General features: G+C 42.8%; 377 protein-coding genes, 3 tRNA genes, 3 rRNA genes and 9 pseudogenes (2 of these 392 cut by a window edge). 162 read left to right on the top strand and 230 right to left on the bottom strand.

All coding sequences use genetic code 11. From position 1 onward, the window contains the following. The 4 genes from glnG to glnA form a co-directional block, all read right to left on the bottom strand. Positions 1-48: the 5' end (the start) of a nitrogen regulation protein NR(I) gene (gene glnG / locus GQR89_RS04515; RefSeq protein WP_158768955.1), read on the bottom strand. 1,359 nt of this gene lie to the left of the window's left edge; 48 of the gene's 1,407 nt are visible here — the first part of the coding sequence; its start codon is at positions 46-48; its stop codon lies off the left edge, out of view. Further along, positions 45-1,124 (bottom strand): nitrogen regulation protein NR(II), encoded by a 1,080-nt coding sequence (gene glnL, locus GQR89_RS04510; protein ID WP_158768954.1) that lies wholly within the window; start codon positions 1,122-1,124, stop codon positions 45-47. The genes glnG and glnL overlap by 4 nt, the downstream gene beginning before the upstream one ends. Before the next feature lie 83 nt (positions 1,125-1,207). Further along, entirely contained in the window at positions 1,208-1,729 is a 522-nt protein-coding gene (locus GQR89_RS04505; RefSeq protein WP_158768953.1) for a DUF4124 domain-containing protein, read from the bottom strand. 249 nt (positions 1,730-1,978) lie between these two features. Then, positions 1,979-3,388, bottom strand: coding sequence for a glutamate--ammonia ligase (gene glnA / locus GQR89_RS04500; RefSeq protein ID WP_158768952.1), 1,410 nt, complete (start codon positions 3,386-3,388; stop codon positions 1,979-1,981). A 374-nt stretch (positions 3,389-3,762) separates the two neighbouring features. On the opposite strand from glnA, the gene typA reads away from it, so the two are divergent. Then, positions 3,763-5,598: a translational GTPase TypA gene (gene typA, locus GQR89_RS04495; protein ID WP_158768951.1), complete on the top strand. Its 1,836-nt coding sequence runs from the start codon at positions 3,763-3,765 to the stop codon at positions 5,596-5,598. Between the two features lie 66 nt (positions 5,599-5,664). Here the strand turns inward: typA and GQR89_RS04490 are convergent, their stop codons facing one another. From GQR89_RS04490 to GQR89_RS04465, 6 genes are all read right to left on the bottom strand, one after another. Continuing rightward, complete coding sequence (locus tag GQR89_RS04490; protein ID WP_158768950.1) at positions 5,665-6,447, bottom strand: peptidylprolyl isomerase; 783 nt, start codon at positions 6,445-6,447, stop codon at positions 5,665-5,667. 556 nt (positions 6,448-7,003) lie between these two features. Beyond that, positions 7,004-7,119 (bottom strand): 5S ribosomal RNA (gene rrf, locus GQR89_RS04485). Positions 7,120-7,290: 171 nt separating this feature from the next. Next, a 23S ribosomal RNA gene (locus tag GQR89_RS04480) occupies positions 7,291-10,175 on the bottom strand. 272 nt (positions 10,176-10,447) lie between these two features. Beyond that, a tRNA-Ala gene (locus GQR89_RS04475) sits at positions 10,448-10,523 on the bottom strand. A 59-nt stretch (positions 10,524-10,582) separates the two neighbouring features. Further along, positions 10,583-10,659, bottom strand: a tRNA-Ile gene (locus tag GQR89_RS04470). Positions 10,660-10,786: 127 nt separating this feature from the next. Further along, positions 10,787-12,319, bottom strand: a 16S ribosomal RNA gene (locus tag GQR89_RS04465). The 16S, 23S and 5S rRNA genes sit together here with 2 tRNA genes alongside, the layout of an rRNA operon. 553 nt (positions 12,320-12,872) lie before the next feature. Between GQR89_RS04465 and GQR89_RS04460 the strand changes: the two genes are divergently transcribed. Then, positions 12,873-13,646 (top strand): hypothetical protein, encoded by a 774-nt coding sequence (locus tag GQR89_RS04460; protein ID WP_158768949.1) that lies wholly within the window; start codon positions 12,873-12,875, stop codon positions 13,644-13,646. Positions 13,647-13,726: 80 nt separating this feature from the next. Here GQR89_RS04460 and rplQ read toward each other — a convergent pair whose 3' ends face one another. From rplQ to GQR89_RS04360, 20 genes are all read right to left on the bottom strand, one after another. After that, the gene (rplQ, locus tag GQR89_RS04455) at positions 13,727-14,128 is read right to left on the bottom strand and encodes a 50S ribosomal protein L17 (RefSeq protein WP_158768948.1); all 402 of its coding nucleotides are present in this window, start codon (positions 14,126-14,128) and stop codon (positions 13,727-13,729) included. A gap of 41 nt (positions 14,129-14,169) precedes the next feature. After that, a complete protein-coding gene (gene rpoA / locus GQR89_RS04450; RefSeq protein ID WP_158768947.1) occupies positions 14,170-15,159 on the bottom strand; it encodes a DNA-directed RNA polymerase subunit alpha in 990 nt (329 codons plus the stop codon). A 23-nt stretch (positions 15,160-15,182) separates the two neighbouring features. Beyond that, the gene (gene rpsD, locus GQR89_RS04445; RefSeq protein ID WP_158768946.1) at positions 15,183-15,803 is read right to left on the bottom strand and encodes a 30S ribosomal protein S4; all 621 of its coding nucleotides are present in this window, start codon (positions 15,801-15,803) and stop codon (positions 15,183-15,185) included. Positions 15,804-15,827: 24 nt separating this feature from the next. Continuing rightward, positions 15,828-16,220, bottom strand: a complete 393-nt coding sequence (rpsK, locus tag GQR89_RS04440; RefSeq protein ID WP_007104307.1) for a 30S ribosomal protein S11 — start codon at positions 16,218-16,220, stop codon at positions 15,828-15,830. 12 nt (positions 16,221-16,232) lie between these two features. Further along, on the bottom strand, positions 16,233-16,589 hold the full coding sequence (gene rpsM, locus GQR89_RS04435; protein WP_158768945.1) for a 30S ribosomal protein S13: 357 nt from the start codon (positions 16,587-16,589) through the stop codon (positions 16,233-16,235). Between the two features lie 125 nt (positions 16,590-16,714). Beyond that, complete coding sequence (gene rpmJ / locus GQR89_RS04430) at positions 16,715-16,831, bottom strand: 50S ribosomal protein L36 (protein WP_007104309.1); 117 nt, start codon at positions 16,829-16,831, stop codon at positions 16,715-16,717. A 24-nt stretch (positions 16,832-16,855) separates the two neighbouring features. Next, a complete protein-coding gene (gene secY, locus GQR89_RS04425) occupies positions 16,856-18,175 on the bottom strand; it encodes a preprotein translocase subunit SecY (RefSeq protein ID WP_007104310.1) in 1,320 nt (439 codons plus the stop codon). 5 nt (positions 18,176-18,180) lie between these two features. Continuing rightward, positions 18,181-18,615 (bottom strand): 50S ribosomal protein L15, encoded by a 435-nt coding sequence (rplO, locus tag GQR89_RS04420; protein WP_158768944.1) that lies wholly within the window; start codon positions 18,613-18,615, stop codon positions 18,181-18,183. 3 nt (positions 18,616-18,618) lie between these two features. Further along, positions 18,619-18,801, bottom strand: coding sequence for a 50S ribosomal protein L30 (gene rpmD / locus GQR89_RS04415; RefSeq protein WP_158768943.1), 183 nt, complete (start codon positions 18,799-18,801; stop codon positions 18,619-18,621). A gap of 6 nt (positions 18,802-18,807) precedes the next feature. Continuing rightward, complete coding sequence (gene rpsE / locus GQR89_RS04410) at positions 18,808-19,311, bottom strand: 30S ribosomal protein S5 (RefSeq protein WP_158768942.1); 504 nt, start codon at positions 19,309-19,311, stop codon at positions 18,808-18,810. A 9-nt stretch (positions 19,312-19,320) separates the two neighbouring features. Next, on the bottom strand, positions 19,321-19,674 hold the full coding sequence (gene rplR, locus GQR89_RS04405) for a 50S ribosomal protein L18 (protein ID WP_158768941.1): 354 nt from the start codon (positions 19,672-19,674) through the stop codon (positions 19,321-19,323). Between the two features lie 12 nt (positions 19,675-19,686). After that, positions 19,687-20,220: a 50S ribosomal protein L6 gene (gene rplF, locus GQR89_RS04400; protein WP_158768940.1), complete on the bottom strand. Its 534-nt coding sequence runs from the start codon at positions 20,218-20,220 to the stop codon at positions 19,687-19,689. Between the two features lie 10 nt (positions 20,221-20,230). Further along, the gene (rpsH, locus tag GQR89_RS04395) at positions 20,231-20,623 is read right to left on the bottom strand and encodes a 30S ribosomal protein S8 (protein ID WP_158768939.1); all 393 of its coding nucleotides are present in this window, start codon (positions 20,621-20,623) and stop codon (positions 20,231-20,233) included. A gap of 12 nt (positions 20,624-20,635) precedes the next feature. Then, a complete protein-coding gene (gene rpsN / locus GQR89_RS04390; protein WP_006990569.1) occupies positions 20,636-20,941 on the bottom strand; it encodes a 30S ribosomal protein S14 in 306 nt (101 codons plus the stop codon). A 10-nt stretch (positions 20,942-20,951) separates the two neighbouring features. Beyond that, positions 20,952-21,491, bottom strand: coding sequence for a 50S ribosomal protein L5 (rplE, locus tag GQR89_RS04385; protein ID WP_158768938.1), 540 nt, complete (start codon positions 21,489-21,491; stop codon positions 20,952-20,954). A gap of 15 nt (positions 21,492-21,506) precedes the next feature. Further along, on the bottom strand, positions 21,507-21,821 hold the full coding sequence (gene rplX / locus GQR89_RS04380; RefSeq protein ID WP_158768937.1) for a 50S ribosomal protein L24: 315 nt from the start codon (positions 21,819-21,821) through the stop codon (positions 21,507-21,509). Between the two features lie 12 nt (positions 21,822-21,833). After that, positions 21,834-22,199, bottom strand: coding sequence for a 50S ribosomal protein L14 (gene rplN / locus GQR89_RS04375; protein ID WP_006990572.1), 366 nt, complete (start codon positions 22,197-22,199; stop codon positions 21,834-21,836). 397 nt (positions 22,200-22,596) lie between these two features. Then, positions 22,597-23,805, bottom strand: coding sequence for a DUF4397 domain-containing protein (locus GQR89_RS04370; RefSeq protein WP_158768936.1), 1,209 nt, complete (start codon positions 23,803-23,805; stop codon positions 22,597-22,599). A gap of 313 nt (positions 23,806-24,118) precedes the next feature. After that, on the bottom strand, positions 24,119-25,759 hold the full coding sequence (locus GQR89_RS04365; protein WP_158768935.1) for an AMP-binding protein: 1,641 nt from the start codon (positions 25,757-25,759) through the stop codon (positions 24,119-24,121). A gap of 155 nt (positions 25,760-25,914) precedes the next feature. After that, a complete protein-coding gene (locus tag GQR89_RS04360) occupies positions 25,915-26,814 on the bottom strand; it encodes a LysR substrate-binding domain-containing protein (RefSeq protein WP_158768934.1) in 900 nt (299 codons plus the stop codon). A gap of 111 nt (positions 26,815-26,925) precedes the next feature. Here GQR89_RS04360 and GQR89_RS04355 point away from each other — a divergent pair, with 111 nt between their 5' ends. Beyond that, positions 26,926-27,258 (top strand): hypothetical protein, encoded by a 333-nt coding sequence (locus tag GQR89_RS04355; protein WP_158768933.1) that lies wholly within the window; start codon positions 26,926-26,928, stop codon positions 27,256-27,258. A gap of 136 nt (positions 27,259-27,394) precedes the next feature. On the opposite strand, the gene rlmB is transcribed toward GQR89_RS04355, so the two are convergent. The 4 genes from rlmB to GQR89_RS04335 all read right to left on the bottom strand — a co-directional run bounded on the left by rlmB (position 27,395) and on the right by GQR89_RS04335 (position 31,700). Further along, positions 27,395-28,135 carry a 23S rRNA (guanosine(2251)-2'-O)-methyltransferase RlmB gene (gene rlmB, locus GQR89_RS04350; protein WP_158768932.1) on the bottom strand — a complete coding sequence of 247 codons (741 nt, stop codon included), beginning with the start codon at positions 28,133-28,135 and terminating at the stop codon, positions 27,395-27,397. 2 nt (positions 28,136-28,137) lie between these two features. Beyond that, positions 28,138-30,567: a ribonuclease R gene (gene rnr / locus GQR89_RS04345; RefSeq protein ID WP_158768931.1), complete on the bottom strand. Its 2,430-nt coding sequence runs from the start codon at positions 30,565-30,567 to the stop codon at positions 28,138-28,140. A gap of 139 nt (positions 30,568-30,706) precedes the next feature. Further along, entirely contained in the window at positions 30,707-31,312 is a 606-nt protein-coding gene (locus GQR89_RS04340) for a tetratricopeptide repeat protein (protein WP_158772127.1), read from the bottom strand. A 151-nt stretch (positions 31,313-31,463) separates the two neighbouring features. After that, positions 31,464-31,700, bottom strand: coding sequence for a TIGR02647 family protein (locus GQR89_RS04335; RefSeq protein WP_158768930.1), 237 nt, complete (start codon positions 31,698-31,700; stop codon positions 31,464-31,466). Between the two features lie 526 nt (positions 31,701-32,226). On the opposite strand from GQR89_RS04335, the gene fre reads away from it, so the two are divergent. Continuing rightward, entirely contained in the window at positions 32,227-32,940 is a 714-nt protein-coding gene (fre, locus tag GQR89_RS04330) for an NAD(P)H-flavin reductase (protein WP_158768929.1), read from the top strand. 112 nt (positions 32,941-33,052) lie between these two features. Here fre and trmL read toward each other — a convergent pair whose 3' ends face one another. The 4 genes from trmL to GQR89_RS04310 all read right to left on the bottom strand — a co-directional run bounded on the left by trmL (position 33,053) and on the right by GQR89_RS04310 (position 36,738). Then, on the bottom strand, positions 33,053-33,517 hold the full coding sequence (gene trmL, locus GQR89_RS04325) for a tRNA (uridine(34)/cytosine(34)/5-carboxymethylaminomethyluridine(34)-2'-O)-methyltransferase TrmL (RefSeq protein ID WP_158768928.1): 465 nt from the start codon (positions 33,515-33,517) through the stop codon (positions 33,053-33,055). 68 nt (positions 33,518-33,585) lie between these two features. Continuing rightward, positions 33,586-34,563 carry an alpha/beta fold hydrolase gene (locus tag GQR89_RS04320; protein WP_158768927.1) on the bottom strand — a complete coding sequence of 326 codons (978 nt, stop codon included), beginning with the start codon at positions 34,561-34,563 and terminating at the stop codon, positions 33,586-33,588. A gap of 67 nt (positions 34,564-34,630) precedes the next feature. Continuing rightward, complete coding sequence (locus tag GQR89_RS04315; RefSeq protein WP_158768926.1) at positions 34,631-36,031, bottom strand: ATP-binding protein; 1,401 nt, start codon at positions 36,029-36,031, stop codon at positions 34,631-34,633. Next, on the bottom strand, positions 36,031-36,738 hold the full coding sequence (locus GQR89_RS04310) for a response regulator transcription factor (protein WP_158768925.1): 708 nt from the start codon (positions 36,736-36,738) through the stop codon (positions 36,031-36,033). The genes GQR89_RS04315 and GQR89_RS04310 overlap by 1 nt, the downstream gene beginning before the upstream one ends. A 177-nt stretch (positions 36,739-36,915) precedes the next feature. Here GQR89_RS04310 and GQR89_RS04305 point away from each other — a divergent pair, with 177 nt between their 5' ends. Further along, positions 36,916-37,689 (top strand): Spy/CpxP family protein refolding chaperone, encoded by a 774-nt coding sequence (locus GQR89_RS04305; RefSeq protein WP_158768924.1) that lies wholly within the window; start codon positions 36,916-36,918, stop codon positions 37,687-37,689. 123 nt (positions 37,690-37,812) lie between these two features. Here the strand turns inward: GQR89_RS04305 and GQR89_RS04300 are convergent, their stop codons facing one another. From GQR89_RS04300 to argE, 3 genes are all read right to left on the bottom strand, one after another. After that, a complete protein-coding gene (locus tag GQR89_RS04300) occupies positions 37,813-38,220 on the bottom strand; it encodes a methylglyoxal synthase (RefSeq protein WP_158768923.1) in 408 nt (135 codons plus the stop codon). A 56-nt stretch (positions 38,221-38,276) separates the two neighbouring features. After that, the gene (locus GQR89_RS04295; RefSeq protein WP_199271413.1) at positions 38,277-39,296 is read right to left on the bottom strand and encodes a galactose oxidase; all 1,020 of its coding nucleotides are present in this window, start codon (positions 39,294-39,296) and stop codon (positions 38,277-38,279) included. A gap of 200 nt (positions 39,297-39,496) precedes the next feature. Further along, positions 39,497-40,642 (bottom strand): acetylornithine deacetylase, encoded by a 1,146-nt coding sequence (gene argE / locus GQR89_RS04290; RefSeq protein ID WP_158768922.1) that lies wholly within the window; start codon positions 40,640-40,642, stop codon positions 39,497-39,499. Positions 40,643-40,982: 340 nt separating this feature from the next. On the opposite strand from argE, the gene argC reads away from it, so the two are divergent. From argC to GQR89_RS04250, 8 genes are all read left to right on the top strand, one after another. Further along, entirely contained in the window at positions 40,983-42,011 is a 1,029-nt protein-coding gene (gene argC / locus GQR89_RS04285; RefSeq protein ID WP_158768921.1) for an N-acetyl-gamma-glutamyl-phosphate reductase, read from the top strand. After that, complete coding sequence (gene argB / locus GQR89_RS04280) at positions 42,008-42,781, top strand: acetylglutamate kinase (protein ID WP_158768920.1); 774 nt, start codon at positions 42,008-42,010, stop codon at positions 42,779-42,781. The genes argC and argB overlap by 4 nt, the downstream gene beginning before the upstream one ends. A 9-nt stretch (positions 42,782-42,790) precedes the next feature. Then, a complete protein-coding gene (locus GQR89_RS04275) occupies positions 42,791-43,708 on the top strand; it encodes an ornithine carbamoyltransferase (RefSeq protein WP_158768919.1) in 918 nt (305 codons plus the stop codon). Between the two features lie 29 nt (positions 43,709-43,737). Further along, positions 43,738-44,976 (top strand): argininosuccinate synthase, encoded by a 1,239-nt coding sequence (locus tag GQR89_RS04270; RefSeq protein WP_158768918.1) that lies wholly within the window; start codon positions 43,738-43,740, stop codon positions 44,974-44,976. Beyond that, the gene (argH, locus tag GQR89_RS04265; RefSeq protein WP_158768917.1) at positions 44,976-46,352 is read left to right on the top strand and encodes an argininosuccinate lyase; all 1,377 of its coding nucleotides are present in this window, start codon (positions 44,976-44,978) and stop codon (positions 46,350-46,352) included. The genes GQR89_RS04270 and argH overlap by 1 nt, the downstream gene beginning before the upstream one ends. A 24-nt stretch (positions 46,353-46,376) precedes the next feature. Next, on the top strand, positions 46,377-47,687 hold the full coding sequence (gene argA, locus GQR89_RS04260) for an amino-acid N-acetyltransferase (RefSeq protein WP_158768916.1): 1,311 nt from the start codon (positions 46,377-46,379) through the stop codon (positions 47,685-47,687). 79 nt (positions 47,688-47,766) lie between these two features. Further along, entirely contained in the window at positions 47,767-48,120 is a 354-nt protein-coding gene (locus tag GQR89_RS04255) for a HopJ type III effector protein (RefSeq protein ID WP_158768915.1), read from the top strand. Positions 48,121-48,255: 135 nt separating this feature from the next. After that, a complete protein-coding gene (locus GQR89_RS04250) occupies positions 48,256-48,663 on the top strand; it encodes a YkgJ family cysteine cluster protein (protein WP_158768914.1) in 408 nt (135 codons plus the stop codon). Between the two features lie 98 nt (positions 48,664-48,761). Here GQR89_RS04250 and GQR89_RS04245 read toward each other — a convergent pair whose 3' ends face one another. The 5 genes from GQR89_RS04245 to zwf are packed head-to-tail and all read right to left on the bottom strand — an operon-like array spanning position 48,762 to position 54,391. After that, a complete protein-coding gene (locus GQR89_RS04245; protein WP_158768913.1) occupies positions 48,762-49,412 on the bottom strand; it encodes a bifunctional 4-hydroxy-2-oxoglutarate aldolase/2-dehydro-3-deoxy-phosphogluconate aldolase in 651 nt (216 codons plus the stop codon). A 5-nt stretch (positions 49,413-49,417) separates the two neighbouring features. Beyond that, positions 49,418-50,371 carry a glucokinase gene (locus GQR89_RS04240; protein ID WP_158768912.1) on the bottom strand — a complete coding sequence of 318 codons (954 nt, stop codon included), beginning with the start codon at positions 50,369-50,371 and terminating at the stop codon, positions 49,418-49,420. A 2-nt stretch (positions 50,372-50,373) separates the two neighbouring features. Continuing rightward, positions 50,374-52,197 (bottom strand): phosphogluconate dehydratase, encoded by a 1,824-nt coding sequence (gene edd, locus GQR89_RS04235; RefSeq protein ID WP_158768911.1) that lies wholly within the window; start codon positions 52,195-52,197, stop codon positions 50,374-50,376. A gap of 9 nt (positions 52,198-52,206) precedes the next feature. After that, positions 52,207-52,899: a 6-phosphogluconolactonase gene (gene pgl, locus GQR89_RS04230; protein ID WP_158768910.1), complete on the bottom strand. Its 693-nt coding sequence runs from the start codon at positions 52,897-52,899 to the stop codon at positions 52,207-52,209. 1 nt (position 52,900) lies between these two features. Then, on the bottom strand, positions 52,901-54,391 hold the full coding sequence (gene zwf / locus GQR89_RS04225) for a glucose-6-phosphate dehydrogenase (RefSeq protein WP_158768909.1): 1,491 nt from the start codon (positions 54,389-54,391) through the stop codon (positions 52,901-52,903). Positions 54,392-54,666: 275 nt separating this feature from the next. Here zwf and GQR89_RS04220 point away from each other — a divergent pair, with 275 nt between their 5' ends. Together GQR89_RS04220 and pyk are read left to right on the top strand one after the other, a co-directional pair. Further along, positions 54,667-55,518 carry a MurR/RpiR family transcriptional regulator gene (locus GQR89_RS04220; protein WP_158768908.1) on the top strand — a complete coding sequence of 284 codons (852 nt, stop codon included), beginning with the start codon at positions 54,667-54,669 and terminating at the stop codon, positions 55,516-55,518. A gap of 341 nt (positions 55,519-55,859) precedes the next feature. After that, complete coding sequence (gene pyk / locus GQR89_RS04215) at positions 55,860-57,296, top strand: pyruvate kinase (protein WP_158768907.1); 1,437 nt, start codon at positions 55,860-55,862, stop codon at positions 57,294-57,296. Between the two features lie 80 nt (positions 57,297-57,376). Here pyk and GQR89_RS04210 read toward each other — a convergent pair whose 3' ends face one another. Together GQR89_RS04210 and GQR89_RS21465 are read right to left on the bottom strand one after the other, a co-directional pair. Continuing rightward, positions 57,377-58,144 (bottom strand): EAL domain-containing protein, encoded by a 768-nt coding sequence (locus GQR89_RS04210; RefSeq protein ID WP_158768906.1) that lies wholly within the window; start codon positions 58,142-58,144, stop codon positions 57,377-57,379. 340 nt (positions 58,145-58,484) lie between these two features. Then, positions 58,485-58,799: a hypothetical protein gene (locus tag GQR89_RS21465; RefSeq protein ID WP_233269077.1), complete on the bottom strand. Its 315-nt coding sequence runs from the start codon at positions 58,797-58,799 to the stop codon at positions 58,485-58,487. Here GQR89_RS21465 and GQR89_RS21695 point away from each other — a divergent pair. Next, the gene (locus GQR89_RS21695) at positions 58,779-58,994 is read left to right on the top strand and encodes a TonB-dependent receptor plug domain-containing protein (RefSeq protein WP_370461065.1); all 216 of its coding nucleotides are present in this window, start codon (positions 58,779-58,781) and stop codon (positions 58,992-58,994) included. The genes GQR89_RS21465 and GQR89_RS21695 overlap by 21 nt on opposite strands. A 322-nt stretch (positions 58,995-59,316) precedes the next feature. After that, entirely contained in the window at positions 59,317-60,492 is a 1,176-nt protein-coding gene (locus tag GQR89_RS04200) for a trans-acting enoyl reductase family protein (RefSeq protein WP_158768905.1), read from the top strand. 84 nt (positions 60,493-60,576) lie between these two features. On the opposite strand, the gene GQR89_RS04195 is transcribed toward GQR89_RS04200, so the two are convergent. Together GQR89_RS04195 and GQR89_RS04190 are read right to left on the bottom strand one after the other, a co-directional pair. Next, entirely contained in the window at positions 60,577-60,825 is a 249-nt protein-coding gene (locus GQR89_RS04195) for an EF-hand domain-containing protein (protein WP_158768904.1), read from the bottom strand. 91 nt (positions 60,826-60,916) lie between these two features. After that, complete coding sequence (locus tag GQR89_RS04190; RefSeq protein WP_158768903.1) at positions 60,917-61,927, bottom strand: rhodanese-related sulfurtransferase; 1,011 nt, start codon at positions 61,925-61,927, stop codon at positions 60,917-60,919. Positions 61,928-62,259: 332 nt separating this feature from the next. Between GQR89_RS04190 and GQR89_RS04185 the strand changes: the two genes are divergently transcribed. The 3 genes from GQR89_RS04185 (at position 62,260) to GQR89_RS04175 (ending at position 65,143) form a co-directional block, all read left to right on the top strand. Beyond that, positions 62,260-62,598 carry a DUF3718 domain-containing protein gene (locus tag GQR89_RS04185; protein ID WP_158768902.1) on the top strand — a complete coding sequence of 113 codons (339 nt, stop codon included), beginning with the start codon at positions 62,260-62,262 and terminating at the stop codon, positions 62,596-62,598. 217 nt (positions 62,599-62,815) lie between these two features. After that, on the top strand, positions 62,816-63,580 hold the full coding sequence (locus GQR89_RS04180) for a class II glutamine amidotransferase (RefSeq protein ID WP_158768901.1): 765 nt from the start codon (positions 62,816-62,818) through the stop codon (positions 63,578-63,580). Positions 63,581-63,745: 165 nt separating this feature from the next. Next, positions 63,746-65,143, top strand: a complete 1,398-nt coding sequence (locus GQR89_RS04175; protein ID WP_158768900.1) for a DUF4397 domain-containing protein — start codon at positions 63,746-63,748, stop codon at positions 65,141-65,143. A gap of 88 nt (positions 65,144-65,231) precedes the next feature. Here GQR89_RS04175 and GQR89_RS04170 read toward each other — a convergent pair whose 3' ends face one another. The 5 genes from GQR89_RS04170 to GQR89_RS04150 all read right to left on the bottom strand — a co-directional run bounded on the left by GQR89_RS04170 (position 65,232) and on the right by GQR89_RS04150 (position 70,845). Next, positions 65,232-65,993: an SDR family oxidoreductase gene (locus GQR89_RS04170; RefSeq protein WP_158768899.1), complete on the bottom strand. Its 762-nt coding sequence runs from the start codon at positions 65,991-65,993 to the stop codon at positions 65,232-65,234. 99 nt (positions 65,994-66,092) lie between these two features. Then, complete coding sequence (gene mmsB, locus GQR89_RS04165; protein WP_158768898.1) at positions 66,093-67,019, bottom strand: 3-hydroxyisobutyrate dehydrogenase; 927 nt, start codon at positions 67,017-67,019, stop codon at positions 66,093-66,095. A 3-nt stretch (positions 67,020-67,022) separates the two neighbouring features. After that, positions 67,023-68,153 carry an enoyl-CoA hydratase/isomerase family protein gene (locus GQR89_RS04160; RefSeq protein WP_158768897.1) on the bottom strand — a complete coding sequence of 377 codons (1,131 nt, stop codon included), beginning with the start codon at positions 68,151-68,153 and terminating at the stop codon, positions 67,023-67,025. Between the two features lie 32 nt (positions 68,154-68,185). Next, a complete protein-coding gene (locus tag GQR89_RS04155; protein ID WP_158768896.1) occupies positions 68,186-69,343 on the bottom strand; it encodes an acyl-CoA dehydrogenase family protein in 1,158 nt (385 codons plus the stop codon). Positions 69,344-69,354: 11 nt separating this feature from the next. Further along, positions 69,355-70,845, bottom strand: coding sequence for a CoA-acylating methylmalonate-semialdehyde dehydrogenase (locus GQR89_RS04150; RefSeq protein WP_158768895.1), 1,491 nt, complete (start codon positions 70,843-70,845; stop codon positions 69,355-69,357). Positions 70,846-71,112: 267 nt separating this feature from the next. Here GQR89_RS04150 and GQR89_RS04145 point away from each other — a divergent pair, with 267 nt between their 5' ends. Beyond that, positions 71,113-72,735 (top strand): response regulator, encoded by a 1,623-nt coding sequence (locus GQR89_RS04145; RefSeq protein WP_158768894.1) that lies wholly within the window; start codon positions 71,113-71,115, stop codon positions 72,733-72,735. A gap of 7 nt (positions 72,736-72,742) precedes the next feature. On the opposite strand, the gene GQR89_RS04140 is transcribed toward GQR89_RS04145, so the two are convergent. Next, a complete protein-coding gene (locus tag GQR89_RS04140) occupies positions 72,743-73,609 on the bottom strand; it encodes an MBL fold metallo-hydrolase (RefSeq protein WP_158768893.1) in 867 nt (288 codons plus the stop codon). Positions 73,610-73,695: 86 nt separating this feature from the next. Between GQR89_RS04140 and GQR89_RS04135 the strand changes: the two genes are divergently transcribed. Both GQR89_RS04135 and GQR89_RS04130 read left to right on the top strand, forming a co-directional pair. Next, a complete protein-coding gene (locus GQR89_RS04135; RefSeq protein WP_233269076.1) occupies positions 73,696-74,430 on the top strand; it encodes a sulfite exporter TauE/SafE family protein in 735 nt (244 codons plus the stop codon). Between the two features lie 10 nt (positions 74,431-74,440). After that, positions 74,441-74,842, top strand: coding sequence for a rhodanese-like domain-containing protein (locus GQR89_RS04130; protein ID WP_158768892.1), 402 nt, complete (start codon positions 74,441-74,443; stop codon positions 74,840-74,842). A gap of 41 nt (positions 74,843-74,883) precedes the next feature. Here the strand turns inward: GQR89_RS04130 and GQR89_RS04125 are convergent, their stop codons facing one another. Further along, complete coding sequence (locus GQR89_RS04125) at positions 74,884-75,411, bottom strand: hypothetical protein (protein WP_158768891.1); 528 nt, start codon at positions 75,409-75,411, stop codon at positions 74,884-74,886. A 314-nt stretch (positions 75,412-75,725) separates the two neighbouring features. Between GQR89_RS04125 and GQR89_RS04120 the strand changes: the two genes are divergently transcribed. Beyond that, the gene (locus tag GQR89_RS04120; protein WP_158768890.1) at positions 75,726-76,268 is read left to right on the top strand and encodes an acyloxyacyl hydrolase; all 543 of its coding nucleotides are present in this window, start codon (positions 75,726-75,728) and stop codon (positions 76,266-76,268) included. A 123-nt stretch (positions 76,269-76,391) separates the two neighbouring features. Here the strand turns inward: GQR89_RS04120 and GQR89_RS04115 are convergent, their stop codons facing one another. Further along, on the bottom strand, positions 76,392-77,612 hold the full coding sequence (locus tag GQR89_RS04115) for a dipeptidase (RefSeq protein WP_199271372.1): 1,221 nt from the start codon (positions 77,610-77,612) through the stop codon (positions 76,392-76,394). Positions 77,613-77,629: 17 nt separating this feature from the next. Further along, complete coding sequence (locus GQR89_RS04110) at positions 77,630-79,972, bottom strand: TonB-dependent receptor (RefSeq protein ID WP_158768889.1); 2,343 nt, start codon at positions 79,970-79,972, stop codon at positions 77,630-77,632. Between the two features lie 510 nt (positions 79,973-80,482). Between GQR89_RS04110 and GQR89_RS04105 the strand changes: the two genes are divergently transcribed. The 10 genes from GQR89_RS04105 (at position 80,483) to GQR89_RS04065 (ending at position 96,668) form a co-directional block, all read left to right on the top strand. After that, positions 80,483-82,750, top strand: coding sequence for a TonB-dependent receptor (locus GQR89_RS04105; RefSeq protein WP_158768888.1), 2,268 nt, complete (start codon positions 80,483-80,485; stop codon positions 82,748-82,750). 130 nt (positions 82,751-82,880) lie between these two features. Beyond that, positions 82,881-83,384, top strand: a complete 504-nt coding sequence (locus GQR89_RS04100) for a nuclear transport factor 2 family protein (RefSeq protein ID WP_158768887.1) — start codon at positions 82,881-82,883, stop codon at positions 83,382-83,384. A 434-nt stretch (positions 83,385-83,818) separates the two neighbouring features. Beyond that, complete coding sequence (locus tag GQR89_RS04095; protein WP_158768886.1) at positions 83,819-84,397, top strand: RNA polymerase sigma factor; 579 nt, start codon at positions 83,819-83,821, stop codon at positions 84,395-84,397. 2 nt (positions 84,398-84,399) lie between these two features. Further along, entirely contained in the window at positions 84,400-85,452 is a 1,053-nt protein-coding gene (locus tag GQR89_RS04090) for a FecR domain-containing protein (RefSeq protein WP_158768885.1), read from the top strand. Between the two features lie 361 nt (positions 85,453-85,813). Continuing rightward, on the top strand, positions 85,814-88,072 hold the full coding sequence (locus GQR89_RS04085; RefSeq protein ID WP_255455673.1) for a TonB-dependent siderophore receptor: 2,259 nt from the start codon (positions 85,814-85,816) through the stop codon (positions 88,070-88,072). Further along, complete coding sequence (locus GQR89_RS21625) at positions 88,072-88,464, top strand: TonB-dependent receptor (RefSeq protein WP_255455672.1); 393 nt, start codon at positions 88,072-88,074, stop codon at positions 88,462-88,464. Before GQR89_RS04085 ends, GQR89_RS21625 begins: the two co-directional genes overlap by 1 nt. A 187-nt stretch (positions 88,465-88,651) precedes the next feature. Next, complete coding sequence (locus GQR89_RS04080) at positions 88,652-89,578, top strand: TAXI family TRAP transporter solute-binding subunit (protein WP_158768884.1); 927 nt, start codon at positions 88,652-88,654, stop codon at positions 89,576-89,578. Between the two features lie 172 nt (positions 89,579-89,750). Beyond that, a complete protein-coding gene (locus tag GQR89_RS04075; protein WP_158768883.1) occupies positions 89,751-91,655 on the top strand; it encodes a TRAP transporter fused permease subunit in 1,905 nt (634 codons plus the stop codon). Positions 91,656-92,476: 821 nt separating this feature from the next. Then, positions 92,477-94,999, top strand: a complete 2,523-nt coding sequence (locus GQR89_RS04070; protein ID WP_158768882.1) for a TonB-dependent siderophore receptor — start codon at positions 92,477-92,479, stop codon at positions 94,997-94,999. Positions 95,000-95,168: 169 nt separating this feature from the next. Continuing rightward, positions 95,169-96,668 carry a VCBS repeat-containing protein gene (locus GQR89_RS04065; protein ID WP_158768881.1) on the top strand — a complete coding sequence of 500 codons (1,500 nt, stop codon included), beginning with the start codon at positions 95,169-95,171 and terminating at the stop codon, positions 96,666-96,668. A gap of 690 nt (positions 96,669-97,358) precedes the next feature. On the opposite strand, the gene GQR89_RS04060 is transcribed toward GQR89_RS04065, so the two are convergent. Continuing rightward, positions 97,359-99,101: a CocE/NonD family hydrolase gene (locus GQR89_RS04060; RefSeq protein ID WP_158768880.1), complete on the bottom strand. Its 1,743-nt coding sequence runs from the start codon at positions 99,099-99,101 to the stop codon at positions 97,359-97,361. Positions 99,102-99,389: 288 nt separating this feature from the next. On the opposite strand from GQR89_RS04060, the gene GQR89_RS04055 reads away from it, so the two are divergent. Next, positions 99,390-100,235 (top strand): zinc-dependent peptidase, encoded by an 846-nt coding sequence (locus GQR89_RS04055; RefSeq protein ID WP_158768879.1) that lies wholly within the window; start codon positions 99,390-99,392, stop codon positions 100,233-100,235. Between the two features lie 498 nt (positions 100,236-100,733). Here GQR89_RS04055 and minE read toward each other — a convergent pair whose 3' ends face one another. From minE to GQR89_RS04035, 4 genes are all read right to left on the bottom strand, one after another. Then, positions 100,734-100,985, bottom strand: a complete 252-nt coding sequence (gene minE / locus GQR89_RS04050) for a cell division topological specificity factor MinE (protein ID WP_158768878.1) — start codon at positions 100,983-100,985, stop codon at positions 100,734-100,736. Next, positions 100,985-101,794, bottom strand: coding sequence for a septum site-determining protein MinD (minD, locus tag GQR89_RS04045; RefSeq protein WP_158768877.1), 810 nt, complete (start codon positions 101,792-101,794; stop codon positions 100,985-100,987). The genes minE and minD overlap by 1 nt, the downstream gene beginning before the upstream one ends. 55 nt (positions 101,795-101,849) lie before the next feature. Beyond that, entirely contained in the window at positions 101,850-102,581 is a 732-nt protein-coding gene (gene minC / locus GQR89_RS04040; protein ID WP_158768876.1) for a septum site-determining protein MinC, read from the bottom strand. 472 nt (positions 102,582-103,053) lie between these two features. Continuing rightward, entirely contained in the window at positions 103,054-104,322 is a 1,269-nt protein-coding gene (locus GQR89_RS04035) for a DNA/RNA non-specific endonuclease (RefSeq protein WP_158768875.1), read from the bottom strand. A gap of 447 nt (positions 104,323-104,769) precedes the next feature. Here GQR89_RS04035 and GQR89_RS04030 point away from each other — a divergent pair, with 447 nt between their 5' ends. Further along, the gene (locus GQR89_RS04030) at positions 104,770-105,729 is read left to right on the top strand and encodes a nitronate monooxygenase family protein (RefSeq protein ID WP_158768874.1); all 960 of its coding nucleotides are present in this window, start codon (positions 104,770-104,772) and stop codon (positions 105,727-105,729) included. Between the two features lie 352 nt (positions 105,730-106,081). Here the strand turns inward: GQR89_RS04030 and GQR89_RS04025 are convergent, their stop codons facing one another. The 3 genes from GQR89_RS04025 to GQR89_RS04015 form a co-directional block, all read right to left on the bottom strand. Next, positions 106,082-108,658: a M14 family zinc carboxypeptidase gene (locus GQR89_RS04025; RefSeq protein ID WP_158768873.1), complete on the bottom strand. Its 2,577-nt coding sequence runs from the start codon at positions 108,656-108,658 to the stop codon at positions 106,082-106,084. 7 nt (positions 108,659-108,665) lie between these two features. Beyond that, positions 108,666-110,246, bottom strand: coding sequence for an amidohydrolase family protein (locus GQR89_RS04020; protein ID WP_158768872.1), 1,581 nt, complete (start codon positions 110,244-110,246; stop codon positions 108,666-108,668). 67 nt (positions 110,247-110,313) lie between these two features. Beyond that, positions 110,314-113,340 (bottom strand): TonB-dependent receptor domain-containing protein, encoded by a 3,027-nt coding sequence (locus tag GQR89_RS04015; RefSeq protein ID WP_158768871.1) that lies wholly within the window; start codon positions 113,338-113,340, stop codon positions 110,314-110,316. A gap of 692 nt (positions 113,341-114,032) precedes the next feature. On the opposite strand from GQR89_RS04015, the gene GQR89_RS04010 reads away from it, so the two are divergent. The 3 genes and pseudogenes from GQR89_RS04010 to GQR89_RS04000 form a co-directional block, all read left to right on the top strand. Next, the gene (locus GQR89_RS04010; RefSeq protein WP_158768870.1) at positions 114,033-115,748 is read left to right on the top strand and encodes a Na+/H+ antiporter NhaC family protein; all 1,716 of its coding nucleotides are present in this window, start codon (positions 114,033-114,035) and stop codon (positions 115,746-115,748) included. Positions 115,749-115,761: 13 nt separating this feature from the next. After that, positions 115,762-116,658, top strand: coding sequence for a LysR family transcriptional regulator (locus GQR89_RS04005; RefSeq protein ID WP_158768869.1), 897 nt, complete (start codon positions 115,762-115,764; stop codon positions 116,656-116,658). Between the two features lie 341 nt (positions 116,659-116,999). After that, positions 117,000-117,314: pseudogene (locus tag GQR89_RS04000) on the top strand (transposase); the annotation flags it as partial. A gap of 22 nt (positions 117,315-117,336) precedes the next feature. Here the strand turns inward: GQR89_RS04000 and GQR89_RS03995 are convergent. After that, complete coding sequence (locus GQR89_RS03995) at positions 117,337-117,918, bottom strand: cold-shock protein (RefSeq protein WP_158768868.1); 582 nt, start codon at positions 117,916-117,918, stop codon at positions 117,337-117,339. A 426-nt stretch (positions 117,919-118,344) separates the two neighbouring features. Then, complete coding sequence (locus tag GQR89_RS03990) at positions 118,345-120,051, bottom strand: carbohydrate-binding protein (RefSeq protein ID WP_158768867.1); 1,707 nt, start codon at positions 120,049-120,051, stop codon at positions 118,345-118,347. Positions 120,052-120,864: 813 nt separating this feature from the next. Between GQR89_RS03990 and GQR89_RS03985 the strand changes: the two genes are divergently transcribed. Then, positions 120,865-121,161 (top strand): FCD domain-containing protein, encoded by a 297-nt coding sequence (locus tag GQR89_RS03985; RefSeq protein WP_158768866.1) that lies wholly within the window; start codon positions 120,865-120,867, stop codon positions 121,159-121,161. Positions 121,162-121,471: 310 nt separating this feature from the next. Here the strand turns inward: GQR89_RS03985 and GQR89_RS03980 are convergent, their stop codons facing one another. The 4 genes from GQR89_RS03980 to GQR89_RS03965 form a co-directional block, all read right to left on the bottom strand. Next, positions 121,472-122,557, bottom strand: a complete 1,086-nt coding sequence (locus GQR89_RS03980) for a DUF917 domain-containing protein (RefSeq protein ID WP_158768865.1) — start codon at positions 122,555-122,557, stop codon at positions 121,472-121,474. Then, a complete protein-coding gene (locus GQR89_RS03975) occupies positions 122,554-124,134 on the bottom strand; it encodes a hydantoinase/oxoprolinase family protein (RefSeq protein WP_158768864.1) in 1,581 nt (526 codons plus the stop codon). The genes GQR89_RS03980 and GQR89_RS03975 overlap by 4 nt, the downstream gene beginning before the upstream one ends. A 12-nt stretch (positions 124,135-124,146) precedes the next feature. Then, entirely contained in the window at positions 124,147-125,433 is a 1,287-nt protein-coding gene (locus GQR89_RS03970) for a cytosine permease (RefSeq protein ID WP_158768863.1), read from the bottom strand. 75 nt (positions 125,434-125,508) lie between these two features. Continuing rightward, on the bottom strand, positions 125,509-127,635 hold the full coding sequence (locus GQR89_RS03965; RefSeq protein ID WP_158768862.1) for a TonB-dependent receptor: 2,127 nt from the start codon (positions 127,633-127,635) through the stop codon (positions 125,509-125,511). A 172-nt stretch (positions 127,636-127,807) separates the two neighbouring features. On the opposite strand from GQR89_RS03965, the gene GQR89_RS03960 reads away from it, so the two are divergent. After that, positions 127,808-128,308, top strand: a complete 501-nt coding sequence (locus GQR89_RS03960; protein ID WP_158768861.1) for an Lrp/AsnC family transcriptional regulator — start codon at positions 127,808-127,810, stop codon at positions 128,306-128,308. A 227-nt stretch (positions 128,309-128,535) separates the two neighbouring features. Here the strand turns inward: GQR89_RS03960 and GQR89_RS03955 are convergent, their stop codons facing one another. The 7 genes and pseudogenes from GQR89_RS03955 to GQR89_RS21270 all read right to left on the bottom strand — a co-directional run bounded on the left by GQR89_RS03955 (position 128,536) and on the right by GQR89_RS21270 (position 130,809). Beyond that, a complete protein-coding gene (locus tag GQR89_RS03955; RefSeq protein ID WP_158768860.1) occupies positions 128,536-128,760 on the bottom strand; it encodes a hypothetical protein in 225 nt (74 codons plus the stop codon). A gap of 345 nt (positions 128,761-129,105) precedes the next feature. Next, positions 129,106-129,417 (bottom strand): ATP-binding protein, encoded by a 312-nt coding sequence (locus GQR89_RS21660; RefSeq protein WP_304611189.1) that lies wholly within the window; start codon positions 129,415-129,417, stop codon positions 129,106-129,108. Continuing rightward, a pseudogene (locus GQR89_RS21655) lies at positions 129,365-129,591 on the bottom strand (ATP-binding protein). Before GQR89_RS21655 ends, GQR89_RS21660 begins: the two are co-directional and overlap by 53 nt. A 247-nt stretch (positions 129,592-129,838) precedes the next feature. Further along, positions 129,839-130,069 carry a hypothetical protein gene (locus GQR89_RS21285; protein WP_199271371.1) on the bottom strand — a complete coding sequence of 77 codons (231 nt, stop codon included), beginning with the start codon at positions 130,067-130,069 and terminating at the stop codon, positions 129,839-129,841. A gap of 17 nt (positions 130,070-130,086) precedes the next feature. After that, the gene (locus tag GQR89_RS21280) at positions 130,087-130,374 is read right to left on the bottom strand and encodes a hypothetical protein (RefSeq protein WP_199271370.1); all 288 of its coding nucleotides are present in this window, start codon (positions 130,372-130,374) and stop codon (positions 130,087-130,089) included. Between the two features lie 60 nt (positions 130,375-130,434). Then, complete coding sequence (locus GQR89_RS21275) at positions 130,435-130,614, bottom strand: hypothetical protein (protein WP_199271369.1); 180 nt, start codon at positions 130,612-130,614, stop codon at positions 130,435-130,437. A gap of 54 nt (positions 130,615-130,668) precedes the next feature. Next, positions 130,669-130,809, bottom strand: a complete 141-nt coding sequence (locus tag GQR89_RS21270; protein WP_199271368.1) for a hypothetical protein — start codon at positions 130,807-130,809, stop codon at positions 130,669-130,671. Positions 130,810-132,222: 1,413 nt separating this feature from the next. On the opposite strand from GQR89_RS21270, the pseudogene GQR89_RS03940 reads away from it, so the two are divergent. From GQR89_RS03940 to brxL, 25 genes and pseudogenes are all read left to right on the top strand, one after another. Next, a pseudogene (locus GQR89_RS03940) lies at positions 132,223-133,360 on the top strand (IS3 family transposase). Further along, positions 133,332-134,012, top strand: a complete 681-nt coding sequence (locus tag GQR89_RS03935) for a hypothetical protein (protein ID WP_158768859.1) — start codon at positions 133,332-133,334, stop codon at positions 134,010-134,012. The pseudogene GQR89_RS03940 and the gene GQR89_RS03935 overlap by 29 nt, the downstream one beginning before the upstream one ends. 291 nt (positions 134,013-134,303) lie before the next feature. Further along, on the top strand, positions 134,304-134,918 hold the full coding sequence (locus tag GQR89_RS03930; RefSeq protein WP_233269075.1) for a DUF1819 family protein: 615 nt from the start codon (positions 134,304-134,306) through the stop codon (positions 134,916-134,918). Positions 134,919-134,924: 6 nt separating this feature from the next. Next, the gene (locus GQR89_RS03925) at positions 134,925-135,512 is read left to right on the top strand and encodes a DUF1788 domain-containing protein (RefSeq protein WP_158768858.1); all 588 of its coding nucleotides are present in this window, start codon (positions 134,925-134,927) and stop codon (positions 135,510-135,512) included. A 19-nt stretch (positions 135,513-135,531) separates the two neighbouring features. After that, positions 135,532-139,200 carry a BREX system P-loop protein BrxC gene (gene brxC, locus GQR89_RS03920; RefSeq protein ID WP_158768857.1) on the top strand — a complete coding sequence of 1,223 codons (3,669 nt, stop codon included), beginning with the start codon at positions 135,532-135,534 and terminating at the stop codon, positions 139,198-139,200. A gap of 20 nt (positions 139,201-139,220) precedes the next feature. Next, positions 139,221-142,907 carry a BREX-1 system adenine-specific DNA-methyltransferase PglX gene (gene pglX / locus GQR89_RS03915; RefSeq protein ID WP_158768856.1) on the top strand — a complete coding sequence of 1,229 codons (3,687 nt, stop codon included), beginning with the start codon at positions 139,221-139,223 and terminating at the stop codon, positions 142,905-142,907. A gap of 1 nt (position 142,908) precedes the next feature. Beyond that, positions 142,909-143,727, top strand: a complete 819-nt coding sequence (locus GQR89_RS03910; protein WP_158768855.1) for a pentapeptide repeat-containing protein — start codon at positions 142,909-142,911, stop codon at positions 143,725-143,727. Further along, on the top strand, positions 143,724-144,374 hold the full coding sequence (locus GQR89_RS03905; RefSeq protein ID WP_158768854.1) for a nucleotidyltransferase domain-containing protein: 651 nt from the start codon (positions 143,724-143,726) through the stop codon (positions 144,372-144,374). Before GQR89_RS03910 ends, GQR89_RS03905 begins: the two co-directional genes overlap by 4 nt. Continuing rightward, on the top strand, positions 144,367-144,657 hold the full coding sequence (locus GQR89_RS03900; protein ID WP_158768853.1) for a hypothetical protein: 291 nt from the start codon (positions 144,367-144,369) through the stop codon (positions 144,655-144,657). The genes GQR89_RS03905 and GQR89_RS03900 overlap by 8 nt, the downstream gene beginning before the upstream one ends. A 36-nt stretch (positions 144,658-144,693) precedes the next feature. Continuing rightward, positions 144,694-144,936 (top strand): hypothetical protein, encoded by a 243-nt coding sequence (locus tag GQR89_RS03895; protein ID WP_158768852.1) that lies wholly within the window; start codon positions 144,694-144,696, stop codon positions 144,934-144,936. A 70-nt stretch (positions 144,937-145,006) separates the two neighbouring features. Continuing rightward, the gene (locus GQR89_RS03890) at positions 145,007-145,291 is read left to right on the top strand and encodes a type II toxin-antitoxin system HicA family toxin (RefSeq protein ID WP_158768851.1); all 285 of its coding nucleotides are present in this window, start codon (positions 145,007-145,009) and stop codon (positions 145,289-145,291) included. An 18-nt stretch (positions 145,292-145,309) separates the two neighbouring features. After that, positions 145,310-145,819 (top strand): toxin-antitoxin system HicB family antitoxin, encoded by a 510-nt coding sequence (locus GQR89_RS03885; protein ID WP_158768850.1) that lies wholly within the window; start codon positions 145,310-145,312, stop codon positions 145,817-145,819. Next, entirely contained in the window at positions 145,800-146,318 is a 519-nt protein-coding gene (locus GQR89_RS03880; RefSeq protein WP_158768849.1) for a preprotein translocase subunit SecB, read from the top strand. Before GQR89_RS03885 ends, GQR89_RS03880 begins: the two co-directional genes overlap by 20 nt. Before the next feature lie 93 nt (positions 146,319-146,411). Beyond that, positions 146,412-147,482: a hypothetical protein gene (locus GQR89_RS03875; RefSeq protein ID WP_158768848.1), complete on the top strand. Its 1,071-nt coding sequence runs from the start codon at positions 146,412-146,414 to the stop codon at positions 147,480-147,482. A 20-nt stretch (positions 147,483-147,502) separates the two neighbouring features. Then, positions 147,503-148,648, top strand: coding sequence for a hypothetical protein (locus GQR89_RS03870; RefSeq protein ID WP_158768847.1), 1,146 nt, complete (start codon positions 147,503-147,505; stop codon positions 148,646-148,648). Continuing rightward, entirely contained in the window at positions 148,633-150,411 is a 1,779-nt protein-coding gene (locus GQR89_RS03865; RefSeq protein WP_158768846.1) for an Hsp70 family protein, read from the top strand. Before GQR89_RS03870 ends, GQR89_RS03865 begins: the two co-directional genes overlap by 16 nt. A gap of 81 nt (positions 150,412-150,492) precedes the next feature. Continuing rightward, a complete protein-coding gene (locus GQR89_RS21620; protein ID WP_255455671.1) occupies positions 150,493-150,627 on the top strand; it encodes a hypothetical protein in 135 nt (44 codons plus the stop codon). After that, on the top strand, positions 150,624-151,085 hold the full coding sequence (locus GQR89_RS03860; protein ID WP_158768845.1) for a hypothetical protein: 462 nt from the start codon (positions 150,624-150,626) through the stop codon (positions 151,083-151,085). The genes GQR89_RS21620 and GQR89_RS03860 overlap by 4 nt, the downstream gene beginning before the upstream one ends. Continuing rightward, the gene (locus GQR89_RS03855) at positions 151,085-152,419 is read left to right on the top strand and encodes a DEAD/DEAH box helicase (protein ID WP_158768844.1); all 1,335 of its coding nucleotides are present in this window, start codon (positions 151,085-151,087) and stop codon (positions 152,417-152,419) included. Before GQR89_RS03860 ends, GQR89_RS03855 begins: the two co-directional genes overlap by 1 nt. 168 nt (positions 152,420-152,587) lie before the next feature. Then, the gene (locus GQR89_RS03850) at positions 152,588-153,235 is read left to right on the top strand and encodes a hypothetical protein (RefSeq protein WP_158768843.1); all 648 of its coding nucleotides are present in this window, start codon (positions 152,588-152,590) and stop codon (positions 153,233-153,235) included. Beyond that, complete coding sequence (locus GQR89_RS03845) at positions 153,232-153,924, top strand: hypothetical protein (protein WP_158768842.1); 693 nt, start codon at positions 153,232-153,234, stop codon at positions 153,922-153,924. Before GQR89_RS03850 ends, GQR89_RS03845 begins: the two co-directional genes overlap by 4 nt. After that, on the top strand, positions 153,914-154,303 hold the full coding sequence (locus tag GQR89_RS03840; RefSeq protein WP_158768841.1) for a hypothetical protein: 390 nt from the start codon (positions 153,914-153,916) through the stop codon (positions 154,301-154,303). Before GQR89_RS03845 ends, GQR89_RS03840 begins: the two co-directional genes overlap by 11 nt. A gap of 54 nt (positions 154,304-154,357) precedes the next feature. After that, positions 154,358-154,663: a hypothetical protein gene (locus tag GQR89_RS03835; RefSeq protein ID WP_158768840.1), complete on the top strand. Its 306-nt coding sequence runs from the start codon at positions 154,358-154,360 to the stop codon at positions 154,661-154,663. Beyond that, a complete protein-coding gene (pglZ, locus tag GQR89_RS03830) occupies positions 154,660-157,377 on the top strand; it encodes a BREX-1 system phosphatase PglZ type A (protein WP_158768839.1) in 2,718 nt (905 codons plus the stop codon). The genes GQR89_RS03835 and pglZ overlap by 4 nt, the downstream gene beginning before the upstream one ends. 11 nt (positions 157,378-157,388) lie before the next feature. After that, entirely contained in the window at positions 157,389-159,572 is a 2,184-nt protein-coding gene (brxL, locus tag GQR89_RS03825; protein WP_233269074.1) for a protease Lon-related BREX system protein BrxL, read from the top strand. 170 nt (positions 159,573-159,742) lie between these two features. Here brxL and GQR89_RS03820 read toward each other — a convergent pair whose 3' ends face one another. Further along, the gene (locus tag GQR89_RS03820) at positions 159,743-159,940 is read right to left on the bottom strand and encodes a helix-turn-helix transcriptional regulator (RefSeq protein WP_158768838.1); all 198 of its coding nucleotides are present in this window, start codon (positions 159,938-159,940) and stop codon (positions 159,743-159,745) included. Positions 159,941-160,094: 154 nt separating this feature from the next. Here GQR89_RS03820 and GQR89_RS03815 point away from each other — a divergent pair, with 154 nt between their 5' ends. The 10 genes and pseudogenes from GQR89_RS03815 to GQR89_RS03780 all read left to right on the top strand — a co-directional run bounded on the left by GQR89_RS03815 (position 160,095) and on the right by GQR89_RS03780 (position 166,943). Beyond that, a complete protein-coding gene (locus GQR89_RS03815) occupies positions 160,095-160,334 on the top strand; it encodes a hypothetical protein (protein WP_158768837.1) in 240 nt (79 codons plus the stop codon). Continuing rightward, positions 160,327-161,520 carry an Arm DNA-binding domain-containing protein gene (locus tag GQR89_RS03810; protein ID WP_158768836.1) on the top strand — a complete coding sequence of 398 codons (1,194 nt, stop codon included), beginning with the start codon at positions 160,327-160,329 and terminating at the stop codon, positions 161,518-161,520. The genes GQR89_RS03815 and GQR89_RS03810 overlap by 8 nt, the downstream gene beginning before the upstream one ends. After that, positions 161,513-162,412 carry a hypothetical protein gene (locus tag GQR89_RS03805; RefSeq protein WP_158768835.1) on the top strand — a complete coding sequence of 300 codons (900 nt, stop codon included), beginning with the start codon at positions 161,513-161,515 and terminating at the stop codon, positions 162,410-162,412. Before GQR89_RS03810 ends, GQR89_RS03805 begins: the two co-directional genes overlap by 8 nt. A 58-nt stretch (positions 162,413-162,470) precedes the next feature. Beyond that, positions 162,471-162,752, top strand: a complete 282-nt coding sequence (locus GQR89_RS21455) for a hypothetical protein (protein WP_233269073.1) — start codon at positions 162,471-162,473, stop codon at positions 162,750-162,752. 29 nt (positions 162,753-162,781) lie between these two features. Next, positions 162,782-163,024, top strand: a complete 243-nt coding sequence (locus GQR89_RS21450) for a hypothetical protein (RefSeq protein ID WP_233269072.1) — start codon at positions 162,782-162,784, stop codon at positions 163,022-163,024. A gap of 221 nt (positions 163,025-163,245) precedes the next feature. Next, a pseudogene (locus tag GQR89_RS03795) lies at positions 163,246-163,548 on the top strand (IS30 family transposase); the annotation flags it as partial. A gap of 475 nt (positions 163,549-164,023) precedes the next feature. Beyond that, the gene (locus GQR89_RS03790) at positions 164,024-164,308 is read left to right on the top strand and encodes an MbcA/ParS/Xre antitoxin family protein (protein ID WP_158768834.1); all 285 of its coding nucleotides are present in this window, start codon (positions 164,024-164,026) and stop codon (positions 164,306-164,308) included. Between the two features lie 612 nt (positions 164,309-164,920). Continuing rightward, positions 164,921-165,094, top strand: a complete 174-nt coding sequence (locus GQR89_RS21445) for a hypothetical protein (protein WP_233269071.1) — start codon at positions 164,921-164,923, stop codon at positions 165,092-165,094. A 67-nt stretch (positions 165,095-165,161) separates the two neighbouring features. Further along, a complete protein-coding gene (locus tag GQR89_RS21440) occupies positions 165,162-165,308 on the top strand; it encodes an antitoxin Xre/MbcA/ParS toxin-binding domain-containing protein (protein ID WP_233269070.1) in 147 nt (48 codons plus the stop codon). A 676-nt stretch (positions 165,309-165,984) separates the two neighbouring features. Then, a pseudogene (locus GQR89_RS03780) lies at positions 165,985-166,943 on the top strand (IS110 family transposase). Between the two features lie 659 nt (positions 166,944-167,602). Here GQR89_RS03780 and dat read toward each other — a convergent pair. From dat to GQR89_RS03715, 15 genes and pseudogenes are all read right to left on the bottom strand, one after another. After that, the gene (gene dat, locus GQR89_RS03775; protein ID WP_158768833.1) at positions 167,603-168,463 is read right to left on the bottom strand and encodes a D-amino-acid transaminase; all 861 of its coding nucleotides are present in this window, start codon (positions 168,461-168,463) and stop codon (positions 167,603-167,605) included. Between the two features lie 180 nt (positions 168,464-168,643). Beyond that, on the bottom strand, positions 168,644-170,038 hold the full coding sequence (locus tag GQR89_RS03770; protein ID WP_158768832.1) for a CapA family protein: 1,395 nt from the start codon (positions 170,036-170,038) through the stop codon (positions 168,644-168,646). Positions 170,039-170,085: 47 nt separating this feature from the next. Then, the gene (locus GQR89_RS03765; RefSeq protein WP_158768831.1) at positions 170,086-173,076 is read right to left on the bottom strand and encodes a TonB-dependent siderophore receptor; all 2,991 of its coding nucleotides are present in this window, start codon (positions 173,074-173,076) and stop codon (positions 170,086-170,088) included. A 624-nt stretch (positions 173,077-173,700) separates the two neighbouring features. Further along, the gene (locus tag GQR89_RS03760; RefSeq protein WP_158768830.1) at positions 173,701-174,828 is read right to left on the bottom strand and encodes a HupE/UreJ family protein; all 1,128 of its coding nucleotides are present in this window, start codon (positions 174,826-174,828) and stop codon (positions 173,701-173,703) included. Positions 174,829-174,953: 125 nt separating this feature from the next. After that, positions 174,954-176,564, bottom strand: a complete 1,611-nt coding sequence (locus tag GQR89_RS03755) for a M81 family metallopeptidase (protein ID WP_158768829.1) — start codon at positions 176,562-176,564, stop codon at positions 174,954-174,956. Positions 176,565-176,691: 127 nt separating this feature from the next. Next, the gene (locus GQR89_RS03750; RefSeq protein WP_158768828.1) at positions 176,692-178,032 is read right to left on the bottom strand and encodes a hypothetical protein; all 1,341 of its coding nucleotides are present in this window, start codon (positions 178,030-178,032) and stop codon (positions 176,692-176,694) included. A gap of 1 nt (position 178,033) precedes the next feature. Then, a complete protein-coding gene (locus tag GQR89_RS03745; protein WP_158768827.1) occupies positions 178,034-179,719 on the bottom strand; it encodes a VWA domain-containing protein in 1,686 nt (561 codons plus the stop codon). A gap of 55 nt (positions 179,720-179,774) precedes the next feature. Beyond that, entirely contained in the window at positions 179,775-179,900 is a 126-nt protein-coding gene (locus tag GQR89_RS21615) for a hypothetical protein (protein ID WP_255455670.1), read from the bottom strand. A 38-nt stretch (positions 179,901-179,938) separates the two neighbouring features. Further along, complete coding sequence (locus GQR89_RS03740; protein ID WP_158768826.1) at positions 179,939-180,949, bottom strand: VWA domain-containing protein; 1,011 nt, start codon at positions 180,947-180,949, stop codon at positions 179,939-179,941. Positions 180,950-180,962: 13 nt separating this feature from the next. Further along, complete coding sequence (locus GQR89_RS03735; protein WP_158768825.1) at positions 180,963-181,880, bottom strand: DUF58 domain-containing protein; 918 nt, start codon at positions 181,878-181,880, stop codon at positions 180,963-180,965. A gap of 11 nt (positions 181,881-181,891) precedes the next feature. After that, positions 181,892-182,869, bottom strand: coding sequence for a MoxR family ATPase (locus GQR89_RS03730; protein WP_199271411.1), 978 nt, complete (start codon positions 182,867-182,869; stop codon positions 181,892-181,894). Positions 182,870-183,175: 306 nt separating this feature from the next. Next, positions 183,176-184,447 carry a dicarboxylate/amino acid:cation symporter gene (locus GQR89_RS03725; protein WP_158768824.1) on the bottom strand — a complete coding sequence of 424 codons (1,272 nt, stop codon included), beginning with the start codon at positions 184,445-184,447 and terminating at the stop codon, positions 183,176-183,178. Positions 184,448-185,058: 611 nt separating this feature from the next. Beyond that, positions 185,059-185,799: a LysR substrate-binding domain-containing protein gene (locus GQR89_RS03720; RefSeq protein WP_233269069.1), complete on the bottom strand. Its 741-nt coding sequence runs from the start codon at positions 185,797-185,799 to the stop codon at positions 185,059-185,061. A 21-nt stretch (positions 185,800-185,820) separates the two neighbouring features. Then, positions 185,821-185,988, bottom strand: a pseudogene (locus GQR89_RS21690) (LysR family transcriptional regulator); the annotation flags it as partial. 888 nt (positions 185,989-186,876) lie between these two features. Beyond that, entirely contained in the window at positions 186,877-187,362 is a 486-nt protein-coding gene (locus tag GQR89_RS03715) for a hypothetical protein (RefSeq protein WP_158768822.1), read from the bottom strand. 530 nt (positions 187,363-187,892) lie between these two features. Between GQR89_RS03715 and GQR89_RS03710 the strand changes: the two genes are divergently transcribed. Both GQR89_RS03710 and GQR89_RS03705 read left to right on the top strand, forming a co-directional pair. Continuing rightward, the gene (locus GQR89_RS03710; protein ID WP_158768821.1) at positions 187,893-188,231 is read left to right on the top strand and encodes a hypothetical protein; all 339 of its coding nucleotides are present in this window, start codon (positions 187,893-187,895) and stop codon (positions 188,229-188,231) included. Next, on the top strand, positions 188,228-188,473 hold the full coding sequence (locus GQR89_RS03705) for a hypothetical protein (protein ID WP_158768820.1): 246 nt from the start codon (positions 188,228-188,230) through the stop codon (positions 188,471-188,473). Before GQR89_RS03710 ends, GQR89_RS03705 begins: the two co-directional genes overlap by 4 nt. A gap of 191 nt (positions 188,474-188,664) precedes the next feature. Here the strand turns inward: GQR89_RS03705 and GQR89_RS03700 are convergent, their stop codons facing one another. The 9 genes and pseudogenes from GQR89_RS03700 to nlpI all read right to left on the bottom strand — a co-directional run bounded on the left by GQR89_RS03700 (position 188,665) and on the right by nlpI (position 198,745). Then, entirely contained in the window at positions 188,665-189,639 is a 975-nt protein-coding gene (locus tag GQR89_RS03700) for a hypothetical protein (RefSeq protein ID WP_158768819.1), read from the bottom strand. A 111-nt stretch (positions 189,640-189,750) separates the two neighbouring features. Continuing rightward, positions 189,751-190,707 (bottom strand): hypothetical protein, encoded by a 957-nt coding sequence (locus GQR89_RS03695; RefSeq protein WP_158768818.1) that lies wholly within the window; start codon positions 190,705-190,707, stop codon positions 189,751-189,753. 287 nt (positions 190,708-190,994) lie between these two features. Further along, a pseudogene (locus GQR89_RS03690) lies at positions 190,995-192,117 on the bottom strand (IS3 family transposase). Between the two features lie 109 nt (positions 192,118-192,226). Beyond that, positions 192,227-194,044, bottom strand: coding sequence for a hypothetical protein (locus tag GQR89_RS03685; protein ID WP_158768817.1), 1,818 nt, complete (start codon positions 194,042-194,044; stop codon positions 192,227-192,229). A gap of 101 nt (positions 194,045-194,145) precedes the next feature. Further along, positions 194,146-194,235, bottom strand: a tRNA-Ser gene (locus GQR89_RS03680). Positions 194,236-194,585: 350 nt separating this feature from the next. Next, a complete protein-coding gene (locus tag GQR89_RS03675; protein WP_158768816.1) occupies positions 194,586-195,176 on the bottom strand; it encodes an HAD family phosphatase in 591 nt (196 codons plus the stop codon). 115 nt (positions 195,177-195,291) lie between these two features. Further along, positions 195,292-196,350, bottom strand: coding sequence for a quinolinate synthase NadA (nadA, locus tag GQR89_RS03670; protein ID WP_158768815.1), 1,059 nt, complete (start codon positions 196,348-196,350; stop codon positions 195,292-195,294). Between the two features lie 99 nt (positions 196,351-196,449). Continuing rightward, entirely contained in the window at positions 196,450-197,799 is a 1,350-nt protein-coding gene (locus GQR89_RS03665) for a sel1 repeat family protein (RefSeq protein ID WP_233269068.1), read from the bottom strand. 49 nt (positions 197,800-197,848) lie between these two features. Then, the gene (gene nlpI, locus GQR89_RS03660) at positions 197,849-198,745 is read right to left on the bottom strand and encodes a lipoprotein NlpI (protein ID WP_158768813.1); all 897 of its coding nucleotides are present in this window, start codon (positions 198,743-198,745) and stop codon (positions 197,849-197,851) included. 200 nt (positions 198,746-198,945) lie between these two features. Between nlpI and GQR89_RS03655 the strand changes: the two genes are divergently transcribed. The 9 genes from GQR89_RS03655 (at position 198,946) to GQR89_RS03615 (ending at position 210,811) form a co-directional block, all read left to right on the top strand. Then, entirely contained in the window at positions 198,946-199,344 is a 399-nt protein-coding gene (locus tag GQR89_RS03655; RefSeq protein ID WP_158768812.1) for a cytidine deaminase, read from the top strand. Positions 199,345-199,599: 255 nt separating this feature from the next. Beyond that, positions 199,600-200,442 carry a PEP-CTERM sorting domain-containing protein gene (locus GQR89_RS03650; RefSeq protein WP_158768811.1) on the top strand — a complete coding sequence of 281 codons (843 nt, stop codon included), beginning with the start codon at positions 199,600-199,602 and terminating at the stop codon, positions 200,440-200,442. 466 nt (positions 200,443-200,908) lie between these two features. Continuing rightward, positions 200,909-201,748 carry a PEP-CTERM sorting domain-containing protein gene (locus tag GQR89_RS03645; RefSeq protein WP_158768810.1) on the top strand — a complete coding sequence of 280 codons (840 nt, stop codon included), beginning with the start codon at positions 200,909-200,911 and terminating at the stop codon, positions 201,746-201,748. A gap of 203 nt (positions 201,749-201,951) precedes the next feature. Next, positions 201,952-202,626 (top strand): RNA polymerase sigma factor, encoded by a 675-nt coding sequence (locus GQR89_RS03640; protein WP_158768809.1) that lies wholly within the window; start codon positions 201,952-201,954, stop codon positions 202,624-202,626. Positions 202,627-202,630: 4 nt separating this feature from the next. Further along, positions 202,631-203,698 carry a FecR domain-containing protein gene (locus tag GQR89_RS03635; RefSeq protein ID WP_158768808.1) on the top strand — a complete coding sequence of 356 codons (1,068 nt, stop codon included), beginning with the start codon at positions 202,631-202,633 and terminating at the stop codon, positions 203,696-203,698. Positions 203,699-203,938: 240 nt separating this feature from the next. Then, complete coding sequence (locus GQR89_RS03630) at positions 203,939-206,431, top strand: TonB-dependent receptor (protein ID WP_158768807.1); 2,493 nt, start codon at positions 203,939-203,941, stop codon at positions 206,429-206,431. Positions 206,432-206,550: 119 nt separating this feature from the next. Further along, a complete protein-coding gene (locus tag GQR89_RS03625) occupies positions 206,551-208,044 on the top strand; it encodes a metallophosphoesterase family protein (RefSeq protein ID WP_158768806.1) in 1,494 nt (497 codons plus the stop codon). A 639-nt stretch (positions 208,045-208,683) separates the two neighbouring features. After that, positions 208,684-210,261 (top strand): YHYH protein, encoded by a 1,578-nt coding sequence (locus GQR89_RS03620; protein ID WP_158768805.1) that lies wholly within the window; start codon positions 208,684-208,686, stop codon positions 210,259-210,261. Between the two features lies 1 nt (position 210,262). Beyond that, a complete protein-coding gene (locus GQR89_RS03615; protein WP_233269067.1) occupies positions 210,263-210,811 on the top strand; it encodes a hypothetical protein in 549 nt (182 codons plus the stop codon). Between the two features lie 117 nt (positions 210,812-210,928). Here GQR89_RS03615 and GQR89_RS03610 read toward each other — a convergent pair whose 3' ends face one another. Beyond that, on the bottom strand, positions 210,929-211,822 hold the full coding sequence (locus tag GQR89_RS03610) for a hypothetical protein (protein ID WP_158768804.1): 894 nt from the start codon (positions 211,820-211,822) through the stop codon (positions 210,929-210,931). Positions 211,823-212,028: 206 nt separating this feature from the next. Between GQR89_RS03610 and GQR89_RS03605 the strand changes: the two genes are divergently transcribed. Next, a complete protein-coding gene (locus GQR89_RS03605; RefSeq protein ID WP_233269066.1) occupies positions 212,029-212,838 on the top strand; it encodes a polysaccharide deacetylase family protein in 810 nt (269 codons plus the stop codon). Positions 212,839-212,934: 96 nt separating this feature from the next. Continuing rightward, positions 212,935-214,362, top strand: coding sequence for a molecular chaperone (yegD, locus tag GQR89_RS03600; RefSeq protein ID WP_158768803.1), 1,428 nt, complete (start codon positions 212,935-212,937; stop codon positions 214,360-214,362). 77 nt (positions 214,363-214,439) lie between these two features. On the opposite strand, the gene GQR89_RS03595 is transcribed toward yegD, so the two are convergent. From GQR89_RS03595 to GQR89_RS21265, 4 genes are all read right to left on the bottom strand, one after another. After that, a complete protein-coding gene (locus GQR89_RS03595; RefSeq protein WP_158768802.1) occupies positions 214,440-215,078 on the bottom strand; it encodes an NAD(P)H-dependent oxidoreductase in 639 nt (212 codons plus the stop codon). A gap of 217 nt (positions 215,079-215,295) precedes the next feature. Beyond that, positions 215,296-216,798: a mannitol dehydrogenase family protein gene (locus GQR89_RS03590; protein ID WP_158768801.1), complete on the bottom strand. Its 1,503-nt coding sequence runs from the start codon at positions 216,796-216,798 to the stop codon at positions 215,296-215,298. Positions 216,799-216,807: 9 nt separating this feature from the next. Next, the gene (locus GQR89_RS03585) at positions 216,808-218,556 is read right to left on the bottom strand and encodes a cytosine permease (protein WP_158768800.1); all 1,749 of its coding nucleotides are present in this window, start codon (positions 218,554-218,556) and stop codon (positions 216,808-216,810) included. Between the two features lie 381 nt (positions 218,557-218,937). Continuing rightward, positions 218,938-219,315 (bottom strand): hypothetical protein, encoded by a 378-nt coding sequence (locus GQR89_RS21265; protein ID WP_199271367.1) that lies wholly within the window; start codon positions 219,313-219,315, stop codon positions 218,938-218,940. Positions 219,316-219,639: 324 nt separating this feature from the next. Between GQR89_RS21265 and GQR89_RS03575 the strand changes: the two genes are divergently transcribed. Beyond that, on the top strand, positions 219,640-221,556 hold the full coding sequence (locus tag GQR89_RS03575) for a DNA topoisomerase III (RefSeq protein ID WP_158768799.1): 1,917 nt from the start codon (positions 219,640-219,642) through the stop codon (positions 221,554-221,556). Between the two features lie 73 nt (positions 221,557-221,629). On the opposite strand, the gene GQR89_RS03570 is transcribed toward GQR89_RS03575, so the two are convergent. Continuing rightward, positions 221,630-222,427 carry a PEP-CTERM sorting domain-containing protein gene (locus GQR89_RS03570; RefSeq protein WP_233269065.1) on the bottom strand — a complete coding sequence of 266 codons (798 nt, stop codon included), beginning with the start codon at positions 222,425-222,427 and terminating at the stop codon, positions 221,630-221,632. A 414-nt stretch (positions 222,428-222,841) separates the two neighbouring features. On the opposite strand from GQR89_RS03570, the gene GQR89_RS03565 reads away from it, so the two are divergent. The 3 genes from GQR89_RS03565 to GQR89_RS03555 all read left to right on the top strand — a co-directional run bounded on the left by GQR89_RS03565 (position 222,842) and on the right by GQR89_RS03555 (position 226,943). Then, complete coding sequence (locus GQR89_RS03565) at positions 222,842-224,761, top strand: S9 family peptidase (RefSeq protein WP_233269064.1); 1,920 nt, start codon at positions 222,842-222,844, stop codon at positions 224,759-224,761. A gap of 483 nt (positions 224,762-225,244) precedes the next feature. After that, positions 225,245-225,979 carry an SDR family oxidoreductase gene (locus tag GQR89_RS03560; RefSeq protein ID WP_158768796.1) on the top strand — a complete coding sequence of 245 codons (735 nt, stop codon included), beginning with the start codon at positions 225,245-225,247 and terminating at the stop codon, positions 225,977-225,979. Positions 225,980-226,286: 307 nt separating this feature from the next. After that, positions 226,287-226,943, top strand: a complete 657-nt coding sequence (locus GQR89_RS03555) for a sulfotransferase family 2 domain-containing protein (protein WP_158768795.1) — start codon at positions 226,287-226,289, stop codon at positions 226,941-226,943. A gap of 38 nt (positions 226,944-226,981) precedes the next feature. On the opposite strand, the gene GQR89_RS03550 is transcribed toward GQR89_RS03555, so the two are convergent. The 9 genes from GQR89_RS03550 to gcvT all read right to left on the bottom strand — a co-directional run bounded on the left by GQR89_RS03550 (position 226,982) and on the right by gcvT (position 243,527). Continuing rightward, positions 226,982-228,973, bottom strand: a complete 1,992-nt coding sequence (locus GQR89_RS03550; RefSeq protein WP_158768794.1) for a tetratricopeptide repeat-containing sulfotransferase family protein — start codon at positions 228,971-228,973, stop codon at positions 226,982-226,984. A gap of 124 nt (positions 228,974-229,097) precedes the next feature. Next, positions 229,098-231,743 carry a TonB-dependent receptor gene (locus GQR89_RS03545; RefSeq protein ID WP_158768793.1) on the bottom strand — a complete coding sequence of 882 codons (2,646 nt, stop codon included), beginning with the start codon at positions 231,741-231,743 and terminating at the stop codon, positions 229,098-229,100. A gap of 682 nt (positions 231,744-232,425) precedes the next feature. Further along, entirely contained in the window at positions 232,426-233,139 is a 714-nt protein-coding gene (locus GQR89_RS03540; protein ID WP_158768792.1) for a hypothetical protein, read from the bottom strand. A gap of 359 nt (positions 233,140-233,498) precedes the next feature. Next, the gene (locus tag GQR89_RS03535; RefSeq protein WP_158768791.1) at positions 233,499-235,565 is read right to left on the bottom strand and encodes a catalase; all 2,067 of its coding nucleotides are present in this window, start codon (positions 235,563-235,565) and stop codon (positions 233,499-233,501) included. A gap of 524 nt (positions 235,566-236,089) precedes the next feature. Continuing rightward, entirely contained in the window at positions 236,090-236,587 is a 498-nt protein-coding gene (locus GQR89_RS03530; RefSeq protein ID WP_233269063.1) for an Hsp20/alpha crystallin family protein, read from the bottom strand. 414 nt (positions 236,588-237,001) lie between these two features. Next, the gene (locus GQR89_RS03525) at positions 237,002-238,336 is read right to left on the bottom strand and encodes a DUF4932 domain-containing protein (RefSeq protein WP_158768789.1); all 1,335 of its coding nucleotides are present in this window, start codon (positions 238,334-238,336) and stop codon (positions 237,002-237,004) included. A 558-nt stretch (positions 238,337-238,894) separates the two neighbouring features. Further along, on the bottom strand, positions 238,895-241,804 hold the full coding sequence (gene gcvP, locus GQR89_RS03520; protein ID WP_158768788.1) for an aminomethyl-transferring glycine dehydrogenase: 2,910 nt from the start codon (positions 241,802-241,804) through the stop codon (positions 238,895-238,897). 181 nt (positions 241,805-241,985) lie between these two features. Next, the gene (gene gcvH, locus GQR89_RS03515) at positions 241,986-242,375 is read right to left on the bottom strand and encodes a glycine cleavage system protein GcvH (RefSeq protein WP_158768787.1); all 390 of its coding nucleotides are present in this window, start codon (positions 242,373-242,375) and stop codon (positions 241,986-241,988) included. A gap of 72 nt (positions 242,376-242,447) precedes the next feature. After that, entirely contained in the window at positions 242,448-243,527 is a 1,080-nt protein-coding gene (gcvT, locus tag GQR89_RS03510; protein WP_158768786.1) for a glycine cleavage system aminomethyltransferase GcvT, read from the bottom strand. Positions 243,528-243,668: 141 nt separating this feature from the next. Between gcvT and GQR89_RS03505 the strand changes: the two genes are divergently transcribed. Next, entirely contained in the window at positions 243,669-244,520 is an 852-nt protein-coding gene (locus tag GQR89_RS03505; protein WP_158768785.1) for a LysR family transcriptional regulator, read from the top strand. A gap of 167 nt (positions 244,521-244,687) precedes the next feature. Here the strand turns inward: GQR89_RS03505 and GQR89_RS21260 are convergent, their stop codons facing one another. The 3 genes from GQR89_RS21260 to GQR89_RS03495 form a co-directional block, all read right to left on the bottom strand. Beyond that, positions 244,688-244,858: a hypothetical protein gene (locus GQR89_RS21260; RefSeq protein ID WP_199271366.1), complete on the bottom strand. Its 171-nt coding sequence runs from the start codon at positions 244,856-244,858 to the stop codon at positions 244,688-244,690. A 210-nt stretch (positions 244,859-245,068) separates the two neighbouring features. Further along, positions 245,069-246,136 (bottom strand): XrtA/PEP-CTERM system-associated ATPase, encoded by a 1,068-nt coding sequence (locus GQR89_RS03500; protein WP_158768784.1) that lies wholly within the window; start codon positions 246,134-246,136, stop codon positions 245,069-245,071. Positions 246,137-246,300: 164 nt separating this feature from the next. Then, positions 246,301-246,951, bottom strand: coding sequence for a hemolysin III family protein (locus GQR89_RS03495; protein WP_158768783.1), 651 nt, complete (start codon positions 246,949-246,951; stop codon positions 246,301-246,303). A gap of 108 nt (positions 246,952-247,059) precedes the next feature. Here GQR89_RS03495 and GQR89_RS03490 point away from each other — a divergent pair, with 108 nt between their 5' ends. Both GQR89_RS03490 and glnE read left to right on the top strand, forming a co-directional pair. Next, complete coding sequence (locus tag GQR89_RS03490; protein WP_158768782.1) at positions 247,060-247,389, top strand: GIY-YIG nuclease family protein; 330 nt, start codon at positions 247,060-247,062, stop codon at positions 247,387-247,389. A 50-nt stretch (positions 247,390-247,439) separates the two neighbouring features. Next, on the top strand, positions 247,440-250,334 hold the full coding sequence (gene glnE / locus GQR89_RS03485) for a bifunctional [glutamate--ammonia ligase]-adenylyl-L-tyrosine phosphorylase/[glutamate--ammonia-ligase] adenylyltransferase (protein WP_158768781.1): 2,895 nt from the start codon (positions 247,440-247,442) through the stop codon (positions 250,332-250,334). A gap of 41 nt (positions 250,335-250,375) precedes the next feature. Here glnE and GQR89_RS03480 read toward each other — a convergent pair whose 3' ends face one another. Next, positions 250,376-250,993, bottom strand: a complete 618-nt coding sequence (locus tag GQR89_RS03480) for a TcpQ domain-containing protein (protein WP_158768780.1) — start codon at positions 250,991-250,993, stop codon at positions 250,376-250,378. 71 nt (positions 250,994-251,064) lie between these two features. Next, positions 251,065-251,997 (bottom strand): LpxL/LpxP family Kdo(2)-lipid IV(A) lauroyl/palmitoleoyl acyltransferase, encoded by a 933-nt coding sequence (gene lpxL / locus GQR89_RS03475; protein ID WP_158768779.1) that lies wholly within the window; start codon positions 251,995-251,997, stop codon positions 251,065-251,067. 172 nt (positions 251,998-252,169) lie between these two features. On the opposite strand from lpxL, the gene GQR89_RS03470 reads away from it, so the two are divergent. Beyond that, positions 252,170-255,703, top strand: coding sequence for a PAS domain-containing hybrid sensor histidine kinase/response regulator (locus GQR89_RS03470; protein ID WP_158768778.1), 3,534 nt, complete (start codon positions 252,170-252,172; stop codon positions 255,701-255,703). Positions 255,704-255,750: 47 nt separating this feature from the next. Here the strand turns inward: GQR89_RS03470 and GQR89_RS03465 are convergent, their stop codons facing one another. The 7 genes from GQR89_RS03465 to gpmI form a co-directional block, all read right to left on the bottom strand. Continuing rightward, the gene (locus GQR89_RS03465) at positions 255,751-256,008 is read right to left on the bottom strand and encodes a DUF3081 domain-containing protein (protein WP_158768777.1); all 258 of its coding nucleotides are present in this window, start codon (positions 256,006-256,008) and stop codon (positions 255,751-255,753) included. Between the two features lie 513 nt (positions 256,009-256,521). Further along, the gene (locus GQR89_RS03460) at positions 256,522-257,781 is read right to left on the bottom strand and encodes a serine hydrolase (protein WP_158768776.1); all 1,260 of its coding nucleotides are present in this window, start codon (positions 257,779-257,781) and stop codon (positions 256,522-256,524) included. Between the two features lie 171 nt (positions 257,782-257,952). Further along, complete coding sequence (locus tag GQR89_RS03455; protein ID WP_158768775.1) at positions 257,953-258,183, bottom strand: ChaB family protein; 231 nt, start codon at positions 258,181-258,183, stop codon at positions 257,953-257,955. 309 nt (positions 258,184-258,492) lie between these two features. After that, on the bottom strand, positions 258,493-259,437 hold the full coding sequence (locus tag GQR89_RS03450) for a DUF808 domain-containing protein (RefSeq protein WP_158768774.1): 945 nt from the start codon (positions 259,435-259,437) through the stop codon (positions 258,493-258,495). A 37-nt stretch (positions 259,438-259,474) separates the two neighbouring features. Next, entirely contained in the window at positions 259,475-260,245 is a 771-nt protein-coding gene (locus GQR89_RS03445; protein WP_233269062.1) for a divergent polysaccharide deacetylase family protein, read from the bottom strand. 13 nt (positions 260,246-260,258) lie between these two features. Beyond that, complete coding sequence (locus GQR89_RS03440; protein ID WP_158768773.1) at positions 260,259-261,350, bottom strand: murein hydrolase activator EnvC; 1,092 nt, start codon at positions 261,348-261,350, stop codon at positions 260,259-260,261. A gap of 62 nt (positions 261,351-261,412) precedes the next feature. Beyond that, a complete protein-coding gene (gpmI, locus tag GQR89_RS03435) occupies positions 261,413-262,948 on the bottom strand; it encodes a 2,3-bisphosphoglycerate-independent phosphoglycerate mutase (RefSeq protein ID WP_158768772.1) in 1,536 nt (511 codons plus the stop codon). Between the two features lie 276 nt (positions 262,949-263,224). Here gpmI and GQR89_RS03430 point away from each other — a divergent pair, with 276 nt between their 5' ends. Genes GQR89_RS03430 through gpsA form a run of 4 tightly spaced genes read left to right on the top strand, consistent with a single transcriptional unit; the run spans position 263,225 to position 265,469 of the window. Further along, positions 263,225-263,650 carry a rhodanese-like domain-containing protein gene (locus tag GQR89_RS03430; RefSeq protein WP_158768771.1) on the top strand — a complete coding sequence of 142 codons (426 nt, stop codon included), beginning with the start codon at positions 263,225-263,227 and terminating at the stop codon, positions 263,648-263,650. A gap of 19 nt (positions 263,651-263,669) precedes the next feature. Next, positions 263,670-263,927 carry a glutaredoxin 3 gene (gene grxC, locus GQR89_RS03425; protein WP_158768770.1) on the top strand — a complete coding sequence of 86 codons (258 nt, stop codon included), beginning with the start codon at positions 263,670-263,672 and terminating at the stop codon, positions 263,925-263,927. Positions 263,928-263,949: 22 nt separating this feature from the next. Beyond that, entirely contained in the window at positions 263,950-264,459 is a 510-nt protein-coding gene (gene secB / locus GQR89_RS03420) for a protein-export chaperone SecB (RefSeq protein WP_158768769.1), read from the top strand. A gap of 11 nt (positions 264,460-264,470) precedes the next feature. Next, positions 264,471-265,469 carry an NAD(P)H-dependent glycerol-3-phosphate dehydrogenase gene (gene gpsA / locus GQR89_RS03415; RefSeq protein WP_158768768.1) on the top strand — a complete coding sequence of 333 codons (999 nt, stop codon included), beginning with the start codon at positions 264,471-264,473 and terminating at the stop codon, positions 265,467-265,469. Positions 265,470-265,684: 215 nt separating this feature from the next. On the opposite strand, the gene GQR89_RS03410 is transcribed toward gpsA, so the two are convergent. Both GQR89_RS03410 and GQR89_RS03405 read right to left on the bottom strand, forming a co-directional pair. Further along, on the bottom strand, positions 265,685-266,263 hold the full coding sequence (locus GQR89_RS03410) for a hypothetical protein (protein WP_158768767.1): 579 nt from the start codon (positions 266,261-266,263) through the stop codon (positions 265,685-265,687). A 311-nt stretch (positions 266,264-266,574) separates the two neighbouring features. Continuing rightward, positions 266,575-269,154, bottom strand: a complete 2,580-nt coding sequence (locus GQR89_RS03405) for a S8 family serine peptidase (protein WP_199271365.1) — start codon at positions 269,152-269,154, stop codon at positions 266,575-266,577. Positions 269,155-269,553: 399 nt separating this feature from the next. On the opposite strand from GQR89_RS03405, the gene GQR89_RS03400 reads away from it, so the two are divergent. Further along, positions 269,554-270,762 carry an ammonium transporter gene (locus GQR89_RS03400; RefSeq protein ID WP_158768766.1) on the top strand — a complete coding sequence of 403 codons (1,209 nt, stop codon included), beginning with the start codon at positions 269,554-269,556 and terminating at the stop codon, positions 270,760-270,762. A 53-nt stretch (positions 270,763-270,815) separates the two neighbouring features. On the opposite strand, the gene GQR89_RS03395 is transcribed toward GQR89_RS03400, so the two are convergent. After that, positions 270,816-271,724, bottom strand: coding sequence for a LysR family transcriptional regulator (locus tag GQR89_RS03395; RefSeq protein ID WP_158768765.1), 909 nt, complete (start codon positions 271,722-271,724; stop codon positions 270,816-270,818). Positions 271,725-271,854: 130 nt separating this feature from the next. Between GQR89_RS03395 and GQR89_RS03390 the strand changes: the two genes are divergently transcribed. The 9 genes and pseudogenes from GQR89_RS03390 (at position 271,855) to GQR89_RS03350 (ending at position 281,762) form a co-directional block, all read left to right on the top strand. Next, positions 271,855-273,075, top strand: a complete 1,221-nt coding sequence (locus GQR89_RS03390) for an acyl-CoA dehydrogenase family protein (protein ID WP_158768764.1) — start codon at positions 271,855-271,857, stop codon at positions 273,073-273,075. A 1-nt stretch (position 273,076) separates the two neighbouring features. Next, on the top strand, positions 273,077-274,174 hold the full coding sequence (locus GQR89_RS03385) for a phosphotransferase family protein (protein ID WP_158768763.1): 1,098 nt from the start codon (positions 273,077-273,079) through the stop codon (positions 274,172-274,174). Position 274,175: 1 nt separating this feature from the next. Next, positions 274,176-274,880, top strand: coding sequence for a histidine phosphatase family protein (locus GQR89_RS03380; RefSeq protein WP_158768762.1), 705 nt, complete (start codon positions 274,176-274,178; stop codon positions 274,878-274,880). Positions 274,881-274,898: 18 nt separating this feature from the next. Continuing rightward, positions 274,899-275,648, top strand: a complete 750-nt coding sequence (locus tag GQR89_RS03375; protein WP_158768761.1) for an SDR family oxidoreductase — start codon at positions 274,899-274,901, stop codon at positions 275,646-275,648. 365 nt (positions 275,649-276,013) lie between these two features. Then, a pseudogene (locus GQR89_RS03370) lies at positions 276,014-276,878 on the top strand (bile acid:sodium symporter family protein). A gap of 180 nt (positions 276,879-277,058) precedes the next feature. Further along, entirely contained in the window at positions 277,059-278,243 is a 1,185-nt protein-coding gene (locus tag GQR89_RS03365; RefSeq protein WP_158768760.1) for a benzoate/H(+) symporter BenE family transporter, read from the top strand. Between the two features lie 20 nt (positions 278,244-278,263). Further along, positions 278,264-278,905: a GntR family transcriptional regulator gene (locus tag GQR89_RS03360; RefSeq protein WP_158768759.1), complete on the top strand. Its 642-nt coding sequence runs from the start codon at positions 278,264-278,266 to the stop codon at positions 278,903-278,905. Between the two features lie 129 nt (positions 278,906-279,034). Next, entirely contained in the window at positions 279,035-281,077 is a 2,043-nt protein-coding gene (locus GQR89_RS03355) for a bifunctional diguanylate cyclase/phosphodiesterase (protein ID WP_158768758.1), read from the top strand. A gap of 100 nt (positions 281,078-281,177) precedes the next feature. Beyond that, a complete protein-coding gene (locus tag GQR89_RS03350) occupies positions 281,178-281,762 on the top strand; it encodes a thymidine kinase (protein ID WP_158768757.1) in 585 nt (194 codons plus the stop codon). A 78-nt stretch (positions 281,763-281,840) separates the two neighbouring features. On the opposite strand, the gene ilvN is transcribed toward GQR89_RS03350, so the two are convergent. The 10 genes from ilvN to GQR89_RS03300 all read right to left on the bottom strand — a co-directional run bounded on the left by ilvN (position 281,841) and on the right by GQR89_RS03300 (position 295,162). Beyond that, positions 281,841-282,338, bottom strand: a complete 498-nt coding sequence (ilvN, locus tag GQR89_RS03345) for an acetolactate synthase small subunit (RefSeq protein ID WP_158768756.1) — start codon at positions 282,336-282,338, stop codon at positions 281,841-281,843. Then, positions 282,338-284,056, bottom strand: coding sequence for an acetolactate synthase 3 large subunit (locus GQR89_RS03340; protein WP_158768755.1), 1,719 nt, complete (start codon positions 284,054-284,056; stop codon positions 282,338-282,340). The genes ilvN and GQR89_RS03340 overlap by 1 nt, the downstream gene beginning before the upstream one ends. 218 nt (positions 284,057-284,274) lie before the next feature. Further along, positions 284,275-284,643, bottom strand: a complete 369-nt coding sequence (gene maoP, locus GQR89_RS03335; RefSeq protein ID WP_158768754.1) for a DUF413 domain-containing protein — start codon at positions 284,641-284,643, stop codon at positions 284,275-284,277. A gap of 203 nt (positions 284,644-284,846) precedes the next feature. Beyond that, positions 284,847-285,335 carry a DUF4442 domain-containing protein gene (locus GQR89_RS03330; RefSeq protein WP_158768753.1) on the bottom strand — a complete coding sequence of 163 codons (489 nt, stop codon included), beginning with the start codon at positions 285,333-285,335 and terminating at the stop codon, positions 284,847-284,849. A gap of 148 nt (positions 285,336-285,483) precedes the next feature. Then, positions 285,484-285,783, bottom strand: a complete 300-nt coding sequence (locus GQR89_RS03325) for a DUF1244 domain-containing protein (protein WP_158768752.1) — start codon at positions 285,781-285,783, stop codon at positions 285,484-285,486. A gap of 36 nt (positions 285,784-285,819) precedes the next feature. Beyond that, positions 285,820-286,407: a glutathione S-transferase family protein gene (locus GQR89_RS03320; protein ID WP_158768751.1), complete on the bottom strand. Its 588-nt coding sequence runs from the start codon at positions 286,405-286,407 to the stop codon at positions 285,820-285,822. 193 nt (positions 286,408-286,600) lie between these two features. Then, positions 286,601-289,729 (bottom strand): efflux RND transporter permease subunit, encoded by a 3,129-nt coding sequence (locus tag GQR89_RS03315; RefSeq protein ID WP_158768750.1) that lies wholly within the window; start codon positions 289,727-289,729, stop codon positions 286,601-286,603. Further along, positions 289,729-290,880: an efflux RND transporter periplasmic adaptor subunit gene (locus GQR89_RS03310; protein WP_158768749.1), complete on the bottom strand. Its 1,152-nt coding sequence runs from the start codon at positions 290,878-290,880 to the stop codon at positions 289,729-289,731. The genes GQR89_RS03315 and GQR89_RS03310 overlap by 1 nt, the downstream gene beginning before the upstream one ends. 263 nt (positions 290,881-291,143) lie before the next feature. Continuing rightward, the gene (locus tag GQR89_RS03305; protein ID WP_158768748.1) at positions 291,144-293,156 is read right to left on the bottom strand and encodes an ATP-dependent DNA helicase RecQ; all 2,013 of its coding nucleotides are present in this window, start codon (positions 293,154-293,156) and stop codon (positions 291,144-291,146) included. Positions 293,157-293,374: 218 nt separating this feature from the next. Further along, positions 293,375-295,162 (bottom strand): PLP-dependent aspartate aminotransferase family protein, encoded by a 1,788-nt coding sequence (locus GQR89_RS03300; RefSeq protein WP_158768747.1) that lies wholly within the window; start codon positions 295,160-295,162, stop codon positions 293,375-293,377. 272 nt (positions 295,163-295,434) lie between these two features. Here GQR89_RS03300 and GQR89_RS03295 point away from each other — a divergent pair, with 272 nt between their 5' ends. Continuing rightward, positions 295,435-296,412 carry a GGDEF domain-containing protein gene (locus GQR89_RS03295; RefSeq protein WP_158768746.1) on the top strand — a complete coding sequence of 326 codons (978 nt, stop codon included), beginning with the start codon at positions 295,435-295,437 and terminating at the stop codon, positions 296,410-296,412. Between the two features lie 110 nt (positions 296,413-296,522). Then, complete coding sequence (locus GQR89_RS03290; RefSeq protein ID WP_158768745.1) at positions 296,523-296,915, top strand: DUF2750 domain-containing protein; 393 nt, start codon at positions 296,523-296,525, stop codon at positions 296,913-296,915. 24 nt (positions 296,916-296,939) lie between these two features. Here GQR89_RS03290 and GQR89_RS03285 read toward each other — a convergent pair whose 3' ends face one another. Further along, positions 296,940-297,620: a UPF0149 family protein gene (locus GQR89_RS03285; protein ID WP_158768744.1), complete on the bottom strand. Its 681-nt coding sequence runs from the start codon at positions 297,618-297,620 to the stop codon at positions 296,940-296,942. A gap of 277 nt (positions 297,621-297,897) precedes the next feature. On the opposite strand from GQR89_RS03285, the gene GQR89_RS03280 reads away from it, so the two are divergent. After that, entirely contained in the window at positions 297,898-298,524 is a 627-nt protein-coding gene (locus GQR89_RS03280) for a MarC family protein (protein ID WP_158768743.1), read from the top strand. Between the two features lie 215 nt (positions 298,525-298,739). On the opposite strand, the gene GQR89_RS03275 is transcribed toward GQR89_RS03280, so the two are convergent. The 6 genes from GQR89_RS03275 to GQR89_RS03250 form a co-directional block, all read right to left on the bottom strand. Beyond that, the gene (locus GQR89_RS03275) at positions 298,740-299,867 is read right to left on the bottom strand and encodes a MalY/PatB family protein (RefSeq protein ID WP_158768742.1); all 1,128 of its coding nucleotides are present in this window, start codon (positions 299,865-299,867) and stop codon (positions 298,740-298,742) included. Positions 299,868-299,887: 20 nt separating this feature from the next. Further along, the gene (locus tag GQR89_RS03270) at positions 299,888-300,277 is read right to left on the bottom strand and encodes a response regulator (protein WP_158768741.1); all 390 of its coding nucleotides are present in this window, start codon (positions 300,275-300,277) and stop codon (positions 299,888-299,890) included. 60 nt (positions 300,278-300,337) lie between these two features. After that, positions 300,338-302,698 (bottom strand): DNA polymerase II, encoded by a 2,361-nt coding sequence (locus tag GQR89_RS03265; RefSeq protein WP_158768740.1) that lies wholly within the window; start codon positions 302,696-302,698, stop codon positions 300,338-300,340. Between the two features lie 19 nt (positions 302,699-302,717). Next, a complete protein-coding gene (locus GQR89_RS03260; RefSeq protein WP_233269061.1) occupies positions 302,718-304,604 on the bottom strand; it encodes a diguanylate cyclase in 1,887 nt (628 codons plus the stop codon). Positions 304,605-304,797: 193 nt separating this feature from the next. Beyond that, a complete protein-coding gene (locus GQR89_RS03255; RefSeq protein ID WP_158768739.1) occupies positions 304,798-305,268 on the bottom strand; it encodes a cupin domain-containing protein in 471 nt (156 codons plus the stop codon). A 349-nt stretch (positions 305,269-305,617) separates the two neighbouring features. Beyond that, a complete protein-coding gene (locus GQR89_RS03250) occupies positions 305,618-306,013 on the bottom strand; it encodes a DUF3718 domain-containing protein (protein ID WP_158768738.1) in 396 nt (131 codons plus the stop codon). A 236-nt stretch (positions 306,014-306,249) separates the two neighbouring features. Here GQR89_RS03250 and GQR89_RS03245 point away from each other — a divergent pair, with 236 nt between their 5' ends. Continuing rightward, positions 306,250-307,224 carry a Gfo/Idh/MocA family protein gene (locus GQR89_RS03245; RefSeq protein WP_158768737.1) on the top strand — a complete coding sequence of 325 codons (975 nt, stop codon included), beginning with the start codon at positions 306,250-306,252 and terminating at the stop codon, positions 307,222-307,224. 235 nt (positions 307,225-307,459) lie between these two features. Here GQR89_RS03245 and ylqF read toward each other — a convergent pair whose 3' ends face one another. Continuing rightward, positions 307,460-308,464 carry a ribosome biogenesis GTPase YlqF gene (ylqF, locus tag GQR89_RS03240; protein ID WP_158768736.1) on the bottom strand — a complete coding sequence of 335 codons (1,005 nt, stop codon included), beginning with the start codon at positions 308,462-308,464 and terminating at the stop codon, positions 307,460-307,462. Between the two features lie 386 nt (positions 308,465-308,850). On the opposite strand from ylqF, the gene GQR89_RS03235 reads away from it, so the two are divergent. From GQR89_RS03235 to GQR89_RS03195, 9 genes are all read left to right on the top strand, one after another. After that, complete coding sequence (locus GQR89_RS03235) at positions 308,851-311,109, top strand: TonB-dependent receptor (RefSeq protein ID WP_158768735.1); 2,259 nt, start codon at positions 308,851-308,853, stop codon at positions 311,107-311,109. Between the two features lie 815 nt (positions 311,110-311,924). After that, positions 311,925-314,906 (top strand): TonB-dependent receptor, encoded by a 2,982-nt coding sequence (locus GQR89_RS03230; protein ID WP_158768734.1) that lies wholly within the window; start codon positions 311,925-311,927, stop codon positions 314,904-314,906. Between the two features lie 334 nt (positions 314,907-315,240). Beyond that, a complete protein-coding gene (locus GQR89_RS03225) occupies positions 315,241-316,338 on the top strand; it encodes a polysaccharide lyase family 7 protein (protein WP_158768733.1) in 1,098 nt (365 codons plus the stop codon). Between the two features lie 189 nt (positions 316,339-316,527). After that, positions 316,528-318,768, top strand: coding sequence for a polysaccharide lyase 6 family protein (locus tag GQR89_RS03220; RefSeq protein WP_158768732.1), 2,241 nt, complete (start codon positions 316,528-316,530; stop codon positions 318,766-318,768). A 180-nt stretch (positions 318,769-318,948) separates the two neighbouring features. Then, on the top strand, positions 318,949-319,710 hold the full coding sequence (locus GQR89_RS03215; RefSeq protein ID WP_158768731.1) for an SDR family NAD(P)-dependent oxidoreductase: 762 nt from the start codon (positions 318,949-318,951) through the stop codon (positions 319,708-319,710). A gap of 75 nt (positions 319,711-319,785) precedes the next feature. After that, positions 319,786-320,220: an RbsD/FucU domain-containing protein gene (locus GQR89_RS03210; protein ID WP_158768730.1), complete on the top strand. Its 435-nt coding sequence runs from the start codon at positions 319,786-319,788 to the stop codon at positions 320,218-320,220. A gap of 100 nt (positions 320,221-320,320) precedes the next feature. Then, entirely contained in the window at positions 320,321-321,559 is a 1,239-nt protein-coding gene (locus GQR89_RS03205) for an Nramp family divalent metal transporter (protein WP_158768729.1), read from the top strand. 12 nt (positions 321,560-321,571) lie between these two features. Further along, positions 321,572-322,069 (top strand): gluconokinase, encoded by a 498-nt coding sequence (locus GQR89_RS03200; protein ID WP_158768728.1) that lies wholly within the window; start codon positions 321,572-321,574, stop codon positions 322,067-322,069. A gap of 98 nt (positions 322,070-322,167) precedes the next feature. Further along, the gene (locus GQR89_RS03195; RefSeq protein WP_158768727.1) at positions 322,168-323,253 is read left to right on the top strand and encodes a polysaccharide lyase family 7 protein; all 1,086 of its coding nucleotides are present in this window, start codon (positions 322,168-322,170) and stop codon (positions 323,251-323,253) included. Between the two features lie 140 nt (positions 323,254-323,393). On the opposite strand, the gene GQR89_RS03190 is transcribed toward GQR89_RS03195, so the two are convergent. The 4 genes from GQR89_RS03190 to GQR89_RS03175 all read right to left on the bottom strand — a co-directional run bounded on the left by GQR89_RS03190 (position 323,394) and on the right by GQR89_RS03175 (position 328,662). Beyond that, positions 323,394-324,470: a class I mannose-6-phosphate isomerase gene (locus GQR89_RS03190; protein WP_158768726.1), complete on the bottom strand. Its 1,077-nt coding sequence runs from the start codon at positions 324,468-324,470 to the stop codon at positions 323,394-323,396. A 134-nt stretch (positions 324,471-324,604) separates the two neighbouring features. Continuing rightward, entirely contained in the window at positions 324,605-325,846 is a 1,242-nt protein-coding gene (locus GQR89_RS03185; RefSeq protein ID WP_158768725.1) for an Nramp family divalent metal transporter, read from the bottom strand. Positions 325,847-325,974: 128 nt separating this feature from the next. Further along, positions 325,975-327,189 (bottom strand): mannonate dehydratase, encoded by a 1,215-nt coding sequence (gene uxuA / locus GQR89_RS03180; protein WP_158768724.1) that lies wholly within the window; start codon positions 327,187-327,189, stop codon positions 325,975-325,977. Between the two features lie 15 nt (positions 327,190-327,204). Next, entirely contained in the window at positions 327,205-328,662 is a 1,458-nt protein-coding gene (locus GQR89_RS03175; protein ID WP_158768723.1) for a mannitol dehydrogenase family protein, read from the bottom strand. 658 nt (positions 328,663-329,320) lie between these two features. On the opposite strand from GQR89_RS03175, the gene GQR89_RS03170 reads away from it, so the two are divergent. Then, complete coding sequence (locus tag GQR89_RS03170; protein ID WP_158768722.1) at positions 329,321-332,341, top strand: TonB-dependent receptor; 3,021 nt, start codon at positions 329,321-329,323, stop codon at positions 332,339-332,341. 395 nt (positions 332,342-332,736) lie between these two features. Here GQR89_RS03170 and GQR89_RS03165 read toward each other — a convergent pair whose 3' ends face one another. The 4 genes from GQR89_RS03165 to GQR89_RS03150 all read right to left on the bottom strand — a co-directional run bounded on the left by GQR89_RS03165 (position 332,737) and on the right by GQR89_RS03150 (position 338,934). Continuing rightward, positions 332,737-334,071: an MATE family efflux transporter gene (locus GQR89_RS03165; protein WP_233269060.1), complete on the bottom strand. Its 1,335-nt coding sequence runs from the start codon at positions 334,069-334,071 to the stop codon at positions 332,737-332,739. A 55-nt stretch (positions 334,072-334,126) separates the two neighbouring features. Then, positions 334,127-334,891, bottom strand: coding sequence for a 2,5-didehydro-3-deoxy-L-galactonate 5-reductase (locus tag GQR89_RS03160; protein WP_158768721.1), 765 nt, complete (start codon positions 334,889-334,891; stop codon positions 334,127-334,129). Positions 334,892-335,012: 121 nt separating this feature from the next. Continuing rightward, positions 335,013-337,079: a DUF4962 domain-containing protein gene (locus GQR89_RS03155; RefSeq protein ID WP_158768720.1), complete on the bottom strand. Its 2,067-nt coding sequence runs from the start codon at positions 337,077-337,079 to the stop codon at positions 335,013-335,015. A gap of 64 nt (positions 337,080-337,143) precedes the next feature. After that, positions 337,144-338,934, bottom strand: coding sequence for a hypothetical protein (locus GQR89_RS03150; protein ID WP_158768719.1), 1,791 nt, complete (start codon positions 338,932-338,934; stop codon positions 337,144-337,146). 154 nt (positions 338,935-339,088) lie between these two features. Between GQR89_RS03150 and GQR89_RS03145 the strand changes: the two genes are divergently transcribed. Together GQR89_RS03145 and GQR89_RS03140 are read left to right on the top strand one after the other, a co-directional pair. Further along, positions 339,089-340,096, top strand: a complete 1,008-nt coding sequence (locus GQR89_RS03145) for a LacI family DNA-binding transcriptional regulator (protein ID WP_158768718.1) — start codon at positions 339,089-339,091, stop codon at positions 340,094-340,096. A gap of 602 nt (positions 340,097-340,698) precedes the next feature. Then, entirely contained in the window at positions 340,699-342,945 is a 2,247-nt protein-coding gene (locus tag GQR89_RS03140) for an alginate lyase family protein (RefSeq protein WP_158768717.1), read from the top strand. A 123-nt stretch (positions 342,946-343,068) separates the two neighbouring features. Here the strand turns inward: GQR89_RS03140 and GQR89_RS03135 are convergent, their stop codons facing one another. Further along, positions 343,069-344,004, bottom strand: coding sequence for a cation diffusion facilitator family transporter (locus GQR89_RS03135; RefSeq protein ID WP_158772114.1), 936 nt, complete (start codon positions 344,002-344,004; stop codon positions 343,069-343,071). Positions 344,005-344,208: 204 nt separating this feature from the next. Here GQR89_RS03135 and GQR89_RS03130 point away from each other — a divergent pair, with 204 nt between their 5' ends. Further along, positions 344,209-344,616, top strand: a complete 408-nt coding sequence (locus GQR89_RS03130; protein WP_158768716.1) for a hypothetical protein — start codon at positions 344,209-344,211, stop codon at positions 344,614-344,616. A gap of 109 nt (positions 344,617-344,725) precedes the next feature. On the opposite strand, the gene GQR89_RS03125 is transcribed toward GQR89_RS03130, so the two are convergent. The 6 genes from GQR89_RS03125 to GQR89_RS03100 all read right to left on the bottom strand — a co-directional run bounded on the left by GQR89_RS03125 (position 344,726) and on the right by GQR89_RS03100 (position 352,444). After that, entirely contained in the window at positions 344,726-346,111 is a 1,386-nt protein-coding gene (locus tag GQR89_RS03125; protein ID WP_158768715.1) for an NAD(P)(+) transhydrogenase (Re/Si-specific) subunit beta, read from the bottom strand. Positions 346,112-346,123: 12 nt separating this feature from the next. Beyond that, complete coding sequence (locus GQR89_RS03120) at positions 346,124-346,405, bottom strand: NAD(P) transhydrogenase subunit alpha (RefSeq protein ID WP_158768714.1); 282 nt, start codon at positions 346,403-346,405, stop codon at positions 346,124-346,126. Then, positions 346,405-347,574: an NAD(P) transhydrogenase subunit alpha gene (locus GQR89_RS03115; protein WP_158768713.1), complete on the bottom strand. Its 1,170-nt coding sequence runs from the start codon at positions 347,572-347,574 to the stop codon at positions 346,405-346,407. Before GQR89_RS03115 ends, GQR89_RS03120 begins: the two co-directional genes overlap by 1 nt. Positions 347,575-347,728: 154 nt before the next feature. Further along, complete coding sequence (locus GQR89_RS03110; RefSeq protein WP_158768712.1) at positions 347,729-348,652, bottom strand: sugar kinase; 924 nt, start codon at positions 348,650-348,652, stop codon at positions 347,729-347,731. Between the two features lie 69 nt (positions 348,653-348,721). Continuing rightward, a complete protein-coding gene (locus tag GQR89_RS03105; RefSeq protein ID WP_158768711.1) occupies positions 348,722-350,020 on the bottom strand; it encodes an MFS transporter in 1,299 nt (432 codons plus the stop codon). A gap of 141 nt (positions 350,021-350,161) precedes the next feature. After that, positions 350,162-352,444: a polysaccharide lyase 6 family protein gene (locus GQR89_RS03100; protein ID WP_158768710.1), complete on the bottom strand. Its 2,283-nt coding sequence runs from the start codon at positions 352,442-352,444 to the stop codon at positions 350,162-350,164. Between the two features lie 496 nt (positions 352,445-352,940). On the opposite strand from GQR89_RS03100, the gene GQR89_RS03095 reads away from it, so the two are divergent. Beyond that, the gene (locus GQR89_RS03095; protein ID WP_158768709.1) at positions 352,941-353,672 is read left to right on the top strand and encodes a FadR/GntR family transcriptional regulator; all 732 of its coding nucleotides are present in this window, start codon (positions 352,941-352,943) and stop codon (positions 353,670-353,672) included. Between the two features lie 109 nt (positions 353,673-353,781). Here GQR89_RS03095 and GQR89_RS03090 read toward each other — a convergent pair whose 3' ends face one another. From GQR89_RS03090 to GQR89_RS03070, 5 genes are all read right to left on the bottom strand, one after another. Next, positions 353,782-354,528 (bottom strand): SDR family NAD(P)-dependent oxidoreductase, encoded by a 747-nt coding sequence (locus GQR89_RS03090; protein ID WP_158768708.1) that lies wholly within the window; start codon positions 354,526-354,528, stop codon positions 353,782-353,784. Between the two features lie 352 nt (positions 354,529-354,880). Continuing rightward, positions 354,881-356,077 (bottom strand): FAD-dependent monooxygenase, encoded by a 1,197-nt coding sequence (locus tag GQR89_RS03085; RefSeq protein ID WP_158768707.1) that lies wholly within the window; start codon positions 356,075-356,077, stop codon positions 354,881-354,883. A 134-nt stretch (positions 356,078-356,211) separates the two neighbouring features. After that, positions 356,212-358,380, bottom strand: a complete 2,169-nt coding sequence (gene ovoA / locus GQR89_RS03080) for a 5-histidylcysteine sulfoxide synthase (protein WP_158768706.1) — start codon at positions 358,378-358,380, stop codon at positions 356,212-356,214. Positions 358,381-358,398: 18 nt separating this feature from the next. Next, complete coding sequence (locus tag GQR89_RS03075; protein ID WP_158768705.1) at positions 358,399-359,526, bottom strand: hypothetical protein; 1,128 nt, start codon at positions 359,524-359,526, stop codon at positions 358,399-358,401. Between the two features lie 166 nt (positions 359,527-359,692). Further along, a complete protein-coding gene (locus tag GQR89_RS03070) occupies positions 359,693-360,682 on the bottom strand; it encodes a zinc transporter ZntB (protein ID WP_158768704.1) in 990 nt (329 codons plus the stop codon). Between the two features lie 254 nt (positions 360,683-360,936). Here GQR89_RS03070 and rimK point away from each other — a divergent pair, with 254 nt between their 5' ends. The 3 genes from rimK to GQR89_RS03055 are packed head-to-tail and all read left to right on the top strand — an operon-like array spanning position 360,937 to position 363,323. Beyond that, on the top strand, positions 360,937-361,842 hold the full coding sequence (rimK, locus tag GQR89_RS03065; RefSeq protein ID WP_158768703.1) for a 30S ribosomal protein S6--L-glutamate ligase: 906 nt from the start codon (positions 360,937-360,939) through the stop codon (positions 361,840-361,842). Further along, on the top strand, positions 361,843-362,871 hold the full coding sequence (locus tag GQR89_RS03060) for a succinylglutamate desuccinylase/aspartoacylase family protein (protein WP_158768702.1): 1,029 nt from the start codon (positions 361,843-361,845) through the stop codon (positions 362,869-362,871). It begins immediately after the preceding gene. A 2-nt stretch (positions 362,872-362,873) separates the two neighbouring features. Further along, positions 362,874-363,323 carry a RimK/LysX family protein gene (locus GQR89_RS03055; protein ID WP_158768701.1) on the top strand — a complete coding sequence of 150 codons (450 nt, stop codon included), beginning with the start codon at positions 362,874-362,876 and terminating at the stop codon, positions 363,321-363,323. Between the two features lie 24 nt (positions 363,324-363,347). On the opposite strand, the gene GQR89_RS03050 is transcribed toward GQR89_RS03055, so the two are convergent. Continuing rightward, complete coding sequence (locus tag GQR89_RS03050; RefSeq protein WP_158768700.1) at positions 363,348-364,268, bottom strand: diguanylate cyclase; 921 nt, start codon at positions 364,266-364,268, stop codon at positions 363,348-363,350. A 575-nt stretch (positions 364,269-364,843) separates the two neighbouring features. On the opposite strand from GQR89_RS03050, the gene GQR89_RS03045 reads away from it, so the two are divergent. Both GQR89_RS03045 and GQR89_RS03040 read left to right on the top strand, forming a co-directional pair. Next, entirely contained in the window at positions 364,844-365,437 is a 594-nt protein-coding gene (locus GQR89_RS03045; protein WP_158768699.1) for a TetR/AcrR family transcriptional regulator, read from the top strand. A 293-nt stretch (positions 365,438-365,730) separates the two neighbouring features. Continuing rightward, positions 365,731-366,564 carry a mechanosensitive ion channel family protein gene (locus tag GQR89_RS03040; RefSeq protein ID WP_158768698.1) on the top strand — a complete coding sequence of 278 codons (834 nt, stop codon included), beginning with the start codon at positions 365,731-365,733 and terminating at the stop codon, positions 366,562-366,564. A 123-nt stretch (positions 366,565-366,687) separates the two neighbouring features. On the opposite strand, the gene GQR89_RS03035 is transcribed toward GQR89_RS03040, so the two are convergent. Then, positions 366,688-367,833, bottom strand: coding sequence for an iron-containing alcohol dehydrogenase (locus GQR89_RS03035; protein WP_158768697.1), 1,146 nt, complete (start codon positions 367,831-367,833; stop codon positions 366,688-366,690). 183 nt (positions 367,834-368,016) lie between these two features. On the opposite strand from GQR89_RS03035, the gene GQR89_RS03030 reads away from it, so the two are divergent. Further along, a complete protein-coding gene (locus GQR89_RS03030) occupies positions 368,017-368,907 on the top strand; it encodes an AraC family transcriptional regulator (protein WP_158768696.1) in 891 nt (296 codons plus the stop codon). Here the strand turns inward: GQR89_RS03030 and GQR89_RS03025 are convergent. From GQR89_RS03025 to GQR89_RS02965, 13 genes are all read right to left on the bottom strand, one after another. Further along, positions 368,893-370,650: a glycosyltransferase family 39 protein gene (locus tag GQR89_RS03025; RefSeq protein WP_158768695.1), complete on the bottom strand. Its 1,758-nt coding sequence runs from the start codon at positions 370,648-370,650 to the stop codon at positions 368,893-368,895. The genes GQR89_RS03030 and GQR89_RS03025 overlap by 15 nt on opposite strands. Positions 370,651-370,674: 24 nt before the next feature. Beyond that, on the bottom strand, positions 370,675-371,394 hold the full coding sequence (locus GQR89_RS03020) for a TVP38/TMEM64 family protein (protein ID WP_158768694.1): 720 nt from the start codon (positions 371,392-371,394) through the stop codon (positions 370,675-370,677). A gap of 3 nt (positions 371,395-371,397) precedes the next feature. Continuing rightward, positions 371,398-372,114, bottom strand: a complete 717-nt coding sequence (locus GQR89_RS03015; protein WP_158768693.1) for a glycosyltransferase family 2 protein — start codon at positions 372,112-372,114, stop codon at positions 371,398-371,400. A gap of 176 nt (positions 372,115-372,290) precedes the next feature. Further along, entirely contained in the window at positions 372,291-373,235 is a 945-nt protein-coding gene (locus tag GQR89_RS03010; protein ID WP_158768692.1) for a response regulator, read from the bottom strand. A 206-nt stretch (positions 373,236-373,441) separates the two neighbouring features. Further along, positions 373,442-375,730 carry a xanthine dehydrogenase family protein molybdopterin-binding subunit gene (locus GQR89_RS03005; RefSeq protein WP_158768691.1) on the bottom strand — a complete coding sequence of 763 codons (2,289 nt, stop codon included), beginning with the start codon at positions 375,728-375,730 and terminating at the stop codon, positions 373,442-373,444. Position 375,731: 1 nt separating this feature from the next. After that, positions 375,732-376,238: a (2Fe-2S)-binding protein gene (locus GQR89_RS03000; protein ID WP_158768690.1), complete on the bottom strand. Its 507-nt coding sequence runs from the start codon at positions 376,236-376,238 to the stop codon at positions 375,732-375,734. Positions 376,239-376,492: 254 nt separating this feature from the next. Continuing rightward, positions 376,493-377,341, bottom strand: a complete 849-nt coding sequence (gene yghU / locus GQR89_RS02995; protein ID WP_158768689.1) for a glutathione-dependent disulfide-bond oxidoreductase — start codon at positions 377,339-377,341, stop codon at positions 376,493-376,495. A 240-nt stretch (positions 377,342-377,581) separates the two neighbouring features. Further along, complete coding sequence (locus tag GQR89_RS02990; RefSeq protein WP_158768688.1) at positions 377,582-378,361, bottom strand: SapC family protein; 780 nt, start codon at positions 378,359-378,361, stop codon at positions 377,582-377,584. Between the two features lie 302 nt (positions 378,362-378,663). Then, on the bottom strand, positions 378,664-380,304 hold the full coding sequence (locus GQR89_RS02985) for a glycerol-3-phosphate dehydrogenase/oxidase (protein ID WP_158768687.1): 1,641 nt from the start codon (positions 380,302-380,304) through the stop codon (positions 378,664-378,666). A 24-nt stretch (positions 380,305-380,328) separates the two neighbouring features. After that, a complete protein-coding gene (locus GQR89_RS02980; protein WP_158768686.1) occupies positions 380,329-381,795 on the bottom strand; it encodes an SLC5 family protein in 1,467 nt (488 codons plus the stop codon). Between the two features lie 112 nt (positions 381,796-381,907). Then, a complete protein-coding gene (locus GQR89_RS02975; RefSeq protein WP_158768685.1) occupies positions 381,908-382,672 on the bottom strand; it encodes a SapC family protein in 765 nt (254 codons plus the stop codon). Between the two features lie 2 nt (positions 382,673-382,674). Continuing rightward, positions 382,675-384,201: a tryptophan halogenase family protein gene (locus GQR89_RS02970; RefSeq protein WP_158768684.1), complete on the bottom strand. Its 1,527-nt coding sequence runs from the start codon at positions 384,199-384,201 to the stop codon at positions 382,675-382,677. Positions 384,202-384,457: 256 nt separating this feature from the next. Then, positions 384,458-387,217, bottom strand: a complete 2,760-nt coding sequence (locus GQR89_RS02965; protein ID WP_158768683.1) for a TonB-dependent receptor — start codon at positions 387,215-387,217, stop codon at positions 384,458-384,460. Positions 387,218-387,752: 535 nt separating this feature from the next. Here GQR89_RS02965 and GQR89_RS02960 point away from each other — a divergent pair. Both GQR89_RS02960 and GQR89_RS02955 read left to right on the top strand, forming a co-directional pair. Next, positions 387,753-389,909, top strand: coding sequence for an alpha-galactosidase (locus GQR89_RS02960; RefSeq protein WP_158768682.1), 2,157 nt, complete (start codon positions 387,753-387,755; stop codon positions 389,907-389,909). Positions 389,910-390,087: 178 nt separating this feature from the next. Then, positions 390,088-391,287: a dipeptidase gene (locus tag GQR89_RS02955; RefSeq protein WP_158768681.1), complete on the top strand. Its 1,200-nt coding sequence runs from the start codon at positions 390,088-390,090 to the stop codon at positions 391,285-391,287. A 70-nt stretch (positions 391,288-391,357) separates the two neighbouring features. Here the strand turns inward: GQR89_RS02955 and GQR89_RS02950 are convergent, their stop codons facing one another. The 4 genes from GQR89_RS02950 to rsmI form a co-directional block, all read right to left on the bottom strand. After that, a complete protein-coding gene (locus GQR89_RS02950; protein WP_158768680.1) occupies positions 391,358-392,653 on the bottom strand; it encodes an acetylhydrolase in 1,296 nt (431 codons plus the stop codon). Between the two features lie 100 nt (positions 392,654-392,753). Next, positions 392,754-393,407 (bottom strand): 2OG-Fe(II) oxygenase, encoded by a 654-nt coding sequence (locus GQR89_RS02945; RefSeq protein ID WP_158768679.1) that lies wholly within the window; start codon positions 393,405-393,407, stop codon positions 392,754-392,756. Positions 393,408-393,505: 98 nt separating this feature from the next. After that, positions 393,506-394,012, bottom strand: a complete 507-nt coding sequence (locus GQR89_RS02940; RefSeq protein ID WP_158772113.1) for a hypothetical protein — start codon at positions 394,010-394,012, stop codon at positions 393,506-393,508. 52 nt (positions 394,013-394,064) lie between these two features. Then, positions 394,065-394,916, bottom strand: coding sequence for a 16S rRNA (cytidine(1402)-2'-O)-methyltransferase (gene rsmI / locus GQR89_RS02935; protein ID WP_158768678.1), 852 nt, complete (start codon positions 394,914-394,916; stop codon positions 394,065-394,067). Positions 394,917-395,056: 140 nt separating this feature from the next. Between rsmI and GQR89_RS02930 the strand changes: the two genes are divergently transcribed. From GQR89_RS02930 to dolP, 4 genes are read left to right on the top strand one after another with little or no spacing between them, the layout of a single operon-like run. Continuing rightward, positions 395,057-397,042: a penicillin-binding protein activator gene (locus GQR89_RS02930; protein WP_158768677.1), complete on the top strand. Its 1,986-nt coding sequence runs from the start codon at positions 395,057-395,059 to the stop codon at positions 397,040-397,042. Continuing rightward, on the top strand, positions 397,029-397,403 hold the full coding sequence (locus GQR89_RS02925) for a YraN family protein (protein WP_158768676.1): 375 nt from the start codon (positions 397,029-397,031) through the stop codon (positions 397,401-397,403). Before GQR89_RS02930 ends, GQR89_RS02925 begins: the two co-directional genes overlap by 14 nt. 30 nt (positions 397,404-397,433) lie before the next feature. Then, positions 397,434-398,027, top strand: coding sequence for a phosphoheptose isomerase (locus GQR89_RS02920; RefSeq protein ID WP_158768675.1), 594 nt, complete (start codon positions 397,434-397,436; stop codon positions 398,025-398,027). Positions 398,028-398,031: 4 nt separating this feature from the next. Further along, entirely contained in the window at positions 398,032-398,610 is a 579-nt protein-coding gene (dolP, locus tag GQR89_RS02915; RefSeq protein WP_158768674.1) for a division/outer membrane stress-associated lipid-binding lipoprotein, read from the top strand. Positions 398,611-399,137: 527 nt separating this feature from the next. Here the strand turns inward: dolP and GQR89_RS02910 are convergent. From GQR89_RS02910 to GQR89_RS02810, 21 genes are all read right to left on the bottom strand, one after another. Continuing rightward, positions 399,138-399,563 (bottom strand): ClpXP protease specificity-enhancing factor, encoded by a 426-nt coding sequence (locus GQR89_RS02910; RefSeq protein WP_158768673.1) that lies wholly within the window; start codon positions 399,561-399,563, stop codon positions 399,138-399,140. Positions 399,564-399,577: 14 nt separating this feature from the next. Next, entirely contained in the window at positions 399,578-400,210 is a 633-nt protein-coding gene (gene sspA, locus GQR89_RS02905; RefSeq protein WP_158768672.1) for a stringent starvation protein SspA, read from the bottom strand. 181 nt (positions 400,211-400,391) lie between these two features. Next, entirely contained in the window at positions 400,392-401,126 is a 735-nt protein-coding gene (locus GQR89_RS02900; RefSeq protein WP_158768671.1) for a cytochrome c1, read from the bottom strand. Then, on the bottom strand, positions 401,123-402,391 hold the full coding sequence (locus GQR89_RS02895) for a cytochrome b N-terminal domain-containing protein (RefSeq protein ID WP_158768670.1): 1,269 nt from the start codon (positions 402,389-402,391) through the stop codon (positions 401,123-401,125). The genes GQR89_RS02900 and GQR89_RS02895 overlap by 4 nt, the downstream gene beginning before the upstream one ends. A gap of 1 nt (position 402,392) precedes the next feature. Next, entirely contained in the window at positions 402,393-403,025 is a 633-nt protein-coding gene (petA, locus tag GQR89_RS02890; protein WP_158768669.1) for a ubiquinol-cytochrome c reductase iron-sulfur subunit, read from the bottom strand. A gap of 254 nt (positions 403,026-403,279) precedes the next feature. Continuing rightward, positions 403,280-403,672, bottom strand: a complete 393-nt coding sequence (rpsI, locus tag GQR89_RS02885) for a 30S ribosomal protein S9 (RefSeq protein ID WP_006991013.1) — start codon at positions 403,670-403,672, stop codon at positions 403,280-403,282. A 12-nt stretch (positions 403,673-403,684) separates the two neighbouring features. Continuing rightward, positions 403,685-404,113 carry a 50S ribosomal protein L13 gene (gene rplM, locus GQR89_RS02880; protein ID WP_158768668.1) on the bottom strand — a complete coding sequence of 143 codons (429 nt, stop codon included), beginning with the start codon at positions 404,111-404,113 and terminating at the stop codon, positions 403,685-403,687. 325 nt (positions 404,114-404,438) lie between these two features. After that, a complete protein-coding gene (locus tag GQR89_RS02875) occupies positions 404,439-405,026 on the bottom strand; it encodes a CBS domain-containing protein (RefSeq protein ID WP_158768667.1) in 588 nt (195 codons plus the stop codon). A gap of 109 nt (positions 405,027-405,135) precedes the next feature. Next, positions 405,136-405,438, bottom strand: a complete 303-nt coding sequence (locus GQR89_RS02870) for a hypothetical protein (RefSeq protein ID WP_158768666.1) — start codon at positions 405,436-405,438, stop codon at positions 405,136-405,138. A 150-nt stretch (positions 405,439-405,588) separates the two neighbouring features. Continuing rightward, positions 405,589-406,443 carry a nucleoside triphosphate pyrophosphohydrolase gene (gene mazG / locus GQR89_RS02865; protein WP_158768665.1) on the bottom strand — a complete coding sequence of 285 codons (855 nt, stop codon included), beginning with the start codon at positions 406,441-406,443 and terminating at the stop codon, positions 405,589-405,591. Between the two features lie 2 nt (positions 406,444-406,445). Next, on the bottom strand, positions 406,446-408,608 hold the full coding sequence (gene relA / locus GQR89_RS02860; RefSeq protein WP_158768664.1) for a GTP diphosphokinase: 2,163 nt from the start codon (positions 408,606-408,608) through the stop codon (positions 406,446-406,448). A gap of 274 nt (positions 408,609-408,882) precedes the next feature. Beyond that, positions 408,883-409,263 carry a holo-ACP synthase gene (gene acpS, locus GQR89_RS02855; RefSeq protein ID WP_158768663.1) on the bottom strand — a complete coding sequence of 127 codons (381 nt, stop codon included), beginning with the start codon at positions 409,261-409,263 and terminating at the stop codon, positions 408,883-408,885. A 14-nt stretch (positions 409,264-409,277) separates the two neighbouring features. Continuing rightward, positions 409,278-410,015 (bottom strand): pyridoxine 5'-phosphate synthase, encoded by a 738-nt coding sequence (gene pdxJ, locus GQR89_RS02850; protein WP_158768662.1) that lies wholly within the window; start codon positions 410,013-410,015, stop codon positions 409,278-409,280. Continuing rightward, a complete protein-coding gene (gene recO, locus GQR89_RS02845) occupies positions 410,012-410,734 on the bottom strand; it encodes a DNA repair protein RecO (RefSeq protein ID WP_158768661.1) in 723 nt (240 codons plus the stop codon). Before recO ends, pdxJ begins: the two co-directional genes overlap by 4 nt. Positions 410,735-410,771: 37 nt before the next feature. Continuing rightward, entirely contained in the window at positions 410,772-411,053 is a 282-nt protein-coding gene (locus GQR89_RS02840; protein ID WP_158768660.1) for a hypothetical protein, read from the bottom strand. A gap of 103 nt (positions 411,054-411,156) precedes the next feature. Then, on the bottom strand, positions 411,157-412,875 hold the full coding sequence (gene recJ, locus GQR89_RS02835; RefSeq protein WP_158772112.1) for a single-stranded-DNA-specific exonuclease RecJ: 1,719 nt from the start codon (positions 412,873-412,875) through the stop codon (positions 411,157-411,159). 75 nt (positions 412,876-412,950) lie between these two features. Further along, positions 412,951-413,685, bottom strand: a complete 735-nt coding sequence (gene dsbC / locus GQR89_RS02830; protein WP_158768659.1) for a bifunctional protein-disulfide isomerase/oxidoreductase DsbC — start codon at positions 413,683-413,685, stop codon at positions 412,951-412,953. Between the two features lie 151 nt (positions 413,686-413,836). Continuing rightward, positions 413,837-414,742, bottom strand: coding sequence for a site-specific tyrosine recombinase XerD (gene xerD / locus GQR89_RS02825; protein WP_158768658.1), 906 nt, complete (start codon positions 414,740-414,742; stop codon positions 413,837-413,839). Next, positions 414,732-415,040: a DUF2007 domain-containing protein gene (locus GQR89_RS02820; protein WP_158768657.1), complete on the bottom strand. Its 309-nt coding sequence runs from the start codon at positions 415,038-415,040 to the stop codon at positions 414,732-414,734. The genes xerD and GQR89_RS02820 overlap by 11 nt, the downstream gene beginning before the upstream one ends. A gap of 30 nt (positions 415,041-415,070) precedes the next feature. After that, positions 415,071-416,183: a PilT/PilU family type 4a pilus ATPase gene (locus GQR89_RS02815; protein ID WP_158768656.1), complete on the bottom strand. Its 1,113-nt coding sequence runs from the start codon at positions 416,181-416,183 to the stop codon at positions 415,071-415,073. Positions 416,184-416,205: 22 nt separating this feature from the next. Next, positions 416,206-417,249 (bottom strand): type IV pilus twitching motility protein PilT, encoded by a 1,044-nt coding sequence (locus tag GQR89_RS02810; RefSeq protein WP_158768655.1) that lies wholly within the window; start codon positions 417,247-417,249, stop codon positions 416,206-416,208. Positions 417,250-417,277: 28 nt separating this feature from the next. Between GQR89_RS02810 and GQR89_RS02805 the strand changes: the two genes are divergently transcribed. The 6 genes from GQR89_RS02805 to GQR89_RS02780 all read left to right on the top strand — a co-directional run bounded on the left by GQR89_RS02805 (position 417,278) and on the right by GQR89_RS02780 (position 423,966). After that, entirely contained in the window at positions 417,278-417,961 is a 684-nt protein-coding gene (locus GQR89_RS02805; protein WP_158768654.1) for a YggS family pyridoxal phosphate-dependent enzyme, read from the top strand. A 55-nt stretch (positions 417,962-418,016) separates the two neighbouring features. Continuing rightward, positions 418,017-418,838, top strand: coding sequence for a pyrroline-5-carboxylate reductase (proC, locus tag GQR89_RS02800; protein ID WP_158768653.1), 822 nt, complete (start codon positions 418,017-418,019; stop codon positions 418,836-418,838). Positions 418,839-418,862: 24 nt separating this feature from the next. Next, positions 418,863-419,405 carry a YggT family protein gene (locus GQR89_RS02795; protein WP_158768652.1) on the top strand — a complete coding sequence of 181 codons (543 nt, stop codon included), beginning with the start codon at positions 418,863-418,865 and terminating at the stop codon, positions 419,403-419,405. A gap of 22 nt (positions 419,406-419,427) precedes the next feature. After that, positions 419,428-419,835 carry a DUF4426 domain-containing protein gene (locus tag GQR89_RS02790; RefSeq protein WP_233269144.1) on the top strand — a complete coding sequence of 136 codons (408 nt, stop codon included), beginning with the start codon at positions 419,428-419,430 and terminating at the stop codon, positions 419,833-419,835. 87 nt (positions 419,836-419,922) lie between these two features. Beyond that, entirely contained in the window at positions 419,923-421,230 is a 1,308-nt protein-coding gene (locus tag GQR89_RS02785) for a PotD/PotF family extracellular solute-binding protein (RefSeq protein ID WP_158768650.1), read from the top strand. Positions 421,231-421,251: 21 nt separating this feature from the next. Beyond that, positions 421,252-423,966 carry an ATP-binding protein gene (locus GQR89_RS02780; RefSeq protein WP_158768649.1) on the top strand — a complete coding sequence of 905 codons (2,715 nt, stop codon included), beginning with the start codon at positions 421,252-421,254 and terminating at the stop codon, positions 423,964-423,966. Between the two features lie 56 nt (positions 423,967-424,022). On the opposite strand, the gene GQR89_RS02775 is transcribed toward GQR89_RS02780, so the two are convergent. Next, the gene (locus GQR89_RS02775) at positions 424,023-425,195 is read right to left on the bottom strand and encodes a DNA-binding transcriptional regulator (RefSeq protein ID WP_158768648.1); all 1,173 of its coding nucleotides are present in this window, start codon (positions 425,193-425,195) and stop codon (positions 424,023-424,025) included. Between the two features lie 182 nt (positions 425,196-425,377). On the opposite strand from GQR89_RS02775, the gene xylB reads away from it, so the two are divergent. Together xylB and xylA are read left to right on the top strand one after the other, a co-directional pair. Beyond that, a complete protein-coding gene (gene xylB / locus GQR89_RS02770) occupies positions 425,378-426,844 on the top strand; it encodes a xylulokinase (RefSeq protein ID WP_158768647.1) in 1,467 nt (488 codons plus the stop codon). Between the two features lie 159 nt (positions 426,845-427,003). Further along, a complete protein-coding gene (xylA, locus tag GQR89_RS02765; RefSeq protein ID WP_158768646.1) occupies positions 427,004-428,323 on the top strand; it encodes a xylose isomerase in 1,320 nt (439 codons plus the stop codon). Between the two features lie 484 nt (positions 428,324-428,807). Here the strand turns inward: xylA and GQR89_RS02760 are convergent, their stop codons facing one another. The 3 genes from GQR89_RS02760 to GQR89_RS02750 all read right to left on the bottom strand — a co-directional run bounded on the left by GQR89_RS02760 (position 428,808) and on the right by GQR89_RS02750 (position 432,306). After that, complete coding sequence (locus GQR89_RS02760; RefSeq protein ID WP_158768645.1) at positions 428,808-430,208, bottom strand: sugar porter family MFS transporter; 1,401 nt, start codon at positions 430,206-430,208, stop codon at positions 428,808-428,810. Positions 430,209-430,328: 120 nt separating this feature from the next. Continuing rightward, a complete protein-coding gene (locus tag GQR89_RS02755) occupies positions 430,329-431,465 on the bottom strand; it encodes a glycoside hydrolase family 43 protein (protein ID WP_158768644.1) in 1,137 nt (378 codons plus the stop codon). 136 nt (positions 431,466-431,601) lie between these two features. Further along, the gene (locus GQR89_RS02750) at positions 431,602-432,306 is read right to left on the bottom strand and encodes an NUDIX domain-containing protein (RefSeq protein WP_158768643.1); all 705 of its coding nucleotides are present in this window, start codon (positions 432,304-432,306) and stop codon (positions 431,602-431,604) included. A 272-nt stretch (positions 432,307-432,578) separates the two neighbouring features. Between GQR89_RS02750 and GQR89_RS02745 the strand changes: the two genes are divergently transcribed. Both GQR89_RS02745 and GQR89_RS21435 read left to right on the top strand, forming a co-directional pair. Beyond that, positions 432,579-434,573 carry a glycoside hydrolase family 3 N-terminal domain-containing protein gene (locus tag GQR89_RS02745; RefSeq protein WP_233269059.1) on the top strand — a complete coding sequence of 665 codons (1,995 nt, stop codon included), beginning with the start codon at positions 432,579-432,581 and terminating at the stop codon, positions 434,571-434,573. Positions 434,574-434,698: 125 nt separating this feature from the next. Next, positions 434,699-434,995, top strand: a complete 297-nt coding sequence (locus GQR89_RS21435) for a fibronectin type III-like domain-contianing protein (protein ID WP_233269058.1) — start codon at positions 434,699-434,701, stop codon at positions 434,993-434,995. A 153-nt stretch (positions 434,996-435,148) separates the two neighbouring features. On the opposite strand, the gene GQR89_RS02740 is transcribed toward GQR89_RS21435, so the two are convergent. Genes GQR89_RS02740 through GQR89_RS02730 form a run of 3 tightly spaced genes read right to left on the bottom strand, consistent with a single transcriptional unit; the run spans position 435,149 to position 438,878 of the window. Beyond that, positions 435,149-436,147 (bottom strand): LacI family DNA-binding transcriptional regulator, encoded by a 999-nt coding sequence (locus GQR89_RS02740; protein ID WP_158768642.1) that lies wholly within the window; start codon positions 436,145-436,147, stop codon positions 435,149-435,151. A gap of 42 nt (positions 436,148-436,189) precedes the next feature. Continuing rightward, entirely contained in the window at positions 436,190-437,515 is a 1,326-nt protein-coding gene (locus GQR89_RS02735) for a glycoside-pentoside-hexuronide (GPH):cation symporter (protein WP_158768641.1), read from the bottom strand. A gap of 16 nt (positions 437,516-437,531) precedes the next feature. Continuing rightward, a complete protein-coding gene (locus GQR89_RS02730) occupies positions 437,532-438,878 on the bottom strand; it encodes a GH1 family beta-glucosidase (RefSeq protein ID WP_158768640.1) in 1,347 nt (448 codons plus the stop codon). A 204-nt stretch (positions 438,879-439,082) separates the two neighbouring features. Here GQR89_RS02730 and GQR89_RS02725 point away from each other — a divergent pair, with 204 nt between their 5' ends. The 7 genes and pseudogenes from GQR89_RS02725 to GQR89_RS02695 all read left to right on the top strand — a co-directional run bounded on the left by GQR89_RS02725 (position 439,083) and on the right by GQR89_RS02695 (position 450,563). Then, positions 439,083-440,336, top strand: coding sequence for a sugar MFS transporter (locus tag GQR89_RS02725; RefSeq protein WP_158768639.1), 1,254 nt, complete (start codon positions 439,083-439,085; stop codon positions 440,334-440,336). Between the two features lie 23 nt (positions 440,337-440,359). Next, positions 440,360-442,946, top strand: a pseudogene (locus tag GQR89_RS02720) (glycoside hydrolase family 3 N-terminal domain-containing protein). A gap of 388 nt (positions 442,947-443,334) precedes the next feature. Further along, a complete protein-coding gene (locus tag GQR89_RS02715) occupies positions 443,335-446,334 on the top strand; it encodes a TonB-dependent receptor (protein WP_158768638.1) in 3,000 nt (999 codons plus the stop codon). Positions 446,335-446,538: 204 nt separating this feature from the next. Continuing rightward, the gene (locus tag GQR89_RS02710; RefSeq protein ID WP_158768637.1) at positions 446,539-447,267 is read left to right on the top strand and encodes a SapC family protein; all 729 of its coding nucleotides are present in this window, start codon (positions 446,539-446,541) and stop codon (positions 447,265-447,267) included. Positions 447,268-447,303: 36 nt separating this feature from the next. Then, positions 447,304-448,320, top strand: coding sequence for a cupin-like domain-containing protein (locus tag GQR89_RS02705; RefSeq protein WP_158768636.1), 1,017 nt, complete (start codon positions 447,304-447,306; stop codon positions 448,318-448,320). A 39-nt stretch (positions 448,321-448,359) separates the two neighbouring features. Further along, complete coding sequence (locus GQR89_RS02700; RefSeq protein WP_158768635.1) at positions 448,360-449,853, top strand: tryptophan halogenase family protein; 1,494 nt, start codon at positions 448,360-448,362, stop codon at positions 449,851-449,853. Further along, positions 449,853-450,563, top strand: a complete 711-nt coding sequence (locus GQR89_RS02695) for a DUF6445 family protein (protein WP_158768634.1) — start codon at positions 449,853-449,855, stop codon at positions 450,561-450,563. Before GQR89_RS02700 ends, GQR89_RS02695 begins: the two co-directional genes overlap by 1 nt. Positions 450,564-450,613: 50 nt before the next feature. Here the strand turns inward: GQR89_RS02695 and GQR89_RS02690 are convergent, their stop codons facing one another. Continuing rightward, complete coding sequence (locus GQR89_RS02690) at positions 450,614-451,309, bottom strand: endonuclease/exonuclease/phosphatase family protein (protein WP_158768633.1); 696 nt, start codon at positions 451,307-451,309, stop codon at positions 450,614-450,616. A gap of 6 nt (positions 451,310-451,315) precedes the next feature. After that, a complete protein-coding gene (locus GQR89_RS02685) occupies positions 451,316-453,478 on the bottom strand; it encodes a VTT domain-containing protein (RefSeq protein ID WP_158772111.1) in 2,163 nt (720 codons plus the stop codon). A gap of 385 nt (positions 453,479-453,863) precedes the next feature. On the opposite strand from GQR89_RS02685, the gene GQR89_RS02680 reads away from it, so the two are divergent. Further along, positions 453,864-454,070 carry a cold-shock protein gene (locus GQR89_RS02680; protein ID WP_158768632.1) on the top strand — a complete coding sequence of 69 codons (207 nt, stop codon included), beginning with the start codon at positions 453,864-453,866 and terminating at the stop codon, positions 454,068-454,070. A gap of 95 nt (positions 454,071-454,165) precedes the next feature. On the opposite strand, the gene tpx is transcribed toward GQR89_RS02680, so the two are convergent. After that, positions 454,166-454,660: a thiol peroxidase gene (gene tpx / locus GQR89_RS02675; RefSeq protein ID WP_158768631.1), complete on the bottom strand. Its 495-nt coding sequence runs from the start codon at positions 454,658-454,660 to the stop codon at positions 454,166-454,168. Between the two features lie 111 nt (positions 454,661-454,771). Here tpx and GQR89_RS02670 point away from each other — a divergent pair, with 111 nt between their 5' ends. Beyond that, on the top strand, positions 454,772-455,299 hold the full coding sequence (locus GQR89_RS02670; RefSeq protein WP_199271364.1) for a hypothetical protein: 528 nt from the start codon (positions 454,772-454,774) through the stop codon (positions 455,297-455,299). A gap of 4 nt (positions 455,300-455,303) precedes the next feature. Here GQR89_RS02670 and folA read toward each other — a convergent pair whose 3' ends face one another. The 4 genes from folA to rplU form a co-directional block, all read right to left on the bottom strand. After that, entirely contained in the window at positions 455,304-455,819 is a 516-nt protein-coding gene (folA, locus tag GQR89_RS02665; RefSeq protein ID WP_158768630.1) for a type 3 dihydrofolate reductase, read from the bottom strand. 114 nt (positions 455,820-455,933) lie between these two features. After that, a complete protein-coding gene (cgtA, locus tag GQR89_RS02660; protein ID WP_158768629.1) occupies positions 455,934-457,106 on the bottom strand; it encodes an Obg family GTPase CgtA in 1,173 nt (390 codons plus the stop codon). 173 nt (positions 457,107-457,279) lie between these two features. After that, the gene (gene rpmA, locus GQR89_RS02655) at positions 457,280-457,537 is read right to left on the bottom strand and encodes a 50S ribosomal protein L27 (RefSeq protein WP_006990966.1); all 258 of its coding nucleotides are present in this window, start codon (positions 457,535-457,537) and stop codon (positions 457,280-457,282) included. A 15-nt stretch (positions 457,538-457,552) separates the two neighbouring features. Next, positions 457,553-457,864, bottom strand: coding sequence for a 50S ribosomal protein L21 (rplU, locus tag GQR89_RS02650; RefSeq protein WP_158768628.1), 312 nt, complete (start codon positions 457,862-457,864; stop codon positions 457,553-457,555). Positions 457,865-458,106: 242 nt separating this feature from the next. Here rplU and ispB point away from each other — a divergent pair, with 242 nt between their 5' ends. After that, a complete protein-coding gene (gene ispB / locus GQR89_RS02645; protein WP_158768627.1) occupies positions 458,107-459,078 on the top strand; it encodes an octaprenyl diphosphate synthase in 972 nt (323 codons plus the stop codon). A gap of 75 nt (positions 459,079-459,153) precedes the next feature. On the opposite strand, the gene GQR89_RS02640 is transcribed toward ispB, so the two are convergent. The 3 genes from GQR89_RS02640 to GQR89_RS02630 are packed head-to-tail and all read right to left on the bottom strand — an operon-like array spanning position 459,154 to position 461,232. Beyond that, positions 459,154-460,113 (bottom strand): DUF4097 family beta strand repeat-containing protein, encoded by a 960-nt coding sequence (locus GQR89_RS02640; protein ID WP_158768626.1) that lies wholly within the window; start codon positions 460,111-460,113, stop codon positions 459,154-459,156. Positions 460,114-460,136: 23 nt separating this feature from the next. Beyond that, on the bottom strand, positions 460,137-460,673 hold the full coding sequence (locus GQR89_RS02635; protein WP_158768625.1) for a hypothetical protein: 537 nt from the start codon (positions 460,671-460,673) through the stop codon (positions 460,137-460,139). After that, positions 460,666-461,232 (bottom strand): RNA polymerase sigma factor, encoded by a 567-nt coding sequence (locus GQR89_RS02630; RefSeq protein ID WP_158768624.1) that lies wholly within the window; start codon positions 461,230-461,232, stop codon positions 460,666-460,668. The genes GQR89_RS02635 and GQR89_RS02630 overlap by 8 nt, the downstream gene beginning before the upstream one ends. Positions 461,233-461,322: 90 nt before the next feature. Between GQR89_RS02630 and GQR89_RS02625 the strand changes: the two genes are divergently transcribed. Next, a protein-coding gene (locus GQR89_RS02625) for an MOSC domain-containing protein (protein WP_158768623.1) crosses the window boundary here: on the top strand, positions 461,323-461,373 show its 5' portion. It continues 588 nt past the right edge of the window; the window shows 51 of its 639 coding nt (coding positions 1-51); it begins with the start codon at positions 461,323-461,325; the stop codon falls past the right edge of the window.

The raw sequence follows: 461,373 nt of genomic DNA, 5'->3' as shown, positions 1-461,373 counted from the left end.
ACGGATAGAACTGTCGTCATCAACAATCCAAACTGATTCTGTGCTCATGAAGTAAGCTCCTTCCTGTTAATTGGAATATATAAAGTAAATTCGGTATTTCCCGACCAACTCTCAACATCGATTTTGCCTTTATGATGGTCGATCAGCGTTTGAGCAATCGACAAGCCTAATCCGGTTCCTTCTTTTTTGCCTGTCACCATGGGGTAAAATAGGGTGTCTTTAAGTTCGGCAGGGATCCCAGGTCCGTTATCAATCAAGCTCACTCTCATGGCTAAAGGGTGACGTACGCCATGTATCGTCACTTGGCGTTCAATCCGAGTCACTACGTTGATTTTCCCGTCGCTTTGGTCACTTTGTAAAATAGCTTGCACACTATTACGCATGATATTCAGAACGGCTTGTTGCACCATATCTTGATCAATATTGCTCTCTGGTATACTTGGATCGTAATCACGTTCGATGGTAATTTCGTGACTCAAGTCAAGTTGAACTAGGGTGATTACTTTCTCAAGAACGCGATGTATATTATGACTTTGAAAATTAGGCCTCGAGTTAGGGCCCAGTAATCTATCAACCAAATTACGTAGTCTGTCTGATTGTTCAATGATCATGCGGGTGAATTCTTTTAAGCCTTCTGAGGGCAGTTCTCTCTCTAATAATTGTGCTGCCCCGCGAATTCCGCCAAGAGGATTTTTTATTTCATGGGCAAGACCCCGAATTAATTCTCGTGCAGCTTGTTGTTGAGCCCATTGTTGAGTTTCTTGGCTGATTTTTTTTTGTTTTTCGATTAAGCGTATTTCTAGCAGCAACGTCACCCCAGTAGAAGTATGAAGGCAACTTACCGTCACATCTGCATGGGTATGACGGCCATCAGCAAAACTGATCAGTACATCCCCATCGGAATACCCTTCGCCATGCTGCATATCTTGAGTAAAACGAACGAAATCCAAACTCGAATCGGCGATAAGCTGTTTAATCGGGCAATCTAACAACAAGTTTAGACTACGCTCGAACATTGCTTGAGCAGCGTGATTGGCTTCGATAATCACAAACTGCTCATTCAATAAGATGACGGCAGTCGATAAATTATCTAGCAAGGTGTCTGTTTTAATATTAAACGGCATAGGGACAACATATAATTTCGCACCAAATTGGTGCTAAGATATCTATCTCAGCTCAATACGATCCTGTGGTCAAGTGAATGATCCTACTTAGGACGGTTTAGCGCTGAAGCTTGGTGCAAATAAAACCTTTGCTTTGAAGTAGATGCAAGGACCTTGCCCGACTTGAGGGCAAATTCGATATAAAAATTATAAACACCCCGATCTAATGCAATAAGCTGAAAAGTTTCACTATTTTGGCTAATAACCAGGTCATTTAAGTGCAATTTATAAATACCTTGCACCTTCGGCGAAATAGTCGCTTTAATTGTTAAGTCACCGTTATTATTGCGGATAGTTTGTTCAGGTATAGGAGTAACGACCTTTAGTTGATAACGGGTATTCGTGGATTGTTTTATAGTTTGAGACAGTCCTTCAATACGTGGTTTCGTCATTGACTTTGAGGCTATCATCGAGCCTTTAGGTAACTCGATCGGCTTAATATTCCCTAAAGGCTTATCGGTATAAATGATTTCACCGTCATGGGTAATAACTTTGAATATGTTATCGCTTTGCGCGTTAGCATCTAATATAAAAAGTAACAATATCCATAAACGAATGACTTGCATAATTTTGGCTCATAAGAGACGAGACATCTAGTTTACCCCAATATCAAGCAAGTCGTAATTACACTATTTTGTTAAATAGATTAACTCCGGTAGTGATTCATAGCAGTCTAATAAACGGTGCAACACGCGGCGGCACTCTTTGTACAAACGACGCATATAAAAAAACCTGCTCAGAGCAGGTTTTTTAAGGTAAAAATTATGTTTCAGGTCGGCTGAATATGTTCATTCGACCCGCTACTACAGTTAATATTAAACGCTGTAGTACATGTCAAATTCAACCGGGTGTACCGATATATTTAACAATTCAACTTCTTCGCTCTTAAGGGCAATATAAGCATCGATCATGTCGTCGCTCATTACGCCACCGGCAGTTAAGAATTCACGATCACTATCTAGCGCAGATAACGCGTCTTCTAATGAAGTGGCAACAGTTGGAATTTCAGCCGCCTCTTCTGCAGGCAGATCATAAAGATCTTTATCCATTGCATCGCCAGGGTGAATTTTATTTTTTATCCCGTCAAGGCCAGCCATAAGCATGGCAGAAAATGCCAAATATGGATTAGCTGTTGGGTCAGGGAAACGCACTTCGATCCGACGCGCTCTTTCACTGCTAACATGAGGGATACGAATAGAAGCTGAACGGTTACGTGCTGAATAAGCAAGCATTACAGGCGCTTCGAAACCAGGTACTAAACGTTTGTACGAGTTAGTTGATGCATTTGCAAAAGCATTAATAGCGCGAGCATGTTTAATGATACCACCAATATAGAACAATGCATCTTCAGACATGCCGGCATATTTATCACCCGCAAAAATATTCACACCGTCTTTAGATATAGACTGGTGACAATGCATACCAGACCCATTGTCGCCAACAAGCGGTTTAGGCATAAATGTGGCAGTTTGACCATAAGCGTGGGCTACATTGTGAACAACGTACTTATAAATTTGAACTTCATCAGCCTTTTTAACTAAGGTGTTAAAAAGGAATGCGATTTCATTTTGACCAGCCGTTGCCACTTCATGGTGATGGGCTTCAACTGTCAGACCCATTTCTTCCATAACCATACACATAGCTGCACGAGTGTCATGAGAAGAATCAACAGGAGGTACTGGGAAGTAACCACCTTTCACACCTGGACGGTGAGCCATGTTCCCGTCTTCAAATTCAGCGCCTGAATTCCACTTAGCTTCTGAAGAATCAATTTTGAAGAACGAACCAGCCATATCTGTATGGAAACGAACATCATCAAACAAAAAGAATTCTGGCTCTGGGCCAAACAAAACCTTATCACCGATTCCGGTTGATTTAAGGTATTCCTCTGCCCGGCGAGCAACAGAGCGCGGATCACGGTCGTAGCCCTGCATAGTGTTTGGTTCAAGGATGTCACAACGAATGTTTACTTGTGTTTCTTCAGCAAACGGGTCCACAACCAAAGTGTCAGTATCTGGCATTAATACCATGTCAGATTCATTGATACCTTTCCAACCTGCGATAGATGAGCCATCAAACATTTTCCCTTCTTCGAAAAAATCTTCATTTACTTGATGGGCAGGAATAGAGATATGTTGCTCTTTGCCTTTAGTGTCCGTAAAGCGCAAATCTACAAATTTAGCTTCGTTTTCTTGTATAAACTGTAAAGCCTTTTCTACTGACATTTCGTCCTCCAGATTAAACGGTAATGTAAAATAACGTTGATATTGGTTAACTTAGCAATGCTCGAAGCGATAATCATGCCAACCACAATCTTGGCATAATCGCTGATATATGGCCTTTTTAAGTAAACACGGCTTGCTACGCCCAGCGCAAATGCACCAAACCGGTGATGTGACGCACCACAAAAGTGCACATCAGGAAATATAACCCTTGCGTGCTCTTTAACGTGACGCTTATTAGTGCAAATATATATTTGTAACGTTAAATATATATAAACACTAAATGGTGTTCGCAAAATGCACATTAAAACTGTACAATCCGCGCCCTATAAATTCAGTTAATGGTGGTTAAATCCACCCATACAAGAGAAACTACTATGAGCGCATCGCAAACCTCAACTGCCAACTTGAGGAACATAGCAATTATTGCCCACGTTGACCATGGAAAAACCACCTTAGTTGACAAACTTTTACAACAGTCCGGTACTCTTGAGAGCAGAGGCGCTGCTGAAGAACGGGTTATGGACTCTAACGATATCGAGAAAGAACGCGGTATTACCATACTTGCTAAAAATACTGCGATCCGTTGGAATGACTACCGCATTAATATAGTAGACACCCCAGGACACGCCGATTTCGGTGGTGAAGTGGAACGTGTAATGTCTATGGTTGATTCGGTATTGTTACTCGTTGATGCGCAAGAAGGCCCTATGCCACAAACGCGTTTTGTGACACAAAAAGCCTTTGCTCAAGGTTTAAAACCAATAGTAGTACTAAACAAAATTGACAAACCTGGTGCCCGTCCAGATTGGGTTATTGATCAAGTTTTTGATTTGTTCGACAACTTAGGCGCCACTGATGATCAGCTTGACTTCCAAGTGGTTTACGCATCGGCACTTAACGGTTGGGCGAGTTTAGACGCTGATGAACCAAGTGAAGATATGACACCACTGTTTGAAACTATTGTTAAGCACGTTAAAGCACCAAGTGGCGATATCGATAGTCCTTTCCAAATGCAAATCTCACAACTTGATTACAACTCTTATGTAGGTGTAATCGGTGTTGGTCGTATATCACGTGGTTCTGCTCGTGTTAATCAGGCAGTTACCGTTATCAGTGCTGATGGTACAAAACGTAACGGTAAGATAGGCCAGATACTAGGTTATATGGGACTAGATCGTACTGAAATTGAATTAGGTACCGTTGGTGATATCGTTGCAGTTACCGGTGTGGGCGAACTTAAAATTTCTGACACTATTTGTGATCAGAATAATGTAGAAGCGTTACCTCCTCTATCAGTTGACGAACCAACTGTAACCATGACATTCCAAGTAAACAACTCTCCATTTTGTGGTAAAGAAGGTAAATACGTTACATCACGTAATATCCTGGAGCGTTTGCAAGATGAATTGATTCACAACGTAGCCTTACGTGTTGACGAAACTGCCGATCCGGATAAATTCCGTGTATCTGGTCGTGGTGAATTGCACTTAGGTATATTGATAGAAAATATGCGTCGTGAAGGTTACGAGCTGGCAGTATCACGTCCAGAAGTAATTTTACGTGAAGTTGATGGTAAATTAGAAGAACCTTTTGAAACTGTGACCATAGATTGCGAAGAACAGCATCAAGGGTCAATCATGGAACAAATTGGCTTACGTAAAGGTGAGTTAACGAATATGTCTCCAGATGGTAAAGGCCGTATTCGTATGGACTTCATCATTCCTAGTCGTGGTTTGATCGGTTTCCAAACTGATTTCCTTACGATGACTTCAGGTTCAGGCTTGCTTTACCATACGTTTGATCATTATGGTCCTCATAAAGGTGGAAATATCGGTCAGCGTAAAAATGGTGTGTTAATTGCCAACGCTACTGGTAAAGCCCTTACTAATGCCCTGTTTAACTTGCAGGAACGTGGACGTATGTTTATCGGTCACGCGACCGAAGTATACGAAGGCATGTTGATTGGTATTCATACACGTGAAAACGATTTGACGGTTAACGCTCTTAAAGGCAAGCAATTAACTAACGTGCGCTCTTCGGGTACAGATGAAGCACAAACGTTAATTCCGCCTATCGTTATGTCACTTGAACAAGCTTTAGAGTTTATCGATAATGATGAGCTAGTAGAAGTTACCCCTAAAAGCATTCGATTACGTAAGAAACTACTTACTGAAAATGATCGTAAACGTGCGGGTCGCTCAAAAGAGTAATTGTTTAAAATCCAATAAAAAACGGCTCTCTAGAGCCGTTTTTTTATATCTATAAAATAGGGTTTGTTAATTAAATACTCTGCGTCTGCAACCCAGTACAACTAACGCTAATAACCCCCATAACCCAACACTGCCGCCAGACCCCCCTGAGCTAGAATCAGCGCTGCTATTTTGTACTAGCAAGGTGTTGGTAGTGGGTGTTAATTCAGAATGCGTCACAATAGCTCTATCAATCACAACTACATCACTAATAATAACCAAATTATCGCTGGTAATGCCTACTCCAGCTGTAGCTTGTGCTTGGCTATAATCGCGCAAAGGGGCAGCGCTGGCTTCACCTCCTAGATTAAATCTTTCCAAAGCAGCAATGGCATCGATGATTTCCATGTCATCACCTAATACTTGACCAAAGACTGTGAAACCACCATTTTGCATATCTAGATTAGTGCTATTATCGCTGACGTTAATAAACCACTGAGAGGTGGCACTATTGGCATTACCAGCCAACTTAGCCATGGCAATAGTACCGCGTCGATTAGAGAGTAAAGGCTCATTTTGTATGGCACTGCCAGCAGGTACTGTATCTAGCGGTAACATATCGTTGTATTGGAAACCACCTGCTTGCACCACGAACCCTGGTTCAGAACGATGCACTACATTGTTGAAATACGCTCCAGAATCAACATACGTCAAAAAATTCGCTACCGTTTGCGGAGTTGTATTGTCGAATAAGTTAACGCTCACATCACCAAGCACCGTTTTTATTTGTACTTCAGTTGCATTCGCTAGTCCTAATGACGCAGTGGATAACGTAGCGACTATGGCTAACGTGGAAAATTGAAATCTCATAAACAGCTTATACTTCGCATAAATTAAGGTAACTCTATATTAATAGATTCTTATCTCAGAAAACTTAACAATTTCTAATCATTTTTAGATAATCCTTTAGGGACGAATATGCATCTGGTATTCCTAAGTTAATTTAGCTGACATTTGTTTGCGCACAGATAACAACATTATTGCTATATATGCATTGAAAAGATTTTGTAGCAATGCAAAGCATCTGCCCATAAATTAAATACCAGACATAAAAAAGGGCTACCCCAGTCGCTGCGCGATTGAGGATAGCCTTTCTTCTTAATGGGACGCTGGCTGTGTTTTTCGCTAATCGGATACCGCTAATCGGATATCGCGTATCGGATACCGCGTATTACGTGAACCAGTATTGCATGGGATCCCCCGCATCACACTCGATGGATTAGGTTTCTCATAAGGGAGTGGCATTGCGCGATGGCGCTTTAGAATAAAGCCACCTTGATGATGCTGTGTAGATTGTCTTGGGTATTTTCGTTAGCCCAGAAACGAAAAAAGCCACCCGATTAAGGTGGCTTTGTTCTAAATGGGAGTCTGGCAGTGTGCTACTCTCGCATGGGGAAACCCCATACTACCATCGCCGCTAATGCGTTTCACTTCTGAGTTCGAGATGGGATCAGGTGGGGCCGCATCGCTATGGCCGCCAGACATAAACTGTTATCTATCAAGCTTGCGCTCAATAAATCAATATGTAAAAAGCTGATGCCGTTCCTTTTCAGGTCAGGCCGTAATCATCGCTAAATCTCTTTAGTCTTACTCTTGATTATCAATACTTGTCTTCATACTTACGCAAATAACATAAAGCTACTTGGGCGTTGTATGGTTAAGCCTCACGGGCAATTAGTACAGGTTAGCTTAACGCCTTGCAACGCTTCCACACCCTGCCTATCAACGTCGTAGTCTTCAACAACCCTTTAGGACAATTAAATTGCCAGGGATGACTCATCTTAGGGCTCGCTTCCCGCTTAGATGCTTTCAGCGGTTATCGATTCCGAACGTAGCTACCGGGCAATGCCATTGGCATGACAACCCGAACACCAGCGGTTCGTCCACTCCGGTCCTCTCGTACTAGGAGCAGCTCCCTTCAATCATCCAACGCCCACACCAGATAGGGACCGAACTGTCTCACGACGTTCTAAACCCAGCTCGCGTACCACTTTAAATGGCGAACAGCCATACCCTTGGGACCGACTTCAGCCCCAGGATGTGATGAGCCGACATCGAGGTGCCAAACACCGCCGTCGATATGAACTCTTGGGCGGTATCAGCCTGTTATCCCCGGAGTACCTTTTATCCGTTGAGCGATGGCCCTTCCATACAGAACCACCGGATCACTATGACCTACTTTCGTACCTGCTCGACGTGTCTGTCTCGCAGTTAAGCTGGCTTATGCCATTGCACTAACCTCCTGATGTCCGACCAGGATTAGCCAACCTTCGTGCTCCTCCGTTACTCTTTGGGAGGAGACCGCCCCAGTCAAACTACCCACCAGGCACTGTCCGCAACCCCGATAAGGGGTCAACGTTAGAACATCAAACATACAAGGGTGGTATTTCAAGGTTGACTCCACATCATCTGGCGACGATGCTTCGAAGTCTCCCACCTATCCTACACATGTAGGGTCAATGTTCAGTGCCAAGCTATAGTAAAGGTTCACGGGGTCTTTCCGTCTAGGTGCGGGTACACAGCATCTTCACTGCGATTTCAATTTCACTGAGTCTCGGGTGGAGACAGCGTGGCCATGGTTACACCATTCGTGCAGGTCGGAACTTACCCGACAAGGAATTTCGCTACCTTAGGACCGTTATAGTTACGGCCGCCGTTTACCGGGGCTTCGATCAAGAGCTTCGCTTGCGCTAACCCCATCAATTAACCTTCCGGCACCGGGCAGGTGTCACACCGTATACGTCATCTTTCGATTTAGCACAGTGCTGTGTTTTTAATAAACAGTCCCAGCCACCTTTTCACTGCGGCCCCCATTCGCTCATGAAGCAAGTTCAATCACAAACAGGGGCGTACCTTCTCCCGAAGTTACGGTACGATTTTGCCGAGTTCCTTCACCCGAGTTCTCTCAAGCGCCTTAGTATTCTCTACCTGACCACCTGTGTCGGTTTGGGGTACGGTTCGATATATCATAAGTTTAGAGGCTTTTCCTGGAAGCAGGGTATTTGCAACTTCAATTCCGTAGAATCTCGTCTCGTGTCTCAGGCATGTAGAATCCCGGATTTACCTAAGATTCAACCCTACACACTTTCACATAGACTACCAACGCTATGCTTGCATAACCTTCTCCGTCCCCCCATCACTGATATACCAAGTACGGAAATATTAATCCGTTTCCCATCGACTACGCATTTCTGCCTCGCCTTAGGGGCCGACTTACCCTGCCCTGATTAGCATGGGACAGGAAACCTTGGTCTTCCGGCGTGGGAGTTTTTCACTCCCATTATCGTTACTCATGTCAGCATTCGCACTTGTGATATGTCCAGCAAACCTCTCAGTTCACCTTCAGCCACTTACACAACGCTCCCCTACCACGCAAAGTAAACTTTGCGTCCGCAGCTTCGGTATATTGCTTAGCCCCGTTACATCTTCCGCGCAGGCCGACTCGACTAGTGAGCTATTACGCTTTCTTTAAAGGGTGGCTGCTTCTAAGCCAACCTCCTAGCTGTCTTAGCCTTCCCACATCGTTTCCCACTTAGCAATAATTTTGGGACCTTAGCTGGCGGTCTGGGTTGTTTCCCTCTTCACGACGGACGTTAGCACCCGCCGTGTGTCTCCCGGATAGTACTCACTGGTATTCGGAGTTTGCAAAGGGTTGGTAAGTCGGGATGACCCCCTAGCCTTAACAGTGCTCTACCCCCAGTGGTATTCGTCCGAGGCGCTACCTAAATAGCTTTCGGGGAGAACCAGCTATCTCCCGGTTTGATTGGCCTTTCACCCCCAGCCACAAGTCATCCGCTAACTTTTCAACGTTAGTCGGTTCGGTCCTCCAGTTGATGTTACTCAACCTTCAACCTGCCCATGGCTAGATCACCGGGTTTCGGGTCTATACCTTGCAACTAAAACGCGCAGTTAACACTCGCTTTCGCTACGGCTCCCCTATTCGGTTAACCTCGCTACAAAATATAAGTCGCTGACCCATTATACAAAAGGTACGCAGTCACAGAACAAGTCTGCTCCTACTGCTTGTACGTATACGGTTTCAGGTTCTATTTCACTCCCCTCACAGGGGTTCTTTTCGCCTTTCCCTCACGGTACTAGTTCACTATCGGTCAGTTAGGAGTATTTAGCCTTGGAGGATGGTCCCCCCATGTTCAGTCAAGATAACTCGTGTCCCGACCTACTCGATTTCACTTAAAATTCGCGTTCGTGTACAGGGCTATCACCTTGTATCGCTGTGCTTTCCAACACATTCCACTCGCTTGTAATTAGCTTAAGGGCTAATCCCCGTTCGCTCGCCGCTACTAGGGGAATCTCGGTTGATTTCTTTTCCTAAGGGTACTTAGATGTTTCAGTTCCCCTCGTTTGCCTCGTACAGCTATGTATTCACTGTACGATACCGCCGAAGCGGTGGGTTTCCCCATTCGGATATTTGTGGATCAAAGCATTTTGTCGGCTCCCCACAACTTTTCGCAGACTTACACGTCCTTCATCGCCTCTAACTGCCTAGGCATCCACCGTATACGCTTAGTCACTTAACCATACAACCCCAAATAACCTTTTATTTATTTGACGTACAGACATTACCAACAACCGAAGTTATTAGCATTTCTGCTTTGTATGCGTGACAAGTATTCATTTTCAAATCAGATAGAGTAAGCTCTTAAAAGAGTTCTCTTAGTTTTGATTACTTTATCAGCTTTCCATATTGTTAAAGAACATTTAGCGTTTAAAAAACCCTAATCAATAGATACTTAATAAGTACGTATTGATTAAGGCTTAGCTTTGTGCGAGCAAGACCGTCCACATTAAGTGGTGGAGCCAAGCAGGATCGAACTGCTGACCTCCTGCGTGCAAGGCAGGCGCTCTCCCAGCTGAGCTATGGCCCCGCATAACTATGCAGGTCGATGCGGTCACATCGATATCTTTTCTAACTAACGAAAAGATTTGGTAGGCTTGGGCAGACTTGAACTGCCGACCTCACCCTTATCAGGGGTGCGCTCTAACCAGCTGAGCTACAAGCCTATTCTTACGAACGCTTTCGCTTTCGCATTATAGTTGCTTGTTACCCAAGCATTTCTTTTTTGCTCTTCTTTACTAACAACAAAATAATCTGTGTGAACACTCGACCTGATGAGGCCTAACCTAATAGTAAGGAGGTGATCCAACCCCAGGTTCCCCTAGGGTTACCTTGTTACGACTTCACCCCAGTCATGAATCACAAAGTGGTAACCGTCCTCCCGAAGGTTAAACTAGCTACTTCTTTTGCAACCCACTCCCATGGTGTGACGGGCGGTGTGTACAAGGCCCGGGAACGTATTCACCGCAACATTCTGATTTGCGATTACTAGCGATTCCGACTTCATGGAGTCGAGTTGCAGACTCCAATCCGGACTACGACGAGCTTTAAGGGATCCGCTTACTCTCGCAAGTTTGCTTCCCTCTGTACTCGCCATTGTAGCACGTGTGTAGCCCTACTCGTAAGGGCCATGATGACTTGACGTCGTCCCCACCTTCCTCCGGTTTGTCACCGGCAGTCTCCTTAGAGTGCCCAACTTAAGGCTGGCAACTAAGGACAAGGGTTGCGCTCGTTGCGGGACTTAACCCAACATCTCACGACACGAGCTGACGACAGCCATGCAGCACCTGTATCTAGATTCCCGAAGGCACCAATTCATCTCTGAAAAGTTTCTAGTATGTCAAGAGTAGGTAAGGTTCTTCGCGTTGCATCGAATTAAACCACATGCTCCACCGCTTGTGCGGGCCCCCGTCAATTCATTTGAGTTTTAACCTTGCGGCCGTACTCCCCAGGCGGTCTACTTATCGCGTTAGCTTCGCTACTCACGGATTAAATCCACAAACAGCTAGTAGACAGCGTTTACGGTGTGGACTACCAGGGTATCTAATCCTGTTCGCTACCCACACTTTCGCACATGAGCGTCAGTTACTGACCAGGGAGTCGCCTTCGCCACTGATGTTCCTCCAGATATCTACGCATTTCACCGCTACACCTGGAATTCCACTCCCCTCTCCAAAACTCTAGCCTGCCAGTTCTAAATGCAATTCCCAGGTTGAGCCCAGGGCTTTCACATCTAGCTTAACAAACCGCCTGCGTGCGCTTTACGCCCAGTAATTCCGATTAACGCTCGGACCCTCCGTATTACCGCGGCTGCTGGCACGGAGTTAGCCGGTCCTTCTTCTGTTGCTAACGTCACAGCTAACGGGTATTAACCGTTAACCTTTCCTCACAACTGAAAGTGCTTTACAACCCGAAGGCCTTCTTCACACACGCGGCATGGCTGCATCAGGCTTGCGCCCATTGTGCAATATTCCCCACTGCTGCCTCCCGTAGGAGTCTGGACCGTGTCTCAGTTCCAGTGTGGCTGATCTTCCTCTCAGAACAGCTAGAGATCGTCGCCTTGGTGAGCCTTTACCCCACCAACAAGCTAATCTCGCTTAGGCTACTCTTTGCGCGGGAGCCGAAGCCCCCTTTGGTCCGAAGACATTATGCGGTATTAGCTATCGTTTCCAATAGTTATCCCCCACGCAAAGGCATATTCCTAAGTATTACTCACCCGTCCGCCACTCGTCATCTTCTAGCAAGCTAGAAATGTTACCGTTCGACTTGCATGTGTTAGGCCTGCCGCCAGCGTTCAATCTGAGCCATGATCAAACTCTTCAATTAAATATTTATCGAACATGAATTTTTTTTGGTAGACACTCATCAAGTGAGTGCCCACACAGATTATTTTGTTATTAATTGTTAAAGAGCAGTGCTACTTCGTAGCGTGCTTCCGGAGAAGCGGCTTAAGATGCTGTCCGAAGACCCTCTTAAGCGGGAGGCGTATAATACGCTCTCAAGTTTCGATGTCAAGGCTTTAACTTCATTTAATTTCGAATCAATTTTTGACGTAAATCTCAAACCGAATCAGCAAACTAAACTGCCCTGCATCACGCTAACCACTTGACTCCGAAGAGTCCGCAATTACCTGGGTAAACCCAGTGTCGGTGCAGCTGTTTTAGCGGCTGTCCCGAAGCGAGAGGCGCATTATAGAGATAGATTGAATTAGGTCAATACTTTATTGCCATAAAAATGAAATAAACCTATTGCAGAATGTTTTTTGAACAAAATGAGTAGATTACTGTCTATTTAGTAAATTTGTTGTTAAGTTTAAACTATCAAATGGCACGGATGTCATAACGTAGAAGTTAGTTTTAGTTATTGGATATCTGAGAAAATGAAAAAAATAATAAAAATCGCCATTATTGCAGGGTTAGTATCGACTGCGTTAAATATTAAAGCGCAACAAGAAGAGTCAGTGTCGACTGAAGATGGTCACTCTAGTAACACGTTTTTAAAACGTCAACTTGAGCAAAACCTGTCAATCGGACGAGCGGTAAAAAGTATCGTTAGTAACTATCCGCAAGAAGCGTCTAACGTAGTCAGTACTGCACTCGATATGTATCCAGAAAAGTACCAAGAAATTATTCACGCGGCGATTTCAGCTCAGCCTATGTTAACTGAAGATATTGTTAAAATAGCGCTTGAAAAGAATATTGCCAGTTGTGCCAATATAGTCAAAACGGCAATTAATGCTGAACCAAGCTATATAGATTTTGTTGTGACAGCCGCGGCAAATTCTACACCTGAAGAGCTAAATGAAATTGTTCGCGTTGCGGTGATTACCGAACCTGATTCAGCGGACTTCATTGTTCAGTCTTTAGCACAACAGCATCCTAATAAAATTGTCGAGATCTTAAGTTCAGCAATCGAAGCAGTTCCGCTTGTTGGGGAATATGTTGTGGAAGCATTATTAGCTATCTTCCCTAACGATGCAGAAAGTGTGGTAAGTACAGCGGTGCGCGAGTCTGCTTCTGAGCGAGATAATGTAAAAAGGATTATTGAGACGGCTCAGAATTTTGGTCTTGATGAACAGAGCATATATAAGTACGCAAAAGAAGGTGGCGCAACTGATGAGGAAATTACTGCAGCGCTAGCCCATAAGAACTAACTATTACGTAGGCATCGTATTACAGAATTACAGATATAAAAAAACCGGATTAAAATCCGGTTTTTTTATGGTTTGAATTACTATTCCGCAGTTGCGTCTTCAATCTCAACGACTTCTTCCACTTCTGGACGGTCTACTAATTCAACATATGCCATAGGAGCATTGTCTCCGGTACGGAAACCACATTTTAGAATGCGGATGTATCCACCAGGACGCTCTTCATAGCGTGGGCCAAGTTCATTAAATAACTTACCTACAACTTCTTTATCACCAGTACGTGCAAAAGCCAAACGACGATTTGCTACACTGTCTTGCTTAGCAAGTGTAATAAGAGGTTCAATTACGCGACGTAGTTCTTTCGCTTTAGGAAGAGTTGTTTTAATTAATTCACTCTTCACTAATGAGCCAGCCATGTTGCGAAACATCGCTTGACGGTGGCTACTATTACGATTCAACTGACGACCACTCTTACGATGGCGCATAGTCCTATCCTTCTTTAAAAATCAGTTTATATAAAATCTGATTAATCTTTTTCTGCGATGCTTTCTGGTGGCCAGTTCTCTAAGCGCATGCCTAGTGAAAGTCCACGAGAAGCTAGTACGTCTTTAATCTCAGTAAGAGATTTTTTACCTAAGTTAGGAGTTTTTAACAACTCAACTTCGGTGCGTTGTACTAGATCACCAATATACTGTATTGCTTCTGCCTTAAGACAGTTTGCAGAACGTACAGTAAGCTCTAAATCATCAACTGGACGAAGAAGAATCGGATCAAATTCCGGTTTCTCTTCTTTCTCAACAGGTTCTGACATATCACGAAGTTCAACAAATGCGTCAAGTTGCTCAGCTAAAATAGTAGCTGAACGACGAATTGCCTCTTCGGGATCGATAGTACCGTTGGTTTCCATATCGATAACTAGCTTGTCTAAATCTGTGCGTTGTTCAACACGAGCAGATTCAACATTGTACGAAATACGTGATACTGGACTAAATGAAGCATCAACCAATAAACGGCCAATTGGGCGATCATCTTCTTCAGAAGAGCGACGAGTTGACGCTGGAACGTACCCACGACCCATTTCTACTTTAATACGCATGCTGAGTTCAGCTTCGCCAGTTAAAGTACAAAGGACATGACTTGGGTTTACGATTTCAACATCACCATCATGCTGGATGTCTCCAGCTAATACTGGGCCCGCACCGGACTTCACTAATGTTAGTGTTGCTTCGGTTTTGCCTTCAAGACGTACCGCCAAACCTTTAAGGTTAAGCAATATTTCAATAACGTCTTCTTGAACGCCTTCTTTGGTGCTGTACTCGTGCAACACACCATCGATTTCAACTTCAGTCACTGCACAACCTGGCATAGATGACAAAAGAATACGACGTAGCGCGTTACCCAATGTATGACCAAAACCACGCTCTAAGGGCTCTAAAGTTACCTTTGCACGTGTAGGCGAAACGTTATCAATTTCAACTAACCTTGGTTTTAAGAATTCAGTTACAGAACCCGACATTGTTACCTCTCTTCTTTAAAGCTTTACTTAGAGTAAAGTTCGACAATCAACTGTTCGTTTATATCCGCAGACAAATCAGTTCTTTCAGGAACACGTTTAAATGTGCCTTCCATCTTTTTGCTGTCCACTTCAATCCAAGTTGGTTTCTCACGTTGCTCAGCAAGCTCTAAAGCAGAAACAATACGAGCTTGTTTTTTAGCTTTTTCGCGAACAGATACAACATCATCAGCAGAAACATTAAAAGAAGGAACGTTAACAACTTGTCCGTTGACCAAAATTGCTTTATGGCTTACTAGTTGACGCGCTTCAGAGCGAGTACTAGCAAAACCAATACGGTAAACAACATTGTCTAAACGTTGCTCTAAAAGTTGCAACAAGTTTTCACCTGTATTGCCTTTTAAGCGAGCCGCTTCTTTGTAATAGTTACGGAATTGCTTTTCAAGAACACCGTACATACGACGAACTTTTTGCTTTTCACGTAATTGAACACCGTAATCAGACAAACGTCCACGACGTGCGCCGTGTTGACCAGGTGGGTTATCAATTTTACATTTTGATTCGATTGCTCGAACGCCACTTTTCAGGAACAAATCTGTTCCTTCACGGCGGCTAAGTTTGAGTTTTGGACCCAAATATCTTGCCATTATCTTTCTCCAACAGTCCGTCGATTAAACGCGACGTTTTTTCGGTGGACGACAACCGTTGTGAGGAATAGGCGTCACATCGGTAATATTAGTGATTTTATAACCAGCAGCATTCAAAGCACGGATAGCAGATTCACGACCTGGACCTGGACCTTTAACGAATACTTCTAGATTTTTCAAACCGTAATCCTGAGCGGCTATACCAGCACGTTCAGCAGCTACCTGAGCAGCAAAAGGGGTAGATTTACGTGAACCACGGAAACCAGAACCACCAGATGTAGCCCAAGACAAAGCGTTGCCTTGACGATCTGTAATTGTCACTATTGTGTTGTTGAAAGACGCATGGATATGAGCCATACCGTCAGCAACTTGACGTTTTGCGCGCTTTCGCGTGCTTTTAGTAGGAGCTTTAGCCATTATATTCCCCGCTTACTTTTTAATTGCTTTGCGAGGACCTTTACGGGTACGCGCATTAGTTTTAGTGCGCTGACCACGTAGAGGAAGACTACGACGGTGGCGAATACCACGGAAGCAACCTAGGTCCATCAAACGTTTAATACTCATTGATACTTCACGACGAAGATCACCTTCGACAGTGAATTTCGCAACTTCGTCACGCAATTTATCAATTTGCTCTTCATCAAGATCTTTAATCTTGGTTGTCTCTGCAACACCAGATGCTTCACAAATGCTTTGTGCACGTGTAGAGCCTACACCGAAGATCGCGGTTAACGCGATTACAGTATGCTTGTGTTCAGGGATGTTAATGCCAGCGATACGGGCCATTAACAGTACTCCTCATAGTTTATGTCATCAGCCTAAAAAGCCCGATAGGATACTTACCCGATGACAAAATTGCAAATTAAGGTTTGCGGACACTATCGTATTTAGCAATTCCGCAAACCATTCGATTAACCTTGCCTTTGCTTATGCTTAGGGTCGGAACTGCAAATCACACGCACAACACCGTTGCGCTTAATGACTTTACAGTTACGGCAAATCCGCTTGACGGATGCACGAACTTTCATTTCATCACTCCGTAAATCGCTATCTTAACGGCCGTAGCCCTTAAGGTTAGCTTTCTTAAGAACAGACTCATATTGATGAGACATCAAATGTGTCTGCACTTGTGCCATAAAGTCCATGATAACCACTACCATAATAAGTAATGAGGTCCCACCGAAATAAAACGGTACGTTCCAAGCTATCAACATGAATTCAGGCACCAAACAAATAAAGGTTATATAAAGCGCGCCAGCTAGGGTTAGGCGAGTCATTACCTTATCAACATATCGTGAAGTCTGTTCACCAGGACGAATCCCTGGAACAAACGCACCGGACTTCTTCAAGTTGTCTGCTGTTTCGCGAGGGTTGAAAACCAACGCTGTATAGAAGAAACAAAAGAAGATAATCGCAGCAGCGTAAAACATCACATACAAAGGTTGTCCAGGGGACAACATCAATGCCACTTCTTGTAACCAAGAGAATGACTCATTCTGTCCAAACCAATTTGCAATGGTACCAGGAAACAAAATGATGCTAGACGCGAAAATCGGTGGAATAACACCTGCCATATTCACTTTTAACGGTAAATGTGTGCTTTGAGCTGCGAAGACCTTACGGCCTTGCTGACGTTTAGCATAGTTAACGACGATACGACGCTGACCACGTTCTACGAATACAACAAAGTACGTTATAGCAATTATTATTACGCCGATAAGTAACAAGAACAATAAGTTCAAATCACCTTGACGTGCTTGTTCTGCTGTTTGGCCTATGGCCGTTGGCAAACCAGACACAATACCCGCGAAAATCAATATAGAAATACCGTTACCGATACCTCTCTCTGTAATTTGCTCACCCAACCACATTAAAAACATGGTACCGGTAACCAAACTGACAACAGCTGTAAAGTAAAAACCAAAACCTGGATTAATCACCAAACCTGATATCAAGTTAGGTAGATTTGTCGCAATACCAATTGCTTGGAATGTTGCCAATACCAACGTGAAATAACGTGTGTATTGACTAATTTTGCGACGACCTGCTTCGCCTTCTTTTTTAAGTTCCATCATCGGTGGATGCATTACTGTCAGCAACTGGATGATAATGGAAGCCGTAATGTATGGCATTATACCCAGGGCAAGAACCGAGGCGCGCTCAAGTGCACCACCAGAGAACATGTTAAACATTTCTACGATGGTACCCTTCTGCTGGTCGAATAAATCAGCCAGCACCGCGGCGTCGATACCAGGAATAGGCACATATGAGCCAAGCCTAAACACAATTATCGCACCAAGTACGAACAACAATCTTGATTTAAGCTCACTCAAGCCGCCTTTTGCGCTTGAATTTGATCCTGGTTTAGCCATCTAGCTTATTCCTCTACCTTACCGCCGGCCGCTTCGATTAATTCGCGCGCGCCTTTTGTAACCTTCAAACCATTGATAGTAACAGCTCGTGAAATTTCACCGCTCTTAAGCACTTTAACGTACAACATTTCTTTCTTAACAAGACCTGCTGCTTTTAAAGTTTCAAGTGAAACCACTTCACCCTCTACCTTCGCAATTTCGCTCAACGTTACTTGGTCAGAAACCAAAGATTTACGTGAAGTGAAACCGAACTTAGGTAGACGACGCTGAATCGGCATTTGTCCGCCTTCAAAACCAGGTTTTACAGAACCGCCTGAGCGAGACTTTTGACCTTTGTGACCACGGCCACCAGTTTTTCCAAGGCCTGAACCCATACCACGACCAACGCGCTTACTAGATTTTTTTGCTCCTGGTGCGGGAGCAAGAGTATTTAAATGCATCTGTTACTCCTCCACTACTTCAACCATGTAAAATACACGGTTGATCATGCCACGAACAGAAGGGGTATCTTCGAGTTCACGAATATGACCGATGCGACGTAAACCTAGACCCGTAAGAGTCGCCTTATGTTTCGGAAGGCGACCAATAGCGCTTTTGGTTTGCTTAACTTTTATCATCTTAGTCATGTTCAATTACCCCAAAATCTGATGTACAGACAATCCACGTTTGGCTGCAACTTGCTCAGGCGAAGTCATTTCTGTCAACGCATTGATAGTTGCACGCACAACGTTAATTGGATTGGTTGATCCGTAACATTTTGAAAGTACGTTTTGTACGCCAGCGACTTCAAGTACTGCACGCATCGCACCACCGGCAATAATACCAGTACCTTCTGATGCAGGCTGCATGTAGACTTTTGAGCCTGAATGACGACCTTTAATTGCATGCTGTAGTGTGTTGCCATTAAGATCAACGTCCACAAGATTGCGGCGCGCTTTTTCCATAGCTTTCTGGATTGCAGCAGGCACTTCACGTGCTTTACCGTAACCAAAACCAACACGACCGTTACCGTCTCCTACTACTGTTAAAGCAGTAAAGCTAAAGATACGACCACCTTTAACTACTTTGGATACACGGTTTACAGCGATTAGCTTTTCTAACAGGTCACCCTGTTGTTGAACTTCTACTTTAGCCATAATTAACTCCTAGAACTGAAGACCTGCTTCACGAGCAGCATCAGCCAATGCCTTAACTCGACCGTGATACTTAAAACCGCTGCGATCGAATGCGACAATTTTAATGCCTTTTTCGATAGCTCGTTCTGCAATCGCTTTGCCAACTGCTACAGCAGCTTCTGCATTACCCGTTGATTTAACGGTAGTGCGAAGTTCTGCTTCAACAGTAGAAGCCGCCGCCAACACCTGTGAACCGCAAGGAGCGATTAACTGAGCGTATATATGGCGTGGTGTGCGGTTAATAACCAAGCGATGCGCGGCCAGTTCACTAATTTTTTTGCGTCCACGTGTAGCGCGGCGCAAGCGAGCTGTTTTCTTATCCATCGTATCACCTACCTACTTTTTCTTAGCTTCTTTACGACGCACAACTTCATCAGCGTAACGAACACCTTTGCCTTTATAAGGCTCTGGCGGACGGTATCCACGGATGTTAGCTGCAACCTGACCTACCAACTGCTTATCGGCGCCTTTGACGACGATTTCAGTTTGACTAGGAGTCTCAATCGAAATACCTTCAGGCATTTCGTATGCTACAGGGTGTGAGAAACCAAGTGTTAAGTTGAGTTTTTTACCTTGCGCTGCCGCACGATAACCAACACCATTTAACTGAAGTTTTTTCTCAAAACCTTGAGATACACCAATAATCATTGCATCTAACAGTGAGCGAGCTGTACCACATTGAGCCCAACCATCAACAGAACCTTTACGAGGTACTGCTTTAAGTTTGTTCTCTTCTTGAACAACTTCAACTGCATTATTAAATACACGAACTAATGTACCGTTTTTACCTTTAACTGTGACTTCTTGACCAGCGATAGTAACTTCTACGCCAGATAAAACGTCTACAGGAGCTTTTGCTATACGTGACATTTTTATCCCCTTACGCTACGTAGCCGATGATTTCACCACCCATACCCGCTTTACGCGCGGCACGGTCGGTCATCACACCTTTAGAGGTAGAAACGATAGCAACACCTAAACCACCCAATACTTTTGGCAACTCATCTTTTTTCTTATAGATGCGAAGACCTGGGCGACTTACGCGCTCGATGCTTTCAATTACTTTCTTGCCTTCGAAGTACTTAAGAGTCACTTCTAAAACAGGTTTAACGTCACCAGTTACTGCGAAACTCTGGACATAACCTTCTTCTTTAAGTACGGCTGCAATTGCAACGCGTAATTTAGATGAAGGCATAGATACAGAAACTTTGCTAGCCATCTGACCGTTACGAACACGTGTAAACATGTCCGCGATAGGATCTTGCATGCTCATATTAGCTACTCCTTACCAGCTGGCTTTTTTAAGGCCAGGTACTTCACCGCGCATAGCTGCTTCACGCAACTTAATACGGCTAAGACCAAACTTGCGTAGGAAACCATGTGGACGACCCGTAATACGACAACGATTTTGTTGACGCGTACGTGCTGAATCACGTGGCAATTGTTGTAGCTTAAGAACAGCGTCCCAACGTTCTTCATCAGAAGAGTTGACGTTGCTGATAGTCGCTTTAAGTTCGGCACGTTTTGTAGCGAACTTTGCAACTAGCTTGGCGCGTTTTACTTCGCGCGCTTTCATTGATTCTTTTGCCATAACCCTACCCTTACTTTTTAAATGGGAAACTGAATGCACTTAATAGTGCATGCGATTCCGCATCGGTTTCAGCGCTAGTCGTGATAGTAATATCCATACCGCGAATTTTATCCACCTTATCGAAATCGATTTCAGGGAAGATAATTTGCTCACGAACACCCATGCTATAGTTTCCACGGCCGTCAAACGACTTAGGATTCAAGCCACGGAAGTCACGGATACGTGGAATTGCAATTGAAACTAAACGTTCAAAGAATTCCCACATACGTTCACCACGTAGGGTTACTTTACAGCCAATCGGATAACCTTCACGGATTTTAAAACCCGCTACAGATTTGCGAGCAACAGTAACAACAGGCTTCTGACCAGCAATTGCTTGCATGTCAGATGTTGCGTTTTCCAACACCTTTTTGTCTGCTACCGCTTCACCTAAACCCATGTTTAGAGTGATTTTCTCAATCCGAGGGACTTGCATGACGCTTTTGTAGTTGAACTGCTTCGCAAGTTCCGCTACTACTGTTTCTTTATAGAAATCATGCAGTTTCGCCATCGTACTCTCCAATTATTAAACCAGTTCACCGTCAGATTTGAAGAAACGAACTTTATTGTCGTCTTCAAAACGGAAACCTATGCGATCTGCTTTACCCGTTTTAGGGTTAACAACCGCTACATTTGATACATGAATTGATGCTTCTTTCTCAATAACACCACCAGTAACGCCCAATTGTGGGTTAGGTTTCTGATGTTTCTTCACCAAATTCACACCTTCAACGATCAAGCGGTCAGCCGCTGGAAGAACTTTAAGCACTTTGCCTGTTTTTCCTTTGTCTTTACCTACTAAAACGATGATTTCATCATCACGACGAATTTTTCTAGCCATTATCGTGACTCCTTATAGTACCTCAGGGGCCAGTGAGACAATTTTCATGTTATTAACACGAAGCTCACGAGTGACCGGGCCAAAGATACGCGTACCAATTGGTTGCTTGTTTGCATTAAGCAAAACAGCTGCGTTGTTATCGAAACGGATCGAAGATCCATCAGAACGACGAACGCCTTTTCTAGTACGCACCACCACTGCAGTTAGCACATCACCTTTTTTTACTTTACCGCGAGGAATTGCTTCTTTAACGGTAACTTTGATGATGTCGCCAATATGTGCATAACGGCGATGCGAGCCACCAAGAACCTTAATACACTGAACCCTGCGAGCACCCGAGTTATCGGCTACGTCCAGGTTAGTTTGCATTTGGATCATGTTAGTGCTCCGCTGTTAATTAAGACTCTCACGAGTCATATTGTTTCGTAAAAAGCCAACATTATCGCTGACTTTTTATACATACCCCTATTAAAAGGGCGCGAAATACTAACAGAAAATGTACAGCTGCGATAGTCGTATTTGTAAAAAAAGTAATTCTATACCAAGTTATTTTCGTCATTGCATAACTGACGGGATAAATATCTATTAAAACAATGTATTACAGAAAATCTACTTAACCTAACTAAGGCTAAATATGCGGCTAATAAGAGACTAGACTTATGTAGGGGTCAAGAGGATTTGGAAAACATATTTCAATTATTTTAGATGAAAATAAATTGATTTTTAATCATAGCGAGGTGTTTCTGATTTAGTAGGCTTTGTTGCACTGCCTTCATTAGTGCAGCAGTGATATTTTATAGCCGGTAGGAGACTTATCATTTTCTTCAACTGTAACGATGTAATTTGCCACTTCATCCAAACCTAACAATTCAGTTCGGTCTAATAACACTTCTTTATTGTTATACATTGCTACTAGCTCATAATCACCGCTTGGTAAGATTATTTTTGCTGTTTGCGCGTAATCTAAAGCTAATAGCTGATATTGGGCTATTTCGATGCTCTGTCCTTTGCGTACAAAATAAAAGTCTATAGCAGGGAATTCTGGCACCAGGTTGACAACCTCAACTTGATGCTCGTAAACCTGTGGTAAGGTACTTTCCGTAAAAGCTAAGGAACTTAAGTGACCGTCGGTAGTTTGATAAATAATAATAGCCTTACTTTCCCCTTGATGTAACGTCACTAATCTATTTTCGAACGCTATACTTGGGTCTTCACTGGTTGAAGCAGACAAACGATAATCACCATAATTTGCGCTATTGAATACGCTTATACTATTCGCGTGTAACGTAATACTTTCATTTACTTGGTCATCAAACAAAACTGATACTTCACCTAATCCATTAAGACTATTGTATACACGATATTGTGCGGTTGCTTCAGCATCAGCATAATTTTTCACTAGAGATGAGTTAATCACTAAATCAATTTCTACGTTGCCTTGGATAACCCCGCTGGTTTTACGTAACACCATCATATATTCAGTAGCGTACATAAAATCTATTGCTGGGCTCTGGAAAATAGGGGTCGCATTTCCTGGTAATGTTAAATACACAACGTACTTGCCTTCGTCAAAATCGTCGCTGACTTGGACAGGGTCCCAATACGCAACCTCGGTTAATCCTTGATAATTAACTCGGCCAAGAAAATTAGCAGCACTAAATGTTGCACCCTCATCACTCATATAAAGATCATAACTCGCACCATCTGGCACCACCGAGGTAACAAATAAGCGGAAATGGTCCTTTAGGTCTTCATGGTTAATACGGTATTCTTTTATTGAAGGACTCGCATAATCGCCGCTCAGTACCATCATTAGTTTTTCATTATCTCTAAGAGTGATATTGCGTGTTTCGAGCTTAATTTTTTGCTGGTCTGCGTTTGCTCGATAAAACTCAAGATCCAAAACACCACTTTCTAACGTAAATACGCTGGTTGCGTCACCATAAGCAGCAGAGTCTAAATTCCTTCCGTTTACTTCACTCATAATGGTTGAGCCACCATTTATCGATCCGTTATAGAACTGTAAATACGCATCTTTGTAAGAATAATGATCTGAACTTGCTCCTCCACAAGCGTTTATTAACAGTACTGATGAGACGAAAAGGATTACGCGAGCAAAGGGTTTGAATAAATGTCTGAACAACGTGCATCCTCATTAATGCGATATAGTTAATCGTCATTATGAGGATGTTTTGAAATGGCAGAACGCCCCTTTACGTAACCTTTACACTCTTTACGTAAAGATGGCAATTAAGGGGCTAATAGATATAAAGCGTGGTGTTAGACAGATTAGATGGCTAATTTTGGTAGATCAAACGCTCTTTACTGTGCGTGTTAATCAAACCGTCGTACTTCTCTTCAAGCAAATGGCGTTTAATCTTCAACGTTGGCGTAAGTAAGCCATTTTCAACGGTCCAGTCATCCTTCATAATTACAATACGATCAAGTACTGCATGACTTTCTAATCCGCCGTTAACCGATTCTAGTGTCGCCAATAAACTTTTTTCTATACGCTCTTTGTCTTGCTTCGCGGCTTCTTCAGATAAGACCACAAGCGCAATAGGTTGCTTTAATTGTGAGCCTGTAACACAAACCTGTTCGACAGACGAATTACCCATAATCACTGCTTCGATTGGAACTGGGGCTATATACTTGCCTTTAGCAGTTTTAAAAATTTCTTTTAATCGGCCGGTAATTTTAATATAACCATCGTTATCAATAGCGCCTTTATCACCGGTTCTCAAAAAGCCGTCTTCGGTAAATACCTCAGCGGTTTTATCAGGCTCGAGGTAATACTCTTTCATATTACACGGCCCTTTGACTTGTATTTCTCCGTCATCGGCGATGCGAATATCTACGCCTTCATAAGCTCTGCCGATACTGCCGATTTTGTCTGCTCTAAAAGGCACACAACAGGTTCCGTAAGCACTATTCTCAGTCATGCCCCAACCTTCAGAAATATTCACCCCTACCTTTAAAAACCATTTTAGCGTTGCAGGTGAAATAGGTGCTGAACCGCTGGCACACAGCCGTGCTTCGTCTAAACCAAGTTTCTCTCTAATTTTGCTTGCGACAACCTTACCAACAAAAGGGATCTTCAATAGAAAGTCGAGTTTCTTTTGCGGCATATTGGCTAACACGCCCATCTGGAAACGAGTCCATAGCCGCGGCACTGAAATAAACAATGTAGGTTTTAAATAACAAATATCGCGATTAAAGGTTGCGAGTGATTCGAGAAAGCCGATTTGCGTATTGGCATAAAAACTTGCCATTTCGACCATCACTCGTTCGGTGATATGGGCAAGCGGCAAGTAACTTAGAATACGGTCATTACCATTAACACTGAGCTCGTTGCGTGAATTACTGGCTGCCCAGCTAATGGAAGAATAGGTGTGCACCACACCCTTAGGATCACCTGTACTTCCTGATGTGTAAATGATGGTCATTGTACTTTCCATCTGCGGAACCGGACGCTCCATGTAGGGTTCGTTAGCTAACAATGTATCCCATTGTTGATCGGCCTCAATATCAGGATAAGGAAACGCCAGTTTGATCACGTCTTGAGGAATCGCTGCCACTTGCTCTGCTGTGTCGTCTAATTTACCGACAAAAATAACCGGACATGATGCATGCTTTAACACATACTGAATCGTCTTTTCACCCGCAGTGGAATATATGGGGACAGATACATGCCCTGCTAACATGATCGCTAAATCGGTAATAAACCATTCAGCGCAGTTTTTTGATAGTAATGCTATGTGACTGCCTGATGGTAAACCCAGCGCTATAATTCCTGAGGCAATCCGACGTACTTGATCTGCAGTCTGAGCCCAAGTATAACTATTCACAACCCCATTGACTGGTTGTTTTAAATAAACCTTCTGGGGTGTAGTGTCTTCCCAGTGGTACATCATTTCTAAGGGGGTCTGTAATGACATTTTGTCTCCTGTACGTAAATATACATTTTAATAACAACGTTATAACGATTGCAGGTCCACAGGTCAAACAACTATAAGAGTTAGACATTTATTTACTATATCGTTATCAATAAACGAAGTGAATACAGCTCAATTTATAGCCAAAACGTTCTTTTTTAACCCAGCTTAGGCATTTCGTCAAACATCTCTTTAATCCAAGATGAGAATTGCTGCACTTTTTCCCTAGCAAAATGAGCAGAGGGTGCCACCAAGTAATACGCATAAAGGCAGTCAAAGCTAAAATCAAATAGTTTAACCAATTGACCTCGCTCCAGTTGCTCATAAATCAGACTGTGTCGTATCATCGCAACCCCCTGCCCTGCTAATGCGGCTTCAATTATCGTTATACTCGAGTCATCAACTTGTAGCACACTCAGATCATTGTTAGGGGCTATGGCGTGTTGAGCATAAAACTGTTCCCATGCTGGCATAACATCACTGCTATTTTCTTTTAAAATGGGATGGGTGCGCAGTGAAACAGGCGTTAAAATTTTACTGGCCAATCTAGGGTGGCAAACTAGGTGCATTGTATCACCGGCCAATTGACGACTTTCCAATTGCTTGTACTCTCCTTGACCAAAACGAATAGCTAAATCGAGTTCGTCTTGCGCAAAATTCAATAATCGATTTGTTGGTTGTATGCGGACATTAATATGCGGATAACGCTGTTGAAAACGAAATAGTCGCGGCACTAACCAACGTGACGACAAGGATTCAATAACAGTGAGGTTAAGCACATTTGGACGGCTATCTAGCGCAACATTACGAACCCCTTTATTAAGATAATCAAATCCTGTTGTTATATCAGGCAATAGAGCGTGACCAGCACGGGTCAACGAAATCCGCCGATGACCGCGCTCAAACAACTGACAACCCAAAAACTCTTCCAGTGTCTTTATGTGCTGGCTAATAGCAGCTGGGGTAACGTACATCTGATCGGCAGCTTCTTTAAAACTCATCGTTTGCGCTGCTGTAAGGAAATATCGCAATGTATTAAGAGGCGGGAGATTATTCATCGATAATACAAACTTCAATTAATATTTACTTAACTGTAGTTTAGTTTTCATCGTTTGTCAGAATCTCATCGCAGTTTTATCTTAAATACTCTTACAAACGAGGGTTTAACAATGAAAAATATAATACATACAGCATTTATATCGTCTTTAACAATATTGACATTAACATTAAGCGTTGAAACTAATGCCCAACAAACATTAGAAAAACTATATTCACAGACCGGTTATCCTTATGAGTCTCTTGTTAAACGTTCAAAATTAGTGCGGATTTTGTATCGACAAAATGGCGAACAAGTCAGTTGCCGGACCGAGGTTTCTCAAGATAATACAGTCTGGAAGGGGGAAGAAAGAAATGCCAAGCATAATGATTTCATCACTACGCCGCTTCGAGCTTGTTTAGGTCGGTCTGAAGCAAAAAGGTTACTAAAAAACACGTATCAATAGAGGCTATATATTGTAGTGCGTTAACTTCTGTCGATTGTTATCGCGATAAATCGCCCCGTAATTAATACTAAATAGGTATCATTTGGCGGGGCGATAATGGCAGCTTCATAGCACTATTCAATGTTGGTACTAAAAACTAATTAGCGCGTTGGCGAACTATCTCATACAAGCAAATACCTGTTGCTACAGATACATTCAGACTCGATACCGAACCAGCCATGGGTAACTTTATTAGCTCATCGCAGTGCTCACGGGTTAAGCGGCGCATGCCTTTACCCTCGGCTCCCATAACTAACGCTATTGGACCTTGCATCTTGCAATCGTAAATACTTTGGGTTGCCTCACCCGCTGTACCAACTACCCATACACCAGCGTCTTTTATCTCACGCAGGGTACGTGCAAGATTAGTCACTTGCACTAAAGGAATTAAATCCGCAGCTCCACACGCTACCTTTCTAACGACAGGCGTAAGGGCTACTGAATTATCCTTAGGTACAACGATAGCATCGATTCCTGCTGCATCGGCAGTACGCAAACAAGCCCCTAAATTATGTGGGTCAGTCACGCCATCGAGTATCAATAAAAACGGTGATGCACTATTTTTTATAATTTCGTCTAAATCACTTTCATTAAACTGTTTACCGGGCCTCGCTTTAGCGACCACTCCTTGGTGCTGCTCACCATTGACTTTATCGTCTAATGTTTTACGTTGACAAAACTGTACGGCAATACCAAATTTACGTGCATGGTTAATAATCGTATTGATAGGCGCATCGTCACGCCCCTTCAGTACAAATAACTCAATTAAGCGCTCGGGTTCGCGTTCTATTACCGCTTCTAAAGCGTGGATCCCATACAACCACTCATGTTGAGCCATAGTTATTTACTTCCTTTACTGACCGTCGAGCGGCGTGATTTAGTCCCGGGCTTCGATTCAGTTGCCCCTTTTGCCTTAGAGCGTCGAGTACGCGGCTTCTTCTTGGTTGGGTTCGCTTTAACGCCTCCTTTCGCATTTGAAGATTCAGCAGCAGCCTTAGATACTGGACTCCCCTTAGCTGGTGCACCTTTTTTGCCTGACGAAGACTTTTTAGTTCCGCGTTTCGTGCCTCTACCTTTAGGCGGTGCATTGGCTAACACAAAATCAATTTTTCGCTCGTCTAGGTTCACGCCGGCAACTTTTACTTCGAGAAGGTCACCTAAGCGATAAACAAGACCTGAGTTTTCACCCGCCAAATGTTGTTTGGTTTCATCAAAGTGATAAAAGTCGTTATCCAGTGCAGAGATATGCAATAGACCGTCGATATGAAATTCACTTAAACGTACAAAGAAACCAAAGCTAGTCACTGAAGCAATCACACCCTCGAACGTATCACCAACGTGGTCGAGCATAAACTCGCACTTGAGCCAATCAGATACATCTCGCGTAGCATCATCAGCACGTCGCTCCGTCATTGAGCATTGCTCACCTAACGTTTCTACTTCTTCTGCTGAATATGCTTTGCCACCAGTTTTACTTTTACGCTGCTGTTTTTTATCTATGGTTGCTTTTAACGCCCGATGTACAACCAAATCAGGATAGCGACGAATAGGTGAAGTAAAATGTGCATATGCGTCTAGCGCCAATCCGAAATGCCCGATATTTTCATGGCTATATACAGCTTGCTTCATTGAACGCAGCAACATAGTTTGAATTAGCTCTTGATCAGCTCGACCCTGAATTTTATTGATCACTTCAGTGAACTCTTGGGGCGATGCATCTTTGCTAATATGATGGGTAATTCCCACCTCAGCAAGATAAGATAAAAATGCAGTTAAGCGATCAGCGTCCGGTTCATCATGAATGCGGTAAAGCGCCTCTGCTTTTTGCTTCGACAAAGTTGTTGCCGCAGCCACATTTGCCAAAATCATACATTCTTCGATCAGTTTATGTGCATCATTACGGGTCACAGCCACAATTGTGTCAATCTTGCGCTGGGCATTAAACACAAACTTACTTTCTTGAGTTTCAAACTCGATCGCACCACGCTGACTGCGTCTACGCTTTAGCGTACGGTACATATCATGTAAATTCTTTAAATGTGGTACTTGCTCAGCATAACGCTTATGCAACTCTGGGTTGGCTTGCGCTTCTTCATCCTTCAAGAGGTCCCACACTTTTGTATAGGTCAGACGTGCTTTGGAATTCATCACAGCTTCATAGAATTGGTGCTCTACTAAGTCGCCATTTGAACTGACAGTCATTTCGCATACCATGCACAAACGGTCAACCTGAGGATTTAATGAACATAGGCCGTTAGATAAGACTTCCGGGAGCATAGGAATAACTTGCTCAGGAAAATACACCGAGTTACCACGATTTTGAGCTTCGCTATCAAGGGCTGTACCTGGTCGCACGTAATAACTAACATCAGCAATCGCCACCCACAATTGCCAACCACCGTCGTCGAGGGGTTCACAAAATACTGCATCATCAAAATCACGGGCATCTGCCCCGTCAATGGTTACTAGAGGTAATTGGCGTAAATCTATGCGATTTGCTTTTGCTTCTTCCGGCACTTCTTCATTGAGATCTTGAATCTGTTTGGTGACACCTTTTGGCCAGTCATGAGGAATATCAAACGTTCTCAACGCCATGTCGATTTCCATGCCCGGAGCCATATGCTCACCCAAAACTTCTATTACTTTACCGATTGCATTTACACGACGTCTAGGTCGCTGAACAATTTCCACCACTACGATGAACCCTTGGCGAGCGCCGTTTACATACTCTGGAGGGATGGTAATTTCATGATTTATTCGGCTGTCATCAGGGATAACCATACCGACACCATTTTCAAAAAAATAACGCCCAACTATAGGTTCACTGCGAGGTTCAATAATTTTGGCGATACGCGCTTCACGGCGACCACGATTATCAGTACCACTTTCTTTGACCAGCACAATATCACCATGCAATACGGTAGACATTTGTGCGTTATGAATAAATAAATCTTTTTCGCCATCATCACGCTTTAAAAAACCAAACCCATCCCTGTGGCCAATAACACGCCCCTGAATCAGCTCTTCTAATTTAAGTTTGGCGTATTTTTTATCACGATTGAATTCGATTTGCCCTTCACGCTCCATTGCTCGCAAACGACGTTGAATACCAATACGGCTATCTTCATCTTCGGCATTTAATAGATGACAAAATTCAAGAAAGGATAACGGCTTTTTAGCGTCAGTAAGCATTTGCAGTAAATATTCTCGGCTAGCTACTGGGTTTTCGTATTTTTCTTTCTCGCGCTGGTAAAAGGGATCGTCGCTCATATAAGTGATGGCGTTTCCATGTAAGGTAAATTATGCGACTAGTATAACGAAGCTGACGCAATTAAAAACGCTTTATTGACCACAAAGGGACGCAAGTGAATCTATATGCAATAAAGAGTGGGAATTAAAGTTAAGTGACTTAGGTGTCCAATGGACGTTTTGCTTTACGTACAGCTTTAGGATGCATCAGCTTTTCTAACTTAGTTAAGCAACTCGTAATTTTTTGATGCGTTTTTTTATTGTTAGTAATTGCGTTATACAACCAATGATAAGCATCTTCATAATCATAAGGACTGCCGTAACCATCTAGGAATAATTCCACCAGCTCAATTTGCGCCTTTTGATTACCTAACATAGATGCTTCACGCAAAAATACGACTGCTCGCTCTTTATCTTGCTGAACCAATTTACCTTGAGCGTAATACCGACCTAATTGCTCTAGCCCTTCAGCCAAACCTTGATCTGCCGCTTGGCGCATAAAATTAATACCTCGCTCAGGGTCAGCAGTGACACACACGCCCCAGGCCAGCATGTCTCCCCACAAAAACTGATAAGCCGGTATTTTTAGTGTCTGCGCTCTAGCTTCGATATCTTGTACCAGTTGGCAGTCATCTAATACCACTTGCGTTAAGTGTTCATTCCGATGGATCAAGCGTAATAATTCATCCTGAGAATAAAGCTGTACGGCTTTAATTTCTTCTGCCGCTCGGCTAAAAGGTGAACAAACAGAAAGCAAAGTTAGCATTATTGCAAACAATGAAAATTGAGACGTTTTAGGTAAGAATAAGATCATAGTGATATCAAATAGCTGAGACTCATATGAGTATTATCGGCAGTTGTCAGAATTGATAAACCCAAAACTGCCTAATTGCTATTTTAATATAACGCTAAACGCGTTATGAACTCGTTAAAGCAGATTGTACGACTTGTGCATGCTCAATTAAATCATGACCGAGGTCAGTCAAATAACCACCATCAGGTAAGGTAATAATCCCTTTGTCGAATAAACGTTTAGCCGCAGCAATGACATCAGGCTCGGCGTCGTTGTGAACTTTCAATCCTTGCATTAGGCTGGTCGTTGGAAACTTTAGTAATAAATTAAACTCATTAACCATTTCAGTGGTAAGAGACATAGGCAATCCTCGATAAGTGTTTATAAAGACTGTACATAAAGCTTGCTCAGCTTACTTTTACCAGCTAAATAATACGCATCAAAGTAGATAACGGACCTGACCTTATGCGATTCAAAAGTATGTCGAGCGAACCGATTAACGTTGCATAACTTGCCAAGCCAATAAACCATTAGCAGCTTATAAAAGCAAGCCTAAAAATCTAAAACTTTCATCTCTGATGAATCGACACAATTACAAAATAACTAAAAATAACAAGGTCTAACGATCCATCTCGTAACTTAGCAGCGAGCAGTTTATACTCGGTAAGTAACGCCGTTGTGAATTTTACTATTCTATTCATTCGATCGTCGATTAAATGTATATTTAAGTAATATAAATGAACGCTAGCAGTTTGAACCTCACGTTATTCTGCAATTCTTAAGAAGATTTATTAAGCGAAAATAGATACGCTCACAATAAACTTCATTTACATTCTAATTATTTGCGGCTTCAATTCCGCAATTTGATATAAGCGCAGAACATTATTATGCACCATACCCTTTGTAAGGTTGATTCAATCGTTGCTCTTAATCCAGTCGTGAGCTTGGTTACGCTTACCCCGCAACAAGCCTTTAGTCACCAAGCTGGACAATATTTAAAAGTGGTTATGGGTGAGGATGACCAACGACCATTTTCTATTGCTAACGCACCACGTAAAGATGAAAAAATTCAACTACATATCGGGGCTGAGCCTGGCAATAGTTACGCTGGCGAAGTACTTGATAGAATGCGTCAAGATGGCGAAATAACGGTAAATGGCGGCTTAGGCAGCGCATACGTGCGAACTAGCATTAGCATGCCAACTATTTTACTGGCGGGCGGTACTGGTTTTTCTTACACCCAAGCCATATTGCAAAAAATACTCGAGGTAACACAGCATACTGAAGGCCATAAAGATCCCTTATTCTTGTATTGGGGCACACGCTCCACTGCCGATATGTACGCCTATGAGGAGTTAGTTGCGTTAGCAAAACAACATGAACACTTTACCTTTATTCCAGTTGTTGAACATCCTGGCCATCAATGGGCAGGGAAAACGGGCTGGGTTCACAAGGCCGTTTTAGAAGACTTTGTCAGCTTAGAGCCTTATCGTGTGTATGTTGCTGGACGGTTTGAAATGGCGGGTATCGCGCGGGAGGAATTCCACCAGCAAGGTTTAATACTTAAAAACCTTTATGGTGATGCCTTCGAGTTTATTTAATAGCTCAGTGAACGTTAAATAACGTCAATAGACATCGAGCTACCAAACACAAGTTGTATTGCTGTTTACCAGCAATACAACTTTGATGCTAAATTTTAACGGCCCAGATGCGCTATACAGCGCCGCTGAAATCTAGCTGCCGCCAAGCCTCATATACAAATACAGATACTGCGTTTGATAAGTTCATACTGCGGCTGTCTGCGAGCATAGGAATACGTACCCGTTGTTCAGGCGGTAGATTCTGGATCACGTCATCCGGTAAGCCACGCGTTTCGGGCCCAAACAGTAGGGCGTCTCCGATCCTATATTCAGCTTTGGCGAAATAGGTTGTCCCCTTGGTTGTGCAAGCAAACACACGTTTAGGCTGCCTAGCATCTAAATAAGCCTGCAAACTGGGATAGCGAACCACATTAGCAAATTCATGATAATCAAGCCCTGCTCTGCGAACTCGCTTGTCATCCCATTCAAATCCTAATGGTTCTATTAAGTGCAACGCAAACCCCGTGTTAGCGCATAAACGAATAATGTTGCCTGTATTGGGGGGAATTTCAGGTTCATATAAAACGATATCCAGCATGTATAATGTCGCAGTAGTTCTAAATTAAAGAGATTCTAACAAATATGCGCTTGGGTCGGTAAGCTTTATCACACTGTCGGTGTATCCATAAATGTGAGTATCTGCTGCATACACGGCTGGCGATATTGGTCTTGTTCGAGTAAGACTTCATGCCTCGCCCCAGCTATCCTCAATACCTTACAGTTCGGGATTCTGTCTAAGACTCGGCTTTGTCGTTTATTATCAACGACTGTGTCATCGCCTGCTTGCACTGCACATACAGGTAGCGCAATCTGAGCTGCATTTTCTTCAATACTGTTCATAGCAATCAATGCAGCCCGTAACCAATGTCCTGTTACACCACCAAGTTGCACTTCGGGCTTTAGGTTATATTCATCTCTGAACAACCGATAGCGCGTATCGCTGTGGGTAAGTTCATTAAGAGAAAACGCTGTTTCCTGATAATCTTTTTGCCCTAAAAAGTAACTCGCATCGTGGCCTAAACCACGACTGATAAGCAAGTTCGCACCTATTAATATTTTTGCTAGCCAATCAGGCAAAGCGGGACGGATACCGAACATAGGTGCACAAAACACAACTTGTGAAAAGTCATCAGGGTGCGCCAATATATACAATGCCCCAATCGCACAGCCCATTGAATGGCATAACAACTGCGGCTTATGGTGAGTATTCGGTTGGATTATTTGTTGATAAAACTGTTTAAAATCGGCTACATAATCTGAAAAATCATGTACAAAACCCATATGAGGATTGCGGGTCATACGTCCCGATAAGCCCTGGCCCCGATGATCATGAATAAACACCGAATAGCCATTTTGGTACAAATCAAACATGACTTCTTGATACTTAACCCAAGATTCAATTCGGCCCGTTGAAATTGCCACCGCTCCTTTAGCCTCTGAATGGCATAAATATGCATAGCTAATCGAAATTCCCGACACACCGACAAAATGCCCCTGAACCACGGATGCCATCAATGGTTTAATTTGATCGTTGTACGTTAACTCAAGTTGCTTTTCATTACTTATTAGGTAGTTAGCCGCCATATTTAGCCTCAATGGTTTCACTAGGCTGCTAGCTTAACAGAGGAGATTATGGCTGAATACAAAGGCATTAATCAATAATGGGTAAGCGAATGTGAACACACAAGCCACCTTTGATTTGGTTATGCGCTGTAATTTTGCCGTTATGCACAGCAACAGCTCGACTGGCGATGGCTAAACCAAGTCCAATTCCCCCACTATCTCGCTCGCGCGCGCTAGAAACTCGGTAAAAGGGTTGGAAAATATGACTCAGATCTGATTCAGGTATGCCCACCCCATCATCACAGATAACCAACTCAGCCATCTTATCTTGTATGCATAAGGTAAAAGACACGTGCCGTTCGGCATACTTCAATGCGTTTCGCAGTACGTTTTCAATACCACTGGCAAGCAAATCTTCATCAGCACTAATGTTGGCATCACATTCAATGTTTACTGATAGTTGCTTATCCATTGATTTAGCTTCAAATTCGCAATCGGCCAGTAGCCCCGTTAACAAAGCATCAAAATTAATGATCCGCTTCTGTGAGGTCCGCGCATTACTATCCAATCTCGACAACATCAATACCTGAGCGACCATATGCTCCATTTGATGGGCTTCTTTTTCAATTCTGGCCAGCGCTTGTGCATTACTTGCGGATGAAACTGATGGGTCTTGTTGCTGAGCGATGCCAATCGCTAATTGCATTCGCGTCAAAGGCGAGCGTAACTCATGGGAAATATCCCCTAGCAGTCGTTTTTGTCCATTTAGCAACGTTTCTATTTGTTCCGCCATATGGTTGAAATCTCGGCCTAATTGACCAATTTCGTCACCACGATAACTAGCCGATCCTACGCGACTTGTTAATTCGCCGCTGGCCATACGCTTGGTAGCTTCTTGCAGCTGCTTTATGGGTTTAACTAACGACCAAGCGATTAAAGAGCATAAAAAAGCACTTATTAATAACACCAAACTAATCAGTAGCAAAGGGGGTTTTCGACGCATTTCTCCGGGGAATCCCATTGGTCGAACACGCCCAACAAACAGCAAGTAATCTGTGTCCACTAAGTTAATAGCCATAGGACCACTAAAATCCCCCATAGGGGTAATGATGCGTAAAGGATTAGCCGAGTCGATGAGATCTAAGAAAGGTTTTTCATTGTGTAAGCGTGGCATCGGGCCACTTAATATAATTTCTTTATTTTGCGGGTTAAGAAGAATAACGGTCATCTTTCCACGTTGTCCAAAACGCTCTAAGGTATTTTGCACAGGCTCGCCGTCGCGATTGCGAGAAAACTGACGTTGTAACGACTTGCGGCTGTTTTCAAGCATAAACTGCTGCTTCTCATCCATGGGCAGATATTCAACTTCAGGTGTAATACTTTGCATTATCCAGACAGCGCCGACTATCATTACGATGGTCGTACCCCAAAACCACAAAAAAATGCGTCCATACAAACTACGAAACGGATTAAGATGCCGCCAGTTCATTATATTTCACCTAAATAAACATAGCCGACACCCCTATGGGTTTTAATTTTATCGTGCTCACTGAATTGGTTTAATTTTTTGCGCAAGTTACTGACATGCATATCGATACTTCGATCAAAAGCAGCAAGTTTTCGTCCCAATACTTGTTCACTAATCGCCTGTTTAGGCACAAGATCAGGGCTACAACTCATCAATAATCGAAGAACCGCAAACTCGGTGCCTGTAAGCTCTACTTTCTGGGCATTACAAGCCACAGTTTGTGCCGCAACATTTAATTGCACGTCGCCAATTTCAATAACATTTTGTTTCTGCTTTTCGCCTTGCAGGCCAGCTTGTATATCGACCCGACGCACTATGGCTTTGACTCGTGCAGACAGCTCTCTATGATTAAACGGTTTGGCAAGGTAGTCATCAGCTCCTAGTTCAAGACCCAATATACGATCAAAATCATCGCCTTTGGCTGTTAACATAAGTACAGGTGTAATATGCGTCGCTCGCAAGCGCTTTAGCACCTCAAAACCATCTAATTTAGGTAGCATTACATCTAATATAATCAAATCGAAATACTGACCCGATTTGGCGGCAAATAAGCCCGCTTCGCCGTCACTGGCTACCTGAACCTTATAACCTTGGGCGCTTAAGTACTCTTTTAATAACTCAGTAAGCGCTTGGTCATCATCAATCAACAACAGAGACTTTTCTATCATGTGTATATTCCTTACAGCCACTGCGACATATCAAAAATCGCATTTATATACGTAAAATAATAACGGAAGCGCTCATCAGTGGCTTACGATTTACGTAATCTTTACACTGGGCTTGCGTTTCTTTGCGCAAGGATTGATAAACTTATATCGCATTCTAGCCCTTACGAGGAACATTTCATGCGGACGATGAAATTATTGTTTTCCCCTATCGCTATCTCATTGGCGATATTTTTAACGCAAGCACCAGCGAAGGCCCATCCTGTGGAGCATAATGGACCTGGATATTTGTACCATATACTTAAACAGCTGGAACTGTCAGATTCTCAGCGCCAAGACCTAAGATTACTGCTTAAACAGAAACACGCAGATAATGCCACGCTTGAACAAGACATGCATACAAATCGCGAAGCTCTGCGTATCTTAGAGCAAAGCACCGTGTGGAATGAAAACGATATTCGCAGCCTAATTGCGCAAAGCTTGCCCTTACGCGCAGAACTTATGTGGCAAAATCTAAAAATTCAACATCAACTTTGGTTAACCTTAGATACGACTCAAAAACAGTCATTTATTAATAAACTCAGTGAAAAAATACTACCAGATAAGCCCGTGGGGCGAAAAAATAATCGAGGCCGTCGTTTCGAAGCGCTGGCGCTTACTGATCAACAAGAAGCGCTATTGGTCGCTCAACACGAAATAGAAAAAGCTAATCGTGAAAAAAATAAAGCGAGTCATCTTGTGTTTAAAGAACGCATGCTAGCGCTAATATCACGTGACGAACTGGTAAAAAGCGATTGGCTAGCATTGGCGCAGGAAGCAAAAAATTCTCAACTTGAAAATGCAATTAGTCAGGCTAAAAACAAATATGATTTTTGGAATATGTTAACGCCTGAGCAACAGCTAAAGATGCTTGAAATACAATCATTACCAAGAAAGCAAATGTCTAGAAAATAGCGTCACCATGCAGACGACGCCTAAGTTTTATTACCAAGGCATGCGCAAGCGACGGCAGCTAACCTGTAGCTAACCATAAAGATATTGCTCTCGATTAAGGTAATATATTGACCTTAACATGACCTAATACTCAGGCATTACCCGTTCGTACAAGCCTTCAATAAACAGTGGCGATGTAATTAACATATCCGCTGTTGAGGTATTGCAGGCTACGGGCAAGTTCCACACAGAACACAAGCGTAATAACGCCTTAACGTCGGGGTCGTGAGGTGCCGGATTAAGGGGATCCCAAAAGAATATCAAGCTATCCAATTTACCTTCGGCAATCAATGCACCAATTTGTTGATCCCCACCTAGTGGTCCGCTTTTATAGCGAGTAACCGGTAAATCTAACGCCTCTTGTACCAAACCACCCGTGGTCCCTGTGGCCACTAACTTATGTTTAGAAAGTTCCTTTTTATGTTCTATTGCCCAGCGGATCAATTCTGGCTTTTTGTGATCATGCGCAACTAGCGCAATCGTCTTTTGCATGTTTTACCCCAATAACCTAACTAAAATTTTGAAACCAATTAATGCTTCCATATAACTCATAAAACAAAACGGTTTACAGCACTAGATACTTTTTGATTTTCAACCATTCCGCCGAGGGTCACAAAATGTCTTTTGTCTCCCTCTGCAATCGGTAATAGTCCCCTGTGATCCATAGTAGCATTGTCCATTTCAGTGACTTGCCATTTATCTTGAGCGAAATCGTAGCGCCAAATTTGCTTACTCGGTTTTGCAGGCTTACCGTTATAACCTATTCCATCATAGTTGTAGGGGTTATCTGAACCGCCCACAAATATCGCAGAATTAGTTGCGCTATCGCCTACTCCAGCCATGCGATAACGTGCCACTCCAGTTGGGTGGGCCACCGAACGCCAATCGATTTTATGCACTTCATCCTTATCAATCGTGCCGTGGTAACAAGCTGGTTGTGCTGAAAACGTGCGACGTTTATCCGGATGAACATCGACTTTAACCCCATCACAAAGCAATATATTATCGGCAACGATTGCACCTGCATGACCAAATACTGGCTGACCTAAAAAAGGCGATCCTTGTTGCCAGCTATCGGTTTGCACATCGTAAATTTGTACTAAATTGACATTACCATCGTTGTGCCAACCGCTAATTAAATACACATACCGATGGTGATAAACCAGTGCAATTGCATCGTCAACTGCCACGGGAGTCGCTGAGATGGGATAATAAGTATCGGTCACAACGTCATAGCGAAAATTATCAGGGCTCGATACTTCGTTATGCGCCTGGTCAACCGTATAGCCGCCAAATATATAAGCCATACCATCAACACCGACTGCGACACTGGCTAATCGACCTGATTGAGACAAACTTGATGGCACCGGTGATTTCGCTTGCCAATGGCTGACATTAGCATTCAATCTTTTGCTGTCTTTACCACGTGGATTAATATTCAGCGCCCACACTTTGTTATGTACTGCGTCGTAGGATTTTTTTGCACCTAAGCCCATAAAAGACAGTAAATAACTGCCTTTGATGGTATCCACTTTCACTACAGCGTTGTTAGTAACGGGTTCTGGCATAGCAGGATACGTCGCTATTGATTGTTGCGACGCTTTCGCTGTAGGTGATGTTTTATCAAAAGAGCTAAGTTGAGATGAGGTCACCTCGTTTGCCGATACTTGAGCATTATTAGCACAACCACTTAGCAAACTGATACTTGCTAGCGCGGCACACAACATTACTAACAGTCGAGTTTTAAACCTTTGCCTCACTATGCGCATTAAAAACAAACCTGTTTAATAAAATTGCGCAGTAAATTAACGGTAGGGTCAACATAATGCAGAGAAATAAACTCATCAGGTTGATGGGCTTGCTCTATGCTACCGGGACCTAACACTATGGTGTCGCAGCCCAATAGATTGATAAACGGCGCCTCTGTTGCATAATTAGCGCTAACCGGATCGAAACCAGTTAATGTTTTAGCCAGCTCTAAAATTCCTTGTTCATTGCGACATCCAAATGCAGGTGCCGACTCATACATTGCTTCACGGGTAATGCGCTGAGGGTATTTTTGCTTAAGCGGAGCTAAAGCCTCATCAATCATTGCAATGGCCTGCTCATCACTCAAGGACGGAATGGCACGTAAATCAAAATTCAGCTGACAGTGCCCGCAAATACGATTTTCACCGTCCCCACCGTGAATATGTCCAAGATTCATAGTGACTTCCGGCACGCTAAACGCATCATCTCGGTATTTTTCCGATAACTGCTGTTTTAAAGCAATTAATTTACCGATGGCTTGGTACATAATTTCTATAGCATTAACGCCCTTCGCAGGATCGCTTGAGTGCCCAGCTTTACCTTCGATATTCAAACTATGACCCATATGGCCCTTGTGTTTGAATATCGGTTTAAGCTCTGTTGGCTCACCGATAATCGCCATATCCGGTTTGATTAACTGTTGCTCAACAAAAAAACGCGCACCAGCCATAGATGTTTCTTCATCGGCGGTCGCTAAAATGTAGAGTGGTTTTTTCAAATTTTTAAGAGGAATATCCTTTATCGCTTCAAGAATAAAGGCAAAAAACCCCTTCATGTCACAGGTGCCTAAGCCATATAGCTTGCCGTCAGCCTGCTGTGCGACAAACGGGTCAAACTGCCATTTGTTATCGTCAAATGGTACAGTGTCTGAGTGACCGGATAACAGTAACCCACCCTCACCAGTGCCAATTTTCGCCAGCATATTGTATTTATCACGTGTATTTGGCACTTTTTGAATACTTATGTTGAAATCGTAATCACTAAACCAGGCCGAGAGTAAATCAATAATAGGCCGGTTAGATTGGTCTAAATCTGCGCTAAACGCGCTGATAGACGGTGTTTTAATGATATGTGCATAACGTTCTAAAAAAGACAAAGATGGCATAACCAAACCTTTAAATAATTATTCATTTTATTTGCATAAGTATATAACACATGGCATACTCGGCGACAACATGGTTTAACTATTTAGCAAATACACTTTTAGCTAAAATTATTCATACATATTATCTTAATTCGGTTTAATTACGCATATGAATTCTATTACATTAAAATTCGATTCCCTGCCTAGCTTCGCCAGCATGTTGTATCGACGATAAGTCGAGGTCTGATGCGTTTAGCTCGCCCAGACCTTTAGCATTTGCTAAAGGTCTTGGGTTTTTTTTATTTTTGTCACCATTGTTTAGTAAATTAAACCTTCACGATTAGTTAGAGATATACGTTTTATGATCAAAACTTGTATTATCGGAGCCAGTGGTTATACCGGCGCTGAATTAGCCTCTTTGGTTCAACGTCACCCACGCTTTGAGTTAAATGCCTTATTTGTGTCAGCACAAAGTCAAGATGCCAACAAAAAACTTGGTGACGTGCACGGTTACTTGTTTGCACAAGTAAACTTGCCGCTTACCCCATTGAATGACGATATCTTAAATTCTCTAGCGAATGAGATGGATGTCATTTTTCTTGCCACCCCTCATGAAGCGAGTCACGACTGGATGCCCGTTCTATCTTCCGGCAAAGCTGTGGTGTTTGATTTGTCGGGTGCATTTAGGTTAAAAGACCAACAAGTATTTGAACAATACTACGGTTTTGCTCATCAACAGTCAGCATGCTTAGAGCAAGCGGTTTATGGTTTGGCTGATTGGTTTGCTGAGGACATTAAAAAAGCGGATGTCGTCGCGGTGCCCGGTTGCTATCCTACAGCTTCGCTTAGCGCTTTAAAGCCATTGCAAAATGCTGGTTTTATTGCGGATGGCCACTTACCTATTATTAATGCGGTATCAGGTGTGTCTGGTGCTGGTCGCAAAGCGGCAATGGCCAGTAGTTTTTGCGAAGTAAGCCTACAAGCCTATGGCGTATTGGGTCATCGCCATCAACCTGAAATAAGTGCCTACTTAGGCCGAGAGGTTATCTTCACGCCTCATTTAGGTAACTTCAAACGCGGAATTTTGGCCACTATTACCGTTAAAGTGAATTCAGATGTGAGTGCGCAAGCAGTAGCTGATGCATTTGATCAAGCTTACCAGAATCATCCAATTGTGCGTATTCGCAACTCATGGCCGAAGTTGGATGATGTTGTGGGTACACCGCATTGTGATTTATTTTGGAAGCTAGATACTGATAAAGGCTATCTTGTCATTACCAGCGCTATCGACAATCTGCTTAAAGGAGCAGCATCGCAAGCGATGCAGTGTGCTAATCTGCGATTTGGCTTTGTATCGCAATTAGGTTTAATTCATGAGGTGGCAATATGACCCCCTTAGTGATTAAAGTAGGTGGCGCCTTTATGCAGGCCACTAAAGAAGCCTTGCAATTACTTAGCGTTATCAAGCAACTACAACAGAGTCGTCCTGTCGTGTTGGTTCACGGCGGCGGCCCTATGGTGGAGCAATTACTAGAATCGCTACAGTTAACCAGTACTAAGATTAATGGCCTTCGTGTTACACCACCAGAGCACATGCCTTATATTACGGGCGCACTAGCGGGTACGGCAAACAAGCAGTTATGCTCTTTTGCAATCCGTGCAAGTACGACTCCTGTCGGTTTGTGCCTAGCTGATGGCAATATGACCGTTTGCACCATACTCGATCCTGCCCTTGGTGCCGTCGGTGTTGCTAAAGCAAATTCACCAACTATGTTGAATTTGTTGCTCGAGGCGAATATCCTGCCGATCATCAGCTCAATTGGAGCCGATGAGAAAGGTAATTTGCTCAATGTTAACGCCGACCAAGCAGCAACTGTTATTGCGCAGCTGCTAAATGCCGACTTGCTGTTGCTGTCGAATGTGCCTGGTGTTTTGGATCACAACAAAGCCCTGATTAACCAACTCACTGCGCTAGATATTGATGGCTTAGTGACCTCAGGGGTGATCAAAGATGGTATGCAAGTGAAAGTTGACGCCGCACTTGATGCTGCGACGAGTTTACAGCGCCCCATTACAATCGCGAGTTGGCAAACACCTGAGCAACTCTTAGGATTGCTGGCGGGTAACCCTGTTGGCACTACCATAATCCCAAATATTTAAGGTACCTCCATGAAAAAGGATCTACTGTCGTTCACTGATTGGTCAGCAAAAGACCTCAATGCGCTATTACAATTGGCTATCACCATTAAGAATAATCCAGCTGATTATCGACAAGCTCTAGCGGGTAAATCGATTGTCGCTTTATTCGAAAAGCCTTCTTTACGAACCCGTGTCAGCTTCGATATTGGCATTCATAAATTGGGTGGGCATTTGGTTTATTTAGACAGCCAATCCAATAAATTGGCTGGCCGTGAAGACACCAAAGACATGGGTAACAACCTTGCGTGTTGGGCTGATGCTATTGTCGCTCGTGTATTTGCTCACTCTACACTGGAAGAGCTAGCCAGTGCCGCTAAAGTACCGGTTATTAATGCATTGTGCGACATGTATCATCCTTGCCAAGCCATGGCAGATTACTTAACACTAACAGAACGCTTTGGCGATCTGAGCAACGTTAAACTAGCGTATATCGGTGATGGCAACAACGTGACACATTCTTTAATGATTGTCGGCGTAGCATTAGGCTGTGAAGTCGTAGTGATTACGCCTCCTGGATACGAAGTTGATCCAAAAATCGTTGCGTTAACTGAGCAAAAGGCGGCCGAAAATGGTGGCAAGTTGGTTATAAGTACCGATATAAATGCGGCCAACGGCGCCCACGCTCTCTATACTGATACGTGGATTTCAATGGGTGACGAAACCCCAATTGAAACCATTAAACAGGCCTTTGGTAAATATAAAATTGATGAAGCGATGATGCAATCGACTGGTGCGCAATACGTTATGCACTGTCAGCCTGCCCATCGCGACTTAGAAATTAGCGGTACCTTGATTGATTCAGAGCAATCACTTTTGATGCAGCAAGCAGAAAACAGAATGCACGCCCAGAATGCCATTTTAGTGCATATTCTAGGCGGCGCGGCATAACCCCATTTAACATTTTTTAGGTAAAGACAATGAGCAAGAAAAACATTAAGAAAGTGGTATTAGCCTACTCAGGTGGTTTAGATACATCGGCGATTATTCCTTGGTTAAAAGAGAACTACGATTGTGAAGTAATTGCTTTTGCAGCAGATGTTGGTCAAGGCGACGAAGAATTAGAAGGGCTACGAGAAAAAGCCATTAAAACCGGTGCTAGCGAGTGCTACATCGTTGATCTAAAAGAAGAGTTTGTTTCTGATTACATCTATCCAACTATCACAACAGGCGCGGTTTACGAAGGTCAGTACTTATTGGGTACGTCTATGGCACGTCCAATTATAGCCAAAGCCCAAGTTGAAATTGCCCGTAAAGTCGGTGCAGATGCGTTATGCCATGGTTGTACCGGTAAAGGTAACGACCAAGTACGCTTCGAGGGTACTTTCGCTGCCTTGGCCCCAGAACTAACTGTTATCGCGCCTTGGCGTGAGTGGGACATGGTTTCTCGCGAAGACTTGCTAGACTACCTAGCTGAGCGTGATATCAAAACCACTGCTTCTGCGACTAAAATATACAGCCGAGATGCAAATGCTTGGCATATATCTCACGAAGGTGGTGAGTTAGAAGATCCATGGTGTGAGCCAAGTAAAGAAGTCTGGACCATGACCGTTTCACCAGAAGATGCACCAAATACGCCTGAACGAGTGGAAGTTAGCTTCGAACATGGTCGTATGGTTAAAGTCAACGGTGAAGCGCTTAGCCCATATCAGTGTTTGGTAACATTAAATACGTTAGCTGCCGCTCACGGCGTTGGCCGTATAGATATCGTCGAAAACCGTTTAGTCGGCATGAAATCACGGGGATGTTACGAAACCCCAGGCGGCACCGTTATGTTAGCGGCGTACAAAGCACTAGAAAGCCTAGTTCTGGATAAAGCTGCCCTTAAATACCGCGAGCAGATCGGTCTAGAATTCTCACATGTTATGTATGACGGGCGCTGGTTTACCCCCCTCAATGACGCGTTATTGGCTGGTGCAGCAAGCTTTGCTGAGCAAGTAACTGGCGACATCGTAGTTAAGTTATATAAAGGCCAAGCCACTGTTACGCAACGTCGTTCACCTAACAGTTTGTACTCTGAAGATTTCGCGACCTTCGGCGCCGATGATGTATACGACCAAAGTCATGCTGAAGGATTTATCCGTTTATACAGCCTATCGAGCCGTATCGGTGCGTTAAATAAAAAAGGCATTCCATTTAAAAATACAGGTATCGAATAATGAGCTTGTGGGGCGGACGTTTTCAAGACGGGAGCAGTGCGATGTTTCGCACTGTTAACGACTCATTGCCTTTTGATCGAGTACTCGCGAGCCAAGATATTCGTGGCTCAATTGCTTGGTCTCGTGCTATCGCCAAAGCAGGTGTACTGACTCAAGAGGAACAGCAACAACTTGAAGAGGCACTCAATGCCTTACTCGTTAAAGCCGATGCAAATGAGCTCGATTTTGATGCAAGTAGTGAAGAAGATATTCACAGCTTCGTTGAAGCAACCTTGATCGAGCAACTCGGCGATGTAGCGCGTAAGCTACATACAGGCCGTAGTCGTAACGATCAGGTCGCGACAGATTTTCGTCTATGGACGCGCGAGCATGTAGAATTGCTAGTCGAAGATGTACAAGCGGTGATTGCCTCTCTGGTTGGTAACGCTGAAGCGAATCAAGATGTGATATTACCAGGCTATACCCATTTACAACGTGCTCAACCCGTGCGTTATCCGCATTGGTGTTTAGCCTATGTTGAAATGCTTAAACGTGATTTGAGTCGTCTTCAAGATTTAAAAGTTCGTTTGAACCAATGCCCACTTGGCAGCGGTGCATTAGCAGGCACGACTTACCCAATCGATCGTCAGACTATCGCTGAAGAACTTGGCTTCGATAGTCCCTGTGTAAATAGCCTAGATGCCGTATCTGACCGAGACTATGTTTTAGAATTATTATTTGTTGCCAGCACAAGCATGATGCATTTATCTCGTATGGCCGAAGACCTAATATTCTATAACTCTGGCGAAGCAGGTTTTATTCAACTGGGCGACGCAGTTACCTCTGGCTCATCATTAATGCCCCAGAAAAAGAATCCTGATGCATTAGAGTTAATGCGCGGTAAATGTGGTCGAGTATTTGGTAGCTTACAAGCGATGCTCGTCACTATGAAAGGCTTGCCCTTGGCATATAACAAAGACATGCAAGAAGATAAAGAAGGCTTGTTTGATGCCACCAACCAATGGCATATCTGTCTGCGTATAGCTTGTGAAGTCATCGATAGTATTAAACTCGATAGCGAACGTTGTGCAAAAGCAGCCCGTGAAGGTTACGCCAATGCCACTGAGTTAGCTGACTACCTTGTGGATAAAGGCATTCCATTTAGAACGGCCCATGATATTTCTGGACGTGTGGTACTTGATGCGCTTGAAAAGAAAAAAGCCATCGAAGAACTTAGTATTCCCGAACTTAAAGTTTACTCACCTGTGATTGAAGATGACGTATATCCTGTTCTTCAACTTGAGTACTTGGTAAATAAGCGCGACATACTAGGCGGAACAGGTATAAAACCTGTGCTGGCGGCACTAGCTAACGCAAAAGCATCGCTGACAAAATAGCAGTGTAAAGCGTAAGGAAAACACGTGGTACTTTCACACAATGACAGCGTAAAGCTTTTTCGCAATTCAGCGCCTTACATTAACGCTCACAGGGGTAAAACCTTTGTATTAATGTTTGGTGGTGAAGCGGTTGAAGATGCAAACTTCGCCAACATTATTCAAGATATCGCCCTGTTAAACAGCTTGGGCGTAAGATTAATTTTGGTTCACGGGGCACGTCCGCAGATCGATCAACGTGTTGCTTTGCGACATGTAGAACCGCGCTTTTGTGAAGATTTGCGAATTACTGATAAACAAACCTTGGAATGTGTGAAAGATGCTGCGGGATCAGTGCGCTCGCAAATTGAAGCACTGTTAACCATGGGTTTAGCCAATTCCCCAATGCACGGTGCACAAATACGCGTTTGTTCCGGTAACTTAGTCGTCGCTATGCCTATTGGCGTGCGCAACGGCGTAGATTACGAACATACTGGTTTAGTGCGACGCATCGATGTCACGGGTATTAATGATCATCTTGAAGATGGCTCGATCGTATTATTACCGCCTATGGGGTATTCCCCTACTGGCGAAGTATTTAATTTGAGTCACGAAGATGTAGCGACAAATGCCGTTAAAGCACTTAAAGCTGACAAGCTGATTATCTTTTCACAAAAAGATGGTTTAGTGGATGAAACAGGTCGATTGTTACGTAATATACAACTTAATTCATTGTATCCCATGCTCGAGCAAACCCATTTCCACGCAGAAAAACACACTATTCAAACCATTATCGACAGCCTCGAATCTGGGGTAAGTCGTTGCCATTGCGTTAGCTATGGTCAAGACGGTGCCTTACTACAAGAATTGTTCACCCGGGATGGTGCTGGTTCGTTGATATCGCAAAGTTATTATGAACAACTTCGTAGCGCGACGATCGAAGATGTGGGTGGCATATTGAATCTAATTAACCCGCTGGAAGAAAAAGGGGTTTTGGTCAAACGCTCCAGAGAAATTCTAGAGCGTGAAATTGAACAGTTTACTATTATCGAACGCGACGGTATGACAATAGCTTGCGCTGCTTTATATCCCTACGCTGAAGAACAATGTGGCGAATTAGCATGTGTTGCGACTCATACTGATTATCGCGGCGGTAATCGCGGTGAACGTCTACTGAACGCCATTCGTGAGCAAGCAAAAATACAAGGGCTAAAGTCTATCTTCTGTTTAACCACTGTAACCTCTCATTGGTTTTTAGAGCAAGGTTTCGTGCTTGCCTCATTGGACGACTTGCCCGCTAAAAAGAAATTGCTGTATAACTTCCAACGCAATTCTAAAGTCTTTGTTTTAACACTGTAATATAAGCTTTAATATAATTTACAAAGGTAATTTCAGTCGAAATTGCCTTTGTTATTTCTCAGTATAATTTAGGACTTTCATGACCAAAGACGATCTGATCACCCAAGTGCAAACTCAAGCTAAAAATGTTGAGTTCAGCCAAGTAATCAATGTGATCCAACAAAATTATCAATATTCAGCAACAGCTTTCACCAACGGTGATTTAGTCAATGAAAAAGGTAGCAACGAGGGCTCATGTAAAATATTTTACTTTGCGCTGCTAAATCAACTATCCGAATTTGAAACCTTGAGTTTATTTGGTACCTTTTATCGAAACGATGTTGTGCAACATCCTGAAGGCAACGATCACGGTAACATCCGTAATTTTATGAATACAGGTTGGAACGGTATTAAATTCAACGCTCCGGCGCTAGTGCCCCTAAACCAAGATTAAGACTCCGTAGGTTCACCACCTATTTTTATTCACCTTAAAATCGTTAGGTCTCTTATTGTCGCTAAGATGAGCTCGCTCATCTTAGCGTTTTCTTTGCTACACTCCCCTTACTATTCTTTGACGCGCTAATATAAATTGAAAGAATGCACCCAATGTGGAAAATGCTGTACCCAATACGCAGACGGCGGTTTATCAGTCACAGACAGTGAGATAGATATGTGGGAATTATTTCGCCCAGACATTGCGCAATATGTCAAAAAGGGCTTAATTTGGGCAAGTCCACAAACGGGTAAGCTACTGAATCAATGCCCTTTTTTGCGCGTAATTTCAGCTGAGTCCGGAAACTCCAATCAAAAAGATATTTACACTTGCGATATCTATTACGACCGGCCTGATGACTGCAGATCCTATCCTGTTACGATCAAGCAAATGCTCAACGATGAATGTGAAATGCTCGAGGAGAAAGATTTAGCCAACCCCATCAAAGCGCAACGGGCATTAGATATTCTGATGAGAGATAGCCGACCAGCGTTTGATAAGTAATGCGCTGATTGTAATCGGTTAAAGGCAAACTTAGAGGTTAAATCCAATATACAAAAAAGGCCACATCAGTGGCCTTGTTTACAACATCGCATATGATGTTATTTGATACCCGCTGCGCCTGCTACTGCCTGCTTAGCTAGTTCGGTGATACGAGCCCAATCACCCGACTCGACTGCGTCATCAGGCGCTAACCAAGAACCACCCGCGCAACGCACGTTAGGCAACGATAGGTACTCAAGGTAGTTAGTTGGGCTTATGCCACCAGTAGGACAAAAGGCGATATCAGGGAAAGGTCCGCCGATCGCTTTAATTGCTTTAACACCACCAGATGCTTCCGCTGGGAAAAATTTGAAGTGGGTGTAACCAAAATCGATGCCGCGCATCAATTCAGAAATAGATGAGATCCCAGGAATAAGGGCGATACCACCTTTATTACCCGCGTCAAGAAGATCAGATGTCATGCCTGGGCTAATCGCGAACATTGCGCCGGCCGCTTCTACTTCTGCTAATTGCTTTGCGTTGGTCACTGTGCCAGCACCAATTATGGCGTCAGGTACTTCTGTGGCAATAGCTTTGATCACGTCAAGTGCTGCTGCGGTACGTAAAGTCACTTCTAGTACGCGTATGCCACCTGCAATTAGCGCTTTAGCTAGAGGTACGGCGTGCTTCACATCTTTAATAACCAGTACAGGAACCAATGGTCCTGAACTAAAGACTTCTTCTGAAGAAACTTTCCAATTTTTTGTCATTGTAGTTAACCTTTATAATGCTGTTGTAGGTATGCCATCGCGCCGATTAAACCGTGATCGGGCTCTGTTATAATGTATGTAGGTATGCTGGCAACGTAATCACGAAACCGGCCTTTTGCTTCAAAGCGCGCGCGAAATTCGCTTTTCTCGATAAATTCTACAAATCGAGATGCAATTCCGCCGCCGATATAAACACCACCACGGGTACACAAATTCAGCGCTAAATTGCCTGCAAAGCTTCCCATGATGCGACAAAACTGCTCAAGTGTTTCTCGGCACAAGGCGCAACTATTATCAATTGCCCGAGAGGTTATATCTGCAGCATCACTGTACTCTGACGGTACATTTTTAGCCGCTGCCAACCCCTGATAGATATGGACAATTCCTCTTCCTGACATCACTTCTTCTGCTGAGGCATGGCCTAACTTTTTAGTTAAAAAGCGCAAAATAGCGATGTCATTTTCATCGACAGCTGAAAAATCAACGTGTCCACCTTCTCCATCAAGCGCTTTCCATACGCTATCAGTACAGGTTAAGTGTTCAACACCTAAACCGGTTCCAGGTCCAAACACGGCAATATTAGCGTCGGGCACAGCTTCGCCTTGACCAATTTGCACCTTTTGGCTGTCGTCCAATCTAGGTAATGAATGTGCTACCGACGCAAAGTCATTGATGACCCCTAGCCATTTTAAGCCCAATTCACTTTGCACAGCTTGAATAGAAAAAGCCCACGTGTGATTGGTCATTTTGACAATGTCGCCGCTAACGGGACAAGCAATAGCTAAACAGCCAGCACCAAATTGTGTAGCTGGGAATTCCGAAAAGTACTGCTTAATAGCATCGGTTAATGTGTCGAAATCTGCACACAGATATTTGCGAATATCAGCCACTTGACCGTCGATAACTTGAGCTAAACGGATATTGGTTCCCCCAATATCCGCAACGAAATTAGTTGTCACGATTAATCATCCTGTCCGACGAAAAGTGAACAAGCGCCCTGCTCTGCACCCGTTAGAGTAGAACGCATCCCAGCAAACATTTCACGGCCCATGCCAATTTGGTGAGAAGCAACGTCCGTTACTCTCGCTTCGCGGGCAGTCAACGTAGCTTCATCAACATGTAGGGTGATATGACCTGTTTGGGTATTAAGCTCGATAACATCATCGTTTTGAACTTTGGCTATCAGGCCGCCCTTAATAGCTTCAGGGGTCAAATGGATGGCAGCAGGTACTTTACCTGAAGCACCTGACATACGACCATCAGTGACTAATGCCACCTTAAAGCCTTTGTCTTGCAATACGCCCAAAGGTGGCGTCAAGCTGTGTAGTTCAGGCATACCAATGGCTGAAGGACCTTGGAAACGCACCACAACAATACAATCTTTGTCTAAATCGCCTGCTTTAAAAGCAGCTGCCAATTCAAACTGATCTTCGAAGACAACGGCAGGAGCTTTTATAATGCAATGAGGCTCACGCAATGCCGAGGTTTTCATAACGGCTCGACCCAAGTTACCTGTCAATACTGATAAACCGCCATCAGGCTTAAAGGGTTCAGCCACAGTGGCAACCACTTGCTTGTCGAATGACTCAGTAGGACCATCTCGCCATACGAGTTCGCCGTGTTCAAGCATTGGCTCTTGAGTATATCGTTCAAGACCATCACCACAGATGGTTTTAACATCATTGTGCAGTAAACCGGCGTTTAATAATTCTCGGAACAACAATGCCATACCACCGGCTGCGGTGAAATGGTTGATATCGGCAGAACCGTTGGGATAAATACGCGTGAGTAGCGGCACAGCATCAGAGATATCAGAAAAATCATCCCAATTAATGGTGTAACCAGCGGCACGTGCCACAGCAACTAAATGCATGGTGTGGTTGGTTGAACCACCTGTTGCTAATAAGGCCACCAAGCCGTTTACGATAGCTTTAGCATCTACGATATGACCGATTGGGCGATAATCTTCGCCTAGGTCAGTAATGCGCGTCACTTGACGCGCTGCAGCATCGGTCAATGCTTCACGCAAAGGTGTGCCAGGATTAACAAAAGAAGAACCTGGTAAATGTAAGCCCATGGTTTCAACTACTAACTGGTTACTGTTCGCTGTACCGTAAAAAGTACATGTACCGGCTGAGTGATAAGACTGTGATTCAGCTTCAAGTAACTCTTCACGACCAACTTTACCTTCCGCGTACATTTGACGTACACGGGCCTTTTCTTTATTTGGAATACCCGATGGCATAGGGCCTGCGGGTACAAAAATAGTAGGTAAATGCCCGAAACTAAGACCCCCAATCAATAAACCAGGGACGATTTTGTCACAAATACCCAGCATCAAAGTGCCATCAAACATATTGTGCGACAAAGCAACGGCAGTTGACATGGCTATCACGTCACGGCTCATTAAGCTTAGGTCCATGCCCGCGTTACCTTGGGTTACCCCGTCACACATCGCAGGCACGCCGCCAGCAAACTGCGCCACGCTACCAACCTGATGAATAGCCTTTTTCAAAATTTCAGGGTAATCATGGTACGGCTGATGCGCAGACAACATATCGTTGTATGAGGAAATAATCGCAATATTTGATTTGGTCATGCTGCGCAAATCAGCTTTATCTTCAGTACCACATGCAGCAAAGCCGTGCGCTAAATTACCGCAGGATAAGGTGCCGCGATGTGGTCCTTGTAAACGCGCTTTTTCAATTTTATCGAGGTACGCTTTACGTGAGCCTTTGCTGCGTTCAATAATGCGCTGGGTAACTTCTTGGATAATGGAATTCATAATTTTCTCCTAGGGTGCCCACATTAGTTCAACATCGGCATTGTTTAGCACAGCGCGAATGGGCATAGCATGCTCGTCGCCACCTTTAATCGCTTCGTCTAATACTTGCTTCTTACTTACGCCTGTTAAGTGCAAGAAAATATTCTTACTGTTTAGCAGAGCAGGCAAAGTTAACGACATGCGTTGATTCGGTGCTGTCGTCGGTTGCACCGCGATATATGTTCGGCGCGCGCCTTGATCCAGACCTTGATGAATTTGCTCTGAGCAAGGGAATAATGAAGCCGTGTGACCGTCCTCTCCCATACCCAAGATCAAGACGTCAAAAGGCGTATGTAAATTGGCTAAGTTGGCCGTACAGGTTTCAACGGCATCTTTAGCATCCGCGTGCTCAGTTTTAAGACCAATAAAATTTGCTGCAGCAGCATTATTCTTTAACAACTCTCGGCGAACCATTTTCTCGTTACTGGCGTCGTCGTCAACACCGACCCACCGCTCATCTGCAAGGCTGATATCGACCTTCGACCAATCAAGATCAACATTGGACAGCGAGTTAAATAAAGCTTTGGGTGTGCGACCACCAGATACAATCAAACTGGCGCGACCGTTTTCGCTGATACCGGCTTTTAAAATATTCACAATACGCTCAGCAAAAGTGGCATTTAATTCATCAGTCGACTGAAAATTATTTTCACTTAATGACATATTATTTTTTCCCTATTTTGCTTTCATACCAGGCTCGGTCTTCACGGGCTAGTAACGCAATAGACGCGACAGGACCCCAAGTTCCAGCTTGATAAGGTTCGGGAGGCTCATTGGTGTGTCCCCAAGCTTCGATGATGCCATCCACCCATTTCCAGGCAAATTCTACTTCATCACGACTTACGAATAATGCCTGATTCCCTAGCATCACTTCGAGCAATAATTTTTCATAAGCATCAGCAATACGATCGTCTTGGAATGCTTCAGAGAAACTCAAATTCAGTCGGGATTTTTGTAAATCCATGGCACCGGTACTCGTCAAACCCGGTACCTTATTCATGACTGTGACTTCTACACCCTCATCAGGTTGCAAACGTATCGTGAGCTTGTTAGGCGGTAACTGAGAGAAACTATCTTCGAATAAGTTATGCGGTTGACGTTTAAAGTAAATAACCACTTCACTGGTTTTATTTGGTAAGCGTTTACCTGTTCTTAGATAGAACGGTACGCCTGCCCAACGCCAATTATCAATATCGACTTTAAGTGCCACGAATGTTTCTGTTTCGCTACGAGGATTGGCATCTGGCTCATCTAAATAACCAGGTACTTCTTTGCCTTTGACGAAGCCGCTAATATACTGACCACGAACACTTTTCTTGGTAATATTAGTTGAGTTAATCGGGCGTAACGCCTTAAGCACTTTAAGCTTCTCACCTCGAATGCTATCTGCATCTAACGTTGTCGGTGGCTCCATCGCAATCAAAGTCAAAATTTGTAATAGGTGATTTTGCACCATATCGCGCATTTGTCCGGCGGTATCAAAATACCCCCAACGCCCTTCAATGCCTACTGATTCAGCTACACTAATTTGCACGTGATCAATACTGTTATGATCCCAGTTAGTAGCGAAAATAGAATTTGCGAAACGCAGCGCTATCAAATTTAAGACGGTCTCTTTGCCAAGATAATGATCGATACGATAAATTTGTGATTCATCAAAAAACTCTGCCACTTGATCGTTAATCACTTTAGACGACTCTAAATCGTGACCAATTGGTTTTTCAAGCACAACGCGCATGCTTTTATCAATAACATCAGCGGCTTTAAGACCACGGCAAATATCACCAAATATAGAAGGAGGCGTTGCGAAGTAGCACACCATAGTGCGGCCAACATCAACATGCTCTGCGAAAACACTGTAGCTATCTGCGTTTTTCATATCTACGCAAACATAATTCAACTTGGCAGAAAAGCGCTCCCATGTTTCTTCACAAAGGGCTTCGCCACCAAATTTTTCAATATTTTCTTTTACGAGAGCAATATATTCTTGCAAGCTGATGGCATCGCGAGCGACGCCCAATATGTGGGTTTCAGCATGCATTAATTGAGCTTTTTCTAACTGGTAAAGCGACGGAAGTAATTTGCGGCGAGCTAAGTCACCCTTAGTGCCGAATAGAACAAAGTCGCATGGAGCGGATGAGTTATCTAACGTCATTGTGTTTAACCTGCTAATTAATGAAATTGCGTGATTGGAATTGGGCTAATAATAACACTTCAATCATGACTTATCTTTGCCCACAGTTAACAACAAATGTTGTAATTTTACAACGTTTGTTAAGAAAAGGCGACGATTTATACGCTTTAATCACCTCTTCAACCTGGAAAACAGCGCTTTTTTGTTAAAAAGTTACAAGAAGGTTACCAAGTTTTCCACCGACAGTGTTATTCTTGCTTCTACTTTATGATTTTAGTTAAGAATTCTGTGGCCTTATGAACATTCTTGAAAAAATAACTCAGCATAAACTGGCTTTTAGTAAGTCAGAACGCAAGGTAGCCGAAGTCATTTTGGCGAACCCTCAAATCGCGATCCACAGCAGCATAGCCGCCTTGGCAAAAATGTCGGACGTCAGTGAGCCCACAGTCAATCGCTTTTGTCGCCGCTTAGATACCAAAGGCTATCCTGATTTCAAATTACATCTCGCGCAAAGTTTAGCCAACGGTACTCCCTATGTAAACCGACATGTGGAAGAAGATGACGGCCCTGAGGAGTACACAAAAAAGATTTTTGAATCGACTATGGCGTCTCTTGAAGTTGCCCGTCAGTCGGTTGATATCAACACTATTAACCGCGTAGTAGACCTATTAACTCAAGCTCAAAAGATTTCATTTTTTGGTTTAGGCGCTTCAGCCTCTGTGGCACACGATGCGCTCAATAAGTTCTTTCGGTTCAACGTACCAGTGGTTTACTTTGAAGATATATTGATGCAGCGCATGAGTTGTATGAATTCATCTGAAGACGATGTGATCGTGCTAATTTCCCATACTGGACGAACTAAAAGCTTGGTTGAAGTAGCTCAAATAGCACGCAGTAACGACGCAACAGTCGTCGGTATTACATCTAAAGATAGTCCTTTAGCAAAAGAGTGTAATTTGGTTCTATCATTAGAAGTACCAGAAGATACAGATATGTATATGCCCATGGCATCACGCATTGCGCAGTTGACGCTAATCGACATTTTAGCAACCGGTTTCACCTTGCGCCGAGGCACCAAATTTCGTGAAAACCTGAAACGTGTAAAAGACACGTTACGTGGTTCAAGATTCGATAAACGTAACGATTAGTGATTAAAACTTACAATTAAAGGTGTTTTTTAGCAACCATTGGTCTGACCTCACGCTATTTTGCGCACTTTATTGGCTTTTAATGTTAAAAAATTTCACAATCACGACTTATTCATCTAGTATTTTCGTAATAAAATTACGAAACGGTAATAATTCTGTCAGCTTCACTTGTTATAATCGCCGACTGACAGCCATACAAAATACGATTGCGTATCAATTCACCCAGTAATTGTGGTTTGTGAGCTATCGTTAATGTCATGGCATATTTGAATAAAACCGCAAACTTTATTTAATACCTGCATTCCTGAAACAGTATGCGCCACAACCAGAGCAAATTAACTATGTTAAGACGAACCAAAATTTTAGCTACATTAGGGCCATCAACAGACACAGTCGAACAAATTGAGGGCATAGTACAAGCCGGAGCGAATGTAGTACGCATGAACTTCTCTCATGGTACTGCACAAGACCACATCGACCGCGCCGATAAGGTTCGTCAAGTAGCGAAAAAGCTTGGTAAATACATTGCAATCTTGGGTGATTTGCAAGGTCCAAAAATCCGCGTAGCCAAGTTCAAACAGGGTTCGATTATTCTGGCCATGGGCGACAAATTTATTCTTGATGCTGATATGGGTCGTGACGATGGCGACCAACACGCCGTAGGTATCGATTATAAAGCTTTACCTAACGATGTGAACGCCGACGACATTTTATTGTTAGATGACGGACGTATTCAACTTAAAGTCATTGAAGTCATCGGTAATAAGGTTCATACGGAAGTAACTGTAGCGGGCAAATTGTCTAATAATAAAGGCATTAATCGGTTAGGTGGTGGTTTATCTGCTGAAGCACTAACTGAAAAAGACAAAGAAGATATTAAAACAGCCGCGATCATTGGAGTCGATTACCTAGCAATCTCTTTTCCCCGCTGTGGCGACGATTTGCGTTATGCACGTCAATTAGCAGAAAAAGCCGGTTGTCATGCCATGATCTGCGCTAAAGTAGAACGTGCCGAAGCCGTTGCAACTGACGAAGCTATCGATGACATTATTGAAGCATCTGATGCGGTCATGGTCGCTCGTGGTGATTTAGGTGTTGAAATTGGAGATGCTGAGTTAGTTGGCGTGCAAAAGAAGTTAATCGCCCGCTCTCGCCAACTAAACAAAGTAGTTATTACTGCAACTCAAATGATGGAATCGATGATCAGCAGCCCGATGCCTACACGTGCAGAAGTGATGGACGTGGCTAATGCCGTTTTAGATGGCACTGACGCAGTGATGCTCTCTGCTGAAACAGCCGCCGGTGAATTTCCTGTTGAAACAGTGGCTGCGATGGCACGTGTTTGCGTTGGTGCAGAAACACACCCAAGCGTTCATATTTCAAAACACCGCATGGACCAGAGTTTCAGTTCAGTAAGCGAAACGTTGGCACTTAGCGCAGTATACGCAGCGAATCATTTGAGCACAGTAAAAGCGATAGTCGCGTTAACTGAAAGTGGCAGCACGCCACGCTTAATGTCGCGTATAACCACGTCGTTGCCAATCTACGCATTGTCTCGTCATGACTCGACCTTAAACATTATGGCGCTATATCGCGGTGTTAAGCCTGTATTCTTCGATTCTCGCGGCAGTAGTCCAGGTGAGCTAACCAAAGACGTGGTGGCTATCATGAAAGAAAAAGGCCTACTTGAAACAGGTGACTTATTCATTATGACGTATGGTGACACAATGGAAACCGTTGGCGGCACTAACGCGTGTAAAATAGTTGCGGTTAGCTAACTATATTTACTAGCTTAACCTGAGTTAAAAGCTGGGATATTGCATTTTGTCCCAGCTTTTTATTTTCTACGTAAACAAGATCACATTTCGCTAAAATCCACTGGCGGCAAACATTCAAAACCAGGTCTCGCAAAAAAGTAGCCTTGCAACAAATCAATACCCGCAGCACACAGCCAATTTGCTTCTTCGCGTGTCTCTATTCCCTCCGCGAGAGGTTCGATATTTAGCTCACGAAACATGTTCACACAATGACGAACTATTGATTGGCGAACCGTATCGGTGTCAATACCACGGATAAGCCCCATGTCCAGTTTAACGATTGTAGTCTGAAAATTCGCCAGTAAACCTAAGCCTGAATAGCCCTCACCAAAATCGTCAATTGCCGTTTTAAACCCCTGCGCGCGATAATACTCTACGATTGCTTTGACATGCTCTGAATCCTGTATTTTTTCACCTTCGGTAAACTCAAACATGATTTTATTAATAGGAAAATTGTACTTCTGTGCAGCATCCAGTGTAGGCCGTATGCACCGTTGAGGTTTGTATACGGCATTGGGTAGAAAATTAATGCTGAGTATTGAATTCAATTCTAGTTTAGCGGCTAGTGCAATGGCCTTAATACGGCACAATTGGTCAAATAAATAGAGGTTGCTTTGATTAACTTGGGATATCACAGAGAAGGCGGACTCATTATTCAGGCCGCGCGCCAGCGCTTCATAACCAAATATATTGCGTTGCCTAAAATTAACGATGGGCTGAAAGGCCATTGTAAAATCAAAGCCTAAGTCTCGATGTTCAACACATTGGCTACAAGATGATTTATTGGCTAACTCTATGTTTTCGTCCATTTTCGTACCCTACTGATATTTATGTTTATATAGGCTAAAGTTTCCTGCCCTTTTGGATACTGTACCCTGTATTCTGCGTGACAAATAGCAAGTTAACGGCGCTTATGCGGTCACTGTTGATAATTTAATAATCACCAAAGGGACAGCATACAGCTGCATAGTCATAACGTTAACTCTTTAGGTTAATAAGTGCGAAATTTTCACTTCGGTTGCAAATAAGGTTGTTCGTCGCCTAGGACACCTCTGACAATTGGGATTGTTTTACTCCCATCACCTGACAGTTAAGACGTCTTCCAACGTCTATCTGAAATAATGATCACATTAGGAACATACATCAAACTCAATCACATAAACCTGAAAGTAATTGCGGTGCAGTCGCTTCAACCATGAATGTATAGGTACAAGACAGAAACGACCTAAATATAGAACGGGTACAAATTACTGGCTCCCACATTAGAAGAGCCGATTTAGAAGGACCTTCGCCAGTTACTTCTTTATCGTCTGCAGATATTACCCAAACCGATGTAACCGACTTAATCGGTTTATTTGCCAAACTACCTATCGCAGGGCAAGGGATCTTTTCAACCCAAAGAAATAGCAATGATGGCAAAGTTAACAGCGGTTCTGGCGTTTCATAACGCGGATTAGGAGCCAATTCAACACTTATACGAGTCTCTGTCTCCCCTTTTCGAATGGAATAGATACCGATTATGTTAATACTAATAACATTCCACTAGCCGCAATAAAACACGTTGATATATTAAAAAATGGCGCATCAGCAACGTACGGTTCTGATGCGATAGCAGGTGTAATCAACATCATAACGAAAGATGATTTTAATGGTATTTAACTGTCCGTAAAGTATGGCGGTACGGCGACGGCAAAGAGTCCAATGCCAGTCTACTTTTGGTACCAGCTCCGATAAATCTAGCTATACGTTCCCCATTGATTATTTTGACCGTGAAGAAATTCTTTATGCTGATAGGGATTACGCTAAATCGGCGAGCCAATCAACCCTTCGCCCGAATAATCCTTACGCCACGGATTTTAGAAGTTCAGCCAGTTTAACGTTCAATTCGCCATTCCTATAGTTAGCCATCAATCAAATAAAGTGAAGGTTAAACGATGTGGTTTTACTATTAAACCATCGTAAATCCTATGAGAACTATAAAATGAGTACAAATAAAGAATTCGATATTGTCGTGTATGGTGCTTCCGGTTTCACTGGACGCTTAGTCGCTGAATACCTCGTAAAACAATACAAAGACGACAACAGCTTTACTTGGGCAATGGCTGGACGCAGCGCCGATAAGCTTGCACAAGTGCGGGATGAAATTGGTGCCCCAACTGATACCCCTCTTGTAGTTGCAGATGCAGAAGATGCGAAATCCATGCAAGCTATGCTTGACCGGACCCGCCTGATATTGACTACTGTAGGGCCGTACCAATTATATGGTTCGGAATTAGTCGCTATGTGCGCACAGTCAGGTGTAGATTACGTGGACTTATGCGGTGAGCCTGTTTGGATGCGTCTAATGATCGATGCGAACGAGGCTGCTGCAAAAGAAAGCGGCGCGCGCATTGTATTCTCATGTGGTTTTGACTCTATTCCGTTTGATTTAGGTGTATATCAATTACAACAATTGGCGAAAGAAAAATTCGGCCATACCTTTAATCGCGTTAAAGGCCGCGTTAAAAAGATGCAAGGTACATTTTCGGGTGGCACCGCTGCAAGTTTGAAAGCAACACTGGCCGCAGCAAAGCAAGATCCTAAGCAGTTTCAACTATTGCTAAATCCCTTTGCCCTTACACCCGGCTTTGCAGGGACCGAACAACCGTTAGGAAACAAACCCTATTTTGAAGAATCGTTAAACACGTGGGTAACCCCTTTCATAATGGCGGCGATTAATACCCGTAACGTGCACCGTAGTAACTTCTTACTGGAACATCAATATGGCAATGACTTTGTCTACGACGAAATGCTAATGACCGGTCCAGGTGAGAAAGGTGAAGCCATAGCCAATGCTGTCGCCAACGATAAAGGTATGATGAAAGACGGCGGCCCTAAACCAGGTGAAGGCCCAAGTAAAGAAGAGCGCGAAAATGGCTTCTATGAAGTGCTATTTGTCGGTAACGATCAGGAAGGACAAAACCTAACAGTAAGCGTTAGCGCAACGCTGGACCCAGGTTACGGTTCAACATCACGCATGATTACAGAAGCGGCGCTTTGTCTTATCAAAGACGCAACTGATACAGCAGGCGGTATTCTAACCCCAGCATCTGCTATGGGCGATAAGCTAATTACCCGTTTAGTGGACAATGCAGGCTTAACCTTTAAGCAAGTATAAAATCCTGATCAAGAATGAAAAAGCCCAAGCATGTGCTTGGGCTTTTTGTCATTAGTCCATAAACAACCAATAAGATTTTGGGGATTAGTATTCCCACCAAGATTGCTGCCACCACTCCAAAAATTCTTCGAAGTCGATAGAGCCATCATTGTTCTCATCAATTAAACCAAAGCCTTCTTCAACATGACTGGCCTTGGTCTTAGGAGATATTATGGTTAACAATTCAATAAACTCTGTTAATCCAATTTCACCATTGTTATCCGTATCGAAATAATCGAACTCTTTACGAATTTCAGCGACCTTTTCTGGCGCTAACGTCTTTTGATCTGCCATGTTTAATTCACATTAGTTAAGTTAGCCTGAGTGTACCCTTTCATATAAGCGAATGTCTACGTTAGTGAGGAAAAGCGCACTACGCAGGGAATCAACCGTTGCTTTTTCCAGCAGCAGTACGTTGTGCTCTGCGTTGAGAAGCCTTTTGCTGACGACGTAATTTTATGGCTTTCGTTGCATCTTCGCCTACGTGTGCCTCATTACGTTCTTTAGCCAAATTGACTTGTTTCTCACGTTCACGGAAACGCTTAAGTTGTTCTTCACTATGGGTACCATGACACTTGGGACAGCTCGCTCCCGCTTCGAAAAGTGGGCTTTGCTTATCTTCTTCGGTTATCGGCAATCGACATGCATAACATTGATCGTATTCACTTTTCTGTAAGTCGTGATTGACCGCCACACGATTATCAAACACAAAGCAATCACCTTCCCATAGCGTGTCGTCTTTCGGTACATCTTCTAAATACTTAAGAATACCACCTTCAAGATGAAAGACTTCTTCAAAGCCCTGTTCCTTTAAATACGCGGTCGACTTCTCGCAGCGAATACCACCTGTACAGAACATCGCAACTTTCTTATTTTTGTTTGGGTCAAGATTGTCTTTTACATACTGAGGGAATTCACGAAATGACTCAGTATTTGGATTAATGGCGTTTTTAAACGTGCCTATTTCAATCTCATAATCATTACGCGTATCGATAACGGTTACGTCGGGATCAGAGATAAGTGCATTCCAATCCTTAGGTTTCACATAAGTACCAACGGTGCGCAAAGGGTCAATACCTTCAACTCCCATGGTGACAATTTCTTTCTTCAATTTTACTTTAGTGCGATGAAAAGGCTGATTTTCATCTAAAGACTCTTTATGAGAAATAGGCTTGATCCGCGGGTCATTGTTCAAATACGTCAGTACTGCGTCGATAGCTTCACGAGAACCGGAAACCGTGCCGTTAATACCTTCTTCGGCAAGCAATAAGGTACCTTTAATACCATTTTCTTGCATAAAAGTGAGCAGCGGCTGACGCATGTCTTCAAAATTTTTGAGGGTAACAAATTTGTATAGCGCACACACAACGAAGGGTGCAGAAGTATTGTTTTGCATTAAGTTTTCCTTGCGATTTGGATCGTAAGTCCAGAGCAGTTAATAGATGCTTAAAAAAGCGCCAGAAATATAGCAAATCAAGGGACATTTTTAAAGCTTTAGGTTTGGCTTTCCCCATTAATATTTAAAAGCGTTAGATTTTAAAAACTGTACTGGTTAAAAAAACTAATTTTTGGTCAATTAAGATACTAGTTATTTTATTTTAATTATTTAAATTTACATGAAATGCCTAATGCATTGATTTATATCAATAATAAAACTGGCATCTGAGTTGCAAACAAATAATTAACAACACAACACACTGTTAAATTGATTATTCAAAGGAAACACTCATGAAAAAACTGACTAAAATTATCGCCGCCGCTACTCTTTCTTTTACTGTTCTTGGTGCTGCACATGCAAGCCCTGAATTCGTTCCCACAGATGACCAAGCTGGGACTAAATTATGTGTTACCGCTACAAAAGGTAATATTTTTAAAATGCATAAAGCGATGAAAGCAAATAAATTAACCAAGCGTTATGTGACAGAAAAAATGACCTGTAATGGCCAGAACATTGTGGCCTTTATCGAGCAATATGGTGATAAATCAACAAAGATGAATAATTATCTGACGAATGGAAAGTACAGCGAAATGCCTAGCGTCATCGCCAGTGTCAATACACATAAATAAGCACGCAGCACACAAAAACTTGATGCAACCAGAGCAAAAATTCCGCCTAGAGCGGATTTTTTGTGTCTAATAAACGCTTTAGTCACCTAGGCTAAGTAAGTGTATTAATGCCCCACACTGCCTCTCGATATCTTTTTATTACAAACCGTGGGATCCTAGAGATCTGTCTGCACCATTCAAGGTATAATCGCGAAATCAGCAATACGCGAGACAAAATATGTGTGAGTTATTGGGAATGTCGGCCAACGTGCCAACCGATATTTGCTTTAGTTTTAAGGGACTTCGTGAACGCGGAGGACGTGTAGGCCCACATAGGGATGGTTGGGGCGTGGCATTTTATGAACAAAAAGGCGTATGTATATTCAAAGATCCGCAGCCGAGTTATGAATCTGAGATTGCCCGCTTAATTTCGGATTACCCAATAAAAAGTAAAGCCGTTATTGCTCATGTTCGCCAAGCGAATCGCGGACGCATCGGCATGGAAAACACCCATCCTTTCAGTCGTGAGTTATGGGGCCGCAACTGGACATACGCTCATAATGGCCAGTTAAGTGGCTACACCGATCTACCCATAGACCGATTCACGCCAGTTGGAACCACTGACAGCGAACGGGCCTTCTGCTATCTAATGAGTGCTTTGGACAATCGATTCCCTAATCGTCCTAGCAAACGCATATCTGCTTTTAATTTTTTGCAAAGAGAAGCTAAAAAGCTCAATAAGTTAGGCGTGTTTAATATGCTCATCACCGATGGTGAGTACTTACTTGCATTTTGTTCGACTAAATTACAATGGATCACACGTAGAGCACCGTTTGGTAAAGCACATCTATCAGATATTGATGTGGATATCGACTTCGCTAAAGAAACAACGCCTAACGACATCGTCACTGTCATCGCGACCGAGCCCCTTACAGGTAATGAAAATTGGCGGAAGATGCTACCCGGCGAAGGACAAGTATTTCGCTTTGGTGAGCCCTTATAAACCATTGTTAACTTGGTAGTACTCATAAAAAGAGCAAACACTTTGCTCTTTTCTGCGATATTTCTACTGCGGTTTTTTACACAACTTTTACCTTAGCCAGCAAACATTCTCTGTAAATTTCAGTCAAAATAGTCCTACTTTCCTTCTATTTTAGTCTCTCTTTATATGTTTAAGAAAAAAATTAAAACTGTATTTTTTAATACCATTATTGCTGCGTTAACATTAAGTTTATCCGCATGTGATCTAAGTAGCAGCAGTGGCACTGATGCAAAAGGATACTATCAGTTCGTTAATCTCGTTCCACAATCCCCCGCTATTGAAGTGGTAATCGAAGACGAATCTTTAGACGAATTGGCCTACGGTGATGCCAGCGCGATTGATTATGTCAGTAAAGGAAGTTACGACTTAGCGTTCAATCAAATATTACCTAATTCACAAAACGATGAATTTACCAGTAGTGACAGCGTTAACGTATCAAAGAATAAAATCAGTACATATGTCATGTATGGCGACACAGACGCGCCATCATTTATCACATTTCAAACTGATATTTCAGATTTATTCGATGACGATTTCGATGAAGACTATGATGCAATCATTCAGTTTGCCAACATAGCAGACCTAAACACAGATATTGATGTGTACTTGTTAGCTGAGGGAGAAGATCTGCTAAATAAAGTTGCGGATTTTACTTTGGCATACAGTGATGACAGCGACGAAGTCGAAGTCGAAAAAGGGGTATACAAGATCATCGTAACGGAGTCTGGTACAGATACAATACTCGCTTCATCCGATAGTATTACCATTTCAACAGGAGACGCCATAATCTTCGCATTAACGGGTTACCTTGTTGCTGGTTCAGATGAGTTAATTAACGCGATAGTCGAAATTGAAACAGATGGCGCTCGATTACTTACCAATGAAGCACAGTCTGCCAATGTACGTTTTGCTCACGGCATATCCAATTCTGACTATCTAGATGTGTACTTAACTGAGGCAGATGTCGATGCTACATTATTGGCCAGCACGTTAGAATTCGGCGCCATATCTGATTCTTTTAATATTGATATTGATGATGTAGATGAAGGCGATACGCGATATTTTTATTTGGTCGATAACGATACAAGTGAAAAAATTGACACCTTCACCTTAAACCTTCAGCCCAGTAGCAGGTTATTAGTTCTCACCGCAGGTGATAATGCTTCCAGTATTACAGTAAATGACAATGAAGAAGACTTACGTGTCATTAGCACTCACGCCAAATTACTCATAAATCATAGTATTGACGATATTAAAAGTAACGCAATTGAGGTGGTCATTGTTAGTGATGGCGGTAACCCAGACTCATATACTCCTCAGGTGGAACTAAGTTATATGAGCAATGAGCAATATGAGTTAGAAAGCGGCGATTACGATATTTATATCTATAACGCATCAACTGGCGAATTGATTATTGAAACGTCTTTGCGGGGTGTTGATGAAGGCGACGTCATTAATCTTATTGCCACCGACTACGCTTATGGTGGCTCCCCTTATCAACTGCAAACCTATTTTAACTATTAATATATAGGGGGCAATGAGCCCCCGTATTCGCTATGGGATATCCACATGAGCTCGATACTTGTTCGGCCATTTTAATCAGTCGAAAACCTTAGACCCGCGTGCCGCCATCTAGCTCAATGGTGCGTCCGGTGAAATAATCGTTTTCAAAAATATACCTAGCCGTGTGCGCCAGTTCATCTACCTCAGCTAAGCGGCGCATCGGCACAGTATTCAAAAATGCTTCACGCATTTCTGGGCGCATTTGTGCTGCCATTGCGGTTTCGACTAAACCTGGGGCAATGCAACCGGTGCGTATACCAAAACGTGCTAACTCTTTACCCCACGACACGGTCATTGTAGCGACAGCGGCTTTAGATGCAGAGTAATTGGTTTGTCCAATATTACCAGCACGGGATACTGACGAGATATTGATAATCACGCCCTCACTCTTACTTTCGATCATTTGCTTGGCGGCTTCTCGGCCACATAAAAATGTGCCCGTAACATTCACATCTAACACTGACTGGAATTGCTCTTTGGACATCTTGGAGACTACTTTGCCATCTTTCACCTTAAGCAACATACCATCGCGCATAATGCCTGCACTATTAATCAAACCATTTAACTGGCCAAAATCCATACCGATATCGGCAAATGCCACTTCTACTTCCGCCTCGTTAGTAACATTTACCACGTAATATTCTACTTTCACACCTAAACTGCGTAATTCTTTAGCGGCTTGTTCTAGCGATTCTTTTTGCATATCGATAAGTGCAACGCTCGCTCCTTGCTGAGCAAACTCTTGTGCCATAGCGCGGCCTAAACCTTGAGCCGCTCCGGTGATCGCAATAACGCTACCTTCTAACTGCATAATTCTGCTTCCCTAATATTTGTTAAATTAAATGTATGGATATTCCCAGTGGTCAAGTTGATGCTAATTAGTCTTTGCCCATTCAACCATTAGACTTCGCTACGCTTTAGGCTTTTGTACAGAAAATAGCTCAAATATACTTGAAAAGTCTCGCTGACCATTACCTTGCATACTGTGCATATTATACAAATTTTGCGCCATAGCCCCCATAGGCGTAGTTGAGTGACTTTTGAGCGCAGTGTCTAAGGCTAAGCCTAAGTCTTTTCGCATCAAATCCACCATAAAACCGCCTTTATAGTCATTGGATGAAGGCACATTTGGCATCACATCTGGACATGGATTGTATAACTCCAGTGTCCAGTTTCGCCCTGAACTTTGCAGCATAATGTCTGACATCACCTTGGGATCAAGTCCATTATCAATCGCCATTTGCAAGGCTTCTGAAGTACCGAGCATTAACACCGATAACAACATGTTATTGCAAATTTTAGCGATTTGTCCTGCGCCATTTAGACCAGCATGGAATATATTTTTTCCCATGGCCTGCAACACAGGTAAAGCACTTTGATAGGCTGCTTCTTCACCACCCACAATAAATGTTAACGTTCCCGCAGCAGCGCCCGCTGTGCCACCCGAAACGGGCGCGTCGAGAAAGCGTATGCCTTTTTCGCTTAATGCATTACCCACTGAAATTGACGAGGCTGCATCAATGGTGCTCGAATCGATAACCAAGGTGTCTTCCGTTAATACATCTATAAGCCCAGCAGTACCACCTTCACTATCTCCTAAATATAAGCTTTTTACGTGTTTGCCAGCTGGCAGCATAGATATCACAATATCTGCGCCATCCACGGCATCTACTGCACTATTTACCGCTGTTGCTCCCTTATTTTTTAGCTCAGTGACAGCTTCGGGCACTAGGTCAAATACCTTAACCTTAGCTTGAGCTTTAAGCAGATTGGCCGCCATTGGTCCGCCCATGTTGCCTAAACCGATAAACGCGATAGTATAATTTGATAATGACATAACCTACTCCTTACCTAGGGCGCTAAGGGGATGCTCATTTGCTTGCCATGGACTATCAAAAAACCAGACCATGATTTCATTTGGAACGCTTTCAATCGTGGGGTATCGCCAGTTTGGTTGGTGATCTTTATCCACCAATAACGCCCGCACACCTTCTTGAAATTCGCCGAATTCTCCGCAACGGGATGACATCACCAATTCCATCTTAAAACATTCCGCCAAGGTCATACTCTGGCCATTGTGCAATTGTTTGAAGACCAAATTTGCACTGATAGGTGAACCCGTTTGTAAGGTCTTCTGGGCTTTATCAAGCCATTTATCATCACCTGCGTTTAAGGCCAGTATGCGTTTCGCAACCCCAGCCGCAGTGGTTACACTTGCAAGGGGACTGAGATTATCTTGTAGTGCTTGTACCTTACTATGCGGCAATAAGGCTTGATGCTGCTGATGTAAATCCGCACAAAGAACACTTAATTGGTTTTTGTTGGCGGCTTCATCTTTACTCCAAGGCAACTCATCAAGGCTGACTAACCACTGATTTTTTAAGTCGTTGGGGATAAAATAGTCGGCCATATTAACGTATAGCGCATCCGCGGCATTCATACTGGCGCCTGTCATGCCTAAAAACAGTCCACAACCTGGGGGCATGTTGTTTAGAAACCAGCTTCCGCCTACATCAGGATATAAACCGATATTGATTTCTGGCATGGCCAAACGTGACGTATCGGTGACAATGCGATGGCTCGCTCCATTCATCAAGCCCATACCGCCACCCATTACAATTCCTCCTCCCCACACCACAAAGGGTTTAGCATAGGTGTGAATAAGGAAATCAAGCTTATACTCCTCACTAAAAAAACGCTGCAGTGAGGCGGGCACGGCTTTAGGGTTGCTCGCCATGGCGTTATGCATCGCGACAACGTCTCCTCCGGCGCACAATCCTTTTTCGCCAGCACCATCAAGGATCACCATACAAATATCAGCATTTTGCTGCCAAGCTAAAAGCTGTGGCATTAACGCTTCTATCATGTCCATATTCAGTGCATTTAAGGCACTCGGTCGATTGAGGGTTGCATGGCCTATCTTCATGCCATTTTTAGTGGCCCGTTCTTGAAAAATAACGCAATCAGACACAATTTTCTCCTTTCGTTTGGCGACTAAACACCTTATAAAATTTTACCCGCATCGTCAGCTAATAAACGTCGCCCGACTATCATGCGCATAATTTCATTGGTACCTTCGAGTATTTGATGAACACGCACATCTCGAACATGACGTTCTAACGGATATTCTTGAATGTAACCGTAACCACCGTGAATTTGTAGCGCTTGATTACACACTTCAAATCCTATATCCGTCGCGAAACGCTTCGCCATGGCGCAATACGCGCTGCGCTCAGGATCTTGATTATCTAATTTAAAGGCCGCCAGGCGCACCATTTGTCTCGCAGCCACAAGCTCTGTAGCCATATCAGCTAGCTTGAACTGCAATGCCTGAAAAGCAGCTAACGGTTTACCGAATTGGGTACGCTCTTTCATATAAGCGGTTGCGGTGTTCAGCGCTTGCTGAGCAGTGCCGATTGAGCAAGTGGCGATATTGACGCGCCCTCCGTCCAAGCCCTGCATCGCGAAACTAAAACCTTGGCCTTCTTCACCAAGTAAATTAATTTTCGAAATACGCACATTATCGAATGTAATTAAGCGAGTGGGCTGAGCATTCCAACCCATTTTATCCTCGGCCTTGCCGTAAATAATACCTTGTGTGTCAGCCGGCACTAAAAACGCTGAAATCCCTTTAGGACCTTCACCGCCAGTGCGCGCCATAACCACCAGCACTTCGGTTTCTCCCGCACCCGAAATAAACATTTTAGAGCCATTGAGTACATACTCATCACCATCCACTTTTGCACCTGTACGTAAGGCGGCAGCGTCAGAGCCTGAACCGGGTTCCGTCAAACAGTAAGATGCTAGCAACTTGCCTGTGACTAAATCTGGGCACCACTTATCTTTGAGTGCTGGTTTACCCCATTTGGCAATCATCCAAGTCGCCATATTATGGATCGTCATCATGGCCGTAGTAGCTGTACAGCCCATAGATAGCTGTTCGAAAATAATCGACGAATCCAAGCGGCTCAAGCCCAAACCACCATCCTCTTCACTGGTATACAAACCACAGAAACCCAGTTCACCAGCTTGTTGAATCACGTCCTTCGGAAAGTGATGTTCTTTGTCCCACTTTGCAGCATTAGGCGCCAGAGCCTGTTCGGCAAATTGGCGGGCTGTATCAGCAAAGGCTTGCTGATCTTCGGTCAAATCAAAGTTCATAGTTAACTCACTTACTTTAAGTTGATGGTCATGTTAGGACCAGATGGAATATCGTTTTCAAACCAGCGAGCTGTCACGGTTTTGGTTTCAGAATAAAAGCGTACCGCTTGTTTGCCATAAGCATGCATGTCGCCGTAGAAGGAATTTTTCCAGCCCGTGAATGAAAAGAATGGCAATGGCACAGGGATCGGTACATTAATACCCACCTGTCCTACTTCTATTTCATGCTGATACTTGCGCGCCGCCGCACCACTTGCAGTGAAAATTGAGGTTCCATTACCAAATGGATTACGATTCACCAGCGCAATGGCTTCTTCTAATGTATCTACCACCATGCAGCACAGCACTGGGCCAAAGATTTCTTGCTGATAAATTTGCATCTCTTCAGTAACATCGCTGAACACAGTTGGCCCAACCCAGTTGCCCTTTTCATAACCTTTTAACGTAAAGTCGCTACCATCAATCAAACACGTAGCGCCTTCATCTTTACCTTGTTGAATAAGGGATAACACTCGCGCCTTAGCTTGCGGGCTAATCAACGGCCCATACGCGGCGTCTTCGTCGTCCCATAATCCAGGCTTTACCTGACCAATCATATTTGCCAGCTCTTCAACCCACTCACCTGCATCCCCTACAAAAACCGCAACCGATATAGCCATACAGCGCTGACCAGCAGCCCCGACAGATGCGCCCACTAGGTTATTCAATACTTGCTGCTTATTTGCATCAGGCATAATCACAGAGTGGTTTTTCGCTCCGGCAAAACATTGGGCGCGTTTCATATTATCGGTAGCTGTTTTATAAACATGTTGTCCGACAGGGACAGAGCCAACAAATGACACCGCACTTATGTCGTCGTGATTAAGTAATCTATTGACCTGATCTTTACCGCCATGGATCACATTTAACACACCTTTGGGCGCGCCAGCTTCAATAAATAGCTCAGCTAAACGCGTGGGTGTTAATGGGTCTTGCTCTGACGGTTTAAGGATAAAAGTATTGCCGCACGCCACTGCCAAGGGAAACATCCACAACGGGATCATTGCGGGAAAATTAAATGGTGTAATGCCTAAGCACACGCCTAATGGCTGGGTATAGCTGTAGGTGTCTATGCCCCGAGCGACATTTTCAGACGTTTCACCCATCATCATTGAAGGCACATTCATGGCTTGTTCGACGACTTCAATACCACGCCAAACATCACCTTTAGCATCAGCAAATGTTTTACCCGTTTCACTACTGAGTATTGTTGCTATCTCGTCATGATGCTCTTTAAGTAATTGTTGGTAGCGCATCATCACGCGTGCACGCTCTGACACAGGTACTTCACGCCAGGTTAAAAAAGCTTCTTTTGCACAAGCCACAGCTTTATCTATTTCTGCATCGCTGGCAATGGGGGCTTTGGCGATAACAGTGTTGTTTGCAGGGTTGGTGACATCGATAAACTGTAGTGATTCAGATGAAATAAACTCACCGTTTATAAGTAGAGGAATGTGTTGCATATATAGCCCTAATAAAATTGCTTTGATTTTAGCGGCAAACCAAAACTGTTAACAAAGTGTTAGTAGATTATCAAATAACTTACCTTTACGTTAACGTCAGTACAAACATTTATTTTATAAACTGACAACATCTGTATACATGATGACTAGTTTTCAGCACATTTGGTTAATAAGCTCTGGACTAAGTGAAATAATACGGCTATCTTTTTTACCTTGTTATGCTATTGATTATGAAACAAAAATACGCTCTACCAACCAAGGTAATTCATGTCCCCTAGTGATATTAAAGTAGCTATTGTTGAAGATAACGGTATGGCGCGCATTAATTTACGTAACCACTTAATGGAAATGGGGTTTACCGAGGTCGGCTGTTTCAGTAATGGTCGTGAATTAAAAGCCCATGCTAAGCTGCGCCGGATTGATTTATTGCTGATGGATTACCACCTAGGGCAAAACAAGAATGGCGTAGAAATCGTCCAAGAATTACAAGAACAAGGTTTACTGAAAAGCTCTACCAGCATTATTTTTATCACCTCAGACCGCTTACCCATAATCGTTGGACAAATCGTCGATGTCCACCCAGATGCTCTTGTTATTAAGCCTTACACGATCCGTAGCATTGAGAAAAACATCTCAGCATGTTTAAATTTCCGCCACTATCTGATGCCCGTATTTAAGCTGATGGATGACGGTGAATTTGATTTAGCTTTAGATAAATTAAACTACATGCTGGAACGTAACAGTCGTCCACGTATGCGCAGTCAAATGGTCAAATTACAAGCTCGCTTGCTAATCAAAGTGAAGCTTTTCAAAGAGGCGGCCAAGGTATATCAAGACGTGTTACGCGGTTCAGATAAAATAATATGGGCGAAATGGGGCTTGATTCAAAGTCTGTATCTAGATGGGCAAATACAACAAAGCGAAGAAATGCTGTTAACGCTTACCAATACGCAATTGACCAGCGATAAAGCACGAGAATGGCTAGCACGAATTTGTATTAGCAATAATCAATATGCTCAAGCAGAAGACCACATAGATAAGATCCGTGAAGGAGAAATGTCGGTTTCGGCGGCCCGCTTAAAAGCCTATATATTTCAAGCCCAAGAACGCAACAGCGAAGCGATTCAATTACTTGAGAAAAAGCGCGAGTCAAATCGCGGGATCCGTGAACGTTTCGATGAATTAACCCTCGATTTAGCACGCTGTTATTTGCAAGAAGCCGAAGGCAAAAAAGCCAACGAACGAGATAAAACCTTACAAGTCGCTAAATTTTTAATTGGCTCAGCGGGGCGCAAAAACCAAGACCAGAAGCTAGTGATTAAAAAAGACTTTTTATTCGCCGCTTTAGCAGTCATGGCTGGGGATGTAGACAAAGCCACTGAAATATTGCAAAGAGAAGGCATGGACGACATAGACAGTAATGACATCATGCAAATGACCGACGCTGTTTCTGCTTGGAAAGGTATTGGCAATGACCTTAAAGCCAGTGAAATATTAGCCTTGTGTAAAGCACGTTTAGAGCAAATTGAAGATGGCAACGAAGCAACCGTTGCCAATATGATAGTGGTGAAGCGCGAAGAGACCATCGGCGAGCGTAGGCCTGAAGCCATGAGTCTGAACAAAACCGGCTTAGAGCATTATGTAAAACACGATTATCAAAAAGCCACACAAGACTTTTATCAAGCCTATTTACTCTTCCCTCGGGAGGTCGCTTTTAGCTTAAATTTACTGCAAAGCTTAGTCGAATCAGGTGAGGCAAGATATCAAAGCCTGAATACGGCTCAATTTTTAAAAGAACTTTCTCGTCGCCAAATGACCCCCAATAATCTTAAACGGCTAGAGGAAATAGGCAAAAAAGTAGAGAGAGCACCTAGTAAATTTCCTTTATAACCACTAGTTAATGAGTGTTATCCGTTAACGGAATTTTAATATACCGCATACCGTTACTCTCAGGCTCTGGTAATACGCCTGACTGCAAGTTCACCTGCAAGGAGGGGTACAATAATTTGGGCACCGCAAGGGTTTTATCACGAGTGTTTCGTAATGCCACATATTGTGCTTTATCCATTTGGGAATTTACATGGATATTTGAAGAACGACTTTCACCTACTGTCGTTTGATAACGCAACTCACGTCCTTCAGGCTGATAATCATGGCAGACCCAAATTTTGTAATGTGCAGGTAATTGATGAATACGACTGATGCTATCCCACAATAATCCAGCATCGCCTCCAGGAAAATCACAACGAGCAGTACCGCCATCCGGCATAAATAAAGTATCACCGACAAAAATATTATCTTCAATCACATAGCTTTGGCTGTCACTAGTGTGCCCCGGCGTGCTCATTCCTTTCAATGATGCAGAGCCAAAGTCTAATGTTTCCCCTTCTGTTAATAAGCGGTCAAACGCTTGGTATAAGTGGGTCGACTGACTTTCATGATTAAACGTTTTAGCAAAATGATCTTCCACAACCTTAATACCTTCACCAATAACCGTTTTAACCGATGTTTTAGTGCGTAAATAATTAGCAGCACTCAAATGGTCAGCATGAGCATGGGTGTCTAAAATCCAATCAAGTTGCAAATTATTATCGCGTAAAAAGTCTAATTGCTTATCCGCGAATTCTGCACTTACTTCTCCAGATGAAAGATCAAAATCCAGTACGCTGTCTATTATCACAGCGTGTCTACGCTCACTATCAACCACGATGTAGCTAATGGTGCCCGTACCTTCATGAAAAAAACCGTTAACTTGAACCGCCATAATTAACTCCTTGCTTAATCATACATAAATATCGTATATTGCAAATATACAATATTAATTAAAGTATGTACAAGTTTATGTATCTGATGTTGCTAGTAAGCGCTGGTTTAATTGGCCTTAGTTTAGGATTGCTCGGTGCCGGTGGCTCAATATTGACCGTTCCCGCGCTAACCCTTTTCCTCGGTCTGGACGAAAAAAGTGCCATAACCAGCTCAATGATCATAGTCGGTATGATTGCGACTGTCGGCAGTATAAGAGCCTATCGAAACGGCGCCCTCGACAAACGCATAATTATCAGTTTTGGCATGGTAAGTTTACCATTTGCCGCTTTAGGGGCACGGCTAGGGATATGGATGCCGCCAGGCAGCCAAACTGTTCTACTCGTTGTTATTATGGCTATTGTTGCGATAAAAATGTTTGCCGATAAACCGCCTACTTCTGGCAAATCACCGAGTACATGGGCATTGCTAAGTGCAGCAGCAACGGTGGGGCTTGTCACTGGCGTGGTGGGTGTTGGTGGTGGCTTCTTAATCGTGCCGGCTTTGGTTATTTTTGCTGGTGCAAATATGCAAAGTGCGGTTTCCAATAGTCTGCTTCTAATCGTAATTAACTCGGCCACAGCTTTTACCTCTATTGCGCTTAGCGACCAATCCCCTGAATTAAACTGGCTGATTATTTTAACGATGGCTGGTGTAGGTGCCGTATCTGTCTTGGCGGGGCAGTCGATATCTTCACACTTAGATCAACATAAACTCAAACGTGGATTTTCCATTCTTATAGTAGTCGTGGCGATTTGGCTGCTAGCAAACTTATTTTATTGAGGTAATGACAATGCAAAACAAAGTATTAGATTATTCGCAGTATATTGACCAAGTCAGGCAAACCATCAAAGAGGTTACGTGTGAAGAGTATGCAAAAAGGCCAGAACAATATCCTATCTTAGTCGATGTTCGTGAAGCCGAGGAATGTCAGTCAGGTGTTCTACCTGGTGCACTCGTCATACCCAGAGGTCTGCTTGAAGCTAAACTGAGTGGTTTGGCCGTATGTGCGAATAAAGCTGACCCAACCACCTGGCTAGCCCAGCAAAATATATTGCTTTACTGTCGCTCAGGCGGGCGCTCAGCACTAGCAGCAGAATCATTGTTACATATGGGATTTAAACAAGTATTTTCGCTAGCGGGGGGCACACTAAGATGGTGCGAGCTCGGCTATAAGCTGTCGAACGACATTTAACGAAAACAAATTGAAATATAAAGTGAAGCTGGGCAAAGGTATTAGTGTAATACGCAGGGAAACAGCTTAATGATGCCGCTTTCTCCTTCCCAGTCACCTACCATCCAGATTTGCTCAAACGGATGGCTTGGTGGCACGTCTATTTTGTTACGCAGTGCTTCTATTTGCGCTCTATCCCATGCTGGATGTGCATTACGAATAACCAACCAAACACGCTCTGAGCGATAGTGCTTTAGAGACTTGTTGTACAGGATCCGGTTCAGTGCTTTGAGTAATCGCTCCTCGGGCTGAGTCATACTGTCGAGGTTTCGCAACTCTAAACAGGTTTCTTCATTTAGCTCACGACCTAGTATCTGCTTGGCTTCCAATTCGCTACCGTATAAATGTGCGATTTCGAGATCTAAACGTTCTCCTTTTAGGCGACACGAGACATCTGGCTTACTAGGGCGATTATGCCAAAGGTGGCGAATTTCATCACCGCTATCACGTTCATAGCAACGCATAAAAATTTTAGCCGCTTGGTGCTCAAGCTCGACTTTCTCTTGCTCGCTACTACTGAGTGTCGCCAAGCGCCTACCTCCTGTATTAAAACACCTTACAAACCAATATATAAATTCAAGTGTACCAATAGCAACAATTCAATGCACCCAAACGGGATTTAGCCTGTCAATTAACGCGTCTTGTAAACCCATTGTTTAAAATGGAAAATAAATATAACTAAAATAATAAAAAAATGTGTATATAAAAAATTCAGGCTATTAAAAACATTAAACATTCCATTATACCGAACGGTAAAGTCGAATTATTGCGATAATAAAACCAATTAATTATTGTAATCGTCCCTATTTAGTATTCACACATTAATTTAAATAGGGACACACTCATGCGTATATTATTTATTGTTATCGCCCTAATCGGCAGCTACTTTATTACACCAAACGCGCAGGCAGCAAAACAAGGCATCGCGGTAGATTACCTTTTAGGCTCAGACGATATTCAAGGAATACGATTAGCCTATCGTCCCTACGCGGCCCAACTTACACAAATAAAGTGGTTAGGAAACGTAGATTTGTATTGGGAAGTGAGTGTTAATTTTTGGGAATTCGGCGAACAAAATAGTCATGAAACGAATTACGCCATGGCTATTTCACCGGTATTTTCTAAACAGTTCGCCACTATAGCCAATAAGTACCCTCTGAGATGGGAGTTTGGTATCGGTGTATCGTTAGTTGAAGACACTCGCTTTGCGGGTAAAGATATTGGCTCTCATTACCAATTTGAAGACCGTTTAGGCTTAGTCACCGATTTCGGTGACAACATGAATCAATCTGTGGCGCTGCGATACATGCATTATTCAAACGGTGGTTTAAACGATCGAAATCCAGGCGTTGATTTTCTCAATGTTTCCTATGCTATTTATTTCTAGTTGTTGCCAATAAACACCATATATAGGCTTAATTCACTCGCCCAATGCATGCAAATACAAGGGCGAGTGTTTAACAATGCCAACAATCCACTTAACGCCAATTGCTAACCGGTTAAATAAGCTTTATTTTTTTGCTTTTACGTTAGCGGCATAGTCTTGAGCCTGCTGTAATACACGTAAGGCATTGGCACCCCAAATATTTGCCAGGTCTTCTTTGCTGTAGCCCTCATCTAATAAGCGCTGGGTAATCATTGGCAAATTAACCACATCCATCATGCCATCAACTCCACCACCGCCATCCCAGTCAGCACCTATACCCACATGTTCAGGCCCGACGACTTTTAAAGCGTGTAAAAAGTGTTTCATGTAGACCTCAAATGAGGCTTTCACCGCAGGATGCTCATGCTCAATTTCACGCCGTTTTTCAAGGATGATTTCACGATCGCTACCGTCTTTTACCAACTTCATTAAACCTTTAAATGCTTCTTTACGCTCAGGATCAGCAGGCAATGCTTCTAGGTATTCACTGTAGGCGTTCATTTGAATAACACCGCCTGATGCAGCGAGCATTTTAAGCAACTCATCGTCAACATTACGCGGATGATCGTAAATGGCTTTACTCCCTGTATGCGACAAGATAATCGGTGTTTTTGACAAGCGGATCATGTCTTTCACCGTTTCATCATGTGCATGTGAACCGTCTAGTACAATGCCAAGTCGATTAGCTTCAACGACTAACTGCTCACCTAAAGGTGACAAACCATCCCATTTAGGTCCATCAGGATCTGTAGAACTATCTCCAAATTGATTATTTTTAAAATGTACCGGCCCCGTCATTCGCAGACCAAACTTATAAAAGGTCTCCAGCAAGCTGATATCCGTGCCCAAGGGATACGAATTTTCCATGCTCATATATACAATGTGCTTGGCGTTCTTTTTTATCTCTTGAGCATCACTAGCTTGCGTTGCAAATTCAAATATTTCAGGATTCGCGGTCACCATGGTACGGATCGCTAATGCACGCAACAATGCAGTATCACGGCTTTGCTCGTAGCCTATTTTGCTTAACTCACCTTGGGGCGAGTATATGGCCCAAAATCCGCCGTCTAATGCGCCTTCCTGCATTCTGGGGACATCGACTTGTGAGAAGTCATGCCCATAGGAGTGACGCTCAAGAATATCAAAGCCTGGCACGACAAGATTAGCAGGCGTATCCAAATGCGTATCCAAAGTCACTAGTTGGCGCTGTATAGCGGTTGCCTCTTCAAGGGTGACAGCCCCCGCAGACTGGCACATCAACAAGCCAAGTGCTACTGACACGAACTGTTTGTTCAATTTATACATGTGTTTTCCCGTATTAATTAAAATGCTACCGTTAACGATGCTTGGAAATTGCGCGGGCTCAGCGGACGATAAAAGGCTGAACCAACAAACGCAAACGACAATACTTCTTTGTCGAACAAGTTGTCTACATTAAAACGTAAGCTAACATTTTCTGGCATACCAAACGGGTTAATACCGCCTAAATCAACATACGCACTAACGGTGGTGTAACTGTCCATTTCATAAGTTTCACCATAGTCAGTAAAGCGACTACTGGTGTATTTAGCTGAAACGTTTGCCACTATCCATTCTGTAGGCTCGTATGTAATGCCAGCGGTCATCAGCCAATCTGGGCTGTCGGCCAATTTATTGCCCGCAGCGTTGCTATCAAAACCATCAATCAACGTTGCATGTTTATATGAGATATTTGCGTTTAAATAGAGTTCTTTATTGAACGTTTCAGGCTGATACACCCCAGTTAATTCAAAACCATAGGCTTCTGAAGCGCCACCATTTATATAAAAACCTTCAGGTTGCTGTGTGGCTGGGTTAAATACATTACTGGCAAAAAGCCGGTTATCAAAGCGGGTATAGAATAATGCGATGGCGGCATTGAAGCTTTCTTGATTAGTACGGTAACCTAACTCGTAATTATCGGCTTCTTCACCCTCTGGGGTCTCAGGTTCAAAGCTAACCGCGTTATCGTATATGTCATCTGTGCCACTGGGCAACGCATAGTTCTGCGAGTATGAGGCAAAGATTTGGTCAGTATCGTTTAGCGTGTAAACCGCCCCTAACGAAGGTAAGAAATGATTGCTAAATTTACCCCCAACCGATTGAGGGCCATAACCCGCTTCACTGTTAATCTCATAATCGTTGTAATCTCGATAACCATCTAAAGAATAATCAACATTCAGTGACTTCACACCAACCTGAAGTTTTAAATCATCATCTAGCAGGCTGATGGTATCTTTTAAATACAACTGGGTAGTTTCACGGACCGAGGTGTAGTCACGGCGGTAGTAAGCCACTTCATCCCAAATCACGTCGCCATCAGCACTGCCGGCCGTTTTGTTAAGGCGTTGCTGCGTCCGGTGGTACGTGTCTTTTTCGCGCCAGCCACCAAATTCAATGTGGTTGTTTTCAAGCTCTAAACTAAAATCAGCCACGAAGCCTTTTCGGTCGCCACCCACAGACGATAAACCATATTGTACTCCACGGGGGTGAACAACATCTAAGCCTGCTGCAGCTTGGCGTTCATAAATCCCTAAGGTATTACTATAAGTATCTGGTGACACGCCGTAACCGTCTTTATCTTCGAAGTAATAAGTGCCGGTAAATTGCAAGTTATCTGTTAGGTAGGTATCGAGTTGCAATGAATATAATTTATCATCACGTACGTTAACTCGGTCTTCATAATAGCTAGTGCAATTACTGCCGGTAAACACGGGCGTAAAATCAGTTTGATCGATAGTGCCGTCTTGATTAAAATCGTATACCTCAGGTTGAGCAGAAATACAGCCCTCAGGAATGGAATCTTCGTAGCTGTAGTAATAATTATCAGCAAAGGTAGCAGCGGTGCCTGACGGCGAGTCATAATCAAAGAAATCATTCGCTACATAACTAAATTCCAATGAAGTTTCTGGGCTAAAGGTATAAATGGCTTTACCTTCAATGTGCTCTCGGTCAATTGTGCCTGGACCGCGCCATAAGTCACTGTCGGTTTTTGAGCGACTAATAAAAGCCCTAAATCCGTCTAAATCACCTGTTTCTAGTTTTATAAATGAACGTTGTAAGTCGTCGTCACCTATGGTTATCGACATCATGCCGCCCATTTGATCTGATGGGTCAACAGAATAATAAGACGCAATCGGCCCTAATGTTGAGTAGCTCGGCGCTGACACATCACCGGCACCAGGAGATGCAACCACAGACGCTAAGTTTTCGTTATCTACGTATCTGAAAATTGGACTACCACCAAAGGCATCTGAACGACCCATTGGCACGCCGTTTAACACAAAGCCCATCTGGCTTAAATTAAACGCCCGCACATTAACAGAGTTGCCAAATTCATATAAGCCCAACGCTCCGTCAGTTTGTACGTTAAAGCCCGGCAGACTCTCTAGCATTTTTAAGCCTGAAATACCGCCTGGCGCAGATAATAGCGCTTCACGGGTGACGGCTAAGGTATTGGTGACTTCGTCGGTACCGATCGCCACTTCTGTTTCTGAAATTCGGCGACCCATGACTTGAATCTTTTCTGCTGGCTCGTCTGCGGCCAAACTATCGGCGTCTTGAGCAAAGGTAGGGTTTACGGTAAATAAAGCGGCAAGTGACACGCTGAGTAGTGTCGGACGAAAGATTTCTTTAGTAATTTTCACGAGTGTGTTTCCTAGTCTATTTGCACTGATAATTGCCTATTCGGCGAATGCCCTTCTCTGAGGATTAACTAAATACATCACAATAAACGTACCAATTTCGACCACAGGGCAAATTCAGATCAGGTATCAGAGTATATTTCGACGTTTTTATTGCCGTTAACCACACATCCGACTAGTTAAAATAATAAAGCTGGGGGATATCACTAGCCACTAAATTGCCTCATCTGTCATCGGGTTGCACCAACAGGAATAGAAACGCACCATAAATGTGAAATAAATTGAATAATAAATTCGGGTATTTTATGACGCGAATCCCGCGTAATCATTAGCTTTTATAAGGTCGAACCAGCAAAATAAGTGATTGCAGTGCGTATTAAACAGGCCGAAACTAACGTTGAAAATAATGTGACTATGAAAATAAAAATACACAATTCATAGCACGTCTTTGGCCGTTTTCACCCTAAAAGCAATAGACGTTGCTTAACTTTGACCAATAAAAGGCATCACACCATGGACAACACACACACATTGAGTCACACCTATAAAACCTTGAGCACACGCGTATTTCCCCCTTCTCGTGTTGCGCTACTCGTTGCCTCTGTTATTGGCTCTACCGCCCTTGAAGCACAAGAGAGCAGCGCACCAGCAGTTGAAGAGAGCGCACAATATGAACGCGTAATCGTTACCTCACGCAAACGTTCTGAGTCAATGAATGACGTACCGATCAGCATCAATGTGGTCAGCGAAGATTTGATTAATAATTTGGGAGCCAGCGATTTCACCGATTTATTGGGTGTGGTGCCAAGTTTAACGGCTTATCAAAATGGTCCAGGGCGCACACGCCTATCTATTCGCGGTGTGGCAAATGGTGGTGGGAATGATAACGACACCCAAAACCAAGAAACCGTAGGTATTTACCTAGATGAAATCCCCATTTCAATGGGTGGCATGAACCCCGAACTTGCCTTGTTTGACCTTAAACGAGTTGAAGTTCTGCGTGGTCCGCAAGGCACATTGTTTGGTGCGGGATCAATGACAGGAACCGTGCGAATGGTCTCTAATGACCCGAATCTGACTGAATTCGAGGGAAAATACGAACTAAGTGCATCGAAAATTGAACATGGCAGCAATAACCAATCCGTCAAAGCGCTTGTGAACGTGCCGCTTATTGAAAACGAATTAGCCGTGCGGATCAGTGGTTATTACCTCGACAATGGTGGATATATTGACAACAGCCTGACAGGCGAAAAAGACCTAAATACCGGTAATTCCAAGGGTGCGAAAATTTCGGCTTTGTATATTCCTACCAATGAATTGAGCATCGATTTCAGCTATTTACACCATGATTACTCAGACAATGGCCGTCCGGTTGATATCGACTCCACTCCTTTATTCGTACGTGACTATCCATCTTTTGATGGCTACGACGATACCATGGATATCGCCAACGTTACCCTTACGTACGATCTAGATTGGGCTGAGTTAGTCAGTTCTACTTCTTACTTTGACCGCTCTATTGTTAACCCACGCTCATTGGATTTGTTGTTTGAATCCGCGTTACCGCCGGGCATTACCCCCCATGAACTAGTAGATTTAACTGATTCAGAAGTGTACGTACAAGAGTTGCGCTTGGCCTCAACCACCGACAGCGATTTACAATGGACAGTAGGCGCTTATGCTGACAAGAAAGACGTATTTTATGAAAATACCTTTCCCGTACCAGGAGCTGACGCCATCTTAGGTGTTCCCTCTTCTGCATTCGGCGCCCCAGATGATCACTTGTTTTACGGCTTTGATGACTTAACCGTTAAAACCTACGCCTTTTTCGGTGAGGCTTATTACGATATCGGCGATTTATCTATTACCGCTGGTTTACGTTACTTTAACTGGGAACAAGAAATTGAGTTTTATCAGTCTGGACTATTCAACGGCGAAGCCAACAGTGACACTCGTCCTAAAGGGAGCGTTGACGGGTTTAATCCCAAATTAAATGTGTCTTATCACTTAGATCGCGACAACTTAGTTTATGCCCAAGCAGCTAAAGGCTTCCGTTACGGCGGTATCAACGGAGCGATACCTGCATCCGTATGTGCCGATGAACTAGCCGAGGTAGAACGAGATGGCGGTGATACACGTTTCTTCGATCCAGATGAAATCTGGAACTACGAAATCGGCGTCAAAGGCAGCGATTCACAAGGTACGGTGAGCTACAATGCCACTTACTTCCATATCGACTGGACTGATATGCAAACCAGTCGTAGCTTTGAATGTGGCTTTGGTTTCAAAGAAAACGTTGGTGACGCAACCAGTAAAGGCGTTGAACTCGAGGTTACGGTCAAACCCGTTGAAGGACTAGTCCTCTCCGCAGGCGGCGCCTACATCAATACCTCTCTTGATGCCGACGTGCCGAATCTAGATGCTCAAAAAGGCGATGCTGCCCCGTTCGTACCTGAAGTATCGTTCACCACTTCAGTCGAATATTCTATGCAGCTAAACGAAAATTTAGAAGGTTTCGGTTGGGTAAATGTGCAGTACACAGATGACCGCAGTACTGAGTTCAGTGAACAGAATTCCAATTATCGTAAAATGGATGCCTATACACTGGCCAACATGCGCGTTGGCATACGCTTCTCAGGGTACGAGATATCGCTTTTTGCCAATAACATGTTTGATGACGATGGTGTCGTGCGCGCGATTGGGCGTCCGCCGTTTGATCCACCAGCCAGTATACGTGTTACACCGCGTACGATTGGCATGACGTTCAGAGGCGGTTTCTAACCCTGGGCATTACCTTCTATCAATGAACCAAAGATACAAGGCAGTAAACACAAACGCCTGCCTTGTTATCTTTTATTAATTTAAATGAAAAATTTCAAAACATATTCACACGTCGTCAATGGAGTTACTGATGAAAAAAATATATCTAATCATCATCACGATCGGGCTTTTTTGCTCACTTAGTACATTTGCCCAAACAAAAACTGAAGCGACACAAGCTGTAAACCAAGTAATTGATGGCTTACACGAAGCAGCCAGTCAAGCTGATTTAGACGCCTACCTCAGTTCATTTACCGATACCGGCGTTTTTATGGGTACCGATGATTGGGAACGCTGGTCGCGACCTGAGTCGTTGGACAAATACGTTGCAGAGCGCTTTGCGGGCGGCACTGGCTGGACGTATAAATCAGTCGAGCGAAACGTCAATTTTTCAACCGAACAAAATATCGCTTGGTTCGACGAAATAACTGTCTCTGAAAAATGGGGCCGCTTTCGTGGTACAGGCGTGCTTATCAATGACAACGGCAATTGGAAAATAGCCCACTACGCTATGTCAGTATTAGTGCCCAACGAAGCATGGGAAAAAGTAGCGGAGATCAATATTAAAACTTTTGCTGAACGAAGTCAGAAATGATACTCATTAAAGTAAACCTTAACGGTTCATCGTTTCATTAATTAAAGATGAAAGTGGCTTCCTGTTCCGGTAGTTCGCTGCCATGAAACAGTCAGAATTAACTATATTGCAAATCAAAAGCGTTTAGTATTTACTAAAAAAGCAGTAACACTAGCTCATTAAAACCTTAAGCAGCAAAGTTTTAATCAGTATGTTCTAAAAACAATGTTGTTTCTGAATGCTTCACCTAGGGAATAAGCTTTCAATGCCAATTGCCGCATTTGAGGCTACGGTAAGTTAGACGAGAAACATTGAAATCTACCACAATATTTTACTATTTTTCTGTGACGTTTTGTCGCATTTTTACAGGACATCACCCTCCCAAATTTTTAAAGTTTGGGAGTTACTTTTGTAATGGTTAATTTTTAGCCATGTAAAAACAGTGAGGATTAGAGATGCAAGAGGACGTATTAAGGAAAAAATCTATTCTTTCGGTTTTTTCAGAGTGTAAATCTTCTTTAGCTAATGTGGTACGTCGATATGTCAAAAAAGAATACGAGTTAGAAGATATTCTTCAAGAAGCCTTCGTAAAAACCTTTGTCGCAGATAAACAAAAGCAAATTAAATTTCCTAAATTATATTTATTTAAAACAACTAAAAATTTAGCTATTCGTGAAAATACAAAAATATCCACACGAATTACTGAATACATAGAGGATTCTGGTGAGTCATTACTCATTAGCAAAGAACAGGATGCTTTTGCTCATTTATCTAAGCAACAGGAAAAAGCGCTATTGCTTGCGGCGTTAAATTCTTTACCCAAACAATGCCAAGAGGTAACAAGGTTAAGGCTATTAGATGGTGTGAGAATTAAAGATATAGCTCTTCAATTAAATATTGCGGTGAGTACCACTGAAAAACATATAGCAAAAGGATTGGAGCGCTGCGATGACTATATTACCAAACAGCAACAGATTGGGCCCACTAAAACAAGTGATATCGAACCAAATATGAATAATAGAAAGAGTAAATAGGAATGACTCAAGTAGTTAATTTTCCAAATAATATTGAAAAAATCAAGCGCGAAGCGAGCGATTGGATTGCCCGTATTGAAAGAGATGAGCTTACGACTGCTGAAAAGGCTGAGTTGAATAATTGGCTTGCAATAAGCCCCGAACACGAAAAGCAATTAATACGACTCTCACAGCTGTGGGACACAATGTCAGAAATAGGAGAGCGTAGCTCGATTGAAGAGCAATCAACAAGGAAACTAGAAAAACGTACTTTTTTTGGTCATTTATTTACTCAATTTACCTATAAAACAGCAGTTTTAGCTTCCCTAATTATCGCTATACCGTTTCTTTTCTATTTACAAACCATGTTGGAAAACACTTCAAAAAATGGCCAGTACTTCACCCAAATAGGTGAACAAAAAAATATAATATTGACCGATGGCTCCGAGATATTACTAAATACAAACAGTATGGTAGAAGTTTCTTATAGTCGTGAGCAGAGAAATATTACACTTTTACATGGTGAAGCTAATTTCGGCGTCGCGCCTGACAAAAGTCGGCCTTTCACTGTCAAAGCAGGATCTGGCGATATTCGAGCACTTGGGACTAATTTTTCAGTACGTCTTGATGGGAATTTGGTTAATGTCTTAATATCTCATGGAACAGTACGAGTCAGGGCGAAAGAAAAATCAAATGAAGTCCCTAAAACAGACCAAACTGGGTATCGAAGCAGAAATGAAGTTATTGTTGGTGCGGGTAATAACGTTGTATTTGATGATTATGAAGTTGAGTCTGTTGAGCGAGAAAGCGATAAATCCATTGCGAAAAAACTGTATTGGAGAAAAGGTTTCCTATCTTTCGATGATGAGCCATTATCGGATGTGATAGCTGAATTATCGCGTTACACCAACCTAAATATTGTTATTGCGGATGCGTCAATTCAATCAATGAAGGTGGGTGGATTTTACCCCATAGACAATCTGGAGACTGTTTTTACTACTTTGGAATTAAATCTTGGTTTAAAAGTGAAAAAAATGAGTGGGGGAAATTACTACATCACTAATCCGAATAGCTAAACATGTTACCAATCAAATTAATGCTAATTATTTTAAAAAAAAGTAGCGGATTTCTCTTTTTTATTTCTCTGTATAGAAGAGTTGAATCGCAGCCTATTGTTTGCTTCGTCTGTTTCGTTTCACAAATTGTCGTTTTCAATTTGAAGTTTGAAAAACGATGATTCGAAAGATACTAAACGCTGTCGTATTTATGTTGCTCGTTAGCAAATCGGCGTTCGCTTCAGAGAACAATGATCTGACAAAACAAAATATAACGACTGTCTATTTTGACATACCTGAAACGTCCGCCGGAGACGGGTTAAGAAACTTTGCGCAAGCAACTAACTTAGCATTAATTTTTCCGCAAGCTCTGGTGACTTCAATGAAAACAAACACCCTACGAGGTCGCTTTTCGGTTGAAGCTGGGCTGATTAATTTGCTTGCGGGGACTGGTCTCAAAGGGTCAATTTACGCGAACTCTACAATTTTTATTGAATCAAGTGGCGATGATTCGAGTGCTTTAAAGGGTTCTCGAAAAACAGATAATATGAACAAAACAAGTTTGAAGGGGAAAGTAAAAACTAATGATACTGATGTTGTCGTATCTATTCCACCCACTAAGGTGTCGGTTGCTAAGGAAAGTGAACTTGAAAATATAGTCGTCACAGGAGTACGAGGTAATCCTCGAACCGTTATCAAAAGCCCTATTCCCATCGATGTTTTCAGCAGTGAACAACTTGAACAGCAAGGTCAAGCAGGACTCTTTGAATCATTGCGATTTCTTGTTCCATCACTAAATTTACCGCAACGTTCCGGAGGAGGAACGGGAACGTTTATAGCATCAGCAGGCTTAAGAGGCTTGAATCCAGATCAAACACTTGTATTAGTTAACGGCAAGAGGCGCCACAAGACCGCATTAATCAATACCAGCACTGGCTTATTCAGTGGTTCAGCTGGAGTCGACTTAAATATGCTCCCTACCTCCGCAATAAACCGTATCGAAGTACTGCGAGATGGGGCATCAGCTCAATATGGCTCCGATGCCATCGCTGGGGTGATAAATGTTATTTTGAAAGATAAACCTGGAACGGGCAGAGCTGTCATTTCCTCTGGAGAGAACTTTGATCGCAGTGACGGCGAAAATCTCAGTGTTGGCATAAGCAATGGATTCGCCTTAGGTGACGATGGTTATATCAATCTATCCTATGATTTTATTGAAAGTAAATTATCCAACCGTGCTCGCACTTTAGCGTTACCCGAAGACGGTGGACGAAACCTATTTGCCCTTTTAGAAGACGGAAGCTTTGATCCTAGAGAAAGCAGCATTGATCGTATGGTGACCAAGAATTTTGGTAACTTCCCGCAAACGACAAATATTTTTGGTGTACATGCTAAGGCTAGTCTTCATGACACCCAGCTGTATAGCTTTGCTTCTTACGCTCATCGTATATCAGATCTGACATTTACTTACCGACTTCCTAGTGACACGCGTAATATTATCGATATTTTCCCTTTAGGGTTTCGTCCAGAAGAGCAAATAGAAGAAAGTGATTTTGAAGTGGTCGCAGGTCTTACGGGTACGAGCGTAGAGTATGATTGGGATTTATCAGTGAGCTACGGCTTCGATGATACCTCTTGGAATAATACCAGCGGTGTAAATGCCAGTTTAGGCTCAGGCAGTCCAACCTCGTTTTTTCTGGGTAATATGAACTCAGAGGAAATGATAATTCAACTGGATGCCACCCGCTCTCTCATATTAGAAAACAGCGATCTTCAAGTATCATTTGGTCTGCAATATCGACGAGAAGGTTTTGAAATACTCAAAGGGGAGTATTTAAGTTACGCTGACGGGAATAATGGGTTAGAGCCAGGTGCACAAGGCTACCCAGGCTTTTCTCCTGAAGCCGAAAGTAACGTTTCTCGAAATAATATAAATGGATACATAGATTTAGCATGGGACGTTTCCGAAAAGCTCTTTTTAGCAGGCGCGCTACGTTACGAAAAATTTAATGACTCGGCTGGTGATGAAATATTGTGGAAAATAAACCTCCGCTATGAGATAAGCGACAGCGTGGCATTTCGGACTTCGATAAATACTGGCTTTAGAGCACCAAGTATTCAACAATTGGGCTTCCGTGGTAGTCGTGGACAATTCACCGATTTGGATAACGACGGTTTCGCTGAAATTATTGTGTTACGTCAGACTTTACCTCCGACCGATCTCGCTGCAAAGGCTTTAGGGGCAGGTCCTCTAACTCCTGAGACATCCGTTAATGTTAGCGCTGGGATTAGCTACACCCCCCTAGAAAATACATCCTTTACCATAGATTTTTATCAAATCGATGTAGATGACCGTATCGCGCAATCTTCTCAATTTAATCGCGGCGATAAACGTTTGGCTTTATCTGGCGGTACTATTGGTAATGAAATTTCAGCCCTTCTTGATGAAGCAGGCATTGATGCATCATTAGGCGCTGTAAATTATTTTACGAATGCCATTGATACACGAAGTCGTGGCGTCGATATCGTTGCTACGTGGTCGCCTAAAATGGTGATGGGCAATCTAATCCTAAGCGGTGCAATTACAACAAAGTTGATGTTGTTAATTCGCTGGAAAATCCACAGGAGTTATCAGGTTTAGTGTTAGCTGATGGCTCGCAAATAGAGCAGTTCGATCGTGAACGTTTAGGCACCTATACCGATGCAGTACCTGATTCAAAACTTAGCATTTCTACCAAATACGGATTAGATAAATGGCTGATAAATGCTCGCGCCACTCGCTTCGGTCGATGGACAGTCAAGGGTACTACTGAGAATCTCGATACAGATAACCAAGCAAAATGGATAGTTAACCTAGAAGCCGGTTATCAATTAGAAAATGGACTCGCGTTCTTTGCTGGCGCTAACAACATCTTCAATGTTTATCCAAAGGAACGCTTAGCTAATTCTTTAGGGACTAACTTCTATGATACGTATTCGCCCTATGGTTTCACTGGAGGAAGCTGGTACATACGCACTTCATATGCATGGTAATCAAAATGATTGCCGGTAACCCAATGACAATAGAGACGTTTGATAATGATGAAAAGTAAATTTTACAAGGTGAATTTACCCACACTGTTTAGCACTTTGCTAAACAACATTTCAGCAACTTTTACGTTGATTCAACGCAAAAAATTTAATACTGCGGGCTTCGTTACCTGCACATGGGGTTAGTAAAATGAGTAAGATTTTAAAGAATGGGATCCTAGGGTTAACGTGCTTACTTTCGCTTAACACCATAGCTGAAACATACACTATTGGTACTGGTAGCCAGAGCGGTACCTACTATCCACTTGGGGGGATGTTAGCGAAGATCTGGAGCGAAAATATTGAAGACTTTGATATGCGAGCTGAAGTAACGGCTGCTTCAGTAGAAAATACCATCAAAGTTGCTACCAAAAGACAACTCGCCGGAATCGCCATGGGTAATGTGGTATTGCAAGCGCATGAAGGTGTTAAGCCTTTTCCTCGTAAAATGGATGTAGCCGTTTTATTTGCTTTGTACCCTAATGTGGTTCAATTCGTTGTATCAGCAGACTCAGATATACAGTCAATTCAAGACTTAAAAGGCAAACGCATTTCACTGGGTGCGCCTGGCTCTGGGACACGCGTGAGTGCAACTAATATTCTTTCGGCCTTGGGCATAAGTGACAAGGATATCGATGCTCAATCTCTAAATTACACCGCGACAACCGATGCTATTTCAGCAGGTCAGATAGATGCAGGCGTAGTCGTAGGCAGTGTCGGTGTTGGTGCAATCACTGAATTGGCGTTCACTCATAAGATTAGAATTCTATCGTTTACACCAGAAGAGCTTAAAGCTGTTTCGGATAACAATGCGTCATATCAAGCAATGGATGTTCCAGATGGCAGCTACAAGGATGTTACCGCGTTTAGCGCACCAGCCGTATGGAATATCCTGATAGTAAACAAGGATCTCGATACCGACCTTGCTTATCAGATGACAAAGGTTGCTTTTGAGAATATGAAAAAAATCAATCAAGTGATTAGCGTCACTAAATATACAACGCTTGAAAATATGAACAAACTAGACGGAATCAACTTACACCCCGGATCGTTAAAATATTTAAAAGAACAAAAGTAAGTTGCATACAACTAAACAATCACGCTGATGAATGGTAATTGAGGCGGATAGTAAATATTGATTGCAGCAAATAAGGATTCAAACCGCTGCAGTCAAGCACCAGCCTAAATTAGAAATACAATCACAAAAATGAGTGAGTTGGTAGCCATCACGACTACCTTCGGAGAATCGCATGACGGATCAAACAACGACGAGTAATTGGGTAACAAACAAAGTTGTGTTAATTGCAGCGTTGGCGGCAATAGCATTATCAATCTTCCAAATATGGCAGGGCATAACCGCAGATTTATCTGCGCCTGTTTTTAGACCCATCCATTTAAGTTGGGTACTAGTCTTAGTCTTTTTAACTATTCCGTTAGTTAAGTCCCAACATTCCTCAGCGCTATATCTATTTGGTCGTTGTATTGACGTAGTTTTTATCATTGCCACTGCGTGGGCTTCATATCACATTATTTCCTTTGATTACGATGATATTTCTTTTCTACTCGATGGTTTAACGACGCTGGACCAGTTGTCCGGTTTAATTATTATCGTGTTATTGCTTGAAGCAACACGCCGCACAGTCGGTGCAGTAATGGTATTAATTGCGGCACTATTTTTGTTCTATGCAATTTTTGGCGACGCATTGCCTTCAGTTGTGGCCAGCAGAGGGTTTTCAATAGAAGAAATTGTCCGATTCCATGTATTTTCAACCAATGGGATCTACGGTGCGCCACTTGCAATTGCCGCAGGTGTAGTATTTATTTTTGTATTATTTGGAGCCTTTTTACAGGTTACGGGGGCAGGTAAGTTTTTTATTGACGCCTCTTTTTCTATCGCCGGAAAGTACAGAGGCGGACCAGCTAAAGCCAGTGTTATTGCTTCTGCAGCTCTAGGCTCAATCTCAGGATCCGCCATTGCCAATACTGTGACAACTGGCGCATTAACAATCCCTATGATGAAAAAACTTGGCTATAAACCAGAGCAAGCTGCCGGTATTGAAGCCGCTGCATCAACGGGTGGCCAGATCATGCCGCCTGTGATGGGCGCAGGTGCTTTTGTGATGGCACAATTTACCGGCATTCCTTACAGTGAGATATTATTAGTCTCTATTGCACCAGCCATATTATACTTTACTTGTACCTTGCTGTATGTGCATTTAATGGCTTGCAAGCTAGGCTTACAGGGTATGGAAGTGACTGAAAAAATCTCTACTGTACTAAAAGATGGCTGGCATTTTTTAGTGCCATTAATCTTAATAACCACTCTGCTACTGATGAGTTACTCGCCTATATTAGTGGGTATTTCTGGGTGCGTTGCGATATTGGTCGCAGCAATGTGTAGAAAACACAGCCGAATTACGATAGCGGTCTTTTTTGCAGGTATGAAAGAAGGCGCATTACTAGCGCTACCTATATCAGTAGCTTGTGGTACCGCAGGCATTGTTGTTGGTGTAGTCGGCCAAACAGGTATTGGCCTACAGTTTACACAATTTTTAATGGCCCTTTCTGGCGGTTATTTATGGTCTGTACTAGGACTTATTGCAATTGCTGCCATTATTCTCGGTATGGGGTTACCGGTAACGGCTGCATATATTGTATTGTCAATTATGGCTGTTCCAAGTTTAACTGAGTTAGGCGTTGGTTTACTCGCTGCGCATATGATTGTATTTTGGTTGTCGCAAACCTCTAACGTAACCCCCCCGATTGCTTTAGCTGCTTTCGCAGCCGCCGGTATTGCCAACACGTCACCTATGAAAGCTGCAGTCCAAGCTTTTAAACTTGCTCAAGGATTTTTTATTATACCGATCATGATGGCATTTTCTGGGTTGATCTGGATGGAAGGTCAAAATATTGATTTTGTTAAAGCTGTTATTTTAACGTTTGGATTAATCATCTCCTTTGCAGGTACTATTGAAGGAAGATTAGCAACCAAACTCCCAATAGCCGCCCGTGGCCTATTATTATTAGCAGGGTTTACTATGTTGGTACCTAACCTTTTTATCAATACTTTGGGTATTGCTATTATCATAGTCACGACGATAATCAACTATCGCGCGTCTAAGTTAGAAAGATTGCAACCTATTCCTGTTCGCTAAAAGTCGCCTAGCTCCGCTATTGGTCTGAACAAATCAATAGCGGAAGTATCACTCTTTGATAACGATGTTTGACAAGTTGCCAAGCACGAAAATGAAGATATTGCATTAGACCGCTCAACCTTCAATGACTTCATCTCTAGGCTGACGCGCATAGCCGTCACGCTAAAGATTGATGCTTAATTGCCTTCATATTCCTGAACGTACAATAGACGTGATGTATTTAACATTGACTGTCTCGATTCAGCTGTCGTTGATATTCAAGTATCTGTGCGCTTCTTCTTTTTTTTAGCTCGACGAATTCCGGTCGTGTTGCCTCTTTAATTTACCGCGTTATAGCTAAGCGCTGAGTTATTTTGAAAAAAAGTAGCGGTTTTTTCTTTTTCAATTCTCTGTATAGGTAGATTGAACAGCAGCCATTTTATGCTGACGCTCAACCTGAAGTTGGAAACAGTTGATTCGAAAGGTATTAAACTTTGTTGTACTTACATTGCTTATTAGCAAGTCGACGTTAACTTTTGAGATAAACGTTCCGGCCAGCTAAACAATAATGACAATGTATTTTGACATACCCGAACAATCTGCCGGAAATGAGTTAAGAGACGTTGCCCTGGCTGCTAACTTAGCTTTAATTTTTCCTCAAGTACTTGTGACCTCAAAAACATAAAACACATTGCGAGGTCACTTTTCAGTTGAAGCCGGTTTCTCGTTTTGCTTGTCGAGAGAGGTCTGTAAAGACCATTGACTCGAATTCTACCATTTATATTGGAGGAACAAGCTGCGATGACCCGAGTGCTTCCTAGGACTAACAAAGAGCAGAGAATATGAAAAATAAAAACGTAAAGGGTAAAGTGAAAATTGGCACTTATGGTGTTATCGCGTCGATTATGGCCGCCTCGTCGGCGGTAGCTCAAGAAGGAGACCTACCCTCAATGAGCAATGATAAAGCAGCCGACCTAGAAAACATCGTAGTTACTGGGGTGCGAGGCAATCCCAGAACAGTTATTGAAAGTCCAACTCCTATTGACGTGTTCTCCAGTGAACAACTTGAGCAACAGGGACAAACAGGGCTATTCGAGTCTCTAAGATTCCTTGTTCCATCTCTTAATCTTCCACAGCGCTCTGGCGGCGGCACCGGAACATTTATAGCATCAGCTGGTCTACGAGGCTTAAATCCAGATCAAACCCTTGTTTTAGTGAATGGTAAAAGACGCCATAAGACCGCGCTAATCAATACCAGCACGGGCTTGTTCAGTGGGTCAGCCGGGGTCGACTTGAATATGATCCCCTCTTCTGCCATAGAGCGTATAGAAGTACTGCGAGACGGTGCATCTGCACAATACGGTTCCGATGCTATCGCTGGGGTAGTCAACATTATATTAAAGGATGATGCTGAGGGTGGAAGAGCTGTTGTAAGTACCGGAGAAAATTTTGATCGAGGTGATGGCGAAAACTTTAGTGTCGGCATAAACAATGGTTTCGCACTCGGTGAAGACGGTTTCATTAATGTATCTTATGATTTTAAAGAAAGTAAATTATCTAATCGAGCTCGCACGTTGGCGCTGCCAGAAGATGGAGGTTTAAACTTATTTTTACCGCTTGAAGATGGCAGCTGGGACCCTAGAGAATCTTCTGTCGATCGCCAAATCACCAAAAATTTTGGTAACTTTCCACAGCAAACCAGTGTTTTCGGCGTAAACGCTGGGACTAGCATTGGGGACCTTGAGCTTTACACTTTTGCTACCTATGCCAACCGCAGCTCTGACCTCACTTTTACTTATCGACGTTCTTATGATGCCCGTAATATAGAAGAGATTTTCCCCCGCGGCTTTCGCCCTGAAGAACAAATAAAAGAAGATGATATTGATATCGTTACCGGTATTAAAGGAAGTAATTTTGATTTTGACTGGGATTTCTCAGTGAGTTATGGCAGCAATGAAAGTAGCTGGTATAACACCAGCGGTTTGAACGCTAGCCTAGGTACAGCAAGCCCTACTTCGTTTTTCCTAGGCGAAATGAATGCAGATGAGATGATTGCTCAGTTTGATGCTACGCGGGCTGTTGTGCTTGATGACAGTGAATTACAAGTGTCTTTTGGGATGCAATTTCGAAAAGAATCTTTTGAAATTGTGAAAGGAGAGCCACTTAGTTACGCCGATGGTAACAACGGTCTATCCCCTGGTGCCCAAGGCTTTCCTGGTTTTGAGCCTGAAGCAGAAAATGATATATCGCGCAACAATATAAATGCTTATGTCGACTTAGCATGGGACGTATCTGAAAAATTCTTTTTAGCTGGCGCATTACGTTACGAAGATTTTAATGATTCTGCTGGCGAAGAAGTGCTTGGTAAATTAAATGCGCGCTACGAGATTAATGATTCAATCGCGTTAAGAACATCTATTAGTACAGGATTTAGAGCCCCGAGTATTCAACAATTAGGATTCCGCGGTAGTCGTGGACAATTTGCCGATTTGGATAATGACGGCGTGGCTGAAACGATTGTGTTACGCCAAACCCTGCCCCCAACAGATCTTGCTGCGTTGGCATTAGGAGCCGATCCACTTACACCAGAGACATCCGTCAATTATAGCGCCGGCATTAGCTACACTCCGGCAAAAAATATGTCGTTCACCGTCGATGTTTATCAAATCGATGTAGATGATCGCATTGCACAGTCTTCGCAATTTAATAGAGGCGATACACGATTGTCCTTATCTGGCGGTACTATCGGTGACGAGATATCAACACTCCTTGATGCGGCAGGCTTTGACGCATCATTAGGTGCTGTAAACTATTTTACCAATGCGATAGATACCCGTAGTAAAGGCGTTGACTTAGTGGCTACATGGACACCAGAAGTCAATATGGGTCAACTCACGTTAAGCGGTGCTTATAACTACAACAAAGTCGATGTTGTTAGTGTGGACGATAATCCAGAAGAATTATCCGGTCTAGTACTCGCTGATGGTTCACAAATAGAGCAATTTGACCGCACTCGTTTAGGAACTTATACCGATGCAGTTCCAGATTCTAAAGCCAGCTTATCGGCTAATTATCGCATAGATGGCTGGGTAGTAAATGCTCGAGCAATTCGTTTTGGCGAGTGGACCGTGATACGCAGTACAGAAGCATTAGACACTAAAAATGAAGCTAAGTGGATTGTAAATATGGAAGCGGGTTATCAAATGGAAAATGGTCTTGAGTTCTTCGCGGGTGCCAACAATATCTTCAATACTTATCCTAAAGAGCGCACAGAAAGTTCCTTTGGAACAGGTTTTTACGATACCTATTCTCCTTATGGGTTTACAGGCGGCAGTTGGTACGTGCGCACGTCTTACGCTTGGTAGTTTTTTAAAATTTGAAATGGATGAGACGGGTTTATGTCGTCTCATCCAAATTCAACCAAATCTTGCAGTTAAAAGTAACCATGCAAAAAGCACGTCCAGATTTCTTAAGATATTTTACCTAAACATCGCGGAAGCTGGCAAAAGTTAGATAGTCATTAGGAGGAATATAATGATAAAGACTAAATATTTTAAGATGCAGACAATAGCTGCGATATGCACCCTCGTAAGTATTAGTTCTATTGCGTCAACTACAAGTTTTACACCAATTCAAACTGAGACTTTTAATACTCCAGGCTCAGTTTCTAATGCCTGGGGCGATTATGACAAAGACGGGGATCTCGATTTATTAGTCTCGATAAAGGGCGGAGAAGTTCGCCTTTATCGTAATGATGACGGCGTTTTTGTAAGTGTTGGCAAAGAATTAGGCCTCCCATTTAAGGGGGATCAGATACGTGGTGTTTCATGGGGGGATTACGATAACGATGGTGACTTGGATATATTAGGAGGCTCAAATGAGATGCCAATACCAAGTCGGAGCTATGTTTTTAGAAACGATGATGGAAAAGCGTTTGTAGAAGTCGCTGAATCCATAGGGCTAGCAATACCAGGTCGTATTAGCCGCCAGTCAAACTGGATTGATTACGATAATGACGGAGACTCTGACCTTTATGCAGCCAACCGTACTGGGGCAAACCAGCTTTTGCAAAACGAAAATGGCGTATTTAAACCGCTAGGGTATGCATCAGGCGTATATGATTCTAGAAGAACAGTAGGAGCTTGTTGGTTTGATATTGATAACGATGGTGATTTAGACTTTTTCTTAGCCAATCAATCAGGTGACAGCGATACTGTTGGTAGAAACGATATTGATAAATTTGTTGATATAGCGCCTGAACTTGGCATGGATGAAACACAACGCCTTTATTCAGAGGGCGGCGTGGGTTGTGCTGTAGGCGACTACAATAACGACGGTTATATTGACCTGTATGTCACCACCTATGGAGAAAACCTACTGTATAAAAATAACGGTGATGGTAGTTTTGAAGAAGTAGGAAAAACGCAGGGCGTTGTTGATCCAGACCATTCAGTCGCAGCAGCATGGGGGGATTACAACAACGATGGTTATCTGGATTTAATGGTCGTTGGGTATCACAAGGTCAATGGCCAATCGGAGCCGCTTGGTAAGCTTTACAAGAATACAGGCTCCAAGTTTGAAGTAGACGATAGTTATCCAGAATTAACCTCTGCTGGGGATCATGGAGTGGAATGGATAGATTATGATAATGACGGCGACTTAGATCTGTCTGTCACTGATGGCTACGGGGCTACGGGCGGACACTTTGTTTTTAAAAATGAAATGGACGAAGCAGCGCGCGCTAAATCTATTGCAGTTCTCGTATTGGACACTCAAGGAAATTATACGCAACAAGGTGCAGTTGTGAAATTCTTTGATGCTGACGGTAAAATACTCGGTTCAAGGATAGTATCTACAGGAGGCGGATATAATGCACAAAGCGCTCGACCTGTCTATTTTACCTTGCCAAAGTTACAACCCATAACGGTAGAAGTGAACTTTATGGGAAGTGAAAAACTAAGCGTAGAAGTCAAGGATATTACAACCTTAGCCAATAAACCGCTAATGGTGCATAGGCCTGTTACTTCTAAATAACCTAGGTGCAAACTTCATAAATACGTTATGAAGTTTGCTGTTTTTTTCACATATACCGCCCTATCGTTCATTCAAAATAATTTGTACATTTATGGTACCAATATCGAAACGACATTTTTCAATCCCCAGCCGTAATAGCTTTTTTCGACAATATTATTTATCGCTAAAAGTTTTAAGCAGACACCGACACACATGTTGTTGAATCTAGTATTTCAACGCCAATCTCTTATATAACAACAATTCCAATCATCCTAACGATTTTAGGACACCCAGTTTGTCGGCGACACCTTTTAGATGCTTTCATTGCATAAGACTTAATGCGATGGCGATGTTTATCGATATTGATATTGATATTGATATTGATATTGAAGACTTCAAGAGTGGGTTATATCTGCCACTGCAGCAATGTTATGGTAGTTGTTAGAAGCAGATATTCGCTATTTGTAATCCCTTCACTCAATTGGTTATTACGCAGACACTCAGCATTCTTTTTTGATTATATTAGCGCTGATACAAGTCAATCAGTAAGCGAGAAAAGCGAATGAAATAACAAGTACTTATGATTAGGTATTTTCAATAAAGCGACTATATATCTACTGAAATTTATATAAACGCTAACTGGTGAACTGAAAAGTGTGTGTGAGCCGCAGGGCCACTCACACATCACCGAACTGCTTTACTTCGCTCTCGTTATGGAACGATTGGTAATACTATTTTTGAAGGATATTTTTTGCTCATATGAATGGTCTGATTCGCTATTTTCATTTCAGAGGTCTTTGCAAAATCAGCTCCCGTGTTCAGGTTTCTAGCTAACCTAGGAAAATTACTACTGGTAATATCAATTCTTATACGGTCGCCAGGTGATAATTTATAACTGGTTGCCCACATATCAATGTCGTACTTGTAAACCTTGCCTGGCTCGATCAGCTTAGGTTTATCAAAACCTTCTCTATATCGAGCACGAATAACGCCATCGACAAGATTCAAGGCGCTTCCATCAGGTTTAACAACAATTAACTTAGCCATAAAGTCTGTATCAGGAGCACTGCTTGAAGCATATATTTCAGCACTAATCGGTCCTGTAATTTCGGTTGCTTGAGTAAATGGTTCGGTCACAAAGCGCAGTATATCTTCCCGTCCATCTAGCGGCTTTTGATCAAAAGGACCACGCAACTTAGCTGACATAATATTTCCGCCCAACGTCGGCACAGGGTCAGCGGGGTCATAGTCATATTTCATGCTGGCTGACTTAGCCGTTGAGGCCTCTGCAGAAAGTGTGTTGTCAGCATGAATATAGAATGGGCGATACGTAGTTCTCGCTAACGGCCATTCCTGTTCATCCCGCCAAACATTTTCTCCCATCACATAGATTCTGACTGGAGCCTCACCTTCTTTTATACCACTCGGCTTAGCATCGCCTTTCATCCAATAATTAAACCATTCAAGCAGCATTGCGGGTGCATCTATAAGGGAGTTGTCACCAAGCTGCATATCCCCAATTTTCGTTTGCTGGTTCCATCCATGAGGCCACGGTCCAATAACAAGACGTTGTCCTTTTCTTGCTGTTTCAGTTGCGGCTTCTTCGGTCATTGTTTTGTAGCTACCAATAGTGCTTCGTAAGAAAACATCGTACCATCCACCGATATTCATCGCAGGTACTGCCATTTCATTGGCACGCGCTTCCAAATTCAATGGTTTCCAATATGCATCATCTGACGGGTGATCAATCCAATCCTGAAAATGTTTAACGTTGAAACCAACACTTTCAGCTAGTGTATCAAGTGGTAGATGCTTAATTTCATTTACCCAATCGACTGGAAAAGACATGTTTGTTTTACTACCCACTAACCCGATTCCCCAACTCGCACGAGACAGCAATGAAAAAGCGCCTCCAGGATATGCTACATCACGATAATAATTCCCAGGGCTTACAGCTGGTGCTATTGCCACTAATGCAGGATTACGATTAACGGCAGCAAGCCACTGAACCGAAGCTAAATAAGAAGAACCAAACATACCCACTTTACCGTCAGACCAAGTTTGATCTGCTATCCAATTAAGCGTGTCGTCACCGTCATTTATTTCTTGAAAATAAGGATACCACTTCCCATCCGAATCATATCGACCACGCACAGACTGAAAAACAAGAGCATAACCATTCGAGGTCGCGAATTTAGCGTATTTTTGTCGCCCTGCTGCAGAGCCGTTGGTATATATATCCCTTATTAAAAGAGTTGGATAAGTGCCTGTTTTCTTAGGGAGGTATACGTCGGTCGCTAGCTCAACTCCATCTCGCATCGATACTGGAATGTGGTACATCTTTTTAACCGTTTCAGGAAAGTCATCACTATATTTAGCAAAACTTTGCGCCTGTACTATTGGCGATAATCCAAACGCCACTAAAAGGCCAAAAATTAGATTACAAAATCTCATAAAATCCTCACAAGTTATATTTTTTATTAAGGTCTAGTGTTTAAGAGCAATATCTAACGTTTTTCCGCTACTGCCATCGATAAACTTCCGTAATTATTTTAATAATGTTTAATTTCTCTTAGAACGATCGACTAACACCAGAAATGTAAGAGTAAAAACCATTAGCAAGTTATTTCCAATAACTAAAATTAAAATACAAGCATTCCTAGTTAACTCTAACTTGTTCAAGCCCCGAGGATCATTACTTGGTAAACTGGACGCTGACGTCACATCACCACCAGAGTCGCTATGCGCCAAAACCTGATTTACTTTTTACTGAGTTTGCCTATTTTGATTATGCTGGCATGGTTTTATTTCGATAAGCGCAAGATAAAATCACGTGAGTTAAAGCGTATCAAACTGCAAGCTCAGCCTTTACCTCCCGAGTATGTGCATATATTGCAGACTAAATTTCCTTTGTATTCACGTTTACCCAGCGACTTGCAGCGCACGCTTAAGGGTCATATGCAGGTTTTTTTAGCTGAAAAAGACATTATCGGTCGTGGCGATTTTGAAGTAACCGACACCGTTCGTGTGTTAATTGCCGCTCAAGCATGCTTGTTAATCCTCAATCGCCCTGGCAATTACTACCCCGGTTTTCGTAGCATTTTGGTTTATCCAGAAACTTATGTGGCAAATAGCACGCACAGAGACGGTATGTTGCAGGTGACCGCGACCAGTACTCGCGCAGGCGAGTCATGGCAGCGAGGTCCGGTTATTTTGGCATGGGATCACGTTTTGCAAGGGGCACGTGACAGTCGCGACGGACACAATGTGGTTATGCATGAGTTTGCCCATAAATTAGATGAAGAAAATGCCGCGATGGATGGTTTGCCACTTTTGCCCACCCCTGAGCAATATAAACAGTGGTCAGAAGTGCTGAATGCTGAATTTATACTGCAACAGCAAAAACTCGCCGATGGGGCCGACGATGTGATTGATAGTTACGGGGCGACATCCCCCGCTGAGTTTTTTGCCGTGGTAACAGAAACCTTTTTCGAAAAGCCACATCAACTTGCCCATCGCCATCCCAAGTTGTATGAACAATTCAAACAGTGTTACTTACTTGACCCTAAAGAGTGGTTTACAGGCTAACAACTTGCCTGCATTTTATTACGTAAACCTTGTTAGCGATTTTTCATACTCGCTGGCGAATAAATTGTCTACGCCTTGATAATTGAGAGGGAGACAGACAAAAATAGCTTTTCCGCTAAGAGAAACTACTGTAAATAAATATATTTAAAGTGGTTAAAGTCACCCTTTTCACGGCCGCCTCACCCAGAGAATATTTCACGTTTACTCAGATTATGTTACGCAACTTTTACCGCGTTAATAGTTCAAGTTTACCCACGAACGAAATCGCTGGTTAGTTTACGGCTGGGGAAGTATGCGATGCCCGGCGCCATGGGTTATCCATAGAAATGGCTAGATTTTGTAGAAACAAGTTGGCTTTAAATAGGCTCAAAAGTCAGGAGAATAGCGTTTCAATATCTATGACTTAGGTTAATCATAGCAATAGGTTTTACCACGTTAAAAAGGTAAAGAAGGGCGTGAGTTTTATGTTCTACCCACTCCCTCTTTTCACATCCTGATTTACTCAGGCAAGGTAATATTTAGTTCCAGCACGGAACAGTCATCACTATTTTCTAACTGTACGGTAACCTGATCTTCATCGATATTCACATATTTACGGATCACATCCATGATTTCTTTTTGCATTAGCGGCAGATAATCTGGTTGCTGTCGCTTACTGCGTTCGTGTGCAACAATGATCTGCAAACGTTCTTTAGCAACAGACGCCGTATTCTTTTTTTCTTTCTTTAGAAAGTAATTAAAAATGCTCACTATTTTCCTCCTAGTAGCCGCTTCAGAAATCCTTTTTTCTGTACTTCAAGAAAACGATGTTCGACTTCTTCGCCTAGTAAACGCGATACGGCATCAAGATACGCCTGTCCCGCTTCTGACTCTTGGTCTAAAATAACTGGCGCGCCTTGGTTAGATGCCTTAAGTACTGCTTCTGATTCAGGAATAACGCCCAATAATGGTACGGCCAAAATATCTTCAACATCGGCAACGCTTAACATCTCAGCGGCTGCAACACGCTCAGGGTTATAACGGGTTAATAGCAAATGCTCTTTGACTGTGCCGCCCTGCTCAGCTTTAAGCGATTTGCTCTGCAATATACCAATAATACGATCCGAGTCACGCACCGAAGAAACTTCAGGGTTTGTCACAACAATCGCTTCATCAGCAAAATACAGCGCCATCTGTGCACCCTGTTCAATACCTGCCGGCGAATCACAAATGATATATTCAAAGTCTTTTGCCAAGTTGGTTAAAACAGTTTGCACGCCTTCCATAGACAACGCATCTTTATCACGGGTTTGTGAGGCTGGTAGAATAAATAAACCTGGGGTGCGCTTATCTTTGATCAGCGCCTGGTTTAATGTGGCTTCTTTTTTAATCACATTAACAAAGTCATACACGACACGTCGTTCACAGCCCATGATTAAATCGAGGTTACGTAAACCTACATCAAAATCAATCACGACTGTTTTAAAACCACGCAAAGCCAAACCAGTTGCGATTGCCGCACTTGTCGTTGTTTTACCTACGCCACCTTTACCGGACGTTACTACAATAATTTTAGCCACTTAAATCCCTCAATAACTGTTTTAATCAACCCATTGTTAAACTATGCGTACACCGCTAAATAGCTTCAACCTGAATGGATTCACCGTCTAAAAATACTTGTGCTGCTTCTTTCCAGCAGAGCTCACGTAGTTTTTCATTTAATATAAAATAACCAGCAATAGAAACAAGCTCAGCTTCCATCTGCCGACAAAAAACTCGCGCATTTGTATCGCCTTTCACACCTGCTAAAGCTCGTCCTCGCAATGGTCCATAAATATGGACATGGCCATCTGCTAACACTTCAGCACCTTGACTCACCGCAGCCATAACGATCAAGTCACAACCTTCAGCATAAACCTGTTGTCCAGAGCGCACTGGCTTGGTAATCACCTTACTGGGGCGATACTCTAGTTCTTTTTCAACAAGTTGCTTTACAGGCTCAACTTGGGCTGATTTGGCCTGAGCCGGTTCAGCTTGAATGTCGGTGCTACGGGTTTTGGCAGAAGGCAAGGATGCAAGACCCAAGCCCATAACGGTATATTTCAATTCAAGCGCAGCGCCACGACAAGCAATTGGCTGTAAACCCATATCGCGACAATCGGCAACAATTTTCTCTAATTGCTCATCTTTAAGCTCACCTTCAAAAGAAGCGAGGTTGAGCACAAGCGGAGAAGCATTAAAGAACTGCGGTGCGGTATTAATTTTTTGCTTTAACTGGGCAAGAAATAATTCCGCAGAGTAATCGTAAAGATCCATAACCACCGCAGTAAACGCGGTGCCTTTCATCTGAAAACACACATTTGCCATTGGGCAACCTTAACCTACTAATAAAAAACTAATTAACTAACTAATTCATCTGCCTCAATTTAACATGCAGTTGAGGACAATCATCTGAAAGCGACGAAATCTGGACGCCACTTTAGCAAATAGACTCAACTTCAGGAAACGAAACTAACAACAGATTGACAAATTTATGACGTAAGTACAAAAGTACCGGACTTACTGGGCTATAAAGCGAAAATGGCGAAGTGAAAAGTATTATTTCGTATGAATTGTGCGACATATTCGGCTTTACTCATTCGTATACGCCATTCTATTTTTCACAGTTATCTATAGGACATTCCGCGCCATCGCTGTTTCGCCTGCAACTTTGTGTAGTGTTGCAATCACACGCCCCTCAAAAGACTGCAAGCAAGGAACTAGCCATATCTCACCTAACTTGAATAACGCAGGTATTATTCAAGTACGCGCCATCGCTAGACGTCTATCATTTTACTTCTTACACCTCTAAATCAAGTGTGTCTCTTGGGGATAAAAACAACACAGGCGCCCCAGATATAACCATCTTCTCGGTGTAATTCACCCAATCAATCCGGTTTTCTTGATTATCAAACAGTTTTATCACGTCTCCTTTGTTGTTCAGTTGAATTGAACCGAGTTGCTTAACCACAACAGATTCACCAGGCGCAAGTACTACTTTTCCAATAGTAACAGGCTTATCCTGATTGTCTGATAAGGTCCAGTCAGTCAGGTCAACGTCCACAGCGCCTAAATTAATAAGCGCAATCCACTCATTGTCTTTATCACGGCCCTTGGGATTGACCATAGCTGCACTGATATAAATATCCACTACATCATCTTTCACCGTCTGACGCTTTGCTGTCGTATTTTGAATATCAGCGGGCTTGGCCACTTCTATCAGTTCTGGGATCAGTACCTGCTCACCATCGACGATTTTAGGGCCCGATATATTAGTGGCCGTCGTACAATGCAGCATAGGATTAGCATGATAAATTTCAGGTTCAAACTGTAATCCCGTCAACTCTTCGATAAATGCAACGGTAGTTTGGTATGTCTGGTTATTATATTTCTTTCGACCTGACTTATCAGCCAAAGCTTTTTCATCTTGAAACATAACAAAAGCCCTCACTTCCAATTCATCTGACGTGTTAATAAAGCAAACAATCTTAAAAAATCCAGCGGGTACAAGTGCTAAGGGATGACCACTGGGATGCACACTGCGTTCGTAGTCAGCATAAAAAGGACCCGAAAAGGATGTGATTTTTCCATCCTTATCTAAATTTAAATCGTACACCCAGTCTTCCAACCCTAGCCATTCATCACGGTTCAAATTAACGTGTTGTAGACAAGCGTTCGTATAATAAAATGTTTCGTTAGAGGCTCGCTGAGCTTCAATAGGATTATCGCCCCACGCAGCCGTCGCGCGTCTTGCCAGATGACCACGATCCCAATCATTATTCTGGTAATACGCGTTGTCTAGCTGGCATTCTTTATTTATTCGCGTGTCTATACGCCATCGGTCGCTGCGGCTGGTTGTTTTAAATTTTGATTGGTCAATATTCAGTGCAACGTATGCAGCTGAACGCCTTTCATCAGCGCCATTCATCACTAAAGAGTAATGAACATAATCAGCGATATAATGACTAGAACGATCGTCATCACGCACTATATCCACCTCAAGATAGGGCGCAAAACTCGGCAAAGGCAAAATATAGTGATCCAAAAAATTAGGATCGTAAGCACTCATAAGCAGAACTCCTTTTAAAAATGGCACAGGAGAAGACAGCATAAGACCAAGACTGTAACTGCTCAGCTCAGCTCAGCAGCAAGTTATGCCGAGACTATGCTTGCGCCCTCCTCTGAGATTAAAAAATGTGCAGCAACATTAAGTAAAGCTTATAAATCTTTATCTGAATAATATTTCCTAATGGAAAACAAAAGCGCACTAGGGCCCTAGGGCCCTAAGCTTAGTTTATAGATGCATGTGCATATAAATATAACGAAAATTATTTATACGGATCACACGGCAATTTACCGTGAAAAAGACACCCAACACGGTAATGTTCAGAATGAGCCCACGATCAGCTGAAGATAAACCAATGAATAGCCACTATATTCATGAAAAAAAGTACCAATATGATTAGCAAATCTATAAAACTAGTACCCTAATAGTAATAGATCGCAAAGGATCAATATGTCAGACACCATAGTTAAAACTCGCATTACAGATATGCTCGGTATTGAAAAACCTATAATTCAAGCCGCCATGGGCTGGATTGCTCGCTCACAACTTTCATCAGCAGTATCAAATGCAGGCGGTATGGGCATTATTGAAACAAGTTCTGGCGAACTTGATGTCATCCGTGAAGAAATTTTAAAAATGCGTGACCTGACAGACAAACCCTTCGGCGTAAATATCGCCCAAGCGTTTGTGCGCGATCCCAAAATTCTCGACTTCATCATTGATCAAGGCATTAAGTTCGTTACTACGTCAGCGGGAGACCCAACAAAATATACAACCAAACTCAAAGAAGCTGGTTTGACCGTATTTCATGTGGTGCCTAACCTCAAAGGAGCGTTAAAAGCAGTTGAAGCAGGGGTTGACGGACTCATCGTTGAGGGCGGTGAAGGGGGCGGTTTTAAAAACGCTGACGATGTATCGAGCATGGTGCTAATTCCGCAAGTTTGCGAAGCAGTAAATGTGCCTATCGTTGCAGCTGGAGGTATTATGGACGGGCGCAGCATGGCTGCAGCGTTCGCACTTGGAGCAGACGGCGTATTAATGGGCACGCGTATTTTAAGCGCCATTGAAAGCCCAGTTCATCAAAACTGGAAAGACGCAATAATTGCTGCTGATTCTACGGACACGCTGTTTCTTAACCGCTCAGGACCCGGCCCAGCATTAAGAGCACTACGCACCGAACGTTCAACACGTATCTTAAATGAAGGATCCGAGAATATTTTCAGCGAATTTCAAGACACACAAGCAGTCTACTTTGGTGGCAACCTAGAGGCAGGGATCGCACTAACCGGTCAAGTCGCAGGGCGCATTAAAGAAACAAAATCGATAAAACAAATATTCGATGAAACACTCACCGAGTTTGGTGAGGTGACAGGTCGTTTAGCTCAACTTAGCGTTAGGTTTCACAACTAAATGTTTCATCTAAATTAGTTTAGTTCACTGGATAAATAAAAATGCCTAGCTGAACGCTAAGAGTATGTTGAATAATAACTGTCTATTGTATTCGTGATCGTTGATCAACGATCGTTGTTCGTCAATACCATCCGCAATATTCAGCTTGATGAACAGACACGCCTATCATCAACTTATTCTTTAAATACCAAAAGGGTCCTGTGTTTTCATAGGACCCTTTTTAGTATATTGCGCACAGCGAAGAGCGTTGTTAAGCCCTTATAATCTAGATACCTATACCCTTGAACCCATAGATTAAATGTGACAGAGCAAAACGCTGTCACACAATACTGGCTTTATGAGCTAACTGAGATCAAAACAACCCAGAAAAAAACAGACTATTAAGGAACAGTTTCTCGGTGCCGTAAAAATATCCACGAAAATTAGGATCGTCGCTAAATAAAATCACACTACCTTTGCCTTTGCTTTGGGCAACCAACATTGCCTTACCCGCTAACTGTTGCTGGTTTTGCTTGGAAGCATAACCAGTGAGTAAGGCATTTTCTGGAATTTTCACCACGGTAGCATAAGGGTTTTTTGGTGGTTCAAATGCGAGAAGCCCGCTGCGCTGGGTCGCAATAGCCCTGCGTGCATAGCCATAACCGATTGGATGCGTGTTATCTAAATCACCGGACATAATGGCACCACCAATAATATCTTGGGCCTTCACGTGATCTTTTTCGCCGTAGTCGATACGTTTTTGCAGCGCTTTTTCGCCCGCTTTAATCTTAACCGTTTCCACGTTCAGCATTGCTTTAGCTGCCCATTTGGCACCATCGCCAATACCCACCAGCGAGCCACCACCTTCAACCCAATTTTCAATATTTAATGTCAAATCGGCACTGATATCAGCATACTTTCCGTCGGCCATCACTATATGGCTATAAGGTTGCAAATCCATGTTATTTAGGTCGTTCTTGGTGACCATCACTACAGGCATTTGCATACGTTTATCGAGTAAATGCCAAACCTCACCAGCTTGGTATTGCGACATGCCAGGGCCGATGACCAATAGCACCTTAGGTAACGTAACCGCTTCAATATAATTGCTGCCCAAGTCCATACCAACACTACTGGTGTGCGAGCTATCAAGAGCAAATACTGGCACACCGTCAACGGTCGCGGCCTGTTGCATAATTTGCGCTAATTTATCGCTATCCGCCTTACTATCGATACCCCCTTGCCATCCAACCGAGACCATCACGCTGCCCCGGCCAAATGTATGTTCGCCTTGCTCGGTTTTTGCTTTAAAAGGAGTACGAGCAATGCGTGGTAAGAACCCAGCGTCTAGTAAGCGATACAACACCTTGGGCGCATAATAATGTGACCAATCAAACGCATAGGCGACGTTAGCTTTAGGCGGCGCTGAAAAAGTCGGAAACACAGGGCTGATTGCGTCGCCCACTTTGTAATTGCTGCGTGTCAAAGATTTAAATTCGATGCCAAAGGCTAAGGGCATTGTCCATCCAGATACGTCATAAAAAGTATTATTTTCAAATTTGGTGATTTTTTCGAATAAGCCTTTAACCATGGCATAACTTGCCTGATCAGTTTCCACAACATAGGCTTGCTGAGCTTTAAATATCATGTCTTTAATGGTCAAATCTTTCGTTAATGGTTTAACCTTAATTTGATTCCGTTCAAGTAACTGTAAAAAATGAAACAGTCGGGCTGGATCTTCTGGGGCAGCAAATACATAACCTTTGATATCGTCTTTATCTGCATGTTTACTGCTGTTTTTAGCAAAATCACGTTGATACGCTAATAAACTCTGACGTTTTTCTACGGCATTATTTAACAGAGCTAAACCTACACGATAGAACGTGCGGATATTGTCACGAAATGACAACACACCTCTTGGGGTCTCCAATAAACCACCAGAACTAGCTTGCTCAAATAGAATCCCCAAACTGCCGTACATCAAAGGGTAAGTAGCACCTTTGCCTAAATAAAAATTGTCATAAGACTCTTCGTTAAAATATAAGCGTGCTTCGCTATCCATAAAGTCCCGAGGACCCTGTACAACTTCACTTAACAAGGTCATGGCTTTTTTGTCGATCAAGGGATGCACCCTATCTGGCGCACCAGGATGAAAGTAGAATGACTTGTAAGAGCGCATCTCATGAAAGTCAGCCACAATATTGGGTCGCCATTGATGGAACTTACTCACCCAAGCAACTGGCTCGGGTTGCTGTTGCAACATCCACTGGCGGTTTAAATCAAACCAATAATGATTAGTACGCCCAGCGGGCCAAGGTGACCGATGCAGCACATGATTGGGATCACTCACAGCAACCTCTGATGAATATTGCCAGTTCCAGCCAGATTCTCGAGTATTACCGTCAGGATTGAAGCTGGCAGTTAGCAAAATAATACTGTTATCAAGCAAACTATCAATAGCGTCGCCCTGAGCGGCAGCCAAGTGATAGGCAATCGGCATGGCTGAGTCAGTAGAGCTAACTTCACCACCATGTACACCAAAGTTAATCCAGCTAACCACCGGCATATCAGTCGTTGATATAGTCGATTCACTAATATCTTGTTGGGCAAGATGTTGTAGACGGATCTGATCGAGTTTTTGCTGATTAGCAGGTGAGGTAATCGTTAAGGTGACAATTGGACGATTTTCATTGCTGTAGCCAATAACGTCATATTTCACTCTATCTGACTGGCTCGCGAGTTGCCTAAAATAAGCGATCATCATGTCATTACGGGTCATATGCTGACCTAAATCATGCCCTAAAAATATCTCAGGAGGAGTAACTGCGCCATCGAAAATACTTGATGGCGCATAAAGGGAGTCTATTTTCGGCGCAGATTGTATTTGGAAACTGATTACGCAAACAATGCTTAGCACTAGCGTTTGCAAAGATGACAATAATTTACACATAAATACCTTACTGAATGTTTTGAGACTGGCGAATAACTTGCCCTGCAAGGGTCTTAGATGCCTGGTGTTGAGCAATCACTATCTGCCCATTGAGCAACAACCATTCAACCCCTTCACTAAGCACTTCTGGATGCAGATAATCGGCTTTGGGCTTAAAACGATTTTCATCAAAAATAACGATGTCAGCAATACTACCTACCTTTAGGGTGCCACGATTAAGCAAACCAAAAGTCGTCGCCGGAACGGTGCTGCTTTGTGCAATAAATTGTTGAATACTCAACAACGATTCTTGTTTAACATAGGTCGCAAATTTTTTCGGAAAGGTTGCATATTTACGCGGATGTCCAGTGCTACCGTCTGAAGAAGTCATAACCCAAGGTTGCACCATAAAAGCATTGATATCTTGCTCAGACATATTGAAACTTGCCACTCTTGCATTACCCTCGATAATGATTTTACGTGCCGCATCTATGGGAGAAATCTGCCATAACTCAGCGACCTGCTGTAAATTTTTGCCTCTGATATCAGGACGTTTAGGGTCACTAATTAACAAGGATTCAGCACCGCCACGACGGCGTAAATTTTCCTGCATCGCCACTTTAAGTTCTGGCCATGTCGTTTCATCTTCCATTCTGGCTAGATAGGTTTGTGCATTCCCCGCCATGACTTCCCGTGGTACCAAACTACCGGCAATACTCGTACCTGAGGCTTTCCAAGGGTACTGGTCGGCACTAACATCGACGCCATTTTGGCGAGCTTCGTTAATCATCGCAATAACCTCGGTACTTTGCCCCCACACATCCACACCAAGGGCTTTTATATGGGCTATATGAACCGGAATATGGGCTTGTTCACCTATAGTGATCACTTCTTGAATGGCGGCCAATAAACCAATACTGTAGCTGCTTTCGTCACGAATATGACTGTCATAAACACCATGATAACTGGCGGCAACTTTGGCCAGCTCTACCACTTCATTGAGATTAGCGTAATTGCCCGGGACATAGTACAAGCCCGTTGACAGCCCAAGTGCTCCGGCCTGCATGGCTTGCTCAACCAAGGTTTTCATTTGCACAAGTTCGTTATCGCTGGCGGGGCGATTTTCCTTACCCATCACAGCTTTACGCACTGAACCATGCCCAATATACAGGGCCACATTAGTGCCGATGCCCTGCGCTTCATATTCAGCAAATTTACCAGCCACATCAACCGGGCCTCCCCCATCAACACTACAGAAAACGGTGGTCACCCCCTGTGTGGTGTAGTTAAGGTTAAGGTTACTTTGGTCTTTACCAAAATCGTTACAGGCGTGGGTATGGGTGTCAATAAAACCAGGAGCAACGATGTTATCGCCCGCATCAATACGCTGTTGGGCCGTCATATTCTCAGGTAATTTGGGACCAACAAACACGATGTTCCCTTGATCAATACCTATAACACCTTCAATAGGTGCGCTATCGCCCCCCTGGTAGATGTGTTTAGCGGTAATTAATGTATCGATAGTTTGCTGAGGCTGACTGCAACCAATGAGGCTTGATGCAAACGCGAACAAAACTGCTGAGGCAGCTTTAGAATAATTTTTATGCATTTTAGGGCTACCATTTAAAAAAGAAGAAGGGCGACATTGTCGCCCTGTTTTATTTTAGCTAACGATATTAATCAAAGTTCATGCTTAAGCTCAGGTACACATAACGACCTTCTGCATTATGCAAGCTTGCTTCGTAACCATAGGTTTCATCGGCTAATGGCGGGGTTTTATCGAACATATTGCGCACACCTAAACGTACCCGAGTATTTTCGAAGGTACCTTGGTCAAACGTATATTGACCGTAAATACTAAAGGTCGTCCAACTGTCGACTAACCAGAAATCGCCGGTGTCATTTTGTACTGCGCCGGTATCATAAAATTCACCAACATATTTACCGTACAGTCCCGCTCCCCAGTTTTGGTAATCCCATGTCAGGGTTCCACTGGCTTGCCATTCTGGTCTGCCATCCATTTGAACCAAATCACCTACATCATCTAGGGTTAAACCTAGTGCAGCTAATTGTGCAGATTCACTATCAACAGCTTGAAAGGCTTTAATGATTTTAGCGGCGTTAACTTTAAACTTGAAGTTACCTAAGGCGGTATCTCTCAACTTATAATATGCACCTAAATCTAGTCCGGATGTTTCACGTGAGTCTAGGTTTTCAAACAGCCCTATCACTTCAACCATATCACCTACAGGGGCTAGACCTGAGCCTTCAAAAAAGGCGATATCATCACTCGTTGCTTCAGCACGAATGACATTCGGATTGCTGCCGCCATTTAAACGCTGATAGTAATCTAAGTCGGCGATGTTCTGATAAGAGCGGATACCCACTAGATCTTCTTGCTTAATATGCCAGTAATCAGCAGTAAAGGTCAGATTTTCAACAAACGTAGGGGTATATACCAAACCCAAACCATAGTTATAATCTTTTTCTGGTTTTAAATTTGGGTTGCCTAGACGTATATTTGAAACACTGTCACTGCTGCTGCATTCACTAAAACTATCGACATTACCCTTATTGATGTCAGCCTGACAACGATAAAAGTCGGTTGGATAGTTCACACGTGACGTTACAGCTGTATGCAACTGTTCAAGGTTTGGCGCTCTAAATCCTTCCGCATAAGACCCACGAATTTGCAGACTTTCAACGGGATACCAGCTTAATACCGCCTTAGGTTTAAACACATCTCCTACGTCATTATACCGTTCATAACGGCCAGCAATTTGGAAGTTCAATTGGTTAACAAAAGGAATATCCATATCCGGACTAACTAAAGGCCCAGCCATCTCGACAAATGCAGATAAAATATTGCGTGAGCCATCTGAATTAGGTTGTGCGCTTGAACCCATTACATCCGAATCATAAGTAATACCAGTCACGCTATTGGTATACATCACCGTACCATTTAAGCGGTCATCATAATCATTTTCAAAGTTTTCATAACGCCATTCTGTCCCTACTGCTAAACCTACGTTACCTGCCGGTAAAGCGAATAGTTTTGCGTTAGACATTTTAAAATCAACTAACCCTAAGGCTGTTTCACCGGTGCGTTCAACATCAATTTTAAAACTATCAATGGTGTCTTGAGAATTACAGCTAGCACCACAAAAAGTGTTGTAGGCGCTGGCGTCTTGGCGATTCACTGCGTCTTGAAACAAGCTCAAGCTAATACGATTAGCTGTGCTATCAACGGTTTTCGCTGCAGAATACAATGCCGCGCTATCCCAATCCCAGTCTCCCTTGATCCCGCGCGCACCGCCCAACAGACGGTAAGAGGTATTTTTTACGTTGATGGCACGAGGCCCCGCGTCTAAAGAGCGGTAGGCATCGATAGTAATATCCAATCCTTCAACTGGTATATCGTAACCCGCGAGGCGGTTAACACCACTTCCTAGAGGGTTCCAATAGGCCGAATTTGCAATGGTAACGGGGGCAGAGGTCAAAGTGGCGGTCTCTGCCCGTTGTGAATTAGATTCAGCACGGTAATAACCTAACTCGCCATAAAGCTCAGTATCATTGCCCAAGTCGTGATTGAGGAAAATAAACGAATTAAGACGCTCTGTTTCAGGTAAGAATGTGCGCGCAGAGTTGGTATTGTATCCCTGAGTAGCTTTGGTAATACTGCCACTGTCGATACATAAACCATTTTCAAGTACACACTGTTGATTAGCGTCTGTGCCATCTAGTTGTTCGACGTGAAAACGCCCTGCTGAAGAGGTTAAGCCATCAACAGCCTGACTGGCGTCAAAACGTCCCCATTGGGTAGTAGTAGATGTATTTTGGAAATTAGTGTCCCCTTCCCATCGAGTACCCTCTAAAAACCGTGTTAGGTCTGAGTTCGAAGAACGGTCAAATTCTGAGGCCATCACTTCTGACCCATGGTAGTAATTTACCGATACGGTGACGTTAGTCATACCTTCGTTTAAATCCCAACCTGCCAAAGCATTAAGATTAACTTTTTCACGGCTGGTATTTTCTGCCTGTCCGTATTGCGCGTCAAAGCGAAATCCTGAAAAGTCTTGGCGCATTTCTGTATTTACAACACCTGCAACAGCATCTGAACCGTAAATAGCCGCTGCGCCATCATGCAATATTTCAACGCGGCCTATGCCAAGTACTGGAATTGAGTTGATGTTAACGGTGGTCACTGGTACTGAGTTTTCAGTCTGTGAACCCGGATGCTGAACTAGACGGCGGCCATTTAATAAGGTCAGCGTGTTACCTGTGCCTATGCTGCGTAAGTTAATAGAGGCCACATCTCCCCGCGATTGGTAAACACCGCTAACAACATCGTTACCGTTAAAATTTACACTACCATTACTGGGAATAGAGGCAAATAACTCAATACCAGAGGTAGCACCAATAGCATCAATATCGCTAGCATCGATTAAAGTAACAGGTAACGACCCAGTTACATCAGAACCTTTAATGCTAGAACCAACGACGACAATTTGTTCGAGATCTTTTTCGGCGGCTATTTTTTTACGTTCAATTGCGCGCTCAAGTTCTGCTTTACTATCCGCTTCTTCAACTGAACTTCGCATATCTTGAGCAGCTTGCGCTGACAAAGATATGACTCCAAACGAAACTAATATAGCCATGCTGAGCTTATTTAGACGATGATGTTTTGTGTGTAACATTGGCATGCCGCTCCTGTGTTTCCTGACTTCCTGATTTCAGTACGCTTATGTGCACCGATAATTATTGTTATATCCAGTATTACACTCGCAAAAAAATACCCCATAGCACAATTGATAAAACAGTCATAAACCATAACCTTGGGTTATGGAACAAAGGAATCGTCGCCATCAATAAGCTTCAAGAGAAGTGTAAGCCGCTAATAAATATAAATAAATTAGTCATTTTTAGGAATAAACGGTCATAAACCGATATGCTTTAAAATCAAGGGTTGGTAAATTGATTGAAAGTTTTTTACCTTGGCCCTGTTTCCCGTCAGTATTCTGCACAAGCCACGGAATGTGGCAAAACCAGAAACTTCGCCAATCCCATTTCACGTCGCAAATACCTCATAGCGCTGCCTAAGCTGCAGCTGAACACGCAAAAAAAATCGCAGGAACTGGCTGCTCAAAGGAACGTTATCACCTAACGAGGTCGTAACAGTAAAAGCGAGGGAGGCTAGTAGATTTGCTGTTAATAACGATTTGATCAATTAAGTTCATAGCAACAACCGAGTGTAAAACAGTCTTACCTGAGGCTTATTGCACATATTTTACTATCAATACATAACCTAAGGTTATGGGTGTTTAGCGCTTTATTAAGTTACTCGACTTTAGTGCCGTGCTAGCCTGCTTATAGTCGAAATTAGCTTAATCTGATTATGCATTACAATAAACTCGCGCTTTATTTGTTTTTTTTATCCTTGCTCGCTGCATTCTATATTAATGTCGAAATCGATCCTCGCTGGCAAGAACAACAGTACATCTACCAAACCTATGAAAACCAAAACGATGAGTTGGTTTACAAACTCAATCAAAAAGAGATTTCAGTTGGACCTGTCGTTGATTATCGCGATTCTCCGCTGCGGCAAACTGCTTTGGTCAGTAAGGGTAAACCCGCTTTAGATCAACAATGGGTTAAGATGCCCGATGAACGTTTAGTGATACTTAAACCTAGCTTTCATTATGGAATCTGGTCCTTGTTACCTGCTTTTATAGCCATCTCATTATGTTTGCTTACCAAAGAGCCAATTACTGCCTTATTGGGCGGCACGATTGTAGGTGCGATTGTATTAGGGCGATACGATATTACTGACAAAGTATTATTGCCTAGTATCAGCTCAGATGGCGCAGCTACCATCGTACTACTGTATCTGTGGCTACTCGGTGGGCTGATGGGCGTTTGGTCTAAAACTGGCGCAGCGCAAGCATTCGCCGATTATATGACAACGCATTTTGTGCGCGGCCCACGCTCGGCAAAGTTGGTGACCTGGTTGCTTGGCGTGATCTTTTTCCAAGGCGGCACCATTAGTACCGTATTGGTTGGCACGACCGTTAAACCTATGGCCGACAAGGCGAAGGTCAGTCATGAAGAGATGAGTTATATCGTCGATTCAACCGCTTCACCGATCGCATCGGTATTGGCGTTTAATGCTTGGCCTGCCTACATCCAATCTCTTATATTTGTCCCTGGCGTGGCATTTTTAGCCACAGAGCCAGATAGGATCCGCTTTTTCTTTAGCAGTATTCCTTTTAGTTTTTATGGGATCATTGCAGTACTGGGCACTCTATTGCTGTGTTTTAACATTACCTGGCATTGTGGACGTCGAATTCAACAAGCCAGACTACGCGCTATGCACACAGGAAAATTAGACGCTGATGGCTCTAAGCCCCTAGATGGTAAAGAATTGCATAAACCAGATGTACCAGCACATTACACTCCTAAGGTTTATGAATTTGTGCTGCCATTAGTCACGCTTATTGGCATTGCGATTACTACGTTTATCATCACCGGTTCACCAAAAGTAAACTGGGCTTTTGCCACAGCACTTTGCCTTTCATGTGGCATAGCATTAGTCAAAGGCATGAGTTTAGACGAGTTAATTTCTGGTATAGGCAATGGATTTAAATCTGTCGTAGTGGCGTCTGTGTTACTTATTCTGGCTATTACCGTCGGGGGCATTAACAAAGAAATCGGGGGTGCCTTATATTTAATTGAATTAATAGGGCAACAATTACCTTTTTGGACGCTGCCGGTTATTTTACAATTGTTAACCATGATTATTGCATTTTCCACGGGCACAAGTTGGGGCACGTATGCCATTGCGTTTCCTTTGGCAATGCCACTGGCTTGGGCAATTGGCTCAGCTCAGGGTGTTGCCCATCCCGAAATTTATATGGCGATATGTTTCGCGGCGGTACTTAATGGTAGTGTGTACGGAGACCAGTGTTCACCTATCTCTGATACGACGATACTAAGCGCGATGACCACAGGCTGCGATCTTATGGATCATGTTAAATCTCAGTTGGTTCCTGCATCGATAGCCGCCCTCTGCGCAGGGATATTATGGACCCTGTCAGCCTTTTTCCTCGCCTAGAGATTTTATTGTTATGCGACTCAGACAAATCGAAGTATTCCACGCTATTTATACGACCGGCTCTATTACCAATGCGGCTAATTTATTGTATGTGTCTCAGCCTTCGGTCAGTAAAGTATTAGCCCATGCTGAGCTGCAGTTAGGCTTTATGTTATTTAACCGCACCAAAGGTAAATTAATCCCCACAACTGAAGCCAATTTATTGTTTAAAGAAGTAGACATTATATATAAGCAGCTCAATTCAATTAAAAAAATGTCTGCAAACATTAAGCAAAGCGAACATGGTTTGATTGAAATTGCGGTCACGCCCGCTTTGGGTTTTCAGATTATTCCCAATACGTTAGCCAAATTCAAAGCCAAGCATGCCAATGTGTCCATTAAATTCAAAACCATGCACAATGACGAAGCTCTGCAATCACTTTTGGAACATAAATGTGATGCGGCAATCCTTTACGCTTCTCCTAGTTTACCCAGTGTGAAAGAAGTCAGACTAGGCAAAAGTGAGATGGTCGTCTGTTACCCCAATGCTGTTTTTAGTGAGCAACCTAAGACTCTGACGCTAGAGGCTTTGGCCAATCAAGAATTGATTGGCATATGGGACAGTGGCCCCTTAGGTGCGCTAGTGTGGGAAAGACTCATCGCCAATGATATCCAAATTAACAGCACCTATCAGGTAGATACGTATTATATCGCCACTAAATTTGTCGACAAAAATCTGGGATGTTGTACGGTGGATTATTATACCGCCTATGGCAACCAAACTGAGAATTTTAGCATCGCCTCGTTATCGCCTCCTATAGAATTTGATATCAAAGCTCTGTATCTTGAAAGCCGTCCTCTTTCGCGAATTTGTTCAACATTTTTACAGTATGTTAAACAGGAAATGACAGATTCCGTAATTGCGCCTTAAGGTGATCTTAACCCTGTAACGTGCAGGCTTCTATCTTGCACTTGTTGGTTGCACCATGTTGTAGCTAACACCCACGTTGAACGCCCCACGACCAGAGCGATGAAAATTGTCCTTGATGAAGTAGAATCAATTGTTAAGAAAATGCACAATAAAGGAGTTTGGCGAGGAAAATTACCGTTTGATAAGTGCATGAAGTCGGTTTGATATCAAAATTGAACAATCTATTAAATGGTCGAAGTAACTGCGAAAATATACAGCATGCCCCTAAATTCCAACTCCACTACAGCTAACTAAATTTTATAATCAACAGCGAAATGATAAACCTTCTGAGGTAGAAACCTCCAGAGTTATGTTACATGACCAACAAACAAGCGTCTGCGTTAGTCGGGGTGGCACCCATGAATCGAGAAAGTGGACGCTATAAAGGGCTGCGGAAAATCCAAAGAGGCAGGCATCAAGACAGGACTGTTTTGTAAATGGCCATGATGTCAGCAATACAAAGTAATCCCGTATTTAAGGACACATTTCAACGAATAGTCGCAGCAGGTAAACCTAAGAAAGTGGCTATTATCACGTGCATTAGAAAGATGGTTGTCATCTTAAATTCAATGCTGAGAGATGGGGGCATGTGGGAAGCGCCAAAGGCTACAAATTAGCTATTGACGCCATAGTCTCTTGTTAGAAAGACGCTTTACGCACAGATGCATCAAGTTTGTTTTTTATGAAACGAGTCAAATAAGGCGATTTTTCTAAGAGAGTTACAATTGATGGGGATATAAAGTAATAGACCTTAATAAACACTCTACCTAGGAATTTAGTCTTAAGAACTGTATCTCTGTAGTGTCGATAAAAAAGAACTTCAGGTGCATCAAAGTCTCCATAGACCGATGTGGCTATAAAGCAACCAGAGAAATCTTTGACTGTAGCCCCACAAAATGGACAAAGCGACTTGCGAGGTTTGGGGTCTCCAAATGCTCCCCGATCATGGATAAGCTTAGGGTATATTTTTTTGTTACACGAAGGACAGACAACTCGATCATCTTTTCTCTGTTCGGAATTTTCTGATGACGTAAGTATCTTTAGCTGCGCAGCATAAGGTCCTTTTTTTCCTTTCCGTGACTCAAACTCTACTATATCTCCGTTATTAGGCAAGTCTGCACCAATAACCTCTCTTACTCCTAAGAAATGCTCAGTTCCATCATCTGCTACAACAAAACCGAATCCTTTTTCTTTAGAGAAAAATTTTATCTTACCTCTCATTTTTACTCCATACTATGATTTAAATTGTCTTTCTAACGTCCCAAGCAGCGGAATAAGGGAACGCTTCGGCGCAGCCAGTGAGTAGTTTTCCGATGACTTGGCTTGTTAGGTTTGTGCCTGTCATATCTGGTTTCTTTTGTACGCATAAAAATAAATAGCTATAAATGGCATTGAAACGTCTAAGTTAGTCACAAGAAATAACCTTTCACTCGCTCGTATGTTATCTCTTTAGGCTTTACATCTTATGTTTTCTAAACATGTTCAGCTCTTCTAATTTAATATCGCTTTAAAGGGATTAACAGGACTCTCATGTTAAGTTAATTATTGAAAATAAGGTACTTAGTTGATGAAAGCCCACTTGGATGTGGGCTTTTTTATTGAGTTTCTAAATAAACATTGTCACTTTTAATTTGACTTCATATGTGACTAATCTAGTGTGCGAGTGTAGCTCATTTTAGTAAATGTGATTTCGCTCGTATCGAAGTACTCAGCATAAAAATCAGCGTAATCATCATCTGCATCTCCGCTGACTAACTTTTCACCTGTTTCTGGGTTTTGAGCTTGTTGGTAGTTACCAAATTTGAAGTATGACTCTGAAGAATCATCGACTGAAATAGGGTCGAGTGACATACCGTTTATTGTTACAGTCACTACACCGTGATCGTTTATTTCTTCAAATTCAAAGCTCTCACCTGAACGTATCGTTGTGAGTAAATGTTTTGTTTCTCCATCGCTATCAGGGTCTGCTAAACGAATATACACATCAAATACACCATTCATGGCAACACTGTCAGACTCTGTTCCATCTGGCGCGTTTTCAAAGCCACCTTCATCTAAATCAGCAATATATAATTTAGTAATAGTTGCCGTATCTGCAGCATGATGTTGCGCTACAATTGTTTTCGCGCCGTCATCTAGCGTAGCTGTTATGGTTGCTTTAAATTCTTCGTATACTTCTGTCATACCTACGCGATATTCACCATTGGACTTAATTTTAAGCTCATGTCTCCAGCCGTTACCATTCTCTGTAACATGCTGTGCAGCAAGTGCATCAAAGGTCATTTCGATAGGTGACAATGAAATAATATGGTCTTCTTCACCAAGTTCACCAGATTCTGCTTCATAGACTTCAGAGTACTCTTCGCACGAGGCATTGTATAAAATTCGCCCGGTTTCCTCACACTCATTACCGTAGGCTGTATCGATAGTTCCATCTTCTGTTTCATAAATTTCCAACCAATTAATATTGAAATTAGAACCCGTCACTAGGATTTTTAATGTGCTAGAGCCAGCGCTTAATTGACCTAAATCGATTGATTTAGTTGCCCAAGACTGCCATCCACCGGTATTACCAACATCGATTTCATCACCAACTTGTGAACCATCAACTTGTACAATAAAACTACCAGTAGTTCTTGGTGATGCGACCCGAGCATCCAAGGTATAGGAAGCAGTGCTGGGAATATCGATATTATATTCTAGCCATTCGTCAGCAACAATCCAGCCAACATTGTAGCCGCCGCCTGTATCAGCAGTTGTTTGCACATCCACGCTGTCAGTCGTGTATTGGCCGCCTTTATTTGCAGAGGTTGTATCGTAGTAATTGTCGTAGTCTTCTGCCTGAATTAGGCCTGGAATACTAGTTTCTGAGCCTGAACCAGTACCTGGTTCTGTCTCACCTGTGGATATTAAAGTGAAATCATCAAAACGACCTTCATCATTGTAATATTTACCAAACATTGCACCAGATGTTGTGGTGCCAGAATTAAAGCTAACAGTAACTTTATTCCAATCATCAGACGTGGATTTAGTTGATTCTGTTGATGTTCCTAGGTTAATTCCAATTTCTCCACTGCCTTCGACGTAAGCTGTGAGTATGTAATCAGTGTTTGCAGTTAACGAGACAGTTTGCTCAACACGCCCGCCTGAGCCTGTTATTTTAGCTGACTTAGATCCGCTGTATGAATTGCTTGAAATAGCTGATGGATCATCATCATTCCACCCATCAAAGCCATCTTCGAAACCTGAGTTATCTATACTAACCGATTCTGCATGGGCGCTAAGAGCGCAGGCCATTGAAAGTGCCGTAGTTAAAGCTAAATATAAAGAGGTCTTACGAATGTTAAAATTCATGCGTTATTTTTCCCAATTATTATTTTGGTATACAAATTAAATTCACCATCTCCGTTCGAAAAAACTATCTCCATTATTTATTGGTAAATTAAATTGGTATTACCAATTACCAGAAGTGGAAGGAAATAATTAACCATAAGGGTAATAAAATCAACCAATTATTTTAACACTTTATGTATATAGTTACCTATTTATACACTATATTTTCGTTTCATGTAATTTCTGGCTAAATTAATCGTTTAAAATCAATATCTTAATTTAACCCTGGTGGGGGTGAAATGTTAACATTTCATATCCAATTTATTTACATTGGTTTGCCGTGCTGGTTAGGTCGTTTCTTTAGAGAGTGCTTTTATTCGTGCGTGTTTTTAATATTTTAAGAGTTACCAATTTATACTGATTGGTAACTGATGCGTGATTGGGTAGTCAGCGATTATGGATATGTAAGAGTATCTAGGGTTAGAATCTGTAGATCCCCACGAAATCATAGATGAGCTTTAGGCTCACTTATGAGGGGGGCAATGTTGTTTGTGCCGTACCCAATGCTGTTTTAGTAATTTGAGATATTTATCTTTGTACGCTCATAAACCTTTAAATTGGTTTGGTTTTTTTAAAATGGGTGCCTAGGTAAATTCGCTTGAAATAATCAGATAAGTAAGAAAGGTGCAAATTATGGCTGTGGATTGATTCAACTCAGCGGTAAAGACCGAACCAAGTCCTGTTCCCCTCTCTCTCAGTCATAACACTACAGCCCACAGAACTCGAGTGGTTGAGTTCGTATAACGTAAATGTATCAGCGTAAAAGCAACAAATATGCGAACCCTCATTCAAGCTGATGAAGAGTTTCACCTGTGTCTATTAGAATTATGCGGAAATGTTCGCTTGAAGCAGGTGGTTCTTCAATTCTGGGGGCAAGCTCATAGAGTTCGCTATTTTACACTTGAACTGCGTAATAAGCCCACAGATTCAACAGCTGATCATATTGCTGTAGTTGAAGCTATTAGAGCTGGCGATGCGAAAAGAGCAGGAGAAATTCATAGCTTACACCGCCAGAAAGGTAAGCAAAATCTACTCGGTATTATCGAAAAATATCGCTTTGATCAGCTGTAGTGGTGTTAACCCCCCTTAATTGAATAAATCCTACTTAGTCTGACGATCGTCTACGAGCGAGAGGCAGGCACAAGTAACTAGCTGCTAGCTAATAGTCAAAAGCGTTTGAACCACTAAGCACACAGAAAAAAGAACTCTGAAATTATAAATAACCATAGGTGTATGTGTTATTTAGCTTAGTTATTGGAGCATTCACTATATCCATAGACCACTTTGAGCGGTCTGGAGTCAATCAGTTCCAACGCCTTCAACCGCAAATTCAATGATTTTACTTAATCAGTCGAACCCAATTGCAAAGCAATGTCGACGGTTAAATATCCTCAAGGGCAACATAATCAAAGTCAAATCCAAAACAGCGGGGAGAAACAACTTTAAGGGCTTCTTCTGAGCGATAAAACTGAGGACAGCCAACCGCAAATACTGCCACTCTTTGGCCATAGCGCAGTCGTTCAGCATTAATTGGCGTTGAGGTTTCATAGTCAACTATAACAATTAAATCTGGCACACTGGTGACAACCTTTTCTCCTTTGCGAGCAAGCAAATATTCATTTTTAATGCTAACACTCAAGGGTGAATCACTGCTGTCAAAAGATTCAATTGTGGCTTCACCAATGTCATAACCGCCAACAATTCGGGTAGCTTTGTCAATGACCTTTCCGGTATAGATTAAGCGACATTCACCATAAATTGAGTCTTTGAAAAGGGCCTGCAATGGCGCAAGCATTTCTGTCGCTAAGCCACGATTTTCACGCAAGGTCTGTCCAAGTTTAATGGAGAACAACAAAGTGCCCGGAATGATGGAATCTTTAAGTTCACGTCCGGTCATCGGATGCTCAGCAGTGGTAATCATGCCACCCGCCGCCATCGCTAGGCTGCGAATGTGTCGTTCATAAACTTCTGTGCTGTTAGTGGAGAAGGTTGCAATATTACCCGCATAATCATAGGCAAGCGCAGGGGTGGGTTTAACACCAGCAATGGCATAACTCATCATCTGGGCTTCAGGCAACGCTCTGCCCATACCATCACCATCAATAACAGGAAGGCCTCTTCCTACTGCTGCCACTAAAGGAATTAATGAATTTCCTCCGCCAATTTCAAAAGAAGCCACTGCATCGACTGTTTTTCCAACGTGTTTTTCAAATGCGGCTAATGTATTGGCAGCGTCCTCTACTGAAGGCAACAATTCTAGGCTCACCGTTGGTGCTCCTACTGAACCAATGGCAACCACATAAGCATCATCGTTTAGTTCAGAAGGGTCGATGACCTCAACTGGCCCAAATTGTTTGATAGCTTGTTCCGCTATTAAGCGTGGTACATAAGGGTCGCCGCCGCCACCGGTTGCCAAAAAAACCGAACCCAATGCTAAATCGTCTAAATGTTTAAGTTCAATTTTCATATTGTGGACTCCTGTGTATTGTCAGATGAGTTAGCAGACGAACTGGCCAATTCACCAATCACTTTTACACGAATACAGGTGCTAGATTCATCCATATAGGGAACGGGGGTTTCTTCGATATCAACCGTGCGCAAGGTTTCTGCTGCTGCCCCTGCATCAATAGCGCGTTGCATAGCATCTTTGGTGACTTGTTTAATTGCTTCTTCGCGAGCTAAGGTGCGGTAAGACACCATTTGCTCGGCTTCTCCGCCGATTTGTGCAATGGCAGCCCCTATCGCATTTGCGACACCAGCATGTTCGGGTCGATGGATTTCTGAAGCCGCGTTTAATCCATCGGTAACCAGTATTGCACCGCCGCCTACCAGTATAACGGGCATTGATTTTCCACCAGGCTTCATCATGTCAATATTTTTATCAAGCATGGCATGTAAGGTTGCTTTTGCCTTGCGGATGGTTTCAGCCGATATATGTGCGACTTTTGATTTGTCGCCAACGTCTGCACCGCCACTGGCCACCAAAATGTCGGTAGTGGTTAGGGTTTTGCCACCAAACACCAAACCTTCTGTTACTAATCGATGACCTACTGAACGCGGCCCAATTGAGGAACCGTCGGCTGAAACAATACTGCCACCACCCAAGCCAATCGCCAATATATCGGGCATTCTAAAGTTAGTGCGTACGCCACCAACTTTAATGATCACATTGGATTCCCGCGGGAAGCCATTTTGCAACACGCCTATATCAGATGTGGTGCCACCAATATCCACCACTATGGCGTCTTTCAAGCCAGTTAATTTATAGGCTCCACGTAATGAATTGGTGGGGCCAGAAGCAAAGGTCAGAGCCGGAAAGGAACGCACAAAGTCAGCACTCATCAAGGTGCCATCATTTTGGCTGATATAGACAGGGCAGTGTAAGTCGCGTTTTTTTAATGCACCTAAAAACGAGCTAACGACTTTGTCGGCAAAAGGCAGCAAAGTGGTATTAAGAATGGCCGCATTTTCCCGTTCCATTAAACCTAAACGACCAAAACTATGAGATAGGGTGATTTTGGCATCTGGAATGGCTTGGCGTATTTTAGCCGCAACTTGTTCTTCTGGTGCTGAATTAATTGGTGAAAATGCTGAGGCAATGGCAATATTTTTAACCCCGCTTTTAAGCATGCTGTTAATCATATTAGTGATTTCAACTTCATCTATGTCAGCTAACGACCAACCGTCATATAAGTAGCCGCCATGCAGCATGAAGCATTCACTATCAAGTGCATCTTTGAGATCTTGTGGCCAATCCAGCATAGGAGGCATGCCGTTACCTGATGGTAAACCAATGCGCACCGCTGCCACTTGGGCCAGTTCACGACGTTCAATAATGGCATTGGTAAACTGAGTGGTGCCGATCATCACGGTTTCAATCTTATCTTGTGAAATGCCACTTTCGCCTAAAATAACGTCCAGCGCATTGGTGATCCCCGAAATAACATCTGCGGAGGTAAGCGCTTTGGTCGATACCAATACGTTATCACCTTGCATAATCACTGCATCTGTATGCGTGCCGCCTACATCTATTCCAATTCTCATTGTGTTTTACCTCTAGCTCTTTATGCGATGACTGGAACGACGTTCATTCCAAGAAAGGGTTGTGTAGATAATGCCAGCAAGAATAATGGCATCGATAGCTGCTATTCCGGATGGTGAGGAAATCAGACTTTCAGTACTTAAAATGGCGAAAACGGCGCTCAACAACCAAGCAATAAATCCTTTAGGTGCAAAAGTGCGATTATCGCTAAGGGACTCGATGTTATAGGCGTGAGGACGGATAAACAGATAGTCGCTGATGATGATCCCTGCAACCGGCACAAAAATAATCGACAGATAAAAGATAAAGGTAATAAAGTTGTCGAGCAGATTTAATAAGGCCACAAAAATACCCACTAAACCTAAACAAATGGTCACTAAGGTTGCATTTAATTTGGGAAAAGTAGCAGTGGTGCTCAGCACAGCGCTGTATAGATTTAGGGAGTTCAGTACCCAAGAGCCGGCAATAACAATGATAGAGGCACCTAGACCGAGGCCAAGATCAATCATGATATCCAATATGTCTGTTTTGCCTGAAGCGGCACCAGCTAAGCCCGCAGCGCCCATAACCAAAAGTTGCACTACAACATAAGCAATAAAAGCGATGTAAATGGCACTGGACCAGTGTTTAACAAAACGGGTGATGTCTGGCAAAATGATAGCGCCAATAATAATCGCACCCACTACCGCTGAAATACCCTGACCAAGGGAAAAAGTTGCGACTTTTTCAGTCGCCATTATTTGTGAAAATGAATGTTCGCTCAGCGCAGAATAAGCCAATAAAAACGTTACCCCCGCGAGTATGGGTACCATTATTGTTGCCAACCAATTAATCGCTTTAAAACCGATAACTGTGGTGAGTGTCATACAAAAACTGGCAATAATGGCCAAGGTTAAAGGTGCGACCTTGATTTCAAAGACATCCAAGGCTAGACGGGAAACTGCATCACCGAACAAGTTTATATTGACCCCAAACCAGCCAAGCAACGAAATAGCAAAAGCAATATTAACTATGCTTGCGCCTTTGTCGCCAAAGGCTATTCGCACCAGCAAATAGGAACTCATGCGGGTTTTTGCGCCAATCACACCCATCACACCACCGATAGCAAATATAATCAGTGAACCAATGACCAAGGCCAAAAGTGCCTGTATGGGTTCGAGCGCCTGATGGATTTCAAGACCCGTAATAAATGTGGGTAATGAAAAGGCCACCATTGCTCCAACGGCTGCCACTCTGGGCCAAGGTACTAACTGGGCATTGGTGATTTTTACTGCAGAAAACTCATTTAGTTCCTGTTTCATAGACCTAACTCCACTAACAGTCGTGGGTTTAATAACAAGCTACTGAGCAATGAGTACCGATACGAGCACAGCCAATTAAAAGTCATAATTAACCTGAACACCAAAGCTAGAGCCAATATTCGGGAAACGTCCAAGTGACACCACGCTATTACCTAACAGCACTAAATCTTCTACTTGGCGTTCATCAGTTAAGTTGTCTGCAAAGGCCGTTACCGACCAAGCCTCGGCTTCAATGGTAGCTCTGAGATTAATCATGGTTCGTTTGGAAGATTGAATATCGGCAAAATCAAAGCTGAATATTCTAGGACCTGTGTGGTTCACATCGGCGCGTAGGATTAAATCCAACTCAGATGACAGCGCATATTCATACTCGGCAACCAAATTGAGGTTGTAATCAGCCACATGGGGTAACGAATAGCCAATTAAATCAGGGCGTTCAGAAAATGCTTGAATGTCAGAGTCAATTATCCCGCCATTCGCCATCAAGGTTAAATTATCACTCGCCTGTACAGAAAGCTCAAACTCAATACCTTGGGTTCTGACATCATCAACTGAGATGTTTTCTAAAGTAAAGGTTGTCCCATTAAAGCGGGTAACCTGCGCATTTTCCTGATCGATTCTAAACAAAGCGAAATTAAAGGTGCCGTTGCCATTTAATATGCTAGTTTTCAAGCCTACTTCAAAGCTATCAGAAATTTCTTTATCAAAAGTGCGATTAATGTCTGGGTGGGGTTCGTTAAACCCGCCGCTACGAAAACCACGTGAATAACCACTATAGATAAGTGTGTTATTATTCATTTGATAGGCCACTGAAAATTTGGGCTGTAGCTCTGAAAAGGTTTTTTGCTCAAAGGTCTCTTCAACAAAGCGCGAGTCAAAAGATTCTCTATCGTCGGTGTCATAACGAACTGCCGCCGTCACTTCGATCTGCTCAGTTACATCATAGTTTAGCTGTGTTGATAAAGCCCAAGCGCTGCTGCTGTTATCATCCAATATGCTAAATGCAATTAGGCTGTCATCAAAATCAGAGCGGGTCATCGGCTGATTGCCGACCAAATCGTCATAGTTATGATATTCACTGTCTCGTGAGCGTTCCTGCTTAAAGGCTGCGACTGCCCAGCGCAATCGTGTATCGTCGTTCGACTTTAGGCGCGCTTCAAAGGTGGTCGACTTCACTTTTAAAATGTTTTCCTGCGCGCTTGCATAGTAAAAACCGTCAAAGTCACTTTCTTTATTGGAATAATCGGCATCAGAAAAACCGTTTTGATCTGATTCACTGTGACCTGCTATTAATTCAAGAGTAGATGCTTCAAATTCGTGGGAGAATCGTGCGCTAAATTCGCTAAGGTCGCGAGTATCTAAACCTGGTACGTTGTGTTCAACTTGAATTGAAAAATCTTCAACAGTATTGGCGTCGACCGCTTGGTAATATCCAATGCCTGATTCTGTATCAGTCAAACGTGCATTTAAATCAAGGATAGAATCATCTGAAATATCGATGCTCAGTTTGCCAAACACCGAGTTTTCTTCATGAAAATCGACGCTTTGATTTAAAAATGTATTATCAAGTTGCCCATCGTAATCACGTCGGTACGCTCCGACTCTAAAGTAGGCTTTATCTTCAACCACAGCACCAGACGCGACACCAGATAAGCGCATATCGTTACCACTGGCAAAAGACGTACTGACCCGCGCTTCAAAATCGTTAGTAGGTCTGCGAGTGGTAATATTAACCGCACCACCTATAGCACCGCGTCCATAAAGTGCACCTTGAGCGCCACGCAGTATTTCGATTCTTTCAATATCGAATAACTGTTGATTCATAAATTCCAAATCAGAGGCAGTAATGCCATCCACCACAAAGGCTAAAGGCGCATCACCTACCTGAGGAGTGATTAAACCGCGGATTTGGATTCGAGCTAAACCCGGACGAAAATTGTCTAATTGGCTTAAATTGGGGGTCAGATCAGCAACATCACGAAAACTCTTAATACCAGCACGTTCAATTTGTTCGGCATTAAATGAGGTGATGGACTCTGGGATCTCTTGGAGGCTCTCAGCTCGTCCGCGAGCAGTGACAACTATTTTTTCGAAGGTTTTATCGAGTGATTCTTCGGCGGCGACAAGCTGTGAATTAGCAACAAACAGTAAAGTGCTTGGCACAATCAAGGCAGTCGTGATTTTATTTAGACGCTTAGACATTGTGTTGATTCCCGTATAGATGTTCAATTAGCAATTTTTGTTTTAGTTTGATGCTGTAGTATATTACCAGCCAACAAAAACATTCTGTTGAAGAAACAGCTGACACACGGATAATCTTTATTTCTTAGCTGTTCTCACAAAATAATCGTTTTTTAACTTCAATGGCCATTAAATGAGCATTAAAAAAAGCATCAAACTTGATCGGATTAATAAAAAGATAATAACCATAGTTCATACCCAATCTGATATTTCCAATCAAGAACTAAGCGAACGTGTGGGTTTATCAAACAGTGCCTGTTTTCAGAGAACTAAAGCGCTTAAAGAAGCTGGCTATTTTATCGGTTTTCACACCGACCTTGATTTAAATCGTATCGCTAAAAATGTCTTGGCTTATGTAGAATTCACCCTTGAAGCAAATAATCCAAAGGCTAGAAAAGTCTTTGAGGATGCCATAAATGTCATCCCAGAATTTATGGACTGCCTGAGGATTACCGGCGATGTGGATTATATTTGCTTTACCTGTTGCTCTGACACCCAAGCCCTCAATGAACTTTGCGATGCAGTGAATGGCAATCCTGATTTGGGCATACAAAAAGTTAAGACACGCATTATATTAGAACGCGCCAAGTGGTACCTGGGCTATCCGCTACAAAAGTTGGAGTGGTTGAAGTAAGGCTCAAGAAAACTCAAGGTATTTGAGACTGTGACCATTATTTGACCACTGAATACTAAGCTGAATGTAGGCGAGAAAATATAAATATTGCTTGCGAATTGAATTTGACCGTTAACCTGCGATTTGACTATAAGATGTTTTCGCACGAATCAGAAATCATACCGACACTACCCCTTGGTAATTACATTACTCCAGATAATATTTAATGCTAGCGTCCGTATTTTTATCTAAATACTCTCTCCATCGTTAATTTCAAAGCCCAGATCGATATACGCATCGATAACTTGCAGGCCATTTATGCGAGACAGCAGTTGCTGGGCAGCGACTTGACCAATCTTAAATCTCGGCGTGATCACACTTGCCAGCTTAGGAGAATAAAGCTGTCCCATTTCATGGCTGTGAATTAGAGAAATGCGTTGTAAAGACCGAACCTCGTCTTGATCCTCTATCAATTACCAAAAAGGGCCCTACGTTTCCGTAGAGCCCTTTTTAGTATTTGGCGGAGAGAGAGGGATTCCCCTCCATATCTCTACAAGGCACAGAACCCATGGTCTTGAGTTTATATGACGATAATGTGACAGAGTTTTGTGGCAGAGTAAAGCTAAAAACTCTGTCACATTATCAACTCGACAGTTTGTGCATATTCCGGTGATTGTGAACACCCATTCCAATCTGATCGTCCCCGCATTGGGCTAGTCTGTTTTGTACCCTAAGTGTTCACGTTAAGTCAATTCAGAGCGTATTTTTCGCATAGATTCTCCGTTTAAATTAATGCGATGCGCGTTTTGCATCAGCCTTTATAATATGGCATCAGCAAGCGTATTATCGCCGATGGATTGATACCTTTGGCCAGTCGTCAATTGACTGATGATCACCGTGGAAGTGCTGCCATCTCTATCATTCATTATTTCAATTAGGTCGTTGCGTTGTGCAGATTTAAGCGGCTCTAGTCCCCAGTCATCCAGTATTAACATGTCGATTTTAACGAGTAGATTTAGCGCTTTAGTGTAAGTGCCATCGGCCTTGGCTTGTGTCAACGTTATCATCGGGCGAGAGCTACGATAATATCTGGCACTGTAGCCTTTGGTGCAGGCGGGGGTGTGCGGCATCGCACGCTAAGTATGTTTTACCGCTACCACAAAGGCCAGTGAGTAATAGGTTTTGATGTTTGCTTACCCATTCACAGTTAGTAATGATGCCATTTGAGTTTGCTGAGCGCCTCGTGGCTGGCTGTAATCAATATATTGGGCATTGGCATGTATTTTCAGTTTGGCGGCTTTCAATAGCCTTTTTTGTTTACGTATTTCACGCTCGTGTTGTTCGCTTTGCAGTTAGAGTGCGCTTGCCATGCCGTTGAGTTTCAGTTGACGCAGTTGGCTTAAGGTTTGATTTATCATGTAATCGTCCTGTTAGAGGAAGCTTTATGGGCCATGGATGTTTTCGTGAACTTGTGCAAGGTAGAGGTGATTTCAGACGCATCTTGATGCAATTTATCTTTATTGCTTTTAAGATGTCTTTGATTTTTTTAAGTCAGTATAGCTTGTGCTGATTGGCAATAACGCAGGCTTTATCATAGCGACTGTGCGGATACTTCTTGCCTAGATTCAACATACCTAAACAGACTCTAAGCGCCTGCTCCTTGCAGGACTTACGTTGGGACTGGGCTTCAACCCAATCAAGACTGGCAGGGCCAACGTTTTTAGCCCAGATCACCAGTTTAGCTTTATCCCATTTATGGTAAACCTCATGTTGTTTGGTCATGTGTGCAGGTGTGGTGGTCATGCCGTAGCGATATTGTCTGCGTGGTTTGCCACTAAAATGCCACGGAAGTAGAGTTCAATCATGTTGAATTTAGCGTGCAGATCAATGCGCTCTCCGACCAAGTGATGAGGGACTGAGTAGAAGTGGCCATCGTATTGCACGTGGTAATCAATATTCACTTTTACAGGCTTGATATCAGTGTATTCATACGCATGCCTGGGTAACGGGCTTAGGTTGGGTTTATCAATGATCTCGTACCAGTGTTTTCGACTCCCTTTTAGATATTTTGACTGGCGATTACTCACGTCTTCAAGCAGGGCTTTAATCGTTTGGTTAAGCTCTGCTAACGAGAAGAAGGTGATGTTTCATATGCGCGCTAATATCCAGCGCTCAATGATTTGCACGCTAACTTCGGCCTTGGGTTTGTAGGGTATCGCTGGAATAATCGCCACGCCATAATGCGCCGCCATTTTCTGATAGGTTTGATTGACATCGGGGTCGTATTTACATGCACGTATGTCACCACTTTTTAAGTTGTCAGGCACGACTATTTGCGGGACCCCGCTTAAAAGCGAGATGCAACTCGCATGGCTTTGCACCTAATCGGGTAAGGCTTTTGTGTTAGTGGCTTCTGCGTAGGTGTAATTAGATGCGCCCATCACCGCGACGAATATCTGCGCGGTTCGCACCACCCCTGCAGTGCTGCTGACAATGGGCACTGTTTGCCCTGCATAATCCACAAACAGCTTTTCTCCCGCAATATGTGATGCATAGAGCGCCTTTGCTTATTACTCCAGACTGAATAATGGTAGCAATACTGATAGTAACCAAAGCTTCGTGTAGGATATTGCTCGGCATAATCCTCCCAAGCTAGGTATTTGGTCATACCTGGCTTCGTTAGCTCCCAACGCGCTTCTACCCAGTCAGGTATTTCACGCTGATCAGCCCTTTAGGGTAAAAAAAAGTCGGCTAAACCGCGCTCATCCAGTGCTTCTACAGCAGGCCAATCAAGTCCTAGCACTTGCGCGTTTTTCACTGTTATAGACATCAAGCCTACGCTTATTCGCAGACTTCGGTTGATTTGACGAATGCTGAGGTCAGATTACAGCTTCAGCCTCAATATATCTCTTAATTTACGCATTGATAATCTGTGTGCTGGCATAACCTGCTCCTTAAGCAAACGGAAATAAGTTAGCAGTTACAAAATCAAAGCAGGGAAAGTCATTCCGTCTGAAAATGAACACTCATTACGGTGATACCCAAAAAGTGTTCACGTTGGGGCCGGATTCAGTATTCACGTTGGGCTGGAATATGCACCAAAAATTATCGGTAATAAAACGCTTACCCAACGATAATTTTTTTCATCATCGCAACGTTAATTCTGCAACTAAAAAAACGAAACAACTGAGCTGTGTTTTTGTCCCAAAAAGAAAGTTTTGGAAACCAGTCTGAAAAGATCCTGATCTGATTTACCGCGAAACCAAATACCACATTATATGGCGTTACCGAGATTAGAAAAGATGTGTTACCCAGATGCGTTACTGAGATTTGGAAACTGGCGTTACCTAGATAAAAACAATCTGATGTAACGTAGGGAGGAGTCTCAAAACAAAATTAATCGATATCTGGAGAACACCCTATTCATTGGGCTAAAACGCAACTCGGAATGAAAATATCATTTTTTGTCAAAAACACAAAAAAAAGCGTAACTGTAACGAAGTTTGACGGATCGCGAACATGCGTTTTCACTTACGGGCAGACTAAGAACGGACGTCACCAAACAGCAAAAGCTTTGAAGAAAAGCATTATTATTTCAATCCTAGCTTGGAGATTTAGTCCGTTATTTTTCAATACAGTCTTGCTATTCCATCCCCTGACAATACTCGCTTTTAACGTTTATTAAGCTTATATAATGGAGAAATTTCAGCTGATTATGACATTTAATATCATTAATTTAATCGTGAAACTGGCGTTCATATAGCAACATTTATCAATGGAACAGAGCATTTATTAAAAGCTATCTTCGGCCGATCAGCTCAAAATAATTGTAGCAAATAAGACAAAAGCAGGAGGAAAATACAAGCAATACATTGATCTTCCCCTAACTTTGTAGACACTTTTTACTTAGAAACTGAAGTAAGGTAAAAAGTGTTATGAATAAAAAATATCCCGATGAATTTAAACAAGAAGCCGTTCGCCAAGTGGTTTAAAAAGGCTATTCTGTACCTGACGTTTCTAAACGCTTAGGTATATCAGATAAGTCACTCTATTACTGGGTGAGTAAAGTAAAAGTACCCGCTAGCCAATCGGCAGAGCAAGATGAAATTCGCAAACTTAAAGCTGAAGTTAAGCACCTGACAGAAGAGCGTAACATCTTAAAGGAGGCCGCCGTGTACTTTGCAAGCGAGTCAAAGAAAGGTACACGTTCATAAAATCCCGACTCCATGTTTATCGTGTCAGTACCATGTGCCGTGTGCCGTGTGCCGTGTGTTAAACGTTCATCGTAGTGGATTTTACGCCTGGTCGAAGCAATCATTATCAAAAAGTGCACAGGACAATGAGCGCTTGCTTGAACGCATCAAAGAAAGTTATGTGCAAAGTGGGGCTGTTTATGGCAGCCCTAGGATCACGCATGATCTTAGGCGACAAGGTGAAAGGTGTGGTGTGAATCGTGTTGCTAAGTTGATGAAGCAGGCCAAGCTCAAAGCTAATATTGGCTATAAGCGACGTTACTTCAAGTCTTCTACGCCTCATATTGCAGCAGATAACCATCTACAACAGCAATTTGTTGTGAGCGAGCCTGATACCGCTTGGGTATCAGATATAACGTACATCAAAACCTATGAAGGCTGGCTGTATTTGGCCGTGGTGTTGGACTTGTTCTCACGAAAGGTTATTGGTTGGTCGATGCAACCTACCATGACATCAGATATCGTGATTAAAGCGTTACTGATGGCGATATGGAGACGACCTGCGGTATCTGAGGTGATAGTACACAGTGATCAGTGCAGTCAATATGCCAGCGGTGACTATTTAGACTTTTTAAGTGTTCATAATCTGATACCCAGCATGAGCCGCCGAGGCCATTGTTTAGATAATGCGGTTGCAGAAAGTTTTTTTCACTCACTTAAAACGGAGCGAGTGAAACGAAAAGTGTACGTGAACCGAAGTGAAGCCAAAGCGGATTTGTTCGATTACATTGAGGTGTTTTACAATCGAACTCGACTGCATAGCCACCTTGGACATGTGCCCCCAGATGAATATGAAAATACATATTCACAGGCAAGTTAAGTGTCTACGAAACTGGGGGAAGATCATACGTTCGTTCAATAACAATTGGGAAGTCACCTATTCTGATGGAGGCTCTTCTTACGGACTACGTCACTTTATATTTGACGTTACCCGCTGCTCAAATTGCTGTGAAATTATACTTGGAGTGCAAGATATCCCTTTATTGAAAACTGCCACAAAAGTACCGTTTTGGAAACGCAGATTACACAAACGAAAAGATATATATTATTTACCTCACCCAACATCAGATGTGTACTTAGAACTGTTTGAACATAGCACCAATGCAGACGATAAAATGAGTTACGCCCTAAGTGCCTATCGCTTGTTTAATCAAATTCATCACCTAGAAAATAAAAATACTCAACCAAGTGAAATTACGCTTCGCCAATATCTTAAAGCTACAGAACATATTTTGGCATCGCCACCCAAGTACCACATGCCAGAGTACGACTTGCTCTGTGCCGACATCTATCGCCTACAAGGCCAGTTTGACAAGGCACTACAAACCTATAGAAATGTTAATGAAGAGAAATACCTTCATATCGTTGAGCAAGGAGTGGTATGGGTCTCAAACAAGCAAAGGCTGTTAATGATAATAAGAGCGAAGACCCATGATTACGAAGACAAATCTAGGTCAATCGTTGCAACCTAAAAAAACAAGATATTTTGCAATAGAGAATAAATATTTCAACTTGCTTAACTGAAATAGCTTACTGGATATAGCTATGTATGAATGGATAATGTTGAGGTAAAGTATCCTAAAACGTAAACAGATTCGTTATATTGAACCTAATTCCAAGCAAGTTACAGTTTCAGTAATGTTTATCATTTTGTGTTTATTCACTTTCTATCCTCGAGATAGAATTCACGAACCTCATAGTTAAGCTTGATGTTATTATTAACGTCTCATAATTTGAAAAATTAGAAGTAGAGGTCGGGTAGTTTGATACCACAAGCCAGTTTAAAAAATCATAAAGCCTATCTTGGTGACCTTATTGGTGGCAGTTTGATGATCCGTGAAGGGCAAATCGTTGCCGAACTGTTGCTTAAAAAGCCCAGTCAAGACGAGTGGCTTGATGCCATTGTTAATCAAAATATCTTACAGAAACGATCCGACGCATCGGCAAAACGTAATGCATCTACCATTAAAAAGCGTTTAGAAGGCTTAAGCGATGAGTTTTTAACGCAGCTCGCTTTTGGCAGTGCCGAGTTATCAAGCCAACTCATGTTTGCTGCAACGTTGATTCAATCCACTATGCTGGCAGATTTTATGCGTGATGTAGTGCTCGATGCAAAACGCATGTTTCGTGATCTTATCGACTCAAATGATTGGGTCGCATTCTGGGAAGATCGCTCAAGATTGTTTCCTGAGTTCGCACAAATGACAGAATCTTCTACCTATAAGATTAGCCAGGTTGTATTTAAAATACTGGCCGATGCGGGTTACATTGAATCAACCCGAAACAAAAAACTTCAAAATGTATATTTGCTTCCTGAAGTAAAAAGTTTACTCGCTGATATGCAGCGCGAAGACATAGTCGCGGCAATGGAGGTGTAGTTCAGTATGGTATTAGAAAAAGTACAATTATCAGACTTAAATCAGCGCTTAAACCAAGTGTTATCAAAGATAGAAAGTGCTGAATTTCTTAACAATCTAGGTCTAGGTAACGAAATTGGTTTTTACGTTTTTGATTATCCTGCTGAAGCCGAATTAACAGTGCGGGATCATCTAGAGTTTATGACCAATAAATTGCAAAGTCGTGGCAAAACATTCGCCAATATTAACTTATTTGCAGAGGTCGCCTCATTACTTGAGTCCAGAAATTTATTAACTCGCTCCTTTCAAAAGCAAAAATCACAGGGCGATGCCGCTTTGTTTAATGCATTAAAAGGTCCTCTTGAACAAAATCGTTTTGCTGAATTCATCGTCAACAAAATAGACTTAGACAACTGTGACTTCATTTTAATGCATGGTTTGGGCAGTGCCTGGCCTATTATCCGAGGGCATGAGTTACTCAATGCGTTACATGCCAAAGTCGGAGCTGTACCAACCTTATTATTTTACCCCGGTGAATGGGATGGCTTAGCGTTAAAAGCCTTCAATCGCATGGAATCGAACAACTACTACCGCGCATTCAAATTAGTGCCGTAAACGGATTTGGAAAAACTTAATGCTAATTAAAGATTTATTTACTAAAGATATTAACCGCCCCATCAATGGCGTAGTTAAAGCGGATCAACGCAATGACGAAACCGTCTATACCGAGTTAGATGAGTACGTCATAACCAATGAGTTGGCAAAACATTTTGAAGGCTTTTTTGATTCATACATGCCATCGGTGCGTGATCCAAAAGCAAAAGCGGCATCGGGTAAATTGGGGGTTTGGGTCAGTGGTTTCTTTGGTTCGGGTAAATCTCATTTCATTAAAATATTGTCGTATTTATTAGAAAACCGCCGAGCAGGCGACAAACCCGCAATTGATTTTTTTGCCGACAAAAAGCTTGATGCATTATTACTTGGCGAGATAAAAGCCGCAGTCGCAAAAGACAACACTGTAATCCTGTTTAATATCGATAGCCGTGCCAATACCGATGACGGTGACGACGCAATATTAAAGGTGTTTCTTAAGGTGTTTAACGAGCAAATGGGTTTCAGCAGCGATCACCCACATATTGCCCACCTAGAACGAGAGTTAACCAACAGACATATATTTGAAGACTTTAAACAAGAATTTACTAAGCTCACCGAAGTAAGTTGGACAGAAGAGCGCGACGCCTACGATTTCTATCGAGACGAAATGGCCTCAGCCTTAGCAACAGTCACCAAACAATCCCCTGAATCTGCCAAGCAGTGGGTTGAACAACTTGAAAATAACTTTGCACTCGATGTAGCAAATTTTTGTAAATGGGTAAAAGAATACCTAGACGTAAACCAAGACAGACGCGTGTTATTTTTTGTCGATGAAGTCGGGCAGTTTATAGGTAACAACATTCAAATGATGTTGAAACTACAAACCATCACCGAAAACTTAGGCACCATCTGCGAAGGCAGGGCTTGGGTAGTGGTAACGTCTCAGGAAGACATCGATTCAGTCATAGGTCAAATGACCGGCTCTAAAGGTCAAGATTTTTCAAAAATCCAAGGCCGCTTCGAACGTTTGTCGCTTTCGAGTTCAAACACCAGCGAGGTCATTGAAAAACGTTTGCTTGAAAAAGAGCAACCAGCCCGTGAATTACTGTCGCAGTTGTACGATGAAAAAGGCGACATTCTACGCAATCAATTGGCTTTTGATCAGACCACAACTGCCGAGCTGGCCAACTTCAGAGATGCCACAAGTTTTATTCATAGTTACCCTTTTGTGCCTTACCACTACACACTAGTACAAAAAATCTTTGAGGCTATCCGTAAAGCCGGTGCCACAGGCTTACATTTAAGCCGGGGTGAGCGCTCGTTGCTCGACGCCTTCCAAAGTGCGGCAAAACAAGTGCGCAACGAAGAAGTAGGTGTGCTTATTCCCTTGTATTACTTTTATCCGGCTATTGAGAGTTTTCTGGATACCTCGGTGAAAAAAGACATCGACCAAGCCTCACAAAAACAATCCATTTCACCTTTTGCCCTATGCCTGCTTAAAACCTTATTCTTAATTCGTTATGTGGATGTGCTTAAATCGACTTTAGATAATTTGGTGACTTTGTGTGTGAGCAAAGTGGATGAAGATCGCCTAGCCTTACGCCACAATATCGAACAAGCAATCAATGCGTTGGAGCAAAACGTACTTATCGCCCGCCAAGGCGATGAATATATCTTCTTAACCAATGAAGAAAAAGAAATTGAAAAAGAAATCCAACATACCGATGTTGAAGCCTCAGACGAAACCGTAGAGCTAAGTAATATTGTTTTTGAGGAGATCCTGCGCCGCAACAATAATTTTCGTTACGCCGAAAACAAACAAGATTTCCCCATCAGTCGTTTTTGTAATGGCATACCTCGTGATGGCTCACAAGAGCACGACTTAGTAGTTAAGATCATCTCACCTATAGATGCTAACTATACAGAATACGAACATGCTGTATGCGCTAACAGCTCTGCAGATGGTAATGGTTGTATCCTAATCAAACTCAGCGATAAACCTAAATTATTTGACGAGTTACGCACCTTTATCAAAACTCGCAAATTTTTACGCATGACCGGCGGTAACCGCCCCGAACAAGAAGTACTACTGCGCGACAAAGCCAACGACAACCACAAACGCCACAAAAGGCTGGTTATAGAAATTGAACAACTCTTAAGAGACGCGAGTTATTTCGCCTTGGGGCAAGAACAAAACCCCAGAGGTAGTTCAATTGGTAATATCTTGGATGAAATCTACCAATATGTAATTGAAAATACCTTCAGTAAGCTCAAGTTAATCAAACCCTTTGCCGGCGATATTCGCCGTGAAACCCAAAACGTTTTAATTGCCGACGACGTAGGGCAAATTGGGCTAGATCTCAATGCTGAAGAAGTGAATCCATTAGCCAGTCTAGAAGTCGAAAAACACATAGCCTTAGCAGATGACGCTGGCCGTTTAATCACAGCAGAAGACATAGTCAAAAAATTCTCAAAGCGCCCCTTTGGCTGGAATGATGAAGAGATCATCTTACTCATCTCTCGCTTGGCCCTAGCCAACAAAATATGTTTTCAAATGCGTCAACAAGATGTTTTGTTGAAAAACGTCTACGATAATTTAACCCAGGTCAGAAAACGCAGCGAAATGCGTGTACGACGCATTAAACAGCAGTCAGAAGCCAATCTAAAACGTGCGGCTAAATTATTCCGCGATATCTTTGGCAGTAATGCGCGCGAAACCGAGACGGAATTGGCAAATGACGCCCAAAGCAGCTTGCGTACCATGAAAAGTAAGCTCGAAGGTTTTGCCAATAAAGCCTCTACAGGTAAGTATCCTGGAGTGAAAGAAATCGACAATGGCGTAATATTGTTGGCAGGCCTGACCGACATACATTCCAGCTTTCAGTTTATTGAGCAGTTTTTAATTAATTCAAACGACTTACTCGATTTTGAAGAAGACTATCAAGACTTAGAAAATTTTTACGAGTCCCAGTTTTCAACCTGGCAAAAACTAACTCAGGCATTGTCAGTTAAGTTTGAACGTAACCGTACCGCGCTGATAAAAGACACTACCGCATCAACGGCTTTAAGCAAGCTTGAAACCATATACAACCAAGAGCGACCTTATAAAAACATCCGTGAAATCGAACCACTTATTGAGCAAGTGGTTGCGGTTAATAACAAACTATTAAATGAAAAACGTGAACATGCTAAATCTCGTATTCAAATCCGCATCGATCACTTAACGCAACAAATCCAATCTGCCGCTGTGCCATCTGATGTCAGCAATCATGCACTGCGCCCCTTGCAATTAGCTATGCAAAGGCTGGATGATTTACAAGGTATTGCCGAAATCCATCAAGAAATCACCGAAGCCGCCAATCTCGAAGAAGACGGCTACGAGGTGATCAATAACAACATTGAGCAACAACAAGCACAACAAAAGGCAGCGCAGGCCAAAGCTAAAGAAGCAGCAAAAGGGGGAGGGGCGCAAAACACCAGTGCTAAAGAGGGTGAGCAAACATATCCTGATCATACTGCTACTGAAAAACGTGATGCAGCAGAACCTGCCCCGAAAAAAATAGTCACCTTCGAAACCAGCAGCGTGTTGCGCAGCATTAACCCAAGCGCCATGATCGAAACAGAACAAGACATCGAGGATTATCTCAGTGCCTTACGTCAGCAACTAACAAACTTAGTAGCCGAAAATAATAAAGTTCGCATTAAATAAACAGGGATAGGAAGTTACTAATGAACACCAAAAACTTAAAAGCCTACGCGCCTAAGGCCCGTCGCCAGTTTATCGGGGCCGTTAAAAAGCGCGCAGCGCATTTGGGCATTTACCAGCATAATGTTGAGCCGGTGCAGTTCGAAGGTGGGGCCGCACTAATTGAAGGTCGGGTGTTTAGCCGCAAACAGGGTGAACAGCGCCAGCAACTTGAAAAGCGTGTTGCTTCAAAAGGCTACGAGTTGTTCTTACGTGAAATGGCCTATACCTGGTTTAACCGTTTTGCAGCACTTCGTTATATGGAGATACATGAATACCTAGACCATGGATTCAGAGTGTTATCTCACCCAACAAATCCAGATAGCCTGCCTGAAATTTTAAGCCATGCCTCTGATGTAGCAGACTCACTAGAGTTAGATAAAAGCCACATTATCGAGTTACAACTGGCCGGTGACAAAGAAGAAGAGTTGTATCGCGAGCTACTACTCGGTCAATGTCATCACTTGCATAAAATCATGCCCTTCATGTTTGAACAATTAGATGATGCCACTGAGTTACTACTGCCTGACAACCTCACCAAAACCGACTCTATCTTAAAAGACTTGGTAAACGACATCCCAGAGGAAGACTGGAGCCAAATAGAAGTTATTGGTTGGCTATATCAGTTTTATATCTCTGAGCATAAAGATGCTGTTATCGGTAAAGTAGTCAAATCGGAAGATATTCCGGCGGCGACCCAGCTCTTTACACCCAATTGGATAGTTAAATATCTGGTGCAAAACTCAGTGGGCAGACAATGGCTGGCAACCTATCCGGAGTCCGAGCTTAAAGGCAAAATGGAATACTACATTGAGCCTGCCGAGCAAACCCCTGAGGTTGTCGAGCAGCTTAAAGCCATCACTCCAACCAGTATTGACCCAGAGCAAATCAAAGTGCTCGACCCCGCCGCAGGCTCAGGTCATATCTTGGTTGAAGTTTACGAGGTTTTGCGTGAAATTTACTTGGAGCGCGGTTATCGCTTACGTGAAATACCTGAACTGATATTAACCAAAAATATCTACGGCTTAGACATCGACGACAGAGCAGCCCAGCTTGCAGGTTTTGCCCTAATGATGAAAGCCCGTGAAGATGACAGGCGCATCTTCCAGCGAGTACAAGACGGTGACGTGCATCTTAATGTTTATTCAATGCAATCTACCGAAGGGCTGGATATCCCAAGACTCTGGTCAGCATTGGATTTAGAGGACAAACACCAAAAAGGCACAACAGGGGGCTTGTTTGAGGAGCCAACCGGCGTCATTCCCGCGCAGGCGGGAATCTATAACGACTACCTGCAATTATTAAATTATCTAAAGACATCATTTTTACAGGCTAAAACCCTTGGCTCATTGATTCAAATAGACAACCAATACTTAGCCAATCTGCTTGCCCTAAAAGATTTGTTACAAGTCAAACAAAAAAGCACCGACCCAGCGGCTAAACAAGCCGCTATAGAGTTATTACCCATCGTGTATCAGGCCATTGCCCTTGCTCAGAAATATAATGCGGTAGTGGCAAATCCGCCTTTTCTAGACGATAAATACTTCGTTTATGATTTGAAAGAGTGTTCTAAGCAAAATTATAAAAATTATTCCCAAAATCTTTATTCGATGTTTATACAAAGAACTAGTGAATTGACGGACATTGGTGGTGAATATTGCTTGGTGACCCCTCTAACTTGGATGTTTATCTCAAGTTATGAAAAAGTGCGAAAAAACATTTTATTAAATCATTCTATATCGTCATCAGTGAAACCTTCTTATACCGCTTTTTTTGAAATGGCTAGTGTTCAATTTGTGGCTTTTACTATCAAAAAAGGTGTAACTAATTACAAAGGGAGTTTTTTCGATTTAGGCTATCTTGGCTCAGCTGGTGATCAGCCCAATAGACTCAAAAATAAATTAGAAAATAACTTAGGTTCGCAATGTTTTTCAGCGGATTTTATCAAGCTTCCTAGTTCGATAATTGCTTTTTGGTTAAATGATAAGATGAGAGAAGCTTTTTTAACTGGCGATTTACTAGGTACGTTTGCAAAGCCGAGACAAGGTATGGCAACAGCCGATAATGATAGATTTGTTAGATTCTGGTTTGAGATTGATCACTCTAAATTAGGGTTGAATTTAGAATCTATCGAACAAGCAAAAGAATTAGATAAGAAGTGGTTCCCATACAACAAGGGTGGTGGTTTTAAAAAGTGGTATGGCAATAATGAGAATGTTGTCAATTGGGAAAATGATGGACATGAAATTCGGAATTTTTTTGTAAATGGAAAATTAAAATCACGCCCACAGAATATAGAGTATTTTTTCAAGCCATCGTTAACTTGGTCCCTTATTAGCTCCTACGAATTTGGTGTTCGAGTTTGTGAACAAGGTTATTTATTTGATGTTGGAGGTTCGTCAGCGTTCCCAGACGAAAAAGATAGATATTTAGTTGCAGGTTTTATGTGCTCGAAATTAAGCAGCGAGTTTATGCAAGCTCTCAATCCTTCTGCGAACATGCAGGTTGGTAATGTAGCAAACCTTCCAATACTAAAAAAAGATATAGAGCCTGATAGAACAGAACTTGAAAATTTAGTAAAAAGTGCAATCGAGATATCTAAAGTCGACTATGACAATTTAGAAATTTCATATGGTTTTCAAAAATTGCCCATATTTAATTACAACTCGAACAGAATTAAGGATAACTTCAATTTTGAGCTACAAACAGAAGCGCAGGATGTTAGTGGCTTACAATATATTGAAGAGTCAATAAATAGCTTATTTATTAAAGCCTATGGCTTAGTTGACAGTATCTCTAGTGCTGTAGATAACAAATATGTGACACTTTACTCAAACCCAGATTATAAATATTCATCTAAACAGGGCAGTGATAAAAATTTCATAAGACATATATCAGATAAAGCTTTTGACTTAGTCTCATATTCTATTGGCTGCATGATGGGCCGCTACTCTTTAGACCGAAAAGGGTTGGTTTACGCCCACTCAGGCAATGAAGGCTTTAAAGAGTTGGCTGCTGAGGATACTTACCAAACATTCCCAGCCGATGATGACGGGATTATCCCCTTAGCATCAGAAGACTGGTTATTTGATGACGATGCCACCACGCGCTTCCGTGAATTTGTAAAAATTGTATGGGGTGCTGAACACCTAAACGAAAATCTGGAATTTGTCGCAGAAAGCCTGTGTTTACATGCCTTGAAACCCAAGAAGGGCGAAGGGGCGATGGACACCATCCGTCGTTACTTTTCAAGCCAGTTCTTTAAAGACCATTGCAAAACCTACAAAAAACGCCCTATCTATTGGTTGTTTAGCTCAGGCAAAGAAAAAGCCTTTGAATGTTTGGTATACCTACATCGCTATAACGAAGGCACACTCTCCCGTATGCGTACCGAGTACGTCACCCCATTAATGGGCAAGTACGAACATCAACACAGCAGCCTAGAGCAAGATATTCTAGAAGGCAGCACCGAGCAAAAACGCCTTGCCGAAAAAGCCTTAAAAGACCTGGAGAAAAAACAAGCCGAACTCCGCACCTTCGACGAACAACTCAAACACCACGCCGAAAAACGCATCACCCTCGACCTCGACGACGGCGTAAAAGTCAATTACGGCAAATTTGGCAATCTGCTCGCGGATGTAAAAAACATCCATGGCGTTGCGGTGAAGTAACATGAGTAGCTTATTGCCAGAAGAAACCAAAACTAACTCGCCGAGTTACTTGACTGATATTGAGTTTTGTAAAAATTTAGATCCTAAGCAAACGTTTAACAAGCATATTTTTACAAGAGTAAGTGCTGTTTCAATAATCTTTGAAAACATAGAATTTATGTACACTGTTTTTGATGATTGTTATTTCCGAAATTGTAAATTTATCGACTGTAAATTCATTGGAGCTCAATTTAAAAACTCAAGTTTTAGAGGTAGCGAGTTTACTGGTAGTACTTTTGACTATGCTCGCTTTAACAATACAAAAATCACAAATAAATTAATTGAAACCAATATTCCTGGGTACGAAAACGTAGCGCTTGAATTTGCACAAGCATTGAGAGTTAATTTTGCCCAAATGGGAGACTATGTAGGCGTAAATAAGGCTATAAAGGCTGAGCTAAGTGCGACTAAAGTCCATCTAAGTAAAGCGGCCTGGGGTAAAGATGGTTGGTATAAAAAGAAGTATGTAGGATTCTTTGACCGAGTTGTGGCTATAAAGGATTACTTTATTTTCTCTTTGTTCGATTTTTTATGGGGCAACGGTGAGTCTCTACCAAAATTATTACGGACAATAGTTATTGTAGTGGCGCTTTTGGCTTCTCACATTTATATGCAAGGAAATGAATTATCCGTATCTATTTCATCAGCTTTTTCAATATTTCTGGGTATTGAGACCAAAGTAGTGATTGACAAGTCTATAGTTTACTTAGCTGTTACTGGCAGGTTTATTCTAATGGGCATGTTTGTATCAGTCTTAGTCAAAAGGTTGTCGAGGCGATGAATGATAGTTGCGAGAGATATGTGTTCGGCTCTTTGGTTAGTGGGGATTTTGACTCAGGCTCAGACGTTGATGTACTCATAATAAGAAGCAATGATGGCTTGAGTTCGTTTCCACCTGATTGGTCTGTTTATACAAAAGAACGAATTGAAGAATTATATCGGAAGGGAACGCTATTTGCGTGGCATTTATACTTAGACGCAATACCCGTATCAGCAAGCGCAGTATCAAATGATTGTCTTCGAAAAATAGGTCAGCCAAGTGATTATGTTAATGCATATTCGGAAATAAGCGCCCTGTCCAAACTGCTGAAATCATCAATCGCAGAAATCATAAATAATTCACCATCTAAGATATATGAGCTAGGCATTGTAGCGCTTACTTTAAGAGATATCGGAATGTCAGCATCTAAAGCGTTAACTGGTAACTTTAACTTTTCTAAGTTTGCTCCTCTGATGTTGGGTGAATTCTCTGCGCCAATTAGTGAAACATACTATAAGTCTCTCATTGAATGTCGTAGGGCAACAATTAGAGGGCACAAAACTAAATTTACAGATGAATTATTGACCGAGTTATTTCAAGTAGAAAAGAAGTTGCTAGCGTGGGCAAACAACATCAAAGACAAAGTTTACGGATATCAAAATGAATAAATTTTTGAATAGAATATACCTCGAACGCAAGGCTTTAAAGCTGATTAACAGTAACTCTAATAGCAACGAACTTGCGGGGCTTACCAGATTGGCAATAGACGTTTGGAGAGAAAACACCAAGGGACTCGATATGATAATCCCTCTGGTATTAGAGTTGTCGGAGAAGCTCTCGTTGATCAATGAAAGGTCTGGCGAACGCTTTACAGCAGAATATGAATTGAATTCGGAAGAATGTGAACTTGTGTTTAAAAAACTCGAAAAAGCGTTGTTAGCAGCAAAATGACCCCGTCTTTTACCCATGTAACCACAAGGAAGTAAATTGAAATTACACAGCAGCGTGCAACAACAGATCCTCGAATGTAATACAAAACAAAAAGACTTTGCCGATAAAGCCTTAAAAAATTTGGAACAAAAACAAGCCGAACTGCGTACCTTCGACCAGCAACTCAAACACCAGACCGAAAAACGCATCACTCTCGACGACGGCGTAAAAGTAAACTACGGCAAATCCGGCAATTTGCTAGCGGATGTGAAAAACATTCACGGTAAGGCGGTGAAGTAAATGATTGCAAATATGCTTTATGTCAGTACAATTTGCATTCTTGGAACTTTGACACTATATATGGTGTCGCATGAGTAATGTTTTGTATGATGATGTAATACAGGCTCTTAAAGGAGCTGGAGCCTCAATGCGTTGTATTGAGGTTAAAAAGCACCTTGAGTCATTAGGCTTTACCGTTAAAGACGGTAAAAGAGGTGGACATAAAGTATTCACTCATTGTCATATTGAAGATTTTACTTCAGGTGCGTTTAATTGTGATCATGGAAAAAATCCTGAGATCAAGCGCCCCTATATAAAGAAAATAATAAAAATACTTGAAAAGTATGAAAAAGAATTGATTGAATATCTTGAGTGATTTCAAAAGGGATAAAAAATGGTAGATGCAAGTTTATACAATATTACAGTAAGAAAAGGTGATTTTGATGGAGAAACCTTTTTTGAAGCAAAAATTAGAGAATTGCCAGACGTTGCTGAATATGCTGAAACATTTGAAGAGGCTTATCAATTAGCATTAGATTCAATTGAAACTACTGCTGAGCTAATGCAAGAGCAAGGCAAAGTCATGCCTTCACCTATGATCGAAGAACAAAATTTCAGTGGCAGAGTGACATTACGAATGCCGAAGTCAATGCATGCTTCATTTGCTGGTTGGGCTGACTTTGAAGAAGTAAGTTTGAATCATTTGTTGGTTAACTGTTTGTCTATGTGTTTGGGTGACCATTTTGCGGCTAAGACAACTAAGCTAGAGAAAAACGATTATGCTCTCGGAACCCAATATTCGAGTGATTCGTTGCGAATAGTCAGTAAATCGAAATCGAACGTAGTAGACCTTAGACGTATTGATATATCTGAAGATGAGGGGAATGAACTTGCATATGGTTGATGATCCAGATTTTCAAACAGTCAAAGATAGCTTGGTGTTTAATGATATTTATATTAAGAGCACTAATGCCTCATGTGCTGATGATTGGGACCCGAAGCGCACAGATATAGATGGAGTGCGCTTTAAGTTCATGCACCAAATTAAAACCTCGGAAGTTATCACTGTAGAAGAAAATGGAGATTCGAGACAATATTTTAGAGTCAATTTACTGGTTGGTTGTCGGTTTGTTACAGCTGATGACAATAAAGAAGACGAAATAAAAGCGCAAATTGAAGCCACTTTTTGTGCTGAGTATCTGATGACTAAAGGGGATGTTAACCCAGATGGTTTGAAGGTTTTTGCCCTTGAAAACGTAAGTTACCATGTTTGGCCATATTGGCGAGAATATTTGGCCAATATGTGCAGTAGATTAAATCTCCCGAAAGTACCATTACCAACTCGCCAAATTAAGATTAAAAAACGTAAGAGTGAAGTGGACGCAAAGCAAACTCCTGAATAGTGTCATTTTTTACATGATAAATGCCCAATTCCCTGCGATTACATAAAAACACATCACCCGCGCTTATGCATTTTAACAAGGACGATTGAATATATGGCGTACTATTTATCCGCATTTATTGACCCTGGTAATTCTGGTGGTTCAGTAGTTATTCCTGAATTTATGGAGGGGATCAGCTCAGAGCCTGCAAGATATTATTGCCAAGTGTGTGAGGCGAGTTTTGCAACTAGGCAAGATCTTATATTACACGTGTGGCAGCAACACCCAACTAAACAACCTCAGTTGTATATCAATAATCGCGAACTCCGTTCAACTCGCTTTATTTGTCGTGACAAAACTCTTTTAGGCACCCTTATTGGTGCTAACTACCAAACAATCAGAGTGAATGGTGAAGAAACAGAGATTGAAGCTTTTAATTCGACAATGAAATTTTCTGACAATCAATTTTATGTCATCGAACTCATCAACTCAAAAGTAACAAGAAAATTTGAGCTGGATGTCAAACTTGCTGCATCTGACGAAATTAATGCTATCGATAAGTGCTTTATGTCGTTTTTTAATGGCCGAGGGTTTACGAGTGAAACCTTAGATAACTTTATTCAATCGGTTAAAGAATATAAGAGTGCAGTAGAGTACGTTGAGGGAATCGTTTGTTATTTACAGGGTATTTTGGCTAAAGACGGGCGGACTAGTTATATCAACTACGAAGACCATGAAGCGAAATTAAATGTTTCTTTGGAAAAGTTAAGTTCATTTAATTCTCAACTTGCAGAAGTCATATGTAATATCATTTATTTTATCAAAAATGATTTAAATTCCATTACTTTTAGTGGACTAATGCCATCTATTGAAAGTGTTACAGTGTTTTTATTAAGACATGAAAAGGTCGATATTTTGCGAGGAGTTGGTCAAGGTAATTTTGATCTACCGATTGATAGAATAACTGAACATACCGTTAGATTGATAACAGAGAAGTACCCAGAGCATGAGAGTGCCCAATCGTTTCTTAAAGAAGTAGATGCGCTATTACGCTCGGGGGATTTAACCAGAGAAGAAAAAGAAAAGCTGAATCTAGTCGTATATCAAAAAGCCATGCAATGTGGCGATGTTGATCTTCAATCGGCTTTTGCTAAAAAAATAAAGCGCAGTGAATGGGCTATCTGAAATGTGGAAAAAGAATAAGTATGAATGATATTAAAAAGCCACAGCGAGCACCGTTAACGGGCTCTATTTTTGAACTGTTGCATTCATTTGCCTCGAAAACGTCAAAAGAGTTAAAAGAAAAAAAATCGACAACTATTACAAAACTGTCAATTAGCCAGCAATCCTTGCTTAAAAATTCGATAGATTTAAAACCTTTAAGTGCAAAACAATTAGCTGAATTGAAGCCAATATTATTAAATGTGGATCCTAGTTTTTCATTAATTGTACAAATTGTGCTAATTGCCATTGAGCATAAAAAGCATGGTGTAGGCACTGTTATTGTCGAAGATTGTGCAAGATTAATCAGTATATTGATATTCAATATGAGTGCTGACACTCAAACCAGTATTTATTTTTCTTTGACGTCAGGAAGCCAAGGGAAAGTGGATTTAGAAAGGTTCGCAGCCAATCTTGACGCTCAATATAAGAGCGTAATTAGGCTTCAAAATGAAGATGTTGATGAATCTAACCTCACTAATACCGGTGAACCGATTAGTCCAGCGACAGTTAAAAAACAGCAGCAGAACATTTCAACACTTGGAATATTGTGGTGCCTTAGTAAAGGAAGAGTAGCGCCTACTGACGTCATAGAATTCCTTTGCCACCAATATTCAAAAGATATAGTCATTGAAGAAGAAACAAAAACAGATATAGCCTTGTTTTTGAATCAAATTCTCTCAAAACCTGAGTCGAAAAAGCTATTTCAGCTCATCAAATATTTTACCGATAAAGTGAGTGGAAGTGAGCGTATTAGGATTAATGAGCAGAAAGAATTAGTTAAGCAAAAAAAGACAATTAATTCATTGATGCAGGAGTTAAATGATAATGAGACTCAAACTGAAAACTATGAGATTGAGCTTAAGCAGTTAAAAGAGAAGATTGCCCAGTTAGAAAATAGCTTAGATAGTCAGCAAAAATTGGGTACTGCCGATGTTGTGCACTTAAAAGATGATCACAACAAAGTTAAGTCAAAAACCCTAAATTTACTGGAAGAAGATGTTATGCCTCTACTCCAAACGTCGCTTCATGCGTTAAACAAAGATACACCAAAAACACATGTCGCCATCCATCACATTGATTTAGTGTTAGAAAATATTGAAGGAACAATTAAATGGCTGAAAAAATAGGGATCGATTTAGGTACTACCAATAGCCTGATATCAGTTGTAACGGCCAAAGGGTTGGTTAAATCATTTACTGAACGAGATAGACCTCATCCATCCGTAGTTCATTACGCTGGCGGTAATGTTATATGTGGTACTAAAGCCAAGTTAAAAGTAGATCAAACTGAAAGTGGCGTACAAGGTAGCACTGTAAAGGGGCCAAAGAAGTATTTAAGTAGTGATGTTATAAATGTTGGAGGTGTTAATAAAAATCCTAAAGACGTTGTAACCGATTTAATACACTACTTGAAAGAGCATGCCGATAGTGAAGATGACGATAATATTGCTAATTTACAATATGCGGTAGTCACGATCCCGGTGGCTATGGACGGCAGAGGTAGGCGCGCCTTACGAGAAGCATTTCTTAATGCCGACATTCATATCGAAGCGTTTGTGCATGAGCCGTTAGCAGCATTATACGGCTATTATCGTAGTTTGCCTGATATGGAACTTGAACTGCGCAGAAATGAAGGAAAAATGACTTTGGTTTTTGACTGGGGTGGCGGGACTCTCGACCTTACCTTATGCCAAATTAAGAATGGAGCGATCTCACAGATTATCAATCGAGGTAACAACAAGGTGGGTGGTGACTATCTTGATGAAATCATATTGAAATGTGTAGAAGATGAGCACGCTAAAAAATTTAATTGGACAGAATCAACTTTCAAGCCTCGATTACCCGGTATGAAAGCACGACTATTACAAGAGTGTGAAAGAGCAAAAATAGTACTTTCTAAAAAGGATTCAGCACTGATTTATGTTCCTGAATATTTTAAGGCCAACGATGATGAAGCTGATATTGAGTTTTCTCTTGACCGAAAAACACTTAATCAAATTGCTGAAAAAATTGTAAATGCTGGCCTGAGAGAAATTGAAACATTACTGTCTATTGAATTTGCTGACGTAGATATTCAAACCCTTTCCTTTTGTTTAGCGACAGGGGGAATGGTAAATATGCCAATTATTAGACAGCGCTTACAAGAACTATTTGGCTTTGAACGGCTACACATATCTGAAATTGGTGACAGAATAATATCTCACGGTGCAGCTTGGATCGCTCATGATAATCCACCAATAACGCTGGCTAAGCCTTTTGAAATTGTAGAAGCTAGGAATTCTATGATTACCATAGTGCCAGAAGGTACATCTTTACCAAAACGCGGGGATTTTTTGGTGACAGAACAAGCAATGTATTGTGCTGACCCCAGAGACGGCAAGGCTGTACTCAGCTTTAAACGTCCACAAATGATTGCTAAATCTGCCTCTGCGGACCATAGGACTAGTTACGGCAACATGGTCGTCATGGTGAATAAGGACTTCCCCCCTCTAAAAGAACGGATTGATGTTACTTACTTAATTGATGAAAACTTGATAGTGACTGTTAAAGCTAAATCAATGGATGAAGAAGTTGACTCTGAGCTAGAAATTTATGATTTGGAATTCTCAATTCAAGCAATTGGGGATGATTCAATAAAAAAGTCGAGACGCTCAGGCCCAGTGAAAATTAAAAGTGGCTTGGGTGTGATTATTCGTTCAAATGTTTCAGAAAATAACGATAGCTGGCATTTAGTTCCAGGGGAACTGATGAAGCTATTTAATGCTAAATTCCCTTACTTTAGAAAACCACTGACGGAAGAACAAGAGTTTGAGCAAGTGCTTTATCAGACGTGCAGTTCTTGTAACCAGCGCTGGAAAAAAGGATGCTGTTCCCTGTCGTTGGTTGAATAGGTATTTTGAGTTACTAATGGAAATATACAAAGCTAGATAACAGAATGATATTTGCATTAATAAGTTAGGCAAGGAAATAAATTGAAATTACACAGGAAGCTAGAGCGTGAAATCTCAGAATACTGCCCTGCGCAAATCAATCACCATTCAGAAATACGCATTAACCTAGAACTCGACGATGTAAAAAATAGCCATGGCAAGGCGGTGGTAGTTTGAACGCAAACCCACAACAATTTTCGCGTAAAGAATTGGCAGATTTTTATGAGAAGCTTATATTGCTGTGGGAAAACGGCGATCTTCTAAATCAGAGTTTTAATATCCGTATAGGTAAATCCTTTCGTCGACTAAAAGATCAATATTCATTCGAACTTCATGCTCACGCTACTTTGGGTGAAGCTAAAGTCGCTTTCGATAATATCGATTTGACTGTCTCTGTTGAAAGTAAAAATACCATCCACTTGCACAATGCCAAAAACAACATTTTAAAAAGTTATTTTTATCACATTAGAAATGTTGCAGGCCATGCTGATATTCAAAAGATAAAGTTCAAAAATGTTAATTGGTACGTATTTGAACACATGTATTCAAATCAAATAAAACTCTTTGGCATGTTTAAAACCGCCGATTTTTGGAAAGTACATGGTGAGTTGGTGAATTTGAGAAAGATAAAGTAATGGAATTACGCCCCTATCAGCAAGAAACTGTTTCTGAGTTAATCAACTTTTGGTTGCTAAATAATCTAAACGCTGGGCTTTGCGTGTTGCCAACTGCAAGTGGTAAAACGGTTGTTTTTGCTGAATTTATCCGAGAAGCATTGTTAATTAAACCTGAAACGAAAGTATTGATTTTGGGGCATACTCAGGAAATAGTTGAGCAAAACGCAGTAAAGTTAATAACGGTATGGCCAGAAGCCAAAGTAGGCATATATTGCGCTGGACTGAAGCGAAAAGAAATTAAGCAAGTCACTTCTGCCAGTCGAGATTCCATCATTGCAGAGATTGGCGAATTCCCCGATTGGGATATCGTTATCGTTGATGAGGCGCATCTAATATCCCCCGAACTCACAACCCGTTATCAGTTCATCATAAGTACAATTCAGCTCCACGGTAAAAATCCATTTTTACTTGGTTTTACTGCTACGCCATTTAGAACAAAAACAGGCAATATTTACGGCGATGATGACAATCAACTATTTAAAAAACTGATCTATCAAAAGCGTATTGATGAATTGCAAAGTACTGGATATTTATGTCCGTTGCGGGCAGTGGAAACTGACTTCAAAGCCGTAGTGGATACCAGCAAAGTTAGACGAACAAAGCAGGACTTTGTGCAAACTGAGTTGCAAGCAGTCACCGCTATAGAATCAGTGGTGACAGACATAGTGCAAGACTGGCTTAATAAAACCAATGCATCTCTACCCACAGTATTTTATGCCAGCTCGGTGCAGCAAGCAGAAATATTTGCCGACGTGTTAAATACATTCGGGTTTCATTTCCCACTTATCACCGCTAAAACAGAAAAAACATTGCGTAAACAGTGGTTGAATGACTTTGAAGTTGGTGAGCAAAACGGGTTAATTAACGTCGCGACCTTGACCACTGGTTGGGATGCTCCAAGGTTATCTTGTATAGTGATGGCAAGACCCACTCTTAGCCCTGGTCTGTTTTTGCAAATTCTGGGACGGGGCTTGCGACTGCATAAATCAAAGTCCGAAACATTGCTATTAGACTATGGAGAAAACATACAACGTTTCGGTGTGATAGAGCGTATTGGGCCAATCATGGAGTCCAGATTTTACCATGATGAGAAATCTCTGATAATTGTATGCCCTACCTGCGAAACCATCGCATCGGTGTATCAGTTGGAGTGTGACGCCTGTACAGAAACGCTAAAACATGAAGATGATGTAAGTGTATGTTATGAATGTAATTCACCTAACGATAGGTACGCCAAGTACTGTGAAGTGTGCGGAGAAGCATTAGAAGATAATACGGATTTTTATCAATAATGAAATTAGAACAAATAGTTTCAAATATTCTCGCGAAATAAGCAGAGAACCGACCGATATCTTGGCAAGGTGACAATAGTGAGTCTGTTGATGAGCTTGACAATCTTGCTAATAAAACAAATACTTGTCCCTTGTCCTAGGACGTAGGACATTGAGGTTTGTGTAAACATGAAAAGTCAAGATGTTGTAGTACTACTTAAACTGATTTCGCTTCACGCAGAGTTTTTTGAAAAAAGCTTAAGTGTGAGTGATTTGATATTAACCAATGATTCGTTTGAAGATTGGACTGATGACTTGGGTAACTCAGAAATTGGGCGTTTAGGAATAAGTAGAGAATATTTCGAAAGTCGTTTTTCAGTGCGTTCCTTGGCCGCGGATACGGGCATTAGTAAATCTCAAATCAGTTTGAGCTTGAAAAGAATGTACGATGTAGGGCTAGCAAAAAACGATAGGCGCCTAGGCATTCCAAAAACAAATTCAAAAGCCTTACTGGAATTTATAGCCTATGGGATCAGATACGTATTCCCTGCAAAGGAAGGCGAGTTAACTAGAGGTATTGCCACTTCTATAGCTGCGCCTGTGTTACAGGGGAAATTAATGACGTCAGGTGAATTGGCCCCAGTTTGGCCATATGCCAAAGGTAAAACTAAAGGTTTAACCGTTGAGCCATTACATTCAAATATTTTTCAAGCCGTCAGACAAGATGGACGAATGTACGCCTTTTTAGCCCTAACAGACGCTGTAAGGTTGGGCAAACCACGAGAAAGAAATTTTGCCATTGATACATTGGCAAAGTTATTCAATCAAAACATATGAGTATTATTAATTTACAAAAGGCAATGTTAGTACAAGTCGCAGAAGCATTAGGTGGCATGTTAAATGACGTGGTTTTTGTTGGGGGTTGTACCACTGGGTTGCTGGTAACTGATGAATTTACTAAAGAGCAAATTAGGTACACTGATGATGTGGACCTCATTGTTAATATTGCCTCTTACGCAGCTTGGGCACAGCTTCAAGTTCAATTGAGGCAGAAAGGATTCAAAGAAAGCATGGATGAACCTGTAATTTGTCGTATGTCGCTAGGCGAGCTCGAAGTGGATTTTATGCCCATAGATGAAAGTATATTGGGATTTAGCAATCGCTGGTATAAACCAGCGTTAGATACTGCAGAACCTTATGCATTAAATGAACAACTCACTATATCTTTGGTTAGGCCTGAATATTTTATTGGAACGAAACTTGAAGCCTACAAAGGACGAGGAAATGGAGATGCACTCGCCAGTCACGATATTGAAGACTTATTAAATATATTTGATGGTAGAGAGGCAATAGTTAACGAATTAAACGCAGCGCCTAAAGAACTATACGAATACATTCAAACAGAGCTAAAAGTGTTACTTGCAGACGATAACTTTGAATATGCGATCCAAAGTACAGCCAATAACGATAGCAGCAGGGAAGCTTTGATTTATGAGCGAATCGAACAAGTTATAAATGAACGATAATTTAGAGTTAAAAATTGAGTGCTATTCGTTGCAGGGCCGAGCGCGGTCTACCAATCAAGACTTTACGTCTATCTATGAATATCCAGATGGCGTACTAGTTAGTCTGGCTGATATTGCAACAGCGGTACCCTTTGATGACTGCGAGTTTGTCTCGAACTTAAATAAAGAAATAACGCAGTCTATTTCGCAAGAATCACTCAATGATAAAAATGTATTTTTATCTCAGTTAATACAAATAGTTGAACAGCTGAAAAAGGTTTATAGGAAAGGATGTGCGAGCTTCATCATTCTTTATATCCCCTATCATGGTGAACAAGTCTGGGGATTGACTGTTGGTGACGCCAGATTGGGTCAATTGACAAAACAGTATGTAGAGTGAGTTACTCCAGTTCACACAGGCGCCAATCCGTTAGGCGAAATATTTACGGAACAAATGAAATCTTTGCCGGAACGAAATCTGCTTACAAAAAGTTTGAATATGCGCAGGGCTTTTAACCCTGACTTGTTTGAAATTGATATTTCAGAAGATACACAATTGATCATTGCATCTGACGGTTTTTGGGCTGAATTAACTGCTGTCACTCAATCGACATTTTTTCGTGATGGTGGACAAACAACAGATGACGATTGTTCCGCAATCATAATTTCCGAGATACAGCATGCCACAAAACTGTTGTGTGAATTAAATTCTGACAACTGTAGTTACTTCGATGTAACTGTTAGAGATGAGACTAAATGAATTTAGAACAAATTAAAAAAGGTATTCTCGCCAAATTTGAAAAGTGTCGAATAGTCTTCTGGCAAGATGAGGATGCTGAATTTGAAGAGCAAGTTTCCCAACTTAAGGCTGAATTAGAAAGCGCAGGGATTAGTGTTATCGCTTTAGATGATGAGTCACATTTAGAAGTTAAATATCGCGTTGAATTGTTAGAGCCTAAAACTAGTTTTCTTTTATATGGCGGTAAATCGATTAGTGAACCAACAAGAGACTGGTTGTTTGATATTCGTTTGTATGCACAACAATTTTACGCGGATTCTAGCTCAATGGTATTGAATGAGTTAGGTATGAGAATGGAGTTTCGTCAGCTAATTAGCGGCTATAAAAAGTTTTTTGGCAACAAACAACGTTATGCAAAACTACGTAAGCTAATTACTAGTAATGCTGATAAAGAAATATTGGAATTAGCAATGATTGCGACCTTAGCTAAGGTCGATACTGTTAGTTTTCATACCATAATACATCAGCTTATTACTCAATATAATACCGACAGTATTGGCTGTGATGAGTTTATTGATGAACTCGAAAAGTTTGGCCTAGCGGATGCATTTTGGTTATTCGCACTGAAAGAGTTTGGCTATTTATCAATAGGACTATGGGCTGAATCGGCAGCTACTCCTAACTTAAAAGATTTGATCTTTAAGTTGTTAGTTACTGATTGTCAGCACGGCTTAGTGTCATCTGGTGCTGATGTAGTTAAATCTAAATTTATGCAATCTTTGTCAGCACATTTGTTGCCCGTGTCACTTAACAGTGACCAAAAAGATCTGTTACCCAACGAGGTGCAAAAATTAATTGGCAATCACTCTGCGAAACGCGCCGCTGTAGTCAATTTTGTAACCAGTTGGCGGGAAAGTAGGACTTTGTCTGAGTCTTACAATCAAGTTGCTACAGAGGTCGCACTTGAACTTGAAATAAGAAGTAAACTTGATGAATTTAAACAGCCCAATCACTTACTGAAATTAGAGACGTTTGAAGAAGCTGAACAACAATTAATTAAATCTATAGCTAAGGACCTACCTGCCTTTGATAGCAATGATATTGCTGATTGGATATCACAAAGACTGAGGGGGCATTGGTGCCATGCTGAAAGTAAATATGCATCTATATATAAGGCATTAAAAGCAGCCAAACAATTTTTTGATTTAAAAGAAAAGTATGTGGATGGTTTTGTATTTTCTAGTGCAGGCGCTATGTATCAAGCTTACGAGAAAGAAATTTATCAATTCGATTATTACTATCGATTATTTGCTGAACATGCAATTGACGTACACAAACATGGATCAGACATATTAAAGGCAACAGGTCTGGTAACTGATATGGAATCAATGTATGTCGATTGGTATTTACATGATTTTGCTATTGCATGGGGTAACTTGGTAGACAATCAATCATTGCTAGCTAATTGGAATATACCGGGCATACCAAACCAGCAGCATTTCTTTAATGACCAAGTCAAAAGTGTATTAAATAAAACTCAAATAAAACGGGTGTTTGTGATTATATCGGATGCACTTAGGTATGAAGTCGCTCATGAAATTCATCAACAAATTAATGATGAAAAACGCTTCAAGGCTGAAATAGGCTCGCAACTTGGGGTGGTACCTTCGTATACGCAACTAGGTATGGGCAGTTTATTACCTCATCAATCCTTGACCGCCCACTTAAATAATAAAGTGGAGTATAAGGCTGATGGGATATCGGTACATGGTTTAGAGAATCGCCAAAAGGTATTAGCCAAACATGGAGGTATCGCATTTAAAGCTGACGAAGTGTTAAATTGGACTAATCAAGAAGGTCGCGACAAAGTTAAAGACGCTCAGGTTGTCTATATTTATCATGATGAAATAGATGCTATTGGCGACGACAGTAAAACCGAAAATCAAACCTTTGAAGCGGTACGTAATGCCATCGACGAGATTAAACAGCTAGTCAGTCGTATTATTAATCGTTTAAATGGCAGCCGAGTGATAGTAACCGCGGATCATGGTTTTTTGTTTAAAATGACCGACGTGACTGACAGTGATAAAACCACATTAAAAACCAAACCAAGTGGAGCGGTTGAAGCGAAAAAACGCTACGTGATAGGCTCGGGATTACCCTCGGATGATTATTATTGGACAGGAAAGTTGTCTAATACCGCTGGTATAAATATTGATGTTGAAGGTGATGCCGAGTTTATGATCCCAAGGGGTAGCAATAGGTTTCATTTTGTTGGAGGCGCAAAATTCATTCATGGTGGCATTATGCCCCAAGAAATTTGCGTACCACTTATCAGCATAAAAGAGTTGCATGACGAGAAAACACAAGTCAAACATGCCAAACAAAAAGTGAGTGTGGTGCCGTTAAAAAGCCCGCTTCGAGTTGTGTCTAATATTGACCGTATTCAATTTTTACAGACCGATGCTGTAGGCGACAAATTTAAAGCTCGTGAGTTAGAAATTTGGGTTGAAGATCCTGAAGGTAAAAAACTTAGCGCAACAGAAAAAGTGCTGTTTGATTCTTCATCTGCCGTAATGGAAGAACGTAAACGTAATGTTCAAATCAAATTGGAAGGTAGTGGTTTTGACAGAACAATGAGTTACAAGTTAATAATGAAAGACACTGACGCTAGTCAAAATCTTAATGTGCACTCGGTAACGATAGATTTAGCATTTGAAGATGATTTCTTTTAAGGGAAGTAAAAATGAATAATAACAATGACATTAACGACGACGAAAACAACAAAAATATCAATGTTGATGTCCATGTACACCTCCATGATGAAGAAAATCAGGCTGAAGACGTAGCTCAAGAGCATGAAGTTCTGCCGCCCACTGTTGCCGAAGAAAAAGCTGAATTAAAAAGTGTGGATCTTGATGAATTGATGACCACAGAATTTAAAGGCCGAGTAGTCAGAAAAGATTTAACCAAACAGTTAAAAGAAGGTGCGAATGTTCCTGTCTATGTGCTTGAGTATTTGTTGGGTATGTATTGTTCTTCATCAGAGGACGACCTTATTGAAGAGGGTATGAAGAACGTAAAGAAAATACTCAGTGAAAACTACGTTCGTCCAGATGAAGCCGAAAAAGCAAAATCAATGATTCGGGAGAAAGGCAGCCATAAGGTTATTGATAAGGTCACTGTTAAACTCAATCAGAAGAAAGATATCTATGAAGCGAGTTTGTCAAACATCGGTATTGTTGATGCTGTTGTTCCCAATAAAATTGTTAAAGAAAATGAAAAGCTTCTGACGGGCGGTATTTGGTGCATCATTACCGTAAGTTACTTTTATGAAGAGGGACAAAAAATATCGCCCTTTGGTGTATCGAACTTAAAACCCATTCAAATGCCTTCGATGAATATGGATGAAGTGTATGAAGCACGTAAAAAATTCACTATGGATCAGTGGATGGATTTATTACTTCGTTCAATTGGAATGGAACCTTCAAACTTAGAGCAACGCGCTAAATGGCACCTGATTGCACGTATGATCCCGTTCGTAGAAAATAACTATAACGTGTGTGAACTTGGACCACGGGGCACGGGTAAGTCACACGTATACAAAGAATGTTCACCTAACTCCCTACTTGTGTCTGGTGGTCAAACGACCGTTGCGAATTTGTTTTACAACATGTCTTCTCGCCAAATTGGTTTGGTGGGCATGTGGGATGTAGTTGCTTTTGACGAAGTTGCTGGGATACGGTTTAAAGATAAAGACGGCATTCAAATCATGAAAGATTATATGGCATCTGGTTCATTCTCTCGTGGTCGTGATTCGATTGAAGCTAAAGCATCTATGGTGTTTATCGGTAATATTGATCACAGTGTTGAGACCTTAGTTAAAACCAGCCATCTACTCGCCCCCTTCCCCGATGAAATGATTGATGCTGCATTTTTTGATCGTTTTCATGGTTATATTCCTGGTTGGGAAATACCTAAAATGCGCCCTGAGTTTTTCACTGATCGTTTTGGCTTAATTACTGATTATCTCGCTGAATATATGCGTGAAATGCGCAAAACGACTTTTGCTGACGCGATAGACAAATTTTTTAAACTGGGCAACAACCTAAATCAAAGGGATGTTATTGGGGTTCGTCGCACGACTTCTGGGTTACTCAAATTATTATTTCCTGATGGGCTTTATAAAAAAGAGGATGTAAGGGTATGTTTAACTTATGCATTAGAAGTTCGTCGTCGAATTAAAGAACAGCTGAAAAAAATTGGTGGTATGGAATTTTTTGACGTGAATTTTAGTTACATTGACAACCAAACCTTAGAAGAATTCTTTATCAATGTGCCAGAGCAAGGCGGTTCTAACCTAATACCAGCGGGTATTTCAAAGCCAGGTGTGGTGCACTTTGTTAGCGTTGGCGCAACCGGTAAACTGGGAGTATATCGTTTAGAGTCCCAAATGACGGCTGGAAATGGTAAACATTCAACGTCAGGATTTGGTTCAGATACCTCAGCAAAAGAGCAAGTTAGAGTCGGTTTTGAGTATTTCAAAGGTAACTTAAACCGAATTGCCGCGACATCTAGATTCTCTGATCATGAATTTCACCTGCATTTTGTTGATTTGCAGAGTTCAGGTAACAGCCATTCAGCTAGTTTGTCATCACTGGTAGCTTGTTGTTCTATATTGCTTGCGAAGTCCATCCAAGAGAAAATGGTAGTACTGGGTAGTATGACTTTAGGGGGTGTGGTTAACCCGGTACAAGATCTTGCGTCATGCATGCAGGTCGCACTCGAAGCTGGTGCAACAAAAGTATTAATTCCTATGGCTTCAGCATCAGACATCCCGACGGTTCCTGCAGAAACATTTACTAAATTCCAAGTTAACTTTTACAGTGATCCCGTAGATGCAGTTTACAAGGCACTTGGTGTCCAATGATGCCAAAGGAGGGCAAATAGAAGTCTTATTTTTAACTAAAAAATCTTTAGCTATCATTAACTAGCAAGGTTATTTATTCATGGTATTAGAAGGCAGTAGCAGTAGCGATTAACTCGCTAAAGTTACCCTTCTAATTTTGATTAAACACTATTTATATTTAATTTTTCATTTTACTGCTTTTCTAACAACTCACCCACTTCACATTCAAACAAATCACAAAGCTTATCAATAGCATCCAAGTCTATGCGTTGTGCAGTTTCTTTATATAACAAAGTTACCGTATTTCTGTTGAGTCCAGTTTCTCTTGCGACATCCATTATTTTCATTTTCTTCTCGCCCATCAAGCGCGCGAGGTGACATTTAATCATGCTTAAAGACCTTTAAAGTGCATTAATGTCACCCTGAATAGCAAAAAGCCATTGACAATTACATTTGGCGATGCATAATGTCATCCAGAGTGGCAATATGGATTTCTACATACATATTTGCCATATAAGTTAGCACTTAATGGAGAGCAAATCGATGAAAAATTCACAAGTCTACGTAACAACAGAAGAGCTATCGAATTTGATCAAATATGACTGTCGCACCATTCGTGAACGCTTGAAAGACTCGGTCTTATTTGAAGGGGTCCATTACATTAAGCCATTCGGTGGACGCAAGATTTTATACGACTGGGAAGCAATAAAACGAGACATGTGCAAGTTTTCGGCGAACGCCATGGGAATTCCCATGGCAAATGGTGGGGTGTCGCATGGGTAATGTAAATGTGCGTAAAGGGAGCCAAAAGCTCTATCTAGATTTTCGTTTCAGAAACCAGCGTTGCCGAGAGCAAACCGAACTGAACGATACACCTGGCAATCGTAAAAGGTTGGAATTGATGATGGATCGTGTCAAGGCTGAAATCTTGCTGGGCCAGTTTGATTACGCCAAGACTTTTCCAAGCAGTAAAATGTTAACGAAACTAAATGCTCAGGATAAGGCTTTAAACTCCGCGGCGGGTTTGCCACCTGAATTTGAGGAATTTACTGAAATCTGGTTTTTTGAAATGCAGGCTAGTTGGCGAAGAAGTTATGAGAAAATTATTCGGATGATCCTTGATCATCGCCTCATTCCTGAATTTGGTAAAAAAGCGGTCGACCGCATCACTAAAGCTGATCTACTCCAATTTCGCGCCCATCTCGCCAAAGTCGTGCGCAAAAATGGAAAGCATTTATCTGCAACTTATATCAATCGACATATGAAAATTATGCGAATGATTTTGAATGAAGCAGCCGACCGATACGAGTTTACAACACCTTATATGGGCATTAAACCGCTAAAGGTCCCTAAATCCGATATTGAGCCTTTTACGCCTCACGAAATTAGGCTCATTCTGAATACTGTTAGACCTGATTTTAAAGATTATTTTACGGTCCGATTTTTTACAGGAATGCGAACCGGGGAAATCGATGGCTTAAAGTGGCGTTATATTTATTTCGAAAATCGACTGATTTTAATCAGGGAAACCATAGTGGATGGTCATGTTGAATATACCAAAACAGACGGTAGTCAACGGGATATTCAAATGAATCAACAAGTATTTGATGCTCTCCACAACATGCGAAAAATTACTTTCAACAACGAGTACGTCTTTTGTTCAAAAACGGGAAGCCCTTTGCGCCATGATCTTGTGACGAAACGAGTTTGGCATCCTCTATTAAAGCACCTAGGCTTGAGAAAACGTCGCCCCTATGAAACTCGACATTCAGCGGCGACACTTTGGTTAGCAAGCGGCGAAAACCCAGAATGGATCGCTCGACAAATGGGTCACGTCAATACAGAGATGCTGTTTCGTATTTACTCGCGCTTTGTTCCGAACCTAACTCGAACAGATGGCAGTGCAATTGAACGCATGCTGACAAATGTCATGGCTGAACCGAATAGCGAGGAGAAAGATAATGCGTAATTCTATCCAACCATCGTTGCTGAATTCAAATCGGTTCAAACGCTTTAAGGGCAGATATTTTCTTGTCGGTTGTTTATTAAAACAAACTCAACATGGTAAACCTTACTGGGAAATGCGTTTATCTGATAGCGCAACAGCGGTCAAAATTTATTGCTTCGATAAAGGTCACTTCTTTTCGGCATTTAAGGCTAATTCCCTTGTTTATGTTGAGGTGTGTGTCAAAACGCATCTCGGCAAACCCTATTTACGGTGTGTTTATATCGAGGCTGTTACTCAGGAACCGCTGATTAATAACTTGGACATCAGAGCTATTCCTTCTGCGCTGTGTCCCTATCCAGATTTATTAAAGGATACCGTTAACTTGTTTAATTCGATCGATAACGGGCACCTAAAGAAGTTTGTATCACAAACGCTTTTACAAGCCGATATTGCAGATCGCTTTATTAATTGCCCATCAAAGATCGGAAGTAAACAAAGCGTGGAAAATTGCCTGCTGTCGAAAACCTTGCAAGTTGCAGATAGCCTTTTGAAAGACAAAAGCGTGAACATTGAATATCAGGATATCGCTATTGCATTTGCCTTCGTTCATGAGATTGGAAAAGTTAAAAAAGTCACTTCCGATGGTACCTTGTCGGCAATTGCCTATAGAGCTGATCTGGACGACCTTACTGTAGAAATTTGCTCTTTACCGCTATTACAACTGTCTAAAAAATCAAAGGCTTTGAGCTATCAAATGCGCTACTTGCTGACGGTCGGATTTACCAACAAAAACGGCAGATTCTGTGAAAATAAATTTCATTCGTGCCTGCAACACCTCACAGAATGTGTAGGGCATCATTCGCCTAAATTACTCCATCATCATTTACATGCAGTTGCTCCTATACAGTTATAGCGACAACCTGGCAAAGTAAACAAATTAATTTAACTAAAGAAATTAAAGGAATTCTATTATGGCCCGTCATCCTGACGTTCAAGAAAAAGATATCATCCAAGCTGGACGTGAACTCGAAGACATGGGAAAGAAACCGAACCCAGGCGCAATTAGAGCACAACTTGGATACCACGGTGGGCTTATGCGCATTAAGTCTATTTGGGAGGCATTTGTAAAAAAAGAGAGCAAAAGTTTTTACCTGAGCAAAGCACAGAGCTCAGCTTTGAAGCCCTGCCGGACGATTATGCCGGTAATGCGTCTCTGCTTATGGAAAGGGTTTCCTGTGCAATCGAGCAGTTAACAATCGAGGCCTATTTAAAAGGCCAGCAGATGTTCGATAAGCGCCTCAAAACTTTGGAGCAATCCCAGCTCGAAAAGCTCACGTTTTATGTGGAAAGCGAAGCTTCAGCAGACCAATGTATTACTAGGTTAGAAACTGAGTTGGATGAATCACAAAGTGAATTGCTGCTACTTGCAGACCAAAATGCCACGCTCCTGATTGAAAATTCAGAGCTTAGAGGCCGACTTTCTGTTTATGAAGGAAAGTTTTCTCAAATATCCCATCACCAATAACGCCTTCACGTTTAATTAATCGGAATATTATAACCCGTAACACGTTTTACCTTACTTCGATCTAGTATCCATTGTAAATGCAATAAACAGCTAAGAAGAAATCACATTAATCGTTCACCCGAGCCTATTGAAAAATTTAAATCGTCATATTTAGAGTTGTTTTTCGCCCAAGCAGTGTAATTTTTTCCATTATATAAAATCAAAGTGGTTAAGTTGCGCTACACCGTAGTCATATGCACACGATAACAGCTGATAATGGCGGAGAATTCTGCGGTCATGAACAGGTTGCAGAAAAACTAAAAACCGATATCTACTTCGCCAATCCCTACTCATCTTGGGATCGAGGATTGAACGAGAATTTTAACGGCTTGCTAAGGCAATATATTAAAAAAGGCACCGATTTAAGGACCGTTACAAACGAACAGGTCGCTGACGCGCAACGGGCACTTAACCTGAGGCCAAGAAAATGCCTCGGGTATAGACAACCCTTAGTTGTTTTTAATGAACTACGCAGCGCAGCTTAATTTAGCGAGTGGTGCACTTCGGAGTTGAATTCGCGAGTACTATAAAAGTAAAAAACTAATAATCCTGATTACCTATGATCCTCAGCCATGCCGTAAGTGCATGGCTCTGAAAGTCTAAACAATAAAGGCTATCAGCGACATTCAACCGCCATGTCTATCGAGCGGTCGAATAATTCACGGAGGTAAAAAGCAGTAAAATCGAGGCTTATAGAGCTCGGGAGCCAAAGGGCTGAGCTTTGTGGGTAATCAGGATTATAATAAAATTAGAACAGTTCACAAACTGACTCATATACACAAAAATTCTGCTGATCAAAGTGTGGATGTTCAACTGAGAATTACACAACGGTGTCGTTGATTTCCTTATACCGTTTGTATACTGAAGGTTAGGTGGTTCTGTAAAAAAATTTAGGCATTTATCAACTGCTTATTGTGGTACATCTATAATGAATGCATGATTTTAAAAAGGAGTAATAAAATGAATACGTCAGAACTTGAAATGTTAAGCGATTTATATGGCATTGAATCTGATGCGATCGAGCGGATTTTGAATTCAGAATTATCATCTCCCGAAGATAAATTACTAAAACTCATGTCAATTGCCACTGCGTATTTTGGAACGAGAAAACGCGCACAATCGTGGTTCGTAACTGAGAATATCGGCTTAGGTAGCGTTACCCCCTTGTCTTTACTTATGAGTGACGCCGGCTTTGCTAGCGTTAAGAACTCTGTCAACAGATTAAACCACGGCATGACATGTTGATGTTATGTAATAAAGCCCTATAGAAAATAGTGGGGTGCTATATTGCTTACTTTCCCAATCTATAATTCGGTATTATGTTCAGACAGATGGCTTAGTAACTAATGCATGTACCGGTCGAAATCGATCAGCCATTTCCCTCTTATGTCAGGATAGTTGACGCACTATAGGGAGTTGAATCATATTCAGAAGCTCTACAGGATAGAAACCGGATAAACATGAGCTGGTACAAGATATATAAGTGGCGCGGTAAACAACAGTCTTGCCCCTAATCATGCAATTTAAAGACTGGCTGGATAAATCCGTTAATCAGCTGCCGCCCAAAACGGCATTCGGGAAAGCGATGGCTTATAGCCTGAGCCAATGGCTTAGTGCCATTCAATTAACTCAACACATTGTTAAGCGCCCCCCCGCATTGCGACCGGGGGACGACATTGTTCACCTGTTGCCATGGAACGTCAAACTTAGTTAATAGTGATCCACAGACGATCTCGACACTTCAGCATATAGGGCTGGTCGGTGCCATATATATCATGCAACGTTTAAAATTGACGTATGTTGAGCCACACTCCCTTGTGGGGTCCTTTTTATACACAAGGCACAGAGAACTAATTAATGTCTGAAAATGAGCAAGCTTTACTACACCAAGATCCTATGAAAACAGCACGTGTTGCGCTATCAGTGTTTTTTAACATAGTCAGCGCATGGGATGTCAGACCGAACGAACAGATGGTTTTACTTGGTAATCCGGCTGAATCGACCTTTTTGACTGGAAAAAAGAGCGAGTAGCTAATTTATCGACAGAAACACTAGACCGTAATTCATACATACTTCGTATTTATAAAACCCTGGCATTTTGTTTCCTTCACGAGAACAAGCTGATGCATGGCCACAAAAGCCCAATAAAAATTTCAATCATGAGTCTGCTTTAAAATATATGTTGAAGGGCAGCGTGATTCATTTAAGTGACATATGCAGATACCTGGATTCACAAACAGTTTAATGCTCTTCTACCTTTAAACTTAAGGCAGACACCAGGTGTCAATGCAAATGTAGGATTAATTACCGAGCGACTTTGTCGTATTCACGTTAGCAATGTATTGCCTCATCCAACAATATTTTTGTTGTCAATGAGCGAGCAATTGATGTGAGTTCTTTGGCAGCTCCACAGAGTAAGCAGCCAGTTATAGTGTTTGGGTTGAGTAGTAAGTTTGTGCCAATTGCAGACATAGTCAAGCAGGTCAGGGAACGATCCTTAATTAGCAGAAAGGAGGCGGTCAGGGTGTCCCTGAATTTGACAATCAGGGAAAGAATTTAGCAGTAGGTTTGTTCTAATATTTATTGGCTTTTAAACGTAAACTGGACATTAACGCTTAACGTATGGGAATTTTAGGAGCGCTTTTTCAGCGAGTAAAATCCCCACTATTATGTTTTTGTATGGATAATCTTTCCTTGAATTCACATTCTATCCTTTTCAGTTTTAGGTAAAGTGAGGCCCAAGCTATAGCAGCAACTATAGCCTTCTTATGTAGTAGTTCGATGATGTTTTGGCTCCTCTGTTGAGAGACCGCTACCAATTACGAACGCTACATAGGACTCCAAGCATAAAACTCGGATAGTCAACTGGGCCTCGATAACTCGGTTACCGACCCGAATTAGCAAGGCAGAGTCAGCTTATTATGAATACAAACGCAAATCAAAGCATTACAGTGGGTGTCGATACGGGTAAAACACTACTCGATATTTATATCCGTCCATTAGATATTTATTTTTCAGTCACCAATGATGATAATGGGATAAAAAAGCAATAAAAGAGATTAAAACACATCGCCCTGAACGAATTGTCATTGAAGCAACAGGTCGATTAGAATTTGCTTTTGCAGTGGCCTGTAAAAAAGCCAACTTACCTATTTCAATTATTAATCCAGCCCACATTAAAAAGTTTGCTGGGGCCATTGGTCGTTTAGCCAAAACCGATAAACTCGATGCACAGCTTATTGCGCATTATGGTGAGGCCATACAGCCCGCAGAGTCTGAATTACGTCCTGATACTATGCAATTAATGAGCGATTTATTATCGAGACGCAAACAGCTTATCAGTATGCAAACGATGGAGAAAAACAGGCTGACAATACTCCCTAAGACACTACACAAAAGCGTGAATGCACTGCTTAAAATACTGATGCGTGAGATTGAAAAAGTCGATACGTTAATGAATGGGATCATTGAAGACTGTCCAGAGTATCAAGCTAAAAACGCCATCATTCAGTCAATGCCTGGTGTAGGCAAAGTCGTTGCCTTTAGCTTACTCAGTAATATGCCTGAACTAGGATATATCGCCAACAAACAAGCGTCCTCTCTAATCGGTGTGGCTCCTATCAATCGAGAAAGCGGGACTTATCAAGGACAGCGAAAAATCAAAGGAGGAAGACACCAGATACGCACAGTTATGTTCATGGCAATGATGTCAGCCATGCAGTGTAATCCTGTTTTTAAATCGACGTACCAACGATTAGTTGAGCAAGGCAAACCAAAAAAGGTCGCTATTATCGCTTGCCTGAGAAAGATGATTATTATCTTAAATTCTATGGTGAGAGACGGGGTTATGTGGGATGAGAATATGGCGAAAATTCAATGATTGACACCATAGTCACTTGTTATGTACGTTTATATTTAAGCCCACTTAATAGAAATGATGGCATGAAAAAACTAAGCGCGAAGTCATTATTTCGAAAGATGCAGCAAAATTTTTTGTAAAACTAAGCACATTCGGCTAAACCAACAACCTCTTTATGGCCGCATTTTCTCCGACGGTCTAGTCTTAAATGGAGTCCCCTACATATAGGCAAATTTGTCATTGTTAGTCAATCATTAATAATGCAGTAGGATCGATTTTGACAGAGGCACATTCCAGGTAAAAATGTTGGTGACGGGAGTATTGTTTTTGGTGCTTTTTATATCTGAGGCCTTCCGGCAATTGCGGGTTATGATTGCCTTGGGCAAACCCGCCTTCAGGATTGCATCTCCCCCCTGTTTGCTGTTTGCCGTTTTCCAGCCAGCGGCATGGTGGTGGTTATTGTGAGTCATATCAGAACTTATACTAAAGAATATGCAGCCACTTAGTGGTCTACCCTGTTGAAAAATGCGTCCGCTTCATGCGACAGATCAACTCGCTGTCTGCACTATTTGGCAAGCATCGGCCGTGGTAAAGGCTAATTGGTGCTGCACAGCTTTGTGGTAATGCTCAACCCTACGATGACGTCATCAAGATCCCCATAAAGCAGTTATTCAGACTTTTTAATCGGGATGTTTAAAAGCCATTAGACGTTCAGCTAAATCCTTCCACATTGGACCAGGCTTACCATCGCCAATCGCATCTTCTTCAAGGCTAACAATGGGCAAAACATCTTTGGTGGAGCTGCTGATCCAGAGCTCATCTGCTGCACGCAGTTCGTCTTCGGTAAAATCGCGCTCTTCTAATTTATAACCCAGCTCCTCACACATTTTTAAGACGAAAATGCGAGTCACCCCCGGCAGAATACGATTACTAAGGGGAGGGGTGACCACTATGCCATTTTTCACAATAAAAACGTTGGACGAAGTACCCTCGGTGATAAAACCGTCGCGCTTTAAAATCGCTTCCATAGCGCCAGATTCATTGGCTTCCTGCTTTATCATCACATTAGGTAGTAAAGAGACGGATTTAATATCACAGCGAGACCAGCGAATATCATCACGGACAATCGCACTAGCCCCCTTTGTCGCGTCAATATTGTAAATTGACGAACGCTCCAAAGACGATGCCGTCAGGAACACTGTAGGCTTGACTTCGTCCGCGGGAGCCGGAAATTTATGATCGCGCTTGTAGGGAGCGCCACGGGTTACTTGGATATAGATTGAGAGGTCCCCCTCTCCATTACGAGCTACCATATCGTGACAGAGGCTCACCCAAGCCTCCTTAGACATCGGATTTTCAATGGATAACGCTGCGAGGGAACGCTCTAAGCGTTTTAGATGTTCGTCGAGGCCGAATAGAATACCTCCTACGGCAGGAATGACTTCATAGATGCCGTCAGCAAACAGAAAGCCCCGGTCAAGAGGAGAGATTTTGGCTTGGTTGGCAAGCAGAAAGTCGCCGTTGAGATATACCGTATTCATTGTTGACACCATTTTCAAAGGTAGAAATTAAACATGGGCACAACCACTGCCCAGCGAACGAATACCTGCTCGTTGATATTCGCCAGGTCGCAAGTAACTAATCGTCCCTATTTAGTATAAAGACAATTAGTTACTTGCTGGTGAGAAATGCCCGCCAGAAATACTGCAGGCGAGTTTTGGCTAAGGTGTCACGGTAATCAGCCCCTTGGAGTATTTAAATTGTGTTCCAAAGGGTTCGCTGACTCGCTTCAGGTCGCCGATGATCTGATCTGCTTCTTCTGTGGGTGCTGGATAGGGCTGACCTCGCTGGGTGCGCTTGTTACCAAAACCGAGAGATATTGGGTGCATACGCACTTCTTTCAGCCTGCCGTCTATAGAAAAAACGACCTCAGCGACAACAGACTGCCAGTAACGGCGGTCGGCTGGGAAGCCTACGGTGTCATTTTTGGAACGCTTGCTGTAGTAGCCGCTTGGCAGGGCATCACCGTCTAGACTGACCTTGTCGTAGTTATCCGCAGGCTGCATATCAACTAAATCATTTTCAAAAACGAAATCCCCCAGAGAGTAAAAAATCGGCTTGCCGCTGTAGACTTCGACACCACGCAACATATGATGTCCGTGTGAAACCACCACGTCAGCACCGGCGTCTATGGCTGCATGGGCGAATTCAACATAGAAAGCCGCTGGCTGATCGCGATTGTCCAGCTCTAATGACTCATGGTGGTGGCCAGCGACAACAACCCAATCCGCCTGCTGTTTCGCATCACGAATACTGGCAATAAGCTCTTTCATATCTCGCTCATTAGGCTTAGTTATTTTGCTAAGTTCATCACCTACTTCGTAAGAAGCACCACCAAAATAGACCGAACCCTCGGGTACACCACGGAAAGCGGCCTTTTGAGCATTGACAGGTCCACCGGATAGTTCCGAAATCGTGTCGAAGGTAGCTTGAGGGACGGTGTATGTCACCGAGTGACGCAGTGGATTCAGACCTGGACGGCCGCGTAAATCCTTTCGCTGGGGTCCGGCGATACTAGCATCGGGAAAGCTTGTCGACAGGGAGATCATTGCAACACGACCTTTCTTGGTATCCAGATAACCAGGCTTACGGGCCAGAGCGAGATTTTCTCCCACGCCAGCGTAAATCAGGTCTGTTTCAGCCAGAGCTTTTAGCGTACTACGCTGCCCTTCGATGCCATAGTCACCTGTATGGTTATTGGCGAGGGACACCATATCGAAGCCTGCCCACTCGAGTTCATCCAGTACAAACCGCGGCGAGCCCATATATGTTCCCCCACTCTGTTGCGCCGGTGGGTACTCAAAATCGTGAATCAAGCTTTCGAAATTGGTGTAGGCGGCATCAGCCCCCCGAATGACATCGAACATCTTGTCAATTTTGGGCTTGTTGATGGTCGACATCCGGCGGTTGATGATTGAATCTCCAGTTAGGACAAAGACCATTTCGTCTTTCTCACCCCCGGCGGACTCCCAGACCTGCCCGAATGCGGACTGAGAAAACTGAATGGCAAGAAGGCCAACTACAACCGCACTGGCGGCACTGAATTTTACTTTCATAAATTATATATCCTTTAAGATTAAAAGAGTTTGGTGCCAATTTACTCTCAGAAGTCCTTGGTTAAACGCAGGGTCCAAACACGTCCCATCGCGACGCTATTGTAGACAGAGGGATCATAACCAGCGTAGTCTGGGGTCAATGGAGGCTCTTCGTCCAAAAGATTCTTCACCCCGAGTCGAATGGAAGTTCCATCCAGGAAAGAATCATCAACATAAAAAGTCTTAGAGACAAAAGCATTGAAGGTTATATTTTGTTCAACCTTCCAATAGTTAACGCCATCTACGGTTTTCACATAGCCAGGGAGGCTGCCGTTCCAGGTTTCATCTGGATTGAATGTCGCAGCGGTATCGGCATATTCGCCAATATAGTAACCGGAAACACCTGCAGCCCAAGTATCGTTTTCCCATGACAAAGACATGGAGCCGCGCAGCTCGGCATTGCCATCGGTTGCCAGGATTTCTTCTGAAACACCTGTCAACCCACCGGTACGAGTAAACTCATCCAGATAAGTCCAGTCGGTGACAAATGATAAAGTACCCCAAGAGAAATCTGGCATTTTATAAGTGACGTTAAAATCGTAACCTGCAACCTCTTGATTATCCAGATTAGCGAATGAGGTTAACGTATTGATCAGTTGACCGGCAGCAGCCAGCCATTGCGATTGAGGTCGACTGGCATTGAAGTCAGCGAAGACGGCACGATCTTCATCGGTAACAGCAGCTCGTACAACATTCGGGTTACCCACATAACTGTCAGTACCACTACCCAAATTAATATTATCAATTGAGGTACCTGCATCCAAAGCAGCCTGCGTTGCCGTCTGTAAACGCGCCGCGTCATCGTTGCGAATCTGGCTGGCGTTAGGCGTGGCAATCACGTTTTCCATCTCGATCTTGAAGTAATCTACTGATAAGCTCAGACCACTAGCCCAAGGGATATTAACAACAACCCCTAAAGTGATTCCTTCAGACGTTTCTGGTTCAAGCTCACCGAGAGCACCTGTTGTTTGCAAGCGAGGAGATTCACCGCCACCAATAAGATCGGCACGATATGGGTCATTATAAGACGCTACAGTGGTTCGCTCGTAGCCAAGCATCGCCAGGTTAGGAGCGCGAAAACCTTCGTTATAAGATGACCGGATCATAATCGCCTCGACCGGACGATAATCGATGGTAAATTTCGGGTTTGTGGTACTACCGAAATCATCATAGTTCTCATAGCGCAGTGATGCACCGATCGACAGACTGTAGATCCCAGGAATATCGTTATACGGAGAGGCCAACGGAATAACGGCTTCACCAAATCCGGCGAAAACACCGCGGGTACCGGAAAGATTTGCTGCTGGTGAAGCCTGGATAAAGTCATTATCGTCAGGGTCTAGGCCTAGCTCATTACCTTCATAGTTCAACCCCGCGTACTGTGGTCGATGTAACAGATAGTCTTCGTAACGATACTCAACACCAAAGGCAACTTGTAATGCTCCGGCCCAGGTTTCGACGAGTTCACCGGTCACCCGTGCATCAGCAGTTGCTAAAATGTCCGTACCTGTTTGCCTAAATTTCTGAGAAAACGTATCAATGACATCTGGGTCGTTGACATAACCTGAGGTTGGAGTAACCACCCCATCGATGGTATCAAAGTTATAACCAAAGGGATTGTATAAGCCGGCATCAATCGCAGCAATGGCTGCAGATTCCCGAATGGCATTTTGCGAAATATCACGGGTACGGTTTCTCGAATATGTGGCCGCCGTTTCCCAGTCCCAGTTCGCGCTGATATCGCCGCGAGCTCCAAGAACACCACGAAACGCTTCGGTATCCACTTCTGCCCGCTCATTGCCGTTATCGACAAAGCGATAGTTACTGAGAGTCACATTGGCATCATAAGGGTTTATCGGATTATCCGCATCGATAACGATTGTCCGGTTGGCAGAGGCACTATATGCGACTGGGGCTCGCTCCATGTTGGATTCAGCGGCATAGTAAAGCGCCTCACCGAACAGCTGCACGCCATTATCCAGTTCATAGTCCAACTGTGTAAACCAGTTCAGGCGTGATGTCTCGGGTAATGAATAACCACCTGAGTTCATATCATAGTATGCATCGCGAGAAAATTCGCCGTCACGTGCCCCAGGGGTATCACTTATAATAGCGCTGCCTTCACCGGTTGGGACCATATAGCGGGTGCCCAAACCATCGACAGAAAAGATTGGGTATTGACTGGACGCGTTACGATCAAAAAATGGTCCGTTAACGGAATTGAAACCGTAGGGTACTCTAGATACCTTATCAGCGTCACCACCGATATCGGTCATGTATATAGGATCACGATCGTATACGTCCAAAGTAGTCGTCACATGCAACTTATCTGACATATAGTAACCGCCGTGAGTAGCGGTAAAACGGCGATTATCGCCAGATCCGATTTCATTGAAGCCGCCCTGTACCTCAAGCTTGGTGCCTTCGTACTTTGAATCGATCACGAAGTTGACCACTCCAGCTACCGCGTCTGAACCATAGATCGACGAAGCTCCATCGCGCAGCACGTCAACCCGCTGCAAGCCACGTGCAGGCATGGTGTTCGCATTAACTGTCATTGTCGTACCTTGTGCCATACCGTGGGCAGCAATGCGACGACCATTTAAAAGTACCAACGTCGCTTCCGTACCTAATCCACGCATGGCAATACCGGCCACGTCACCCCGTGCCCCCGCCCCGCCCTGGGTTGATTCATTGAGTGGAACGCCGGTTACTGACGGAAGAGATGTTAGCAGTTCAACCGGTGTACCAGCATCGCGCAGATCCATTTCTTCCTGGCTCATCACAGTTACGGGCAGCGCCTCGCTATCGTCACGGGCAATACTGGTACCTGTCACCACAATTTTTTCCATAGCTGGATCGGATACTTCTGATTCACTCTGGGCATTTGCATGTGAAGCCGCCCCCGCAGCGATGCTCAACACAATCACCTTCCGAAGTATACCCACCTTAGACAACCTAAAACCCTTTTCTGATAAATATTTATCCGCTTGTAACATGAAAAATCCCCACAAAATTTTCGTTGGCATCTGGCCATTGCTCGGAATGTTGCCGGAGCACGAAACAGGAAAGCATGCCCTCCTGCTCTGCTCCTCCCTTGCTGCTTCGGACCTTCGAACTCAATACCAATCTAGACGTATGTCGATTTGGCCACCAATGAAAAGTTAAGAGCGTTGCATAACTGTTCGTTATATTTACGAGATAAACGCATAGCTAACGCTCCTTATCGGTGCAAAGGGGTCAGAACACGTTACAAATCAGTTATTTTTCGCGGGGGGGGGGGGCGTGGCAAGAAATATTAACGAACATCAGTCGATGATTTAGATAATACTTAGCCTCGTCGAGATCACACCAAATCAGACTAATCTGGCATTTTCCAACCAATAAGTATAGTAATCCTAATATCCAGTGAGCTTTTAGGAGGGGCTCTTCAACGCGTGAATGTTTGAACACAGACCTGGTTGAAACAGAATTCAGTTGAGCCAGGGAAAGTGGTTACCGGCCCCGGGGGCCCTTCTGTAGGCAGAAATAAAAAAAATGCCACCGATTACCGGTAGCATGCTCGAATGACAATATAGCGTAAACTCGACAGAGCAACTATTCGATAAATAACTTTATTTTTGTCAGGAGTTAACCCGCTGCACCAACCATACGCAGGCACACAACGCTACTAACGAAGAACCGCCGTAAACCACGCCCAAGCGATAGAAGCGAGTACGCCGTAGAAGATAAGCCAACGGGACAAATATCGCCACAATTGCAAATTGACCAAGTTCTACACCTATATTGAAACCGACAAGCGCAGACAAGAAGTTGTCCCCGGCATCGACGTCGTGGAAGACGTTGGCAAAACCAAAACCGTGCAACAGACCGAACAGCAAGGCTATCCAAACACCTTGGGCACCAGCAACAGATGGTCGCAAATTGTTAAGCGCCGCCAAAGCGACGGACGCGGCAATTACAGACTCCACCAGTTTCGGTGGCAATTGCACAATACCGACTACTGCGAGACTTAAGGTGATCGAATGGGCGATTGTAAACGCAGAAACAATGACCGCGACTCGGAGAAGGGTTTTACCAAACCCTTTCACCGGTTCACGACCAGACGCACTGCGCTGTAGAACCACAGGAATCAATAAGGCGATCAGAAATAAAATATGATCGTAGCCTATCCAGATGTGCCAAACTCCGGAGATAATAAAATCGAAAAAATTATCTTGATGTGCACTAGACTCTTCAAAATTTTCTCTGGGTAAAGGGGCGTTTAGGAGCGCCTGATGGGAACCTCCACTGGGCCAATGAATGTTAACCCTGCGCGGGTTTTTAGCGAGGTTAAAATCGCTAAGGCTGCAATCAATCGTAATATCGAGGATGGGTGGCTGGCCGTTCAACGTGACTGCCGCAGCAACTTGCGGAATATCTCCTTGCAATCCATAAGCTATTTCCCCGACGCGAGGTATGGCCGCAAGATCATTGACCGAGAATGAACAAGCCGTTATCAGATAGGCTTCGATATCGGCACGATGGGGGTATAATTCTTTCCAGGAGACTTGGTTATTCCTATCAGTATCTAAATTTAGAACACCCTGTAATTCCGTCACACTGACACGCAACTGGCCACCGATGTGACCTGATTTCTTGACGTCTAATTCGATATAGGCTTGAGATGCGGCAGCCTTTGATACAACTAATATTATCAGTACGCTGGCGACGAAAAAACACAAAAGAGACCGAATCAAAGTCTTACTCATGTGTGATATAACCGTAGCCGAAAGCTGTTAGTGAGCGTTCTTTCGGACATAATAAATTCCTATGTTCATTGCAGAAAAGACCGACAGTAGGTTACCTGCTGTCGGTGGGGTAAGAGTTCAAACACTTATGGATAGGTAACGTCTTTTCCAAATGGATAGAAGTCTTCCAGTTTCAGGTGTTGATAATTGAGGCCTTCCAGACGAATGGTGCCAAGGAAAGGTTGATCTGGTTCCACCAGCAGAATCGTCGGGGCATAGGCATTGTCGTGATAGCCTCGGCGGAAGTGAACCCTGGATTTAATGGCGATAGCCTTGTAATCTTCGGGGTTGATGCCGATGGAGGCGAAAGCCTCAGGCTCGGTGTTTTGATGCAGATAAGGACTGATCAACAACATATTGTTATCGCCAAACTCGACCCCTACCCAAAGTTGGGATCCCATCGCCCGCCCACGAGTCATTCCGCCACTGACATTTTTAACCGTACCGTTTACATGTACTGGCTCTCCGGCAGATACATCCAGTTTGCCACCGACATCATAGTCAAACTTGTCACCAACTTTGACGCCTTTTTCACGCAGCTCATCGATAAGGGCCGCATCTGCAACGGTGGCGATCAAGGTATCACTCAAACCCTGTTCGATGACTTGCTCCAACAACCAGGTCGCTGCACCTGACCGGTCACTGTGATCAGCCAGTACGATTGGCGTTTCACCTTTTTCCATTGCCGCTTTTGCTAGTCCAACACCTTCCTTCATGGAATGGACTTTAGTGCCGTAATAGAGATCTTTCCGTAAACGCCAGGCGGTTTCTGCCATATCATCAGCGATGTGGTTAGCCAATTCAGGATTACCGTTGGTAATAACTTGGAAAGTCATACCAGCTTCACTAGAATCCATAAACGCGAAGCCATAGTAGAAGTTCACATAGACATCTGGCTCACGTGCTTCCCAAACGAGGGCTCGCTGTATCAGATCCATCCAAGGGGATTGCCCAGTCCACTGCAATACTGAAGGCGTGATGATCGGTGGTTTGCGAGTAGCCGTGGTTGGTGTATAGCCACCGCGAATAGTGCGGATCAAAGTACGCGCGGCTCGCTCGCCCTGCAGGTAACCATCGTAATGGGGATAATATTTAATACAGAAAGCCAGATCTGCATAGCGTAGAAAATCTTTGTCTTCATTACCGTGAGGGTCGAAGGTACCAACTATAAACGCTTTGGGGCCCACCACTTCGCGAACGCGGCGGGCAAGCTCTGCTTCGGGTTTTGCTACGTCACGAACCCCCATAGCACCATGCACTGAGAGATAAACTCCATCGAAGGGCCCCTGGGCTTTCAGTTCAGAAATCATCTTGCCGACAAAGTGTTCGTAAGCTTCTTTGGTAATCCAACCGGATCCCGACCCTCGTTTGGAGCCCAATGGTGACTCGATACCGACCAATTCAACATTCGCATGCTCCCGGGCAACTTTAACAAAACCACCGATATAGCCTTCAGGCGAAGAGCTTAGTAACGCCTCACCCCGAGCTGGTGAACCTTCAAAGGTGAAGTCATCAATGGTGGTATCGTATGGCAGAAAAGTCACAGTTTCATGTGCAAATTTTAATACCGCAATCCGCACCGGCTTTATGGTGGCCTTTGCGGCTTTAGACACTGACTGAGCATCTGCCATGAGTGGCATCATTGCCAAAAGAGCGGAACTGATTAGCCCTAGAAAAGAACGTTGTATCGTTTTCATAAAATCTCCATCTAGCGGAAAGTTGGGCGACCAGCGTTTGGTCGCTTGAATTTTTACCTTATACAAGACACTACTATGGCGACCAATGAATTGCTGACAGGTATGTATAACCAGAGGTTATGAGCGTTTAGTCAGTCGTATCCCCGTAAAGGGACATAGTCGTTCTGGCACGTACCCAACCCTGCTTACCAACGGCGTTTTTCACCTGTAACCAACCGAGGAATTCTCGATTAACACGAACTATAGCGCCGCTCTGCAACGGCGAACTTTCTTCGCTGGGAACGAGGTCTGTAGGCTCTGGAAGGAGATTCACGGGTTGTAATACAATCGCCGCATCAGCATGACGCAGGTCAGCGTAAGCGGACCAACTTATCTGACTCATTATCAGAGCACTAATACTACATACCGCGATAACAGCCCCGGTTGCGAACCAATAATGCCGATTTTTGCGGTAGAGCCCTGCCACCGCAACACCTAAGCCAATCGCTATCAACAAAGCAAACAGTACGGCTAAACGTTGCCACACCGCAGGCGAAAAGTGCGCTGGCACTCCGGCAAATGTCTCGTCCACAAAGACATTTTGTAGTGTAGGGTCACCGGGACCGGCACTCGCCACACTGGCCTTTAATAACTGTCGCGTATCGCTATTGGACTGCAAAAGGAAGGCTGATAACGCATGAGCCATGGCAGGATTCAATACATTGTTATCGAGCATGGAACGAGCAAGATTTTGGTGGGCTGCCCAGTCGCGGCTATTTTCCTGCAGAGCCTGCTGCCATGCTTCTTCTTGTTCTGCTGCAGGTGCTGGCACGGAAAACATGACTAATACCATGGTTGCCACAGAGGGTATCCAGTGCTTACGCAGGGATGGATATGGGTGTACCCGTATTGGAGGCTGCAACTTACCCACACAAGCTTCGAAACTATTCAGCCATGCTTGCGCTGGACAACCATTGGCGGAATACAATCCCCGCTCAGAAAGCAGCCACAATGAATGCCACTTCTCAGCTTCAGCCTCTTTGCCGTTAAGAGATAATACCAGTGCTCGAACGTGTGTTGATGCAGGTGCTGCCTCAGCTATACCCCAGCTATCAGCAATACCTCTGAGACATATCTTCAGTTGCGATACACTTGGCGTATTATTGTAACTAAGATCGCTGCGCAGGCGTTGCAGAACACGAACACCTTGGCGACGGCGACGCATGGGTTCGGTAATCCAGGCGCGCCGCCAGGCCAAGCCCGTCCAAAACACCAGCGTTACTATTAATGCCGGTAAGAGCCATAAGAGTGGTGGCATACTAAAAACCGTATCGCCGATTTGTCCGACCGGTATAGGATTCGCGGGAGGCAAAGTAATATGTGTAGCTTTTTCTTGAATATTAGTTGCAAAGTCCTGCCCATAAACCACTACAGGAAGAGTCAGCGATACCGCTAGTGACAGGTATTTCAGATTAACCAAACCTCCCATCTTACCAGTCCTCCTGGGCTTGTGTTTGTTGCTCAGACGTCTCGGAGAGCAATTGATGAAGACGACCAGGAGAATCCCGACGCGAGACTTCCTCAAGGCGTTCACGTGAAAACGACAGTATAGGATCGGTAGTGCCAGTGCGATCTCCACGTCTGGCGCGCAGGGATGCCATTCGGACACTTTTCGGCGGTGGCGGCTTCGCTTCCCGCTTAATATCGAGATCGTCTGGCGCGGTCATATCCCCTAGGGCTGCATCAGTTTTGGCAGAAGCTCCCTGACCAAAAGAATCGGTTGCCGCTTGTTGCGTACTTTGCCCGGCCACCATCGGTGGCGCATCCTCTTCATCCAGGGCATTCGGTGGACGTTCAGATTGTTTCGGCTCTTCCTCTTCCTCAGGTTTTTCAAGAAGTACCACTAAGCGTTCACGATAGAAAGACCAGTTGGCAGCATTGGTATCCAAAGCTTCGCCCTGATGGGTCGCCTCAATAGCATCGCGAATAACTCCCTCTGTAGGCTCGAGCGCAAGACGCTTCTCATCGAGGCCATATTGGATAGTGGTCTCTACCATCAAGCGCAGGTCATAGGCGTCGTAATCAAATTCAGCCAGATGACGCACGATCGCCCGTAAGCGTTCGACAGGGTTACTATCGAAGACTTCCTGGACTTCAAAATCCGCCTGCGAATCAAAGTGGGCAAAGGCCTGCTTCTCGTATAACAAACTCCCAGCCACCATACAGAGGCTCACTGCGGCAATAGTACTCGGACTGAGTTTATTCCCTGAGAGATTACGGCGAATAGCACGGGGGGCTGGTCGTGGATGGAATTCCCGTAGCAAGCCAACAAAAGCCATCAAGACCGCCGGTAATAAAAACCACTGGAAACGCTCCAACACACCAGCGCTACCTTCACCCTCAAAACGCCCTTGCTTGCCGGTACGAATTTCGCTCACCAGAGAATCCACAGCAGATGCCACATCGATCACATTGAGATAAATGCCCTCAGTCCGATTAGCGAGCGTCTCCAGAGTTGCAGGCAGTAATTTCGAGTGAATGACATTACCTTTCGCATCCTTGTAATAGCCGCCATAGCCGTTGTCGAGAAACCCACCGGTTTCTGTGCCCACTCCAACCGAGAGGACATGGATACGCCGAGCAGACAATTCTTCAAGGAGGTCCTGCCAACCTTCGGTTGTACTTTCACCATCACTGAGCACCACCAGATAACGATCGACATCACCACCCTCACCGAATCCTTCAAGAGCAGCATTGAGCATGGCGGTATAATTGGAGCCTCCTTGAGGCATGTAGTCGGGCCCAAGTTCCGGCAAAAACTCACGAATAATTTGGTAATCAGGACTCATTGGCACCTGTACAAAAGCGGTGCCTGCAAATACGATCAGACCGACCCGCTCGCCTTCGAGAGCGTCAAGCAGCCCCTCGGTTAAAGCAGTGGTCTGTTCGAACCGAGTAGGCTCAACATCAGTCGCCAACATACTCCGGGAAAGGTCAAAGGCAATCATTACTTCCCCGGCACTGGTGTGAAAATTACCGCTCTGCTCACCCCACAAAGGACGAGCCAAGGCAAATACCCCGAACAGTATTGCCAATATACTGATAGTGCAGGCGGGTCGGATGTGTGCAGTAGTCACTGTGCGGACACGATCACCGGAAACCGCAACCTTTTGCATGGCCAACCAGCGAGATTGCCGTGACGTTCGCTCCATCCGGTATACTGCGATCAAGCTAGCGATAGGCAGTAGCAAGAGAAGCAGATAGAGTGGCTCCGCCCAACTCATGTTCGACGCTCAGTTCTGAATTCGCCAAATTCTCTGGACGACGAGTCTTCCCTGAGAAATCGTGAAAGCTCATGTACAGTAATAATCATCGTGTCACTCCCGTCGGGCACTTCATGATACCACCTCGCCTATCTGGCGTCGGAGTATACCGACGATCGCCCCCCCCAATAACATCAACCCCGCTAGGACCGGCACGTGAAATTGCTCGTGATTTATTAATGGTGGCGGTGCATCAAACTCCACCTTGGCATCCTGACTAATTAGTTCAAACGCCTGCTGCACGGCACCTTCATCAGTGGCACGGAAAAACAGACCGCCGGTACCTTCTGCGATATCCCTTAAGAGTAATGTGTCGATTTCTGAAGAGCGCATTTCCTTTCCGACGCGATTACCCGCATAATCATAGATCGGCATGGGTACATCACCTTCAGCACCTGCACCAATGGTATAAACAGCCACTTTTTCATCAGCCGCTAGGGAGGCTGCCTGGCGCGGATCTAAGGCTCCCTTGTTACTGGCACCATCGGTTAACAAAACCACGATGCCCCCCGCCCCTTCGGTTTTACGCCCTTGCCGCAGACGCTTAAGAGACACGCCAATAGCATCACCGATAGCGGTGCCGTCTTCAATCAATCCGATACTCAAACGTGCGGCCTGTTTACGCAGCCAGGCGTGATCAAAAGTAAGAGGAGCAAAGGTATAGGCACGACCGGCAAAAGTAACGATACCGATGCGGTCTTCTGGCCGCTCATTGATAAACGCCGAGATAATTGGTTTGATAGCCTGTAGACGATTGACGGTTTGCCCGCCCTGCTGGAAGTCTTCTGCATACATACTTGTGGAGAGATCAATCGCAATGATTAGATCATACCCCTTCTTGCGATAATCGAGTTGTGGAACCACCTGTTGAGGTCTGGCCATACCAATTATCAACAGAAATAACGCGACATAGACTAAGGCGACCATCCAAGACGGTGCGTCGCTGCGGGCAGACCCGCGCCATTGTTCCGCTTCGGGAACAACCCAAACTGCTGTGCCCCGACGACGGCGCAGCAAAATTGCTAAAGGCAATAGCAGCAGTAACAGCAACCAATAGGGATCGTGAAATACCCACTCTGTCATGGTAATTTAACCTCTACCATCTTCCGCCAGCCTGGTGTTGTTGAAAGTGATGTACCAAGGCCTTCAAGGTATCCGCTTCGCTATCGATCTTTAGACGCGCATCCACTAGAGGAAATAACTTTTCGAACCAAGACTCACGCCATTTCTTCCAGTGTGCATGCGAAGAGCGTGTTGCTCGGGATGTGGTGTCGAGATTGACAATACGCCCAGCAATCGGATCATACGTAGAAAGTCGAGTATTTTCCGGTAGGGCACTGTCCCAAGCATCGTCTGCACGGACACCAATGGTTTGACAACGCTGTTGTAGCGCCCGCCATCCCACAGGTATTACCCCAGGCAAGAAAGCCCCAAACCATAAAATTACACTTCCGTTAGTGGCAGCTCGGCGAATCATTCGCCAAGGCATATCGGACTCTGGCTCTCGATCTAATGCTGGGGCCGGCTGTCCAAGTAGTCTTGCTGCAGTGCGCAGAGCACTCTTTCGACCTGATTGAGGACGCTGAAACCAGTTATGTTGGGGAGAGGAATAAAACAGACCGATACGATCACGATGAGTGGCGCCAAGTAACATTAGCAACCCGGCGACCTCCAATAATACGTCTCGCTTGCTACGAGTACCCGAGCCAAATTGCAGCGCCGGGGTATCTTCGAAAACAAAAATAATGGACAGTTCGCGTTCTTCAATAAACTTTTTGCGATAGGGTTCCCCCAAACGCGCGGTCACGTTCCAATCGATATCTCGCATGTCATCTCCCCATTGGTATTTTACCACCTGATCGAATTCCATACCCTTACCGCGGAATACTGATCGATAGTTACCACTCAACGCGGTACTGACAGCATGTTGTACCTGCCATTCCAGACGTCGCAATACAGTGCGCGGCGCCAACGGTAAGGTGTTATCAGCAAACTGTTGTGAAGAAACTGGCATCAGTGCAGCCCTTAATAATTAGCCATATCGGGAACCGCTGTTTTATCCAGCAAGTCCTTCAATACCGCATCTGTGGTGACACCCATGGCTTCAGCCTCGTAGCTCAAGCCAATACGGTGACGCATAACATCCACGAAAACGGCTTGCACGGCAGCGGGATTGACGAAGTCTATACCGCGAATCCAGGCCAGTGCTTTACTGGCTTGAAAGAGGTTTAGTGACGCTCGAGGCGATGCACCAAACGATAACGTCGCTTCGGCGTCGCTGTCAGTTTGCTTGGCCAAATCTCGTGTAGCCCTCACCAGCTCAACAATATAAGCCTGAACCGATTCCGACATATACATCTGGTCAACCTGCTTACGCAACTCAAGGAGTTGCTCTCCATCAGCCACCGCAGTCACTTCTGGTTGTGATGTCATCTGCCCCCAGCGTCGCATCAACTCCAACTCTTCTTCCTGTGTGGGATAATCCAGCAACAATTTAAACAGGAAACGATCTAACTGAGCCTCTGGCAAGGGGTAGGTTCCCTCCTGCTCCATTGGATTCTGTGTCGCCATTACCAGAAAAGGTTTTGGCAAAGAATGAGTTGTTCCACCAATTGTCACCTGCCGCTCTTGCATCGCTTCTAGCAGCGCTGACTGAACCTTCGCTGGTGATCGGTTAATCTCGTCGGCCAATACCAAGTTAGCGAAAATCGGCCCCAAATGAGGTGTGAATTTACCGTCGCCGGTCGAATACACCATGGTTCCGACGATATCGCTTGGCAATAAATCCGGCGTAAACTGAATACGTTCGAAGCTTACACCCATTGCTTTGGCCAACGCATTAATCAATGTAGTCTTGGCCAAACCCGGCATGCCCTCAAGCAGAACGTGCCCGCCGGTTAATAAGGCAATCTGCAAGCGTTCAATAATTTGCTTCTGACCCAATACCGCTTTACCCACTTCGGCATCGAGGATTCGTGCCCAGGATGTTCCAGCGGTACCCATAGCACCCAGTTGTTTAGCTTGTTGCATCATCATTCCCAATACCACCCGAAATTGCTGCGCCATTAACCGTTCACTTCATCGGCCCAATCCGTGAACTGCGCATCCATAATTGCTTAAGACCAAGAGTAAGACTTCCGTACCGGATTCCACCAATGAATTTATCCTGCCGAGACATAACCAAGGGTTATGTCGTTTCAAGATTTACCAAAATAGATTGATAATCTCGCGCCAAAAGCCTCAGAGTTTTGATGTTATACTCGCACCTTTGTTGCCTACAAATGTATGCCATGCATCTTCCCAAGTAGTCTATATATCTGCATGGGGATCGAGATAGACGCCCTTATCGAGCTTACCCTCGCTTTTGCCCACCAAAACGGACACCATGGCGTCACCCGTTACGTTGACTGAAGTACGCACCATATCCAGTAGACGATCCACCCCGATAATGAGGGCAATGCCTTCGACCGGTAAACCAACTTGAGTCAACACCATTGAAAGCATAATCAAGCCAACTCCTGGAGCACCGGCGGTACCAATAGACGCTAGGGTTGCGGTGAAGATAACTGTGACGTAATCCGTCATGGTCATGTCTACCCCGTACACCTGTGCAATAAAAACCGTGGCTACCCCCTGCATAATCGCAGTTCCATCCATGTTGATGGTGGCTCCAAGAGGAACTACAAAGCCCGCAACCTCTTTATGAACGCCCAGTCGATGCTCCGCGGTTTCCAGGGTAATCGGCAAGGTGGCACCGGAAGATGCCGTACTAAACGCGAACGCCCACGCCGACCGCATTTTTTTCAACAATGGCCATGGCGACAAACCTGACAACACCTTTAGCAGCAGGCTATAAGTGACTACCGCATGAAAAATAAGCACTCCGAGCACTGTAAAAAAATACGCAGCCAAGTCCAGAATCACGGCAAAGCCTAACTTGGAAAATAGCGACGCCAGCAACGCAAAGATTCCGTAGGGCGCCAGCGCCATTAAGACCATCACCAAGCGCATAATGACCTGCTCAAGGTCCCGAAAGAAATTTGCGATTCGCTGGCCTGACTCGCCCGCATGAGAGATGGCGTAGCCAAATAAAAGTGCAAAGACAATGATCTGCAGCATGTTACCTTCAGCCATCGCTGCAATCGGATTGGAAGGCACGATATTCACCAATATATTCATAAACGGTGGCGTTGGCGTTGTAGTGAAATTTGTACCACTGGCACCATTGATATTTTCTCCAGGGCCGACCAGCACTGCCACCAGGAGTGCACTCCCAATTGCAAGCGCTGTGGTCAGTAGATACAACCCCATCGACTTACCGGCAATAGGTCCCATTCGAACGCTGTCACCGAGAGAACTGGAACCACAGATGAGAGATACCAACACCAAAGGCACCACCAGTAATTTGAGCGATGACACAAACATACGGCCGATGACATCGAGCACACCGTCAACAATGTAAACGTGTAAAAAACTACGGATGCCTTCGGAAATTCCAGTGCTACCGAGGATCAGATTTAGCAGTGTTCCGACCAAAATGCCGACCAACATAGCTATCAAAATACGATTGGTTAAACTCATAAAAGGTTCTCATAGCATCGATAAATATTTCGTACATTGGCTCTGTAGATAGCCATGAACGGACATAGCAAACATGGATTTCGGGATAGCAAATGCGGACGTCGCCACCTGTCCAACCGATCTGGATAAAATTCCAGTCATCAACTAAATCGGACTAAGTATTCGCGCAAATACTCGATATTGGCAGTAAACGCCGAAGGGGGGGCCGTCCCTTTCCAGGCTTGGATTAATTCCTAAAAAACCTGTGTTCAGCGATTAGATCTCTTTTTTTAAAGCTGCGTTGGAGATAATGAAACCTTTCTTAATATTCAATTAGCCAGCACAACAATAGCTATTGAGCAATTTCTGCTGGATAAGTGGCTGACTTTCTGAGACATCAAAGATAAAATGCAATTATCAAGCCACAACATCCAGTTCAATAAATTACCGACAATAAGCTTAAAAGGCAGATTTGACTTGTTCTATATTGGCGCATTAAATTACAAAAGCACTAAAATAGATAAATTCCCTACTATAAATATGGAATTGATTCGCAAGAAATTTAGTCTTCGATGTCTTCGTAAGAAATTATTATTAAACGCTATAGCAAGTGAAAAAATGAGGCATAAACTCTAGGTTAAGCCACACTCACAAGCCCCCGTATGCCATGAACGAATCAGATTAGCGGCGGTAGTTTCAACTGCGTCTTGAATGGCCCGGCGAACTACATCTTGTGCTCCATCAACACGGTAGACGGCATACAAAGTGACAGGGAGAGCTTGTGCCAGATGCCGAACCTGAATAGAGGGCCCGCCAGATAAGGCTGTGAAAGCGTCCACAAGAGCTACGCCCTCCCCACCACTTACTAATTCCCGAGCGATCCAATACGTCTGGACCCAAGTTGAAATTTCAGGGGCCGGTTCTATTTGATTGAGGATAGAATCAATCTGACGCCCCAGATTATCGTCGGTAGCAATACCGATAGTCGCAACGCCGCCCAAAGAATTCAGACTTAATGGCCGCGATATTTCTGCACTATCCCAAGTACCGTCGGCAGCGATAAGCACAAGCTCAGTGCTGTAAACAGCTTCACAAACTAGGTCTGGATGCAGAGTCTCTTGTAAAGTGATACCGATATCAGCCTCACGCAGAACCAGAGAACGCAACATTTCATTAGAGTGCTGGGTTGATAATTCGATATTGACCCGGCCCAGTTTGCGACGTACATGAATGATCGAACTAGGAACGACCGAATTGCCCAGCGTCGGCGTACTGACAACCCTCAAAATATAATTTTCAGCGCGAGCGATATTCGATGCCAGGCGCTGTAGATCACGCAACTCATCGAATACCCGCTCCATTTGCTTGCGCATTAGTACGCTCTCGTGCGTAGGCTGCAACCGTCCTTTGGCACGCACAAACAGAGGAAATCCGAGGCTCCTTTCTGCTTGCTGTAACAGTTTAGTTGCTCCCGGTTGGGAGATATGAAGTAAGGTTGCTGCGTCGGTTACTGTACCTGTTTCCAGAATAGCTTGGAAAATCTCGATATAACGCAGTCGCATGGAGCACATCCGTTTTGTGAAGCTAATCTGCATAACTCACTATTCCTCCTTCAAAAGTTATTACTTTGAATAAGCAGATTTCACGCCAATGGATAAAATTTAAGCAAATTGATTGGTGATCGTTCACTTATGGTCGTTGGGGATATGTACTTAAAAGAAGGTGTTAATTCGGCGCAGCGCTCGTCATTATTGACCCACAAACGAACTGTAGTCATAGAGCTGTACAATTTAGCTAACGGTATTTCGTTCAGATAATAGCTCAACAATAGAATCAAAAGTGATTGGGTTTTATTTGTGCAATTAATCGAGAGATGCTTCCCAATGGTGCAGAAACCAGGTCATTGGGTATTAGTAGGGTCACATTTCGATCATGTTAAGACCAGTAATGATCCTTTCGTCATAAAACGCAATCCATAGACCTTATCTCAGGTCGCTTACAAGATTCGCGATTTAACCTACTATTGGGTAGGGAAATGTAATTTTGTGGAACTCATGTCTGTTAGCTTTCGTTAAGGCCATTGGGTCAGATATATCAAGAGCACATGTCCGCGTAATAATATTGTCGACTAGAATATCGTTGTTGGCCGTCACACCAATGGAACCGCTCATTTAATACGCATTGGTGGCATCCTAACAGGCCATGAATTGGTTACTCAGGGCTCCATTTCTGTTTAAGCCCCATCTAAATACAGATAATTATCTGTGCTGGGATGCCGTCTGTCGCTGCCAGACATCGTCTGCTTAATTGGATCTCTTCGAGCGGTAGAGATAGTTCTTTACATTGCATTTCTAAAGATATTTTTTCATCGAGTTCACTGCTCCTTGTTTAGCATATAGCGCCGAGCTTTGAGGTTTATCCGCAACAGCGCCATGTTAGCAGTTTTAGTATCATGAGAATGCACTCAATAATTTTAATTTAAGTTCTTCTAGGATCTCTATCCCAGCTGATTCAAAATCCTGATGCAGAATTTCATTTAATTTGGGTTGGACAGATCTTAGCTTTAAAATAGCTTGATTGTCTGCCTCTATCAGCTGGCAAGTTAAAGCTAATGCATCATAGTAGTTAGGGCTGTGATCCCGAAGGTTTTGAATGAATTCAGGAGCCGCGCCAAATTGTTCTATGGCAAGTATTGAAAAATAAATAGAGATGCCTTCATTCAATATGGTGGGTTTTTCTTGGTTACGTGTTTCGACAGATGTTGTTGGATATAGAAGGTGGTAAATTTCGTGGAATAATTGAAAGTGTAATTGAATTTCATCATTACGTGCCTTTTCACTTAAAGATATAGCTACCCATCGCTCATCAAGGTAATAGCGTAAGTGTGAGCCCATATCGGTAAATTTAGTGCCAATATACTTCCAATCAGAGCACATCGGTCCGAACTACTCTTCAGTCTTAGAGAGATATTGTTTTGAGATTTCTTCAATATCCATGACTTCACCTATGCTGCGAACTGTTTATTAGTAAGACCTTACCTTGCATGGTTGGAAAGTCCAATGACCGCTTTTCGCTCAAAGCTGCCTATCAGATGATAATATAAATCTAATCCTCAAAACTGTAAAAAGATATTAGCCACTACATTTAACGTTAAAAATAATATGAAGTTTTTTCTATTGATTTTTGGCTAATTTCATCCCACGATAACTTCATACCTAAGGACAATTATAATAGTTATTTTTTAACGACTTAACGTCTACAGTAGTTTTTCTTACCTTCTCCACATTATTGATTTCATATTATTTTTTCTTATTAAACAGATAGTTAATGACTTTTCACGTTGATTTTCGTGTATGTTTTGCCTATTTTTGCAATATAGAAACAACACTTACCTACGCAGTCTCAAGCCAAAGCTAATGCCTTGGTTTGAGTAAACTATTCGATTCAGATAATGACGAAATCACCTATGAACGCAGAAAATACGACGACAACCAAGAGCAAAAACATAAACCTAAAAATTGTTCAAAAAGTCATCGAGTTGACCACTAAAAAAGGTTATCCGTTGAAGGACAAAAATCTAAACGGTTTTGCCCAAGCATTCGCTAAGGATGAACTAAATATCGTATACACAGCCCGATTTTCAGGCGCTGAAATTCTTCCCGGACACCGGGCTTACATCGTGGATATTTGGTATAAACACAAGAAGGTGTACAACATAGACTTTCAGGATATCGATGAGTTATCAGGTTGTGGAAGACGACCTAAAGGAGTTTGGCTGGACAAGCTTATGGAGCTAAAGTTATGAAAAAAAACGTAGATACACCCATCGATATTTTAGAACTTTCTTATGTTATTGAACGCGATTCTCAGAGTGGGGATTTGTCCCGTAGCCTTCTTCAACCGGGGCACACACTATACGAACCCGATCCAAAAGTCCCAAGGGGATTGAGACGACATTTACCATCAGGAAATATTGAACTCAGCTACTGGCAAGATGGCAAATTTGTCGTGGCAAAAATCAACCCCGAACGTGAATCTGACAACTAGATTCCAACTAACGTAACAATATTCACTATTCCAAAAACAGATGTAAACTGCATTAAACTCCTGCGTACTTGTCGTTCAACGGTATACTTTAATTCGATAGGGAGGCGGCTATAATCTAAATCCATTTTATCAACCATACTATTTCCTTTTAGCTCTTGTTAAGCATTAGTAATATTAGTGAATAAATATTTTTAATTACTATTAGTTTTTTCAATAATTGACTTGGTCATTTCATTAAGTGTTGATTGTTCAAATTTAGTTTTATCGTTAGATAGTGACTTAGCGAGTGCCTTGAAAACATCCAAGCCATGTTGAAAAATAGGACCACCTGAAGTTAAATTAACTCTCAATTCCATGATGTAAGGGTTGTTATTGGGCTTGTAATTAAATTTATACAATAATTGAGTTAAAGCTCTCAGATAAGCCAGAATTTCTCCGTTTTCGTAAAATCGGTAAATATTTAAATCTGCACAATTTTCTTTTCTATCTTTCGAATTTATGCTGTAAAAGCCAGTAACTGGAGTGCTATCAAACGTGTAACACAATTTCACTTCGGGAGAAAGGTAGGCTAATTGTTGTGCAAGGCCGCCACCAAGACTATGCCCGGTGGTTACCCATTTATAATTTTCTGAACATTTATTTATTTCAGGAATTTTTTCAAATTTAATTTTACTCTCTATGGTAGTGAGAAGTGATTTAAAATGTTGTTGTAGTTGTTGATAATAATTTTTTTTCCCCAATGCTAAACCTGAAAACCAATGTGCATTTGCAAACCAATCATTTATTTTTGTAAATCTTGTTCCCCTAAACGCTATGCAAATAAATGTTTCTGATTTTGATAAGAGATAGAATACTCGAAAAGACAATCCTTTTTCATGATTTTCATTGTTTAACCATGTTAATTCTTTATCAGTTAATTTTAATTCTTTCCAATTAGCATCGACTTTGAATTCTGGCTTATCTTTCAGAAATTCATCGAGACCTTGGTCTACTTGTTTACCATTGTCATAAGCAAGTGAGCTTAGGATTGAATACTGCCAACTATACAAAAGATTTTTATCTAATTTACCAGCTAAGATATCTGAAAGTTTATACATCCGATCATCTGAACGAACTATTACTTCATCTTCATTCTGTTGAAGCGGATTCTCTTTTAGTCCTACCATGCTAAATTCCGTCAAACACTCAAAACGTGTTTGACTAATTCAAACACGTTTACTGTTAACTGTTAAGTTACTTTTAACCAATTATAGCAACTCAATGAAAGTACTAATTTTTCAAAATGTCGCTGTGAATAGCAACATCCAACCATCAGAATCACGCTTTCTAAGTAATTTACTACTATCAACTTCAGTGGTTGTATCACCATCTTTTAAGTCGCCACGAATAGTCGTAAAATCTGTATCAATGAAATAACCAAATCCCACATTCATGGATTTCCCTTCACCTCGATACCACCCCATCATCGGACCAAAGCCTATGGTTGTCCCGAATCCACCGCCTTCTTGTTGAGCCAAACTAACAGCTAGAAATGGTCCGTATCCAAATTGTTCGATTTGATTTTCTTCAATTCCAAAATACCAATGAGTTTCGATCATTAAAGCCATTTGATAATCAACTTCCTTACGGATTCGAATGACTCCTTCAACATCATCCGTATTTTGTCTTTCAATTGTAATGTCTTCTATATAGGACTTATCACTGTATGAAAGGAGTGCAATGGCTGGATTCCAATTAAATCCACCAAAGTCATAGGCTTTTTTGATACTTTCAGCTTGGGCTTGTTCTGCTTTTACATTTTCAATAACCTCGCTTGGGTCAACTGAATCATCCACGCTTTTCGCTGCAGTAACTGTTGTCCCCAAAGTACTATTCCCATTTGTCGAAGTAGCCATATTACAGCTTGATAACCTTGATGCGATTGCAGCACTGAGTGGTTTTTGAAGAGATAAAGAAGTTTTATTGCTCAGCCCCTTTAGGTAAATCTCTGAGGCTTCCTTTTCATAATATGCTTTTGGAAGTGCAAATCCCGCAGCAACGCACTCGTCTATGGTATTAAACTTGTTCTTATAACCATTTTTTATTTGAGAGTAATAACTAGAATTAGAATCATGGCAGAGACCACTGGAGGTAAGTTTGATTTTTTGATTACTTATGTCTTCGATAGCGCACATTGAATAACATAAAGACGAGAACCCCATTGAGCAAACAATGGATAGTATGACCTTATTCATATCAGTATCCTTGGTCGAATTAATATTATGCCTTTCAATGATTAAAGATTTCGACCGCAAACATCCGATATGTATAAACCATCCCATGGCAAAGGTATACTACGACAAAACTGCTCAAAAAAACAACAGGCATGGGTGTTTTTTTATGTTGACATAAATATTTAATAGAAAGTTCTGAGCCAGAACAAGCCTAATTTCCTTTGATTTCAGTTATATTGTTGTAGATTAGGAAACACTACCAACTATAAAATATTGGCAATTTGATCTTCCCCCAGTTTCGTAGACACTTAACTTGCCTGTGAATATGTATTTTCATATTCATCTGGGGACACATGTCCAAGGTGGCTATGCAGTCGAGTTCGATTGTAAAACACCTCAATGTAATCGAACAAATCCGCTTTGGCTTCACTTCGGTTCACGTACACTTTTCGTTTCACTCGCTCCGTTTTAAGTGAGTGAACAAACTTTCCGCAACCGCATTATCTAAACAATGGCCTGGGCGGCTCATGCTGGGTATCAGATTATGAACACTTAAAAAGTCTAAATAGTCACCGCTGGCATATTGACTGCCCTGATCACTGTGTACTATCACCTCTGATACCGCAGGTCGTCTCCATATCGCCATCAGTAACGCTTTAATCACGATATCTGATGTCATGGTAGGTTGCATCGACCAACCAATAACCTTTCGTGAGAACAAGTCCAACACCACGGCCAAATACAGCCAGCCTTCATAGGTTTTGATGTACGTTATATCTGATACCCAAGCGGTATCAGGCTCGCTCACAACAAATTGCTGTTGTAGATGGTTATCTGCTGCAATATGAGGCGTAGAAGACTTGAAGTAGCGTCGCTTATAGCCAATATTAGCTTTGAGCTTGGCCTGCTTCATCAACTTAGCAACACGATTCACACCACACCTTTCACCTTGTCGCCTAAGATCATGCGTGATCCTAGGGCTGCCATAAACAGCCCCACTTTGCACATAACTTTCTTTGATGCGTTCAAGCAAGCGCTCATTGTCCTGTGCACTTTTTGATAATGGTTGCTTCGACCAGGCGTAAAATCTACTACGACGAACGTTTAACACATGGCACATGGTACTGACACGATAAACATGGAGTCGGGATTTTATGAATGTGTACCTTTCTTTGACTCGCTTACAAAGTACACGGCGGCCTCCTTTAGGATGTTAAGCTCTTCTGTCAGGTGCTTAACTTCAGCTTTAAGTTTGCGTATTTCTTCTTGCTCTGCCGATTGGCTAGCGGGTACTTTTACCTTACTCACCCAGTAATAGAGTGACTTATCTGATATACCTAAACGTTTAGAAACGTCAGGTACAGAATAGCCTTTTTCAACCACTTGGCGAACGGCTTCTTGTTTAAATTCATCGAGATATTTTTTACTCATAACACTTTTTACCTTACTTCAGTTTCTAAGTAAAAAGTGTCTACAAAGTTAGGGGAAGATCATTTATGAAATACCGTAACCGTTAGATCAACAATTATTTCGCTTTGAACTACTCAGTTAAGGTATGCCAAGTCAGTTGGGTATCCAAAACACTTTTCAGTAGCGCCAATGGAATTTCATTAACATCAGAATAGACGCTTAGAGTAATGTCATCTTCCTGAGAGTGCCCAGCGATCCGTTTTATAAGATAATGCTCAGCTCCTCCTTGGACGCACTTAGAAATCATAGTTCGGCGGTTACAGTGGAACACCACAATTTTACCAAGTTTTTTTTCGTTTTCGGTATTGATCCCAATATTTTTGAGTACAGTCCTGTTAAACCAGCGGCTGATAGGATCTCCCCAGCCTGAGCTTCCTGGTACCGACTTACCTTTGCGTATCTGCGAAAATAGCAGTGTCTGCCCCGATTTTTTTAGAGTATCTACATACTCAATGAACCCTTTGTCTAACAAATATTGTGCAATTGGGATCGTTCTTTCAGATGCCTCATTTTTTACATCTAAACCATGTAAGTCAAAACACCATAGATTTTCAATCAACTTAATATGACTCAGAGGCAATGCCGACATTTCATTGAGTCGCATCCCCGTGTAAAGCGAAATAGGTAAATACCAACTTGCATCATCTCTAAAGTCTCGCGCTTCTCGGCTGTCGATGGGCTGATAGTTCAATTGAGCCCTTATTTCCTCGGCAGTAAACGAGCGGCGTTTGGGCCCCTTAGCTTTGCCCTTAGCTTTAGCTATAGAGACACCTTCAAATGGATTCTTCATATCTGCATGGACATTTTTAATAAACCAGGTAAAAAATGTCCGATAATTTGACAGAATCCCATTGATTGTCTTAGTACTAAGGTGTTTGTCTCTACAACCTTTAGATTCATTTTGGAATCGATTGAGCAACATATGTTTGACATCTTGTGTCTCAACTTTTGAAAAAGTTCTCGCATCAAACGAACTAGAGACTAATTCATAAAGTAACTCAAACGATACTTCGTACTTCATCAATGTCTTAAGCTCTAGGTTAATACTTTTTTCGGATTTAAATTTCTCGAACTGCGCTTTTATACTGTAAAATGACGCTTCTTGAGCGAGTTCCTTTTGACATTTTCCATGCAGTTTGTCTTGCATTTCTTTATGCAGCGACAGCGCATGTAACAATTCTATTTGAGGTGCATGCGAAAATGATTCATTAATCTCATTAATGTATTCGTAAGACTCAGATTTTTTCTGGAGTTCATTTAACTGGGTGACTAATGCGTTAAGCATCTTCACACACTCTAGATACTGGCTATTCAGTGTATCTACTGGTAGCGCTAACGGTATTTCAGTTTGTGTAACCCTACTCACAAGATGTTTGCGTTCACTTATATTACTATGAAAATCGAGGCGCGCTGTCAAATTTTTGAAATCCGAATCTGATCCTTGTTGGTATCTCGTCAGCTCTCGACCTATACCCGATTCAATGTGAATTTTTCCAGCTTTGAGAAGCATCTCAAACTTTTTTCTTAAAGCGACTCGAAATTTTGCGGCTCGCAAATCGTCATGTAAATCGAGAAATGGAGGTAAAGGTTTAGGAGCGTCAGACCCATCTGTAGTAAAACAGCTAAGCTGTCCAGGATTATCTGAATTCAACCTGACCTTTGTTATATGTGATTCGCTACTTTCCATGTGCAATTCCCTCATTAAATTCCGTTTTATATATAAAGCTAACCATCGTGCATCGTCAAAATCGGGGGTTCCAAGAGAAGCGACAAAATGACTACCACTGATATCATATCCCATTTTCTCAAAAACGCCGGCGCGCAAGCGAAAAAAATAATTTGACGAGGTTTTATACTTATAAACGTATGAGGTATGACTTTTTTTCATGACGGCTCTGTCCTTTGTGACAGAGTTCTGTGACAGAGTATTGCTCTTCACCAAATCCTAAAACGCAAAAATCCCCGTAAATACGGGGCTCTGAGCTTATTTGGCGGAGAGAGAGGGATTCGAACCCTCGTTAGGTTTAACCCTAAACACACTTTCCAGGCGTGCGCCTTCAGCCACTCAGCCACCTCTCCAAAACTTTCTATTTTTTCTTCGAATATATATCGAAGTTAACACGTCCATGATGATTGACACCCAGTCCGTACATCCAGCCGGGTGCTGCTTTGCACCTAAAGAGGCCAACTTCACCCGCCTCTGCAAATTGTTGAAATGTAAATGTACTTACATTTCGAATTTTTTGCTTTACCGTCTTTAAATCACCAAGCGCAATATTCAGACAAGCTTTTAAGCAGGCGCGTATGTTAGGGAAAACAGCCTAGCTGCGCAAGTGTTTACTGTGAATAAGCGAGTGAGACGGTGGTTTATTGTTCAATTATCGAAATTTTATTGAACTCACCGCCCTTAGACGTATTTATAATACGAATTACGCAGGTAATTCAATTTTTCCGTCTATGACCATGATGCAATCCATACCGGCATTTTTTGCTGCTTGTCGGCCGATCTCTGTGTCCTCAAACACCACGCATTCGTCGGCTCTGAGACCCATATTTTTTGCTACTGTTAAAAACGTTTCGCCGTCAGGTTTGCCATGCGTCACGTCAGAAGATGTCACTACAGTTTCAACTCTATCAAGTAAACCTGTTCGCGTTAACATACGAATCGCATTGTCTCTCTCTGAACCGGTGCCAATTCCCATTTTAAGCGTCCCTTCATAACGCTGCATGACCTTAAAAGTATCGTCAATAACAGTTAGATCATCATCAAGGGCAAGCCAGGCTTGTCGTTTTACTTCGGCAACTTCATCTAAATCGTGATTTTGACCGTATTTTTCATTGAGTAACTTAGCAATATCCCTTGAGGGCACGCCGCCGAGAGCATGAATATATTGCCCATCATAGGGATAACCAAAATGCTCACAGGCTTGTTGCCAAGCGACTGCGTGAGAGCCCATTGAATCGATTAACGTGCCGTCCATATCGAATACAATTCCTTTATAACGGCTTAAATCTGGCATGAAACACTCCTAAATTGTGGGATTAAAACAATACTCTACACTGTAGATGTGGACGAAAAATGAAAAAGCCAGCATTAGCTGGCTTGCAAATTATTATTTAGGTCAGAACGCTCAGCTATGCGTTGCCAGTCACTTTCATTTTCAGTTCGGCAGAAAAGTCTAACATTCTGTTAAGTGGTACTAGGGCTTTTTTACGTAGTTCATCATCAACAAATATTTCATGGCCCGTTGTCTGTGTTAGCGCTTCATAGATAGCTTGTAAACCGTTCATGGCCATCCAGGGGCAATGTGCGCAGCTTTTACATGTTGCGCCGTTCCCGGCGGTTGGTGCTTCAAGTAAAATTTTATCAGGCGCTGCGTGTTGCATTTTATAAAAAATACCGCGATCAGTTGCCACAATAAAATGACTATTGGACATTGTTTTTGCAGCATTGATTAACTGGGTAGTCGAACCAACCGCATCGGCTAATTCGACCACACTGGCCGGTGATTCAGGGTGAACTAATACTGCTGCATCGGGGTAAAGGTGTTTCATATCGCGCAATGCTTTAGCTGAAAACTCGTCATGCACAATACATTCACCTTGCCACATCAACATGTCAGCACCGGTTTCTTTGGCAATATAAGCACCTAGATGACGATCTGGCGCCCAGATTATTTTTTTCCCCTGAGCATCTAGATGCTCAACAATTTCAAGCGCGATGCTTGAAGTGACCACCCAATCGGCGCGCGCTTTTACCGCTGCCGACGTATTGGCGTATACCACGACCGTATGATCGGGGTGGGCATCACAGAACGCTGAAAACTCGTCTTCAGGACAACCAATATCCAATGAGCATGTCGCTTCAAGCGTTGGCATAATTACGGTTTTATTCGGACTGAGTATTTTTGCTGTCTCGCCCATAAAACGCACGCCCGCCACTACCAGAGTTTGCGCATCGCAATCTCGGCCATAACGTGCCATTTCTAGGGAGTCAGAAATACAGCCACCGGTAGCTTCTGCCAAGGCTTGAATCTCAGGATCGGTATAATAATGCGCAACAAGCGTGGCATTTTTTTCGACCAGAAGGTGTTTAATTTTGTCGATATAATCTTGTTGCTGAACAACAGTTAATCGCGCTGGTTTTGCTGGAAACGGATAATCCACCGTACCAATTGAAAGTGCTTGGTTCATAGTGCTAAGTTGGTTACCACAAACATCATAAATCGTCCGGACAGTATACCGCCTGTGCGAACAAAAATCACACTTCCCGTTAAATCCAATTTTGTGAGTTTAATCCGCTTGCAGGAATTGTTGATAGCGCGAACGCCAGTAGCCGCCTTGTTCAGCGTTACCATCGGCATCAAAACCTTGATAAAAATTAATGTAAGCAGGCGTTAACAATGACTTATTTGTTAGACGATCTGCCCAGGCTTGCAGGTAAATTTGCGGAATGTACGGTACATCATAAAACTCCATAAAGGTCATTTTAGCACTGGGTTTATAAGCTTGCGCTTGATGGTTATCACATGTACGGGATTGACTGATTGCCAATGTTTTACCATTTATCAGCTTTTTCCAATCATGCACGTCAGGCTTTTCATTAGCATTACTGACGCGCAAATTAGGCGCATCACCGCCTGTACATATAGCCGTAGCAAGAGCTGAAGACAAAGGATATTCATCAACAAAACCAGCGAAATGGGCAAGTTCGTGCACAAACACATTGTAGTCATCTTCTGTGTCTAAAAACATAACTCCGTTGTGTACATTTGCTTTGCCAACTGGTGCCAGCACCACCACATGAGTAAAACGTTGACGAGTGAGAGACTGACTTAGCTGGGTGACATCACATCCTAAACGCCCCGCACCTTGCCAGTTATCAGAGCACGTTAAGGCATTTGCTGCTAACCAAATAGGTGTATTTATACAAATGGGTAATCCCTGTAAACGATGGTCGCGTTTAAACTGTTCAATGAGTTCTTCACCTTGCAACACAGATTGTAAGGTACTAGCGACAAACTGTAACTGCTGGGCGCAATGCGTAGCTGTGCGTTGAGGTTTCAATGTTGCAAACTCTGCCTTGCGCAGCTCCTTTTTCTGCGGATCAATCCGCATATTGAGTAGACGTGAAGCATGGGTACTGCCCAGATGTTGAGCCTTTTCCAATAATGCGATAGCCTCAAATTCATCTCCTGAAAGGGACAACCACTTGGCATAAAATACTGCGCTTGCAGGGTCTCGCTGTGCAGCTATTTTGAGCCAGTACTGCGCTTTTTGTGGTTCACTTTTAGCAATCCAATGATGGTATAAGGCTATTTGTGCATCGATATCTCCGCGCTTTGCGGCGTAAGTCAGCGCTTTACGCGATGCCTTACCTCGACCATTATTTGCTTGAAGGTGTGAAAAATATTGCTGAGCTTGAGGAGCGCCGGCTAATTTAGCAAAATGCAACCAATAAGCATTATTTTCGGCTATGGCTCTTTGGCTTAAAAGCGCCAGAGCTTGATTATCGCCAGCTTGATAAGCTCTATACAAAAAGTGCAGCGGGAAATCACTGATATTTGCTTGGGAAGATAAAAACGGCAGGTAACGGATAACATCACTACGCCCAGCAAGAACCCACGCAATAACGCAGAACAATAAAAGGCTGCTTTTTAGCACCAGTTATAACTTAAACTCAAAAACGCGCTTAAGGACCTTCACTTTCTGCGACCGCGTCATCACGAAGCATATCAAGCTCTAAGCGCGCATATCTGTGTTCAACATATTCGAAGACATTAGTGCTCAAGGCCAATTTGAAGTAATTAGAAGCAACGCCACGATTGCCCAGTGCTGAGTTGTACTTACCTAAATAAAAATAGGCTTCACATAAGCGGTCTGTTAGTTCCTGCTGACTCGTGACCCCTTGAATTAGCCCGTTTAACAATTCTTGTTCATCAATTCTACCTAAATAAAGGTCGACCAAATGCGTTGCCCAATTATCTTCATCTAAATTTTCGCGATTGTCACTCAATGCCATCAGCGCTTCTGTCTTATCCAGTTCACTGCGTGCTATAAAAGCCCAAAGCGCTCGGTATGGATCTGATTCATCTTTGCGATAAAACTCGCTAAAATCGTTCACTGCTAGATCGGCACGGCCACCGTAATAAAGGGCAATTCCACGATTTAAAAAAGCGAATTCATAATCGGGATTAATGTCTAATGTGGCATCAAACGCTTCATAGGCCTGAATGAAGTTCATTTGCTGGGTGTAATGCACACCTAAAGAGTTATACGCTTCAGCCATATTTGGTTTTAATCGCAGAGCATTATCAAAGTCATACTGGGCTAATCCAGCTAACCCTACGCTGTCATATAACATACCGCGTTGATGCAGTAATTCCGCTCGTTCTTGATCTTCTAAAGGGGCTTTAGCCAAAATTTGACTATACCGTGCAATGGCCATTTGTGAACGCACACTCATGGGTGCAGGCTCTGCGAGTAGTAAATTACTCATTTGTGCTTGACTAGACTGGGCTTGATTGCCATTAGCGCAACCGCCAAGTAACAATCCTAACAATATTAGAGAGAGAAATTTATTTTGCATAAGAATGTTCGACGCTTGACCTAAAAGTGATGGCGATAAAAAAGCGAAATCAGCCAGAAAGTGACGTTTAATTAAATGGCAGAGTGGCGTATTTAGTGAGAAATGTAAAGACAACCACAGCCCGAAAGTTGCGTTCTACTGTATCAAGTTGTAAAAATAATGCACACTAGCGGGCTACCACAAAAACAAGCGGTGCTATTTTGAACAATCCACAAACCGACTTACAAACTTTATTTAATGCGGCCCTAGACGTGCAGGCTAAAGCCCATGCCCCCTATTCAGATTACAGGGTCGGTTCAGCTTTAGTCGCTGAAGACGGCGAAATATATACTGGCTGCAATGTAGAAAACGTATCATTCCCATTAGGCCAATGTGCAGAAGGCAATGCACTTGCCGCGATGGTTGCAGGGGGTGCAAGGCAGGTAAAGGAGATATTAATCGCTAGCCCAAATGAACATTTTTGTTCGCCTTGCGGCGGCTGTCGTCAGCGTATTTTTGAATTCGCCAGCAAAGAAACTCTGGTGCATATGGCCACCAGCGAAGGTGAAATAAAAACGCTGAGCATGAACGATATTTTACCCTTTGCATTTGAACAATAGGCTTAAATAGATCGAACAAAAAAACAGCATTGCCAAATAATAAACTGCGGTTATAATGAGCGACGTTTTATAACGTATGCACATAGAAACAATCTATGTTCGATATGTCCACTTTCTTTACACCGCTTTTAAAAAGTCAATTACCTAGTTAGATAATAGATTGAATTAAAAGGAATTATTGAATCTGGCCCAGTTAATGCATTGTAATCATTTCAAATGACAGTTTGCAGTTAGGTAGTAGTTAAGGAGTAACCTATGACAAGTTTATTTAAGAAAGCGAAGTTTTACTCGGTAGCAGCCCTTTTGGCCATTGCCACAACACAACACGCTAGTGCAGCTGTAATTACTTTAGGCGGCCAAACAGCCACCGACGGTTCCGGCCAAACCAGTTTAAAAGTTAATGCAGATAATACTATTGACACACTTAGCGAAGGTTTCTTCGTTGAAACGTTTGATAAAGCCACTGCTATTTCAGGCTTTCCGTTATCACCAGTAGAAAGTTATAACGTTACGGGTAAGTCTACGGGTTGTGCGATTAACTCACCATTGCTTATTAGTCCTAGCGCAACATCAGTATTAAATGTACGCACAGGTTCTGAGCATAATGTTGCTGCGGCACCAGCTGGAGACAGCACATGTTACGCTTACACCACGCCAGAAGTGCGCGGTGAAAATAGTTACGTAGACATTGATTACACTGATTTCTTGGCTAGCATTGGTGATTTCGAATCATCGCTTGTCGGTTCTAGCATTGATTACCTAGGCTTTTACTGGGGTTCAATCGATACATACAATACGTTTGAATTCTATTCAGCTTCAAACGTATTAGTAGGCAGCATCGACGGACAAGAGATCCTAGATTTAGTTGGCGGCGTTGAAGGCGATAGATTGTCTGATAAATCTAACGTTTACGTGAATATTGATTTTACAGTAGACGAAGCATTTACGCGTTTACGCGTTATTTCATCAGGTGTAGCGGGTGAGTTTGACAACATTGTAGTAGGTCTAACTAACCGTGAAGTACCTGCTCCGGCTGGACTGGCATTTTTAGGCTTAGGTCTGATGGGTTTAGCACTACGTAAAAAATTAAAAAAATAATAAATTTCAATCTTAAATTTTAAAGCCGGCTTGCCGGCTTTTTTTATGCCTATAGTATTTATAATATCGGTGTCAGGAAATAATGCACTCAATTAATTAAAATCCAATTGCACGATATCAGTTAGTAATCCCCCTTAAGTAAATTCATTATAACCAATTTACATGTTGGTAAAAAAAATAAAAACTCCTTTTTAACCAAGACGTTACCTTAGTTATACCATTCCTACAAACAGCCAATTCATCCATGCTAACAAATAATAATTTGATTGAAATTAAACCAGTACATGGGAATTTTTTACAGTAACTGTGTGTTATTTGCATCACCAGTCGCGCAAAATTTTACACATTTGGTGAGGTCGTCATAAGGTCTAATTGCAACTGCATGAAATATATGGGTTTATTTAATTGGCTCGAATTGTGCTTATACTTTAGTAGCAGTCAATGTAGCTGCATAACGGAGTTACAAATGAAAAACTTGTTCATAAACACAAAATACTTATTTACTACCACAGTGATTGCATTGGCTGTGAGCCAATCTGTAAATGCTGCGGTTATTACCTTCGGTGGTCAGGCTGCGACCGATGGTTCTGGCAAAACGAGCGTTAACGTTAATGCCGATAACACAATTAATTCACTAAGCGACGGTTTCTTCGTGGAAACCTTCGATACAAACACTGCGATTACGGGTTTAGACTCGGCGCAAAATGAAGACTACAACGTCGCGGGCGCGTCAACAGGCTGTGCAATCAACTCGCCGTTGAGCGTTACCGCAAGCGCAACGTCAGTGTTGAATGTCCGTAAAGGTTCATCCAGAAATGTTGCCGCTGCACCAGCTGGTGACACGGGATGTTACGCTTATACAACACCATCAACAGTTGGCGTCGATAGCTACGTTGACATTGATTACACCGACTTTTTAGCCAGCTTAGGTGCAACTGTGCCTTCGTTAGCAGACTCGAGTGTCAATTACTTAGGTTTCTATTGGGGCTCAGTAGACACGTATAACTCGTTTGAGTTTTACTCTAACGATGTATTAGTAAGCAGCATTACCGGTGCAGAGTTGTTGTCCCAGTTAAATGGTACGTCAGGTAACCAAGCTGCAGATTCATCTAACGTTTACGTGAATATAGCCTTTGAAGCCAATGAAGCGTTTAACCGTTTACGGGTTATCTCTTCAGGTATAGCGGGCGAGTTTGACAACATAGTCATCGGCTTAGACAAGCGCGACGTACCAGCTCCAACAAGCCTGGCTATTTTAGGTCTAGGTTTACTTGGACTTGGTGTAGGCAAGCGTTTTAAAAAGTAACTTCTGTCCCAGTCATTTAAATTAAAAGTCGGTTCGCCGGCTTTTTTTGTGGCCGTTTATCAGTCCTGAACACTGAATAAACACCAATCAAAACAATATGAATTTTTTATTACGTCTGGGAGTTTTACACCCAGTGTCATATTTATGTTGCTCAACACAGTTAAGATCCGGCAGATTTTTTGGACCTTGGCGAGTAAATACCAATGAGCAAAACGCTGCACAAAGCACCGTTGTTTTTTATCCATGGGCAATGGAAAGATAACGTATCTGAGCGTGCTTGTGAGTCTCAGCAAAAAGCTAAGCCTTGTGGTCAGCATTTTATCGATGGCCTATTTAAGGCGCACTGGCGCGATGTATGTCGCCTATTGCACAAGTGTTATGGTTCTGGTCCCCCTGAGCCCGAAGATGTTGCACAAGAGGCTTTTAGCCGATTCGCACAGATGAACAATATCGCGGAGGTACAGGATCCCAAAGCCTACATCATCAAAATAGCAATTAATATCACCTTAAAATCTATCGGTCGTTTATGTAAAACCCGCAAATTTATTGACCAGCAGTTAACGCTAAATACAGATCAATGTGACGATATTTGCCCAGAAACCATTCTACAAGGTGAACAACGTATTGCAGCGATTCAAAAAGGCACAGAACAGTTAACAGATAAACAACGGGAAGTATTAATGCGCGCCCGTATAAAAGGGCAAACTTACATGCAAATATCCGCCGATACCGGTTGGAGTATCGCGGATATTAGCCGTCAACTGAATAGCGCAATGGCTATTTTAGAAAGTGTCGATGAACAAGCCGATAACCCTGCGTTAAAAACAAATATTATCTCTCCCGTTAAACGTGGCCAAGCGTCCATTCGAAAGAGCTGAAATCATGAAACATGAAATAATTGAGCCTGTGGCGCATGATCCCGACGGCGACCAAACAACGACCTCACTGGAAAATGCGCCTAATGTTCAAGCGCGAGAATGGCTGACCTACTTACATTCCGGTCATACTACCTCTGAAAAGCGTGAAGCATTTATTCTATGGCTTAACAGTAATGAATTGAATCAAGAGGCATTCAAGCGGTGTCAGCGAGTTTGGCAGACAATAGGCATGACAGATTGCGCTGTGGACTGGATAACACAACACGCTACTCAAGAATCAGTCTCGGCGGCTAAAACCAAGCCTAAGCACATACTCGCAAGAGCAGCAGTTTTACTAAGTGGCTTAGCAGCCAGCATCGCGTTATTGGTCGTTAATGGCGTATTTCACACCACGGATACATTAGAAATCGCGGTACCGGAAACGCTCTTTACCTCATCAATTGGGCAGAATCGTATGATTACGCTGAGTGACGGTTCAGATGTCATCTTAGCGGGTAATTCAAGTATATTAGTCAATATTGATCAGTACAAACGTCACATAACGCTGCGTAAAGGTAGTGCTTACTTTGATGTGACGCATGATCCTTCCCGGGTATTTGCCGTGACAGCGCAGCATACTCAAGTGCGTGTGCGAGGAACGGCATTTGAGGTAGAACACAGTCCTGATAATGAATTAAAAATTTCGGTTCAACGAGGCTTAGTTGACGTAGTAGATCTGCCTGAGGACGACAACGAAGACGAGAAAGTACTGCAGTTACACCCTTATGAACAATTGCAGGCCAACATAGATGGTGCATTTATTGGCGACGTTTCTCGTTTCGACCCTGAAATAGAATTTGCTTGGTTAAGCGAACGATTTATTTACGATAATGCGCCGTTAAAAAGCTTAGTGATGGATATTAATCGGTATACAAAAAAGCCGGTTGTTATCCTAGATAAAGACATCAACGAGTTACCGATCACCGCGTCCTTCACCTTCAAACAAATAGATCAAATGTTGGCGGGTTTAGCCGCTGCTTATCCTATTACATTAACCGAAGAAGATACCCGCAACGTATTGACGAAACATTAACATGCCGCGCCTGTATGCCTACCTATGGCATGCAGGCGCTACGCGCGAATTTGCATGAACAATACACATGAATAAAGAACCTCAATACACAAAATAAACTCCTCATGATTGGTGAAAATAATCAGGAGTAAATAATCACCCGCAGTGTGAAGTTTTTATGAAACCTGACGGTTTATTGAAAAAAAGCGCGCCACGATGACTCTTGTAGCGAACCCACATTAATTAACTGGAAGTTACATCATGCAAACACTTAGTCGTTCAATCAAGTTCGCTTTGTTTGGCACCGCACTGGCATCTTTGTCACCGATGGTCGTCTTTGCACAACAAAGCGAAATCAATATTAGCGTTCAACCCCTAGGCCAGGCATTGAATCAACTGTCTGAACAAACAGGCACCGTTATCATTGCTCCTAGCCGCCTAGTGAGTAATAAACAAGCTGTGGCCACGACGGGTCAATTGTCGGTAATGAGTGCCGTTGAGCAATTACTGCAAGGTAGCGGCTTGCAAGCTTACGCACAGCCAAGCGGTGCAATTGTCATAAAAAAAGCCAATTCATCAACCCTATCAACCCCAAATAATCGCGCAGCACACTATCAGACGCCAATGGATGAGATTGTCGTTTCAGCCCTCAAACGTGACAGTAGCTTACAAGATGCCCCAGTTGCCATTTCAGTGTTAAGCGGCGAAGAGTTAAAAGCCCAAGGCGTAACTGATTTCACTGACTTGATCGATAGTCTTTCCGGTATTTCAATTAATTCGGCTTTTGGGGGTCCTGAAAACAGCTTTATCACCATCCGTGGTATTGGTGGTGCGGACGATTATAAACCTAACGGTAATCCCTCGGTGGCACTGCATGTGGATGGCATTTATCAGACGTCTAATGCGTATTTAAGCATGCCGCTGTTTGATTTAGAGCGTATCGAAGTGTTAAAAGGGCCACAAGGTACTTTATATGGTCGAAACACCACTGCAGGTGCCATAAACGCGATCACTAAAAAACCGGGGGACTCCTTAAACGGCTATGCGGATATTGAATATGGCTCATACGATTTTGTTTCAGGTACGGCAGCAGTTGGCGGCCCAGTATCAGATAATTTAGGTATCCGAGTCGCCGTACTTATGGAGCAAGGTGGCGGCTTTATGGATGGTAAAGGTGCAGGTAATTTTGCTGGCTTTGTGCCAGAAGGTGCCGAAGGTATCGTGCCACCAGTTGCCGACCCAGGCGAACGTGACGGCTTTGGTGATGCAGATTTATTCGCTTTTCGCGGTACCGCCGTATATGACTTTGATGATGTCACTTCGCTAACCCTGCATTACTTTGTCAGTCAGGATAGGGGTGATACTCGTCAATATGACCGCATCGCCTTTGAAGATGATAACCCAGCGTTAAATGCCGGTGAAAATAGCGACCCATATTCATTCTATAGTAGTCAGTACTACTCCCATGAAATTGACGTTAACGGTTTTTCAGGTGACTTCACCCGTCAATTACATTCAGATTTAAATCTAGACATCTTGTTTGCATTGCAAAGTAGTGAACGCAATGTCAGTGGCAATGGTGACGGTACGTCATTTCCTCGGTATCAGTATAATTTCGACGATGAACTGGATCAAACTTCATTGGAAATTCGCTTAAGCGACGCCACTGGGGGCGACTTTGATTGGATAGCTGGCGCATTTTTCATGAACGACTCTGTTGATTTTACCAGTAACTGGTCCAGTTATGCCGTGCTGTCAGAGTATAGTTCCCCCTACAATCAACGACGTAACAGCTTCGCGACCTTCGGTAATATTGACTGGAACATTTCCAACGATTTAGTCGTAAGCGCAGGCCTGCGTTACACCAAAGATAACGCTAAATTTCGCGGAGAGAACATCGACTTCGATCCTTGGGGACTGTCAACATTCGAAAGTACTTTCAGCACCCAAGCGAATTTTTCTTGGGATCGTGAATTTGATGATAGCAATGTATCAGGCAAGCTAGCGGTGCAATATTTTATTAACGATAACCTCAATGTGTTTGCTTCTGTTAGCACCGCGTATCGTGGTGGCGGGTTTGATGGTACGTCAATCTTCTCAGAAGAAGAAACCCTCCCCTTTGAATCTGAAGAAGTTTTAGCTTATGAAGCGGGGGCGCGTTATGTGACTGACATTATCAACCTAACGTTTGATGTGTTCTCTTATGACTTCGAAGAACTGCAAGCCACAGCCCGCTTGTCAAATGATACAAATGGTCGAACCAACGTTGGTAAGGCAACGGTTCGCGGTGCTGAGGCGTCTATTGCTGTAACGTTATACGAAGCGAACAATCATAAAATCACCTTTAATACTGCTGGTACGTACCTAGATACAGAAATCACTGAATTCAGTTCAAATCGAGTGAATGATGTTATCAGCACTATTGGCGATCCTTTACCGGGCTCACCTGAATGGAGCCAAACAGCAGCGTTGAATTATCAAACCTCTTTTGCCAACAATACTCAACTAAATGCCCGCATTAATTACAGCTACCACGGTGAAGAATCAAATCGTCTTAACGCGGGCGATGGCAATACTGCGCCGTCTTATGACTTACTCGGTGTGCGAGTAGATGTAACCTTTAATAATGGCGTGAATCTGTATGCTTATGGGCGCAACATTACCGATGAAGTGTACTTTTTAGAGCTTAATGGTGGATCGCGTTTAGTGGGCGCACCTGCGACTTATGGCGGCGGTGTTAGTTACGCGTTTTAAAGATATTTTCTCACTGGCATATGAATAGAAACCTATGCCAATTTATTTCTTAAAAAGCGTCACCAATTTTAAGGGGCGCTTTATTATTTTACGTTTATCAAATCTCTTAGGAAATAGTAATGACGCCATTCTGGATATCATCATTTTTATTATTACTGATAGGCACAGGCAACGCCATTAGCGCCCAGTCGCCCCAAGCCAATATCATTAAAGACACGACACCGTATATTGCGGCGTCGTCATGGCCTGACCGCATTATTATTACCCCCACGAAATCCCCCGCCACCAGCCTTTCAGTAACTTGGCGCAGTGACCAATCCGTTACGTCATCTCAAGCTCAAATCGTTCAAGCAAGCCCTGATGCACGCTACGACATTCACGCTACGACGATTGAAGCTAACACTCACGCCACATCGTTGCGTCAAGGAAAAAACAATCAAGGTACATTTCGCTACCCTGCAAATGCACAATTGTCAGCGGTTAACTACCATTCCGTTACCTTTAAAGGTTTACAGGCCGATACCCTCTACAACTACCGTGTCAACGGAGCAGAAAATCAGTGGTCTCCATGGCAGCAAATTAAAACCGCAGCACAAAAAACGAATAGTGACATTGAGTTTTTGTATTTTGGTGACGCACAAAATGGCATTTACTCTCATTGGCCATTGGTGCTGCGCAAAGCCTGGCAACAGGCGTCAAATGCTGAGTTCGCCATTTACGCTGGGGATTTAGTGAATGAAGGCGCGAGTGATCATCAGTGGTCCAATTGGCTCAATGCTGGGCAGTTTATCCACAGTATGCTTCCGGCAATACTCGTACCCGGTAATCATGAATATGACTGGCAAGTTGATAAAAATGAGCAAAGAAAATGGGCCCTTTCAACACTTTGGCAAGACCAGTTTACCCTGCCCCTTACCCCTACATTACCGATTGAATTACAAGAAACCGTTTACGTTACGCGTTACCCAGACCTAGACATTTTTGTGCTTAATTCTGAGGCGCTAGGTAGCATTGCGTTGTTGCAAGCCCAAGCTCAATGGCTAGATGAAACACTACAAAATAGTTCTGCTAAATGGCGTATTGTGACTATGCATCATCCGATATTTTCATCTTGCGGCATGCCGTTAAACACCCCAGGGCAAGACGAACCTGACGTACGGGCGGCTTTCTTACCGGTATTTTTAAAGCACAATGTCGACTTAGTACTGCAAGGTCACGATCATACCTACTCTCGAGGCAGCATAGGTACAGCAGATGATATCTCTAGAATCGCCAGCCCCACGGCTCCTAAAAAAGTGAAATCCGTATTTGTTACCTCAGTTGCGGGACCGAAAACTTACCCACAAAAACCCACTCGCTGGCAAGAATACCGTGACTACGGTGTGACGCTTGAGCGCATAGGCGAGAATACCCCCACTTATCAGATAATCCAAAAAACTGCTAATAAGCTTAGATATCAGTCATTTACTACCGATGGAAAATTGTACGACGGTTTCTCCTTGGAAAAAGACCAAGACGGAAAAAATACCTTACACATTGACTCTGGTTTGCCTTTGCAGCGTACCTTTGACAACACAGGCTCTTACAAAAGCCACCATGATTTAGCCGAATAATCTCGCGTGAAATGTCTAAATGCGTCGCTACACATAAATTGATCAGACTTGATGATTAGCCTGAAGGGTTACGAATTCAGATTATTATATACACTCAAAGTGACTTTTTTATCAAATGTGTGTTTTCAGATGCATTGTCATATTTTGTTGCACGACGCCGTGGTTTTTCATCAATATCCATTTCAAAGGTAACTCTGCCGATGTTGCTTCTAAGCATCAAGATAAACCGTCCGGTCCTCACTCCCTCGATACCTTATTTAGGGCTCATTGGCGCGATGTTTGTCGGTTACTTCACAAGCGTTAAGTTTCAGTGGCTCTGTAACGCGAAAATATTGCCCATGAGGCTTTAAGACGATTCAGCACAGATGAATTATACTGCCGAGGTACATAATCCTAAATTGGCCGCTGTGTATAAGTAGCGACAACAATACATAACGATCAAATTAGCTAACGTCCCGCTACTCATTCAGCAAAAAATAACCGATAAAAATGCATTCCGACTTCCTCTTATTAAATTCGGCCTAATCCTGGGGTTTAATATCCTATATAACTGCACCTAGGCTGCACTTTTTCTGCACATTTAACTGGTAAATTCGCGTTCTTTATTTTTAATAATAGCCAAAAACTACAGGTGAAAAGATGATAAATCCTCCAGGCAGCAGAATCTTGAAATGGTCCAGCACGTTAATGTTATGTGTGCTGCTGGGAGGCTGTGGTTCTGATTCGTCTAGTGACGAGGATACTATTAACGACGGAACCGTTAATACCTCACCTGTGGTTGATGCAGGAACTGCTCAGACCGCTACAACGGGTGACGTTGTGACATTAAGCGCAACCATTAGCGATGATGATACGAATTACACCGTCATTTGGAGTCAGTTGTCAGGCACTGACGTGACACTAAGCGATTCGGCAGCCACCACAACCAGTTTCACCGCTCCGTCAGTTGAAACTGAAGAAACCTTGCAGTTTCAAGTATCGGTAGATGATGGAACCAACGATGCTGTCACAGACACCGTCTCTATTACCGTTAGCGCTGAAGACGAGGGTGAAGAATCGGACTCTGATAGTGTTTGGATCATCAATACCACGGGGGAAGTATCTTCTCGTATATTGGATTCATCTACCGGTTTAGGCGTGTTAGTAAACGTGCAATCGGTCAATGACGAGACCGTAGATGACGTCGACTATACTGTGGTCACCAGCCAGGGGATCCCAAAATACGATGTCACTATGACTCAGGATATTATTGATAGTATTAATAATCGCCCCAAAGCCAGTACAGATCTTGTAACCGGCGAAACGACAGCATCAGTCGGTGAGGTCGTCGAGTTTGGCGAAGATGTTGGTTATGTAAGCACGGGCGATGACTGTGATACCAATGCAGGATATGGTTATTGGCCACCAGGACCCGCTTGCCCCACCGAAGATGAACGAGAAGTCTATTTCCCTAAAGCGCCCGAGGCAACAACTGAAGAATGTGAGAATGGCTTAGGTAAAGTGGGCTTGTTCGTTAACGGTTCATCTGTTTATAACTGGGGCGATGGCATGAGCTACAACAGCGATGGCTCTTGGCAGAATCTTGCCCCTGTGGCCGAGCAATACGATGTTGACATCTGTGGCGGTCATTCGGCAAACGGCGACTATCATCACCATTTTTATACCAGTTGCTTAGCTGACTTAGTCGGTGATACCGGCGATCAACATTCACCTATTTATGGTTATGCTGCCGATGGATATCCTATATACGGCCCATGGCAAGATGACGGTGTACTTGCCGTAAGTGCTTGGGTCGTGCGTGATTACTCATCAAGCTCAGAGACAGGTTGTTCTGATGATGCACGCAGTTGTGCCATGGTAGATCAATACGATGCATCTCTTGGAACCGAATCGGCAACCCAAGGCCCAGAGTTTGATGATGTTGTCGAAACCTTGTCAGGTAATGAATTGGTTGCGAGTAATGGTTATTACTATGAAGATTACTATTGGAACAGTGATTTAACTGCACAAGGAGGCGCGTATCTTGATCAGTACAATGGTCATACTGATGCGACTCGTGGTTATCACTACCATGTGACAATTAGCGAAACAGATGGTGTCTATGCCCCAGCATTCCCGTATATCATCGGCACCCGCTTTGCTGGTCAACTACAAGATAATTCAGTAGCCGCATGTAGTACTGGTACCGTAACAGGACCGCCTCCAGGAGCGGGTTGATATGAAAAAACAGATATATGCTGAACCAACATCACGCTTTTTTCGTCATCTGTTGTTTGCATCGCTCACGTTAGGGGCGATTCAAATGGTTAATGTTATAGCGGTTGCGTCAACTGAAATACATGAACATAAAGCCTTAGATATTGGAGAGGGTACGCCCGTTCCCAAAATCGAATTAAGTGCTTATCGCGATGCTACTGACGGAGTCAATATTCATGTAGAAATAGACAACTACGTGCTCAATGCGCCCGATTTAGCCATTGATACGCCGGACCATAAAGTTGCAGGGGTCCTGCAAGGACATGCCCATGTATTTGTAAACGGAATTAAGCGACAACGTCTATACGGTAAAGATATGCATGTACCGCAAAGTTGGTTAATAAAGGGAGTCAATCAGGTGGCTGTTTCCCTTAATAGCCACCAACATGAAAACTGGATGTCGGGAGACCACAATATTGTAGGCTCGATATTCTTGGATTTGTCTAAAGAACCTATGGTTTTACATAACTTCACTTCTCAGCCAATTGAAAACAAACATGCCCACCATTAGGTGAGCATGTATTATTATCAGCACGTTTTGCTTTATAAATGCAGTGAGTCATGGCTGCTATTCACAACTAACACTCTCCCCCTAATAGAAGCGCATCTACTTGCTACTTACCACTTACTAATCGATATCCAAATCAAACTTCACCTTTTGCATTTCACGCTGTATGCCACTCTCACCATCAAGCAATAACTGGCCGACGCTGACAGGTGTGTCTTCATCCAGTGTAAGCGTGATGGCATCACCTTCAAGCAAGGCGATACCTGCATCTGTGAGTTGCTGCTCTATTTTATTATTGGTATTGGCCTTTGCTTGCTGGCCTCGCTCAATGGCTTTATCACGTAATGAATCAGCTGACACGCCTTTTTGTTTTGCCTCACTATTTAATAATGTGTCTAGTAGGCCATCATCTTCTAAATAGACGGATGCTTCGTGGATCACAAGTTCTTGTAACATCACCGTACCCATTAATAGCGCATTATGACTTCCTAGACCTTGGAGTTTTTTAAGGCCAGTCATCTCCATTGATACACGCACCTCACCGATATCATCGCCTTCGATGCTGAACTCTTCTAATTCAGCCTTATCATCTTCCACATCCACTTCCAAGGCGAAGTCCAAATCCACTTCATTCCCTTTTTGTTGCAGTAGATAAATAAACGCTTCATATAGGTCTTTCGGCTTGTCGCTCACCAAAAAGTCAGCGACACTAATGTCATCAGCAGATAAGACAATCTCACTTAAGACACCTTCTTCTTGTGCAAATTCTTTAATAATAAGCTCATCGATGAGTACCTTGCCAAAGCCGGTATCTATTATCAACTCATCAATAGTTGCTCCACCAAAAGGTGAAGCAGATACATCCCCATAAGCCATTTCCACACCATAACTACGGCTTTCGTTGACCAAATTATCCAAGGCATCTTCAGCCTTATTGGTGGCCACAATCGAACCGCCGATATAACCAGCAGCTAAAACCACAATTCCAACCAAGACTATTTTTTTAACATCCATATATTCGCTCTTCTATTAAATTCGTGACCCATGCTATAGATATCAATCAATACCATTGTTTGCAATCAAATCAGTCGATACATTAGTCTATGGGTATAAGTTTAGGGGCCGAAAAAGATCAGGCGTTGAATCAAAATAATCATTGAGATAGCATCGTTATTGCGTAAAGCTTATATTCTATATACAAATCAATCGCGACTATAATCATGCTTGCAGCACATTATTCATCAGTCATATTATTAATGATTGGCCTTTTTTTCACAGTGAATCAATCGGCTTTTGCCGAGCAAAATAATTGGTTAAAAGCGGGAAAAGTTGCCATTAGCTTGTCTTACGATGACGCCTTATTGAGTCAACTAGAAAACGTTGTACCCGCCCTGAACAAAAGAGAACTCAAAGCCTCTTTTTACGTCGTTCCCCTATCACCGGAATTTAAAGACCGACTACCGCAATGGCGAGCACTGGCAAAACAAGGCCATGAATTAGGTAATCATTCATTGTTTCATGCGTGTAAAGGCTCACTGCCCGGCAGAGAATGGGTACAACCGGAAAACGATCTAGATACTCGCACGGTTAGCGCTATGGTCAACGAAATTACTGTTGCCAACACCTTGCTTCACGCAGTTGACGGCGAAACCATTCGCACTTTCACACCGCCATGTTTTGACCAGCAAACCCAAGATGGTAATTACTTGCTGGCAGTTAAAACGCAATTTATCGCCGTAAAGAGCTGTGATGCTAACGACTTTTCAGTTCTTATCGCCCCTGAGGACCTAACAGCTAAGCAAATCATTGCTTTTATTGAAAGCCAACCGAAAAATATTAAACTCGTTAATATTCTGTTCCATGGAGTCGGTGGTGACCACCTCATAACGGCGACTGCTGAACATAACGCGTTACTCGACTACCTTGTTAATCATCAAGATAAATACTGGGTAGATACCTATCGAAATATCCGCTTAGCCGTTCCCCCTAAACCTGACGAATTTCCAAATAGTGATGTATGCCCTGGATAATATTTAGCGGGTAACGGCGCTAACAACATTTAAATAACAAATTGTCGAGGCGCTTTATATTAAAATGGGAAAAACTGTTTATCCCAAGGACCCTAAATGTTTGCAGGCCTCGACTTTGGCACCTCTAATTGTTCAATTGCCGTAATGGAGAATGGACACCCCGTATTACTCCCTCTAGAGGACGGTAAAACGCGTCTTCCATCATCTCTTTTTATTGAACACGGAATGTCAGCGCCTGCAATCATTACCGATGAAGCGCTTGGCGCACAAATCGCCGCACTCAAAAATGAGCAAGATAAAACCCTTTCCCTCACACAAGAACAGCTGGTGAATATAGCCCGTAAGCAATTGCGTAAAGCCCACCGGCTGCATAATGCTGGCGACCAACGCGCACAAAGCATAGTACAAGCGCTGGCAGCTAACGGAGATGTAATTTTTGGTGAAGAAGCGGAGCTGATGCATATATCAGATCCCGAAAGTGGCTTTTATATAAAATCACCTAAATCATTTTTAGGTGCAGACATTAACGCCACGCAGCGAGCCGTATTCACCACCATAGTCGAAAAAATGCTCGCCTTTATCAAACAGGAAACTGAAAGCCTTAAACATAATGAGCTAAGCCAAATCATGATTGGTCGCCCAGTTAACTTTCACGGTTTGCTTGGCAAAGACGGTAATAAACAAGCCTTGAGCATCATCAATAGTGCCGCCGAAAAAGTCGGTTTTAAAGAGATACAGTTTTTAATGGAACCCGTGGCCGCTGCTTATGATTACGAACGTCAGCTAAGCGAAGACAAGCTTGTATTGATCCTTGATTTAGGCGGTGGTACTACTGATTGCTCAATGATCAAAGTGGGCCCCAGCTATGTGAAGTTAATTGATCGACAAGATTGTATTCTGAGTCACACAGGTAAACGGATTGGCGGTATTGATTTAGATAACAAACTCGCCCTAATGGCATTAATGCCTGAATTTGGCAAGAATACCGTGTTAAATAATGGTCTTCCTGTGCCGAATCACTTATTTAAACAGGCCGTGACGGTCAACGACGTTGCCGCGCAGCAAGAGTTTAATGGGCGTATAACAGGGAAAGATATTGAAGAGTATTGCCGCATCAGTCCTAACCCCAAATTAAATCGTCTAAAAGCGTTACGCGACGGTAAATATGGACTGCGGGTAAGCCGTAGTGCAGAACAGGCAAAAATTTTGCTGTCTGACAACGAAGATATTCGCTTAGCCCTGCATTACATAGAACAGGGTTTTGAAGTGCCGATCACGCGTTCTCAATTAAGCGATGCTATAGCTGACGAGTTGAGTAAGTTTGAACGATTGATGAAAGAAGCCATTCAACAAGCAGGGGCCACACCAGACGTGTTATACGTCACTGGGGGAACCGCAATGTCGCCTGTGGTTCAGCACTGGATAAACTCAGTATTCCCCGGTCTTGAAATTGTGATTGGTGATCACTTTGGTAGTGTCACTTCAGGTTTAACCACTCATGCCCAGCGTATATTTACTGGCTAAAATCCTATTTAAAGAACAAAAAAGCTGCCCACAGATTATCACTGTGAGCAGCTTTGACTGAAACCACTTATCGGTATTTACGCTACTTGTGTAATGAAATCTTCATCACTACGACGTACCTTTTTCAAGTTGACTAACCAGTCGCCATCATCAGCGCGATAACCTAATGGCAGCATGACAACGGAACGTAAACCTTTTTCACGCAGTCCTAGAATAGCGTCCACTTCATCTGGCGTAAAACCTTCCATGGGCGTGCTATCCACTTTGGCGTCAGCTGCAGCAATCAAGGCTGAGCCCAAACCGATGTACGCTTGACGGGCGGCGTGCTCAAAGTTCGTTTGCGCATCACGCCCAGGGTAGGCATTGAGCAGCATATTTCGGTAATCTTCCCAACCTTGGTTTATAGAGCCGCGCTGTTCGTTGACCAAATCAAACATCATGTTAATGCGCTCGGCTGTATAGTTATCCCAAGCAGCAAACACAAGAAGGTGAGACGCATCCGTGATTTGTTGTTGTCCCCATGCATGAGGCACGATTTGCTGACGGATTTCTTTATTCGTGACCACTATCACTTCGTATGGTTGTAGGCCGCTAGAACTGGCACTAAGGCGAATAGCCTCTAAAATGAAATCCACTTTATCTTGGCTAACTACTTTGCTTGAATCAAATTTTTTAGTCGCATAACGCCATTGTAAATCTTGCAGTAAATCAGACATATAACCTCTTTTTTTAGGGTGTGTTTAATGAACACGCCATCAGTCTTAACTTACCGTTTAAATAGGGATGAAAGAGGTGGGAAACAAGGCACAGCAGAAAATTAGCTATCGGTTCGTACGTAAAATAATGAGCAATAATATAGTTGTTAAGGATAAAAATTACCTAACTCCCCGAACATTTAACCAGTAAATAGTCCGGGAAGTTAAGTCACAGGCGTTAACCAGCCTGATTAACAATCTCTTGCATCTGACTTTTTATATCACCATGGGCGTACAAGGTTTTGATTTGCTTTTGGTATTCGGTTACAAAACGCGGCTGAGACTTGACGTCCCCGAAAACACTTTCAAGTTGTAAAAATGCTAAAGAGTTTTGCGCGGTTAATGCAGCAGTTTTATGCAACTCGTCAGCCATCACATCGTTAATATCCAATGGTTCACCACGTAAATTAACTCGTTTATCACTGTAATAACACCAGGCGGCTAACACCAAGGTGACACATTCGATCTTGCCATGCTTGGCTAAATTTGCCAACAACGTTGGCATCAAAAAGGTCGCCACTTTTGACGAGCTCTCGAGGCAAATACGCGACAAGCTGTCTTTAATATTCGGATTAGAGAAGCGTTCAAACAACACGTCTTTGTACTCCGATAATTCAATACCAGGAACAGGATCGAGAATAGGCGTTACTTCGCTATCCATAAACAGGCGCAGATAACGTCTGAATAATGGCTCTTGTACGGCTGAGTCAATCGTCTCTTGCACATCAATTGAACCTAGAATGCCAAGTACCGAGTGCCCTGCGTTGAGTAGACGAATTTTCATTTTTTCGTAGGGCGTAACATCAGCCACAAATTGCGCGCCGACTTGTTCCCATAATGGTCGTGTATCGCTAAACTTGTCTTCAATGATCCACTGAATAAAAGGTTCACACACAACTGGCCAATTATCTTGTAGGCCAACTTCGTCGGTTAAATATGCCATATCGGCAGGAGTAGTCGCCGGTGTAATGCGATCAACCATAGCGTTAGGAAATTGCACGTCATTGGCAATCCATTGAGCTAAATCCTGATCAAACTTACCTACATATGCCAATAACATTTTGCGGGTCATATTACCGTTGTGCTGAATATTGTCACAAGACTGCACGGTAAAGGGCTTTTTTCCAGCATCTTTACGTATTTTAAGGGCTGCAGCCAAATAGCCAAAAACCAAACGAGGTGATTCTGGGTGGGCTAAATCGTGCACCACATCAGGATGCTCAAAATCAAATCCGTCCGTAACAGGGTTGAAGTTATACCCACCTTCTGTGATGGTTAACGATACAATTTTTGTTTCTTCGCTGGCCATTTTATCAATGACTTTTTGCGGGTCGTCACAGCTAAGCAAAAAGTCGGTAAGGCATCCAATAACCCGATTTTCAATTTGCCCATTGGGATGCTTAACGGTCAATGTGTACAGAAAATCTTGATCTTTAAGAATGCTCTGCATTTTACGGTCGCCTTCACGCAAACCGACACCGCAAATACCCCAGCTTAAATCGCCACTTTGCTGCATGTAATCATCGGTATAAAAAGCTTCATGCGAGCGATGAAAGCCTCCCACTCCAATATGCACAATACCCGCCGTAACAGCGCTACGATCATAATTTGGAACCGTGACACCTTCAGGCAGTACAGCCAGATTAGCTTGGTTCAATAAAATAGTATTTTGATTAGTCATTTATGTGTCCTAAATGCTGGTTGCAGCTGCGGTTTTTGTGTTGGTGACAGAGACCATTTTCTTACGCTGCATTGCCCAATAAGCAGTGAAAAAATAGATTAATGTGCAAACGAAAGCAACGGTGAAAAACAGGTCTCGGTTAACTTCATAGTCAGGGATACCAACACTGAAAAACATGGTATTGCACGCCAACACGAACGTAACGATCAAACTTACAAGAGAGGTTATGCGTAATAATTTGGTTAGCTTTGACATGTCTTGCAATACTTCAGGTTCAAGTTCTGCCTGTGCAGCCTGATGCTGCTCTACGCGTTCGTCGAATGCTTGCATATTAGCTTGTTCTTCTGGGTACTCGTCAGCCGCACCGTGGCGTCTCGCCATAAACGTATAAACAATAATGGTAAAGAACCAAGTCGGAATAAATAGATAATAGAAAGACAATATATCTAACGCATTTAAACCAAAACCGAACACTAATCCCATGCCCCAAGCCACAACAGCCGGACGGCTATGAGTCAACTGACGATATGCTACCCAATAACGGGTAAAACCTATACGTGGAAAGATGAAATGCTCGGCAAAAACAATGGCTCCTACTGGCACAACCAATAAACCAGCGTAGGTCAAAAGTGGCAGTAACTTAGTAAAAACAAAGGGGAAGCAGGCGATACACACTGTCACAATGCCTACCATAAAGGTAGTTTTGTTGCGTGAATGCGTTTTAAAAATGGCTTGAGCCGCTAGGCCTGCACGGTATAAATTGGCATTGGCGGTTGTCCAGCCAGCAACGATAACAATAACCAGACCAGATAGGCCTAGTGCTTGATATGCAACGTCACCTGGGTCTAGTTCAACAATCGATTTCTGTACGATGATTGCGGTCCCCGCACCCATAATACCGGCTGAAATCCAAGCGATGTAATGACCAAATAACATGCCCGCTGAAGTACATAAACCGTATGAACGTTTGCGTGCATAACGCAATAACGCCATATCAATCAAGCCTACATGGGTAATGGTATTCGCGGCCCAAGAAAAGCCAATGACTTCAAGTAAACCAATACCTGGCTCACCATTAGAATTCAGTCCCGTCCATACTGATATACTACCAATCTCCATGAAATCTGCCCAACCGTTTAAGCTTGTCTGCCCAATTACTGAATCAGCAAGGGCTGGCATAAGAATTAACGGGCCACTAACAAACATAACTAACAACCAAGGCGCACAGATACCAGAGAAGTTAGAAACCGCAGTAAAACCATACATCGCCACTAATACCACAATGAATCCCACGGCCAGTACGATCGCCACAAACCAAGGATTAGTCGGATACCAATTCAGCTGTGCTGGTATATTGAAAGCGAACCGCACCGCTGTAGCCGAGACCGTAATCATGGCGGCCGATATAACAGTGAAGATAATTACGTTCGCCCAATTATAAAGCTTAGTCATTGAATCACCTGCAATTTTTTGCAAGTAAGTATAAAGACTTAAACGGGTTTCTACGGCGATAGGCGTAGTGATAAAAGTCCAGCTAAGGACCGCTAAAATATTACCTATTAATAGACCGAGCAAAATATCGGTCATGGTCGCGCCAAGCGCGACAAACGTCGCACCAAACACAAATTCCGTGGCAGCAACATGCTCACCGGCGTAAAGACCTAGAAAGTGAGTCCACCCTTTTAATTTGTGTTTTGGAATCGGTAGCTGCTCTTCGCTAATATTCCCGATATTGGTGTTTTGCGTTTGTGACGTCATATTGTTTATCCAACTAGCTGTCTGTTTATGCCCACGCCGAACCCATTTACCGAGAACTTCGTTACTAACTTAATAGGTGTGATTGCCGCTGTTCTCAAATAAAACTTTTGAACGAACCCACGCATTTAATTAGAACCTGACGATTAAATGGGCATATGCCCTTAGTTCGAGCATATTCCCAAAATTGAGTACTACTTGTCAACTCTTTGTTAATGACAACTGAAGCTCGGCAACATCGTCAATTCTGCGAACCTAGCATTTAGAATCCGCCTGAAACTCTTATCCCTAAGAATATAAATTCTAATATTTTCAATAAGATAACAATATATGAAATCACTTTAGACAGCGAGTAATTAAAGTGAGTAGTTAATACTTTGTGAATTAATAAAGATAAAAAAATGTATTTTTTTTAACCGAACGGATAAAAAAGTGAAAATATACGTAAAGAAGCAATGCAGATTTAAAGAGGGAAGTAGGCGCAGGCATATTACACTCAATAGATAAAATACTCACTATGCCGATTAAACCGCGACTCTCATCTTTATGCATCGTCACTGGGCGGCCGTCAATTTGGTTAGATGTTTTTTTATCATTTACATCAATCAAAAATTTATAAGCATTCATGATATAAGTTTGCTTGCCTAAATCAAACGTGAGCATACCAAAGTCACTGCCTTTTTCGTGTATCTGAACATAACGATACCCAGAATCTTCCACTAATGAATTAGCGACAGCATAGACACAGGTTAATATAACCACCTAATCTACCCGCTGTAGGGTCACGGTCAATATGTTGAATCGGCGTGCCCCTTCCCCCATAGGTTGCCTTGCAATACGTCATGAGATTCGCCTAGGCAAACAGTCGGTTGATTTATGGGTGACAAAGTAAGTGATCGTAAAGTATTGTTGCTCTTAACGTGAAGCTGAACCGTTTGATTATCTTTTTAATCCAAAGGCCCAGGCAGCGCGCTAAGTTTAAGCACAAAATCTTCGCCGTCATCCAATCAATGTGTACACATGCTAGCGGCTACTCCCTTTGGCATTTTGTTGCTACAATACTGTTTTTTCATACAGTTTGTTTTTATGATTTTATACATCGCAGAAAAACCAAGTCTCGGCCGAGCCATTGCTCAGGGGTTTGCGGGGCGACAACAAAAGCGTGACGGCTATATTGAGCTAGAAAACGGTGATTGTGTCACTTGGTGTATTGGTCATTTATTAGAGCAAGCACAGCCAGATAAATACAATCCTATTTATGCCAAATGGGCGTTACAACATTTACCTATCATCCCCCAAGACTGGATATTAGTGCCTAAAAAAGGCACCAGCAAACAACTGACTGTGGTGAAGCGTTTACTCAAAACTGCCAGTCAAATAGTCAACGCTGGCGATCCTGATCGCGAGGGACAGCTATTGGTTGATGAGGTGATCACCTACTGTAGAGTTAAGCGAGCATTGATCGATAACGCTGGACGCTTATTGATAAACGATTTGAATGTAAGCGCAGTCAAAAAATCATTAAAAAATATACGCTCCAACCGCGAATTCAGCGGTTTATCAATATCAGCCCTCGCCCGCTCAAGAGCCGATTGGCTTTATGGATTAAATCTAACCAGAGCTTATACATTGCTGGGGCAACGCGGAGGGTATTCAGGGGTGTTATCAGTGGGGCGTGTGCAAACTCCGGTACTTGGCTTAGTCGTTAGGCGTGATTTTGAAATTGCACAATTTCAATCAAAACCCTTTTACGAGGTTATCGTCACACTGGCGACACAGCAAAAGCATAACGAAGACAGTCAACAGTTTACTGCCAAATGGCAACCTAGCGCCGCTTGCGAGCCCTATCAAGACGAAGAAGGGCGAGTCATCGTTAAAAAGCTAGCTGAAACAGTCGTCAAAAAAACATCTGGCCAACCTGGGCTGGTTGAGTCCAATGCAGTCAAAAGTAAACAAAGCCCCCCACCCCTGCCGTATAATTTGTCTGCACTGCAAATCGACGCATCTAAACGCTTTAATCTATCACCGAAGTCTGTACTCGATATTTGCCAATCGTTGTACGAGCGGCATCAGCTCATAACTTATCCACGCTCCGATTCACGTTATTTACCCCTTGAGCATTTTCGCGAAGCGTCCGCTGTATTAAGTGCCATTAAAGCGAACTCACCAGCCCAGCAAAACGCGGTAGAAAATGCCAACTGTAAACTCAAGTCAAAAGCGTGGAACGACAGTAAAGTCGACGCCCACCATGCAATTATCCCTACCAGTCGAACGAAGGCCTTGGCAATTTTGACACCGGACGAAGCGAAGATATATCAGTTGATTGCTACTCAATATTTAATGCAGTTCTATGGGCCTCATAAATATCAGGAACAAACCGCAGTGATTACCATTGCCGGAGGCGAGTTTATGGCAAAAGCAAAGTCCACCACAGATCAAGGCTGGCTAGCATTAACCAAACAAAATGAGGATAAGCACGAGCCTCAACTCCCTTCCCTGACAAAGGGACAAATACTGGACTGCATTGATTCACAAATGGTTGAAAAACAAACCTCCCCGCCCAAGCACTTCAGCGAAGCGACGCTATTGGCAGCCATGACCGGCATTGCTCGCTATGTACAAGACAGCAACATTAAGAAGATTTTAAAAGACACGGACGGTTTAGGTACTGAAGCCACCCGTGCGTCGATTATTGATTTACTTTTTAAACGTCTGTTTATGCAAAAAGTAGGTAAGGAAATACACGCGTCTCCCACAGGTAAAGCGCTGATAAACGCCCTTCCCAGTGAAGCAACTCAGCCTGATATGACGGCTATTTGGGAGTCAAACCTAGATAAAATTGCCCAGCGACAGATGCGTTATCAAGATTTTATGCAACCCTTAACGCTATCACTTACACAGTTAATCGGCGCCAGCCAGCAAATAGACACGAGTCAATTCGCCGGTCTTGCGTCGACTAAACCCGCTTACAAAAAGAAATGGCGAAAGAAGAAAGCAAATTAATAAATTTTTAATAAAAAAAACCGCTCGGCTAACCCTAACGGTTGCTTAGTTTTGCTTTTACTTCAGTTTGCTTCTACTTGCGGCGACGTAATAACGCGCCAAATATACCTAGAGCTAACAAAGCTAACGCGCCTGGTGCAGGTACATTAGTAACGGGGGTATTAGCGTTTAACGGCGTAATGCCATTAGCAAACACGGTTGGTGAACCATCAACTTCTAATATCCCATATAAAGATGAGCGGGGTCCATCGCCATAAAATTTGAACCCTCCCCAACTTTGACCATATCCTAATGCCCCATCGAAATAACTATACCAATTCAACGTATTTTCACCGTCTTTAAAAAAGTCATCAATATCACCGTACAAATCTTGTGCGGTGTTCACTTCATCATCTACACCGTATAATTTTTCAGTTTGCCAATTAGATGCATCGATCGTCATAGCAGTGTAGCTAACGTATTGATTTCCAACCCAAGCATCAAGTTCATCGTCAATCCATGCGACGGTATCCACATTCGTTATACCAAACCCCACCAATGTACTGTTCACTAGATTGTTAGTGACAGTGTATGTTCCAACCCCTTTGTCCGCATAACCAGGATCGATTTCATCATCTCCGCCGCCGCAAGGTATTGAGGAAAGAATAGTATCATCACAGATCACTCCTAAATTTGCAGAGTCTAGAGGTTGCACAACATTACTCGGCTCAGAGTTTGGCGCGCTACTTGGCTCAGAGCTAGCCTGAAAACTTTCCGTAAAATATATACCATTCAGATTATCAACATTATCGATAACCGTTGCACCAGTATGCATAGTGGCTACACCTAAACATAAAACGGGAAATACGTGCTTTAAAGAGATTAATTTCATTACTGCTTCCATGTGATTTTATTGACTTTTTATAGCGTCTAAGTTTTTAGAGGCGCGGCGAATAAGCAAAAAACCAGCCACTAAAAAATACCCTTTAATATCAATAGCTTAAAAATTAACAATTTTAACACTGTAAAAAAGCCTGACAAGTTAACCTGATGATTTTAATAGATATATATTGAATAAATCTATTTTTAACCACAAATAAAAAGGACGGAATATTTAAGTCTAAAACATCCGTTTATTTTGCAGGAAGTAATAACCTCTACAACACAGATAAATTAAATTACCCAAGCGCAGTGTTACTTTTTAACGACGATGTTAGGATAAAGGTTGAATTAGATGTAAAGGATGAATGCAATGATAAGGAACGTCCCGGGCGCTTTGAGCGTCTTTATAATATCGGTAAGTTTGATGCTGAGTTTACCGAGTAAAGGTGTTGAGCTGCCCACAACCCAATACAGTCGATTGCCATTAGTGGTAAAACCCGATTTATCACCCAATGGCGAGCAAATTGCTTTTATCAAAAACTACCTCAATCCCGAGGTTTCTGTGCTTTCCGTTTTAGATTTAAAAACGAACAAAGTAAAAATGTTGGTTAAATCAGATAATGAAGGTGTGAAGGTCAGCTGGTTTAGATGGGCCAATGAAGAAACGGTCATCGTCAGCCTGCGGATTGCCCGCACCCAAGGCACGGTAAAGTTCACTGAAACGCAGCTAGTCGCCATAAATATTGGTGAAGATGAAGTCAAGCAGCGTAATTTATTTAGACCAAAATCCGGTCGTTCGAACGAACACAGATCACAATTTCAAGATACAGTCGTGTCTTTTTTGCCTGATGATCCTGACCATATACTGCTCGCATTAGATCTCGATGTGGCCAACATGCCATCTGTATATAGAGTCAACATCAACACGCGAAGTAGACATCGACTACAAAGAAGCAAAATGAGGGTACGAAGCTGGATGGCCGACCGTCAGGGCAATGTGCGCTTGGGTGAATCTCTTAACTATAAAACGGGCAAAGCGTCTATTCATTATCGTTTACCAGGGGAAGACGATTGGCAAAAGATGTTTGAACACAACGCACTAGAAGAAGTGAGTATCGCACCTTTGGGCTTTGCGAAAGACCCCAACATATTATTTTACAATGCTTACAAGGGCGATAAAAAAGCCTTATATAAAATAAACCTTACTACCCAGGAATCCACATTAGTCTTTGAGGATCCCGATTATGATGTAGATGGCTCACTGATTTATTCCACCAAGCTTAACGATGTCATTGGTATACGCCATGCTAATAGCCCGACGGGCAGAATATATTGGGATGAGAATTATCAACATTTCCAAGCCTCGTTAGACAAAGCTCTACCTGATACGAGTAATTATTTAATTGATTTTAGCGACGACGAAGAAAGCTATCTACTTTATACAGAAAGCGACTTTATACCTGGTGAATATTTTTTAGGTAATCGTCCAAAAAGGTCGCTGGTGATGCTCTTCGAGCAATATCCAGGTCTACAAGACCTCGCCCCCACCAACCACAATTTAGTGAGTTATACCGCGCGAGACGGTACAAAAATAGAAGGTTATTTGTCCCTGCCCAATGGGGCCAATGGGCCCATTGCAACCATAGTGCACCCTCACGGTGGACCTGGCGCGAGAGAATATGACGGCTTTGATTATTGGACGTCATTTTTCACTAATCGAGGATACGCCGTCTTTCGCCCTAATTTCAGGGGCTCGTCGGGTTACGGCAAACAATTCGCCAATAGTCAAATGCAGGGTTGGGGATTAACTATGCAAGACGACATCACGGATGCCACCCACTGGCTGATAGATGAAAAAATCGCTGCCCCTAATCGCATATGTATTGTAGGGGCGAGTTATGGTGGATATGCTGCTGCCATGGCCACCGTTAAAAGCCCTGATTTATTCAAGTGTGCGATTAGTTTTGCCGGTGTGATGGATCTACAACGCTTAGTCAGTAAGAGTAGATATTTTCTAAATAAGAAATTTGTTAAAAAGCAAATTGGCGACGATGAAGATGACTTAGCGGCCCGTTCTCCTTATTACAGCGCAGAAAAAATTAATATTCCCATGCTATTACTACACGGAGAAGATGATCGCGTGGTAGAAGTAGGTCAAAGCCGTGAAATGTTTGATGAACTGCAAGATTTAAACAAAGATGTCAAATACGTGGAATTGAAAAATGGCGATCATTATTTATCTATTCAACGTAATCGTCATCGAGTATTTGCAGAAATGGATGCTTTTTTAAAAGTGCATTTAGGCGACAACGCCTCAAGCCAATCCGCCGCTATTAGCGAATAAGTGCTCAGCAAGCAATAACCCAAATTGTGCGCTACGTCAGTTTCAGTTGACCTAGCGCAATGAAGACAGCGGCTAGTGTGTGCGAAATTCTACCGGCTGCTGAAACTCATATTTTCCTCACCTTTTTTTGAATATTCCCCCAAACCATCGGTCGCAATCGATACGCAGTCCCCCTTGGGCTGACAAATACTATTTCAGTTCGATCATGATGATACTTGCCAATAACAAAAGTCTGATGATCAACCATATATACACAAAACCATATCTATCTCCCATAGGTTTGGCTTAAAAAATTATCTGTAAACCAGGCGACGTTATCAATTTATACCAGGTTCTTTTTGCGAAGCCTGCGAGCATAAACAAAGCAAAATTTATATTTTTGAGTGTTAAAAATGGAATTGTAAGATTAATTTTCTAAGATGCACCTTTAAAGCCAAACCCTGTAAGCTAAATTATTTTTTATCACTTAATCAGGAGGCAATTATGCCCGTTGTAAAAGTAGCGTTAGTTACAGGTGGCTCAAGAGGTATTGGCGCAGCGATAGTGCGTAGATTGTCAGCGGATGGTTTTGCAGTAGCAATTAATTACGCTAAAAATGCCGAGCCGGCAAAAGCGTTGGTGGCCGAATTAAAGAAAGCGAATCGCCAGGCAGTGGCGGTTCAGTGCAATGTCGCCATTACCGATGATGTGAACGATATGTTCAATACCGTTGAAAGCGAATTAGGCCCAATTAACGTATTAATAAATAATGCGGGGATAATGATAAATGCCCCTGTGGCGCAAAGCGAAGAAGGACATTTTGATGAGCAAATCGCCGTCAACTTAAAAGGGACATTCAATACACTTAAGCAAGCGGCAAACCGTATGCCCCATGGCGGGCGAATTGTTAATCTGTCCACCAGCGTAGTTGGCTTAAAATTAGAGAACTACGGTATTTACGCAGCAACAAAAGCAGCGATTGAAACCCTCAGTGCTATTCTAAGCAAAGAATTACGCGGCAAAGAAATCACCGTTAATACGGTGGCACCGGGGCCCACAGCCACAGATTTATTTTTAAATGGCAAATCACAAGAAGTGGTTGATCGTTTAGCTAAGATGAGTCCATTAGAACGATTAGCCACACCTGATGATATTGCTCGTGCAGTGGCCTTCTTAGTTGGCCCTGACGGAGCATGGATAAATGGCCAAGTGCTACGAGCAAATGGCGGCATAGTCTAAGTTCAACCTTCACGTTAGCGGCTACACCTAAGCCGCTACACCTGAGCATTTAGTTAGCTACAGCTTCAATATCTATCCAAAAAATTTCCGAATTGGTCCCATAACTACAAGCCATTATTGCGTTGTGACCTTTCCTGACAACCTCACTGAAGTAAACAAAGGCACTGACAAAACTTTACTTAAACGTGGAGTTCTTCAGCATTATCACGTTGTGCTCTTCGATTTCTTCTAATCGTTTGCTACTGTCTTTTTAGAGATAGATTTACTGGCGCATTTGACCAGAATAGCTTTGAACTAAGGGCATCACATGCTGCTAAACCACCGTTACAAGTTTTTATATATACACATCGCCAAAACAGGTGGAACAAGCGTTCGTGCGGTCCTTAATAAATTACGCTGGCAAGACCCTATGTATTACTTAATGTTTCCCTGCCACAAACTAAGTAATATGAGCGGCCATATTACAGGCACTAAGTTCCCACGTCACTCGGGTGCCATCGCAGCCAAAGAAATGTTGCCCGACGCTTTTTTTCATCAGTTATATAAGTTTGCGTTTGTTCGTAACCCTTGGGATTTGCAGGTTTCTTCTTATCATCATATTCAGCGTGAAAAGCCAGCACTGCTAGATGGTATTAGAAATTTTAAAGAATTCATTAAGTATAAATTTGACCCTGCAAGACCGTATATCTTCCACTTTGATATTGCTACAAAATTACAGAGCGACCATTTAGTCGACTTAGATGGCAATGTGATAGTGGATTATATTGGACGCTATGAAACCTTAGCCGAAGATTTCAACGTTATTAGTCAACACTGTGGTATGAAAAACGTATGTCTTCCTCACAAACGCAAAGCCCTCGACCGCCAAAAAGATTATCGCAGTTACTACGACGATGCATCAATTGCAGCGGTTGCAAAGCATTACCAACGTGATGTTGAGTTACTCAATTATCAATTCGAATAAAAACAGCCACATCAATGCCCTTGTTCTTCAGCGTAAGGTTAAGCCCCTTTACTCAATACGTCTTTTAAGGCGGACAAGTGTGATTCGAAATTTTTCCATTGGTCCATTCCAGTACGATAAATTGGTTGCCTAACCTGTTCTGAGCTGGGCGTTTTAATCGCTCGTTCAGTCTTATGGAAATCGATACATTGTTGTTCAAACGGCAATCCACAGAAATCGAGTATGCGCTGCACTTGCCCATGTAAATCATCAATAAGCGCTTCGTGTTGTACTTTAAGCACAAACCCTGGCAAAACGCTGTCCCAGTGGGACATCAATTTTTCATAAGCTCGATAATAGCGTCCAATGTCTTCAAGCCCGTAACTGAACTCTTGCCCATCACCAAATAGTTGCTTAAAACCGCTAAAGCAGCAGGCCATTGAATCACGTCTTGCATCGATTACTTTTGCGTTAGGCAGTATCAGCTTAATTAGACCTATGTGTAGAAAGTTATTGGGCATTTTATCAATAAAAAATGGCGCTCCCGCGCGATAAACGTGAGTATCTTGCAGGTATTTCTGCCCAAAGCGGGCAAAGTAACCTTTATCGAGATCTGACAATATTGCTGGGTATTGATTCTTCTGACCTTGTAATTTAGAAGCCAACCCGAGAATATCATGCAACTCCATGGTGCCGTCCACTTTAGAATGGGAAGCCAAAATTTGTTCAAGCAAGGTTGAGCCTGCTCTGGGTAACCCGACAATAAAAATGGGGTCAGCGCTTTGCTCTCCAACTGCTTGCAAGCGAGCAAAAAGTTCTGGCCGGCAAGTTTCGATTTGCTTGGCAACCTGACCTTCGAATGCATCAGGGTTGTACTTGATCTGTTGCTGCTTGAGTTGATTACCCTTGGCATAATGTGCAAACGCAGCATCAAACGATTTTCTGTCTTCAAGAGACTTACCTAAGGCAAAATGTAAGTGAATTCTATTTTCTAGGCTAACCTTGGGTTTACTAACAAGTGCTTCCATTGCGGCCAGTTCAGCATCGCTAAAATGGTAGGTTTTGGTATTCGCTAAACTCCAATAAGCATCACCGAGTTCATTATTGAAATGGTAAGCCCGTTGGTATGCGGCAATCGCTGCGGATAAATCCCCTTGAGCTTTTAACGCATGACCGAGTAAAAGCTGTATTCCTGGTTGATCTTGATTTTGCTGCAACAAGTCTTGATAGATTGAAATGGCTCCTTTCACTTCCCCTAAACCGACCATGGCACTGGCTTTAGCACAGAGTAAAATCGCGTTAGAGGGCGACGCAACCAATAACTTATCAGCTAATGTTTTGGCTTCAGCAAATTTAGCCATTTTAGCCAGTAATTTTAGGTAAGCCATACCCGCGACTTTGTTCTGGGGATAAAGCTCAATACAACTACTTAGAATAAATTCTGCTTCGCCGTAAACTTTTAATTGAATACCGATTTCAGCCAATAACAGCATTGCTTCAGCATGATGCTTTTTAGTTTGTAGAAACTGACGGCAAATCCTGTCGGCAGTATGTAAATCTCCTTCATACATTAAATCCGTCGCACCTAAAACCGCGCTTGGTAGTGCAGCTAAATATTCAACTTGTCCTTTGGCAATCGCCGCTGCTTTGCTATTACCCTGTTTGTCATAAAGCGGTTGTATTGCACGCCAGCTAGATAATAATGCGGGATTAAGTTGTGTCGCTTGATAGAAAGCCTGCGCGGCTTTTAGATGTTCTCCCATAGCCGAATACAAATAGCCATTTTCTTGCCATGCGCGGGCATGCTCAGCATTCAGTTCAAGTAACATTTTATTCGACTCAAGCGCCCCGTGGTGCTCCCCTTGTAGTCTTTGCGCAACAACCAACAGATATAATACTTCGATTCGGTCGTTGTCCGGTAAATCGGCGGCAAGTTGCTTCTGGCAGAGCAAAATGGCCTCGCTAAATTTTGCTTGCTGAATATTTGTTTTGATCACCTTGTACACTTCTTGAATTAAAGCATTAGCTTGACCGTTATTCTTAGTGCTCAATATTGCCACTCCGGGAGTTATATGTTGGTAACAAACTTTGGGTCAGTTGATCTTACACCCAATAAAAAAGGCAAGCCAACATAGGCTTGCCTCTTACAATTTCACTTACTTGTTTTGGGTAAGATTAAAAGAAGTCGTAAGACATTCTTAAGCCAATTGTACGTGGTCTGTTAGAAACAATTTTGGGCGTATATTGTTGAGCATCAATATACAAAGTTGCGTGCTCATCAGTTACATTATCAATAAATATTTCTGCTTTCCATTCATCATTGGTAATACCAAAAGCGAGGTTTGCTAACACGTAACTATCCTGAATATAACGTCCACCTTTAAAGGTTTCTCCATTGGAATCTGGAAAGGTCACGCCTTCATATACATCTGCTTCTTGTTCGATACTTAAGCCGGTTCCCGTTCCATAAACCAATTGTGCAGTATCTTCAAGCGCGTAAGCGTCCATGGACATACTCGCGAGACGATCACCGGTATAACTAATAGAGCCGTTTACATAAGCGGTTATGCCGTTATCCAATTCATGGAAGTAGCGTGCTCGTATGTTGCCCGAGAAATCAGCGGAGTAAGGTAGTTTGCTGCCAACAGGCGGTGCAATACCATCTAATGCAGAATTAATACGCGTCAATTCGGTATCTAGAATACTAAATGCCGCATTGATCACTAGGTTATCTGTTGCTAGCCAAGTGATATCTGCATCTAATCCGCGGATTTCAGCGTCGCCTACATTATCTGTGAAGACTAGAAAACTGATGTTAGTGGGGTCATAACGTGAAGTCTGCAAATCGCTAATTTCAGAATAAAATGCCGTAGCATTGACCCGTAATATACCATCTAAGAAGTCACCTTTAATGCCTAGCTCGTAGTTATCGAGTGAATCTGTGGTCGAATAAACAGGTATTCTAAAGTTCTCGAATGCGCCAGTTTGATTGGTAGCCAAACCACCGCCGACTCGGTTAGTAACAGGTGGACGGAAGCCTTCAGAGTAGGTAGCGAACAGCAATATATCTTCGTTAACCTTCCAATCGACCGATGCTTTAAGGATCACATCATCAACTGTTAATGTGCCGTTATCGTCCAATAAGCCCACTTCAAGTTGACCACTTTCTATCGCCGCTATCACTCCGGCATCCAAGCCTGATGCTGCCAACTCGTCTGGGTCTTGAGAGCCGAACGCACGCAAGCGACGGCTTACATCAACCGTGGTGGTCGAGCCTTTATAGGTATCTTCAATTTGGTACCAGCGGGCACCAAGCGTGGCTGTTACAGTTTCGCTCAGGTCATATTCAAATTGCCCAAATACCGCGACTTGGTCAATATCATGGGTGATATCGTTCACAAAACTGATACTTGGCTCAAACGGCCCACCATTTGAGTTTATGCCTTCAGTACCCACTGTTGTTCTGGCCAGATTGTCGAATTTTTCTGTATTAGCAATATTAAATTTACCCACTGATTTTAATTCTTGCTCATCATAAAATACGCCAGCAGTCACGCGCCATACGTTATCACTCGGTGTATTAAAACGAAGCTCATGGGTCATACGAGTGGTATCGGTTTTTTCTTTATAGTATTTGGTTGGATCCAAGCAACGTTCGTCCTCTGCAGCAACATCACCACCATAACTACAAACATAATACGCGGAGAATAATCCGCCATTTGTATAACCGGTATAATCAATGGTTGAATTGATTGAACGATTTAAGTAGCCACCAGTATAAACCACGTCCAGTTTATCCATACGCCCTTCAAGGGTCCAAGTGGTTAAACCAAATTCATCGTCGTTATCTTCTGGTACAAAACGGTTAGTTGACGTTTCACCTTCAAGGTTAGGATCGTAAGAAAAAACGCCTTCGGTGCTTAATGTTTGCTGGGTATGCTGTACCAACAAATCCCAATCTTCATTTATAATGTATGACAAACCAAATCGGGCGCCTGAATATATTGCATCGTTGAAATCATCTTCAACCAAGGCATCATTTTCAGGTGAATCAACTGGCGTATTCTGCGGATCACTAAGCACACCGCCAGATATTCTGTCGATGACTACAGCGCTACCAATATAGCCGCCATTGTTTGGATCATTGCGAATGTTATCAATCCAGCCGCCTTGATTGTCAGAATACGCTGCCACACGTACCGCAAGATCGTCTGTTACAGCAAAGTTCATAAACGCTTCGACTGAGTTGCTCATCTCACCACCTTTGGTGAAACCGGTGCTTGTATCAACGCCAGCAGAAAAACCGCTGTGATCAGGTTTTTTGGTGATCAATCTTACGGTGCCTGACTGCGAACTGGCACCAAAAAGTGTACCTTGTGGACCTGGCAGTACTTCAATGCGCTGCATATCTGTGGCGTATATATCTAGATTTCGACCCTGCATAGAAACCGGCTGCTCATCTAAATAAAAAGCCACTGACGGCTGTAATGCCTGTACTGAAGAAACTGATATATTACTTTGTGTGGTAGCAGCACCGCGAATATAGATTTCGTTCTGACCAGGGCCAGTTCCCTGAAAAATCACGTTTGGTAAGAATTCGACGTATTCTTGAAAATTATCAACACCAAGATTTTCCAACGCTTGGCCATTTAGTGCTGTAACCGAAACGGGAATATCTTGAATGGATTCAGAACGTTTTGTTGCAGTAACTTCAATGGTTTCAATGTGAGCTTTGCCTGCTTTGCTTGCATCTTCCTGTGCAAACGCTGAGGTAGTTGCGAGGGCGGCGATTACCGCACAGCTTAATTTAGATATTCTCATGTGCTAATTTGCCTTGTGTGATCGAGTGTTTTGAATATTTTTTGGATGCTTTATTTGGTCAATTATTATTCTAGAGCATTATATTAATTCTATAATGCTAAACCGCAAAATAAGTTCAACACGAATGATTATAACACAGCACAAAACTCTGAGCATAAAGTCCTTTTTATAGAAAAGTCTTTATAACTAAGACTTTATATTGATACCTAAATAATAATAACTACAAAAACTGTTGTAAAACACCTATATATCAAGCAATTGGTTCGTAAACGAATTATTTCACTACTACACTTTCAACCTTTTTTAACTGTATATTTTGCGACCATTTAATAAAACTAAAGTATATGGCTAAGTGGTCATACATTAGGTCTTTTTTGGATATTTTCTGAATTTATCAAGACGCGTTAGCATTACGCTTAGGTATTATGTTGATCATGTCGAAACAACCGAGAGACCTATTTAATAGTGGACTTTTCCTTAACGGTAGGCACAACGTGCAATATTCACAACACAGTGAAACGTTGCTGAAAAACATGGTTAGCTGAATTTTTTAACCGTCGTGACGAGCAAAGAAACCAATGAGAATATTTTTTCTTTGCTTTTATGAAGCAGTGCGATGCCAAAAATGCATTCACCGAGCTTGTTAAATACTCGGGGGCTTTAATATCGCGAATCATAATATTTAATGTCTTTTAAACATCACGAAGCCTGCAAAGCAAGTTAGAAAAAGTGTTAAAAGGGCAGGCTCTGGCACATGGACAGGCATATTAATGGGTACTGCAATACCGGCAAAATTAAATTCAAACACCTCATCAGGGTAATCCAAGTGTCTACCGAAAATACTCATACTACCGGTATTAGCAAAGGCCGTTGCATTCGAATAAATCGACAAGAAATAGCTATCTTGCTGGGGATTTTCAAATAGGTTAGATATAACAAGGGGTGATAGAAAATCAAAGCTGAGTTGATTTCCGTCAACGGAACGGGAAGCCGAGTTCGGCCCTTTATCACCTACGCCGTCAGTTCGATAATTTACGTCTAATTCAAAATCAGAAAAGCCCGAAATAACGGCTCTGTCTACCAGAAAGTTTCCACTGGTATTATTCAAAGAGGAGATAATCCTAGGTGCAAATATTAAATTACCGTCTGTGTCTGAGCGAGAAACACGATTTTGTATATTAATGCCGACTTGAAAAATATCGTTACCACTGGGTGATACAGAATCGTAAATAAGTTCATCATAAATAACCGGACCTGCTAAATCAGGTTGCATAACAGCCGTTGTACCCGCGAGGTCAATTGTATCATCAGATACCAGCAAAGCGGCATTAGATTTAATTGAGGTAAGTGCAAGCGCACTGCCTAGTAAGATGCCTATTAGCGTGACCTTAGTCATATTAATACCCTCATATGTGTTAGTTATATTCCGTTATTGGCTCCGCCTGACTAGAAATATTCCCCAGCAACATTAAGCAACGAGCAAAGACAGTCAGTACATTTATTGTACAATAAGATCCGTATTATTGCGTATTTCCAACTTGAAATTTTTATTAACAAAACGGAGAAACATCACAAAACAAATATAATCTATGCTTTCGCGTTAGGGTTAGGGTTAGGGTTAGGGTTAGCTTGATAAACTGGACATTAAGAGAACAAGACAAGAATATGAAAACACATAATAAAAAGGCCGGAATTAACCGGCCACATTATTTATTCAAGCGTTAAACTTGCTATCTACGCTTAGAGGTCGTGTTGCTAACGGGCCCAAAAGCGTAGGTTACGTAACGAACTGATAAAGTCCTTGGCAGACGCCTTGTTCAGATCAATCCAGCCAGCGTCCATTTTATCTTCAAGAGCCGCCGCGGCAAACAGCGCGAGGGCACTATCGGTATAACCTATGTACTTCATATGAGCATATGCATCACTAACAAAATCTTTTGCTTCAGGTATCTTTGCCAGCATTTGGGCACCTTCTTCTGTCAATAACACCAACACCCCATCGTACAACACAGAAGGCCCACCGTTGATTACTTGCTGGGCGGGAATATGCTTGCCTTTACTACATGTTACGCCACCCACTTGAGGCGCAACAACTTCATAATTAGCACCCTCTACCTTCAGGGCGTCGGTTACATCGGCGAATATCTTGGCATCTAAACCATCGCTGACTAATATGCCCAACTTGCGACCTTTAAAGCTTTTAGGGCCGTTTTTTAAGATACTTAGCGCATCTGATACAGGTAAGTCGTGGCGGGTTTTCATCGCTGCTTCTGCAGCTTGTGGCATAGCTTTTAGGCCCAATCCGTCTGCGACTTCATTGGCTAACGTTTCATCAATATTGAGTAAGTGTGATACTAACCGCTCCCGAATAGGTAAGTGCTCTACTTTTGATAGCTCGAAAATAAAGGCACTGTGTATATGTTCTTGCTCCACGTCGGTTTGGCTCAAATAAAACTGACGGGCTTGGCTATAATGATCAGCGAACGTTTCAGAACGATAACGTAATTTGTCACCGCTCATAGGTTCAGATGAACTCTTGTAACCGTGTGCTGGGCACTCACGAGGGTTGTTCTCTCCCCCATCCCATGAATTAGGTTCATAATTCACTCGACCTTTAGGATTCTGCATCGCCATATGACCGTCTTGTTGGAAGTGACGCATAGGGCATTTTGGGGCATTGACGGGAATATGCGTAAAATTTGGTCCGCCAAGTCGCTTAACTTGCGTGTCCAGATAAGAGAAGTTACGCCCTTGTAACAAAGGATCAGGCGTGAAATCCAACCCCGGTACAATATTTTGCGTACAAAAGGCAACCTGTTCAGTTTCTGCAAAGAAGTTATCCACTACCCGGTCAAGTACCATGCGTCCAATGATTTTGACTGGCACCTGTTCTTCAGGGATAAGTTTGGTTGCATCAAACACATCAAACTCAAAATCGTCAGCGAATTGTTGATCAAATATTTGAACGCCTAGCTCCCACTCGGGGTAATCACCTTGCCCGATGGCTTGCCACATATCACGACGATGAAAATCAGGGTCCGCACCGTTTAGTTTTAACGCTTCATTCCACACGACGGACTGCAAACCGCCTTTGGGTTTCCAATGAAATTTAACGTATTTCTCATCACCCTTAGCATTAATAAATTTAAAGGTATGTACGCCAAAACCCTCCATAAAGCGCAGAGATCTTGGAATAGCGCGATCTGACATCGCCCACATCACCATATGCATCGACTCAGGCGATAGGCTGATGAAATCCCAGAAATTATCATGGGCCGTTTGCGCCTGAGGAAAGCCGCGGTCCGGCTCAGCTTTAGCAGAGTGAATCAAATCAGGGAACTTCATGGCATCTTGAATAAAGAACACTGGAATATTGTTACCCACTAGATCCCAGTTACCCTCTTGGGTATAAAATTTAACAGCAAAACCACGCACGTCGCGGGCTAAATCAGGCGACCCCTTGTTACCTGCAACGGTAGAGAAACGCGCAAATACTGGGGTTTTCTCTCCCTTACGTTGAAAAATATCCGCACATGTGAGTGAGTCCAATGACTCATATGTCTCAAAATAGCCATGGGCACCATAACCCCGAGCATGCACTACGCGCTCTGGAATACGTTCGTGGTCGAAATGAAATAGCTTTTCTCTTAGTACATGATCTTCTAATAAACCAGGGCCGCGGCTACCCACTTTTAGAGAATTCTGGTCATCACTCACGGGGCATCCCTGAGCAGTGGTCATAGTTGGATGGGCATCAGTCGCGGGTTGATGTAACTCGCCGCCTTTGCCTTTATTTCCTGCGTACTTAAATGATTCAGTCATGGCTAGTCCTTCATTGCAATGGGAATAATAGAGTCAATATCTAGCGCGTTACATAAAGCGCTAGCGTAATTGCATAGTGCAAAAAAAAGACCAGCGGTTAGTGCGAGCAATTAAGCGGGTTTGCGCAGCATAAGCGATAAAATGAGGGCCATGGGGGGGTAAGCATTTACACTGTCTAATGTAAAATTTTCTAAGCGATGTTTAACGGCAAATGTAAGTTAAACGCATTTCGAGTTTTTCGCATATAGCACTACTGAGATTCAGCCTCACGGGTGCTTGGCTGTTTCGAAGGTGTATCGCAAATTATGGTTAAAGCAGGTGACTAGGTCATTGGAGTTTGTAGACTGTATTTTAACGATATAAACGCTAATACGGGTTTAGTGCGCATCTGGGTTAGGCCTTCAAGCCTAGAGCCCTAACCACCCGCTATAATCAACACCAAGGTATCTTTTAATACCTTTTGCATATCTGTTTCTATATTCATAATCAGTTCCAAATTAGGTCGTCCATGACCTTATTAATCATTAATTTGAAATTTTTATTTTGCGTTGTAACTCTTGAGCTTTTACCGATTTTGGTAACTTAACCTTGAGCAATCCTTTTTTAAACTCAGCTTCAATCGCATCTTGCTCAACGCTTACAGGCAATCTAAAGCTACGTTGAAAGCTGCCGTAATTGCGCTCCATTACATGCACATTGTCATCAGTGTCAGCTTCATTTTCGTACTTCTTCTGACCACTAAGCGTCAAAATACCATCCGACAAATCTAACGCAATGTCGTCATTATCTAACCCTGGTAATTCTGCTGTTAAGGTATACGCCTTTTTACTTTCGGTGATATCAACCTTCGGATTAACGAAATCGAGCTTGCTTTCGCCGCTGCCGATTGCTTCTCGAGCAAAAGGTAAGTGCGACGTAAAGTTTTGTACAAAATCATCAAAAACGTGTTGGCCAAACAAATTTGGAAATGAACCGGAAGATTTTTTGTCATCAGAACGATTATTTACAGATAGATTACTCATCATCAATCTCCTCTTAAAAGTCTAAATTGGGAAAACTGATAAGCACACCGCCTATCAGTTGGTAATAGTAAACTAGATCTTTCCACTTTTGATTTTGATCCAGATCAAATATTAGTAAGGCGTTTTATTAATCTAACGAGATGTTCGCAACGACCCCATTGGGTGACGAGAATTTAAGTCGCAGTGCACACCGCTATGCACTGAACACGTCGCAAATAACACCGCTCCATAGCGATCAATTAAGCACCTCGCCAAAAGGCAGAGGGCATTTGATTACTAGCGTGAGAATTTACGGTCGATTAGCGCAAGCAGTAACGAAGCGTTGTGCGTTATAACGGTGGAATGTTAAGAGCCCGTTGGCCGAAGGCCAGCGAGTAAAATTCTAAGCACCTTTGTCAGCAAATTATTTTCTTACTATGAGCTTTTTGAATTTTTACTTATCCAACTTATGATTTCTGGGTAAAGATCGGTAATTTTTTTATTTGCAGATTTATTTATATACAAGCGAATAAGTTCATTATTAAATGCTTTAAATTTATAGAAACCTCTCTTATTTACCATGAATTCTTCAGTATAGTTTTTAATATACTTATATTCTTGCGCAGAATAATTATCAATTGCATATAAAGATACCATTGACCAAGTCATATACTCATTAAACGTCAAATACGGTTTATTGTATCCACCACCTTTATACCAGGGTTTTAAATCGACCAAAGCAGTATTTATATCGCCTAAAAATTTATCTGAAATTGGATTAACGTACGTATGATCAATTTCAGTAAAAAATGAGCGAGTAAATTCTAACGTTTGAATGGATAAAGGGACTTCATCATTTTCATAGCGGTTAGGTGCACTAATAAACATAATAGATTCATTAAAATCATTATTAGAAAACATCCGAGAACTATTATTACCTGGGCCCAATGGAGAAAAGAAAACCTTGTAACTTTGGTACCTCCCAGGAAAATTAACTTCCAACCATCGCCAAATATTTTTTGGCTTGGCACCTGATTGAAATGTATTACTCAAGGTTGAGTAATACTCATGATGTTGCTTATAAAACGTTTTGAAATCACTCTTCTTTGCGAAGTCTTCTAATACGCTAATATTGTCTTTGACATTATCAATCGCTCGAAAGCCTTTATATACAGGGGACTCTTGTATTTCATCACCTCTGAACACATAGGCTGCAGCATTTTCGACGAAGGAATAATAATCAACATCATTCAGTCTCATAAATATTTCATGGTCTTTAAATGTTGAAAACCATGCTAGAACATCCGAATAATATTTTCCTTTGGCGTACATTTTATAATTTTCTTGATGAAACTCATCCGCTAAAGCTAAGATTATGTTACTCAGCTCATAAACTTCCGGCGTCTCAACACTAACTTTCCCCCTGTGTGATTGCATATATTCTTCAGTATAAATAGCGGGATTAGTCTGAATATTAAATGAAATTGTTTTTATCTTTTCACCAAACTGTAAATGTACCCGTTCGAAACTGTTACCTTTTTCTGAAACAAATAAATTCTCACCACCATATTTAATTTCAAACTTCGGGTTACTCCCCCAATAAGTTAAGCTCATTACTTTACTTTCAGGTAGTAAGTTAAAATCCAAATCCTGACTAAAGAAATCATCCTGAACCAACACAAAATTAGGTCTTTCTAAAATTATATAATGCTCACCTGCTTGCGTTATCCTAATTGAGAAAAGCAATAAAACTAACAGTATATATTTCATCGTAGATTATCCTTCAAAATTCGTTACTGGCGGTAAATGCAGATTACACTTCATTCATAGGCTAAAAATGGTTGGCTAAAATAACCAGGCACAAGTTATAGCTAGGGGTTTGAAGCCCTTCACAATGAGTGATGATTGAGCGAGTAATATATATCACCGTTCGACTAATGTTGATTGGCGTCATAGTATGTAGTTACCTCGGTTTAATTTGGTAATTTCCTTATCTTCCTGTCCCATCGGAAATAAGATCAAAAGGAATAGTCAGTCGCCTCGGTCTCTATGTTCCTTATTAAAAACCATGTATAAAATATTATCCATTAGTAAATTAATAATATGGCTGTCTTGGGCATTTCACTTAAACGTAGCCATCGAATATCACGGTCCCATCACCGCGTATTAATAGCTAGATTACAATAAGATAGTAGGTTTATTTCTTAAGCTGGATATCAAATAACTTAGCTCTATAAAACGAAAAAAACGGACCATAGGTCCGTTTTTTTGCTGTAATTTCCAACTAGATTTGTCGGTTACTACTTTGAAATATTGTAATCAAAAAATCTACTCTTCTATATAACTCTCAATACTTGGGCAAGAACAAATTAGGTGGCGATCTCCGTAGACATCATCAATACGATTTACGCTTGGCCAAAATTTGTTTTTAGCTACGCTCGCGACAGGATATGCCGCCGTTTGGCGATCGTAACTGCGATCCCAGTTGGCGTCGCAGATATCATCCAAGGTATGTGGTGCGTTGTGCAACGGATTATCTGTTTCGCCCCACTCGCCTGATTCAACCTTAGCCGCTTCTGCATGTATGCACACCATCGCTTCGATAAAGCGATCTAGCTCTACCTTGGCTTCAGATTCTGTAGGTTCGATCATTAATGTACCTGCTACAGGGAAGCTCATCGTGGGCGCATGAAAACCGTAATCATTTAAGCGCTTAGCAATATCAACTTCTGTAACGCCTGATGCTTCTTTAACAGGGCGTAAATCGATAATACATTCGTGTGCAACTCGGCCATTACGCCCGCGGTACAACACGTTGAAGTGACCGTCTAGCTTGTTGGCGATGTAGTTGGCGTTCAAGATTGCGACTTCAGTGGCTTTTTTCAACCCAGCACTGCCCATCATCTTGATGTACATATAGCTGATAGGCAAAATAGAAGCACTGCCCCAAGGCGCAGCAGATACAGCACCATTGCCAGCTGTTGTGTTGCCGGTGTCGACCACTTTATGATTCGGCAAAAATGGCGCTAGGTGTGATTTAACACCAATGGGGCCCATACCTGGGCCACCGCCGCCGTGCGGGATACAAAAGGTTTTATGCAAGTTCAAGTGCGATACATCAGAACCTATATAGCCTGGCGAGGTGATGCCAACCTGTGCATTCATGTTTGCGCCATCTAAGTAAACCTGACCGCCAAACTCATGCACTATGTCGCACATTTCTTTGATCGTTTCTTCGTATACACCGTGGGTAGATGGATACGTGATCATTGCGCACGAAAGGTTGTCGGCAACTTCAGTGGCTTTTTTACGCAAGTCTGCTAAATCGACGTTGCCGTTTTTATCACAGTTGACCACCACCACTTTTAAACCAACCATTTGTGCTGAAGCTGGGTTGGTACCGTGGGCTGAACTGGGAATAAGACAAATATTACGATGTCCTTCGTTACGACTTTCGTGATAATGCTTTATCGCGATAAGGCCAGCGTACTCACCTTGAGCACCGGAATTAGGTTGCATAGAGAGCGCGTCGTAGCCAGTGATATCAAGCAACCACTCGCTGAGTTCGTCTAGCATTTGGCTATAGCCTTGTGCTTGTTCAATTGGTGCAAAGGGATGCAATTTACCGAATTCAGGCCAGGTTACAGGGATCATCTCCGCTGTCGCATTTAACTTCATGGTGCAAGAGCCAAGACTTATCATCGAGTGGTTTAGCGCCAAGTCTTTGTCTTCTAAAGATTTGATATAACGCAACATTTCAGTTTCTGACTGATAGCTGTTGAATACTTTGTGGGTCAAAATATCACTGGTGCGCACCAATTCAACAGGAATTGACTGGCTACCTTTGGCCACAATTTGCTGGTCAAGTTGGTTCAGATCTAAATCATGTGCCTCGCCTAACAATACGTTGAACAGTGCATTGATGTCGTCACGAGTGGTGGTTTCGTCAAGGCTGATACCGACGGCACCTTCAATATCGGTACGCAAGTTCATTTGCGCTGCGTTGGCAGCGGCAACAATCGCGTCTTTTTTATCGCCAACGTTTACCGTTAATGTGTCGAACCAAGTGCTGTTTACTAGGCTCAGTCCTTTACTGGCGTGCTGTTCGATACCTGCCGCAAGAATATCGGTCAAACGATGTATGCGCGAAGCAATGGTTTTCAAGCCTTCCGGGCCATGATACACAGCATAGAATGACGCCATATTAGCGAGCAATACCTGAGCAGTACAAATGTTTGAGTTGGCTTTTTCACGGCGTATATGTTGCTCACGAGTTTGTAACGCCATACGCAAAGCTGGGCGACCACGGGTATCTTTTGACACACCAATAATACGACCAGGTAGAGAACGCTTATATGCATCGCGAGTAGCGAAGAATGCAGCATGTGGCCCGCCGTATCCCATCGGTACGCCAAAACGCTGAGCAGACCCTAATACAACGTCGGCGCCCATTTCGCTTGGTGCTTTGAGCAATACTAAGCTCATGATGTCTGCAGATACGGCTACTATGCCTTTGTTTGCTTGTATTTGGGCGATGATATCAGTTAAATCATTCACCGAACCTGTGGTGCCTGGGTATTGCAACAAAGCACCGAATACGTCTAGGCTTGTGGCCTCTTTAGCACTGCCAACAATCACGTCGAAACCAAACATGTCGGCACGGGTTTGAATAACGTCTAATGTTTGTGGATGCACATCATCAGCCACAAAAAATGTATTTGATTTTTTGTTTTTTGATACACGCTTTGCCAGACCCATTGCTTCAGCCGCTGCTGTTGCTTCATCAAGCAAAGATGCCGAGGCTAACTCCATTCCTGTTAAGTCAATCGTGACCTGCTGGAAGTTAAGTAACGCTTGCAAACGGCCTTGAGCAATTTCTGGTTGATAAGGCGTGTACGCTGTATACCAACCTGGATTTTCTAACACGTTACGCAATATAACATTGGGTGTTAGTGTGTCGTGATAACCCATACCGATATATGAACGGTGTACTTTATTCTTGCTGGCAACCGATTTTAAATAGGCCAACGCTTGTGCTTCGGTTTGACTTTCACCCACGTTAAGGCTTTGGGGCAAACGAATGCCTTCCGGCACAGTTTGTTGCATCAAGTCGTCCAGTGAGTCGGCACCGACGAATTCCAACATCTCAGCCATTTCAGCTTCACTTGGGCCTATATGACGGCGAATAAAATCTTGAGTTTGCTCTAACTGCGAAAGGGAAAAATTAGCATGTGGCATAACTGGCTTACCGATTCCTTAAAACGTGAGTGACCTAAATCAAAAGAAAAGCCTTTGATTTAATGTATATTTTTAGATGATGCATAGTGCATCGTTAACCAAATTTAGACTCAGCTAAACCCTTAACGATACTCAGAAACACAAAGAGCAACACTAGGTTGCTCTTTGATTTAGCTGATACTTAGTCTTCTGTGATACTGGTTTCGTAACTTTCAGCATCAAGCAAGCCTTCAACTTCTTTGATGTCATCGGCTTTGATGCGGAACAACCAACCGTCGCCGTATGGGTCAGAGTTAACTAACTCAGGGCTGTCCTCTAAGTCTTCGTTAACTGCAACAATTTCACCGCAAATAGGTGCGTACACATCAGATGCCGCCTTGACCGATTCCGCAACCGCGATATCGTCACCTGCGCTAACAGTTGAGCCAACATCTGGCAATTCAACAAACACCATATCACCAAGCAATTCTTGGGCGTGTTCGCTGATACCAACAGTAAAAATACCATTGCCTTCTGGACGAACCCATTCATGTGTTGCGGCGTAACGTAAATCTGCAGGGATATTGCTCATAGTAGTTCCTAAATATTGAAGTCGTTTGCTCAAGTGAAATAACGGTAAACCGCTATTTCCCCAGTTGATTAGTTATAAAACGCTTTTACCATTTCGTACAAAGCTCGGCTTAACCACATTTACTGTAACCCACTTTTTACGTATTTCCACCTGTGCCGTTTCGCCCACCGGAGTAGGAACGCGAGCCATAGCAATACTGTGGCCCAAGGTCGGGGAGAACGTGCCAGAAGTAATCGTTCCTTCACCGCCTTCAACCTTAACCGGTTGACCGTGGCGTAAAACACCTTTATCGGTCATCACTAAACCGACTAGCTTTTCAGTGCCGGCGGCTTTTTGCGCTTCTAGCGCTTGGCGCCCAACAAAGTTGCGGTCTGCAGGTTCCCAAGATATGGTCCAACCCATGTTGGCTGCAAGTGGCGAAATAGTTTCATCCATATCCAAGCCATATAAATTCATGCCAGCTTCTAGGCGCAATGTATCACGTGCACCTAAACCGCATGGTGCAACACCTGCATCAAGTAGCTTCTGCCAGAAATCAGCAGCCTGCTCGTTAGGCACCATGATTTCGTAACCTGCTTCGCCGGTATAACCTGTGGTGGCGATAAACAAATCTTCAGCCTGTACACCGAAGAATGGCTTCATACCTGCGACAGCTTCGTTTTGTGCCGAAGAGAATAAAGTGGCTGCTTTTTCTTTAGCTTGTGGCCCTTGCACGGCAATCATGGCAAATTCAGGGCGCTCAGTAATGGTTACGTTAAAGCCACTGGCTTGAGACGTTAACCAATCCATGTCTTTTTCACGCGTGGCTGAGTTTACGACTAAGCGATAGTTTGTGGTTTCAAAGTGGTAAACAATCAAATCATCAATCACCCCACCTTCGTCATTTAACATACCGCTGTATAAGGCCTTGCCGCGCTCTTGAAGCTTAGCTACGTCGTTTGCCAATAGGTGACGCAAGTAGTCTTGGGCTTGCTCACCAGTGACATCCACTATAGTCATATGAGATACGTCAAACATACCAGCAGCGCGGCGCACAGCATGATGCTCTTCTATTTGTGAGCCATAATTGATTGGCATTTCCCATCCATGAAAATCAACCATTTTAGCGCCTGCTTCCAAGTGCTTACTGTGCAAAACCGTTTTATTGGGCATGTGACTTATCTTATTAAATTAACGTTGTGCCAGTATAGGCAGGCAAATAACTCACAACAAATTGGAAATATTAATGCTTACATTAACAATACTTATCTATAGAATAAGTTTCATCAGATTACTTAATCTATAAGGCTAATTATGAAGCAACTATCTCTAGACAACCTACGCACCTTTGTCACTGTGGTAGACCTAGGGGGGTACGCTAAAGCAGGTGAGTATCTTGGACGTTCTCAGCCGGCGATTAGCTTGCAAATAAAACGTCTGGAAACCCAATTAAATAAGCGTCTTTTCAGCAAGGCGGGGCAAAGGCATGAAGTGAACCACGACGGCCTTGGTTTATATCATCAAGCTAAGGCCATGTTAGTCATCAATGATGATGTTTTTCGTCAGTTTGAACCTGCCTCTATTCGCGGCAGATTACGCTTGGGGATCCCCAGCGAGTTTGCAACGACTTTACTGCCCGGCATAGTGGGTGAATTCAGCAAGTTGTACCCAGATGTATCCTTAGAAGTCACCTCTGCATTAAGTAAATCACTTTTAAGTGAGAATTTACGTCAAGAATTCGATTTGATTATGGCGTTGATCCCGCATAATCAACCGCTAGAGGGAGAACTACTCCTTGATGACGATTTGGTGTGGGTGGGCAGTAAAAATCAAAATTTTGTAAGCAACACATTGAGTTTGGTACTCGCACCGGACGGATGCATGTATCGAAGCCGAGTGATCCAAGCATTAAAACAGCAGACGACTCAATGGCGGATAACCTATACCAACGCTGATTTAGCTGGTATTACCGCTGCAATCAATCAAGGCTTAGGCATTACTGCACTTGCCAGAAGCAGTGTGCCCAAAGAGCTGAATATCATTCGTCATGAGATGTTGCCAGACTTAGGAAAAATTCGAATTGCGCTGTTTAATCAAGCACAACGATATTGGCAAGCAAGTGAAAAGTTAGCGGAGTTTATTAAGTCTCGACTAGGGGAAATTTAGTTTGGAGCGATATAAGCTTATACAAAAAATTGAATGTAAACTGTTATTAAAACAAATAAAACAACAGGGTTAAAAACATCTAATGATGATTTATTAGATAGTTCAATCTAACGGCTACCTTGCCAACCAGAACGTGTAGACAAATACAGGTAGGTGCTAGATTGAATTTAGATTCCGGTGCGCAATAAGAACATGCCGATACATGCCAGCAATAAAACAACTGAAAAAACTTCACGATTATATTTACCGTGGTAATACGCTTTACGGCGATCTTTTAGGGCTTGGTAAACACCTGATGCATCGTGTTCAGGCTTTCGGTCATACGTGTCGCGTCTCATAATATTATCCTCCACGATTTTGTCTTGTATCGGCCGAACGGTTAAAAAGTTAACCTTCAGCGACAAGAAACAAGTTTATCTCTATATATGGATAATATAATACCCTTTAAGTTCAAATTCATCTTTTTTTACTAAATATTAACAACTTAGCGTCGCTAATAGTTCCTTAAGACACTTTTAACTAGATATTTATGGTCCTAACAACTTTATTTAGTCGTCAGATTTTAATCGAACATAGGTTTTGTATTTCTTTTTGAGCAATTTATCAATGTAGCGCGTCAATTTTATTTTATGATCTATGGCATCGTCTAATGCATCTGTTAGCTCTGTTAACATGGTTTTATAATATGTAACGTCTTTAACTAATGGAGTCGTAGCGCCGTCAGTTGTTTCTGTCGGGCTTGTGGGTTGTTCAGCAACTTGTACCTGGGGAGCTGCTTCTTCGACAGTCACTTTTTCCTCAGGTAAAAACATTTCATCCGCTACTTCTTTTACCACCAGCTCAACGGCATCTTCATCGAAGGTTTCTAGCTCTTCAAGGAATCCATATAATAATATGCGATCCATCAGGGTATTTATTTTACGCGGGACACCACGGGTAAATACATATATTTTGTCGTAAGCATCGCTAGAAAAAAGCGTACTGCCAGTATAACCCGCTTGATGCATGCGATATTCGATATACGCTTGAGACTCAGCTTCAGTTAGTGGGGCTAAATGACAGGATGCCACGATCCGTTGGCGAAACTGCTCCATATTTGGCGCACGCAGTATGGGTTGTAGCTCTTCTTGGCCTAACAAAAAACTTTGCAATAAGGGTTTTCCTCCTTTTTGAAAGTTCGACAACATACGTAACTCTTCTATGGTTTCCAAAGGCAAATTTTGCGCTTCATCTACCAGTAACAATGCTCGCTTGCCTTGTTGATGTAATTGGGTTAAAAATGTTTCCAAGTCAGCTAAAATATCGGCCTTGGTACTGCCTTTAACGGGGATTTCAAACTTATTGGCAACCATTTTAACCAGTTCATCTGGCGTCAATTTTGGCGTCACAATTTGCGCTGCAACTATGCCTGCTTCCATAGCGTCAAGCAGACTATTGGCAATGGTCGTTTTACCGGTACCAATATCGCCAGTGATAACAATAAAACCTTCTGCTTGAGAGAGGCCATATTGCAAATAGGACATAGCTCGCTTATGCCATTTACTGGCAAAGAAAAAACTCGGATCGGGAGTCAATTGAAAAGGTTTAGAAGTTAATCCGTAATAATTTTCGTACATAAAAACGCAGAGTCCATTGGGCAAATCGCACAAGCAAATATTGTTCTAGCTTAAGCCATCAGGGTTATATATAGCAATGTCTAAGGAGATAAAGGCACACAATAATTAACCCTGTGGTGGCCAACGACAACTGCCCAGCATAGAGCTGGGGATATTCAATGCCGTTATACGACGTAGTAATAGATAGAAAAAAAGTGACAAATACACCCTGCGGTTACAAATAAGTGCCAGATAGGATGGGTATAGCGAATTTTTTTCGCTACATAAAAGATAACGCCTACAGTATAACAAAGCCCCCCCGCTACCAGCAGCCATAGACCTTCACTTGCCAATGACATATACAAAGGGTAGATAAAGAAAATAGCCAACCACCCCATAAGTAAATAGGTCATCAGCGAAATTTTTGGAAAACGCCCTGCCGCTAAACATTTGAAGCCAACACCTATAATAGCCAACGCCCAAACCAGTGAAATACCGATGACACCTACCCAGCCTCCTACCGCCAAAAGCATAAACGGTGTGTACGTGCCCGCTATCAATAAGTATATTGCGCTATGGTCTATGACCTTAAGCACGGACTTGATGTTAGGATTTGTGAAGGCATGATACAAAGTTGACGACAAAAACATCGCTATCATCGACACGCCATAGATAATCGAAGCGACTTGCGCTAACGTATCCGCGGCTCTTGATAGCAAAAAAACTAACCCTACCACAGATGCAATACACCCAATGCCGTGACTTAATGCGTTGAGCCATTCTTCGACGATCGTGTAGGGTTTTATGTCAGCGAGTGATGGAACCTGTTCTTGCATTTAAGAGCCTTAATATTGAGTGACGTGATAATAGTAATATTTGAGCGAACACTTGTACACTGAATAATTAACTGCCTTTTGGCATTACACTTAGTAGAGTCTTCATCAGTGCAACAATGGTTTTTATACATTATAGAAAACAAGTATCAGCATTATTACACTGGGATATGCAAAGACTTGGTCAAACGATTTGCCCAGCATCAAAATAGCGGTCCCTTGTGTGCTAAAGCCTTACGTGGAAAAGGCCCATTAATCATGATTTATAGCGTGTCTTTGGCCAGCCACTCAGAAGCGCTTAAAATGGAAATATGGGTGAAAAAATTAACGAAGAAAAAGAAAATACAGCTAGTTGATGGCGAATTAGATTGCCCATTCCATATTCAAATCGTGCCCAAAATCACAGTCACTGAATACGAATATAATACCATCACGACTTAGATATTCAACGAAGCAAGTAGGCCACTGCTTGCCCCTAATAGGTCATTTTTATGCAGCAGTTTCCAGTTTCTCAGAGTTTATCTTCAGAATTAATCGCCGTAGCTGAACGCCATTGGCAAGAATTATCCGAACATGCAAATTTTGATAGTCAGTGGCAGACACACAAAGATCCATTTTGTCAGGTCTTCGCTTTAAGCGACTTTATTGCTAGGCAATGCATCCAGCATCCGCATTTTGTTCCTCGATTAATGACACTGTTAGCTCAAAAAAATGCGCCTCCAGATTTTGAAGCTCTATTGACTGATACCTTATCTGACGTAACGAGTGAAGAGCAATTATTAAAAGAATTACGCCTTTTTCGACATTTACATATGGCACATATTGCTTGGCTTGATTTAACCAACCAACAACTTATCGAGACTTCATTAGCTCAGGTATCTGCGCTATCCCAAGCACTTATAGTACAGGCCAGTCAGTGGCTAAAAAATGAATTAGCCAAGCGTTTTGGTTTGCCTATGGGTGAGCTAGGCGAGCAACCTATGTACATTATAGGCATGGGTAAATTAGGCGGTCGCGAGCTTAACTTTTCGTCCGATATAGATTTGATTTTTACTTATCCCGAGCAAGGTATGACCGAGGGTGGACGCAAGTCTATTGAACATCAGCAGTTTTTTACCAAACTGGCGCAAAAACTGATTAACGCCTTGCATCAGATAACCGCTGATGGTCAAGTCTATCGCGTTGACATGCGCCTTCGTCCCTTCGGTGAAAGCGGCCCATTGGTCATGCACTTTGCTGCAATGGAAGACTATTACCAAGAACAAGGTCGTGAATGGGAGCGTTACGCCATGGTTAAGGGCCGAGTACTTAACCCTGATGACAACTACTACCCTGAAATAGCTGATGTTTTACGGCCGTTTATTTATCGCCGTTATTTAGATTACGGTGCGCTAGATTCGCTGCGCAAGATGAAAGCAATGATAAATAAAGAAGTACGCAGACGTCAGCTGAGCGACAATATTAAATTAGGCCAAGGCGGCATTCGCGAAGCAGAGTTTGTTGTGCAAAGCTTGCAGTTGATTCGAGGAGGAAGAGAGCCCGCCTTGCAAGAGCAAGGCCTTCTTTACAATTTAGCTTTGCTTAACGAAATGGAAATACTCCCCACTGAAGACGTAACCGCGCTCCGTGGCAGTTATCTTTGGTTACGTAAAGTAGAACATTGCTTGCAACAGTTCGATGATAAACAGACCCAAGTGCTGCCTGACAATACTATTGATAAACAGCGTTTAGTTGCCATTTTGGGACTAACTGATTATGCACAATTCATGGATCAGCTGAATATCCATATGGATATTATCCATGAACAGTTTTTATTGCTTATCGGCGAAGATGCGGCACCAGAGCTACAAAAAGACGAAGAAGCATTATCTCCCCTTGAGGATTTATGGCAACTTGAACTGTTACCCGAAGAGCGCGAAACGATATTAGAGCATTGGCTATCAAAGGAACAGGCTGATATTTTTAGTCAGGCACTCATTACGTTTAGCGACAGCCTAAGTACCAGTCGTATCGGCCAGCGCGGCGAAAACATACTGAATAAACTTATTCCTCAGTTGCTGCTAGTGATTTTGCAACAAGCACCAGATACCGCAAGCGAAAGTCTGAATCGATGTTTACAGGTCTTTCGTGCCATTTACGGTCGCACCGCTTACTTAGATTTATTATTTGAAAATCAAGGGGCACTAAAACAGCTCGTAAGTCTTTGTGCATCGAGTCCTTGGGTGACCGATCAGATTAGCCGCTTTCCGTTATTACTAGACGAACTACTTAACCCTGCACAACTGGTTAACCCAACTGAACTCACTGAATATGATGCAGAGCTTCGGCTAGCGATGTTGCGTGTGGATGAAACCGATTTAGAGCAGCAAATGGAAGCATTGCGCCAGTTCAAACTGTGCCAACAACTCAAAATTGCAGCGGCCGATATAACCGGTGTGCTACCTGTGATGAAGGTGAGTGACCATTTAACCTACCTTGCACAAAGTATCATTCGCCAAGTGGTAAATTTAGCTTGGCAACAAATGGCTGAAAAGTACGGTGAGCCTGATGGCACCGATCTACTTGACGATCAACATGAGATACTAAGTCGCGGCTTTGCCGTCATTGGCTATGGCAAGCTAGGCGGCTACGAACTGGGTTATGGCTCAGATCTTGATTTAGTCTTTTTGCATAACTGTAATAGCCGAGCACCAACCAATGGCCCTAAGGCGATAGATTCTGGATTATTTTATCTCAAATTATCCCAACGCATATTGCATCTATTTAATACCAAAATGCCATCAGGCCAATTATATGAAGTCGATATGCGATTACGCCCATCTGGCAATGCTGGGCTATTGGTTTGTCATATAAATAGCTTTAGCGACTATCAAAATCAAACGGCTTGGACTTGGGAGCATCAAGCGTTAACGCGGGCACGTTTTATTGTTGGTAGTACACAGCTAGCTCAGCAATTTCATAATGTACGCCATCAAATTCTAGCAAAAACACGAGATCTTGTTGCTTTGCGAGAAGAAGTGGCAGACATGCGCGAAAAAATGCGCCAGCACTTGGGCTCCAATACAAAAGATGGGTTCGATTTAAAACAAGACGCTGGCGGTATTGCCGATATCGAATTTATCGTTCAATATTTTGTACTCGCCTATTCTTGCGATGTTCCAGCTTTAACAAAATGGCCTGACAATGTAAGAATATTGCAACAACTTCACTCAAGTGAATTACTTAGCGCTGAAGATGCGCAAATCTTGAATGACGCCTACTTAACCTATCGAAACACCAATCATAGGTTAGTCCTACAACAGACAGCTGAAGTGGCTGATAGTAGTGCATTCCAATCGTTAAGAGACGGAGTTAAGCGCATTTGGCAGCAGATATTTGAGGTTTAAACTGAAGGATATTACAAAGATTTTTCACGTTACCCAGTGAACTAACGCACTTCTTTGCAGTTGTCTTTTAAGTATTGGCTGTTCACTGCTGTGATCACTAGCGATCGCTGTTTGGGACACACATAGGTTTTGACCGTGCCATCGAAATTGCTGTCTATAGCACGGGCAATCTCATCTAAACTCCCTACGATAGAATTATCAATTTGAAAACCGTGCTTAATGATAAAGTCACGATTAAGCTCCCAAATGACCTGTAATCCCTCTGACTGAGCAAAGCTAATAATGCTGTTACGTAGTGTTGAGCCCGCTTTGAAAGATCGGTGTTTATATTCTCCGACCCAATTAGACGGCAGCGGTTTTTGCAAGCTTTCCATCTTCTGCAAGCGCTCTGCTAATGGTATATCGGATATATTGACTTCATTAACAAAATCACCGATGTTTTCTTCACGTGGATGACGAGATGACAAACGGTATTCAGCATAAAAGTCTGTCATATTCTGAGAAACAGACTTAGGCCCTTCCCCGCCCTCAGGAATAGGCGCATTAATATTCATTTGTTGTAGCACAATCACAAAAACCGCAATCACGATCAATGCTAGCGCCAAGATCGTATGGCGCCACCAAGCATAGGATTGGGTTTCACTGGGGTTGTGTCTCATTGTTATCATTACTACCTTTCAAACTCTTACCGAACAAGTGTTAATGTACGCTATATATAATCACTTGGCTGCTAGTTATAAAATGAAGGTTCAGCTTTATTAGGCCGTGTTTTAAAGCGCTTATGCATCCAGAGATATTGTTCTGGAGCATCTAATACTAAAGATTCGATCATTTTATTCATACGCGTAACATCCTCTTTATCGTCACCAGATGGGAAATTCTCCAGTCCCGGAACGACTTTTATTTTATAACCCGTGGCAGTTTTAATTGATGCAAGAAAAACCGTTTCACAATTTGCTTCTTTAGCGAACAACAACGAGCCGGTTGTGGTCGCTGTTTCTTGAACAGCAAAAAAGGGCACAAATTCACTTTTAACTCGTCCATAATCTTGATCTGGCAGGTAAAAACATATCTCCCCCTCATTCAACGCCTGAATAAGCCCACGTACATCACGTTTATGCACCATATATTTGTTAGAACGATTTCGCCCGTGATACTGCATGTATTCCATTAGACGGTTGTTATGTTTACGGTAAAACGCCACCGATGGATTTTTAAGACCTGCCACGCGCACAGCAAATTCAAGATTCATATTATGTATAGCGTAAGCCAGTACGCCTTTACCTTTAGCCAATATGGCTTCAATGTGTTCATAACCTTCAAACTGCGCCATTTTTTTGATACGCCAGGTTGGCCACCACCATCCCATGCTAGCTTCGAGTATCGCCATACCCGCGTTTTCGATATTAGCAGCAAGGATTTTCTCGCGCTGAGCTGGGGTATAATCAGGAAAACACAACGCTAAATTACGTTTGGCAATCTGTACGCGTTTTTTTGCTAGGATAGACAACAGCTTTCCTAGTCCCCTGCCGATATAAGTTTGTAAGCGATATGGCAGCCAAGAAATCGCGTAAAGAATAACAATACTGATCCAAGTTAACCAAAAACGAGGATGAAAAAATGCGAGTTCAAATTTTGGTGCGGTGACAAAAGACTGGCGCAATACCCACTCCGAAGAAAAATTAATGGGCTATTGTAAGCGACAAATAGTCAATTACTATTTAACTGGGTATAAAATTTTATTTACTTTATTCTATACATATAGAGCGCGTACTTTTTTGTTTTGCTCGGTTGAGCAAAAAAAGCTGAATTACATTGATTTAAACGGAACATAGATGCCTCAACCTAACTATCTCGATGCATATTATTGTGGACTAGAAGCGGTAAACAGCGCGACTTTACACATAAGCAAAGACCAACAGGTAATATTCGCCAACCAGGCGGCCTGTTCATTATTTGGTTACAGCGCTGAAAAAATGGCAAATATGCACATCAGTCAGTTGCTAGAAAATTTTAGTCCTAATAAAAATCATCCGTTTAAAGATCATTTATTTTACAGTGAAACGAAAGAGCAAAAGCAGCTCAATGAAATATTCAAATGCCTACTCTTAAATGAAGACCATGTCATTGCAGAGGTCAACGTAAAGTCGGTAAATTGGCTTGGCACCGATACGTCTTATGTATTGAATATCAATCCGAGTAATATTCGTCCCCCCTCTGGAAATGAAGTCTACGACGTTATTCATCGCATAAATGTCGCCACCACTGTCGCGAAAATCGGCATTTGGGAATTTAATATTAAGCAGCAAACGCTTATTTGGGACGAGCAAATGTTTCAAGTCTACGGTATTGATCCAGCCAACTTTACTGGTCATTTAAGCGATTGGACTGATTTACTTCACGAAGACGACAAAGAAGGCGTTTTGGCATGCTTAGATCAAGCGTTAAACAATGTCACAAAACTCGACATCGCCTTTCGCGTTACAACCCCTGAAGGTGAAACCCGCCACATTCGGGCGTTTGGCAGACCAGTGCGCTATGGCGATGGTGATGGTGATGTTGATGTTTTAAAGATAATCGGCGTAAATTACGATATTGGCGAGCAGCAAGAACAACAAAAGTGGTTAGAAAACGGTTTACAAAGTAATGAGCTTTTTATCAAGGTATTACGCGAAACCGATAACGCAGTCATTATCACAGATGAAAACGTCAAAACGAAATGGATTAACCCCGGGTTTACCCGTATTACAGGCTATTATCTTGAAGAAATAGTGGGTAAGAATCCAGGACTCATATTACAAGGTCCGCAAACTAATCCGCAAACCATAGCTCAAATGGGACAAGCCGTTGCAAAGCGTGAACGTTTTAACGTCGAGATATTAAACTACCGAAAAGATGGCACACTATTGTGGTTAAAAATAAATAGTCATCCCATATACCAAAAAGGAAAATTTAGCGGTTTTATTGCCATACAAAGCGATATCACAGAGCAAAAGAACGCAGAATTTGAGCTACTAAAAGCCAATAGTATTAAAAATGCCGTGCTCGATAGCGCACACTTACTCATGGTGTCGTGTGACGCCCAAGGGCGCATTTTAACCTGTAATCAAACAACTGAAACGGTACTCGGTTACGCACGAAAAGCATTAAAACGAGACGGGAATATTCAGCAATTTATGCTGAAAGCCGAACTTGAGAGGTTTGCTCGCGATAGTCTTAACCCGCATCATTCCCCGCTTGAAGCTTTTTTCGATGGGGCGTCACAAGGCAAAGTCGACGAAAACCAATGGACCTTCATAACCCAAAATGGCACTCCACTACCAATGGAGGTGGCGGTAACTAGCATCCGTTCTCAGGACGGCCAGTTGAACGGCTATCTGTTGGTTGCCAAAGATATTAGTCAAATTAAACTATTAGAGAAGGAACGTCAGCGTCAGCAAGACCTATTAAAAACCACAGGTGAGATGGCCAAACTTGGCGGTTGGGAGCTAAATCTAAGTACCAACCAAGTAATTTGGTCGGATCAAGTATATCGAATCCATGAGCTTCCTATCGGCTCAGAAGTCGATTTAGACAGTGCCATGAATTTTTATCCCGAAGATGTGCGCCCAATGGTGCAAAATGCCATTAATAAGTCTATTGCCAACGGACAGAAATGGGATTTGCAGGTGCCATTTATCACGGCTAAAAACAACAATATATGGGTACGCGCCGTGGGGTATGCTGAATATCAACATGGTGAACCTGTAATGCTACGCGGTGCATTTCAAGATATTACTGAAATGAAAAAAGCAGAAGAGCACGCGAAGGAAGCGAGCCGTGCTAAAAGTGAGTTTTTAGCCAATATGAGTCATGAAATCCGCACTCCCATCAATGGGATTGTGGGGATGAATGATTTATTGCTGTCCACAGAATTAACTAAAAAACAACGCCATTTTGCTGAACTCGTGCACAGTAGTAGTGAATCCCTGTTACTGCTTATCAACGACATACTTGATTTTTCCAAGATAGAAGCCGGTAAATTAAGCATAGAGGCGATTGGCTTCGATTTGCATTTACTGTTAGGAAACATCATTGATACCTTTGCCAGTCGTGCCCAGCAGAAAGGTATTGAGCTAATATTTGATTTACATCCAGATGTGCCTCAATGGATAACAAGCGATCCTGGGCGAATTCGTCAGGTTTTAAATAACTTAATTGGTAATGCGATTAAATTTACCCACCATGGCGAAGTGATACTACGTGCAACTTTACACAGGGATAAACAACTTAAATTTTACGTAGTAGATACCGGTATAGGCATTCACGAAGATAACCAAAAAGCACTCTTCTCTAAGTTTATGCAAGTGGATTCCTCAACGACGCGCCATTTTGGGGGTACCGGGTTGGGTCTAGCCATTAGTAAGCAACTAAGCGAATTATTAGGTGGTGCAGTTGGTGTTGAAAGTAAGTGGCAACAAGGTTCTAGCTTCTGGTTCACGATTAAACTAGAAGCATTCTCTCGTGTTATTCCCCTCGACTCTGCACTTTTTGCAGATTTTGCAAAACCTGTACAGGTTTTGGTTGTACACGACAACACAACATTAAACGGTATTTTACAAAATTGGTTAGCGGCGCAAAATATCATTATGCATCATGCGAAAAATGCATCTCAAGCTTTGAAAATACTAAGACATCGACACCTAAGTGATACACCAATAGATGTGGCGTTAATCGATACTAATTTGTCAGGCATCAATGGTGTTGAACTAACCAAAGCCATTCGCAGCAATGATTTGTTCGAGAAGCTGCACATTATATTAATGACACCTCATGACTGGCTTGAGGCGGGTACTTCTAGTCAGCTAACCGGTGCAGTAAGTTATATTGCGAAACCCATTAAGCCCGCAACGTTGCATGACGCCTTCAACAGCGCACTAGACACTCAATCAACGTCTAAGCCCATTATTGCCGAGCCTACAGTCAGGTTGCTTAACAAATATCAGCAAGTGCCGCATATTTTGTTAGTGGAAGATAACTTTATAAATCAACAAGTGGTTATCGAGATGCTTAAGAAATTGAATTGCACGTTTGAAGTGGCTGAGAATGGTCAAGAAGCGATACATACCCTAGAACAAGCCGATAAAGCATTTGATACCATTTTAATGGATTGCCAAATGCCGATAATGGATGGGTATCAAGCAAGTCAGATTATTCGTAAAAACATGCATGAGAATTATGCCTCTACAATACCGATTATTGCGCTTACAGCTAACGCGATGAAGGGTGATCGAGAAGCTTGCTTGGCCGCTGGTATGAATGCATATCTGTCTAAACCGATAGTATTAGCTGACCTAAGAGCTGAATTGCACCAATGGCTTCGATCGTAGATTTGGCCAATACCATCGTAGCGTTGGCCTATTCCATTCCAAAGGGATCAATAGTCTTTGGCAATGGCCTTTAATTTCTTCTCAAACTGAGCCATATGCTCATCTTTTTCATAATCAAAATGGTATTGATTATGAAACCCAAAACGAAGTTTGACTAATTGGTCTTCCATAAAAATGGTATAGCCATCAAAATCACTAAATGCAGTCACGCCACCGAGTAAATAGCCTTCTCCTTTACGCTCTCCTTTTTCACGGATTTTCTCGAATACCGACAGTATAAATTTGCTATCTATGTCATTTTTCATGCTGCTGCCTTTTTAGTGATTAATCTTTATTTCACGTTTTCTTATTTACCCTAACGTGTCTGGTGATCATTATCGGCAATAACTACTTTAATAACCACTTAAGTAACTATTGCAATAACCGAGTTGCAATAACCGAGCCTGTGCAATAACTAAGCCTGCTGAGTATATTCACTGCGATAAGGGCATGGTTAGCTAATCGTGATCGTGCCCCATACTGGATGTTACATAGGGATGTATACGAACGATATCAATACCACATTTGACATCTATTGTAGCTTCATACACCTCAATGATCATTGACACCGCCGTGCTAGCAGGTAATTTTGGGATGCCTAAGTACAAAATATACACACTTTTCCTAGGCAAGAGAGCAAATAACATCGGCTAGTGCATCAGAACATGGTTTACGTTAATAACGTATCTTAAATATATGCACACATATCGGCATGGGCCACAGAAACGAAAAAGCCACTGTTTTTATGCAGTAGCTTTGGTTTATACCTGACGTATTAATTAATCAACTAGCGCTTGATAAGCGATATTCTTAAAGTCTTTGTTATAAGAGAAATAGCTTGAAGGCATAAGCTGAGCCATAGAAATCACAATCATTTGCTCTTTAGGATCAATCCTAAAGTAAGTTGATGCCGCTCCTGCCCATCCATAATCACCTTTTGAACCCATAGTATTTGCACCCTGCTCATCAACGGTAACAGACATCGCTAAGCCGTAACCTTCGCCAGTAGAAGAAGGTTCAAAAGGGATTAAACTAGCTGGCAAATGATTGGTACGCATATATTCAACGGTTTTGCGCCCAAGAATACGTTGGCCTTTATATTCACCGTCATTTAATAACATTTGCGTAAAGGTATAATAGTCTTCAATGGTAGAAACTAAGCCACCACCCCCTGATTCAATTTCAGGCGCAGACAAATAATCGCCCAAAGGTTCGTTTTCCATCGGGACTGTTTGGCCTTGCTGGTTAATCACATAGATTTGCGCTAAGCGGTCTTTTTTATCCTCTGGTACATAAAAGCCGGTGTCATTCATTTTCAGAGGATTAAAAATATGCTGCGTAAAGTACTCACCTAATGTTTGGCCAGATAAACGTTCAACTAATACACCAATAATATCGGTGCCGATACTGTAATGCCATTTCGTTCCGGGCTGATGATTTAATGGTAACTTAGCTACTTCTGTTAATAAGTCTTCACGCTTGGTTTTACCCGAAAAAAGTGCCGACTGTTGATACAATTTATCCACTGGGCTTTGGCTAAAGCCGTAACTAAAACCAGCAGAATGGGTAAAAAGCTGCTTAATCGTCATGACCTTGTTGGTGTCTTCAAGGATCATTTTCTCGCCGTCCATTCCAGCATATACCTTTAGGTTTGCCAACTCAGGCAAGTATTTACTCACGGGATCGTTCATCTGGAATTTACCTTGTTCCCACAAGGTTAGCGCAGCTACTGCTGTAATTGGCTTGGTCATTGAGTAAATGCGAAATATTGTGTCTTCGGTCATAGGGGTTTTCGCTTCACGATCGCGATAACCAACGGCTTCAACATGTACTACTTTACCTTTGCGAGCCACTAAGGTAACGGTGCCGGCTAACTTTTGTTGATCGACGAACGCCTGCATTGCCGGTTCGATCCGCTCAAGACGAGCTTCAGACATGCCCACTTTTTTAGGCTTTGTTACACGAATATCTGCAAAGGCAGTCTGCACTAGTAAGGCACTCACGGCACTTGCTAGTAAGAATTGATTGATTTTGTTCATTAAAAACCTGTTTTAGGATAAGAGTCAATTATTGCATTTAGGATATATCATACTAATGTGACAAATCATCAAAATTAACAATAAGCTATCATTAGTCCCAGATATAAACACCAGTAATAAAGGCCCAATACCGCTGGTTATCCCATCGAACCTCTGTAAATCAACCCACTCTTATACATTTTCACACCACATGCCATTGTCATTTTTTTTATATTTTTGTTTGACAGCAGACCAGGCAACCTTGTGCGCCACCTCTTCTCGGCTTTGATGGCCCCGGCGGTCCTCGGGATCTTTATACTCATCCCAAGCACTATTAAAAGCGGCAAGATAGATACTTTGCGCTTTTGGCGGTAATGCATTTTGAACGCTGTTAGGTAAGTCTTTGTGAGAATTATATGGCATGTTTATCCCCTTCACTTGATAAGTGGTATCGTACATTTGCTGGCTGTTTTAAACATCTGCTTTAAAAGATGGTTTAGTCAAATTAGTAAGCAAAAAGGATTCCACACTGAAATAATGAGCCGCAAAAATATGTGCCGTCAGGAAATGTGTAAACCTGCGCTATGAATGACGGTAATTTAATTAAGATAGTGATTAACGTAAGTGCTGTACTGGGCCTGTCTCTGAATAAAAGAAAGGCTAGCGACATGACTTATTTGGCATATTTAAGGGGACGACACAATCCCCTTGAATTGTATAAATAGCGGTGATTTATTTACTGCGAAAGGTGCGTAGTAATTTACTCGCTAGTGAAACAACTACTAACACCAGCCCTCCGGCTGTAATCCCTATTACACCGTCAGCCACCACAGGTAAGGCAGAATTAATTATGCTCCCTAAGCCAGAGAATGACGCTAGCACGTTGGCGACGAGGTGATGAATAACCGGTACGCTATGTACTATGATGCCGCCACCCACTAAGAACATGGCTACCGTTCCTATAATGGCAAGGCTTTTCATTAACAAAGGTGCAATGATGAGCAGGCTGCGACCAATAAACCGCTGAATGGCGTTAAAGGAACCAGAGACCGATTTACGTAGCATATACAAACCCGCATCATCAAGCTTTACAATACCAGCAACTAAACCATACACCCCAATCGTAATGGCTATGGCCAACAGCGACACCACCACAATCTGTGTACTTAAGGGTTCAGTCTGTACAGTGCCTAATACGATCACCACGATTTCTGCTGATAGAATAAAGTCGGTTCTAATAGCACCTTTTATTTTGTCTTTTTCCAAGGCCACTAAATCAATTTTAGGGTCAGCCAACGCACTCAACTTAGCTTGGTGCTCTACATCAAGTTCATCCTTGCTGTGCAACCATTTGTGAGCGACCTTTTCAAAGCCTTCGAAACATAAATAGAGACCACCAATAACCAATAAAACGGTAATCAGCCAAGGCAGAAACGCACTAATAAGTAATGCTGAAGGTACTAAAATAAGCTTATTCAGGAATGAGCCTTTGGCCACTGCCCACACCACGGGTAGTTCACGTTCAGCTTTTACGCCTGACACCTGTTCCGCATTTAAGGCAAGATCGTCTCCCAATACACCAGCGGTTTTCTTGGCCGCAACTTTCGATAAGATCGCCACGTCGTCGAGAATAGTGGCAATGTCATCAATTAGAGCAAGTAAGTTTGCAGCAGCCATTGGCAAGTTCCTAAAAAATTGATTAATACAAAATGAATTATTCGGTTATCACGCTCTTCTGTGCGTTATCACCTTGTAGCAATAACATAGCACTGAGGGAGATAAGCTGTACATTGTCGTCTGCTAATTTCGGCAGCCGTTGCTGCAAATATGCAATGGTCTGACGATGAGGATGACCAATGGCTAACGAACGCCCGTATTTGCGCGCTTTTCTCAGTAAAAGATTAAATTGACGATCAATTTTTTCGACCGCTAAATCATTATCTAAAAACACGTGCCGACGCATGGTGGGCACGTGACGTTGCTTGGCAATAGTTTCAGCTTGTGTAAGAACAGTTGTACGACTGTCAATAAATACTAATCCATGTTTATACAGATAGTTCATGGTCGTGCGCATAGGATGTTCAAGTTGCGTCAACCGGCTACCCATATGATTATTCATACCTAAGGCGTTAGGCACGCTGGCAAACGCCGCATTGAGGGTTTGCACTATGGTTTTGTCATTCATACTCGCCAATAACACATTCGGCTCTTGCTTTATCCCAGCCATAGATTCCATAGGCATATGCAATAAAAATTCTCGTTGTTGCTCTTGGGCCAAAACGGCATATTTTTGGCTCATACTTTTATGGGGCAAAATTGACACAGCAACATTTTTAGGTAGCGCGAAAGCGGCAGCATCGCGAAGGCGATTATTACCAACGTCGTCAATTATAATGGCGATTTGTGCACTCTTCACTGGCATTGCAGGTGCCCATAATAGCGCCACCGCCAGACTAAAAATGCCTAACGAAAAACGCACCATCATTTGTGGTTAGCCATTATAATTTTAGCCACTGTGTCGGATTGATCGGATCGCCCTTATAACGGATTTCAAAATATAAATTCGGTGATGATTGACCACCACTTTGTCCTACGAGAGCAATAGGTTCTCCTGCCGATACCGTATCGCCCGTTTGGTGCAGTAAGGCCTGATTGTGCCCGTATAGACTCATATAGCCCTTTCCGTGGTCGACAACGATAACTAATCCAAACCCACGCAACCAATCTGCGTACAAGACCTTACCATGATGAATCGCCACCACATTGTTGCCCGCATTAGCATCAACAATTATCCCTTTCCAGCGCACTTGTCCTTGACGCTTGGTACCAAACAATTTGCGTACTTGTCCCTGAGCCGGCCTAAGTAACTTACCTTTTAATTTAGCCAACCCGTCGAAGGTGGTAGGTTTTTGGGCCGCTAAACGTTCGGCTTGGGTAATTGCTTTACGTAAATTCTGTTCGTTTGCTTGCAGCTCTTCAATTTTAGCGGCATCGGTTTCGATAGCGGATTGCAGCTTAGTCAAGGTTTGCTCTCGGTTGCGCAGGCCTTGAGTTAATGTCGCTTGTTGAGCTTGCTGGCGATCGAGCAAATTTTGTAGACTATCCTGTTTTTCAACCAAGGTTAAATTAACCTGAACTAACTCGTCACCTAATTGGCGAAATTCATCGATAATTTCACGTCTGGCTTTGTTGAGATATTCGTAATAAGTGATAGTACGCTCAAACTTTGCTGCATTTTCTTGATTTAGCAGCATTTTGGCATAATCGTAATTACCAGTCATAAACGCACTACGAATTTGTTTGGCTAAGGTATCTTGCTGCTGGGCTAATTTACGCTGAATTTCACCCTGACGTTTTTTGAGCGTTTGCTGATCTTGTTGATTTGCTTTTAATGCTTGCTCAGTTTTATTAAGTGCTTTAGCTGCCGAGGCGATTTTAAGTTCGCTTTGTTTTAATTCGTTTTGCAACTGCTTGGCTTTAACTAACTGCCTGGCAACCTGCTGTTGTTTTTGCTTAATTTGTTTTTGTAGTGCCTGTAACTCGTCTTTTGATTGTCCAAGGGCGTGAAATGGTAAAAAACAGACAAACAAAAAGCACCATAGCAATGGTGCTTTTTTGTTCTTAAACCATAACAACAATGGAAGCAAAAGAGCTACTTAACCAAAGTTACAATGGGCGTTCCAGTCATTTCTGGTGGCTGCTCCATACCCATCAAATGCAGCATGGTTGGTGCTACATCACTTAGTGTACCACCTGAACGCGCAGTGGTCTTTTGACCCACATGCCAGAACGGCACTAACTCGCTCGTATGTGCCGTGTGGGCTTGACCCGTGCTTTCATCAGCCATTTTTTCAGCGTTGCCATGATCAGCCGTAATCAAGCAATCCCCACCGACTTTTTTAATAGCTTCAACGACACGACCAATGCAGGTATCAACAGCTTCACACGCTTTAACTGCTGCATCGAAATTGCCTGTGTGACCTACCATGTCACCATTTGGGTAATTACAGATAATCGCATCAAATTTACCCGATTCAATTGCCGCGACTAATTTGTCGGTCAATTCCTTCGAATTCATTTCAGGCTGTAGATCATAGGTTGCAACTTTTGGAGAGGGTATCAAAATACGCTCTTCGCCTTCATACAAATCTTCTTTACCGCCACTATAGAAAAACGTCACGTGAGCAAATTTCTCAGTTTCTGAGATACGCAACTGTGTTTTACCGTGACTCGCTAACCACTCCCCCATAACATTAACCAACGGTACAGGCGGATAAGCAGCGGGGGCATCAATGCTTTCAGCATATCGAGTGAGCATAACAAATGCTCCTAAATCAATATGTTTGCCTTTGTCAAAATCATTAAAATCGGCTTCCACGAAAGGACGACTGATTTCCCGAGCGCGATCAGCTCTAAAATTCATAAAGAGCAAGGTATCGCCAGCTTCAATTGGCACAGCCTCGCCAATTACGGTAGGTTGCATAAATTCGTCGTTTTCTTCACGGGCATAAGAATTCTCTAACCCTTCAACCGCACTCGCTACATTAAATGCGCCTTCACCTTTGGCAATCACCTTGTATGCTTTTTCGACGCGGTCCCAACGAGAGTCACGATCCATGGCGTAGTATCGGCCGATCAATGTGGCGGTTTTCCCCACTCCCAGCTCTGCAAATACATTGTCTGCGGCTTCTAACGATGCTTTAGCACTGCGAGGAGGCGTGTCACGGCCATCTAAAAATGCGTGTAAGTAGACTTTTTTCGCGCCGCGCTTAACGGCTAGTTTGATCATTGCGAAAATGTGATCTTGGTGGCTATGCACGCCACCTGGTGACAACAAGCCCATGATATGAACGGCTTTACCCTGTTCAACAGCTTTATCAACATTGCTAACTAATACTTCATTCTCAAAGAAATCACCATCTTCAATGGCTTTAGTCACGCGAGTAAAATCTTGATATACCACTCGACCAGCACCCAAATTTACATGGCCCACTTCGGAGTTACCCATTTGCCCACCTGGAAGACCTACGTCCATACCAGATGCAGAGATCAGCGTATTGGTGGTTTCTTTAGTTAAGCGGTCAAGTACAGGTGTGTTTGCGTGGGCAATGGCGTTATTAGCAGTATCTTCTCGATGTCCCCACCCATCCATAATAATTAGGGCTAACGTTTTTTTGCCTTGGCTCATGATTGTCTGTCTCCGCTGGAAATTAGTTTAAAAAAGTAACGTGGGGTTAAAACGGTTAAATACAAAGTAAACGTAAACAGTTTACCATCACATCGGTCATATTATCCTGTGTATCTTTGCTCGTCACGGGCAATTAGAGGAAAAAACCCTCCGTTTACAAAAGCTTATTTTATTAGTTAGGCCAAGACACGGCTATGCCACTGGTTTTAGGCCGTAACTTCTATATACTTTGCACTCATTTTTTTACCTTGAATGTATCAAAGAGGCGCAATATTTATGGATCAAGTGATTGAATTTGCTACAAATCACTACATTTTAGCGGGTTTATTCGTCGCTTTATTATTATCACTACTATACACCACGGTTGCGAGTTCATTTTCGAAACTAAAAGAGCTTAGTACCCACGAAGCAACACTTTTAATGAATAAAAATGATGCCATGGTGCTAGATATCCGCCCTGTGGCCGAATTTAAGAAGGGTCATATTTTAGGTGCTAAACAAATAAAGCCCGAATACGTGACGAAGGGCGATTTTACTAGCCTTGAAAATCAAAAAGACAAACCCATTATTGTTGTGTGTGCAATGGGAATGACATGTAAACGTACTGCCAACCAAATGCTTAAGGAAGGTTTTGAGCAGGTAACCGTTCTTAAAGGTGGAATGAACGCTTGGCAAGGCGCCAGTCTTCCTATTAGCAAATAAACAAAAAGGTATATTTATCATGAGTAAAGTCGAGATTTACACTAAAGGACATTGTCCATATTGTCACCGCGCCAAAGCATTATTAGAGCAAAAAGGCGTGCAATACACAGAATTTAAAGTGGATGTTCAACCCGAATTACGCGCAGAAATGATTAAACGCGCAAATGGCGGTTCAACCGTGCCACAAATATTTATTGGTGCGCAGCATGTCGGCGGTTGTGACGATATGTTCGCATTAGAATCACAAAATAAACTAGATACATTACTTTCTGCTTAAGCAGAAAACTTAAGGAAGCAAAATGGCTGAAGAAAACCAAACAAATCCAGCTGACGCAGCGCAAGCCGCTCAGGGACCTCAATTCGCAATTCAACGTATCTACACCAAGGATATTTCATTTGAAACGCCAAACTCACCAGCTGTTTTTCAAAAAGAATGGAAACCTGAAGTTCAATTAGATTTGGACACTCGTAGTACACTGATTGAAGAAAACGTCTACGAGATCGTCTTGGCAGTGACCGTGACGGCTATGTTAGGTGAAGAAACAGCCTTTTTATGCGAAGTACAGCAAGCGGGTATTTTTGCTATAGGTGAAATGCCAGAGCAAAATAAAGCGCATATGTTGGGTTCTTTTTGCCCGAACACGCTTTTCCCTTATGCTCGTGAAACGATTTCTAATTTAGTAAATCGTGGTACTTTCCCACCGCTTAATCTTGCGCCTGTTAACTTTGATGCTATTTTTGCGGCTTACATGCAAAAACGTGCGGCTCAACAAGCTCAAGAGCAAGCACCTACGCAGTTAGACGCGTAAGTACTAACGTAATGAAACAAACAGTTTCAGTATTAGGGGCGGGGTCGTATGGCACCGCCCTTGCTTTTTGTCTCGCCAGAAATGGCGTTGTCACCACATTGTGGGGCCGAGATCCAAAGCAAATGCACGACATGGCCGCTGCCAGAAGTAATCAAAAATACTTACCTGGAGCAATATTCCCTGAGCCGTTAAGTATTGAAGCCGATTTATCCACAGCAGTCAGTCTCAACAATGATTTGCTGATTGTAACCCCCAGCCACGGTTTTTCGGCGCTGTTACGTCAAATTAAACCTATGCTCACATCGAAGCACAGAATTATTTGGGCTACCAAAGGCCTTGACCCCGAAAACGGCAGGTTATTGCAAGATGTGGCGCGCGAAATACTCGGTGACACTATTCCTCTTGCAGTGGTGTCAGGCCCTACCTTCGCCAAAGAAATGGTTGCAGGGTTACCCACCGCTATTTCCGTGTCATCAACCGACGACCAATTAGCCACTGATTTTGCCAATATGCTGCACTGCTCTCGTTCATTTCGCGTCTACAAAAATAATGATTTTGTTGGTGTGCAATTAGGCGGCGCAGTAAAGAACGTAATTGCCATAGGCGCAGGCTTAGCTGACGGCTTAGGTTTTGGTTCAAACGCCAGAACAGCTTTGATCACCCGCGGCCTAGCAGAGTTAACTCGCTTGGGTATAACGTTAGGCGCACAGCCTGAAACCTTTATGGGAATGGCAGGCCTAGGTGACTTAGTATTAACCTGCACTGACAATCAATCCCGTAATCGGCGCTTCGGTTTAGCCTTAGGCGCCGGTAAAAGCATTGACGATGCGATTGAAGAAATTGGTCAAGTGGTTGAAGGCTATCGCAATACCAAAGAAGTACATCAATTGGCTGCTCGTCACAACGTAGAAATGCCAATCTGCGAGCAAATATACAAAGTTCTATACGAAGCCAAACCCGCAAGAGAAGCGGCGTTGGCCTTGCTAGGTAGAGAGCAAACATCAGAATAATATTCTGAGTTGTGACTGCGTTTAGCTATTGCCCGAAAAATCTTATATACGATGAATGCCCTCCTACTCAGAGGGCATTTTTGTTTGTGATATAGCAGCGTAAGCGTAGAGCCAACTCAATGCGTATTGCGACAGGCAGTAATTGACCATAATGACTATTGAGGATCGACAAAAAAGTGAGTAAAACACCGCTAATTGCGCTATTTGTTTGTTGTTTACAAATGAAAAATGTTAATGGGTGACGTAATATTCCACTGAGCTTTGCCTGAATCGAATTTTACTGATACACCCAAGCCATTGTTTTCATCATCAAAGTGACGGTAAGTCTTGGTCGCTTTTGAGCGTGAGCGCTGATAAACATATGAAAACGCCACTAACTCTAACGAGTGCACTAATGCTAAGTAATTGGGTAAAAGCCAAGCAAAGGCATCCATAAGCCAGCAGTCTTGATTGAGTTTTTTTAATAGCGCTTGAGGGTATTGGCCATCAAGTTCGCACTTACTGTTGATAAATCTTAGGGTAAACGAGGGCATTTCGCTGCCAATTGTATCTGCGCTTATTGCCTCGAGAACCATTTCACAGTGGGTTTCAATTCGCGCTAACACGTGTTCGGTTTCTTGGCGCATATAGAGATCTAGCCCAGTAATAGGCTGATATCGAGTTTTAAATTCATCTACACATAGTTTAGGCAGCAATTGCTGCAATACTTGAGCTGAGCCGATTGTTGCTCTAGCTGAGCGCGCAACATTTTGGCGTGACGTATTAGTCAGTTGGATATGGGCAGAACCTATCATATGAGTACCTTGTGCTACCTCTGGTGTGCAGCTGATGTTTAACTAAGATGCCTAATCTTCAGCAGAGACTGTGCCAAGGTGGGTATTACCTTTTTAATCAATAAGTTATAAAGAAAATCTAGTTCTAATAGAAGGAAATAAATTGAAGTGTCATTTTTCTGACTGGCGCATCGAATGAAAATGCCCTTGGACAAAGATTAGATTTTCGCTGTATTGAGAGCGCAAAAAACGCAAAGTCGAGTTAGAAATAATCCAACTCGACTTTTAGGCTTAATTATTCTTTATTGAATATTTTTTGTGGTTTTTTTGCATTAGGGGCGCTCAATCACTAGCCTGAAATACACCAGATCATCTACATCATTATCATCCGACCAAATCCATTGGGCGCCATTGGAGCCATTCAGTCCGCTCACTCGTGAGCGCCACGGCTGAGCCCCGTAAGATCCGTATGTAGCGGCATTAGCCCAACCACTATCATCAAAACTTTGGGTATTCCAATTATCAAACGTTTGGGTAGAAACTTTCCAGTTAGTGTCGCTGACAATAACGCCTAGCTCAGTTTCTACCTTCGCGATAAGTGCAGCAATTCCATCTACATCCTGCGCCTTAATCGCTAACACGTTTCGACCAGAGACCAGTTCCACCGTATAACTTTTAGCGTACATCCAGTTGGTTGACGAGCCTAAGAATACGCCATTAAAAAAAGTGTCTTCAAAATTATCAACCGAAATGGTGATTGTTGCCATCTCCGATGTAACTGGCGCACTAGCGATAGACAGCGTAAAGGTTTGCTCGTCTTGCGTGCCCGCAGTATCACTCACCTGAACAGTGAAGGTAAAATCACCTGCTTCATTAGGCGTTCCAGCCAGCTCGCCACTTTGGGCGTCAAGGTTAATCCCGTTAGGTAAAGTACCATTGCTTAGTGACCATACAAAAGACTCACTTCCACCACGGGCAGCCAACATAATGGAATAGGCTTCACTCACCTGCCCTTCAGCCAAAGCGATGGTCTCAATAGCTACTGGGTCAAGGGTAGGTTCACTGCTTGCCGCTATATGATAACGAAAGTAAACAGTATCGTCGTCATAACGTTCATCTGACCACAGCCACTGAGCTTCACTCGTACTGGGCCACCATTTTACTTTCTTGTACCAAGGCCACACGCCGTAATAGCCATAAGTTGTGGCTGCCTGCCATTGGCTATCATCAAAATCCGTTTGCTGCCAACCTTCTGTGTATTCAGTAGACACTTTCCAGTTTTCATCACTGTATAGGGGCTGACCTGCTAACTCTAATTGAGCGAGCAATGCCGCTAAGCCATCGACGTCCATGGCTTTAACCGCCAGGACGTTATTCACTTGTGTAACGTTAACGTTATACAACTTACTGTTTTGCCAGTTATCCGATTCACCTAATAACACGCCGTTAAAATATAACGCTTCTGAATTATCTACGGTTAAGCGGATACTCAGTTGTTGATCGATTTCAGGCTCAGGCATAAGATTTTGTGCAGCAGCCCCCAGCGCTATACGCCCAAATGTTAACGCGCCTGAGTCAACCGCTTTAGCCGTATTTAATAACGCTCCAAGCATTTGCTGTTTATCTGGTTTGTTTTCCAAAGACGCTAATGCAGCAAACGCCCCTGCAACATGGGGAGCTGCCATAGATGTGCCTTGCAAGGTAGAGTATTTTGCACCCGGCACAGAAGAATTGATGCTCGTACCTGGTGCCAGTAGTGTTAAATAACTCGCTCGATTACTAAATGACGCCACGCTATCGCTATCTGTGGTCGCCCCAACACTGATAGCGTTAGTAACACAACCCGGTGCGCTTACCTTGTTGCTGTAACCATTGTTACCTGCGGCAATCACCACCGCGATACCCGCATCGTTCAATTTACTGACCGCTGTAGCGTAACTACGGTTATCTAAATCACACGCACTTTGACTAAGATAGCCACCTGCCCCTAAACTAATGTTTACAGAAGGAATTGAGTAGGTGTTTCGCAAGGTATATACCCGCTCTAACCCTTGAATAACGTCAGAATCATAAGCACCTAAACAAGGCGGACTCCCGTCACAATAGCTACTATCAAGGATTTTTGAGAAGACTTGAATAGCGATGATGTCAGCATTTTTAGCAACACCATGTAGGCTGTCGCTATTACCTGCAACAATCCCTGCTACATGAGTACCGTGATAACAACCACTGAAATTACAAGCTTGCGCTGCACCATCTGCAATTTCATCATTGTTACCGCTGGGACAAACTGATTCTGAAAATCCATTACTACGGTTGGTCGAAAAACACGCTTCTGATTTGACTTTGCCATTTAAGAAAGGGTGACTCGACTCAATACCGGAGTCGAGTATAGCTACCGTCTGACCTGCGCCATTTGCACCTATATCATAAGCGGCTTCGCTACCTATTATATTATTACTCTGGGTCAGGGTTGGTTGACGAATTTGATCGACTTGAATACTTTTAACCAGCTTGCTCTGCTCAAGAAGTAACAATGCACGCATATCTATTTCATACACGGCCATGGGTAGGTGTGTAAAACTATGGGTCAGTTGTGCGCCTGATTGATCAAGCGTTGCTTGTAAACTTGCTTGCGCACTAATGATTTGTTGAACGTTAGCATCACTTTGCTCAGTATCAGAGTGCGTTGTGGATACGGCAACACTTGATTCAATGTTAAGTTCAATAATGACACGCACCGAGTCGCTTTGCTGAAGCTTTTCAACCAACAATTCTCGTTGCTTGGAATCAAGTACATTACTTGTTCTGTCTACTGCAGTTAGCTCAATCGCTGCGCTGTTTGCACCGATGAGCAAATATAAAAAACTTACTGTATAAAGTGCGAATTTATAGAAAACGCTATTTTTCATGATATTTCTCATTAAGTGGTAGCCACTTATTTTAATCTAATAGGTCAAGATGTAATGTATCGAAAATCAGACCTTCGAATGACATCCTATGAACAATCAGGCTATCCTTAGCACGCTTTATGTATACATTCAGTAATACACAGCGCTAAAGATTAACAACTAGCCTTTAGTTTTAAACATAATGTTAATTTTGAATGGGCTATGTTTATTAATTCTATATGTGAAGCCCACACGTTTGTTGCCGCAAGGTATGATTCTGCCATAACAAGGGACAAAGCAATAGAACTGCCTATTTCCAGTCCATTAAAACAGCATTATCAACACCATGAAAATAGAAAGCTGAAATAACAAAGTTTACCTTGTTGTAACATTTAACCTGTCACACAGAGATATATCAACATGCAAGATGTCACTAGCGCCACCGAGTTATTGGTGCAAAGTTCTAATACCTATTTTTTATTGATCGGTGCGATTATGGTTTTCGCCATGCATGCAGGTTTCGCATTTTTAGAAGTCGGCACCGTTCGCCATAAAAATCAAGTCAACGCCTTAGTTAAGATTATCACCGATTTTGGTGTATCTTGTGTCGCTTACTTTTTTATCGGTTATTGGATAGCTTACGACACCTCATTTTATAGTAGCGCCCGGGAACTAACAGCCAACAATGGCTATGACCTAGTGAAGTTTTTCTTCTTGATGACGTTCGCTGCTGCCATTCCAGCTATTATTTCAGGCGGTATAGCAGAGCGCGCTAAATTCAATCCATTTTTATTGGCTTCTGCGATTATCGTCGCGCTGATTTATCCCTTCTTTGAGGGCATAGTATGGAATGGGAACTATGGCGTGCAGGACTGGATTACGCGAACCACAGGCTCACCCTTTCACGATTTTGCGGGCTCGGTTGTAGTACATGCAATCGGCGGTTGGTTAGCATTCGTGGCAGTGTTCTTCTTAGGGCTACGAAACGGCCGGGTGAAGGACAACAAATTGATTGCTTTCGCGCCTTCAAATATTCCCTTTCTAGCCTTGGGCACTTGGATTTTATGCATAGGTTGGTTCGGCTTTAACGTTATGTCGGCACAGACTCTGGACGGTATCAGTGGTTTAGTCGCTATGAACTCACTTATGGCAATGGCGGGTGGCATTATTGCGGCCTTGTTGTTCGGTAAGAATGACCCAGGTTTTGTGCATAATGGTCCTTTAGCGGGCTTAGTCGCTATATGTGCAGGCTCAGATATCGTGCATCCTATTGGCGCATTAGTTGTCGGTGTGGTCGCCGGTTGGTTATTTGTGACCTTATTTACTTTTATTCAGCGCAGTAAAAAACTGGATGATGTATTGGGTGTCTGGCCATTGCATGGATTATGTGGCGCGTGGGGAGGCATAGCTGCAGGTATTTTTGGCAGCGAGAGTCTAGGCGGTTTAGGTGGTGTCAGCATAGCAGCGCAAGTCATTGGCACAGTCGGTGGGATCCTAGTGGCGTTGGTTGGCGGTGTCGTAGTTTACGGTACAATCAATATGACATTGGGACTACGCTTAACTAATGAAGAAGAATACGTAGGTGCCGATTTAACGATTCACCGTATCGGATCCACCAACCACGATTAGTCCTATCTCACAAAACTGGCTCGCTATTTCGCAATGGCGAGCCAAATATCCATTTAGTCTTCGAAAATGCCTTTAAATAACGACCTTAGCCAATCAAGTGCTGAGTCTTGCTCGGTATTTTTATGCCAATAAAGATGTGTCGAAATTGGCGCGATCTTTATCGGTAAGTCAATTAATTCAACATCATCTTGACTGAGATGTTCAGCCAGGCGGCGAGGTAAGGTTAGTAAGTTGTCTGAATTAGCGACCATGCTTTTAGCTGCATAATAATTCTGGCATCGGATCACAACTTTGCGTGACATCCCCAGCTGCTGAAACGATAGATCTTCTACGGATGCACCGCTTGAGCGATTAGACACGCCGATATGTTTGGCATCGAAATACATTTTAATGTTCATCGACTTGGTTAAAGGGTGCTGTTTACGCATCAAGACACAGAATTCATCATCAATAAGCTTCTGATGCTGTACAGGTGATTTAATCGGCAAGGCCACATCTAACGCCAAATCCATATGTCCTGCACTCAAATCTCGAGTTAACGTTACTCGGTCAACTTTCACACTCGAAAACGTTACGTTGGGGGCCATTAGTGCCAATCGAGTGGTTAAGGCAGGTAAAATACTCGGCTCCAACGCGTAATGCATGCCGATTCTAAAGTGATGCTCGCTGGTCAATGGCTGAAATTCTCCCCAATGCTGCATAATTTGACGTAATCGCGTGAGATTATCGATGATCAGCGGCGCCATTCTCTGGCATGCTGGTGTGGGCAGCATACGGTTATTACTGCGCTGAAATAATGGATCACCCAGACATTCTCGCAAACGCTTAATCGCATGACTGACCGCAGATGGCGTGATATGTAGCACGTCAGCAGTACGCGTCATATTCTGCTCTACGTATAAGCTTTCGAAGACTTTGAGTAAATTTAAGTCGAGCTTTTTAAGGGCATGTATGTCTGCCATCATTACCTCTTTTAACAATGAATATAATTCATAGTATACCCACAGTATTTTTCATTTCATTCAATTTATTAATGCAGCTATGCTAACCACACATTCACTAATAGTCATTAAGCAAAGTAAGGGAAAGATCATGGATTTTGCTCATAGCCAAAAAACTCAGGATTACATTGCACGCGTCAAAGCCTTTATGGATGAACATATTTACCCAGTGGAAGAGCAAATCTACCGTGAGACCGAAGAACTGAACCCTACCGGCGATTGGACAAAATGGCAGATACACCCCTTTATTGAAGCGTTAAAAAAGAAAGCGCAAGAAGCAGGCTTATGGAACTTATTCTTACCTGACGATAAGTTAGGTAAAGGCTTAACAACATTAGAGTACGCACCACTCGCCGAAGAAATGGGACGCGTGTTATTCGCCTCTGAAATATTTAACTGCAATGCCCCTGACACGGGCAATATGGAAGTGCTTTATCATTTCGGTAACGAGTACCAACAAAACAAATGGCTTAAACCTTTATTAGCTGGCGAAATCCGTTCGGTATTCGGTATGACAGAGCCTGATGTAGCCTCATCTGATGCCACTAATATGGAAGCGACTGTAGAAGTAGACGGTGACGAACTGGTATTAAATGGTAAAAAATGGTGGTCAACTGGTCTAGGCCATCCTAATGCAAAAATCACCATTTTTATGGCGTTATCAAATCCTGAAAATGATAAGCATAGCCAGCATAGTATGGTGATCGTGCCTCTTGATACTCCAGGCGTTGAAATCAAACGTATGCTGAGCGCCTATGGTGACTTCGATGCGCCATCTGGTCATGGTGAAATGCACTTTACCAATGTGCGCGTTCCAAAAGAAAACTTGCTAGTGGGTTTGGGGAAAGGTTTCGCGATTGCACAAGGACGCTTAGGACCGGGTCGAATTCATCATTGCATGCGCGCTATTGGTGGTGCTGAAAAAGCCTTGGAGTTGGCAATGAAACGCAGCTTAAGTCGTACCGCATTTGGCAGACCGTTAATTAAACTAGGCGGCAATGGCGAACGCATTGCACAGGCACGTATTGCTATTCATCAAGCGCGCCTAATGACACTGCACGCGGCGTGGAAAATAGACGACGTTGGGGTGAAAAATGCCATGACTGAAATCTCCGCGATAAAAGTAGCGGTGCCTAAAATGTTGCAAGATGTGGTGGATATGTCAGTGCAATTGCATGGTGGTGCCGGAATGAGCAGTGACTTCCCACTGGCTAGATTCGCTGCTGGCGCCCGCGCTTTACGCTTAGCTGATGGCCCTGACGAAGTACATATGGGCATGGTTACCCGTCTAGAATTGAAGAAATATCTATAATATGGGGAAACATATAAATGAACGAGCTGCCACCGACCAAGCTGGCAGCGTTCGTCAAGGAGAAGAACTTAATCTTGAGTCTCTTCTCCCTTGGCTTGTTGCCCATATACCGCATTTAAACGGTACACCCGCTGTAACGCAATATACAGGTGGTGCTTCTAACTGGACTTATTGCCTGTCTTTTGAAAACTCTACGGGCAAAAATAGCGACGTTATTTTGCGTCGAGGACCTGTTGGTACAAAGGCTAAAGGCGCCCACGACATGGGCAGAGAATACCGCTTACAAGCGGCGCTTAAGCCTGTATATCAATACGTGCCTGAGATGTTGGCACATTGCGAAGATGAAGCGGTGATAGGTGCAGAATTTTACGTAATGGAAAAACTCAACGGCATCATCCCCCGTAAAAATATGCCCAGGGATTTATCATTATCGCCCCATCAAACCCAAACACTATGTAAAAATGCACTGGACTGCCTGATAGAATTGCATAAGGTTGACTATCAAGCGGCGAATCTGAGTCATATAGCGAAAGGAAGCGGTTATACACAGCGCCAAATTGACGGCTGGGTTGGCCGGTTTCAAAAAGCACGAACTTGGAATGTCCCTAAAGCAAATTACATTTGTGATTGGCTCAAAGCCAACATTCCTGATAACGAACACATTTGCTTAACTCACAACGATTTTCGTTTTGACAATTTAGTATTGGATGCTCAAAAGCCGACTCAAATTATTGGCGTGCTAGACTGGGAGCTTGCCACCCTTGGTGACCCGCTTATGGATTTGGGCAATAGTCTAGCCTACTGGGTGCAGGCAAATGACGATCGACTGGCGAAATCGACTCGTCGACAACCTACACATTTATCCGGTATGTATTCGCGTCATGAAGTAATCGATTATTATCTGGGTCAGACAGGCTTTAAAGTCGACAACTTTGCATTTTACGAAGTTTACGGACTGTTTAGATTAGCTGCCATCGCTCAACAAATTTACTATCGATATCACCATAAACAAACGAATAACCCTGCATTTAAAAACATTTGGTTCTTCGTTCATTATTTGATGTGGCAATGCCGACAGGCTATCAAAGGAAAGCGTTAGTATGGCTAGTATATATTTGATCAGGCATGGACAAGCGTCATTTGGCAAAGATGATTACGATTGCCTTTCAAGACTTGGGGAGCAACAAGCGGCTCATTTAGGCGTTGATTTGTCGCGCCGTGGTATACAGTTTGACAAAGTCATTAGCGGTGGCATGCTACGTCATCAACAGACTGCCAATAGCTGCTTAAGAAGTATGCAGGCTAATCAGAGCGTTGTCAGTCAAATGACAGTGAATGCTGATTGGAACGAGTATGACCATCAAGATATTTTAGCTCAGCTTAATCCTGATTTTGCTAACGCGAACGGTATAAAAAATCATTTAAAACAACAACAAAAACCTAACTTCGCTTTACAAGTCTTACTCGATAGCGCTTTTTCCCGCTGGATAAGCAATGACTACGTAGATGATTACAATGAATCTTGGTGTGCCTATCAAACTCGTATTCGACAAGCCTTACAAACCACAGTTGAACAAGCTGGTGATGCAAAAAACATTGCGGTTTTTAGTTCAGGTGGTCCGATTGCACTATTGAGTCAGTTGCTATTAAACGTCCCGGCTAAAAACTTAATGGATGTAAACTGGACCTTGGTGAATTGCGGGATCAGTAAAATCATTATCAGTAGTAAAGGACAAATATTGTCGACTTTAAATGAACACACTGCCTTCGAGGGGCATCATCGCCACCTTATTACTTACAAATAACTCAGAGACATCGCCATCATGACAAGAAAAAATATAGTAATCACTGGCGCCAGTTCAGGATTGGGCAAAGGGATGGCAATTGAGTTTGCCAAAATGGGGCGAAATTTAGGCCTGTGCGCCAGACGCGTAGAACGGCTCGACGAACTAAAAGCTGAATTACTGGCTATTAATCCAAACATTCAGGTGTTTATTCGCGCATTGGATGTAGATGATCATCCGCAAGTGTTTGAGGTAATTAAAGGTTTCGCCCAAGATATGGGCGGTTTAGATAGAGTCATAGTCAATGCTGGCATGGGAAAAGGCGCTTCAATCGGCACGGGATATTTCCACGCGAATAAACAGACCGCTATCACTAACTTCGTCTCCGCTCTCGCGCAATGCGAAGTCAGTATGGAAATTTTCCGCGAGCAAAATGCCGGTCACTTGGTCACCATATCTTCTGTGAGTGCGGTGCGCGGAGCTCGCCGAGCGATGACAGTATATGCTGCAACTAAAGCGGCTTTAACATCTATGTCAGAAGGTATTCGAATCGATGTTATGCATACTCCGATAAAGGTGACAACTATTCATCCTGGCTTTATTCAAAGTGAAATCAACGAAAAAGTGAAAGCAGTGCCATTTATTGTTGATACCGAAACGGGTTGTAAAGCAATGGTCCGAGCAATTGAAAAAGAAGTTGATAGTAGCTTTGTACCCACTTGGCCTTGGGCGTTATTTCGCTATATTGCCCGTATCGCGCCGCTTAGCCTGTTAGCTAAAATGAGTTAAACTCATCGACTGTGTATCCCCTGACAACAAAGGCTGACGTTGATATAACAAACAACATGGCCCAATGTTAATTGGACTCGCACCCACAAAAGAAAATAATCCGGCAAAAAATCTAGCTTGTTGTCCGCTCACGTTTCATCAAGCCACGATAGAACGGCGTGACATAATTACTCAGCTTAAAGAATTTCTGCTCAATAACTTTATTAGCAAAATTTCAGCGCGTTTATTGGTGACTTGCACTCCAAAAGCGAATGAATCCGCCGAGACGTACGTCTTAGGCGCCTTTTAAAAATAGTGACTTAGTTTGATGCTTATTAATCCTTAAGGCATACCGCGCTAATCCAATAAAGTGAATATAAAACATAATGACCGAATCTTTCTTAACGCAATACATTGCCCCTCTCGTGCTGGCTTTTATCATGTTTGGTATGGGTCTGAGCTTAACCAGATATGACTTTCAACAGCTATGGCGAGCGCCATTACCCATTGTGTTGGGCTTATTTGGCCAGCTTATGTTACTTCCCGTTTTGGCATACATGCTTGCTTTATGGTTCGATTTAACACCGCATTTAGCCATCGGCATCATGATACTCGCAGCCTGTCCAGGAGGTACTAGTTCAAATATTATCAGCCAGTTAGCGCGGGCCAATCTAGCACTCTCAGTCAGTCTCAGTCAGTCTCACAGCGATTAGTTCATTAATATGCGTCATCACCACCCCACTCATAATTCAATTTGCCATCAGTCAGTTTGGTCAGCAAGAGGAACAATCATTTTCCTTAGTGACGACCACCATTGGTTTAATTTTTATCACCTTAGTCCCCGTATTAATCGGCATCGTAATACGTCACTATTTTTCAGAAAAAGCGCTGCGTTGTGAGCCGTTTTTTCGGCATTTAGCCAGTGCATTTTTGGTGCTTATGATCGTAGCTATTGTAATTCAAGAGAGAGCTACATTAGCTTCGTCATTCGCAGCGGTATTCACCAGTGCGCTAGCGCTAAACATTCTTGCAATTTGTAGCGGGATCATACTGGGACTTCTGTTTAAGCTAGGTGCAAAAGACTGCATAACATTGGGCATAGAAGTTGGTGTACAAAACTCTGCCATGGCTATTTTAATCGCAATTACATTCTTGCAACGCGCCGACTACGCTGTTGCGCCTGGCGTATATGGTGTAACCATGTATATCGGTGCGTTCTTGCTAGTTTTTTTAGCGAAGAAGTTTCGTTAACCTTTATTCTCTCACTCACAGCTGGCTGTACTCAACGCTATATCTATTAGCACTTCGCGATGACAGATTAATCTAAAGCTGTCATCGCTAAACCAGCCTACCGCCTATCTTCAACAAAAAATTTCACTTCATTTTAGCCTTGTGTTATTTTTGTATACAAATTACATATGGTATACAAAAATGAAAGCGCTGCTAAATGACCTGAACTTCTCCGCTATTAGTGCTGGGTTTATCGCTGTGCTTGTGGGTTTCGCCAGCGCCGTCGCGATTGTATTTCAAGCCGCCCAAGCAGCAGGCGCAACTCATGAAATGATAGTAAGTTGGGTTTGGGCCTTGGGAATAGGCATGGGAGTGGGTTGTTTTGGGTTGTCTTGGTATTACAAGCGACCCATTATAATTGTGTGGTCGACCCCGGGAGCGGCATTACTCGCCACCAGTCTAGTAGGCGTTAGTATCGAGCATGCCATTGGTATTTTCCTTTTTGTTGCTGTTTTAACGTTAATTACCGGCCTAACAGGTTGGTTTGACAAACTAACACGGCGTATTCCTCTACCATTAGCCAATGCAATGCTTGCCGGCATATTGCTGCAATTTGGCTTGTCTATTTTCAGTTCATTTGCTGCACAGCCCATGCTCGTGGGCATTATGCTAATAAGTTACTTCGTTGCTAAAAGACTGGCGCCACGATTTAGCATTCTTCTGGTGTTAATAATAGGAACTCTGTATGCGCTATATGCAGAAATGTTCAATGCCAGCGTATTAGATATAACAATGGCAGAACCTATTTGGATCACGCCAGCTTTTGATTTTTCACTTTTATTAGGTGTGGGGATACCGCTCTTTATTGTCACTATGACTTCGCAAAATCTGCCAGGTATGGCGGTGCTTAAATCCAGTGGCTACGGTCAGCAGCCAATCTCACCGATTATCACCACCAGTGGTGCATTAAATTTAATTTTAGCCCCATTTGGTGGGTTTAGTTTCAACTTAGCAGCTATTACTGCAGCGATATGTACCAGTGAAGAATCACATCCTAATCCGGCCAAGCGATATGTAGCTGGCTTATCTGCTGGCATTTTTAATATTATTGCCGGTCTGGGGGCCACAGCTGTGGTCAGTTTATTTGCAGCGTTTCCTGTAGCGTTAATTGCCACACTTGCGGGGCTAGCATTATTGGGCACCATTGGCGCTAGTTTATATGGGTCGGTATATGACCAACAATACCGAGATGCGGCCGTGTTAACCTTTATTATCACTGCGTCGGGTGTGTCAGTATTTGATATTTCGTCGGCTTTTTGGGGTTTGGTAGTCGGCATGCTAACGCTAATGTTCAGTGCAAGACCAAATCAAACAGCTAAAATTTAAAACGGATGCGCGAGGATAATATGCAGCAAACCAAAATCGATAGCCTGTATATCCAGCTGAAGCGAGATATTGTTCAGGGTGAACTACCCCAAGGCCAAGCGCTTAAACAGACTCAGCTAGCTATGCGCTATGGTGTTAGCCGCATTCCTATACGAGATACCCTTCAACGACTAAAAAATGAAGGGTGGTTAAGTAGCCACGGAAAGTCCAGTGTGATGATCAGCCCGTTGAACGCCAATGACGCAGAAGACTTGTACCTTATGCGACTACATATAGAGCCTATGCTGCTTGCCCATGCGATCCCCAATACCAACTTTGAAACACTCGGCAAAGCTAAAGATATATTGCTGCAACTTCAAACTAGTGAGCAGCGTGACATATTGCAGCAAGGCGAATTAAATTGGCAGTTTCATCGCTGTTTGTATTTGCCAGCTCAGCGCGTTGCTTTATTTGAAACAGTGGCTCAATTACATCGATTGTGTGGGCGTTATATCGGCTTTCAGGAAATGGAACTTGATTATTTGTCCCACAGTCAGGACGAACATAAGGCACTGTTGACTGCAATTTCAGCGCAGGATATCCAAGAAGCCAACAGAGTACTCAGCGAGCACATTCGCACAGCGGGCGAACAATTAGTCAACTATCTTCGCCTTTCTGTGTAAAGCCGATTTACTATTTTCAGCAATTTGCGGTAGATTGTGCGTTCAATAGTAGAAGTTACGTTAATTTTGTTTAGCGGATATCCTTAACAAAATATAAAACTAAAAATCGGCAACATACTTAGGATAATAGTGAGCAATACATCAGCTGAGTTACGTGCGGTAAATAGCCAAGATGCAGCCAAATTACTTTATAGTAATACCACGGCCGGGTGCTTGATAACGCTCGCGTCAAGCAGCGCTCTGGCATTCGGTTTTAGCGATTCGCTCGTCAGCTCAACCAAAATTATCTGGTGGGGTTGTATGTTGCTCGTATTAATTCCTCGTCAGCTTGACGGTATTTTTTGGCAACGGAAAATACAACCCCGTAGCGATTTTGACGGAGACGCAGCTCAACGTCGCTTCGGAATAGGTTGCTTAACGACGGCGATAGTCTGGGCGAGCCTACCGCTACTCACATTCGATAAACTTAATTTAATCGAATTTTCCACCATGGTTATTGTGTTGTCATCTATGGCTGCGGGGGGGCAATCTATCTTGGCGGCTAATTCCCGTATAGCGATTTCTTATGCCCTTATTTTACTTATACCCATCTCTTTACTTGGTATAACCTCTCAGGATGATTTTCGTATACTCTTAGGCGGATTAGGCCTAGTGTTCGGTATTGCCTTAGTTTTTACCTACAGCAAAGCCGTTAAATTCACGCTCGAGTCAATCAATACGCGCAACATGTACCTTGCCATGGGTGAGCAGTTGCGCGAAGAGAAACAGCAGTTAGGATTGGTGAACCAAGAATTAAGTCAAGCTTACGATAGGCTAAATGTCGTTAACAACACGCTTGAAGAACAGGTAATCAAGCGTACTGAGAGAATAGCTAAGTTATCTTATCTTGACCCCTTAACTAAGTTAATGAACCGCAAAGCGTTTACGCAAACCTTAAGCAAATTAACCACTAGAGCAGCCCAAAGTCATAGCGATTTAGCGCTGTTGTTTATTGATTTAGATGGTTTTAAGAAAATTAACGACACTATGGGTCATCAGGTAGGTGACAGTGTGCTGCAAGAAATTACCCGGCGTATTAGCGCATTTGCTGACAGCAATAAAATCGGTCGTTGGAACGGTGATGAGTTTTTAGTCGCCCTACCTTATAGCGACAGCCAAACCGCTCAAGCGATTGCCAGCGCGATGATTAGTAGTATTTCCCAAGCTATCGTTATAAATAATAACAGCATGCACGTAGGGGCAACTGTCGGTATTGCCATGTGCCCAGAACACTCCACGCAAGCAGCTGAGTTAATTCAATTTGCCGATCTAGTCATGTGCGAGCAAAAAGCAACTTCAAATCGCGTTCCTACGGTATTTAGCAGTGAACTGCAGCAAAGAATAGTCGCATCACAAACCATACTTGAAGGTTTGCAACATGCTATTGAACGTCACCAATTATATTTATGCTACCAACCTATTATTTGTGCCAAAGACAACACGTTCGGCTCGTTTGAAGCCTTGCTACGCTGGGACTTCGCTGACCGCTTTATTGGACCAGACCAATTTATTCCTTTAGCCGAAAAGTCGGGCTTAATCATAAGCATCGGTGCTTGGGTGCTTAATCGCGCGTGTATGGACGCCAGCCATTGGCAACATGCCCATAACGCTGCGGTATCGGTAAATGTGTCGGTAATTCAGCTGATGGACGACAGCTTTATTCGCGCCCTTGATAATGCGTTACGTAGCAGTGGACTACCGCCAGATCGCTTACATTTAGAAATAACGGAATCAATATTTGTTGATAATAAAACAAAGATAAAACAGCAACTTAAAGAGATACAGGCGCGCAATATTCAGGTATCAATCGATGATTTCGGCACCGGCTATTCCTCTTTATCCCAATTGCAGACGTTATCGGTCAACCAAGTAAAGATCGATAAATCATTTATCGATAACATGGATAACAATGGCGAGGCTATTATCCGTGCGACACTGTTTATTGCCAGTGAACTTAACTGTCAAACTGTGGCGGAAGGCGTAGAAACTATCGAGCAAGTAGAGGCATTAACTGCAATGGGCGTCGATTATTTACAGGGCTTTTATTTCGCCAAACCCATGCGTAATGAACAATTAATTGAATGGCTGAACCCAATCAGCGATATTACCAACGTCTCTTTAGGCACAAAATAACGCCACATTAGCGGATTTTATTTAACAGATCCGCTACCATAGCACGCAAAATAATAACGTAAACCAAACGCTCTTGGTGCACCTCAGGATCTCGTGTTAAATGGCCCAGCTCTACTTTTATTATTCTGCAATGAACGCAGGTAAATCAACGTCTTTACTCCAATCTGCATATAACTATAAAGAGCGCGGTATGCGTGCTGAGATTTTCACCGCCGCACTGGACGATCGCTTTGGTGTTGGAAAGGTTGCTTCGCGTATTGGTCTTGAGGCCAGCGCCCACCTTTTTAATGGTACGAGTGACTTGTATCAACAGTTAGCAGATATGAACCGTGAACGAAAACTCGATTGTGTTTTTATTGATGAAGCACAGTTTCTAAATAAGCAACAAGTGCAGCAACTTGTGTCTGTGGTTGACGATTTAGATATTCCTGTTTTAGCCTATGGCTTGCGCACTGATTTTGTCGGCGAAACTTTCGAAGGTAGCCGCTACCTGATGGCGTGGGCTGATAAATTGGTCGAGCTTAAAACTATTTGTCATTGCGGTCGCAAAGCAACATTTGTGGTGCGCCTTGATCAGCAGGGAAATGCCGCCAAAGAAGGTGCACAAGTAGAGGTCGGCGGCAATGACAGATACGAGTCAATGTGTCGCAGACACTTTAAAGAATTGGTCTGGGACAAACCCTAATTCACTTAATCAGGCTAAACTCTTCATAAAAAAAGGCTCATATTTGAGCCTTTTTTGTATATTTATATTTTTAAACGTTTAGGGGCGCAAGGCTTTGTCACCGCGAGCAAGGCCACATACACCAGTGCGTGACGCTTCGATAATTTCAGTGGTTTGGGCTAACACATTAGCAAAGGCATCTAACTTATCACTGGTACCTGTGACCTGAATAGTATAGTTATTCAAATCTACATCGATGATTTGCGCGCGGAAAATTTCCACATTGCGATTCACCTCAGCACGTACTAATTCACTACGTGTGGCGACTTTAATCAACATCAATTCGCGTTCAACATGATTACCGTCAGTGAGATCAGTTACCTTGAGCACATCAATTAGCTTATTAACTTGCTTAGTGATTTGCTCAATAACTTTGTCGTCTGCTTGGGTAGTAATAGTTAGTCTAGACAGGCTTTTATCGTCTGTTGCTGCTACGCATAAGGAGTCAACGTTATAACCACGCTGGGAAAAAACACCTACAATACGTGATAGAGCACCGGGGGCGTTTTCCATCAAAACTGAAATAATACGTTTCATTATGTGCGCTCCGTTTTGCTTAATCTCATATCATCCATCGCCCCGAATTTAATTTGCATGGGGTAAACATGTTCATTTTGGTCTATTTGAATATCCATAAATACCAAGCGCTCTTTCTCAGCGAAACAACGCTCCATTGCCGCGTCCAACTCATCAGGATGGTCAACACGAATACCAATATGGCCGTAAGCTTCTGCAAGCTTAACGAAATCAGGCATTGAATCCATATAAGAACTAGAGTAACGACTCTTATAATTCATATCCTGCCACTGGCGTACCATGCCCAAAGCGCGGTTATTCAATGAGATGATCTTAATCGGCAATTTATATTGCAAACAAGTTGATAGCTCTTGAATATTCATTTGAATACTACCGTCCCCCGTAATCACAACTGAGGTGGCTTCAGGATGCGCCATTTGCACACCCATTGCAGCAGGTAAACCAAATCCCATGGTGCCAAGACCACCAGAGTTGATCCAGCGACGGGGCTTAGCAAAAGGATAATATAAGGCTGCAAACATTTGATGCTGACCAACATCTGAACTGACATAAGCATCACCTTTGGTGTGCTTATAAACCGACTGTATAACCTCTTGAGGCTTAATAACGTTGTCAGCTTTCTTGTAGTTCAAACAATCACGACCACGCCATTGTTTAATCTGATCCCACCAATCAAGTAATTTAGCTTTCTGCTTCTCGCTGTCAATTTTTCCTATATGGTCAAGCAACTGCTTGGTAACTTGCTCAACACTACCAACCACTGGTACATGTACCGCAATCGTCTTAGAAATAGATGCAGGGTCTATGTCGACGTGGATAATCGTCGCATGTGGGCAAAACTTCTCAACGTTGTTCGTTACTCGGTCATCAAAACGAGCGCCTAAGGCCAAAATACAATCGGCATTGTGCATGGCTTTGTTGGATTCAAGCGTACCGTGCATGCCTAACATGCCTAAACTTTGGGCATGCACACCAGAAAATGCACCTAACCCCATAAGCGTTGATGTAACCGGTAGATTTAATCTTTCAGCAAGCTCTGTAACCAGTTCACTGGCTTCGGCTGCGATAGCGCCACCACCAACGTATAAAATAGGGCGTTTGGCTTCAAGCAGCACTTTAGCCGCTTTCTTGATTTGTTTACTGTGCCCTTTGAGCGTCGGATTATACGAGCGCATAGTGACATCTTCAGGAAACTGATAAGGATGCTCTTCAAGCACATTGACGATGTCTTTTGGTAAATCAACCACCACAGGGCCAGGACGCCCAGTGTTAGCAATATAATAGGCTTTGGCAATGGCCTCGGGAATATCTACAGCGCGCTTGACGAGAAAACTGTGCTTTACCACAGGGCGCGAACAACCGACCATATCGGTTTCTTGAAAAGCATCTTCACCTATGTGCATTGACGGTACTTGACCAGACAATACGACCATAGGGATCGAATCCATATAGGCAGTCGCAATACCAGTAAGAGTATTGGTCGCTCCAGGCCCTGATGTTACTAGTACAGTACCTGTTGTACCTGTTGAACGAGCGTAACCATCAGCCATGTGCGCTGCGCCTTGCTCGTGACGCACTAGAATATGCTCAACATCTTCTTGAGCGTATAATGCGTCATAAATATCTAAAACGGCTCCACCGGGATAACCGAATACGTGCTTAACCCCAAGATCTTTTAGAGTTCGCACAACCATCGCGGCGCCTGACATCATTTCCACCGGTACTCTCCTAAAAAGTTGTTAAAAAAAGGTTTCGGCACAAAATTGCTACCAAACGAACGAAAACTATACTTGACCAAGGAGTAAGATTAAACAGGAATTTACATAAAAGTGAGATATATATCCCAATATAGCAATATATTAGGATATATCTTTCGTTTAGGCGTATTTCAAGCCAATTTATAGGATGGAATTAAGTCTTTTCGGATTAATTAAGGTTAATCATCCAGCTCAATTACTACTTCACTATCTTCAGACATGTCATCATCATCGCTCTGAGTTGACGGTCTACTACCATAAATATTACCAAGTTTAGGTCGATGTATGCGCTTGTCGTACTTATACCATGCTTTTTCAGCAACCGTACTCGGGTCTTTCTCACCCTTAGCTGAAGCTAATAATGAGTTATCTTCATCACATTCAGGTTCAACTTGACCATCAATTAAGGCAGCAATTAGGCAACCATATTGGCTCAGTGCCCTGCTTTCAGAAATTGAAAAGTCACCTGAACGTGAAAAACCATAAGGATAGTTTTTAGGATCGCTAAAAACACGTTGAAACAATGATTCTCTTGAAAGTTTTGCCATGCTGGCATCCCCGATTTAAATTAATTTAAAAACAACACGATTTGGCATTTGCCAACTTGCTTTATAATTTAAATCCGAAATCTGTCAATATTTTTCCCACGATTTTATATACGATTTTTGATCGATAAATAGCGTTTATAACATTAATGTTTCTATATGATTTTTATGACAGTCTGTTCGCCGCTAATATCGGAACAATTAGCTTAACGCTTTGGCACCCAAGCCCAAATCATTTCGCACTCAACCGGCTCGATTCCATTGGCATCGGTTACCTTAATTTGTACATTAATTTCACCTTTATCTTGCTGATTAAGTAGCGTGACTTGCTCGTGTGTTAAGGTGGCAACGGCAGTCATATCTCCCGTCGCACGTTTTACATAATTTAGATTCATACATTTGATCAGAGGGAGTTTGTCGCCTGGTAAATTAATACCCACGATAAAACCCGTAGCAGACTCCGCCAATAAGGCCATAGCAGCTGCATGGACACTGCCGATATGATTCTGTACCTTTTTACGGTTTTTCAAGCGAAATTCTACTTGAAGACCATCGGTAGCAAGTACCTCAATACTCGTGGTGCCCGCTAACTTTACTTTGTGACGGAATACTTTTGTCATTAAAAAAGTGCTGATTGGTGCGGGATAGTGATTTATTTTATCAACAAATTTTCGTAATGGATTGGATACGGGCACGTTGCCACCTTCATCTGGTTAGACCAGAAGTTAGTTTGCCCTCAAGACGCCTGAGTTACAAATATAAAATCACCTATAGTTCACATGCTTGTAAAGGATATCAAGAGGGATTAGGCCACACTGCAAGCTTCGCGACCCAAACATAATACTAACCGCAGGGATTTTGCCGTTTATCAAACGCAGCGAGTTGCTCTGGGGTCGCTGGTTTCTGATATTTAGCTTTCCATTCAGCGAATGGTATACCATATATGGCTTCACGCGCTTGGTCGTAATCGATTTCTACGCCCTGCTCTTTGGCTCCTGCCATATACCATTTAGATAAACAGTTACGACAGAAGTCCGCCAAAATCATTAAATCTATATTTTGTACGTCTTTATTTTCATCTAAATGTTTGATGAGCTGGCGAAAGGCAGCGGCTTGAGCTTCGGTTTCTTGAGCTGGAGTCATACGTTTTACCTGTGGTTTGGAAACAAAAATCTTAACCTACATTCTGGGGTCAGTTGCAGTAACTTCAATGCGCTGTGCGTTTTCCTGATGAAAATCCAGCAAGGCAGACAACCCTTTAAGGTTATGTAAGCTCCTAAATTCTATCCAATCAATCAAGCTGAATAAGCAAATAGCTGGGTAATTCCAACTATTAAACTTCCCTCTTTCAACTTGTTCGTTCAATTCTGCCAGCACGTTATTAACGCGTTCTTTTTGTAGCTTAAAAAACAGCTTGTCGGTATCGGCAACCACATCTGATTTAGACAGCAAAAACATTTGCACTAAGCTATCGTTTACTGAATCCACCAGCGTAAGTTGGTTCTCTTGGTCCCAACTGAGTGATGCGTAATCTAGCTGTTCACTTAGGTAACGATAAATCACGCGTGAATCATAAATAAGCGTGCTTTCATCCCCTTCAACATGCTCCAAAGCAGGCACTTTTAATGCCGGGTTTTTAGTAATCAAAATCGTCCGATCTTCGGATTCAAAAATTTGCATATTAATAAATTCATGTTGGGTATTAGCCAACCAGATACGTAAACGTCTCACGTAAGGTGAAGTGGTGGAGCCATATAATTTATACATATGTAGTCCTTACTGGTACAAGGTGATGATGTAACTGTTAATTGTGAGAAAAGCAGTTACCCATCAATATTAATAAACACCCAATGTGAATGCATCCCGAAAATTAGTCTAACAGCTTGTAGAAAAGTTCCTAGCTAGGCACCCAAGAGTTGGTTTTACATAACATCAGATGCTTTACTCAACCTCGTTAGTGCTACTCAGATGATGCAGTAGCGGAAACCACCATGCGAGACGCTTTACGCTGTTCACCGCGTGCTTTTAATGCCAGTAAGCTTGGGGTTAACACCAATGTTAATAAGGTCGCAAATGCTAGGCCACCAGCCACCGCGGTAGCTAATTGTGACCACCACTGTGTAGAGGGCCCACCAATATCGACATTACGGCCGATGAAATCGATATTAATTTCCGCCACCATAGGCAGCAGGCCAAGTATTGTGGTTACTGTGGTCATCATTACCGGGCGCAAACGTTGTGCACCGGTGCGCAAAATAGCATCAGTTGCACTGTAACCCTCTTTACGCAATATGTTGTAGGTATCAATCAACACAATGTTGTTGTTCACGACTATCCCCGCCAGCGCTATCACCCCAATACCTGACATCACTATGCCAAACGGTTTTTGGAAAATAGCTAACCCCAAGAACACACCCACGGTTGAGAACAACACCGCACTTAAGATTAAAAAGGCTTGATAGAAACTATTAAACTGTGTGACCAAAATAATCGCCATCACAAATAAGGCAATTAAAAACGCATTCACCAGAAAGGTTTCAGATTCAGCTTGCTGTTCATTTTGCCCTTTGACAATTAATGACACTCTAGGGTCGAGGTTTAAATCAGGTAGTTGTGCCTGCAGTTTGGGTAACTCAATACTAAGTAACTCACCCGGCGCCATATTGGCCTCAACGGTAATCACTCGCTCACTATCAATGTGGCGAATAAGATCCGTTTTTGGCTGAGCCTGACGCTGCACAAAATTACTGATAGGCACCATACCAGTGGATGTTTGCATGCGTAGTTCGTCTAGCTTGCCGATAAAGCGCGACTCAATTGGGTAGCGAACTCGAATATCCAATTCATCGTCTACATCATCAGGACGATACTCTCCTATTTTCAAACCGTTCGTCACAAATTGTACAGTACTGCCCACTAAGGTCGCATCTGCGCCAAAGCGTGCAGCATCACTTCGATTAACTTTTAGTTGCCACTCAATACCCGGCTGAGATGCCGTATCACTAATCGAGGTGAATTTATCGTTATCATCCAATGCGTGACGTACTTTTAACGCGGCTTCATTTAATAATTCAGGATAACGGGACGACAATTGAATTTGCAGATCCTTGCCTGATTGTGGACCATTCTGGTCGAGGGTAATTTCAATATCTAGCCCTGCAATATTAGACAGACGTTCTTGGGTTTCTTTCAGTACTTCGTCTGAATGCGGCCGTAAGTGCCAGTCGACTAAATTTAAGCGTAAATAACCGATTTGGTCTCGTCCGCCTGTGCGTGCATACAAGGTTTCAATCGCGTCCATATCAATCAACCGCTCCTCTACTTCTTGCACAATGACGTCTTTTTCGTAAATAGACATATCACCAGAAGAGCGCACGGTGACGTTAATACCACTGCTGTCTACTTTGGGGAAAAATTCTAAGCCAAGGCCCGATGCAAAATAAGCAAAGAATGATAATCCGGCCACAAAAAACGCTATCATTAGCACTTTCCACGGATGGCTAATAGCCTTAGATAACAAACGCACATAGCGTCCAGTAAAGCCTGTTAGCTGGGTTAAATCCCCACTTTCGGCAAGTAGCATTTGCTGCTTAGCGTTAGCTGAGATCGTCTGTGGTTTACCAAATACCGACCCTAGGGTAGGCACAAATACTAACGCCATCAGTAAAGAGGCTGAAAGCACGGCGATAAGCGTAAACGGTAAATACTTCATAAACTCGCCCATCATGCCGGGCCAAAACATAAGCGGCGCAAAAGCAGCAAGTGTCGTAGCTGTTGAAGCAATAATGGGCCACGCCATCCGCTGAGCAGCTTTAAGATAAGCTTGCTGTTTGTTCATCCCCTCGCCCATACACCTATCGGCGTATTCTGTGACCACAATCGCACCGTCCACCAGCATACCTACTGCCATAATCAGCGAAAATAGCACTACAGTATTCAAGGTGTAACCAAACATGGCGATGATTAAAATGCCGGTCAAGAACGAACCGGGAATCGATACACCGACTAAAATAGCGGTCCTGATCCCTAAGATAGCAACGATGACGATGGCCACTAATATGACTGCACTAGACACATTATTTTGCAGGTCGCCTAGCATCATGTTTACGTCAACACTTTGGTCTCCCGTGTAGCTCACATAGACACTACTTGGCCAAATAGCCGTTTGCTGGGCACCTTCTATCAATTCTTTAACATGCGTAACGGTCTCAAGCATGTTCTCGCCCGGGCGTTTCTTTACCTCTAGAGATACTGAATTATCACCGTTTAAACGAGCAAAGCTGGTAGGGTCTTTGTATGAACGCCTGACTTGCGCCACATCTTGAAAGGTAATTACCCGCTCGCCAACCACCTTAACTGGCTGCTCCATCACATCTTTTACTGACTCAAACACCGAGGGTACTTTAACCGCAAAGCTGCCTTTACCATTATCCATGGTACCGGCCGGTACTAAACGGTTATTACGTGACAGCAAATTTAAAATGTCATTTTGGTCTAACCCGTAAGATTCCATCAGTAACGGGTCAACTACGATTTCAACGATGTCTTCTCGGTCACCACCTATGTCGACTTCAAGCACTTCACTTAGGCTTTCTAAGCGATTTTGCAGCTCTCTAGCCACAGTAACTAATGCGCGTTCCGCCACAGGTCCAGACAACACCACTGTGATGGCTGCTTGCTGACCGGCCATAGTCACTTCATGAATAGTAGGCTCTTCGGTTTCTGAGGGTAATTTAGCCCTAGCCACGGTTACCTTGTCTCGCACATCGGCCAAGGCATCTTTTGAATCCAAGCCTGCAATAAACTCAAGAGTGATATTGGCGAAGCCTTCCCCTGCGGTGGCCTTCATTTCTTTTACGCCATCGATAGAGCGTAACTCTCGTTCCATGGGCTTGACCAGCATACGCTCAGCATCTTCAGGAGAAATACCATCGTGCACAATGGAAACATAAATAAAGGGGATAGGTACGTCTGGGTTAGCTTCCTTAGGTATGTTGGCATACGTGACCGCACCAGCCACAATTAACAGCACAAACATCATCAATACGGTGCGGCTATGGGTTAGCGCCGCTGCAATTAAATTATTCATTACTGTGGCTGCTCGGTTTTCGCTTGAACATTATCTTTCGGTTGCGAATTAGGGCCCGGGTTATTATCGACGTAGATCACATTCACCTTATCTCCGTCACGCACAAATCCATGCCCTAATGTAATGACATCCGTGATGTCACCCATACCGCCAAGCCATACCCCCTGGCTATCACTTTTTACAATATCAATGGGAATGAACTTAACATGTTCGTCGACCACCGTTTTCACGCCGATATTTCCAGCTTCATCAAGTGCCATAACAGAAGGGGTAATGCGCACGGCCATTGTCGTTTTTAAGGGTACGGATAACTCGGTGCTCATACCGGCAAGATGTTGATTGTTAGGATTATCGATAGCAACTTCTATTCTAAACGTATTAGTGCCCATGTCTGACACGCTTGATATATAACGAATTTTGCCATTGAGCGTTTGACCTGAAACCAAGCGACCTGTGGCTTGTTGGCCTAACGTAAGCGCTTGTACATCAGTCTCTGTGACATCCGCAGCAATAATAAGCGGATTCAAATCTACTAGCGTGGCGACCTTATCACCGTCTTTGAGTAAATCACCCAGCTCAACATTACGCTCGTTCACGATACCGTCGAAAGGCGCACTCAACGTCGATTTTGATAAAGCCAGCTCTATGGTGCTGACTTCTGATACGGCTAATTCAAGATTCGCTTGGGCTTGGGCTAAATTTGATTTTGATTGGTAGCCCTTTTGCCCTAAAGATTTCGCTCCTTCAAGTTCAATCTTTCGCTGGACTAAGGTAGATTTCGCAGATGTAAGGCGATTAACGAGATCACTTGTTTCAATATCAATTAGTGGCTCGCCTTGTTTGACACTTTGCCCTTCTGTCACGTAGATTTTTTCCACTAGGCCGCTAACTTCACTGCGTAGCGTAACCGAGCGATTTGGCTCGGTGCGCCCGTACAAATTAATCTCTCGGGTAATGGGCTGAGCATTGACACGCTCTACCCTAACACTGACTAAACCTACGTCACGGTGCTTCGCATCTTTTCGCGTCTGTGCGTCACTGTCTGGTTCCGCAAATAACATACCTGATGCCACCCATATTGTTAGTATTACTAAAATGACCAACGCTATCCAGTAAGGTTTTAAACGAAGAGTGTGCATCAACTTTGACATGAAATTTCCTATACGACGAACGCTTGATATATGTGATTAACTAAAAGCATACTCTAGGGCAGCATTAGTCGTGAAGAGTAAATGTTAGCAACATGTAAGTAGATAGTTTTTATTGTAAATACAGTAACAAGTTATGTACTTCGTAGTATTTTTTACCCGTATACATAACTTTTATACCAATGATTAATCGAATAAAAAACACGTTAACCCGCCACTGATACCTGCACAATTAGCCTGTCGAACTATTGGCCGTAAATGTATAACTAAGCGCGGGCTAAAATTTGCGATACGGCGTCTTTTACCGTTGCATATCTGATTTTTTCACATAGGCCGAACCCTGCTAATTGACGCAGTTTTAGCCGCGTAAAGAGCGGCATGCTCATCCCCGTTAAAAATCGGCAGTACGTATCAGCGGTAAGAACATAGTTAACCTTCCCTTCGATATGCTTAGCCAGTCCCTGCATTCCCTCTGCCACCGCTAGGGGATCAATTTCAGATACAACGTTTGTCACATGGAAGTGAGCGATATGCCCCCGACAGACACTACAATGGCCACATTTTTCTGGGGCCTTTTGGTCATCAAAGTAACGCGACAAATTATGACTAAGACATTTATCTAATTGAAAAAAGCGCACTAACATAGCGATGCGCTGCAGCTCTTTTTGTTCTTTATTGACAAAGTACGCATGCAGGTTTTCAGCAAGTTGAGGCTGATTGAGTTTATCAACATCAACTTGAAACACGTCAGTCATTTGCTTGGTTTGTAGTTCAATTAACTGGTTTTGTTGCAGATACTCTAGCGCGGCAACCACCCTAGCGCGTTCGTTGCCTGTTTCTTGAAACAACGTATCAAATTTTAGGCTTCCCCAGATTTTCTTAAAATCTGTATGCTGAAATACACTTTCTAAAAACACTTGACGAGAGGCATCAAATCGCTCCAATACCTCAGCCTTATCCTTCAGAAACTTGTAGCGCACATCAGCAAAGTAAGCATATTGAGGACGCACCACACCAAGCAACTCTAACTGCACCAATAAAGTTTTTAACGGTAATTGACGGATATTGCTTTGAGTCGATAAGCCATGGATCTGTACTTCCCACTGGCTACCTTGACTAAACTCAGTTGCAATGCCGCTTTCAGCTGATTGTGTTCCCTTGCGGATATCGTCCACCACATGTTGTATTCCTTGCAACTCAGGCGTATCACCATAAACAAAGTTTTCCACCGTGTTTAGGCCATCCAGATTACCTAAGGTAATACAATGTGAAAGTTGACCATCACGACCGGCCCGGCCAATTTCCTGACTATAGTTTTCAATAGATTTAGGTAAATCGTAATGCACCACAAAACGAATATCTGATTTATCAATTCCCATGCCAAATGCGATAGTCGCGACCACTACATGGGTTTTCCCGGCCATAAAATCTTGCTGTACCTGCTGGCGAATTTCATCCCCAAGACCAGCATGATAAGCCTTAGCAGATAAGCCATTTGCCGCTAACCTATGAGCCACTTGCTCGGCGGTATGTTGCAGCGTGACATACACAATACCGCAACCTTGTTGGTCGCTAACGATTTGCAAAAGCATCTGATCTTTTTCTTGCTCTGGCGTTGCTAATACCTGTAAATCTAGATTTTCACGGTAGAACCCCGTTTGCACTATATGCTCAGGTAAAATAGCAAAGCGCTTAGCCATATCTAATTTAACTTTTTTTGTGGCCGTAGCAGTAAGCAGCAATACCAAAGGAATATTCAGTTGTTGGCGATAATCAGGCAACTTAAGATAGTCAGGTCGAAAGTTATGACCCCACTCTGAAATACAGTGGGCCTCGTCAATCACCAACATAGAGACAGCGACACTGTCGATAAACTGGCGAAAACGCTCATTCTTGAAGCGCTCTACAGACACCATCAGTATTTTAATTTCACCGCTGCGCACCCGTTCCATCGTTGTGCGCTGCTCGTCAGCACTAAGGGTTGAATCAATACTGCCTGATGCAATACCTTTGGCTTCTAAAAAGGCCAATTGATCTTTCATTAACGCTAATAGGGGGGACACGACTAAGGTTAAATGGGGTAAATGCAGCGCACAAAATTGATAACACAGAGATTTGCCAGAGCCAGTGGGGAAAATAGCCAAAGAAGAATCACCAGTAAGCAGTTGATTAACCACTTGCTGTTGCCCACCGCGAAATGCATTAAAGCCAAAGGTAGTTGCAAGACTCGCGCACTGAGCTTGTGGATTATTGGCGATATCATTAGGCAAGAATTGCATGGCGTGTTCCTTTGGCCTTCGAGCACTTCCGTCCATGAGGCATTAAATATTTACGCCTGCAAAAATGAAAGAAGCGTAACGCCGACAAAACTACGAAAAGAAAACGAGCGACAATGTTTATGAGTTAATAACAAGAGTCGCTCAGTATAGATAAAGCCAACGGGGATTTCAGCCCTATTTACGACTCTACCATGCACTGACGTTCCAATGGTCTTTGGCTAGCCAATCCATTCTTGCATCTTCCCCAGCGATGCTTGCTGCTGTTGCATGACTCGAGTGGCAACGTCAGCGTATAAAGTGTCGATCTGTTCAGCTGACATAAAGCGCTTACTAAAGCCCGGATAAACTGGGTCTATGTGTAACCGCGCAGTGTTAATCAAATGACCTATTAAGGCTTTCACATTATCGGTGCCCATTGCCACGCGCATAGTGGTGAGGTAAATACCACTTTTCTGCTGATTTTCAGGGTCTAATTCAGAGTGTGATGTCAGCGCAGGACATAAAATAATGGTGTTGCTTTGACCAATACTCACCTGATGACTAAACGCTGGTTCTAGACCATCAAAAAAACGTACAAAGGTATCTCGGTCGATATCTGCCCCTTGCATGTCCATGGTAAACAATGGGCAAGGCCAACCATGGCGCATTTGGCTGGCTCGCAGCTCGCTATTCGGGTGACCCTCAATGGCGTGGCTGTTTACGTTCAACGCCGGATGCGATGCCATAAAGTGGCTGAATACCTGCGTGTTAATGACCTTTTGTAACATACGCATTTCTAACGTTTTCATGCCATTAAGTACATCAAAGGCTTTCTCTGAATCTAAGAACGCACCTTTAATATAATACACATCCCAGAACATCGTTTTTGACCAGTCGTAGCCATTAACGCAATCGCCTTTGGCCTGAAACATGCGATATCCTTGGCCAATCACAACACCAGCGGTGGTGGCGCCGCTGCCACATATGTCTTTGGTATAACTGTGTACCACATAGTCGGGGCGTTCTTGCTCGTCTACCCGGCGTAATGGTTGGTGCAATATAGGCGTTGCTAAGGTCGAATCCAGCATCACCAAATGCCCTGCCTTATGACTTACTTTACAGATGCCCGCAATATCCAGCACATAACCATGTGGGTTACACGGGGATTCAAGATACACGTGCAGGGCTTTGTCTTTCAGGCGATTGCCATGCTTAGCTTTTGTCGTTTCTAAAAACGCGTTGAAGGCTTGTGTGGAGTATCCATCGAACCATTCTAACTGAATATTAAGGCGATTTTCACGGGCAAAAAAGTCGTATAATAATTGATATACTCCACCATAGACATTACGCGAAACAATCAATACATCTCCATGGCTTAGCACGTTTGCTAATAAAGCATCGATGGCAGCCATTCCTGAATTAAAATTCCATGCTAAATAATCTTGCGCATAAGACCCAGCTTCTAAGTCGACAATGGCATTCGCCAAAGAGATATTAGTCGGGTTTAACAAACGTGAATAAATCTGATGAGTAGACTCCTTACCTTGAAACGCATCGTCTACCCATTCGGTACAGGCATAAACATAGGTCGCCGTACGCACCACCACTGGGGTTGCAGAAAATAAAGCAGTGACATTGTCGAACAAGGGATAGTGATGTTTCGACAAGCCAGAGCCACCTTGGTTGGTTATGCTTTGGTAAGTAGCCCTGAACGGATTTTGTAAAGTGTCTAGCACTTTAGCAATTTGAAACGACAAGAACTTTTTAGCGTTAAAATAAGCAACCTTATCCTGATGGGCGAGTTGGCCAAGTGTCTGGTTAGTGACTTTCCATAATTGATTTACATCCGCCTGAGCATGGTACAAATGACTGGCCGCTTGAAACAAAGCTTGGCCATATTCACTATTGCCGTCTATACCAAAATGTTGCAATTGCTCTTTTGTCAGCTCACTTATGCTGATTGCTTTAGTAGAATTACGTTTTGGTGAAAGTAATTTCGCATGCTCAATATACTCATCGCTGTGCATAATGTTGGTTAATCCATTTATAATTACGTAAAATAACCATAAACCAAATTAAAGTAGTAAATAACACCATTTAAAAGAATTTAATTTCAAATAAACGCAAAAATTGAATGAAAACGTTACTAACTTGTTAATTCTTCCAATTTACTGTGTTTTTTAAATGCAGATAATAATCAGATTAACAACGGTTATGCTGGCAATAAAGATGAAGCCCATTAGTATGTGGTTATAGCTTTTGGTCACTTGATTCGTTTTAGAAGGATGTGTAGGGCGCAATGAAATACCAAAAACGCTCCTCTGAAGAACAGATTGTTTTGTCAATTAGTGCGGCCGCATCCCTGTGCATTCTGCCCTTTTTAGTTATTCGAATTTATAACGAAGATTGGTCTATCGCATTATTGGATTTTGTGGCTGTGGCAACCACCGCAGGTTTATTTGGTTACGTCTATTTCACTAAACGTACACTATTCGCACGTTGGGTACTGTCGATAATCTGTATCGCCATCGCCTCGGGCACTATTTGGCTAAAAGGGCCTGATCAGATTGTCTGGGTGTACCCTGCCATCATTTGCCTATTCTTTATTCTTCCGCCGAGTTTGGCCGCATTACTTTGCGCAATAAATATCGCGTTAATTGGTTATTTATTGCCATCGGAAATGAGCGTGATAGAAAGCGCACGCTTTTACTTTTCAACGTTAGTCACCTTTATTTTTAGCTATGCTTTTGCAGATCGTATGCTTTATCAGCAAGCCCAACTGCAGATATTGTCATTTAAAGACCCCTTAACCAACGCCGGTAACCGCAGGGCCATGGAAGAGAAATTAATCGACCTGCTTAAAGAGCAACGTCAACAACCAGCGGAGAAAAAAGCCTGTTTGTTATTAATCGATTTAGATGAATTTAAGAAAATAAACGACAAACAAGGTCATGCTTGTGGCGATGATGTACTGAAACAGACCGCTGCGCTTATCGAACATATACTGACCCCGGAACAATGCTTATTTCGCTTTGGGGGCGAAGAATTCGTGGTACTGGCCAGCAACAATATTGAACAGTCCATTGCGCTTGCCGAAAATATTCGCCAGACAATAAATGACTTTCCTTTTGGGCAAAATGTGCGCTTAACCGTATCCATAGGCTTGGCTGAATACCAATACGACGAAACAGGTTTAGAATGGCTAGCCCGCGCCGACATAGCCATGTACCAAGCTAAATCTGCTGGGCGAGATTTGTGCTGCCTAGCCGCCTCGTAACCCGCGCACTATATTTGTTGTCTGGTTTAGCTTGTGCTAGCGCGAAAGCCATTGGTATCGGGTAGCCCATCAGTTAAGATCACACTTTATATCAATAATAGGTACTTCATATGACTCACGCTCTCGATCAAGACAGCATCGCCAAGATTGAACGTTACACCCCAGAGGAACGATTGCGCTATTTAGTAAAAGAAGTGGTGAGCCAACAACAAATCTGGATCCTTACCGATCAAGATGGCTGCGTAATGCTAAATACCGAAGACGAAGACTGTGCGCCAGTTTGGCCCAATAAAGAGTTTGCCCAATCATGGGCCACGGGCGAGTGGCAAGATTGCGAGCCAAAAGCGATTAGCTTAGACAAATGGTACGCCAGTTGGACATCAGGTTTAGAAGAAGACGACGTATTTATTGCGGTATTTCCTAACCAAGACGAAGAGGGCTTGATAATTTCTCCTCAAGAACTCGATTACGAGTTAAAGCAGAAAGCTAAAAAAACAAACTAAAAAAGAGCCCACAGGCTCTTTTCCTCAGGGTTTAACATTGCCGACGGACTGACTAAAGGTTTCAAACTGATTAGGTAAGTACTCGACTAATTGTCCTGATAAACCAACATAGGTTTTCAATGCTGGCTCTAGAGATAAAAAGACAGTGGGCAGCAGGCTAACAAATTGCTCTTCATTATTGCGCTGTTGTGCTTGCTGATAAGCCAAAGGTAAATCAGCGAAGGTGCTGAACATAGTCAAACAGTGAGTTAAATTTTTGGCTGCTAATATCATGTGTTGCGGACTGTGATTTTGCATTTTTTGCCATGCATTATTCCATACATCTTCAAGCTGGCTATGGCCAGCCAGCACCCCACTACACCATCTGGATAAAGGCAACTCGTTGCTCTCAATAAAGTGGGCATCTTGGGGCGCAGAGTAGGTTTTATCTAGTGTAACTCGTTCGTCACGCATCAAGCGTAACTGATGCTGCAACATGGCCATCAATAAGTCTGTTAACTTGTCTGCAGTTGCGGTGTCAGGCAATTGACCGTGCTGACGGAAAATCCATGGTAACCATGTCTCAGGCATAGGAATTTCTGGGGCACTGGCAACGGCAAACACTAAACCTTTCAAGTAGTCCACACTAAACAACGCATGAGTTAGCGCTTCGCTTTGGCAAAGCGTGTTGAGTTCTTGTTCTCGGGAGAATTCGTTTGATGTCATAAGGTCGTTAATATCATGCTGTTTGTTAATCATTATCCGTAATATAATTGTGAGGCGCAATGTAGCAAAATATGTGTAGACATTATTAACTAACATCAATCATAAAAACGCACATTCACTTAGATTACGCCATGTCACCTAACTAACGTTAATCCTCGGTGCTCAGGATGACAAAAATCACTATAAATTCAAAGTATCGATTAATTTAAAATATATCGCTGCATCTGAATAATTATAACTTGGCAATTTGTCTAGGTTTACAAAATATAAGGCTAAGATGAATCCATTAGTTGAGCATGCTTTATCTGTTTTTATGGCATTTTTCGCGATTATGAATCCTGTTGCTAATACGGCTGTCTTTTTTGGCTTGGCAGGCGATAAAAGTAAAATTGAACAGAGGATAATTGCAACAAAGTCTCTGCTTATTACGTTTTTTATTATTGTGATATTTGCGGTATTAGGGAAATCTATTTTTCACTTATTTGGTATAACACTACCAGCGTTAAGGATCACCGGAGGGATTTTGGTCTTTCTTATCGGGTACCACATGCTACAAGGTTCAAACTCGAAATTGCATACTGCACAAGAGAATTCAGATACTGATATAACTGTATCGCCTCTTGCTGTTCCTTTGCTCGCAGGTCCAGGAACCATAGCAACCGCCATGAACTATTCGGCTGCCGGTGGCTGGATGGAAATTGCCACCACACTCGTTACATTTTCAATACTGTGTTTTGTGACTTTCGTTTGTTTTATTTATAGCTCGAAAATACTGAACGTCGTCGGCGAAAGTGGGGTTGGCATTGTCACCCGCTTAATGGGGCTTATTCTGGCGGTAATAGGCGTTCAAATGTTAGTAGAGGGCCTAAATGCTGCGATTATTATTTCGTCTAAGGTGAGTTGAAAAATTGGCCTGTTATGGGAAACCGCTCCATGACTCAAAACCTACCTGCTAGTATTTTATTGGATTTGTAATCAAAAGACGCAAAGAGTGAGCTTCAATTTCTACAAGATGTATGAATAAAGTCCCGCGCAATAAAAAGCCGCTAACCCGTCATAATGATATGAGAGGTTAGCGGCTTTTTAGTATTTATAGCTAAACGGCTAGATAAAACCGCGTTACTTTTTAAGGCACGCTATAGCTTGTTCTAATTGAGAACGCGGGCAACCAAAGTTAATACGTACAAATTGTTTGTCACCAAAATCTATACCTGCGGAGGGGCCAATGCCCTTCTCTTCGAAATAGGCTTGTGGGTCAGCCACGCCTAAACCGCTAGCATCTATCCATGCCAAAAACGTAGCCTGAGGGGCAAGAACGCGAAGTCCGTCGATTTGATTAATGTGTTCTACGAGGTAATCCCGATTGTCGCGCAAATAATCTAATTGCGCGGATAACCAGTCATCACATTGCGTAAAAGCAGCTTGCGTCGCAGCCAACCCCATTACATTAACCCATGGGACTAATCCTTGTGCGGCCTGATTAAAACGCTGACGCACCTTAGCATCAGGAATAATCGCAAATGATGTGCCAAGGCCGGCCACATTAAAGGTTTTACTGGCCGCCATTAAGGTCACAGAGTTGTCTTTTGCAGCAGCTAATTTACCAGCAGGAATGTGCTTAGCCTCAGTATCTAAAATTAGATCACAGTGAATTTCGTCGGAACACAACATAACATTGTTCTGAGCACAAATATCGGCGATACGCGTTAACTGTGCTTCGTCTAGCATGCTACCAACAGGGTTCATGGGGTTGCATAGAATGAATAACGTACATTTCGGATCTTTTGCGTGCTTTTCAAGTACATCAAAATCGAGCATCCACCGTCCATCTACTTCAACGGTAGGTACATCAGCCCGCGTTAGCCCATGGAGTTTAGGCGCTGCAAGCATGGGCGGATAATTGGGAGTTTGCACAATGACTTTGTCGCCGGGCAGACAATATGCTTTACAAGCCACGTTGAAAGCTGGCACCACTCCAGGGGTCCACACTAACCATTCTGGTTCAATCTGCCAACCGTATTGCTTATTCATCCAATTAATAACGGCCTGATTTGCACCTTCAGCGTGTGCGGGCAATGTGTAGCCAAGTAAACCATGCTCAGCACGAGACTTAAGCGCATCAATAATCGGTTCGGCACAGCGAAATTCAGTATCGGCAATCCACATAGGCAGAATATCTCGACCTTTGTAGCGTTCCCATTTATAGGCATTTGAGGGGGTTCTATCAATAATGTTGTCAAACTGCATAATTAAAAAAATCTCTTTGTTTAAGCTTGGCTAATTTTATCTAGTAGCACAGAAAGTTTCTGGGTCAGGTCATCTGAACTGAAGGGCTTAGCAATAAAGTCGGTCACGCCCAAACGCTTAGCACTAATCACTAAGTCTTTGGTTGGAATCGCGGTAATCATTAGGAAAGGACAATTTAGCGATTTAGAGCGCAATGTTTCTAATATTTTGATACCACTGACACTGGGCATTTGCCAATCACAAATGACTAGGTCTATGCGCTGGGCATCTTCCGTTAATAAAAAGGCATTGGCTTTTATACTACTTGAAAAAACTAATATTTCACCGCTTACTAGCTCATCGACTATATGCTCGAGCAAGGTAAGCGTAATATCGTCATCATCAATTATCAATACATTTACAGCGTGCACTATTACTCCCTTACTTCCTAAACCGTTGAAAAGACTGACTCTTACCAACAGTGAACTAGCTTACTCAAATAATCCGAGTTGAGCACTGGTTATGTCGCTAAATGATAGCCCGATAAATGGTAAAATACTCTCAGCAATAGGTCTTATTTGCTTATCAATATAATGTTCATAGTCTAACGCACTGCTTTGATATTCAATAGGTTGTGCGCCATTTAAAGTAATAACATACGCTATTTGCCCTTTGTGCTGATAGCGAAGTGGTTTATTGCGTTGTGCATTATGTTCATCCGCCAATCTCGCAGCCTTAACATGAGGTGGTATATTTTTGACGTATTGCGATAAGGGGCGTCTTATACGTTTATGATATACCAATTGCTCATCAAGCTCTCCATTGCGTGTTTGCGCGACGACTTCTCTAATGTAAGATTTTACATCTTTATCGGCAAACACCCTTTGATACAGCGCCAATTGAAATGCCTTGGCCATATCGGTCCAGTCGGATCGTACCGACTCTAAACCTTTAAATATAAGCTCATCTTCATTGTTCTTATTCAGTTTGAGTCCCGCATAGCGTTTTTTACTACCCAGTTCAGATCCTCGAATTGTCGGCATTAAAAAGCGACTAAACTGGGTCTCAAACTCGATTTCGAGGTAACTTTCTAGCTGATGCTGCTCAGTGATATTTCGCGTCCAACGTCGATTAATTTCACATTGTAATTCTGTGCCCACGGTGTGCCCTTGCGCGGCCTGTATATCGTCACCTAACCATACAAATATGGAATCGGTATCACCATAAATAACGCGATAGCCGAGATCTTCAACCCAACGAGCTGTGGTTTGCATGATTTCATGACCGCGCAGTGTGATAGAGCTAGCCAGCCGAGTATCGTAAAATGGGCAACCACCTGAACCTAACACCCCATAAAATGAATTCATTAAAATCTTAATGGCTTGGGAACGCGCTCCATCATGGTGACGCTTTGCAGTATCACGTTGTTGCCACAGCGAAGTAATAATATCAGGTAGAAAGTGCTGTTCGCGGCTAAAAAGCGCATCTTTGAAGCCTTGAATTGCTTCTTCTGGTTGGCGTAACCCTTCCACTAACCCTAATGGGTCAATCTTGAAGGTGCGAATAATTGATGGATACAGGCTTTTAAAGTCCAGCACCAGTACATTGCGATATAAGCCGGGCTGCGAGGTCATAACGTAGCCGCCAGGACTGGCTAGACCACCGTCGACTGGTCGGTTAGGTGATATATACCCCGCACGGTGTAATTTAGGTAAGTACAAGTTTATAAACGCAGCTACCGAGCCTCCGACTCGATTTAATTCTAAACCCGTCAATTGGCTGCGTAGCGTAAGAAAGTCCAATACTTTGGTTTTAGCAAAAATATCTAAAACCAACTGACAGTCTTGTAAGTTGTATTCCGCTAATTTGACTTTGTTATGTAAAAAGTCATATTTAATTTGTGCTAAACGGTCATCCACATCTTCACTCAACTTGCCTTTACCCAGCAAGGTTTGAGCAACAAACTCTAAGCTAAAGCTGCTAAATTGATAGGTAGCGGTTTTAAGCGCATCAATACCATCGATTACCACACGACCCGGCATACTGATATACCCTTGATTCACTTCATTAGGGGCATCACGCCAATAAACCGCTTCGTTACCGCGCCCTAAAGTGAGCTTTAAACCGTAACGCTGGGCTCGTTCTATCAGCAAGCGAAAGTCAAAATTCACCACGTTCCAGCCAATCAAAATGTCGGGGTCTAAGCGTTGCACCTCATGAACGAATTGTTTAATAAGCGTTTTTTCGTCATCAAGCCACTCAATCCACGCGGGTCCTTCTTGAGCTTCACCGATCATCAATACTTTTTGGTAATCCGCGCTGACCAACCCTATGGAGTATAGCTCCCCATGCTCGCTACATTCGATATCAATCGACAATACAGAAAAAATAGGTGTGTACTGTGCAGGCTTTAGCTGGCTTTTGGTATAGCTAGGGAAATCGCCTGCCGCTTGCTTATGCCCAATGATATCTGCACTGGCATATATAAAACGTTCCATAAGGTAGCGATCAGCTAAGCGAATATCTGCTTCATAGCATTCTACCCCCTGCACCCGCAAGCGTTCTTTTGCCGCGTAGGCTTGCTGAGTCCGCGAGAAATAGACAGCGCAAACGCTTTGTTGATCGAAGCGCCTTAGCGACAAGGCTTTAAATGTGCTTGGTATATTGCTTTGCGCCAAAATGTCTTGCACTTGGGCGACGTCTTGCTGACTAATAAAAAACAACGCTTGTTGTGCAGCGGTACTGACTTTGATTGGCCCGTCAGCACTCACTAACCAAAATTCTAGATAGCTTTTACCCGCGATATCCCGTTGATCCGAGGTAAGAATAAACCCTCGATTTGTATTTCCCATAATATGCTGGCAAACCTGATTAAGAACTAATTGATGAGCTCGTTGGATGTACTACGACTTGGTCTCGACCTTGACTCTTGGCTAGATACAAAGCGGTGTCTGCGTTTGCCATAAGTTGCATACCATCAAGGTCTTTTGCATTAATGGTTAAACCAATTGAAGCACTGATTGTGAACTCGTTGATACCAACGAGTTCACTTACATTTGCCATTTTTCTGCGTAAAGCATCCAGCGTGCTGTACCCATCCTGCAATGACGTGTGGGGTAACACCACTAAAAACTCTTCACCACCAATGCGTCCAATCAAATCAGTATTTCGCAGGTTGTCGCTGCATACTTGGCTGAACGCAACCAATACTTTATCTCCCACTGCATGGCCATAGCTATCGTTTATTTTCTTAAAGAAATCTAGATCAATAATCGCTACGCACAAATCATAATGGTAACGCTGAGCAGCGCTAACCTGTCTATTTAATTGTTCGATAATATGGCGACGATTATATAGCCCAGTCAAATGGTCAGTAATCGCCAGGGTTGATAGCGCCCGACTTTGGGCCTTAACTCGAAAAATCATTACACCTAATAAACAGCAAACTAAAAGCGCAATACCACTAAAAGACCACAAGTACACATTACGCTGCTCTTGTGCTTCTAAGGCAAATCGTTGACTTCGATTCTGATGCTCAAGCAAACGATTCGCTTGCTCTGATTCTCGTACTTCATATATCGCGCGTATTCGATGTACCTGCTCCGAACTCCGATTTTCATTGTACAACTCGCTGAGTGCTAGCGCCCGGGACACATGGCCATAGGCTTGGGCGAAATCCCCTTGTCCTGCTGCCAGACGCCCCTCCAGGGTAGCCAATTGAATTGCATCAGATGGCATTGTTTGCGGATCTAACAAGCGCATTGCATGATCCCGATACTCCTGAGCTTTTTCATAGTCACCGGAGGCCAGAGCGACAACCAATAAACTGCGCGCAACTTGAAAATCCATAGGCGCATTTTCGGTTCGGGCAAATATATCCGCTGCTTTTTGCAACTGTTTTTCTGCAAGCGCATAGTCCTGTTGCGCAATACTAATTTGAGCCAACTTCATTAACGCATAGCCCACACCTTGCTCATCCCCTAAAGATTGAGCAATAACCGCAGATTCAGTAAGCTGTGCCTCGCCTATCGTTATGTTACCAGCATAGAAATTAGCAGAACCTAACCCATATAGAACAATACTAAGATTCAGTGGCTCATTATTTTTACGAGCGTGGGCAACGGCTTCGGCAAAATAAGGAATCGCTAACTGATAGTCGCCACGATTGTCGTACATAACGCCTAACATGGCGGCAATATTAGCTTTAGATATTTTGCCATACTCATGTGTAGTGCGGTTATAAGCTTCGAGGAAATTCTCAGCAGCAGCACTATATTCATTTAAGGTGATAAACAGCGAACCACGTACATATAACCCAAGTAAGTATGTATCTTCGTCAACATTTACTTTTGCCCACAAGATAGCTTCATTGACAATTTTTAATCCATCGAAGGGCTTACCCGCCATTTCTAAAGCGGACGCTTCAATCAACCTAAGATTATGATATAGCCAAGGTTCAGATTTTTGGGTAACGTATAACAGACCTTTTCGAACACTTTCAACTGCGTCTTGCGGATGCGTTAAGGCGTAATAGGTATCACTTAAAATAGCGTAATATTCTGCTTTTTCAGTACTATCCGCCTCTACTGCTGGCGGCGAATCAAGTAATTCTGTGAGAACCTGTTGAGGTTCAGTAGTCAGTTTTAATGTGAGTGCTTGGTACTGCTCGGAAAATTTTGAAACCACAGGCTCGGCAGCAATTGCGCTATGAATTGTTCCAACAAACAATAAAAAACAGAACCATGCAATCTTGGCCAATAGTTATCCCTTAGTACCCGAACCTTAACAATATTGAATAACTCAAAATACCACACTCCACGCAGTATTGACTAGCGCACTATTAACTGACGAAAGTAGGATTGCAACCATAGTTATAATAGGGTGAATTTTGACTGATTAACAGTAAATAGAAACAACAACTTTATCAGTTATTCAGTGTTTTTAACGTTCATTACTCACTGCTAGGTTGTTGGCTTTTCCAACGGCTAACGACAAAAACTAATGGGATTTTACCGCTATTAAAAATACCGTGGGAATCATTCGGCGCAACATAGAGCATATCTCCTGTATTAGCAGGGAAAGTTTCTCCGTTAACGCTCCATTGACCATTACCTGAAACCACATTCAAATACTCTTCATCGACATGTACGTGAGGTGGATGAATTTCGTACCCCGGCTCAATCACTGCCATTCCGGCTATCGCACCTGTACTTCCTACCGTATCACCCACAAAATAACTATAAAAAACCGCGCCGTCGTAATGACTAACTTGAGCTTGCTGACGAGTTACTACTTGAGTTTGCAAAATATCAGGTTCTTTTTTTAACCCCTGCGGATCAGTTTCTGCCAATGCCTGAGTTGATAGGCTGCTTAGCACGCACATTAACCCTGCAATAAGGAATGATAGTGTCTTTGTTATCATAAGGTTGGGTCTCACTTCAAATGGTTAATGTCACCGAAATAATACTGTTATTGCCAATATGTCGCGTGAAACGTTAACAATATTTTTAGCTAAGTAGAAGATAAGATGTCAGCTTATTGTACTTATTACTATAAGAAAACGTGTATTTGCTGTGCATCGCTAAGTGGTAACGGCTTAAGGTACACATTAGAGGAATATAGATGATGAGAAAATAGGTTGCGCGGCGAGTAGACAAAAAAATAGCCCCTAACGGGGCTACTTTTAAAGGAGCAGGTAGCGCTACCTGCTTACCATGTTGAAACTGTTGTCGTCCACACGCTGCAAAAGCGTAATGGCGAGAGTGTATTGATTAAATACGGTCGTTCAGTGCGCTCATAATAGGAGAAGCATTTAGACCGTTTTCAGCAGCCCAAGCGATAACGGTTTTGCCGTCTTGCTCAGGTGAAGATAAATCACTCTTTGGCATTTTTTTCACTAATAGTGTTCCTGCTTCCACAGCATCGCTAAGCATAGCCGTGCGGATTAAGCTGTTGCCACCACAAGAAATACCTGCATAATAATCTTGTAGTTTCAGGCGATAGTCAGACTGTACACGCTTCATTTTTTTGCGTAATTCACCTTTATCATCTGCTTTTACTATCGTACAAATATTTTGTAGAGCTTCCGCCACGTCTGCTTGTGCGGCGCCTGTCATCATCAGTGATGTGGCGATGATAGCGATAGAAGTTTTAACTATTTTCAACATGGTCAATTCCTCGGGTTCTTATAAATGATTATCTCGTTTCGTTGAGACCATTAAACGCCATTCTCGGCGAAAGAAAAATCTGTAAGGCGATACTTAGGTATTTTCCTGCATACCCGTTAGTTTTACCGAAACGCGTAAATAACTTGAATCGATCATTCCATATGAAAAAACGCAAATGCCTTAGACCATATCAAAAGGTACCCTTGAGGTTAAATCAAAACTAGGTGTGTTGAAACGTGAACAATCATAAAAAAGTGCGTTGGGGAGTCTTGGGTGCGGGGCGCATTGCTCATACGTTTTGCCAAGATATTAGCCATGCCAAATACGCTGAACTAATAGCTGTTGCTGCGCGTAAAATTGATTCCGCAAAGTCTTTTGCTAATACCTATCAAATTCCTATCGCTTTAGAGGGATATCAGGCCTTATATACCCATGCGGAGGTCGACGCAATTTATATCGCTACGCCGCACACTCTTCATTTTGAACAAGCTAAAGCCGCGTTATCCGCAGGAAAACACGTCTTATGTGAGAAGCCAATTACGATTAATCCTGAGCAATGTCAGCAACTTATTAATATCGCAGCAGAAAACAACTGTTTTTTAATGGAAGGCATGTGGACCTATTTTCTGCCTACCATTATACAAGCCAAAAAGTGGGCTGATAGCGGCAGAATTGGTGCGATTGTCCATGTAAAAGCGGATTTCGGCTATCCGGTAAAATGGGTAGAAGGCGACCGCATGTACAACCCGGAGCTCGCCGGTGGTTGCTTATTAGATATGGGGATATATACCTTAGCTATCGCCCAGCATTTTATTGGCCAACAGCCTGTACATTGCCAATATCGTCATCGCCGAGCAAAAACAGGGGTGGAAGATGACCTGACTATTTTGGCTCAGTATCGCGATGCAACCGCCACTTTGGCGTGTTCTTTCAGAGCTAAGCTACAGAATTCCGCGTATATCATTGGTGAGAAAGGTTACATCGACATAGCGAACTTCTGGCGGGCCGATCATTGCGCACTTTACGTAATTGACGATAAAGTCGATGAATTTAACGAACAGCGCAGTGGTTCAGGATTCGAATTTCAAATCGATGCTGCCAGTAAAAGCATTCTTGCAGATCAACAAGAAGCAGCATTAATGCCATTGTCCACCAGCTTAATATTGCAACATCAAATGCAAGATATACTGCAGGCAATTGCCAACACCTAAGCTGATATAGCTACATAAAATAGCTTAATTAGCGCCGTTACACTTATCTATATTTTTGATGTTACAGGGGAGAGTTTGCGGCTTTTCGACCTTAGCTTTTACTCGACCTTTTTGCACTGTCACTGTTTGACAGCTACAACAAATACTAATGGCGCAAAACAATATCAGTTTTCTGCTATACATACTCTATTCGCCTTGCGCAATTCAACGTGCACCATTCCACACTCTATAGATGTTACTTATTGCGAGCCTGTTTTTCTTTACTACGACGTTGCACACGCTCTATCCGATGCTCTTTTTGGGCTTTTTTATCGCGGGTCAATGAACCCGTTTTAAAGCGCTCTTTACGTAATGCTTTTTCTGCGGATTTTTTCAATTCAGCGGCCGCCATATCAGCTTCTTCTTTCTCTACCATATCAGGTGTTTCAAGACTAATGCGCCCAAGTTTGCCTGAACGAAACTCGTTGACTAAAACTTCGCAAATTTTGTGTAAATTGACTCTACCTCCTGCGCGTAACGCACCACGTTTCGCTGCAGCTAATTCTAAAAATTCAATTTCAGTATCAGGTATATGCTTGAGTTTGAAGCGCTCTTTAAGCAATTCTGGATAGGCTTTTATTAAGTAATCTGCTGCGAAAAAACCAACATCATCATATTCCATTGCGGTATCTTTAATGGCGCCTGTAGTAGCAAGGCGGTAACTGCTTTGTGGATTCTCAACTTTAGGCCACAGAATGCCAGGGGTGTCGAAAAGTATAATCCCACTGCCCAGATTAATGCGCTGCTGGGCTTTAGTCACTGCTGGCTCGTTACCCGTTTTGGCTACTATTCGATCGGCCAAAATATTAATCAGTGTTGACTTACCGACATTGGGAATACCACAAATCATAGTATTAATCGTTTTTATGCTAGCGTCTTTCTCCGGCAACATTTTTCGGCATAAATCGATGATCTGCTTCATCTTTTGCGGCTGTTCGGTGGTTGTGGTGAATGTTTTCACCCCCCGCTCTTGCTCAAGGTACTCCTGCCACATAGCCGTCACATCAGGATCGGCTAAATCTGATTTACTCAACACTTTTATGCACGGCTTATCGCCACGAAGCGTCGCAATCGCCGGATTTTCACTGGAATAAGGAATTCGCGCATCAAGCACTTCTATCAATAAATCAACTTGTGGCAATAACTCTTTAATCTCTTTCTGGGCTTTGTGCATGTGCCCAGGATACCAATGAATTGACATATAACCCTGCTCTGACTTGTTCAAATGTCGCCATTGTACGTTACCCGGGCACGCAAAGGTAATACAAAGCACATTGCAGAAATTATCTGTGGCAAAAATCATAATTCTCGCTGAATTTACGCAAATTATGCGTGAATAAAAAAGGGCAGGAAAAAGGGCAGGAAAAAGGTTAATAAAGTGTAATGAGTTGTAAATGTAAAACATAATTTGGTTTATACTAATTGGCTGAGAGATCCTTCTCGACAAACTTCTTATACGCATTATTTGTGTTTTGTAGATGCAAAGCGCGGTAATGAAAATCATAATTATAATGACGTAGCTATCCATGCAGGCTAATTAAATTAGCTGCAAATAATGCTGCGCGTCAAACGACTTGGAGAGCACACTTGCACCCGATATCGAATACACACACATTTACTTTGAAAAAATTAACGCTACTGACTGCAGCTGTATCAATCGCCCTATCGGCTAACGTGCATGCACAAGCTACCGAAAAAAATGAGCAAGCCAATAGTGATGACTTTGAGAACATCACCGTTACTGCCCGTAAACGTACAGAAAGCTTATTTGAATCACCAACGGCTATCACATCATTAAGTGCTAGTTTTATGGAAGATGCCAACATCAGTAACCTAGATGATGTGGGCAAGTATGTGCCAAATCTAAACATCAGTCGTTACGGTGCGGGTAACTCGGCCCATGCCTCTATTTTCATCCGTGGCATTGGTTTACAAGACCACATTATTACCACTGATCCAGGCGTAGGCGTGTATGTGGACGGGGTATATTTAGGGCGCCAAATGGGCTCAAATTTAAGTCTACCAAATATTGCTAGTGTCGAAGTTCTACGTGGGCCACAAGGCACCTTGTATGGCCGTAATACCTTAGGCGGTGCAGTGAATATCATTACTAAAAAACCCGGTGATGAATCTGTGGCCAGTGTAGCAGTTAAGTTAGGTACGTTGGGCCGCGTGGCAACAGACTTATACCTTAATGGTGACATCAACGATGACGTCAGCATTGCAGCAAGTGGATCATTTAAAAAACGCGACGGTGTAGGCAAAGCAGTTAATTTACCTAATCCTGAAAAGGAAATAGGCGAAGAACAGGAATTTAGTGGCCGCTTAGCTACAAACTGGAAAGTCACCAACAACTTCTCTTTGTTGTTTGCCGTTGATGGTTACGATAACGAAGGCGGGCAATCGCCTTATACCATTGAGTTCACTGATCCGAGTCCTGATCCTACGGATATTTTTAACGGTGATTTTCCATTGCTGACCGCAGATTTACTGCCTTCTGATCCAGATGATCTCGGAACCACAGTACCGGGACTTGAATCGACCGCAGTGTCTGGTTGGGGCGCATCTATTACGGCAAACTGGGATATTAACCAGAATTATTCAACCAAGTTAATTACTAGTTTCCGTGGTTCAGATTACGAAGGAGGCTTAGATGATGATGCTTCCCCACTAAATTTATCTGAATTCCCTGAAACGGGCGAAGCTGACCAGTATTCAGTCGAATTACAAGTTAACGGAACGTTCGATAATTACGATTTCGTGTCAGGCATTTACTTCTTCAATGAAGACGGCTCAACAGAGTCAGGTCCTTTCGTATTTAGTCCGTTCAACACCCCCGATAGTCTTAATATCGATGGCTCGCCTTCTTTCGGAGGGTACGGCTTCTTTGACTTACACCAAGAAACCGACTCCTTCGCTATTTACGCTAATGCTTCTTATGATGTTTCAGAAAAACTAACTGTTGGTGGCGGCTTACGTTATTCGAAAGATAAAAAAGACGCCGATGCCTTGTTCCCCTCTTTCGGGGGAGAGCGCGCTTTTAGAAGTGCCGAATTTAGCGAAGTTACATGGGATATTAATGCGGCCTATCAGCTTGATAATGGCTTGAACGTATACGCTCAAGTACAAAAAGGTTATCAAACAGGTGGGTTTCCTCCTCGTCCATTTGGCGGTCCAGACCAATTCGTTCAATTTGATGAAACGACTTCTATCAACTACGAAACAGGCCTTAAAGGTAAAGTTGCTGAAAACGTCTCTTTGTTAGCCGCAGTATTCTTTACTCAGTACGACGATTTGGCACTACCTTTTTCTGACCCAACTGCAGGCGGCGGCTTTGTCACCATTACAGAAAATGCCGGTACATCTGAAGCAAAAGGTGTAGAACTTGAAGCAACTGTAGACGTAAATGATAACTTCGCTCTGCGTGCGGCTTTGGGTTACTTAGATGCTGAAATTACTCAGGTAGACGAAAACGTCACTGGTGTGGGCGTAGGTGACTCCCCTGCATTAACCCCTAAATGGACCTTAATGTTCGCTCCGTCTTATTACGTAGACTTAGACAGTGGAGCAACATTGGCATTTAAGGCGGATTACTCATTCCGCGATAAAATGCAGGGCCAATCAGTCTTTAATCCTAATGAAACCATTGATTCGCGCAGTATTGTTGGATTTGATGTGAAGTACACTTCGATTAACGGTGATTGGTCACTGAGTCTATACGGTGAAAACGTTACAGATGAAGTATATGATCAAGGCCGCTTACAACAAAACGGCTTTGTCGGTATCGTTCGCAGTAACGACAGACGAGAATTTGGTTTACGTTTCAAAAAAGATTTTGAAATGTAAACTTATGTGCAAATTTTAACGATACGTAAAATAGGGGCCTTATGGCCCCTATTTTATGGCTAGGAGGTAAAGACACTAGGTAGCTACAAATCATTGGGCAATGTCATTGGTGGAATGTTGTTAAATACTAAATGCTTACACTACGCAATTGATTACACCCAAATACACCTGATACCAACCGTTTGATTAATTGCAGTCAAATAAGATAAACCTGCAATGCTTGTTACCACGCGTGATATTGGAAGACCGTTCGCCTACCGATAGTTTAGCCAATCCAAAAGCTATGCTTCACTCACAAAGCCAAATGTAAGGCCAATTCATAAAGAATATATTACCAATAAATATTAACAATACATAAAGTAGTAGGTTGTTCGATTTGCTCAACTGTTGTTTAAAGTTGTTACCAATAATAGACAGTAACTCATTGTAATATTCGTTACTTAGACTTTATAAATAATGAATACCTGTAGTGCTAATAAAACTAGAAAATACTTATGAAACAATAACTCCCCCTCAATATCTTAGTTTTTTACACTCCGCTTACCCAGGCGTTATAACTAAAAAAAGCTTCTTAAGCGCCAATCTCGCTCAAAAAAATCTCTCCATAACAAGGCTATTGCCTCACAAAACCTCCCGTTAAATATAACAATAATCTCACATTGGTCTTACAAAAATTAGACTAATTGGTAATTGATGTATTGTAAATGAAGTGTTGCAGGAGTATAAAGTGTCTCGACTTTGTGAGGATTCAACAACCTTTACATAACGATATTGCAACAATATTGGTCATACCAATATGAATGAGGACACATGAAATGCGGGACACAACCATGAAATTAAATAAAGTAAGTGCGATATTTAACGCGACTAGAGCTAAGGCCAATAACTTAGCTATATTCGGCGCTACACTGACGGCAATATTGGCCGCACCCGCTGTAATAGCCCAAACTGCAGCTGAGGCCGCTGCAGATACGCAAGACGTAGAAGTGATCAGAGTTCAAGGTATTGCGGGTGGTTTAGCTGAATCAGCTCGTCAAAAGCGCTTCGATTCACGTATTGTAGATGCGATTGTTGCCGAAGATATAGGTAAATTACCTGATAACAACATAGCTGAAGCATTGCAGCGTATTACCGGTGTTTCTATTAGTACTGACTTTGGTGTAGGTGAATCCGTTACTATTCGTGGTATTTCTCAAAACCGTGTTGAATTAAACGGTCGCTCTACCTCAGGTAGTGGCCGTGGTGGTATTAGCCTAGACGACTTTCCATCAAGCTTCTTAAAAACAGTTGAAGTTATTAAGTCACCTACTCCTGAAATGATTGAAGGTGCACTAGGTGGCACTATTAATATGACAACCGTTCGTCCATTAGAGCTAGAAGAACCGCTCGTTGCAATCACCTTAGATGGCGAATATGCAGACAAAACTGAAAATTGGGCCCCTATGGTCAATGCCGCTGCTGGTACAAACTGGGATTTAGGTGATGCCGGTACGTTTGGCGCGTCAGTAGTTGTCTCTTATCAAGACCGTGAGTTACGTCGCGATGAATTTATTAATCTTGTTACGCCTACTGAACTCGACTTAGATGGCGACGGTACCAGCGATCAAGCAAACACCCCAAGTGGCAACTACCTTGTTCGTAGCCAAAATACAGTAGAGCAAAAAACCGAGAAGCGCGAACGTACCGCATTCGGTTTGTCATTACAGTGGGCGCCTAAAGATGCTGATGGCTTTATTTATTTAGATGTTAACACCACTGAACTTGATGGTGGCCAAGAAGCGTACTCAGTACTTAATGACAGTAAAGACTATAGCGATTTAGTACTTGATAACGCTTATGGCGATGGTCAAGGCCAGCTGCATAATTTTGGTTCAGGTAGTGTGTTTGTTCAACCTAAAACATGGTCTGACTTCACGACTAATGAGTCAACTTCAAACGCGCTTGGTGGTGAATTCCAGTTAACGGATCAGTTGAAAGTCTCAGGCGAGATTTCATACGCTAAATCAGAAGCTAAGCGTAAAAACTCCGAATTTAATTTGCGTCCTATCTCCCGTGCACAATATGATGAAGATGGAACGATTACCGAGCATTTATTCACCATTACCATGACGCAAGATGGCGACAAAGTACCTGGTCTTGCATTCTCTGATCAAGATGCGCTGTTAGATCCAGACAATTTGGCTATTCGTCAATTTACTCACCAAAGATATAATGAAGATAACGAGGAAACAGCCATTCGTTTTGACGTGGAATACGTTGAACCGTTTTCTGGTTTAGATTTTATCCGTTCAATTAAAGCCGGTGTACGTACGACTGATAGCGAATATGAGTTAGACAGATATGACCTTAGAAACAACGGAAGTGAGCTTAAAGATTTACAAACCAGTGTGTCTTACGATGGTGTAGTCACTCCAACGTGGATAGGTGATTTTAATGATCAGTTTGGTGGTTTTAAGCAAATTAACCACTCGAACTCGTTTGACCAAAGCGGCATTTCAGGTAATAACGCATTAACAAATTATTTTGTTTATGACGGGGCAGCGCTAGCTTATGACATCAACGGTACCTACGATAGAGTAAAGCAAATGCTTGCTGGCAGCAGTCATGAGTTAACCGGCACACTTGATGAGAACATGGTTCGTAATACCGGTTCATACGCGAAAATCGAAGAAGAAACTAAAGCCATATATACCCAATTTAATTTAGATTTTGACCGATTGACGGCAATTATTGGGGCACGTTATGTGACGACCGACTTAACCTCCAGCACGTTCAATGAAACAGCTGATCATGATTACGCTGACTTCTTACCTAGCTTAAATGCGACCTATAATCTTACGGATTCAACAATTTTACGCTTTGCCGCGGCAAAAGTGATGCGCCGTGCAGAATTCGGTGAATTAAGCCCAGCATTAAACGTTGATAACTCTCTGGTAACAGGTTCACAAGGCTCTTACCAATTAGACCCTTATCGCGTAACACAATACGACTTATCAGCGGAGCATTACTTTGGCCAAGGCGGATTGCTATCTGCTGCCTTGTTCTACAAAGACGTCCAGTCATTTACAGTAAGCAGTAGTTCTTGTGCCGCTAATTCGAACACAGTTGATGGTCAAAACGTTACAGAATACGTAAATGTTTGTCTGCTTGATACCGCGGGTGTTAGCCAAGTTAACGTTAACTACGCTTCTGGCGACCAAGACCTTGCATACGTTGAAGCACAAAGGGATGCAGGCCTAACAGGTATTGTAATTAATACTGATGTAAATGGTGGCAGCGGTAAAATTGTTGGTATTGAATTAGCTTATCAACAACAGTTTAGCTCTTTACCTGGCGCATGGTCTGGTCTGGGTATTAGCACAAACTATACCTATGCTGACAGTGAACAACCGGATGGCAACCCTTTGCTAGACATCTCGAACAACACGTTCAACGGTCAAGTTTATTGGGAATACGAAGGTTGGCAGGTTCGCCTAGCGTACAACTGGCGTGACAAGTACCTAGATACCCAAGACGAAAAGCGTGTTCGCCCTGTTGGCGCATTGGCAACCGGTATTTACAATCGCACCGACCCAACTGCAGAATATTTTGACCCAACTTTAGGGAATAACTACCGTGATGCCCGTGGCCAATTTGACTTCTCTGCAAGCTATGATGTTAACGAAAACCTTACTCTTGTTGCGAACGCGGTGAACTTAACTGGCGAGCCAATTCGTCAAATAACAGAGCTTGGCAGCATCTGGCAATATAGCGAAGCTGACCGTCGAATGACAGTTGGTGTGCGCGCTAAGTTTTAAATCTTAGGTTAGTAAGCTTGATTACTAAGCACGCTAAAAAGAGCCTATTAATTCAATAGGCTCTTCTTTTTCACACCAGCATTATCAATCACAAGAATAGTCACAGTCTTATAAGCGAATAGCAAAGTGCAAACGTTTGGAGAAAATATGCAGATGAAAAACAAAGTGCTAGCCGTTGCTGAAAATGATCACAACGTCAATTCGACTTGTTGCTTTCCTAGGCTAACTCAAGAAATACCAAAACGATGGCCATGTGCACTTATTTCCTAGCAATTTAAGCAAGCCACACAGAACCATCAAAAAGTTTAATCATTAACATAATACGGGATGAAATATGACCAATATAAACGCTAAAATGTCAGCTTCAATTATATGCCTCTTTTTAGCTGGCTGTGGTAGTGAAACCGCTTCTGTCCCGCCTCAAAAAGATAAATCAAATGCTGCAGAACTGCTGCCAGCAAGCAAATTTGACTTAACCCATTGGTATCTGACTGTTCCGCTAGATGAAAACAATGACCAAGTGTCAGACATATATGATGTGCCAGATATACAAACCTTTTCCGATCCCAACTTTTTCTATCTCGATGAAGATAACCATATGGTGTTTGCCAGCCCAAATCGGGCAGCAACAGAGCGCACGTCTACCAACACCCGCAGCGAACTACGCTATATGATCCGTGGTAATAACCTATCTATTCCCGAAGGCGCACCAGGCAACAACTTTGCGTTAGCGTCTAACAAATCTGCTGAGCAGTACGCAGCGGTAGGGGGGAAATTAGAAGCCTCTTTACACGTTGATCACGTAGCGCAAAACGCTGGATATCCTAATAAGCCACCCGCGTATTCTGTTGTAGTCGGTCAAGTTCACTCTTTTCAACTTGATGACGCCCTGCAAGTTCCAGGACTGGGATGGGGTAATGAACCGTTAAAAATATCTTATAAAAAATGGCCAAACCATGAAAAAGGTTCTGTTTTTTGGACTTATGAGAGAAACCTCGCCACAGACGATCCAGATAGAATCGATATCGCCTATAAAGTGTGGGGCAGTAATTGGGATGATGCAACTGATCCTGGTGATGATGGGATTGCACTTGGGGAGGAGTTTAGCTACACGGTGAATATATACCAAAATGTTATGCATCTGGTCTTTACCAGTGCGAAACATGGCACGGTTCATCATCAGATCAACCTAGCCGACAATACCGATGCCAATGGCGAGGTAGATATAGCTGATTACCCTTATGCATACAAAGACGAGACACTGTACTTCAAAGCAGGTGCTTACAACCAATGCAGCACCAAGGCTAATGATCCGAGCTTTCGCTACCCTGCTTGCCCTGGCTCTGGCGACTGGGAAACAGATGTAGAAAATGGCGACTACACAAAAGTGACATTTTCAAAGTTAGCGGTTAGCCCAGCAACACCAATGTAAATTGGTATAAGGCTTGGCACTAAGCGATAGAGATCAAGACTCAATTGTCCGCTTTGTATTGATAATGCGGATAATTGGGAGTCTTTAGTCAGATCATCAGTGTTTATTAAAACGAAAAAAGAGCCATTGCCAGCGAGCAAATTAATTCGTTTTTAGTACCCAAAAATTAAAATCAGGAGTACATCATACATGTCAAAAGTATCTAAAATACCCTTCTTTCCCTTCGTATTACTACTTACGCTCGTATCTTTTTCGCAAGTGAGTAACGCGGTGCTTGTCAAAAATATCAAGCAGTTCAATGAAGCCGTAGCATCAGTGAAACCTGGGGATGAAGTTGTTCTGGCAAACGGAACGTGGAAAGACGTAGAGTTAGTTTTTCAAGCGAAAGGCTTACCAAAAAAACTCATCGAACTAAAAGCACAAACCCCGGGTAAGGTCATTATCACAGGGAAGTCCAATTTGGCATTTTCTGGCGAATATCTGGTTATTTCAGGCCTAGTGTTTAAAGATGGATATACGCCAACTGGCGAAGTGATTTCTTTTAGAACATCCGACGAAGACTTGGCTAACCACTCTCGAGTGACGAATGTTGTTATCGATAACTTCAGTACCACTGATCGCCAAATGTCTGACCTGTGGGTTGCTATGTACGGTAAAAACAATCGCTTTGACCATAACTCCCTAGTCAACAAAAGAAATCGTGGCGTAACCTTAGCGGTACGAATGAATTCTGAAGGTAGTCGTAAGAATAATCACCTTATTGAATATAATTACTTTGGGCCTAGACAAGTACTTGGCGCCAATGGCGGCGAGACGCTTCGCATCGGCACCAGTCATTTTTCTCGAGAGTATTCGAACACCACCGCCCAGTATAACTATTTTGACCGCACCAACGGCGAACATGAAATCATTTCAAACAAGTCGAGCGGCAACTCTTTAATTAACAATGTGTTTTTCGAAACTCAGGGCACACTGACGATGCGCCATGGTCACTTTACCACAGTGGAAGGAAACTACTTTCTGGGTAATCGTAAGCCTAATACTGGCGGTATTCGGATCATTAACGAAAGTCAGTCGGTCAGTAATAACTATATGTACGGGCTGACAGGCCAAAGATTACGAGGTGCTCTGGTTATTATGAACGGAGTTCCTAACTCGACCCCCAATCGCTACGATCCTGTTATCGACTCAGCCATGAACAACAACATTGTAATTGACAGCGATCACATCGAACTTGGCGCTGGCGCAGATGAAGAACGTTCCGCGCCACCAACTACGTCAGAATTCACTGGAAACATCATCTTAGGCAAGACCAATTTAACGCCATTTACACTGTATGACGATATGTCTGGTATCAAATTCGAAGCAAACTATTTAAACGAAGAAGCCAGCACACCGATTAAATCGGGCTTCGCCAGTACACCCTACTCTGTGACCACGAATAAGTATGGCTTAAAGGCGCCTGATAAAGCGTTGTTGGAAAAAATCGGTTTTGGTGAAGTTAAATTACCGGTTACCAAAACAGAGGTAGGCGCAAGCTTTTATCCCAAGAATGAGATTGATGTTGTCTTTAAAAGTGGCGAAAAAATTGCTGTAAAACCTGGCACTAACACCCTGCTGACCGCTTTGGAAGGCAGTAAATCTGGTGACATTTTAGTACTTGAAAATGGTGGCGAATATCTACTGACTAAGTTCGCGGAAGTGCACCACCCCATCACCATCATGGCACAAAAGGGTAAAAAGCCAGTCATCCGCTCGCAAAAGCCTAACTTTATCAACATAGAAAATGGTGGTGCATTAGAAGTAGAGAACCTTTGGTTCGACGGTGCACAATCGCCCGATTACAAAGGCAACACCATCATTAGTACGAGCAGCAACTCAATGAACATCAACTACACCTTATCGGTACGCAACGTTAAAGTGACAGACCTTGATGTGAATGGTTACTTTTATTTCTTTAAGGCTAATGCAGGAACTTTTGCCGATAGCATTGAAATTATAGATTCAGAATTTAGCAATATTACTGGCGCTATTCTGCAATTAAACAGAGAAGTAGATGACCTAGGTGTATATAGCGTTGAAAACCTCGTTATTTCTGGCAATACCTTTACTGACATTAAAGAAGAAGTCGCAACAGTATATAGAGGCGGAACAGATGAAAGCACCTTTGGTCCGGTAGTCACCGTAACAGATAATACTTTGACTAACGTAGGCAAAGGACCAACCCATAGATCTGGTGCATCCATGTATTTTCATGGGGTTCAAAAGTTGAATATTTCAAATACGACTTGGAATAACAGTGCTCCACTTGAGCTTTTCTTAACCAATGGCGAACCTATCACTGTTATTGAGAATGTTGAGATGAAAGACACTGGTAAGATCCGCGCAAACAATGGCGAATATAAAACCTCAGATGTGACTTACGATTAGCCTGTCATTTAGCACTTGATGGATTTTCCCATGCTTCCCGGTTTCTTAACAAAAAGAGTCGCTGGGAATAATCGATTCAAGTACAACGAACCCATTATAAATCCAGGGGCCCAGCGATAAAATGTCTGCTATGGGCACCCCATTATGATTATCGACTTATAAGATTTAGGAACAACGAAAATGACAAAGTTAACCGGCAAAAACGTGCTTATCACCGCAGGCGCCCAAGGCATTGGCGAAGCAATTACCAAACATTTAATTGATAGCGGCGCTAACGTTGCTATCCACTATTTCTCAAGTGCCGACACAGCGAACGAATTGGTCGAATACGCAGTCAGCAAAGGCCAAAAAGCGGTCGCGATAAGTGCTGACTTAACCAACGAGACTGAAGCAAATGCGATGGTCGAACAAACCGTAGATGCCCTTGGAAGTTTGCACATACTGATCAACAACGCAGGCTCACTTGTCGCAAGACGATTACTTAACGAAATGGATGCCCAGTTCTGGCACAAGGTCATGGACATTAACCTTACCTCTATGATGTTTGTGACACGTGCCGCAGCACCTTATTTAGGCAAACATGAAAGCAGCAGCATTGTGAATCTAGCATCACTCGCTGGTCGTAAAGGCGGTCACCCAGGGTCATTAGCCTATTCCACTAGCAAAGGCGCCATTCTCACGCTAACGCGTGCGCTATCTGCTGAACTAGGACCACAAGGTACTCGGGTCAACGCTGTCGCACCAGGGCTTATTCTAGGCACCTCGTTTCATAATACTCACACAACTAAAGCCTCTGCGGACCAAACAATTGCAGGTATTCCTATTGCACGAGCAGGCAACGCGGATGATGTAGCACGAGCGGTGGTCTATTTGGCATCTGAATTTGACGGCTTTATCAGCGGCGCTACGCTCGATATAAATGGCGGCGTATACAACATGTAGTTGTTTATTAAATCATAAACAATCTTGCGCGCGTTGGCGCTACTTTCTATTCAGCCATTTAAAAAAGATAATTTTATGCTTAAAACAGCGGTAATTCACCCGACCATTATGGAAGCCCTCGCCCGCTCTGGGCATTTTGCCCAAGTTGTCATTGCAGACGGCAACTTGCCGGTAGGTGCTATGACAGGTCCGAACTCAACGACGGTGCACCTTAACTTTCGTCCCGGTTTGTTAGATGCTTTAACAGTGCTCGATGGCATACTTGAAGTTTGTCCGGTTCAAGGCGCAATTGTGATGGAGAAGCCCGTTGAAGCGAATGCGGAAATTCACGACGCCTACAAAGCCATACTCGGGGATGTTACGTGGGAAGCGATGGAGCGCTGGGCGTTCTACGACAAAATTCGAGAGCCAGCTACGACTTTGATTATACAAACGGGTGAACAGCGCCGCTTTGCCAATATTATCCTCACTGTCGGGGTGGTAAAAATGGCAGAAGAAAGTGGCTTTTAATCGTTAGGCTTAAATGACTGCCAAGCACGATGGAAACACGTATAACAGGCTATAAAAGCCTGCAACTAATAATATATCAGTTCATTTTTGGGGAATAATAGTGTCAGCATTAATTAGAGCTATTTTGAGTTTTGGTCCAGCGTTTTTAGCCATTGGCTACACCATAGGCACTGGCAGTGTGACGGCCATGATTGTCGCAGGTAGCACCTTTGGCATGCAGTTGTTGTGGGTTTTGCTATTAAGCTGCTTGTTTTCGGGGGTCCTTATTTACGCCTATGGTAATTTTGCGTTAGTTACGGGAGAAACAGCGCTTTATAGTTTTAAAAAACATCTTAAATTCGGTAAGGTGATTGCTATCCTTATCATCATAGGTGTGTCCTTCGGCCAATGGAATTCACTGACTGGCATACTAGGGATTTCCTCCAATATTTTATTTGAAATGATCGCCATGTACTTCCCTGCTGTGATCCCACATAAATATGGTGTGGTAGTAACAATAGCCGTGCTAGTGATCAGCATCATGTACGCAATATTGCTAATCGGAAAGTACTCATTATTTGAAAAAATTCTCGTGATCTTTGTGTCCTGCATGGGGCTATCCTTCATAATGTCACTGTTTGTTGTGCACCCAATGCCCGTTGAAGTCATGCGCGGACTTATACCCGTTATACCCGATGTAGTGGGTGGTAAAATGATGGTAGCAGCTTTTGTTGGCACAACCATGGCCTCAGCTACTTTTCTGTCTAGACCTTTGTTTATTCAAGGCAAGGGCTGGGGCATTGCTGACAGAGCGCAACAAAAGAAAGATGCGATTGTTGCCGCTGTGCTGGTGTTTGTTATTAGTGGTTCTGTTATGGCTGTAGCCGCAGGTGCTTTGTTTCATGAAGGAAAACCAGTTACTGACGTATTAGATATGGTCAATGCCCTTGAACCCATAGCCGGTAAAGGTGCACTAACGGTATTCTTTTTCGGTACGCTTGCCGCTGGTTTGTCTTCCGTGTTCCCGTGTATGTTAATAGCCCCGCTGTTAATAGAGGATTACCGCTCGGGCAAATTGGATACCCAATCTAAACAGTTTCGTATCATCACAGGTATAGCAGCGTTATTTGCTCTAACTATTCCGGTATTTGGTTTTAACCCCGTTAAAGGACAGTTATTAACCCAAGTCTTTAATGTATTTGTTTTGCCGTTAGTTATTTTGGGGATAATTCTAATGGTCAATAAAAAGAAACTGATGGCCGAATATGCCGCAGGTTATCTACTCAATATTGTATTAGGTTTAGCGTTTATGTTTTCTATTTTGATTTCGTTTAACGGTATTCTTGGTCTACTAGAGTAATAAGGATACAAAATGATTGTAATTGTATGCGGAGTATCAGGAACAGGAAAGTCAACAATTGGTACGTTGCTGGCAGAAAAACTGGCATTGCCTTTTTATGATGCCGATGATTTTCATCCCCAATCCAATGTTCAAAAAATGACAAGCGGTGTGCCATTGAATGACGAAGATCGCCAGCCGTGGCTCGAGACGCTTTCAACCCAACTAGCTTCATGGGAAAGCCAAGGTGGGGCGATACTGGCCTGTTCGGCTTTAAAAGAGGCATATCGCGCTACGTTGGCGTCAAAATGTGCAAACAATATTGAATGGATCATTCTTAACGGTTCAAAAGCGTTACTTACCGAGCGATTAGCATCTCGTAAAGGGCACTTTTTCGAGCCGCGATTATTGGAGTCACAACTTAGTACGTTGGAGCTACGTGAGGATGACTGGGTGGTTGATATAAAACCGCCACCAGAGGAAATAGTTGGCGCAATCGTTCAGCGCTTGCAACCACCTAACAAAGCCTAAGGTATGAAAGACTATTACGCCCAATTTTATTGAGCAGGTTTTATCTTTTAGCCACTACATATTCGACACCTTTTATCATCATTAATGGAGTATAAATAATGAATTTAAAAAAAATACTATTCCCTTGCAGTGCCATTGCAATATGCGTTTTTGCCTTATCAGGATGTAATGCAACTGATAATACCAATGAAAAACAACCTATGGTGCCAGCAGATAAATTTGATTTAACCCATTGGAAAATGACCATCCCTACCGACAGCAACAATGATGGTAAAGTCGATGGTATCAGTGTTAAGCAAATACAAACTTATCAACACCCTGATTATTTCTATTTAGATGCGCAAGGTAATATGGTGTTTGCTACACCTAATAAAGCGTTCACTACCCCCAACTCATCTAATACCCGTAGTGAATTACACCAAGTCGTAGGTGACATAAATAGTAGAGGTGATGGTTTTGCGAATAACTTCTCATTAGCAGCCAATAAACGTGCTGACCAATACGGGCAGACAGGTGGCAATCTACAAGCCACTCTGCATGTTAACCACGTGGCTAAACGTGCTACTTATCCCAATAAACCCCCTGCTTATTCAGTGGTAGTCGGTCAAATTCATGCCACAAAAGATAAAACCTTGGTTGCCGAAGGCGAAGGTTACGGTTATGGCAATGAGCCCTTAAAAATCTATTTCAAAAAATGGCCAGACCATGAATACGGTTCAGTATTTTGGAACTACGAACGAAATCTCGCGAAGGAGAATCCGGATAGACAAGACATTAGCTACTCAGTATGGGGAACGCCATGGGATGAATCAGCTGACCCTGGTGAGCAAGGTATTGCCCTTGACGAAACTTTTAGCTATGAAGTGAATGTTTACCAAAATACTATGTATTTAACGTTCACCAGTGCTCGTCACGGTACAAAAAATTATGCCATCAATCTCGCTAATAACGTCGATGCAAATGGAAAAGTTGATAAACTCGATCACCCGAATGGATATGCTGGTGATGCTAATTTCTTTAAAGCTGGTGCCTATGATCAATGCAGTATTAAAGATGATCCGGGTATGTGGTATCCCGCATGTTTGGGTATTGGCGATTGGGAAACAGATAAGAAAAATGGCGACTATACACAAGTATCCTTCTCACGTTTAGTCACAGGACCCGCCAAGAAACCTAGCAACTAGTTTCTGACTGTTATTATATTTATTTGTCAGTAAGGTTGGATTTAACCCAGCCCTGCTGACATACACTTATACAAGAACAACCTATAAGCGAGCAATCTCACTCGTTTATTGCGCTTTCACATAGCACATATTTTAGGTTATTAAGTATTACCGGGATAACATTCTAAGATAGACATGCCCGATTGTGATTCATACTGAAAATTGCTAACCCCAGCAGGACAGAAAAAACGCTCCCAACGGTTCAGTTGTGTCACTTCATCGCCAATTCGAAGCGTACCAGAACCCTCTGTCACGACACCATAGAAAAAAGCCTCTTCATTGCGCACAAAGCTGCCATTGACCGAAGCTCGCTTGACCGTAAAACAGCTTGTTTTGTCCGCCCCGATAAGCTCTTCAAGGCAGTTACCTTGCTCATCAGTAGTAAGAACTTTAGGGGGGCAACGAAATTCAGCATCTACTTTATCTGCAGGAATCGGCTCAAAATTAAATACATCTAACGCCATTTCAATCCCTCTGTCCATGAATCTTGCCTGCTCGGGGATCACATATCCGCAGCGCTCAAATTCAAACCTCACAGCCAAATCCGACGGCTCCATAATTTCCAGCATGAGTATGCCTTCACCTAGAGCGTGTGGACGACCTCCTGGCAGCAGAAACACGTCGCCAGGCTTAACAGGTATGCGGTCAAAACAACTTTCTATCGATTCGATATCCTGCGTTTCAATCCATTCTTTTAATTGCTCACGACTAGGCGGACGCTGAAAACCAGCGTAAATGTAAGGGTCGCTCACGTCGTCTCGCGTTTCCAAAATAACATAGGCTTCGGTTTTACCCCGGGGTAACCCAAGTCGCTCTTGAGCAAAAGCCCGAGTAGGATGGGCTTGAAAGTGTAAACGCGTAGCGCTATCTAAATATTTAACCAGCGGAATATCGTCCAACGAGCGTGGCGAGCCATTAGCATTTCCCAAGAAATACTGCTGATCACGTTTAAGTAAATCACGAAACGGCACTGACTGCCCGTCGTCGTCTTTAACCATCGCTAAACCTTCCGTCACATGCTCGCGACCAACATTACGCGCTTGAACTGTTGAGCCAATCCAATCTTCAGGGAAGCTCGAATCTTCAGGTGTCTCTTTACCTTCAATCGTATCGAGCAGCTTACCGCCTTGATACGTTCGCCATACACGATTAGCAGTAAACTTAATAATTTGATTCATAATTCTATTTCCATTACTTCATGCTCAAGTGCACAGTAAAGCCACCGGCTCATGAGATTTAAAATATTGCCAAGGCGTAATTAGGTTTTGTCGAAAGTGGCTGAAAAACGATGCCAACCCACCTAATTTCCACGTTATAGCGCCTGCAAAGTAGAGAGGATGCCATGGTAGCTCATATAACTCATGACCAAAGCGAAGACAAAAATCATCGATAATATAACGTTAGTTATCGTTGAAAACTTGTGCTCTCCCATTAGGCTCTTTTTATTGCCTATGTAGACGATACACCCAACCGTCGCAGGTAACACTAATGCCCCAAATGCCTGCGAGCTGACCATGACTGCAATAGGCTTAGCGTTAAATATAGGTACGATTAATCCTAACAAGGAGATGACTAACGCCATAATTCGATAGCTTGGTCTCTTAAGGTTTGGCTTACGTTCATGAAAGTCGTCCAGTAACCAAGGTAGCAATGCCACATTAGGGAACTGCGACGACACACCAGCAGCTATCAGTCCGATAGTAAAAATAGCCACGGCAGCAGAGCCCGCTAGCGGTTCCAGCAGGTTAATCATTTGGGTTACGTTTACCAATGTAATCCCCTTAATATATAAGGAGCCAGCTGCAGCGGCCATTATTGAGGTACTAACAATGAACATCAAAAATGCCGAAAACAGCGCATCTCTATTTTGGGTCTTCAAGTCGGCCATAGTCCAACCGGCTTCTTTAACAAGAATGGTGCGTAATATAAACAACCCAGAAAAAACTGTGGTTCCCACCATAGACGCTATCACTAGAAATGAGTTTTTATCTGCCCCAGTATCGGGCACATTGGGAACCATGCCTTTTAAGATGTCTATAGCGGGGGGCATTAAAATAATAAAATTAATTAAAAAGCATAGGGCCATAATGCCAACAAAAATGGCTAATACTTTTTCAAATACTTCCGTTCTTCCAACTAAAAAAATCATATAGACAAAGGCGATGAAAAAGAGGGCAAAATAGATCGGGGATATGCCACCATCAATAAAATTCTTCGACCACTCGAAACAGACGTCCGCTAAAATGCCCATCACGCCAATAACACTTCCGCATATCTGGGTGGTAAGCGCGACAATAAAAAATATGCTCACCGCTGGGTGAATATGCCGTTTAAATGATTGCAGCGCCGTCAAACCCGTGACCAAGGTAAACTTGCCAAATAAATGAATTAAAAAATAGGTAATAGCACAGGAGATAAAAATGGTCCAAAGCAAGGACATGCCGTAATCTGCGCCAGCTTTTGCCATCGCAGTGACACTGCCCGTGCCGACGGTAAATCCAAACAAGAATATTCCGGGTAGTAACGATTTAAAAAACGTTTTTATATTATTCATTTTAGTGTGTACCGGCAGTTAACATAACCAGAGAATGACGAATTTAATCTTTACTTAAGCGATACAATTCGTAAGAATTTGCAGGTACACATTCAAAATAAGACGGTACCTGCTACATAATGATTTTGCTATTTTTGAGCGGATAGCGCCCGAATCACACCCCGTACTTCAGCAAGACCTTTTAGTCGCCCAATGCCCGAGTAACCAGGATTTACGGCTTTACCAATATCCCCCATCATTTGGTGACCATGATCAGGCCTGATAAAGATGTCCTGATATTCAGCATTTTGCTCTATCAGTTTTTCGTTTGAACGCCTTGTTTCTTCGTTTAACAATTCCTTTATCACTTGCACCATGTCGATATCGCTATCAAGATGACTGGCCTCAAAAAAAGAACGTTGTTCGTCAGGATCACGACTTACACCGCGCAAATGTGAAAAGTGAATGCGGGGCCCGAATTGCTTCGCCATAGCAGGCAAATCATTGTCGGGGCGGCTGCTATAGGTACCGACACACAACGTAATACCGTTTGACGAACTAGGCAGAGCCTTAAACAGCAATTCTAAATCATCAGCAGTACATATGATGCGCGGCAGACCTAACATATCTCGGGGAGGATCGTCTGGGTGAATAGCTAGCTTAACGCCCATTTGTTCAGCCCGCGGTAGCACTTTAGAAAGGAACGCGAATAGATTTTTGCGCAACACATCACTGCTAACATCTTTATAATTAGCAAGCATCGCGCGAAAATCATCGATACCATAGCTATCAGTCATTCTGCCCGGTAAACCAGCAATAATATTATTCGTTAAATTCGACCGTTCTTTTTCAGACATGTCATCAAAAACTTGCTTGGCTTCAGCGATTTCTTCAGCACTATATTCAACCTCAGCATTTTCGCGCTTAAGAATATAGAGGTCGAAAGCCGCGAATTTTTTCTGGTCAAAACGCAGTGCATAAGCACCACTGGGAAGCTTAAAGTTAAGATCGGTGCGGGTCCAATCGATAACAGGCATAAAATTATAGCAAATGGTTTTAATGCCACACTGGGCCAAATTCTCCATGGATATTATCCAGTTCTCCACATATTTCTCATGGCCAGAACGCGCTAATTTAATGTCCTCATGAACAGGTATACTTTCAACCACACTCCACTTAAGCGGCGCAAGATCAGCTTCGCAGTCTTCTATTAATGACTGATGCTGACGAATAGCTTCCTTAGTCCAAATCTCACCAGTTGGTATTGTATGCAGAGCGCTGACCACGTCGGTGGCACCCGTTTGTCTTATTTCTTCTATGGTTACAGGATCGCTTGGTCCAAACCATCTCCAAGATTCGCGCATAATCGTTTCTCTATTTTAAGTATTAAAAAAAGTATCTATCGCTTGTTCTATGCCAACTTCATTAATATTGCGGTGAAATTGTTGCACCGACGCCATAAAATGGGCATCGCTGAAAAAGCTAAACTTGTCCGCACCTGCTAATTTAAGAAAGCGCTCTACATCGTCAGAATCGTTCTTGGATATGACCTCGGCGAATGCATCTCGCATAGGGTCATTCAGATCATCGCTTAGCAGCGCTTTGCGTATAAAGCAGACCCAAGCCGAAAGAGCAAAAGCCAGATAAGATGAATCATCCCCATGGTTAAGCGCATCATCAATGGTAGGCAACAATCGTTGCTGAATCTTCTGTGAACTGTCGGTACCAACCTGCAATACAGCGTAAGGCAGGTTGCCATTGCGGAAGCGCGCGAGTACCTGATCGATATAAGTTTCGCCACTGACATCTTCTGGAACAGGTGTCACAGGCATCACGTTTAGCTTGAGTGCCTGTTCGGCAAATCGCGCAAGCCTTGGGCGTCGCAATGCTTCATGAATAAACTGATCACCGGCCAGATAACCTAGCGCTGCCAGTATGGAATGCCCAGCGTTTAAGAAGCGCAGTTTAATTCGCTCGTAAGGTGCAATATCATCAACGAAAAGCGCACCTGCGCGATCAAAGGGAGGACGCACACCAGCAAAACGGTTTTCAATAATCCACTGAGTGAATGGTTCTGCAGCAACCGGCGCGGCGTCGAATACCCCAAGTTGCTCTGCCACTTGGTCTTTTAATTGTTGATTGGTTGCAGGAGTCACTCGGTCGACCATTGATGAGCTAAAAACCACGTTTGCTTTAACCCAGCTTAGTGTCTCTGGGCTGTGACGTTCCAATAAAATCTGCACGCCACTCAGAAGATGTTCGCCGCCCGCATGCATATTATCGCAACATAGAATAGTTAATGGACTGCTTTGGTTTGTACACCGCTTGATCAATGCAGCGGCCAGATAACCATAAGCCGTTTGCGGCACATTAAGTGATTTGAGATCTTGGGCAATATCGATATTACTCAGATCAATCTGTCCACTCGTTAGGTAGTAGCCTTTTTCAGTTATCGTGGTAGTGACCAGTTGAGTTTGGTTGTCTGCTACTACATCAATCACTGATTGGGGCGATTCTGCAGCCACCAATATATTTTGAATTGCACCAATAATACGGTAACTCGTAGCCTCACCTAATGAAGCTAATGTATATAAATAATTCTGCGGGGTGAGATTGTCTCGCATGCCGGGCGAACGCATTGAAATTCCTGTGATGCCCCATTTTGTTTCCCCCTGATTCAGCAATGTGTCGCAATACACCGCCTGATGAGCGCGATGAAAATTACCGACACCAAAATGAACAATACCCGAGGTTATAGAAGCAGGTTCGTAACTCGGTCTTTTTATAGCGGCCGAAAGTTCACGTAAGGTGTCTATACTTAATCGTTCTATTTTCATCAAAATCTACTTTTTATGTGTGAGCCATTCACAGGCTATTGAAAGGCTCAATATATGACAGGTTAACGAAACGTTTATCGCATAAGATAAATACCAATTTTGAATCTATCCCTGATTAACTCAACGTGCTCAATGGTAGAAAAGCTATATACACAACTGGGATACGTCCGCCTGCCAGTTATTTTCCATGCTTGGATAAATCGTCATGTCTATTACCAATAGGTCTTAATAGTTGCTTATTTGTTAACGAAATCATTATGACCATTTTTATATTGATGTCCAGCCCATCGAATAAAAGTAAAAAATAAATAAGCCCATTCGCGCTAAATATAGCGCTTTTTCAAGTCTGTAAATTTAGAATAAAAAACAAATAAGAGAATGATTTTTATAGATTTTATCTTGCCGCAATAATCCCAATTACATATTGGTAAACCAATGCGCCTCAAACTGGTATAACCAAAATGTTTTCAAAAGACCTGATTAGAATAGACTAAGGGTTGACCAATTTGTTTTTTTAGAATACTTTTGTAACAACCTTGTTAGCGTTTTGCAGACCATATGTAATATTGATGTTGCGAGGTGCAAAAACTATAAATTAACGAAGTGGTGTTAGGGGGATTCATTGAGGCTCTTTAATCGCTGCCCACGGAGACACAAAATGACGCACAAACTATCTAGAATATCCTTAGCGGTTTTAGCAGCTACTTCGCTGAATTTCGCATCCTCGGCTCTGGCTCAACAAAACCAACTGGAAACTGAGGTCGATGAAACCGAAGTAATACAAGTTTCCGGCATACGTAGCTCTCTCACAAACGCGCTTGCTGAAAAACGCGATGCGAGCAACTTGGTTGAAATTATTCAATCAGAAGATATAGGTAAATTACCCGATCAAAACTTAGCTGAGGTTCTAGAGAACGTTACTGGCGTCCAAATTACAAGAACAGCAGGTGTTGGTACTGGTGTACAAATCCGTGGTACTAACGCAAACCGTACCGAAATTAATGGTGTGTCTACGGTAGGATCTGGCTCTGGCCGTAGCGGTATCAATTTTGAAGATGTTTCAGCCGCTATTATATCTGCAGTTGAAGTAACCAAAGCGCCTTCAGCGAAGACCATTGAAGGGTCTGTTGGTGGTACGGTAAATTTAAGAACTATTCGTCCATTACAGTTGGACGAAACATTGGCTTCAATAAGAGTACAAGGTGAGAACAGTAGCCTTTCAACCGATAGCACATTTACGCCAAGATTATCAGGCACCTTTGGTGACAACTGGGAGCTAGACGCGGGTAGATTCGGTGCAGTATTTAGTGTTAGTTACGCTGAACAGGACGTGACAGCATTTCGTCCTCGTGCAGACCGCGATAACTCAGTCGCTTCAGCAAGTGGCGTTGATAGTGCGCAATCTTTCGATTATTTACCTATTCAATTCTTCGTGCAAGATTACGATAACTATGAATATGAAACCAAAAACTTTGCAGGTACGTTAGAATTCGCACCCAATGACAATACCAAGTTTTTCTTTGATGTCGTTATTAACGATCAAGAACGCAGACAAGAAAGCTCAAGAATTCAAGCATCAGGTATCAGCGGCCTTAAAGATATTGCCACTCCAACTGGATTTGAAACCGTTAACTTCGGGTCTTTAGATGGCGTGAATCTAGGCAGTATACAAGCGGCAACTCAAGGTGTTATTCCACTTGATGCTGACGGCTCAGACGGTAACCTGCGCTTTTCTGGCGACACCAACTCTCGTATTACTAAAAGTGAAATATACAGATTAGGCGGTGAATGGACAGGTGAAAACCTTAAATTCAGTGTTGAACTAGCATCATCGAGTTCTGATACTACGACGCCTAGCTTTAATACGACACTTAACTTTATCAACCCTAATTCTCCTCTTGATTCAGCTACCTTATTAGCAAATGCTGAGTTAAATGCAGCCAATGCGGATAATCCTGATTGGGTTGATCTTTATGATTCAAATGAGAATGGCACACCGTTTATATATGACCTTACCGGCGGTGCACTAGCCTTTGGTATTCCAACAGGCGATGCAACGGCACCCACTTCAGAGCAATTGCTTGACCCTGCTAACGTTGTACTACGTGACGTTAATATCGGCCGAAATAAGTCTGAAAATGGCGAAGATGCTTTTCGTACTGATTTTACCTACTATATAGATAGCATAATTACCTCAGTCGATGTGGGTTACCGTTACAGTAAAGTAACCAGTCTGCTTGATGAAATTAGCTCAAACGTAGGTTTGCGAGATATCGCTGATAGCCCCTCAGGCGATCTCTTCTCTGAGCTTCTTGTAGCAGGACCTAACAACTTTAATGATGCTGATGGTCGCGAGTTATATGTTCGTGACTTCTTACTTCTTGATGCAGAACGTGTTGCCTCTGACCCAGATGGTGCATTAGCTATTTTGCAAAATGCTATCGATGAGCATGGGGGTTCAGTTTCAATTGATGCGCCTACATCAAGCTCAGCTGGTTTCTTTGATATCGAAGAAAAAACCCACGCTTTATATGCGCAAGCTAATTTTGAACATGGCATGTTCCGCGGTAACTTTGGCTTACGTTATTTACAAACTGACGTTACATCAACTGGTAACTCTATTACCCAAGATGGCGCCGGCAACGAATTAGTGTCGCAAGTAACAACAGAGGGTGATTATAACTTTGTGTTACCTCGAATTAACTTAGTGGCTGATGTACATGATGATGTAGTGGTTCGCGCTGGTTGGGGTAAAGATATTCGTCGACCTGATTTTAATGAGTTATCTACCTCTGTTACCTTCTCAACAAGCCCTAACCCGGCAGTTTCAATCGGTAACCCTGGCTTACAGCCTGAAGAAGTAACCTCATTTGATTTATCAGCTGAGTGGTATTTCGCTGAAGCCAGTGTACTGAGTGTTGGGTTTTTCCATAAAAAACGTACCGATCTGTTCGTACAACAACAATCGAACCCGTTTGAAGATTCTGTCACGGGCTATCGTGACTTGACCGACCCGTGTGAAGGCGGCGGTATTTTCAACCCTATCGCTGATGTAAACGTTTTTGGCCCTGAAGTAGGTGTGGGTGTTTGTGTACCGACCACGACTCAAATCAATGACTCTGGGGAAACCACGCAAAAAGGCATTGAGTTTGCACTTCAATATGATTTGGCAAGCTTTGAAGATGAGTTAGGTTGGGCATCTGGTTTTGGTATTATTGCTAACTATACCATTCAAGAATTCTCAGGTGGCGAAGCGGTTAATGGCGCAACAAGTCGTGCGAACACAGTATTTGCATTGTCTACGGGTGTTGATGATATAGACGTCACAGCCGTGCAAGGCTTACTTGACCTATCTGAAAATGCTTATAACTTTACGCTTTATTACGAAAAATATGGTGTTTCAGCTCGTATGCGTTACACATGGCGTGAAGCGTACCGTTCAACTGACTTCGGCAGTACTTCAAGCCTTCCTTGGGGTTTCCCAGTGGTTCAAGAAGACCGGGGGCAGCTTAATGCCAGCATCAATTACGATGTGAACGACCAATTGAATATTGGTATTGAAGCAGTCAACATCACTGAGTCTGAAGTTGAGCAGTCTTGTATTAATGAAGGTGCGCTGTTGTGTTATCAAGGCCTAACAGACCGTCGTATTACTGCAGGTGCTACTTACCGCTTCTAATGTCTTAGACTGAAAGTTTAAGCACACTAGCGTGCTAAAGCAGGAACCCATTAACCCCAGCCCAGTGCTGGGGTTAATTATTTTTGCTTTGTAAAAATAGGCTTAGCTTAGTATTGCTAATAAGAACTGTCCGCTTTACTTTTCTCTCGGGCAATATGAGCTACGCAACAGACGCGCCATACCACTTATTCAAACATGCTAGCTTTATCCTCTTGCACTACTGTCTTTTATTGCTGCCTTTCAATACAATTTTTTAATAAGCTGGATCGTCTTAGAAGAATGCCGTTGTTATTCCCACATCTAGGTTTGTAACTTGGCGTGGGTGAGTATCGTTGATGATTTAATCAGTGGATGTGGCTTAACAAAGAGTTATTAAATCAAACGTTCGCAGGCGATTATTCTGGATTTAACCGACTGATATAGCGCTGTTTAAAATGGTGAAAGGGTAACGTTTTAAGAAGTTCTTCAATGGGGATCATGGCGAATGCCCAGAAAATAGAAACATCTAAATAGAGGATAAGAAGCGCACAAATCGGTAGTGAAATAAGCCATTGCGTCACAAAGTGAATTTTCAGTACAAGATTACTATTGCCAAGCGCACGCAAAATATTACCGGCAACAGTGTTGTAAGCCCGAATAACAGGTAAAGCGATGTACAGCGGAGCGATAACCATTAATGCAGTTTGCGTGTCAGGATCAATATCGGGGTATATAAGCAATATAAATTGACTCAGTAGCAACAAAAGCCCTGCAATAACGACAGATACTGTCATGCCTATTTTAGTACAACGCTTGATAAATAATTTTAGCTCTGTGGTATCGTTTTGACCCAGCGCTTGACTGATAGTAATGCCTGACGCTTGTGCCCAAGCATTAGGGAATTGTGTTGCAGCACGTAACCAAGGGAAAATTAAGGTAATAGCAACAAAGGAGTACAGTTCCAGTTGTGCAAACAACAACTGATAGACAGTCGCCCCAATGGAAAGAACTAAAAAGTTAGCTGCTATAGGGTATATCTGTGCATATTGAGGCCGTAACTCCCGCCAAAAATAACGACTCTGGGGATACCTTAAATCCACTTCACTATCTATTTTTAGGGCTACATAAAGAAATATCGTTCTTAAAAGTACCGCGACTAAGCTCCCCCAAGCAGCCCCTTCTAAACCCAATCCTTGATATTCTCCAAGCCCGTTTATCAACACATAGCTGAGCAATGCATTTACGGGCAATTCAATCATAAAGCCTTTTAAAGGTACTTGTGTCTTACCATTTCCATTGCAAAAAGCAGTACACACTTGAGTGTATGCAGTTAGCAAAACGATATATTTGGTAATCGAAAGATAGGATTCAGTCAGCTTAGCCAGTTCTGCATCATCAGTAATGAACGACACTATTTCAGTGCCAAAAAAGTGTAGAACAAAAAGGAAAACTAGCGAGGTGACGCTGTTGATGAATAGCCCAGACCAATAAGCAACTGCAAGGTCAGCGCGACTATTCGAGCCAACAGCCCGGCCAACGAGCAGTTGAATGCCATTGCCAATAGCGATCTCTATCCCTAGTACAAACGACACTATTGTGGCTGCAATGCCCATTGCAGCCACCGGTAATTCCCCCAAAGGCGCAACCAAATAGGTGTCAATAAGTAACATAGACTGTACAAGCAAGGCATTAAAAGCTAACGGCCACGCTAACGCCCAATTTTTTTGAATATACGTTGCGGATTTAATCAAATACACGCCTCTATTAATCTTACACCCACAATGCGCCCTTAGAGTGACCTAGCGTTTACCGACCCATCCAACCACCATCAACCAATAAGATAGCGCCATTAACGTAAGCTGAGGCTTCAGAAGCTAAAAACACAGCAGGGCCTTTAAAGTCATCTGGGTTACCCCAACGTCCCTGGGGTATACGCGCCAAAATAGACGCAGCTCGTTCAGGATCACTGCGCAACCCTTCGGTATTGTCTGTGTCAATATATCCTGGAGCAATCGCATTTACATTCACCCCCTTACCAGCCCATTCATTTGATAATGCCATCACAAGTTGCCCTATCGCCCCTTTGCTTGCTGCATATCCAGGAACGGTAATACCACCTTGAAACGTTAATAACGACGCAGTGAAAATAATTTTACCCGCTTTGCGAGCCACCATGTCTTTACCAATTTCACGGCTTAGAATGAACTGAGAATTTAAATTAACATCAATAACCTTATCCCAAAGCTCATCACCATGCTCTATAGCGGGTGCTCGTAATATGGTTCCTGCGTTATTGACCAAAATATCAATTTTTGGGAAATCATCTTTGACCTTTTCAATAAATGCGTACAGCGCTTTGCGGTCGGCAAAATCACATTGATATCCTTTGAAGCTTCGCCCGAGTGCATTCACTTCTTTTTCAATTGCTGAGCCGTGGGACGCCAAACTAGCGGACACACCGATTATATCCGCCCCGGCTTCCGCTAAACCCAGCGCAATGCCTTTTCCAATTCCGCGCTTACAGCCGGTTACCAATGCGACTTTGCCTACTAAACTAAATTTATCTAACATGTTATTTCTTTCCAAATAATTGTTCACGACTGCTGGGCAATATAACCAACCACTTCAGTGAGCATGGTCTTTCGTTCTTTGCCCCAGATAGGCTGTCAGCTTAAAAGCTAATTCTAAACAGCTACGCTATCCCATCATAATGGGTCGTTTTAACTGTTTTACCCGTCTTGTCGGTTAAAATAGAAATCCATTTTGCATTTGATTGAATCTCACCGTAAGCGATCTTGTTTTCACTGGAGAACAAGAAAGTTTCAATGTACTTTTTGGAAGTTATTTTTACACCAATACAGTTATCAGCTTCGATTCGCTGAACTGAAATATCCTGAGAGATACCACTTTGCAGCGCATCTTTAGGCTGAAAAACATTGAGAAAATAAGCATTTTTACTTTTCTCAGGGTTCTCAATCAATAACGTTTTCAAACTGATACGGCGAATATCATCAGGGCGCTGTGGCGTCATAATCTCTTCGACTAGGGTTTCATCGACTTTTGTATCACGCGCCTTGGGGAACATTGTAAACACATTTAAAGCTCCCCTAGCGTTTACAATTTCAAACTGATCTTGGGTCACTTCGTTTGCATATCGTTCAGAGTGCATACGCCAAGTGTATGTATGTTCCAGTTTACTCTCCAGTTCATCTAAAAATATAAAGTACCCGCATTCACTATTAATAATGTGCCGTGCATTGCGTGTTAGTGCCATCTCGGGATAATACATCTTACTTGATTCGCCAACGACGTAGGTATAGCCATTATCACTTGAAAAAGCCTCTACTTGTGCAATCGCATCCTCTGGCACATCTCGCCAAACGTTATGAATACCTTTGCAATTTAAATCAAATCGTTGTGGGTCGCTTAAATCACCTTCTAACCATATTTTCTCGCCTACGCAACCCGTACCATCGACCGTAATCAAGTTATGCACTTCGGCTTTAGATGTTCGGTTATAACCTTCATCAATCGCTAACGACGCACCATTATGTATCAATATAAAGTGATTAAAATCTACGTGGTAGTGAGTCAAACTACGTGTTTTCCAATCATTTTTTTTGTCTAACTCCCAACTGAGTTTCCATTGTTTGTGGCCACCAGCTGGGCTTGATTTAAATGAAAGATGAGTCGCATCGGTTTCCCAACTTGACCGCATGACAACAAGCCCTAAATCAGGAAAATACTTCGTTAGCGGCAAGCTTGCAGGAGACTGCGGTTCTATTTCCGGGTTATACCAAATCAATTCCAGAAAAGCTTCAGGCAAGATCCCAGGAAATATTTTACTTTCATAGGCTTCTCTAAACAGAAATTTGTTGCGTACTAACTCACCCAACCATTGCGCTTGACCATTTGAGTATTCCGCTGCAATTTTATAATACGCAGAAATTGAATGAGAACTTCGTCTGTCATGCACATCGGCGAAATTAATGTTTTCTTCCCAATTCGGTGCACACTGATAAATACGGTAATCGAACGAGTTCTTTAAGAATCCCGCATTAAAATAGTTTGGTCCCCCGTCTTGGCGAATATAATCAGCAGCAGAAAGAAAGAAATTGATGGCATAACGCCAATATCCTGTCCCCTCGTAATTTGATCCATCCTCAGGCAGATATTCAAATACCTTCTCAAAGTTATCTTTAATCTCATCAATCCAAACTTGCGCGCCTTTATGTTCCTCACGGATTGCGTAGGCAGTTGTCAACAAGCCTGAATAGTTAATCCAGTTATGGTTTTGCCAATAATTAGTTGACCAACAATGTCCCAAATTTTCTTGGCCATAGTCGAATATTTTATTGCCTTGAAGAATCAACTTATTCAGAAATTTTTCACGCTCTTCTTGTGACAAGTGATCTTTAAGCCAATCATAGGATAATCCCAAGCCATATAATAACCACGACGCACTAAGATCCACGTCAACTAAGAATCCAAAACCCCAAACATCATAGTCAACCGCTGTAAAAATCCAACGTTTTGCTTCTTCGAGGTAATGCTCTTGATCAGTTAATAGGTAAGCTAAGCTTAAATTAGCCGCCGCCATTCCCATATAGGTGATACTGGTATGAGGGTGCTCTTTTGAAAGCACTTCCCCTTCATATAAACGGCATTGCTCTATAAGGCGAGTAAGGTGTTCCTTTCGAGTGGTATTAAGCTGTGCTTTTAATACATCAAGCTGATCATTTATAAGTAAGTAAGGCATGGTAAACCCCTGTTTTGTAAGGTGAAATTTTTATAATGAAGCAAGCATCATTAACGAGCTGCTATCAGTCAGCTCGTTGCGCTTCAGTATTAATTGATGACGCAGGCGCTTTCCCTGCCCTGAGCATCAATAAACTGATTGCCCCTATGATCAGCGCCAACACTAAAATGGTAAGCCTTCCTTCAATAGGATTCGGTATCACCAGCATTAACGCAATGAAACCTGTGACTGCAATGCCGAAGCGCCCGATCAGTGTCAATTGTGTTAAGTCATTGCCCTCACCCACTTCTTTTGCAAAGTCGATGGGCGTTTTCATATTCGTAATGAACTTATCGACCATTTGACGATGAGGAGAATCTTTAGCTGGCGCAAAAAGCGTTGATATAAGAAAACCGAATGTCCCCGTGCCTAACACTCCGAAGAATTGCTGCTGAAAACTCCATTGGAAGTTATCACTGTAGTTTTGAGAAAAGCCAAAATAGCTCAACGGCATCTCAAAAAAAGCCAAGCTTGAAAATACAAGCGCGCAAGCAATCGACAGTAAGGCCGCCCACCAAGGGGTTTGTCGAATAAACATACCGAGTAGCAAAGGAATGGTTATAGGCATGGAAAGCAGCGTGCCTACCTGCAACATAATATCGAATATTCCAGAACCATCTTGTTGTGCAAAATACATCGCTAAGCAAACAATCAGCACGCCCATAACCCAAGTCAAAATACGTCCGTAATGCAATAACTCTAATTCTGCTTTTGACTTCCATCGCAACAAGCGAGCCATTTTCGGATATATGTCTTTTATAAGAATAGCGACATTCGTATTAAGACCTGTGTCCATCGAACTCATAGTCGCAGAAAGGATCGCGACAACGATCAATCCAACAAGTCCGATGGGCAATAGACTAATACTGGCAACGGCGTAGGCGGCTTCAGCTGGCTTAGCGATATCGAAAGACATCACCAGTTCAGGATATAGAAGACGAGCTGTAATAGGAGGCAAGAACCAGATAAAACTGCCGAGCAACATTAATATGGTACAAAGCAACGCTGCCTTTCGCGCTTCGCGTCCATCTTTGACAGAAAAATAACGTGGGGCAGCATTCATCGAGTTAAAAACAATAAACTGTTTTGCCATCATGGCGCTCGCCCAGCCCCAAGTATAAGCACCACCAAAGAGAGTAGTCGAATTGACCATGCTGTATTGCTCAGTAAGACCTTGCGCTTCTATTTCTGCAAATAAATTATCAATTCCGCCAAGTGCATCTAGACAAAGCCAAGCAACAATCAGGGTTAGAGGTACAAGAATTAAGCCTTGAAGGAAGTCGGTCGCCATAACAGCCCAACGCCCACCTGTAGCAGAATAAAGGAGTACAACAATACCGCAGACCACGATGACATAATTAATATCGTAGCCAAATACCGCCGAGCAAAAAATACCGAGGCCGTAAAGTGCCATGGCTGAATAAAGGATACGTACGGGCACTTCATAGTATGCGTAGAAATCGCGTGTTGTTTCACCAAAACGACCGGCGATGGCCTCAGGGAATGTGGTTACTCGCATTTGACGCAACCAAGGTCCCATAAAAAGAAAGTTAACGAAAAAACCAAGGGCGTTACCAATAAAGATAAACATAGCGGAAAAGCCGGACTCATAAGCTATTCCAGCCGCACCAGTAAATGTCCACGCACTGAAAGCACTCATGAAAGCACTACTTCCTACTAACCACCAAGTACCTTTGCTGCCTCCTTTAAAATAATCATCCGTGTTAGCCGAGAATCGTTTAAAAACAAAGCCAACGACAATAATCAGCATGAGATACGCAACTATGACTAGGTATTCAATATTCGAAATTTCCACTTTCTTACCTCATATGAAGTTACCAATGCTAATCATACAAAGGGTAACCTTAAAAAACATAAATCGATTTAGTAAATCGATTTAGTTGATAAAATTATCATACTCTTGCAGAATGTCAATCTGCGTTTAGCTAGAGCTCGTTACAGAAAAATACATGTCAAAAATAAAGTTAATTGATGTCGCTAACTTAGCGGAAGTGTCGAAAAGTACCGTGTCCCAATACTTAAATGGACGCTTTGACTATATGTCTGAAAAAACTAAAGAGCGGATTAAACGGGCGGTAAGCGAGCTAAATTATGTTCCAAATCCTATTGCCCGTAGCCTTAAACTGGATAAGACCAAAACGATAGGTGTCATTGTTAGAGACATAACGGGGTTCGATACCAGCCGCACGATAAGAGGCATTGATGACTACTGCAAAACAAGTGATTACAACGTATTAATATACAACACAGACGTTGATCCCGAGGTAGAGGCTAAATCGTTAGAGGCATTGTATCAACTGCGAGTTGACGGCATTATTATTGCTCCAACAGGTAACAATACAGATCTAATAAATAAGTACATAGCTAACGGCCTACCTATAGTGAACTTTCAACTTGAGCATGATGGAAATGAAAAAAGCATCATTATTTCTGATTACCGAAAGGCCGCATATGAAGCAACCGAATATTTGATTACATTAGGCCATCAGCGTATTTGCTTTGTGACTCAAGATTTTACTAATGTAAAATCCAGAATGGACCGCTACCTAGGCTACGCAGATGCCTTGAGTCATTATGGCATTCCGGTGGATGATCAATTAGTACAATATTGGCATCGTAATTCAGGGTTTCAATCATCACCTAAGAGCATCCTTAATGGAATAAATCCGCCCACGGCATTTTTTACTCAACATCTCCCAATTACTACTGAGTTGTTAGCGATGCTAAACGCCGCCAACATTTTAATTCCTGATAATGTTTCTTTATTGGGCTTTGATGATATTCCTATGGCGGAGTTTTTTAAGGTACCCATTACTGTAGTGACACAAAACCCTTATGAAATAGGCCGAGAAGCCACTAAATTGTTGCTTAATAATATTAATAACAAAGAATTGGGCCGCCAAAAAGTGATGTTGCCCTGCTCTTTGACCGAAAGGTTATCTTGTAAAAAGTTATAGCGAAGTATTTAACTAATAAAAACGCACAACCTACCAAAATTACCATCCGGTGTTCGTTGGCCACTGCAACGATAATGTAAAACTTAAGAACCTAAATATCATCATCCAATGACTATACAAGCTGCTTTAAGCAGTTCTGATAATTGGCAAGTACAAAACCACGAATTGGTTGATCATTTGGTATAACAAAAGATTGACATTCAACCTACCAATCAGTTAAATTTGCAACAGTAAAAATCATTTTATTAACAATTAAATAATAAATTTCGTTGCCTATATAACTATCTATCAGCCTGATTTTATTTAATTAATTGATTATAAAAAGCTAAGTATTTGAGATTATTTAACACATAAAACGAATCTTAACTTGACGAGTAAAGCACAGTAGGTAATTAGCCTGATTTTGTGAAGAGTGACAAGTTAACTATGTCTGTGCTGTCTCAGATGAAAGGTTCCTCCGTTGTTATTAGGGTGTTAAAGCTAACTGGGCTTCACCTATTTTTCGGCTGGCTATGGGTGGTATCGACCAATAGGTACTCTTCTAACCCCCTTAGGATCTAAAAACAACCTCTTGTAAATATGATAAATCGGAGCTAATAGCGATGAGAAAAATAAAAATCACTGCTCTTTTATTAGTGGCAGCGACATTGAACATACCTTTGACAGTAAACGCTCAGGAACATCCAAACCTGATTATGACTAAAGCCGGTGTGCAAAAGGTTAGAAGTAACTTGGGCAACGTGCCTTTGTTTGATTCATCGGTACAAAGCGTAAAAAAAGAAGTCGATGCTGAAATTGCGCTTGGCATTGATACCCCTATCCCCAAGGATTTTTCAGGTGGTTATACCCACCAAAGACACAAGCTAAACTTTCTGACTGCACAAAAAGCCGGTGCGCTGTATCAAATATTGCAAGACGACAAATACGCTAAATATATTAAAGACATGTTGTTTCAATATGAAGCTATGTACAAAGACTTGCCTGTTCACCCACAAGAACGTTCTTATGCCCGCGGCAAGTTGTTCTGGCAATGCCTGAATGACAGTAACTGGCTGGTTTATATGAGCCAAGCCTATGATGCCATTTACGATACGCTTTCAGTGCAAGAGCGAGACAAGCTAGAAAACAACCTATTTCGCCCCTTTGCTGATTTCATTTCTATCGAGAATCCACAATTTTATAACCGAGTGCATAACCACAGCACATGGGGTAATGCTGCGGTTGGTATGATTGCGCTAGTAATGGATGATAAGGAGTTACTAGACCGTGCTTTGTACGGGATCGAAGACGATGGCCTTGAAATCGGTGGACGTGACAACGATGGCGGTTTTATAAAAGTAGCCGGTCAAAAAGCAGGATTCCTAGCCAATTTGGAAGACCCGTTTTCACCTGATGGTTATTATACTGAAGGTCCTTATTATCAACGCTACGCTATGTATCCCTTCTTAATATTCGGCTTAGCCATGAACAATGTAAAACCAGAAATGAAGGTTTTTTCACACAAAAACAATGTGCTACTAAAAGGGGTCGATGCATTACTTAATTTGACTGATGCCGATGGCGAGTTTTTCCCGTTAAATGATGGCCAAAAAGGTATGTCATATTACACGCCTGCATTGGTGACAGCGGTCGATATTGCTTATCAGTATGGCGATCAAAATCCACAATTATTGAGCATTGCTGAAAAGCAAAATGAAGTATTATTAGACCAGTCAGGCTTGGCAGTTGCTATAGGCATTCGCGACGGCAAGGCTAAACCATTTGTCAAAAAATCCATTAACCTCTCTGATGGACAAGATGGCGATCAAGGTGGTGTTGCTGTGCTTCGCTATGGTAACGAAGACCTAACCCTAGTATTTAAGTATGCTGCTCAGGGGTTGAGTCATGGTCACTACGACAAACTGTCCTTTTCTCTATATGAACAAGGTGATGAAGTTGTGCAAGATTATGGCCTCGCGCGATTCGTTAATATTGGTCAAAAAGGTGGTGGCAATTATCTAAAAGAGAATAAAACTTGGGCCAAAACCACTATTGCTCACAATACGTTATCTATCAATGAAGAGATGCACTTTGGTGGTAAGTATGAAATAGCCAGCGAACATCACTCAGATTTGTATTTCTATGATGCATCTAAAGATGATGTGCAGGTAGTAAGCGCAATTGAAACCAATGCTTATCCTGGTACTCAGATGCACCGCACCATGGCCATGATTAAAAGTGAAGGTTTCGAAAAACCCTTCCTACTGGATATTATGAAGGTTAATTCCAATAGTAAAAACCAATATGATTTCCCTTTCTATTTTATGGGTCAAGTCCTTAGTGACAACTTTGAATATGACTCTCCAACATCTTTAGCTCCGCTAGGTAAAGACAATGGGTATCAACATCTATATCTAGAAGGTAAAGGCAGACCGTCTAGCGACACTACTCAATTTTCATGGTTGGGCGATGGCAAGTACTACACCTTAACGTCAGCAACACAAAAATCAGACGAGCTGCTATTTACCCGATTAGGTGCCAACGATCCAGAGTTTAATTTACGCAGAGATGCAGCTTTGATGATCCGCAGAAAAGACAGCGCCAACACCACGTTTGCGTCTGTCATTGAACCCCATGGTAGTTATAGCCCTGTTTCTGAGTTATCGGTGAATTCCGACAGTAGCATTGCCCAGCTAACAGTGGTGCATGATGATGATAAATATACTGCCGTTTCAATTGAGGATGTAAAAGGGCAAACCAGTCTATTCATTGTAGCCAATGAAGGTGCGTCGATGAGCAAAAAACATACGTTGAAAATTGACGGCAAATCATATAACTGGACGGGCCCTTATCACTATACCGGTGGTTGATTAGCGACTTAAAAACATAAGTGATTGTCGCTGCGCGGCAGTCACTTATTTCAAAAGGAACCGATAAGCGCTTCTCACAAACCATATTTGGTCAGCTATTTAGCCCTGCCTACCAAGCTAAACTCAAGCGTCCCTGCAGGCTTCCTGTGGATATTCAAACTCTATTGTTGTGTGCGATAACTTATATTCGTCTAAGCAATCGGCCACCTCACATTTTATCGCCACTAATTGCTCAGGCATCAGCATTTCATTTAAAACCAAATGTGCGGTCAGTACATGTTGCTCGCCATCCAATGACCAAAAGTGTAAATGATGTATATCCTCAACATGCGCAATTCGTTGCAGCTTTTGTTTAATTTGATCCTGCACTTGCTCATCCGGTACACCTTGTAGAAATAACCCAAGGGTCATCTGAATATTGCGTACCACGTTGTATAAAATGAACAACGTGAATGCGATAGAGAGTAGCGGATCAAGTATAGGTAAGTTAACGAACATAAGTACCACTGACACTATAAGCACAGCGACCCAACCCAATACATCTTCAATTAAGTGCCAGTTAAGTACCCGCTCGTTTAGCGTATTACCAGCACTGAGCTTATACGCAGCGAAACCATTCACCGACACCCCTAATAGCGCAAGTAGAAACATACCTTCGGTATGGGGCATCTCAGGGGCAAATAAACGAGGTACACTTTCTATTAGCACCCATATCGAACCGCATACCAACACAATGCCGTTTAACATCGCGGCTAGCAGTGATAGACGTTTAAAACCGTAGGTAAAGCGATCAGTGGCCTTCTTATTTCCAGCACGATTTAAAAACCACGCGGTACCAATTGATAAGCTATCGCCTAAATCATGTACAGCATCCGCCATAATGGCCGTACTGTTGGTTAACCAGCCTCCGATAAATTCAATAATGGTAAAGGTGACATTGAGAAAAAAAGCCCAGCCTATACGAGACGAAGATGGATCAATATGATGATGGTGCCCATGATGTGAATGGTTATGCTCGGAATGGGAATGGGCGGCCTTAGTTTCTTTTGCTTGTGTCATGATCTTAAATATAACTTCACTTTCTGCTGTTGAGTTATTATTACCACACAATGGCGTGCCTTTCATTGCTTGAATAATTGTCTCACAGCACGTGGGTAGGGTAATACTGAACTTTATTACGCCAGAATGCTTGCATAGATTGAACTTGAACAGGCAAAATCTGTCTTCCAAACAGCCACTTTCCTATAGATTAAAATTCACGTTATGAAACACTATTTTTTTTTACTGCTTACCCCTTTAGCGCTATTTGGTTGCGCCACGTTAATGCCACTAGATGACGGTTTAACTCCGTTTAAAGGAAAACCTGTGAATCAATTGTTCAGCGTTATTGGCTTCCCAAATAATATTGAGTTGGTCAACAATAAAATTGTTCATACCTACCTAATCGAACGCAATCACGTTGGTTTGGTTACCGAAACAGAACATGCGACAGGTTTAGAGGGCCAAGACCCACTTATCGCCAAGACTATGATGCAACCAACACAAGTCAACGTAGAATGTGCATTAACAGTGATCACCAATAAGCAGAAAATAATCGAGCAATGGAAATACGAAGAAACTTACGAAGGTTGTACGCCATACCGCACAAAGCTCGCAGATTTTGTACACTGATAAACAGACTGAGTAATATCAGGCAGACAAAAAAAACCCTCATCGCTTGTTTGCACATTGAGGGCTTTTTAAAATATATCAAACGTAAAACTATGTGCTGAAGATACAGTTAGTCGTTAAATTGTCTAACAATGTGACCCAGTGTTTCTTTAGCATCACCAAATATCATGCGTGTATTAGGTTTGAAGAACAACGGGTTATCAATTCCAGCAAAGCCTGATGCCATGCCACGTTTAAGTACAAATACATTTTTTGCTAAATCTGCATTGATAACTGGCATACCGTAAATAGGGCTACCTTTCATTTCACGTGCCGCTGGGTTGACCACGTCATTTGCACCGATCACCATAGCCACATCGAAATTTTCAATACGCTTATTGATCTCGTCCATTTCGAACAACTGCTCATAAGATACGTCAGCTTCTGCAAGTAGCACATTCATATGCCCTGGCATACGACCCGCTACTGGGTGGATGGCGTACGCAACTTCACAGCCATTTTCTTCAAGCTGAAGCTGTAATTCTTTCATTACGTGTTGGGCTTGCGCTACCGCCATACCGTAACCTGGAATAACCACAACAGATTGGGCAGCTTCTAGCACATAATAAGCATCATCAGCTGATAGCGGCTTAACTTCACCTTCAATCACCATGTCCGTTTTGTGTACCGCCATAAAGCCTGAGAACAAAACATTGCTTAATGAGCGGTTCATGGCTTTACACATGATGTTGGTCAGAATAATACCGCTTGCGCCAACTAACGAACCAGCGACAATCAAAATATTATTATGCAAGGCGAAACCAGCAGCACAGGCAGCTAAACCCGAGTAACTGTTAAGTAACGATATAACCACAGGCATATCCGCGCCACCAATAGGTAGCACTAACATGATGCCAAATAGTAAAGACAAACCTAGGGCAACGTACAGCACCTCACTTGATGACAACGCAAAATCAGGCTGAGCGACAAATGCGTACCCCGTAGCAACAATGGCCAACACGATGATGCCATTCACAACAGCTTGTCCGCTAAAGGTCACTGCGCGTCCTGTAATGCGCTCACTTAATTTGGCCCAAGCCACAATACTGCCAGAAAAGGTTACGCCACCGATAAGCAACGCTAAAAACGTCACCACCAGAATAAATACCGATATACCGGCACCACTTTGGATCGTCGCCCAAGCAACGAATACGCTAGCCAAACCACCTACGCCATTCAACAAAGACACCATTTCTGGCATATCGGTCATAGCGATTAAACGTGCTGCGAAAAAACCCACCACGGCGCCTGCTAGCATAGCGATGGCAATCCATTGAAAATTCACAATATTATTATCGAGTAAGGTCACAACTATGGCTAACAGCATAGCGATGCCTGAGATAAGGTTACCTTTGCGCGCACTAGATGGGTGACCAAGAAGCTTTAAGCCAAAAATGAATAGTGCGGCAGATATTACGTAGGTGAAATTAATCACTAAATCTATATTTGATGTCATATTTATTCTCGCCTACTGCTTTTTCTTGAACATGGCTAACATTCTATCAGTGACCAAATAGCCACCAACTACGTTGATTGTCGCCAAAAAAACGGCAAAAGCACCCAAGTACATGGCGTATTCACCCAAAGTTTCATCACCAGCTAAAGCCAAAGCGCCTACTACCGTAATACCCGAAATAGCGTTGGCACCTGACATTAATGGTGTATGTAATGTCGCGGGGACTTTTTGAATTAATTCGAAGCCGATAAAAATCGACAACAATAAAATAAATAGCAAATATATGGCTTCCATTACGCTACTCCGTCTTGGGTTGTTTGCTTCTGTGCTGCATAGAAATCACTGATCATGGCGTTCACCACTTTACCTTGATAGGTAATAATGCATCCAGACTGCACCTCATCGTTAATGTCGAGGGCAAAGCGATTATCATCTTTTGACCAAAACTCGCTTATCAAGTTATACAGGTTACTTGCGTACATTTGAGTCGCATGTTTTGCTACGCCATTTGCCCATGCCCCTGTTCCAATAACATTCACACCGTGAATGCTTACCGTTTCTCCTGATACGCTACCTTGCACATTTCCACCAGTTTCTGCAGCCATATCAACGATGACACTACCTGGGCGCATCGAGGCAATGGTCTCTTGATTAATCAATATCGGAGGCTTGCGGCCAAACAATTGTGCTGTGGTAATAACGATGTCTGAATCCGCGATACATTTTGCTTGCTCTCGCTGCTGAATTTGCATTTGTTCAGGTGTCAGTGCCTGAGCATAGCCTTGGCCGGTTTCACCGGTTTTGCCTAAGTCTATGTCCAAAAACTTGGCCCCTAAAGATCGCACTTGCTCTGCTACCACAGTACGAGTATCGAATGCGGTTACACTTGCGCCTAAGCGTTTAGCCGTTGCGATAGCTTGTAACCCCGCCACACCTGCTCCGATAATAAATACTTTTGCGGGTTTCAATGTACCTGCCGGTGTCATCATCATTGGTAGTACATTAGGAAGGGTATTAACGGCTTGCATCACCATCACATAACCCGCCAAACTTGCTTGCGAACTGAGGGCATCCATCTTCTGACAACGACTAATACGTGGGATCATTTCCATACTAATACTGGTTACACCTTTACTACACAGGGTGTCCACGAAGCTAGGTTCATTGAAGGGGTCAAGATAACTCACTACCAATGCGTCTGATTTAACATAAGCAACATCGTCAACGCTAAGCTTATGTAAACTAAGTATAATGTCACCTTTTTGCAGTAACGTATTGCGGTTCGCTTCGACGGTTGCCCCCGCCTCTACGTATTCTTCATCTGGTACATGAATATGCTTACCCAATCCTGATTCAATAAGCACATCTGCGCCCAATAATTTGTATGCCTTTACGTTAACGGGCAAAAGCGCACAGCGCTTTTCGCCAGCTTTCATTTCAGCTGGAAATGCAATAGTAGGCATAGGCCCTCCAAGTTTTGTTACAATTTGACTTACAACAGTGCACAGACTATGCACTGCTAGAGTGCAATTTAGTAATTCAAATTAGTTATATAGAATATGTAAAAAACGTTATAAAAAAGTTATAACGCATTAGTTTCAGTGATATAGGTCTATTCTACTGAGTGAGAAGGCGAACAAAATCATCCTTGGGCGTGATCGCCCCCGGATACTGAATAACAATGGCTGCGGCCTTAGAGGCAAGACTCACCGCGTGTTCAATTTCTTTACCTGCTAACCGAGCGCCAATGTATACGCCATTAAATGAGTCGCCTGCTGAAGTGGTGTCGACCACATGGTCCACAGGCGCAATAGGAAGATGAATAAGATTGCTACCTAATTGGCAATACACGCTATTAGAACCATTCTTAATGACTAATTCGTGAATACCGTAAGGTTGACAGAATTCTAAAATATCACTGAGTTCAGTCAACCCATAAAGCTGAGAGAAATCATCGATACCCGGTAACAAAATATCTGTTAACTCATAGGCAAGATGGAATTGCTCTTGCGCTTCTTTTGGCGAACGCCATAATCTCGGGCGATAGTTAGGATCAAAAGCGAGCGTGACTCCTTGCTCCTTCAAGCGTTTAAGCATAGCCCAAAAAGCAGGACGCTCCTTAGGGTGAATAACAGCCAACGATATACCTGAAAAGAACACCAGATCGCTGTCGTACAATGACTCGATAGTGTCTTCGTCTACGTAACGCATCAATTCACGTGCTGCTGAATTTTCACGCCAATACAAAAATGAACGCTCACCATACTCATCAGTTTGTACTAAATAAACGCCTGGGTTTTGTTTACTTTTCTGAGATAAATATTGGTTATTCAAAGACGCCTGCTCACAATGTTGACGCAATTTTTCGCTGACAACATCCTGGCCAATAGCACTCATAAAATACACTTCCTGTTCAGGAAATGCGCGTTTTTGATAGACAGCGGTGTTGTAGGCATCACCCGCAAAAGACTGATGCATTACCCCATCGTTGCCTTCACGCAACTCCAACATACATTCGCCAATCAACACTACTTTTCGCATGATACACCCTGGATATAATTTAATTATAAAGCCCTGTGGGCTTCCATTAACGTTGTTGTGATAACAACCCTATTTAAGGCTTTTCAACGGCTCTACTTTTGGAATAAGGATCCAAATAGCCAGCATGGCAATGACCGCTAAAGATGCCCCAATAACAAAAGCCGGCGTATAGTTACCATCAGCGGTTAAATAAGGGACTAGCGCTGTTAACCCTAAAGCACCTAATTTTGCCGCCATGCCTGAGAAGCCAGAAAGTGTGCCAACGGCTTTTTTACCGAACAAGTCACTGGGCAGCGTTTGAACATTACCGATTGCGGTTTGAAAGCCAAATAAAATAACCGCCATAATCATCACTGCAGCAGTAGGGCCGCCAGGGTTTGCCATGGCTAACAAAGCCGGCAACATAATCAAACAACCTAGGGTGATGGTTAATTTGCGTGTTTTATCAACATTCCAACCTGCTTTAATGCGATTTTGTGCAAGCAAACCACCAAACCAAGCGCCAAACATGGCTCCAACATAGGGTACCCAACCGTAGATACCGATCTCTGTAACATTCATGTTATAAACTTCGTTGAGGTAAATAGGGATCCAGAAAACAAATAACCACCAAATAGGATCAATGGCTGCAGAAGCTATAATCACTCCCCAGCTTTGCTTACGAGACAGCAACTCGCCAGTAGAAGGATTATATTCATCTTCATCCTTTCCCGTTTCTACATCTAATGTTCTTTGTCCGGTTAAAATATACTCTCTTTCTTCATCAGTAATCCAAGGATGTGTTTTAGGAGGAGCCTTAACCAATATAATCCACGGAATAAGCCACAATAAGCCCATTAAACCAATTACTACAAAGACCATTTGCCAGTTAAAAAACACGGTTAAGTAAGCGATTAAGGGAATAGCAATAATACCACCGATGGCTGCGCCGGAATTGAAGATACCTTGGGCTAAAGCGCGCTCTTTGCTTGGAAACCAATCCGCATTACTCTTAGCAGCGCCAGGCCAGTTACCGGCCTCGGCCATGCCCAATACAGCACGAAAAATACTAAAGCTAAGTACTCCTTGCGCGAATGCGTGTGCCGCAGTAGCGAGTGACCAAACACCGATGGAAAGAACAAAGCCTAAGCGCGTACCAACCCAGTCAAATATCTTGCCAAAGATAGCTTGTCCAAAGGCATAAGATAAAATGAAAACAATCGATATATTTGCATAAATCTGTTTACGTTCTAAGTCCGATTCATTTGGAAAAAGGTCTTCAACAATATCGGGCCATAGCACGCTCAAAGCAGAGCGATCTATATAATTAATCACAGTCGCAAGGGCAACTAGAGAGACCACCCACCAACGCAAATTCTTCATTTTCATATTTTTATACTCTTGTTGGGTTAACGTAATTGTTAGACCAAAAAATAAACTACCCGCTTTTTTAACAATTTTAAGCTTTAAACTCTTAGGACTTTCTAAACAACAGCCATGCTCAGTTTAAGCATACAACGGTAACGGTCTTTATGAACCATTGCCCATTGTGATCATTTTATTATCTGCAACAGTTGCGGTTACTGGGCCTTTGGCATAACGTTCAGTTATGACTGGCGCTGGTGTATCGGCAAACGTGTTGCCCTTAACCACTGTCACTGGCTCGCCTACAGTGTGATCTATAATCACCGGTGCACTTTGCACAAATTCATTGTTTGAAATGGTTGTAACTTGCACACCTAATAGCGTCAAAGCTGCATCTGACTTATTGCGCTTGCCCTTACCAATATCACTGAATTTATTGTTGCTAAGCACGACATGGGGGCCAAAGGTACTTTCGTCTGTTCCGCCTCGGTAAACCTTAGCAATCGCCCCTTCAACATGCTCTACCACTGAATCTGATATCGTCAGATACTCGACGTTGTATATACCCAAATCATCAATTTCTTTGTTTAAGCGAAATAGATCACCTGTAATATGGCTGAACTGACTATTGGTCACGCGAATATAATCGGCAAAACTACGATTTCCGGCGTCAAAAAAGTGATACGAATGATTAATGTCGAGGTGTTCAAAGACACTGTTTTCAATGACTAAACGATAATTTTGCTGCATGGGTAAACGGGTAGTACGAATAAGGGTATTTCCTGCTGCATCAGGTGCGTTGGAAGCATCAATATGTACACCGTCTAAAGTCAAGTTACCAAAATTGTTGATCTCGAATAACGTGGAACGTTGAGGGTAAATAACTGCTTCGCCCTTTCTTTTGGCGCGAATAGTTAAGGTTTTATTTAGGCTTAGGATCTTGGCTTCACGATATTTTCCAGCTTGAAGTTCAAGTACATCACCAGTTGCTGCTTGGGCTATTGCATCAAATAAGGTGTTATCACCAGGCTCAACAGAAATTATTTTTCCTGAATCAAAGGCAATATCTGGTTCTGCTTTTGCGTACCAGCTTACCCCGACTTCATTTTTGCTAATGGGATTTAAATCTTGGCTTGCACCGAATTTCTGCTGCGCTTTATCACTTGGGTAAAGTAGCCCGTTAGCGGCGCGCTTTAAGGTGATTTCCTGTTGGTTGAAGCCCCTATCGATACTGGCTGTAGCCGCTTTATTTAATAAGTTATTTTCGAACTTTATACCGCTAATATCATCAAAAATATCGATCCCGTCGGTACCCTTATCATTAACAATAATATTGTCTTTAACAATGGAGTTTATAGGCGTGGCAGTACGTTCTTTATCGCTACCCGCTGCAAACTGAATATGCTCTACGTTCACTAAGGTATTATTTTCAATCAACGCATTATCCACTTGGTGATAACGATTGATCTTCGAATTAGGCACACCGTTCATGATCGTTAAACCACTGCCAAATCGGTATCCAGTTAGCCCTTCAAGGTAGTTATTGCGAATAATTTGATCACGGTTGATTATGCGTATACCACCCGTGTGATCAACACCATTGCCAAAAAATACATTATTTTCGACAATATTGCCGTTTCCGTGACGTAGAGTTAGCGTGCCACGGGATTCAAAAAATACGTTATTGCGAATGGTATTTTTACCCGACTTATTAGAAATTATCTCCACTTCGCCATTACAGCGATCAAAGTAATTATTTTCAATCAATGTAAAAGAGTCCGTTAACGAATGATGACTCGTACCAATCCGTAGTGTTTCACCGCCATTTGAACCTAAAATAGGGCGTGGACCAAAGTAGTTATGATCAATACGATGGTGATTTTGCTGACTTGCTTCAGTCGTTAATCGCACAGCCATGGTTACACCAGCGTTTCGCTTACCCACTACATGATTGTGGTCAAACCGGTTATGTTGGCCATACATCATCACCCAACTGTCTTGTTCGAATTTTTCGGGATTACTGAAGTTATCAATAACGACTTCAGTAATACGACTGTGGTTAGCCACGTCTTCTTTATTGCGACGAAATGCGATGACTTCGCCAGTAGGCGTAAAACCATCTTTAAATACTAAACCTGTCACCACCAAGTGTTCACCGGCAAGACGAAGGTTAGATTGTCCGCTAAGAAAGACTTTGCCCGGTGTTTGCCCACGCAGCGTTATAGGCTCTTCTTCGGTACCTTTGGCTTTAAATAAAATTTCAAAATTCTGCCATGTACCGTCAGCTAAAATAATGTTGTCGCCAGGCTGGATGTTCTTCAGCGCATTATCATAGGCTTGAGGATCTTTAACTAGGATATCTGCCGCAAATGCATTGCTACACGCAACAAACAATAGCGATAACAGAACGGGGCGTGTCAGGGAATGGAAATGAAAATTAGCGCGCATAATAATTGCTCAATCCTGTTCAAAATCGTTGATAGCTCTTGCCGGTATTGGCAATTCAGCTAAATAAGTGCGCTTTGCACGTGCGGGTACAAAGCGCCCTTTGAAAATTATATTAAGCCCGGAGGCATCGCCAACATACACATAAGTGTAGTGGTACAGAGGGTTTGTGTAAGTTGACGATTAAAAGCTGTGATCATGAAGAGCGCGACTTATTTTTATTTAGTTTTAGCATTACTAACACGTATTTTCTCGCTTTGCTTTCCAAGTACAGACACGCCAATGTAACCAATAGTCGAATTAAATGTCAAACTAATATTAACCAATTTAACAAATATGTTATTACCAATGAATTAAATATTGGTAATAACCAAAGTTAACGCTATGCTATACACTTGTTAAATAGTTTCGCGCTAGATTCGAAAGAGCTTGCATAAGCTGTACTTGTGGTAGAATAACTACAAGTAATAGGTATGACATTTAAAAGTAGGAAGTAAAAATGAAGAGTCGTCGATTATTCTGGAATATAGTCGAAAAAATAGAACTGCTTATTGAGTCTGGGTTATATCAACCTGGGAGCCGCCTGCCTCCAGAGCGAGAACTCGCTGAAACCTTCGATGTTAGCCGTCCTACTATTCGCGAAGCGATTATTGCCCTTGAGGTACGCGAACAAGTTGAAGTAAAAACGGGCTCGGGTGTGTATGTATTAGAAAACAAACTTGCCCCGCAGCCATTGCATAAAATCAGTGCTTTTGAGTTAACTCAAGCCCGTGCCCTTATTGAAGGTGAAGCCGCAGCCCTAGCTGCAGCCACTATAACTGATGAAGAATTGCTCGAGTTGAAAAGCACTTTGGACGCCATGGAAAAAGATGAAAATTCTGAACATGCTGACCGAGATTTTCATATGATCATTTCTCGCGCCACACGTAATAATGCCGTATTAATGGCAGTAGAAAATTTATGGCAAGTGCGCGACACCAATGTTGAAGTGAAAACCGCTTATAAAGGTGTTTGTAGCCAAAGTAGCGCGAAACGTTTAAATGAGCACACTGATATCTATCAAGCGCTTAAAAAGCGCGATAGCCAAACCGCTCGTGCAGCTATGCATCAGCACTTCAATCGTTTGATTAATGCCTTGTTTGAAGCAAAAGAAGCTCAAGCTTTAGAAGAAGTTCGTCGGCAAACAATTGAGACTCGAGGGTTATATTCCTTGTCACACGTAATGAAGTAAGCGTGTAACCTACTATTTTGCAGGTATCAAATTACCGAATATTAGGATTTCCAGACAATAAAAAAGCCAACGTATGTTGGCTTTTTTTTTAAGTTACCTTAATGATAACTTAAGAGAACAACATACCACCGTTGATATCAACGTTAGTACCTGTCATATAAGATGCTTCATCAGAAGCTAAGAAAGCCACTAGTTTTGCCACTTCTTCAGAACTTCCTTCACGCTGTAGGGCAGTTGAACCAGCCACTTTTTCACGTACAGCATCAGGAGTAAAAGTATCATGGAAGCCTGTGCTTATCATGCCAGGACACACGCCATTAACACGAATATCAGGGCCAAGCTCTTTCGCTAGTCCACGTGCAAAGGTCATTACCGCGCCTTTAGATGTAGCGTAAATTGCTGCACCACCGCCGCCGCCATCGCGACCAGCCTGCGAGGCAAGAGTAACTATGCTGCTACCTTTAGGCATGTGTGGGATACACGCATGAGTCATCATGAATAATGATGTTAAGTTTAAATCCATCACTTTATGGAAATGAGCTAAGCTCATATCTGCAACCTTAATGCGCTCTACTAAGCCACCTGCAACATGTACTAAACAATCAACTTTACCGAACTGTTCAACAGTGGTTTGTACACATGCATCTACATCTTCTTGCTTAGTTAAATCAGCTTTAACTGCAACGGCACGCACACCAAGTTTTTGAATCTCATCTACTGCACTTTGTGCGGTAGCTTCACTAGCAAGATAGGTAATTACCACATCTGCTCCGCGGCCTGCCAATTCTAACGCACAAGCGCGGCCAATATCACGACCACCGCCTGCCACTATGGCTACTTTGCCTTTCATTGTCATAACTTTCTCCACTGGATTTCTAAATTAGCAAATTAATAAACTTTCAACTAGTTGCTCCAGGGAGCACCGCACAGCCCGCCGAAGTGTTTTACCAATCCAAGTCTACTGCGCTAAACTAACTAATCAACCACCACATTGTCAACCAATTATTTGTATTTGGCTTTACCAATTGTCTTTTTTGGTGATTATTGTTAAAAGTGTGTTACAAGATTTACCCCTGTTGGGGGATAGTGAATATATTTTAAATGTCTGCGAGTACTTTTTATACCTCTTTCGATTGGTCTAGGTTAACTAGATCAATCTAGGCTGCTGAACAACATGTTAGCTATAACCAATTCTGTCAATAGCAGTACTAGTCGAGTGTTACATTGTGAGCATAGATAAATGCAATAGGTAACGATGCCAACCTTGGGGATAACGCATTCAAAATTTCTAAAGCTTTAAGTTTTATTTTCGCACTCATGCCGTTCATATGATACAGATCAGCGTTACTTTTTGCCATTTTCTGTACTCTGGTGGCTCGCCCAAAACGGTCAGCTTGGTATAATGCCAACCCTTGATGTATATCTATTTCAGTTGATACCCATTTCGCTAAGCAAAAACCATCTTCAATCGCCATTGCCGCCCCCTGAGCCACAAATGGCAACATAGGGTGACAAGCATCACCGATTAGGGCGACGTGATTATCTACCCATTTGTCTAAAGGCTCGCTGCCAAATAATCCCCATAGAAAACAACTTTCGAGGTGACTTAGTAATTCAGTAACCTGTGGATGCCATTTTTCGAACGTCCTACGCAGCTCGACAACATCGCCTGGTATATTCCAGCGCTCGTCATTCCACTCTTTGCGCTCTTGTACTGCGATAATATTAATCTCTTCACCACCACGTACGTAGTAATTCACCAAGTGAGCGCTGGGCCCTATCCATAAATTTGCATCAGGTTTAACAAGAGCAACTGGAACGTTTTTTGATTTTAAGGTGCCTCGCCACGCAACGTGACCGGTAAAATGTAGAGATGAGTTAGGCAGCAAACATTTTTTGACCGCAGAGCGAATACCGTCTGCCCCAACTAACATATCACAGGTAAATTTCCGCCCATCATGCAACTCAACTTGTACCTTGGTTGTCGAGCCATATTGTGTATGCTGATAGCGCTTCACCTGCGCCTTGAGGGTAATGGTTATTCCTCGTTTCAGCGCAGCTTGGTGTAACACAGAGTGCAGATCTGCTCGATGTATATGTAAATAAGGTGCGTTGTATTTTTGTTCAATGCGCTTTCCCAAAGGCATGCGAAGATACTCGTGGCCGCTAAGATAATGACGCATGGTTGCGTACTCGGGGAAAAAAGCCATGGAAATAAGTGCTTCACTTACACCCAGCTTTATCAGTACATGCATAGCATTAGGGCTTAATTGGATCCCTGCACCGACTTCACTAAGCGCGTCACTTTGCTCTAAAATAAGTACTTCAAAGCCTTTTCGTCTTAACGCTAAGGCCGTACTCAATCCTCCAATACCGCCACCAGCAACAATTACGTTTTTCGCCATTAATCCGCACCCACTTCGTTATTTCTCAGCATGCATTACTCGCAAAATATGTCCTCGAAGTGTATCAGTACAAACATAAAAAAACGCCATTTTATAAGGCGCCTTTTAATCTATTCATGAGGTACATCAATTACTTATCGTTTTTTCCAAACCGTTAGATGATTACGCGCTCTTGTACTAGAGCGGTTGTCTAACAGATAGTCGCTGACCAATTCATCTTCTTGAAGTAAATCGCAATTGTTTCCAAGGATTAATTTGAGTTGTGCTTCGCTTGTCTGGTTTTCGCCATTTGCTTTAACCCCACCTAACCATTTGTGCTTTGGCGTAATTTCTTCATTCCATGCATAAGCACAAGTTAATAACAGAACACCTTGAGGATTTAGACGCGATAACATGGTGTCCAGAAACGCCTGCGGGTCGTATAACGAATCGAGTACGCGATGGGCAACAATAAAATCATATCCAGCAAATTGCGGCTTCAAATTATGCCCATCACCCTGAGCAAAATTAAGATTTTCTGGGGCGTGATTGAAACCAAGTTGCTGGCGGCTAATCTCACAAAATTGTTGTAGTTCACCTTCACTTGGCAGGGCATAACGAAGCTGACCGTTTTCTTTTAGCTGTAAGCAATGTTGAATATGACGAGCGGTGAAATCGATCCCGTCGATAGCAGTAAATATACGACTCAGTTCAAACGAAACGCGCCCTACTCCGCAACCAATATCTAACGCTTTATCCATGCCACATTGTCCACTTTGAACGAGCGAACGAGTTATTTGTACAACCTGCTGTAAATCATGTTCTGCTGCTGCGCTATAAGAGCCATAATGGTGGTGCAACATACGACTGATGTCTGATTGGCTTTCGTAAGGGTTAACCGGCGTTATAGGCACCACTTCATTGCTTGATTGAACATATCTAAAACCAGCATGTTGATGAAAATGACGACGAAATGCATAACGCGAATCTCGCGTGGCTTCGTTGCCGGTAGATATCCACGATCCGCCTTTAATCAAATTATGCTGACCGTCGAAAGTCGGCGTCGAAAAATCATCGTACAAGGGATGCACTTTGAATCCATCAAAGCCATCAATTAGACTTTCTGACCACTGCCACACATTGCCAATGATGTCATAAAACTCCCCCTGTTCAAACGTATCAACTGGGCATGATGAAGCGTAGTGTTCGAGATTTATATTTCCTGGAGCTTTCTCCCACGTTGGTAAGTCGCTTTTCAAAGTATTTCGCATCACCTGCCATTCGGCCTCACTTGGTAAACGAACAAACCCCTCTAATTGGGCACTTTTCCAATTACAAAATGCTTTAGCTTCTAAATAATTAACTTCAACAGGCCAGCTAAGTGGCAGAGGCACATCATGCAGTAAATTACGCTGCATATAATGGCCATTTGTAAATGACCAAAAGCGCGGCATACTAGCTTTAGTATAAGCTAACCACTGTTTGCCTTCGTCTGTCCAATAGGTGGGCGCCTGATAACCACCAGCGTCTACAAATTGCATATATTCCTGATTAGAGACTAAGGTTTTGCTCGCATTAAAACCTGCAACAGATACATCTGAATTCCCATATTCGTTATCCCAGCCATAGGTGTCGTTATGAGTGGGTTTACCCAAGCGAATTTCTTTTGCTGACACAGGAACAAGCTCATTGCGTAATGCCTTTGAGGGCGCGCTATGCGTGACAGGAAAACTTGGCCATTGACCATTGTCTGTTAAATATTGGCTATCGAGCATCCGCATAATCACAGATGAGGTTTCGATATGGATCCCCTCATGCTCGCAACCCATTAAAATAATCCAGGCGGGTGAGTCTTGGGTAATAGGCAGGCTAAATTCCATATTATCAATGAAATCGCCGACCATGATTTTCACTTTGTTCCGATAAGTACGGACTTCATCGACTGCCGGCCACTGATAATTACCTGGAGATAAATCATCCCAAGACATTTCGTCTACGCCAACTGCGCAAGTAGATTCAATACGGTTGTCGACACGCTGCTGAATATATTTACCAAGTAGTAGCTTGTTGACATAAAATACCGCCGTATGACCATAGTAAAAAATCAACGGATGACGCAGGGCTTCAGGTTGCATATAGAACGCTTGGTCGTCATTAATCAGATCAAATAAAGATTCATACAATGCCCAATTTTGTAAAAAATAGCGTTTTAATTCCCGGCGCTTTAGAGACACGCTATCACCACTCAATAAAGGTGGTTTATGTAACTCGGGTAATTGTCCTGACTCAGGCTCAATACCTACTTGTAAATTCTGTGCATACATATTTAATTGCTTCTTTATTTATATCGTCATAGCCGGTAAATACCGGGCTAAAAATTCAGCGTGTAGCTTCTGTCCAACGGAATTAAACTGATCCCGAAAAGCCTCCTGACAATGACGGTCGACTTGATGTGCAAACCAATGTTGCTGGCTAAATAAGGTCAATGCCCCTTGATTGACAGAGCCATCAACTAAATGGGTATCGTGTAGCGAAGAAGGGAATGCGCAGCTTTCGAAGATTGGCGGCAGCCCATCAGTGCTTTGCCAGCTCTCGATCCCTTGTAGAACGTTAAGTAAAATAAAGATCATATTCAAATAAGGATCATAAGCATCACTCGTCGCACCAATTCTATGCTCTACTCGGGCTGTTTTATGCCAATCGTTGCTATAACTTAACACCTGATTATTTGCCCCATATAAAAAGGGCTCCTGCCCCATTAGCTGATTATGCTTACCCACCTCTTTATAAAGTGCGATGCTGCCTTGGTGTCCACCGGATAATAGAAATGGCGAACTAAGCTCTGCATCTAAACCATACTCTGTGCGCAGTGCCAAACGTTTGAACGCATCCTCTTCTGGCAAAAACAATGCACAGCATGCCAAGCTCGTTAACAGTAGATGATGCTGTATCCATTCCCCTACTGTGGAACTAGGGACGAGGTTATTGCCTTTCTCATCTGCCACGCTTACGTTCATTTGGATAGCATTTGGTATATGCACTGACCGTGTATCAGTTGAGAATATAGCGCCTGAACCCGGTACATATCGCCCTTTATCTGCCGCCCAAGCAACCGGTTTTAACAACACCTTTTCGGCACCAAAACGGCGCATGATAATAGGTAAAAAGCGCATCGCACTGGCTAAATCTTGCGCTTCCTTTAACGGTGATTGACCGTTAAACAATGAGACATATTCCCATTGTTGGTGCCAAAATTCAGTTTTCAACTCGCCATTGATGCCCAATTTCAAAAGCGTTTTATTCACCCCTTCAAAGTCTAAGCTATGCTTCGCACTGGCGGTCTCGTAGACGCCTTCAAGTTCTACATGGACTATGGCTTTGTAACCTAAGGCGTCAATTCGCTTTGAAAGCAGGGTGATAACCTGCTGCGCGACGGTTTGATTATGTGATGAGGCCGCAAACTGCTGCACAAGGTCCCTTATTTTTCAATTTATGACTGCGCAAGTGCACATTTCACCTATTATGAACTGTCATTACGTACCGAGACCAAAAAAGGTTGTAAATAATTGCATCATTTTAGTTGGTAATAGATGAAAGTTTTCATAATTCGTTGTGTTATGGAGTTATAGCTGGCCTTTAAAACCACCTCTTCCAGATCATAAAACCACCGAGCACTGCGACTAACGCAATCATAGAAAATGTCAAAACGTTAAATGCTTCTGGGTTATCAATTCCCGGTAAACCACCCACATTCATCCCAAATACACCCGTTAAAAATGACAATGGCAAGAAGATAGCTGTCACCAGAGACAATACGTATAACACCATGCCTTGCTTCTCAGCTATGCGATTGCGCAGTTCGTCTTGTAAGACTAATGCTCGTTCACGGGCTAAATCTAAATCTTCAACATAGCGCGTGGTTCTGTCGCTCAACTCCCGTAAAGTAAACGCTTGCTCACTGGTTAAAAATTGATTGCTGCGATAGAGCGTATCTAAGGCATCACGTTGCGGGGCGAGATAACGACGTATCGCAGCGGCTTGTCTACGCACAGCAGACAATCGTTGGCGCGCCTGAATATCCATCGATTCAGAAGTTTCAAACGCCACCAATTCTTCATCTAAAATATCGACCATTTCACTGATCCGTACTACCACTCGCTCAATAATCTCCAATAATAAGTCACCGACGCTGTTTATCTTTGCGCCCTGCTCAATATCATTTTTAACGTCTTGCACAGAAAGCAGCTTTCGCCCCTTACGGCGGCTAGAGACAATACCCTTTTCAGTCAACCATAAACGCAATGACACCATATCTTCTGGATCGGCATCGGGGTTAGTGTTGATACCACGTAAATATATCAGCAACCCCCCTTCAATTTGTAATGTCTTAGGACGAGTTTCTAAGGCAAGTAATGAATCGGACACTGACTTAGACAGGCCCAAATCGGCCATAGTTTGCTCAGCATCGATGGCGTCAGATTGTATATGGATCCAACTGAAACCCTCGCGTTGCGAAGGGTTTTGTAATTCTTTGGGATCGATATGCCGCGCAGAACCCTGTTCAAAATAGTAAGCCCATAGAAAACTGTCGCGCTGATGTAGAGATGACTTTTGATGATCCTGCATGGTGATACTCCCACCGAACGAATAGTGGGGCGAATATAAATCACCTCATAATAGATGCCTACCTGTTTTTCATGGACAGAGGATTCAAACTTTCATAAAAGGTGTAGACTAATGGCATATAATCAAAGCAATATTATCAGCTTAACCTTTTTGCTTATTACACTTGAGAATAAGCTAGCGTTGACGCTCTTTATTCGGCCTAGTCCTTACACGGTTTGACCCAATTTACATTTATTCGTTTTTCAGAGATCCATATGAAGATAGCTATTTTATCGCGTAACAAAAATATTTATTCCACAAAACGCCTCAAAGAAGCAGGCGAAAGTCTAGGCCACGAAGTCGATGTCATCGATACACTTCATTGCTATATGGACATTAGTAGCAATCGCCCCACAGTTAGATTTAAAGGCGAAGCGTTACCTCAGTATGACGCCGTAATTCCGCGTATCGGCGCATCAGTGACATTTTATGGCACGGCTGTGGTACGCCAATTTGAGATGATGGGAACATTTAGCATCAATGAATCTGTGGCGATCAGTCGTTCGCGAGACAAATTGCGTTCAATGCAGCTACTGTCGCGTAAAGGTATTGGTATGCCTCGCACCGGATTTGCCCATCACCCAGATCGTATTGACGACTTAATTAAAAACGTCGGAGGTGCGCCGGTCGTCATTAAGTTGCTTGAAGGAACACAAGGGATAGGCGTAGTGCTGGCCGATACGCAAAAGGCAGCGGAGTCTATTATTGAAGCTTTTATGGGTTTAAATGCGAATATTTTGGTTCAGGAATATATCAAAGAAGCTGGCGGCGCCGATATCCGCTGTTTAGTCGTCGGCGGAAAAGTCGTCGCGGCTATGAAACGTCAAGCAGCAGCTGGTGAGTTTCGCTCTAACTTACACCGGGGAGGCTCTGCCAGTTTAGTACGTTTGTCACCTGAGGAACGAAAAACTGCCATCGATGCGGCTAAAACCATGGGCCTTAATATGTGTGGGGTAGATATACTGCGCTCAAATAATGGTCCCGTTGTTATGGAAGTCAACTCTTCACCAGGTCTTGAAGGAATCGAAAGTGCAACAGGTAAAGATGTTGCAGGCATGATAATTGAATTTATTGCTAAAAATGCCAAACCCAACAATACCAAAACGCGCGGTAAAGGCTAAATGACTCCACTTATTATCGGCGGCATTGAAATAGGGCCTGGCGAGACAAAAAAAATACAATTAGAAATGCCCCCTCTTTACACTGCGACCAGAATGTCGATTCCCGTTCACGTGCAAAGAGGCAAACGTGATGGTCCTGTAATGTTCGTTAGTGCCGCCATACATGGCGATGAGCTAAATGGAATCGAGATTATTAGCCGTTTATTAAAAAGTAAATCGCTAGCAAATTTGCGAGGCACGTTAATTGCTGTTCCTATGGTCAATGTTTATGGTGTACTCAATCAAAGTCGCTATATGCCTGACCGGCGCGATTTAAATCGTAGTTTCCCCGGCAGCAAAAAAGGCTCTTTGGCAGGTATTATTGCTGACCTATTTTTACAAGAAATCGTCAGTAAATGTGATGTGGGCATCGACTTACACACAGGTGCAATTCATCGCAGCAACTTACCGCAAATTCGCGCCAACTTAGATGATAAGCAAACCATGGAAATGGCCAGAGCGTTTGGCGTTCCTGTGTTACTTAACAGCAACTTGCGGGATGGTTCTTTACGCCAAGCCGCATCTGATCTAGGGGTGAATATTCTGCTTTATGAGGCGGGACAAGCGTTAAGATACGATGAATTTTCGATCCGCGCTGGAGTAAAGGGTATTATCAATGTTATGCGTTCACTAAGCATGCTAAGTGCAAGACGCACAAAAAATGACTCTATCCAACGCTTTGTTGCTCGTCAAAGCGGTTGGGTCCGAGCTCAAGAAAGCGGCTTTGTTAATCATATTGCACAGCTTGGGGACCACGTGCTCAAAGGTGCGCCGCTCGCAACCATTGCAGACCCTTATGGCACGCCATTAACCACAGTGCTTAGCCCTGCTGAAGGCGTCGTCATTGGCAAACAAAATATACCCTTGGCTCAAGAGGGCGAAGCGATGTATCACATCGCCTATTTTCACGCCCCTGATTCTGTGGCCGAGCATGTTGAATTACTACAAGATAATTTATCGCCCGTGCCACCTACATTTGATGAGACTTAATCATGCATAGATATTTGAATAAACCCATAATTGGCACACTTGAATTGTGTGATTTACCTGAGCTGACCATTCAATCTTTAAATGTACGGGTCGATACTGGCGCCACGACATCCTCATTACATGTTGATAATATTGAGGAATTCAAGCGTGATGGGAAATTATGGGTTAGTTTTGATATTCATCCGAATATCCACAACGTAGCGGAAATTGTCCGCCGTGAAGCAAAAGTGGAGGTCATTAAGCGGGTGAAAAGCTCCACCGCCACTCTAGAGAAACGCTATACTATTAAGACTGAAATTAAGATGGCGGATTTGAATTGGGATATTCAACTTACGTTAACTGACCGCTCTGAAATGACTTACCTGATGCTACTTGGCCGAGAAGCCATGGCGGGAAAGTTTTTAGTCGACCCTTCCCTTGAATACGAGTTAAGTGCAGATTTGGTCAATTAATTGAAGGCCAGGAAAGAAACGTAATTACTGAGAAATAAACATATTTCGACCAGAAGTCTTTGCTTGATACAGTCGTTTATCCGCAATCTCTATTAATTCGTTTTGTTCTGCAGATACCGGGTCGCAAACGGCAATGCCTATGCTGCCCGTGATCATTCCAAATGGTGAGCCTTCATGTTCAATTTGTAAGGCGTGTATTTCTTGCTGAACTTTTTTAGCAACTGAGATTGCGCCAGTAAGGTCAGTTTCTGGCAATACAATCGCAAATTCTTCTCCACCAAAGCGTGCCACAAAATCTCCGGGGCGATCGACCGCATCTTTCAATGCCTTAGCAACGAGTTTCAAGCTATCGTCGCCGGCTAGATGCCCGTAAAGATCGTTGAATGATTTAAAGAAATCAATATCAAACATCAGTAAACCAAGCGAGTTACCTGAACGCTGATTAAGCTTTTGCTGGCGGGCCAAATACTCATCGAAATATCGCCTGTTGCTGACTTGCGTTAGACCATCTTGATAAGCCATTCGACGTAACTCATCAGTTAAAAATTTAAACGCCAGATGGGATTTAATACGATGCTTCAACGTGTTGACGTTTACCGGCTTGGTCAAAAAGTCAACACCCCCAGCATTCCAACAGCGATCCTCAGCGCTCGCGTCTCCGTGGCCGGTGACGAATACGATGGGGATGTCTTGGGTTTCAGTATATTCTTTTAACAGATTGCACGCAGCGACGCCATCAATGACGGGCATATCAATATCCATCAAAATCAGATCGGGCGGTGTTGCCAAGCAAAAATCAATCGCCGCAGAACCAGAAGTAACCGCGAATATGTCGTAGGTTTCAGTCAACGCATTAGACAAAATATGAATATTGATCGGTTCATCATCGACAATGAGTATTCTGGCCCGATTAACGAGCTTATGATTTCTGCCTACTTCGGGCATGACCTGAGGAATAACGTCGAACTCCTGTTTTAATCTCTGACTAAAACCCAGTGTTTTAGATTGTGAAAGTCTTACTCACTGATTTACATGCTAATTTTCCGCAGACTATATACTAAAGTCTGGTTGACATTAAGCGCTTTCGTTAAAGGAAAATGGATAATCATCGATTACAGTGAATAATTTTATAAAAATGACGTTTACCAGTTATTCCACATAATGTAATAAGATAATAACGCATAACATCCTTTCTAAAAATTTAAAATACCCACATCAGGTTCACAACTTAAGTCACTAAAAATTATCTATATTCGTGCTAATTTGCTACTTGATAACAAAATTGCTTCGATATATATCGAAGCAATTTGGAACAGTCAACGATTGACATAATATCGTGAGAACGGTAATCTTTAGTTGAACGCTCGTTCAAAAACTGTGTCTTGGGCAACAACATTAAAGTGCATATAAGTGGTATGTCAATATCGGCACAATAACGTAAATAACCAGAATTTAATTTATCAGCATACTGTGTTGTATATGCTAATCACAGCGAATAAACATTTTATAGAGAGGTGAGTATGGCGAATATATCGAAATTCGATAGGGAAGAAGTACTCGAAAAAGCTAAAAACTTATTCTGGGAAAAAGGCTACCTAGGTACGTCTACTCGTGAATTACAAAGTTCAATAGATATGCGTCCTGGCAGTATTTATGCCGCCTTTGGCAGTAAATCCGCGTTGTTCATCACCGTGCTAAACCATTATGCTCAAGCTCTTGGCACGCAAATGCAAGTCCAAGTTTTTGGCCAGATTGATGTGTTACAAGCTTTTAAAACGCTATTATTTGAATTAGTGCTAAGCCCTAACGCGAACAGACCAAGTGAATTGTGCATGCTGGTAAAAACGTTATCTGAACTTGATGAAAGTCATGTTGAAATTTTAACACAGGTCCGCTCTCTTCTTGTAAATGTCGAAGCCTTGTTTGCTCAAGTACTAAACGAGGCAAAAGAACAAGGTACTCTGCCCGCTCAATTAGATGTAATTGCAGCCGCTAAAACGTTGCAAGTGAATATCATAGGTTGGCGTACTTATTTAAAAGCCACTGGTGATAAAGACACTATAGAGCGTCAATTGGAGCAATTATTTGTACAAATGGCTCTACCTTGTCATTAATATTGCGTTGCTATGTCGAAGTATGTTCATCTAGAAAAAATCACTTTTAGCAAGCGCTAGTCGTCCAATTCGCTTGTTTGATTATTCCGTTTTTAGCTTCTTTAAAAACGCGTAAATTCAATAAACTATTGTCTAATACCCTTTTCAGCCGTTCCACCATAGAATTTAATGTATGTCACATTGCTAAGAGCAATAAGTGACTGATGGCGGTAATCCTTTTCGTTTGCCGCATCACAATCACATTGCGAACATCAGTAGTCGTTTGCGGAATAAATACTTAAAAGGGACGTTTAATGGAATCATTCGAAACACAATTGCAAACATTCTATGACAAAGCTATCACGTTAGGCACTGAGTACGGTGGTCAGCTTATTCTAGCCATCATTGTACTAGTTGTTGGCCTGTGGATTATCGGAAAAGTCAGCAACGCCGTAAGACGCCACGCTGTTAAAGGGCTGCCTGATGAGACCTTAGCGCAATTTTTAACCAATATATTTGAAGTTGTCCTCAAGGTGTTGCTTGTTATTAGCGTGGCATCAATGGTGGGAATTGAAACTACCTCTTTCGTGGCTATTTTAGGCGCCGCAGGTTTAGCGGTAGGCTTCGCTTTGCAGGGAAGTTTATCTAACTTCGCTGGCGGGGTTATGATCCTAATCTTTCGCCCATTCAAAGTATCGGACTATGTTGGCGCACAAGGATTAGAAGGTGCGGTTATCGATATCGGCATTTTCGTTACGACCTTCGAAACTTTTGATAAGCGTATTATCATTGTACCCAATGGTCCATTAGCTAACGGTAACATCACCAATTACACGGCAAGCAGTGTAAGAGCGGTAGAGATATCTATCGGTATTTCTTATTCCGATGATATCGCTAAAGGTAAAGCGGCTATGGAAGAAGCCATTAAGAATGATCCACGAGTTTTGCAGGAGGAAGGCAATGTGGTTGCTGTGGTTGATTTAGGTGCAAGCTCAGTCGATTTCTTAGTGCGAGCCTTCGTTAAAACAGAGGACTATTGGTCATTGTTCTTCGATATTCGTCCAATGCTCAAAGGTGCCATTGAAGAGGCTGGCCTCACAATACCTTTCCCTCAGCGCGATGTGCATATTATTCAAGAGAACAACTAGTAATATTATGGGTTACACCGTTTGCGTGTAACCCACTTTTCATAAGTAAACATTATAAAAACCGCTAACGCCTCAAGAATAAGACTCAGCGGCAACACATAAATACTTATCTAAAAACACTCCCTAAGCGACAGCTTGGTTAAGAATTTCACGACTCTGGGTTAATGTAATCGCTTGATTTTCACCAATAGCGTTCATTCCATGAGCTTCAAGTTGTGCCATAACCGCATCTATTGCGTGCGCTTTATCGCCTTTATGTTCAGTCAATTTCGTCGCTACGTCCAAGCTATGATAGAAATCTTCAATGGCGTCGATAGTGCGCTCAGCTAAATCATCAGAATCTGCTAGACCAAAGACATTTTTGCCCATCTGTTCTAGTTTGGCTTTTTTAACCGCAAGTTGATTGCGCAACAATGAAGGCTGAATGATAGCTAATGAGCGGGCGTGGTCCACGCCATACAAGGCCGTTAATTCATGTCCAATCATATGAGTCGCCCAATCTTGCGCTACACCAGAGCCAATTAAGCCATTCAAAGCCTGATTAGCCGCCCACATCAAATTAGCACGCCATGCATCATCCTGCTCAGCAAAATTATCGCCTAAGGTTTTTAATGCTTTAAGTAATGCTTCCGCATAACCGTCTTGCACCAAAGCGCCCGCTGGAAACGTCAAATATTGCTCACAAGTATGCACCCATGCATCGACTAAACCATTGACCAATTGACGTTGAGGCAACGTTTTCATGACGTCTGGATCCATCACTGCGAATTTAGGTTGAACCGCCGGAGCCATAAAAGCTAGTTTTTCGTGTGTCGCGGCTTTACTTACCACTGAGCCTGAATTCGACTCGGAACCAGTCGCAGGAAGTGTTAATACTGCACCCAAAGGCAGTGCATTTGTGACCTTATGCTTGCCGGTCAGAATATCCCATCCTTCACCTTCATAGGTTGCCGCAGCGGCGATATATTTTACACCGTCAATTACTGAGCCACCACCGACGCCTAACACAAAGTCAACCTTCTGCTCTTTAGCAATGGCAACCGCTTTATCAAGCACTTCAATTGTTGGGTTAGCGCCTACACCTGAGAATTCAAGCCAGTTATGATCGGCTAACGCCGCGACCACTTGATCATATACACCGTTCTTTTTAATCGAACCACCACCATACACAACCAGTACTTTTTGCTTGGGAGAGATAAGTTTGCTCAGTGATGCTATTTGTCCTTGGCCAAACTGTATCTGGGTTGAGTTTACGTAACTGAATTTCATATTAATGTCCCCTATAGGAAATGTAAGTTTGTTGTCAAGTTCGTGGTACGCAACGAACCTTTAAATCAGTAGAGGTATATTAGTGGCTAAAAAGATACTTTAAAAGAGCAATAAACCGCAAAAGCTTGCCTAAAACTATCAAATTAAGTATTTTAGCTCTTAATAAAATTGTAAGAGAAGCTCATGGATAAAATCGCAACTGCATTGAATACATTCGCTGAGCATGCGGATTTACACAACCTTGAAGGCAATGTTCGAACATCTATACCTGGTGTGCACTTTTTCCGCGCCAGCAAAGGTAACTCTCGACAACCGCTGGTTTATCAATCAGGCATTATCATCGTTGCTCAAGGTCGAAAAGTGATTCATTTTCCTGAACATCAAATTCAGTACGGAGCAGGAAACTATTTGGTTCTGGGGATCCCTATGCCTCTAGAATGTGAAGCGTTCACTGAAGAGGGTTTACCCATCATGGGTTTAGCTGTAGATGTCGATCCGACGCTGTTGCACAAATTGGTCAATCAAATGCGCCAACACCAAGGTTACATAGATAATGAACAATGTCGCCAAGTTAGCTGCGTTCAGTCAGCAAAAATAGATGGCCCATTAATGCAAACCATACAGCGCTTGATTGAGGTACTGCCGAACACCATCGAAAGTGATATTTTTGGCGCCGATATCGTCAAAGAGCTAGTTTATCGCGTGTTATGTGGGCCTCAAGGAAAAACCTTAATTGGCTTGGCTCAACACGACGGACACTACGCTCGCATAGCGCGATCGCTAAATACCTTGCACGCCAATTATGCTAGCCCTATTTCAGTAGAAACCTTAGCAGAAGACGTAAATATGAGCGTGTCAGCCTTCCATAGAGCGTTTAGACAAGTCACGTTTGAATCACCCTTGCAATATCTAAAGAAAATCCGTTTAGTCAAAGCCAAGGACTTAATTACCGCTAACGGCACAAGAGCGAATGAAGCCGCTTTTCAAGTGGGTTACTCAAGTGCATCACAATTTAGTCGTGAGTTTAAGCGCCACTTCAATCAATCACCGAGTGATATATCACTTAATGCTTGATGAAAGCTTAGAAAACTCATTAACCTTAATGCTAGGTTCAGCACAAGTTGAGCGTCTGGCATTATACTTTAGCACGACCCAGTTTACTCTGTGTGCAAGCCCTACAGGCAACGCTTTTTGCATATCAAAGCAGTCTGTTACTGATGTGGCGTCGAGTAAGATAACGCCATTGGGTTTATCTTTTTGCCAGCGCCATGCCGCTTTAATTTGCGGGGCTACAGGCGTGTGATAACCAAAATGTGTCACTGGGTAAGGTGAGAATAAAATAAATTGCTCAGAAAAGTTAATTAACGCCAGCTGTGCATCATTGGAAACGACATCGGCCATCGACGTAAATACATTTTTAGGTGTTTTGACCTTATTCAATAACTGATAGCCCCTGGTAGAATAACCAATCCATAATAAGGGTATAAATATTATCCAGCTGGTAAAAGGTTTTATCCCGCGTTTTTTCGCCGCCACAACAAAGACTGAAATAAGTAACCCTATCACTCCAAGCGTCATAAAAAATGCCCAGGGCTCAATATCGTATTTAATACCGAGTTTATTAGCAAAGGCCATGTCAATTTGACCACCTAGGCCAAATAGAAATAACCCAATCGACAATACAAATACAAATACAAATAACAGCCAGTTCAATAACTTGCTCTGTAATATTTGCTGCAAATAAGGCGCGATTATCAAGGCTAACATTGGCAATGCCGGTAAAATATAGACCCCGCGCTTTCCCGGACTAATACTAAAAAAAATTAATAACAGCACTATCCAACCAAGAACAAGCGTAACACGCCAGTCACTACTTCTGATCGCTTTGGCCCAAGGCTTAATGACCCAAGGTATACAAAGACTTAATGGTAACCAAAATACGGGAATAACGCTCGTCAGATAATACCAAAAGGGTTTAACGTGATGCCAAGAATCAGCATAGCGAGTCACTGTTTGTTTAAACAAAATATTATCGCGGTACGCATCAAAAAATAGATTTTGCTGGATATCAACCCAATACAACATAGGTAAGAACCATAAACAGATCGCCCCCAACATAACGACGGGCCCAAGCAACCAATGCCAAGACCAACCAGGGGTTGAATTGATGACGTACTCCTGCTTACTCAACCTAAGGACGACATAAGGAATAAGCATTAATACAGGAAGAAAACCGACCCCCTTGGTAATAATGCCGAGCCCCATAAAAAACCAAGCAAGAAAATACCAAAACCAACTGCCTTTAAGGAGCAAGAAGCGCAGCAGACTGTAACATCCGATCGTGATCCAGCAGCACACCATGGCATCAATTTGAGCGGTTTTTGCTTGTAAGATAAATTGCAATGTAGCTAATAACAACAAGCCTGCATACCAACCAATTTGCTCAGACCATAATCTGCGGCCAATATCATAAACAAGTAAAACGGTAACAATGCCTGCCAATGCACTGGGGACCAGAAATGCCAGTTTGAGGGAGCCAAATAATGCATAGAAAATAGCAATCGACCACATAAATATTGGTGGCTTATCAGGATATAACTCGCCGCCCCGCATGGGGAAAAACCACTGACCAGAATCGACCATATCTTTAGCAATTAAAGCAAAACGAGGCTCATCCGCTGGCCAAGGATCGCGTAATCCTAACCCCAATAGAATCATTGAACAGGCAAGTAACAACAGCCAAATAACGTTAGTATAATGATTATGCCCACTGAGGAAGTGCGGCCTGTTTAACAATGTTGCAGATGAGACGGTCATTAATACCACTCCGCGCTAAATAGCCTATTCACACATTAACGCATTTTTTTGTGGCTTAGCGGTTGCTTCCACGATTTTCGAATTCTTATATTGCTTATACAAACCAATACTCAATGCGCTAGAAACGCAAAACAGCGCCACACTTAACACTATTTTCCAAATTGATAGCACAACAATGCCTTTTCCCATCAAAGCAAAAACCGCCATTTGAGGGATGTAACCAATGCCTGAGCCAATCAAGAAGTAGCGCGCTTTTACATCAGTTACACCAGCGAGTAGGTTAGTCAGTAAATTATTGCCTACCGGTAGCAGACGAATTACAACAGTTTTTGTGATGGGTTTGTCTTTTAGAAAATCATTAATACGGTGAATACGCTGAGCATAACGACGCGTGATTAACGGTCTAAGTAACATACGAGAAACAAAAAAGCTTAACAGACATCCAATGATAGCGGCGACCACTGACAGTGCTACGCCTTGCACAAAGCCAAAGGCATACCCTCCTAGAAACGCCATAACCTGTCGTGGGCAACCGATAGCCATTGTGCCAGCACTGAATAATAGAAAATATCCTATCCCTTCAATGCCATTATTACGAATAGTAGAATCAACCCAATGACGATTGAAAGCATCAAATAACGGTAGCGTGCTAATGAGTCCGCCTAATACAGCGCACACAAATAAAAACAACAAACCTTTTTGCAGTCCCTTGGAGGAAAATAATATACGCTTTTTTTGGAGCATTAACTAATCCAAATACTCAGGTATTTTAACCCGACGCGTTAGCCATAACACCCCGAAAATATCAACCACCCCCACTCTAAGCCTACCTAACATATTGTACTTGGACTCCCCTGCTTGGCGATCCCGGTGGTTAACCTCAAGCACAATGACTTGACCATTAATACGCTTGACCAATGCAGGAAGAAATCGATGCATATGATCGAAATAGGGTAGTTTCATAAAAGTATGTTTAGGAATGATTTTTAAACCACAGCCAGTATCTGGGGTTCCATCGTTTAATAGCCAAGCACGTACACCATTAGCCACTTTCGACTGGAAACGTTTCCAGGCAGTGTCTTTGCGTTTTCGGCGGTAGCCCGCTACACAAAAATCGGTTCCTGGAGGTAGCTCGCGGGCAGCTTGTAGTAAATTGGGTATATCCGCTGGATCGTTTTGACCATCTGCGTCCATCGTAACAATCAATTCACCGCTAGCAGCCTTAACGCCGCTCATTATGGCGGTACTTTGTCCCACGCTTGTCTTATGCCGAACAGGTTGAATACAATCAAAACCAGCATCAATTATTTTGTACAGTTCGTTGATAGTGCGATCATCACTGCCATCATCTACATATACGATTTCAAACTCGACGGTACCGTCGAGTATTTCGATAATCTCATGGATCAATGGCGCGACATTCTGCGCTTCGTTTTTGGCCGGGATAACGACAGACAATTCCATTTTACAACACCAAATTTATGTTTTGCTGACGGTAACGTGTCGGATCGACAATTCAGTATTGTCAGCAAACAGAGCAATCAAAATTAATTAATGCAAAAGTATATTGCCTAATTCTTAAGGAATTATTAACAATCAAATCGCCCCATAAATCGAGGCACAATTGCATCGCTTACTATTTATGCGACCTTCAGGTAGCGCGCTATTATTTCAGTCCCATTGTTTGCATGAATAGGTTTGAATATAAAGCCGGATATACCTTGTTCCTGACAGGATTTAACTAATAATTGATCTGTGACAGAGGAAAGCATAACAATGGGTACATTTGAACCCAAGCGACGAATTTCAGCTAACGCTTTATCACCATTGAGTTTATTCATCACAACGTCCATGAAAATAAAATCAGGTGGGTTACTTTTGACTATTTCTAGCGCACCACTTCCATCATTAGCTTCAATGACATTAGAGTAGCCCAATTCGTGCAGGAATCTGGTTAACGCTTTACGGATCATTGCACTATCGTCGACCAATAAAATTTGGCTGTCTTTTGTGAGTGCGTTTGCATGGGGGTTTTCGATACCAACACTTTCTTCTCGCTTAATTCCTCCTTCGCGATAAACTACGTTGCGTATCAATAGATTAAAATAATACCGCCCGACACCTTCAATATTAATCGGTACGGTAACAACGTCTTGAACGCCGTTTAGGTACTTATCCATCTCACTCAAATCTTCGACAAAATACGGACTAGAAAAACCGTATTCTAGGCTATATCGACTATGTAAATCAGTTGAACGGCCAACGATGGTATTACCCCACTCCGCCAAAGCATTACGCAAATCATCCGTCATCTCTTGATGCTGATAGATCTCATTAAACATACTTTGACAGACTGCATTACCAATGGAAATCGCTGTTTCAGGGTAATGATGCATCATGATCACACCATTTAAATTCCCTGTCACTTCGGAGCATACTGCGTATCCCTTGAACCGAAAATCAGCGACTTTGTCCATAAAGGGTTCGCCTGCGGTACCCGACAGATTGGTCATAGCTTTTAAACTAGCAAGGGACTCATTGATAAAAGGGTAAAGGATAACCTTGTAGAGGGTTTCTACTGACATACTGCATTCTCTTATTTTTATTATTTTGATTGCGTGAGCAGCAAATTACTAAATGTAAGGAAGCATTGCAAGAACGTTAAATAGACAGAGTGCTTTTGCTAAGCCTTTAATTTTTTGGGGAATTTGAGGCTGGTCAGAATAGTGTGATTATTCATTTATAATGATTATGTGGCGCGTACTGTAATAAGTAACGCGCCACAAAACAGCTAGCTTGGCATAGCTGCCAATATTGCTTCTGGGCGAATAGGTAAATCTCTGACTCTGGCACCCACTGCATTAAAGATTGCGTTAGCAATAGCTGGCGCGACAGCAATCAAACCCGGCTCCCCTAACCCAGTAGGAAATTCTGTGTTTTGCACAAAACTGATATCCAACTCGGGTAGGTTGTTCATGCGTAGAGGTGAATACGTGTTGAGGTTAGTATCTTTTACTTGACCCTTCTCAAACGCAGTTCCTTCGAACAAGGCTAAACTCAAACCCCATAGCATCGAGCCTTGAGTTTGCGCTAAAGCACCATCAGGGTGAACAACTGTTCCGCAGTCTAATAATCCCGTTAACTTATGTACCTTTACCGCACCTGTTGTAGGATCCACTTCAACATGGGCAACACACGCCCCCCAAGTTGGCATATCACGCTCTTGCCCAGACGAAATAGCTATGCCTAGGCCTTGATTTTTAGGCAGCGTTTGCCCCCAATTCGTTTGTTGGCGAATATCAGTTAGCACCTTAGCGAGTCGCTTAGCGCCACCAACAGAAACGGGGGCTTCACCAGCATTTTTACCACTGGCGTCTAGTAACGATAGACGAAAATCAATTGGATCAAGGTTTTGCTTATGGGCAATTTCATCCATAAACGACTCAACTGCCCAGCCCGTCCAACCCGGCCCTACTGCTCGCAACCATCCAGGAACAAAGGTTTTCTGGGCAAGTGGATTATTAATAGCCCGCACTCGGTGGTTTTCTAACGTGTACCAGTGGTCAGCACCTGCAATCGAAAATGGGTCAAACTTACCTTTTTTATCTACGCCTTCAGGCATAAAAGCGGGTGCCATCGCTAACGTAGGCCAACCAGCGGCCGCACCATGTTCAATGCCAAGTAGATTATCGTCTGCATCCCAATAAGCATTCATTTGCTGTACGGAAGGAGAGCGAACACAGTCGAAACGCGCATCATCTTCACGCGTAAAAACCAGTTTAACGGGTTTACCAATTGCCTTCGCTGTCAGTGCCGCAGGTACCATATAATCGCCAGCAAGGCGGCGACCGAATCCCCCACCTAAATAATACTGATGAATAATCACCTTGTCTTCACTCAGGCCCACTGCCTTGGCTACCACTGGCAAAAATAATGACTGCCACTGATTGCCACAATGTACGTGGCAAATGCCATCTTTAAACTCGACAGCGGCGTTAACGGGCTCCAAAGTAAAGTGCAATACCGAAGAGGTTCGATATACAGATTCTAGCGACGATTTTGCTGATTCAGCAGTTTGAGCGATGTCTCCTTTATCAACCACCAAGGTGCCGGTAGTTTTATCTTTAGCCAGTGCGACACCTTGCTCAAGAATATCCTGCTCGCTAACATTGGCTGTCTCTCCCAAGCTGTATTCAACGTGCAGTGCATTACCCGCTTTTATCGCACCATAGTAACTATCAGCCAATACCGTTACCCAGCCCTGTACAGTATCTGTGGGGTCTTTAAGGATTTCATAACCCTGGTACCCTTTTACTTTCTTAGCGGCACTGTCATCCACGCTTTTAACAACACTGCCGTGGCGTGTAGGTGGGACGACGGGTCTGGCATAGACCATATTGTCTAGCTCAACGTCGATACCGTAGGTAGCACTACCGTTAGTTTTTGCTGGAATATCTAGCGCTTGACTCGGTTTTGCAATGAGCTGTCGGCTCCCAGGGCTCTTCGGCTTGAATTGAGCCAACTCATCTGCACTAAATTCGCGGTCGATTTTGCCATTTTTTACAATATCGGCAAAACTAACGGATTGATCACCCGCCACTACCATGCTGTTTTGCGTTTTACAGTCTTGTGGTTTAACACCTAGTATCTTTGCGCCAGCTTCAATCAGTACGGTACGGCCAGCGGCACCCGCTTGTGACATAGGCACGTACGTTTGAAACACTGACCATGAGCCACCTGTGACCATGTATCCCCATTTAGGGTCGGTATCTACATGTTTGATTTGAACGTTTTGCCAATCTGCACCCAGCTCATCAGCTACGATACGCGCAATAGCAGTGCCAACATGTTGTCCCATTTCTGCCCGCGCAACATTGACTAGAATATTTCCATTGGTATCAATTTCAAACCAAACAGTCGGACTAAATAGTTTATCCGATAATTTTTTTGATGCGCCACCGGTAACCACTTCAAGGGCATTAATGCTCGGCGCAAAAGCCATCAATAAACCACCGCCAACTGAGCCAATCAAAAAGCTGCGACGACTTTGTTCAACACTATCTTTACGTAAACGAGTCATATTAACTTACTCCCTGTGTTTGCTTTGCGTCTAGCTTAGGGTTGTAAATCTGCACGACTGAATCCGATTGCCCCGCCACATCTTTAATAGCTTCTTTGATGCGCGCATAGGTCATGCATCGGCATAAGTTACCACTCATGTAGGCTTCAATTTCCTCTTCGCTTGGGTTAGCGTTGGTCGCTAATAACCCGGCCGCTTGCATGATTTGTCCTGACTGGCAGTAACCACACTGTGGAACTTGGTGCTCTACCCATGCTTTTTGCAAAGGATGCTGATCCTCTAAGCCTTCTATCGTGCGAATTTCAGCATTGGCGATGGCGCCAATCGGCAATGAACACGAACGCACGGGCGAACCATTAAAGTGCACAGTACACGCACCGCACATTGCGATACCACACCCAAATTTTGTTCCTTTAAGGCCGAATTCGTCGCGTATTACCCATAACAAGGGTGTATCGGCCTCAGCATCGGAGGTGATTTTTTTACCGTTCAATGAAAATTCAATCATGGAGATTACCTGTTTGATTTTGCTAAATAAAATGGGTCCTGAATACTACGGGTCGGCAACGGGCTGGATCACAGCGACATCTGCTTGCAACTAATAATAGCCGCTTAATCGCCCTACTCCTAAAAACTAATCTGCAAAGAACCTTGTAGATACTTAAATATTGTCAAAATTAACAACACTGAAGCAGTTATATGGTCTATCTAATTAGCAAAAAAGCCACCTGATGGTGGCTTAAAAAATAAAATTATTGCCTGTTATTTTTGTGCGTCAAAATCAGATGACGCGTGTCGCTCAGGTAATTGCTCTTCTGGTTCGCCCCACGTACGATTAACCATCATCCCGCGCTTAACAGCAGCTCGTTCAGCAATTTCGTTCGCCCAACGAACCACATGGGTATATTCATGGGTCTGTAGAAACTCAGCAGCGTTATATACGGTGTTGCGTACAAGCGCCCCGTACCAAGGCCAAATCGCCATATCTGCGATGGTATATTCGTCACCTGCAATGTACTTATTGTTTGCAAGTTGTTGGTTTAACACATCAAGTTGACGTTTAACTTCCATTGCGTAACGGTCGATAGGGTATTGGTACTTTTCCGGTGCGTATGCATAAAAATGTCCAAAACCCCCACCAAGAAACGGTGCGCTACCCATCTGCCAAAATAACCAATTCAGGCACTCTGTTCGCCCAGCATGATCTTTGGGCAGAAATGCGCCAAATTTTTCAGCAAGATATAGCAAAATAGATCCAGACTCAAAGACCCTTGTTTCTGGGGTCGTTGTGGTATCAATTAGTGCTGGAATTTTTGAGTTGGGATTGATTTCCACGAAACCACTACCGAACTGATCACCTTCACCAATATTAACAGGATAGGCGTCGTATTCTGCGCCGCTGAAACCGGCAGAAAGTAGCTCCTCAAGCATAACCGTTACTTTGACACCGTTTGGGGTAGCCATCGAATGCAATTGAAAAGGATGTTCACCTCGAGAAAGCGTTTTATCAAAACGAGCCCCCGCTGTAGGGCGATTAATATTAGCAAACTTTCCGCCATTTTCGGCATCGAAAGACCAAATGGCAGGGGGAGTATAAGTCGGATCAGGCATAATAAAGATTTCCTCGGCTGTTTTGATACGTCATGTTGAATAGTTGGGGGCTGACAAAATAAAACCAAGGGATAAGCTAATCGATTTATGTACCAAGTAGAACAAAAAATATGTAAACAGCTATTAATACTATCGTCATCACGTCTTTACGTTAGCGACAGATTTGATTCCCCATAAAAAAGCCCGCTATAAAGCGGGCTTAAAACCGTCAACTTATTCTAGGACGGGACATTTATATAATTATGCGTTGGCAGCAGGCTGTTCTGCTGTTTGATCTTTAGTGATCGCATCACCAACACGCAATTGCAAGTTCTGAATCGGCTTGTCTGTGTTATTCGACAATTGAACCAAACGATTCAGTTGCCCTAATGACATAAGTATTGCATAAGCAGCACCTAAGAAACCGCTTTTGTGCAGTTCAACAACGTGCGCTTCGTCTAAATCTTGTAAGCGCTTTTCACTGACACTGAACATGCCCGTAATATTGCGTTTTTCGCCGTTAGTGTAATTAACCAATAATTCAATTGGATCAAGCAAATCTAGCTCAACTAATTTTTTAATGAAACGCTGAGTCGCCATTTCACTATTAGCTAATTCTGAAAGCAACTGCTGACGGTTCTCTAAAAACGGGCTAGGTTGGCCTTCCGCAGTGAAAACTGGTTCACCGTCGTCCGTTACCAATGAGCTGTTCTCGTCAAAGAATACGCCTAGCTTTTCACCATCAGGACGTACATCGAAAGGATAGCGCTGAATGTTCATTGGCAAACAATGTACTTGCCACTTGCCTTCGTGAACAAATAAGTTCGCGCCTTTCTCAGTGCCTAACACGGCAACAGAGTGGAAGTTTTCTGAATTCGGATCTTTAACAAAAACAACTGGCATCACGCTAGCAAGCTGAGCGTATTCACGGATAGATGCCGCAGCAATATGGGCTTCTTTGGCATAGCCGAAATCGTGCTGAAGATTTATTTTAAGGTCTTTATGTTTCTCTTTATCAAGAGGGATGTAGCTGATTGTCATAGAGGATATCTCTTACTTTAATGTTCAAAACTGGTTGCTTTTGATGGCCGATTAGCAGACCGTCTATACGGTACACTTGGGTATTCAGGTATAAAAAAATGGCCTCTAGGCCATTAAATATGCGATCCCTAATGCTAATTTTACAACAGCAAGTATCTTTTATTTATTGAGTGATGTCACGAATGTAAATGAATTATATCTAATTTGTTCATTTAATCCTGAACGCGGCATAAAATGCAGCTTACAACTCTTTATTTTTGCTGAAACGAGGCGGTACACACTGTGCACTGCCTCGAATAAAGCTAAGCTATCACATCTGTGGCGGGACTAACATCTTTACGTACACTGGTAATATATTCCTGTAATTTGGCTTCAGCCTCATCGCCAAATAATATTTCACAGGCTTCTCGTAACCCTGGGGCCGCAAGTATGTCTTCTTGACGCACAACTAAAGAGATTTTAGAACGGCGGCGCAAAAAATCCTCTAACTTCGTGACCATTTCGCGCTGGGCAGCGTGCTCTATTTCTACTCGTAAATATTCTGAGTTTTCAATAAGTAACTCAGCTTTTTCGGGATTTTCACGAATGTCTTCCAGCATATTTATGGCGTTACGCCCATAACGACGCCAAAAACGTAACGTGAGTGGTTCCGACGATGTTTCAGGTGTTAGCGCGTCAAAATTCATCAACTTGGCCCGATGAAAAAATTCATCACGTACCGTATCGTCAGGCTCGCCATACCACTTAAAATCGGCAAAGGGTAAGTCGATGCCGTAACTTTTCACTATACCTGCTACTTCATCCCCGACATTAATACAGTCCGTCAGTTTTCCACCAAATATAGACATATACTTATGCTCAGAATTCTGGTCAATTGCATGTTTGCGAGACAATTGAACCCAATCAGCCTTCCCACCTGAGCCTTTTATAGCAAGTGGACGCACGCCACAGCGCTCCGCAATAACATCGTCTTTGGTCAGTGGTTTATCAAGAGCCAATAACTTGTTTACGTTATCCAAAACAAACTGACGGTCTGCCTCTGTGACATGGGCATAAGGATTTTCTACCTGGGTATCAGTTGTACCGATACAGGTTTTTGGCCCCATAGGGATAACAAAAAACAAACGCCCATCGTCTGCGAAAAAGGTTAGCACTTTATTACTATCAGTTACGCGATCAACAATAAGGTGAATCCCTTTCGAGAACACGTGATGGTGTTCAGTTTTTTCTTGGTTTAAATCATTCAGGGGATCAACAAATGGACCCGCGGCATTAATCAATACCTTAGAGGTAATCTCAAATTCTTCCCCCGTTATGGCATCTTTCGCTTTTGTGGTCCAAATGTCTCCGTTTTTTGTGGAACCAAGGGACTCTACATAGTTCGCGGCAATACAACCGTAACTCATACTCGAACGGATAAAGTTAAAAACAAAACGCGCATCATTGTCTTGTAAGTAAGCATCTGAGTATTCAAATCCACCGACGACGTTTTGTGTATTGATAACGTCTTCCAAAGACTTAATTTTACCACCGCTAAGGTAGTGAGGCATTTTAGTAAATAGCCGCCCCATCACCCAATATAATAAAGTCCCCATATACACAAACAAGGGCGGAAAGCGGAAGCCTTTTTGAATACTGGTTAAAAAACGAATCTCTTTTACCGTAGACGGATAACTGCGCATCAAATGATTACGACTTTTACACAGCTTGTTGACCAGAGCATATTCATAACTCTCTAAATACTTAATGCCTCCCCAGGCCAAATTGGAAGAATTAGAACTTGTAAAGCCCGCAAAATCGCCTTTATCGATCAACGCGACTTTTACCCCTTTCGCCGCCAGTGCTGCTGCGGCAACAGCACCATTAATGCCGCCGCCAATAATTAGGGTATCAAACGTCCCTTTGGGCAATTGACGGATGTTACTCTTTCTCAGGTTGTTCATGTCTCTTCCGATAATTAAATATGTTTAAACTTTACTTATAGCTTCAACGCCATCATCACTGCCCCACGCAAATTTTGCCCTTTGTCCTAAAACAAACCTGTTAACAAACAAGGCAAAACTGATGCACGAAACTAATGTAATAGGCATTAAATGGATATAGTGCCAAGTGGAATAAATTGGCGAGAAATCAAACGTCAGAGAGCCATACAATAACACCCCAAAAATGACCGCCGCGATGCCCGCTCGTGCATCAACATCTTTGAACACCAACCCTACGACGAATATTGACAATATTGGCATACTTAATAAACCATTTAACTGTTGCAACAAGTTAATGATACTGTCGGCCTGTTGGTAAATTGGTACTAAGACTAATGATAATACAGTCAGCAACGCTGTTACCCAACCACTTAAGCGCACTACATTTGGGTTGTCGTTAATATAAGCTTCATGAATATCACATACGTACAAAGCCGTCGCAGAGTTCAATAAGCTGTTATAGGTAGATAAAACCGCAGCAGCCATTGCGGCTGCAAATACACCGGTAAGCCACAATGGCATTACATCCCCTACAATGCGTCCGTAAGCAGCATCACCAATATCGCCATAAAGCTTAAATGACACAATACCAGGTAAGACAATGATAGCGGGAACGATTAGAATTCGAATACCCGCAGCAGCGAAGACACCTTTTTGGGCTTCTTTAACATTAGGAGCAGCCATAGCACGCTGGGTAATCGTCTGATTGGTTCCCCAATAATATATTTGAATAAAGATCATTCCGGTAAGCAGCGTCTGCCAGGGTAAGGGAGAATCAGGTGCACCGATAAGCGTTAGCCTTTCAGCAGGAATACCACTGAAGTCAAAATCAATCGCTGCAAGCGATAAGAAAACCACTAACACAGCCATACTTAGCAACAGTACCCCAGAGTATGTATCGGATACGGCAACAGCCCGTAAACCACCGAAAATGGCATAGACCGCCCCCAAAGCAGCAAAGGCGATGGCGATATACATAAGCGGAATATCCACATTGAACATGGTTTGCATAAAGAGTGAGCCTGAATAAATAACAGCTGGCATATAAATCAAGGCGTTACCTAAGAAAAACAACATACCAATAACCGCACGAATGTGCTTGTTTTTGTAGCGTTTTTCTAATAGCTCTGTGGTTGTCGTACAATTATATTTGTAATAGATCGGGATAAAGACTTTAGCAAGAATGATCAAACCAATCACCGCCGAAAATTCCCACCAAGCCAACAACGCCATTTGGTTGCCATTCATACCCACCAGTTGGTCAGTACTCAAGTTTGTTAACGTGATTGAACCTGCAACAAACATCCAGGTTAAACCGCCACCAGCGAGAAAGTACTCCTTGTTTTGACTCTGCTGGTTATGTCCATGACCGCGGCATTTCAAATACGTTAGCAAGCCTATAATGCCTGTAACTAAAGCGAATACCGCCGTTTGAACCATATTTTCTGACATCTGATATTTCCTCTGCAATCATGCTGTGTATACATTGATTACTATTTATGTGCTTAATAATCCGGTCTGTTACCACCCAGAAATGTGGCAAAGACGGAACAAGTTTAAAGGGTTAAGACGCCACTCTGTCTTTCGCGACTTCGATTTTAAGTTGAGTGATCTTGTTTTCGGTATTGCGTTCATTGTGCTTTCTAAGCAACAGGTTCAACTGATAGATGGATAACAACATGGCGTGAATAGCAATTAAATAACCACTATCATTTAACCTTGTCATTTTTTCAGGCGTTAAGCTTTGTAATTTATCTTCGTCGATTGTGCACAAACCTGCGATATTTTGTGTGTTGCCATCTTCGAAAACCAATTGTAAATCGATGGCCTTAATAAGACCCAACGCTTCGGCTTCTTGCATAAAACGATAGGTTTCTATGTCTTGCTTAATACTTGCTTCCAGTAAACTTTTCGCTTTACTTAGGAATTGAGAAGCTCGGCCTGCACTATCAAATATCTCTTCACCGGATTCTTTAGAAAATACTTCACTGCTTTCCAAGATTCCAATGGTGTAGCTATTTTCAACTTTAGGAGACTGCATTAGGTAAAACGGAAAGGTTTGTAGACTTGTCGGTTGATAAATGGCATTCCAACGTCCTTCATCGACAAACAAATTTTGCATTGACTCAAAACTGCTAAGCGCCGATAGCACCCAACTGCCGTCTTGCTGATTACGTGAGAAAAATAACGGGAAATTAGTTGCAGCCTTCCCTACCTCTGAAACCCGAAGACGCATAATCTGCTGACTCTGGGCAAATTGAGCCAGGCTATTTTCTCGAAGTTTTAAATCTTTGTGTACGGTATTACTTAATTCGACAAGTGTGCTCATGGTTATCTCATACTCTGGGTGCTTAACCACCGCTCTATATATTCTCTGTGAGGAGGAAGTGTTTGCAGCAACTGCTGAGTAAGCTGCTGATTACGCTGTATTATTTTATGGGCATTTGCGTGCTCATTGTATAGATGAGGCTGACGGCTGAAATCTGGCGTGAAGCCCATTCCGTATAAAACGTATTGGTAGCTCGCCGCCGGGAACAACTCAATAGCAGCATCGAAATCGGCGGTAATAGGCCCTCTAAATTTCCATAGAGCCAAGTCTTCTTTCAGTGACGCTGGAATAGAGTCGGCTTGCGTATGCGCCTGCCAATAAGGTTCCGGGCGTTTGGTCAGCATGTAATGTAGTTTTAGAAAGTCGATAATGCGTGACCAACGATAGGCCATTTGTTGATTAAAGCGCTTCTCAATAATCGCCGTCAAGCTGGTATCAGGCGGAATGTTATCGGCAATAAAACGTGCTGAAATTTCCACCAGCATGATTGCCGTAGCCTCTAAAGGCTCAACAAACCCTGCAGCCATACCAACTGCCACACAGTTCTTTTTCCAAACTTGTGCTCTGTGGCCAGACTTAAAGCTTATTTTACGCACGGGGATATCATCTGACATCGGGCCCAAATAACGGCGCAAATTCGCTTCTGCTTCATCGTCAGATAAATACTGACTGGAATACACATGTCCAACACCGCGTCGGTGCGTTAATCCAATATCCCAGATCCAGCCTGCACTCTGCCCTGTTGCTATCGTATGACTGGCTATCGGACTAGTGGCGTTTTCATAAGGCATATGCAAAGCCAAAGCTGAATCATTAAACAATACTTTATCGGCGGAAATGAAGGGAACGTCTAACGCTTGGCCTAATAGTAATGAAGCAAAACCGGTGCAATCCACAAACAAGTCAGCATCAATCTGCTCATAACTCTTGAGCGTAATGGAGGCAATAGCGCCATCATCGGTCAAATTGACTTTATCAACCGTGCCGATGACTTGCGTCACGTTGAGGTTGTTTTTACAGTGTTCTTTGAGAACTTCGGCAAATTCACCAGCATCGAGGTGATAAGCGTAATTACATTGACCTTTGTATTCTGCATCGGCCATAGAGCGCGGCGCTAACCCAGCTTCACAGACATGGTGCTGAAAGTTGGACTCCACAGCATAGTTTTCAATCTTGTCTACATAAGGAGCCAAGTCAATACGCCCGTACCCTAGAGGCACCGTAAACGGGTGATAATAGAAATCGCCGTTGCCGTGCACCCAATCCACAAACTTGCCACCTTGCTTAAAACCGGCATGACAGCGAGCAAAAACCTCACTTTCTTTTAAGCCAATTTGCTGCAAGGTGTTCTTCATAGTTGGCCAAGTGCCTTCACCTACGCCGACAGTGGGAATATCAGAAGATTCAACCAGCACAATTTGTAAACCGTTGTTGTCGTCCGTTTTATGCTGCGCAGCAACAATAGCAGCCGTTAACCAACCTGCAGTGCCGCCACCAACGATGACAATTTTCTTTACCGCTTTTGACATGAATGGATTAGTCCGCGTAATAACTAGTGTGGAGCACGCTATGTTGCACTCCCTCATTATTTTCAATTTAGGTGAGATTTACACACTTAAATCGTCTTTAAATACCTTACCCAATAAAGCCTGACATCCTTTATGGGGTAATCTATTTAACGTGTTATTTTATAGGAAAAATGGCCCGCTTAATACTTGCGAGCCATGATGTTGTAATTAGATAAGCGCACCATGTAATCACATACTGCGCCTATTTATTACTAGGTTAGAACTTGGCGCGAACACCCACTGCATAGCGAGCACCATTATCTTCAACCGAGTAAACTTGGTTGTCGAAACGGCCAGTTTGCACTAGCTCTTCTTCTGTTACGTTGATACCTTCAACGAAGACAGTGACGTTTTCGTTTATGTCGTAACTAGCGCTGACATCCCATTGACCAAAGGTTTGAGTATTAATAGGCTCGCCGTTAAAACCATTGTCAACGTTACGCAAGAATGCTTCACGGTTATTGAATGCAATACGTGCTTGCCATGCGTCATGCTCATAGAAAACAACTAAGTTTTGCGAATCGCCTAAGCCTTCCAAGAAGTCAGTATCAGCGTTAACCACGGTGGCATTAGCCATTACACCAAAGCCATTTTCGAATACGTGAGTCACTGCGACTTCATAGCCTGTTACTTTGGTCGTTTCCGTATTTTGCGGACGACTAACGGTATACACTTCACTTGCACCGTTCAATTCTTCAGTGTTTGCCACTACATCATAATCAGGACGAGTAGAGTCTAACGCTAGACCTACTGCACATAAATTATCGCCAGTGTCGTTATTACATCTGAATCCATCGGCCGCAGCACGGTCTGAGAAAGTATATGTCTCTTCTCCAGTTAAGCTTACGATAAAGTCTTGCACTTCTTTACTGAATACAGCAAAGGTGAAATAACTAGCATCAGCGTAATACCATTCGAATGATAGATCCCAGTTTTCAGAGGTGAACGGCTTAAGCGAAGGGTTACCACCACTTGCGGTTAAGTTCTGACGACGAGGCTCGTTGAACGTTGTCGCGGGAGATAGCTGAGACATAGTTGGGCGTGTCATTGAGTCATACACAGAGAAACGTAAAACCATTTCATCGGATAAGTCTAACTTAACGTTAACGCTAGGTAATAAATTAGAGTAGCTATCACCTTGTTGGATATCGGTGGCGGGGCCAAATTCGTTAGCAAATAAAGTTAAATCCGAGGTCGGAACAACATCCTTAATAAAGCTTTGTACTGCAGCTACTTTAATGTCTGTCTCAGCGTAACGTGCGCCTACATTAACCGCCAACGGCATATCACCAATGTCATACACAAACGTAAAGTCTAGATACAAACTAGTCACATCTTCGTTGATGGTATAACGGTTATTTTGCAGCGATGTTACAATTGGGTTGCCCGAATCAGCAAGGAAATCTATATACGCATCACCGTCATAGGTATAGAAGGTTTCAGGGTAACCAGAGAAGAAGTTCTTTGCTGTGAAAGGTTCAAATCCAATGGTATCAATTGGTGCTTCAGTGCCGTAACCACAAAATGCGCATTGATTACCATAAATTTGAAATGCCGATTTTTCACGTTCTTGGCGGTAAACACCAAATTGTGCTTTTTGGAATACGTCCGAATCAGCTAAGTAAACAAAATCAGCTTTAAATTCGTTGATTTCGTCTTCATCAGTAAATGTCTGACCTTTTTCATTATAATGCAAACGAGCGCGGCTGGCATCAGGTAAACTGTCGCCGCCAAAACCATCGTGAGTAACAATTGGCACACTGCTTGTACCGTCAAATGCGTAATTGTTTATAATACCCACTACGTTGAAACGATCTTTACCAGCGCGATCATTTTCCGCAGAAGACGTTGATACATCGAATGTACCCTTAAGTTGAGGGGTAATATCCCATTCGACATTTACGCCAAATCCATCGCTTTGTGAATCACGCGAATTACGAGTATAAGATACGAAATCTGATGCTGGGTCACCACTACCACCGTGCAGACCAATTTGTTGATCAAATGTCAGCAAAGTGCCCGTTGCTTGATCGATGGTTGCATTGCCTACACGGTCAGGTTCAAACCATGCAGCTAAATCAGTCACTTGTGAATCGACTTCAAATTTAGAAATAAAGCCATCAAGGGTAATATTGACTTCATCCGACGGAGCAAATTGGAAAACTAAGCTTGCGTTAGTACGAGTACGCTCTTGTTGGTCAATGGCCTGATCCCAGTTACGTGGAATATAGGCATTGGTAAACAACACGCCGTCATCACGATTAGAAATCGTTTGGTCGGCACGCCAGCCGGCAGTGCCCACAGTGTTAATTTGTATATCACGTTCTTGACGAGAAACGGCTAACAACACGCCCATTTTATCGTCGTTAAATGTGTTACTAACAAGGAATGAAGCGGAAGGCGAAGTCTCTTCCGAAAGTGTTTCGTACATGCCCTTCACTGAACCAATAAGCTGGAAGCCTTCGTAATCGAACGGACGGGCAGTTGATACATTAATAGTCGCACCAATGCCGCCTTCTTGAAGATCAGCACGCGTACTTTTATAAACATCAGCACCTGTGATTTGGTCAGCAGCTAACACGTCGAAGTTAAACTCACGGCCACCGCTATCAGTCGCTAACTGGCGTCCATTAACTAAAACAGTATTGAATTGTGGTCCGAAACCACGCACTGTTACCGCTTGTCCTTCACCACCACTACGGTCAATTGATACACCCGTAATACGTTGTAATGACTCAGCTACGTTTAAATCAGGAAATTTACCCAAATCTTCAGCAGCAATACCGTCGGATACAATCAATGCTTCTTTTTTATCCGACATGGCACGCTTAAGGCTGCTTACTATGCCTCGAACTTGAATTACTTCTAGATTACTGTCGTCAGATGCTTCTTGTGCTATTGCTTGCATGGATAAACCAGCAACAGTAGGTACTAATAAGGCGGTTTTTACGGCCGACCAAATGTATGATTTTTTCATGGGATGTGCCCCGTTGTGTCCTGTTAATATGATGTGTTCTTCGTTTTTGGCGCCGTGCAAGTATACAGTTCCACTCAAACCACTCGCATAACTATAGGATCATGCCATTTGGCTACCTAGTGATATGTATGTTAAATAGTATTAATACAACTTGTCAACATGTGCGCAACATATACTGAATAGCTAATTAGTCTTAATTTGAACAAAAAAATTAAGAAGAATTCAAAATAAAGCATTCAAAAACATATACTTATATTTTTAAAATTAATTTAACCCTCCAATTTAAACGCTTTACACAGGGCTCAACGGACAAGATAATTATTTCGTCATCTATGTATAATTTCGTTAATCCAAGGTAAAAATGCCTAAAGCTCGATGCTCAGCTATTTTTACAATATAAAGAATAGGATGAAAACCTAGCAAAAATTAAGAAATTATTGATAAAGTTAAATAATACTATTTATATGTTTATAAAAACGATTAAAATGACTAATTAATAATTATTGTATAAAACTGATCCCAGCAAGGACCCTTTATGACGCAACATGCCGCACAACTTATTGCACTACATGGGCAAAAGAGCAGCCTAATTTTAGATGTCGGGCACGACACACCGCAGATTATTTATTGGCGCGCTAAGCTGTCTGAGCAATCGATCGTCGGCATGATGCGAGCTTTACGATTGCGTCAAGAGGCGCCAGTCTCGCCCATCGAAGAGCTTAGTTTGTGCGTGACCCCAACCTCCGGACAAGGGTTTACTGGCTTGCCAGGTCTAAGCCTGCACGGTGAACAAGATCAGTGGGCAACAAATCCATTGTTAAAAACGGTTACCCAAGAAAATACCCATACCGTAACCCTTACCAGCCTAGATAGTGCTCGCGGTATTGAAGTCGTTGTAGTGATTGAATTAGATGTTAAAACCGATGTGTTGACCTTTAACACGACAATTAATAATGTCGGTAGTCAACCAGTTACTATTGACTGGTGCGCAGCAGCAACCATTCCGACACCAAGCGATTTCGAGCAAATAGTTGGCTTTGAGGGACATTGGGCTGGTGAGTTTCAGCAGCATTCGTTAGATAAATTTTTTGGTTCTTACGTACGGGAAAACCGGCGTGGCAAAACCTCCCACGATAGCTACCCCGCGTTGCTATTGCATCCTAAAACCACCAATCAAGCCCAAGGTGAAGCATATGGTTTTCATCTAGGCTGGAGCGGCAATCATAAAATTGTTGCTGAAAAAATGGCGGATGGACGTTCATATGTGCAAATGGGCGAACTACTTTTCCCCGGTGAAATTGTGCTAGATAAAGGCCAGTATTATCAAACACCGACTCTTTTTGCTAGTTATACTGATCAGGGCTTATCGGTTTTATCTCAGCAATTTCATGAATATGTACGCAGTCATATCATTCGCCAAAGTGTACATGACAAGCCACGTCCCGTGCATTACAACACGTGGGAAGGGATTTACTTCAATCACGACATTGCGACCCTAAAAGATCTTGCTGAACGTGCTGCAGAAATGGGAGCCGAGCGTTTCGTATTAGACGATGGTTGGTTTAATGGCCGCAATGATGACACGGCAGGTTTAGGTGACTGGTATGTGGACAAAGAATTCTATCCACAAGGCTTAACGCCGCTAATCGACCACGTCAAAGCCCAGGGGCTAGAATTCGGATTATGGTTTGAACCAGAAATGGTTAATCCAGATAGTGATCTGTATCGCCAGCACCCTGAGTGGGTATTGGGTAACGAAATAAAGAAGCAGATTGACTGTCGTAACCAGCTTGTCTTGGACTTATCTCGTCCTGAAGTATTCGATTACCTGTTCGAGCGCTTAGATGCATTGTTGACTGAATACGATATTAGCTATGTGAAGTGGGATATGAACCGCGATCTAAACCACCAAGGTAATCATAGTGGCAAGCCTGGTGGTCATAACCAAATACATGCAGTTTACCGTTTACTCGACAAAATTCGGGAAACGCATCCACAAGTAGAAGTTGAAAGCTGCGCATCTGGTGGTGGCCGCGCAGATTACGGTGTACTCGCTCGTACCGATCGCGTATGGACTTCGGATTCAAATGATGCCCTTGAACGCCTAAAAATTCAGAATGGTTTCTCGTACTTCTTGCCATCAGAACTTATGGGGTCACACGTTGGCCCTAGAGAATGCCACATTACCCACCGGACCGTATCAATGGAAATGCGTGCATCTGTGACCCTGTTTGGTCATATGGGTATGGAGATGGATTTACGTGAGCTAACGGATGCAGAAAAAGTCGAGCTCAAGGCGATGACCGACTTATACAAAAAACATCGGGCGCTGGTTCATGGCGGCGATTTGTTCCGCTTAGAACTTCCTGCCTATATGAATGGGTTAGGTATTGTGGCAAAAGATAAGTCACAAGCGCTATTCTCTTACAGTTTAATAGCGTGTAGCTCAGCAACTTTGCCGGATCAGTATAAGTTTGCTGGATTAAATAAGAGCAGCCAATATAAACTCGATATCATTTGGCCAATCAAGAATACCGAAAAGTGGCCAAAATCGGGTTTATTTGGCTTCGCTAATCATTTAAGCGCGGTTGATGGGCACGTCTTTACCGGTGAACTGCTGATGCAGTTAGGTATGCAAATGCCGTTGTTAACCCCACAAAGCAGCTTATTGTTTCATCTGACGAAAGTTTAATTCTCTAAAATGTCGCTGCGCGGGCTATTTTTAGCTCACGCGGAGACACTTTTCACGCTTTACATTACCCCTCCTTCCTTTATACCATCGTCAGGTACGCGGCAGTATTTCCTCCTGTGTGCGTAAATATTGTTAAGCAATGAATAACCACGATAAAAAATATAATCCAAGGAACGACATGAAAAACATCCATAAAACGACTCTATTTGTTGCCTGTACATTGGCGTTTTCCAGCTACGTCAGCGCGCAATATTCCGCATCTGAAAAAGCAATAGCCTTAACGCAAGAAACCATACTTATTGATTCACATATTGATGTACCTTATCGCATCAGTAAAAAGTGGGTCGACGTAACCAAAGCCACCGATGGCGGCGATTTTGACTATCCTCGAGCAAAAGCGGGCGGCTTAAATGCACCTTTTATGTCAGTTTATGTGCCTGCAAACCTTGATGATTCAGACGAGTCTACTGCCCTAGCCCATAAACTTATCGATTATGTAGAAGCAATCGTTGGTCGCGCACCGGATAAATTTGCCATTGCAAAAAGTGTGGCTGACGTTAAAAAACAGTTTGCACAAGGCTTGATTTCACTGCCCATGGGAATGGAAAATGGCTCACCTATTCAAGGCGATCTGAATAACCTTAAAACGTTTCATGAGCGCGGCATCCGCTATATCACCCTCGCCCACTCGCAAAGTAACCATATTTCTGACTCATCCTACGATATTCGCCGCAAATGGAAAGGCCTCAGCCCATTTGGTAAAACATTGGTAGAAGAGATGAATAACATCGGCATTATGGTTGATATTTCCCATGTATCAGACCAAGCCTTTTATCAAGCTATCGAAATTAGCAAAGTGCCCGTTATTGCATCTCACTCATCCTTACGTAAATTCACGCCGGGCTTTGAGCGTAATATGGACGACGATATGATCAAAGCCCTAGGTGAAAATGGCGGAGTCATTCAAATTAACTTTGGCTCAACGTTTGTTAGCAAGTTATCGCAAAACTGGCGCAACAAGATGACGGCTAAACGTAAAGCACTTGTGGAAAAAGAAGGAAAAGAAAGCCCGCTAGTGACCGCGTTTGATGAAGAGTATATTGCTAACAACCCTTTTCCTTTTGCTAACGTAGACACAGTACTTGATCACATTGATCATGTAGTCGAACTTATTGGTATTGACCATGTAGGTATTGGGTCTGATTACGACGGCGTAGGTGATTCGCTGCCTGAAGGTCTCAAGGATGTATCGACCTATCCAAATTTGGTCCAGGGCTTAATGGATCGTGAGTATTCAGAAGCAGACATTAAGAAGATTTTAAGCGGCAACTTCTTACGCGTTTGGCAAGCAGTAGAAACGTACGCCGAACAACATTAGCACTTAGGTCAAGAAAATAAAAAGGCCCGTTTGCCTATAGGCAAATGGGCCTTCTTATAGATTAGACATACTATTTCGCGTTTGTACCTCGATAAAAATCGATACCGGTAGCCCAGCGATCTGCAAAACCAGGCCACGCCTCAGTTAGCTTGCCATCACTACCTTTAACTTGCGTAGCGCTCTCACGCTTAGGTAAGTAAGCACACTTGTTGGCGTCACTTTTCACGAAACAATCTAGAAACGCCAAGCTCATATGTTCGTTAATACGATTGAGTTGTTCGTTATTCCAGCTAGGTTCAATATAATGGCCGAGATCAGCATCCGTTTCATAGGCAACTTTCGGGGCTGGATGAGGCGCGATATTATGCCTCGCATTCTCAAACACCATCATGTATTTATCTTGACTGCCAGTCTGTTCAAATAATTTTTTAACACCGTTTTCATAGCCAGAAACGTCATCTTGATCACCTGACACATACAAACTTGGCACTGTGATTTTCGCCATAGACTCTGCATCATGTACCGATGTCTCGCCACCCCATGGAGCATAAGCAATCATGGCTTTCCAACGAGGATCGACCGTGTCACGACCTGCATTACAACTATTAAATATGGGCATAAGCTGTTTCGCGGTTTCTTCTGGGAACCCTAAACGTTGTAAACCGGCTTGATTAAAGTCATAACATGCACCAATGGTGTTTACCGCACCAAATCCGCCCATCGAATAACCAATAACCGCTGCATCATCGGTGTCAGTAATGCTCGCGATTGCAGAGTCATCTTGACTAAAATAATCCAGTACAAATTGTTGGTCTCGCGCGCGATTAATTAACGTACTAGGGAAACCAGAAAAACCTGAATTTACGAAATCTACATCCGCGGTAGTAGAATCTGTGTGATCAATACCTACCACTACGTATCCATGGCTTGCTAGATGCTCGCCAAGATAATACATAATCGTCCGATACCCAGTATAACCATGTGACAAAACCACCAATGGAAATTGTCCCGACGCTTTTGGCGCAGCATCTCTATGACTGGTGCCTATAAGGCTAAATGGTTTGTGCAACCGGGTGACGTTCTCATAGGTGGCAAGCGTTTCAGTTGCCGCTTTATCATCAGCCGGATACCACACCTCTAGTGTTAAAGGGCGATCTGCCTGTGAGGTAAAGGTCTGCGTATTAAGTTGCTTTTTATGTACCACGTTTAATGTTTTAACCCCAACAGCGTATTGGCCAGGGCTCGCCAGTTCGGGAGTAACAGAAGGTTGTTGAGTATATAGATGCTCAGCCGACGGCGCCGAAACTGCGCTACCGGTAACGGTTAGCAACGCCAACAAACACCAGCTTGTAGTTTTCACTTTCATAGAATCTCTCTTGTTCAAATTGATACCAGGTATCTTTAATATTGAATAATTTATATTATTTGTAATATTTAAAGCAAGAGGCTTTGTAAAAACAATGTTATTAGCGGGGTGGATCGATTTGTCCGCCAATACTATTATTGGTGCGAAACCAACCAGCAATGCTATAGCGATCTCTCTTAGCGGCGCGGACTTCGTGGGGGAATTGCTCACTAAGAAAAATCACGCACCGGTTAAAAATAGGCTCAACTATTAAGAAGGGTGATAATTGCTCATCATGAAACATAAGTAACTCACCTTGATCAGTTTTAAGCCAATCGGCGTTTAAATAAACAACGCTGCTAAGTAATCGGTTACTACCACCCTTAAACGCATCCACGTGACGTTTGTAAAAATCTCCAAGTCCATAATGAGCAAAATGGCTTTCATAATCGAATAACCCTAGAAACAGACGTCGATTGATTTCTATTCGTAAGTTTTCCATGAGTTTTAAATATAGACTTTGAGTTTCACTCTGATTATTGATCCAAGCGATGCTATCGCTACGCACATCAGTATTTACTTGTTGTAACTGCTCTCTGCCGATAGACGCTTGCTTAAAGTGCAAACGATGATCACTACTTGCTTCTAAATATAACGCATTGGCCACGGCTTCAGGTAAAAAATCAGCGACAACACAATAACCGTAAACAGTTAGTTGTTCACAGATATACGCGATCACCTGCTCATCTAAACAGCCTGCTTCATGGGTTTGCATTTGGGGGATAATCCTAGTGTCTGGTATCTAAAGGGGTTAACTTGAAGAAGGTTATTTAACAGCAATAGCCAAGAGATTGGGCGACGTTATCCCTCACGTCACTGAATAGATGAGCTACGTGTTTCTAAGTAAGTCTGTAGAATAATAGCCGCATCATTACTTGCTCGATGCCGCTGTACTTGGGTTTCAGACAAAATGCGCGACTTAGTCACACTCCAACTATCCATTTGTTTCTCGCTTAAAATCAGCTCGAGCTGGCTAAGTTCAAATGCCATTGCTATTCCTGCACTCTCGAACAAGCGCGACAACCATGGACTATCAACCACCCATCCATCTGAATAAGCGGTTTTACGCTCCAGCAATTGATTGAGTTCAAGGCAGACTTGTTGCACCGGCACGCCTTTTTTCATCAACATAGAGCGACTGATACCGTGCAGCGCCTGAGCTTCGTCACTCCAGTGCAGCCAATCATGTTGTGGGCGAATTAGGCGGCAAAAACGGTGTTCGCGGTCTAGTGCAACGCCCACTTCAATGGGATAACTGCCAGAACCGAACCCGCTGGCTTCAACGTCGAGGATAATAGGTGAAATCACATTGCTGCGCACTAACATTCAACTCCCTTTTCGAAGGTGGTTTATACCACCCCGTAACTTAACATCAATCTGCTTTAGCTTCGCTAAACCCAAGCCCCATCTGATATAAGGTATTTTTCTTCAATCCATATTGTTGGGCGACAATACCGGCAGCTTTTTTAGGCGGCAGTTCCCCCATCAATAATTTAAGCAACTTCAATGCTTCTTCAGGAATTTCATTAACATCGGTTTTGTGGCCCGCAATCATCAACACAAATTCTCCTCGCTGGTGATTCGAATCAGCATGTAACCATTCAAGCGCTTCATCTGCTGTACCCGAGTAAAACGTTTCAAAGGTTTTGCTCAGTTCTTTGGCCACTACCACTTTACGCTCACCGCCTAGCACATTAACTACCGCTTGCACTGTATCGGCTATTCTGCGCGGAGATTCATAGAATACACTGGTCGCTGTTTCGCGCGCTAAGGTCTCTAACGCTTGGGTTTTGGCGAGCTGCTTCGCAGGCAAAAAACCTTCAAAGCGAAAACGGTCAGTCGCCAACCCCGCTCCACTTAAAGCCGTTATCGCGGCGCACGCCCCAGGTAAAGGTATCACCTCTACCGCATTGGCGCGGCATTGATTCACCAACCCATAACCAGGGTCACTAATCAGAGGAGTACCGGCGTCTGAGATCAATGCGATATTCATGCCTTGATGCAACTTTTCGATTAATTGCACGGCTCGCTGAGTTTCATTATGATCATGTAACGAGATAAGACGGGTCTTAATATCAAAGTGTTGCAGCAGTTTTTGGCTGTGACGGGTATCTTCAGCGGCAATTAAGTCCACCTCATTTAATACTCTAATTCCCCGCAGAGTAATATCTTCTAAATTTCCAATTGGGGTAGGAACGATGAACAATTTTCCAGAATTTGCCACTATGAAACGCCTTTTAACAATTATATCGCTATTTTACCTTGTAACTTCCCATTACAGCATCCCGCCAGCAGGTAGATATTTGTCAGCGTTGGTATAAACTAACGGGCGAATTATCAAGATGTTAAGTGAGTGCACCTTTAATGAAATTAATCAGGTCGGTAGTGGTTGTTAGCCTAGTCGTTTTTATGGCTTCATGTGCAGATGCACCGAACAAAAAAAACACGGTAAAACGTCCAGATATCAAGGTAGTGCAGCCAGACCGAGAGCTTAGCAGTCAATATTACCTAAACCAAGCTCAACGTAAGTTTGCACAAGATGGTGATACCACTGAGCGCAACGATTTGTTGTTGTTAGCGGCAAGTAAACTGCAACAAGAACAAAACTGCAATGCCAGTATTAAACTGCTTAATATTCTAACGCCTGAATTGATCCACCCAGAGAATCAGGCCCAGGCTCAATTATTACTCGCTGAATGTTATGTGCAACTGCCAAGCCCAGCCTTATTACACGCCCAAAAATTACTTGAAAAATTACCAAATGATTTCACTGAACAAGCACGTATTCGTGCGGTTCAAGCCCATATCGATGAGCATCAACAAGCATGGCTAGAAGCAAGTAAAAACTTATTAGCAGCGGGTAATTTGAACAATGAGAATAGCCTTCGCTTATGGCGTGCCTTAGGCAATCTAAACGCAAAGCAAGCTCAACAAGCAATTATCGATGAACCTAGGCTTCGATCTTGGCTTGATCTTAAGGATATAGTACAACAACAAGGTTTAGAGCCTGATATGTTGCAGCGTAGTGTAAGCCAATGGCAAAGCAAGCATGTTTATCACCCACTATCTCAAGCATTACCAGAAACACTTATTACTGCCATGAGTAAAGCGCCAATCATTGCAAAACGCGTGGCGGTGTTACTTCCTTTAACGGGACGTCTCGGCAGTCAAGGTAATGCCATTAAAGACGGAATCGTCGCAGCATACTTGGCCCAGCTCAATAACTCATCGCTCAAAACTAATGGCACATCTATACCAAACATTGAATTGCGATTTTTTGATTCAGCACTCAAAACACCGCAAGAGTTAAATGGCTTGGTCGCAGATTATGACGTGATTGTTGGCCCGTTATTAAAAGAAAAAATTGCCGAACTGATTACATTGTTGCCCGCGAACAAGTCCATACTGGCATTGAACAGAATCGATTTAGTTATTGCTAGTGACACTACCGCAACTGCAACATTTGCTGACGCTAATCATTTGATAACAGAAAAAGCAAACGTAGCTCAGTCTGAAATAGAATCAGATGCTGTAATTTCTGATGATAAAACACAAAACTCTCGCCCCGAAATATTTTACTTTTCTTTAGCGCCTGAAGATGAAGCAATCCAATTAGCCAAACATATTTATGACTCTGGGCTTCGTCATCCAGTCGTTTTGTCAGCCGATACCAGTACAACCCAACGCATGGCTGAAGCCTTCATTGAACAATGGCGGGTCCACCAACGACAAAAAGATTATGTAGCTCCCGCTACCGGTACCTTCACTGATAGCAAAAGCATGCGTAAATTGGTCTCTGAGTTATTGGATGTTGCCCAAAGTCGTCAGCGTGTTAAGCAAATAGAATTACTTACAACTAGCGAGGTATATGCTGTTGAGCGTAACCGTCGTGACGTAGATGCCATCATACTTTTCGCCAATCCAGAGCAAACGGAGTTGCTTAGCCCCATAATAGAATCAAGCTTAAGTCCTTTTGCCGCCCGTGAAATATCGGTTTTCGCGTCTTCGAGGAGTTATACCTTAGATTTAAACAAAAATAGTATTCGAGATTTACGTAACCTAACGTTTATCGACATGCCTTGGATGATGCCCAATAACCCTTGGCTAGAGCTGGCAAATGAAGTCGGAACACTATGGCCTCAAAGTCAGGATAGTTTGTTACGTCTGTTCGCGCTTGGCTATGACGCTTACAACTTAATACCTAAACTAAGGCACTTGAAGCTGTTACCCATAACGTCTGTACCAGGCTTAAGTGGTGAGCTAAGCATTAGCAGCGACGGTGAAGTCCACCGCGTTTTACAATGGGCCAAGGTACAACAAGACCGAGTAACTCCTTTTGCCATGGAATAATCCATTACGCTCTTTAACCAAAGGTGCGCTAGGTGAAGCACGTGCCTTAGCGTATCTGAAACAACAGGGTCTTGAGTTAATTACGCAAAATTACCGATGTCGCAGTGGTGAAATTGATATCATAATGCGAGATGGTCAAGAATTAGTGTTTGTAGAAGTTAAATATCGCAGCGGACAGCAATTTGGTAATGCTGTGGAATTCTTTCATTCGCACAAGCGACGCAAATTTGAATCCGCAATTCAACACTATATGTTAGACAATCAGCTTAATCCTTCGTTAATCGCCCATAGAATTGATATAGTCGGTATAGATGTATTAAGTAACAACAGTGACAGAATTAGTTGGTTAAAGTATGTATAAAAACAACGACTACCGCGTATTGGAGCATGAATGTTAGATAGCATTAAAGCCAATTTTACCGAGAGCATTCAAACTATGATTGCTTCTCTTGAAGAATTACCAGAGCCTATCGCCCATGCTACGCAAATGATGGTTAATGCGCTTATTAATGGCAATAAAATACTGTCTTGTGGTAACGGTGGCTCAGCGGCACACGCCCAAAGTTTTTCTTCGCAAATGCTTAACCGTTATGAACGGGAAAGGCCTAGCTTACCCGCAATTGCGTTAACGACAGACACATCGACTATCACCTCGATTGCCAACGACTTTAACTATGAAGAAGTTTTTTCCAAACAAGTTCGAGCTCTAGGTCAAGCTGGGGACATATTGCTCGCCATATCTCCTAACGGGGCTTCCCGTAGCGTAATTGCCGCCATGGAAGCGGCCCTAAATAGGGATATGACCATAGTCGCACTCACGGGGCAAGACGGTGGTGAAATGGCCGGTTTGTTGGGCCCTAACGATGTGGAAATTAGAGTGCCATCAAGCCGCGCAGTGCGTATACATGAGGTTCATTTACTCGTTGTTCATAATCTTTGTGAGGGAATAGATGATTGTTTATTCCCCGAAACTTCACAGGAGTAATTCAGTGTTAAATTTCAAACCCAAATTACTCATAGGGGCGCTACTAACGTTAAGCTTATTACAAGGCTGTGCTGCCTTGGTGGTTGGTGCCGGTGTAGGGGCTGCGTCAGCCGCTCACGATCGCAGATCGTTAGGCACTCAACTTGATGATAAAACCGTTTCTAGCCGCATTTCTATCGCTTTATCAGAAAATGCAGGCATTGACAAACAAGCTAACATTCATGTGCACGTTTTTAATGGCTCGGTACTTTTAGTTGGGCAAGCCCCGACTGAAGCACTGATTCGCCAAGCGCAAGAAGCAGCGACATCTGTTAGAAATATTGAGAAATTACATAACCAAGTACGTTTAGGACCTCCGGTTTCAGCCAGTACAACAACACATGATGTTTGGCTAACCTCAAAAATCAAAGCAAATTTAATTTCGGATAAACGCATTGATGGCTTTCACATCCATGTTGCGGTTGAGAACTCAGAAGTCTTTTTGATGGGTCTTGTCAGTACGAAAGAAGCCGAAATTGCAGCAACGGTGGCGCGCAATATTGACGGCGTAAAACAAGTCATTAAGGCGTTTGAGTATTTGTAATATTCTAGGTAATCAACACGCCGCTTGATTAGTCAGGCGGCGCGATATTGAAGTAGTAAACGCGATACTACTATTTCCCGCGATCCACAGTACCGGTTTACCGATCAAGTATTTGCTAAAGCTTTAAAAGCCACTAAAAACCTTCCTCAACGAGCCCTATCAAGACACTTACTGGCACACCTCCAATAACGCTGCGTAAATCACGCACGAGCTACAATTTCTGGCTGTAACATTTAGACAAGAGAAACCTTTTTTTGGCTTAGCGAACTATACAGACGCGCCTAGCGGATGTTTAGTATGTATATCTTATGATTTGTTGTTCGGTCTGATAATTGCGCCCCACTCATTCTTATCCGCCAATGGCTGCTTAGTAAATAAGCGCTTATTTTTAATGGGTCTATTACGTAAAGATGCAACACGTTAGCATTTTACCGTTAACCAATTTAGCGCGGCATATAAAGAGACAAGATAAATAGCAGACATAAAAAAGGTGCCATTAGGCACCTATTTTTAATTCAAGTGACTGCCTACTTAACGATAGTTAAATTAGGCTTACCTTTTTTACTTGGAGCTGAAGCACTATCAGGTTTATCTGATGACTGCACTGGGCTCGGGGTTAAATCACTGCCATCACCTTCGAAATCATCTTCAGGAGTGAACACTGTACCTGCACCATTTTCTTTGGCGTAGATAGCTAATACCGCTTTACACGGCACGACAATGTTGCGGGGCACACCGCCAAAACGCGCATCAAAGGTAATCTCATCATTGCCAAGCAATAGTTTGCCACATGACGAAGGAGAAACATTAAGCACTATCTGTCCGTCACGGACATGTTCTTGAGGCACTAACGTACCTTGAACATGAGCATCAACCACTAAATAAGGCGTTAGATTGTTATCTACAATCCATTCGTAGAATGCACGAAGTAAATAAGGTTGATTTGATGTCATATTGTCATTTCCCACTATAGAGGGTTATGAATTTCACGTTCTTGGTCAGTCAATGATGCCTTGAACGAACTTCTTTCGAAAATTCGATTCATATAACCACGTACGTCTTTTGCACCGTTACCTGTTAGCTCGATACCAAGTGACGGTAAACGCCATAATAGTGGAGCTAAGTAACAGTCAACCAAGCTAAATTCTTCACTCATAAAGAAAGGCGTTTCAGCGAACAACGGGGCTAAGCTAAGTAGTGCTTCACGTAATTCATTACGCGCAGTAGCCACATCGCCTTTACCTTCTAAGACTTGCTCAGCTAACTTGTACCAATCATTTTGGATGCGATGCATCGTCAGGCGGCTTTGACCACGAGACACAGGATAAACTGGCATCAAGGGAGGGTGAGGAAAACGTTCGTCCAAATATTCCATGATAATATGAGAATTATAGAGCACTAATTCTCTGTCAACCAAGGTTGGCACTGTGCCATAAGGATTCAAGTCGATAAGATCTTCCGACAGGTTGTTTTTCTCGATATAGCTGATTTCTACTCCAACACCTTTTTCAGCCAGTACGATACGCACCTGATGACTATAAATATCGATAGTGTCTGAGAACAACGTCATAATAGAACGTTTATTTGTGGCTACAGCCATTAAGCTTCCTCCTAAATTCAAATTTTTATTCGCTGTTAACGAGCAAAAATTCAATTATTACTGTCTTTACTACGCAAATAAGGCGGCATTAACAGCAAAACGGTAAATTAATCTACCAATGATGAGAAAGGGGCGCAGGGCCCCTTAAAATTTTGCGGATTATACATTAACTTTTGTTGAATTAATGCACATCTCTCCAATATTCTTTCTTGAGTAAATAAATAAGCACAAAGAATACCAATAAGAAGATGATCACCCAGCGGCCTATACTTTCAGACTCTAAACGTGATGGCTCGCCGGTATAAACTAAATAGTTTACTAGGTCTAATACCGCTGAATCATATTCTTCAGGACTGAGTACGCCTGAACCGTCAGACTTTATACCGACGTAGCGCTCAACCATTTCACCGTCAACCATATGTTCTTCAGTTGTTTTGGTAGGGATACCTTGTAACTCTTGCAACACATGGGGCATACCCACTTCTGGAAAAACTAAATTGTTCACACCAAATGGACGACTTTCATCAACATAAAATGTGCGCAAATAGGTATATAGCCAGTCAGCACCACGGACACGGGCAACCAAAGTTAAATCTGGTGGCGGCGCTCCGAACCACTTTGCAGCAGAATCAGCAGGCATACCATTTTTAATATAATCGCCAACTTTTTCGCCGGTGAACTGCAAGTTCTCCTGACCTATCTCCGCCGGAATACCCAAGTCTTCGAACGCACGCTGATAACGTTGGTACTGCATTTGGTGACAACCTAAGCAATAATTCTGAAATAACTTAGCACCGTTTTGCAACGAAGCTTTATCCGTTAAATCATAATTGGCAGTGTCTAGGTGTACACCGCCACCTGCAGCAAATACTGCATTGGGTAGTAAAAAGGCTAAAACGAGTATTAACTTCTTCATCCTGTAATCCTCGCTGGGACTGGCTTAGTTTTCTCATTCTTGCTGTAAATCCACAGTAAGAAGAAGAAACCAAAATACATTATGGTCAAAATTTGCGAAGCAATAATCTTCCAAGCTTCTTGTGGGGTACCGCCTAAATAACCTAGGAAGATAAATACACCAGCAAAAATAATGAGATTCCAAGTGTGTAAACCACAACGATAACGCCATGATTTTACGCGTCCTCTGTCAATCCAAGGCAGAAGTGCTAACGCTACAATTGCGGCGAACATGCAAATAACACCGCCCAATTTGTGCGGTACGGCTTTCAAAATTGCATAGAAAGGCGTGAAGTACCAAACAGGGAAGATATGTTCAGGCGTTTTAAGTCCATTCGCAATTTCAAAGTTAGGATGCTCTAGGAAGTACCCGCCCATGCCTGGGTTAAAGAACATGACATAACAAAATGCGATCAAGAAGAGGCTAAAGGCAACCAAATCTTTCAGTACTATATGCGGGAAGAACGGCACGATGTCATCAATAATGTCGTACTTGTCGGTATAATACTCGTGTATTTTAAACTTGGTTTTTTCTTCTTCGCTAAGTGAACCTTTCTTACGCTTAACGTCAGTACCGTCGGGGTTGTTAGAACCTACTTCGTGAAGTGCAACGATATGCAGGAACACAAGAATAACGATAACAAGTGGTAAAGCGATAACGTGTAACGCAAAGAATCTGTTCAAGGTCGCACCTGAGATGACATAGTCACCCTGGATCCATACCACTAAATCAGGACCAATAACGGGAATTGCACTAAATAAGGAAACAATAACCTGCGCACCCCAGTAGGACATTTGTCCCCAAGGTAAAACATAACCCATAAAGGCTTCGGCCATCAGAGCCAGATAGATGAACATACCGAATAACCACAATAATTCACGTGGTTTCTGATACGAGCCGTAAATCATTCCGCGGAACATATGTAAGTAGACAACAATAAAGAACGCTGATGCGCCAGTACTGTGCATGTAACGTAATATCCAGCCATATTCAACATCACGCATAATGAACTCAACCGAAGCAAACGCGCGTTCAGCTGATGGTTCGAAGCTCATAGTCAACCAGATACCGGTAACAATTTGATTAACTAAAACGATAGTGGCTAGAAAACCGAACACATACCAGAAGTTCATGTTTCGGGGAGCTGGGTATTGAACAGCATGCATGTTAGCAACACGCATAATAGGCAAGCGGTATTCAATCCAATCCATTAAATTTTTGAACATATTATGCCGCTCCTTCTTCGGAACCAATCAAAATGGTGTTGTCATCCAAATACATATACGGAGGAACAACCAAGTTGAGTGGTGCAGGAACGTTATTAAATACACGACCAGCCATATCAAACTTAGAACCATGACATGGACAATGAAAGCCTTCAGGTACACCTTCAACGTATTCTTCGAATGCGCCATCTTTAAGATGTTGAGGAGAGCAGCCTAGGTGAGTACAAATACCAACCAAGACGGAGTATTCTGCTTTAAGCGAGCGATATTCATTACGTGCAAACTCAGGTTGCTGATCCTCTTCAGAGTTAGGATCCTTCAACAAATCATCAATTTTTGTCAATGATTCAAGCAACTCTGGTGTACGTCTGGTGATCCAAACTGGCTTACTGCGCCAAACAACGCGAATAAGTTGTCCAGGTTCAATTTTACTAATATCTGCTTCTACATCAGCACCTGCAGCTCTCGCTTTCACACTTGGGTTCCATGAACCTATGAAAGGAATTGCGACACCTACTACACCGACACCACCCACAACAGACGTCGCGACAGTCAAAAATCGACGCCGGTTATTATCTTGTGGTTGGCCTTCGGCAACAGACGAATCATTCGCATCTAATGATACATTGCTCATCCAATAATCTCCGAGGGTTGAATTTGCTCAAGCTTCTTTTAACAGCGCATATTAAGCATACGCACCAAAAGAAGTTATAGTTTTATCTTTAACCGAAAATGATAAAAGAAAACCCACAATAAATACAAGGAATTCGTCAATAAAACGAAGAAATACCGAGACTTAAGCTGGAAATCCAAACAAGACGGCTTTTTGACCAAATAACAGCCAAAAAAAACCCGGCAAATAGCCGGGTTTCGAATTCGTAAAAACGATTAACGTTTTGAGAATTGTGGACGCTTACGCGCTTTGTGTAGACCCACTTTCTTACGCTCAACTTTACGTGCATCACGGGTTACGAAACCAGCTTTACGTAAAGAAGGACGAAGAGTCTCATCAAATTCCATCAATGCACGTGTAATACCGTGACGAATCGCGCCAGCTTGGCCGCTAATTCCGCCGCCAGCAACTGTGACGTATAGATCGAATTTTTCAGTCATCTCAACCAATTCAAGTGGTTGACGAACAATCATTCGTGCTGTTTCACGGCCAAAGAATTCATCTAGAGGACGTTTGTTAACAACGATGTTACCGCTACCAGCGCGAAGAAAAACACGAGCGGTAGAGCTTTTGCGGCGACCTGTGCCGTAGTATTGAGTATCTGCCATTTTCTATGTTCCTTAAATGTCTAAGACTTGAGGCTGTTGAGCAGCGTGCTTGTGCTCAGGACCAGCGAAGACCTTCATTTTGCGGAACATATCGCGCCCAAGAGGACCTTTTGGCAACATACCTTTAACCGCTTTTTCAATGATCATCTCTGGTTTGTGGGCTTGTAACTTCTCGAAGTTAGTCTCTTTAAGACCGCCTGGGTAACCTGAGTGAGAGTAGTACATTTTACCTTTAGCTTTGTTGCCGGTAACTGTTACTTTCTCTGCGTTGATCACAACAATGTAATCCCCTGTGTCCACGTGAGGTGTGTACTCAGGCTTATGCTTTCCGCGTAAACGGCTAGCAATTTCAGTCGCTAAACGACCAAGTGTTTTGTCTGCGGCGTCTACCACATACCATTCACGTTTTACCGTTTCTGGCTTTGCAACAAAAGTTTTCATCTAATATTACCCAAAAAATTTATGTCTAAATGTTACGTTGTTTCTGTTATTTCAAACCTGAGTTTAAAACCCCAAAAACCGCTTAAAACCAATACACTGACCCCTTCGAGTCGTATGATTCTTCTACTTTCCCAAAGTAGGTGTAACTGGGCAGGGCGCGAATTATACAGATGTTTTCACTAAACGCGAGTAGAAATTGTGCGATCTGGTGTCTAATTTCGGTCACAGAGGAGTGTTAAGACTAGATTTTTTGTGTTGGTATGAGGGAAATTTGCAAAAAAACAAATCTCCCTCACCTATTAATGGCCGTCGAAATTAAGTTGCCTTAACCATAAGCCTTAAAAAGAGGAGCTTCGCTATAGACTTCATTGAAAATATCGAAGAAGGTTGGGCTAACACTTAAATTCATGGCAATGCCTAAGCCTTTGGCTAAGTCACTCGCGGATACAATCCCACGAATTTGATGAACCTCGCTGTCTACGACTAAGCAATGTTGCAAACCATTGGCTCTTAACATTTCTACCACATCGCCGATTTTAGAACGCTTGAGCTCTCTAAAGAGGATAACCTTCAGTTCCTCTTTTGTGCGCATAAAATGACGAACACACAAATCTGTTCGTTCAATACCAGAGGCAATGCGCTTTATTTTTTCTTGGTCGTTTAGATCATCTAAACTAATAACTCCGATGAATTTTTGGCTGCTGTCGAGTACGATTTTTAGACGTACCTTTTCCTCGATCATTCGCTGCTCAACTTCATTAATTGGTGTATCTGCTTGAATAACAATAGGTTTTGATTTTTTGAAATCAGTAAATACAGACATTGCTGGCGAATCTAGCGTAATCCCTTGATAGGTTTCAGGCCAAGCTAATTCATCTAATTGGTTTAGTTCGTAAAGGGCTATATTTCTCATGATTTTTCTTCCTAAATCCTCACTTTGGTCAACCAAAGTGGAAACTTTTATTTAATTAATTTTTTTCACCATTGCGTAAATGCTATGTGTGATCCAATTGCTTGATAAATTAACTAATAGAAGGTGGGGCGCGAATGGTCCCTAAATCATAAATCTGGCGGAAAGAAGGTTGAACACTCGTAAAATAATAGTTTTTACTACCCGGCATCAATAACGTTGGGAATTTAAAGCCAACATAGAAGTCTTCATCACGGTTATCAGCTTCTTCGGATACCTGCAATGATTGAGAATCTAATACATCTGATAAAACTGCATTTCGTTCAATATTTACTTTACCATTAGTCGTAGTTCGTCCCTCAAAACTGAGTAACGAAAACAACAATGGAAATATTAAAACCAGTAATTTATTCATAACGTATCGCGAGTAATAAAACGCTGTACCTCTTTAGTATGTAAATCGAATTAACAACTATTTTCAATCTACACGTGATCCTAAGAAAGTGAAATCAAACTTTGTAACAAGCAACGACAAATTTATCGTTCTTATTGTTGAGGCAACAGATTAACTAGAAAGTTCTTTCGCCTGTTGCCAAAATACTTCGAGTTCGGTCAATGGGGTCTCAATTATTGCTCGCCCTTGTTGGTTAGCAATTAATTCTACCTGTCTAAAGCGCTTCTCAAACTTATTAGACGCTTTGCGTAATGCCGTTTGTGCATCAACATTCACATGACGAGCCAAATTGACCACCGAAAACAACACATCGCCAATTTCGTCTTCAATTGCACATTGATCGGGAATAGGCGCGTTCACTTCGTCCAGCACTTCAACTATTTCTTCTTGCAATTTATCTAGCACGGGAGCGAGCTCCGGCCAATCAAAGCCAACCTTGGCACATTTTTGCTGCAATTTTTGTGCTCTGAGCAATGGTGACATCCCAGTAGGTACGTTTGCTAATAAACTGTTATCTTCCGTTTTACCCGCATCAATACGCTCTTGGTTTTTTATCTGCTCCCATTGCCCTTTTTGAACAGGTATTTTTTTGCCATCAGGTCCGGCAAATATATGGGGGTGACGTCGGCGCATCTTATCTGCAATGCCTTTAGCAACATCATCAAACGTAAACTCACCTTGCTCTTGTGCAATTTGTGCGTAGAACACCACTTGAAATAGCAGGTCGCCCAACTCATCGCGGATATGTTCCATATCCCCTTTATCAATAGCGTCAGCAACTTCGTATGCTTCCTCAATGGTATAAGGCGCAACACTTGCGAATGTCTGCTGTTTGTCCCATTCGCACCCAGAAACCGGATCTCTTAACTGGCGCATAATGTTAAGTAACTCGTCTAGCGCAGTTTCTTGTGTGCTGCTCTTAGTATCCTGCTGTGCCAATCGATTTTCCAAAATTGAATCTGCCATTATTAATTGTCTGTTCTTTGCACCATCTCAACGCCTTTTATCCCTTCAATACGTGTCATAACGCGGGACAAACCGACTAAATCTTTAACCTCTAAACGCAATGATATACGCGCTAAACCCGATTTGACGTCACTGGCACTGTTAACCCCAAGTAAACCGATTTTTTCATTGGCTAAAACAGTGGTGATATCTCGCAACAAGCCGTCTCTATCACTGCAAAAAACTTGTACGTAAGTTTGAAATGATGCGCTGATATTACTAGCCCAATCCACGTCAATTTCGCGCTCAGGATGCTGATCCAATAAATTACTTAACTGATCGCAATCTTCTCGATGCACGCTGACCCCACGTCCTTGAGTGATATACCCCTGGATAGGTTCTCCGGGTAACGGCTGGCAACAACCTGCAATTTGGGTCATAAGATTGCCCACCCCTTCGACCACCACAGTATCTTTCTTAAATTTATCGGATTGCGGTTTTTTAGGCTTTATTCTTGGATCAATTTCTGATGGTGGTTCGCGAAGCTGCAACAAATAGTTTACGACCTGCATAAGTCGAATATCACCACCGCCGATTGCAGCGTATAAATCATCTGCTGTATTCATGTTGTAACGAGAACACGCTGCAGAAATATCCTTATTTTCGATACCTGCTTTTTGCAATTCGCGTTCAAAAATCTCTTTACCCGCGGTTAAGTTTTTATCTCGGTCTTGCTTTTTAAAATAGGTGTGAATTTTGGCCCGCGCTCGAGATGAATGCACATATCCTAAGCCTGGATGCATCCAGTCACGGCTCGGATTTAGCTCTTTGCCCGTTAAGACGTCAACTTGGTCGCCAGTTCGTAGCTCATAGGTAAAAGGCACTATGCGTCCGCCGACTTTTGCACCAATACAGCGATGCCCTACATTGCTATGAATGTAGTATGCAAAATCCAGTGGCGTCGAGCCCAGCGGCAGATCTACCACATCCCCTTTGGGAGTGAATACATAAACCCTATCATCAAATACCTGACTGCGAAGTTCTTCAACCAAATCGCCCGACTCAGCGACTTCTTCTTGCCATAGCAAGATTTTACGTAGCCAATTAATGCGCTCTTCATAGCCTGAACGACTGCTGCTTGTTCCTTCTTTGTAGCGCCAATGAGCCGCAACACCCAGCTCCGCGTCTTGATGCATTTGAGCAGTTCGAATCTGAATTTCAATCGTTTTATTTTCTTTACCTAAGGCCACCGTATGTATTGACTGGTAACCATTAGGTTTGGGGGTCGCAATATAATCGTCAAATTCCCGCGGAATATGTTGCCAATTCGAATGCACTACGCCAAGTGCACCGTAACAGTCTTGCAAGCGATCGGCGATAATGCGTACAGCCCGAATATCAAACAATTGCTCGAAGCTTAAATGCTTCTTCTGCATTTTTTTCCAGATGCTGTAAATATGCTTAGGACGTCCGTAAACCTTAGCTTTGATATTTTGAGCGTCTAAAGCAGCTTGTAATTCTTGTACGAAATCTTCGATATATTGTTGGCGAACAGTGCGTTTTTCATCTAATAAATTAGCGATTTGCATGTAGGTCTCTGGGCGTAAATACCGAAAGGAGAGATCTTCTAACTCCCATTTAAGCTGCCCAATCCCCAAGCGATTAGCCAAGGGGGCATATATGTTTGCACATTCGCGTGCAACTAAGACTCGAGTTTCTTCGTCTTGGTATTTGACCTGCTGCAAAGCGCAAATGCGCTCAGCTAACTTTATAACCACCGCACGCACATCCTCAACCATGGCCAGTAACATACGGCGAACATTATCTATCTGTTCTTCGTCATTCTTACGGGCACTGTTTGCTCGGGTGTGCAAAGACTTAATTGCGTCCATACGTCTAACGCCAGTGATAAGCTTTTGAATACCTACCCCAAACTGCTCTTCAATTTGTTCTTCGGTTAATTCATGCGTCTGGCAATAGGGATAAACCATAGAGGCTTGAAGGGTTTCGTCATCCATGTGTAGTTCATGCAGAATCTCTACCATTTCCTGACCGACTAAGAGTATTTCAGGCGTATCAGACACCACTCGTAGCTTATGTTTACATTCATCAGAGAGCGACAAAGAATCTAGCCACTCATCGAAGGGAGGCCGTTTTGATTCATGAACTTTGCGGATAGCAACCATAACGTATCCTTGTACTAAATAGCGTTAACACCCACGCATGTGCCTAGGCTGAAAAATGGTAAATATATACAGTATACGCGCCAACTTGATCTAAAAGACCAAGTCTTTGGTTATTTATGGCTAGCGAGTGACATTCGCCAGAGTCGTTAAGATACGCAATTGAAATTTACCAATGATAAGCGCTTATTCTAGCAAAAATATCCATCTATTAATGTAAATACTGCACATATGGTGCACCTTATAAGTGAGATGCACCAAAGCCTTACGCCATAATTTAAGGAGACTCTAAAATTACCGTAGCTACAGCGTAGCTTTGTTCGTCAGAAATAGAGATATAACTAGAGGTAATATTACGTTGTTCACACAACAGAGCAAACTTAGCGTAAAAGCGTAAAAATGGCTGGCCAGACGGTAAATTATGCACTTCAACATCTTGAAAACTAATGCCATTACCAATACCAATTCCCAGCGCTTTGACCGCAGCTTCCTTGGCAGCAAAACGCTTTGCCAAATAGCGAGCAGGAAATGTATGCTCATCAAATATTGCCAGCTCGCTGGCGGTTAATACTCGCTGAGCTAATCGACTGGAGCGCGTTAATAGCTTTTCTATACGCGCTATTTCAACTATGTCTGTGCCTAAACCCATCACTGCCATAACGACTCTCCGATTTACTGCGTAACTCGAGCTTCTAAAATCAGGCGGCGCATATCTACTACCGCCTTTTCTAAACCTTCAAATGCTGCGCGAGCAATAATTGCGTGGCCGATATTTAACTCTATAATCTGCGGAATTGCCGCGACGGGTTTTACATTATGATAATGTAATCCGTGTCCTGCATTCACTTTCAATCCCTTTGAATCAGCATATTCAATACCAATTTTTAGTTTAGCTAATTCAGCTTCCTGCTCTGCTTCAGTTTTCGCATCAGCATATTGTCCAGTATGAATTTCAATATAAGGCGCTTTGCAAGCGACGGCTGCATCGATCTGAACAAAATCAGCATCGATAAACAGCGATACTTGGATCCCCTTAGCCGCTAGACGTTCACAAGCGTGCGCAATTTTTTGTTGATTACCGACCACATCCAATCCCCCTTCCGTGGTGAGCTCTTCACGTTTTTCTGGTACCAAACAGCAAAATTCAGGTTGCGTTTGCAGTGCGATCTCTACCATTTCGTCGGTAACAGCCATTTCCAGATTGAGACGGGTATTTATAGTCTGACGTAACAAAGCCACATCACGGTCTTTTATATGTCGTCGATCTTCACGCAAATGCACTGTGATGCCATCGGCACCGGCCCGTTCGGCAATATCAGCTGCGTGAACCGGATCAGGGTAACTCGTTCCGCGGGCGTTGCGTAATGTCGCAATATGGTCAATATTGACCCCTAACAGAATATCTTTCAATGTCCTCTCCCTTTAGAGACAAAATGGGTTTGTTTAAATAACTCTCTGCTCATTAATGGCTTGCTACCGAGTAACTCAGACAGCGCCACTCTGGTAATCACTTTAGCAACCAGTAAGCTGTCCTTATCCCATTGTTCGCTGGCAACACGTAATAAGTTTCGCCCTGAATAGCTGCCAGATTGGCGAATATTACCAACATTTACACACCCCAGCTCAGGAACGATACGATAATAAGCTTCGGACAAGAGAGCGTCCCCCGAATTAGCGTCATGTGCTAAGTCGATGGCGTAGCCTAATGCGTCAAGCAGACCTAATTCAAAACTTCGCAAAATGGGTTCAAATTTTGTCTCAACAACCAAAGCGTGCAAACTTTGCTGATATAGAATGAATATTTCAGGATGGGGAATATCATCTGCTAACACGCGATTTAACACTTCATTTAAATACAGTGCGCAGTACAAAGCCTGACCAGTTAATCGAAGCATGGCACCTGTTGATTCAACTTGCTGTAGGTTTTTTAGCTCGTAACGTCCCGAAACACCAATCAACAGCGGCTGAAAAGGTTGTAGTAAACTTTTTTTGTCGCTTTTGCTGCCACGTACCCCTTTTACGATCGCAGAAACTTTGCCATTTTCCACCGTAAATAGGTTGACTAAAAAACTGGTTTCCCGATAAGCACGCCTGTGCAATAAAAAACCATTTAACTGTTCTGCTGCCACGGTACGCTCTTCAATTACATGGGGAAACGAGGGGTACTTAAGAGACTTTTATTCGGACCACTTTCATGGCTTCGAATGGGAATCCAGCTATTTCTTCAGTAATGGCGTAGTAGGTCAGATTAACCCGGGCACCTTCGAGGTTTTTGTACTGCTTTTTGCGGCGAAAACGAAACGGCACGTCATAGCCTTTAATTACTAGAGTGTTTACAAACCATTGATCTTCCTTTCGTTGTACATGCGACTCTACGTCCATGTCTTCAGAATGGGTCAACTCTTCATGTTTACTAAGCAACTTATCGATTTCCGATTTTTTTGCCATCATTGCGCCCTATTTACCTAAGAACAAACATAATAGCACCACAGCGAACACAAAACGATATGTAGCCCACTTGACGTTACTATGCACCTATACACACACGATATTAGAGAGGGTTTATCCCTTCTATCAAAAACTGTAAACTCGTGCGGCCACGAAATTCATTTATATCAAGTTTATACGCTAGCTCGACGCGCTTACAATGCGTATTAGGCCATATATTCGTATCTACATTAAATGCAATGCCGTCGATGAGTTTTCCCGTTGTTAGCCGGAGCATCATTTTAAGGTGTTTTTGCCCCACTATACGCTGCTCCACTAACTCAAACTCACCATCAAATAAGGGCTCTGGAAAGCCTTGCCCCCATGGGCCCGCATCTTTGAGTATTTGACAAAAATTAAGGGTCATGGAACTAGCAGGTATTTCACCGTCCGATATCAGCTCACCCGCTAAAGGTTGACCTGCTAAATGTTCTTCTGCAAGTTGAGTAAAGCGCTGGGTAAATTCTGTAAGTTTTGCTAACTCAATGCTTAACCCTGCTGCCATTGCATGGCCGCCAAACTTAATAATAATCCCAGGATAGCGAGTGCTCAATTCTTCAAGTAAATCACGAATATGCACCCCTGGAATCGAGCGAGCAGAACCTTTAAGTATCGCATCATCTTGATGAGCGAAAGCAATCGTTGGTCTGAAATATTTTTCTTTAATGCGACCAGCAAGAATACCAATGACGCCTTGATGAAAATCGGCCTGATACAAAATAAGCCCATGGGGCATATTTTCTTCACTTAATTGTAAGTTCTCTAATGTCGCTACTGCCTCTTGCTGCATGGACTGTTCAATTTCTCGACGTTCTCGATTCAAGCTATCCAACTCAACAGCAATTTGCTTAGCTTTGTAGTCTGAATCTGTCAGCAAACATTCGATCCCCATAGACATATCGTCCAGACGACCCGCTGCATTTAATCTAGGTCCTATAACAAATCCTAGATCAGAAGCGACCATTTTCCGTTTATCGCGTCCAGCCACATCTATCAAAGCCTGAATACCTGGGCGGCATTTATCACTGCGAATTCGCAATAACCCTTGATGTACCAAAATTCGATTGTTTTCGTCCAAAGGTACGACGTCGGCCACGGTACCTAGCGCAACAATATCTAGTAGTTCAGCTAAATTGGGAACAGTAATATTGTGCTCTGAAAACCAGTTAATTTGGCGCAAATGTGCCCTAAGCGCTAACATCAGATAAAAAGCGACGCCCACACCAGCCAAATTTTTGGACATAAACGCGCAATTCGGTTGATTGGGGTTAACAATGGCATCTGCAATCGGTAACGATTCTGCGGCTAAGTGATGATCGGTTACCAGCACGGTAATCCCTAGCTCTTTAGCTCGCTCTACGCCAGCAAAGCAGGCAATGCCGTTATCTACCGTCATGATCACCTGAGCACCTTGCTCATAGGCAACATTAACAATTTCTGGGCTTAGTCCGTAACCAAAATCAAACCGATTTGGTACCAGATAATCGTGATTTTTGCTGCCCATCATACCCAATGCTAACATGCTCAATGCCGTACTGGTTGCACCATCTGCATCAAAATCACCCACAATAATAATGCGTTTACCTTCAGCTAATGCAGTGGCTAAAATAGATACAGCCTGATCAATCCCCGACATATCTTTGTAATGTAAAAGGGCTTTAGCGCTGCGTTCTAGTTGTTGCTCGGTTGTTATACCCCGAACGGCATAAACTTGCTTTAAGGTTGGATCAATTGACGCGGGAAGATGATCATCAGAAACAGGGGAACGACGGCGTATTTGCACAGACATACTCTACATTAAAAGGGTGAAAACGTGCGCTTAAAAGAAGCGCAGGAGTGAAAACTCCTGCGTAAAACCTTAAGATGCGTCCTGTATTGCTTGAAGTAATTGGCTAGGAGGTTGGTAGCCAGGTACAACACTACCATTGGGTAATATAATATTTGGTGTGCCATTGACCCCGACACTCTGACCGAAATTATATTGATCAGCGACATGATTTGAACAACTTAGCTTGGCCACGTTTTCGCCACCTTTGGCTTCGTTAAGCGCCTTTTGCGGATTATCTGAACACCATACTGATACCATATCTTGGTAGGGCTGACTGTTTAGTCCTGCACGGGGAAATGCTAAGTAACGAACAGTGATCCCTAGATCGTTATACTCATCCATTTGATTGTGCAATTTGCGGCAGTATCCACAAGTGATGTCTGTAAATACATTAACTACGTATTTTTCATTATCGGCTTTGTATTCGATAGCAGAGTCTTTAAACTTTTCAATACCGTCTAAACGCATTTGCGTAAGGGTATTTTCCGTTTCATTACGCATACCTTCGTCTAAATTGAAGATCCGCGCTTGCAGCAAGTATTTGCCGTCTTCGCTGGTGTAAAACAAACCTTTATCAGTCTGCACTTGCAATAAACCAGGTACGGGTGAATCACCTATCGAGGAAACTTGCATACCCAACGACTTCTGAATTTTTTGTTTAACACCATCAAGGTTTTGACCACTTTTTGCTGTATCAGCAGCATTTGCGCCAAAACTCATTGATAAAAAGGCACACATGGCCAGAAAAAAAACACGATATTTCATATAAATTCCACTTTAAACGGATAAAGATAAGACCACGAGAGTACATAATAATTTCATTCTATCTGAAATGCATATTAACTGCTTATCCACGTGATACCAAGCAGGTGACACAAATACTCACACTCTTAATATCTTAACTTAGCTGGTAGCCTTAGCCTCTCGGGTGATGGGTTGCGACTAGCTCTTGTAAACGAGCGGTCGCTACATGGGTATATATTTGTGTAGTGGATAAATCACTATGCCCTAATAACATCTGTACCACTCGTAAATCAGCCCCATGATTTAATAGGTGGGTAGCAAAAGCATGACGCAGCGTATGTGGCGACAAATCACTTTTAATATTTGCTTGGACAGCATGGAATTTAATTCTATGCCAGAAGGTTTGCCGAGTCATGATGGTGCCACGATTACTGGGGAACAACACATCACTTTCATTACGCAGCAATAATCCCCTAGCTTCTTTCATATATACGGTCAGCCAATCTAATGCCTCTTCCCCTAAAGGCACCAGACGTTCTTTATTTCCCTTCCCCGTTACTCTGACCACCCCTTGGGAGATACTGAGTTGCCCTACCCTCAAGGTAACCAACTCAGTCACGCGCAAGCCAGTCGCGTACAAAACCTCAAGCATGGCTTTATCTCGCAATTGAATTGGATCGTCAGTTTGCGGTGCGCTTAGCAGATCATCAACTTGTTGTTCAGATAGCGTCTTAGGTAACGGCTGACTGAGTTTAGGGTTTTGTATACGACTTATAGGATCATCTTCTCGTATGCCGTGGGCTAGCATATAACCAGAAAATCGCCTTAGGCTACTTAAGCAGCGCGCGCTACTACGTTCAGATAACCCACTATCATAGCGATGTGCCATATAGTGATTAATATCTTCGGTTTGAATATCAAGTAAACTAACTGGCGGCACTTGAGTCAGCAAAAAATCATTGAACTTGGTCAAATCACTTCGATACGCGTCCAACGTGTTTTCACTAAGTCCCTTTTCCAACCATATGGTGTCCAAGAATTGTTCAATAACGTCAACGTTAAGTGTTTTATTGGTCAACTTGCCCTTCCTGTCCGCACTGCCAACAGACCTCAAAATTTCCGCCATTCGTTTCAGCGCAATTCGGGCAAACCCATTCCTCCCTCATGACTGTATTCATTTGGGCAATGAGTTTTTCGGCTCTAGGTTGCCAACTAGCATCATTCAACCAGACTTCTGGCTGGCAATCTAAAGGCGATAGTTCTCCCATAGCACCACTGGCAAATTCATTTTTGATAAAGCAGGGAATATTATGTTGCTCAAGCAGTTGCTTAACTTGCCACACCATAAATCGGTCATTGTTAGTATATAATTTCATTGTTTCTCAGAACTGCTTGAGCAAAATAGCTTAATCCATGTCGATAGACACGTTTGACAACGAGCCCAGTGTATTGCCGTTGTCAGAATCAAGCTTAATCATTAAACGTAAATCATTGGGGGAATCTGCGTGATGTATCGCTTGCTCCAAGCTGATTATTTTCTGCTGGTACAAACTATACAGTGCCATATCAAAGCTCTGCATTCCCATTTCTTTACCTTTACGCATAGCGTCCTTTAAGCCACCAATTTCATTGCGCTGAATCAAATCAGTTACCAAAGGTGAATTAAGTAAAACCTCAATTGCCGCAACACGGCCTTTTCCATCAATGGTTGGCACGAGTTGCTGAGCAATAACAGCGCGCATATTCAAGCTTAGATCAAAACGTAGCTTTTCATGTTGTGCTGGGGGCGCCAAATGCATAATCCGCTCAATAGCTTGATTAGCATTATTGGCGTGCAGAGTTGCCACACATAAATGCCCCGTATCAGCAAACGACATGGCATACTCCATGGTTTCCATGGAGCGAATTTCGCCAATTAAAATCACATCTGGCGCTTGGCGCAATGAGCTTTTCAATGCGTCATCGAATGACATTGTATCAATGCCGACTTCCCTTTGTGTTACCACACAGTTTTGATGCTCATGGACAAATTCAATAGGATCTTCAATGGTTAAAATATGCCCTTTTGAGTGTTTATTTCTATGCCCAATAAGCGCCGCCAACGATGTTGACTTACCGGTACCAGTAGCACCAACAAATAGCACCAAACCCCGCTTACTCATAATGATCTCTTTAAGCACTTCTGGGAGACCAAGATCATCCGCTTGGGGGATTTCGGTCACGATACGTCGTATCACCATGCCAGGCATGTCTCGCTGCCAAAAAGCACTGCAGCGAAAACGCCCAATACCTTCACGAGCAATGGCGAAATTACACTCTTTGCTCTGTATAAATTGGTCTTTCTGAGCATCAGACATGGCGTCTTGTACTAAGCCCCAAGCTCCATCTTCATCAAGTTTTCTGCCCCCGATAGGGGTGATTTGCCCATTTATTTTGGCGCTGATAGGCATACCAACAGTAATAAATAAATCAGACGCGCCTACGTCAGTCATCTCTTGCAAATACGGGGTTAAGTCCATAAACATCTCAACTTATTTAGCGCTAATAATTAATCGTCGGTTTTTTATCGATAGATAAGGCAGCGGCATCTTCATTGGTAATAACGCCTTGCGCTACTAACTTTTTCAAACACTGCTCCATCGTTTGCATACCGTGAGCCTGGCTTGTCTGCATAACCGAATACATCTGCGGTACCTTATCTTCGCGAATAAGATTTCGAATAGCCGGAATGCCCAGCATAATTTCATGCGCTGCGACCCGTCCCCCCCCGACTTTTTTAAGTAAGGTTTGCGAAATAACTGCTCGTAATGATTCTGACAACATGGAGCGCACCATGGATTTTTCCTCTGCGGGGAAAACATCAATCAAACGGTCAATCGTTTTAGGTGCTGAATTGGTATGTAACGTTCCAAACACTAAGTGCCCTGTTTCAGCAGCGGATATTGCTAAGCGAATCGTTTCTAAATCGCGCAGTTCACCGACTAAAATAACGTCAGGATCTTCGCGCAAGGCAGAACGCAAAGCATTACTGAAGCTGTGCGTATCACGATGAACTTCTCGCTGATTCACTACGCAAAGTTTGTTCTCATGCACAAATTCGATAGGGTCTTCAATCGTTAATATATGCTCACGTTTATGACGATTAATATGATCGACCATCGCCGCCAACGTAGTACTTTTCCCCGAACCGGTTGCACCAGTAACTAACACTATGCCCGTGGGCTGATTAATAATATCTTTGAAAATTTGTGGCGCACCTAAATCATCTAGACTCAGAATATTACTGGGAATGGTTCTTAACACCGCCGCTGCGCCACGATTCTGCATAAAAGCGTTTACCCTAAAACGTGATAAATCTTTTACTTCAAAAGAAAAGTCAGTTTCTAAGTTTTCTTCATATTCTTTGCGCTGATTATCATTCATGATTTCATAAATGAGAGCGTGAACTTGTTTGTGATCTAAGGCCGGAACATTTAGCCGACGCATTTCTCCATCAACCCGTATAATCGGCGGCAAACCTGCGGAAAGATGTAAATCTGATGCGTTATTTTTGACACTAAAGGCTAAAAGTTCGGTAATATCCAAAGTCTATTCTCCGTTAACAAGTTGCAATATGGGAACAATAGCAGAACGACTTGAAATCGCACTGAAAACAATCGAGCAGAGTGCTTGTGAGGCTAATCGTCCAGCAAATTCAGTTAAATTACTAGCCGTAACTAAGACCAAACCCGTATCCGATATCGTGCAAGCGTATGAAGTTGGACAACGTCTATTTGCTGAGAATTATGTACAGGAAGGCCTTGATAAGATTCAGCAACTCAGTGAATTAGATGATATCGAATGGCATTTTATTGGTCCGTTACAGTCAAATAAGACGCGCCCCGTAGCTGAAAATTTTGACTGGGTACACAGTATCGATCGCTTAAAAATAGCTCAGCGATTAAATGACCAACGCAGCGCCCATAAAAAACTAAACGTTTGCATACAAGTCAACGTTGATAACGAAAGCAGTAAAGCCGGCGTGTCGATAACTGATGTTAATGCACTCGCTGAGCAGATAAGCGCACTGCCAAATTTAACCTTACGTGGACTAATGACGATACCAAAAGCTCACAACGATGCAGATATGCAACGTAAAAGTTTATTAACCATGCAGCGGACTTTTGCACAACTACAGACAAAATATCCGCAAATTGATACCCTGAGCATGGGGATGTCTGGCGATATTCAGCTCGCAATCGAATGCGGCTCAACGATGGTTAGGGTAGGCAGAGCTATTTTTGGATCTCGTCAATAGCGTTAGTGCATCCCATTGATTTTTGATTCATGTGAATCCACAACATAGGATAATTATGCAACATAGAAATATCGCCTTTATTGGCGCAGGAAACATGAGCAGAAGCATCATAAGTGGCATGTGTAATAGTGGTTACCCCGCAGATAAAATCATTGCTAGCAACCCGTCTATGCCAAAGCTAGATGCCTTAAAAAATGATTTCTCTGTTCAGATAACCCAACAAAACAAACAGGCTGTCGAACTGGCTCAAGTTGTTGTATTGGCCGTTAAGCCTCAGTTAATGGAAACCATGTGCGCCGATTTGAAAGATAATGTGGCATTGGAAGGCAAATTATTTATTTCTATTGCCGCGGGTATTGAAACGGCACGTTTAAGTGAAATGCTCGGCGGGCAAGATAACATTATTCGCACCATGCCAAATACACCAAGCTCTTTAGGCAAAGGCATGACAGGTTTATATGCGCCAACAAATGTCAGTCAACAAGACCGACAATACGCTGGAGATTTAATGTCTCAAGTCGGTGAAGTAGCCTGGGTCGAGTCAGAAAACATGATCAACGGCGTGATTGCCGCAGCTGGCAGCAGCCCAGCTTACTTTTATGCTTTTCTTGAAGCGATGCAAAAAGAAGCAGAGAATCAGGGATTTGATCATCATACGGCACGCTTGCTTGTTCAACAGGCAATGTTAGGTGCAGCAGAAATGGTTTGTCACAATCCGCAACTTGAAATTGGCGAGTTGCGAGCCCAAGTTACCTCTAAAGGTGGCACGACAGCCAAGGCCGTTGAGCACTTTCAAAATAACGGTATAGACGAATTAGTAGCAGGTGCAATGCGCGCCGCCATTACCAGAGCCGAAGAAATGGCCAAATTATTTTAATTAGCTTTAGAAAGAGACCCCTCGATGAGCGCGATGCAGTTTTTAATTAGTACCCTGTTTGAATTGTACTTAATGGTAGTACTGTTGCGCTTTTGGCTGCAACTGGCACGAGCCGATTTTTACAATCCTTTTAGCCAATTTGTGGTGAAGGCAACTCACCCCATTGTTGCCCCTTTACGCAGAATATTGCCTTCAATCGGTAGAATAGATACGGCAACTCTCGTGCTCGCGCTTTTAGTGGCGGGTCTAAAAATTGTGGCTCTTAATCTACTTGTCGGTAATACCAATATCAATCCATTTGGCGTATTGATTGGGTCATTCTATTTAGTCTTAAAAGAAGCGCTTTCCTTGGTGATGTGGGTGTTGATTATCCGCGCTATTATGAGCTGGGTTAGCCAAGGCTACAACCCGATGGATATGGTGTTAGGGCAGTTAACTGAGCCGTTACTTGCCCCCATAAGACGCCGTTTACCTAATTTAGGCGGGTTAGATTTATCCGTTATGGTGGTGATTTTGGTTATTATCTTCGTACAGAAATTGTTAGGTGATGTATTTGGCTTCTTTTAAACGGTTAAATTTGGCGAGTGGCATGCTGCTGCTCGTTAGTTTCTTATTTTCAGTCGCTACCTTGGCAGAACAAAAAGAAACCTTGGGCGACTGGGATGTGCACTATATCGCGTTCGATAGTACATTTATTACCCCTGAGATTGCTAAGCATTACGGTATTGTGCGCAGTAAATACAATGGCGTAATTAATATTTCTGTATTGAATACAGAATCTCAAGTTGCTCAATCGGCCGTCCTGACAGGGACTGCACGGAATTTACTCGGCGTCAGCAAAAAATTGTTATTCAAAGAAATAACGGAAGGAGAGGCGATTTATTATCTCGCCGTCATCCCTTTTAGCGATCAAGAAACCTTTCATATTGCGGTCGACATAAATGACGGTAAAAATAAACAAGTACTTAAATTCCAACACAAATTTTACGTCGAATAGGAATAATTTAGACCAAAGTTAATGCTGGATAACATTGCGTCCTTGACGGTTCTAACTTAATGTTTAGTCTCTCATTAAGAGGTAAATATGAAGAAGCAGTGTGAACCGGACTCGTCAATATGCACTTCATCAGTGGATAGGACTAAACGCACAACCCTTAAAACCCTAGGTACTGGGGCTGTTCTCGCTACGTCTATTATTAACGCCCCCTATGTTTTCGCTAGAAAAACCCACACTCTGCGTGTCTTAGGCACCCACGTCACGTTACAAGAGCAACTCAGGCAACGGGCGATGAGCGATCTGGGTATCAATATTAAATTCGAGCCGAAAGGTAGTCCAGGTGTATTGCAACGAGGTTTGTTATCACCTGAAAGCTTTGATATTTATGAGCAATGGTCTAACAGCATCCGTCCTTTATGGCGTAATGGCTCAATTCAGGCAATCGACAAAAGGCGCATTACCCATTGGGACGAAATCAATTCATTGTGCAAAACAGGAAAAGTTACCCCTAGCGCCAAATTTGGTGCCGGCGATGCCCCATATAAAATAATTAATGTCCAAGACGACGGCTCCCTTGGTCCTAAACATACTAACAAGATCAGTTTTTTACCCTATGTGCATAATGTCGATTCCTTTGGTTACAACACCAATGAAATTGAACAAGGTATCGCCTATAAGTCAGAAAGTTGGGGATGGTTACTCGACAGCAAACATAGCGGTAAGGTAGGTATTATTAATGACCCCACCATAGGTTTATTCGATCTAGTACTTGCCGCCGACGCTAGTGGAATGATGAAATTTGCCGATATAGGAAATATATCAGTAGACGAATTAAATAGGTTGTTCGATATTTTAATCGACTTAAAGCATCAGCAGCACTTCGGTGGCTTTTGGAACTCGGTACCTGAATCGGTAGAATTTATGCAAAGCGGACGCGTTAATATTGAAAGTATGTTTTCACCTGCCGTATCTGTGCTAAATGGCCGCAACATCCCTGTTGCATTTGCAGCACCAAAAGAAGGCTACCGAGGCTGGCACGGCGTAATGTGTTTATCATCTAAAGCATCAGGGCGTACCAAAGACATCGCGTACGAATACATGAACTGGTGGTTATCTGGTTGGCCTGGCGCATTTATCGCCCGCCAAGGTTATTATATCTCTAATCCACAACGTTCGACTAAATACCTTGAGCAAAGTGAATGGGACTATTGGTATAATGGTAAGCCAGCAAGCAACTCGTTAAAAGGCCCTGATGGAAAACTATCAGTTAATCGAGGTCAAGTACGTTCCGGTGGCAGCTATGCTGACCGCTTTAGTAATGTGGCTGTTTGGAATACGGCCATGCCAACCTACGATTATACCTTACAAAAATGGTATGAATTTATAAGTTCTTGATTATGGCTGAGATGATTAAACGTGTTTAAAACCCTTAAATCCCAGATTTTACTAGTCTCAGTAATTCTAATTCTTTTGCTTGTTTCTCAAGTGTTCGTCACCCGCAGCAACCAAAGTACCTTTGTTAATAGCTTAGATTTAACACAACAAGCCGTTTTCAAGGTTAGTTTAGTACGTGAATTAGAGCGTGACGTATTAGATTTACAACGTAATGTTCTGATTTACAAAGACTCAGCTAGCCAGTCGGCTATTGCGCGCTTCAATTCATTGATTCAAACATCGATAGATAACTTAGACGCTTTGGAAGAGCTAACCCGTAGCGAAGAGCAGGTCGAAATTTACCACGGTTTTATTTCTAGAATGCGCGGCCATGTTAGTGAATATAAAGATAACTTTTCCAATGTTATTGCGGGGCGCAGTAAGCGCGATATGTTATTTGAAAAGCGTTTAATGATTGATATAAATGAACTATTGGCCAGCCTGTCTAGCAAAGATCCGAGCACAGCTCTAAGGATCGAACGAGCAAAATATCACATAACACGCGCAGAAAATGTTACCTATCAATATTTATTGCGTCCTGACTATCAACTAGTTGATAAATTTCGCGCTGAACTAGAGATGGCTAAAACCGAATTATTGGTTAATGTCGGTCAAACCGAGAAACATGCAGAAATTATCAGCCGATTGGACAAAATAAATGCAGAATTCTTACAGCTAACCAATGTTACCAGTGGTTATCTTTTCCTCGTGAATGTGGTTATGGCAGGTTCAGCCAATGAATTTTTATTTATGGCGCGGGAATTGAATCGTTTAGTGACTTCAAAGCTGGGCGATACTAACCAGCAAGTTAAAAAGAATATTGAGAAAAATCAGTTGAGCAGCAACTTATTTTCAATCATTGGTATTTTGCTGGCCTGCATCACAGCCTACTTCCTAGTATCAAGGATTATGCTGCCAATCAATACGATCACCGAAGTCTTTAAAAAACTGGCTAAAGGTGAAGATGTAGATGCGATCCCTGGCATTACACGTCAGAATGAAATCGGACAGTTAGCCAATGCTGCAGATGTATTCCACGAAAAAAATAAACAAACCTCGGCTTTACTGGCAGAAGCACAGCGCTTAAATGCCAAGCAAGAAATGTTAAATGCCGAATTAATTGAATCAAAACATAAAGCAGAACAAGCAACCCAATCCAAAAGTATGTTTCTTGCCAATATGAGTCACGAAATTCGCACGCCCATGAATGGCATCATAGGCTTGCTTGATGTAGTAATGAAAAGTGATTTAACGCCCAAGCAGCGCCAACATTTAAATAAAGTAGAGTATTCAAGTCAAATTTTGCTCAGCTTGATTAATGACATTTTGGATTTTTCAAAAGTAGAAGCAGGAAAGCTCGATATCGAACAAGTCGCTTTTTCGCTCAATTCAGTATTTGCCAACTTATTAACTAATATTTCTGCTAGAGCACAAGAAAAGAACCTCAATGTGCGCTTTATCTGTGATCCGAACATTCCACCAACATTGATTGGCGATCCTTTACGTATCAGCCAAGTGCTGTTGAATTTATGCAGTAATGCCGTCAAGTTTACCCGCAATGGCTCAGTAACCATTAACATTACCTATGATTTACTCCCCAATACTAATCGAGTCATATTGCGCGCAAGCGTCAAAGATACCGGTATCGGTATGTCAAAAGAACAATTAGAAAAGGTGTTTGATTCATTTACCCAAGCTGATGGCACCACCAGTCGTGACTTCGGTGGATCGGGTTTGGGGCTTACTATAGTCAAGCAGCTAGTATCGTTAATGGACGGAGAAGTAACAGCCGAGTCGCAGATCAATGTAGGTAGCGTGTTTAATGTAAGTTTTACCCTTATTTCTCAATCTAACGAACAGCAAATTTTCACCATCCCAGCGCAGTCTAATCGTCAGTTGTATTATTTCAGTAAAAGACCAAAAGGCTTTATAGAGCAAACATACTTCGACAATATTTCTCTCGAATTTCATCATTTCCCACATATGCAACTTAATAAGATGATTGAAGAAATCACTGATAATGACATTGTTATTATTGATGTAGCCGATCAAGGCGAGCATCAAAGCATCACGGCTTCATTACAAAAATTAAAAGACAGCAACAAAAATGTTGGTTTTATTACCGACACTCAACCTAGCAACTTACCTCAAAAGCTGATCAGTGCTTGGAGCTTCCCATGTTTAACCCACCCGTTTACGCCTGGACAGTTAACATCGTTTATTTATTCTTTACTGGACGACGAAAAATTCATCTCTGATATACCCAGCCCGCAATTTAACAAGCAATTGGAGTATGAGGGCCACATATTGCTGGTAGAAGATAACAGCATTAATCAAGTGGTAACCGGTGAGATGCTTAGAGTATTAGGGATCACCTTTGATATAGCCGAAAACGGCCAACAAGCAGTAACAAAGGTCATTAATTCAGCTCACTACGATGTGGTATTGATGGATATACAGATGCCCGTCATGGATGGCTATCAGGCCACAAAGGAAATTCGTCAGTTAGGCTTACTTGATTTGGTTATTTGCGGGCTATCAGCCAATGCAATGAAAGAAGATTTCATACAAGCCAAAGAGGTTGGCATGAACGAATACCTTACTAAGCCTCTAAAATTAGTAGCCTTAGAGAATATATTAGCCAAATACTTACCCCCTAAAATAATACGAGAAAACACTATAGGCGATAACAAATAGTCGCGACATACCGCGACACTCGTTATCATAAATACTGCTGACTACATCCTCCGCAATCAAACAACTTTTTGTTGTTCTCGGTACTCTCGTGGCGTTTGACCAAAGTGTTTCTTAAACACAGCGTACATATACTGCAAAGAAGGATATCCGCATACATTCGCCACTTCAGTGGTCGACATGTTACCAATAATCAACATGTTGCAAGCCTTATCTAGTTTTTCATTGTGGATCTCAGTGTGGATACTATGTCCTCGTTCATCTTTAAAGCGTTGCTCTAAATTAGAGCGAGATATACCTACATAATCTAGTACTTGATCCACTTTAATTCCCCTAGCAGCATTTTGCCGGATAAAATGCATAGATTGGATCACATACGGATCTTTTAAGGCTTTGAAATCTGTCGATTGTCGTTCCGATACGCCTGCAGGTGGAACTAGCACACGCTTGTTTTTCAAATTACTATTATCTAACCGTCTATGCAGCAATTTAGCTGCTTGGTAACCCATCTCGAAACAGCCTTGTGTGACAGAGCTCAAGCTGATGCGACTGAGATAACGGGCAATATCGTCATCATCTATTCCAACGATTGAGATGTTGTCCGGTACCAACTTACCCGTATGCTCACATGCTTGCAGTAGATGGCGTGCACGGGCATCTGTCACACTAATGATCCCAACAGGGTTCGGTAAACTTTGTATCCAGTCAGTTAATCTGTTCATTGTGTATTGCCATGTTTCTGGCCTTGTGGGGTGTCCGCGATAAATCGAGCATTCATAGCCATCCGTGTGACATAGCGTAATAATCGCCTTCTCACGCTCCACGGCCCAACGGTGATCTTTGTTGCTGGGCAGGCCATAAAATGCAAAACGCTCTAAGCCCTTTTTCTTCAAGTGTTCGTATGCAGCTTGCACAACCGCAAAATTATCAGTAGCTACATAAGGGACATCTGGATAATCTTCTTCTGCGGAGTAGGAACCACCGACCCCCACAACTGGAATACTGCTGTTGACGAGCATTTTTTGAATAGCTGGGTCGTCAAAATCTGCGATTATACCGTCACCACCCCACTCATCTAGTTGTTCTAAACGGGTTAGAAAATCTTCTTCTAAGTAAACGTCCCAGTCCACTTTCGACGATTGTAAATAGTGGCCAATCCCTTCTATAACTTGACGGTCGTAAACTTTATTGGCATTAAACAATAAACTAATACTGTGCTTCGCTTGAAACATACATCACCTAAAAATCAAACTTCTTCAGTTATATAGTGCATTAGCGAGTATCACTGCACTACTACATTACTCGTTAAGAGCGTTACGTTATTTCGTTATTAAATTTCGTTATTACCTGCTTTGCAGTTTAATTTAGTCGTTCTGCTAGTATTTGCCAAACTCATTATTTGGCAGGTATTCCCATGTTTTTAGGTATTGATTTAGGAACTTCTGGTATCAAGTTAGTGTTAACTGACGACAACGGCGCGATAGTAGATAGTACATCTAGTGCATTTGAGGTATCCAGAGTAAAACCTTTATGGTCAGAGCAAAACCCACAAGACTGGTGGGATGGATTCTGCGTAGCCATGGATAAGCTAAATGCACAATACGACCTTTCAAAGATAAAAGGCATTGGTTTCGCCGGCCAAATGCACGGGGCAACGTTGCTAGATAAGGAGCAAAATGTCATTCGTCCCGCAATATTATGGAACGACGGTCGCTGCGAAGCTCAGTGTGCTGAAATAGAACAGCTTGTACCTAACGCCCGAGAAATTACTGGCAATATCATTATGCCTGGATTTACTGCACCCAAATTACTATGGGTTAAGCAACACGAGCCTGAGCTATTCGCAAAAATTGATAAAGTGCTGCTACCCAAGGACTATTTACGTTTATTGCTCAGCGGTGACTTTGCTACAGACATGTCGGATGCCGCCGGTACTATGTGGCTAGATGTAGCAGGACGTTGTTGGCATTCAGATATGCTCAACGCCTGTGGTTTAAGTGAATCAAACATGCCGACATTATATGAAGGCAGTGACATCACAGGCTTATTATCAGAGCCGCTTGCCAAACGATGGAACATGAAAAGTGTGCCTCTGGTCGCCGGAGCAGGCGACAATGCAGCAGGTGCAATTGGTGTAGGAATAGTCAAGCCCGGTCAAGCCATGTTATCCCTTGGTACTTCTGGGGTATATTTTGCCGTCAGTGAAGGCTTTCGCAGCAACCCTGAATCAGCGGTGCATAGCTTCTGTCACGCATTACCTGATACTTGGCATTTGATGTCGGTGATGCTTAGTGCTGCCAGCTGCTTACAGTGGTACAGCGAAAAAGTGGCCAAACGTGATGTGGTTGATTTACTCACAAGTCTTGAACAGGCAAAAATTAAAAATAGTATTGATTTTCAGCATTGCCCATTGTTTTTACCTTACTTAAGCGGTGAGCGTACTCCCCATAATAATCCTAATGCCAGTGGCGCATTTTTTGGATTAACCCATTCAACAGATCAAACCGTCTTGACCCATAGCGTACTTGAAGGTGTCACCTTTGGTTTAGCTGATGGGGTTGATGCATTACACGCCTCAGGTGTGACTGTCGATGAAATAACACTGATTGGTGGCGGTGCCAAGAGCGCGTATTGGCGTCAATTGATAGCGGATGTATTACAGCGCCCCGTCACCTATCGTCAAGGCGGTGATGTGGGCCCAGGATTAGGTGCTGCGCGTCTGGCACAATTGGCACTCGCCCCTAATGCAACGCTTGAAACTATATGCCCACAACCGCCCCTTGATTCGGTATACCAACCCAATGCTGAACGAGCAGAAGTGTATGCCAAGCGGCGAGAAAAATTCGCAGCGCTCTATCAAGCAACACGTGACATTTTTTAGCCCGTTGGGCATCAAATAGTTCGATGCCCAACGACCTTATTGAAAAACCCACAAAACACAAAAGTTAACCTAAAAAACATAATTGTGACGCTCATCATCTGTTGTGATGATGAACGTAACCGAAGATGAGTCGTTAACATAATACATTAGGAGAGCCCCATGGCTGAATATTTTAAAGACATCCCAAAAGTACAATTTGAAGGTACAAGTTCACACAATCCGCTGGCCTTTCGCCATTACAACCCAGACGAAATAGTGTTGGGTAAAAGTATGAAAGACCACTTACGTCTTGCCGCATGTTACTGGCACAACTTCTGCTGGGACGGCGCCGACGTCTTCGGTGCAGGTACATTCGATCGTCCGTGGTTGAAGCCAGGGGATGCTATGCAACGGGCAAAAGAAAAAGCCGATGTGGCATTTGAATTTTTCTCAAAACTCAATATTCCTTACTACTGTTTCCATGATGTTGATGTGTCCCCTGAAGGGAACTCTATCAAAGAATACATCAACAACTTTGCACAAATGACCGATGTACTTGAAGCCAAGCAAGAAGAAACAGGGCTTAAGCTATTATGGGGTACAGCAAACTTATTCAGCAATCCTCGTTACGCTAGCGGTGCTGCGTCTAGTCCTAATCCCGAAGTGTTCACTTATGGGGCGACTCAGGTCATGCACGCAATGAACGCGACTAAGCGTTTAGGTGGTGAAAACTACGTATTATGGGGTGGCCGTGAAGGTTACGAAACGCTGCTTAACACCGATTTACGTCAAGAGCGCGAACAACTTGGCCGCTTCATGAATATGGTGGTTGAGCACAAGCACAAGATTGGTTTCAAAGGATTACTGTTGATCGAGCCTAAACCTCAAGAGCCTACTAAGCACCAGTATGATTACGATACTGCGACCGTTTATGGTTTCTTAAAGCAGTACGGTTTAGAAAACGAATTTAAAGTTAATATTGAAGCGAACCATGCAACATTGGCTGGCCACTCGTTTCAACATGAAGTGGCGACAGCCATTTCCCTTGGTTTATTTGGCAGCATAGATGCTAACCGTGGTGATGCTCAACTTGGCTGGGATACCGATCAATTCCCTAACAGCGTTGAAGAGTTAACGTTGGTTATCTATGAAATGCTTAAAGCGGGTGGCTTCACTTCTGGTGGCTTTAACTTCGACACAAAATTACGTCGTCAAAGTTCAGATCCACAAGATATGTTTATTGCCCACATTGGCGGTATGGATCATCTTGCAATGGGTTTGAAAAAGGCCGCACAGATGATCGAAAGTGATTTCTTGGGTCAAGCTGTGAGTAAACGTTATGCCGGTTGGAATGGTGATTTAGGAAAAGGCATACAAGGGGGCGATTTCACCTTAGAGTCTTTATCAAAATTGTGCATCGATAAAAATCTACAACCTAAGCATGTCAGTGGACAGCAAGAATTGCTTGAGAACAAAGTAAACAACGTTTTATACGGTTAATAACCACTCCTATTTACCGTATATATTATCGAGCTGTGTCCTGTGGCTCTCTACATACTTGGCCTAACACGTGTTAGGCCATTTTTTTTGGCCCCTCTCTCGCCTCTGCTACCCTATTAAAGTCATGGCTTTAAAATTCAGACATCTATCCCCTTTTATATGTGTCTATGTTCGATAATCCCTAGCGGACTACTTGTTATATCACCGCATTCGCGTTTTATCGTATCTATGGCGCAGTAAAATGTAAGATAGGCTAACCATCACACCTATATATCCCTTAGACGTCTATATAAGTGTGTGTGTATATGTGTTTGCTTGTTAGCAGCGCAATAACCAAAAGTCCGTTAAATACGCAGCATAAGCTAGTTTTAATAGGCATGTATTGATATCAGAGATATGAAATACCAGATACAACAAAGCCGCTACTGAAGTGACCCCCAATAGCGGCTTTTAGTAGCAGCTTTTAATCGAGCATGCTTAGGGTTTAACCTTGCATTTCTTCCAGCTCTTTACCCTTAGTTTCGTGTACCAATTTGAATACAAATACAATTGAAATCAATGCTCCAATCGCGTAAATACTATACGCCCCAGCTAAGCCAATTGAGGCTAAGAATATTGGGAAAGTAAAGGTAACTATGAAGTTAGCCCCCCACTGTGCAAACCCAGCGACGGCCAATCCAGAGCAACGAATTTGATTCGGGAACATTTCTCCGAGCATCACCCACATAACAGGTCCCCAAGACAAGTTAAAGAAAAATACATAAGCATTCGCGGCAACAAGTGCGACTACGCCTTGATCTCCCAAACTCAAGTTACCATTTGTATCAAGACCAGAGTTAGCAAAGACATAGACCATGGTACCTAAGGTGATTGTCATGCCAATAGAGCCAATCAACAGAAAGGGTTTACGTCCCACTTTATCAATAAGAAACATAGTAACGAATACCGCTGCGATGCTAACCGCGCCACTTATTACGTTGATCATTAGGGCATCGGATTCTGAAAATCCAGCCGCTTGCCATAATATAGCGCCGTAATAGAAAACTACATTTATACCTACTAGCTGCTGAAAGACCGCTAAACCAATGCCCACCCACATGATAGGGCGTATTTTACCACTGACTTTATCAATTAGATCTGTCAACTTCGGTGCAGATGTTTGTGTCTCTAGAGAGGCATCAATTTCCTGAAACTTACTTTGCCCTTGGGCATCTCCGTACAACGCATTTAATACCCGCTTCGCTTTTTCCGTATTCTTGCTGATTACCAGATAACGCGGACTCTCAGGAATAAACATCAGTGCGATTAAAAACAAAGACGCGGGAATTAATTCAATCCAAAACATCCAACGCCAAGCTTGAAATCCCATCCAAAATTCAGCGGTAGATGCACCAGCAATATCCGCTAAAAAGTAATTACTTACAAAGGCTGAAAATAGACCGAAAATAATGGCGACTTGTTGAATTGAAGAAAGCGTGCCACGAAAGCGTGCAGGCGCAATTTCGCTGATGTAAGCGGGCGCCATAACAGATGCTGCCCCTACCGCTAAACCACCCAATATACGATAAACCACAAACTCCATGGATGATGTCGACACACCAGAACCCCATGCACTTATTATAAAGAATACCGCAGCGGTAATAAGCAGAGGCCGACGCCCAAACCTATCAGCTAAGCGTCCTGCGCTGAATGCACCAACTGCGCAACCCAACAACATACTGGAGACATTAAAACCGGTGCCCGCGTTATCCGAATTAAAAGCACTTTGTAATCCGTCTACAGTGCCGTTTATCACACCACTATCAAAACCAAATAAGAAGCCACCTATGGTTGCGACGCAACTGACAAGAATGATCATCAGCGTATTTTCGTTATTTTGAGACAAAATGTATTCCTCTTTATTATCCCAGATGGAAAACGCCTGATTGAATTATTATTTATGGATTCAATTTTGACGTTAATTCACAAAAAGCCTAAACATAAGGTTCAAGCTAAAATCTTATTTTTAGTAATAAGCTTGATACGGAACTATCGTGCCGTCTTGGTTATATTTCAGCTCGGCCATTTTCACACTGCGCAGATGGGTCTGCCCTTTTGACAAAGTGCTATCGTGATAAAATAAGTACCACTTACCTTGGAACTGTGCGATTGAGTGATGATTGGTCCAACCAACAACAGGGTCAAGTACCACACCTTTGTAAGTGTAAGGACCCATCAGGTTATCACTCATGGCATAAACGATTTTATGGGTATCCCCAGTAGAATAAGATAAATAGTAATTATCTTGGTACTTATGCACCCACGCGGCTTCAAAGAAACGTCTATCTAAATCACCCTGCTTAATAGGCTGGCCACTTTCATCTAAAATCATGATGTCCTGCGGTTCACCGTCCATCGATACCATATCAGCAGCCAACTTAACTGCTTTGGGCATCAGTGCAGGCGCATCATCTGCAGGGTAGTCATCTTGTGAGTTATATTCGCCTTTTGTCCAGCGCTGCAACTGCCCGCCCCAGATACCGCCAAAGAACAAATAATGTTGCTGATCATCATCCTCAAATACGGCTGGGTCCATACTAAAACTACCCGCCATAGGCTCTGGTTGCGGTTTGAATGGCCCCACAGGTGAATCGCTGATCGCGACACCTATGCGAAAAATATCTTGCTTGTCTTTAAGAGGAAAGTAGAGGTAATACTGACCATCTCTCGTCGCCGCATCAGGCGCCCACATTTGTCGTCCTGCCCAAGGCACATCATCAACCGATAATGCAACACCATGCTCAGTTACTTCTGCACCAACGTCATCCATTGAAAGAATGTGGTAGTCACGCATCGCGAAATGATCACCATTGTCATTTTGTGGTATGCCGGCTTCATAATCATGGGATGGGTAAATGTACAGCTTGCCGTCGAACACATGGGCTGACGGATCCGCTGTGTAAATATTTGTCACTAAAGGCAAAGATTTAGACTTATATTCGTCTAATCCTATGTGCTTTTCTTGCTGCCCTGAAGCCTGAATAGTCGAAACTTCTGAAACCGACGAAGTATCAACAGTCGTTTCGTTCTTGTGGGCTTGCTCTGTACAGCCAGACAGCATCACAGCACCAAAGGCCAAAATAGATAAATAACGTGTATGCACTATGAAATCCTACTCATTAAATTAGTTATAGTCATGTTAACCATATGTAACGAGTCGTGTCCAGCGCACGTCAGTTAAATTTCTACTTATGGCAAAAATAGTAAAGCCCGAATGAAAAAGCACAAATGGTAGAAGTTTAAAACTCAAAATTGAAACCATGCTCACAAAGCTTCTGATACACCACCATATCGAATCGATACAGGCTTGCTGCACGATGCATCACACCTTTTTGTTTTTCATCACAATCAATTAGCAGATTCATTTTTAGAATTTTTCGTCTGAAATTAGGCTTATCTAATTTCACATCTAAGATAGCTTCATACACTTCTTGTAGTTGTAATAATGTGAACTTTTCTGGCAGTAAGTTGAACCCAATAGGTTCGTGGCGAACTTTATTTTTTAGATGCAGTAAAACGGCTCTTACGATGTCGCTATGATCATAAATTAAATCAGGTAAATGGCGCACGTCGCACCATTCAACATGAGACGCCGTACCTCCCGGCATCATCTTGTATAGATCCGGGCGTACGAGAGCATAATAAGCAATAGTCACTACGCGCTCAGCTGGATAACGCCCAATGTCACCAAAAGCTTGAAACTGCTCAAGGTACATGTCATCCACGCCGGTGATCATTTTCAAAATCCGTTTCGCTGCACCATCAATAGGTTCATCATATGCAACCCAGCCGCCTAACAAACCCCATTGTCCCTGAGCTAACCCCGTGTTGTATTTGGCGACCAATACCATTAATCGACCATTTTCTATACCCAACACCACGTTGTCTACTGACAAGGCTTCGATCATATGTGGCTTAGATAATTCGTTGTTAGTTTTGTCCAATCGGTTTCCTCCAAGCTCTGAATTATTTTCAAAAAACCCTTTATTACGCATCTTAAACAAAATCCTTTTATTAACAATCGGTAAACAAGTCGTTATTGGGATAAATAACGAACAAAAAGTAATTTTACTAAAATATAATAATTGATTTACAAATTGTCACAATGACCATTATGATTTCATCTCGTTACACTAGTCAATAGTGTGGGATCTTGCAGAATGAAAAACTAGCAATCTGGATATTCCACTCCTCTAGCACCGAATAGGAATTTGAGATGAGAATGTTTTCCGTTAAAAAAGTCTGCGCGTTGGGGTTTGTTGCTCTAACATTCAATAGCTTCGCAGCCAGCGATTACCGCAATTCAAGTTTACCCATTGAGCAAAGAGTCAGTGACTTGCTTGGGCAAATGACACTGCAGGAGAAGGTCGCTCAGTTAGAAACGGTCTGGTACGAAGGACGAGAATTAAAGGGTCCTAACGGAGTATTGAAGGCCGACATGGCAAAGAAAATTTTGCCTTTAGGTATTGGCCACGTGGCCCGGCCCAGTGAGGACCTTTCACCTATCGATACAGTTAAATATACAAATGCAATCCAAAAATGGCTAGTCGAAAATACCCGCCTAGGCATTCCCGCTATTTTCCATGAGGAAGCACTTCATGGTCACGCAGCCAGCGAAGCTACCAGCTTCCCCCAAGCAATTGCGATGGCCAGTACATGGGATCCAACATTAATTCACGATATTTACCAAGCCAGTGCCGAAGAAGTCAGAGCGCGTGGGGGAAATCAAGCACTCACGCCTATTCTAGATGTCGCGCGGGATCCTCGTTGGGGTCGTATCGAAGAGACCATGGGCGAAGATCCTTACCTTATCGCTGAGTTGGGTGTATCGGCCGTAAAAGGGTTTCAAGGTGATGACCAACAAATCCCCGGCAACCGTGTTATGGCAACACTCAAGCATCTAGCGGGTCATGGTCAACCCACTGGTGGACTTAATATCGCTCCCGCGCCAATTGGTGAACGCGCTTTACGTGAAGTATTTTTATTCCCATTCGAGGCGGCAGTAACACTTGCTCATGTGGGCAGTGTAATGGCGTCGTATAATGAAATTGACGGTATACCTTCTCATGCTAACAAAATGTTGCTCACTGATATCTTGCGCGATGAGTGGGGGTTTGATGGTTTACTAGTAAGTGATTACTACGCTATAAAAGAGCTTATCACGCGCCATGGCCTAGCTGGTAGTAAAGAAAATGCGGCGATCATGGCACTCAATGCTGGTGTTGATGTTGAAATGCCTGACCGCGATGTTTTCCCGCTTTTAGAGAAATTAGTCACCGAGAAAAAAGTCCCACTGAATAAAATCGATACAGCAGTCGCGCGGATTTTGCGTGAAAAATTTAAACTGGGTTTATTTGACAACCCTTACACTGACGAAACTAAAGTCCAAGCTATCGTCGGCAGTAAAGCCCATCGCGAATTAGCCCAAACCAGTGCAGAGAAAGCAATGGTGCTATTAAAGAACGACGGTGTTTTACCGTTTAATAAAGCGGACATTAAGCAAGTAGCTGTGATTGGCCCCCACGCAGATGAAACGCTTCTTGGTGGCTATAGTGATATCCCTCGTCAAACGGTTACGATCCTTGACGGTATTCGGAATAAACTTGGCCAATCAGCCAAGGTTGAGTTCTCCCGTGGTGCTGTTATTACTGAAGATATCGAAGATCCTTTACCTGCATCAGTCAAAGCGCAAAGTTTTTCAAAAGAACGCTGGAATAAAGAAAATATGAAACTTGCGGATCAAAGCAATGCACAGCAATTAATTGATGATGCCGTTGCTTTGGCTAAAAGCAGTGACATTGCGGTCGTCGTCGTAGGATCAAACGAAGGTACATCACGAGAAGCTTGGGCAGAAAATCATCTGGGAGATAGAGACTCATTAGATCTACTCGGTAGCCAGCATGCACTTGTAGAAGCGGTATTAGCGACTGGTACCCCTACGGTCGTTATCTTATCTAATGGTCGCCCTTTAACACTTGGTAATTTATATCAGGACGCCCCGGCAATAATTGAAGCTTGGTATCTAGGCCAAGAAACGGGTACAGCGATAGCAAACGTACTATTTGGTGATGTAAACCCAAGCGGAAAACTTCCTTTAAGTCTGCCCAAAACGGTTGGTCAATTACCGGTATTTATAATCACAAACCATCAGCAAAACGTGGTTATATTTTTGCTGATACAGCCCCCGCTTTTGCATTTGGTCACGGTTTAAGTTACACCACGTTTGCCTACGGTGACTTAACAATAGACGCCAGCGATGCGCAAGCAAACGGCACCGTAATCGCCAGCTTTACGCTGACCAATGATGGCAAAGTCGACGGAGAAGAAGTCGCGCAATTGTATATTCGCGATGTATTTTCCAGTGTGACGCGTCCAGTTAAAGAATTAAAAGGCTTTAAACGTGTGGCGTTAAAAGCAGGTCAAAGTAAACGCGTTACTTTTGAGTTACCGGTTAACTTGCTTGCGTTTTATAATGTGGACATGCAATTTGTAGTTGAGCCTGGCGCAATAAACTTGATGATTGGCAGTGCATCAGATGATATTCGATTAGAAGAGTCATTTGACATAGTTGGCCAAGTAAGTGAGATCACTCAGCAGTACAAAGCCTACTTAACGAAAGTCAGCGCCTTGTGATTATCAGAGCACTCGCTCGTCTATAACGATTCAGGCGGCCCATTTGTGGCCGTCTTATTTATTTTCACAGCAAAGCTGTGTCCTACCCTATCGACTCAATGCCATCAGTAAAATTATCTCGCTAATACGAAAATTAATCGACGATTTCGCTGCCTACAAACTATTGACCGAATCGCGCCATACTAATTCAGGCTCAAATACGTGCGCAATCTCAGGCTGAGATGCTTGATATATATTCTTTAAAATCCAGCTGGCAGCCATCTTTCCCATATCTTTTACCGGGTAATTCACTGTAGAAAGCTTAGGGTACATATATTGCGCGAGTAAAATGTTATCAAACCCCATAACAGAGATATCATCGGGTACGGCTACGCCTTTATCACGCGCTGCCTGCATCGCGCCAGCGGCCATTTCGTCATTAGCGCACACTACTGCGCTAAAGGGGATATGCGTGTCCAATAAAGCTAAGATACCTTCATTGCCCCCTTCTTCTTGGAAATTACTTTCGAATAATAATTTATCGTTGCAGGTAATACCGTATTCAGACAACGCGTCTTGATGACCTAGATAACGATCACTGGCGTCCATTTTCCACAACGGCCCTGATATATACGCGATATCACGATGGCCATGTTCCAATAAAGCTTTGGTGGCTAAGTAACCCCCTCGACGATTATTCAAACTGATGCAGTTGTCGCTGATTTGAGGAATGTAACGATTAATCAAAATAAAGGGATGTTTACTTTTCGCAAGCTCAATTAAGTACTCATCGCTGATCGCTTCGACGTGTAAAATAAGTGCATCACAGTTTCTGTCTATCAAGAATTCAATGCCATCTTTTTCGCTAACGGCATCACTGTGCCCTGCGGCAATAATAACGTGCTTGCCTGCTGTGCGAAGTTGCTTTTCAATGCCGCTCATCATCGCACCATAAATAGGACCGTGTAATTCTGAAACAAGAATACCTACACTGTTTGAGCAGTTTGACGCCAATGAACGGGCAATGGAGCTAGGCCGATAATTCAGCTCATCCATTGCTTTATTGACTTTATCCCGGGTTTTTTCACTAACCCGCGTTCCGCCATTCATCACTCTAGAAACAGTAGCTAGGGACACTCCCGCGAGCGCAGACACTTCATAAATTGTCGCCATAACGTTTGTTATTTACCTTAATTAGATTCCGGTCGGAGAATTTTAATGCGTCTCTTTGACGATAACACTTTGAATTTCCATCACCTTATAGTCGTTTAGTTTATAACGGCTCATGAGCCAAGATACAATGATAAACGCCACTGCCGGGAAAATAGTAAAGGAAACCAAAATGCCATTGACGGCTTCAGGGCTTTGGGGTGTGTCGGGTTGATAGCCATAGTAAGCCAGAAGCCACCCAACGATTGCTCCTCCCAGCGCAAGGCCAAGTTTAATGAAAAAGACCACTGATGAATACGTCATGCCTGTAATACGCAAACCGGTTTTAAACTGACCATAATCAACGGTGTCAGCGATTTTAGCCCACAACAAAGGGGTACCCATTTGTAAAAAAACATTACCGATGAAGTAAATAACAAATGCTAAGACCAACTGATCAGGCTTAATCCAATAGCTTCCTACACACATCACAGCAGCAATAATTAACACGCCACTGTAGACTTTAATTTTACATATACGTTTCACTACGCTCGGCGCCACCGCGCAGCCTAATATATTACCGATCATACCTAGGGTAATAAACGCCGTGATAAGATCTTCTCGGAGCAGAAAATACTTCACGTAATAAATGGCCAACGTATTGCGCATCACCATACCAATCAACACAAAAAAGGCCACTGCACACAAAACTCGCCACTGATCGTTTTGCCATAATGAAGCCATATCCTGTTTAAAGGTAGAATTTTGCTTCGGCGCAATCACCCGCTCTTTCGTACCGGCAAAACACACAAAAAACATAATTACGCCCACAGCACTCATCGCAGCGATCGTAAGTTGATAGCCCTTCGCTTTGTCACCGGCACCAAACCAATCGACCAGCGGTAAAGTACATGCCGTGACAATTAAGCCGCCCAGCATGCCAAATACAAACCGATAAGATTGCACGGAAACCCGTTCTTTAGGATCAGCTGTTATCACGCCGCCTAATGCGGAATACGGAATATTAATTGCGGTGTAAGCAATCATCAGCAAAGCATAAGTGGCGAAGGCATATATAACCTTCCCCTGCTCGGTAAAGTCAGGCGTGGTAAATGCCAACACACTTATCACCCCAAAAGGTACAGCTAACCACAATAAATAAGGCCGGAACTTGCCGTATTTAGTTTGCGTACGGTCGGTCATAGCACCCATTAACGGATCAGTGACCGCGTCAAAAATACGCACGACTAAAAATAGCGTGCCCACCACCGCTGGTGATATGCCAAAGATATCTGTGTAGAAAAAGGATAAAAACAGCATCACCGACTGGAAAACAATGTTACTGGCTGTGTCCCCTAACCCATAAGCGATTTTTTCTTTTATGCTTATCATGATGATCCCTCTGCGACTAAGCGCTTTTGGCGAAGTGGCGACGACTAATGAAATCTCTATAAGCTAACCCACTCGCCTTAATAGTGCGCTGCTGAGTGGCATAATCTACATAAACAATACCGAAACGCTTTTCGTAGCCTTCAGCCCATTCAAAATTGTCCATCAAGCTCCACGCGAAATAGCCGCGAATATCCACACCTTTTTCAGCGGCGTCACTCACTGCTTGTAAGTGCCCCTGGAAGTACTCAATACGATTGGTGTCTTGTACCTGGCCATTAGCATAGGTATCCGGCATCGCGGCACCATTTTCAGTGATATAGAGCGGCGGTAAAGTATATTGCTTGTTAAGTTGAAGCAAAATGTCAGTTAAGCCCTGAGGGTATACTTCCCAGCCCATGTCGGTAAAAGGCAGAGATTCGTCTACCCACTTTTCCCGTTCATTTTCTCCCGTTGCCTGATAAACCTCACGGGTATAATAATTCAAGCCCAAATAATCCATCGGCTGGCATATAATATCCATATCGCCCTCTTCAATTGGCGGCATTTCAGCTTCCGGCAAAGTGTCTATTGATGAGGGGTATTTCCCTTCTAGCACAGGCATAACATACCAATGGTTAAGATTTTGGTCAGCAGCCCACGCTGCTTTGATATCTTCTTCGGCATCTGTTTTGGGATAACAAGGGCTTACGTTTAGTACGATACCATTTAAGGTGTTTGGGCTGTTTTTCGCCAGTGCTTGCATACCCAAACCGTGGGCCAATAACAGGTGATGTGCAGCTTGTTTACCAAATGCTTTGCCCACTATACCCGGAGCATGAATGCCTAACTCATAACCTAAATAGGCGCTACAGAAGGGTTCGTTCAAGGTCGAGTAGGAATACACTCTGTCACCAAATGCTTGAGTGATAAGTTCTACATAATCACGAAAGTGATAAGCCGTTTCACGATTCAGCCAACCGCCATTGTCCTCTAAATGCTGAGGCAAATCCCAATGATATAAAGTGACATAGGGTTTGATATTTTTTTTGTTAAGGGCATCCAGTAACTTGATGTAAAAACTCACCCCTTGTGGGTCTAACTCACCATTTAGCGTGATGACTCGAGGCCAAGAAATAGAAAAACGGTAGGCGTCAACTTCAAGTGACTCGATCAAATCTAAATCTTCTTCCCAGCGATGATAATGGTCGCAGGCAACTAAGCCATCAGACTTATCTTTAATCTTGTCGGGCGTAGCACAAAAGGTATCCCAAATGCATGCTCTTCGCGAGTCAGCGGCCCCTTCGATCTGAAAAGCGGCGGTGGCTACGCCATAGGTAAAATTAACTTGGCTAAGTGGAGATGATTTTGCGAGAGATATTTTCATAATCAATTAATAGTTGCCTGCGGTAAGTAAAAGCGTAGAAGAATTCAAAGAGCGCATCTAACAAGTCAAAACGTTTGCTGATTTAAGTGAATTACAAAAAACCAAATGAAAGCGCTTACATTAATGTTATTACTTTGTTACGCTTAGGTCAACAAATCAAGTTTATATCGCGACATAGATCGTAAAACAGACAGGTAAAATTCCATGATCAATCCATCAACTATCGTTTCACCTGAGCCAGTTCAAAGCGCTGCGCCGCAAAGCTTTCGTTTTGCTTTGACCTCGCTGACCTCATTATTTTTCATGTGGGGTTTCATTACAGCAATGAATGACGTACTTATTCCACACCTTAAAGGCGTATTCTCGCTGAGTTACACACAAGCCATGTTAATCCAATTTTGTTTCTTCGGCGCGTACTTTTTAGTGTCAGTTCCAGCAGGTTGGTTAGTTAAACGTATTGGCTTTCAGCGAGGTATCAGTGTCGGTTTACTCGTGGCTTGCATTGGTTGTTTACTGTTTGTACCCGCAGCGACAAGCCACGCTTATTGGATTTTTCTAAGTGCGTTATTTGTGTTGGCATCGGGTATCACTATTTTACAAGTGGCTGCGAATCCGCTGGTTACTTTACTCGGTAAACCAGCAACAGCATCAAGCCGCCTAACACTAACGCAGGCATTTAATTCGCTTGGTACAACGCTTGCGCCGATCATAGGTGGCGCACTTATTTTTTCGGTTCTCGCTGAGAAAGACCTTACCGCTGACAGCGTTATTTTACCTTACGTGGTGCTAGCTTCAGTGCTGTTTTTATTGGCAATTATTTTTTTAAAAATATCATTACCTGATACCTCCTCGCCAAAAACGCATAATTCACACCCGCAGGCAAAAGGCAGTCCGTTACAGCATCGCCACCTCGCGTTAGGTGCCGTGTGTCTATTTATCTATGTGGGTGCTGAAGTATCAATTGGTAGCTTCATCGTTAACTTTCTTGGGGAAGACCATATAGCCGGTTTAGCCGAGGCAACTGCTGCCACATACCTTAGTTACTATTGGGGCGGAGCCATGGTTGGCCGATTCATCGGTGCAGCCGTTATGCAAAGAATCTCTGCCGGCAAACTACTGGCTTTTAACAGCGTATGTGCCATGGCCTTAATCGCATTTGCTATTTCAACGCAAGGTGAAATTGCCATGTGGGCTATTTTAATGGTGGGTTTATTTAACTCAATCATGTTCCCGACCATTTTCAGCCTCGCACTTACAGGTCTAGGGGACTTAACAAGCCGCGGCTCAGGGATATTATGTTTAGCCATAGTAGGCGGGGCTATTATTCCGGTATTACAAGGTGCACTTGCGGATAACATTGGCGTACAACTGTCGTTTGTATTACCTCTCGTTTGTTACTTATTTATCGCATTTTATGGCCTGAAAGGCTCTAAACCTACGCAATATTCAGCTGTCTAACTTATTACTACGGACTTTCAATTATGAATACAAAACGCAATCAATCATTGCTCCTTGGCGCAACGTCTATCAGTCTTATGTTGCTGGCCGGATGTTCTCAGCCTAGACCAAAAGAAAACACAACAAGTTTAGAAAATGTGTCAGCCAGTGCGCAAGCACTCGAGTCAGACTCGCTGAGTATTTGGCCTGAACTAGACATAGCCGTCAAACGTGACCCTGCCATCGAGCAGAGAATCGCCGATATACTCAGTAAAATGACATTAGCGCAAAAAGTGGCGCAAACCATACAACCTGAAATTCGCGATATTACGATTGAAGATATGCGCACCTTCGGCTTTGGCTCATATTTAAACGGCGGCGGCGCATTCCCCAATAGTGATAAACATGCATTGCCAAGTGATTGGGTAGCATTGGCCCAAAAGATGTATCAAGCATCCGTTGATGACAGCATTGACGGTTCTGTTATTCCCACCATGTGGGGAACAGATGCTGTACATGGTCACAACAACGTAATTGGTGCAACCTTGTTCCCGCATAACATAGGCTTAGGCGCTACGCACAATCCTGCACTGATTAAAGAAATAGCAAAAGCCACAGCCGAGGAAGTGTTGGCCACTGGCATCGATTGGATTTTTGCCCCCACTGTCGCCACTGTACGTGATGACCGCTGGGGTAGAACTTACGAAGGTTATTCAGAAGATCCTGAAATAGTAAAAGCCTACTCAGCCGCGATTGTTGAAGGTTTACAAGGTAAAGCCGATGAGAACTTTTTTGGCGACCATCAGGTAATTTCGACCGTTAAACATTTTATTGGCGATGGTGGTACTGAGGGCGGAGACGATCAGGGCAATAATATTGTCCAAGAACAGGAATTATTCGATATTCATGCCCAAGGTTATGTTGGTGGCTTAAGTGCTGGTGCGCAAACCGTTATGGCGTCATTTAATAGCTGGAAGGGTGACAAGGTTCACGGCAATCACTATTTACTCACCTCAGTGTTGAAAGAACGAATGGGCTTTGATGGTTTAGTCGTTGGTGATTGGAACGGACATGGACAAGTTACTGGTTGTAGCAACGAAAGTTGCCCGCAAGCCATGAACGCAGGACTGGATATTTTTATGGTTCCCACCGCGGCGTGGAAACCCCTGCTTGAGAACACCATTGCCCAAGTTCAATCTGGTGAAATTAGTCCAGCACGCTTAGACGATGCAGTATCCAGAATTTTAAGAGTGAAGCTCAGAGCAGGCCTTTTCGATAAGCCAGCCCCAGCCGAAAGAGCCTTATCAGGTAACCAAGATATTATTGGCTCACCAGAACACAGAAATATTGCACGCCAAGCCGTCCGTGAATCATTGGTACTATTAAAAAACCATCAACAAATATTACCTTTATCGCCTAGTGCAACAATATTAGTCGCCGGTGGCGGTGCTGATAATATTGGTCAACAGTCAGGTGGCTGGAGTATCACTTGGCAAGGAACCGGTAATACCAATCAGGACTTTCCTGGTGGAACATCAATCTATCAAGGCATAAAGCAAGCTGTGGCAAAAGCAAATGGTAAGGTTGAGCTAGCTGTAGATGGCAAATTTAAGCAAAAACCAGATGTGGCGATTGTCGTGTTTGGTGAGCAACCCTATGCTGAAGGTAACGGCGATTTAGATAATCTTGAATATCAGCGGGGCAACAAAACTGATCTTGCATTGCTGCAATCATTTAAAGACCAAGGCATACCTGTCGTATCGGTATTTCTAACTGGGCGTCCTTTATGGATTAACCCCGAACTGAATGCCTCAGATGCTTTTGTTGTTGCGTGGTTACCCGGCACGGAAGGCAGTGGCGTAGCAGATGTTTTATTGACCAATGCGCAAGGTGATGTGCAGCATGACTTTATAGGTCAGCTATCTTTTTCTTGGCCAAAAAGTCCTGAGCAAAGTCATATTAATCGCTTTGACGAAGATGACACACCATTATTACCCTACGGTTTTGGTTTGCATTATGGTCAAAAGAGCCCACTCGACAACGCATTATCTGAAGACTCAGGAGCAAACCAATCTCAAGCACTTGCCACGCTATCTATTTATGACAGAAGCATTCAGGCCCCTTGGAAAATGGCTCTAGTCAATTCTGAAAAAAAGCAGCACCATTAGCAGCAGCATGTTAGAAAATGGCGCAATGAAATTTAGAACTATCGACAGACGCGTACAAGAGGATGCATTCAAAGTAGATTGGCTACAACCAAATGCTGGTCAACTGCGTATTTACCATGATTTTGTGCAAGATATGCGCAGCTACCCAGAAGCACAAAGCGCATTAAGCTTTGACTACAAGCTAGATGCAACATTAGAAGCACCTTTATGGCTGCAGGTTAATTGTACAGACACATGCCAAAGCGATATTGATTTAAGCTCGCATATGTCATTTAACCAACCCGCTAAATGGGAAACGATAAGCATCGACTTAACCTGTTTCGAACAAGGCGCCGAGGATTTCTCAAAGGTGGGTATTCCGTTCGCATTACGTTCTGCAGGTATATTAAGCTTATCACTATCAAATATTAGCATCATTCCCAACGCTGCTGATAAAGCAGATGTGCAGTGTGCAACGCAATAAAAGGCGCTAACGACCAATAAATAGTCATCGTCCATCTAATGACGATGGCTACATACACTGCACCGATGAACACTCGCGAACGATAGATGTCCGCGAGTGTTTCAAGTTATCGTTATGTTATTAATAATTCCCCATCCCGTCCCTTCCAAAGAAAAACAATAATACTTAAAATCAATGCATTAGTTAGAAATAAGCGAGACTAATACGACTAACAGCATGCAAAATATTTACATCCAATTGAATGAATTTCAGTCAGATTGTTAATTTTTTGTTGATCTAGTTTAACAAATATCATAATCTTAATGAAAGCGCTTACATAAGTGCATTTTTTTAATCAAGAAATGAAAGCGCTTACAATTAACTCGTTGATCGACAACCGGGAACACACATGAAAGCTAAAACATTTTATAGAACACAACTTGCGACCAGTATCTCATTACTGTTAGGCGCCTCTATCCTGGCCCCTGCAGTGGCTCAAGAAGCCAATGGGAGCGACCTAGAAGTCATTCAGGTTAAAGGTATTCGCGGCAGCATGATTAAATCGATGGACGTTAAACGCTCCTCGTCAGGTATCGTAGATGCAATAAATGCGGAAGACATTGGTAAATTCCCTGATACCAACCTAGCAGAATCCTTGCAACGCATTACTGGTGTATCAATTGACCGAAACAATGGCGAAGGCAGTAAAGTAAGCGTCCGTGGTTTTGGCCCTGAACGTAACTTAGTGACTCTTAATGGTCGTCAATTGCCCACCACTACAGGCGATCGCTCATTTGATTTTGCCAATATTGCCGCTGAAGGTGTAAGTGGCGTCGAGGTTTACAAAACGTCTAATGCAACGGTACCTACCGGTGGCATTGGTGCGACGATTAATATCCTGACCAACAAACCTTTAAACAACCCTGGCATGCATTCAGTAATCAGCGCACAAGTACTGGATGATTCATCTGCTCAATCGGGTGGTACCACCCCAGAATTTTCTGGTATTTACTCAAATACATCTGATGATGGTAAATTTGGTGTGTCTATTTCCGGTAATTATTCAGAGCGTGAAAGTGGTAACCAACAAGCGAATGTTAGCACGGGCTGGCGTTCATTTGACGGCACCGCAGACCAAGACTGGAGTGGCGCGGCAGGCTCAAATCCCCAATGGGGCGGCGTACCTAAAGATGAATTTCAAACTAATCGCCCTGGTGATGGTGACATCTATTCAGTCCCACAAACCACCGCCTATAAGTTTGAAGAGCAACAACGCAAACGTACTAACGCGCAATTAGTATTGCAATATAGTCCTATAGAAGAGTTAACAGCGACCCTAGATTATACCTATGTCAAAAAAGAAACAGACACCCAATTCAATGATGTGTCTGCTTGGTACGGATTTTCACCATCAAAAAATGTGTGGACAGACGGCCCTATCTCATCTCCTTTACTTTATTCAGAAGATTACGAGGAAAATGGCCTAGGCTTGCAAGATATCGCCATGGGTGGCGGTGATTACGGTACACGTGATGAAACTAAGTCGTTAGGTCTGAACTTGGATTGGCAAGTGAACGACAACCTAAACTTAGAATTGGATTATCATAATTCTTCCGCTGAAAATACGCCTAACAATGAGTTTGGTTCCAGTAACAACCTGGCAATGGCTGGTTTTGTTCGCGCATCATCAGCAACCGATTTTTCTGGTGATTTGCCAATCTTGGCAATCCGCGGCGGTAACGCTATTCAACCATCGGATATGGTGGTAACAGGAAGCGTATTTACCAATAATCAAAATCGTGCCGACACTGAACAAACACAGTTCCGCGGTAAATATGTATTTGATGAAGCTGGCAGTATCGATTTCGGCTTATCACTAACCACCTCGGAAAACCGCGGACAAACTAAAAACGTTCAGCGTAATAACTGGGGCGGTGAAGGTTCAGCTGGTGCATATGATTCAAGCTTATTCCCACGTAAATCGATCCATGATCAATTTACGGATATAAGCGGCGGTAACTTCCAAGACTTCAACGGGATATACGGTGAAGATTATGAAATTATGGATACCTATTTTGCCTTTGATTTTGCTGGAGTAAGAGAGCAAGCAGCACAATTGTTAAGTGTGCAAGCTGTTGGCGATTGCGGCAATTCTTTTTGCCCATCAACTGACTATGCGTCAGATACCGACAGATATAATAAAGAAGAAATGACCGCTGTTTATGCCCAATATAATTATGACGGCGAAATAGGTGACATGCTGTATGACGTGCATGTAGGTTTACGTTATGAAGAAACTGATGTCACCTCTACCTCTGCGGTACCCGGTTATAATGGAGCCGTATGGAATGGCACAACTGAAGTATTTTTACTTTCGTCAGGCCAGCAGGAATTCCAAACGCAAAAAGGCAGCTATAACCATACCTTGCCAAATATCAATTTTAATATTGAAGTGGTTGAAGACGTTATGTTGCGAGCGGCGTACAGTGAAACAATTGGTCGTCCAAATTATGGTCAAATGATAGGCGGTACTTCACTTAACGAAGGTGCACGATTTGATGGCGGAAGCGGATCTTCTGGCAGTGCAGCATTGTTACCTCTGGAATCAGAAAACATTGACCTTTCTGCAGAATGGTATTACTCACCAGGAAGCTATGTGTCATTGGGATATTTTAGAAAAACAACCACCAATAACGTTGTCATTGATAGCATTGTAACTACCACAGGTATCGCAAACCCTGCAGATGGACCTTACCAACAAGAGGCTTTAGCTGCTGTGGGTGCCGATGGTGCCTTACAACGCCAATATATATACGATACTTATGGTGCCACTGACCCCTTAGTTAGCTTGGTCAATGGAAACATTGAAATTCAAGGTAACCCTGCCACAGATAACTTGATGACGTTCGATATTAATACTCCAGTAAATGAAACTGGTGAATCAACATTTGACGGTATTGAGTTTGCGGTCCAACACCTATTTGGTGAAAGCGGCTTTGGTGGCATTATTAACTACACTAAAGTAGACACAGGTGCTGAATTTGATAACTTTGATATAGGGGCTAGCACTCAAGACGTCGAATTAGGCATCAGTGATACGGCAAACTTGGTGGCGTTCTATGAAGATTACGGCTGGTCAGTGCGCTTAGCTTACAACTGGCGTGATGAATTCCTTGAATCTCAATACCAAGGCGATGTAGGCGTATCCCCTGTTTATGTAGAGGCTTATAGCCAATTGGATATGACCATTAGCTATGATGTTCCTCAGGTCGAAGGCTTAAATATATTCTTTAATGCTATCAACTTGACTGATGAATACATTCGCAAACATGGACGTTCTGAATATCAAGTACTGAATGTGACTCAACAAGGTGCCCGTTATAATTTAGGCGCTCGCTATACGTTCTAGGCATAGCGTAAGCAATTCCTAAAATGTTGCATAAGGCCGCTGAATTAATCCATAATTCATGCGGCCTTTTTCTTATTATTGCTAACGTACACATTAACATGCGGATCTGTTAACTCAGATGAAGCAATATGGCTTAACCAGTATATTGTAGTAAACACATATTTATCTGCTTACCCTTATCTAATTAACGCAATGGGATCCATAATGGCCAACAACGTATTACTTAACAGTATCGATCATCAAAATATAAAAGTGATTACCGAACATTCACCAGCGTATGGTGACAACTTATGGTACAGCCCCACTTTCCCTAGCGAATTCAGAAGTGTTCAAGCCTACTATCCTATATTCTTTAACAAAGATCCCAGCAGCGGAAAATTTTTCGCCATTGCATTATTCGGTTTTAAGGATCAAGAAAACTTATTCTTGCAGGATAACAAATGGCAAGCTGGCTATATTCCCCTGACCGTTGCCAGACAGCCTTTCTTGATAGGCATACAAAAGGTCAAAGAAGACGGAATTGAAAAAGAACAAAGAGTTTTACATATCGATCTTGATAACCCTCGAGTGAACCAAGAACAAGGGGAGCCATTATTTTTAACTCATGGCGGCAATAGTCCCTACGTAGACCGCGCAGCTGATATGTTAGAAGCGATACATCACGGTTTTGCAGACAGTACTGCATTTATCGATTGTCTGGTTGAGCATCAGTTGTTAGAGACATTTACCTTAGACATCACACTCAACGATGAAACTAAATATCAAATGATTGGATTTTATGCCATTAACGAAGATAAGCTCAATGCACTCGACGGTGAAGTATTAGGCAAGTTACATGAAAAAGGCTATTTACAGGCCATTTATATGGCTATCGCTTCACAAGCTAATATCAGAACCTTGATGAATAAGAAAAACGAACTGTTAGGGCTATAACAGTCTGTTACGCCTAACCTAGCTGAGTACAATCCAATGTTGGCAGTCGAAAAAAACGTTAAACAAATTACCAACTGTCGTCCCGGCGATATTCCACCGTTTGTTTTGTCGTCCACTGAGCCCCTTATTTTGAAAGGGTTTGCAGATGCATGGCCAATTGTTGAGGCTGGGCTGAAATCAACGAAGTTGGCCGCGGACTATCTACGTGGTCTGTATAACGGCAAGCCCGTATTTAGTGCTTATGGCGAACCGCATACTCAAGGACGTGTTTTTTATAACGACGATATGACAGGCTTTAATTGCCAGGGTGTAAAGGCCGATCTCAATCTGCTGTTGGATAAACTATTAGCTCATGATGCCGATCCTTCCCCTCCTACCATCTATGTCGCATCTGCTGAGGTAAATAATTGGCTACCCGGTTTTAACCAACAAAATAATGCGGGTATTGATGACTTCAATCCATTAACCAGTATCTGGATTGGTAATCAAAGTAAGATTGCCGCCCATTATGACGTACCCAATAATTTAGCTTGCTGCGTAGTGGGCAAAAGACGCTATACCGTTTTCCCTCCAGAGCAAATAACTAATCTATATGTAGGACCGATGGAGTTATCTCCCGGGGGACAAGATATTAGTTTGGTCGATTTTAGCCATCCAGACTATGCCAAGTTTCCGAAATTCAAACAGGCTTTAGCAGCGGCTCAAGTCGCTGACTTAGAGCCCGGAGATGCCTTATTTTTACCCAGTATGTGGTGGCATCATGTTGAGGCTTTAACGTCTTTTAACGTATTGGTAACCCATTGGTGGCGAGATACTCCAGCCTTTATGGGTAGGCCTGAAAATGCATTAAAGCTCGCAATATTGAGTTTGCGTAATTTACCCCCTGCACAGCGCGATGCGTGGAAAGCCATTTTTGAGCATTACATCTTCGACCATCAGCCTGGGGATTTAGACCACATTCCTGATGCAGTAAAAGGGATGTTATCTCAACCTCTGGATCTACTATCGGCTAAAAAAATCAGAGCGGAATTGCTCAATAAATTAAAAGTCTAAGCACTCGTTGCTCGCATTATTTATAGGACGAAAACACAGATGAAAAAACAACCGATTAAACGCGTCGTAATTGCCGGTGGTGGCACAGCAGGTTGGATGGCCGCAGCAGCGCTATCTAAACTGTTAGGCAAAAATTTATCTGTTTCATTGATAGAGTCCGACGACATCCCCACGGTAGGCGTGGGTGAAGCGACAATACCCACCTTACATATTTTCCATCGTTTGCTAGGCATAAATGAACAAGAATTCATGGCTGCTACCAATGCAACATTCAAGTTGGGTATTAAGTTTGAAAACTGGGCTGAAGTGGGTCAAGACTATATCCACTCTTTTGGCTTTCTTGGTCAAGGTTGCTGGGCCGCGGGATTTCAGCACTTTTGGCTCAAAGGTCAACAAAAAGGCATAACCAGTCAAATTGGCGATTACATACCCGAGCACTTAGCTTGCCGCGAAGGTCGGTTTGCAGTGCTTGCCAATCAGGATCAAAACCACGCCTACCACTTGGATGCAGGCTTATACGCCAAGTTTTTACGTAAAATTGCCCAACAACATGGTTGCAAACGTATCGAAGGTAAAATTCAAACGGTGACCTTAAATGATGATTCTGGCCATATTGACTCCCTAACTTTAGCGTCGGGTGAGATTATTGAAGGTGATTTATTTATTGATTGCACGGGTTTTAGGGGCTTATTAATAGAGCAAGCCTTGCACACCGGTTTTGAAGATTGGAGTCACTGGTTACCGTGCGACAGTGCAGTAGCAGTGCAGACCACTGCAACAGAAAACCCAGTGCCATATACTCGCTCAATAGCCCGAGACGCTGGCTGGCAATGGCGTATACCACTGCAAAACCGTACCGGGAACGGCCTGGTCTTTTGCAGTAAATACATGACTGACGATCAAGCAAAAGAAGCGCTACTGGCAAACATTGAAGGGGAAACCCTCAACGAACCACGTGTTATTAAATACAAAACAGGTACGCGGCGTAAACATTGGAATAAAAACTGTGTGGCAATTGGCCTATCATCTGGTTTTATAGAGCCTTTAGAATCGACCGGTATTCATCTTTTTCAACGAGCGATAGTACGGCTTATGCTTATGTTCCCAAGCGATGGCATAGAACAAGCCGAAGTTGACGAATTTAACATCCAAAGCCGTGCCGATGTAGACGATATAAAAGATTTTATTATTTTGCATTATCACCAAACTCAGCGTACCGACACCCCATTTTGGCGATACTGTAAAAATATGGCTGTTCCCGACACGCTTACCCATCGTATGGCATTGTTTGAAACCACAGGGAAGGTCTACAAAAAAGCCGAAGAGCTATTCGGCGAAACCTCGTGGATCCAAGTTATGTTAGGTCAAGGCATAACGCCTACGCAATATCACCCTATCGTCGATATGATGGGCGATGAAGAATTACAGCGTTTCCTTGATAACATTAAAAACAACGTCAAGAAAAAGGTAACTAACTGGCCTGATGTAAACGACTTTATTCGCCATTATTGCCAAACGAATATTGTGCGCTAATGCTGTCACCCTTTACTAAAAATCCTAACAGCACAGTAAAAGTCATGTTCGTAGGGAGTGAACAAACACCGGTAATCGTTATCGACGATATGCTGTTAACACCACAAGCGGTCGAGGCCGACGCTTGTGCAAACACGGATTTTAGCCCAGCAGAAAATGGCTTTTACCCCGGCACACGCTCTGCACTTCCAAGGGAATACATCATAGAAGTAGTCCGAGCGTGTTATCAAAAAATAGCTGAGGTTTATGCGATACCCCTAGCGTTACAACTTAAACCCCAAGCGGGTTATTACTCATTGGTTAGTACCCCAGGGAATAGATTGTCTGTTTTACAACGCATACCCCACTATGACGCCACTGAGCCTTATTATTTTGCACTTTTGCATTATATCAATACTGATCAACATGGTGGCACAGGCTTTTTTAGAGACAACTCGTCAGGCTTTGAACGTATTGGGCAGGATAGAGAAGAAACGTATTTACAATCTGCAGAGCACTTTATCAATCATATTCAGGCGCCTGCTGCTGCATATATTACTGCCTCAACCAAACAATTCACCTTGCACTCAAGGGTCGATTATAAACCTAACCGTCTTGTTATTTACCCCGGTAATTTACTGCATTCAGGGTTGATTGATGAACACAATGATGTGAGTGTTAATCCTGTCAATGGGCGCCTAACAGCCAATATATTTATCAATTTTACCTAGCTAGCTTAATACATAACGAACATTCCCTAGGGCAAAAGTCTATCTGCGCTTCAAATATCAACTTCTAACAAGATAGGATAATGATCAGAATAAAAGCGAGTTTCTGGGGTCTTAAGCACCCTTGCCTTCACATACATAGAAGCAAACGTTGTCCACATTCTGTCCAACCGAAACAACGGAAATGTGGTAGGGAAAGTCGCGCTTACTGTCTGCTCTGTTAACACCTCATTGATCCCTTTAAATGCTTGGGTGAAGAACTGCCATTCATTGAAATCTCCCCCTAGAATTATTGGCGTCGTGGATACCTGCAACTTTTCACGTAAATACTCATCAAGAAGTGCAAATTGCTTTCGCCGCTCGCTTTTCTTTAAACCTTTGTGGGTATTAATTATCCGTAGCGGGCCAATATCAGTGTCTAGCACCACTTCTTGTATATTGCGTGGCTGAACATCTTTTTGGCTCACATCTAAGGTTTTTTTTGACAGCACAGGAAAGCGACTCAAGATAGCGTTGCCATACCACCCGTTAGATTCTTGCAAGGCGGCTGACTCAGCAAGATCAGTAAAATGCCCCGCGCACAAATCTTCAATGTCCTGCTCAGTCTTACGTTCAGTTGGTCGGGTATCCATTTCCTGAATCAGCGCAATATCAATATCCTGTGATGCTAAAAATAAGCCAATACGATGATAATTTTGCACCTTATCAACTCCGACGCCACTATGAATGTTATATGTCACTATCCGCATGTTGTTTTATCCATTCTGTGCTTTCTTAAGCTGATACATACGCGCTAGTTTCTGCGAAACAAAGATCATTAAGATCCAACAAGCGATCCCGCCGGCCAAATAACCAATAGCTTGTGGCGTAGGGTCGCTAAAAATTTGACCTAAAGAGTCACCGACTAAACCTTTTGCAATCATGGGAGGGAACATTCCCAAAAAGGTACCTGCTAAGAACTGCATTAATCCAATAGACGAAATCCCAGCAACCAAGTTAACTAGACTAAAAGGTGCCACGGGTAGCAGGCGTATAACTGCCACCCCAACAACGCCACTGTTTTTAAATTTTTCATCAACCGCTTGAATCTTCGCGCCGCCCAATTTGCGCAACCCGTTGCTACCCATTACGTGCCCTAAACCAAACATCATTGCCGAGCTAATTAACGCCCCAATCATTCCGTAGATGGGGCCCCATATAGGTCCGTATACGGCCGCGACCGCCAGTGACAAGACGGTGACAGGAAAAAATAATAAACCAGCCACCACGTAAACAAGGCAGATAGTCGGTATCACCCACATGGTTCCGCGCGTATCTTGTAGAAACTGCTCCAGTTTATCCGCCGATAACCAAGGTATGGAATGCGCGGCCCAAAAAATCAAGCCTCCGAGAACCAGTACCAACAACGCGGCCATAAGAAAGACGATGGTTTTTTGCTTAGGGTTACCCACGCCTACGACTTTGCCATTCGCCATTTGTATGGGGGCAATAAGGGGTTTTTCAGGGTCGGATAAAGAATTGAAAACAGGCTGCCATGCCTTACTGGTAAATTGCGTATCCTCGACTTCTGCTAATTGATAACTGTGTGGCTGTTGTTCACTTAGCAAATTTCCTAATGGGTCTTGTGTGCTAAATATCTCTTCCACCTGCTCAATAGAGCGCCCTGTGTGTTCAGCCAGTAGATCGTCTCGCACCCTAACAATGTCTCGTTTATTTTGCTCTGTGTCCGCAGCGAAAATTAAATCTACTTCCGTATCTAAACTCATTGAACGGTTACTGATATTTGACGACCCAATGACCAGGTAACGATCGTCAATACTCATTACTTTTGAGTGCACTCGCTTTTGCGTGCTGTTTCCCTGTTCATTGGTAAGGGTCGAATAGGTCATCTTTACTCGACTTTCATCAATACCTGCCGCTAAGATACGCTTAAAATCAATTCTGCTTGCCCAAAACGCCTCACTCTCGAATTTTCCTTTAGGTTCATAAGAACTAACAATCACAACTTGTAAACGCGAATGTGTCTTTAGTTGTTTATTCAAAGCCTCAGCTATTTCTTGTCGAGTGGTAAATTGATTTTCGATAAAGATAAAATGCTCCGCCTGAGCGATAAGATCAAGCAGCATCCGACGTACCTCTTGCACAGGCTCAACACCATCCATAAAAGGGATAGTACGCGCCAGCGCACAGGGTAAGTTTTTCATCGACGGGGGAAAATGTTCAGGCCAAGACTGTGGCACTTGCTTTAAAGAGAGGTTAGATGAATCAAACGGAATCGCTTTTTGTTCGCTGATCCGGTCCCAACGCCATCGCACTAGCTTACCGAATGATTCAACAATCGGACCACTGGTCAGTACTTGAACATCATGTAAAGGGCCATGGGGGCCATCGGGGCCCACACGTTGTGGATGCTCAACAAGGTGTTCTCGAGTGTCCCATCGGTTAGTCGATACATCCATACCACCTGAAAACACGATTTCATCATCGATCACGACGACTTTCTGGTGTTGACTACCGCCCATGGGTATCGTGCTGTCTAAGGTTGTTTGCACATTGTCAGGGGTTTTGTTATCCCACACTTCTTTTGCCCACATTTCACGTTGGCTAAAGAACGCCAGTGACGAATCCCATCTCAGTAGATAAATTTTTATATTCTCGTTCTGATCCGCCTTCCATTTTAGTAGATCGCTTATGACTGATGGTGCAGTTGCATCCTTTTCTTCATCGCCGCGCAGCAGTCGTATGCGGCTATCGATGTCCCAACCGACAATAAAAATACTGCGCTGGGCTTTACAAATTGCGCTGTGTAGCGCGCGGTAATAATTAGCGCCATCAATTAAAGGCGTGGCATAGCTCGCTAGGCTTGTTTGCCAACAATTTTCATTTTGTTGAAATAACGATGAGGCATTATCTTTCATGCTTAGTCCGCCTTTTTTTGCTGTTTGACCAATTATGCTTAGCTGCATTAAAAACCACTAACCGCTAATATTTATAAAATTTACATACCAAGTGGGTATAAATTTTCTACTTATAAAAAATCATCAACATGGACAAACCCCAAGTAAAATGCGGGATAGCCATTAATTGGCTAATAGAAAGTAAATTTATTTATACGATATTTTCGGTATATATAGGACTTCCGAGCAAAATGTACGCCAGCCAGCTGTAGAACCCTCGGTACGAAAATAAGTAGAAAAAATATTCAAGTTAACGCGGAATAGAGCGGATTTACTTAAAAATAACCTATACAATGGTCGTCGCAGGTTTCTGCAAACAATTTTATTAAACAAAGTAGAGTAGATTATGAGTAAAGGTACAGTTAAGTGGTTTAATGCAGATAAAGGTTTCGGCTTCATTACTCCAGAAGACGGTGGAAAAGATTTATTTGTTCATCACTCAGAAATTAAAAGCGGTGGTGGATACGCAACTTTGAACGACGGCCAAGAGGTTGAGTTTGAAATTGGACAGAGCCCTAAAGGCCCATGCGCGAACAACGTAGTACCTGTTTAATTACAGATTTACGTTAGTAATCGCCTAAAACGAGCCGCTTTGCGGCTCGTTGCTTTTAAGCTACTAATAAAGTTTACGCTTTAATTTTCTAAAAATTAAAGTACCGCAATAGCAGCAGCGTAATCAGGCTCATCAGCCGTTTCAGATACTTGCTCTGTGTAAATAACCTTGCCACTCTCATCCAATACAACAACGCAGCGTGACAACAAACCTGTTAACGGTCCATCAATAAACTCAACTCCGTAGTCTGTACCAAATGAACTTCTAAAGCTCGATCCAGTTTCAACATTCTCAATTCCTTCAGCACCACAAAAACGTGCTGCAGCAAAAGGTAAATCAGCTGATACACATAGAACCTTGGTATTTTCTAATTTACTCGCTTGCTCGTTAAACTTGCGAACTGACATAGCACACGTGCCTGTATCCACAGACGGAAAAATATTCAGAACTAATCGCGCCCCTTTATAATCGGCCAATGTAGTTTCAGATAGGTCTGTTTTGACCAAGCGAAAATCTACCGCGTTTTCACCTACACTCGGTAATACACCAACGGTATTAAAAGGATTGCCCTGTAAAGTAACTGTGCTCATATGTTCTCCTACTTAGTTAAATTATGCTGATTCTTAAGATAACAAAATGGGGGACGAAAGATAGAAAACAATAGCCAGGTCTTATAATTACTTTCACATCAGGTATGCATTATGTCTTCGAAAATTAGATTGGTTTTGTCAGCACTCGTGGCTTTTGTATTTTACTTTAGCTGGACGTACTGGGCAAATAGCTTAGTCACAAACGATTTAGCGGTGATTTTACGTTCGGCGCTAGTGCAAGGTATGCTTAGTGGTAGTGTGACAATACTGTTTACATTTGCATTGGAAAGAGCAGTTAATCGTTTCGGTAAACACAGTGTATCATTGATATTTGTGGTACCCATATTGTGTTCTGTTTACGCAAAAACAAAGCAAAATATTGCCATATTTAAAACCTTTAATCATGCGTTGAATAAGTCTGCGGCAGTGATGCATTCAACAAGAATACCAGGAACCCTGCTAGCGCCACTTATTCCCATTGCCATGCAAGGCAGCTTAGCGCTTGGTGCAAACTTGATAAACCAAACACCTAATTTATGGTTAACCATTTTGCCCAGTATTGTATTTAGCGCAATATATGGCTATGTGTATACGTTTACTTTGCTAAATAGGCGAGAGACTCTTGACCCTGCTAGATAAAATATTACCTAGCTAAAGTAATAAAACGATAAGGTTGTGGATTTTTTTCATCTGGCTCGTTCAATTCACTGTCTATTTCTTGCCACGAACCGTCAGAATAATCAGGAAAGTAAGTATCCCCGGGGGTATCGAGATCAATAAGGGTCAAATACAGACGATTGGCATGGGCCAAAAAATGCTGATAAACGGTTCCACCGCCAATCACCATTATCTCTTGCTCATCATCACTTATTCCTTGTTGGCTCAAATGTAATTTGGCAATCGAAATAGCATCTTCACAACTGTTTACTACCGTCGCATCTGCTAGTGCATAAGATTTGTCGTTAGTAATAACAATATTCAGGCGACCAGGTAGTACCCTACCAATAGACTCGTATGTTTTACGACCCATGATAATGGGCTTGCCTAAGGTAACACGTTTGAAGTGTTTTAAGTCAGCTGGCATATGCCAAGGCATTTGGTTGTTTAAACCTATGATTCGGTTATTTGCCATTGCAGCAATTAAAGCAACTTTTGCCATTTACCTATTCCCCTACGCATACCTTGATACTGCTATTGCTACCAACTAAACTTAATTACTTCGATTAGCTAGGGCGTGCCTAACTAACCGATTAATATATTTATTTTTGGTACACTATTTTTGGTATACAACTTCGAAGTCGTCATCACCATCGAAATCATCATCATCGTCGTCGAAGTCATCATCATCATCGTCTGAATAGTTTTCAACTGTCTCTTTATGATAAGTATCCCACTTGAAGCCAACTTCTTCTTCGTCCGATTCATCAACAACGTTAGCAGGTAACGTATCGATATAATCCATGACTTTAATACACAATTCTTTAGTATTTTTACCCTGAACGGCAGAAATACTGTAATAGTCATCTTCCCAACCCATGGCTTGAGCAATTTCTTTACACAAGTCTTCTGCTTCATCTTCGAACATTAGGTCAGTCTTATTAAACACTAACCAACGCGGTTTAGCGGCTAATTTAGGGCTGTATTTTTCAAGTTCGCCCACAATTGCTCTAGCATTATCTACTGGATCAGAGCCGTCTGCAGGCATCAGGTCAATCAAATGCAGCAATACACGACAACGTTCAAGATGTTTAAGGAATTGGATCCCCAAGCCAGCCCCATCTGACGCGCCTTCGATCAAACCAGGAATATCCGCAATAACAAAGCTGCGCATAGCATCTAGGCGAACTACACCCAAATTAGGAACGAGCGTAGTGAAAGGATAATCCGCTACTTTCGGCTTAGCCGCTGACACACTGCGTATAAAGGTCGATTTACCCGCATTTGGCATACCGAGTAGACCCACATCTGCAAGTAGCATCAACTCAAGCTTAAGCATACGTACGTCACCAGGGGTACCTAAGGTCTTCTGCCTAGGTGCACGGTTTGTACTGGTTTTAAAGCGTGCATTACCTAAACCGTGAAAACCGCCTTGAGCAGCTTTAAGACGCTGACCATGCTTGGTTAAATCACCCAGTAATTCGCCCGTTTCAGTATCAGTAGCGCGTGTGCCAACTGGCACCATCACGTCAAGATCAACACCTCTGCGGCCGGTACAATCAGCACTTCGACCATTTTTACCACGCTCAGCACGATGAAATCTTTCAAAGCGATAATCGATAAGCGTGTTTAAGTTTTCATCCGCAACTAGATATACACTGCCACCATCACCACCATCACCGCCGTCCGGGCCGCCATCTGGAACATATTTTTCTCGGCGAAAACTAACCGTACCGGCTCCGCCATCACCCGCTTCTACGCGGATCTCAGCTTCATCTACAAATTTCATCGTTAACTCAACTTTAAGGTAAAGAGTATAAAGAGTTTATACTACTTCGCTGTTGTTGCGGCGTCATACCACAAATCAGCGTGCTTGCCCGCCCATTCATACATATGAAGGTAGACTTTTCAAACAAAAAACCCCGCACAAGCGGGGTCTTTTAAACTATGTAAAGTAGCTAATTACTCAGCAACGATACTTACAAACTTACGGTTTTTAGGACCTTTCACTTCGAATTGAACTTTACCATCAGATAAAGCAAACAAAGTATGATCTTTACCGATACCCATATTGTTACCAGCATGGAAACGAGTTCCACGTTGACGAACAATGATGTTACCAGCTAAAACTGACTCACCGCCGTAACGCTTAACACCTAAACGTTTACTTTCTGAGTCACGACCGTTATTAGTACTACCACCAGCCTTTTTATGTGCCATTAGTTGAAACTCCTATTAAGCGCTTATACCAGTGATTTTCACTTCCGTGAACCACTGACGGTGACCCATTTGGGTACGTGAATGCTTGCGTCGACGAAACTTAACGATCTTAACTTTATCGCCACGACCATGCGTTACGACTTCAGCTGTAATTTTTCCGCCACTAACAAAAGGCGTACCGATCTTAACGTCTTCACCATTGCTCACCATTAAGATTTCACCGAATTCAATTGACTCACCTAGAGCCACTTCGATTTTCTCAAGACGAACGGTTTGGCCTTCAGCCACACGGTGTTGTTTGCCACCACTTTGGAAAACCGCGTACATAATTAACTCCGCTCTGCGCTTATATCATTGCGCTATATATTCAAAAACAGGGCGCGAATTGTACGTGAAGCATCCAGTGGTCGCAAGTACCAAATTCAATTTATTTGCTCAAATATGCAGCAACACTTAATCTACGCGTCTTTGCGAGCAATTGTTACGTAATGTCTACTGGATACCCTGCGCAATTTCTGTAAAATCGCACGCTAATTAACACCTTATTACGTCAGAGCTGAAATTTAAGTATGGATTTAGACAACATCCTTTCACTCGCTGAGTCAGATATGCTCGCGGTCAATCAACTGATCCAGAAGCAGGTGAATTCAGATGTCTCTTTGATTAATCAACTAGGCTTTTATATCGTCAACAGTGGCGGCAAACGTTTGCGTCCCCTGTTAACCGTTTTAGCCGCCAGAGCACTTGCTATTGAAGACGAGCAACATCATACGCTGGCCGCTATTATTGAATTTATTCATACCGCTACCTTGTTGCATGACGACGTGGTTGACGAATCCACTATGCGTCGGGGCCGCGAAACAGCCAATGAAGTATTCGGCAACCAAGCCAGTGTATTGGTAGGTGACTTTCTTTATACCCGTTCGTTTCAAATGATGGTTACCTTAGATAGCATGCGCGTTATGCAGATACTGTCTGATGCAACGAATGTTATTGCAGAAGGCGAAGTATTACAGTTAATGAACTGCAACGATCCAAATACGACCGAAGAAAGCTACATGCAAGTTATCTACAGCAAAACCGCACGCTTGTTTGAAGCGGCGACGTTATTGTCTGCAGTGCTCACCAAGCAAAGTGTTAGCATAGAAAATGCCATGCAAGACTATGGCAAATACTTAGGTACAGCCTTTCAGCTGGTCGACGACATCATGGATTATGCGTCTGATAGCGAAGACATGGGCAAAAATATGGGTGATGATTTAGCTGAAGGCAAACCGACATTGCCACTTTTATATGCCATGTGGAACGGCAATGCCCAGCAAGCTGCGTTGATTAAAGAGGCCATCGAGCTAAGTAACGGTATGGACAACCTCGACGCCATTTTACATGCTATCGAAGAAACAGGCGCGTTGACTTATACCAAACAACAGGCCTTAAATGCATCTCAGCAAGCTATCGATGCATTAGCCCCGATACAAGATTCTGAGTATAAACGCGCGTTAATTGGTCTGGCGCATATATCAGTAGAACGTGTGGCTTAAGCAACACAACAGGGCATCTAATAAATGAAAATACCCCGTGACGTAAAGTAGCGAGGTATTTTTAACGCCAGTCGATTAATCTTTCGAAATACTCACGCGACCATTGACGGTTGATATTGAGACCTTACCTTGCCCTTCTCCCATGCTCGTCGCCAACCAACTACTGGGGCCGTATTTATCTTTCTTAACCCGATCTGAGGTTAGTCGATTGATTATTTTGCCACCCGCATGGGACCGTATATCAAATAGAGCAGATACCTGTTGGGTGAAATTTAATTCTATTTCTCCTCCTACTGTTGTGGCTTTTATCTCTCCACCTTTTGCTAAACTTAAATCAACACTTAATTCGCCATTTACAGTTTCCAAATTGGCGTACTTCACGGTCTGCATTGCCAATGTAACGTCGCCGTTGACGGTGGTGACTCGTACCTCTTGACTACTGGACTGCACATTTACGTCACCGTTAACCGTTTCGTATTTATCTTCGCGCCCTTGTGTGCTGCGTGAGCGAATGTCTCCATTAACGGTTTCAATGGCCACATCACCTTGTAAATCATCTGCGTTTATATCGCCATTTACAGATTCTAGCCGTAATCGCCCGGCAAGTTTCTGCGCATCAATATCGCCATTAACCGTTTCAATACTGACCCCTCCGGTAATATTACTTAACGACACATCAGCATTAACAGCGGTGTAGTTTAAGCGGCTTTGCCGTGGCACAAAGATAGTAAGTGCATCTTCATCATCTCGCCCCCAGCCTCCTCGCATGCCACTTCTGACTTTTACCTTGATGGTAACCTCGTTACCCTGACGCTCAAAAATAAAGCGTTCGGTGCGTTCTCCAAGGACCCCTTTTACTTGCACTTGCGCCTTATCCCAGCCTTTTATCTCAGCCTTGCCATTTACATGTTCAATCTCAACATATCCTTCAGGGTTAGCATCTAAGGTGCGATCCACTTTCTCACCCGCCAAGACATTTACGCTTGCGAACATGCTCGCACCCGCTAATAGTGCGCTAAGCATTAATACTTTCATCTTCATACTCCCATACACTCCTGCTAGGCCTGCGACCATTTAGGTGAATGCACTCGTTCGATTAAATTAATTTGTTGCTGATGTACGCTTTGTAGCATTTTCAACAAAGCCATATTATTGGGTTCATTTTCCAGTGCCTTTTTGATAGCAACAGCCGCACTGTCAAGCTCAGCCAACTGCTGTTGCCAATTTTGAGTTAACGCAGTTTGCCCTTGATATTGAATCAGCAAGGCACTTTTTTGCTCTTCGTGTTGCGCACTTAGGGCCGCAACCAACTCATCACCGGTGATCATGTGCTCACTGGGCATAAGGTTTTTCCAGCTCACCAAGGCTACTAGCGCTATCGCAACTGCGAGCATAACGAACTTACCTACCTCTCGAGCAAGGGGGCTTTGACTGCGCAGGGCAGAGTCATTTAAGTGATGCACATTACGGGCATCATCTTGTTGCTTCACCAACGCTAACTCAATACCCGGCCATAAATCTCGCTCCGGTTGCTTGTGCTTATTTAACGTGGCCAGCTTTTCTTGCAGCATCTGCTCAAAATCTTGTTTATGCATACCCCATCCACTCCTCTAACAACTTCTTTGCCCGATGGAATTGAGCCTTACTTGACCCCACTGCCATATTTGTCATTTGGGCAATGTCTTCATGGCGATATCCTTCAATCGCGTGCAACACAAAGACAATCCGCGCTCTTTCTGGTAAACGGGTGACGTATTTTTCGATATCAACTTCACCCACCGAAGGTTCTGCAATATGGTTTGCAGCGCTTGAGTCCTCGATATTAAACATGCGTTGCACCCAGCCACGTTGTTTACGAATATAAGAAATCGTAATATTCGAGGTCACCGTGTGCAGCCAAGTCGAAAACTTACTCTGTTCAGAGTAATCACCAATTTTACGCCATAGCTGTATAAACACCTCTTGGGCAGCATCCTCAGCCAAAGAACGGTCAGCGGTAAGCCGATAGCACAGCGCATACACCTGTCCAATATATTGGTGATACAGTTGATGATAGGCCTGTCGATTTCCATTTTTTACCGCTAGTAGTAGCTGCCGTTCTTCATCAGTGGCAAACTTATGCTTAGCGGCAACGACATTTGAATACTCAGTCAATCTTCTTTCTTCGTTGGCTAGGTTATTAAGTGAGTCGCAGACTAACTCACAAAGGTTTAAAGCAGCAAAAAATTATCTATTGGGATCAGCATGAAAGTTTTAGGTTTATTCGCAGGTACTACTCGGCCGATTGGCCCACAG

Origin of the sequence: Paraglaciecola sp. L1A13 (assembly GCF_009796745.1) — a bacterium.
GTDB lineage: Bacteria > Pseudomonadota > Gammaproteobacteria > Enterobacterales > Alteromonadaceae > Paraglaciecola.
This window is presented reverse-complemented; position numbering and strand designations above follow the sequence as displayed.

Excerpts from the sequence above, each read along its gene's own strand:
- GQR89_RS03835 (WP_158768840.1), top strand. The coding sequence starts at position 154,358 with ATGAAATCTTTGCCGGAACGAAATCTGCTTACAAAAAGTTTGAATATG.
- GQR89_RS03790 (WP_158768834.1), top strand. The coding sequence starts at position 164,024 with ATGAATACGTCAGAACTTGAAATGTTAAGCGATTTATATGGCATTGAA.
- GQR89_RS03755 (WP_158768829.1), bottom strand. The coding sequence starts at position 176,564 with ATGAAAACGATACAACGTTCTTTTCTAGGGCTAATCAGTTCCGCTCTT.
- GQR89_RS02695 (WP_158768634.1), top strand. The coding sequence starts at position 449,853 with ATGCTGTCACCCTTTACTAAAAATCCTAACAGCACAGTAAAAGTCATG.
- GQR89_RS02735 (WP_158768641.1), bottom strand. The coding sequence starts at position 437,515 with ATGATAAGCATAAAAGAAAAAATCGCTTATGGGTTAGGGGACACAGCC.
- GQR89_RS03450 (WP_158768774.1), bottom strand. The coding sequence starts at position 259,437 with ATGGCTGCTGCAAACTTACTTGCTCTAATTGATGACATTGCCACTATT.
- GQR89_RS03840 (WP_158768841.1), top strand. The coding sequence starts at position 153,914 with ATGAACGATAATTTAGAGTTAAAAATTGAGTGCTATTCGTTGCAGGGC.
- dat (WP_158768833.1), bottom strand. The coding sequence starts at position 168,463 with ATGAATACGGTATATCTCAACGGCGACTTTCTGCTTGCCAACCAAGCC.
- rplU (WP_158768628.1), bottom strand. The coding sequence starts at position 457,864 with ATGTACGCGGTTTTCCAAAGTGGTGGCAAACAACACCGTGTGGCTGAA.
- GQR89_RS03005 (WP_158768691.1), bottom strand. The coding sequence starts at position 375,730 with ATGACTCGTTTACGTAAAGATAGTGTTGAACAAAGTCGTCGCAGCTTT.
- GQR89_RS03100 (WP_158768710.1), bottom strand. The coding sequence starts at position 352,444 with ATGCGCGCTAATTTTCATTTCCATTCCCTGACACGCCCCGTTCTGTTA.
- GQR89_RS04105 (WP_158768888.1), top strand. The coding sequence starts at position 80,483 with ATGGACAACACACACACATTGAGTCACACCTATAAAACCTTGAGCACA.
- xylA (WP_158768646.1), top strand. The coding sequence starts at position 427,004 with ATGGCTGAATATTTTAAAGACATCCCAAAAGTACAATTTGAAGGTACA.
- xylB (WP_158768647.1), top strand. The coding sequence starts at position 425,378 with ATGTTTTTAGGTATTGATTTAGGAACTTCTGGTATCAAGTTAGTGTTA.
- GQR89_RS02790 (WP_233269144.1), top strand. The coding sequence starts at position 419,428 with ATGCTGCTGCTCGTTAGTTTCTTATTTTCAGTCGCTACCTTGGCAGAA.
- GQR89_RS04490 (WP_158768950.1), bottom strand. The coding sequence starts at position 6,447 with ATGAGATTTCAATTTTCCACGTTAGCCATAGTCGCTACGTTATCCACT.
- GQR89_RS03695 (WP_158768818.1), bottom strand. The coding sequence starts at position 190,707 with ATGAATAAGGTCATACTATCCATTGTTTGCTCAATGGGGTTCTCGTCT.
- GQR89_RS03935 (WP_158768859.1), top strand. The coding sequence starts at position 133,332 with ATGAAAATACATATTCACAGGCAAGTTAAGTGTCTACGAAACTGGGGG.
- GQR89_RS03185 (WP_158768725.1), bottom strand. The coding sequence starts at position 325,846 with ATGAATAATATAAAAACGTTTTTTAAATCGTTACTACCCGGAATATTC.
- GQR89_RS03320 (WP_158768751.1), bottom strand. The coding sequence starts at position 286,407 with ATGTATAAATTATATGGCTCCACCACTTCACCTTACGTGAGACGTTTA.
- GQR89_RS02955 (WP_158768681.1), top strand. The coding sequence starts at position 390,088 with ATGAAAAACATCCATAAAACGACTCTATTTGTTGCCTGTACATTGGCG.
- sspA (WP_158768672.1), bottom strand. The coding sequence starts at position 400,210 with ATGGCTGTAGCCACAAATAAACGTTCTATTATGACGTTGTTCTCAGAC.
- GQR89_RS03395 (WP_158768765.1), bottom strand. The coding sequence starts at position 271,724 with ATGGCAGACATACATGCCCTTAAAAAGCTCGACTTAAATTTACTCAAA.
- GQR89_RS02705 (WP_158768636.1), top strand. The coding sequence starts at position 447,304 with ATGTTGGCAGTCGAAAAAAACGTTAAACAAATTACCAACTGTCGTCCC.
- GQR89_RS04060 (WP_158768880.1), bottom strand. The coding sequence starts at position 99,101 with ATGAGATTTTGTAATCTAATTTTTGGCCTTTTAGTGGCGTTTGGATTA.
- dsbC (WP_158768659.1), bottom strand. The coding sequence starts at position 413,685 with ATGAAATATCGTGTTTTTTTTCTGGCCATGTGTGCCTTTTTATCAATG.
- GQR89_RS04130 (WP_158768892.1), top strand. The coding sequence starts at position 74,441 with ATGCAAAACAAAGTATTAGATTATTCGCAGTATATTGACCAAGTCAGG.
- rimK (WP_158768703.1), top strand. The coding sequence starts at position 360,937 with ATGAAGATAGCTATTTTATCGCGTAACAAAAATATTTATTCCACAAAA.
- GQR89_RS02945 (WP_158768679.1), bottom strand. The coding sequence starts at position 393,407 with ATGCAAACCCATGAAGCAGGCTGTTTAGATGAGCAGGTGATCGCGTAT.
- GQR89_RS04315 (WP_158768926.1), bottom strand. The coding sequence starts at position 36,031 with ATGAACTGGCGGCATCTTAATCCGTTTCGTAGTTTGTATGGACGCATT.
- GQR89_RS04025 (WP_158768873.1), bottom strand. The coding sequence starts at position 108,658 with ATGTGTAAATTATTGTCATCTTTGCAAACGCTAGTGCTAAGCATTGTT.
- GQR89_RS03025 (WP_158768695.1), bottom strand. The coding sequence starts at position 370,650 with ATGACCGTCTCATCTGCAACATTGTTAAACAGGCCGCACTTCCTCAGT.
- argE (WP_158768922.1), bottom strand. The coding sequence starts at position 40,642 with ATGCCATCTTTGTCTTTTTTAGAACGTTATGCACATATCATTAAAACA.
- GQR89_RS02785 (WP_158768650.1), top strand. The coding sequence starts at position 419,923 with ATGAAGAAGCAGTGTGAACCGGACTCGTCAATATGCACTTCATCAGTG.
- GQR89_RS02805 (WP_158768654.1), top strand. The coding sequence starts at position 417,278 with ATGGGAACAATAGCAGAACGACTTGAAATCGCACTGAAAACAATCGAG.
- secB (WP_158768769.1), top strand. The coding sequence starts at position 263,950 with ATGGCTGAAGAAAACCAAACAAATCCAGCTGACGCAGCGCAAGCCGCT.
- GQR89_RS04460 (WP_158768949.1), top strand. The coding sequence starts at position 12,873 with ATGAAAAAAATAATAAAAATCGCCATTATTGCAGGGTTAGTATCGACT.
- rplF (WP_158768940.1), bottom strand. The coding sequence starts at position 20,220 with ATGTCACGTATAGCAAAAGCTCCTGTAGACGTTTTATCTGGCGTAGAA.
- GQR89_RS02775 (WP_158768648.1), bottom strand. The coding sequence starts at position 425,195 with ATGTTTCAAGCGAAGCACAGTATTAGTTTATTGTTTAATGCCAATAAA.
- GQR89_RS03045 (WP_158768699.1), top strand. The coding sequence starts at position 364,844 with ATGGCGAATATATCGAAATTCGATAGGGAAGAAGTACTCGAAAAAGCT.
- GQR89_RS03815 (WP_158768837.1), top strand. The coding sequence starts at position 160,095 with ATGAAAAATTCACAAGTCTACGTAACAACAGAAGAGCTATCGAATTTG.
- GQR89_RS03140 (WP_158768717.1), top strand. The coding sequence starts at position 340,699 with ATGAGAAAAATAAAAATCACTGCTCTTTTATTAGTGGCAGCGACATTG.
- petA (WP_158768669.1), bottom strand. The coding sequence starts at position 403,025 with ATGAGCAATGTATCATTAGATGCGAATGATTCGTCTGTTGCCGAAGGC.
- GQR89_RS04365 (WP_158768935.1), bottom strand. The coding sequence starts at position 25,759 with ATGTCATTACAGACCCCCTTAGAAATGATGTACCACTGGGAAGACACT.
- GQR89_RS03610 (WP_158768804.1), bottom strand. The coding sequence starts at position 211,822 with ATGGATGTTAAAAAAATAGTCTTGGTTGGAATTGTGGTTTTAGCTGCT.
- GQR89_RS03070 (WP_158768704.1), bottom strand. The coding sequence starts at position 360,682 with ATGCAGGATCATCAAAAGTCATCTCTACATCAGCGCGACAGTTTTCTA.
- pglZ (WP_158768839.1), top strand. The coding sequence starts at position 154,660 with ATGAATTTAGAACAAATTAAAAAAGGTATTCTCGCCAAATTTGAAAAG.
- GQR89_RS04305 (WP_158768924.1), top strand. The coding sequence starts at position 36,916 with ATGCGGACGATGAAATTATTGTTTTCCCCTATCGCTATCTCATTGGCG.
- GQR89_RS03255 (WP_158768739.1), bottom strand. The coding sequence starts at position 305,268 with ATGATAACAAAGACACTATCATTCCTTATTGCAGGGTTAATGTGCGTG.
- GQR89_RS03530 (WP_233269063.1), bottom strand. The coding sequence starts at position 236,587 with ATGAGTAATCTATCTGTAAATAATCGTTCTGATGACAAAAAATCTTCC.
- acpS (WP_158768663.1), bottom strand. The coding sequence starts at position 409,263 with ATGGCAGTGATGGGTTTAGGCACAGACATAGTTGAAATAGCGCGTATA.
- GQR89_RS03130 (WP_158768716.1), top strand. The coding sequence starts at position 344,209 with ATGAAACACTATTTTTTTTTACTGCTTACCCCTTTAGCGCTATTTGGT.
- GQR89_RS03565 (WP_233269064.1), top strand. The coding sequence starts at position 222,842 with ATGCTGAGTTTACCGAGTAAAGGTGTTGAGCTGCCCACAACCCAATAC.
- gcvP (WP_158768788.1), bottom strand. The coding sequence starts at position 241,804 with ATGCCACATGCTAATTTTTCCCTTTCGCAGTTAGAGCAAACTCAAGAT.
- GQR89_RS03805 (WP_158768835.1), top strand. The coding sequence starts at position 161,513 with ATGCGTAATTCTATCCAACCATCGTTGCTGAATTCAAATCGGTTCAAA.
- argB (WP_158768920.1), top strand. The coding sequence starts at position 42,008 with ATGACCCCCTTAGTGATTAAAGTAGGTGGCGCCTTTATGCAGGCCACT.
- GQR89_RS02715 (WP_158768638.1), top strand. The coding sequence starts at position 443,335 with ATGAAAGCTAAAACATTTTATAGAACACAACTTGCGACCAGTATCTCA.
- GQR89_RS03850 (WP_158768843.1), top strand. The coding sequence starts at position 152,588 with ATGAAAAGTCAAGATGTTGTAGTACTACTTAAACTGATTTCGCTTCAC.
- GQR89_RS03310 (WP_158768749.1), bottom strand. The coding sequence starts at position 290,880 with ATGTCAAAGTTGATGCACACTCTTCGTTTAAAACCTTACTGGATAGCG.
- GQR89_RS03035 (WP_158768697.1), bottom strand. The coding sequence starts at position 367,833 with ATGAAATTCAGTTACGTAAACTCAACCCAGATACAGTTTGGCCAAGGA.
- GQR89_RS02975 (WP_158768685.1), bottom strand. The coding sequence starts at position 382,672 with ATGAGCACACTTGTCGAATTAAGTAATACCGTACACAAAGATTTAAAA.
- GQR89_RS03225 (WP_158768733.1), top strand. The coding sequence starts at position 315,241 with ATGACCAATATAAACGCTAAAATGTCAGCTTCAATTATATGCCTCTTT.
- GQR89_RS03215 (WP_158768731.1), top strand. The coding sequence starts at position 318,949 with ATGACAAAGTTAACCGGCAAAAACGTGCTTATCACCGCAGGCGCCCAA.
- GQR89_RS03265 (WP_158768740.1), bottom strand. The coding sequence starts at position 302,698 with ATGGGAAATACAAATCGAGGGTTTATTCTTACCTCGGATCAACGGGAT.
- GQR89_RS04150 (WP_158768895.1), bottom strand. The coding sequence starts at position 70,845 with ATGCAACACATTCCTCTACTTATAAACGGTGAGTTTATTTCATCTGAA.
- GQR89_RS04080 (WP_158768884.1), top strand. The coding sequence starts at position 88,652 with ATGAGTAAGATTTTAAAGAATGGGATCCTAGGGTTAACGTGCTTACTT.
- GQR89_RS04340 (WP_158772127.1), bottom strand. The coding sequence starts at position 31,312 with ATGCTAACTTTGCTTTCTGTTTGTTCACCTTTTAGCCGAGCGGCAGAA.
- GQR89_RS03295 (WP_158768746.1), top strand. The coding sequence starts at position 295,435 with ATGAAATACCAAAAACGCTCCTCTGAAGAACAGATTGTTTTGTCAATT.
- GQR89_RS02875 (WP_158768667.1), bottom strand. The coding sequence starts at position 405,026 with ATGAGAAATATAGCCCTTTACGAACTAAACCAATTAGATGAATTAGCT.
- GQR89_RS03470 (WP_158768778.1), top strand. The coding sequence starts at position 252,170 with ATGCCTCAACCTAACTATCTCGATGCATATTATTGTGGACTAGAAGCG.
- GQR89_RS03115 (WP_158768713.1), bottom strand. The coding sequence starts at position 347,574 with ATGCCTACTATTGCATTTCCAGCTGAAATGAAAGCTGGCGAAAAGCGC.
- GQR89_RS03645 (WP_158768810.1), top strand. The coding sequence starts at position 200,909 with ATGAAAAACTTGTTCATAAACACAAAATACTTATTTACTACCACAGTG.
- GQR89_RS03125 (WP_158768715.1), bottom strand. The coding sequence starts at position 346,111 with ATGACATCAAATATAGATTTAGTGATTAATTTCACCTACGTAATATCT.
- GQR89_RS03300 (WP_158768747.1), bottom strand. The coding sequence starts at position 295,162 with ATGCACAGCGATGAGTATATTGAGCATGCGAAATTACTTTCACCAAAA.
- rplE (WP_158768938.1), bottom strand. The coding sequence starts at position 21,491 with ATGGCGAAACTGCATGATTTCTATAAAGAAACAGTAGTAGCGGAACTT.
- GQR89_RS04015 (WP_158768871.1), bottom strand. The coding sequence starts at position 113,340 with ATGCCAATGTTACACACAAAACATCATCGTCTAAATAAGCTCAGCATG.
- GQR89_RS21450 (WP_233269072.1), top strand. The coding sequence starts at position 162,782 with ATGTTCGATAAGCGCCTCAAAACTTTGGAGCAATCCCAGCTCGAAAAG.
- nlpI (WP_158768813.1), bottom strand. The coding sequence starts at position 198,745 with ATGCAAAATAAATTTCTCTCTCTAATATTGTTAGGATTGTTACTTGGC.
- rpsE (WP_158768942.1), bottom strand. The coding sequence starts at position 19,311 with ATGGCTAAAGTAGAAGTTCAACAACAGGGTGACCTGTTAGAAAAGCTA.
- GQR89_RS03885 (WP_158768850.1), top strand. The coding sequence starts at position 145,310 with ATGGTAGATGCAAGTTTATACAATATTACAGTAAGAAAAGGTGATTTT.
- GQR89_RS03315 (WP_158768750.1), bottom strand. The coding sequence starts at position 289,729 with ATGAATAATTTAATTGCAGCGGCGCTAACCCATAGCCGCACCGTATTG.
- GQR89_RS03715 (WP_158768822.1), bottom strand. The coding sequence starts at position 187,362 with ATGTGCTCTGATTGGAAGTATATTGGCACTAAATTTACCGATATGGGC.
- GQR89_RS04115 (WP_199271372.1), bottom strand. The coding sequence starts at position 77,612 with ATGTATAAATTGAACAAACAGTTCGTGTCAGTAGCACTTGGCTTGTTG.
- GQR89_RS21260 (WP_199271366.1), bottom strand. The coding sequence starts at position 244,858 with ATGAGACGCGACACGTATGACCGAAAGCCTGAACACGATGCATCAGGT.
- GQR89_RS04320 (WP_158768927.1), bottom strand. The coding sequence starts at position 34,563 with ATGGCGGCTAACTACCTAATAAGTAATGAAAAGCAACTTGAGTTAACG.
- GQR89_RS03730 (WP_199271411.1), bottom strand. The coding sequence starts at position 182,869 with ATGGGTACCGCTGGAACATCCTGGGCACGAATCCTCGATGCCGAAGTG.
- GQR89_RS04010 (WP_158768870.1), top strand. The coding sequence starts at position 114,033 with ATGCATTACAATAAACTCGCGCTTTATTTGTTTTTTTTATCCTTGCTC.
- uxuA (WP_158768724.1), bottom strand. The coding sequence starts at position 327,189 with ATGCGCGAATCTTGGAGATGGTTTGGACCAAGCGATCCTGTAACCATA.
- GQR89_RS03160 (WP_158768721.1), bottom strand. The coding sequence starts at position 334,891 with ATGTTAGATAAATTTAGTTTAGTAGGCAAAGTCGCATTGGTAACCGGC.
- GQR89_RS03685 (WP_158768817.1), bottom strand. The coding sequence starts at position 194,044 with ATGAAAAAAAGTCATACCTCATACGTTTATAAGTATAAAACCTCGTCA.
- GQR89_RS02965 (WP_158768683.1), bottom strand. The coding sequence starts at position 387,217 with ATGAAAAAATCATACATTTGGTCGGCCGTAAAAACCGCCTTATTAGTA.
- GQR89_RS03725 (WP_158768824.1), bottom strand. The coding sequence starts at position 184,447 with ATGAGTTTAACCAATCGTATTTTGATAGCTATGTTGGTCGGCATTTTG.
- GQR89_RS03055 (WP_158768701.1), top strand. The coding sequence starts at position 362,874 with ATGCATAGATATTTGAATAAACCCATAATTGGCACACTTGAATTGTGT.
- maoP (WP_158768754.1), bottom strand. The coding sequence starts at position 284,643 with ATGGCAAAACTTTCAAGAGAATCATTGTTTCAACGTGTTTTTAGCGAT.
- nadA (WP_158768815.1), bottom strand. The coding sequence starts at position 196,350 with ATGAACCAAGCACTTTCAATTGGTACGGTGGATTATCCGTTTCCAGCA.
- GQR89_RS04090 (WP_158768885.1), top strand. The coding sequence starts at position 84,400 with ATGACTCAAGTAGTTAATTTTCCAAATAATATTGAAAAAATCAAGCGC.
- GQR89_RS03385 (WP_158768763.1), top strand. The coding sequence starts at position 273,077 with ATGGGGAAACATATAAATGAACGAGCTGCCACCGACCAAGCTGGCAGC.
- GQR89_RS03460 (WP_158768776.1), bottom strand. The coding sequence starts at position 257,781 with ATGAACAAAATCAATCAATTCTTACTAGCAAGTGCCGTGAGTGCCTTA.
- GQR89_RS04335 (WP_158768930.1), bottom strand. The coding sequence starts at position 31,700 with ATGTCTCTTACCACTGAAATGGTTAATGAGTTTAATTTATTACTAAAG.
- GQR89_RS03625 (WP_158768806.1), top strand. The coding sequence starts at position 206,551 with ATGACGCCATTCTGGATATCATCATTTTTATTATTACTGATAGGCACA.
- GQR89_RS04100 (WP_158768887.1), top strand. The coding sequence starts at position 82,881 with ATGAAAAAAATATATCTAATCATCATCACGATCGGGCTTTTTTGCTCA.
- rnr (WP_158768931.1), bottom strand. The coding sequence starts at position 30,567 with ATGAGCGACGATCCCTTTTACCAGCGCGAGAAAGAAAAATACGAAAAC.
- GQR89_RS02670 (WP_199271364.1), top strand. The coding sequence starts at position 454,772 with ATGTCTTCGAAAATTAGATTGGTTTTGTCAGCACTCGTGGCTTTTGTA.
- GQR89_RS04210 (WP_158768906.1), bottom strand. The coding sequence starts at position 58,144 with ATGGACGAAAACATAGAGTTAGCCAATAAATCATCTTGTAGCCAATGT.
- GQR89_RS02640 (WP_158768626.1), bottom strand. The coding sequence starts at position 460,113 with ATGAAAGTATTAATGCTTAGCGCACTATTAGCGGGTGCGAGCATGTTC.
- GQR89_RS21445 (WP_233269071.1), top strand. The coding sequence starts at position 164,921 with ATGTCTGAAAATGAGCAAGCTTTACTACACCAAGATCCTATGAAAACA.
- GQR89_RS04295 (WP_199271413.1), bottom strand. The coding sequence starts at position 39,296 with ATGCCAGAACCCGTTACTAACAACGCTGTAGTGAAAGTGGATACCATC.
- GQR89_RS03900 (WP_158768853.1), top strand. The coding sequence starts at position 144,367 with ATGAATAAATTTTTGAATAGAATATACCTCGAACGCAAGGCTTTAAAG.
- GQR89_RS04245 (WP_158768913.1), bottom strand. The coding sequence starts at position 49,412 with ATGACAAAAAATTGGAAAGTTTCTTCAGAAGAAGTCTTTAGTTCAGGA.
- GQR89_RS03970 (WP_158768863.1), bottom strand. The coding sequence starts at position 125,433 with ATGAAACAGGAACTAAATGAGTTTTCTGCAGTAAAAATCACCAATGCC.
- edd (WP_158768911.1), bottom strand. The coding sequence starts at position 52,197 with ATGAATTCCATTATCCAAGAAGTTACCCAGCGCATTATTGAACGCAGC.
- GQR89_RS03990 (WP_158768867.1), bottom strand. The coding sequence starts at position 120,051 with ATGAATTTTAACATTCGTAAGACCTCTTTATATTTAGCTTTAACTACG.
- GQR89_RS03500 (WP_158768784.1), bottom strand. The coding sequence starts at position 246,136 with ATGTACGAAAATTATTACGGATTAACTTCTAAACCTTTTCAATTGACT.
- GQR89_RS03535 (WP_158768791.1), bottom strand. The coding sequence starts at position 235,565 with ATGACTGAATCATTTAAGTACGCAGGAAATAAAGGCAAAGGCGGCGAG.
- GQR89_RS03015 (WP_158768693.1), bottom strand. The coding sequence starts at position 372,114 with ATGGAATTGTCTGTCGTTATCCCGGCCAAAAACGAAGCGCAGAATGTC.
- GQR89_RS02820 (WP_158768657.1), bottom strand. The coding sequence starts at position 415,040 with ATGAAATTATATACTAACAATGACCGATTTATGGTGTGGCAAGTTAAG.
- GQR89_RS21615 (WP_255455670.1), bottom strand. The coding sequence starts at position 179,900 with ATGAGCTTTCACGATTTCTCAGGGAAGACTCGTCGTCCAGAGAATTTG.
- GQR89_RS03965 (WP_158768862.1), bottom strand. The coding sequence starts at position 127,635 with ATGTCTAAGCGTCTAAATAAAATCACGACTGCCTTGATTGTGCCAAGC.
- zwf (WP_158768909.1), bottom strand. The coding sequence starts at position 54,391 with ATGACGTTAGATAACTCATCCGCTCCATGCGACTTTGTTCTATTCGGC.
- GQR89_RS03975 (WP_158768864.1), bottom strand. The coding sequence starts at position 124,134 with ATGAGAATTGGAATAGATGTAGGCGGCACGCATACAGATGCAGTGATT.
- GQR89_RS03875 (WP_158768848.1), top strand. The coding sequence starts at position 146,412 with ATGGCGTACTATTTATCCGCATTTATTGACCCTGGTAATTCTGGTGGT.
- GQR89_RS04220 (WP_158768908.1), top strand. The coding sequence starts at position 54,667 with ATGAACATTCTTGAAAAAATAACTCAGCATAAACTGGCTTTTAGTAAG.
- GQR89_RS03175 (WP_158768723.1), bottom strand. The coding sequence starts at position 328,662 with ATGAAAATAGAACGATTAAGTATAGACACCTTACGTGAACTTTCGGCC.
- GQR89_RS03740 (WP_158768826.1), bottom strand. The coding sequence starts at position 180,949 with ATGACAGAGTGGGTATTTCACGATCCCTATTGGTTGCTGTTACTGCTG.
- ilvN (WP_158768756.1), bottom strand. The coding sequence starts at position 282,338 with ATGAAACGTATTATTTCAGTTTTGATGGAAAACGCCCCCGGTGCTCTA.
- GQR89_RS04035 (WP_158768875.1), bottom strand. The coding sequence starts at position 104,322 with ATGAGTGCTTACGATCCTAATTTTTTGGATCACTATATTTTGCCTTTG.
- glnL (WP_158768954.1), bottom strand. The coding sequence starts at position 1,124 with ATGCCGTTTAATATTAAAACAGACACCTTGCTAGATAATTTATCGACT.
- GQR89_RS03455 (WP_158768775.1), bottom strand. The coding sequence starts at position 258,183 with ATGCCATATAATTCTCACAAAGACTTACCTAACAGCGTTCAAAATGCA.
- GQR89_RS03060 (WP_158768702.1), top strand. The coding sequence starts at position 361,843 with ATGACTCCACTTATTATCGGCGGCATTGAAATAGGGCCTGGCGAGACA.
- GQR89_RS03570 (WP_233269065.1), bottom strand. The coding sequence starts at position 222,427 with ATGAAATTAATCTCTTTAAAGCACGTATTTCCCGTTTTATGTTTAGGT.
- GQR89_RS03700 (WP_158768819.1), bottom strand. The coding sequence starts at position 189,639 with ATGGTAGGACTAAAAGAGAATCCGCTTCAACAGAATGAAGATGAAGTA.
- GQR89_RS04255 (WP_158768915.1), top strand. The coding sequence starts at position 47,767 with ATGACCAAAGACGATCTGATCACCCAAGTGCAAACTCAAGCTAAAAAT.
- proC (WP_158768653.1), top strand. The coding sequence starts at position 418,017 with ATGCAACATAGAAATATCGCCTTTATTGGCGCAGGAAACATGAGCAGA.
- GQR89_RS03290 (WP_158768745.1), top strand. The coding sequence starts at position 296,523 with ATGACTCACGCTCTCGATCAAGACAGCATCGCCAAGATTGAACGTTAC.
- rpoA (WP_158768947.1), bottom strand. The coding sequence starts at position 15,159 with ATGTCGGGTTCTGTAACTGAATTCTTAAAACCAAGGTTAGTTGAAATT.
- GQR89_RS03960 (WP_158768861.1), top strand. The coding sequence starts at position 127,808 with ATGAGCATTAAAAAAAGCATCAAACTTGATCGGATTAATAAAAAGATA.
- GQR89_RS04095 (WP_158768886.1), top strand. The coding sequence starts at position 83,819 with ATGCAAGAGGACGTATTAAGGAAAAAATCTATTCTTTCGGTTTTTTCA.
- pyk (WP_158768907.1), top strand. The coding sequence starts at position 55,860 with ATGTTAAGACGAACCAAAATTTTAGCTACATTAGGGCCATCAACAGAC.
- GQR89_RS03810 (WP_158768836.1), top strand. The coding sequence starts at position 160,327 with ATGGGTAATGTAAATGTGCGTAAAGGGAGCCAAAAGCTCTATCTAGAT.
- rplM (WP_158768668.1), bottom strand. The coding sequence starts at position 404,113 with ATGAAAACTTTTGTTGCAAAGCCAGAAACGGTAAAACGTGAATGGTAT.
- argC (WP_158768921.1), top strand. The coding sequence starts at position 40,983 with ATGATCAAAACTTGTATTATCGGAGCCAGTGGTTATACCGGCGCTGAA.
- GQR89_RS02900 (WP_158768671.1), bottom strand. The coding sequence starts at position 401,126 with ATGAAGAAGTTAATACTCGTTTTAGCCTTTTTACTACCCAATGCAGTA.
- GQR89_RS03865 (WP_158768846.1), top strand. The coding sequence starts at position 148,633 with ATGGCTGAAAAAATAGGGATCGATTTAGGTACTACCAATAGCCTGATA.
- GQR89_RS04190 (WP_158768903.1), bottom strand. The coding sequence starts at position 61,927 with ATGCAAAACAATACTTCTGCACCCTTCGTTGTGTGTGCGCTATACAAA.
- GQR89_RS21455 (WP_233269073.1), top strand. The coding sequence starts at position 162,471 with ATGGCCCGTCATCCTGACGTTCAAGAAAAAGATATCATCCAAGCTGGA.
- gcvT (WP_158768786.1), bottom strand. The coding sequence starts at position 243,527 with ATGCCCAATAAAACGGTTTTGCACAGTAAGCACTTGGAAGCAGGCGCT.
- GQR89_RS03820 (WP_158768838.1), bottom strand. The coding sequence starts at position 159,940 with ATGATTAAATGTCACCTCGCGCGCTTGATGGGCGAGAAGAAAATGAAA.
- GQR89_RS03615 (WP_233269067.1), top strand. The coding sequence starts at position 210,263 with ATGAAAAAACAGATATATGCTGAACCAACATCACGCTTTTTTCGTCAT.
- GQR89_RS03635 (WP_158768808.1), top strand. The coding sequence starts at position 202,631 with ATGAAACATGAAATAATTGAGCCTGTGGCGCATGATCCCGACGGCGAC.
- GQR89_RS04030 (WP_158768874.1), top strand. The coding sequence starts at position 104,770 with ATGTCAGACACCATAGTTAAAACTCGCATTACAGATATGCTCGGTATT.
- GQR89_RS04185 (WP_158768902.1), top strand. The coding sequence starts at position 62,260 with ATGAAAAAACTGACTAAAATTATCGCCGCCGCTACTCTTTCTTTTACT.
- mazG (WP_158768665.1), bottom strand. The coding sequence starts at position 406,443 with ATGGCAGATTCAATTTTGGAAAATCGATTGGCACAGCAGGATACTAAG.
- GQR89_RS02840 (WP_158768660.1), bottom strand. The coding sequence starts at position 411,053 with ATGGCAAAAAAATCGGAAATCGATAAGTTGCTTAGTAAACATGAAGAG.
- relA (WP_158768664.1), bottom strand. The coding sequence starts at position 408,608 with ATGGTTGCTATCCGCAAAGTTCATGAATCAAAACGGCCTCCCTTCGAT.
- GQR89_RS03770 (WP_158768832.1), bottom strand. The coding sequence starts at position 170,038 with ATGAAAGTAAAATTCAGTGCCGCCAGTGCGGTTGTAGTTGGCCTTCTT.
- GQR89_RS03380 (WP_158768762.1), top strand. The coding sequence starts at position 274,176 with ATGGCTAGTATATATTTGATCAGGCATGGACAAGCGTCATTTGGCAAA.
- brxC (WP_158768857.1), top strand. The coding sequence starts at position 135,532 with ATGCTAATTAAAGATTTATTTACTAAAGATATTAACCGCCCCATCAAT.
- GQR89_RS02980 (WP_158768686.1), bottom strand. The coding sequence starts at position 381,795 with ATGTCAGAAAATATGGTTCAAACGGCGGTATTCGCTTTAGTTACAGGC.
- GQR89_RS03145 (WP_158768718.1), top strand. The coding sequence starts at position 339,089 with ATGTCAAAAATAAAGTTAATTGATGTCGCTAACTTAGCGGAAGTGTCG.
- GQR89_RS03590 (WP_158768801.1), bottom strand. The coding sequence starts at position 216,798 with ATGACTAATCAAAATACTATTTTATTGAACCAAGCTAATCTGGCTGTA.
- GQR89_RS03465 (WP_158768777.1), bottom strand. The coding sequence starts at position 256,008 with ATGAAAAATGACATAGATAGCAAATTTATACTGTCGGTATTCGAGAAA.
- GQR89_RS04085 (WP_255455673.1), top strand. The coding sequence starts at position 85,814 with ATGAAAACAAACACCCTACGAGGTCGCTTTTCGGTTGAAGCTGGGCTG.
- rplQ (WP_158768948.1), bottom strand. The coding sequence starts at position 14,128 with ATGCGCCATCGTAAGAGTGGTCGTCAGTTGAATCGTAATAGTAGCCAC.
- GQR89_RS02960 (WP_158768682.1), top strand. The coding sequence starts at position 387,753 with ATGACGCAACATGCCGCACAACTTATTGCACTACATGGGCAAAAGAGC.
- GQR89_RS02930 (WP_158768677.1), top strand. The coding sequence starts at position 395,057 with ATGAAATTAATCAGGTCGGTAGTGGTTGTTAGCCTAGTCGTTTTTATG.
- GQR89_RS03880 (WP_158768849.1), top strand. The coding sequence starts at position 145,800 with ATGAACTTGCATATGGTTGATGATCCAGATTTTCAAACAGTCAAAGAT.
- rpsN (WP_006990569.1), bottom strand. The coding sequence starts at position 20,941 with ATGGCAAAAGAATCAATGAAAGCGCGCGAAGTAAAACGCGCCAAGCTA.
- GQR89_RS04200 (WP_158768905.1), top strand. The coding sequence starts at position 59,317 with ATGAGTACAAATAAAGAATTCGATATTGTCGTGTATGGTGCTTCCGGT.
- GQR89_RS04270 (WP_158768918.1), top strand. The coding sequence starts at position 43,738 with ATGAGCAAGAAAAACATTAAGAAAGTGGTATTAGCCTACTCAGGTGGT.
- rpmJ (WP_007104309.1), bottom strand. The coding sequence starts at position 16,831 with ATGAAAGTTCGTGCATCCGTCAAGCGGATTTGCCGTAACTGTAAAGTC.
- GQR89_RS03650 (WP_158768811.1), top strand. The coding sequence starts at position 199,600 with ATGACAAGTTTATTTAAGAAAGCGAAGTTTTACTCGGTAGCAGCCCTT.
- GQR89_RS03720 (WP_233269069.1), bottom strand. The coding sequence starts at position 185,799 with ATGCGCAAGCAAATGGAGCGGGTATTCGATGAGTTGCGTGATCTACAG.
- gpmI (WP_158768772.1), bottom strand. The coding sequence starts at position 262,948 with ATGAGCCAAGGCAAAAAAACGTTAGCCCTAATTATTATGGATGGGTGG.
- GQR89_RS03390 (WP_158768764.1), top strand. The coding sequence starts at position 271,855 with ATGGATTTTGCTCATAGCCAAAAAACTCAGGATTACATTGCACGCGTC.
- GQR89_RS02710 (WP_158768637.1), top strand. The coding sequence starts at position 446,539 with ATGGCCAACAACGTATTACTTAACAGTATCGATCATCAAAATATAAAA.
- yegD (WP_158768803.1), top strand. The coding sequence starts at position 212,935 with ATGTTTGCAGGCCTCGACTTTGGCACCTCTAATTGTTCAATTGCCGTA.
- rpmA (WP_006990966.1), bottom strand. The coding sequence starts at position 457,537 with ATGGCACATAAAAAGGCTGGTGGTAGTACTAATAACGGTCGTGACTCA.
- GQR89_RS04355 (WP_158768933.1), top strand. The coding sequence starts at position 26,926 with ATGAAAAATATAATACATACAGCATTTATATCGTCTTTAACAATATTG.
- rpsH (WP_158768939.1), bottom strand. The coding sequence starts at position 20,623 with ATGAGCATGCAAGATCCTATCGCGGACATGTTTACACGTGTTCGTAAC.
- GQR89_RS03765 (WP_158768831.1), bottom strand. The coding sequence starts at position 173,076 with ATGTTACAAGCGGATAAATATTTATCAGAAAAGGGTTTTAGGTTGTCT.
- GQR89_RS03910 (WP_158768855.1), top strand. The coding sequence starts at position 142,909 with ATGAGTAGCTTATTGCCAGAAGAAACCAAAACTAACTCGCCGAGTTAC.
- GQR89_RS02690 (WP_158768633.1), bottom strand. The coding sequence starts at position 451,309 with ATGCGGATAGTGACATATAACATTCATAGTGGCGTCGGAGTTGATAAG.
- GQR89_RS03325 (WP_158768752.1), bottom strand. The coding sequence starts at position 285,783 with ATGACTCCAGCTCAAGAAACCGAAGCTCAAGCCGCTGCCTTTCGCCAG.
- GQR89_RS03190 (WP_158768726.1), bottom strand. The coding sequence starts at position 324,470 with ATGAATCAAATTATTAAGTTTACTGCTAATCGTGTATGGCGAACGTAT.
- GQR89_RS03195 (WP_158768727.1), top strand. The coding sequence starts at position 322,168 with ATGAATTTAAAAAAAATACTATTCCCTTGCAGTGCCATTGCAATATGC.
- fre (WP_158768929.1), top strand. The coding sequence starts at position 32,227 with ATGCACCATACCCTTTGTAAGGTTGATTCAATCGTTGCTCTTAATCCA.
- rplX (WP_158768937.1), bottom strand. The coding sequence starts at position 21,821 with ATGGCTAGAAAAATTCGTCGTGATGATGAAATCATCGTTTTAGTAGGT.
- GQR89_RS02635 (WP_158768625.1), bottom strand. The coding sequence starts at position 460,673 with ATGCATAAACAAGATTTTGAGCAGATGCTGCAAGAAAAGCTGGCCACG.
- GQR89_RS03545 (WP_158768793.1), bottom strand. The coding sequence starts at position 231,743 with ATGAGAATATCTAAATTAAGCTGTGCGGTAATCGCCGCCCTCGCAACT.
- GQR89_RS02730 (WP_158768640.1), bottom strand. The coding sequence starts at position 438,878 with ATGAAAATATCTCTCGCAAAATCATCTCCACTTAGCCAAGTTAATTTT.
- GQR89_RS02870 (WP_158768666.1), bottom strand. The coding sequence starts at position 405,438 with ATGAATAAATTACTGGTTTTAATATTTCCATTGTTGTTTTCGTTACTC.
- glnE (WP_158768781.1), top strand. The coding sequence starts at position 247,440 with ATGCAGCAGTTTCCAGTTTCTCAGAGTTTATCTTCAGAATTAATCGCC.
- GQR89_RS03375 (WP_158768761.1), top strand. The coding sequence starts at position 274,899 with ATGACAAGAAAAAATATAGTAATCACTGGCGCCAGTTCAGGATTGGGC.
- GQR89_RS03200 (WP_158768728.1), top strand. The coding sequence starts at position 321,572 with ATGATTGTAATTGTATGCGGAGTATCAGGAACAGGAAAGTCAACAATT.
- pgl (WP_158768910.1), bottom strand. The coding sequence starts at position 52,899 with ATGTCATTAAGTGAAAATAATTTTCAGTCGACTGATGAATTAAATGCC.
- GQR89_RS03280 (WP_158768743.1), top strand. The coding sequence starts at position 297,898 with ATGAATCCATTAGTTGAGCATGCTTTATCTGTTTTTATGGCATTTTTC.
- GQR89_RS03085 (WP_158768707.1), bottom strand. The coding sequence starts at position 356,077 with ATGGCGAAAAACGTAATTGTTGCTGGTGGCGGTATTGGAGGATTGAGT.
- typA (WP_158768951.1), top strand. The coding sequence starts at position 3,763 with ATGAGCGCATCGCAAACCTCAACTGCCAACTTGAGGAACATAGCAATT.
- GQR89_RS04310 (WP_158768925.1), bottom strand. The coding sequence starts at position 36,738 with ATGATAGAAAAGTCTCTGTTGTTGATTGATGATGACCAAGCGCTTACT.
- GQR89_RS02970 (WP_158768684.1), bottom strand. The coding sequence starts at position 384,201 with ATGTCAAAAGCGGTAAAGAAAATTGTCATCGTTGGTGGCGGCACTGCA.
- GQR89_RS04020 (WP_158768872.1), bottom strand. The coding sequence starts at position 110,246 with ATGCATAAAAATTATTCTAAAGCTGCCTCAGCAGTTTTGTTCGCGTTT.
- GQR89_RS03430 (WP_158768771.1), top strand. The coding sequence starts at position 263,225 with ATGGATCAAGTGATTGAATTTGCTACAAATCACTACATTTTAGCGGGT.
- rpmD (WP_158768943.1), bottom strand. The coding sequence starts at position 18,801 with ATGACTAAGATGATAAAAGTTAAGCAAACCAAAAGCGCTATTGGTCGC.
- ispB (WP_158768627.1), top strand. The coding sequence starts at position 458,107 with ATGGATTTAGACAACATCCTTTCACTCGCTGAGTCAGATATGCTCGCG.
- GQR89_RS03620 (WP_158768805.1), top strand. The coding sequence starts at position 208,684 with ATGATAAATCCTCCAGGCAGCAGAATCTTGAAATGGTCCAGCACGTTA.
- rplN (WP_006990572.1), bottom strand. The coding sequence starts at position 22,199 with ATGATCCAAATGCAAACTAACCTGGACGTAGCCGATAACTCGGGTGCT.
- gcvH (WP_158768787.1), bottom strand. The coding sequence starts at position 242,375 with ATGAGCAATATCCCTGCAGATTTACGTTACGCCGCAACACATGAATGG.
- GQR89_RS04075 (WP_158768883.1), top strand. The coding sequence starts at position 89,751 with ATGACGGATCAAACAACGACGAGTAATTGGGTAACAAACAAAGTTGTG.
- GQR89_RS03855 (WP_158768844.1), top strand. The coding sequence starts at position 151,085 with ATGGAATTACGCCCCTATCAGCAAGAAACTGTTTCTGAGTTAATCAAC.
- ovoA (WP_158768706.1), bottom strand. The coding sequence starts at position 358,380 with ATGTATGCACAGAATTTACAAGTAGGTATTGAGCCTGAGTCAGGACAA.
- GQR89_RS03120 (WP_158768714.1), bottom strand. The coding sequence starts at position 346,405 with ATGGAAGCCATATATTTGCTATTTATTTTATTGTTGTCGATTTTTATC.
- rpsD (WP_158768946.1), bottom strand. The coding sequence starts at position 15,803 with ATGGCAAGATATTTGGGTCCAAAACTCAAACTTAGCCGCCGTGAAGGA.
- mmsB (WP_158768898.1), bottom strand. The coding sequence starts at position 67,019 with ATGTCATTATCAAATTATACTATCGCGTTTATCGGTTTAGGCAACATG.
- GQR89_RS02815 (WP_158768656.1), bottom strand. The coding sequence starts at position 416,183 with ATGGACTTAACCCCGTATTTGCAAGAGATGACTGACGTAGGCGCGTCT.
- ylqF (WP_158768736.1), bottom strand. The coding sequence starts at position 308,464 with ATGTCAATTCATTGGTATCCTGGGCACATGCACAAAGCCCAGAAAGAG.
- GQR89_RS04170 (WP_158768899.1), bottom strand. The coding sequence starts at position 65,993 with ATGCAGTTAGAAGGTAGCGTTATTGCGATCACCGGAGCGGCTCAAGGT.
- GQR89_RS03575 (WP_158768799.1), top strand. The coding sequence starts at position 219,640 with ATGATTTTATACATCGCAGAAAAACCAAGTCTCGGCCGAGCCATTGCT.
- GQR89_RS03170 (WP_158768722.1), top strand. The coding sequence starts at position 329,321 with ATGACGCACAAACTATCTAGAATATCCTTAGCGGTTTTAGCAGCTACT.
- glnA (WP_158768952.1), bottom strand. The coding sequence starts at position 3,388 with ATGTCAGTAGAAAAGGCTTTACAGTTTATACAAGAAAACGAAGCTAAA.
- GQR89_RS04300 (WP_158768923.1), bottom strand. The coding sequence starts at position 38,220 with ATGCAAAAGACGATTGCGCTAGTTGCGCATGATCACAAAAAGCCAGAA.
- GQR89_RS03750 (WP_158768828.1), bottom strand. The coding sequence starts at position 178,032 with ATGGGAGGTTTGGTTAATCTGAAATACCTGTCACTAGCGGTATCGCTG.
- yghU (WP_158768689.1), bottom strand. The coding sequence starts at position 377,341 with ATGCCTGATCCGACTTATACTCCCCCTGCCATTTGGTCTTTCGATGCC.
- GQR89_RS03525 (WP_158768789.1), bottom strand. The coding sequence starts at position 238,336 with ATGAAATATATACTGTTAGTTTTATTGCTTTTCTCAATTAGGATAACG.
- rplR (WP_158768941.1), bottom strand. The coding sequence starts at position 19,674 with ATGGATAAGAAAACAGCTCGCTTGCGCCGCGCTACACGTGGACGCAAA.
- GQR89_RS03350 (WP_158768757.1), top strand. The coding sequence starts at position 281,178 with ATGGCCCAGCTCTACTTTTATTATTCTGCAATGAACGCAGGTAAATCA.
- GQR89_RS03095 (WP_158768709.1), top strand. The coding sequence starts at position 352,941 with ATGAAGAGTCGTCGATTATTCTGGAATATAGTCGAAAAAATAGAACTG.
- GQR89_RS21660 (WP_304611189.1), bottom strand. The coding sequence starts at position 129,417 with ATGCCGCACACCCCCGCCTGCACCAAAGGCTACAGTGCCAGATATTAT.
- GQR89_RS02680 (WP_158768632.1), top strand. The coding sequence starts at position 453,864 with ATGAGTAAAGGTACAGTTAAGTGGTTTAATGCAGATAAAGGTTTCGGC.
- rpsK (WP_007104307.1), bottom strand. The coding sequence starts at position 16,220 with ATGGCTAAAGCTCCTACTAAAAGCACGCGAAAGCGCGCAAAACGTCAA.
- GQR89_RS03505 (WP_158768785.1), top strand. The coding sequence starts at position 243,669 with ATGAAGCAACTATCTCTAGACAACCTACGCACCTTTGTCACTGTGGTA.
- GQR89_RS02745 (WP_233269059.1), top strand. The coding sequence starts at position 432,579 with ATGAGAATGTTTTCCGTTAAAAAAGTCTGCGCGTTGGGGTTTGTTGCT.
- GQR89_RS03365 (WP_158768760.1), top strand. The coding sequence starts at position 277,059 with ATGAAAGCGCTGCTAAATGACCTGAACTTCTCCGCTATTAGTGCTGGG.
- GQR89_RS03555 (WP_158768795.1), top strand. The coding sequence starts at position 226,287 with ATGCTGCTAAACCACCGTTACAAGTTTTTATATATACACATCGCCAAA.
- GQR89_RS03000 (WP_158768690.1), bottom strand. The coding sequence starts at position 376,238 with ATGATTGAATTTTCATTGAACGGTAAAAAAATCACCTCCGATGCTGAG.
- GQR89_RS03020 (WP_158768694.1), bottom strand. The coding sequence starts at position 371,394 with ATGCTCCAAAAAAAGCGTATATTATTTTCCTCCAAGGGACTGCAAAAA.
- GQR89_RS03040 (WP_158768698.1), top strand. The coding sequence starts at position 365,731 with ATGGAATCATTCGAAACACAATTGCAAACATTCTATGACAAAGCTATC.
- GQR89_RS04120 (WP_158768890.1), top strand. The coding sequence starts at position 75,726 with ATGCGTATATTATTTATTGTTATCGCCCTAATCGGCAGCTACTTTATT.
- GQR89_RS03980 (WP_158768865.1), bottom strand. The coding sequence starts at position 122,557 with ATGAAAATTGAACTTAAACATTTAGACGATTTAGCATTGGGTTCGGTT.
- GQR89_RS02685 (WP_158772111.1), bottom strand. The coding sequence starts at position 453,478 with ATGAAAGATAATGCCTCATCGTTATTTCAACAAAATGAAAATTGTTGG.
- GQR89_RS03710 (WP_158768821.1), top strand. The coding sequence starts at position 187,893 with ATGAACGCAGAAAATACGACGACAACCAAGAGCAAAAACATAAACCTA.
- GQR89_RS04155 (WP_158768896.1), bottom strand. The coding sequence starts at position 69,343 with ATGAACTTTGATTTGACCGAAGATCAGCAAGCCTTTGCTGATACAGCC.
- GQR89_RS04145 (WP_158768894.1), top strand. The coding sequence starts at position 71,113 with ATGTCCCCTAGTGATATTAAAGTAGCTATTGTTGAAGATAACGGTATG.
- GQR89_RS03360 (WP_158768759.1), top strand. The coding sequence starts at position 278,264 with ATGCAGCAAACCAAAATCGATAGCCTGTATATCCAGCTGAAGCGAGAT.
- GQR89_RS03845 (WP_158768842.1), top strand. The coding sequence starts at position 153,232 with ATGAGTATTATTAATTTACAAAAGGCAATGTTAGTACAAGTCGCAGAA.
- minC (WP_158768876.1), bottom strand. The coding sequence starts at position 102,581 with ATGGCAAATGTGTGTTTTCAGATGAAAGGCACCGCGTTTACTGCGGTG.
- GQR89_RS03480 (WP_158768780.1), bottom strand. The coding sequence starts at position 250,993 with ATGAGACACAACCCCAGTGAAACCCAATCCTATGCTTGGTGGCGCCAT.
- GQR89_RS04275 (WP_158768919.1), top strand. The coding sequence starts at position 42,791 with ATGAAAAAGGATCTACTGTCGTTCACTGATTGGTCAGCAAAAGACCTC.
- GQR89_RS04005 (WP_158768869.1), top strand. The coding sequence starts at position 115,762 with ATGCGACTCAGACAAATCGAAGTATTCCACGCTATTTATACGACCGGC.
- rpsM (WP_158768945.1), bottom strand. The coding sequence starts at position 16,589 with ATGGCCCGTATCGCTGGCATTAACATCCCTGAACACAAGCATACTGTA.
- GQR89_RS03250 (WP_158768738.1), bottom strand. The coding sequence starts at position 306,013 with ATGTTGAAAATAGTTAAAACTTCTATCGCTATCATCGCCACATCACTG.
- GQR89_RS03010 (WP_158768692.1), bottom strand. The coding sequence starts at position 373,235 with ATGTCAGTAGAAACCCTCTACAAGGTTATCCTTTACCCTTTTATCAAT.
- GQR89_RS03090 (WP_158768708.1), bottom strand. The coding sequence starts at position 354,528 with ATGACAATGAAAGGCAAAGTAGCCATAGTGGCAGGCGGTGGTCGTGAT.
- GQR89_RS03495 (WP_158768783.1), bottom strand. The coding sequence starts at position 246,951 with ATGCAAGAACAGGTTCCATCACTCGCTGACATAAAACCCTACACGATC.
- GQR89_RS02795 (WP_158768652.1), top strand. The coding sequence starts at position 418,863 with ATGAGCGCGATGCAGTTTTTAATTAGTACCCTGTTTGAATTGTACTTA.
- trmL (WP_158768928.1), bottom strand. The coding sequence starts at position 33,517 with ATGCTGGATATCGTTTTATATGAACCTGAAATTCCCCCCAATACAGGC.
- GQR89_RS03050 (WP_158768700.1), bottom strand. The coding sequence starts at position 364,268 with ATGCCCGAAGTAGGCAGAAATCATAAGCTCGTTAATCGGGCCAGAATA.
- rplO (WP_158768944.1), bottom strand. The coding sequence starts at position 18,615 with ATGCATTTAAATACTCTTGCTCCCGCACCAGGAGCAAAAAAATCTAGT.
- tpx (WP_158768631.1), bottom strand. The coding sequence starts at position 454,660 with ATGAGCACAGTTACTTTACAGGGCAATCCTTTTAATACCGTTGGTGTA.
- GQR89_RS02895 (WP_158768670.1), bottom strand. The coding sequence starts at position 402,391 with ATGTTCAAAAATTTAATGGATTGGATTGAATACCGCTTGCCTATTATG.
- GQR89_RS03285 (WP_158768744.1), bottom strand. The coding sequence starts at position 297,620 with ATGACATCAAACGAATTCTCCCGAGAACAAGAACTCAACACGCTTTGC.
- GQR89_RS04055 (WP_158768879.1), top strand. The coding sequence starts at position 99,390 with ATGCGCCAAAACCTGATTTACTTTTTACTGAGTTTGCCTATTTTGATT.
- GQR89_RS02990 (WP_158768688.1), bottom strand. The coding sequence starts at position 378,361 with ATGACAATCAGCTACATCCCTCTTGATAAAGAGAAACATAAAGACCTT.
- GQR89_RS04140 (WP_158768893.1), bottom strand. The coding sequence starts at position 73,609 with ATGGCGGTTCAAGTTAACGGTTTTTTTCATGAAGGTACGGGCACCATT.
- brxL (WP_233269074.1), top strand. The coding sequence starts at position 157,389 with ATGAATAATAACAATGACATTAACGACGACGAAAACAACAAAAATATC.
- GQR89_RS03870 (WP_158768847.1), top strand. The coding sequence starts at position 147,503 with ATGAATGATATTAAAAAGCCACAGCGAGCACCGTTAACGGGCTCTATT.
- GQR89_RS03595 (WP_158768802.1), bottom strand. The coding sequence starts at position 215,078 with ATGTCTGATTTACTGCAAGATTTACAATGGCGTTATGCGACTAAAAAA.
- secY (WP_007104310.1), bottom strand. The coding sequence starts at position 18,175 with ATGGCTAAACCAGGATCAAATTCAAGCGCAAAAGGCGGCTTGAGTGAG.
- GQR89_RS02985 (WP_158768687.1), bottom strand. The coding sequence starts at position 380,304 with ATGAACAACCTGAGAAAGAGTAACATCCGTCAATTGCCCAAAGGGACG.
- GQR89_RS03305 (WP_158768748.1), bottom strand. The coding sequence starts at position 293,156 with ATGCAATTCTTGCCTAATGATATCGCCAATAATCCACAAGCTCAGTGC.
- GQR89_RS03745 (WP_158768827.1), bottom strand. The coding sequence starts at position 179,719 with ATGCAAAAGGTTGCGGTTTCCGGTGATCGTGTCCGCACAGTGACTACT.
- GQR89_RS04135 (WP_233269076.1), top strand. The coding sequence starts at position 73,696 with ATGTTGCTAGTAAGCGCTGGTTTAATTGGCCTTAGTTTAGGATTGCTC.
- GQR89_RS02740 (WP_158768642.1), bottom strand. The coding sequence starts at position 436,147 with ATGGCGACAATTTATGAAGTGTCTGCGCTCGCGGGAGTGTCCCTAGCT.
- GQR89_RS03995 (WP_158768868.1), bottom strand. The coding sequence starts at position 117,918 with ATGAGAGGTAAGATAAAATTTTTCTCTAAAGAAAAAGGATTCGGTTTT.
- gpsA (WP_158768768.1), top strand. The coding sequence starts at position 264,471 with ATGAAACAAACAGTTTCAGTATTAGGGGCGGGGTCGTATGGCACCGCC.
- GQR89_RS04065 (WP_158768881.1), top strand. The coding sequence starts at position 95,169 with ATGATAAAGACTAAATATTTTAAGATGCAGACAATAGCTGCGATATGC.
- GQR89_RS03400 (WP_158768766.1), top strand. The coding sequence starts at position 269,554 with ATGCAAGATGTCACTAGCGCCACCGAGTTATTGGTGCAAAGTTCTAAT.
- GQR89_RS03905 (WP_158768854.1), top strand. The coding sequence starts at position 143,724 with ATGAATGATAGTTGCGAGAGATATGTGTTCGGCTCTTTGGTTAGTGGG.
- GQR89_RS02910 (WP_158768673.1), bottom strand. The coding sequence starts at position 399,563 with ATGACATCAAATCAACCTTATTTACTTCGTGCATTCTACGAATGGATT.
- GQR89_RS03760 (WP_158768830.1), bottom strand. The coding sequence starts at position 174,828 with ATGAGTAAGACTTTGATTCGGTCTCTTTTGTGTTTTTTCGTCGCCAGC.
- GQR89_RS04070 (WP_158768882.1), top strand. The coding sequence starts at position 92,477 with ATGAAAAATAAAAACGTAAAGGGTAAAGTGAAAATTGGCACTTATGGT.
- rpsI (WP_006991013.1), bottom strand. The coding sequence starts at position 403,672 with ATGGCAGATACTCAATACTACGGCACAGGTCGCCGCAAAAGCTCTACC.
- GQR89_RS03275 (WP_158768742.1), bottom strand. The coding sequence starts at position 299,867 with ATGCAGTTTGACAACATTATTGATAGAACCCCCTCAAATGCCTATAAA.
- GQR89_RS03110 (WP_158768712.1), bottom strand. The coding sequence starts at position 348,652 with ATGCGAAAAGTAGTGTTGATTGGCGAATGTATGTTGGAGTTGCGTGAA.
- GQR89_RS04180 (WP_158768901.1), top strand. The coding sequence starts at position 62,816 with ATGTGTGAGTTATTGGGAATGTCGGCCAACGTGCCAACCGATATTTGC.
- GQR89_RS03135 (WP_158772114.1), bottom strand. The coding sequence starts at position 344,004 with ATGACACAAGCAAAAGAAACTAAGGCCGCCCATTCCCATTCCGAGCAT.
- GQR89_RS04195 (WP_158768904.1), bottom strand. The coding sequence starts at position 60,825 with ATGGCAGATCAAAAGACGTTAGCGCCAGAAAAGGTCGCTGAAATTCGT.
- GQR89_RS03560 (WP_158768796.1), top strand. The coding sequence starts at position 225,245 with ATGCCCGTTGTAAAAGTAGCGTTAGTTACAGGTGGCTCAAGAGGTATT.
- GQR89_RS03985 (WP_158768866.1), top strand. The coding sequence starts at position 120,865 with ATGCGAACCCTCATTCAAGCTGATGAAGAGTTTCACCTGTGTCTATTA.
- GQR89_RS03640 (WP_158768809.1), top strand. The coding sequence starts at position 201,952 with ATGAGCAAAACGCTGCACAAAGCACCGTTGTTTTTTATCCATGGGCAA.
- cgtA (WP_158768629.1), bottom strand. The coding sequence starts at position 457,106 with ATGAAATTTGTAGATGAAGCTGAGATCCGCGTAGAAGCGGGTGATGGC.
- GQR89_RS03605 (WP_233269066.1), top strand. The coding sequence starts at position 212,029 with ATGCTTGCAGCACATTATTCATCAGTCATATTATTAATGATTGGCCTT.
- GQR89_RS03890 (WP_158768851.1), top strand. The coding sequence starts at position 145,007 with ATGAGTAATGTTTTGTATGATGATGTAATACAGGCTCTTAAAGGAGCT.
- GQR89_RS04370 (WP_158768936.1), bottom strand. The coding sequence starts at position 23,805 with ATGAGTGAAGTAAACGGAAGGAATTTAGACTCTGCTGCTTATGGTGAC.
- GQR89_RS04360 (WP_158768934.1), bottom strand. The coding sequence starts at position 26,814 with ATGAATAATCTCCCGCCTCTTAATACATTGCGATATTTCCTTACAGCA.
- GQR89_RS03155 (WP_158768720.1), bottom strand. The coding sequence starts at position 337,079 with ATGCCTTACTTACTTATAAATGATCAGCTTGATGTATTAAAAGCACAG.
- GQR89_RS03220 (WP_158768732.1), top strand. The coding sequence starts at position 316,528 with ATGTCAAAAGTATCTAAAATACCCTTCTTTCCCTTCGTATTACTACTT.
- GQR89_RS04505 (WP_158768953.1), bottom strand. The coding sequence starts at position 1,729 with ATGCAAGTCATTCGTTTATGGATATTGTTACTTTTTATATTAGATGCT.
- GQR89_RS02725 (WP_158768639.1), top strand. The coding sequence starts at position 439,083 with ATGATCAATCCATCAACTATCGTTTCACCTGAGCCAGTTCAAAGCGCT.
- pglX (WP_158768856.1), top strand. The coding sequence starts at position 139,221 with ATGAACACCAAAAACTTAAAAGCCTACGCGCCTAAGGCCCGTCGCCAG.
- GQR89_RS02920 (WP_158768675.1), top strand. The coding sequence starts at position 397,434 with ATGTTAGATAGCATTAAAGCCAATTTTACCGAGAGCATTCAAACTATG.
- GQR89_RS03705 (WP_158768820.1), top strand. The coding sequence starts at position 188,228 with ATGAAAAAAAACGTAGATACACCCATCGATATTTTAGAACTTTCTTAT.
- folA (WP_158768630.1), bottom strand. The coding sequence starts at position 455,819 with ATGGCAAAAGTTGCTTTAATTGCTGCAATGGCAAATAACCGAATCATA.
- GQR89_RS02700 (WP_158768635.1), top strand. The coding sequence starts at position 448,360 with ATGAAAAAACAACCGATTAAACGCGTCGTAATTGCCGGTGGTGGCACA.
- GQR89_RS03230 (WP_158768734.1), top strand. The coding sequence starts at position 311,925 with ATGCGGGACACAACCATGAAATTAAATAAAGTAAGTGCGATATTTAAC.
- GQR89_RS03630 (WP_158768807.1), top strand. The coding sequence starts at position 203,939 with ATGCAAACACTTAGTCGTTCAATCAAGTTCGCTTTGTTTGGCACCGCA.
- GQR89_RS03925 (WP_158768858.1), top strand. The coding sequence starts at position 134,925 with ATGGTATTAGAAAAAGTACAATTATCAGACTTAAATCAGCGCTTAAAC.
- GQR89_RS21285 (WP_199271371.1), bottom strand. The coding sequence starts at position 130,069 with ATGACCAAACAACATGAGGTTTACCATAAATGGGATAAAGCTAAACTG.
- GQR89_RS03210 (WP_158768730.1), top strand. The coding sequence starts at position 319,786 with ATGCTTAAAACAGCGGTAATTCACCCGACCATTATGGAAGCCCTCGCC.
- GQR89_RS03540 (WP_158768792.1), bottom strand. The coding sequence starts at position 233,139 with ATGACTAAGGTCACGCTAATAGGCATCTTACTAGGCAGTGCGCTTGCA.
- GQR89_RS03735 (WP_158768825.1), bottom strand. The coding sequence starts at position 181,880 with ATGCCAGTTTCTTCACAACAGTTTGCTGATAACACCTTACCGTTGGCG.
- GQR89_RS04175 (WP_158768900.1), top strand. The coding sequence starts at position 63,746 with ATGTTTAAGAAAAAAATTAAAACTGTATTTTTTAATACCATTATTGCT.
- GQR89_RS03105 (WP_158768711.1), bottom strand. The coding sequence starts at position 350,020 with ATGAAAATGAAGAATTTGCGTTGGTGGGTGGTCTCTCTAGTTGCCCTT.
- grxC (WP_158768770.1), top strand. The coding sequence starts at position 263,670 with ATGAGTAAAGTCGAGATTTACACTAAAGGACATTGTCCATATTGTCAC.
- GQR89_RS02950 (WP_158768680.1), bottom strand. The coding sequence starts at position 392,653 with ATGAAAGTGAAAACTACAAGCTGGTGTTTGTTGGCGTTGCTAACCGTT.
- GQR89_RS03675 (WP_158768816.1), bottom strand. The coding sequence starts at position 195,176 with ATGCCAGATTTAAGCCGTTATAAAGGAATTGTATTCGATATGGACGGC.
- rlmB (WP_158768932.1), bottom strand. The coding sequence starts at position 28,135 with ATGGCTCAACATGAGTGGTTGTATGGGATCCACGCTTTAGAAGCGGTA.
- GQR89_RS03445 (WP_233269062.1), bottom strand. The coding sequence starts at position 260,245 with ATGATGGTGCGTTTTTCGTTAGGCATTTTTAGTCTGGCGGTGGCGCTA.
- GQR89_RS03410 (WP_158768767.1), bottom strand. The coding sequence starts at position 266,263 with ATGATAGGTTCTGCCCATATCCAACTGACTAATACGTCACGCCAAAAT.
- GQR89_RS03405 (WP_199271365.1), bottom strand. The coding sequence starts at position 269,154 with ATGAAAAATAGCGTTTTCTATAAATTCGCACTTTATACAGTAAGTTTT.
- GQR89_RS03030 (WP_158768696.1), top strand. The coding sequence starts at position 368,017 with ATGGATAAAATCGCAACTGCATTGAATACATTCGCTGAGCATGCGGAT.
- GQR89_RS03585 (WP_158768800.1), bottom strand. The coding sequence starts at position 218,556 with ATGACGTCACAAACGCAAAACACCAATATCGGGAATATTAGCGAAGAG.
- argH (WP_158768917.1), top strand. The coding sequence starts at position 44,976 with ATGAGCTTGTGGGGCGGACGTTTTCAAGACGGGAGCAGTGCGATGTTT.